Consider the following 454,261-nt stretch of genomic DNA (forward strand, 5'->3'; position numbering starts at 1 on the left):
CCCAGGGTACACGGGCGGCAAGATGGGGCAGGACCTGTCGGGGGGCTGCGCCATCGTTCTCAGGTCCAATTCCGACCCGGTTCCACCCTCCCCATTTCCTATGCCATCCACATGCACGCCACACTGACGGACCTGATGGAGTCGCTCCCATCGAGGGCCCGCCTGTCCGTGCAACTACGGCTGGCACGGCTGGCCGAGGTGGCCGAGCACTGGCCGGTGGGAGATGCGCGTTGGGGCCAGCTCGCGCGGCAGGACGGCGAGGCGCTGCTCTTCTACGCGGAAGGGTGCTGCGTCCGCCTGGAGCTGCAGCCGGAGCTGCGGCGACTGGTGGTGCGGGAGATGGGCCACGTGCTCATCCGTCTGCCCGGCTCACGTGCCGCGTAGGCAGCGTCAGTCGCGTCCAGACAACCTTGAACATCTCCTGAACATCCTTTCCTGAACAGCGCTGGGCCGCCTGTCGGGCAAGGGGCTCGTGCGGCATTGCCCTGGAGGGTTACATCTCAAGCCCAGGTGTGGGTGCGTAAGCCGTGAAGCACGTCGCGGACGGGATTCCGAGAGGGCGACATCCATGATTGGAGAGCGGATCCGCGTGGCCATCCTGGAGGACCAGCAGGTCTTCCGGGAGTGCCTGGTGGCGGTGTTGGAAGGCGCGGGCATGGAGGTGGTGGCGAGCTGCTCGCAGACGGCTCCCTTCCTCGCGCGGATGCGCGAGTCGGTGCCGGACGTGGCGTTGGTGGACCTGCGGCTGGAGGCCCAGGGCCGCGACGCGGTCTCCGGCGGCATGACGGCGCTGCAGTGCCTGCACGACTTCTACCCCGGCGTGAAGACGCTGGTGATGTCGGGGGACCAGGACTCGTCGGTGGTGGAGCAGTGCCTGAGCATCGGCGCGGCCGGGTACCTCTGGAAGCAGAACGTGGGGCTCAACGAGATGGTGGAAGCCGTGCAGCGCGTGGCGCGCGGCGAGCGGCTGATGCCGCTGGGGCTCGCGTGGAGCTCGCCCTTCCAGGGCTTCCAGCCGCAGCAGGAGCCGACGTCCAACGGCGGTGAGCTGGGCAAGCTGACGCTGCGCGAGCGCGAGGTGCTGGGCTACATCGCCGCGGGCGCGGACAACCTGAAGATTGCCGCGTGCCTCGGCATCACCGAGCGCACGGTGAAGGCGCACATCACCAGCATCTACAAGAAGCTGGGGCCGGAGAACCGCACGCAGCTCGCCGTCCTCGCGTGCCAGCTCGGCGTGCAGCGTCCCGCCAGCGTCTGAAGCACCCGCGCCCCGCCCGTCAGGGCTGTGTGGCGCAGCACCCCATCCCGTCCTGCGGGGCATTCGACTCGCGGCCAATGTCCGCGCGGCTGCGCGGGTGGCATCGTGTTGCCAGCCGCGGTGCTCTTCGCTCTTCACTCCCCCCAACGGGGGCACCGCGGCTCATGAGACGTCCCCCCAGGCGGGCCGGGGCAGCCCACACGGACTGCCCCGGCCCCGCGCTCTCGCGCTACACGCCGAGCGCGTGAGGCTCGGGCTGCGTCTCCCAGCGGGGCGCGCCCAGGTGCTGCAGGAACCAGAGGCCGGCCAGCTCCACCATCTGCGTCTGGGTGCCGGGCTCCTCGAAGCGGTGGGTGGCGCCGGGGATGACTTCCAGCCGCTTCTCCGACTTCAGCGCGGCGAACGCGCGGCGGTGCGGCTCCAGCGCGGCCGTGTCATTGCCGCCGACGATGAGCAGCGTGGGCGCGCGCACGCGCGACAGCACCGTGGAGGACATGGCCAGCCGCCCGCCGCGGCACACCACCGCGTCCACGGATTCGGGGCGCAGCGCCGCCGCCGCCAGGGCCGCGCCCGCGCCGGTGTAGCTGCCCAGGTAGCCCACGCGCAGGCCGCTGGTGCGAGGCGCACGCCGCAGCCAGCGCGCCACGCCCGCGATGCGCCCGGCGAAGAGGCCCACGTTGAAGCGCAAATCCCTCTCGCGCCACGCCTCTTCCTCCGCCGCCGTCAGCAGGTCCACCGCCAGCGTGGCCAGCCCCTCCGCCTGGAGGAGGCGGGCCACCGTCAAATCCCGCTCGCCGCGCCGGCTGCTGCCATGGCCGCGCGCCAGCACCACGACGCCCGCCGGGGCCTGCGGCACCTGGAGGATTCCGCGCAACTCCACGCCCTCGTCCACCGGCACCCGCACCTCGCCGTTCTGCGCCGGCGCCACGTACGCCGCGGGCCCTTCCCCCGGAGTCACCAGTCCTCGTACCCCCTTGCCAGCACCCTCATCCGACCTGCGTGAACCCTGCTTCTTCATGCGGAGTCCTTCCTTTTGTCGGACTGCGTCAGCCTTGAAGTTGCACACTCCACCAGCGAGTGGGACTGCAGGGCCCGTGCCAGCCCATGGGAGGGCAGGGGAGCGGCCGGGCGGAGTCAGGGAATGAGGGCGATGCGGGCGGACTCCCAGGGGCGTCGGCCCAGGGTGTCGTGAAGCCAGAGCGAGTGCTGGCGTTCCTCCGCATGGTGACAGCGTAGCAGGGCCGCGACTTCCGCGGGCCACTCGTCCCGCAGCAGCAGCGCGTAGCTGTGGTCCACCAGATGTTCACAACCCGCCACGGCGGTGAGGGCCGCTTCGATTCGTGTAGAGCCTTTCGTTTTTACGGGAGGAGGCGGGCCCACCAGCGGGCCGTGACGGACCTCCAGGGTGGTGGCCACCGGGGCCTGGCCCTGGCGCTCCAGGAAGGCGTTGAGGGCCGCGAGGTGCTGGAGGTGGTCGTTCAGGAAGCCCTCCAGGTGCGGGCGCAGCGAGGGCAATTCCACGCGCCGCAGGGCGGCGGCGTGCGCCGCGGCCGCGTCCGCGTCCAGGAAGATGAGCTCCCGCAGCAGGTCCAACTGGTTCTGGGAAAGCATGTGCGCCTCGGCCTTTCGAATCAGCGTGTGCCCGAAGCGAGGGGCGAGTAATTGCCCCTTCGTACGACGTGGCCCTGACATGCCGCGCTCGCGCGAGCGCGCGCTGCGTCACGGCTTCGTGGCGACGATGAGCTCGAAGGGACCGGTCAGGACTTCGGCGTTTGTGAAGCCCGTCTCGCCGAGCACGCGCAGGTAGTGCTCCACCTCGCGCAGCCGGCTCACGCACGAGTCCACTCCGATGAGGAAGTAGGACCAGAAGAACTGCGCGGCCAGGCGCTCCGGCGTGCGGAACTCCTCGCAGATGAGCACGCGGCCTCCGGAGGGCAGTGCCTCGAAGGCCTTCTGGAGCAGCGCGCGCGCGGTGTCCGCGGGCCAGTCGTGCAGCACGCGCACGAAGGACAGCGCGTCGTAGCCGCGCGGCAGCGGCTCCTTCAGGAAGTCTCCGCCGACGAAGCCCAGTCGCCCTGGCGGCAGGCCGTGGCACTCGCGGGTGCGGACCACAAGGCCTTCCGTGGCGGAGAGGTTGAAGACGTCCACGGCGAGGCCGGGGTGCTCGCGGACGAGGTGCGCCGCCAGCGTGCCGTCGCCGCCGCCCACGTCGAGCAGGCGCCCGCCGTGTTGCCACAGGCGCGGGCCGTGGGCGCGGAAGGTTTCGAGGATGGGCGGGAGGCCCGCGGCCATGCTGGCCTCGAAGCCCTCCACCTGCTCGGGCGTGCGCGGGGGCCAGTCGAAGGCGGTGGCGGGCATGGAGTGATTGCCGCGCAGGACTTCGGGCAGCCTGCCGCGCAGCTCGCTCCAGGCGTACTTCTCGCGGTCCCGCTCGAGCGAGCGCGGGCCCAGCACGGCGCTCGCGGCCGCGCGCAGGCCCGGCACCGCGCGGTAGCTGGCGGACTCCAGCGCGTCCGAGGGCTGCTCGCGCGTGACGAGGCCCAGGCTCTCCAGGCAGTCCATCAGCTTGTAGAGGCGCCCGGGGATGAGGCCGTGCGTCCGGGCCAGCTCGCCCAGCGTCACGGGGCCCGGCTCCAGCGCGTCGAGCAGGCCGAGCTGGAGGGACGCCTCCACCACGTCCACGGCGCGCGCGCCGTTGAAGAGCAGGTGCAGCAGCGCGCGCGGGGAGGGGGGCGGTGGTGCCACGGTCATCGCTCGACGGGGGGGAACGCGGGGGCGGCGTGCATGGGACAGCCTCCTCCCGCGGCGCGGACCTTCGGATACGTCTCGGAGGGCCCGTCCAGGCAGCCCTCGCGGGGGGCACCCGGGGCGACGCCGCCCTCGCGCCGCCATGTGGACGTCAGCTCCACGCGCACGTCCCAGAGCTGGCGGAACAGCGGCAGCAACATCCGCCCCGCGAGCACCTGCGAGGGCAGCCCGTCCAGCGCCTTCACCGCGCGGTCCACGCCGATGGTCCGTCGCACCAACTGGAAGTGCGCGTACAGCCAGCCCTGGAACGCCTCGTCCACGTCCACGAGCTGCTCGCAGATGCGCTTCAAGTCCTGCGGCCCGCCGGCGGAGTAGATGGCCTTCAGCGTCACGCCACGCCGCTCCAGCAGCCGCTCGAGCGCCGCCTCCAGGCCTCCCGCCGCGTGGCGGAGCATGTTGTAGCCGGGGGACTCCTGCCCGCTGCCGTTGCCCAGGTTGCGGCGGATGATTTGATACGTGTCCGGCGTCATCGTCTCCAGCACGGACAGCTCGCCCACCATGGAGCGCAGCACCCGGTGGATGCGCTCCAGCCGCGCCGAGGCCCCCCACAGCGCGTCCGTGTCCAGCTCCGCGACGACTTCCACCGCCTCGCGCGAGGCCAGCTTCAGCCACAGCTCCTGCGCCTGGTGCACCACCTGGAACAGCAGCTCGTCGTGGGTGACGCGCTCTCCCTCCCCTGTCTGCAGGGACAGCAGCTCAGGTGTCTTGATGTAGACCTCGTAGTCCAGCTCGCCGCGCCCGACCCACTTCTTCAACAGCGGGTTGAACAATGGCTCAGAGAGTTCGAGACGTAACTTTTCCGCAAAACTGTAATCAGGGGCCGTGCTCATGGAGCCCTCCGGAGGGGGGGAACTTCGGAAGGTGGTGCGACTCCCCTCGGGCCGCCAAGAGGTGCCCGGGGGCGGGGGGATGGATAGCGGAGGTACTACACAGCGGAGGTTCTACTCGGTGGCCGGGGCCGGCGTGGGGTTGGGCGGCCGCGGTTTGAGGCGGAAGGAGCGCAGGCGTTGGGCGAGTTCCTCACCCTGGACGCTCTTGGAGATGTAGCCGTCCGCGCCCGAGGCGAGGGCGAGCGAGCGCAGCTTCGACTCGTCCGAGGCCGAGTAGAGGATGAACTTCGTCTTCGCGGAGGCGTACTGCCGGGCCAGGTTGACGACCTTGTCGCCCTTGAGGGCGGGGAAGTTCACGTCGATGAGGACGAAGTCCGGCTCCACGGAACGAACGAGGTTGGAGACGCCCAGCGCGGAGGTGTGCGTCAGCACCTCGAACCCATAGGCGCTCAGCGAGCGCTGCACGAGGTCGAGCAGGTCCGGGTCGTCGTCCACCACCAGGACGCGTGCCTTTTCTTCAGCCATGGGTTCTCCCTAGATGCTTGCGAATCATCTCGAGCAACTGGTCACGATCAAGGGGTTTCGTGAGGTACGCGGTGCAGCCGGCCGCGTGAGCCTTGTCCTGGTACTCGCGCCCCGCGTGCGCCGTGACGGCGATGACGGGGACGTTGGCCGCGGACGGTAGTGAGCGCAGGCGGCGCGTCACCTCCCAGCCGTCGAGCCGCGGCAGGGACAGGTCCATGAGGATGAGGTCCGGGTTGTCGCGCGTGGCCCGCTCCAGGCCATGCTCGCCGTCCTCCGCTTCAATCACCTCGAAGAGGCCGCCGAGGTAGCGCCGGACGATGTCCCGGTTCTGCGCGCTGTCCTCCACGTAGAGGATGCGCGGCAGCTTGCCGGCGGTGGCGGCGCGCTGGGACAGGAGCAGTCCCTTGGCCTGCGCAATCACGTCCTCCAGCGCGTGGCCGCCCTTCTTCACGAAGCCCGCGAAGCCGTCGCGCAGGAGCGCTTCCTCTTCCGCGGAGAGCGTCTTGCCGGTGAGCACGACGACGGGCACCTGGAGCTTCTCCGCGCGCAGGCGGCGCAGCACCTCGAAGCCGTCCAGGTTGGGCATCATCAAGTCGAGCACGACGAGGGCCGGCGGCGAGACACGCGCCTTGAGGAGGGCGTCCTCGCCGCTGCGGGCCTCGGCGGTGGAGAAGCCGGCGCGGCGCAGGTTGCGGCTGACGAGCTCGCGGGTGGCGGAGTCGTCGTCCACCACCAGCACCTCGCCCACGGGCGCGGCGGTGCTGGCGGACGTCTGGCCGAGGCAGCGCTGCACCACCTCCACCAGCCGCTCCGGCTCCACCGGCTTGACGAGGTACTCGCACGCGCCCAGCGAGAAGCCCCGCGCGCGCTGCTCCTCCACGGAGATGAGGATGACGGGGATGCCGGACAGCGCGGGCTCGCTCTTGAGCTGGCTGAGCACGGACCAGCCATCCAGCTTGGGCAGGTGGATGTCCAGGAGGATGGCCTGCGGCTTCAACTCCCGCGCGCGCTTGAGGGCGGCGATGCCGTCCTCGGCCACCACCACCTTGAAGCCCGCGGGCTCCAGTTGCCCCGCCACGAGCTGCTGCATCAGCGGGTCGTCGTCCACCACCAGCACGGTGCTGCCCGGCGGGGCCACGGCGCCCACGTTCTGCGCCACCTCGGCCATGGGCACCGGGCGCTCGGAGGTGGGGAAGGACGACAGCGCGGTGGCGCCGGCCGGCGCCTCCAGCGAGTTGGGCAGGCGCACGGTGAAGGTGGAGCCGCGGCCCAGCGTGGACGTCACGGACACGTTGCCGCCCAGCACGCGCGACAGCTCGCGCACAATCGCCAGGCCCAGGCCGGTGCCGCCCACCTTGCGCGTGGTGGAGCCGTCCACCTGGCGGAACTTCTCGAAGATGAAGGGGAGCTGGTCGGAGGGGATGCCGACGCCGGTGTCCTCCACCGTCATCACCACCTCGTCGCCGGCGGGCACGAGCGTGAGGGCCACCTCGCCCGCGTCGGTGAACTTGGCGGCGTTGCTCAGGAGGTTGAGCATGATTTGCCGCAGCTTCAGCGCGTCCGAGCGCAGCATGCGCGCCGCCGGGTCGATGTGCGTGGTGAGGGCCACGTCCTTGCCCTTGAGGTACTCCTTCACCGTGGCCAGGCACTCGTCGGCCAGCTCCTGCACGTCCACCTGCTCGGTGACGACTTCGACGCGGCCGGCTTCAATCTTGGACAGGTCGAGGATGTCGTTGATGAGCGCCAGCAGCGTCTTGGCGTTCGTCTTGACGACGTTCAAGTCGCGGCGGCCGTGGGCGGTGAGGCGGCTGCCCTCCTCGCGCATGAGCAGGTCGCAGTAGCCGATGATGCCGTTGAGCGGCGTGCGGATTTCGTGGCTGAAGTTCGCGAGGAACTCGCTCTTGAGGCGGGCGGCGGCCTCGGCCTCGCGGGCGCGCTCCTCCTCGTTGCGCTTGGCCACCACCAGCTCCTGGGCCAGCCGGTCCAGGTCCTCGTTCTGCTGGCGGATGATTTCCATCTGCAGCGCGCGCTGCTGGTAGGACGCGAGCGAGCGAGCGGACACGGCGCGCGTGCGCTTGATTTCCTCCAGGCTGGCGGCGAGCTGCTTGTTGGCGGCGAGCAGCTCCGCCTGCGACGCGCGCAGCATCTCCTCGCGCTGCTTGCGCTCGGTGATGTCCTCGGTGACGCCCAGCACGAAGCGGGCCTCGCCGTGCTCGTCCAGCAGGGGAATCTTCCGCGTGGCGAAGATGAGGTCCACGCCGTCGGCCCGGGCCACCTCCTCGAAGGACTTCATCTGCTTCGTGGAGAGGATTTCGGTGTCGATGGCGACGAACGAGTCCGCCTGCTCCTTGGGGAAGTAGTCGTGGTCCAGCTTCCCGAGCAGCCACTGCTTGGTGGTGCGGAAGATGTCAGCGAATGTCTTGTTGGCCACCACCAGCCGGCGCGTCTCCGCGTCCTTCACGAAGAGGACGAAGGGGAGCGCGTCGATGATGTTCTCCATCAGGTAGTTGGTGCGCTGCAGCTCCTCCGCCGTCTTGTTGTGCTGGCGGCGGTCGGCCGTCATGCGCAGCTCGCGGCGCAGCACGGGCGCCAGCCGGCTGAAGCGGTCCTCGGTGACGTAGTCGAGCGCGCCGGCGCGCACGCTGGCCTCCAGCGTCTGCTCGCTCCAGTCGCGCGAGAGCACCACGACGGGCAGTTCCTTGCCGTGCTTCCGCCAGAGGACCTGCACCTCGGAGAAGCCCAGGCCCGGCAGCTCGGAGCCGCAGAGGGCGAGCGACCACGTCTTCGACAGCGCCCCCTCCACCTCGGCGGCGGTGGTGGCGCGCTCGGTCTTCACGGACAGGCCCGCGTTGGCGAGCGCCTCCTCCACCCGCTGGCACTCGCGCTCGCTGCCCACGAGCAGCACGGAGGTGTTGTCCGCAATGTCGGAGTTCGGCATGGCTCTAGTTCGCCCCAAACACCAGCGTGGTCAGCGTGGTGTTGATGTGGAAGCCCGAGTAGATCTCGAAGTGCACGTTCATCCCAGCGGCGGTGGGTGCGGCCCTGAGGGTCTCAGCGAGCTGCGACACGGTGTTGGTGGCGCTCGCGTACCACATGCGCCCACCACAGTGGAACAGGAGAGCGGCCTGGGGGTTCTGCACCCGGCGGGGCATCTCGTCGGTGAAGAAGCTGCGCGTCATGGCGGCCATGTCGCCCAGCTTCATCAGCTCCAGTTCGGTGCCCTCCTCCAGGAGGTTGGCGAAGAGGATGGAGCCGTCCTCCTGGGGCTTCCAGGCGGCGCGGATGAAGTACTCGCGGCCCACGCGCAGGGCGGTGGGGCGCACCGCGAAGCCGTGCGGCGTGCCGAACTCGAGCTGGCTGACGTCCTCCACGCCGAGGATTTCCGCGTAGCGCTTCGCGGCGGGCCTGCCGTCGATTTCGAGCGCGCGGGTGTGGCTCTCGTCCACCTTCGTGATGGTCAGCTTCTCGCCGGTGGGCACGTACCAGTGCGAGCGGAGCGCGGCCCAGGGGGCGTTCGTCTTGAAGAGGGCCACCAGCACCGCGTCGCCCGCGACTTCGCCGTCCACGTGGATGAGGGCGGACTGCTTCGCGGGGTCGCGGTTGGTGTCGCTGGCGCCGCCGCCGACGAGCACCAGCGTCTGGCTCTTCTCGAGGATGCCGAGCAGCAGCTCCTCCTTCTTGTAACGGAAGCCGTCGTCGATGACGAGGCCGACGTACTTGCGCGGGTCCAGGTCCTGCTGGCGCACGCCGAGGTCGTCACAGGCGCGTTTGATTGCGGCCGCGCCCGCGCCGATGGCGTCCACGGACAGGCCGCTGCCCAGGCCCAGGCCCACCTCGAAGTCACCGGACAGCGAGGCCAGCACCACGCTGCCCTCGTGGATGCCGGTGTTGTCCAGCTCGCCCGCGGTGGTGGCGCCGATGAGGCGGGTGCCCTTGGGCAGGCGCTCGCGCACCGCGCGGTTGAGGGACTGCTGGTCGCGCTCGCGCGAGGCGAACATCGTCACCAGCCGGGGGCTGGTGCCCCCGAGCTGGCTGAGAAGGTCCTCCGCGGCGGCATCCGGCTCCTTCAGCGTGGTGCGGGCCGTGTGCATCTTCACTTGAGCCATGGAGGACCTCCGGGGTTGAGAAGGGCGGCGGCTACAGGCCGCTGCCCGGGTGCTGAGTATGACAGGCCCCGGTGCACTGCTGGAACGACTCCTGCCCGCCACCGACGTACATGCTCTCGATGGGTCCGAAACGAGCCACATGGCTCTCCGGGTAGGACTTGTGGCAGGACAGGCAGGCGGCCTTGCTGGTGCGCTGGGTGCTTTCCTTCGTCAGGTGGCACGAGGAGCACTTCTCCAGGGGCGCGTCGAAGCGGTTGGAGCGCGAGTGGACGAAGTGGGTCCGCACGAAGATGGGACCTTCCAGCTCGAACTCGAGGGGCGCGTGGCAGCCCGCGCAGGCGGCGCGATTGTCATTGGCGTGGAGCACCTGGCTGAGCTCGCCACCCTTGCTGTGGCAGGTATTGCACGGGCCGGTGGTGAGCGTGGCCTGGGTGTGCTGGGACGTGCCCACCTGGATTTCAATCGTCGTGGAGCCGGGCAGGTCCTCGCCCAGGTAGACGCGGCGGCCCTTGGCCGTCACCAGGTAGGTGCCGGGGGCGGCGTTCGCCGGGACGGTGAAGGTGAAGGTGTCCGTGTTGATTTGATTCCAGAGGTTCGGGTCGATGAAGGCGCCGCCGAAGAGGACGTTGGCGAAGGGGAAGGTGGTGAACTGGGAGAAGACGCCGTCGCGCTCGGGGAGGCCCACCACCTGCGCGTCGATGTCCGGGTCCAGGAACGCGCCCAGGCCGACGATGGAACGGATGGGCTGGATGTTCTGGGCGGGGCCGATGATCTGCGCCATGAGCATGCGCTCGCGGTGCTTGCGCCGGTAGTACGTCGTCGTCGTGTCGAAGAAGGCACGGTAGTAGTTGAGGCCAGTGTCCGCGTCGCCGTCGGGCGCCACGTCGTTGTAGGCCGGAAGCACGCCCTCGGGGTGCAGGCGCTTGCCCGCCCCGTCGCGCAGGGAGAGCTGGAAGGTGATGTCACTGCCCGGCGCATACGTCCCGTCCGGCCGCGGCGGGGTGAGCGCCGCGAGCTCCAGCTTGAAACCGTAGGAGTACGCGGGGTTCTTCACCTGCTCGACGGGAATCTCGTAGGGGGCGAACGGCCGCAGGCTCCAGCGCAGGCGCAGGGCGCGGGTGCTCGGCTGGAAGGTAATCGTGTGTGCCTTGGCGTGGTCATACGCGTTGCGCAGCTCCACCAGCGCCTCCTCCTCGTAGGCGGTGGAGGCCGAGCAGTCCGTCCTGGTGGTGCAGCCCGTGGCCGTCTGGATGGCGCGGAAGCGGCGGACGAAGAAGTCGTCGCTCTCCGTGCGGCGCGTGTACTCGCTGCCCGCATTCACGAGCACCGGCGCGCCGGTGAGGCGGCCCCTCGAGTCCACCGGCTCCACCGTGAAGAAGCTGGGCACGTCCATCCAGGCGGCGTCGCGGTAGAAGCGGCGGCGGGTGAACGGGGCCCCAAGGCCCGTGGACTCCTGGTCCGCCACGCGCGCGCCCGTCCAGCCCAGGCCCGCGAAGTCGCTGTTGGTGCGCAGCGTCTTCAGCCCCTCGTCCGTGGTGGCCTGCACCACGGCGCGGATGTCGATCTGATTGATGTAGAAGGTGCCGCCCGCGCGCACGCGCACCGGCTTGCCCTCGCCGTTGCTGACCTCCAGGGCCAGCGCCACCGGCTTCGTCGCCGGCCGCAGCGCGTCCGCGTCCGACTCGGTGACGGCCTGCGACTGCGCCTCGACGGCTTCGTCCGCTCCGGTGCCGCCGGAAACCTCGGGCCCGCCGCAGGCGAGCATCAACGTTGTCAGGGATGCGAGCAGGGCTGCTCGGCACGTGGGCAGGGGGGAGGGCATGCGCGAAACAGACGTCTCGCGACGCGCCCGGGGGGTTCCAAGGCCACCCATTGTGAATCTCCTCGTACGTTGGTGGGCGCCGTCATGGCGCCCCCGGCCAGCGGACCCTGTGGCCCGTCGCCCGGGGGGAGGGCGGTGTGGGCGGGGTCTCTCCCGTTTCCGGGTTTCCCCGGTTCGAGCCTTTTTAGCCGTACGAAGAATATCTGCAATGAACAGAATGCTTCAACCAGAGGGCGAAATAACCGCTGTAATCATAACCATTAGTGTTGTCAGGCGGATAGACGAGTGACCGGGGGTGAAGTCGGGCCCCAAAGTTACGCTCTGGCTTCCGAGGGCACGCACGACGTGGCGCGTGGGGTGCGGGGCAGTTCGACCGTGAATTCCGCGCCTTCCCCGACGCGGCTCTGGACGTGGATGGTGCCGCCGTGGGCTTCCACCAACTGTCGAACAATGTAGAGGCCCAGGCCGGTGCCCGGGTGCTGGCCTCCGTCGTGGACGCGCTGGAAGCGGCGGAAGAGGCGCTGCTGCGCTTCCGGGGAGATGCCGATGCCGGCGTCCTTCACGGTGAAGCGCGCGTGCTCGCCGTCGGCGTGGACGCGCACCTCCACGGGCTGGCCCCGGCCGAACTTGAGGGCGTTGCTGACGAGGTTGGTGACGACGCGGTCCAGGCGCTGCCTGTCCCAGTGGCCCGTGGCGCCCTCGTCCACGCTCAGCGAGAGGGCGCAGCCGGCGGCGGTGGCCTGGTCGGCGTGGCGCTCCACCACCTCGCGCACCAGCGTGGCCAGGTTCAGCTCCTCGGTGTCCAGCACCATGCGGCCGGCGGACATGCGGGACAGGTCCAGGAGGTTGTGCACCAGCCGCCCCAGGCGCCGCGTCTCCATCTCCGCGCCGGCCAGTCCGTCGCGCATGCGCGCGTCATGGACGTTGGAGTTCGCGCCCTCCAGCGTGCGCAGCCGCCGCAGCCTCAGCTGGAGCGAGCTGAGCGGGTTGCCCAAGTCGTGCGCGGCCACGCCGATGAGCTCGAGCGCGTCCTGCGCCTGGGCCAGCAGGCGCGCGTTGTCCAGCGCGAGCGCGGCGCGCGCGGCCAGCTCCTCCATGAAGGCGCGGTCCACTTCTCCGAAGCGGCGGTGCGGGCCGGTGGACAAGAGGCACAGCGCGCCCAGCACGCGGGTGCCCACGGCCAGCGGCACGGTGAGGGCGGACGTCACGCCCAGCGTGAGCAGCAATTCGCCGTACGCGGTGCCGGCCAGCGCCAGCGAGGTGCGCGCCGAGTCCGGCTCGGGCAGCAGCTCGGCGCGGCCGGTGCGCACCACGCGCGAGGGGCCCACCTCGCCGTCATCCGGGCAGCGCAGGAGCGGCTCCCAGAGGCGGCTGGCCGTCTCCATGTCCTCGCACGCCACGGCCTGCGGGCGCACGGTGCCGTCCTCTCCGGGCGCGAAGAGGATGCAGGCGTCCGCGACCTCGGGCACGCACAGGCGCGTGAGGGCCTCGCCCACCTCGCGGGCGCCGGACGCCGGCTGGAGGACGCGGCCGGCCTCGGCGAAGAGGGCCTGGGCGCGCTCCATGCGGCGGCGCTCGGTGATGTCGCGCGTCACCTGCGCGAAGCCGCGCAGCCGGCCGCGCCCGTCGTGCAGCGCGGTGAGCAGCGTCTCCGCCCAGAAGCGCGTGCCGTCGCGGCGCACACGCCAGCCCTCGGACAACAGGCGCCCCTCGCGCGCGGCGCGCTCCTGGTGCGCGCGGGGCACGCCCGCCTCCATTTCCTCCCTCGGATAGAGGCGGTCCGCGTCGCCGCCGAGGACGTCCGCCTCGGCCCAGCCGCTGAGTCGCGCGGCGCCGGCGCTCCACGCGGTGACGCGGCCCGCCCTGTCCAGGAAGCACAGCGCGTAGTCCGTCACGCCGTCCATGAGGAGCTGGAGGCGCTGCTCGCTGTGCTCGTGCCGGGCGTGCAGCGGGACGAGCGAGCGGTGGAGCACGAAGCCCAGCGCACCCACGCCGGCCAGCCCCACGAGGCCCGCCACCAGCGCCTGGGGCAGTGCACCGGGCGTCGCCTCCTGCGTGAGGAGGTGGCCGTACACGGCGGACAGCAGCGTTCCCAGAAGCAGCAGCGCGGCCAGCAGGCACGCGGACAGACCTGCCCCGACTCGCTGAGCGAACGTCCAACGGCGCATCATGTGGCACTCCCCCCCAGCCGCTCCGGGAAACCCCGTACGGCAGGCGACGGCAGCATCACCCATGTGAAAGATTGAGAACATCGCCCCGTTGGACGAGGCGGATCCGACCCCGGTGCGTTGTGATCCGACCCTTCGGTGGAGGTAGGACGCACGCCTGGAACGGGAGGCGCGCGAGGGGCCGTCGTCGGAATGGCCTTCGTGATGCCGGGGGGTTATGAGGCGACCTACATGTCTCCCGTCGAAGGTTCCAAGGTCCGCTACCTCCCGCAGCCCGAATGGGGTGTGGGACACCTGATCTCCTTTCAGGAGGACGGCGCCAAGGCGCTCGTCTCCTTCCCGGCCCGCGAGGACGCCCCGGTGCTGGTGTCCACCAAGGGCGGAGCCCTGGTGCAGTACCCGCTGCCGCCGGGCGAGCCGGTGGTGACGTACAAGGGGCGGCTGGCCCTCGTCGTCCGCGAGGAGCCCGGCGCGCGCGGCCTGCGCCGCTACGTGCTGCGCTACGTGGAGTCGGGCGAGGAGGACGAGCTCCCCGAGTCCGAGGTGCGCGCGCTGCCGCCGCGCTCGGATTTGCTCTCCACGCTGCGCGAGGGGCGCGTGGGCGACGCCAAGGCCTTCACGCTGCGCAAGCAGGCGCTGGTGCTGGACGACGAGCGCCGCTGCGACGCGCTGGGCGCGCTGCTCGCCAGCCGCATCATGGTGAAGCCGCACCAGGTGGGCGTGGTGCAGCGCGTGCTGTCCGCGCGCCGGCCGCGCTTCGTGCTCGCGGACGAGGTGGGCCTGGGCAAGACGATTGAGGCGGGCATGGTGTTCAGCGCGCTGCGCCTGTCGGGCCTCGCGCGCCGGTGCCTCGTGGTGGCGCCCAGCCACCTCACCGTGCAGTGGCTGGTGGAGCTGTTCCACAAGTTCAACCAGCTCTTCACGCTGATGGACTCGGACCGCTACGAGCAGTCGCTGAAGGAGGAGGAGGACGTCTCCCCGTGGGCGCGCTTCCCGCTGGTGGTGACGAGCCTGGAGCTCCTGCAGCGCAGCGCCGAGCACCGGCGCGAGCTGGCCCGCGAGGACGCCTTCTGGGACCTCGTCATCATGGACGAGGCGCACCACCTCAAGGGCGAGAAGGCCTTCGAGGCGGCGAAGGTGCTGGCGGGCAACTCGTGGGGCTTGTTGCTGCTCACCGCCACGCCCATGCAACTGGACCCGGCGGAGTACCACGGTCTGCTCACCCTCATCGACGCGGGCACCGCGCCCACCGTGGCGGGCTTCGAGGAGCGGCTGAAGCGCCAGGAGGAGTTGTCCTCCGCGGTGCGCGCGCTGATGGAGGGTGGCAAGCCCGCCGCCGCCGTGCAGGCGCTGGCGAAGCGCTTCCCCGAGGACGCGAAGCTCGCGGCGCTGAAGGACCGGGACGCGCTGCTCCAGCACCTCGCGGAGACGTACAGCCTGAGCGACAGGCTCGTGCGCAACCGCCGCGCGGTGGTGGGCGGCTTCTCCACGCGCCGGCTGAACCGCCACCCTGTGGAGCTGCCCGCCGAGGAGTTGAAGGTCCGTGACGCCGCGCTGGCGACGCTGGCGGCCGGCAGCCTGCGAGGCGCGCCGCTGGGCAACGTGCTGCGCCGGCTGGAGTCCAGCCCCGCCGCCTTCGCGGCCGCGGTGAAGACGAATCCCGTCTTCAAGGGCAAGGCGGACGCGCTGCGGCTGCCCACGCGCGACGCGAAATTCACCGCGTTCCTCGGCGTGCTGCGCGGCATCTGGAAGTCGGAGCCGGCGGCGAAGGTGCTTGTCTTCACGGAGAGCCGCGACACGCTGGACGCGCTCCAGTCCGAGCTGGGCCGCGAGGGCGTGGAGGCGCTGGGCTACCACGGTGATTTGCCGCTGGTGGAGCGCGACAGGCAGGTGGCGCGCTTCCGAGACCCGGAGGGGCCCAAGGTGCTGCTCTGCACGGAGGTGGGCGGCGAGGGCCGCAACTTCCAGTTCGCGCACCACCTGGTGCACTACGATTTGCCCTGGAGCCCGGCCACGGTGGAGCAGCGCATCGGCCGTCTGGACCGCATTGGCCAGACGCACCCGGTGGAAATCCACGTCTTCGACCCGGCGGGCACGCTGGCGTCGGACGTGCTGATGCTGCTCGCGGACGCCGTCGGCGTCTTCGGCGAGACGGTGGGCGGCCTGGACGCGGTGCTGGAGGAGGTCGAGGACCGGCTCGCGGAATTGGCGCTGATGCCGCGCGAGGCGCGCGTGGCCTATGCGCAGGAATTGAAGGCGAAGGTGGAGGCCGCGCGCGCGCAGGTGAAGCGCGCGTATGACCCGCTGCTCGACGTGCGCAGCTTCGACAAGCCCGCGGTGGAGCGGCTGGTGAAGCGCGCGCAGGAGCGCATGGGCATCGAGGCCGACGAGGACGAGGGCGAGGACGGCGAGGCTCCCAGCCTGGAGGACGGCCTCTGGGGCGTGGCGAGAGACCTCGACGAGCGCCTGGAGGAGAGCGTCACCGAGCTGGCGCGCCGCGTGGGCATCGGCGTGGACACGGACGAGCAGGTGGAGGCCTTCCAGGTGGCCTTCCAGTTCGGCCACGCGCTGAAGGTGGACGGGCTGCCGGGCCTCGACGTCATGGAGGACCGGACGATGCTGGGCACCTTCTGGCGCGACACGGCGGTGGAGGCGGAGGAATTGGAGTACTTCGCCACCGGCCACCCGCTGGTGGAGGCGCTGTTCGGCTTCCTGCGCGACGGCCCCTACGGCCGCAGCGGCTTCCGCTTCATCGAGAAGCGCGGGCCGCTGAAGGCGCGCGGGCTGGAGACGCTGTACCACGTGCAGCTCCCGGAGCCGGAGGACACCTCGCCCGGTGCGCGCGTGCCCAGCCGCCAGCTGGCGCGCTTCCTGGAGCGCACGCTGTTGCACGTGGCGGTGGTGGAGGGCGCGGGCGGCCCCAAGGCGGACACCACCGTGCTGTCCGCGCTGGAGACGGAAGGGCGCGCGCTCAAGGGCGACGAGGTGTCCAAGGCCTTCCCGGGCTTCGGCCCCTTCGTGGACGCGGCCGTGCCGGTGGCGAAGAAGGCCGCCGAGGCGGACCTGGCGAAGCTGGCCACCCGCGCGCGCAAGGCGATTGAGTCCGAGCGCGACGGCGCGGTCGAGCGCCTGCGCCTCTCCCTCGCCCACCAGGGCCTGAAGCCCGACGCGGTGGAGGCGCAGCTCGACGCCGAGCGCACCCACTACGAGCGGCTGCTGAAGGCGCTGGCGGGGGCCAGGGTGGTGCTCGACTCCGCCTGCGGCTTCGTCATCAACCGCTGACGCCGCGCGGGAGTAGACTGTCCTCCCGTCAACGGCCGGGGGCCCCCACCCCTGGCTTTCACAGTCCAGTTGCATCTAAGACAGTGCTGCTGTGCGTCCATGTGCGCGGCTCGTCCATTTGACCGATTCCTCAATCAACCAGAAAAGAGGAATCCAGGAGACGGTCATGGGCCAGCGGGGCGTCGCAGGGACACGTCAGTCAGGGCAGGCCGCGGTGGAAGCCGCGTTGACGCTGCCATTGGTGGTGTTCCTGGTGCTGGGGACGCTGCAGCTCTTCCTCCTGTTGCAGGCGCGCATCCTCGCGCAGGTGGCGGCGTACCGGGCGGTGCGCGCGGGCAGCCTCAACCACGGCAACTGCCTGCCGATGATGCACTCGGCGCTGGTGACGATGCTGCCCACGGTGGCGCGCACCGACACGCCGGAGCGGCTGGCGGATGCCTTCTCACCCCGGCGCCACAACCACTTCTGGGTGCGCGGCTCCACCGGCGAGCGCTTCAACGGGCCGATGATTGAAATCGTCCGCGAGTCGCCGGACGCGGCCTGGGCGCAGGGGCTGCTGGGCGACGAGGACCTGATGTTCGACCAGCCCACCAACAACGCGCGCGAGCTGCGGCAGCGCACGTTGGAGATACGGATGGTGGCCTGGTACTACATGCGCATCCCGTTCGCGAACTGGGTGATGAGCCGCATGTTCCTGGCCCACTTCCGGCTCCAGCGCTTCACGGGTCCCAACCCGCTGATGCCCACGCAGAAGCGCGCGGCCTGGTACGGCGAGACGGACGAGACGCTCGGCAGGGACGGGTGGCCGGGCGGTGATTTGGGTGACCGCATGGTGCGCTGGAGCGCCGACGGGCACTTCCTCTTCCCCATCCAGGTCAGCGCCGCGATGCGGATGATGACGCCCGTCATGTCCGAGTACTTCCAGGGAGGCCCGGCGTGCAACCTTCACGGCTCATGACGCGCGGTGCGCGCGGACAGGCGCTGGTGCTCTTCGCGCTGACGCTGCTGCTGCTGGCGTTGATGGTGCTGATGACGCTGGGCTTCGGCATGCGCGCGAAGGAGCGCGTCGAAATCCAGATGGCGTCGGACGCGGCGGCCTACAGCCAGGCGGTGGCCACGGCGCGCACGCTCAACGCGATTTCGGTGATGAACCGCGCGCAGGTGGCCCACATGGTGGCCATGGCCGGCACGCAGGCGCTCATCAGCCACAGCAGCCAGGAGTTCGCGGCGCACAACGTGGTGTGCCCGGGAGACATCCTTCCCAACGAGTGGTTCGAAGCGGACGAGGCGGCGGCGAACCAGGTGCGGAGCCTGCAGGGGCAGGCGGGCAACATGCACCGCGCGGGGATGAGCATCTACATCAAGCTGCTGGCGGACCACATCGCGGGCCAGGAGCTGGCGAAGCGGGTGGCCGAGGCCGTCAATGGCGAGCTGCGGGCCCCGCCGGAGGGCGCCGACAAGAGCTTCTCCGAGCTCAATGGCGCCAACGCGGTTCGCTCGCGCGATGACCTCATCGCCGCGATGAAGGGGGGCACCAACTCGTGCGGCGTCGGCGACGGCGCGGTGTGCCTGTCCGGCGGCGGCACGCCCGCGCTCAACGCCACCATGGGCAGCATGGGCTGGACGTGGGTGCACAACCGCCCCGGAGGCAGCGCGGGCTTCGGCACCGGCGGCGCGGCCGTGTCCACGGGCTTCCGTCACTACAACTCCGCCTCGCAGATGGACCCGTCGCGGTATGAAACCGTCTCGGGCCGCAACTCCACGGGGCATGACCACGGGCGCGCCGTGGTGCCCACGCGCTGCCGCTCGCGTCCACCGACTCCGGCCGACGCGGACGATGCGTGGGTGATGTCCGACGAGGAGCAGACGCGCGAGGACCAGCACGTGTACGGCGCCCGCGCGCCACCGGGCCAGGCGATGGAGAACACCCAGTGGCCGTACAAGATGCACACGCTGGGCGAGTGCGTCGTCTGCCCGGGCATCTGGCCCTTCTCCATGAGCTACAACACGGCGGAGCTGAATCGCGGACAGGCCAACCAGTACGGCCAGCCGAAGCTGTACGCGATGCTGTACCGGGACTACGCGAGCGCGCAGCGGCGGGCCCATCCGGACCCGTGGAACCTCTTCTTCCGCTTCAAGTTCACGGAGAACAGCGACACGGAGTTCGACAACAGCAGCCCGCTGGGCCGCATCCTCCCCACCGGTCGCGAGGAGGTGCAGCGCAACCAGGTGGCCCTCTCGGCGGGGCTCGTCTACTACCACCGGCCGCGTCCGGCGGCGGTGGGGGGCGGCTGGCGCGAGCCTCCCAACTTCCTCAACCCCTTCTGGCGCGCGACGCTGGCGAGCCCGGAGGGCTCCATCGACGACCGGCCCGCGGACAGCCTCGCGGGCGCGGGCTTCACCGAGCACGCGCAGACGCTGCGCCGGCTGGTGGGCGAGGGCTTCCGGGGCGGCGGTCCGGGCGGGAGGGGGTACTGAGATGCGCACGCGTGCGGCGCGGGGACAGTCGCTGGTGGAGGCGGCGCTGGGGTTGATGGTGTTCGTCACCATCCTCCTCTTCGGCATCTACTTCGCGGAGGTGGGCGCGCTGACGCTGAAGGTGCAGGAGGCCGCCAACTTCGCGCTGTGGGACGCCACCGGGCGCGTGCACCACAATCCGGAGGCCGGCGACTGGGGCCGGCGCGGCGTGGTGGCGGACGCGGAAGCGGAGGCCGCCGGGCGCTATGTGGACTTCGACGGGCGCGAGCGCATGGGCGGCACGGGCATGCCCATTCAGCAGGCGATTGCGCGGGCGCAGCCCATCCAGGTGATGTGTGAGACGGGGTTGCCCGCGGGCGTGCAGGGGCTCAGCCCGGCCGATGCGGAGGTGTCCCCGGGAGTCTCCCCCCTGGCCGCGGCGATGACGGTGGGCACGCAGGGCATGTCGTGCACGGCGTCCTCGCGGCTGCGCGCCTCGCGCATCGGCAACTTCATGGAGGAGCGCTTCCATGAGGCGCACCGCCGCGCGGCCCAGGCCTTCACCGTCTGCGCTGCGGGGCGTGCGTCCGGCGGCCGGTGCACGGGGCGCTTCGGCATCATGCTGGATGACTGGGGCCTGTCGGGCGTGGCGGAGGGGCGCGCGTGTCCGCTGAGCATCGACACCGGGGGGCCTTGCACGAACGTCGACTACTACCGCTGGACGGAGCGCATCTACCGGGCCAACGGCGGCGGAGGCAGCGCCGGGTCCGCGATGGCGGGGCTGGTGGGCGCGGACTCCGTCAACGAGGACCAGTTCTTCATGAGCTTCCGTGGCGAGGAGGACAACTACGAGGAGAACATCGGCGCCACGCACGCGGGAGGACAGTCACGCTGGGAGGTGACGCCCTTCGAGGCGCCCAACATCCCGAGCTACAACGCCGGCCGCCAGAACCACTGGCTCGGGTTGCCCCGGTGAGACGCGCGCTCGTCGTGCTGTGCGGCGTGTTCTTGCTTGGCGCGGCGCCCGCGCCCGGGAGCGCGGCGGAAGGAACGTTCGTTCCAGGCACGGGGGGCGCCCGGCCGGCTCGTCCATCATCGGAAGGAACGCTCGTTCCGCACAACGACGGCGCGCCGGCGCCGAGCACGCCTCCTCGGGATGACGGAGCCCCGCGCTTCGCCTGGCCGCGCTTCCAGGTGCTGGAGCACGTCGAGGCGAGCGAAATCATCGAGGTCGCCGGCCTCCCGGTGGCCCTGCGCGCGGTGCACGTGAAGGAGCGGCTGCCGGATGCCGTGCAGCGGCTCGCGGATGCGTTCCACAAGGGCGGGCTCCACGTCCCTCCGGGGCCCGAGCAGCCACAGCTCGCCAGCGGCGCGGTGATGCTCACCGCCGTCGATATGTACAAGCGGCTGACGTACACCGCCATCCTCCAGCCGCAGCCCGACAACACCACCGTGCTGTACCTCGGCGAGGCCAACCACATGCTGCGCCGAGAGCCCGTGGCCGCGGGCGACTTCGCGCCCCTGCCGCCCGGCGCGCGGCAAATCCTACGCGTGGGCGGTGAGAGCTCGAAGACGATGGCCTTCCACGTCGCGCTGTCCGGCAGCGACGTGGACGCGTACTACACACGTGCCCTGTCGCAGCACGGCTGGCGGCGCGTCGAGGAAGAAGCGGGTCTCTACACGCGCTCCGGTGAGGAGCTGCGCGTGGTGCACGAGCAGGGCGAGGGCGGCCTGCGCGCGGTGGTGCTCGTGTACCGCTCGGTGCGGGCCCCGGTCGCGAAGCCCGCGTCGCCCTGAGCGTCGTCAGGCCTTCAGCTTCTCGCGCAGCGCCTTGGCGCGGCCCTGCATGTCCGGGTCCATGCTGGTCAGCTCCACGGACTTCAGGCGCTGGTCCAGGCTCTGCGGCACCTTCGTCTTGAGCTTGCCCTCCTCGGAGAGCTGCTCCAGCTTCGCCAGCGCCTTGTCGACGATGCGCTCGCGCGGGTGGTCCAACAGGCTGTCGAGGAAGTACGCGTCCTCGGGCATCTCCGGGTACTTCTCCAGGTAGTCGACGACGGCCTTCACCCAGTCGGCGCGGGACTCGGACTCCGTCACCTTCTGCATGGCCTGCTTCTGGGCCTTGCGCTTGCCCTCCGGGTCGAACGTCTTCGCGAGGCCCTCGGGCAGCTCGCCGCCGGTGAAGAGCGCGTCCGCGGCGGCCTTGTACTTCTGGTAGCTCGCGCTGCGCTCAATCTTCTGCTGCGCGGGGTCATCCTGGCGCGAGTGGTACTTGCTGCCCTTGCCCCGCTGTGCGTCGATTTCGCGCCAGCTCTTGTTGCGCTTCCCGGAGAAGCCGCCGCCGTTATCGTCCTTGTCCTTCGCCATCCTTCATCTCCCCTTGCGCGCGCTCCACAGCGCGGCGAGTCCGCGACGGACGAGACGCCGCACCGCCTCCAGTTCCTCGGAGGACAGGGGCTGCTCCTCGTCCTGCTCCGCCTCGAAGAGCGCCTCGTCCGCGTAGGCTTGCAGCGGTTGGGGCGGCGGTGGAGCGTCCGTGTCCGCCTCCAACGCCGCCGGGCTCACGGGGGTGAGTCCTGGCGGCCACCCCAGCTCCAGCATGGCGTACAGCTCGAAGAGCAGGTGGCGGGCGACTCCGTATCCTTCGTCCGTGAGACCCGCCGCGTCAAGCGCGCCCAGCAGCGCGTCCTGTCGGTTCTCGAAGGAGTGGGTGAGCCGCGTGCGCGCCTTCTCGTCGTCCTCCAGGTAACGCCAGGCGGTCTCCACGAATTCGGCTGTCGGCTCCTTCGGGTGGAAGGCCGCGGGCGGCGTGGGCTTCACCTTCTTCGGGCGAGGCGGGCGCGGGCCGTCCTCCAGCCGCACCTGCTTTCCCTCCTCCACCAAATCCCAGAGGCCCAGCAGGTTCTGGTACAGCCGCCGGGCGATGTCGGGCGAGGGGAAGCGCGGCTCCTCCTCGAAGAAGGTGGGGATGACGTCCTTGTAGGGCGTGCCCTCCGCATGGGCGGCCTGCATGCGGGCGAGCACCGCCGCGCTGTCCAACGGGCTGCCGGCCAAATCCAGCAGTCCGTCGAGCGTCTGCGCGCCCTCGAACTGGCGTTGGAAGTCGGCATCTCTGTCACGGGAACGGCTCATGATGGGCGGGACCCTACACGCGGCGGGCAAGCGGGCGCACGAAGCTTCAGTGCTCGCCGGGCCACTCGCCCATCAGCTCGTCCTGGTGCTCCTTCGGGTTGGAGGGCCACGCGTAGTCCTCGGGCACGTGGCCGCCGCCGTGCGCGGCGGACCCGTCCCAGCTCACCTGTCCGCGCAGGAAGTCCTCGGAGTCCTCCTCCGTCACCTCCCGGCGGTTGGCGGGCACGGTGAAGGGGGCGTCAATGGGCTCTTCGGGGATGATGATGGCCATGGGGTGGTTCCTCCAGGGAGGCCCTGTGCGCGCGAGATGTCCGCTGCCACACGCGGAAGGTGCCCTCCTGTCCACGGCAAACCTAGGCAGGCGGCGCGGGGAGGAGGAGCGTATGGAGCCGGGCAGCCGAGGGGCAGGCCGGCTTCCGTTTCCGCGCTGTCGCTCCTAGGCTCCGGCTCCACATGGCAGAGAGTTCCGTGGAGACGTTGAAGACCGCGGTGCAGGCGCTCTACCGGGTCCACGCGGTAGAGGGCCCGCCGGGAGAGAACGGCCTGCGCACGGTGTGGCACCTGGGCCAGGACGGCGCGGAGTTGCTGTCGCTGGTGGACGGGGACGGGCGCGTGCGGCGGCAGGAGCTGACGCTGTTGGAGGACCACTACATCTGGGCCAGCGGGCAGGGGGTGCGCACCGGCAGCCTGGAGCGTGGCCCGAAGCAGGCCGGGCCCGCGGTGGTGGTGAAGGCGGACCCGGAGCTCGTCCCGCAGCGGCTCCTGAGGGCCGCGATGGCCATGGGCACGTACACGGGGCAGGACCGCTACATCCTCCACATCCAGCGCGTGCTGGCGCTGGCGCGCGAGGGGCTGGAGCTGGGAGGCCGCGTGGAGCAGGGCGGACAGCGCCCGTCGGAGCCCACGCTGCCGTCGCTCACGCCCGCGCCGTCGCCGCAGCCCGCGCCGGTTCAGCTCGCGTTCGGCCAGCCGCTGCCGGACGAGGTACCGCCGCCGGTGGTGCGCAAGTCGGAGGGGCTGGTGATGGTGGCGGTGATGGCGCTGGGCGTGCTGCTGGGGTTGGCGCTCCTCGCCGTCATCCTGCTCAGCTGACGCGACGCCTCGACGCCCGGCAGGTGCACGCCCTGTCCCGCGGGAATGGCCACGGGGGCGCGCTCGGTGATGGTTCTCACCGGGTGCGCGTCCAGCACCAGCAGCGCGGTGACGGCGGCGGCGGGCACCAGCCGCGCGGACCAGCCCAGCGGCGAGTGCCCGTCACTGGCGGTGCGGCGCAGGAGCAGCGCGAAGCCGAGCACCGCGAGCACGCCGGTGCAGGCCCAGCGCACGGTGCGCAGCCGCGCCGCCGTCTCGAGTCCGGCCGTCACCAGCTCCTGCCGCCCCGACTCGGGCACGTGCGCCAGGCCCGTGAGCAGCTCGAAGAGGTGCCGCGCCTCCATGGCGCCCACCAGCGCCACCGAGGCGAGCGACGCGCAGACGCCGCTGGCGAGCAGCAGCCCTTGCGAGTGGTGGGACTCGCGCTCGGACCGGACCCGGGAGGTAGGGCCGAAGCGCGCCATGGCCAGTCCCAGCGCGAGCCCCAGCAGCAGCGCCGCGCTGGTGAAGGCGCCGAGCATCCGCGGCGCCATGGCCTGCCCGGTGCTGGAGGCGAGCACCAGCCCGGCCTCCACCGCGTCCAGGTGCGGCAGCACGGCGGTGGCCTTCTCCACCAGGACCTCGGTGCCCATGAGGCCCAGCATCCACGGCAGCGTGGCCATGCCCAGCATGACGGGCAGCGGTACCTTGCGCTCCATGCCGGTGCTGGCGAGCGCCAGCGACAGCAGCGGCAGCTCCACCAGCAGCGCCAGCGCCACCACCGCGGCGAACGGCCCGGCCGCGTCTACGGTGTGCGCCAGCTCGACAGAGCCGTGCATTAGTGGCGCAAGTGTGAAGCACCACAGGAACACCGTGACAGGCACGGCCGACGCCACGGAGAGCCCGGGCGCGATACGGGGCCGGAATGGAACGAGCATTTCCTGATAGAGTAGTCTCTCCCGCTAAAACTGTGAATTCAGACTGGGGGACGACCGACCAGCCAGTAAACGACGCTGGAGAGGGCTCCCACCACGGGTGATACGAGCACACCCAGCAGGTAGAGTCTGGGACACCCACTCTCGGAGCAGCCGAGGCGGCCGTGGGAGAGGGCGCCGGCGAGCAGCAGGGGTGCGTTCATCCCGAGGACGAAGACGCCGAGGCCGCGCAGCACGAGGCTCCGGTACCAGGTGCGCGTCCACAACCGGAAGACGACGGGTAGGAGGACGAGGGTGATGGTGGCCGCCGTGGCCAGCGCCAGGTGCCGCGCGGCAACGGCCACACAGGCGAAACCCGCGAGCGCCAGCGCCGGCACCAGCAGCAACGCGTTGAGGGACAGGGGCTCCCGTGGACGCATGGAGATGCGGGTGACGGTGGCAGAGCGGGGAGGGTGAGGCAAGGAGGGACGCGCCAGCGTCGCCTGGACAACCTCAGGCCGCGACAGCGCCCTCGCCCAGCAACTGCGAGTATCGCCCGCGCAGCGCGAGCAGCTCCGCGTGGGTGCCGGCCTCCACGATGCGGCCGCCTTCCACCACGGCAATCAAATCCGCGTCGCGCACCGTCGACAGCCGGTGTGCAATCACCAGCACCGTGCGCCCCTGCATCAGCGCCGTCAGTCCCGCGCCCACCGCCGCCTCGCTCGCCGCGTCCAGCGCGCTCGTGGGCTCGTCCAGCAGCAGCACCGACGGCCGGCACAGGAACGCCCGCGCCAGCACCAGTCGCTGACGTTGGCCTCCGGACAACCGGCTGCCGCGCTCACCCACCGGCTCATCCAACCCGCCCGGCAGCGAGCGCACGAAGTCCTCCGCGTGCGCGAGCCGCAGCGCATCCCATAGCTCCGCGTCCGTCGCCTCCGGCCGTCCCAGCCGCAGGTTGTGGCGCACCGTCCCGGAGAAGAGCACCGGCTCCTGCGGCACCCACGCCATCTGCCCGCGCACGCTCGACGGCTTCAGCCCCGACAGCGGCGCCCCGTCCCACAGCACGCGTCCACCCGACGTGGGCAAAAAGCCCAGCAGCACCGAGAACAGCGTCGTCTTCCCCGCGCCCGAAGGCCCCACCAGCGCCACGCGCTTGCCCGCGGGCACCCGCAGGTCCACGCCGCGCAGCGCCTCGCGCCCGTCCTGGTACGTGGCCCGCACGCCCTCCAGCACCAGCGCCTGCGACAGCGGGCCCGCGCTCTCGCCCACGTCCGGCGGCGCCGGCTCGTCCGCGAGGGCGAAGAGCCGCTCCGCCGCCGCCAGTCCCGTCAGCACCTGGGAGAATGTCCCGCTCAGCGACTTCACCGGCTGGTACAGCAGCAGCGCCGCCGCCATGAACGAGAGCAGTCTTCCCGCCAGCGCCGGCTCCGCGTCCACCGCGCGCGCGCCCCACGCTATCGCCATGGCCACGCCGGCGATGCCCAGCCACTCCACCGTGGGGCTCACCGCGCCGCGCAGGAAGAGCGAGCGCTTCATCTCCGTCAGGTATCGCTCCGCCTCACCCTCGAACGACTCCACCGCCCGGGCCTGTCCGCCGTAGGCCTGCACCACCGGCAGGTTCTGCAGTTGCTCCGCCGTCAGCGCCGTCAGCGCGCCCAGCCGCTGCTGCGAGCGCGCGGCCACTTTCTTGAGCGAGCGGGCGAAGCGGTTGATGGGCAGGACGGTGACGGGCACCACGACGAACGTGAAGAGAAAAAGCCTTCCGTCGATGAGGAAGCAGGTGACCAGCAGCGAGACAATCTGCAGCCCATCCTTGATGTACGAGGTGAGCGCCTGAGTCACCGCGAACTCCACCATCGGAACCTCCGAGGTGAAGCGCGTGAGCAGCTCTCCCGAGTGACGTCGCTCGAAGAACGCGGGCGGTTGGCCGAGCAGCCGGCCGTAGAGGTAGCCGCGCAAATCCGCCATCACCCGCTGGCCCAGCCGCTGCATCAGCCCGCCCTGGAGGAACTGGGCCGTGGCCTTCACCACGGCGACGAGCACGACCAGCAGGGGCAGCCGCTCGAGCAGCGCGTCTTGCGGCAGTGACACGCCGGCCACGGTGACGGGCTCGCCGGTGAGCACCGCGCGCAAGAGCGGGCCCACCACCCAGGCATAGGCGGACGTGGCCGCCGCGGCGACGAGGGAGGCGCCCATGCCCGCCATCAGCAACGGGCGGTACGGACGCAGGTAGCCGAGGAGCCGGCGGTAGACGTGTGGGGAGGGACGGGGAGCCACTGTTCGGCGGCGCACTCTGTCACCGAGTCGCCACGACGTCCAAGGCCAGAGGGACGCGCGTTCCTACAGGCCCTGCCGCCTGCTCTGCCACCGGGCGCCAAAAGCGAGCAGGCCAGTTCCATTGCCCCCCTCCGCCCCTGCGGACAGCTTCATGGGAGCCATGGAAACCAATAACGAAAAAGAGGCCCTGTTCAATCCGGGCTGCGAGCCGGTGGTGGAGGACGAGGAGCGCCGGCGGCTCCTGTGGCTCATGGCCGAGTACTTCCGCACCATCGGGTACACGGACATCAAGGCCCGCCTCCCCGGCTTCATGCCGCCGCCCATCCTGTCCGGCACCATCGAGGACCATCGTCCCGACTTCACCTGCCGGCAGTCGGACTCGGCGCGCACACCCATCATCCTGGAAATCGTCACGCCGACGATGGTGGACGACCCCACGGCGGAGAACCGGTGGAGCCTGCTGGCCAGCGCCGCGAAGCTCTACAACGCGGAGCTGCACTTCGTGGTGCCCAAGTGGGCGGCCAACGGCCCTGTCGACCCCGGGCTCAAACGCCGCCTGGCCCGCATGGAGCTGACGGCCAACCGCGTATGGACTGTCTAGGTGACGGCCCTGGATTGCTGGCGCTTTTCGCTGCGTTATAGTGGCTCAGGGTCCTGAGCTTTAGCGAAAAGCACAGCAATTTCCAGGGGTTGTAATCGATGGCAGGTGCGGCGGGTCAGAAGCGCGACTACTACGAGGTCCTGGGCGTCCAGAAGTCGGTCTCCGCGCAGGAGCTCAAGAGCGCGTTTCGCAAGGTGGCGCTCCAGTACCACCCGGACCGCAACCCGGGGAACCACGAGGCCGAGGAGAAGTTCAAGGAGGCCTCGGAAGCCTACGAGGTGCTGAGCGACCCCGAGCGCCGGGCGAAGTACGACCGCTTCGGGCACACGGGCAACCCCTTCGAGGGGTTCGGCGGCGCCGGCGGCGGCTTCCAGGGCGTCAACATCAACGACATCTTCGGGGAAATCTTCGGCGACATCTTCGGCGGAGGCCGGGGTGGGCGCCGGACGAGCTCGCGTGGCGCGGACCTGCGCTACAACCTCGAAATCACCTTCGAGGAGGCGGCCTTCGGCTGCCGGCCCAAGGTGACCATTCCGCGTCCGAAGAAGTGCGAGACGTGCACCGGCTCCGGCAGCAAGAGTGGCGCGAGCCCCCGGCCGTGCTCCACGTGCGGCGGCGCGGGCGAGGTGCGCTACACGCAGGGCTTCTTCGCCGTGTCCCGCCCGTGCGGTGACTGCGGCGGCACCGGCGCCGTGGTGCCGGACCCGTGCACGCGCTGCAAGGGCAGCGGCAAGGTGCCCTCGGAAGAGGTCATCGAGGTGGCGATTCCGGGCGGCGTCGACAACGGCACCCGCGTGCGCCTGTCCGGCATGGGCGAGCCCGGAGACCGAGGCGGCCCGCCGGGAGACCTCTACGTCACCGTCATCGTCAAGGAACACCCGCTCTTCCAGCGCGAGGAGTACGAGGTCTTCTGCGAGGTGCCCATCTCCTTCACCCAGGCGGCGCTGGGCGCGAAAATCGACGTCCCCACGCTCGACGGGAAGGTGAAGATGACCATTCCGTCCGGCACCCAGTCCGGCAAGGTGTTCCGGCTCAAGGGCAAGGGCATCCCCCACCTGCACAGCCAGCAGCGCGGAGACCAGCACGTGCGCGTGGTGGTGGAGACGCCCACGGAGCTGACCTCGAAGCAGCGTGAGCTGCTGGAGAAGTTCGCCGAGGCCGCGGGCGAGGAGTCCCATCCGCAGTCCAAGAGCTTCTTCGCCAAGGTGAAGGAGCTGTTCGGCTGAGGACGTGACGCGGCTCCATGGCCGCGCCGAGCGTGGGCTGAGAGCCACGCAAGCGTGAAGCAGCTGACGTCCGCACGAAGGGCGGGCGCCGGTACGGGCACTGCAAGGGGAGGGTTTCCCGGTGGAATCTTCCCCCCGCTCCGTTGTCGACGGAGACGCACCCCACTGCTATGCACGCCCCTGCCATGGACGTCCCTTCCCTCCTGCGCCGCTCGCTCGTCGTCGCGCTGGCCGCCCTGTCGTTGACGGCCTGCCCCCGCTCCACCCGTACACCGCCGGCCGGTGGCGGCACTGGCGAAGAGGTGCCCACGGGCGAGCAGTTCCCCAAGCGCCCCACCGTGGAGGCGAAGAAGGACGCCGCCGCGGACGCGGCGTTGACGCAGGCGGAGCAGACGGCCCAGGCGTCTGCGGACAAGAAGAAGGCCGCCGAGTCCTACCTCGCGGTGCGCAAGGCGTACCCCGCCACCACCGCCGGCCAGGAGGCGCTGTACCGCGCGGGCGTCCTCTACTTCGAGTCCAGGGACTTCGTGAACGCGCGCAAGTCCTTCAACGAGCTGCTCTTCGAGAACCCGCTGCACCCGCAGGCGGATGACGCCAAGCACAAGCTGGCCCTGTCCGCCATGGAGGTGGGCGCGTACCGCGACGCGTACCAGACGCTGTCCAGCCTCGCGGAGCGCGCCGAGGGCGCGGAGAAGGAGCAGCTCCAGGCCGAGGCCGCGCGCGCCGCCGCGGGCGCGGGGCTGTACGGGCAGGCGCTGACGCTGGCGGTGCAGCAGGCCGGCGAGGCGAAGACGCCCGAGGAGCAGGCCGCCGCGGTGGCCCGCGTGGAGCAGTTGGTGGAAGGCCGCGCGGACTTCGTGGACATCGCCCGCGTGGCGGAGGGGCTGTCCCCGTCCAACCCGGCGTGGCCCGTCATCACGTTCAAGCTGGCCCGCGTCTACTACCACCTTCGCGACTGGACGCGCCTGGAGGAGACGCTGAACCGCTTCCTCGCGGAGGCGCCCAACCACGCCTTCGCGCCGCAGGCCCGCGAGCTGCTCGCGCGCGCCACCCGCCGCGTGGAGGCGAAGCCGCGCACGGTGGGCGTGCTGCTGCCCATGACGGGCCGCTACCAGCCCATCGGCGAGGCGGTGCTGCGCGGCATCCAGCTGGGCCTCGAGGGCAGCAGCGTGGAGCTGGTGGTGAAGGACACGCAGGGTGACGTCAACAAGACGGGCCAGGCCATGGAGCAGCTCGCCTTCGACGACGGCGCCATCGCCGTGCTGGGGCCCCTGCTCGGGGACGACACGAAGCGCGCGGCGCTGGTGGCGGAGGAGCTGCAGATTCCGCTGCTGACGATGAGCCGCCAGGAGGGCGTCACCGACCTGGGCACGTACGTCTTCCGCAACATGCTGACCAACACCGCGCAGGCGGACGCCATCGCCGACTACGCGATGAACGTGAAGGGCTACAAGCGCTTCGCGGTGCTGTACCCGAACATCCCCTACGGCGTGGAGCTGGCGGACACCTTCTGGGACGACGTGGTGGAGCGCGGCGGCGTCATCCGCGGCGCCGAGCGCTACGCGCACGACCAGACGACCTTCACCTCCGAAGCCAAGAAGCTGGTGGGCCGCTACTACCTCGAGGACCGCGGCGACTACGTGGGCGGCGTGCGGGACGTCCAGGAGGAGAACCTGGACGCGTACCGCCGCCGCAAGGCGCTGGAGAAGGTGAAGGCCGGCGTGGAGCCCATCATCGACTTCGACGCCATCTTCATGCCGGATGACTGGCGCCGCGTCAGCCTCGTGGCCCCGGCGCTCGCGGTGGAGGACATCGTCACCAACGCGTGCGACCCGAGGGATTTGGAGCGCATCCGCAAGACGACGGGCAAGAAGGAGCTGAAGACGGTGACGCTCTTCGGCACCAACCAGTGGAGCAGCCCGAAGGGGCGCTCGGGGCTGCCGGAGCTGGTGGAGCGCGGCGGCAAGTTCGTCACCTGCTCGGTGTACGTGGACGGCTTCTTCGTGGACTCGCAGCGCCCGGCCACGCGCCGCTTCGTGCAGCAGTACCGCGAGGCCTACAAGCAGGAGACGGGCAGGGACCCGGGCCTGCTGGAGGCCATCGGCTATGACTCCGGCCGCATGCTGCGCCAGCTGATTGAAAAGAAGGAGGGTGCGCCGCGCACCCGCGCGCAGATGCGTGACTCGCTGGCCACCTTGAAGGACTTCGACGGGGCCACGGGCAAGACGTCCTTCAACGACAAGCGCGAGGCGGTGAAGCCGCTGTTCCTGCTCTCCATCGACAACAAGGGCGTCACCGAAATCAACGTGGAGAAGGAGAAGGCGGCGGCGGGGGGCTCGGGTTCATGAGCTGGAGGCGGACGGCGGGGGCGCTGCTGACCTTCGGGTGGCTGGCGGTGGGGTGCGCGCACGCGCCGCCGAAGCTGACGCCGGAGGTGGAGGCGAAGCTCGCGGCGACGCCGGGCGGCTACCTCTCCGGGAGCGTGGCGGGCTGGAAGCGGGAGGCCGTCCTCAACCGCAGTGACTTCATCTGGGGCCTGGCCTTCTCGCCCGCGGGCGGACGCGTGGCGTACACGCGGCTGGGCGCCAAGCAGTACTTCCTGTCCATCTGGTCGCTGGGGCCGCCGCCGAAGCCGCTCGCGGACCCGGGCATCAACCCGTACGAGTTCGACGTGGAGGGCGTGGCCTTCTCTCCGGACGGTAGCCTCGTGGCCACCGCGGGGAAGGACGGGGTGGTGCGCCTGTTCGACGCGGCCACCGGTGCGCCGCGCGGTGAGCGCCGCACGGAGGAGCCGCTGGGCACGGTGGCCTTCCACCCCGACGGCAAGTGGCTGGTGGTGGGCAGCCTCAAGGGCTTGCTGACGGTGATGTCCGCGCCGGAATTGGCGTACGCGTCCGAGGAGCGCGGCCACTCGGGGCCGGTGAGCGCGCTGGCCTTCGCTCCGGACGGGACGCTGTACTCGGGCGGCTGGGACAAGCACCTGCGCGCGTGGCGCACGGGCCTGGAGACGCTGAGGCCCGGGGTGACGCGCGTGCACTTCGAGCGGCGCGAGGGCTCCGCGGTGCTGAGCGGCACGGTGGGCGGGACTGCACCCGTGTCCCTGCTGCTGGACGCGCGCGTGCCGGCCATCGTCCTCACCAGCGCGGCGGCCTCGGCGGCGGGCATCGACGCGGCCTCCCTCAAGGAGACGCTCAACCTGCCGGGCGCGCTGGGGACCACCGCGGCGCGGCTGGCGCGCAACCAGTCCCTGCGCTTCAAGTCGGTGGTGCTGGAGGGCGTGGACATCGCGGTGTGTGACTCGTGCGTGCCCAAGGACCTCCAGGGCGTGCTGGGCAAGCCCTTCACGGACCGGGTGGAGGTGGCCTTCGACGAAGTCACCCAGGAGGCCATCCTCACGCTGAAGGACGAGACACCGGAAGGCGTGCGCCTTCCGCAGGGCGTGCGCCCGGTGGAGACGCTGATGCTGACGTCTCGCTCGGACTTCACCTTCCCGGCGCACGTCAGCGACGTCACCGTGGACGCGCGCGGGCAGCGGCTGGGCGTGGGCCTCTCCGAGCAACTGCCCGAGCGCAACCGCGACGTGTACGAGCGCGAGAAGAAGAAGGTGGAGGAGCCGCGGGGCCCCTTCAACACGGGCGCGCTGGTGGACGCGCAGTCGGGGCAGGTGCTGCACAAGTGGCCGCTGCACCACGGCGTGGTGTCCTCCGCGGCCATCTCCCCGGACGGGCGCTCGCTGGCCACGGGCGGTTGGGACAAGCGCGTGTACCTCTTCACCGAGGGCGACGAAGCGCCTCGCGGTGAGGAGGAGTTCGGCTGGTCCGTGCGCCGCGTGCGCTTCAGCGCGGATGGGCGCTGGGTGGGCGTGGCCGCGTGGACGCCGCAGGTGGCCAGCGCCAGCGGGGACAGCGACCCGGCCGCGGTGCTGCTCGACGTGCGCTACACGCAGCCCAGCATCGTCACGCAGCCAGAGGGCGCCGCCGCGCCTCAGTAGTTGAGGTAGATGGCGCTCTTCGGCACGCCGCGCGCCTGGAGCGTGGCCTTCACGCCCTGCACCATCTCCACCTGGCCGCAGAGGAAGGCCACCACGTCCTGCAAGGGCTCCTCGCCCAGGTGTGCCTGCACGTAGCCGGTGAGCCCCTGCCAGCCGCTGGCGCCGGGCTGGCTGACGGTGCGCACCACGCGGATGTCTCCGGCCTCCCACTCGTGAAGTTCGTCCGAGTACGCGAAGGCGCTCGGCGTGCGCGCGCCGAAGTAGAGCGTGACGCGGCTGTACGCCTCGCGCTCGTGGCGGATGCTGCTGATGACGGAGCGGATGGGTGAGATGCCGGAGCCGGTGGCGAAGAGCAGCAGGTCGTGCCCCCGCGCGCGCTCCATGGGGAAGCCCTTGCCCTCGGGCGGAGTCACCTGCACCTGGGCGCCGGGCCGCAGGCGGATGAGCGCGTCGGGCAGCGGGCTGCCGCCTTTCAGGAGGAACTCCCACCGCGTCCCCCGGGGGTCGGGCGGGGAGGCGATGGCGAACATGCTCTCTTGCTGTCCGGGCAGGCGCAGCCGGACGTACTGGCCGGGATGGACATGGGTCCCCACCAGGGGTGTCCCCTGGATGTCGAGCACGAGGTCGGTGAGGCCATCGGCGGCGGGCGAGGTGTCGGAGATGATGGCCGGGTGCCAGTCGGGCATGGTGGGCTCGGTTCTATCCCGTTGAGCAGGGGGCGTGCCTCCCCTGGTAACCTGGGGTGGTGAAGAGTCTTCTCTGGATAGTGCTGTTCCTCCTGGGCCTGGCAGGCGTGGTCATCCCGCTGACGTATCTCTATACGGCCAGCAGGCTGCCTCCGCTGGAGAGCGAGTTCGACGTCCAGAAGCAGCTCAAGCACAGCATCGAAGGCGAGCGGATGAGCCTCCGCGCGGGCCAGTACGAGAAGAACCCGCGCCCCATCACCTTCCAGCCGCCGGACTTCTCGCGGTTGCCCAAGGACCTGGTGGCCCTCTACATCCGGCACCTGGGTTGCCCCCGCTACTTCCAGACGCCGCGTGAGGACGGGCCCGCGTGGGCCTGGCGCCTGTTCGCGGGCGTGACGGCGGGCTCGGTGCCGCCGGGAGACGGCGGGTGCGAGCGCATGCTGGCCATGGGCATCGCCAGCCGCCTGAACATCGAGGGGGCGCTGGCCCAGTCGGTCGCCGCGCACCGGCTGCACACCTTCATGCAGAAGGACCAGCTCATCGTGTACGACCTGTCCACCATCTACTTCGAGCGCGGCATCGTCGGGGTGGAGGACGCGGCGTACGCGCTCTTCAAGCGCGAGCTGGGCGACTTGCAGCTGGCGGAGCTGGCCGAGCTGCAGCTCGCGCTGCCTCCGTTCGGCTACTACTACGACCTCAAGCTGTGCCGGAACCCGACGGTCATCCGGCAGAACCGCGACATGCTGCTGGAGGACCTCGCGGGCTGGAAGCTGGTGAGCGAGGACCGCGCGCGCAACGCCATGGCGCAGCCGGTGTCCTGCACCCGCTCGCTGTGAGCGGGGCGCGCGGGCGGCGTGGGCTTCCGCGCCGCTTCAGTGCTTGAGGTAGGTGCGCTCCAGGTAGTCGAGCCCGTCGGAAATCTTCTGGCGCTTGGCCTTGTCCGCCGAGCCAATCTCCCCGCGGTAGCGGTCCAGCATCTTGTAGGCGGTCTCGGCCTGGGCGTCCTGGATCTTCTCCGCGACCGACAGGTCGGAAATCTTGCTCTCCAGCTCGAGGATGCGCCGCTGCAGGTCCGTCGCGCGGGGCACGCTTCCCAGGAGCTCGCGCGATTCCCGGGGCGTTTCGTTCCTGTCCTCCGCGTCCTTGGTGCGGGCACCCGCCCGGGTGGTCGTGGATTCGGCCCGGGATGACGTCGAGGAAGGCCTGGCGCGTGCCGCGAGCGACTCGCCCTGAGCCTCCGATACCGGCGGGGAGGCCTGCTTCGCGGCGTTCGCGTCGGCCGCGGGAGTAGGAGGCGCGGCGTTCGCGACCGCGCCCACCTCGGTGCTCGTTCCGGCCGCGGTCCCACCCGTGGCACTGACCGCGCCCGAGCCGCTCGCGCCGCCGTTGCCGACGTTCGCGGCGCCCGCCACGGTGTTCGGCCCATTCGCGGTGCCGGGAATGCGCTCGTTCGCGGTGCCCGGAGCCGGCGCGGTGTTCTTCGCGGCGGCGGTATCCGTGCCGGCCGCCTTCGCCGGAGTCTCTCCCGAGCCACGGCCGACGAGCGCCACGCCACCGACCAGCAGCGCCGCGGCGACGCCGACGGCCGCGGCCACGGGCACCAGGCGGCGGCGCGCGGGAGACGGCACTCCCGCGGCGCGCAGCTCCTGCGACGTCAGCTCCGTGTTCAGCTCCGGCGGCACGGGCACCGGCGTCGTCGGCCGGCGCGAGTCGACGTCATCCTTCGGCCTCGACTTGTCGACGGGCGCGGGCGCGCTCGGGTTGGAGCGCGTGGAGGACCGGAGGGTGCGGCGCAGCTTGTGGAGCTGCTGACGGAGCGCGTCCGCCGAGCCGGGCCGCGTCTCCGGGTCCTTCGTGAGCATCTGCAGGATGAACGCGTCCAGCGCGGGCGGCAAATCAGAGATGAACTCCGACGGCCGCGGCGGGCGCGCCTCCACGTGCTTCATCAACAGGTCCACCGGCGAGGTGCCGATGAAGGGCAGCCGCCCCGTCACCATCTCGAAGGTGACGACGCCCAGCGCGTAGAGGTCGGTCATCGGACCCACCTCCTGGCCGCGGGCCTGCTCGGGCGCCATGTACTCCGGCGTGCCCACCACCATGTCCGTGCGCGTCTGCGCGCTGCGGCCGGTGGGCGTCTGCGCGCGCTTGGCGAGGCCGAAGTCCAGCACCTTCACGTAGCGCGAGCCGTCCGGCTGCTTCACGAGGAAGATGTTGCTGGGCTTCAAGTCACGGTGCACCACGCCCGCGCCGTGCGCGGCCGCCAGCGCGGCGAGCACCTCGTCGAGGATGGACAGCGCCTCCTGCACCGGCAGCCGGTTCTTCTCCGCCAGCACCGCGTCGAGCGCCTGGCCGTCCAGGAACTCCATGACGATGTACTGCCGCCCGTCCGGCACCTGCCCGAAGCCGAAGATGTCGATGATGCCGCGGTGGCGGATGGCGTTGACCGCGCGGGCCTCCGCGAGCAGCCGCTCCACCTGCTCGGTGGAATGGGCCAGCTCCGGGCGCAGCACCTTCACCGCCACGCGCTTGCCGATGAGCGGCTGGATGCCCTCGTACACCAGCCCCATGCCACCCACGCCCACGCGTGAGCGCAGCTCGTACTCACCCAGCCGCAGGCCGATGAGCGGGTCCCTCTGGCCTGTTTCCATGGGCCTTCCGTCCGCGCGCACCACGACCTTGGGCTCTTCCTGAGCGGAGGCGGGCGCGGGGACATGGAACGACGTCAGCACCACCGTCCCGTCGCGCGGGCACACGGCGGTGTCGGGAGGAACGGAAAGACCGCAGGTCTCGCAGATCAGCTCGGATGCCATCTCAACCAGGGGGAGCAGCGTAGCAGGTTGATACCTGTGACGCGACGTGCCGGGCCCGGGGGACCGGAGTGCGGTCCGCCACCGCACGCCGCGTCACCCTGACAGTCCCCCCCAACGTCGGACAGCGCACGCCAGACGTCACGGGTTGAGATTGAGCGTGCAATCGAAGGTGGGCTTGCTCTCTCCCACGCCACCGGCATTGCCGCCCTGGCTTTCTCCTCCCGCGCCGCCGCTGCCCTGAGCGATGGTGACACCCGTGTCGGCGACTCGCAGCCGCGCCGCCGTGTCACACCACACGCCGACGGAGGGGCCACCGCCGCCTCCACCGCCCGGGCCGCCCTTGCCGCCGCTGCCGCCGGGGCCACCCCGGCCACCCCGGCCGCTGAAGCTGTTGTACGCGGGGGACCCGGGGACCATGAGGCTGGAGCCCGTGCCGTCGCCGCCGCCCGCACCGCCCGCGCCGCCGGGGCCGCCATTGCCGCCGCGCCCGCCGTTGCCGCCGCCGCGCGTGGTCAGTCGCGTGCCTTCCTCCAGCGACACCTGCGAGTCGATGAGCAGCAGGGCGATGGACGCGCCGCCTCCAGTGCCTCCGGTGCCTCCAGTGCCTCCGCAGCCTCCAGCGCCACCGCCTCCGCCCCCCCCGCTGCCCGCCACGCTGACGGACGAACCCGGGCAGCTTCCACCGCCGCCACCGCCGCCACCGCCCGCGCCCGCCTCACCCAGGCCTCCGGTGCCACCCGCCTGCTCGGGGCTGGGGCGCCACGTCTCGCCCTGCAGCATGCCCATTCCGCTGCCGCTGCCGGCGCTGCCCGCGAAGCCGATGCCTCCACTCGTGCCCACGCCGCCGTCGAGGCCGGGGAAGCCGGTGCAGGTGCAGATTTCTCCGCCGGGGCAGGTGAACTCGCCGATGGCTCCGCCCTCTCCGAGGCTTCCTCCCGTTGGAGGGGCCGGAATGCCGGGCTTGCCGGCCTCGCCCGCCGTCTTCGTGGTGCCGGTTCCACCGCCGCCGCCGGAGCGTGCGCCCGCCACGCCGCACGTGGTGACACCCCCGACCCCGCCGTTGCCAGCGATGGCTCCGTTGGCGGCCGTGCCGCTGCCGCCGTCCGCGCCGCCCTGGCCCGCACCGCCGTCCGCGCCGTCCTGGCCCGGCGCGCCCTTGCCCGCCACGAGCACGGCGTGGCGCAGCCGCACGTCCGAGCTGCCCACCATGCGCAGCGCGATGGAGGGCTCACCCGCCGCCACCGCGTCCGTGGAAGTCACGCTCACGTAGTCCAGCACGATGCCCGCGTCGCGCAGGTTGCGCACCGTGAGGCCCACCGTGCCGCCGTTGAGCTGGCTCGGAGCGGTCGCCGAGCGCCCCCATGCGTCGGTACCCGGGACGTAGCCGCCGTGCAGCGACACCGGCACGCTCAGCTCCAGTCCCGTCTCGTCGTAGTCGCCGCGCGCGAGGTACAGCCGCACCGGCCCGCCGCCGTCCGCCGCGCGCAGCACCTCCAGCGCGTGGCGCAGCGTGCGCAGCGGGGCCTGGCGCGTGCCCGTGCCCGTCTCATCGTTTCCGCTCGCCGGGTCGATGAAGAGGCCCGCGTCGGCCTGGCCGTCCACGCCGTCGCAGTCGGTGTCTTTGAAGGTGTCGTCCGGCTCGTCCACGAGGTTGGGGACGGGCGTGCACCCCGCGTCGAAGCCGGCGTCACCGGCGTCGCCCGCATCACCCGCGTCGGCGCCGATGCCCTCCGGCTCGCAGCGTCCGTCCTGGACGCACTGCTCCTTGGCCTTGTCGAAGTCGTAGCAACCGCTCGCGGCGAGCACCGCGGCGAGCGCCGCACCGGTGGCGCCGAGCGTCCAGGTCTTTCGCATGGGTTTCCTCGCAGTCACGGCCACGTCCCGGACAGGCCCACCATGCCCCCACCGGGGACCATGGCTGCCGAGGGCTGCACCTTGGCTTCCTTCTCACCGTCACCGGGCAGCAGGTACATCACCACGCCCGCGGCGATGGCGGCCGCGCCCAGCCCGTAGGCCACGCGGCTCAGGGTCTGCGCCCGGCGGCCGTCCGACGCCACGCCGTCCGGGTCCTCGACGCGAGGCCCCGTCGTGCCGCCGTCGTTGAGCGTGTCGTACTTGTCTCCGGCCTGGAGGTAGAAGAGGGTGCCGACGCCGGCCAGCGCCACGCCTCCTGCGGCGGGCAGCCACGCCCAGCGGCGCAGCGGATAGGCGGGCGGCGCGGGCTCCTTCTCGGTGGTGACGACTTCCGGCGGCTTGACGGGGGTCACCTCCGTCGCCGGCTTCTTCTGCTCCGGCGGGCGGGTCGTCACGGGCGGCGGCACGTCCTTCATGGAGGGCACGGGCGGCGCGCCTCGCAGCGCGGTGCGGGTGCGGGGCACCACCACGTCCAGGGCCTTGGTGAGCGCGTCGAGGAGCCCGTCCTCGCTCACCCCGGGGATGAGGTGCTCGGTGATGAGGGAGCCGTCGGTGGCCTTGTACATGCGGGCGCCGACGCGGTAGCCGCTGACGAACTGGCCGAACTCGGCCACGAGGACGACCTCGGCCTTGCCGACGGTGCCGAGCGAGCGGACGCAGGCGGGCTCGGTGCGGTTGCAGCGCAGGAGGGCGCGGCGCCGGGAGGGCGGCAGCGTCCGGGTAACGTCCTCGACGCGCACCACCTGGAAGCCCCGCGACTTGAGTTGCTCGGCCACGTGCTCCTGGGCGAACTCGATGACGTGGGAGGGGGCGCCGGCCGCATCAGGCGGAGCGACCAACACGGTGATGGGCGCCTGGGGTGACGCGACAGGTGCCTGGGCGGCCAGGGTGAGCGCGACGAGCAGGGAGATCCACACGGCGGCCACTTTCCCCCTGACACGCGCTCCTCGCAAGGTCGGGAATCAAAGCCACTGCCAATGGTGGGGCGCGTGCATCACCCAGCGCGCGGTGGGAGAACAGCCCACCGGCCGCGGGGATGACGCCGTAGGGAGGTCCCGACACTCACGGGCCCGGGGCGTCGTCGGGAATTGACGCGGGGCCGAACGGGAGCGCGGCTGGCGTCCCCACCCGGACCCTGCGTCGGGACTGCTGGTGCGCGCGGACACCCCGGCTCAGCGCCGGGGCCGCTCGGGAGGCGGGCGGATCTGCGTCTTCTCCGAGCCGCCGCGCCCCGAGGCACCGGACACCGCGTCGTCGTCCTCGTCCTCCTCCTGGGCTGGAGCCGGCGGAGGCCGGCGCGCGGGCGCGGGGGGAGGGCGGACTCCGGAGACTGCATTGGGCGAGGGCCGCGCGGGCGGCGTGGAAGGCGGAGGCCGGCGCGCGGGCGTGGGCCGCGAGCCTCCCGCCTCGGTGAGCAGCTCCGCGTCCACCTCCACATTCGACTCCGACACCGGCGAGGCGTGGGTGTCCTCGGGCGGGCCGGCGAACGGATTGCGCGTGGGCGGCGGCGTCTTGTCGTCATCGCCCATGCCGGGCGGCGGCGGAGGCGGCGGCCGCGCCGCGGACTTCACCCCGGACGGAGGCGTGGGCCCGGCGAGCTTCGGCGGCATCGGCTCGGACGGGCGCGGGCGCGCGGAGGGCGGCGGGCTCGGGTGATTGGCCGGCACCTGCACCTGCACGGAGGCGGGAGCGGGCGCCGCGGGCTTGCCCGCCTTCGCGTCGCGGGCCTCCTGCCTGAGCTTCTGCTCGAACGCGGCCCACTCCTCCTTGAAGTGGGCGGGGTCCGGTCGCCCCTCCTCGCGGTGCTTCAGCGACGGTGCCCAGCGCACCTGGAACGCCTCGCCCACGTGGAAGGTGGGAGGCGGCGGCAGCCCGTACGTGGCCGGGTCGAAGAAGGACTCGTCCAGGTCCGGGAAGCCGTACGCGCGCGCCTTGGCGACGAAGTTGGGGATGATGCCCGTGGGCGCGTGGTAGCCGATGATGTGGTCGTCCTCGTCCTTCGCCACCGGCGTGAAGACGAAGATGTCCTGCGTGCGGTAGTCGCCCTTCTCGTTGAGGGGCAGCACCTCGGAGAGCGCAATCGTCTTGCGGCTGCCGTCGTGGAGGCGCTCGCAGCAGATGATGAAGTTGATGGCGCTGGCCACCTGCGCGCGCACCGCCACCATGGGCAATTCCACGCCGGACATGAGGCACAGGGACTCGACGCGGCGAAGCGTGTCCGTGGGCGTGTTCGCGTGCGTCGTCGCCAGCGAGCCGCCGTGGCCGGTGTTCATCGCCTGCATGAGGTGGAAGGCCTCGCCGCCGCGCACCTCGCCCACCACGATGCGGTCCGGGCGCAGACGCAGCGCGGAGTGCAGCAAATCGCCCATGTCCACGCCGCCCTTGCCGAACTTGTCGGGCGGCCGGCTCTCGAAGGCCACGACGTGCGTCTGGTTGAGCTGGAGCTCGGCCGAGTCCTCGATGGTGAGGATGCGCTCCTCGTCGGGGATGAGGGAGGAGACGATGTTGAGCAGCGTCGTCTTGCCCGAGCCCGTGCCGCCCGCCACCAGCATGTTGAGCTTGGTGGCGATGCCCGCCTCGATGAGCCGCGCCATCGGCGGTGTCAGCGAGCCGAACTTCAGGAGCGACTGGATGCTCAGCTTCTCCTTGAAGAACTTGCGGATGGAGATGGTGGTGCCCCTGCGCGCGATGGGCGGAATCACCACGTGGATGCGGCTTCCATCCGGGAGGCGGGCGTCCAGGCGGGGGCGCTCGTCGCTGAGCACGCGGCCGACGAACTGGGCCATGTTGCGCGCGGCGCCGATGAGCCCTTCCTCCGTGAAGGCGGCGTCGGTCTTCGTGAGCTTGCCCTTGCGCTCAATCCAGATGTCCGTCGGGCCGTTGATCATGATCTCCGACACCGACTCGTCGTCCAGGTAGGGCAGGACGGGCTTGAGGAAGGCGCGGAGTGACTCGGTGTACATCGTCATGGCGGACCGCAGGCTAGCGCGCTTGCCCGGTGGGTCCCAAGAACCCATCCCGCCTGCCCGCCCGGCTTGCGTCGGAGCCGCACCCATACCCCCACCGGGTGGCTCCCGGAGGCTCCGCATACCCGGGTCGCAATCGCCGTTCTTGTCACAGCGGAAGCGCCCGCACGGCTCGTCCGAGCAAGGGTCCTGCTTGCCGGGGCAGGCAAGCGGAGCCGGACCCCTCTAGACTGTCTGTCATGTTGAAGACGGTGCGCCGCAGCTTCCTCTTCAGGCTCTACGCGGCGATGTTGATTTCGGGAGCGCCCCTGCTGCTCCTCTTTCCGCTGTACCTCCTGCCCACCATCCGCTCGCAGCTCATCGAGGCCCAGCGCCAGGGGTTGAAACAGACGGTGCAGAGCGCGACGTCCATCCTCGTCAGTTACGAGGCGCGCGTGCGCGCCGGCGAGCTGCCCCTCGAGAAGGCACAGGCCGAGGCCGCGGCGACCATCGGCAAGATGCAGTTCGATGGGACGAATGGGTACCTCTGGATTCTCGACTACAACACGCGCCTCGTCGTGCACCCCATGTTCCCGAAGTCCAAGGGGCAGGACCTGTCCACCGTGGAGCTCACGGGCAACTCGCGCCGAATCTTCAAGGAGATGGTGGACGACTCGAAGGCGACGGGCGAGGCGGCCCTCTCCTATTCCACGCAGAAGCTCGGGGCGGACGAGGAGGTCCGCGAGAAGCTGAGCTACGTGCTCCGCTTCGAGCCGTGGGGGTGGATTGTCGGCAGCGGCATCTACCTGGAGGACGTGGAGGACGAGGTCAACGTCGTCGAGCGAAAGCTCCTCTGGGGGCTCGCGCTGACGGTGGTGCTCACCGTGCTCGTCGGGTTCATCATCTCGCTGCGAATCATCCGCCCCGTGCGCCAGCTCGCCGAGGCCGCGCGCCGGGTCAGCTCTGGCGACTTGAGCGTGAGCGTCGAGGCGCGGGGCTCGGACGAGGTCGCCCAGCTCACCCGCGACTTCAACACGATGGTGGCGGGCATCCAGGGAATGCTCACGGAGGTGCAGCAGGTGGCCGGCTCCACCGCCAACGCGGCCGAGGACATCCGCCACGCCGCCGAGGCGCTGAAGGCGTCCTCGCAGGACCAGTCCTCCCAGCTCGCGCAGATGACCGGGGCGGTGCAGGAGATGGACCAGGCGCTGGCGCTCAACACGCGCAGCGCGCGGGCCACGGTGGAGGTGGCCGCGGACAACGGCCGCGCGGCGCAGGAGGGCGGCGAGGTGGTGCGGCTCACCTCGGCGAAGATTCAGGACATCGTCCGCGCGGTGGAGCAGTCCACGGACACGGTGCAGCGGCTGGCGAGCACGAGCCGCACGGTGCAGGAGATGCTCCAGCTCATCCGCGACATCGCGGACCAGACGCACATGCTGGCCATCAGCACGGCGATTGAGGCGGCGCGCGCGGGCATGCAGGGCAAGGGCTTCGCGGTGGTGGGCGCCGAGGTGCGCAAGCTGGCGGAGCGCTCGCGCGAGGCGGTGCTGCGAATCGAGGCGCTGACGCAGCAGAGCCAGGCGGACACCGTCACGGCGATGGACCTGATGCAGTCGGGCGTGGACGAGGTGCAGGCCGGCATGGCGCTCTCCGCGCAGACGGCCGCGGCGCTCCAGCGCATCATGGCCAACGCGGAGGGCATCCAGACGCGCATCCGGCAGATGGCGGAGGCGCACACGATTCAGTCGGAGAACAGCTCCATCCTCGCCACGCGAATCCATGCGCTGTCGCAGGGCGCGGAGACCGCCGTGGGAGACGTGGACCGCATCGTCCGCTCGGTGACGAGCCTGCACGCGCGGGCCCAGCAGCTGCGCACGCTGATGAACCGCTTCTCGGCGCCGGGGCAGAAGCCGTCCGCCTCGACGGCGGCAAAGGCTCCGGTTCCGGCTCCGGTGAGTGCCGCGAAGCCGCGCAGCGCGGCGTGACGTCCGGCGCGGAGCGTCCCGCGAGAGGCGACCCGTTGAAAGAAGCTGGGCCTACGCGGCGGGTAGGTGATTCAATGCCCTCACCCCCGGATGGGGGAGAGAGGGAGCCATGCTGGCGGACAGGTTGCCCGAGGACTGGAAGCACGAGCTGCGCGCGGCGCTCACGTCGCCGTCGTTCCTGGAGCTGGAGCAGTTCGTCGCGGAGGAGCGGAAGTCGGCCACCGTCTTTCCGTCGGAGGAGGACCTCTTCTCCGCCTTCCGGCTGACGCCGTACGCCGACGTGAAGGTGCTGCTGCTGGGACAGGACCCGTACCACGGGCCGGGCCAGGCGCACGGGCTGGCCTTCTCGGTGCAGCCCGGGGTGCCGCCGCCGCCCTCGCTGGTGAACATGTTCAAGGAGCTGGAGAGCGACGTGAAGGTGCCGCGCCCGAAGAGCGGCTCGCTGATTCCGTGGGCGAAGCAGGGCGTGCTGCTACTCAACGCCGTGCTGACGGTGCGGCAGGCCGAGCCCAACAGCCACGCGGGCCACGGCTGGGAGGACTTCACGGACGCCGTCATCCGCGCGGTGAGCGCGAAGCAGGAGCCGGTGGTGTTCCTGCTGTGGGGCAAGTACGCGCAGAAGAAGAAGAAGCTCATCGACGCGAAGCGGCACGTGGTGATGGAGGGCACACACCCCTCGCCGCTGTCCGCGAGCAACGGCTTCTTCGGCAGCAAGCCCTTCTCCAAGGTGAACGAGGCGCTGGTGGCCCGGGGCCGCCCGTCCGTGGACTGGCACCTGTAGGAGCATTGGCCCCGGGTCGGTTGCCGAATCGACCGGGGCCCTGTCACGCTTTTTCGCCTCGTGCCTGATACGGGAGTGGCCGGCGGGTTGCGGCGGTAGGGCGGGGGCGGCGACGCTGGCAGGCAGAAGAGGCGGACAGGGACGTGGACTCCGCGGCGCGACAGGCGTTGCAGCAGTGGATGGCGAGGCTCGCCGACGGCGACCGGAGCGCGTTTGCTCCGGCCTTCGCCGTGCTGCATCCGCTCGTGGCGCGCTTCTGTGCGCGCATGCTGCAGGAGGGGGCGGATGCGGAGGACGCGGCGCAGGTGGTGCTGCTGAAGGTCTTCACCCGGGCGGCGGACTTCGATGGCTCGCGAGACGCGCTGCCGTGGGTGCTGGCCCTGGCGACGTACGAGTGCCGCACGTACCGCAAGGCGCGGCTGCGGCGGCGCGAGGATGCACCACCGGACGAGGAGCTGGCCGACGCGTCGGAGGGGCCGGACGCGCGGCTGGAGGGGGCGCAGCTCGCTCGTGCGTTGCGGGATGTCATCGAGGACCTGAAGCCCGAGGACGCGGCCACGCTCGCCGCGGCCATGGGGGAGGAGGAGCGCCCGGCGGTGCCGCCGGCCACGTTCCGCAAGCGGGTGGAGCGGGCCATGACGCGGCTGAGGGCCGCCTGGAGGACGAGACATGGAGTCGAGTGAGCTCGCCCGCCGCGCGAGGTGGGCGTACGAGAAGGGCCGGCTGGTGCGCGCGTTGCCGCTCGGTGGCTACGGCGTGGTGCTGGTGCTGTGCGCGGTGGCGCTGAGCACGAAGGTGGGGCCGGGGACTCTGGGGCTCGGCGCGCTCTTCACGGTGCTGCTCATGACGTACGGTTGGTGGGGCGGAGTGCTGGGCCGCGCGGTGGTGCCGGGCGTGCTGGGGGGCGTGGTGCCGCTGCTGGTGCCACCGCTCGTGGTGGCCTCCGGGCACGTGTGCTCATCGGGCTGCAAGGCCTTCTGCCTGTGGGCGTGCGTGGGCGGCGGCATGCTGGCGGGAATCCTCATCAATCGCGCGGCGCCGGCGGAAGGGCGAGTCCGCTTCGTGCTCGCGGCCGGAGTGCTGGCCACGCTGTGCGGCGCGCTCACCTGTGTCCTCTATGGCGCGTCCGGCGTCATCGGCGTGAGCATGGGCCTCGTGCTCGCGTCGACTCCTTCGCTGGTGCTGCGCCGGGCCTGACGCCCGCTTCTTCCTGAACCCCTGAACCACCACGCTCACGCCCGTGTCCTCGCGGAAGAGGACGCGAGGCGCACGGGAGAGTCATGTCCACCGTCGTCGCATCCCTCGCGCTGCTCGTCTCGCTGTCCGCCGCGCCGGCCGCTCCGCGGGCGCCGCGCTTCTTCGCCCCCGACGTCGTCTCCACGTCCAACGAGGAGTTCGGCGCCGCCTTCTCTCCGGACGGCAACACCGTCTGGTTCAACCGCGCGGACCCCACGCGCTTCACCTTCCAGCTCATCATGGTGAGCCACTTCCGCAACGGCCGCTGGACGAAGCCGGAGGTGGCGCCCTTCTCCGGTCGCTGGCGGGACATCGACCCGGCCCTCTCGCCCGACGGCCGCCGTCTCTTCTTCGCGTCCAACCGGCCGGTGAAGGACGGCGAGCCCGTGCGCAAGGACTTCGACATCTGGATGGTGGAGCGCGAGGGCTCGGGCTGGAGCGCCCCGCGCCACGTGCCCGAGGTGAGCACCGATGAGACGGAGACGAACACCTCCGTCACCTCGGATGGCACGCTGTACGTCACGCGCATGGGACTCGCGCCCGGGTCGAAGCGCGCCATCTATCGCCACGCATGGAAGGACGGACGCTACGGCCCGGGAGAGAAGCTGCCAGCGCCCATCAACATGGAGCACGGCGCGGGCAACCACTTCATCTCCGCCGACGAGCGTTATCTCCTCTTCAGCTCCGAGGGCCGCCCCGGCAGCCTGGGCACGTATGACCTCTGGGTCTCCTTCCGCGAGGGCGACAACTGGAGCACGCCGCGCAACCTGGGCGCGGCGGTGAATCGCGGAGACGTGCTGACGCCCGTGGTGGTGCCTTCGCGCGGAGTCCTGGTGTACGCCTCGCGCATTCCCTTCCAGCAGGAGCCGCGCGTCACGCCGTACACCACCGCGGAGTTCGACGCGCGCCTGCGTGCCCCGGGCAACGGCCAGGGGGACCTGTACGAAGTGGCCCTCTCCGAGGTGGGCCTCTCTCCAGGCGCCGAGGTGCTTCGCTGAGCGTGAAGGCAGGCCTCCGGTCGGGTGAGGGGATGAGCGCGCCACACCCGGCGGCTTGATACGGTGCATCGCGCCATGACCGCTGCCTTCCTCGCCGCCACCACGCCCGAACCTCTCTCGCCCGGCCGTTACCACATCCGCTTCTCCGCCCCCTGGTACCAGGGACGCGGCGCCTTCGGAGGCGTGGTAGCAGGAGCAACGCTGCGAGCCATGGAGCACGCTCTTGGCGGCGCCGTGAACAGGCCGGTGCGCTCGTTCACCGCGCACTTCTGCTCGCCCGCGGTGGAGGGCGCGGCGGAAATCCAGACGCGCATCGAGCGTGCCGGCAAGCTCGTCACGCACGTCACCGCGCGGGTGGAGAACGCGTCCGGAGTCGTATGCGTGGCCAGCGCCACCTTCGGCGCCTCGCGCGGTGGAACCCTCGAGTACTTCGAGGTGCCGCGTCCGGAAGTGCCGCCGCCGCACGAGGTGCCGGTGGTGCCCGGCGACGTGCCCATGCCCACCTTCTGTCAGTTCTTCGAGTACCGCTTCTGCCTCGGCGGAGCGCCGTACTCGGGAGGCTCCGTGGCGGAGACGGGCGGTTGGATTCGTCCTCGCGACCGGCTCGTGCTGGACGCGCCGCTGTGCGTGGGGCTGATGGATGCCTACCCGCCGTCGGTGCTCTCACGCGTCGATGGATTCCAGGCCGCGGCGAGCGTGGACTTCCGCGTGGACTTCTTCCACGCGCTGCCGCGTCCGGGCCTGGACAAGGACGCGCACTTCCTTCGCACCGGCCGCTCGCGCCAGGCGGGGGAAGGCTACGCGGAGGACTTCCAACAGCTCTGGACCGAAGATGGCGTGCTGCTCGCGCAATGCCGTCAGCTCTTCGCGCTGTTGAGCTCCGACAAATGACGGACCGCACCGGCGCGCTGGAGCACGAGGCACTGCTCTCGGCCATCGGCCGCGCGCTGGGCAGCGACGCGCCGTATGCGGAAGTCGAAGGGGCTCCGGGCAACGCCCTCCACCTCGGGACGATGAAGCTGCTGCCCGCCGTCGCGCGCCGTCAGGCCGCCGCGGTGCCGAGCTGCTTGACGAGGAGCCGAATCAGCTCGACAGGCTGGATGGGCTTGGGCAGCAACTCCGCGCCGTAGCGGATGGCGACGGGGAGGATGTCGTCCAGCTCCTCGTGCCCGGTGAGGAAGATGAAGGGCACGTGGCAGTTCTGCAGCTCGCGCATGGCCGTCAGCACGTCCGCGCCCGTCATCCCCGGCATGTTGTAGTCGCAGAGGATGGCGGAGATGTCGGCGACGCTCATGTTGAACGCCTCTTCCGGCGTCTGCACCGTCACCACCGAGTAGCCCGCGCTCTGCAGAATGTCCCGCACCATGGCCAGCACGAAGCGGTCGTCGTCGATTACCAATACATTCGCCATCGCGGGGGTCTCCAGAAGAGCCCATTCATCCTAGCCGAGCCCCCAGGTCGGGTCGCCAGGGGGCCACCCACCTCATCGTGCCGTGCCGGGTCCGGACGGCCCCTCGCTCGGAGCAGGCGAGGGGATGAGCACCAGGTCCTCCTGCGGTGGGATGAGGTACTCCGCGCCCGTCTCCGTCACGACGGCCATCTCCTCGACGGAGACGATGCGCATCAGGTCCGGCCCGCCGTCCTTCCACGCGAAGAAGCCGTCGAAGGCGAACACCTGCCCGGGGCGCACCACGCGGGCTGCCTGCCCCTTCGCTGGGAGGGCCTTCTGTGCGCCGGAGAGTGCGGGTCCCACGTCGTGCGCCCAGTAGCCCACGGGATGGCCGGTGCCCCACATGACGGGCTCGGAGCCGGCCTCGCGCATCCAGTCGCGCTGGGCCTTGTCCACGTCCCACCCGCGCGCTCCGGGCTTCAGCGCCGCGAGCGCCGTGCGGCTGCCCTTCTTGCCCTTCTCCCACTTCTCCAGCGCCTCCTTCGGAGGCTTCGTCTCACCCGGAGCCAGCACGTACGCGAAGCGCTGGATGTCCGTCACCCACCGGCCGCCCACGCGGATGCCGAAGTCCGTCTGGATGAAGTCTCCCGGCTGAATCACGCGCTCGGTGGCGTGCGAGTGGCCGCGCGTGGGGCCGCTCTGCACGTTGGGGTTCTGGTCCGGCGCCCATGCGTCGCCCACGCCCAATTCCGCCATGCGCCGCTTGAGGAAGCGCGCAACATCCACGTCACGCGTCTTGCCCGGCACCACCTGCCGGTACGCCTCCACCTCGAGCTGCGACGTCAGCGCGGCGGCCTTGCGGAGGATGTCCACCTCCTCGGGGAGCTTCACGGAGAGCCATTCGGAGACGAGGTCCTCGGAGGACACCAGCTTCTTGCGCAGCGCGGGCGGCAGCGCCTTCTCCAGCGCCACGCGCTGCGACGCGGAGAGTCCGTCCGCCACCGTCACCGCGTCCGAGGAATTCACGGCGATGCGCGCGGGCTTCGCCGCCTGGAGTCTCGCGGCCACCTGCGCGTAGAGGTCCGTCCCGCGCTCCAGCGGGACGACTTCGTCCATGGGGCCCACGTCCTTGAGCGCCGTGGCCTCGCCCGCCGGTGACAGGGCGAGCGAGCGCACCGCGTCGCCCTGGCGGAAGAACAGGAAGGCCGCGGTGCCGCCCGCATTCTCACAGCCCACGTGGTCCGCCAGCGGGTCGTTGTCGTTCTCCCGGCAGAGGAGCACCCAGGCATCCACGTTGGCGCGGGCCATGGCCTGGGGCAGCAGCTTCTGGATGCGCTCCTTGCGGATGCGCGGCCACGCGTCCGGGGTGGCGATGTCCGCGCCACCGGCGGCGCTCGCGAGCGGAGCCCAGAGGCATGCGGAGGAGAGCAGGGCGGAGAGCACCACGGGCCGGGCACGCGTCATTCGCTGGAGGTCCTTTCGGGGGAAGGCGCCCCATCTTCCCCGAGGTCGCCCGTGGGCGGCACGGCCCCCGTGTGAAGTCGTATGGGGCGCGTGCGAAGAAGTGTTCCAGGCGTCCTGGCGGGCAGGGACATGCAAGCGCGGGCGCCGTGGCTCGTTTAAGGTGGAGACATGGCCAAGAGTTCCTCCCGCAAGTCCCCGGCGAAGGCGAAGAAGACCGCGGCCCGCGCCGCTCCCGCGAAGGCGAAGAAGCCCGCGCCGCGCAAGGTCGTGGCGGAAGACGTCACCCCCGACCCGACGAAGCCGCGCCCGCCCGTCCTGGAGGCCGAGCCCGTGCTGGAGTCCGACGCGCCCGAGGCCGGCGCCGCGCCCGAGTCCCAGAAGGCCCTGCCCGCGGGCGAGTCCGGCGGCCGGGTGCTGCCCTTCGAAATCGACCCGAAGCGCCTGGAGGAGGGGCTGCGCAAGCTCCAGGGCGAGGTGGTGCACTGGGCCAACAAGGGCCGCTACACCCGCGTGCGCTTCAAGTTCCGAGGCAAGCAATTGCTGCCCGACCTGCCGCTGGCCGCCGTGGTGGCCGCGGAGGGGCTCACCTTCTACTGGGGCGGCATCCTGCGCATGCTCATCGCCAACGTGGTGGGCGGCAGCGTCTTCCAGGTGGAGTTGATCAACGACGCGGAGAAGCGCGTGCAGGCTGGCAAGGAGGCGCTGCTGTCGGGTGACGTGGACCAGGCGCTGGAGCTCTTCCGCGAGGCCCTGGCCATGGACCGTGATTTGGCCTCCGCGCACCTCAACGTGGGCGTGGCGCTGAAGCTGAAGGGCGACCGAGAGGGCGCGCTGGCGGCCTTCGAGAAGGCGAAGGAGAAGGACCCGGAGGGCGGCATCGGCGCCGAGGCCGAGCGGCTGGCCGCCCCCCTGCGCCCCCAGGGCTCCGCTCGCTCCGCCTGAGCGGTTTCAGCGTCCATTCCCGCCCCACTTCCGGCCCCTTTACGGGGCCTTTTTTTCGTGCTGCGGGCGGGCTGAAAACAATGCTCCCGAGCGTTCAAAACGAAGCGCCGGAAGGCCCTGTCCAGACCCCATTTTGAACCATCCGAGCGCTCAGGCATTCACCCCCTCGTTTCCCTTATTGACGCAGGGAAATCCAGGGGTTACGAACGCTCACCCACAGGACGGCGGCCCCTTTGGAGGGCCCCTCCGAGACACCTTCAGAGCTCATGGCTGACGACACTACCGACAAGCCGGCAACGCCCCCCGCGCCTCCGCCTCCTGGCAGCGCCGGGGAGCTCATCCCCGTGAACATCGAAGACGAGATGCGACGCTCGTATCTCGACTACTCGATGTCCGTCATCATCGGCCGCGCGCTGCCCGACGTCCGCGACGGCCTCAAGCCCGTGCATCGCCGCGTGCTGTTCGCGATGAACGACCTCGGGAACACCCACAACCGCGCGTACAAGAAGAGCGCCCGCGTCGTTGGCGACGTCATCGGTAAGTACCATCCGCACGGCGACGCGTCCGTGTACGACGCCATGGTGCGCCTGGCCCAGGAATGGAGCCTGCGCTACCTGCTCGTGGACGGGCAGGGCAACTTCGGCTCGGTGGACGGCGACTCGCCCGCGGCCATGCGCTACACCGAAGTGCGCATGGAGCGGCTGGCGGAGGATTTGCTGGCGGACATCGAGAAGGAGACCGTCGACTTCGGTCCCAACTACGACGACTCGCTCGAAGAGCCGCTCGTCCTCCCCGCCAAGTTCCCCAACCTCCTGGTCAACGGCAGCAGCGGCATCGCGGTGGGCATGACCACCAACATCCCGCCGCACAACCTGACCGAGGTCATCAGCGGCACGCTGCACCTCATCGACAACCCGGACTGCACCGTCCGGGACTTGATGGAGTTCATCACCGGCCCGGACTTCCCCACCGCCGCCATCATCACCGGCCGCGAGGGCATCGTCCGCGCCTACGAGACGGGGCGCGGGCAAATTACGATTCGTGCGCGCTCGGAGATCGAGACCTCCAAGCGTGCGGACCGTGAAGCCATCATCTTCACGGAGATTCCGTACCAGGTGAACAAGGCGCGGCTCATCGAGAAGATTGCCGAGCTGGTGCGGGAGAAGAAGCTGGAGGGCATCAGCGACATCCGTGACGAGAGCGACCGTCAGGGCATGCGCATCGTCATCGAGCTCAAGCGCGACGCGATTTCGCAGGTCGTGCTCAACAACCTGTACCAGATGACGCCGCTGGAGACGACGTTCGGCGCCGTCATGCTCGCCATCGACGGTGGCCAGCCGCGCACGCTGAACCTGAAGGAGCTGCTGGACCGCTTCATCGCCCACCGCCGCGACGTGGTGACGCGCCGCAGCCGCTACGAGCTGCGCAAGGCGCTCGCTCGCATGCACATCGTCGAGGGCTTGCTCGTCGCGCAGGACCTCATCGACCTGGTGGTCAGCCTCATCCGCGCGTCGAAGGACCCGGACGAGGCGCGCTGGGGCCTCATGCACATCCTGTCGCCGTCGCTGTACGAGCACGAGCGCTTCGGCAACCTGCAGCGCATCGACTACGCGGCGGCGAAGGCGCAGATGGAGCTGCTCGTCTCGCGCGCTCGCAACGAGGAGCCGTCCTACCAGGGGCTCGCGCACAAGTACGAGGGCGCGGGCTTCAGCGAGGAGCAGGCGCAGAACATCCTCGAGATGCGCCTGCAGCGCCTCACCGGCCTGCAGCGCGAGGAGCTGTTCCGCGAGCTCATCGACCTCATCCGCACCATTGCGCGGCTGCAGGACATCCTCGCCAACGAGCGCAGCCTGCTCAACGTCATCAAGACGGAGCTGGTCGAGATTCGCGAGCGCTACGGCGACAAGCGCCGCACCGAAATCACCGGCGCGGTGGATGAGATTACGAGCGAGGACCTCATCGCCGAGGAGACGATGGTGGTGACGCTCTCGCACACCGGCTACGTGAAGCGCTCGCCGCTGAGCGAGTACCGGGCGCAGAAGCGCGGTGGGCGCGGGAAGACGGGGGCGGCGACGAAGGAGGACGATTTCGTCAGCAAGCTCTTCGTGGCGAGCACCCACGCGTACCTGATGCCCATCACGACGAAGGGCAAGCTGTACTCGCTGAAGGTGCACCAGATTCCGTCGGGCAGCCGCACGTCGCGCGGCAAGGCCATGGTGAACCTGGTGCAGTTCGGCGAGGGCGAGAAGCTGGCGCAGGTGCTGGTGACGCGCGACTTCCCGGAGAACCGGTACGTGTTCTTCGTGACGAAGAAGGGCGTGGTGAAGCGCACGGACCTGAGCGCGTTCGCCAACGTGCGCTCCAGCGGCATCATCGCGCTGGGCATCGACGATGGGGACGAGCTGGTGTCGGTGATGATTACCGACGGCAGCAAGGACATCCTGCTGTCGACGGCCACGGGCATGAGCATCCGCTTCCCGGAGGGGGAGGTGCGCTCCATGGGCCGCCAGGCCTACGGCGTGAAGGGAATCACGCTGGAGGACGGCGACGAGGTGGTGGGCGCGGACGTGGTGGAGCCGGAGACGACGATTCTCACCGTGACGGAGAACGGCTACGGCAAGCGGACGCAGGAGGCCGAGTACCGGCAGCAGGGCCGTGGCGGCAAGGGCATCATCGACATCAAGACCACCGAGCGGAATGGCAAGGTGGTGGGCCTCCTCCAGGTGCGCGACACGGACGAGGTGATGCTCGTCACCAACGGCGGCATGCTCATCCGCATGCGGGTGAAGGAAATCTCCGTCATCGGCCGCAACACGCAGGGCGTGCGGCTGATTGCCCTGGAGAACGAGCAGGAGAAGGTGATGGCCATCTCCAAGCTCCCCGAGGGCGAGGCGTCCGAGGACGAGGAGACGGTGTCCCCGGTGGAGGGCGCGGTTCCGGCGGAGGCCAGTGCGTCGGCTCCGGTGGAGGGCGAAGCACCCGCCGCCGAGGAGACGGAGTCGCCCGAGAGCAATGGCGCCACCGGCCCGGAGTCGCCCGAAGAGGGCTGAGCGACGGGACGCCGCTGTGAATGAATGACGCCTCCTCCTGCTTCAGGAGGGGGCGTTTTTCTTGGGGCGTGTTCGGACGCGGGCAGAGGCCACAGGCCAGATGCGTGGCCTCAATCCAAAGCGCGGCGGGCCCGGGCTCGCGGAAGGAGCGTTCCTTCCGCTGAGGTGTGGTTCCGCCGAGCCCGCGTCCTGACTCAGGGCGCGGAGGGCAGGGCGACGGAGGTGGTGGCGGCGGCGAGGTTGCCGGAGCGGTCCTTCGCGAGCGTGTAGAGCTTGATGGGGCCCTTCACGGAGGGCAGGCGCACGAGCCAGGAGCCGGGCGTGGCGCCGGGGTTGGCCTGGAGCCGCACCACCTCGCCCTGCTCGTGGCGGGTGGCGGCGCCGCGGAAGTTGTAGGCGAAGGAGATGTCGAGCGGCGTGGCCTCCGCGCTCTGCGTCTCCACGGCGACCTGGGCGAAGGTGCCGGACTTCTCGCGCTTCACCGCGCCCACGGTGACGCGGGTGATGGCGGGCAGGGGCGTGGCGGGCTTCTGGCCGGTATAGGCCTCGCGCACCGCGTGCCACGCGGGCCGCGTGGACGTGCCCGACAACATGCCGAGCCACAGCCCGGTGTGGTCGAACGACGCGCTGTAGTTGAAGACAAACAGACCGAGGCAGCGGCCCGTCTGGACGTGCGGTGCGAGGGCGTTCTTCCAGCCATCGACGATGGCGTCGTACTTCTCGGTGTCCGTGGGCTCGCGAGGGATGCCGTTGGCGTCCTTGGGCGCGTCCCACTCTCCCTGGGCGCCGAACTCGGTGATGAGCCAGGGTTTGGTGACACCGGCCTTCTGGAGCTCGCCGGGAAGTGCGTGGATGCCACCGCCGTAGACGTTGATGCCGTAGGCATCGAGGGACGGCGTGAACTTCATCCACCACGGCACGCCGAGCGTCCACGCATCCACGGAGATGACCGGGTGGCCCGCGTCGAGCTTCTTCACCTCGCGGACGACCTGCTCCAGGAAGCGGGCGTAGGCCTCCTTGGCGGCGTCGTTGGGAGAGTTGAGGAGCACCTCGTTGCCGATGCCCCAGGCGAGCACGGCGGGGTGGTCCTTGTACGCGCGGACCTGGGTCAGCGTGTCCGTGAGCTGCTTCTTCATTCCCTGGGTGTCGTGGAGGTAGTCGAAGGAGTCGTCGCTCTCGGCACCGGGGCGACCCTGCCGCAGCCAGAGCCCGACGAGCACCTTGAGCCCGTGCTTCTGCGCGGCGTCGAGCAGCACCCGTGTCTCGCTGCCGGTGCCCCAGGTGCGGAGCGTGTTGACGCCGAGGGACGCGAGCCGTGCGCAGTCCTGCTCGTAGTCCGCGGAACGGCTGCCGCTGAAGGTGACGCCCTTGGCGACGTAGGGCTTCCCGTCCACCTGGAGCTGCCAGCCCTCACCGGATTTGACGATGGCGGTGGCGGCGCGAGCGGAGAGCGGGGGAACGAGGACGAACGCCAACAGGAGCGCGAGGGCAGGGCGGACCAGGTTCATGGATTGCATTTGTACCAGGAACGCCCGGAGCGCACGTCATGGCTGGAATGCGGCTCCGTCGTTCCAGTGCTCCACGGGGATGAAGCGGAGCCCTTCCGGCTTGAGGGACAGGACCTTCTCCGCCACGGATTGGTGGAAGACGTGGGTGGAGCAGGTTTCCTTGATTCTGAAGACGAGTCGCTGCTCCAGGGGAATGGCGCTCAGGACTTCTTCGTCCAGCACCAGCTTGCGGACGCCCAGGATGTCGCCGTCGTCCTCGTCGATGGAGAGAGACGAGCGCTGGCGGTCGATACAGACAATCTGGTTGAAGACGTGCATCAGCCAGTAGCGCCGGACATCGTCCTGCCTCACCTTGACGTCGGCGGGGATGAGCTGCACCCGGAAGAGGTTCATCGGCTCCAGCAGCTCTTTGAGCCGGGTTGAGAACACCGGTTCTGGAAGCTCATGGTGGTCCACCATGATCGGATTGCGAGGAACTGGCGCGCCCAGCCGGAGCCGCACGGGTTCATCCACCTTGACGGCAACGCCTTTGTAGAAGGAGCCAGCAAGTTGGTCCCACTCCAGCAGCGGATGGCTGTTCGACACCTCGGATTCGATGACGAAATAGTCCTTCTGCATGAAGGTCACTCCCCCGCTTTGAGAACGCGTTTGATCAGTGGCAGTCCTGTTGTCGCGTGCTTCATCTGGTGACATCTGCCTTGCGAACATGGAGTGGTGGCGGGAAGTGTCTCGTAAGCGCCCCGTGCTGCGTGCCCGTGGCCCGCGCAATGGCATACGGATAGCGCAATGGCTGACACGGCTGGGCCGCACACTCCACCAGCACACGCTCGTCCCGCCCCGCGGGGAGGGGTCGCGTCAGCGAAGCGAAGCGGGCAGCCCGGACACGTCCAGCTTCGGCACGCCCACCTGCATCACCGCCTGCGCGCCGAACCAGTTCGCCAACTCCGCGCACCGGGCCAGCGGCAACTCCCGCAGCAGGCCCAGCGCGAAGCCCGCGAGGAAGCAGTCTCCCGCGCCCGTGGGGTCCACCTCCTCGGCGGGGAATGCAGGCACGTCGATGCGCTCACTCACCGTGAGCACCGTGCAGCCCGCGGAGCCCCGGGTGATGACGAGGCACGTCCGCTTCCTCACCTGCTCCACGTCCAGCGCCCGCGCCTCTTCCTCACTGGCCTTCAGCACGTGGATGCGCTCCAGGAGCCGCGCGTACGGCGTCTCCTCGATGCGCTGGTTGAGCACACGCCCCTCGCCATCCAGCGCTCGGAGGAGCCCCTGCGCATCCGCCACCACGTGCCGTGCCCGCTCGGAGACTCGGACGAGCGTCTCCGGGAGCAGCTCGCCCATGACGCCGCAGGCCAGCGCCACGCGCGCGTCCACGGTGATGTCCTCGGGGCGGATGGGCTCCGCGCGGGCGCTGACCCGGAGCACCCGCTCACCCTGTCCCAGCTCCGCGATGAACTGCGTGGTGCGCGTGCCCGGGACGATGCGCGGCGGGTGCCGGACGTGGCTCGCGTACCGGAAGTCGTCGCCCGCGACGGCGGCCACCGCGTAGTCCACCCGCATCGCGTCCAGTACGGAAGCGATGTACGCCGACGAGCCCCCGAGCGCATGCGTCTCCCGGCCCGGTCCGAGCCGCAGCAGGTCGTGACAGTAATTGCCCACGACGAGCAACTCACATGACGCACGGGAGCTCATGAGGCCGTTTCTACTCCTTGCGCGCGAAGTCCTTCGGCACCGGCGTGCCCGCGGTCTTCTCGTCAATCCAGGCGATGTTCAGCACCCACCACCGCTGGCCATCGAACACGAGCTGCAGGCTGTTGACGCCCTTCGACGTCACCGGGCCGTCGGCGGCCTCGCGCGTCTCGTAGGCGCTGAGCACGTTGACGAGGTCTCCGTAGCCGGACACCTCGCGGTGGGTCTCCTTCTCGTAGAAGGCGTGCTTGTTGAAGAAGTCCACGCCCCACGCGGCGTAGTCGTCCGGGCTGATGGGAGAGATGCCGGGGCCCGCCGCGCCGGGCTTGGGGCGGCGGACGGGAATCATCTTCGCGCCCGGATAGAACAGTGAGCGGAAGCGCTGCCAGTCGCGCGCCTGTCCCGCGGGGCCGCTGATGACGTCGTAGAGCGCGGACATGAGGCTCGCGATGGAGCGCACATCCTCGGGCTTCGCTGCGGGAGCCTGCTGGAGCGCGGCCTGGGTGCGCTCGCCCGCGGCCTTCAGCGCGGCGGGCGGCTGCTGCGCGGCTGGAGGCTTCGGCGGCGTCTGCTGCGCGGGCTGTTGCTGCGCGGGCTTCGGCGGCTGCTCGGCCGAGGCCAGCGGGGCATGGAGCAGGACGGCGGCACAGGCTGCGATGAGCGGGCGAAGCATGGTGTGTCTCCGCGACGGCGAGTGGACTTGCGGCGCGGAGGCTATCCCGCGGCGCTCCGGCACGCTCGGGTCAGGTGCTCGAGCAGTTCTCCTCCGGCCGCCATGCCACGCGGCGCCCACCGAGCCGCGGGGGCGCCCCCGGAGGGCTTCCTCCCGCCCGGGAACGCGGTAGGGTGCGCCGCGCTCCGGTCATGCCCCTCCTCTCACTCGATGCCCTCACCCTGCGCAGCTCCACAGGCGGCCCCGCCGTGGAAGGCCTCTCGCTGGAGGTGGAACCGGGCGAAGTCGTTGCGCTCATCGGCCCCACGGGCTGCGGGAAGGACACGGCCCTGCGCCTCGTCGCCGGCTTCGAGCGCCCCGACTCGGGCGCCCTCACCCTGGATGGCCGCACCCTCGCGGGGCCGGGCACCTTCGTCCCACCGGAGCAGCGCGGCGTGGGCCTCGTGTTCAAGGACCCCGCGCTCTTCCCGCATCTGTCCGTCCTCGACAACGTCGCCTTCGGCCTCGGCTCGCTGCCACGCGCGGACGCCCACGCACGCGCCCACGCCATGCTGAAGCGCCTCGGCCTGGAGGGCTTCGACACGCGCAAGCCGCAGGCGCTCACCGTCACACAGCAGCAGCGCGTGGCCCTCGCCCGCGCGCTCGCTCCGGGGCCCCGGGTGCTCCTGCTCGACGAGCCCTTCTTCCACCTCGACGCCACGCTGCGCGTCTCCACGCGAGTCGACCTGCGCCGCGTGCTCGAGTCGCTCGGAGTCACCGTGCTCCTCGTCACCGACGACCAGGCCCAGGCCATGGCCATCTCGGACCGGCTCGCGGTGATGCGCGCGGGCAAGGTGGAGCAGGTGGGCACGCCCGAGGCCGTCTACTCCACGCCGCGCACCGCCTTCGTCGCGTACTTCCTCGGCGGCACCAACCTGCTGCCCGGCGTGGGCTTCGGCAACGGCGTGCGGACGATGCTCGGCATCCTCCCCGTGGCGGGCCACGCGAAGGGCAACGTGCTGCTGTCCCTGCGCCCGGAGGCCCTGCGCCTCGTGCCCGACAGCGACACCGTCGCGGTGGGCGGCGCCCTGCGCGCGGAAGTCCTTGCGCGCGAGTTCCAGGGCCACAGCGCCGAGTTCACCGTCGCCTGCAACGGCATGGCGCTCACCGTGCGCGGCGCGCCGGAGTTGCCCCTGCGCGTGGGCTCGCGAGCGCGGCTGGAGGTGGTGGGCCGCGCGGTGGTGCTGGAAGACAGTCCGGACTGAGGCCGGCTGCCCTTCGGCCGGGCAAACGTCGTACGCTACGTGCGGGCCGGGGCTGCAATCACCCTGGCCTCTCACGCGTAGAGGTGGGCATGAACATCGCAGGCCTTCGTGGCATGGGTACCCGCTTCTTCAGCTATGTGCGCGACCCGCGGGTGTCGCTCTGGCGGAAGCTCGCTGGCGTGCTGGCGGTGGTCTACTTCCTGTCGCCCGTGGACGCGCTTCCGGACGTCATCCCGGTGCTCGGCTGGCTGGACGACATCGGCGTGCTGTCCGCCGCCGCGCTCTTCATGGTGCGCGAGGTGCAACGCCACCAGTCGAGGAAGGACACCGACGGACTCCCCCTGGACGAGGAGGGGCGCTCGCGCCTGCCTTCCAGCGTCCGCAAGTCCGTGTAGCCGTCAGTTGCGGTACTCCTTGAAGAAGGCCCGGGTCAACGCCTCGGCCTTCTTCATGTGGCGTGCCTTGCGCCACTCGTGGCGCTTGGACCAGGCCCACGCCGCCGCGAGCAACCCGAAGAACGCCGAGGAGCCGATGACACCCTTCCAGGGGAACTCCTGGAAGGGCCGCGGCACGGCGCCGGGAGCGAGCCCCGCCTTCAGCTTCGCCACCACGTCCACGGGGATGCCGAAGACGAGGTTGCTCGACGTGCCCATGCCCCCTTGCAGCACGGCGATGACCCGGCCGTCCTCGGACAGAATCGGCGAGCCGCTCGAGCCCGAGGCGCTGTACGCGGTGATTTGAATCATCGCGTGCTTCGTCGCCTCGGAGTACTGGTTCTCCTCCGGCAGGCCGTCCGGGCGCAGCGCGGAGACGATGCCCTCGGAGACGCTGAAGGTGAGCCCGAGCGGGTTGCCCACGGTGAGCACCTTCATGCCCTCCTTCACCGTCACGTCCACGCCGAGCGGCAGCGCGGGGTAGCCCGTCCCCTCCAGCTTCACGAGGGCGACGTCGCGCTCCGGGCTGCGCGCCAGGGCACCAAGCACCGTGCGCGTGCTGCCGTCGGGCAGCCGGGCCCGCATCTCCCGGGCCCCGTCCACCACGTGCTCGTTGGTGACGACGAGGCCGTCCTCGGAGATGAAGAAGCCCGTCCCTGAGCCCACCACCTGGCCCGAGGGCCCCAGCAGCTCGAGCTGGACGATGGAGGGCTTCACCCGCGCCGCGAAGGCGGACGTGTCCTCCGCGCGAGCCGACGGGGCGGACAGCAGGGCCAGGCACAGCAGCGGGAGCAGTCGGGACAGGTGGGCCATGGGAGCTCCGTGGCGGAAGGAGCCGCTGTTCTCGCAGCGGGAATCCGGGAATTCAACCCGGCCCCTCTCTCCTCCGCCTTCCAGCAACCGAACGTATGAGCGCTGGCGCAGTCGCATCCCAGTGCGAACTCGCACTCTGGGTTCCAGTTCATTCCAGTGGCTTGTTCCCACGCGATGCACATGGTTTGTGCGGGGGCCTGGGGGGATTGCGGAGCAGATACATGGTCGCATCCCAGGGTAGGGTCGTACTCATCACCGGAGCGTCGTCTGGAATTGGCAGGGCCTGCGCGGACCTTCTGAGCGAGCGCGGGCACATCGTCTATGGCACCAGCCGCCAGGCGCTGGCCGACATGCCGAAGGGCTGGCGCTGGCTGGAGCTGGACGTCACCCGCGAGGACTCCGTGCGGCGCGCGGTGGACGCGGTGCTGGCGGCGGAAGGCCGCATCGACGTGGTGGTCAACAACGCGGGCTACGCGCTGGCGGGCGCGCTGGAGGACACCTCCATCGAGGAGGCGAAGCAGCAACTGGACACCAACCTGCTGGGTGTCATTCGCGTGTGCAAGGCGGTGCTGCCGTCCATGCGCGAGCGCCGCTCGGGCCTCTTCATCCACATCAGCTCGCTGGGCGGCGAGGTGGGGCTGCCCTTCCAGGGGCTCTACAGCGCCAGCAAGTTCGCGCTGGAGGGGCTGACGGAGAGCCTCCGCCAGGAGGTGGCTCCCTTCGGCATCCAGGCCACTCTGGTGCAGCCCGGCGACGTGCGCACGCGAATCACGGAGAACCGCGTGCAGGCGGGCCAGTCCGGTCCGGGCTCCGCGTACCGCTCGCACTTCGAGACGGCGCTGCGCACCATCGAGGCGGACGAGCGGGCCGGCGTGCCTCCGGAGGACGTGGCGCGCCGGGTGCTGGATTTGTTGGAGAAGGGGCACGTGCGCGTGCGTTACTCGGTGGGCAAGCTGGCGCAGCGCGCTGCGGTGGTGGCGAAGTCGGTGCTGCCCTCGCGCACCTTCGAGATGATTGTCATGTCCCTCTACGGCCTGTCCCGGGACTGAGCGCCGCGAACCACGCCGCGTAGGGCGTGCGCTCCACGCGGTGACGGTTGAAGTCCGGGGCGCCGTCCGTCCACCACGGCGGCCCCCGCTCTCCGAGCGCCACCTTCGCGCGGTGCACCGTGTCCCGCGCCTTGCGCTCCGCCGCGGCGTCCCCGGCGCGCAGGGCCCGGCCCACGTCCCGCCGCGCGCGCATCAGCACCTCCACCAGGAGCTGCCGCTGCCGGGGCCCGAGGGCGGGGTTGGAGCGGCGCCACAACTGCCCGTCCACGACGAGGTAGCGCCCGTCGGGCGTGGTGGGCGCCGCGGCGTGGGGCCCGCGTGGCGGCATGGCGTGCCGTCAGAACCTGCCGAGTACCGCGAGCCCCGCGCCGTCGCGGCCGAGGAGGGCGGGCGTCAGCACCGCCTGGGGCGCGTGACGTGAATCGAAGTTGCGCGTGAAGTGCGCGGTGAGCCCGAGCCCCGTCACCACGCCGGCGGCGGCGCCCACGAGGATGGCGTCTCCCGCGTCGTCGCCCGCGACGACGAAGGTGGCCGTCGCGCCCAGCAGCCCGCCGAGGATTCCGCCCGCGTCGATGATGAGCATGCGGCCGCGCGACACCGGCACGTTGGTGGACAGCAGCGCGAGCGAGGTGATGCCCACGGCCGTGGCTCCCAGCTCCACGGCGAAGAACGTCTTCGTGTCGTCGCTGTCCGACGTGGCCAGCAACAGCGCCGTCACCACGCCCGTCCACAGGCCGCCCGAGTTGGCCATGGACACCTGTCCCGCGGTGGGGCGCACGGTGGTGGCCAGGAGGATTCCCACGCCGGTGAAGCCCGCGCCGCCCAGCATGACGGCCCCGAGCGAGTCGTCCCCCTCGAGGTCCAACGCGAGCATCGAGGCGATGCCGAACCAGAAGCCCCACACCGTGCCGGAGTTGATGACCGCCGCCTGGCCGGACGTCACCCCGTCTTCCTTCGCGAGCAGCAGTGTGGCCGCGGCGCCCAGGCCCGCGCCCGCCAGCGACGCGGCCGCGTACCCCCGGCCGTCACACTCGGCGATGGCGCACAGCAGGATGCCCTGCGTCGTGCCATGCAGCGTCTGAACCACCGTCATCGCCGCGAGCCCGGCGTTCGAGCGCCCCTCGGGCCCCAGCTCGCTCACCGCCGCCTGCGCCAGCCGTCCGCCCGGGCTCAGCCGCGCCTTCGCGAGCCGGACGAGCTCGGTGGCGTACGGGTGCTGGGGACACACGGCCAGCGCGCGCTGGAGCGCCTCCAGCGCCTGTGCGTCCTCGCCCCGCACGAGCGCGTCGAAGCCCTCCGCGTAGTCCGCCTCCGCGCTGGCGGAGCATGCATCAGGCGTGGGGATGAGGGGCGGCGCGGTGACGGTGGCCGTGTCCCTCGAGGTATCCGGCGCGGGAGTGACCTGGGCGGCGGAGAGGGCAACGAGGAGGAGCGTGGTGAGCGTCATCGGACGCGCACTCTACGCGATGAAGCCGGCCCCCTCGCGCAGGTCCACGCGTGGGGGCCGGAGGCCCCGTGCTTCACTTCAGCGCGCGGCGAGCGAGTCCACGTGCTGCCGCAGGGCGACCTCGTTGCCCATGCGGCCGTTGAGGCCGGCCAGCGGCTTCGCGGCCTGCTCGATTCGGCCGCGGGTGCGCGGGCCCGCCGCCACCAGCCACGCCACGCCCAGCGCCAGCTCCGCCACCTGCGGCTCACCGGTGATGCTGGCCGCGAGCGCCAGCAGCGCCTCCACCGCCTTCTTCACCTGCGCGCCGTGCAGCGGGTGGCTGCTGGTGATGCCCTCGCGCAGCAGCTCCAGCAGCACCAGCGCCGTGGCGCGCGCCTGGCGCACCGGCTCCGGACCCGTGCCGGTGCCGGCCCACAGGCCATTGGCGAGCTGCCGCCCCAGCAGCGCCTCCGCACCCGCGCCGCCCTCCGCACGCCCGAGGGACGGAGCCTCCTCCGCGGCGTAGAGGGAGTCGGCCAGCACCGGGCTCTCGGCGGGCGACATCTCGTCGTCCATGCCGTACGCCTCGTCCAGCATCGGCTCGGCGGGAGCGGCCAGTGCCTCTTGATGGATGCCCCGCTCCGCTTCTTCGCCGCGGCCGAAGATGCCGGAGAGGAAGCCACCCTTCGACTTCTTCGCGGGGGCGCTCTTGGCCATCTCCTTCATGGGCGCGGCGACGGAGGCCGGCGCCCTCGCGAAGCTCGCGGGGGACGCCGGGGCCACGGAGGGTGCGGGCGGAGGCGGAGGCGCGAAGGCTCCGCCGGAGGCGGCACCGGGCCCGCCGGGAGGCATGGCGGCGGCGGGCATCGGCTTACTGGGCATGCCCCCGAGCGTCGGCGCCGCACGGCTCCTGCGGCGCATGGGCATGGCTCCGTCGAGGTCGGCCTCTTCCTGCTTCGCCGTGCCGAACATGTCCCAGCCGGCGGGCGCATTCACCGGGACGACGCGCGTCTCCGGCTGACCCGACGCGCGGCGCTCCGCCGTGCGCTCCTCCACCACGACGAAGGACGTGTAGCGGGTGACGATTTGCTGCGCGACGGCCAGCTCCACGATGCGCTTCTTCATGGACTCGGCGCGGCGGCCGGTGAGCCCCGAGGCCTCCCAGCCGCGGATGCGCTCCGCCGCCCACAGCTTCTCCACCGCCGGCCGGTCCGACGCGGCGGGGAAGTCCACGCGCACGGTGAGCGCGAAGGGCTCACGGCCCGACTTGCCCCGCAGCGTCACCTTGCCCGTGCCCGGCGTGGGGTAGCGGCCGAAGAGCGTCCAGGGCACGCCGTCCACCATGGGCGGCAGCTCGGACGGAGCCAGCTCCGTGCCCTCCACGCCCTCGAAGCTCACCTGCAGCTCGGTGACGCGCGGCGCGAGCGCGCGGGAGAACTGCGCCACCACCTTGTCGTCGATGCGCTCGCCCGGGTGGATGAACTCCACCGCGCCGCCTGTCTGCTTCGCCATGTCCCGCAGCAGCGCGTCACTCACGTTGGTGCCGATGCCGAACGAGTACAGCCGCGCCGTCTTCCGCTCGGCCAGCACGGCCTTCAGGATTTCGTCCTCGTTGCCCACCTGCCCGTCCGTCAGCAGCACCACCACGCCGTCCGGCGCGGCCCGCACCGCAGCCTGCATGGGCTGGAGCAGCTCCGTGCCGCCGTCCGCCTGGAGCGCCGCCACCCACCGGTCCGCCTCCTCCAGCGTGCGCTGCGTGAAGGGCACCGGCTGCGGCTTGAAGCTGCGGAAGTTGCTCTCGAAGGCGATGACGTTGAAGCGGTCTCCCTCACGCAGGTGGCGCAGGCACAGCCGCAGCGCGGCCTGGGCCTGGGGCAGCGACTCGCCGGCCATGGAGCCGGAGACGTCCACCACGAAGACCACCTCCTGCTTCGGCGGCGCGGACGCCATGGCCAGCAGGTCCGGAATCACCGTGAGCGCGAAGGTGCCCGCCTCCGCGCCGTCCTTGCGGTGCGTGACGAGCGGGGTGAACACCGCACTGCTGTCCGGGCTGCGCAGGCTGAGGACCAGGTCCCTGTCGAGCGACACCTCGCCCCGGGAGAAGCCCACGCGCATCCGCGTGCCGCTCTCACGGTTGACACTGATTGCATGCGACGGGCTCTCCACCACCACCTCGCGGCCCAGGTCCACCAGCAGGTCCATCCGCAGGCCGTAGTGCACCTCGCCCACGGGGGGCGTAATCCGGTCCGCGTCCGGCACGCGGCTCGTCGGGTCCACGCCGCCGTGGCCGGTGCGGTCGCCGGTCGGGGTGCCGGGGATGTAGCGGGGGGCCACCAGCGTGGGCAGCATCCACCGCACGGCGCCCTCCTCGGCGGTGACGGCCTGGAGGAACTCCACCTCCACCACCGTCTCTTCGCCGGGGAGGAGGTTGCCCACCTGCGCGGTGAAGACGTTGGGGCGCTCCTGGTCCAGCAGCGCGGCGCCATGGCCGGCGGTGACGGCGTCGTCGTAGGTGCGGAAGGCCTCCTCGCGCTCCTTCACCACGCCCTCCACGCGGCGGCCGGCGCACGTCATGGAGAAGGCGGAGAGGGTGCCGTCCGAGGGCAGCGGGAAGGTGTAGACGGCCTCCACCGGGCGCTTCTCTTCATTGCGGTAGCGCTGCCGCACGCGCACGCGCGCATGTCCACCCAGCAGCTCACCCGTCACCTCGACGCCCTGGAGGGGAACCTGCGCGCCCTCGCGCGTATACAGCCCGGCCTGCTCCGTCTTCATGACTGCTCCCTTTCCTGGAACTCCTCGATGAGGGCGCGCACCTTCTCGGCGAGCGCCCGAACCTTCGCGTCGGCCCCCTCCGACACGTGCAGCTCCAGCCCCGGGGCCAGCTCCCAGCGCTGGTAGCGTGACATCACCGCCGGCCGCGAGCCCAGCCCCGGCCCTGGAAGCACCTGGGCCTCCGCGATGACGCCGGGCGTCGGTGGCCCGTACGTCGGCGGCGTCGGGGTGGGGGGCGACTCCGCGAGCTTCCGCAGCTCATCCATGGACAGGCGCTGCAGCTCCACCTGGATGGCATCCAGGGGGAGGAACCGCGCCTGGAGGACGCGGATGGCCTTGAGCCGCACCAGGTGCTCCTCGCCGTACACGGTGTCCGGCCCCTTGAACGGCGGCGCGGGTAGCAGCCCCCGCTGGACGTAGTAGCGAACCGTGCGCGGAGAGACGCCCGCCGCCTCGGCCAGCTCCGCCAGCTTCCATTCGGTCTGTGTCTTCGGCGTGCTCACGAGCTAGACAGTAAGAGGCGACAGTTCTGGTGTCAAGTTGCCACTGTTGATTTGCCGGTGGCGCTGTCAGGTCGTCTCCTCGTCACAATGCGTCAGGCCCGCCAGTCCTGGTGTCGAGATGGGGCGTTCTACTGTCGAGAAGACCGGCGGGCGGGTTGCGTCACCGGGGGAGGGGTGGGACAGGGGAGGGCATGACTGGCGGCTCGGAAGCCCTGGACCTCTCCTCCATCCGGCTCATCGGCACGGCGGTGACTCCGGCGGTGATGGTGTCGGCGTGCGGAATCGTGGCGACGGGGTTGGACAACCAGATTGCGCGCATGTCGGCGCGCGTGCGGGACATGACGCGCGAGTGGCGCCTCCTGCCGGAGGGACATCCACGACGCGCCGTGCTGCGCGAGGAGGTGGCCATCCTCGACCGGCGCCACGCGATTCTGGCGCGGGCCATCGGCCTCACGTACTCGGCGCTGCTGTCCTTCGTGGTGACGTCACTGCTGTACCTCACCAAGCGCCAGTTGGAGATTCCAGAGGCGCTGCCAGTGGTGTCCTTCTCGCTGGGCGTGGTGCTGCTGGGCGGCGTAGCGGTGTTCGCGCTCGCGTCGCTGCGGTTGGGCCGGCACGCGATTGCGCTGGAGCGGGCGGAGCTGTTCGAGGAGCCGCCCCCGCCGCCGTCGTCCCGCTGAGCCGCGCGCCCCTCGTCAGGACAACCCGCCCACGGGAGGCCCTTCTTCCTCCTCCGCGCCGTACCCGTCGCCCGGGCGCTCGGTCCGGTCTCCAACGGTGGTGGGCCGTGGCTGCACGCCAATCATGTGCAGCAGGTCCAGGGGAATGGGGAGGATGGTGTGATTGCCGCCGGTGGTGATTTCCACCAGCGTCTGCAGATAGCGGAGCTGGAGCGTGGCCGGGTTGCGGCTGATGACCTCGGCGGCCATGGAGAGCTTCTCCGCGGCCTGGTGCTCGCCCTCGGCGGCGATGATTTTCGCGCGGCGCTCGCGCTCGGCCTCTGCCTGTCGGGCAATGGCCCGCTGCATCTCCACCGGAAGGTCGATGTGCTTCACCTCCACGTTGGAGACCTTGATGCCCCACGGGTCCGTGTGCGAGTCGAGCACCCGCTGAATCTCGCGGTTGACGCGGTCTCTCTCGCTGAGGAGCTGGTCCAGCTCCACCTGGCCCAGAATCGCGCGCAGCGTCGTCTGCGCGAGCTGGCTCGTGGCGTAGAGGAAGTCCTCCACCTGGAGCACGGCCTTGTCCGCGTGGATGACGCGGAAGTAGACGACGGCGCTGACCTTCACGCTGACGTTGTCGCGGGTGATGACGTCCTGCGGGGGCACGTCGCGCGCAACGGTGCGCAGGTCGATGATGACCATGCGCTCCACGAAGGGGATGAGCCAGCGGAAGCCCGCGCGCTTGAGCCCCACGAAGCGCCCGAGCCGGAACACCACGCCGTTCTGGTACTCGTTGACGATGCGCACCCCGGAGAGGAACAGCAGGAAGAGGATGGCGGCGGGGACGAGCGCACTGATGAACCCGGTCAGGTTGGTCATGTCTTCACCTCATCGACGAACAGCGTGAGCCCCTCCACGCGCCGCACCACCACGGGCGCTCCGGGACGGATGGGCGCGGGAGACGTCGCGCGCCAGCGCTCGCCGTGGACGAACACCTCGCCCCGCTCGGGGCTGACGGAGTCCAGCGCCGTGCCCCGCTCACCCACGAGGCCCGCGTCGCCGCCCTGCTGCGGCAGCCGCCGCGTCTGCGCGCCCCGGTACGCCACGTAGGCCGCGGCTCCCGCGAGCACGGCCGTGGTCGGCACCACCCATTCCCACGACAGGTGGAACGAGCGGTCCACGAACCAGCCCGGGTCGAAGCGGTCCACGAGGAAGAGTCCGCCCACTGCCAGCAGCACGGTGCCCGCCGCGCCCAGCAGGCCACTGGTGACGAACAACTCCGCGATGATGAGCGCCGCGCCCACCAGCATCAGCACGAGCGCTCCGGCGCGCACCGGCAGCGCCGAGGACGCCACCAGCGCGAGCACCAGCGCCACGCCACCGATGAGCCCAGGTGCCAGCGCTCCCGGATGGGACATCTCCACCACCAGCCCCAGCGCCGCCACGAGGAACAGCAGGTACACGACGGACGGGTTCGCGAGCGCATGCACGGCGCGCTGCGAGAGCGTCGGCGTCAGCGCCACCACCTGGGCATTCGCGGTGGCCAGCCGCACGGAGTCGCCGCCCGCGACGTCCACGCGCCGCCCGTCGGCCCACGCGAGGAACTCCGCCTCGGAGGAGGCCACGTGCTCCACGACGCGCAGCTCGCGGGCCTTCTCCGCCGGGACGCTGGCGCTGTCGCGCACGGAGGACGCGGCCCACGCGGCGTTGCGGCCGCGCTGCCGGGCAATGCTCTCCGCGAAGGCGACGGCGTCATTCTCCACCTTGCGAGCGAGCTGCTTGCCCCCGGCCTCCTCCGGGTCCTGCCCTTCGATGCCGACGACGGGATGCGCGGCGCCGATGTTGGTGCCCGGCGCCATGGCCGCGAGGTTGGACGCGAGGGTGATGAACACGCCCGCGCTGCCCGCGTGCGCGCCGGACGGACCCACCCAGACGAGCACCGGCACTCGCGACGCGAGGAAGGCACGGACGATGACGCGCGTGGCCTCCAGCGAGCCGCCCGGCGTGTCCAGGCGCACCAGCAGCGCGCCATGTCCTTCCGCCTCCGCGCGCGTCACGCAGTCCTTCAGGTAGTCGCTGGAGCCCGAGTCCACCACGCCATCCAGTTCGCAGCGGGCCACGGTGGGCCGGGCACTCACGGAGGCGGCAGACGGGGCGGGAGTCACTGCCGCGGGTTGTGACTCATTGGCCCGTGCGCCGGTCGCGACACCGAGCGGCTCGGATGCCGCGGCGGTGGCCCGCGCGCCCCCGGGCTCCATGGCGAGCAGTGCCACGCCGAGCACGCCGAGCAGCGCCGCCCCATGGAGCCTCCGCTGTGAGCGTGCCCGCATCTCACACCCCCTGCAGTCCCACCGGAATGGAGGAGGCGGGAACGATGCCGCGCGGAGCCAGGGGCCGCGCGGCGGCGAGTTGGGTCAGCAGCCGCAGATGGTCTCTCAGGAGTCGGGGCATGAGGAAGTTCTGCCTCACGTACTCGCGCCCGCGCTCCCCGAGCAGCCGCGCCTCCTCTGGCTGTCGCAGCAGGCGGAGCACGTGCTCGGCGCACTCCTCAATCGTGTCCACCAGGACGCCGCCGGTGCCCTCGGGAAGCTGGAGCGGAATGCCGCCCACGCGCCCGCCGATGACGGGGGTGCCCTTCCACACGGCCTCGGAGACGACGAGGCCGAAGCCCTCGCGTATCGACTTCTGGATGACGACGTCCGAGAGCGACTGGAGCGCGTTGACCTCGATGTTGCCCACGCCGACGAGGTTGGTGAGCACGTGGATGAGGCTGTCGCCCGCGGTGGCGGCGCGGACCTCCTCGTACACCTCCCAGCCCTCGGGGTCGTCCAGGGCGAGCGAGCCGACGAGCGCGAGCTGCAAATCGGGCACGTGGGGCCGCACGCGCTGGTAGGCCCGCACCACGCCGAGCGGGTCCTTCCACCGGTCGAAGCGGCCGACCTGGGTGACGAGGGGCCGGTGCGTGCGGATGCCAATCCACTCCAGCACGTGCCTGGCCAGCTCCAGCGGCAGCGGGAAGTTCTTCGGACTGAGCGGGTCGATGCAGGGCGCGTAGACGTACACGTCGTGGATGGGCAGCGCGGGCGGGATGAAGGCTTCGTGGGTGAAGACGGCGGCGTCGTACGCGGGCAGGAAGGGCGCGAGGAACTCCCAGTAGCTGGGGTTGGGATGGGACGTATCCATGTGGCAGCGCCACACCCATCGTGCCTGGCGCAGTGAGGACAGCGCGGCGAGCACGGCGGGCTGCGGGTCGTGGACGAAGATGAAGTCGTAATCCTCGGAGTCGCTGATGAGGCGGTTGGCGTTGAGCTGTGCGTTGGCCAGGTAGATGGCCTTGTCCTTCTCGGTGAGCTCACCGGGAGCGCCCTGGAGCCCGTTGTGGATGCGCTTCGTGACCTGGAAGAACGTCTCGTCGCCGTGGATGAGCTTCCAGTCGGTGGTGATGCCCAGGTCGTTGTAGAGGGGCACCAGCGAGCGCAGGATTTCGGAGACGCCGCCGCCATAGGACGTGGCGTTGAGGTGCATGCAGCGCGCGCCGCGCAGGTGCTCCGAGAGGTGTTGCAGCTCGTCGAGCTGCTCGTCGGGGGCGACGCCGCGGTAGCTCGCGAGCGACCGCTTGCCGACATCCACGACGTCCAACATGGGCCCTGCTCCCGGGAAGGAAGTGCGCTGCGAGCCAACGGTGCGCATGGTGCGGAAGAGCTTCCGGGGGTCTCCAGTGGTGGGCCGGGGCTCGAAGCGCGGAGGGAGGGCCTGTCCGGCGGGACGTGCATCCGCTGGTGGACGTTGGGCCCGCGTCACCGGTTGTGGCAGGAGGGCCTGCTCCCTAGGGTCCGGGCCTCAAGTCGATTGGGAGGTCTCATGCGTCGAGCTGTTCTCGTTGCCCTGTGCCTGGCCGCCGTGCCGCTTGCCTGCAAGACGACACAGCCCGCCGGGACGGAGAACCAGGAGCCCATCCAGGGCCCCACCGAGGTGCGCGAGCCCATCCAGAACGTGCCGGAGAGCCAGCCCGGGCCCGCTCAGCCCCTGCCCGACGTGGACGGCGGCAGCGGCGGCCCGTCCGAGCCGGACTGAGCCTGCCGAAGGAGGTTCGCCCCCAGGTGTGGGGTTGTCCTCCGGTGCAGCCTTCCGTCTGCCATCCCGTGACAGCCCCGCCCGGCTCGCGCACAGTGCGCGCGGCGGCCGGGTGACACAGGCCCGGGTGCGCCGCAGCCGACGCGGAGGAGTCACGGTGGAGACCACGGTCTACCTGGCGGAGCGGGTGTGGACGCTGGACGCGGAGCGCCCCATGGCGCGGGCGCTCGCGGTGCGGGACGGGAAGCTCGTGGCGGTGGGCACGCGCGCGGAGGTGAAGTCCGCGGCGGGGCACGGCGCGCGCGAGGTGGAGCTGGGCCCGGCCACGGTGGTGCCGGGCCTGGTGGACGCGCACGCGCATATCCACGGGCTGGGCCGCAGCCTGACGACGGCGCGACTGGAGAAGGCGCCCTCGGTGGACGAGGTGCTGCGCCGTCTGTCGCAGGCACCGGCCTCCAGCTTCCAGGGCGACTGGCTGCTGGGAAAGGGCTGGGACCAGAACGAGTGGCCCGGCGGCGCGTTCCCCGGGCGCGCGGAGCTGGACGCGCGCTTCCCCACGACGCCGGTGTTCCTCACGCGGGTGGACCACCACGCGGCGTGGGTGAATGGCGAGGCGCTGCGGCGCGCGGGAATCACCCGCGACACGCCGGACCCCGCCGGAGGCCGCATCCTCAAGGACGCGCGCGGAGAGCCCACCGGCGTGCTGGTGGACAACGCGATGGACGTGGTGGCCGCGGTGATTCCGCCGCCCACGCGCGCGCAATTGGAGACGCGGCTGAAAGCGGCGCTGGAGCGCTGCGCGCAGGTGGGCCTGACGGGCGTGCACGACGCGGGCATGGACCTGGACGCCTTCCGCCTCCTGCGGGAGTGGGACGCGGCCGGAAGGCTGCCGCTGCGCGTGTACGCCATGGCGGCGGGGCAGGGCGAGGAGCGGCACGCGTACCTGGAGCAGGGCCCATGGCAGGGGCGGATGCTGGCGATGCGCTCGGTGAAGTTCCTCGCGGACGGAGCGCTGGGCAGCCGGGGCGCCGCGCTGCACGAGGACTACTGCGACGAGGCCGGTCAGCGGGGCCTCCTGCTGATGCCGCCCGAGGAACTGGAAGCTCGAGTGCGCGCCTTCATGAAGAAGGGCTTCCAGGTGTGCATCCACGCCATTGGAGACCGTGCCAATACGTTGGTGCTGGACGTGCTGCTGCGCGCGTCGGCGGAGACGGGCACGCGGGCGCTGCGGCACCGGGTGGAGCACGCGCAGATTCTGACGCTGGAGGACATCCGCCGGCTGGGCGCGGCGGGGCTGGTGGCGAGCGTGCAGCCTACCCACGCCACCAGCGACATGCCGTGGGCCCAGGCGCGGCTCGGCGCCGAGCGGCTGAAGGGCGCCTATGCGTGGCGCAGCCTGCGCGATGCGGGGGCACACCTCGCGCTGGGCAGCGACTTCCCGATTGAGAACCCAGACGTGCTGGCGGGGTTGTACGCGGCCGTCACGCGGCAGGACGCGGCGGGCCGGCCCGAGGGCGGCTGGAGGCCCGAGGAGCGGCTGACGCCGCACGAGGCACTGGAGGGCTTCACGGTGGGGCCGGCGTGGGCGTCCTTCGAGGAGTCGCGGCGCGGACGGCTTGTGCCCGGGCTGGACGCGGACTTCGTGGCGCTGTCGGTGGACCCGCTGGAGGGCCCGGCGCGAGCGCTGGTGGACGCGCGGGTGGTGGCCACGGTGGTGGCGGGCGCGGAGGTGTACCGCGCGCCGCGCGTGGGCTGAGCTTCAGCCGCCGAACATCTGCGAGCGGGCCGCCTCGGCGATGGCGACGACGGCGGGGTGGCGCAGCTTGCGCTCGACGGTGATGGCGTAGAAGCAGGACTCGATTTCGTCGGTGCGGCCGATGACGGAGCAGTTGAACTGGCGCTCCACCTCGGCCTCGATGGCGGTGGGCATGGCGAAGACGCCGTGCCCGCGCTGGCCGAAGGCCTGGAGGAGCGCGCTGTCGTCGAAGTCCCCGGCGATGTGCGGACGCAGGCCCTGGCGCTCGAACCACAGCTCCAGCGAGCGGCGCACCGAGGACTCGTCCGACGGCAGCAGCATGGGCGCGCCGTCCAGCGAGCGGGGGAAGTCCTTCTTGAGCTGGACGAGCTTGCCGGCAGCGAAGAAGGACATGCCGCTCTTGCCGAGCAGGTGGTTGAAGGAGCGGACGCTGACGGGCTCGGAGCTGGGGGCGTCCGCGAGCACCACGTCCAGCTCGTGCAGGGCGAGCGAGGCGAGGAGCTGGGGCAGGGGCCCCTCGCGGCAGATGATGCGCAGGGACGAGCCGGCCTCGAGCGCGGGCTTGAGCAGCTGCTCCGCGACGAGCTTGGGGATGACGTCGAGCACGCCCACGTTGAGCCGGAGCTGCTGGCCGGCGGGCATGCCGGAGACGACATTCTTGAGCTCGTTGCCGAGGCGGAAGATTTCGTCCGCGTAGCGCATGACGGTGCGGCCCACGTCGGTGAGGACGAGCTTGCGGCCCTGCCGCTCGAAGAGCTTGTGGCCGAGCGACTCCTCCAGGAGCTTGAGCTGGCTGCTGATGGTGGGCTGGGCGAGGTGCAGCTCCTCGCTGGCCTTGGCGATGCTGCCCGCCCGCGCAACCGTCCAGAAATACAGGAGATGGTGGTAGTTGAGCCAGCTCATATCCTTAGGGATAACCTAATGGTTGCGTTGAAACTACCTCATTTTCTTATGGACCCTCAGTCTTTAGGTTTCTCGGCGTTCCGCGGGGATTTCCCCAAGGGCAGACCGGAGGAGGTCCATGGAAGCCGTCGACCACAGCATGTCCAGCGAGTCCCTTGAGCTCGAGGCGCCGGTGCAGCGGGCGTCGGGCGAAGTGGTGGAGGCGCGGGTGCGGGCGCACCTGGAGCTGGTGCAGCGGTTGGCGTGGAAGTACCGATGGACGGGGCTGCCGTTGGAGGAGCTGGTGGGGGAGGGGAACGTGGGGTTGATGGAGGCGGCGGGGCGGTTCGAGGACCGGGGGATTCCCTTCGCGGTGTACGCGAGCCAGTGGATTCGGGCGCGGATTCGCGCGTACGTCGGCCGCAACTGGAGCATGGCGGGTGGGCGGGCGCCGTGGGTGGTGTTCCAGCTGCGTCGCGAGCGGGCGCGGCTGGAGGCCCGCTGGGGGGAGGGGCACCCGGAGGTGGCGAAGCGGCTGGCCGAGGCGCTGGGGAAGCGTGAGGAGGAGGTGGGGCGGGCGACGGAGTCCCTGGCGAGGGACGTGTCGCTGGACGCGCCGGTGACGCCGGACGGGGACGTGACGCGGCTGGAGGGGCTGGAGGCGGAGGGGGCGACGCAGGAGGAGGTGGTGGAGAAGGCGGAGTGGGCGGCGAAGCTGCGGGAGAGCGTGGAGGAGGCCTGGCCGGAGCTGGACGCGCGGGAGCGGGCGCTGGTGAAGGAGCGGATGCTGGTGGACGAGGGAGCGAGCGCGGAGCTGCTGGCCCGGCGCTTCGGGGTGACGGCGGTGCGCATCCGGCAGATCGAGCAGGGGCTGCGGGTGAAGCTGCGCCGCAGGCTCACCGCGAGTCTCACGCAGTGGGACGGCGAGGCGATGTCCCTGGCGGCCTGAGTACCGAGCGAACAAGGGCACCAGAAATGGGTTGACCCTAGGGATGGGCTTGGTATGAGGGCGTCGTTTCTCGCGGCGACCTCACGCCCAGATAGCTCAGTTGGTAGAGCAGGGGACTGAAAATCCCCGTGTCGCTGGTTCGATTCCGGCTCTGGGCACAGCTAGAGAGATTGAAGGGCTCTGGACTCCGGTTCAGGGCCCTTTCTCTTTTTTAGCCCTTGTGGCGCCGGGCGCGAGCCGCTCACGGCAGCTCGTAGGGCGTACCCTCGAAGTACAGCTTGCGCATCTCCGCAGGGGAGCGGAGGAAGGGGTTCGAGTTGTAATCCAATCTCTTCAGGAACCCGCTGATGAGCGTTGGTGCCTGCTCCGGCTGGAAGTCGAAGCCAGGATCGAGCGCCTCGCGTGGCACCGGCTCTCCGCGGGTGTCGCGCGGGTTCAGGGGGTAAAACGATTCCAGCCTGGGGATGACCTGCTCTCGCCAGTCCCTGAAGGGGCGGGGATTCGTCATGACATGCTCGGCCAGATTGGCGAGCGAAACCGCGCCGATGTCGGGATGGTCGTCGTTCTCGACCCGTACAATCGTGTCCACAAGCAGCATGAGGGTGACCGCAAGCGGCTTTCGGTCAGGTCCCTGCCAGTCATCTCCGCGGGGCTCCAGGTAGTAGTTCGCGTACCGTGCATCGACGACAGCGGCCCAAGCGGCCTCGACGTAGTCGTCGAGAAGCGCTGCATCCGAAACGAGCTTGAAGCGGTGGATGACCCACTCCGCACAGGCAATCCCGAACGCGAGGTTGGCCCGCTGGGAAAGCCGGCCCATGCGCGCTCGTGCCGCCTTGTCGAGAGGCTCATAGGCCCTCTCGTAGGCCTGGTCATCCCAGGTGAAACGCAACGCCCGGTCCTGGATGCCGGCCCGCAGAATGTAGTCGGGGATAGGAAGGGTCATGGACCCGCCGGGAGCGTGAGATAGGGGTTTCCGGCTTTGGAGACCGCCTGCAGGTAGTTGGAAAGCAACTCACTGGCTTGCTCAGGCTTGAGGTCGAAGTCAGGGTCGAGGGCTTCACGCGGGACGGGCTCTCCCATGCCATCACCCGCATAGTGTGTGGCCAGCCGGTTCAACGCGAAGTCGAGCCACCTTCGGAAGGGCTTCGCGTCGGGCAGTACGTGGAGCGCGATGAAGTGGAGATAGACGGCCCATTCAGCGGGGTAGCTTCCGCTGCTCGCCATCTCGAGGCTCTCCTTGAGCGTGCGAATCGCGAGAAACAGAGGCCGGCGCACAGGGCCCTTCCAGTCCTTCAACTTCGCGCCGTGTTTCAGGTTCATGGAGTCCCAGTTGTTGAGTCCTGCCCATGCTGCCTCGATGTACAAATAAGGCATGGGGTCATCCGAAAGTGCTCCGAACCTGTAGACAATCCATTCGGTGATTCCGATGGCCAGCGCAGAAATGCCCCGTGCCGTGCTGACGCCAATGCGCTGGGCAAGTCGAGCGTCTTCGAGGAAGACGTTGGTTGTCTCGTCATCCCATTCGAATGTGATGGGGGCCTGCGGATCTACGCCTTCACGGATGTAGCGCGGGAATGTGAGCGTCATGGGGTGTCTCGGGGGGTTATTCCTCGTACTCGTCGCACCAGTCCGGAGTCTTGGGCTGCCCACTATCGTCGCAGAGTTCTATCTCAAGGCCGTTGTTCATCGCGGCGCAGATGATGCGTCTGCATTCAGGGCAGGCCTCGCAGGACATGGTCTTCTTGGACTTCTGGTTCCATTGGATGCGCATCCGCACCTTTCCCTGAGGCTTTCCGTTGGTCGCGGCGAAGATGTCCTCGATGATGCGTGCTTCCGTGTGACTGGAGAACGGCATGTTCGAGGTGGGCTTGTATTTGAAGCCAGGGATGTTGGATTCGTAGGAGGTGATGAAGCGCTTCTTGGTGGCGATTTCAGAGTACTGGAGCGTCCCAACACCCTGTGCCCATCCGTCCTTGTCCATCTGGCGGCTGAAGCCCTTCATCCCATAGCGTTGCCCGTTACCCATGTCTCGGTATTGGGCCGTGGTCAAGGTGGTGGCTTCCTCGAGCTGTCGCTCGCTCGGGCCTGTACCCGACTCCGTGTCCTTGCGGAGTTCCTCGTTGTTCTTCTGGAGTTCGGCGCAGGTCTTCTCCGGCGCATCGCCTTCGTCGAAGAACATGGTACCCGTATTGAGGGTGATGGCCCCATTGGTCGGGTTCTGGTGGTTGTGGGTTGTCAGGTCCATGTGCCTGACGACATTCTGTCCCTCGACCTTGACGTCGAAGGACCACGCCGCGAACTTCGTCTTCCCGGTAATCGTATGGCTGACGACTCCCGCACCGAAGTTGCGAGTGGCCGCTTCATTGCCATTGCTGGTCTTGTAGACGGATTGATTCTTGAGCCCGATTTCCTTCCCATTGACGAGGACACTCTTGCTGCCATCCGCAGAGTTCGAGGCCTGGGAAGTGTTGGGGTAGGGGATGGGAATGGGACCGGCCGGAGGTCCCGGAGGTGAGAGACAGACGTCTGGCATGGCCGCGACAGATTTATTGGGAGTGGACTTGCCAGAGACCTCGCGGCCATTCGCGTATACTTTCGTGCTCATCGCTGGCTGCTCCTTTCCTCGTATTTGACCACCAGCGCGGCTCGCTCGCCTTCATCGCTGCCAAGGTGGCAAAGAGCCACGTCTCCAGGCGCATAGCCCTTTTGGCCGGCGTGCAGCGCCCAGGCCAGCACGCACGGACCGATAGCGGCTCCGACCTCCCCGATGTATTCGACCGGGTGCCAAAAATCGAAGAGCGTCTCCTTGGGTTTGCGCTGCAGGCGCGCTGCCGCGAAGGCGGCCTCTTTGAACTTGTAGTGCTCACCATTCAGGTCCGTAATGCGCCAGGCGACGTCGAAGAGACTCAAGCCCGCCTGGGCAAGGGCCTGCTTGATGGCGCCCGTCAACCCATCTCCTCTCAATGGCTCTTCTGAGTGGATGCTCGCCTTCTCCTGCGTCAGTCCTGAGCCCAGCAGGCGCAGCTCTCCTCCAGGATTGCGTCCCGCGGGCACGACCAGGACTGCTCCCGCTCCTTCCCCGGGAATGAAGCCATTCGAATTGTCCGGTGCCAGGACCCTGCGCCTTTTGACGTACTCATTCACCATCCTGGGGGAGAGGAGGCTGTCGACCCCTGCGACGATGCAGCACGGCACGCGGAGCGTGGAAAGCAGGCGCTGGGCTTCCTGCAGCGCGAGCGCCGTGGAGACCTGTCCGTTTCCAATCACCCGCGAGGCGGCATGGAACCGGACCTCCAGACGCTCTTCCACTTCGGCCATCAACTGCTCTTCCAACCCGGTGAGACGGCATGGTCTCGTAGCTTCGGCCACACCGAGAAGAAGGGGAATCTGTCCCGGGGGGACCGGCGTGGCTGCTTCCAGACACTCCCCAACGGCGGGGGCCACCAGCTCCGCCAGCTTTCCGAGCCCGTTCCACCACTGAGGCAGTCGCACCTTGGCCGCCTTGAGGTATTTCCCGGACGCGGCATGCCACAGATGGGACTGTTTGACGCCGCTGACGCCCGCCCGCAATGCCGCGAGCGTGGCAGGAGCGTTGAATCCCACGGCCGTCACCAGGCCGGAGGCCTTGATGGCGAGGCTAACCATGGCGCGCCCCCGGTTTGCGGGTGCGTCTTGCCTGCATCAGTGCGCCTAGGTTCGGGTAATACGTCTTTCCGACTGCATGGGCGCGGAGCCACCCCGGCGATCTTCCGCCCACCACCACCTGCTTCATCTCGAAGGCGTCACGTCGCAGCGGCCATGCAACGCGCCACGCCAACTGCAGCCGGTGCGCGTCGGGCTCCAGAAGCACCGTATCCAGGGTCGCATCCATCTGCTTTGCAGGGCCATGGTGGGGGACCAGCGCCACAGGTACCCGAAGCCGGGGAAGGCGGAAGCGCAGCGTGCCCTGGGGACTGAGGTTGATGAGGGTGACGACTTCACCGCCACGCGGGTGGGGAATCTGCTGGTCCTCGGGCGCTGCCTGGAAGTACCTGTCGTCGAAGTCCTTGGGAAAGAAGGGCAGGCATTCATCCAGCCACTTCGCGTCGTAGGTCCCCGCATAGGATGCGCGTGGCATCCAATTGCGACCGATGGCTCCAAACGCCATGGGACGGTAGGGACCTCGGGGCGAAGTGACGGGCGTGCGAATCTCCTCCGTGTTGGGCATGACCTGTCCGTCCACGTGGGTCATGGATGGGTGGAAGCCCTTTCCAACCGGATTGGGGAGGAATGCCTGGTGTTTGGAAGCTTCGTTCCGGCTGGTATCGACCCCGCCGAAGGCGCAGTCGTAGCTGATGGGGAGGGATGTGAAGGCCTGGGCCGTGGAAGGCTGGATGCTGCCCATCAGGTTCTTGCGCCACTCGCGTGCGCCATGCACGGCGAAGCTCTTCTTCATGCTCGCGAGCGATAGGGAGATGGGAACGACTCGGGCGGGACGTCCTCCAGGTGCCCATGCGCTCCCGTTGAGAGTCACGTCGCACCGGTGCTTGCGGTGGGCGAAGTCCGTTTCGTGCAGTGGCGCGGAGAACCCCGGTTCTCCCGTGAAGGTATCCGCCTCGGTGAGGGGCAGTTGCTCCGCTGCCAGGGGCGCTTCCATGTCGTCAGCCGGAATCGCGAAGGTGCCCTTGGCAACGACAACCAGGACCTCGCGACCGTCCGGTTGGAAGCCCACCGTCCACCCGGCTTCCAGTGGCATTTCGTTCACGAAGTCCATGACGCCAGCCTCCGTATCTGCAGGTGCCCTGCTGCACGCACCTCGAAGAGGGGGACCTGGGGCTTGCGCAGGCCCCATTCCAGTGCAGCTACGGCACGCTGGCGCTGGGTTCCTTGCCGAAGCACCTCCAGGATGCCCGATTCGGAGAGTGGCTTCCCCGCCAGGTACCGGGTGCCACGCTGGAAGTCGCCTCGCTGCTGCTGCCACCAGGCCGCGACCTTGTCCGCGGCGGGCCAGGGCAGATTGTCCGTTTCCGCTGCCTCCACCTCATCCGTGGTCTCGGCTTCCTCTGGTGCCTCTCCCTCCAGATCCTCCCACGACAGGTCGGCGCCGGTGATGAAGGAAAATGCCTCGCCAGCCTGGCGTGCCAGGCCGGGGCGCGCCATCCACGACAGCAAATCGTCTATCTGCTCGACGTCCCCCAGGGCCCCAGCAGCGGCAATTGCCAGGTGTTGCTTCTCCGGGGCCTCGCGCAAACTCGAATACCACTGCCGGGCCTGCCCCAGGGGCAGGCAACGCAGAGCCATGCCAAGCGCAGGTCGCGCATAGGGGCCGGGAGAATCTCCGAGCTCCTTCAGCAGCGAAAAGGCGGGGCCGGTCCGCTGCCCCAGCCGCACCAGAGTCCAGGCCGCGGCAAGGCGGCATGCCTCGTCATCATCCGACAGCGCGCGCTGCACCTGTGGAGTCACATCCGTGCGCCCCAGGAGTCCCGCCGTCTGCAGTGCGCATGCCCGCAGGGCGGGGTCGGCCGTTGTCAGCGCGAGGAGAAGCGAAGGTCCGGGGTCCCAGCGCTGCGCGGCGGCACCCGAGATACCCAGTCGTCGGATTTCGGGAGCCCCTTCCTCCAGAAGGGCCTCCAGGATGGGGACGGCCTTGGTGAGCGGCAACCAACCCAGGGCTGAAGTCAGGGCTCGTTGCCACGCGCCATCCTCCAGGGAAAGCCTGACTACGTCCGTGATGTTGCCTCCATCGAGGCTCTCGCAGGCCAACAGCGCGGCGACGAAGACCTCTCCAGGGCCAGGAGCCTCCAGGGCGGCAAGACTCTTCTCCCATCCCTTCATGCCCCCTGTCCTGAGTCCGTCCAGGTGAGCCTCCAACCTTCCGTCCAATCGAGCCAGGTCCTTCAGCCGATAGTGTGGAGCTGTGACTGCGCGTGCACGCTGTGTCCACAGGAAGGCCGCCTCTCCCGCGTGTATCTCCAGGACCTCTTCGTTGTGGAGGGCGGTGATTTCCCGAGGGCCAAAGCCCCGCCATCGGCGAACGGATGGGGTTGCGGTCCGGGCGGGAAAGTCCTGCCGGCCGCTGCTACTCACGAGGCGTCTCCGCGAGGGTGACGGGTTTGCTCGGTGTGCACCTCATCCGATGTCCACCGTGCCACCCTTGATGCGGTTGAGTCCCTCTGCGTTCGTCTCGACGTATGTCCCCTTGAGGACGACCCTCCCGTCGTGCATCAGCCTGAGACTGGCCTTGCCGACGCGCAGGGTGACGCCGTCTGAATCCTCGTGGATCTCCAGGCCCGAGCCACCTGTGGCGAGTGGCGCCTTCAGGAGGGACACGCTCGGGGCATCGTGGGAAATGCCAACGATGACGGGACGGCGGACATCCCCGTCATGGAAGCGAAGCTCGACGCGCTGACGAGCCGCGATGGCCTCTTCCAGGAGCGCCCCCTGCAGTGGAATTGTGCTGATGGCCGCACGAGGACCATCCGGATTGCCCTCGAAATCCACCAGGGTTCGTCCTTCACCATCGGTCCCCGTGATGTGCCCCTCACGGCCTTCCCACAGTGGGGACAAAGCATCCGAAGGGGCAGTGCCGCCTCGGAGAGGATGGATGGGTGTAGTCATGTGGCGTCCCCCTGTGCGGTACAGCCTGAGTCTATGGGTCTGCGGGACGAGTGGCCGCATCAGGGTTTCCTCCCGATGATGCGTTGGCGCGTCGCTCAGAGTCCGGAACTGACGTCAGCAGGTTTGCGGCTGGGCAGTCAACTACCCGGGCTGGATTGATAGGGAATGAGGCCAGCCAATGGCCACGTGCCATGGACGTCCATGCAGGACGAGCGTGCTCTATACGTATACGGTACGGTGTTCCCCTCCCAGAGGTTGACACCTGGGGACTTGGAGAACCCTTGGCGGACAGGCGGCCACGTTCAAGCCCCCGGACTCGCCCGGGGCCGAGATCCGCAAACTAAAGTTCTGAGCGCTTGCCATGATGCTGGTTGTCCCATCATGGGCAACCTTCTTGACCAATGCCGTTGCCTCTGCGCTCATTTCCTGTGGCGACCGTCTTCGCCAAGGAGGGGCTATGAGACTGTTTTCGCGGGTAGCGGTGTTGGTTGTCGCAGCAGGGAGCATTGGTTGCGCCCACAAGGAGTCGGGGCAGGGGGCCACAACTACTGGCCAAGCTGATGGTGCGGTTTCGACCATGGCTCAGAAGAACGGCTGGTTCGTGCGGGTGTGCACGAACAAGACGGAAGCCAGTGCTATCCAGCTAGAGGCGGGACTTGGTGGCGAGAGCGGCTCACACCGTGTCTGGACGACTTGGAACAGCAACGACCCTGTAGAGATCGATTTTCCGGCGGAGTTGCGGAACGCAGGTGAGATATGGATCAAGGGGAATGCTGTACCCCACGGGAGAAATGCCTATTTGTGCGTCTTCTATCGAGACCATGTGGTGAAGCACATGGACTTCGATGGCGACGAAGAACACGAGAAGCACCAGGACGATACTGACGACGAGTGCGCCTGCGCACAGTGATGGATAGTGAATGCCCGTGGGCAAATTACGGGCAACCCTATCGCCCGTTTTCGACCGCCCCAACCCGGCCTCCAGAGGAGGATTGGAGGTTCCCGGGCCCTCTTGCGGACTGAATATCCCCGTGTCGCTGGTTCGATTCCGGCTCTGGGCACTTCCCGCTGATTCCGAGGCCTCTGGACGCAAGTCCGGGGGGCCTTTGAAGTTTCTGGGGTTCGGGACGGGCCCGGCACTACCGCTGAACGAGCGGTGGAAGATTGCTGCCGCAGGTCGCGATAGAGCCCCTTGAGGCGTGCCTCCTCGGCGGTCTCGGCTCCTCCGCCAGTGTCAAGCCACGCCTTTATCCAAGGCGGAGTTGGGTAAACATGGCTGCGCTTGCATCGTCGAGACGCTTGCTGGCCTTCATGAACGGGGATTCGGCAAACGTCTGCCGTACGCGCTTCAAGTCCGGTGTCCTACTCGCGCGACCCGTACGACGTAAACGCTGGAGCGGGTTGGGACGTCGAAGAACGGCCCTGACTCGTGGCGAGAAGATTCTGCAAACGGCAACCAGCGTTCAATCTCGTTCAGGAGCACGTTGCCATTGCACATGGAGCAGCTCGTGGTCAGTGGGTTTGGAACTTGAGGAGGAACAGGGCCCAGCCCGTATCAATCCAACGGGTGGATTCCTTGGGTGTTGCTTCGAGATAGCGAAGTCGGTTCACGAGCGCTTCATCAAGCACGCCACCGGATTCGTGAGCCTCTTGCTTGGCGGCAAGCGCCCAGGCGATGTCCGTCAGGCTGACGGTCCGCTCTGCGAACCCTCCGTCCCCCCCATCAAGACGCAGCCCTCCGTCTGGCGCTCTTGCAACGATTCGACATTGCTTCCCGCCGTATTCGATGTGACTACCAGGAGGGTTCTTCGTCAGGAACTGGCCGACCCATGCGGCTGCCAGCTGCATTGATGCATCGGAGAGTCGCCTTGAGCTGCCACGACCGTGACCCAGGGCGCGCCAGGCGGCGTAGTCCACTGGCTCCAGAAGTGCCCAGCGGTCCTCTGCTTCCAGCCAGCGCGCCACGCCCCAATAGCGCCAGGGGGCTTGCGACGTCTCACGTGTCAGCACGAAGGCAGTCTCCGCGGGGCGTCGGTCCGCGATTCTGAGATGGATGCGGTCGGGTTCGGTGAGCACGCCTTGCTTTGTGACGCACAGGAACAGGTGGCCTTCATAGCGCCCGGTCTTCGGTGCCATACCCAGGCCGAAGTGCTCCATGGCCTGCTCATTCGTGAGTCGTGCTCCTCGCTCGGGGCCAAGGCGCTCGGGAGGAATCACTTCCACGAGCAGCGCGATGGGGACCACTTCCTCGCCCGCTTCGAACGAGAGACGCTCTGGATTGTCCGAGCGGAGAATCCAGTGACCCTCGATGCGCACGATTCGCTTGATTTGATAGGCGAATCCCGCCGGGGCCGGGACCTGCACGAGGGCAACCTTGCCCTCCACGGAGCCAGCGCCCCTCGCTCGGGCGTAGCGCATCACCAGCCAGTCGCCATCCCGGATGGGACGCTCACCTCCCTGCATCGAATCGCCCGAGGCTCGCACCGCGAACAGCCCTTCGCCGCGCGTCGTCTGGACGGGCAGCCGGACGTGCTCGGTTTCAGGTGCATTCTCCAATGAGACCGCGTGGTCCGCCGCGCCCGCGGCTGCGCGCAGGCTGGGGAATGCGACCAGCGTTCCTGGACGAGCGAAGGGAATCACCTCGGCCTGCACGGGCTCCACCCACCAGCCATCTGGCCCGGGGGTGAAGCGGACGCGGAAGGCAGTGCCCGGCATGCCCGCCGTGGGGCCAAACCATTGCCGCAAGAGGTCGGGGAGCTGATTGCGTTGAACACCCGGAAGCCGTGCCACGTTGATGGCAATCTTCACGAAGTCGAAGCGCCAGATGCTCCCATCCGGAAGCCGGACATCCGTGGGACCCAGCGGAAGGTCCGGGCGCCTGTCCCGGTCCGGCAGCTTGAGGATGGGGTCTCGCTTGTTCGAGAAGACCTTGGCCTCGAATGCCGTTCCCTCCGCCTGCGGCTGCTGTCTTCGCCGGTATTGTGCGAGCCGGTAGTCCACCAACTCGTAGGTCATCTCCTCGAAGGACTGCTGGGCCTCTGGCGCAATCGGGAGTCTTGGAACGAGTCGGTCCTCCTCGACTCGGAACCACCGACTGCCCTGCGTCCACGCTTTGATGGGGTTGGCCTTCCAGTAGGCCAGGAACTTCGCGGCGCTCGGGTTCCGAGGGTCATCCAGTGCCTCCACTCCCTCCAGATCCTGTAGCAGCTCGGGTGAGCGCTGGAGGATGGCGAGGCTTCGCCTCGAAAGTTCGGGCAATGCCATCCCTTGTTGCAAGGCTTTGGCTTCGAGCAGTGCTTCCAGCAGCACCATCTTGAAACACTTGCTCATGGACGTGAGCTCGAACTCCTCGAACCAGTCCTGTCCCTTCTCCAGCGCGCGAGCTTCGCCTTCGCTGAGGTCTCCCTCACTCTTCACGAACTGGAACCAGCTTCCGTGGGCCTTGCGCAACGTCGTGGGTGCGTAGCCCCTGCGGAACAGCTCCCCCACCCGGGGGCGCTCTCCGCGAGCATCTCGAAGCTCGCGGTACACTCGCTCGACCTCCGAGCCTCCCGAGGGCAGCAGACGCTTGAGCAGGTCCTTGGCCTCCAGCTCCACCTGCACGGCACAGCCGGGAGGTAGCTCGGGTTCCTTTCCATCCACCAGGAAGTCGCGCAGCGACACCGGGTTCCTTCCCAGCGCCAGCAGTGTCCGCACCCGGTCGAGGAACACCTTGTGGTTGCCCACGAAGTCGATGACGGTGACCTGCTCCTTGCCTTCGGACTTCCTCAGCCCGCGGCCGAGCTGCTGGAGGAACACCACTGGGGACTCCGTGGGGCGCAGCATCACCACCCGGTCGATGCTCGGGACGTCGACTCCTTCATTGAACAGGTCCACGGCGCACACCGCGTCCAGCGTGCCCTCGGCGAGTTGCTTCAGGGTCTGCGCCCGGTCCGCTGAGCCCGCTCCCGAATGGACGGCCACCGTGCGCACGCCCTGTCCACCCAGCCATTGCTGCACGTAGTGCGCATGGCTCACCGAGCAGCAGAACACCAGCGTGCGGCTCGCGGGATGCTCCCGCCACGCGCGCCACAGCGTCTGCATGCGTGCCTCCGTCTGCACGGCCTGGGCGAGCTGCTCGGGGAGGAAGCGCTGGTTCCTCCAGGGGATGTTTGCGTAGTCCACCGCGTCCTTCAGACCGAAGTAGGCGAAGGGCGCGAGCAGACCTGCTTCGATTCCCTCTCCCAGGTCCGAGCGCCAGGCGAGATGGTCGTCGAAGAGGCCGAGCACGTCTCCGTCATCCGCGCGCTCGGGCGTCGCCGTGAGACCCAGCAGGAATGCGGGCTCCAACACGGCGAGGATGGCCCGATAGCTCGGCGCGGCTGCGTGGTGCACCTCGTCCACGATGACGTAGTCGAACGGAGCCGTATCGCGGAGGCACTGGAGCCCGTCCGGACTCGAGAGCTTCTGCACCGACGCGAACACCACGTCGCCCGTGAGTTGGGAACGCCCGCCGACGCACCAGCCGAAGCGCAGGTCCGGCATCTGCCTCCGGAAGGTCTCCGCCGCCTGGACGAGCAGCTCTTCCCGGTGCGCGAGGAAGAGAACTCGGGGAGGCCGTTCAAGCTCCTTCCCGAAGGCCTCCACGTCGAGCGCGGCGAGCAGCGTCTTCCCAAGTCCCGTCGCGAGGACGACGAGCGCCCGGCGGCGTCCCTCCCTCCGGCTTCGCGCCAGCTCCAGGAGGGCCTTCTGTTGCAACGTATGCGGCTCACGCCGAGGCAGCGCGGGCTCCGCTTCCTCATCACCCGAGGGGAGCGGACGTCCCGCATCCCTGGCGCGGAGTGCGTAGCGATTCACCCACTCCGCATCCAGTGGGGAAGCCCGCGTCCACCAGCCCTCGAAGGCTTCGACCACCTCGTGCCACGCGCGTGGGTCGCGGTCCTTCTCCACGCGCAGGTTCCACTCGATGCCTGTCTTCAGCGCGGCCCGGGAGATGTTGCTCGACCCCACGAAGGCCACCGCGAGTCCGGGACCCTGGAAGCGCCAGGACTTCGGATGGAAGGAGGGCACGCCCTGCTTCTCCACCTCCACCACGCGTGCCTCGAACCTGCCCCGCCCTTCTTCGCGCTGGAGCGCGGCGTCCTCGTCCATCCAGTCGAGCAGCCGCCGCAGGGCATCTGCCTGGGTGATGGCGAGGTAGTCGCCCGTGAGGATTCGCACTCGCGCTCCCCGGGCCAGGGCCGCGTCCACGGAGTCGCGCAATAGCTCCAGCCCACTGTCCTGAACGAAGGCCGCGAGCACCGCGACCTCCATCGCCTTCGCGAACAGCGGCTCCAGATGCGCCAGGAACGGGTCCTCCCGGCCGCCCGTGGCCAGCGGCTTCGCCTGCCCGGTGAGGTAGTTGCCCTTGCCCGGAATCACGTGCCGGACGCCGCCTCGCGGGTCCGCCATGTCTCCCTCGAAGCGCGGAATCACATGCACGTGCAGGTGGAACACCGTCTGCCCAGCCGCCGCGCCCACGTTGATTCCAATGTTGTAGCCGTGCGGCCGGAGCTCCGCCTCCAGCCCGCGCCGCACCACCTCCACCAGCTCGAAGATGGCTCGCTGCTCCTCGGCGGTGGCCTCGAACCACGTGGCCACCAGCCTCCGGGGAATCACCAGCGTGTGTCCGGGACTGACGGGAAACCTGTCCCGGATGGCGAAGGCATACGCATTGGACGCAACCCACTGGGATTCAGGAATCGACAGGAAAGGAGACGTCACGTTGGCACCCTAACCCAGCCACTTCCGCCGCTCCCCGCCTGCACAGACTGTATGGGAGGGCCCGGGACCTGGAGTCCGCCGCCCTACCGCCGTTTCCTGGACGGTGCCCCACGAAGCCGGATGCGCGCACTACCCCCCGCGAGGTAGACAGGGGGCTTCGGAGGAACGGAACACGATGGACGCGAATGCCGTGGCGGAGCTGGAGAAGGCGGGCGTGAAGGTGGACCAGCCGGACCGCCTGTATGTCGCCGTGGAGTGGGAGGACGGCAAGCGCGTGCTTCCCGTGGGGGAGCGCGTCCAGGTCCGCGCAGGCGAGCAGCTCACCCACGTGACGCTCCAGCCCATCTCCAAGCTCTTCACCGGTGACAAGAAGCCCCCCAGCTTCGCCAAGGCCCCGCCTCCCGAGTACCACCCCTTCTTCATGCTCATCGAGGCCACCGCCGCCGGCTATTGCCGCGCCGTGCGCAACACGGAGACGGACCAGGAGTTCGAGCGGCTCTACCGCCACCTCCTCCGCCGCCCCGACGGCACGGACCGCAACCCCCTCTTCTCCTACCTCCAGGGCGCCGCGCGCCTCTACATGTCCCTGCGCGACGTCTCCCAGGCCGAGTTCGAGGCCGTCGTCGACCGCCTCCAGAAGTCCGCGAAGCACTTCCAGACGCACGTCGGCAGCATCAACTACTTCCAGGAAGTGCTCCGCGGCGTGCTCGGCGCCTGAGCGCCCTGGCCGTCTCCACGGGGTCGCCCCTCCGCTCCCTGGCCTGCTCCCGGGGCGGAGGAGTGTTCTCGGCGTGGATGCTGTCTGATGGACATGAAGTGTGGTGGAGCGGAGTTTGAGGAGGTAACCCACTGGTGGGGCTCGCTTCCGCATGACTCCGCAGGTAGTTTCCGCTTCCCACATGCCCGCCTCGTCCCCCGCGTCTCCTTCTGCTCTCGGGCAGTGGCTGTCCGACGACCTGCTGCGCGACGAGGGGGGCTACCGGCTCTACGAGCAGGGGAGGGATCTGCTCGCCCGCAAGCGCATCCTGTCGGTGCGGACGGTGGGCGAGTCCGTCGAGGGAGTCGTCGCGGCCGGCAGCCAGGGGCCCTACCAGGTCCGCATCTCCGCCAGCGGCGAGGGGAGTGTCTTCGACTGCCAGTGCCCCGACTTCGAGGCGTGCTCCTTCTGCAAGCACGTCGTCGCCGTGGGCCTCGCCTGGCTGCGGCTGACGCGGGACGCCCCGGGCCATCCGCCCGCCGTCTCCGATGCGCTCGCGGAGTCCGCGCGTCCCAGCACTCCCGGGGCGCTTCGCGCCTGGATGGACGCGCACCACGTCGCGCACGCGGGCCTGTCGCCCATCGGAGTGCTGCGGCCGTACTTGCCCGCTCCCCTCCAACGGCACCACGTCTTCCACTCCCTCGCACGGAGCTCCGTCTTCTCCGTCCTCACGTCCAATGAGGCCGAGCGCTACCTGCGAGCCCGCGACAAGGACGCGCTCAAGGATGCGGCTTGGGCGTGGCTGCGCGCGGAGGTGGAGCGTGTGCGCCGGGGGCTGGAGCAGGAAGCGGCCGCGGTGCCTCATGGCGGTCCCACGGATGCCCGGCTGGCGCCCCTGGTGGACGCGCTCCAGCGGGAACGGGAGCGCGTGCGGGCCCATGCGGTCCCCCGAGCGCTGGAGGCAAGGGCCCAGGTGTACCTCCAGGAGCGCCCGCTGTGCCTGCTCATCTCGGAGTCGGCCCGCGAGGCGGAGCCGCCCGGCGGGCGGGGGGAGGCCTTCGCGGGCGTCCGGCTGGAGCCGCGCCTGCTGCTCGAGGGCCGCCCGGCCCTGGTCTGTCCCTGTCCCGAGAGCTTCTCGCAGGACTCCGGAGCGCGCTGCGTGCACGCGCTCACCGCGCTGGACGCGGTGCTGGACGCGCTCTGCCGGGAGAAGGCCACGACGTTCAACGCGCGGCTGGCCGAGCTGCTCTTCGTCCTCCCCGGCCAGGAAATCCTCGCCGCCCTGGAGAAGGCGTCGCTCGCCGCCCACGTCCGTGAGGCGCGGACTCCCGCCGCGCACGTCACCTTCCGTCTCGAGGGCGCCCTCACCGGCGGCGTCGCCACGGTGCGGACCTACGTCCACCGGGTGACGAAGAAGGGCGGACTCTCCAAGGGCACCCAGGTGGGTTGGGGGGACAAGGAGGACTTCCGGGCCGCGCTGACACAGCCGGGAGAGCTGGATGCGCTCGCCCTGATTGATGCGGGCTCCACGCTGGCGTCGTCCGGCTTCGGCTCCTCTCGCGGAGGGAACTGGCCGTTGCTCCTCCAGGTGCTTCGCGCGCTCGCGCACAGCCCCCGCCTGCGCCTCGCGGAGCGCCCCGACGCGCCGCTGCGCGTTCGCGAGGCCCCCCTCGGTTTCATCTTCGAGGAGGAGGACGGAGGCGTCCTGCGCGTGCGTCCCTCCGTCGAGGGAGTCGGGTTCCAGCCGGACGCGCTGTGTCCGCCGCCCCTGGAGCTCCACGCCGGGCAACCGTGGTTGCTCGTCGAGCCCGAGGTGCCGCGCGTCACCCTCGTCGCCGTGCCGCCCGAGGCTCGCCCATTGCTCGCCACGCTGCGTGAGTACGGCTCCCGGTTGCCGGTCTCCGTGCGCCGCCCGTTGCTGGCGAGCCTGGGCGGACTGGAAGCCGGCTTCCCGCTGTCCCTGCCCGAGTCACTGGAGGCCACCGAGGTGGAGCCGGTGCGCGGGCTGCTCGTCCGCCTGCGGGCGGTGGGCGAGGAGGCCCTGGCGGGAGCGGTGCTCGTCCGGCCGCTGCCGGAAGCCCCGCCGCACCCTCCGGGCGAGGGCGCCCCGGTGGTACGCGGCCAGCGGGGCCGGCAGCGGGTCATGGTCCGCCGGGAGCTGGAGGCCGAGCGCGCCGAGGCCGCCGCCCTGCTCGACCGACTGGGCCTGCCCATTGATGCACACCGCTTCACTCGCGAGGACGCGGCCTCGTCGCTCGCGCTGCTGGAGGCGTTGGAGCCACTCGCCGGCCCCGCGGTGCAGGTGGAGTGGGACGAGCAGCCCTGGCAGGTGTCGCGCTGGGCGGACCTGTCCCGCTTGAAGGTGCGGGTGGAGCGCGGGCGGGACTGGTTCGGCGTGGAGGGCGGGGCGGAGGTGGACGGGGAGCGCGTGGAGCTGGCGGTGCTGCTGGAGGCCCTGCGGCGGGGCCACCACTACGCGCGGCTGGGGCCGGGCCGGTGGATGCGCCTCACGGAGGCGCTGCGCGAGCGGCTCGCACCGCTGGCGGACCTGACGCAGCCCACCCGCCATGGGCTGGAGGTGAACGCGGCGGCGGCGCCCGTGCTGGACGCGCTCGCGGAGGCGGGAGCGCGAGTGCAGGCTCCGCCCGACTGGCGTCGGCTCGCCACCCGCGTCCGCGAGGCGCAGGCTCGGAAGGTGCCGGTGCCCCGGAAGCTGAAGGCCGAGCTGCGCGACTACCAGCGCGAGGGCTTCATCTGGTTGGCAAGGCTGTCCACGTGGGGCGCGGGCGCGTGTCTCGCGGACGACATGGGGCTGGGCAAGACGCTCCAGGCCCTGGCCCTGCTGCTGCACCGTGCGGGTGAGGGCCCCGCGCTGGTGGTCGCCCCCACGTCCGTGTGCTTCAACTGGGCGCGAGAGGCGGCGCGCTTCGCACCCTCGCTGCGTGTGCACTCCTACCGCGAGGCGGAGCGCGAGACGCTGCTGGGCTCGCTGGGGCCCGGTGACGTGCTGGTCGTCAGCTACGGACTGCTCGTGCGAGACGCGGAGCGCTTCGCTGGCGTGTCCTTCGCCACGCTGGTGGTGGACGAGGCCCAGGCGGTGAAGAACCCGGACACCGCGAGGGCCCGTGCGGTGCGAGCCGTGAAGGCCGAGGCCCGCGTGGCTCTCACCGGCACGCCCGTGGAGAACAGCCTGTCGGAGCTGTGGAGCCTCTACGCGCTGCTCTTCCCCGGCCTGCTCGGCAGCCGCGAGTCCTTCCGCGCGCGCTTCGCCGTCCCGATTGAGCGCGAGAAGAACACGCACGCTCGCGTGTCGCTGGCCCGCGTGGTGCGGCCCTTCCTGCTGCGCCGTACCAAGGCCCAGGTGGCGCGCGAGCTGCCCGCGCGAATCGAGACGGTGGTTCCCGTCTCCCTGTCCGAGGGCGAGCGGCGCCTCTACGACGACGTGCGCCTGGCCGCGCTGGCGCAGTTGGGCGAGGCGCCCGGGCCGGAGCAGCGCTTCGCGATGCTGGCCGCGCTGACCCGGCTGCGCCTGGCCGCGTGCCACCCGAAGCTCGTGGACGGGGACTCGCCGCTGCCATCCTCCAAGCTGGAGCGCCTGCTGGGACTGGTGGACGCGGTGCGCGCCGGGGGAGGCAAGGCGCTCGTCTTCAGTCAGTTCGTCAAGCACCTGACCCTGGTGCGCGCGGCGCTGGAGGCGCGGGGCGTGTCCATGCAGTACCTGGACGGGCAGACGCCGCCAGCCGAGCGGCAGGCCCGCGTGGAGGCCTTCCAGCGCGGGGAGGGCGAGCTGTTCCTCATCTCGCTCAAGGCGGGCGGCACCGGCCTCAACCTCACCGCGGCCGACCACGTCATCCACCTGGACCCGTGGTGGAACCCGGCGGTGGAGGACCAGGCCACGGACCGGGCCCACCGCATCGGGCAGACGAAGCCCGTCACGGTGTCTCGGCTGGTGTCCGAGGGGACACTGGAGGAGGCCATCCTCGCCCTGCACGCGGAGAAGCGCGAGCTGGCCGACAGCCTCCTATCCGAGGCGGACGGCGCTTCAGCCCTGTCGCCCGACCAGCTCCTGGCGCTGCTGCGGTTTGGTGGGGAGGGCTAAGGTTGGAAGCAGGAGCCGGGCACCTGGAATATGGTGCCCGGCTGCCCGTTCCCGGGCGTCTTCTTCACGACAGGAGCACGGATGTTCCGTCAGTCGTTACTCTGGGCGTCCTGCCTGGCCCTGCTCGCGGCCCCCGTCGCGCAGGGACAGGGCAGGGCGGCGAGCAAGCCCGCCGCGGCCTCCACGCCGAAGCTCGGCGCCGGCATCGAGGCGCGCACCCTCAAGAATGGGATGAAGGTCATCGTCTGGCCCGACCAGGACATCCCCAACGCCGTCCTCTACAACTGGTTCCGCGTCGGCAGCCGCAACGAGTACCCCGGCATCACCGGCCTGTCCCACTTCTTCGAGCACATGATGTTCAACGGCGCGAAGAAGTACGGCCCCGGTGAGTTCGACCGCGTCATGGAGGCCAATGGCGGCGCCAACAACGCCTTCACCTCCGAGGACGTCACCGTCTACATGGAGTGGTTCCCCCGCACCGCCCTCGAGCTCATCTTCGACCTCGAGGCCGACCGCCTCCAGAACCTCGCCTTCGACCCCAAGGTCATCGAGTCCGAGCGCGGCGTCGTCTACTCGGAGCGCCGCTCCGCCGTGGACAACTACAACGCCGGCGCCCTCATGGAGCAGGTGCAGGCCACCGCCTACGTCGCCCACCCGTACCAGTTCCCCGTCATCGGCTGGCCGTCCGACATCGAGTCCTGGAAGCTCGAGGACCTCCAGCGCTACTTCAAGACGTACTACGCCCCCAACAACGGCACCCTCATCGTCACCGGCGCCGTCACCCCCGCCGAGGTCTTCGCGCTCGCGGAGAAGTACCTCGAGCCCATTCCCTCCCAGCCCGCCCCCGCCCCCGTCCGCACCCAGGAGCCCGAGCAGCACGGCGAGCGCCGCATCGTCGTCCGCAAGCTCGCGCAGTCCCCGCTCCTCCAGCTCGCGTACCACGGCATCTCCGGGAAGGACGCTGACATCGAGGCGCTCGATTTGCTCCTGCGCATCCTCGCCGACGGCGACTCCTCGCGCCTGCACCGCCGCCTCGTCGAGGAGGCGCGCGCCGCCATCAACGTGGAGACGCACTTCTCCGCCGGCTTCGACCCGTCGCTCGTCTGGATTCTGGCGGACCTTCCTCCCGGCGGAGACCTCGCGAAGGTGGAGGCGATGCTCACCGAGGAGCTCGCCCGCGTCGCGAAGGAAGGCGTCACCGACGCGGAGCTGCGCAAGGCGCGCAACATCGCCCTCGCCAACTACTGGCACAGCCTGGAGACCAATGACGGCCGCGGCCGCGCGCTCGGCGCCTCCGAGGTCTTCCGCGGTGACTACCGGCAGCTCTTCGATGCCCCCGCGCGCTTCGAGAAGGTGACGCGCGAGGACGTGCGCAAGGTCGCCGCGCGCATCTTCAACTCCGAGCGCCGCACCGTCGGGTGGCTCGTGCCCACCGACGAGAAGGACGCCACCCCCGATACCCGCAAGGAGGCCACGCGATGATGGCGCCCCTCTCCTGGAAGGTCCTGTTCGGCGCGCTGCTGCTCTCCGCCGCCCCGTCCGTCGCGCAGACTCCCGTTGCCGCGCCCGCTCCGAAGCCGGCCACTCCGGCTCCGGTCCCCACGCAGGGCGTCACGCTCCCCAAGCCCACCACCGTCACCCTGAAGAACGGCGCGAAGCTGCTCCTCGTGGAGCGGCGGGATTTGCCGCTCGTCTCGTTCAGCGCGTGGCTGCGCGGTGGAGCGCTCGCGGCTCCCGCCGGCAAGGACGGCCTCGCGGCCCTGACCGGCGAGCTCTTGCAGAAGGGCGCGGGTGCTCGCGACGCCCGTCAGTTCGCCGAGGCCGTGGACGGCGTGGGGGGCAGCATCGACGTCATCCCCGGGCTCGAGGCCCTCATCATCAACGGCCAGTTCATGTCGCGCGACACCCAGCTCATGGTGGAGCTGCTCACCGACATGCTCACCCGCCCGCGCTTCGCCCAGGACGAGCTGGAGAAGACGCGCGAGCGCATGGTGTCCGAAATCGCCGCCGCCAAGGACGCGGACCTGCGTGCCCTCATCGGCTCGTACTTCCAGGCGTTCCACTTCGCCAACCACCCGTACGGCGTCGCCGTCGGCGGCAGCGAGGCGTCCCTCCCGGGCATCACCCGCGAGGACGTGCTCGCGTACGCGAAGAACCAGCTCGGCGCGGACCGGCTCATCCTCTCCGTGGTGGGCGACTTCGACGCGAAGGCGCTCGCCGCGAAGCTGGAGGCCGCGCTCGGCGGCTGGGAGAAGGCCGCCTCGCCCGCGCCCGAGGTGCCCGTCACCACCCTCTCCAAGGGCCACCGCGTGCTGCTCGTGGACAAGCCGGACGCGACGCAGACGTACTTCTGGATTGGCAACACCGGCATCTCCCGCGACGACCCGGACCGCGTCGCCGTGAAGCTGGCGGAGACGGTGTTCGGTGGCCGCTTCACCTCGCTGCTCAACACCGAGCTGCGCGTCAAGACGGGCCTCACGTACGGCGCCTCCGGGTACTTCATCCGCAACTCGCGCCCGGGCCCCGTGGTCATCAGCTCGTACACGAAGACGGAGACCACCGGCCGCGCCATCGACCTGGCGCTGGACGTGCTCACGCGCTACCGGCAGTCCGGCATGGATGACGCCATGCTCGCGTCGGCCAAGTCGTACGTGCTGGGCCAGTTCCCGCCCACGCTGGAGACGGGCGCGCAGGTGGCCAGCAAGCTGTCCGAGCTCGCCTTCTTCGGGCTCGACGCCAGCGACGTGGATGGCTTCGCTGGCGCCGTCAACGCCGCCACCCGCGACGGCGTGCGCGCCGTGATTCAGCGCACGCTGCCCCCTCGGGAGGACCTCACCCTGGTCCTCATCGGCAAGGCGTCCGCCATTCGCGACGTGGCCCGGAAGTACGGCCCCGTCACGGAGATGAAGCTCTCCGACAAGCGCTTCTCGCCGCCGCCCTCGGCTCCCGCGAAGCGCTGAAGCGCGAGGTGCTCCGCCGGCCCGAATCCTCGCGGGCCGGCGGACCGCATCCGGGACGCGAAGACTCGCGTTGAAGCCCGTCAGGTTGCTCGACAGGTGACGTCTGAGGCCCCCGGAAGGGTGTTCCACCCTTCCCAACCTTTCGGGGGAATCATGTACATGCGTCACTTCTCCTTCCTGCTCGTGCCGGCGTGCGCCGCGTGGCTTGGCTGCGCGGGCGGTGAGCCTGGCACCTCGCAGGAGCTCCAGGACGGCCAGTCTCCAGTGGGCCGCGACACCACCGGCGGCGATGGCACCTGGATGGGCGTTCCCGTCACCGAGGGCTGTACGCCCGATGGCGGCTCGCCCTCCGGCGACACGGTGCTCGTGACGAGCACCACCCGCTTCCACACCGCCGCGGGCGTCGTGGAGCGGACCGATGACCTGACCGCCAACCCTTCGCTTCCCGAGGTGCTCGTCCCCAACGATGGGACGTTCACCCGCATCTCCGGCACGGCCGTGGACGGTGGCATCCAGTTCGTCGGCGTGCCCTCGGGCACGTACTACCTGCGCTGGGGCTCCACCTTCGTCGTCACGGACGAGCGGCACGTGGACCTCGGCATCAACCGGCTGGGGCGTGTGGACACCGTCCTGAGCGACGTGTCGGCGACGCCCGCACAGGTCAACCTGGTGGGGCTGGCGCCGTGGGTGGAGTACCAGAGCAGCTCGTTGCCCGGCTCGTCCCTCCAGGTCACCTCGCGGCAGGTGGACCTCTTCGGCGGCGTGAACATCTTCGACGTCGAACACACCGGGCAGACGAACATCCTCTCCACCGAGGCCGAGGTGTGGTCCGGGACGGGCTACCCCCTCCCCGTGTTCGAGGCGGACAAGGGAGACCGGATGTACGTCAACCAGCTCAGTCCCATGGACGCGGGCACGCTCCCGGATGGCGGCGCGCTGGCGTACACCACGGTGGTGCGCAGCGTGGAGATGGGCGCCTTCGACTTCGCGGCGGACGGCGTCACGCCCATGCCCGTCAGTGGGGTGATGCAGCCGGTGCCCATGACGGAATTCCCCATGGAGTGGCGCCTGCCGCGGTACACCGCCCGCGCCACGGAGGTGCACCCCCAGGCGACGCCCTCGGTGCCCACGTTCTACGTGATGCCCGCCGCGCACGGCCTCGAGGACGACGGCTGGGTGGGCTACGTGGGCGAAGTGCTCACGCTGACGCTGCCCCGGGCCTCCTCGTATGACTTCACGCGCCGGCTCACGTACGGCAACCCGTACCCGTCGAGCTGGGACATGGTGGGCTCCGCGCAGTACTCGTTCCGCACCTTCCAGACGATTCCGGATGGCTCGGGCACCCAGCTCTCGCTGACGGGCCGCATGGTGACGTACGACCGGCTGGAGCACCTCGTCGCGGGGCCGGTGCAGCCGCGCGTGTCCCCGCCCCGGGAACTGAGCATCGACGGCGTGGCCGCGAGCGTGGCACGAGAGGTGGGCTCCGCCAGCCCGGTCATCTCCTGGCTGCCGCCCACGCTGGGTTCTCCCTCGGCGTACCAGGTGACGGTCTACCGGCTCGTCACCATCGACGGAACGCCCACCAGCACCATCTCCAAGCGCTTCTATGTGACGGGCGCTGTCACGCAGGTGCGCCTGCCGCCGGGGGCGCTCGGGGCGGGAGGCATCTACTACCTGCGCGTGGCGGCGGTGGATGCGGCCGCGTACGACGTGGGGAGCAAGCCCTTCACCTTCGGCGAGCCGCTGCCCTTCGCCTACGCGGAGGCCGTCAGCTCCTTCTTCACCACGCCGTGAGCTGAGTCGAGTCGAGTCGAGCTGAACGTCCGGGCCCGCTACTGCGCCAGTGCGCGGTAGCGGGCCTGGCACTTCTCGAAGCGCCCCTGGACGGAGCGCGCGAACCACGCGGTGGTGCGCTCCGTCTTCAGCTTGGGGCTCTTCAGCGTCACCTGCGGGAGCTGCGCGTAGGCGGGGGACTCGCCCGTCTCGCGCGCGTAGACGCGCTTCACGGCGCGGTACGTGTCGGTGTCCTCGAAGTCCCGCTCCTTCTCCCTGCGCACGTCGCGGCGCACCTGCCGCTCGCTGAGCTCCGGCGCGAAGCGCTGGCGGAAGACGAGCAGCGCCTTGAGTGACTTGCTGTCGTCGTCCAGCGGCTCGCCCTGCTTGTCGTAGAGCTGGAGGTCTCCGTCCGGCGCCAGGGCGATTCCCGTGAGGCGGCTCACCTGTGACTGCAGCGCCGCGTTGCGCGAGGCGTAGACGCCCGCGTTGTAGTCCGCGAAGCGGAAGAGCGGCTCCGGGTAGGCGGCCTCGAAGCCCAACAGCCGCGCGGTGCCGTAGCGCACGCCTCCCGCGAGCGTGTAGAGCCGCTCGCGCACTTCAATCGGGTCCGCGTCGTCGCCTTCCTTCTCCACCGCGTACCGCACGCTCACCTGCATGGAGCCGGCGGTGGTGATGGGGTTCAGGTCCTCCAGCTTCCCCGACGCGAAGAGCGAGCTGGTCAGGTCCGCCAGCGCGTACGTCTTCGGGTACTTGTCCTCGTAGTACGCGAGGATGTCGCGGAAGAGCCGGTCCAAATCGTGCTCGGTGCGCACCGTGCGCAGGCGCTCGTCGAAGGTGCGCTTCTGGCCCGGGGCCTTTCCTTCCAGCACCGAGTTCAGGGCCTTGCGGCCCAGCGGGCCCAGCTTGTCCGCGTGTGCTTCCAGTCGCGTGCGCACCAGCTTCGGCAGGTCCGGCACCGCCGGGTCCGCCTGGAAGCCGGACTCCTGCTCGATGACGGCCAGCACGGAGCACACCGCCGGCGGTGAGGGCGCGAGCTCCTCGACCTCCAGCGCGGCGAGCACGTCTCGCGCCCAGTCCTTGCGGTCCTTCTTCACGCTGGGAGGGAGGAGCTTCGCCACCTGCTCCTCGGTGAGGCGGGGCGGCGGCGGGACGGAGGGCTCCAGGGGGCCCGGGCTGCGCCTGCATGCGGTGAGGGCACAGGCCGTGAGCAACGCGGCGAGCCATGCGCGGCGCCGCGTTCCGGATGGATGTGGTGCTGCTGCCTCCATGCACTCGCCTCCCATGCCCCGGCCCCGGCCCTGTCGCACCTGCGAACAGCCGACGGCGTGCCAGCGTCGCCAGACCGCCCGCTCCCTGGGCAGGAGGGCGGCCTGGCGGCCTGGGCGGGCCTCATACTGCTTAAGCGCGCCGGACGCGTGGAGGAAGCGCACCGGGGCGCATTACTGCTCAAGCGCCCCAGACACATGGAGGAAGCGTACCGGGACGCCATATCGCTCAAGCGCGCCGGACGCGTGAAGGCAGCGCACCGGGAAGCCATGCTTCTCGGGCGCTGCGGAAGCGTGAAAGAAGGCGTCAGCGGCGAATCTGCACGTCGCGCGCGAAGGTGCGACCGCCGCCCATGAGGACGAAGTTCGCTCGCACCGGCGTGCCCTCCTCGAGCCCGCGCAGGGAGACCTGGCGGCCCTCGCGCAGGCCCCGGCTGCGGCGGTCGAGTCGCAGCTCGTAGACGCCGCCCTCGCGGTCCTTCACGGTGATGGCGTTCTTCCCCACGCGGGTGACACGTCCGCTCACCGAGCTGGACGCGATGACGACCTCGTCGAGCGAGGCGCCCGCGTTGCCGCTGCCTCCCGTCGCCGCGTCCTTCGCCGCGCGCGCGGCGCCCAGGTGCCAGGCCTCGTCATCGCGGGCCTGCACGGCTTCGTACCCAATCATCACCCGGTTGCCTCGCACGGGCGCCTGGGCCGTGCCCGTGCCAGTCGTGCCCGCGCTCGCGGTGCCGGTCGCCGCTCCCGCGGCACCAGTGCCCACGGTGCCTGTGCCCGTGGTGCCGGCCGCCGAGCCCGTGGCCGCGTTTGCCGAGCTGGTGCCCGTGGTGCCCGTATTCGTGTTCGCGGTGCCGGCCGTCGAGCCCGTGGTCGCGTTGCCGGTGCTAGCGTTCGCCGTCCCGGGAGCTCCGCGCGCCGCCGCGCCCGTCGCGGGCGTGCCCGCGTTCGCTCCCGCCGGAGTTCCTTCTGTCGGCTCACGCACCTGTGTCTGTGTGCGGGTCGGCGGTGCTCGCCGCGCCTCCGTGCCGGTCTGCGCGGCCGGGCCTTCGGCCATCGCATTCACAATCGGAGCCTGCACCTCCGTGGTCCCCGTCACCGCCGTGCTCGGAGCCTCGGTCGCCTCCGCGCGCGACGCGGCCGAACTGTTGTCCTCTCCACGCCCGTGGCACCCCGAGGTCAACGCGCACAGTCCCACCATTCCCACCCACGCCCATCGACTGCCCATCCGTCCACCTCGCGTTCCCAATCCGAATGGATTCGCCGCTTGCCGCTGCAAGCCGCGTGCTTGTCCGGCCGGGTGGGAGTCGCGTCACCCGTCACTCAGTGGCGGATGGACAGTGACCACGGCGGATGTGCGGTGGCGGACGATGAAACGGCTCACTCAAGCCGCTGCACTCCGTCCACCACTGGGGCGACGCATGCGTGGAACGAACGTTCCTTCCGCTGCCGCCGCCCTCGCGTCCCGGCTCAGCCCGCGAGCAACCGCGCCACGCCCTTCACGTGCGAGCGCACCAGCTCCCTCGCCGCCATCAGCTCCGTGGCGTCCTGGGGCGTGTAGCCCAGGCACAGCACCACGTCGTCCTCGGGCGCGGCGCGCGTGCCCAACCGCGCGTAGTCCACCGTGCGCGGCACCGGCTCGCCCTCGGTGTCGCGGCTGAAGCGGCCGAACACCGTGGCCTTCGCGTCCCTCCGGGGCGCCGTCTCCTTCAGCGCGAACAGCTTCCGCACCGCCGCGAGCACCTCCGGCCTCTCCACCAGCACCTCGGGCTTCGCCGGCCCGCCCAGCTCCCACTCGACAAGTCGCAGGCAGCCGCGCACGAACTCCACGTCGGTGATGACCAGCCCATACAGGTACCAGTCCGCGCACGCCGCCTGGACCAGCCGCGCCTGCGCGTCCGTGAGCCAGCCGAACGACGGACACGTGAAGGTCTCACACACCGACGCGCGGTACACACCGCAGTCCCGCAGGTCCGTGCCGCCCGTCACCAGCGGATGCCCCAGGCAGCCCACCTGCTTGCGGTCCTTGTCCAGGAACCCCAGCAGCGGACACACCCGCACTGCGGAGAACATCGGCGCCGCGCGCCGGGCCGCGATGAGCTCGCGCGCCGCCTCCTGCCACGCGGAGGACTCCCACGGCACCCGGCGAAGCCGCTCCGTCTGCATCGCGAGCTGCTCCGTCAGCGCCGCGCGCGAGTGGTCCCGGAAGTTGTAGAGGCCGCAGCAGGCGCCACACGAGGCGCCTCCCCCGGGTTGGCACAGGTGGAAAGAAACAGTCACGCTTTACATCTTACGAGCACAAACCATCGGTGCATCAGAAAGGTGCACGGCTGCCCCGGCGTCCGAGGCCTCCCCGTCCCGAGGGGACGAGGAGGCGCGCGCGCTGTTCAGAACCACTCGGGGCGCATGCGGGCGTACGAGTCCTCGCCCGTCTGGCACAGGGACGCGAGCAGCGGGATGCGCGGCACCTCCGTGGCGAACCAGTACTGCGCGGCTGCCAGCTTGCCCTCGTAGAAGTCCGCGTCGCCTCCGCCGCGCTTCAGCCCTTCCTTCGCCGCGGCCGCCTGCTCCAGCCAGCGCCACGCCACCGCGAGCACGCTGAACAGGTCCAGGAAGTCCGCGCTGTGGCGCAGCATGAGCTCCACCTCGCCGGCCATGCCGTGCGCGCCCAGCGCTCCCACCACCTCCGCCGTCTCGCCGAGCGCCTTCTCCAGCGCGGCGCACCACGCGGGCTCCACGCCCGCCTTGCGCGCCCGCGCCACCGTCGCCGCCACCTCCTCGCCGAAGGTCTGCAGCGCCGCGCCGCCTCCCGCCACCACCTTGCGTCCGAGCAAGTCGAGGCCCTGGATGCCGCTGGTGCCCTCGTGGATGGTGTTCAGCTTCTGGTCCCTCAGCCACGCCTCCGGCAGGTACTCGCTGGAGTAGCCGTAGCCGCCGTGCACCTGCACCGCGAGCGCGTTGGCCTCGAAGCCGCGCTCGGCGGGGAACGACTTCGCCACCGGCGTCAGCAGGTCCACCAGGAGCTGCGCCCGCTTGCGCGCGTCCTCGTCCGCGCCGTGCAGCGCCACGTCGCCCTGGTAGGACGCGGCGAGCAGCAGCGAGAGGCCGCCCTCCGCAATCGCCTTCTGGCGCAGCAGCATGCGCCGCACGTCGGCGTGCTCGATGATGGGCGTCTGCGGCTTCGTGGCGTCACGGATGCCGGCGGGGCGACCCTGCGGACGCTCGCGCGCGTAGGCCACCGCCTCGTGGTACGCCACCGTCGTGGTGGCCACGCCGTTCATGCCCACCATGATGCGGGCCTCGTTCATCATCTGGAACATGCACGCCAGCCCGCGCCCCGGAGGGCCCACCATCCAGCCGTGGCAGTTGCCCTCCTCGCCGTAGTTGAGCGCGAGGCTGGGGATGCCCTTCCAGCCAATCTTGTGGATGACGCCCGCCACGCGGACGTCGTTGTCCACCAGCTTCCCGCCCTCGGGCCGGCGCGCCGGCACCGCGAAGAGGGAGATGCCCTTCACACCCGTCTCCGCGCCTTCCGTCCGCGCCAGCGTGAGGTGGATGACGTTCTCCGTGAAGTCCTGGTCGGCGCCGCTGATGAAAATCTTCGAGCCCTGGATGCGCCACGTGCCGTCCGGCGCGGGCGTGGCGCGCGTCCTCACGTCCGCGAGGCTGCTGCCCGCCTGCGGCTCGGTGAGGGCCATGGTGCCGGTCCACTCGCCCCGGTACAGGGGCCCCATGAACAGCTCCTTCACCTCGGGCGAGCCGAACACCTCCAGCAGGTGCGCCGCGCCCAGCGTCAGGCCGACGAAGGCGTACGCACTGAGGTTGCCCGCCATGAGGTACGCGCTGGCCATCGCGTGCAGGGTGAGCGGGAGCTGCTGTCCGCCGACCTCGGGAGGCCGCGTGGCGGTGAGCAGGCCCAGGTCCACCATCCGCGGGTACAGCTTCTTCATCAGCGGGTGGACGAAGACGCGGCCGTCCTTGAACACCGGCGGCTCCGCGTCCATGGCGCGGTAGGTGGGGTAGAGCACCTCGCGCGCGAAGCGGCGGGTGCTGTCCAGCAGCAGGGTGAAGGTATCGCGCGAGTGCTCCGAGAAGGCGGGCAGCGCGCACAGGGACGCGGCGTCCAACACTTCATAGAGCTGGAAGTCCACGTCGCGGTCCGACAGCAGCGGGTTGGGGCGGGGCGCGGTCATGCCCCGGTAGTTAACAGGAGCGCTACCAGGACGCGATGGCCTCGTCGAAGTCCAGGTCGCCTCCATCATCCCCATCGTCGGCTTCCGAGCGGGCGCTCGCCTTGCGTGTTCCGCCTGGCGGAACAGGCTCTCTGCCATGGGGCGGTTTGGGCTCTGGAGGTGGCTCCACCATGAGCGGCAGCGACAGCGCGCCGAGCATCGCCACGGCGAGCGCCGCTTCGATGGGCTCTCTCAACGCCCGCCTCGCCCGAGGCACCCACCCGCTCCTCCGCTTCAGGCGCGAATTCAGCAGCCGCAGCGTCGCGCCGCCCAGGGCCGCGAAGGCCAGCCCGCGCTTCGTACGCGCGCGCGCCAGTGCGCCGCCCCGTGCACTCTGGAGTGAGAGGACCTCCAGCACGGTGAAGGTGATGGCCGCCGTCCGGGGGCCCAGCACCCCGGCGCGCGGGTGCCGGAGCCTCGCGGGCCTGCTGTTCGCTCTGCGAGAGGATGGACTCCACATGGAACCTACGCTCCACGGACGCAGGCGCCTCGGGTGAGGGACGTCCGTCCGGAAACGTTGATGCCGGGCAGGCAGGCCCGCCATGGAGGAGGCGCGGGAGCCGTCCGTCCGGGGGGAGGAGATGAGGCCCGCCAGGCGCCCGCCCGCCCGGACGCCGCGACACTGATTCTGTTACTCTTGCAACGTCCTTGGCCCGGGGGGCCCTTCAAGGGGTGACGCGATGAGATACGCGGAACCGCAGACCGTGGAGGAGGGGCTGACGCTCCTCGCGGCCACAGAGGACGCGCGCTGCCTCGCGGGCGGTGCCTCGCTGGTGTCGATGATGAACGCGGGGCGCGCGTCGCCGGCGATGCTGGTCAGCCTGCACCGCATCCAGGAGCTGTGCGCCACCACGGAGACTCCGGAGGGGTTGTGGCTGGGCGCCATGGCCACGCACCGCGCGGTGTCCACCGAGGCGCGCCTGCGTGGGGCCATGGAGGTCGTCCGCAGCGCGGCGTCCCAGCTCGCGCACCCGGCCATCCGCAACATGGCCACGCTGGGCGGCTCGCTGTGTCTCGCGGACCCTCAGACGGAGCTGCCCGTGGCCCTGGTCGCCGCCTCGGCGCGCGTCGAAATCGCGGGCCCCGCCGGCCGGCGCACGCTTCCCGTCGAGTCGTTCCTCGTGGACGCCTTCCGCACCGCGCTGGGGCGCGGTGAGCTCGTCACCCGCGTCTTCGTCCCACGAGGCATGCGCGGCGCGGTGGGCCACCACCTCCGCTTCAGCCGCGTGGCGGCGGACTACCCCACCGTCGCCGTGTCGGTGGTGCTGGCCATGGACGGCGACACGTGCCGCTACGCGCGCGTGGCCCTGGGCTCGTGCGCCCCGGTGCCGCTCCACCTGGACGCGGCGGACCAGGTGCTCATGGGCACCCGGCTGGAGGACGCGGACGTGGCCGAGGCGGGACGGCTCCTCGCCCGGGCCTCGGCGCCCCTCGATGACGTGCGTGGCTCGGCGGAGTACCGGCGCATGCTGATTCCCCGGCTGCTCGGCCGCGCCCTGTCCCAGGCCCGGGAGCTGGCCCAATGACTGACAAGGTCTCCGTCACCCTCTCCATCAACGGCACGGCCCACGTGCTCTCGCTGGCGCCGGAGCGGACGCTGCTGGACGTGCTGCGCGAGGACCTGCGCGCCACGGGCACGCGGCGCGGTTGCGACGCGGGGGACTGCGGCGCGTGCACCGTGCTGGTGGACGGCGTGCCCCTGCTCTCATGTCTGTCCTTGCCGGTGCGGCTGGGCGGCTGTGACATCCGCACCATCGAGGACGTGGACGCCAGCGGCGAGCTCCACCCGGTGCAGCGCGCCCTCATCCAGCACGGCGCGGTGCAGTGCGGCTTCTGCATGCCCGGCATCGTCCTCGCCGCGAAGGCGCTGCTCGCGCGCAATCCCTCGCCGACGGTGGATGAAGTCCGGCACGCGCTCGGCGGCAACGTGTGCCGGTGCTCGGGGTATGCGCGCGTCGTGGAGGCCATTGCCTCGGTGGGAGGACGGCCATGAGCCATGACGCGAAGCCGAAGCCGGTGCCGGAGCCCCTGGGTGAAATCGTCGGGCAGTCCGTGCCCAAGCCGGACGCGCGAGAGAAGGTGACGGGGCGCGCCCTCTACACGGATGACCTGTACCTGCCCGGCATGCTGCACGGCGCGCTGCTGGGCAGCCCGCATGCGCACGCGCGCATCCTCTCGTACGACACCTCGCGGGCGAAGGCGCTGCCGGGTGTCCGCGCGGTGCTCACGGCGAATGATTTGCCGCCCGTCAACATCGGCCCCGTCATCAAGGACCAGCCGCTGCTCGCGCGGGGCAGGGTGCGCTACGCGGGCGAGCCCGTGGCCGCCGTCGCCGCGGTGGACCTGGCCACGGCGCGCAGGGCGCTGGAGCTCATCGACATCCGGTACGAAGTCCTCCCCTCCGTCCTCGACGTCGACGCGGCGATGCGCCCGGACGCGCCGGTGATTCACTCGCCGCCCACCGAGGGGCCGCCCAACGTCGCCACGCACATCCGGTTGGTGGAGGGCGAGCCCGACAAGATGTGGGAGCGCTGCGACGCCATCATCGACGACGTGTACGAGACGCCCGCGCAGCAGCACGTCTACCTGGAGCCGTGCACCACGCTGGCGGTGGTGGACCGGGACACGGGCCGAATCACCATTCATACGTCCACGCAGACGGCGTTCCGCGTGCAGGCCATCACCGCCGAGGCGCTGGCCGTGCCCATGTCCCGCATCCGCGTCCAGGTGCCCCGGGTGGGCGGCGCGTTCGGCGGGAAGGTGGAGTCCACCAACCAGCCCATCACCGCCGCGCTGGCGAAGGCGGCCGGCGCGCCGGTGCGGCTGACGTTCTCGCGCACGGACGACATGAAGATGATGCGCTCGCGCCACGGCGCCCGCATCCACATGCGCACGGGCGCCACGCGCGACGGCCGCATCCTCGCGCGACAGGTGCGCATCCACTTCGACACCGGCGCGTACGCGGACGACGGGCCCTTCGTCGCCGCCATCGGCAGCTACTTCTCGCGCGGGCCGTACCGCATCCCCCACGTCGACATCGAGTGCTTCAGCGTCTACACCAACAAGCTCCGCGCGGGCGCGTTCCGCGGCTTCGGCAACCCGCAGGTCCACTACGCCAGCGAAATCCAGGTGGACCGGCTCGCCGAGGCGCTGGGCATGGACCCGATTGAGCTGCGGCTGCGCAACGCGCTGGAGACAGGGGAGAAGTGGCTGGGCGGTGCCCCCGTGGAGAGCGGCACGCTGCGCGCCTGCCTGGAGAAGGCGCGCGAAGTCTCGGACTGGCACCGCCGCCGCGCGCGCCCGTCCACCACGGCGCCGGGAAAGCGGCGCGGCATCGGCGTGGCGGCGGTGGGCCACGTGTCCGCGCTGCTGGGCTCCAGCGCCACCGTGCGGCTCAACGAGGACGGCACCGTCAACGTGAGCACCGGCGCGGTGGACACCGGCCAGGGCTCGGACACGGCGCTCGCGCAGGTGGCCGCGGGCGCGCTGGGACTGCCGCTGGAGCACATCAACTTCAGCCGCCCGGACACGGACGCGTCCCCGTACGACTGGTGCACCGGCGGCACCCGCACCACCTTCACCGTGGGCCACGTCATCGCCGAGGCCTGTGAGCAGGTGCGCGAGCAGCTCTTCGAGCACGCGAGCGCGATTCTCGAGCGGCCCGTGCAGCGGCTCGAGTTGAGGCCTGGTGGAATCGTGGGCGTCCGGGGCGAGCCCGGCCTCACCGTCACCTTCGGCGCCATCGCCGGGCATGCCCTCTACGTGGCGGGCGGGCCCATCATCGCCTCCTCGCGGTGGCTGTTCCCCGCGTGGCAACTGGACACGCGCCGCACGTCCGTCGAGGGGCTGCCCTCCATGGGCAACGGCTTCTTCGTCTTCGCCGCGCAGGTGGCCGAAGTCGAAGTGGACGAGGTGACGGGCAAGGTGGACGTGCTGGAGGCGTGGAGCGTCCACGACGTGGGCCGCGCGCTCAACCCCGCCGCGGCGGCGGGGCAGGTGCAGGGCGGCTTCGTGCAGGGGCTCGGCTACGCGCTGACGGAGGAGCTGGTGTGGAAGGACGGGCACCTCGCCAACCCGTCCATGAGTGGCTACAAGGTGCCGGGCTCGCTCGACGTGCCCGTCGCCATCCACCCCGTCCTCCTGGAGCACGCCTCGGGCCCTGGTCCGTTCGGCGCCAAGGGCGTCGCGGAGGTGGGCATCGTGGGCGTGGCGCCCGCCATCTCCAACGCCATCCGCCATGCCACGGGCGCGTGCGTGAGCCGGATTCCCGCCACCGGCGAGCGCGTGCTGCGCGCACTGCTCGCGCGAGAGGAAGCGGCGGCGAAGGAGTCCTGAGACGCGCGACGGGCGCCCCATCGCCCGCATGTCCTGGGAGGGACTGTTCCCGGGGGTGTTTGTCGGCTGCCATGAAGGACTCGGCACTCCGAAAGGGAGGGGCGCGGATGCGCTGTTAACCTCGCGTGCCCCTCATGATGCACCCTCTCTCCAGTCCATCGGGCAGGACTCCGGAGCCCCTGGCGCCTGACGTGCTGGCAGGTCTCCTTCCGGGAGATGTGTTCCGGCAGCTCGCCGAAAGCATTCCGCAGCTCATCTGGCTGGCACGGCCGGACGGCTCCACTGAGTACCTCAACGTACGGTGGTACGAGTACACGGGCCTCACCCAAGAGGAGAGCTTGGGAGAGGGGTGGCGGGGAGCCTTCCACCCGGACGACCTGATGGAGACCGACAGGCGCTGGGCCGACGCGCTGCGCACCGGCGAGCCCTTCGAGGTGGAGTACCGCTGCCGCCGCCACGACGGGGCGTGGCGCTGGTTCCTCGGCCGCGCGCGCCCGGTGCGGGACGCGAGCGGCCGCATCGTCCGCTGGTTCGGCACCTGCACGGACATCGACGACCAGAAGCGCGTCGCGAACGCCCTGAAGCTGATGGACGAGGCCAGCGCCCTCCTGTCCTCCTCGTCGCTGGACTTCGAGGCCACGCTTTCGGCGCTGACGCGACTGACGGTGCCGCGGCTGGCCGACTGGTGCGCCATCGAAATCGTCCAGGAGGACGGCTCCACGCGGCAGCTCGGCGTGGCGCACGTGGACCCGGCCAAGGTGCGCCTGGGGGAGGAAGTGCGCGCGCGCTACCCGCCCCGCCCGGACGACCCGAACGGCGTGCTGTCCGTCATCCGCACGGGACAGCCGGTGCTGATGCCTGACATGCCGGACGACGTGCTGGTGGGTGCCACGCGCGACGCGGAGCACCTGCGCATCTACCGCGAGCTGGGGCTGCGCTCGGTGCTGTTGCTGCCGCTGAAGGCGCGCGGGCGCATCCTGGGCGCGCTCAGCCTCGTCACCGCCGAGTCCGGACGGCGCTTCTCGCACGACGACGTGCCCCTCGCCGAGCAGCTCGCCGCGCGCGCCGCGCTCGCGCTGGACAACGCGCGCCTCTACCAGGACGCGCTGCGACTGCAGGAGCGCTTCAGCTCGCTCGTCGCCGCCACGGCCCAGGCCGTGTGGGTGACGCAACCGAATGGCAACGTGGTGGAGGACAGCCCCTCGTGGCGCGCCTTCACCGGGCAGACGTACGAGCAGGGGCGGGGTTGGGGCTGGCTGGACGCCATCCACCCGGAGGACCGCGAGCTGGTGGACCGGACCTGGCGTGCCGCGGTGCTGGAGCGCCGACACTACGAGGTGGTGTACCGCGTGCGCCGCCCGGACGGCAGCTACACGCCCACCAAGGTGCGCGGCGTGCCCGTGCTCAACGCGGACGGCACCGTGCGCGAGTGGGTGGGCACCAACTCGGACATCAGCGCGCAGCTTCGCGCGGAGGAGAGCGCCCGCCGGTTGGAGCGCGAGAAGGCCGCCCGCCAACTCGAGGCGCTGCGAGCGGAGGTGAGCCACGCGCTGTCCCGCGAGGGCACCGTGCCGGACATCCTCCAGGCCTGCGCCGAGGCGCTGGCGAACCACCTGGAGGCCGTGGTGGTCCGGCTGTGGCTGCACGTGCGCGCCACGGAGACGCTGGAGCTCGCCGGCAACGCCGGCCTCCAGGCCCCGTCCCGCGAGCAGTGGGACCGGTTGTCCGTGGGCGGTTCGAGTCTGGTGAGCGAGGTGGCCCGTACGCGTCAGCAGCTCTGGGTGGGCCGCATGGACCTGGACCCGCGCACGCTGAGCCCCGCCTGGGCGCGGGAGGTGGGCATCCGCGCCTTCGCGGGCATCCCCCTGCTGGTGAAGGACCAGCTCATCGGCGTGCTGGGGGTCTACAACCGCCACCCGTTGGGCGAGGACGCGGTGGCGGCGCTGGCCACGGTGGCGGACGCCATCGCCCAGGGCGTGGAGCGCCGCCGCGCGGAGGAGGCCCTCAAGCAGCGCGCACAGGAACTGGCGCGCTCCAACGAGGAGCTGCAGCAGTTCGCCTACGTGGCCTCGCATGACCTGCAGGAGCCGCTGCGCATGGTGGCCAGCTACATGCAGTTGCTGGGCCGCCGCTACAAGGGCCGGCTGGACGCGGACGCGGACGAGTTCATCCACTACGCGGTGGACGGCGTGACGCGTATGCAGCGGCTCATCCAGGACCTGCTCGCGTACTCGCGCGTGAGCACGCGCGGCCGACAGCCGAGGCCGTGCGACGCGGGGCGGGCGCTGGAGCGAGCGAAGGAGAACCTCCAGGCGGCCATCCAGGAGTCCGGGGCCTCGCTGCTCGCGGGCCCGCTGCCCGCGGTGCTGGCGGACGAGACGCAGCTGGCCCAGGTGTTCCAGAACCTCATCGGCAACGCGCTCAAGTTCCACGGCGACGCCCCGCCGCACGTGGAAGTGGCCGGAGCGCGGCAGGACGCGGAGGTCCGCTTCACGGTGAAGGACAGGGGCATCGGCATCGACCCGCGGTACTTCGACCGCATCTTCGTCATCTTCCAGCGACTGCACGGCAAGGAGGAGTACCCGGGCACCGGCATCGGGCTCGCCATCTGCAAGAAGATTGTCGAGCGGCACGGCGGCCGCATCGGCGTGGAGTCCCAGCAGGGGGAGGGCAGCACCTTCTGGTTCACCCTGCCCGCCGCGCCAGCGCCCCAGGAAGCATGAGACACCATGAGCCACGACGAATCTGGACGACCGATTGAAATCCTCCTCGTCGAGGACAACCCCGGCGACGTACGGCTGACGATTGAAGCGCTCAAGGAGGGCAAGGTGCACAACACGCTGTCGGTGGCACGCGACGGCGTGGAGGCGCTGGCCTTCCTGCGCAGGGAGGGTGCGTTCGCCAACGCGTCCCGGCCGGACCTCATCCTCCTGGACCTGAACCTGCCCCGGAAGGACGGGCGCGAGGTGCTGGCCGAAATCAAGGAGGACCCGTCCCTGCGCCGCATCCCCGTGGTGGTGCTCACCACCTCCAAGGCCGAGGAGGACATCCTCCGCACGTACGACCTGCACGCGAACTGCTACATCGCCAAGCCGGTGGACCTGGAGCAGTTCATCTCCGTGGTGCGCTCCATCGACGACTTCTGGCTGTCCGTCGTCCATCTGCCGCCCAAGCCCGAGGTGTCATGAGTCCGATGCCGGTGGACGAGCAGACGCTGTGCGTGCTGCTGGTGGAGGACAACCCCGGGGACGCGCGCCTGCTGCGCGAGGAGCTGCGGGAGTCCTCCTCCTCCATGCGCTTCGAGGTGGTGCACGTGGACCGCCTCTCCGAGGCGCTGCGCGTGGTGGTCGAGACGCGCCTGGACGTGGTGCTGCTGGATTTGTCCCTGCCGGACGGGCACGGGCTGGGCAACATCTCCCGCCTGCTGCAGGCCGCGCCCGCCGTGCCGCTGGTGGTGCTCACCGGCACGGACGACGAGCGGCTCGCGGTGCAGGCCGTCCACCAGGGCGCCCAGGACTACCTCGTGAAGGGGCAGGTGACGGGCCCGCTGCTGGTGCGCGCGCTGCGCTACGCGATTGAGCGCAAGCGGGTGGAGGAGGGGCTGAAGCGCGAGGAGGCCGCGCGGCGGACGGCGCTGTTCCGCGAGCAGTTCCTCGGCATCCTCGGGCATGACCTGCGCAATCCCCTGCTGGCCATCTCCGGCAATGCCTCGCTGCTGCTGCGCTACGGCGGGCTGGAAGAGCCGCAGCGCAAGGCCGTCAACCGCATCTCCATCTCCGCGGACCGCATGGCGCGGATGATAGATGACCTGCTCGACTTCACGCGCACCCGCCTGGGCGAGGGCTACGCGCTGAACCGCGCGCGGATGAACCTGCACGACGTGCTCCAGCAGGTGGTGGAGGAACTGGAAGTCGCGCACCCCAGGCGCCGCTTCGCGCTGAGCCTGTCCGGCAACGCCTGGGGCGAGTGGGACGCGGGCCGGATGGCGCAGGCGGCCTCCAACCTCGTGGGCAACGCCGTGCAGTACTCGCCCGAGGACACGGTGGTGACGGTGTCCCTGCGCGACGAGGACGACGGCGTGCGGCTGGAGGTCCACAACTGGGGCCTGCCCATTCCCGCCGAGCGCCTGCCCCACATCTTCGACCCCTTCGTGCGCGCGCAGGACCTGCGCAGCGCGCGGCGCGACGGGCTGGGGCTGGGGCTCTACATCACCCACGAAATCGCGCGCGCCCATGGCGGCGTGCTGCGGGTGACGTCCACGCAGCAGGAGGGCACCTGCTTCTGGATGCACCTGCCGCGGACCCAGACGACTCATACGAAGGTATAGGGTGCCCAACCCCACGTAGAATGGGTTTCACCCCCGCCCCGGACGCATCCTCCTGCCATCAACGAAACAGGAGCTTGCGCCATGCCGCCTTCCACTCCTCCGAAGACGTTCGTCCTCATCCACGGTGCCACGTCCCTCTCCGTCGCGTCGGCGGCGTGAGCATGGACCTGATTGCCGGCTCATACCCCCCATGCCAAGTTCCCGGCATGGCCGAGGACGCCGTCATCCACATCGTCGACGACGATGCGTCGCTGCGGACCGCGCTGCAGACCCTCTTGCGCTCCGTGGGCATGCAGGCACGGACGTACGACTCGGTGAAGGCCTTCCTCGACGCGGACCGCGGCGATGCTCCCGGCTGCCTCCTGCTCGACGTGCGCCTGCCGGGCACGAGCGGCATGGCGTTCCAGGGGCAGCTCGAGTCGCTTGGCATCGACCTGCCGGTCATCATGATGACCGGCCACGGGGACATCCCCATGTCGGTACGGGCGATGAAGGCGGGCGCCGTGGACTTCCTGCCCAAGCCCATCCGCGAGCAGGATTTGCTGGACGCGGTGGCGGTGGCGGTGGAGCGGCACCGGGGCCGGCGCGCCGAGCGCGAGGACCAGGCGGACCTGCGCAGGCGCTACGACAGCCTGTCTCCGCGCGAGCAGCAGGTGATGATTCTCGTCACCGCCGGACTGCTCAACAAGCAGGTGGCTGGCGAGCTGCACCTGAGCGAAATCACGGTGAAGATTCACCGCGGCTCGGTGATGCGGAAGATGGAGGCGGACTCGCTCGCCGACCTCGTCCGCATGTCCGAGGCCCTGAAGCTTCCGAAGACCCTGGACGCGGCACCGGCTCCCTCCCAGGCTCGAAAACCCCAGTCCTGAAGAAGGCCATGTCCTCCGAGTCCCTCATCTCCGTGGTCGACGACGATGCTTCGGTCCGCACGGCGGTCCTCAGCCTGCTGCGCTCGGTGGGGCTCAAGGGGCTCGCCTTCGAGAGCGCCGAGGCCTTCCTGGAGTCCGGCGAGCTGCGGAGCACGCGGCTGGTCATCACCGACATCCACATGCCGGGAATGAGCGGCATCGACCTCAAGCAGAAGCTGGATGCGCAGGGCTCCAAGGTGCCCGTCATCATGATTACGGCCAAGACGGAGGCCTCGGTGATGGAGCGGGCGATGGCTTGCAAGCCTTCCTGCCTGCTGAAGAAGCCCTTCGACAGCGACGAGTTCGTGGCTTGCGTCGAGCGCGCGCTCACGATGTAAGTAGGGTCTTCGAGGCGCTCGCCCCCGGAGCGCTTCAGGACTCCTGACGGAGCGGGCTGATGGCGGAAGCAAGAGCAGTCGTGGCGTCATCGACCCCGCTGGAGTTGCTGGGCCCCCTCGTCGACGGTGCGTCCGAGAGCATCATCGTCCGAGACACCGCCGGCCGCATCCTGCTGTGGAACAAGGCCTCCGAGGCGCTCTACGGCTTCCCTCGCGACGCCATGCTGGGGCGCCACCTGCATGACGGCCTGGATACCCACCACCCGCGGACGATGGCGGCCCTGGAGCGGCTGGTGTTGGAGCAGGGGCACTGGGAGGGCGAGCTGCGGCGCACCACCGCCTCCGGTGAGCAGAAGCACGTCGCGGTCCGCTGGACGGTGCAGCGCGGCCCGGACGGCGCGCCCGCCTGCATTCTCGAGTACGGCCGGGATGCCTCGCGCCCGAGCGACATCGAAGCGGAGGCCCGGGTGCAGGCGCACCGCTACCGCAACCTCTTCGAGGCCATGTCCACGGGGCTGCTCCAGATGGACACCACGCACCAGCGCCCGCTCTTCGCGGGCCTGGAGGCGCGCGGAGTCACGGACATGGCCGCGTACCTGGACCAGGAGCCCGGCTTCCTCCTCACGTACATGGACACGATGTTCGTGAGCGACGTCAACGAGGCGGCCGTGCGCATCATGGGCGCGAGGGAGCGCTCGGAGCTGATTGGCCAGCCGGTGTCGCGCTTCTGGCCGCCGTCGTCCCATCCCGTCGTGCGGCGCTCGCTCATCGCCAGCTTCCAGCAGCGCGTCACCTTCGAGGAGGAGACGGTCAACTGCCGGCTGGACGGCGGCGAAATCCACACGCTCTTCACCATCAACGCCTCTCCGGAGCTGCGCGCGCGCAACATGGTGCTCGTGGGCCTCACCGACATCACCGAGCGCGTGAAGGCGCAGAAGGCGCTGCGGCAGCTCCAGAGCGAGTTCGCCCACGCCTCGCGCCTGTCGATGCTCGGCGAATTGACGGCGTCGATTGCGCACGAGGTGAACCAGCCGCTGGCCGCCATCGCCGCCAACGGCGCGGCGGGGACGCGCTGGCTGTCCCGGCCCCAGCCGGACCTGGACGAGGTGCGCGCCATCCACGCCAACATGGTGAGCGACGCGAGGCGCGCGGCGGACATCATCGCCCGCATCCGCGCCATGGCGTCCAACCAGACGTCGGAGCGGCAGCGCCTGTCGCCCAACCAGGTCGTCGAGGAGGCGGTGCGCTTCCTCCATCACGAGCTGGTGGCGCACGAGGTGGACCTGCGTCTCGTGCTCTCCACCGGCCTGCCGGACATCGAGGCGGACCGCGTGCAGCTCCAGCAGACGGTGGTGAACCTGGTGCTCAACGCCATGCAGGAGATGAAGCGCGCCGGCTGCCTCCAGCCGCGCCTGCACCTGATGACGCTGGCGAGCAACGGCGAGCTGCGCTGCTCCATCGAGGACTCGGGGCCGGGCATTCCCCCGGAGCACCACGACAAGCTCTTCCAGAGCTTCTTCACCACCAAGGAGACGGGCCTCGGAATCGGCCTGTCCATCAGCCGCAACATCATCGAGGCACACGGCGGCCGCATCTGGGCGGAGAACGTCCCGGCGGGCGGCGCGCGCTTCGTCTTCACCGTGCCCTTCGCACGCCAGGCGCCGCGCGGGTAGAAGCGCACCCGCGCGGCCGACCTCGGACGCGTCAGCCCTTGATGAAGGCCAGCAGGTCCTTGTTGATGACGTCCTTGTTGAGCTGGGCCATGCCGTGGCTGAAGCCCGGGTACACCTTCAGCGTCGCGCCCTTGACCAGGCCGGCGGTGAGCTTCGCCGAGGCGTCGATGGGGACAATCTGGTCGTCGTCGCCGTGCATCACCAGCGTGGGCACGTCGAACTTCGCGAGGTCGGCGCGGAAGTCCGTCTCGGAGAAGGCCTTCACGCAGTCGTATAGGGGCTTCAGCCCGCCCTGCATGCCCAGCCTCCAGAAGCTCTCGCGCAGGCCCTCCGACACCTTCACGCCCGGACGGTTGAAGCCGTAGAAGGCGATGGTCAGCTCCTTGAAGAAGGAGGAGCGGTCATTGCGCACGCCCGCGCGGATGCCGTCGAAGACCTCCATGGGCAGGCCGTTGGGGTGCCAGTCCGTCTTCAGCATGATGGGAGGCACCGCGCCGACGAGCACCGCCTTGGCGACGCGCGACGTGCCGTGGCGGCCGATGTAGCGCGCCACCTCGCCACCGCCCGTCGAGTGGCCGACGTGCACGGCCTTCTTCAGGTCCAGCGCCTCGGTGAGCTCGGCGAGGTCGTCCGCGAAGTGGTCCATGTCATGCCCGTCCCACGGCTGCGACGAGCGGCCATGGCCGCGGCGGTCATGGGCGATGGTGCGATAGCCCTGCTCGGAGAGGAACAGCATCTGGTCCTCCCAGGCGTCGGAGCTGAGGGGCCAGCCGTGGGAGAAGACCACGGGCTGCCCGTTCTTCGGGCCCCAGTCCTTGAAATAAATCTGGGTGCCATCCCGGGTGGTGAGATAGCTGCCGTTGATTCTTCCGGTGGGACGGGTCTTGGTGTCCATGCGCGCTTCCTATTGAGCTCGGGGGAGTGAATCGGCCGCGAGGATGCGCGCTGGACCAGGCACTGGCCATCGTACGGGGGTTTGGCCCGGCTCATACGAAGGTTTAGGTGGCGGCGTGCGCAGGGCGGGACGCCGCCGTGCCCCCTGGCTGCTCGCCCGGTGTCGCGACGGGCGACCCTGCCCGGAGCAATCGAGGAAGCAGCGCCGCGAGCGGCGGGAGGACACACCTTGCTCGAGAGAGCTCAACGCGGCCGCTCGTCTCCGGACGAGTGGCCCCGGCCTGCGAGGTTCACCGAATGGAAATCGTCGGATTCGCCGTGCTCGGAATCGTCATCTTCTACGGGCTGCTGCTCGCGGTCATCATCGGCGGCGCCTTCGGCCACAAGCGCGTGAAGAACCTGCGCGAGCTGGTGGAGCAGCAGCGCGCGGCCGGGATTACGGGGGACGTCACCATGAACGACGGCTACGACTACGACGAGCACCGCCACGTGCACGCGTAGGCGTCAGCGGGGCCGCGGGCTGTAGTAGCGGCGCAGCCAGCGGCTCAGCCCGTCCAGGCCGGGGAAGAGCACGCGCTCGGTGACGTTGGCCTGGTCCAGCTTGTCGCGCACCTCCCACTTCAGGGCGGCGGGGACGATGAGCTTGCGCACCCCCTTCTTCTGGTCCTCGAGGAACTCGTCGAGGCGCAGCGCCGGCCCGTTCATCACCGAGAAGAGCGCGAACTGGTTGACGATTCGCGCGTCCAGCGAGGGCGGCTCGAAGAAGAGCACGAAGGGGTGTTTCGCCAGCCGGTCGAAGGCGTTCAGGTCACCCGCCCCCGCGGCCAGCATTTCGGCGGTGAAGACGTCCGCGCCCTCCTGCTGGAGCTGCGCCTTCAGCGGCCTGGGGAGGAGGCGGTTCGTCTCGCGGTAGTCCACGCGCCACACCACGCCGTCCTGGTCCGCGAGGTCCGTGTCCTCGGTGAGGAAGTGCAGCGCCACGTGCGGGCTGAACGTCCAGTCCAAGAGCCGCGTGGGCAGCCCGTGGTGCTGCGCCAGCGCCAGCCAGTCCCAGACGGATGCCATCTGCGGCTGGGCCACGCCGTGCGCGTACTTGCGAAAGGCGCGCAGCAGGTCCTTCTCCTGCCGCACGAACATGCCCTTGCGGTTGAGGGCCGTGGACAAGTCATGCTCGACGTGCGGCATGCCCCGGAAGACGAAGCTGGGACGGTGCCGTCCCAGCGCTTCGTTCCATGAGCCTTCGAACAACGCGTCCTGGAGCTCCAACCACGTGCTGACCCGCTGCTCCCGCATGGGGTGCGCTTGCCTCCGGCCGTGTCTTGCTTGCTGGAACACGGTGTCCCCGTAGGTCTATCCCAGCCGGGTGTCAGGGGAAGCGCAAAGGCGCGAATGTGTCAGGCATAGCGCCGCGTCATGCGCACGCAGAAGTCCGCGAGCTCCTCCGCGCGCAGCGGCGGGCTGGTGTGGTGGGGCTTGTGGCCACGGTGCTCCGGCGTGAAGCAGAACGCCAGCGTCACGTCGAAGTCCTCCAGCGCCCTCCTCCGCGCCGAAGGTGGAGACGCCCACCTCGGTAATCCACACCGGGTGCTTCACGATGGACTGGATTTCGCGGTAGCGCGCGGGCCACTCGTCGAGCTGCCAGTGGTTCCAGTCCAGGGGGAAGCCGTGGATGGCCACCACGTCCACGTGCTCCAGCACGCCCTGGCCCTCCAGGTTGCGCAGGAAGCCCGCGTCGATGGGAGACATGCCGCCCAGCACGCGGGGCAGGTAGGGGCGCTCCGTCTTCACCGCCGCGCCGGCCAGCTTCGCCATGTTGGAGAACATGGCCCAACCCTTGTCCACGTCGAAGTCCCAGTGGGACATGTTGTTGGGTTCGTTCCAGAGCTTCACGGCTTCGACCATGGTCTGCGTGCTCCTTCAGGTCCAGGTTGTGGAACCCATCGCCGAGGCCGCGGACACGCTCCTCGATTTCCTGCCGGGTCATGCCTGCTCCTGGGCGTAGACGGGCTCGCTGACGCCGAGCCGGCGCACGGCCTCGCGGTAGCCGTGCAGGGTGCCCACGTCCATGTACGCCTCGCCCGCGCGCACGGCGGTGGCCCGCCCGCCGCGCGCCATCCACGCGTTGACGAGCGTGCCCAGGTACGGGTCCCTCGGCTCGCGGGTGAGCCACAGCCCGTGCAATTCGCGCAGCACCGCGCCGCTGAGCCGGAAGGCGCCCCATACCCAGTGGGACGCGGCGTCCCGTTGCTTCACCTGGATTTCGCGCACCGAGGCCGCGTGGCCATCTCCATCGGTGACGACGGCGTCGAAGAGCTCCGGCGTCTCCACCGGGAAGAGGAGGAAGGACAGGCCGCCGCCGGGCAGGCGCGCGAGCCCGTCCTCGGGGAACCAGACGGTGTCCGGCAGGCCGACGACGATTTCCTCATCCGGAGGGATGAAGGGCAGGGCGCGGAAGATGGAGTCGCAGAGGCCGAGCGGCTCCTCCTGCACGGCGTAGCAGACCTGCGCGGGGCCCACGCGGCCCCGGTAGTACTCGATGATGTCCGACTTGCCGGGGGAGATGACGAAGCAGAGCTTGCTCGCGCCCGCGAGCACCATGCGGTCCACGAGGTACTCGCTCACCGCGCGCGGGCGCTCCGTCTTCCCGTCCAGCCTGCCGCCCACGGGCAGCAGCTCCTTGGAGAAGGCGAGTGGCTGGATGCGGCTTCCGACTCCGGCGGCAGGAATGATTCCCCACATGGCGTCACGTCCTCATGGCATCGGGTTCAAGTGCGGACGCCGAGCGCCAGGTCGCGGCCGCCCGGCTTCCGCCGAGGCCGGAGATGACGAGCTTCATGCCGGGCCTTCGAAGGGCGAAGTGGAGGCGAGCTGCGCGTCGAGGAGGTTCTTCACCGTGGGGGCGAGCCGCATCTGCCCGAGCCGCATCTGCTGCTCCGGCCGCAGGCGCGCGAGCGTGTACGCCACCTTGCGCCGGCTGTGCTCGGCGTCGAAGTAGCGGACGAAGCCGGAGGAGTTGAGCGAGAAGAACGACAGCGCGTCCGCGTCGTTGAGCAGCGCCAGGTCCGCGTCGTTGCCGGGGCGCTCGTGCTTCGCCACCAGCTCCTTCACGCGCTGGCAGGTGGACATGTCCGTGCCCACCTCGCGCAGCACCTGCCGCGCCATCTCCGCGCCGTGCTCCGCGTGGGCGTCCTTGAAGGCCTGGTAGTCCTCGGCGTGGTGCTCCACGCGCCGGTCCGCCTCGGAGACGAGCCGCTCCACGTCGTGGAAGAGGGCGGCCGCCTGCACGGCGAGGCTCGCATTCGGACGCAGCCGGAGCACCCACTGCCACGTGTCCAGCGCGTGCTGGTGGTCCGCCCGCACCAGGGGGAGGTTCAGGTCATGCATCGACCGGTGGCGCAGGAGCAGCCGGTCGAACAGCGGCACCGCGGACGCCTCGTTGCGGCGGCCGATGAGGCCCTGGTAGCGAGTGAGGACCTCCAGCGCGGCGACGACGAGCGCCTCGCCCCGGGCGCCCTCCAGGTGCAGCGCGAGGTGCTCCGAGGCCTCCGCCTCGCCGAAGACGCGCGCGTCCCAGGTGAAGGGGTCGAAGTCCGGGGAGCGCCACTCGGAGACGTCGAGGCGCAGCACGCGCATGCCGCGTCCGGCGGACAGCGGGGCCACCGCCACCGTGGGGAACTCGGCCTGTACCAGCGCCCAGCCATTCCCCGCGGAGGGGCCCTCGTTCCCGTGGTCGGACAACAGCAGCTGCCGGAGCATGGCGCCTCCCGTCCGGGGGCGTCCCTCGCCCGAGCCGGTTGCCGGGCAACCTGCTGCTGCGACTCACGGGAGCCCACTGTCTCTGGAGACAGGTGGGGGTGCGCTGGTGCACAGCGCGGCGGCGGCGTGTGGACGAGGGCGCAGGCGCGCTGTTGCCCGGCCCACGTGCGGCGCGCCCGGCGCCGGGCAGGCTGCGGGGGCTACGGCCGGCCGGAGTCGGCGGGCTGGTTGAAGGCGTACGCGTCCGCGCCAGGAGCCCGGTCCATGTGGAACATGGGGCACTTGGCGCAGGTGAAGCTGTCCCAGTCCTTCTTCACCGCCACGTCGATGCAGCCGCCGTAGAAGCGGCAGTGGACGTTGCGGTGCTCCTCGATGGAGAAGGACTCGGCCCGATGGGGCAGGCGGAATTCGGTGGGTCGCGGTTGTGGACAGGACATGGTGACTCTCTCGCCCCCCTCGTGGGTGCTTGATTCCCAAAATGCTGTAGTTCCTCTACCGGCTGTTGCGACGCGTCATTCCCGACGCTCCCCCGGGCGCCCCGCGCGAGATGCGAGGCGTGCCTCATGGGGTTCAGCAGCAGAGGTGGTCCTGTCTAACGTCCAGCGTCCGTCCACGCATGGGCGGGGGCGCCACGCCAGGGAATGCGCGGCGCCCTGCTCGGGGGGCGGACGGGCTCACGCCGTGAGGCGGAGGCTCTAGAACGAGAGGCCCTTCTCGATTTCCGCCAGCTTGAAGCGCGCCATGGCCAGGTTCGAGCTGGCGCGGTGGAGCGCGACGTAGAGGAACAGGCCGTCGCGGGACGCGAGCGGGCGGATGACGTGGTACTGCTCGCCCAGCGTGATGAGGATGTCCTCGATGCGGTCCTTGAGGCCGAGCGCGTTCATCGTCTTCTGCTTGGCGCGGACCACCTCGGTGTTGCCCGCCGCCGCGGCCTCCACGTTGAAGGAAGCGCTGCCGCCGATGCTGCCGAGGCTCATGCCGCTCTTCGAGTCGACGAGACAGGCCGCGAAGGCCCCTTCAATCTTGAGCGACTCTTCCAGGGACTGCTTCACGTTCGGCATGACAGCTCTTTCTTCGTGCGGGGTGGGGTGCTGCGAAGCGGGAGGCGTCAACTCCTCCAGCGCGAAGGTGAGCTGGCTGGAGTAGGCGCGGGGTTGGGGAACGAAGAGGGCCTGGGCGTCCGGCGCGGACAGCAGCGTGAGGAGCTGGCCGGAGAGGTGCCCGCGCAACAGCTCGCGCACGCGCTCCCGCTCCACCAGGCCCCACGCCACCAGCACCTCGCAGAAGTTGCCGCCGCTCTTGCGGCACTCCGACATGACCTGCTCGAGGTCCTCGCGGCTGACCAGCCGCTGCTGCACGAGCAGCGCCGCGAAGTTGGGCGTGGCGGGCTCGGTGACGACGGCCCAGGCCACCTTCCGCTCCACCACGAAGATGCGCCCGGAGACGGTGGCGGACTTCACCACCACTTCACCGCCAAGCCGGCTCTCCAACGCCTCACGGAGGACCGCGCGCACGACAGGCCGGGGCTGCGATGACACCGTTCTGGGAGCAGGTTCCATGGTGAGGGTCGACGGAGACACAGCACAGCGCTCGGCTACGGGCCAATATATGCAGCGGGCCTGAATCGTCGCAATACGACTGTAAAAAGACGGGGAACTCCGGGCGCTCGGGTATGGGGGTACCCGGGAGGTTCCTGACCTGTGGCTGACACCTGGAGGTCCTGGGGTTCGCTCGGCGTCTTCCACGCCGGGTGAAGCAATCCCTCACATGGGATTGCCATTCAGGGCGCGGTTGAAGGTGCCCCTAGCGCGTGGGCAGCTCCTGGAACTCCACCTCCTCGAAGCCGAGCCGTCGCACCAGGTCCACGAAGCGCTCCGTCCCGATGATGACCGTCGAGAAGTTGCCGAGCCGGAAGAGGTCGCGGTGCATCGGCAGCGACTCGGCGTCCAGGACGGGGTCCTGCGGAAAGCTGAGCGTCACCATGTCGCACGTCGCGCAGGGGGCGGGCTGGTTCCGGGAGAGACACTCCGGATGCAGCCGTCCGTGCAGCTCGAGCTGGAGCTCCAGCAGCTCCGGCGGGTTCGGGTCCCGGATGTTCAGCTCGGCGTGGCAGCCCACGAGGCCGCGCAGGCCCAGGGACTGGAGCCGTTCGAGCGCCTCGCGCCGCATGAGCAGCGTCCAGGGCGCCGGGAAGACGAGCTGGGGGAAGCGCCCGCGTCCCGCTCCGACGAGCGGGCCCAGGGCCGTTCCCGGCTCGAGCAGCGCGCTCTCGGGGACGAGCTGCCGCACCCACTCGCGCAGCCGGGTGAATTCCTCGAAGTCCTCTTCGAAGCGGGGTCTGAACTTCCGCTGGACCGACGGGGGCAGGCCGGAGAGGTCCACCTCCGGATATGACTCGCCGATACTGCTGCGGATTTCATTGCAGCCGGGGCAGTGGACTCCGGGCATGCACCACCGGGGGGCTGCACGCAGCTCCCACGAGAAGTCCGATGGCGTCACTCTTCGCAGCCGGAAGAATCGCATGGCGGTAGGCCCTGCTTAACACGAAGTTCGCGATGGGCCTCCGGGCGTGAGTCGCTCCGTGGCGATGTGACCCAGGGCGAAGGCCATGCGCGCGTCAGGCCGTCCCCGGGGCGGCCTGCCGGGCATGGTGCGCTGACGTGTGAGCGTCCCGGGCTCATCGTTCCCTCCCGTGGTCATCGACTGCCACACGCACCTGAACCGCTACACACCGGACGCGCCGGCCACACTGGCGGAGCGCTACGCGGCGCTGCGGGCGGAGATGGACGCGCACGGTATCCGCTACGCGCTGGTGCTGTCCTCCTACGCGGTGACGGAGGACCGGCCGAGCACCCGCGCCATCCTGGACCTCGTGCATGACGACGCGCGCATCGGCGTGGTGGCCGGTGTGCGCCTCGGTCGCGACAGGGCGGAGGAACTGGCCGAGCTGCGGGGCCTGCTCGAAGAGGGGCGCATCAAGGGGCTGAAGCTGTATCCCGGCTACGAGCCCTACTACGTGCACGACGCCGGGTTGCGCGGGCTCCATGCACTGGCCTCGGAGTTCCGGGTGCCGGTGATGATTCACACCGGGGACACGTACGCGCCGAAGGCCCCCGTGAAGTACGCGCACCCGCTGACGGTGGACGAGGCCGCGGTCGAGTTCCCCGACGTCACCTTCGTCCTCTGCCACCTGGGCAACCCGTGGTTCGCGGACGCGATGGAGGTCGTCTACAAGAACGCGAATGTCTTCGCGGACATCTCCGGGCTGACGCTGGGCGCCTTCGAGGAGCGCTTCGAGCGCTTCGCGCGGGGCAAGGTCGACGAGGCGCTCGCGTACATCAACGACCCGACGAAGCTGCTCTTCGGCAGCGACTGGCCCATCTCCGACATCGGCAGCTACCTCGGCTTCGTGCAGCGGCTGGACGCGACGCCGGAGGAGAAGGAGGGCCTGTTGTGGCGGAACGCCGCGCGCGTGTTCCGCCTGGAGCTGGAGGGCGGCGGAGGAGCCACGCGTGGAGACGATGGGACTGTCTGAGCGCCGCGTGGTGGAGGTGGCGGACGAGCGCAGCCCGCTCGCGCGCCGCTCCATCTCGCTGATTCAAGAGGCCATCTGGGACGTGCACCCCACGGGCTTCCTCCTGCGCGAGTTGGAGGAGACGCGGCGGGGCGAGGCGCACGGTGGGGGATACCACCTGCTGGCGATGGTGGGAGAGGACGACGAGGAGCCGCTGGCCGCGGCGGCGGGCGTGTACCTGCAGGCGGTGAATGCCGGCTTCGTCTCGTACCTCGCGGTGCGGGAGGACTTGCGCGGCCAGGGGCTGGGACAGGCGATGCGGGAGCACCTGGTGGAGACGTTCCGCGCGCAGGCCCGGAGGGAAGGGGGCGCGGAGCTGGGGTACGTGGCGGGCGAGGTGGAGCGGGAGAGCGCGTGGCTGCGGAAGATGGTCCGCGAGGGCCGGGTGATGCCGCTCGACTTTCCGTACTTCCACCCGTGGATGGCGCGCCGCTCGGAGGGGTATTACGCGCTCTACCGCGAGCCCCTGGCGGACTCGCGGGCGGAGCTGCCGTCGGAGGAGGTGGCGAAGTTGGTGGAGGCCGTCTGGAGGCGCGCGTATCGCGTCCACGCGCCGCAGCAGCGCGACACGTGGCGGTACATGATGGAGACGCTGGAGGAGCGCAAGAGCGTGGGCGCGGACCCGGACTGCCTTGCCCCGCTCAGCTCGTAGTCAGCGCGTGGGTATCTCCCCACGAGATTTCCCACGCTGCCCACCGACGAGCCCATGCCCACCATGCCCGAAAGGGTGTCCTTCACAGACCTGTCGCCGTGACGCCAGGGGGCTGCCTTCCGCCTGAAAAGGCGGGGCATCGACCAATTGCAACACGTTCACACTGGCCCGGCACCCTGTCGGACCGGTCAGGGAACCTTGGTCCATTTCCCCCTCGAGGCATTCACAGGAGGCGTGTATGCGCCTGAAGCGCGGTTGGGCCGCCGTGTTGCTGCTTCCGCTATTTCTGCCTTGGACGAGCTGGGCGCAGGAGTCCGACACCACCATGGAAGGTGGAAAGGACGAGACGCTCATCCTCAAGCCGGGAGTCGATGCCTCGCTGGAACCGGCCGAAGACGGCCAGGCCGCGCCTGAGTCGTTCGCACCCGATTCATCAGGTCGTCGGTGGAAGTACCTGCTGCGGATGGAGGCGACGGCACTGACGCTGCTGCCACGGCGCGGCGTCGGTGAGGAGGAAGGCTTCCTCCAGGTGGAGCCGCAGGTTGTGGCGGACGGCGGCCCGAAGCTGGGATTCAACCTGGGGGCCTCGGTGCGGCTGCGGCTGTGGGGCGGCGGCGAGGGGGCGGGCCTGGTGCGGAAGGAGGACTGGGACACGCCGTCCGACTGGGGCCAGTGGCTGCGCTTCTTCCGGTTGGGGAATGAGTCGTCCCAGGTGGCGCTGTGGGGAGGCGCGCTGGACAGGTACAGCCTGCTGTCCGGGCACCTGGTGAGGCACTACTCCAATCGCCGGGTGGGGCGGGCGCCCGGGCGAGGGCGGAGCCTGGGGCGTCGTGGCTGGCGCAGGCGTAGACGCGGTGTCGCCGACGCTGGACTTGCGCGCGCGGCTGGAGGTGCGCAGGCAGCACGGAGGCTTCCGCCAGGGCTTCTTCGGCCCGGACTACGAATTGGCGCGTATCCAGGCGGCGGGCACCTCGGGCCAGCCATTGGCGGACGTCGCGTTCCGCGAGGGGTACTCGGCCTACGGCGAGCTGCTGCTGGGCTGGGACGCGGTGGGGTTGGGAGAGGTGGTGCAGCGGCACCTGCTCCTCACCCTGGGCCTGGAGTCCTTCACCTGGGGCCGGGTGGACGTGGACGGGCGCCTCGGGGTGCAGCTCTTCCAGCGCAGCATGGAAGTGGCCATGCACGGAATCGCGGTGGGGGCGCGTCAGCCCGGCACGCGCTACCTGGCGGCGGGCGAGGTGCGCTGGCGAGTCCTCGGCGGAGGGCTGTACGCGCTGGGCCAGGGCGGCACCTTGCTGCACCCCACGGCAGAAGGCTCGCTGCGCCCGAGTAGCTACTTCTCGGTGGGCATGGGGGTGGACAATGCGCGCTGAGGCTCGGCTGCTTCGTGGCGTGGGCGTGTGGCTGGCTGCCGCCGTCTTCGCGACAGGTTGCGTTTCGCCGCGCTCTCGAACCGGGAACGGCGCGACGCTCTCGTACGCCTCGGGCCTGTCCTCCTCGCAGGAGGCGAGGGCCACCGGCACCGCCAGCCCGACGCAAGCCTCCACCGGAATGGAGGACGAAGCGCCGTTGTACCGCCGCCTGCCCACGCAAGCACAGGGCACGGGCTGGGGGGAGATGGTGCCGCTACGGGCGCCTCATGCGACTGCCACCATGTGCGGTGAGGTGCCTTCTGGCTGGCCCCACCTGGATTCGGAAGAAGCGGTGCTGGCCCCCTTCCTCGGGTGTACCAGCCCCGCGGCCTTCGTGGCCCTGCAGCGCACGGTGGACATGCCGCGGCTGGTGGAGGCCCTCTCCGACTGGAATGCCGTCCGGCTGGGCGCCCTGGGCCCGATGGACGCGAAGGCCGCGGAAATCCTCACCCACAAGCGGGCGGCATTCCTCGTCAGCACCACCGAGAAGTACGGCCTCCCCCGGGCGGAAGTCTTTGCCCTCTTCATCCTCCACGCGTCCTTCGACGACGAGCTACGCCAGCTCCTGCGCCTGCTGAGGGACGACAAGCAACTGGGAGACACGTTGGGGCAGATGGCCGCTGTCCGTGAGGAACTGCGGCGGCGTGGGCTGGAGCTCTCCGAATACCCCGACCGAGCAGAGCGCGCGGCGGATGTGCTCCGAGGACTGGGGCGCGCGGGACGGGATGCACTCTCCAGCTCCTCGGTGAGCGACGGGGCCCGGTACCAGGACTTCACCGCGAAGCGAGAGCAGTTGCCGCCGCCCTACCAGTCCGCCCTCGACGAGGTGGAGCAGGCGCTGATGGAGCGGCACTACGCGCCTGGAAGCACGGCGCTTGGGGCCTTCGACCACCTGACGTTCGGCGTGCCGCTGGGTTTCTACCACCTCGTGGCCGGCGCAGGGCACGGAGCGCGCTCGCTGTACCAGGGCCGGTACGAGCAGGCCGCGCGGGAGTTGGCGCCGGCTGCGTTGGCGGTGGCGCTGTACGCCGGAGGCAAGGGGGCTCGGGCCCATGCGGAGTCCAGCGGCGCCGGACGAGGCGGGGGACTGCGCCTCGCGGCGCTTGATGCGGAATCGCTGAAGACCGTCGTGAAGCACTTGGAAGAGAGGCTCGGTGGTGATGCGGCTCGTGAGCTCATCGCGCTCATCCGAGGCGAACGTGCAGCCGGCTATTTCGTGGCGGCCGAGGGACTGGATGGCGCGATGGCCATTCATGAAGCCCGAGGCAATGTGCCGAAGGCGCAGGCCCTGCTGGCGGAGGCGTATCGCGAGCGCCCGACGGCCACGTCAGCGCGGGGTGGCACCGCGAAGCGAGGTATCCGCACGCACGCCCTGTTGCCAGAGTCCGCTGGACTCGCCCCCGAGGTGGCCGAGGCCAAATTCCAGCAGGTCGAGGCCGAGGTTGGCGGGCAGCGCTTGCCGACGGACGTGGCGCTCCTGAAGAAGCATCGCAAGGCGCTCCAGGCTGCTGCCCCTCCCGGAGCTGAAGCCCATCCGCTCTGGCCCGACTACGTCTCGTACCTGGAGAAGAGGACCGTTGAAATCGAGCAAGGTACGGCGGCCAGGGGCCCCTTGGAGTGGGCGGGCTACCAGGTCATGCGGACGCGGTACGCCCGGGGCCTCGCCTTCGAGCGACTCATGTTCTCCATCCTGGAGAAGGATGCGGCACGCCCGCGGGCCCAGCGCCAGTGGCTGACGGACTTCAACCAGCCTCGAGTCGTAGCGCACGTGGGTGTCGCCAAGGCGGACCTCCGCTTCGCGGACGCGCTCGTCATCGAGGAGCGCCCGCCTGCTGGTCAATCACCTCGCGTGGAGACGTTCAGCTTCAAAAGCCGGGACCTGAAGCTGTTGGATCCGGAGGCACTGGCGGCGCAGATCGTTGAGGACGCGCGCAACGCTCTGAAGTATTACGGTGAGACGTTGAATATCCGCAGGCCCGGACTCGGGCAGACGGCGCAAATCCAGAGGGTCCGTCTTGTCTATGAGGGAGGTAGCCTCAAGCCTACTGACGCTCGCGCCTTGAAGGATGCATTGGAGAACGTCAGAGACGAAGTCGAGGGAGTGGAGGTCCTGTTTCAATGAAGTCGCTGACGCTGCGGGATTTGGACAGCGAGGACAGCCTGAGGCTCTCCTTCGAGGGAGCTTTCGACCAGCACGGGATGCTAGAGCGTGAGCTGGCCCCCATTTTTCAGGCGCTCGAGGAGAATGCAGGCGACTGGATGCCGGATGTTGTCGAAGGCAAACGACAGCGCAAATACTCGCGTGAGGCCATTTGGAAATCACTAGATGAGAAGAGGCGCGATAAGAGCACGTCCATTGTGCTTCACCGCTCATCGTTCCCAGCGGTTTCCTTGAGGCTCTACGTTGGATTTGCCATACGTCGGCCGAGGCTGAGTGTCAGTCTCTATATCCAACCGCCCTTGTTCTTTGCGGAACTTCAGCGCAGCAGCATGTTTGTGGAGATGGTTCGCGCCTGGGCAATAAAGTACCCAACTCCCTATGCGATGGCGCACAGCATGGCTGACGATCAGCTTTCTGGCGCTCCCAATTTCGGTCGCGATGAGGAGACAGCGCAGAGAGACGGGTTCGACAAGATCTATGAAGTATATTGGCTCAACGTTTTCGACCCGAAACTAGTGGAGACCGTTGGCCGTGAGCGGATGCTGTCCACCCCCGCTCACCGGGTGGAGGAGCTCCCCAACGGCTCCGTTCTCCTGGTGCTGAGACCCACCGCAGCCGACTTCGCCAGTGATGAGGCACGCGTCGCCCAGGCTCGTGCGCATGTCCACCTTCGGCCGGACCTCGACTTCGACACTGTGTTGCGCACCCTGCGTGAGCGCAGCGCCGCGCTCGTTCCGGTGGAGCCCCGCTTCCACCCGGACGTGGCACCGCTCCTCTCGCGCATGCCGGACGAGTTCGCCATCAGCGAGCGGCAGCGGAAGATTGCTGAGCTCAACGCGTACCGGCCCCCCGAGCCTGAGGAGTGGCTTCCAACGGCCCTTCCAACCGACGTAGAGAGCCAGGAGCGCACCCGCGACTCCTACGACGGACTCGCGGAGAGCCTGGTCGCGGCGCTGCACACCTCGGTGGACTCCATCTCCGAGGCGACTCCGGAGTCACTGACCGACCTCGACTTCCACTTCTGGCGTGAGAACTTCCCTGAGAGGTACGAGCGGAAGCTCCTCGACGAGCATACGGCGCCGGCCGTGGGCGCCTACCTTGGCGACGTGCTGGTGCGCAGGCTGGGCGGACAGTGGATACCGCGCAAGAAGCAGGAGGAATCCCAGGTGCGCGTCGGCAACCGGGTCTGGCTGCCCTTCCTGCGTGCCCGCCGGTACATGGAGTCCCGTCAGTCGCTGCTTGATTACTCCCTCACGCAATTGTTCCGCGAGGCGGAGCGACACCGTTCATGAGTGAAGGCGTGGAAAGCTGTGAAGGAGATGATGCGATGCGCGACACAAGGCTTACGCGAGAGAGTGTGAGGAACCTTCCCAAGGGAGAGCTCGTGTGGAAGCTGATGGAGCCTGCCTGGGGGCACGAGCCGACGGCAGGAACCCGCGGGCAGCAAATGCTCGCGCTGACGACATTCTTCATTCGCGACGTGTGCAACGGCGGCCTGGACCAGGCCCTCTACAACTTCGAGCCGAGCTCCGTGGACTTCGTCTTGAAGAGCCTCGACGAATTGGGGGCGGCGGAGCACGCTGCTGCGGTGCGGGACGGAATGTATGCGCTTTTTGGTCCCAATCCCCCTGCCACCCTTGATGGGCGTCGGCGCGCCATTGACGGGCGCTCGGGTGGTTGGATGCGCAAGTACATGGACCCGCTGAGTGCGCGTCTCTACGACGAAGGGAAGCTGGAGCCCCACTTCCTCTGCTACGTCGAGGCGCATCCCTCCGAGTTCTTCATCGATTGAATTGGATGGGTCAGAAGGTGAGACGCTGAAGGAGCGCGAGCGCATCGGTGCGGACCCCGACCTCCTTCAGCCGTTCAGCTCCCGCTCACTTCGCGAGGCCAAGTCCCTTGTCGAGCTGCGGGTCTCGCAGCATCTGGTTGAACCAGCTCGGGTAGTAGAGGGCGTGCGGGCTCACCTCGTCGAGCCGCCGCATCTGCTCATCCGACAGGTTCACCTTCAGCGCGCCCAGGTTGTCCTCGAGCTGCGACAGCTTGCTCGCGCCCAGCAGCACGGTGCTCACGCCCGGCTTCTTCAAGAGCCACGCGAGCGCCACCTGCGCCACGGTGGAACGGGTCGACTCGGCAATCTCGCGCATGACTTCCACAACGCGGAAGCCCGCCTCCTTGTCGAAGGGCAGGAGGTCGAAGCCCGAGAGGCGGTTGTTGGGGTCCTTCAGGCTCTCCCGCGTGTACTTGCCGGAGAGGAACCCTCCCGCCAGCGGGCTCCAAATCATGGTGCCGATGCCCGCGCTCTGCACGAAGGGCAGCACCTCGTGCTCCAAATCGCGCCCCACCAGCGAGTAGTACATCTGCGCGGCGGTGAAGCGCGCCCAGCCGTACCGCTCCTGGATTCCCACCGCGCGAGCCGCCTGCCACGCGGACCAGTTGGAGAAGCCGACGTAGCGCACGCTGCCCCGGCGCACGAGCTGGTCCAGCGCCTCCAGCGTCTCCTCCATCGGCGTCAGCGGGTCGAAGCGGTGGACGATGTAGAGGTCGAGGTAGTCCGTGCCCAGCCGCTTCAGGCTCGCCTCCGCCGAGGACAGCACGTGGCGGCGCGACAGCCCCGTGTCGAGCAGCCCCTCACCGGTGCGCATGCCCACCTTCGTGGACAGCACCACGTCCTTGCGGCGGTTGCCGAGCAGCCGCCCCAGCATCTCCTCCGACTGGCCGCCCGCGTACGCGTCCGCCGTGTCGAAGAAGTTGATGCCCGCCTCCAGCGCGCGGTCCACCAGCGCGCGCGCCGCGTCCATATCCACCTTGTAGACGCTCGCGATGTTGCCCGAGCCGAACGTCATCACCCCGAAAGCCAGCCGGGACACCACCAGCCCCGAGTTGCCCAGTCGCGTGTATTCCATGGCGCTTCCTCCGTAGGTCCTGCGCGGGGACGGTGTGCCCCGCTCACGGGAAGAAGACTGCACCCGGGCCGCTTCAAAGAGAACACGCTGACTGCTACATGGGATTTGAAGGAGAACTTCAAGGTGCGCCTGGGACAGCTCAACGGGTTGATGGCCTTCCTCGCGGTGGCGGACAAGCGGGGGTTCTCCGCCGCGTCGCGCGCGCTGGGCGTGTCGCCCTCGGCGCTGAGTCAGGCGGTGCGCGGGCTGGAGGCGCGCATGGGTACGCCGCTGCTCGTGCGCACGACGCGCAGCGTGAATCTCACCGACGCGGGCCAGCGCCTGAGGGAGCGCGTGGGCCCCTCGCTGCACGAGGCCCTGGCCGCCGTGGAGGAGGTGCAGGGCGGAGTGGACCGCGTCACGGGCACGCTGCGGCTGACAGTGCCGCGCATCGCCGTGCCGCTCATCATCGAGCCCGTGGTGCCGGGACTGATGGCCCAGCATCCGGAGCTGTCCGTGGACATCTCCGTGAATGACCGCAACGTAGACGTCGTCGCGGACGGGTACGACGCGGGCGTGCGCCTGAGCGAGTCCGTCGAGAGAGACCTGGTCGCCGTGCGGGTGACGCCGCCGTTCCGCTTCATCATGGTGGGCTCGCCCGCGTACCTCGCGCGCAAGGGACGACCCCAGCGGCCGAAGGACCTGATGGAGCACGACTGCATCGGGTTCCGCATGCACTCCTCGGGGCAGCGCTACGCCTGGGAATTGGAGAAGGGCGGGCGCGAGTACCGCATGGCGGTGCGTGGGCCCTTCGTCACCGACGACGCGGCGCTGATGGTGTCCTCGGCGCGGTGGGGCGCGGGGCTGGCCTACGTCAACGAGCAGGCCGCGGCCTCGGACCTGAAGGCGGGCACGCTGGAGGAGGTGCTGCCCGACTACGCCCCGAGCGTCCCCGGCCTCTTCCTGTACTTTCCTGCCCGGGCGCAGCGGCTGCCCAAGCTCCGGGTGCTGGTGGATGCCATGACGGCCCGGCTCCCTCGCAAGCCGGGCAGGGGAGGTGGCGGGTAGGATGCCGTCTCCGGCCCGGAGGGCGGGCGGGCATGCGGTCGAAGTCTTCACCCGGCGCGCGCTTTCCCCGAGAATGCCGGCCGTGCCCAACCCCTCCCGAAGCCCCCACTCCCCCCCTGCCTCCTCCCGCTGGCTGGGAGCGCTCGCCCTGGCCGCGCTGCTTGCCCTCACGGGTTGCTCCGCCTTCTCGCGCGCGGTGAAGGAAGGCGACACCGCCAGCGAGCAGCAGAAGTGGGCGGAGGCCGAGGCCGCCTACCTGCGCGCGCTCGCCGCGGACCCCGAGGCGTCCGAGGTGAAGGTGAAGCTCGGCAAGGTCCGCACCGCCTGGAGCGACGTGGTGCTGGAGGAGGCCCGGGGCGTCCACTCCAGCGGTGACCTCGACGGCGCCATGAAGCGCCTGGTGCGCGCGCTGGAGCTGAATCCGGAGAACGGGCCCGCGCGCGAGCTGCTCGGCCAGACGCTGGACCAGCGCGTGGCGGTGGGCCAGGCGGCACTGAAGGAAGAGCGGCTCAAGGAGGCGCGCGCCGAGTTCGACGCCGTGCTCTCCGTCGCTCCGGACCACGCGGCGGCCAAGCGCGGCGTGGACGGCGTGCAGGTGGCGTGGGCCAGGCGTTGGTTCGGCACCGGTGAGAGCCTGGAGAAGGCGGGCAAGCTGGGCAACGCGCTGGTGGCCTACGTGCGCGCGGACCAGGAGCGCGTGGGCGCCACCGCCGCTCGCGAGCGGGCCGAGGCCGTGCGGCAGAAGCTGCGCGACGAGGTGGCCTTCCTCGTGGTGGCCGAGCCCGTGGAGGACCGCGCCGGAGCGCCGGACGTGGTGCAGCGCCTGGCCGCCGGCCGGCTCGCGGCCATGCTCCCCACGCAGCTTCCCCTGCGCGTGGTGACGGAGGCCCCCGCGGGCCGCGAGGGCGTGCGTCTCGACCTGGCCCTGGAGCGCGTGCTGCCGCTGAAGGTGGTGGAGGACTCGCAGCGCACGCAGCGCTACCTCGCCGGCAATCGCTCCGTGCCCAACCCGAAGCGCACCAGCTTCGAGGGCAAGCTGCTCCAGGCCGAGCGCACCCTGGAGGAGGTGGACCGCAAGCAGGACGCGGCCCTGCGCGAGTACCTGCGCATGCAGGCTGAATTGCTCACCGTGCGCGAGGGCGCGGAGCGCTGCCGCGAGCGCGAGCGCCGCGAGTGCCGCGAGGCCCTGCAGGACTGCGGCGAGGCGGCCCGCGAGCAGAACAAGAACGGAGAGCTTCCCAGCGAGTGCAACCCCGCCCGCTGCGCCAGCGGCGCGTGCGCGGCGGAGGAGCTGCTGCTCGTGGGGAAGGCCACCGCGGTGAAGGAGAAGGAGAAGGCGCTCGAGGCCGCGCTGGACAAGTCGGAGGCGCAGCGAATCGAGGTGCAGCGCAACCGTGACTCCGTCTTCCGCGAGCCCATCACCGTGGAGGAGCCCATGTACTCGGACTTCGTCTACGACGTGCAGCTCCACCGGCTCACCGTGACGGCCTCCGTCACCGCGGTGATGCGCGACCTGCTCAAGGAGCAGGGCGTGGTGGCGCCGCAGACGCAGGACTATGCGGTGGCGCACGAGGACGTGGCGCACAAGGGCTATGACCGCTACGGCGTGCTCGCGGACCCGGTGCAGCTGCGCAACGAGCTGGAGCTGCGCGTGGAGGTGGGCGACAAGGCCGTAGCCGACGTGGCCCGCCGGGTGAAGGAGCGCTTCGACAAGTACCGCGGCAAGCGCGTGGAGGACGCGCGCCGGGGCATGGTGCGCCCGGGCGCCGAGGACGTGGTGGAGACGGCCGTGCGGGCGCTGCTGCTCACGGCGGACGCGCCCCCGCAGGACATCCTCCAACCGCTCGGCCGCGCGCGTGGCCTCAACCGTCCCGAGGCCCTCATCGGCCTGTAGTGCATGGCGCCGCAGCCCCCGCCGCCCGTCGCTCGGGCGGCCGGGAGGGCGCGGCGGGTGTCCTTCGCAATCGCCAGGCGGTGCCTCCCGTAGCCCGGGGTGAAGGGACTTCCACCGGGGACACCGTCATGCGACTCGACTTCAACTACCTGCTTCACGAGAGCGACCTGGACCTCGCCGCGGCGCTGTTCGTCTTCGTCGCCTTCATCATCCTCACCCTGCTCGCCATCATCCCGACGTGACGGGATGGGCCGCTTCCAAGGTGACGGGAGGCAGGAGGACGTCCGCCTCATCACTCCTGCAATCCCGTTGTCCGAAGACAGGGCAGCCCATTTCCTACGTGTAAGTACGTAGAAACGGGCCACTTGGTGTTCAAAGCGTCAACGGTATTTACATTTCAGTGGAGGGTCATGGAGTACCCGTGCACCGCGTCATAAACCGGCTCGAATCGAAAACCCTGTGAGTTCGAGGACTTGGGCTCTGGCACGGGGGCTGCTGTAGGGCGGCGTCCCCCGTAGTCAGAAAGGCAGTCCATGACCCAGTCCAAGTTCGTCGGCGCCCTCGCGGGCCTGGCGTTGCTCGCCGGTTGCGGCGGCAACGATGGCAGCACGAACACCCAGACCCAGCCGGAGACCCTCGGCCAGGGCATGTCGTACGAGCAGTTCCTGTCCACCGTCTACCAGGAGCCGGAGTCCGGCATCTTCATCGTCGACGGTGACACGCCCATCTCCAACGAGAAGCTGCTTCGGGAGTTCTACGAGACGTACGTGAAGGGCGGCCAGCTCATCGTCCACACGTCGGGCGGCGTGGACGCGAAGTGGAACGACACGCAGAAGAAGAACATCACCTACTGCGTGAGCACGACGTTCGGCAGCAACTACAGCGCGGCCGTCACGGCGATGGCCAACGCGACGGCGGCCTGGGAGTCCGCGGCCAACGTGGACTTCGTCTACGTGAGCGCGCAGGACGCGAGCTGCACCGCGAGCAACGGCAACGTGGTGTTCGACGTGCGCCCGGTGAACTCGGGCGGGCAGTACCTGGCCCGCGCCTTCTTCCCGAATGACACGCGCGCCAACCGCAACGTGCTCATCGACAATGAGTCCTTCGGCAACGTCTCGCCCTGGACGCTGACGGGCATCCTCCGCCACGAGCTGGGTCACACGCTGGGCTTCCGCCACGAGCACACCCGCCCCGAGGCCGGTGCCACCGACTGCTTCGAGGACAACAACTGGCGCACGCTGACGACGTACGACTCCTCGTCCGTCATGCACTACCCCCAGTGCAACGGCACGCAGACCGGCGACCTGGTGCTCACCACGAAGGACATCCAGGGCGCCCAGTCGCTGTACGGCGCGCCGGGCACCACCAACCCGCCTCCGACGGGCAGCGGCACGCCGGTGACGGAGACGAAGTCCGGCAGCGTGTCCGCGAGCCAGAACGTGAACATCGGCTCCTTCAGCGTGGTGGCCGGCACCGAGTTCAAGGTGGTGATGACGGGCACGGGTGACCCGGACCTGTACGTGCAGTTCGGCGCGGCGCCCACGACGAGCAGCTACGCGTGCCGTCCGTTCCAGACGGGCGCCTCCGAGACGTGCACCCTGACGGTGCCCGCGGGCGCGACGTCCGCTTACGTCATGGTGCGCGGCTTCACCGCGGCTACCTACAACCTGACCATCAGCTACACGAAGCCCGGCACCAGCACCGGCACGGCGAAGACGGACACGAAGACCGGCACCGTGGCCTCGGGCAGTGTCACGACCCTCCCCGCGTACAGCGTGCTGGCGGGTACCACCTTCAAGGTGGTGATGACGGGCACGGGTGACCCGGACCTGTACGTGCAGTTCGGCTCGGCTCCCACGACGACGAGCTACGCGTGCCGCCCGTACCAGACGGGCGCCTCCGAGACGTGCACCCTGACGGTGCCCGCGGGACAGACGAGCGCCTACGTTCAGGTGCGTGGCTACTCGTCCGGTACGTACACGCTGAACATCAGCTACACCGCGCCGTAGCTCTCCGCTTCGACACGGTGTGAGTGACGGGCGGTCTCCCTGATTGGCGAGACCGCCCGTTGCCTCTTCAGTCCGCGCTGGCGCTCAGCTCGGGGCGCAGCGTGCGCAGCTCGTCCATGCGGCGGCGCCGGCCTCCGGCGATGGCCAGGTGCCAGCAGGCCGCGGCCGAGCCCACCACGAAGCAGCCGAGCCACAGCGTGTTGGCGCCGACGCGGCCCAGCAACTGTCCACCGATGGCCGGCGCGGCGCATGCGGCCAGTCCCCAGAGCATGTGGTACGCGCCCTGGTAGCTGCCGCGCAGCTCGGGCGGAGCGAGGTCCGCCACCACGGTGGGCGCCACCGGGGCCTGCGCGATTTCCCCCAGCGTCCACACCACCACGGCGAGGATGGCGAGGCTCACGTTGGCGGACAGCGTGTGCAGCCCGAAGCCGATGCCGGTGAGCACTCCGGCCAGTGCCAGCGCGTGGGCCCGGCGCATGCGGCCCACCCACCGGCCGATGAAGGGCTGCAGCACGACGATGAGGACGCCGTTGACGGAGAGCACCGTGCCGAACTGCGCCGGCGTCAGCCCCTTCTGTCCCAGGTCCAACGGCAGCGCCACCTGACACTGAAAGAAGATGAGGGCCACCGCGAAGATGGGCAGGCTGAAGGCGAGGAACACCGGGTCCCGGAAGGGCGCGAGCGGCGAGCCCAGCGCGGGGCGCGGCGGGGCGCCCGCCTCCGTGGACACCACGGTGGGGCGCGTCTCGGGCAGCAGCAGCCAGATGCAGCAGCCATAGACGAACGTGGTGATGGCGTCGGCGATGAAGAGCGTGAGGTAGCCGAAGCGCGTCATCAACCCCGCCAGCGGGAGGGCGATGGCGAAGCCCAGGTTCACCACCCAGTAGAGGAGGCTGTACGCGCGGGTGCGGTCCGCCGGCGGCACCACGTCCGCGACGGCGGCGGACACGGCGGGCCGGTACAGCTCTCCGAAGATGCCGAGTGTGAAGGCGGCCGCGGCAATCCAGAAGGGCTCGCGCGCGAAGCCGAGGAAGAGCATGCCGCATCCTCCGAGCCAGAGGCCTCCGGCGAGGGTGAGGCGGCGGCCGATGCGGTCCGCGAGCGTGCCGCCCAGCGGGCCCGCGAGCACCGTGCCCGCGCCGTGCAGCGAGACGATGAGGCCCGCCTGCGACACGGTGTAGCCGCGCTCGCGCGTGAGGTAGAGCGCGAGGAAGGGCACCACGAAGCTGCCGAGCCGGTTGACCAGCGTGCCCGTCCACAGCACCCAGTACGTGCGGGGCAGGCCTCCCGCGAGGGCTCTCACCGCTTGCCGAAGCGTGCCGCTCATGGACGCGCCTCCTTCCGGGACACTGGGAGGAGCGGGAGCGGGACGCGGCGCGGGAGGACTGGGGTCCATGACTGGGGCGGAGCATGGGCCAGCGGACCCGTTGCTCCAAGTCTCCGGGTGGGGTGGGCGCTACCCGGAATGTGACGGCACCGGAGCGGACTTCATGACACGCGGGCCGGACCCCATGACGGCTGCCCCTGTCTACTCGGGAAGTCCTGCTTCCCTGGCGGCTGGTTGGGGGTCCGGCCTTCATCCGCACGGTGCACGCCGCGCCTGCGATGGTGCGTCCCGGTGAGGCCTTTCCGTGCCAGCGCTCGGAGCGCATGGCGCACGGTGCGCGAGTGAGTGGCGCCGCTTCCCCCGATGCGGGGCCTCAGCCCTTGACGACGGGCAGGTCCGCCAGGGCCTGCGGGCGCTTGTCCGGGGTGCACATGTCGTTGTCCGCGGGGCGCTGGCCGAAGAAGAGCTTGTTGCCGTCCACCTTCACCACGTCATGGTCCGTGCTGCATTGGGCAATGGGCTTGAAGAAGAGGCAGGCGCCGGGGATGGCCTGCTCGGTGCCCACCGTCCACGCGCCCGTGCCGCAGCTGGACTGGGTGAAGGCGTCCGCGAGCGGCTGCACGTGCGCGGTGAGGAAGCGCTCGCCGAAGACGAAGTCGCCCTCGGTGGCGCCGGGGACCTTTTCGGAGTCGCGCTCCAGCGTGTAGGGGCCGACGACGCGCGCGGTGAAGAGCTTCGTCTGGCATTGCGCGTCGCCGAAGGCATCCAGGTCGAGCGTCCACTTCTCCTCGGTGAGCTGGAAGTGGCGCTGGATGTAGCTGTTGGTTCCGTCGCCGTTGGGAATGGCCTCGCAGGAGGCGCTGTCCCAGCGGCCGGCGAGGTCCCGCGGCTTCACGGCCGTATTCGCGCCACCGCACGCGGCGGCGGTGAGGGTGGCGAGGGCGACGGCAAGGCGGGTGGTGGCATTCATGGTGGTGCTCCCTTCGGGGCGTGGGCCGCTTCGCGCGGCTCGTGGTGGCGACATGAATGCTCCGGGGACAGGCATGCGGAAACGCTGGAGTTTGCCGGATGGGCCTGCAATCTTGCAGGGCGCCATGCCGGACTGGAATGACCTGCGGTACTTCCTGGCTGTGTTGCGAGAGGGGACGCTCGCGGCGGCGTCTCGCGCGTTGAAGGTGGATGCGACGACGGTGGGGCGGCGGCTCACGGTGCTCGAGGAGGAGTTGGGCACGCGGCTGTTCGACCGGACGCCGGGGCGCTTCGTGCTGACGGCGGCGGGGCAGGGCATCCGCGGCACGGTGGAGGAGATGGAGGCGTCGGTGCTCGCGGTGGAGCGCCGGGCGGGCGGCGAGGATGCTCGGCTGGAGGGCGTGGTGCGGGTGACGACGACGGAGGCGTTCGCCGTGAATCACCTGCTGCCGCGCTTCGGGCCGTTTCGCGAGCGGCATCCGGGCATCGAGGTGCAGTTCCTCACGGACCATGGCGCGCTGGATTTGGCCCGGCGCGAGGCGGACGTGGCGGTGCGGCTGACGCGGCCGAAGGAGGCGTCGCTGGTGGCTCGCAAGGTGGGGGAGATTGCGATTTCCCTCTACGCGTCGGAGGCATATCTCGCGCGGCGCGGGCTGCCGGACCCGGCGGTGGGCTTCGCGGGGCATGACGTCATCGGCTACGCGGACGCGGCGGCGAAGTGGCCGGAGGCGCGGTGGATGGGCGAGGCGGCCACGTCCGCGCGCGTGGTGGTGCGGTGCAATTCGTTGCTGTCGGTGGTGGCCGCGACGCAGGCCGGTGTGGGGCTGGGGTTGATGCCGTGCTTCTCCGGGGACACGTCGCCGGGGTTGCGCAGGTTGATGCCTCCGGTGGCGGCGCTGCGCCGGGACATCTGGCTGGTGGTGCATCCGGACTTGCAGCAGAACGCGCGTGTGCGGGCGGTGATGGATTTCTTCTCGGAGGTCATCCATCGCGAGCGGCCGTTGCTGGCGGGCGGTGGGGTGGTCTCGCCCTGGAGCGTGGGGGCGGTCGGTGACTCGGATGCCAAGGCTTCGGCGTCGAAGTCATCGGGCAGCACGCTCAGACATGGGAAGGTGGCGTCGCGCGCTCCGCAAGGGGCGTCGCGGCGAGGGAAGGCGCGGACGTCATGAGTGCGGTCATCGGGTTGCTGGGGATGTGCCTGCTGCTGGGCGTACTGGCGCGGCACAGCGGCAAGTTCGCTCCGGGCGCGGCGGGCGCGTTCAACACGTTCATCCTGTATGTGGCGCTGCCGGCGCTGGTGCTGCGGGTGATGCACCGGCTGGAGTTCGTGCCGGAGCTCATCGTGGCCGCGGTGGTGCCTTGGCTGTACTTCCTCGCGGCGGGTCCGTTCTTCCGGTTGCTGGGGCCCCGGCTGGGATTGTCGCGGCAGTCGGTGATGGCGCTGGTGCTGACGGCGGGGTTGGGCAACACGGCCTTCGTGGGTCTGCCCATGGCGGAGGCGCTGCTGGGGCAGGGCGGGCTCGCGGTGGCGGTGGTGGCGGACCAGCTCGGCTCGTTCATGGTGTTGTCCACGCTGGCGACGATTGCCGCGACACGCGCGAGCGCGGAGAAGGCGTTGCCGTTCAGCGTGCTCGCGCGGAAGGTGGCGACGTTTCCGCCGTTCCTCGCGCTGGTGGTGTCACTGGCGCTGCGGCCGTGGGGCTTCCCCATCTGGCTGGACACGGTGCTGGAGCGGCTGGGCTCGCTGCTCACGCCGCTCGCGCTGTTCTCGGTGGGGTTGCAGCTTCGTCTCACCGGCGTGAGTCACCGGATTCCGGCGCTGGTGCTGGGGCTCTCATACAAGTTGCTGCTGGTGCCGGGACTGGTGGCGCTGGGACTGCTGGCGATGCCGGGGCTGACGCCAGTGGTGGTGCAGGCCACGGTGCTTCAGTCCGCGATGGCGCCCATGGTGAGCGCGGCGATTCTCGCCGCTGAGCACGAGCTCGACCCGGAGCTCGCCGTGCTGATGGTCGGCGTGGGGATTCCGCTGTCCTTCGCCACGGCGCTGGGGTGGTTCTGGGTGGTGCACTGAAGGCGCTGAATCGCGCACCGCGCGACACTCCACCGTGACCTCACGGACAGCCCCCGTGCCCGTCCGCCTGCCCTGCTTCCGGGCACGCGGCCGGACCCCTGTCGTACCGGCACCGTCCCCCTATCTTTGCCGCATGGCTGAGCAACCACCGAAGGCCTCGGGAGCACCCGGGGGGGACCCGCGGCGGATGGAGGTCCGGCGCCCTGTCGCCGAGCTGGGCGCACGCACCTACGCCATCCAGTTACTCACCGATGCCGGCATTCCCTTCCTCGTCGGCGGCGCGTACGCGTTCGCCCACTACACCGGCATCTACCGCGACACCAAGGACCTCGACCTCTTCATCCGCAAGGCGGACGCCGACCGCGCCCTCGAGGTGCTCGCGCGCAACGACTGGCGCACCGAGAGCAACGTCCACGGCTGGCTCCACAAGGCCTTCTGGGACGACTTCCTCGTCGACATCATCTTCGCCTCCGGCAACGGCCTCACCGTCGTCGACGACGGCTGGTTCGAGCATGCCGTCTGCGCCCAGCTCCTCGGCTGCGCGTGCAAGGTGCCCCCGGCGGAGGAAATCTTCTGGAGCAAGGCCTTCGTCCTCGAGCGCGAGCGCTTCGACGGCCACGAACTCACGCACCTCCTGGTGAAGGCCGGTGCGAGCTTCGACTGGCCGCGCCTCCTCAAGCGCTTCGACAGGTACTGGGAGGTGCTCCTCTCGCACCTCATGCTCTTCCGCTTCGCCTACCCCGGAGACCGGGCCATCGTCCCCGAGTGGCTGATGCAGGAGCTGCTCTCCCGCGCCAGCGGCTCGGTGCAGGAGGGCGACTGGGAGCGGAAGCTCTGCCGCGGCCGGCTGCTGTCCCACGTCCAATACGAGGTGGACCTCGCCGAGTGGGGCTATGAGGACGGCCGCGCCTGGGACGAGAAGGACCGCGAGCGCGGCGACGAGCTCCTCGCCACCGGGCATGCGAGCAGCATCCACGGTCCCCACTGAGGGGACCGCGCCTGGATGCAGCCCACACGCTGGAAGGAGGGAGGGCCTCTTCGCGAGGCCCCGAAGCGGCGGGTGGCGGGGCGGAATGAGCGCCTCCATGCCACCCGGAAGAAAGGTCTGACGCTACGCCTGCGCCGTCGTGGCGAAGGACAGCTCCACGCCGTTGTCGCGCACGCGCATGTGCGGCTTGGACAGCCAGTGACACTGCGGGCAGTAGCTGTGCGCGCCCGCCTGTGAGGCGCGCACAGTCACTTCGCCGCCGCAGAGCACGCAGCCGTCGGGAAGGACGAACTCGGCGAACCGGTCGCCGTTGCTGCTTTCGAAGTGAGTCATGCCTCTGAGTTAACGCAGGATTTGCGAGGCACAAGGTGGCCTGGGGGTGTACCCCGGTACGTACACCCGCGCACGCTTCGCACGGCGCCTCTGGAGAGCAGGCGGCCAGCCGGGCCCTCCTGCAATCCTTACCGCCCACACAGGTAGTGACGACTTCCCGACACCGCAACCTGGAGTCCTCACGGCGCGCGGCTGGCACGGAGATTTCAAGGCGCCGGGGGAACGGTTGGCGAGGGGGACGGTATGGGCGAGGTGGAGGTGGCACACGTGGAGCTCCTCCACGAACGGAGGGGTTGGGGTGTGGAGGTGCGCACGCGTGACGGTGCCGTCCGGCGCTACCGCTACGGTAGCGAGGCCCAGGCCCGGTACTTCGCGGCCGTCTTCTCCCTGGGGCCCCGGGTGCTCCCTCCGGTGACGTCCGTGCGGCGCAGGCGCACCCGGCGGGCGGCCTGAAGGGCCCCTGGCCGAGGCTTTCCCTCTACCCATGCGGGCTCGTTTCGGAGAGGCTTTCGCGTCATGAGCGACGCACCCAAGCCCTTCCTTCACCGTCCCAACCGTCAGCACATCACCAAGGAGCCGGACCCCGCGGGCCGCTGGTCCAAGCTGTTCCCGGACATGATTGGCTACAGCAGCCAGGGCGGCGGCAAGGTGCCGGCGGACTTCGGCTGGAACACCAACCCCAAGCAGGACCAGGAGGAGCTGACGCCGGAGACGCTCGCCGCCCGCTACAACGAGCTGCGCGTCACCCCGCCGAAGCCCGTGGCTCCCGCGCTGCCCGCGCCGGCCGCCGACGCCGCGAACAAGTAGTCCCGCGCCTCAGCTGAACGGCAGGGCCGCGAGCCGCTCCCGGAAGCGCGCGAGCAAATCCCGCGTCCCTGCCTCGTCCAGTCCCTCGCTGGTCTCCTGGCGCGCCTTGCGCAGGAAGGCGTCGAAGGCCGCCACGCGACCCTGGAGCGCGCCCGCCGCGTCCACCGCGTCCGCAATCACCCGCGCGGCGCCCGGCGAGCCGAGCGCCAGGTGCATCTCCACCTGCTCCAGCTTCATGCCGCACGCCGCCCACACCGCGCGGTCGTGCACGATGAGCCACGTGCGCGTCACCTCCTCCATGTGCCCGTCCAGGGCCACGAGGAAGCGCTCCACCAGCGCGGGGAGTGCGTCCACGTCCAGCTCCGGCTTCGTGGCCGTCTCCAGCAGGCGCGCGCGCAGCTCCAGCACCTCGCGCTTCTGCGGCGTGCGCAGCGCCACCGACGCGGGCAGCGAGACGAAGGCGGACAGGCTCTCCGCCAGTTGCTTCGCCAGCGCGGGGCGCGCGCGGGCCTCCGCCTTCGCCGCGCGCTCCAGCCGTCCCTGCAGGGAGCGCCGCAGGTCCGCCGCCGCCGCGCGCAGGGCGGCCCGCGCGGCCACCTGGTGCACGTAGCCCGGCACCACGTCCTCGCGGCGCACGTCCTCGAAGGCGGACGCGGTGAGGTAGACGAGGTCGCCCACGCGCACGCTGAAGTCGGCGCGGAAGGCCTGAAGCTCCGCCATCAGCGTCCAGCGGTCGCTCACCACCTCGGGCCGGCGCATCTGCAGGCCCAGCTCACCCACGCGCTTCGCGAGGTGTGCGGCAATCGCGTGCAGCACCGCCTCCACCTCCTGCGCCAGCCGCTCGTCCGAGCTGGCGGGCGGAGGGGCCCAGCCCTCGTCCTGGCCGGCGGGTCGCGCGGGCGGGGGGAACTCCTTGTGGATGGCGGCGACGAGCTGGTTGACGCCCACCAGCGTGTCGCCGATGGCGGGCGCCATCGTCTCCCACAGCGCGAGGTCCGCGCCGCCGTCCGGCTCCACGGAGGTGGGCTCGTACTTCGCGATGTTCAGGTGCCCCAGCCGGTCGATGGCCACGGCGGCCGCGCGGTGCACGCGCTCCAGCCGGTCCGCGAGGTGACGGTCGGTGAGGGACTCCAGCAGCGCCTCCAGCCGCGAGGGCAGGGCGTCCTGGGGAGGGCGGGACTTCGGCGTCGGCGCGGGCATGGGCGGGGTGGGGTGAAGCGGGCAGGGAGGCACCCTAGCGCACCGTCACGGGAGCGTGAAAAGAGGGGCTCGGCAGAGCGTGTCCTTCCCGGCATAGAGTGCGGGTCAGGGGAGGATGCATGACGCAACGTTTCCGACGCTGGCTCCCGCTGCTCATCGGAGGGCTGGCCGGCCTGCTCGTGGGGGGCTTCCTGATACCGCTCTCGTTCGAGGTCTGCCTGACCTCGTACTTCCTTCGCGGCGTGCCCATGCGGCAGTGCCCGGATGGCGAGATGCGGCAGACGGTGCGCCTGGAGGCGAGCGGGCTGTCACGCGGGGCCACGGGCTCCGTGTCCGTCTGGACTCAGGCGCATGCGCCGGACCCCCGGTACACCGGCAGCATGATGGAGGCGCCGGTGCAGCGCGGCTCCGCGGAGTTGTTCCTCGTGGACGCGGACGGGAAGGAGACGGCGCTGTCGCCCGACAAGGAGCACGGCTGGCAGCGCGTGGACCACGGCCCGCTGATGGCGCGCGTGACGCTGCCGCAGGTGCCGGACGGCGACTACCGGCTGCGCGCCCGCGTCACCACTCCGCTGGGCACGGACCAGGTGGACGCGGCGCTACCTTTATATGTCCCCGCGCGCGTGCACGTGCTGACGGACCGGCCGTTGTACGAGCCCGGCAACGAGGTGCGCTTCCGCGCGGTGGCGCTGAGCGCGAAGGACCTGGCGCCACTGGACGGCCGGCCCGGGACGTGGACGGTGACGGAGCCGTCCGGCGAGGTGGTGCTGGAGGAGCGCGCGCCCGCGGGGCCGTGGGGCGTGGTGGCCGGTGGATTCCCGCTCGACAGGGGCGCCGCCACGGGGACGTGGACGGTGAGCTGGGTGAGCAACGGCGTGACGTCCTCCGCGCAGTTCAAGGTGGAGCCCTTCACCCTGCCGCGCTTCCGCGTGGAGGCGGCGAGCCCCCGGCCCTTCTGGCGCGCGGGCGACACGCCCGAGGTGGAGGGACGGGTGGTGTACGCCTCGGGCGCGCCGGTGGCGGACGCCGAGGTGGAGCTGGACTGGAACGTGTCCGGTGACTGGCCGCCGCCGGTGGACTGGCTCGACGGTGGACTGCCGGAGCGCGCGCGCACGGACGCTGCGGGGCGCTTCCGCGTGGTGCTGCCGCGCGTGCCCGCGGACCTGCGCGGCGACGCGCGGCTGAGCGCGAGCGTGAAGGCGAAGGACGCGGCGGGAGACCGGGTGGAGAGCTCGGTGTCGCTGCTGCTGGCCGAGGACGCGCTCGCCGTGTCCGCGGTGACGGAGCTGGAGGACGGGCTGGTGGCGGGCTTCAGCAACCGCGTCTACGTGCGCGCCACCACCGCGGATGGCCGCGTGCTGCCCGGCGCGGAGCTGACGTTGAAGCGCACCTGGGACTCGCGCGACGAGGGCGTGCGCGCGGTGACGGACGAGGACGGCGTGGCCGCCTTCCAGCTGGACCCGGGCCCGCCCGTCAACGTGGTGGTGCCGCCCATGCCGGTGCGCCGGCCGCCTCCGCCCCCCTCGGTGGAGCTGAGCGGCCTGAAGGATTTGCTCAACGAGAATGGCGAGGCCGCGCTGAAGGACCAGCTCGCGGTGGAGGGCTGGCTGCCATCTCTCTTCCCGTGCGCGCGCTTCGTGGAGCCGGATGACGGAGACACCGACGTGACGCTGGGCATGCGCGTGGGCGCGGGCGGCGCGGTGGCGGACGTGGTGGGCGAGGAGGGGCCGCTGGTGTCGTGCCTGGCCACGGCGCTGCGCTCGCGTGCGCTGCCTTCCGGGCGGGAGCGCATGCTGGCGGTGCATCTCACCGTGAGGGATGCGGGCCTGCCCCGGCTGGAGGTGGAGCTGGAGGAGGCCTTCGGCGAGGGCTCGCGGCTGGAGGGCGTGCTGGCCATGGCGGCGCGGGATGCTCGCGCGTGCCTGCCTCGTGGGCTCGCGGAGGAGGCACCGCTGCCCGTCGCGCTGAGCTGGCGGCTGTCGAGGACGGGGCTGGAGGTGTCGGCCTCGTGGGTGTCGTTGCCGAAGCAGGAGGGCGCGTTGCCGGCCTCGGTGGTGCCGTGCATCCAGCAGCGCTTCGCGGGGCTGCGGCTGCCCGCGACGGAGGCGCAGGCTCCCAGGATGGAGGCCCTGGGCGTGGCGCGCCTCACCGCGTACCCGGCGGGCGTCGAGGGCGAGGACGGGCCGGCCATGGCCACCGTCTTCCCGGGCTACGAGCTGAGCGTGAGCGCGAAGGTGGACGGGAAGGACGCGGGCGCGACGAAGCTGGTGCTCCGCCCGGGGCAGCTTCCCAACACGCGCCTGCGCGCCACGCCGGTGCAGGCGCGCGCGGGAGACGAGGTGCGCATCGACCTGATGCGCGGCCCCAACTACGTGGGCCAGCTGCCGGAGAAGCTGGTGCTCCAGGCCGGCGCGACGGAGCTGGAGTCGAAGGTGGACAAGGCCACGCGCTCGGTGCGCTTCAAGCTGCCGGCGGACTTCGAGGGCTGGGCCGAGGCGCACTGGGAGGGTTCGGTGACGCGCGTGTACGTGCCGCCGCGCGCGCAGCTCTCCGTGGAGGTGTCGCCGGAGAAGCCGGTGTACGCGCCGGGCGAGGTGGCCCGACTCCAGCTGCGCACGAAGGTGGACGGCCAGGACGGCCCGGCGGCGGTGGGCCTCTTCGGCGTGGACGAGACGCTGGGGCAGCTCGCGCCGCTGCCGGGCGCGGAGGCGATGGGCGGGGTGCGCGCGTCGCCCTCGGTGGCGTCACCGGCCTTCGGTGTGCTGGACGGGCAGGCGCTGGCCATGGGGCGCATCCGCGGCTCCAACGCGGCGGCGGCGGCGCTGCTGCGCGTGAGCGCGGTGCCCCAGCGCGAGGGCGGAGAGCCGTCGCTGTCGGTGAGTGCGGTGTCGCCCTTCGACCCGTCCGCCGAGCTGACGGACCCCTTCTACACGGTGCTCGCGGAGCTGCATGCGCGGGTGCGGGCGTGGGAGGAGAAGGCGCCCGGGGGCGAGACGCTGGACCCGGAGGACCTCGCGAAGCTGTGGGACGGTGCGCTGACGGTGTGTGAGCAGCGCGGCGAGAAGGTGACGGATGCCTTCGGGCGCCGGCTGCGGCTGTCGCGGCTGCCGCAAGACCTGCTCTCCCTCACCGACCCGAGGGCGGTGGTGACGAGCGGGACGCGGCTGCCGGAGGACGTGGAGAACTGGAACGCGTGGGTCGCCCGGGAGGCGCCATGAAGCGCACGTTGAAGATGGGGGTGCTCGGCCTGGTGCTGGGAGCCGTGCTGGCGTTCCTGCTGGTCATGGTGTTCAGCTCGACGTCCCGCCAGTTGGCGCCCGAGGCGGACCTCATGGTGGTGCGCGTCAAGCAGGAGGAGCTCGGCGCCGAGGGAGGTGCTCCGGTCATGGCCGCCGCCCCGGCTCCTTCCTCGCGGTCCGCGCCGGAGGCCGAATACGACGCCGCGGCGCCCATCGTCGAGAGATTCGCCGAACCGATGATGAAGAAGGGCGCCGTGCGCGGGGCCATGGGCCTGGAGGAGAAGGTGCCGGAGTCGGAGCCGGAGTCCGCGCCGAGCCGCGCGTGGTTCCCGGAGACGTTCCTCTTCGAGCCGCTGGTGGTGACGGACGCCTCGGGCGCGGCGACGGTGCCGGTGCGCGTGCCGGACCGCCTCACGAACTGGCGGGTGCTGGCGCTGGCGCACTCGCGCTCCGGCGCGCAGTCCGGCGCGGTGACGTCCTTCTCCGGCACGCTGCCCACGTACGTGGACCCGGTGCTGCCGCCCTTCCTCCGCGCGGGAGACGCGGTGCGGCTGCCCGTGCAGGTGGTGAACACGACGGACGCCGCCGTGGACGCGCCGCTGAAGGTGGAGGCGCAGGGCGCGACGGTGGAGGGCGGCAGCCGCTCCGTGCGCGTGCCGGCGCGCGGCAGCGTGGTGGAGTACGTCACGGTGCGCGTGGCCGGGCCGGGCCCCGTGGCCCTGCGCGCGACGCTGGGCAGCGCGGACGCGGTGGTGCGCGACTTCGACGTGTGGCCCACCGGGAGGCCCGTGCTGCTCCAGCGCGGCGGCACGCTGGCGGCGCCTCGCTCCGTGAAGCTGGAAGGGCCCGCGGACGCTCAGGCCGGCAGCGAGCGCGTGCGGCTGCTCGTGTACCCCGGCGCGCTGGGCGTGCTGCGCTCGGAGCTGGCCTCGGCGGGCGCGCGCGAGGGCGCGGCGGACGTGGCCTACACGCTGATGCTCGTCGGCCGCTCGCCGGAGTTGTTGGCCGCGCTCGGCGAGACGCAGTCGGCGGAGTCGCTGAAGACGTTCACCTCGGGCACGGCGAAGCGCCTGGCCACGCCCGCGCAGCCGGAGACGGGCGTGGTGGACGTGGAGGCCGCGCGCAAGGTGCTGGCGCAGGCCACGCAGCGCGCGCTGCGCGAGGGCCGTGCGCCGGACGTGGCCACGGCGGCGCTGCTGGTGGAGGGCGCGCTGGCGCATCCGAACAACCCGGTGCTCTCCCGCCTGGGCGAGCGGCTGGCCGCGCAGGTGGCGGCGGCGCAGCTCCCGGACGGCACCTGCCAGGGTGGCCAGGGCTGGACGCTGCAGCGGCTGCTGGTGGCCACCGCGGACTGCACGCGCGCGGTGAATGCGGCGGCGGGGACTCCGGAGGGCAAGCGCCGCGCGGCCCTCTTCACCGCGAAGGCCACGGGCGCGCTGGAGCGCAACCGCGCGCACGTGAAGGACGGCTACACGGCGGCGGCGCTGCTGGCGAGCGGCGCGGTGACGGGCTCGTTGAAGGATGACCTGCGCACCCAGGTGCGCGACGCGGTGAAGAAGCGCGATGACGGCAGCGCGTACCTGCCGGTGGAGCCGGGCGTGGTGGACGGCAGTGGCCAGACGCCCTCGGAGGCGGAGACCACCGCGCTGGCGGTGCTGGCGCTGGAGGGCGACGCGAAGGCGCCGCTGGCGGACCTCGGCGCTTCGCTGCTCTCCACCTACGCGCCGTCCCTGGGTTGGGGCGGCGGGCGCGCCAACCGGCTGGCGCTGCGCGCGGTGGTGACTCTCTTCCGCGAGCCGCTGCCCGCGCAGGTGCGCGTGGTGCTGGAGCGCGACGGTCAGCCCATCACCCAGGGCACCTACGACGCGAAGGCGCTGCGCGAGGTGCTGGCGCTGGAGGCCCCGGCGCCGGGCTCGGGCGGCGCGCACGCGTGGACGGTGCGCGCGGAGCCCGCGGTGCCAGGGCTGGGCTTCTCGCTGACGCTGGCCGCCGCGGTGCCATGGAAGCCCGAGTCGCAGGGCGGCCTGGAGCTGGTGGTGAAGGGACCCGCGGAAGCGAAGGTGGGGCAACCGGCGGACGTGGTGGTGGAGGCGGCCACTCCGTCCGGCCTCGCGCTGGAGCTGCGCCACGGGCTGCCCGCCGGTGTGCAGGTGGACCCGGCCAGCCTCGACGCGCTCGTGGCGGAGGGCCGGGTGTCGTCGTGGGACGCGGAGGACGGCGCGGTGACGCTGAAGCTGCCGCCCAGGAGTGCGGGCGAGCCCTTCCAGGCTCGCTTCCGTGTCATCCCCACGCTGGCGGGCACGTTGCAGGGCGGAGCCTCGTCGCTGAAGGTGGTGTCGAGGCCGGACCTCGTGTCCTACGTACCTCCCACTATATGGGCGGTGCGCTGAGCGACCCACCCCTGCCCCCGAGGGCACTCCCGTGGACAGAGCGCTCGCGAAAGTGTCCGATCAGCGCCGTCGGTATACGGCCTACCCGTGATTCCACTCCTGGGATGCGGCACATTTTCGTGAGCGTCACGAGGTCGGCCTGCCTCGTGAATGGCTTCTCGTCGCGGGTGACACCATGGAGCTCGACGGCGCTGAGAGAGACGAGCTGCTGCGGGTGCTGAGCAGCGCCTTCCCGTCGTTGGAGGAGCTGCGCCGCATGGTGGAAGCCGCGCGGCGAGAGGGACTGGATTCGCTCTTGTCGTCGGGCAGCGCACGCGAGCGCATCTTCGAGCTCATCCACCGCGCGGAGTCGGAAGGTTGGACGCGCGAGCTGGTGGCGGGCGCGTACGAGGCGCACCCCCGCCACAGGCGGCTGTTCCGCTTCGTACAGGCGTACCTCGCGTCCGTGGAGCGGAGCATTCCGCGCGTCAGCCTGGAGCGCCTCTTCGGCCCCGGGCGCGAGGGCGGCGCGCCGGAGGCATGGCGGCGGCGGTTGGCGGCCATCGAAAGGCGCGTGTGCCGCGTGGAGCCGCAGGTGGGCGCGGCGCTGGGCACGGGCTTCCTCGTGGCGCCCAACGTCGTCCTCACCAACTTCCACGTCATCGAGAACAAGCTGCTGGAGTCGCTGCGCGTGCGCTTCGACCACAAGGTGCTGCCGGGCCGCACGCTGCTCCAGCCGGGCACGGTGTACCGGGTGACGAAGTGCCTCGCGTACAGCCGCTACAGCCCCGCGGACCTCATGCATCCGCGACCACGCGAGGCGCGCGTGGACGAATTGGACTACGCCTTCCTCCAGGTGGAGGGCGCCCCCGGCGACGCGCAGGTGGACGGCGAGAGCCGCGGCTGGCTGGAGCTGCCCCACACACGCGACCCCTTCCTGCCCGGCAGCCTCGTGCTCATCGTCCAGCACCCGGAGGGCCGGCCGATGAGCGTGGCCGTGGACGAGTTCCTCGGCGTCAACCCGTCGCGCACGCGCGTGGCGTACCGGCCCTGCACCGGGCCGGGCTCCTCCGGCGCGCCGTGCTTCACGCGAGACCTACGGCTGGCCGCGCTGCACCACAGCGGCGGGCCGCGCATGCCGTCCTCGCTGGGGCACAACGAGGGCATCCCCATCGACACCATCCGCGACAACCTCTCGACGGAGATGCGCGACGTGCTCGGGTGGCAGTGAGGGGCTGAAGTCGTCCGGGCGCGAACTGGAGCCGTGGGGCGTGCCTGTTATCGTCGTTGAATGGAACTTGCTCCCCGCCGTTCCTCCGTCCTCCACCGTGGCGTGGGCGTCGCGCGCCTCGTCCTCATCGTGCTGTTCGTCACCGCGCCGTGGGTATCCGCCCGGGCTCAGTCGGCCCGGCTGCGCGTGGCCGGCGCCAACGCCAGCAACGAGGTGAAGCTGCGCATGCCGTCGGACGACTTCCGCCACGTGCTGCGTGTGGACCTCCTGTCCGTCGCGGGGCCGGACGGCGCCGTGGACGAGGACGTGCCCGGCGGTGTGACGGTGCTGGTGGATCCGCTCCAGTCGCAGGACGGCGTGCAGGTGCCGCTGACGGCCACGGTGCGCGGAGTGGCGGAGGGTGTCACCACCGCGAACCTCTCCGCGCGCCAGCCCCTCTACGTCGACCTGGCCGGGAAGCTGCCCGCGGTGGGCGACTACACGGGCCAGGTGGTGCTCATCCACGCCGGAGGCCGCGAGACGACGGCGCTCACCGTCACCCGCGTGCAGGCGGCGCCCACCGTGCAGTTCGTGGCGGCGTCCCCGGCGGTGGCCTCGTCGGGCTGGGGTTGGGGCTCGGTGGACGCCACGGTGCGGCTGCCCTTCAAGGAGACAGCGGGTGTGGCCGGCCGCATCTCCGCGCCCCGGCTGCTCCAGCTCCAGCGCAAGGCGCCGGACCTGGGGCAGTCCCTGATTCAGCCCGGCTTCCAGGGCGCGGACTTCGCGGTGGAGGGCACGCTGGCGGACGGCGGCGTGCGGGACCTGGCCTCGCTGCCGGAAGGCATCCTCGTGGACGCGCACGACAGCGGCGCGCTGGTGCTGACGCTGCGCGGCCTGGACGGCCCGGGCGAGTACACCGGCACCGTGCGCATCGCCGTGCCCGCGGGCGTGCCCGTGGAGCAGCCCTTCACCGTCTGGGTGCGCTCGCCGTGGACGTGGGGCGCGCTGCTCATCGCGCTGGGCGCGCTCTCGTCGTACGCGGTGCGGCTGTACACGCAGCGCATCCGTCCCCGGGCGCAGCGGCTGCAACGCGCGCTGGCGCTGCGCCGCCGTCTCCAGTCGCTCATCTCCGGGCAGGACAAGGACGCGCAGGAGGTGGGCCGCGCGGTGCGGGCCCAGGTGGACACGCTGGTGTCGGAGATTCGCAAGCCGGTGCGCGGCATCCGCGTGGGCGACGCGGAGCTGGCGGCGATGGAGCCCCGGCTGCGCCTCTACGAGGTGTGGTGCGACGCGGGCAAGAAGCTGCACGCGCTGCCGGAGGAGGTCCGTCCCCCGCAGGCGAGCAAGCTGCTCTCCGACGTGGAGGAGGCGCTGCGAAACGCCGAGGCGTCCACCGAGCAGCTCGACGCGCAGCTCAAGGCGCTGCGGGAGCTGGACGTGGTGGGGCTCGCGCGCGCGGGGCTGGAGGCGCGCCTGCAGGACATCGAGAAGCAGGCGCGCGCCCTGGCGAAGCAGCGTGGCGAGGCGGACGCCCTGGGGTTGCGGCTCACGTATGAGCTGCTGCCGTTGCTGCAGACGGTGCGCGACGGGCTCACCCGCTCGGACCTGGGGACGGCGCGCAAGCAGCTCGAGCTGGCCCGCCGCTCGTTCTTCGACATCCTCTGCGAGGAGCTGTCCAAGGCGGTGGCGGCCACGACTCCGCCGGGCGGCTTCACCGACGACGAGTGGCGGGAGCTGACGACGGACGTGAAGGAGCGGCTGCGGCAGGCGCGCGCCCGCGCCGACACCAGCGTGGACGAGGCCTTCCGCCTGTACCAGACGGCCCACGCCGTCTACGTGCGCCGGCTCATCCAGGAGCTGCACGGCGCGGTGGAGCAGGCGCGCGAGCACGCCACCACGGACGCGCAGCGGGAGACGCTGGATGGCGTGAGCGCGAAGCTGGGCGAGGCGCACAAGGCGCTCGCGGCGGAGGCGCCGCACGAGGCCGCGCTGCGCTACGACGAGGCGCGCGTCGCCTTCGCGGCCTACCAGCGTCCCTTCCGTGTCGCGAGCGCCGTGCTGGATTCACTGTCGGATGAAGGAGCCGGGGCCGTCCCGGCCGTGAGCCCCGGTGCTCCCACGGGAGGCAGCATCCCCTCGCTCCCGGAGGCCCCGGCCGGCCTGCCCGCGCTGGGCGACTTCGAGGGCATCCCCCTGCCATCCCCGCGCCACATGTGGATGGTGGAGTTGGGTCTGCTGCTGCTGCTCACCGGCGTGGCGGTGGCGCTGGGGCTCCAGTTGCTCAACGTCTTCTCGCCCACGTGGGGTGGCTTCGGCGCGGGCATGACGGCGTTCCTCTGGGGCTTCGGCCTGCACCAGGTGGGCAACGCCACCTTCGAGGGGCTCGCCGGGCTGCTCACGCGGGTGGAGAAGCAGGGCGCTTCGGGCTCCTGAGCCGGCGAGTGTCCGGGCGGAGGCTCGGCTCCCCGCGTCACATCCTCCCGGCGCCCACTCCAGTCCCATGGACACGGACTGGAGGACCGCCATGAGCGACGTTTCAATCATCCTCATCGGAGCACTGGGCAGCGCGCTCCAGGAACTGCTGCACTGGTATGGCCTGCGCGAGCACCTGTCCACGCCGCGCTACAAACAGCTCATCAAGTCCGTGGGCTACTGGGTCATCACCGGCCTGATGATTCTCGGCTCCGGCGTGGCCGTCTGGGCGTGGTTCGGCGGAGATGGTGATTTGCCCGCGCGCCAGTACCTCATCGTCGGCGCCGCCCTGCCGCTGCTCCTCAAGAAGGCGGTGGAGGCCGTCACGGGAGAGAAGACCCCCGCCGACACGCGCAGCGCCTCGGCCGGCCCGAAGCTCAGCGACTATTTCCGCAGCGGCGGCCGGGAAGAGCGCCTGGCCTGAGCGGGCACGGCGCGCTCACGGCGCGTCCGACGCCACCTCCACCGTCACCGGCATGCCGCGTTTGTGAGGGTAGGGCAGCGTGCCCATCGCCTCCTCGATGCAGTGCCCGGCCACGGTGCCCGCCAGCGGGCCTGCCACCTTCGCCTCGGCGCGGCCCTGGCCGTCCAGCGTGAGCCGTACCGGCACGCGCTCGGCCGCGTCGTCGCGCAGGCAGGACACGGCGCGCACCTGCCCCTCGCGAGCCACCTCCGTCACCTCCGCGACGAAGGACTCGCGGCTCTTCGCCACGCGTGTGAGCACCGAGGCCAGGATGAGCAGCAGGAAGCCGCCGCAGAACACCAACATCCGCGAGTGCGGCACGAAGCGAGTCCCGCCTCTCGGAGCGGGCGTCTTGTCCTCCGGCGCCTGCTCGGACGCGGGAGGCAGTGCCTCCAGCGCGGCGGCCGCGGCGACGCGATTGCGCAGCTCCGCCAGCGTCGGCACCCGCGAGCGCGCGGCAATCCGCTCCGCGTCGAACAGCGCGCGGAGGAAGGCCGCCACCTCCTCGCGCGCGTCGACCGTCGTCATCGTGGTGCGCAGCGCCTCCACCGCGCGGGCGACCTCCGCCGCCGTCGCGTAGCGGTCCTCGGCCTTCGGCGCCATGGCGCGCATCACCACCGCGTCCACCATGGGCGAAAGCTCGGGCCGGTGCTTGCTCGGCGGCGGCGCGTCTCCAACCATCGCCGCCTTCAGCGAGTCGTAGTCCAGCGGACGCCGGAACGGGTCCACGCCGGTGAGCGCCTCGTACAGCGTCACGCCCAATCCGTACACATCCGCGCGCCGGTCCACCGGTCCGCTGCTCTTGCGTTGCTGCGCCTCCGGCGGCTGCGAGCCCACGTGCTTGAAGATGGGGCCGTGCATCAGCCGCACGGCGGTGCGGGCGATGCCAAAGCCAGACAGCTTCACCTCGCCACCGTACCCGAGCAGCACGTGCGCGGGCGCCACGTCCCGGTGCAGCACGCCCAGCGGCTTCCCGTCCGCGTCCGTGGCCTCGTGCGCGGCGTGCAGTCCGTGCGCCACCTGCGCGACCACGGCCAGCGCCACCGACACGGGCATGCGCACGCCCTTCGCGTCCAGCGCGGCGAGCACGGTGGAGAGCGTCTCGCCCGGCACGGCCTCCGTGACGAGCTGGAAGAACAGCGGCTTGGGCGCGCCCTGCTGCGCCTCCTGCGCGTCGAGCCACACGTCCTGTGTGCGGAGGATGTTGGGATGCGCCAGCCGCGTCGCCAGCCGCCACTCCTCGCGGAAGACGTCCGCCGCGTCTGGGCTGCGCGCGGAGCCGGTGGGGAGCTGGTGGATGAGCACGTCGCCGTGCTCGGTGCCGTCCTCCTCCACGCGCCGTGCGAGCAGGGCGCCCGTGGTCCCCAGCTCCGGCCGCTGGAAGAGCGCCACGTATGGCCCGAGCTGCCACAACAGCGGGGCACCATCCTGGAAGACGGTGCGCTCCCGGGAGGGGTAGAGCAGGAATGACAAGAGGGGGTCTCCTGCGTGGAGCGTAGGCTATCGTTCCCGCGACATGAAACTGCCCACCAGTCTCCTCGGTTGTTTCACCGTGCTCGCTTCGTCCCTCGCCGCCCCCGTCGCTTCCGCGGCGAGCAGCTGTCTGTGTGAGGTCGACCTGTACCCCAAGGTGCTGCTCGGCAAGGCGACACCTCAGGACATCGCGAAGTGCGAAGAAGGCCGTCCCACGAAGGAGGACGCGCTGAGCTGCATGCGCGGTCTCTCCTACAAGAACGTGAAGCAGGGCGAGCAGCCGGCGGAGTCCTTCCGCCTCGGCGTGGACGCGCTGGTGGCCGTGTCCAAGGACAAGGCGCTGTCCAAGGGAGCCGTCAACCTGCTGCTTGCCTCGCAGTCCTACGCGGATACCGCGGTGCGCGCGAAGGTGCGCCCCGTCATGACGTCCGCGGGCCGCGCGGCGCTCTGGGACACGCTGGTGTCCGCGACGGACGGGGACGCCGCCGCCTTCACCCGGGCGCTCTACGCCTACTGCGAGCACTACAACGTCATCTCCGAGCTGGCACTGGAGGACGTGTCGTTGGATCAGCTCTGGCCGCTGCCCTCCGGAACGAAGCCCGCGGACGCTCGCAAGCGCCTGTCCTGCCCCTACGGGCAGAACCTCGTCATGGCCGCCGCCATCCGCTCATTGGAGGGGAAGCTGCCGGCGGACGCGCTCGTGCTGCTGACCCCGGCGCAGCTCCGGCTGCTGCGCAACGCCGTGTATGCCCGCCACGGCCGCGTCTTCCAGGCCAAGGACCTCCAGGACTTCTTCTCCCAGGAGTCCTGGTACCAGCCGGACCCCGCCTACACCGACGCACGTCTCACGCCCGAGGACAAGCAGCACCTGGACCTCATCCAGGCCGCGGAGGCGAAGGCGGGCAAGAAGGGCTGAAAAAGACCCGGGTGACACATTTCCCCCGGGTCGGTGTTCCCTTCGCGCCAACGCGGTTCACGAGGGGAAATACATGTCGTCCATCGCTGTCTTCGCCCAGGCTCCTGAGAACGTGGGGTGGCTCAGCAGCAAGCTGCTCGGAGTGACGCTCAGCTCCGCCGAGTGGGTGCTGTGGGTGCTGGTGTGCCTGTCGGTGCTCTCCATCGCCATCATGCTGGAGCGCGCGGTGTACTTCGCCCGCCACCGGCTGCCGGACTCGGAGGGGCTCGCGGTTCGCCTGGCGCGCGGTGAGCTGGAGGCGGTGCGCGTCGCGATTCAGGGCAGGAAGGGCATGGAGGCCGCCGTCATCCGCGAGGCCCTCGCCTCCACCGCGCAGGGCGCCGACTCCGTGGAGCAGGTGATTGCCTCCACCATGGCCCGCGAGCGTCCCCAGTACGAGCGCTTCCTGTCGTTCCTCGGCACGCTGGGCAACAACGCGCCGTTCATCGGCCTCTTCGGCACGGTGCTGGGCATCATCAAGGCCTTCCACGACCTGGGCAACATGGGGGCCAAGGGCGCGGCGATTCAGCAGACGGTCATGGCCGGCATCTCCGAGGCGCTCGTCGCCACGGCGGTGGGCCTCGCCGTCGCGATTCCCGCCGTGGTGGCCTTCAACATCTTCAACCGCCAGCTCAAGACGCTCACCAGCCGCGCCAATGCGCTGGGCCATGCGCTGGTGGGCAGCCTGCGCGCGGAGGTCCGCTAGTCATGGCCGGGAGCGCTCAGGAGAACGACGAGGAAATCACCGGCATCAACGTCACGCCGCTGGTGGACATCGTGCTGGTGCTGCTCATCATCTTCATGGTGACGGCCAACTTCATCGTCCGCGAGACGGTGGAGGTCGACCTGCCCCGCGCGGCCAACGGCGGCGAGACGGTGCAGGGGCTCGTCAACGTGGTGCTCGACAAGGAGGGCAAGCTCTACTTCGACGGCGCCGAGGTGAATGAGACGGAGCTCACGCGCAAGGTGGCGGAGCAGGTGGCGAAGGACAAGGACACCCGCGCCATCATCAGCGCCGACCAGTCGCTGCCCTACGGCCGCGTCATGCAGCTCATCGACGTGGTGAAGGGCCAGGGCATCGCGAAGTTCGCCCTCAACATCGAAAAGGACGTCGCGCCCACCGCGCCGCGGGGCTGACGCGAAAGCCATGAGTGAGCTGGTGCTCGATGAGAGGGCGTGGGAGGTGCCGAGGCGCGGAGGCAACGGGCTGCTGGTCGGCTTCGTGGCCGGCTCGCTCGCGCTGCACGGGCTGGCGCTGGTGGTGCTGCACACGAAGCGCGTGGAGCGCCCCGTGGTGCAGAAGCCGGTGGAGATGGTGATGGTGGAGGTGCAGAAGCCGGCCCCGCTGCCCGAGGTGAAGGAGGAGCCGAAGCCCGAGCCGCCTCCGCCGCCGAAGGTCCGCGTGAAGCCGCCGCCGGTGAAGGTGGCCGTGGCGCCCAAGCCGCTGCCGCCGCCCCCGGTGGACGCGCCGCCGCCGCCCAACGAGACGCCTCCGCCGGCCGCGAAGCCGGCGCCGCTGGTGGTGGGCATGTCCATGTCCTCCACCACGAGCGCGGGAAGCTTCGCCGCGCCGGTGGGCAACACCCTCTACGGCCGCACCGCCGACAAGGCGCAGGCGCCGAAAGAGGTGAAGGCCTACAGCGCGCCGAAGTACACGCCCATCTACCAGGTGGACTCGGAGCCCACCGTGGCGTCCGAGGTGAAGATTCCCTACCCGGACGAGGCCCGCCGCGCCGGCATCGAAGGCACGGTGACGTTGTCCATCACCATCGACAACGAGGGCCGCGTGGTGGCCGCGAAGATTCTCAACGGCCCGGGCTACGGCCTCGACGAGGCGGCGCGAGACGCCATCAAACGCTTCCGCTTCAAGCCGGCCATCAAGGGCGGCGAGGCCGTCTCCACGGAGATGAAGTACTCGTACACCTTCCTTCTCGACTGAGGCTTCCTCTCCCGCTGAGCGAGGGGCGGAGCGAGGAAGGGCTCGCGAGGGCCGGTGACTTTCCCCTCCTCGGTCCGACACGCCGGTCCTTCCCTGGTCCCATCGCTGCGCCTCTCCCTCAGCGGGAGCGGAAACTCAATTACACGTAGACTCCCCACGCCCATGTCCCCGAATTCGAAAGCCCGAAGCGCGCTCGCCGCGGCCTCGCTGCTGTTGGCGGCCCCCGCGCTCGCGCAGGAAGCCCCGAGTGGCGCGCCGCCCGCGGACGCCCCGCAGCAGGCGCAGCAGCCCCAGATGACGAAGGCGCCGGAGCTGGTACAGCCGGTGGAGGCGCAGTACCCGCCCGACGCGCTCGCGCAGGGCCTCACCGCCTCCGTGCGTCTCATCATCACCATCGCCGAGGACGGCTCGGTGGCCGACGTGCAGCCCACGGAGCCCGTCGGCCACGGCTTCGACGAGGCCGCCATCGCCGCCGTGCGCCAGTTCCGCTTCAGCCCCGCGGAGGTGGACGGCGTCCCCTCGCCGGTGCAGGTGGAGTACGTCTACCACTTCACCCTCAACGCCCCGCCGCCGCAGGAAGGCGACGCGCAGCAGGCCGAGGAGGAGGCGAAGAAGGCCACCCTCACCGGCCAGCTCATCTCGCGTGGCAGCCGCTCGCGCGTGGCCGGCGCCACCGTGCGCTGCGGTGACGACCCGGAGGCGCCCGAGGCCACCTCCGACGCAGAGGGCCGCTTCACCCTGGTGGTGCCGCCGGGCGAGTGCGCGGTGCGCGTGGTGGCCTCCGGCTACCAGCTCTACCAGACGAAGGAGACGCTGAAGGAGAACGAGACGACGGAGGTGAACTTCTACCTCGCGCCGTCGGGCGGAGCGCTGGAGACGGTGGTGCGCTCCGAGCGGCCGAAGAAGGAAGTCGTCCGCCGCACCATTACGCGCCAGGAGGCGCAGAAGACGCCGGGCACCTTCGGCGACCCCATCCGCGTCATCCAGGCGCTGCCCGGCGTGGCGCGCGCGCCCTTCATCTCCGGCGAGCTGCTGGTGCGCGGCTCCAACCCCGGCCAGACGGCGACGATGATGGACGGGGTCAGCATCCCCATCCTCTTCCACCTGCTCGGCGGCCCGTCCGTCGTCAATGCCGAGTTCATCGACCAGCTCGACTTCTACCCGGGCGGCTACGGCAGCCAGTACGGCCGCGCGGTGGGCGGCGTCGTGGAGGTGGGCACGCGCAAGGGTGCCGCCGACACGCTGCACGGCTCGGTGAAGATTGACGTGCTGGACGCGGGCTTCTTCCTCGAGTCCCCGATTACGGACGGCATCAGCGTGGCCGCGGCGGCGCGGCGCTCGTACATCGACACGCTGCTGCCCGCCTTCCTCCCGAAGGACGAGGGCAAGACGCTCTCCGTGGTGCCGAAGTACTGGGACTACCAGCTCCGCGTGGACTTCGGCGCCAAGCGCGGCGCCCGCTCGGAGGCGGAGGCCCAGGCGGACGCGGGCGGCGCGCGCAGCACCGGCTACGTCATGGCCTTCGGCAGCGACGACCAGCTCCGCGTCGTGCAGTCAGGCCCGAAGACGGAGCGCGACCTGAACCTGGACACGCAGACGCTCTTCCACCGCATCAAGGGTGACTGGACGTACCGCAAGGGCGCGCTCACCTCCGTCTTCACGCCGTACGTGGGCTACGACAAGACCCAGTTCAGCTTCGGCGAGGCGAAGCAGGACGGCACGGCCTACACGGTGGGCGCGCGTGAAGTCGTGGGCGTGGAGCTGTCCCCCGAGCTCTCCGTGCGCACCGGCCTGGACCTCATCTACGAGCGCCAGACGTACGACGTGAAGTTCCCCGCCCCGGAGGACTTCGAGTACGTGGCCTTCCCGGGCTCCGAGTCCGTGGGCGAGATGATTGTGGAGACGGTCGGCGCCAGCACCTTCGACGGCGCGCTCTTCCTCGAGTCGGACCTGAAGGTGGGGAAGTTCACCTTCACGCCCGGCGTGCGCGGCAACCTCCAACTGGCTGGTGACAAGCAGAACCTGGCGCTGGACCCGCGCCTGTGGGTGCGCTTCGCGGCCACCGAGCGCACCAGCATCAAGGGCTCACTCGGCCTCTACAGCCAGCCGCCGGAGACGTTCCGCTTCATCCTCGTGCCGTACGGCAACCCGGACCTCGACTACCAGCGCGCTTTCCAGAGCAGCCTCGGCGTGGAGCACCGCTTCACCGACGTCTTCAACGTGGACGTGACGGGCTTCTTCAACCGCCGCTACAACAACATCGTCGCGCCCGGCCAGGTCGTCGAGCTCGAGAGCGGTGGCGTCCTTCAGCTGCCCTACTCCAACGAGGGCATCGGCCGCGCATGGGGCATCGAGCTGATGGCGAAGAAGGACCGCGCCTCCGCGACGGACAAGTGGTCCGGCTGGATTTCGTACACCTTCAGCCGCGCGCTGGACGGGCGCGCGGGGCCCAAGCCCCAGGGCGGCTCCGGCTTCGGTGACGGCTTCAACGAGACGGACGAGACGTACGGCCTCAGCCCGTGGGACCAGACGCACATCCTCACCATCGTGGCCAGCTACGTGCTGGGTAACGGCTGGGAGCTGGGCGGCCGCTTCCGCTACACCACCGGCCGGCCGACGACGCCGCTGGACCACCGGTACGACGTCTACCAGTCGGACCCGAACCGGTATGACCCCACGTTCGGCCGCTATGCCTCGGCGCGCGCGGCGGGCTTCCACCAGCTCGACGTGCGCGTGGACAAGAGCTGGCAGTTCAAGAACTGGACGCTCACGACCTACCTCGACGTGCAGAACCTCTACAACGCCGAGAACCCCGAGTTCGTCTTCAACGATTACCGCGGCCGGCGCGAGTACGAGGTGCCCGGCATTCCCATCCTCCCCGTGGTGGGCGTGAAAGGAAGCTTCTGACATGAAGGCCCTGCTCAAGTACGCCGGCCTTGTCCTGCTGTGCGGCACCGTCGCCTGCGTGGACCCCGAAGACCAGCCGTCCAACGTGCATGACTTCCGCGTGCTCGGCATCTCCACGGAGGCCTCGGAGCTGATGGCCTCCTCCTGCGAGCAGACGCCCGCGGTCCAGGACGAGCTCGCGGTGGAGATTGCGTATCGCGCCCTGCTGGTGGACCCCGCCGGCAACGGACGCTCCATCACCTACGAGCTGTGGGCGTGCGCGGACACGGACGACGGCACGTGCGCCACCGAGGCGGACCGCGCGAAGCTCGCGGAGGGTGTCACGACGGCGGGCGAGCTGGTGCTCTCCATCACCCCCGGCGCGGCCCGTGTGGCGGGCGACAGGCTGCTCCTGGAGCGCGTGCTGGAGGAGGACCCGTACAAGGGCCTCGGCGGCATCCGCATGCCGCTCGTGCTCCACGTGAAGGCGGGTGACGAGGAGGTCTACGCGCAGAAGCTGATGGTCTTCTGGTGCCCCATCGTGGAGGGAATGACCCTCAATACGCTGCCGGTGATTCCGGGCCTGCGGCTGGACGACGCGGTGTGGGAGGAAGGCGCGCTGCCGGAGATGACGGGCAAGGGCCCCTTCGTGGTGACGTCCGACGACGTGTCCGCGATGGAGGAGACGTACGTGGTGCCCGGCCTGCGGCTGGACGCCGTCACGCTGAAGGAGGCCTGGGAGATTTCCTGGCACGCCACGCTGGGCGAGTTCAGCCCGCAGGTGACGGGCGGCGCGGACTTCGGTGGCCAGCAGGGCCGCCACCGCACGGAGTGGGAGCCGCCCGAGGAGGGCGCGCCGGAGCAGGACGTCACGTTCTGGGCCGTGGTGCGGGACGGGCGGGGCGGCAGCACGTGGGTGTCGCGCCGCGCGCACTGGAAGCCCTGACGCTCGCGGGCTCGCGGGGGGACGGGCAAACGCGGTATGCCATCGGCGCTCACGTGGCGCCGGGCCGGGGCTGGCACGGAGCGGGACGGGATGATGAGACGCACCAAAGGGGGAGGGTGGAGACGCGTGGCCGTCCTGGTGGCGGCCATGTGGCTGGGCCTGTGCCTCGCTCCCGAAGCCAGGGCCGGTGGCCAGGCCCCGGTGGACGAGCCCACCCCCACGCTGCGTCGCTTCGCGCTCGTCGTCGGCTCCAGCGAGGGTGGCACGGGCCGCGAGCGGCTGCGCTACGCGGGCTCGGATGCACTGGCCATGTCGCGCGTGCTGGAGGAGCTGGGCGGCGTGGCGGCGGCGGACCGGGTGTTGTTGCTGGAGGCGGACCGCGCCGCGCTCGTCTCCGCGTTGGAACGGATTCGCGCGCTGGTTCAGGAGGCCGAGGCGCCCGGCGTGCGGCGCGAGCTGGTGCTGTACTACTCGGGCCACTCGGACGGGGACGGCCTGCTGCCGCGCGGTGAGCGCTACTCCTACGAAGACTTGAAGCTCGCGCTGGGCTCGGTGGTGGCGGACGTGCGCATCGCCATCCTCGACTCGTGCGGCTCCGGCGCGCTCACCCGCTACAAGGGCGGGGTGCGGCGGCCGGCCTTCCTCACGGACGCATCGGCGCAGGTGCGCGGCCATGCGTACCTCGCGTCCAGTTCCGCGGATGAGGTCGCGCAGGAGTCGGACAGCATCGGCGCATCCTTCTTCACGCACTTCCTCGTCACGGGCCTGCGCGGCGCCGCGGACGCGAGCGGCGACGGACGCGTCACGTTGCACGAGGCCTACCAGTTCGCCTTCCACGAGACGCTGGCGCGCACCGAGCGCTCGCAGGGAGGCCCGCAGCACGCGGCCTATGACATCCAGCTCGCGGGCAGTGGTGATTTGGTGATGACGGACCTGCGCGGCTCCGGCGTGCGACTGGCGGTGGCGGAGGACGTGCAGGGCCGCCTCTTCGTGCGCGACTGGGGCAACCAGTTGGTGGCGGAGCTGCAGAAGCCCGCGGGCCGGAGGCTCGCGCTGGGGCTGGCGGCGGGGCGCTACACCTTCGTGCTGGAGCGGCCCACGCAGCGCTTCGAGGCGGAGCTGACGGTGTCCTCGAAGGGGGGCACGGAGCTGCGCTCGGAGAACTTCGTCCCGGTGTCGCTCACCCGCACGGCGTCACGCGGCGGCGGACCCGTGGCCGAGGTGGCGGACGCGCCCGCGCTCGCGGCGGACGCACCCACGGTGCCGCTGAACCTGTCGCTGGTGCCGCCGCTGTCGAGCACGGCGCTGTGGGGCGGCAGCGGCCTCAACCACGCGGCGCTGGGGGTGCTGGCGGTGCGCTCGCTCCAGCTTCGCGGCGTGGGCATCGCCGGCGGGGTGGGGTGGGTGGACGGGACGATGGAGGGGTTCCAGTTCTCCGGCATCGCCAACGTCGCGGGCGGAGAGGTGTTCGGGCTGCAGGTGGCGCCCGGCGGCAACCTGGCGTTCGCGGGCGGCACGGGCGGTCAGGTGTCCGCCGTCTTCAACATCGCCGAGCGTGACTACACGGGCTTCCAGCTCACCTCCACGGCCAACCGCGCGTCGGCGATGCTGACCGGCGCCCAGGTGGCGGCGGGCATCAACCAGTCGGAGCGGCTCGCGGGGGCTCAGCTCGGGCTCATCAACATCTCCGGGGATGTGTCCGGCCTGCAGATGGGGCTCATCAACGTGGCGGCGAACGTGCGCGGTGTGCAGCTCGGGCTCATCAACATCGCGGATGACGTGTCGGTGCCCATCGGCCTGCTGAGCATCGTTCGCAAGGGACGGCTGGCCTTCGAGGTGTCCGCGGACGACGTGCTCCCGCTGTCGGTGAGCGTCAAGTACGGCAGCCGCACGGTGTACGTGCTCTTCACCGAGGGCCTGTGGCTCAAGGAGCGCTCCGTGAAGACGCACACGCTGATGGGGTTGGGTGTGCACTTCCCGCTGGGCCAGGCGGAGGAGCGCTACCTGGACGTGGACGCCGCCACCGGGTTCCTCGGCGGGCCGGGTGGCTCATTGTTGCGGATGCGGGCCATGGTGGGCTGGGAGCTGAAGCGGCGCTTCGCGCTGTTCGCGGGCGTCTCCGTCAACGCGTACTGGCCGCCGTCCGAGGGGGAGAGCCCGGACGTCAGCTTCCTGCCGCGGTGGAAGCTGGGGCGCGGGGAGGACTCGCTGCGGATGTGGCCAGGGCTGCTGCTCGGCGTGCGAATATGAGCGCATGAATCCCGCGCGCCGCCGCACCCTGGTCTTCTTGAGTGGCCTGTTCGCCCTGGGCGCGTCGCGCGGTGGCCTGAGGGCGGCCCCCACGAGAAGGAAGCCCATGGACGTCATCGGCGAGTGGCGGAAGTACAAGCAGTGGCTCGCGAAGAAGGTCCCCGCCTACCTCGAGCGGCTGAATGGCCCGGCGAAGCCCGAGGAAATCGCGGCGCTGGAGGCCGAGCTGGACATGCCGCTGCCGGAGAACCTCAAGCAGCTCTACCTGGAGAACAACGGGGAGCGCGAGAGCGACCTCCCCGGCGGCAGCATGATGGGGCTCACCTTCCTCTCGCTCGAGAAGATTGCCTGGCATCGGAAGCGGTACATCCTCCCGTCGCTCGAGAGCCCTGACTTCCGCAACACCGTTGATTGGCTACGGTCCGTCCCCAAGGGCGCGGTGCAGGACCTGTACTTCCACCGCAAGTGGATACCGCTCTTCACGGACGGGCAGGGGGACTACCTCGGCTTGGACTTCGCGCCGGGGCCGAACGGGAAGGAAGGACAGTTCATCAACTTCGGCAGTCGCGAGGAGGAGCACTGCCTCATCGCCGATGATGTGACGTCATTCCTGGGTCTGGTGAACGAGAGGCTCAAGAAGTACTCCCGCGAAATCCTCTTCACCAATCACAAGGGCACGAAGCTCGTCTTCGGCATCCCGGGTGAGGGACACCTGACGGATGACCTGAGACTGTGGACGCGTGCGAAGCACGGCCTCCCCCACGACAGGTTGTGAGTCCGTCCGGGGCTCCGAGCGCTTCAGCCCGCACGCCGCCGCATTCGCGTCTTGGGCAATAAAGCCTCACGGAGGATGCCAGCGCCGCCGTTCGCGGCACAGCGCGTTCATCCTGCCCGCATGAGGTGCTTGCGTGAGCTACGGCGTAACCGTTCAGGGGTGGTGTTGAGGCCCACGTCGCGGTGTGCAACCCGTGGCGGATGCGCACGAAACCCCCTGCGACGCTGGAAGCGAAGATTGAAAGACTGGTTCGCGAACACCTGGTGGCGCAGCAGCTCTTGGTGAAGGCGGCGGTGGAGCGAGCATTCTCAGCGCAGACTGCCTCGCCAGACGCGGCGACGCAGCGGCGAAGGACGGGAGTCCGGCGGCCATCGAGCGCGGTCGCCGACCTCGCGGAGCGGTTGCTCGAAGCGGTACAGGCGTGCCCAGGCGAGACGATGACGGTCCTCGCCGCGCGCATGGGCGAGAAGTCTCGGGCGCTTCATCGGCCGATGATGCGCCTGAAGCAAGCGGGCCGTGTGCGCAGCGCCGGTGAGCGAAGCGCGACGCGGTACTTCCCGATGGGAAAGAAGGCCGCGTAGCGCTCAGTGCGCGGCGAAGAGCGAGGGCGGGGGCATCCCCGTCCGTGCGACGGTACAGCAGGCCGTCAGGAACTCGAGCACATTCTTTTCCTGCTTGCAGGCGGTGTGCGCCACCGTCATCACCCTCTCGGCGAAGAGGTTCCCCCGGGTGCTCTGCGTGCCGAAGCTTCGCTTGCGCCACAGAACGAAGGCCCGCAGCTCGCGCTCGGCGTGGTTGCTGGTGGGCTCGACTCCGTCCCTGTCGACGAAAGTCCAGAGCGCCGCCCGGTGCTCGAGGATGTCCTCACAGGAGCCGGAGACGTGCGGCAGCCTCGCGGCCACCGCGCGCGCAAGCAGGGCTTCCACCTGCGCGCGTACCGGGGCCATGCGCTCGCGCAGCGTGTCCCGCTGCAATTCACCGCTCCGGAGTCGTCCCCAATAGTCGAAGATGATGCCTATGTAGTCGAGCAACTCGCGCCCAATCGCTCCGGCTGGCCCGTCGCGCTCCGAGAAGGACACGGCCTTTCTCAAGAGGTGGGCCCAGCACACCTGCCGCTCTTCCATGGCCCAGAAATTCAGCGCGGTGGCGCGGTCGCTCACGAGGACGCCGAGTTTCGGGCCGAAGAGCGGCGCGAGCGTCCGCGACTTGCCGTCCGTCAGAATCTTGAAGACGGTGGCCCTTGACGAGGCGATGGTCCACAGCGTGCGCGCCAGTCCGGCCTCAAGCCAACTGGTGCCGTCCGTGTGCTTCACTGGCGCCTGCTCCACCCGGGCCCAGGCCTCTTCGACCGCGGGCTTCACGGCCTCGCTGACCCGCGCCTCGACGGCACTCACCGCCCCCAGGCAGATGTCGATGCCCAGCACATCCCCCAGAAGCCTCACCGCCGAGCGCCGACTCAGGTGGTAGACGCCCGTCAAAAGGCCAACGACGGCGGACAGCCGCGGGCCAAAGGGCGACGTCGGAATCGGCGCGGTGTTTGCCCACGTCTCATGGTTGCACCTGGGGCACTCCACGCCATGGCGCACCCACTGCGTGACGTGGGCCTTGAGCGGCGGCAATTCCACGGACTGGTAGCGCCGCACCCGCGTGCCGCCATCGCGTGAGAGGGGAACCCAGCAATTCTCACACTCGGACGGGAAGAGGTGCTTGAACTCGCTCACCTTCTCCTCGGCAACAAGCGCGCGTGTCAGGCCTTTGTGTCCCGGCTGACCACCGCGCTTCTTCCCACTCCCGCACTGCCTGCGCCGCTCGGTCCGCTGCCCTGGCGTATCGCTCGACGGTGGCCGGTTCGAGTTGCCCGAGTTCCGCCGCAACTGCTCCCGGAGCTCCTGCACCAGTCGAGTCAGTTCCTCGACCTGACGCTCGAGCTCCGCGATGCGCGCATCCTTGGGGTCGACCTCGGCCACGACAGGCCGTGTCCCATGTCCCACGCCGCGTCAGCGAGCAACAAGCCTCCCGCCGACTGCTGGCCTGCTCCTTCTTCAACCGCCCAGCCCCCCCTGAACGCTTACGTTCTTGCGGTGCGAGTTGGTGGTCGCACTGATTGGGACCATTTACCTGGGTTGTAATCACAGGAGGTAACTCACTCTACGTTCCTGCACGGCATCTTCAGCCTGCGTGCGAGCGGAGGCGCACTGGCACGAGGGAGGGAACAATCGCCAGCCGGAGCACCGCTGCGGGACGTGCGCGGGACAGCGCGGCGCGGGCAGGAGCGAAGCCCCACGCGCGTGCGAGCCTTCGCAACTCGCTGCCTACGGACAGCACGCGTCCCATGCCACGCGAGCGCTGGCGCATGCGGGCGATGACGGCCTCCTGTGTGCCCTTTCCCGGCGCGTGGACGAGGGCGAGCACATTCTTCCAGACATGCGCGCGCCACAGGCCGAGTACGAAGAGGGCCACCTCGCTCGTCAAGGGCATGAGGGCCGGGCGGCGAATCCACGGCGTCACGGTGCAGCCGTAGCGCTCCTCCAGGCGGGCGACGGCCTCGGGCAAGGACTCGGCGAGCAGTGAGTTCACCGCGTCGTGGTCGTGCTTGTATCGGGCGAGCTTCTCCGGAGTGGTGTCGCTCATCTCTTCAATCGTCTGCCAGAGGCCGAGCGCGAGGTCGAAGTTGATGTGAGCGCTGATGCCGAGCGCGGCGTCGTCGAGTGGCACGGTGGTGCCAGCGGAGGCGGCGCGGTAGGCGATGTCCCACGCGGCGCAGTCCTGGGGCTCGCCGCGCAGGGACCACGCAAGCGTTTCGAGGTAGCGCTCGGCGAAGCGGCCCGCGAGGCGGGAAATCCAAGCGGGCTCGAGGAAGAGGCCCTGGTCGCCGCGTCGGACCTCGCGGGCGACGTTGCGGGTGATGATGCCGTAGACATCGGGGAACACCGCGCGGGCGTCATTCCGGGCAGCGAGCCGCGCCACCACCGTGTTCAACGCCACCAGTGCGGATTCCACATCGCTAGGGTGAAGGTCGATTCCGTCGAGTAGAGCAGTCATGCCCTCCAGAACGAGCCCCGCGATGCATCTTCCCGTTGCGCGGAGAGCATTTCTTCACTGCGCCCAGGTTTGTCGATGTGTGGACAGAGCCGCATCCGGCGTCGCAAGGTTGTGCGTGGGAGGCTGTTCATGCGTGCCGAAATGGGCTTGGCGGTGATGCTGTGGCTGCTGGTGGGCTGCGCCGGCAGCGCCCCAGCGGTGAGTGCGTCTGGGGACTACTGGCGCACGGGCAACCAGGTCCATGTGCGGGGGCCCTGGACCGCCGTCACTCCATCCACCAACGTCGATGAGGTCATCGACCAACTCTGTCCCGCCATCATGAAGCTGCCGCACGCGCGGGATGGCGAGTATGGCCAGGAATACTGCGGAGCCATCTACTCCCTTGGAGAGGGCACGTACTACTCCAGCATGCCGTCGCCTCTGGGAGAACCCGTGCCCGTGGGGCCCGCGAAGCAGAAGAGGTGCATTCCTCCTCGCTACGTCGCGGACGAGCGTGGTCGTCCCGCCGTCCTTGGGGACTTCCACAGCCACCCCTGGGCTCCGTCGCCTATGAGCCCTGGCGACCGGATTGCGGCGACTCAGCTCTGGAGCATTCGCATCCAGTTCGACCGGGCCTGCACCATCATGAAGCTCATCCCGTTCATCGAAAATGCCGAGCGCCCCGGAGAGGTCTACCTGCGCCAGGAGAAGCGCTGGAAGCTGGTGGGCATCATCAGGCCCGCAGACAAGAGGTACGGTCTGATTACGGCGGTGGACGACGAATGACGCACGACGTGCGGACCCTTCAATCGAGGAATCCTTCACCCATGAAGCACGCGCTCCCGACCCTACTTCTTCTCGTCTCCGGCTGTGCGCTGTTCCAGCGCCCACCCCGTCCGGTGCATGCGCCACCAGAGGAGTCGGCGCGTGTGGAAATCCCCCTCGCGCTCCCGTTGGAAGGGCGGCAGATCGTCGGCGGAACCAGGCTGAGAGCCATCCAGTTGGCCATGGACGACTACCTCCCATGGGACCGCAAGCTCCCGAGCGAAGCAACACCGCTCCAGCAATGCCTGTCCCAGCGCGAGTCCTATGACGTGGCGGCCGCACCGGGCCCGGAAGGCATCATGTACGTCAGCATCATCCCCAACGAGGAGGCCTGTGACATCGGCGGGCCTCCCATCCTGGACGTTGGCGCCAACTACGCCATCGATACCCGGAGCTGGCGCGTCCTCAAGGTCCAGCAGTAGTTCAGCCCTTCAGCAGCCACTCCAGCAGCGCCTGCGGCGCGTCCACATGGACGAAGTGCCCGGCTTCCGGAAGCGTGGCCACGGGGCAGCCCGCCGCCTCCATGCGCGCCGCGTCCGCGTCCGTCACGTACTTCGCGCGCCCGCCACGGATACAGCGCATGGGCGGGCGCCCCTTCCGCTCCACGGCCTCCCACAGGTCCACGCCATTGACGCGCGAGTGCAGCTCCGCCAGCCCCTGCCGGTCGAAGCGCCAGCGCACGCCGTCCGGCTCCGTAACCAGGTTCATCAACAACCAGTCCGCCAGCGGCTCCGACAGTCCACGCCCCGTCAGCTCCGCGCGCATCGCCTTGCGACTCTCCGCGCGCGGCGGCGCCTGGAGCAGCACGCCCAGCACCTTGCCGCTCTCCGACAAGTCCCCCGGCACCGGCCCCGGAGTGATGTCCAGCAGCGTGACGCTCCGCACGGCCTCGGGCACGTGGAGGCTGCCGGCCATCGCCACGCGTCCGCCCAGCGAGTGTCCCACCCAGTCGAACGGACCGGTGATGCCCTGCGCGCGCGCCGTGTCCACCACGTCGCGAGCCAGGGTGAACAGGTCCGCGCCCGGGGGCAGCGCCGGAGACGAGCCGTGGCCCGTCAGGTCCGGCATCAGGAAGCGGCGTCGCGGGTCCGCCGCGCTCCAGGCCGTCGCCAGCGAACGCAGGTTGCGCCCCGTCCCGAGGAAGCCGTGCATCATCACCGTGGCCACGTCACCCTCACCCACCTGGAAGCTCTCGAGGACCATCTGCCTCACACCTTTCTCTTCCGCTCCTGAGCGCCTTGACCCGGGAGCCACGGTGCCGCTTCATACCGCGAACCTTCTCCCTGACGAGGTCTCTCCGAGTGACCACTGTCTCCCTGCTCCTCTTCGTGCTCGCCGCCGCCCCCACCCCCGCCGCGCCTACGGACCCGAAGACCGCTGTCGCCGCGGTGTTGGATGACTGGCACAAGGCCGCCGCCGCCGCGGACGAGCCGCGCTACTTCGCCCACTTCACCGCCGACGCCGTCTTCCTCGGCACCGACGCCACCGAGCGTTGGACGCGCGACGAGTTCCGCACCTGGGCCAAGCCCTACTTCTCCAAGGGCAAGGCCTGGAGCTTCAAGCCCGTGAAGCGCTTCATCTCCTTCTCCAAGGACGGCACCGTCGCCTGGTTCGACGAGTCGCTCGACACGCCCAACCTCGGCCCCAGCCGTGGCAGCGGCGTGCTGGTGAAGGAGGGCGAGGCCTGGAAGATTGCTCAGTACAACCTCTCCGTCCCCATCCCCAACGACATCATGGGTGAAGTCACGAAGCGCGTGGCCGCGTACGAGAAGGCCCAGCAGGGCGCGAAGGCCGCGCCCGCCACGCCCACGCCTCCGGCACCGCAGGGCTCCAAGCCGTCCACGCCCGCGCCGGCTCCGAAGAAGTAGTCCCCTCGGGAGAGGAAGGGAATGGAGGTGCCACGGCCCCTGGGGTCGGACCCGGGCCGTGGCCTCCACCCCGCTCCTCACAATCCGAACGGGTAGGTGTCGGGCGCGTCCTCCTCCTCGTGGCCGGGGTCGGCGTCGAGCGGCCGTAGGGGACGCGTCTCGTCGTAGTGCAGCACGGCGTCGAACTGCGCGGGCAGGTCCGCGTGGAAGTAGTGGCTCCAGCGTTCGGTGCGCGGCGCGTACACCACGCCGATGGCGCGCTCCAGCCGGCGCTCGCGCAGGCCATTGGCCGCTTCGCCCAAATCCTCCATGCGCAGCAGGAAGGAAGAGATTCCCACCTCGTGGAAGAGGTGCTCGTAGCTGCCGGCCATGGCGGGTTGAATCCGGCGGCGCAGCCCCGGCTCGTCCCACTCGTGCGCGGCGATGACGACGCCCGTGTACGTGGTGAAGCCCACGTTGTACGTGGTGTTGCCGTGCCGCTCGCGCAGCAGCTGCCCCAGGTTCAGCTCGCCCTGGTCCCCCATCTGCGTGGCGCGCGCGTCGCCCAGGTGTGAGTTGTGCGCCCAGATGACCATGCGCGCCTTGCGGCCCTTGCGGGACAGGTGCTTCAGCAGCGCGTCCGCCGTGTCCGCCATGTGCGTGTCGCGCAGGTTCCAGCCCTCGTGCCGGCCGGCGTACATGGCGCGGTAGTAGCCCTCCGCGTCGGCGGCGAGCCGGGCGTTCTGCTCAGCGAAGAAGAGCGCGTCCTCGTCCCGCGCGTTCAGCGGCGCGCGCCGCTGCATCTCCACCCACTGCGCCCGCACCGCGTCCTCGCAGGTGTCCGCGTGGCCGTACGCCGTCGCCGCGCCGTAGGCCTGCGGCTCCTCGCCGAAGTGGTCGAAGCACGCATACCGCTCGCGAGCCCGCTGGGCGGCCGCCTTGTCCACCGTCTCCAGGTACGCCACCACCTCGCGCATGGACGCGTGGAGGCTGTAGAGGTCCAGCCCGTAGAAGCCGGCGCGGAACTCGGGCGCGACGCTGGCGTTGTGCGCGCGCATCCACGTGACGAGCTCCTCCACGTCGCGGTTGCGCCACATCCACTTGGGGAAACGCTGGAAGTTGCCGAGCGCGGCCGCCGCGTCCTTGTCGTTCCCCTCGCCGTGCACGAAGGCGTTGACGCGCAGGGCGTCCGGCCAGTCCGCCTCCACGGCCACGGCGGTGAAGCCGTGCTCGGAGACGAGGCGGCGGGTGAGGGTGGCGCGCGCCTGGTAGAACTCATGGGTGCCGTGGGTGGCCTCGCCCAGGAGGACGAAGCGGGCATCGCCGATGCTCTCGAGGAGCGGCTCCAGGTCTTCGGACCGGCCACTCAGTGGAAGCGCGGCCGACAGGACGCCCTCCAGCAGGGCAGGCGAAATCTCCTGCTCGTCCTCGAACGGGCTCATGCCCCATGGCGGGCTCATGCCCTCCAAGGTGGGGCGGCCGGGCGCCGATGACCACCCACCTCCCACCGCAGATTGCAGGGCAGGCAGGGGAGCATGCTCCAGCGTCCCCAGAACCCCACGCACCGCCACAATCCGCCGCTGCCCGAAAAGGCGCATTTGCAATCCCGTGACGAAGGCCATCCCGGTGCAGCGTCGTACGCACGGCTCACATGTGGGGGCATGGCCCTTCTCGTGATGAACGGGGCTGGACAATCAGCGACCCAAGCCTGCCCCGGCCGCAGCTTCGGCACAGGCCCCGCCACTGTCGGCTACCTCTCAGGTCATGGGCCCGGGCGCGTCAAATCACCGCACCCCGTCAGCTTTTCCGCCGTCTTCCGTCCGGGCACGCTCCATGGCGTGTGCCCGAACGAATCGCCCCAGCTGCAGCCCGGAAACGGACGAGCCCCCGGGCTTCGGGGGCACGGAAGATTGCGTTGCGCTCTCCGCGGAGGGGTGATTAGTAACCGGCCATGTTTCATTTAGTGGCCGGTGACACCCCCCTGACCCTCGCCCCCTTAGACGCAATGCCGGTCAGATTACGCGGCAGGGGCCGACTTTCCGCGGTTGCGCGGGAAGTTGCTCATCTTGACTTTGACATGCCGCTTGTAGCGGCGCTCCGGTCTGCGCTGCGGCAGGACGAGAAGCCGGAGCTCGCTGTCGAGTTCACCCAGTCGACTAGGCAGGACACCAGGAGAGGTATCCCACGCAGCGAGGCAGAAGTTGCGGATGAGCATCAATGCGTGACGGAAGCTGATACGGATGGGCGGCACGTTCAGCTCCCGCGCCACCCGTTCCATCTCCTTGCGCACCAGGTTGTAGGCGATGGCAATGCCAGCAATCTCCTGGCGGACGCCCTCGGGGTGTTTGCTTCGGAGGGCTTCTTCCCGCTCGAGCATGTGCGTCTTGAGTTCGTCGTACCCCAGTTCAATCTCCCATCGCTCGTGGTACAGGGCGGCAAGCTCCGAGGCCGGAAAGCGCTCGGGGTCGAGCATGGAGGTAATGAGGCGCTGAGGCCGGTAGCCTTTTACCTGATACTTCACCACGCGCGCCTGAATCGTTTCAGGCATGTCGGGGCATTCTTCGCGCAGGCGCTTGGGAGTCTTGATTTCCACCCGCTCATCCCCGGGCCCCAGCTTCTGGAGCGTCTTCCATTTCAGGTTGGACTTGGTCCTCAGCAGCCAATGGCGCTCCTGGCCTCCTTGGTGCAGTCGGTACAGCGGCCCCCAGGACAGAAAATTCCGGTCGAGGATGCTCAAGGAATGGTCGGGGATGCGCTCCCACAGTGGCGTCACCAGCGCATGCTCGCTCTCCTTGATACCTCCGACACTCAGCCCCGCCAGCACGTGCGAGCGCAGGGCCATCAGCCCCACCATCCGCACTTGAGGGTAGCCCGAGCCGCTGCGGGCACTGCCGGGCCTGCCAAAGGCCGCTTCATTCTGCGGCGTATCCGCCACTCGCAGGCACACCCCATCCAAGCCATACAGGCTCAAGCCTCTCCACCGGTCTTGCTCGGCACTGGCGTGTCCCCACGCGTGTCCCGTCAGCTCGAACAGATGCTGCGCCGGCTCGACACCCAGTCGCTGTCGCGCTTGAACAATGGCGCTTTTCGCCACCCCCGAGCGCGGCCCCGGGCGCACCAGGGCCAGGTCCAGGTGCTGCACCACTTCCTGAATGGAGCGGTCCCGAAACAGGCCCATCCCGATGGCCAGCCAGAGCGCTCGGTCCACCGGCAACTTGCGCCTGCGCATCTGGGCCCGGCCTTCTTCGCCGCCGGCACCAGCGGCCAGCGCTTCGAAGAACCATTCCGGCTTCATGTGGGCGCCGAGGTGGGCGAACGCCTCGGGGGTGAACGCCAGTATCTCAGGCAACGCGGCGACGAGCGGGCTGGGCATCGACTCCTCCTTCGCCCAACCCTGCACACTCCTGCCCCTCGCTCCAAGCCTGAGCAACCCAGCGGAATCTCTGCGCTTTTCCGGCTATCTGACCGGCATTGCCCTTAGACGGGGCGCGGATGGCCGCCACCTTCCCGACGTCCCGCGCCTCCGGTAGCGCGCGAGAACGCCGGACGCTCCCGGTGGCGCGCCCATGTTGCCGCCGCCAGAGCACGGCTTGACTCACACCCCGTTCGATTTCCCGTAAGAGCCCGCGCGGACCTTCGTTCGCGCCCCTGAATTCCATCCACAGCTCAGCTCCCTGGCGGACGCACGTGCGCCGCCGGGCGAGCCCGGGCGGAGCTCTGTCTTCGCCCTGAATCTCGACGCCGGTCCACGAGGGTGGCTCGCCAGGACGCGAGCCGCTCCGTGCCGTCGTGTGTCTTCGCAGCAGAGGAGTCATCCCATGAAGCTCAGACGTGTCATGGCGGGCGCGGCCCTGGTCGCCCCGCTGGTGGTGGGTGGTTTCGTCCTTGCCCGGGACGGCAATGGTGAGCAGTCAGGGCCCGCGGCCGCGCAGCCTCCGGCCCCCGAAGTCGTGGTGGCCGAGGTCGTCACCCGGCCCCTCTCCGAGAGCGCCGAGTTCACCGGCTCACTCTCCGCCGTACAGACGGTGGAACTCCGCCCGCGCGTGGGCGGCTACATCGACTCCGTCAAATTCGCCGAGGGCGGGCTCGTCAAGGCCGGGCAGGTCCTCTTCCAGCTCGACGCGCGCACCTACGAAGCCACCCTCGCGCGCGCCCAGGCGGACCTCAAGCAGGCCGAGGAGCGCAGTACCCTCGCGAAGAGCCGCTTCGAGCGCGGCGAGAAGCTCGTCGTCGAGCACGTCATCTCCCAGAGCGACTTCGACGTGCTGAAGGCCGAGCTCGCGGAGAGCCGCGCCCACGTCGAGTCCGCGCGCGCCGCCGTGCGCTCGGCGGAAATCGACCTGCAGGACACCCGGGTGCGCGCGCCCATCAGCGGCCGGGTGGGGCAGGCGCTCGTGACGCCGGGCAACCTCGTCAGCGGCGGCACCGCCGGGGCCACGCTGCTCACCACCATCGTCTCGGTGGACCCCTTCTACGTCTACTTCGACGTGGACGAGCCCACCTATCTCCGGTTCGCCAGCGCGGGCCCCCAGGGCCGTCAGGCCGATGGCCGAATCACCCCCGTTCCCGTGCGCGTGGCCCTGCTGGGCGAGGACGGCTTCCCCCGCGAGGCGAAGCTGGACTTCCTCTCCAACAAGGTGGACTCCGGCACCGGCACCGCGCGCGCCCGCGCCGTCCTCTCCAACCCCGATGGCCGCCTCACCCCGGGCCTCTTCGCCCGCGTGCGGCTGGAGACGGGCCCGTCCCGCGACACCGTCCTCATCGACGAGCTCGCCGTGGGCACGGACCAGCAGGGCCGATACGTGCTCGTCGTCCTCCCGGACGGGACGCTGGAGCAGCGCCGCGTGGAGCTGGGCGCCAGTGACTCCGGCCTGCGCTCGGTGGTGAAGGGCCTGTCGCCCGGCGAGCGCATCGTCCTCAAGGGGCTCGCGCGTCCCGGCATGAAGGTGACGCCGAAGCTCGTGGCCATGGCGAAGACGCAGCGCACGGAAGGCGGCCGGCCATGAAGTTCACCCACTTCTTCGTCGACCGGCCCATCTTCGCGGCCGTGCTGTCCGTCCTCCTGCTCATCGCGGGAGGACTCTCCATGGTGCAGCTCCCGCTGAGCGAGTACCCCGCCGTGGCCCCGCCCACCGTGGTGGTGCGCGCCGCCTACCCGGGCGCCAACCCGCGCGTCATCGCGGAGACGGTGGCCGCGCCGCTGGAGCAGGAAATCAACGGCGTGGAGGGCATGCTCTACATGTCCTCGCAGTCCACCAGCGACGGCCGCGTGTCCCTCACGGTGACGTTCGCCCAGGGCGTGGACGCGGACCTCGCGCAGGTGCAGGTGCAGAACCGCGTGGCACGCGCGCTCCCGCGCCTGCCGCAGGAGGTGCAGCGGCTCGGCGTGATGACCGAGAAGACGAGCACCGACATCCTCATGGTGGTGCACCTCGTCTCGCCGGACTCCTCGCTGGAGCCGTTGTACCTCTCCAACTACGCGGTGCTCCAGGTGAAGGACGTGCTCCAGCGCATCCCCGGCGTGGGCAGCGTGGTGGTGTGGGGCGCGGGCGAGTACAGCATGCGCATCTGGTTGGACCCGCAGAAGCTGGCCTCGCGTCACCTCACCGCGAGCGACGCGGTGGCCGCCATCCGCGAGCAGAACGTGCAGGTGGCCGCAGGCGTCGTCGGCCAGCAGCCGGACGCCAGCTCGGCGTTCCAAATCACGGTGACGACGCAGGGCCGCCTCGTGGACGAGGAGCAGTTCCGCGACATCGTCCTCAAGGTGGGCGAGGGCGGACAGGTGACGCGCCTGCGTGACGTGGCCCGCGTGGAGCTGGGCGCCAGCAGCTACAGCCTCAAGGCGCTGCTGGACGGCAAGCCGGCGGTGGCCATCGGCATCAACCAGGCCCCCGGCTCCAACGCGCTGGAGGTCTCCGCCACCGTGCGCGAGCGGATGGCGGAGATGAGCAAGGCCTTCCCCAAGGGCATGGAGTACCGCGTCGCGTACGACCCGACCTTCTTCGTGCGCGCGTCCATCAAGAACGTGGTGAGCACGCTGCTGGAGGCCGTCGTCCTGGTGGTGCTGGTGGTGGTGCTCTTCCTCCAGACGTGGCGCGCCTCCATCATCCCCCTGGCGGCGGTGCCGGTGTCGCTGGTGGGCACTGCGGCGGTGATGCACCTGCTGGGCTTCTCGCTCAACACGCTGTCCCTCTTCGGACTGGTGCTCTCCATCGGCATCGTGGTGGATGACGCCATCGTCGTGGTGGAGAACGTGGAGCGGCACATCGCGCTGGGGGCCAGTCCGAAGGAGGCGGCCCGCAGGGCGATGACGGAGGTGACGGGGCCCATCATCGCGATTACGTCGGTGCTCGCGGCCGTCTTCATCCCCACCGCGTTCCTCGGCGGCCTCACCGGCCAGTTCTACCGGCAGTTCGCGCTCACCATCGCCATCTCCACGCTGCTGTCCGCGTTCAACTCGCTGACGCTGAGCCCGGCGCTGGCGGGTGTGCTGCTGCGCCCGCACCATGGCAAGAAGGACGGCCTCACGCGCTTCATGGACAAGGCGCTGGGACGCTGGCTCTTCGGCCCCTTCAACCGCTTCTTCGAGCGCGCGTCGAATGGCTACGTGAGCGCGGTGAAGCGCGTGATTCGCATCAGCGCGGTGGCGCTCTTCGTCTACGGCGGGCTGCTGCTGCTGACGTGGGTGGGCTTCGAGCGCGTGCCGAAGGGCTTCGTGCCCATGCAGGACAAGTACTACCTCGTGGGCATCGCCCAGCTCCCGCCGGCTTCGTCGCTGGACAGGACGACGGAGGTGGTGCGTCAGATGTCGGAGATGGCGCTGGCCGAGCCGGGCGTGGCCAACGTGATTGCATTCTCCGGCCTGTCGGTGAACGGCTTCGTCAACTCGCCCAACGCGGCGGTGGTCTTCACGGCGCTCGACACCTTCGAGAACCGGAAGTCGCCGGAGCTGTCGGCGGGGGCGATTGCCGGGCGCCTGCAGAAGAAGTTCAGCACCATCCAGGACGGCTTCACCGCCATCTTCCCGCCCCCACCGGTGCCGGGCATGGGCGCGCTGGCGGGCTTCAAGCTCCAGCTCGAGGACAGGGCGGGCCTGGGCCCCGAGGCGCTGTACGAGGCGGCGCAGGCGCTGGCCCAGCGGGCCTCGCGCGAGCCGGAGGTGGCGGGGCTGATGTCGGGCTTCGAAATCAACGTGCCGCAGCTCCGGCTCGACGTGGACCGCGTGAAGGCGAAGACGCAGGGCGTGCCGCTCGGGGACATCTTCGACACGCTGCAAATCCACCTGGGCTCGCTCTACGTGAATGACTTCAACCGCTTCGGGCGCACGTACCAGGTGAATGTGCAGGCGGACGCGCCGTACCGCATGCAGGCGGAGGACATCGGCCGGCTGCAGGTGCGCAACGCGCAGGGGGCCATGGTGCCGCTGGCGTCGCTCGTCAACGTGAAGCCGTCCTTCGGGCCGGACCAGGTGATGCGCTACAACGGCTATCCGTCCGCGGACATCAACGGCATGGCCCGGCCGGGCGTCAGCACGGGACAGGCGGTGGCGGCCATGGAGCGAATCGCCGCGGAGACGCTGCCCGCCGGCATGAGCTTCGAGTGGACCGACCTCACCTACCAGGAGAAGCTCGCCGGCAAGGAAGGGCTGCTCGTCTTCCCGCTGGCCATTCTGCTCGCCTTCCTCATCCTCGCGGCGCAGTACAACAGCTGGACGCTGCCGCTGGCGGTGCTGCTGACAGTGCCCATGGCTCTGCTCAGTGCCATTGCCGGTGTGTGGCTCACGGGTGGTGAGAACAACATCTTCACGCAGATTGGCCTCGTGGTGCTCATCGGCCTGGCGGCGAAGAACGCCATCCTCATCGTCGAGTTCGCCCGCGCGCAGGAGGACGAGGGCATGGGCGTGGTGCAGGCGGCGCTGGAGGCGTGCCGGCTGCGCCTGCGGCCCATCCTGATGACGTCGGTGGCCTTCATCATGGGCGTGGTGCCGCTCGCCACGGCCACGGGCGCGGGCTCGGAGATGCGTCAGGCGATGGGCGTGGCGGTGCTCGCCGGCATGCTCGGCGTGACGCTGTTCGGCCTGGTGCTGACGCCCATCTTCTACATCGCCATCCGCAAGCTGGAGCTGCGCCGGGCTTCGCCGGAGCCGGAGCCCGCGCCGCTGCCTCCCGGGGCCACGGGGGCGCCGGGACACTGAGTCCACAGCACAGATGCCGCAGCCAGCCGCGCCGGGCGGGGGAGTGGGACTCCCGCCCGGCGCGGTATTCTCATGAGGATGGGCCTTCCGCTCGCTACCAGCCCGGCGCCGAGCGCAGCAGCAGGTCCACCGCGGCCCGCACACGTGGCGCCACTCCACGCACCTCGCGCGTGGCCAGGTGGAGCCGGTTGAGCACGGGCTTCGCGGGACGCATCAGCTCCACCAGCGAGCCGCGCTCCAAGGCGCCTTCGCACAGGTAGCGAGGCAGCACCGTCACCCCCGCGCCCGCTTCGGCCAGGGCCATCACCGCTCGCAGGTCAGGCACGGCGGCCCGGGCACTTCCCCGGACGCGCGCGCCGAAGGCATCGCGGAAGAAGCGCCGCAGCAGGGGCAGGTCTCCCGCGTAGGCCAGCCACGGTACGTCCGCGAGCAGCGCCTCACCGCCTTTCGCCTCCAGCGCCTTGCGCGGCAGCCGCTCCGCCCAGGCGGGGGCAGCCACCAGCACCAGCTCCTCGTCGTAGAGGACCTGGTACGCCAGCCCGCGCGCGCCCACCTTGCGTGAGGCCACCACCAAATCCAGCTCGCCCGCGCCGAGCGCCTCCAGCAGCGGCGTCACCACGTCCAGCCGCACCTGGAGCATCAGCCCTCGGGCCACCAGCGGAGCGAGCGCCGGGAGCACCTTCATCGTCAGCAGCTCCGCCGGCCCGCCCAGGTAGAGCGTCCCCTCCAGCGCCGAGCTGCCCGCTCGCATCGAATCCACGAGCGTGTCCAGCGCGTCCACGTGCGCGGAGGCCGCCTGGGCCAGGTCGTGCCCGGCGGGCGTCGGCACCACGCCGCGTGCCCTCCGCGTGAAGAGCGGCCGGCCGAGCCGCGCCTCCAGTGCCTTCAGGTGCGCGGACAGCGCCGGCTGCGTGAGGTGCACCGTGGCGGCCGCGCGGGAGATGGAGCCAGCCCGGTAGATGGCGAGGAACGAGTGGAGCAGGTCCAGGTCAGCCATAAAAAATCCTATCGCTCGCAGTCGGAAGCCCGATGGGCGCCCGGCGTCCCCGCCTCATACCTTGCAGCGCCATGAACGGCACCCGCTCACTCCGCTTGTTGGGCCTGCTCGCCGTGGCGCTCCTCGCCACGGCCGCCGGCCCCCGTCCTTCTCCCCAGCCCCAAGGAAACAAACCCATGCGCATCCTCATCGTCCTCACCAGCCACGACGCTCTCGGCGACACCGGCAAGAAGACGGGCTTCTACCTGTCCGAGCTCACCCACGCGCTGGACGTCTTCACCCGCGCCGGCCTGGAGGTGGACTACGTCAGCCCGAAGGGCGGCAAGGCCCCCGTGGACGGCGTGTCGCGAGACGACGCCATCAACCGCGCCTTCCTCGATGACGCGAAGCAGCTGGCGCGCCTGGAGACGACGCTGCGCCCGGAGCAGGTGGACCTCGCGCGGTACGACGCCATCTACGTGCCCGGCGGGCATGGCACCATGTTCGACCTGCCGAAGGACGAGCGCCTCAACGCGCTCATCGGCACCCTCTACGCGCGAGGTGGCGCGGTGGCCGCCGTGTGCCACGGCCCCGCGGCGCTGGTGAACGCGAAGCTGCCGGATGGCCGCTACCTCGTGGCGGGCAAGGACGTCTCCGCCTTCACCAACGAGGAGGAGGCCGCGGTGCAGCTCACCCAGGTGGTGCCCTTCCTCCTGGAGTCGAAGCTCATCGAGCGCGGTGCGCGCCACACGAAGGCTCCCAACTTCCAGAAGCACGTGGTGGTGAGCGAGCGGCTCGTCACCGGGCAGAACCCGGCGTCCGCCGCCGCGGTGGCCGAGGCGCTGGTGCGCGTGCTCACGCCCCAGCGCCAGGCCACCGGCACGCGCTAGGCTAGAAGCACTTGCAGTAGCCCAGCGTCCACTTGCTGAAGGGCGGAGAGTAGAGACAGGCGCCCTCCGCCCCCGTGCTCTTCACGCAGGCGGTACCCTTGGCCAGGTCGGCACACCCGTCTTGCGAGTTCGACGGGCAGATGGCGGGGAGGACAACCTCCTGTGACGTCTGGCTGACGGCGGGCTCGGCCTCCTCCTGCACGGGCCCGCCACAGGCGGCGAGGGACAGCAAGGACAGCAGCATCAGGGCACGACGGGGTGTGGTGGTCATGGTGTGACGAAGTGTAAAGACACGTGTCACCGTGAGACAAGAACACCACCCCCGGCTGTCATGGACGCTGTCGCTGTCGTGTCTGCTGCTGCTCGTGACTTCCTGCGGCGCGAAGCGCACGCCCACGGGGCCCGGCTCGCCGCCCGATGCGCTGGAGGACGGCTGGGCCGTGGCCTCGTTCGAGGACGAGGACGTGCGGCGCGCGTGGATGCAGTGGCTGGAGCACGACGTGCAGGAGGGCTCGGTGAAGGAGCCGGACTCCGTGCTCATCGCCCGCCATGGCCGGCTCATCTACGAGCGCTACTGGAACGACTTCACGCGCGACGACGCGCATGACCTGCGCTCGGCGACGAAGAGCCTCACCGCGCTGCTGGTGGGCATGGCGCACGAGCGTGGCGTGCTCCCGGACCTGGACGCGCCCGTGCTGCCGCTCCTGCCGGACCTGGCCCCGGTGCGCAACGCGGACGCGCGCAAGGAGCGTGTCACCCTGCGCCACCTGTTGCAGATGCGCTCCGGCCTCGCGTGCGAGCGGCCTGTCCATCCCCGAGCTCTCCCGCCGGTGGCTCTTCGAGCCGCTCGGCGTGAAGGACTTCGAGTGGCAGCCCGCGGGGAAGAAGGGCACGGACACCGGCGGGCACCTGCGGCTGCGGCCGCGCGACTTCCTGAAGGTGGGCGCGCTCGCCGTGGACGGCGGGACGTGGAACGGACAGCGCCTCGTGTCCGAGGCGTGGGTGACGGAGGTGGGCCAGCCGCTCGGCCCGCTCGGCGACTCGCAGTACGGGCTCTTGTGGTGGCACGCGCGCTTCGTCGTCCAGGACACGCCGGTGGAGGTGTCCTTCGCGCGCGGGAACGGAGGCCAGTACCTCTTCGTGGCGCCGTCGCTCGGGCTCGCGGCGGCCTTCACGGCCAGCCACTACAACGACGACGCGGGCTCGCTGCTGCCCGTCACCCTCTTCGGACGGTACGTGCTGCCCGCGGCGCTCGGCTTCGAGCGGACACCTCCCTGATTCACAACTTTCCAGTGTGCGTGTGAGGTGGAGTTGCAATTCAGTGCTCATTGCCAGGAGCGCACAAGTTACGGGCTCCCTGGGCGTATGCGCGCTACGCTGCGGGGCTCGGGGCCGACCGAACCAAGAAGGAGTCCACCGTCCATGCGCACCCGACCGTCCCTGCTGGGCGTCGTCGCTTTCAGTGCCTGCGTGAGCGCTCTCACGGGAGCCTGCCAGGTCTATGACTTCGAGCACGTCGAGCCGATAGCCATCACCCAGACCACCATCGAAGAGGACGTCGAGGCCCGTCAAAGCAAGCCCAACGTCATGCTGCTGGTGGACACCTCCAACTCCATGACGGAGCCGGTGGACCCGACGGACCCCGACTGCAAGCTGCCGAATGGCAATGTCTGTGTCGACGATGCCCCCTGCAACCCCGCGGTCTGTCCCACCCGCTGGACCGAGCTGCAGGCCGCCGTGCCGAAGTTCCTCGCCGATACCGGTCCCTTCGTCCGTTTCGGCCTGGTGACCTACCCCGACACGCGCAAGGAGACGACGTTCGCGGCGTTGTGCAGGCCGGCGTCGTCCGCATCCACCTCCCTGCGCAAGGACCTGCCCACGGCGGAAGATGATGCGTCGCTGCTGGCGTACGCCAACTCCATCAACGCCGTCCTCCAGGGCATTCCCAATGCTGGAGACGAGCGTCCAAAGGGCGGCACGCCGACGAGCATCAGCCTGAACTTCGTGAAGGACCTGCCCGCGCTCCAGGACGATGCGCGCGACCAGTTCGTGGTGCTGCTCACGGACGGTCTGCCCAACTGCAACGGCGAGAACATCCACGAGCCCAGCGACCCGCTCTGCCGGTGCACGCTGTCGAACTGCAACGGGGCACAGGGCAAGTCGGGCTGCCTGGACATGGACGCCTCGGTGCAGGTGGTGCGCGAGCTGTCCGCGAAGAACATCACCACCATCGTCATCGGCTTCGGCGCGGAGACGGCGTCGGGCGATGGCCCCGCGGTGCTGGACGCCATGGCCCGTGCGGGTGGCTTCGCGCGCACCTGCGAGGCGGGGGAGACGTCCTGCGGCCCCGATGACCCGTGCGACCCGGTGACGCACCTGTGCTCTCGCGCCTTCTACCAGGCGGGCAATCAGACGGAGCTGGCCGATGCCCTGGAGAAGATCAGCAAGGCCGTCCGGCCGGGGCAGACCTGTCTCATCAAGCTGAACCCGGCCCAGCTTCCCTCGGACCCGAGGCTCATCGTCGTCTACGTCGATGGCGAGCGGACCGTCGCGGGCGACGGCGCCTGGACGCTGACGAACGAGGGCGTCCTCTTCAACGGGGCGACGTGTGAGCGCATCCTCGCGACCACCCCGGAGCAGCCCATCAACATCAAGATCCGCGCCATCCGCCAGCGCTGACCCTCCGTGACAGTGGGCGGAGGCAGCTCCGCCCGGAAGTCGCTCTCAGGCGGCGGTGCGCCGCCGCCAGGCGCCGAGGAGGTGCTCCACCACCTCGTCGAGGCCCACGCCCTTCGTCACCTGCGTGAAGACGAAGGGCCCGTCGCCGCGCATCTTCTTCGCGTCGCGCTCCATGACGCCCAGGTCCGCGCCCACGTGCGGCGCCAGGTCCGTCTTGTTGATGACGAGCAAATCCGACTGCGTGATTCCGGGGCCGCCCTTGCGCGGCACCTTGTCACCGCCGGCCACGTCGATGACGTACACGGTGTAGTCCGCCAGCTCGCGGCTGTACTGCGCCGCGAGGTTGTCGCCGCCGCTCTCCACGATGAGCAGCTCCGGATTCAGCTCCTCCATGAGCTGCTCCAGCGCCATCAGGTTGTGGCTGATGTCCTCGCGGATGGCGGCGTGCGGGCAGCCGCCCGTCTCCACCGCCTTGATGCGCTCCGGGGAGAGGGCCTGGTTGCGCACGAGGAACTCGGCGTCCTCCTTGGTGAAGATGTCGTTGGTGACGACGCCCAGGCGCACGCGCTCGCGCAGCTTACGGCACAGGGCCAGCACCAGCGCCGTCTTCCCGCTGCCCACCGGCCCGCCGATGCCGATGGTGAAGGCGCGCGCCTTGTAGTCGCGCTTCTTCGGCTCCTCGCGCTCGTGGAAGTGGCCCGGGTGGTCCCACTCCTCGTGCTCGTGGTCATGGTCGTCGTCGTGGCCGTGGCCGCGGTGGTCGTCGTGCATGTGTGCGTCACCTCAGGACAGGAAGAGCCTCGAATAGAGCCGGTCGTGCGTGGAGCCGAGCAGGTCCAACAGGGGGGAGGGCTGCGCCAGCGCGTCCACGTCCAGCGTGGCGCACTGCTCCAGCACGTCGTCCAGCAGCGGCATGGCCTGATGCTGGAGCTGGTGGGACTCGTGCGTGCCGACGATGCCCAGCCGCACCGCCGCGGACAGCGCGCCCCGCAGCGTCAGGGACAGGAAGAGCGCCTGCACGTCCGGCAGCGCCACCTCCAATGCGCGGAGCACGGCGCCGAAGAGGGGCGCATGGTGGAAGCACAGCTTGTCCGCGCGGGCGGCCTCGCGAAGCGGTGTCACCGGGCCGGGGAAGATGCGCGCGCAGGTGTCCAGGAAGGCCCGGCCCTGCGTGCGGCTGGCGCGGTTGGCCACGTGGCTGGTGAGGAACGCGTCCGCGCGCGCGTCCAGCGAGGGCAGGGTGGAGGGCTCGCGGTGCGCCGCGGAGAGCAGCGGTAGTGCGCCATGGCCCGCCTGCCAGAGTAGCTCGCGCACGAAGCGCCGCAGCTCGGGAGCACCGCGCACCTCGCCCTGCTGCACGGCGGCCTCCAGCCCCGCCGAGTGCGCGAAGCCCCCGGTGGGAAAGCCCGAGTCCGCGAGCTGCAACACCTTCCACGACGCGCTCATGCGCTCATTGCCTCAGAACAGCGAGTAGAGCTGCGCCAGGGGCAGCACGCGAGCGGGCTCGCAGCGCAGCAGCTCGCCGTCGGCGCGCACCTCGTATGTCTCCGGGTCCACGGTGAGGACGGGCAGGGCGTCATTGAGCTTCATGTCCCGCTTGCCCAGGCCCCGGCAGCGGCTCACCGCGGACAGGCGCTTGGTGAGGCCCAGCTCGCGCGTGGTGCCTTCCGCCAATGCGCGGGCGGAGATGAAGGCAAGGCTCGTGGCCCCGCGCGCCCGCCCCCGTGCGCCGAACATGGGGCGCATGAGGTACGGCTGCGGCGTGGGGATGGACGCGTTGGCGTCGCCCATCTGTCCCCAGGCGATGAAGCCGCCCTTGAGCACCAGCTCGGGCTTGAGGCCGAAGAAGGCCGGCCGCCACAGCACCAGGTCCGCGAGCTTGCCCACCTCGACGGAGCCCACCTCGTGCGCGAGCCCATGGGCGATGGCGGGGTTGATGGTGTACTTCGCCACGTAGCGGCGGATGCGGAGGTTGTCGTTGTCGCCGCGCTCCTCGCGCAGCCGGCCGCGCTGCTCGCGCATCTTGTGGGCCGTCTGCCACGTGCGGCAGATGACCTCGCCCACGCGTCCCATGGCCTGGCTGTCGGACGACATCATGCTGATGGCGCCCAAATCGTGAAGGATGTCCTCCGCGGCGATGGTCTCCCCGCGGATGCGGCTCTCCGCGAAGGCCACGTCCTCGGGAATCTCGCGGTCCAGGTGGTGACACACCATGAGCATGTCCAGGTGCTCATCCAGCGTGTTCACCGTGTACGGGCGCGTAGGGTTGGTGGAGGAGGGCAGCACGTTGGGTGCGCCGCACACGCGGATGATGTCCGGGGCGTGTCCGCCGCCCGCGCCCTCCGAGTGGTACGTGTGGATGGTGCGGCCCTTGAACGCGGCCAGCGAGTCATCCACGTAGCCGGACTCGTTGAGCGTGTCCGTGTGGATGGTGACCTGGATGTCTTCACCTTCCGCCACGGAGAGGCAGGTGTCGATGGCGGCCGGCGTGGTGCCCCAGTCCTCGTGCAGCTTCAGGCCGATGGCACCCGCGCGAATCTGGTCCACGAGCCCCTCGGGCAAGGAGGTATTGCCCTTGCCGGTGAGGCCGATGTTGAGCGGAATCGTGTCCGTGGCCTGCAGCATGCGCTGGAGGTTCCACGCGCCCGGCGTGCATGTGGTGGCCTTGGTGCCCGTGGCCGGACCGGTGCCGCCGCCCACCCACGTGGTGATGCCGCTGGCCAGGGCCTCGTCCGCCTGCTGCGGGCAGATGAAATGGATGTGCGTGTCCAGGCCGCCCGCGGTGACGATGAGCCCCTCACCGGCGATGGCCTCCGTCGTGACGCCCACCACCATTCCGGGCGTGACGCCGGCCATGACGTCCGGGTTGCCGGCCTTGCCGATGCCGGCGATGCGGCCGTGCTTGATTCCGATGTCCGCCTTGTAGATGCCCGTCCAGTCGAGGATGAGCGCGTTGGTGATGACGCAGTCGAGCGCCTTGTCGTCACCGACGCCGGCCTGCTGGCCCATGCCCTCGCGGAGCACCTTGCCGCCGCCGAACTTGCACTCGTCGCCGTAGACGGTGGCGTCGCGCTCCACCTCGGCCCACAGGCCGGTGTCGCCCAGCCGCACCTTGTCCCCGGTGGTGGGGCCAAACATGTCCGCGTAGTGACGGCGGTCCATCTTCCGGCTCATGAGCCCTCCTCCTGGTGACCGAAGCCCTGCTCGCGCACGGCGTCCATGGCGCGCTCGCGTCCCTCGGGGGACACCTTGCCGCTGCCCAGCGCGTTGCCGCCGCGCACCACCGCGTCTCCGGCGATGGCGACGAGCTGCACCGTCTTGCTCTCCCCCGGCTCGAAGCGCACCGCCGTGCCCGCGGGGATGTCCAGGCGCCGGCCGTAGGCCTTCGCCCGGTCGAAGACGAGCGCGCGGTTGGTCTCGAAGAAGGGATAGTGGCTGCCCACCTGGATGGGACGGTCTCCCTTGTGCGTCACGCGCAGGGAGATGCTGTCGCGTCCGTCGTTGAGGACCAGCTCGCCGGGCAACACGCGCACCTCGCCGGGCGGGCCGGCGTGCGTCGGCGCGGGTACGGCGAAGCGCTCACGCGGGGGCACCGGGAGGAAGCTGCCGTAGAGGGCCAGCTCCAGGTCTCCGTGCTCGGCGACGACGGGGTGGTGCACCGTGACGAGCTTGGAGCCGTCCGGGAAGGTGCCCTCCACCTGCACCTCCGCGAGCAGCTCTGGCACGCCCTCCATGACTTGCGCGCGGCCGAGGAGGCGGCGGCCCAAATCCATCAACTCGGCCACGCCCCGGCCGTCGCGGATGAACTCCAGGAGCTGCGTGGCGATGAGCGCCACCGCTTCCGGATAGTTGAGCCGGACGCCTCGCGCGAGGCGCTTCTGCGCGAGGAAGCCGGCCTGGTGCAGCAGCAGCTTGTCGACGTCGCGTGGGGAGAGGTGCACGACGTGCAGGGTAGCGCGTCGCGTCAAGTGCTTCCAGTACGGGGCGGACGGGACGCGCGGCGTGTGTTCAAAGCCGGCGCGCCCACGGGTCGTCGCCGAGCAGCGGCGGGAGGAAGGACAGCCACGCGCGGGTGGCGCGCAGCATCTCCTCCACGGAGACGGCGGCGGCGCGCAGCAGCAGGCCGTCGGTGCCCAGCGGGCTGACGGAGGGGATGAGCGCCGCGCGATTCTCCACGGGCAGCGCGGACAGCCGCGCAGCCAGGGCCTCGCGGGCTGAGGCCAGTGCGGGGCCCACGAGCAGCACGGTGGCCAGCGCGTTGAAGCGGCCCAGCCGTTCCGGGAGCGCTCCGTGCGCCGGGTCCAGCATCCAGCGCTCGTCCACCCGGGCGCGGCCGTTCACGTGGACGCGCAGCGTGGACGTGTAGTGCGTGAAGGCCCAGCGCTCACCGCTGGCGTCGCGGCCGGAGGTGACGAGGTCCACGAAGACGAGCGAGGCACCGGAGTGCAGATGCAGGTCGAACGTCTGCGCATACCGCGCGCCGGAGAAGCACACCGTGGGGTCCGGCACCACGGCGAGCAGCGCGCCTTCGCCCACGTGCGCGGTGAGCTCACTGCGGCAGCCCCGGGGTGAACGGTAGACGCGGTTGGCGCCCTGCGTGGACAGCAGCGCGCTGGCGCCCGGTGCCACGTCCACCTCCAGCGAGACATGGTCCCCGTCCACCAGCCCGCCGCCGAACGAGCTGGTGTAGGCCCACGCTGCGTGGCCGTGGTTGCGCGGAGTGAGCAGCCGCAGCGGGCTGTGGGCCAGCGCGGTGCGCACCACGGTGCGAGGCCCCACGCGCTCGAAGGCGAGCCGCGCGAAGCCAGCGCGTCCGGTGGGGTGGGGCGCCTCCACGGGCGCAGGGGCATTCATGGGGCCGAGCCTGCGGCAGGCCCGGCCGGGACACAACGCCTGTCATGGGTTCAGCCTGGCGGGGAGGTCCGTTCATACGGGCACGGTGAAGCCATTCACGTAGTCCTTGAAGCTGGCTTCGTCGATGGACCACTCACCCTTGCCCTGGTTCTCCTGCACGAACGGCCCGTAAGACGCGTCCGGCCTCGAGGGGCCCCACGGGTTGGAGAAGTAGACTCGGCCGTTCTCGAAGCGGGAGATGCTCATCACGTGTCCCAGTCCGCTCGAAGGCTGGGGACTGGTGCGAAGGTGGGCCAGGTATGGGGGATTGGGATTCGGTCCCAGCCTGCTCATGCGATTTCGCACGATGGCGAAGTTATTGTCGGTGGCGTCGACGAAGCGATAGGGCCGGCCATAAAGCTGCTGCGCCACCTTCGCTGTTTCAGTGCGGGGAAGGCCTTGCACCCACTTCCCCGACGGTGTCTGCCACGCACCCTTGCGAGCATCGTACGGGTTCTTGCCCGTCGCGTACTGGAGGGTCGAGCTCTGGAAGATGCCTTCGGACGGCGACCGCATGTCCTCCTCGGGCCGGGGACGCTGCCTCCCCCGGAGGACCCTGGAGCGCTCCATCTGGGGAGTCTGGGTCGGGTTGCGCAGCTTGAACTTCTCCCGCTCGAACAGAGACTGTTCCAGCTTCAGCTCCGCGCCTCCTCGCATCTTCACCGTGCCCGAGGTCGAGGTCAGTCCCTTCATCAGCCGCACGTATTCCGACGGGTCTCGCGCCGTCATCTCCCGCTGGAGCGCGGTGACCTGGCAGGTGTTGTTCCAGCCCTGCTGGACCCGCTGCGGCGCGGCGACGTCGGAGAGGATGGACTCCATCAGCTCCTGCCGGCCGATACCCGCTGGAGCGAGGCTGGGATGCAGGTCCTGGGTGGCCAGGTCCGTGAGGTTGTCCACCAGCGCCCGGCCCTGGCTGTCCGGCGTGGTCAGCCGGCCCGGCTCCTTCGCGAGCATCTTGAGGTCTCGCAGTCCTCGCGGCGTGGTCTCCGCGATGACCTTGCACAGCCCTTCCCGCTGGGCCTGCGAGAGCTTGTTCCACGAGGGCTGAGACATGATGTCGCGGATGGCCTCCGCGGCCACCGGCTCCCGGGCGAGCCGTGCCTTCACCGCGGCCTGGGCCTCGGGGGAGAGGCCCGCGAGCTTCGTGTCCAGCTCCGCGCGGGCCTGCGCGGCACGAGGCGCGGGGCCGGCTCGGGAAGGCCCGCTCGCGGCATCCTTCGCCGTGGAGGAGGAGTCGCTGCTGTTCGAGGCCGCTGAATCCCTGGCGGGCATTCCATCGGCCCGAGCCGTGTCGGGGGCTCCATCGCCGAGCTCATCCGCCGTGCTCGCGGCGTTGCTGCCCGGCTTCCGGGCTCCCTTGGCCACCTGGAGCGCACCCGTCAGGGTTGCTCCGGTGAAGCCACCCGCCACCGCGCCGACGGTGCCATTCACGAGGGCCTGGGTGCCGACCTGCTTCAGCCCGTTCAACACGCCGTTGTCCCAGGTCTCGCTGCGCGTGGCCGCATCCACGGCGCCGCCAGTCGCCCCTCCCACCGCGCCTTCCTTCACGCCTTCCTTCGCGGCCTGCTTGATGGCACTGCCCCCCGTCTCCTTCGCTGCGGTGGTGCCCGCTTCCTTCGCGGCGGTGGTGCCCGCTTCTTTCGCGGCGGTGGTGCCGGCCGTGCGCGTACCCGTGGTGCCTGCTTCCTTCGCTGCGGTAGTGCCGGCTTCCTTCGCTGCGGTAGTGCCCGCCGTGCGAGCTCCCGTCGTCGCGCCTTCCTTCACCACCGTGGTCCCCGCCGTGCGCGCTCCGGATGTCAGCGCGCTCGCGCCCCGGCCCACGGGGATGACGGCCGTGGCGCCCTCGGCCGCGCCAATCAATGCCTGCCGCCCCAGGTCCTGTGCTCCGGCCGCGTCGCCCTGGAAGGCCGCGTATGTCGCCGCTCGCGTGCCCGCGCCCAGCGCCGCGTACCCCGCGAGTGCCAGCGGCGTGGCCGCGCCGCCCGTGGCAATCACCGCCGCGCCCGTGGCCACCACGACCGCCGCCGTCGCCGCGCCGTCCGCCAGCGAGTCCTTGCTCGCCTGGAGCGCCTTCACGTCCTCCGTCGCATACCCGGTGAGCGTGGTGGCCCGCTCCGTGTCGCCCGAGGCAATCGCCTTGTCCGCCCGGTCCAGGTTGCGGTTCAGCCGGTCATTGTCCGACTCGCCCTTGATGGCCCGCTGCGTGTTGTCGAGCACCCACGAGCCGAAGCCCTTCTCGTTCGCCTGCTGCTCCCGCAGCCGCCGTACGCGCTCCGCATTGGCGTTCGGGTCGTTCGGGTCGACAGCGCCCAGGTCATACATCTGCTCGAGGATTTCGAGCTGCTCACGCCCGTCCAGCTCGGAGTCCAATTCCTTGCGCAAATCCTTGCCGTACTTCTCCTTGTACGCCGTGGTGATGGCGTCAATCTCCGCCTTGGACTTGTTCTGCAGCTCGTTCCGCAGCGCGTCCTCGTCGGTGCCCGCGCCGTCCATGGCCAGGTGGAGGCGCTCGGCCGAGGCCTCTGCCTGCGCCTTCGCGTCTCCCTCCTTCGGCGGGTTGAGCAGCCGCAGCGTCACCTCCGCGTCCGCGCCGCCCCACTTGCGCACCTCGCTCTCCAGGGACTTGCCCGTCTGCTTCTGGTACTCGGCCTTGATGGCCTCGAGCTGCTCGGGCGTCTTGCCCTCCAGCACGCCGCGCACGGCCTTCTCGTCCGCGCCGAAGGTGCCATCCATCGCGTCGCGGATGCGGGCCGCGTCCGCCTGGGCGGTGTTGCCCTGGAGCAGGCCCATCGCCCGGTCGTACTCCTCCTTCGACAGGTCGCCCTTCAGGTCCTTCATCAAGGCCGCGTCCTGGAGGACGAGCGCGCGCTGCTCGGGCGTGGCCTTCTCCAGCCGCTGGAAGAGGCGGTCCTCGTCGGTGCCCATTCCGCCGATGTCCTCGCGCAGGCCGTCCTTCAGGGCCTGCGCCTCCAGCTTCAGGCGCTCCTCGGGCGTCTTCGCCTGACTGGCCCCGAGCAGGTTGCGCGCCCGCGCCATCTCATCCTTGTCGAGCTCCTTCTCCAGCTTCGACAGCATGAAGTCCTCGGGCGACTGGCCCGCCGGAGCGCCGCCCTTCAGCTCCGCGTACTTCTCCGCAATCGCGTGCCGCTCCTCGGGGGACTTCTTCTCCAGTGTCTTGAGGATTTCCTCCGACGAGCCGAACACTCCGTCCAGCTCCGCCTGGATGGCCACCGCGTCGCTCTTCGCGCCGTCGCCCTTCAGCAGGGCCTCCGCCTTCTTCAGGTCGGCGCCGCTCATCTCGTCGCGGATGAGCTTGTCCAAATCCTTCCCGTACTGGTCCTTGTACGTCTTGCGGAGCTGCTCAATCTGCTCGGGCGTCTTGCCCGCCAGCGTCTTGTGGACCTTCTCCTCGTCGGTGCCCCAGCCGGTGACGCCTCCCTCCATCGCATCGTGCAGGGCTGCGGCGTCCTTCGTGGCCTGCTCCTGGGTGTACGACGGCTTCTGCTCGGCGGGAGGCGCCTGGGTGCCCGTGCTCTGCGCCGAGCCCGTGGCCGGAGGCTGCGCGGCATCCGCCACCATCATCTGTTGCAGCTCGGGAGACACCTTCTCCTTCGCCAGCGCGTCGGCGCGGGCGGCGCTGCCGGCGGGCGTGTCGAAGATGCGCTTCGCCGCGCTGGCCTTCAGGGTGCCCGCCGGCTGGTATTGGGGCTGCTCCTTCAGGTACGCGTCCATGGACGCGTAGCTCTTGCGCGACACCGGGTCATAGACACCGTCGCCCTGGCGGATGACGACGTGGCCCGACTGGCCCTCGGCGCCCGGACGTGTGTCCTTCAGGAAGACCAGCTCCGAGCGCGCGCGAATCTCCGGCGACGCCAGGTCGAGCCAGTCCGCCGCCTGGTCCAGGCAGTTGGTCTGCCCATCCCGCACGTCCTCGGTGAGCAGCGAGCTGGCCGGAGGCGTGGCGCCCGAGGCGAAGTCGGGGCCCTTCTGCTTCGCTCCCGCCTGGAACTCGGAGCGACCGGAGGTCTGCGAACGCGGCGCCTTCGTCGCCTGCTCTGCGAGCTTCGCCTGGGCCTCCACGGCACGGCGAGCTGCCTCGGCTGCCTGGCGAGCAGCAGCCTCCGCGGCCTCTCGCGAGCGTCGCTGGATTTCTGCGGCGGAAGCGGACGGGCTCGAATTGACGGGGCGCATGGCGACTCCTCCGGAAATGCAAAACAACGCGGTGGGGTGACTCCAAAAATGAGGAGCTCCCGTGCGCGTCCCCGTCCCAGATATTTCCGCATGCGCGCCCACCTTCTGCTACGCAACCGTCGGGCGGGGCCTTCCAATAATCCTGGTACGATTGCCATGGGATGACGATGTGCCCGGCCGAGACGACACTGAGTGATTTGCTGGCGGGGGCGTTGCCACCGCACCAGCGCTCCGGAGTCCTGGAGCACGTCGAGGCCTGTACCGACTGTCAGCGGGCACTGGCGGCGGCGGGGGATGACCCCACCTTCTCGAAGGAAGGCGCGGCGTCCGCGCGTGCCTCCGCGCCACTGGAGCGCGGCGCCCGGCTGTCGCGCTACGTGGTGCTGGAGCGAATCGGCGCCGGAGCCATGGGCGTGGTGTACGCGGCCTATGATCCGGAATTGGACCGTCAGGTAGCCCTCAAGGTGCTGCGCCCCGAGGGCCGGCAGGTGGAGGAATTGCGCCTGCGATTGGTATTGGAGGCGCAGGCGCTGGCCCGCCTCTCCCACGCGAATGTCGTCTCCGTCTTCGACGTGGGCGCGCACGAAGGCAGCGTCTTCCTGGCCATGGAGTTGGTGGACGGCGTCACACTGGCGGAGTGGCTGAAGACGCAGCGCTCCTGGCAGGAGGTGCTGCACGTCTTCAACGAGGCAGGGAAGGGGCTCGCGGCGGCGCACGCGGCGGGGCTGGTGCACCGCGACTTCAAGCCGGCCAACGTCCTCGTCGGCAAGGACGGGCGCGCGCGGGTGACGGACTTCGGCATGGCCCGTCCCCTCAATCGCGGGCAGAGCGTCACGCCGCAAGGGGTGGGCTCCAACGTGGCCGCGTCCACGGTGAGCCCCACCGCGAGTCCCCTGGCCAGCCCTCTCACGCGCACGGGCGTGTTGCTGGGTACTCCCGCGTACATGGCGCCGGAGTTGCTCGGCGGACGGCGGGCGGACGCGCTGTCGGACCAGTTCAGCTTCTGCGTGGCGTTATACGAAGCGCTCTACGGCGTGCGCCCCTTCGAGGGCTTCAGCCTGGAGGAGGTGGCCCGCGCCGCGCTGGAGGGACGGGTACGTCCGGCACCCCACGGCACGAAGGTGCCCGCCTGGGTGCGGCGCGCGGTGTTGCGCGGATTGAAGCCACGGCCCGAGGAGCGCTACCCGTCCCTGGAGCCACTGCTGGCGGCGCTCGTGCCTCCGCCCCGCAACGTGTGGGCGCGCGTGGCGGTACTGGCCAGTGCCGCGAGCCTCCTGGGCGCGGCGGTGGCCTGGCCCCTGGCCCACCGGACCGAGGCGCGCTGTGAGCAGGAGACGGAGAAGCTCGAAGGGGCGTGGGGACGCGCGCGCAGGGAGCAGGTGCATGCGGCCTTCCTTGCCACGGGCGCGCCGGTCGCGGCCGAGGCCTGGGAAAAAGTGGCGGCACTTCTGGATGCGCACGCCTTGCAGTGGCGCACGCTGCGCACCGAGGCATGCGTCATGTCCTACGAGCAGCCCGCGAGCAACGCGTGGCAGACGGCCGCCTGTCTCGATGCGCGGCTGTGGCAGCTCGCCGCCGTCACGGACGTGCTGAAGAAGGCGGATGGGCAGACGGTGCGCAACGCACAGCAACTCGCGTCGTCGTTGGAGGGACTGGGGGCCTGCCGCGATTCGCCGGAGCTGTCCACCCGCCCGCAGCCGCCCGACGCGCTCCGGCCTCGCGTGGACGAGGCCCGGCGCAAGCTGGCGGACGCCGAGGCCCAGCGCACCGCGGGCCGTTACGGCGAGGGGCTCAAGCTCACATCCGCCCTCCTCGAGGAAATCAAGGGCCTGGACTACAAGCCGCTCGAAGCGGAGGTGCTGCTCGCCCACGGCGACCTCCAGTCGCAGGACGGTCAGCACAAGGAGGCGGAGGGCACCCTCTACAAGGCCGTGTTCGCCGCCGAGGCCGGGCGCGACGACGAGACGGTGGCGCGCGCGTGGAACCTCCTCGTCTGGGTGGTGGGCTTCAGGCTCGCGCGCGGCGCGGAAGCAGAGCGCATCGTCCAGCACGCCCAGGCCGCCCTGGACCGCCTGGGGCGTGAGCGCTTCCCGGGCATCGCCGCGGACCTGCACCTGAGGCTGACACCGGTGCTGCTGGAGCAGGGGAAGTACGTCCAGGCGAACGCCGAAATCACGCGGGGGATGGAACTGGCGCGCAGGGCCTGGGCTCCGGACAGTCTGCGCATGGCCGAGTTCTTCTCCATGCTCGGTCGGGCCCGCTTCCGCCTGCGCAAGTATCCGGAGGCAGCGGAACTGCATCTCCAGGCGCTCGCACTGCGCGAGCGCTACCTGGGGAAGGACCATCCGGACCTCATCTCCAACCTCAACAGCCTCGCCACCACCTACGAATACCTGGGCAAGGCCGACGAGTCCATCGCCGCCCTGAGGAGAGCCATCGCCATCCACGAGTCCTCCGAGGCGCCAGAGGCCTTGCTCGCCAATTTGCTCGCCAACCTGTCCATGCGACTTCGGACCCAGGGCCAGATTGCAGAGGCGACAGCGCTCCACGAGCGGGCGCTCGCCATCCTCGAGCGGGCCTATGGTCTCGACCATCCCCTGACGGCCCTGGCATTGACGAGCCTGGGACGACTCCGCGGCGACGCGGACCACATCGAGGAATCCCTCGAGTTCTACCGGAGGGCCCTGGTCCACTTCGAACGCGCTCAGGGACCGGACTCGCCGCGCACCGCGACGGTGCTGCTCTACCGCTCCGAGACGTACCTCCGGGTAGGGCGCGTCGAGGAAGCGCGGCGCGACGTCCTCAAGGCACTGGCCCTCGTCGAGAAGAGCCAGGGGGCCGGCAGCGGCCTGGCGGCGACGGTGCTCGGGCAGCTGGCGACGGTGGACCTGCGCACGGGCGCGCCACGGGAGGCGCTTGCGCGCTGCCAGCGTGCCAAGGAACTGCATGAGGGCGTCCAGGGCATGGACAACATGGATGCCGCCAGGGACGAGGGCTGCATGGCCGAGGCGTATCTCCTACTGGGCGAGCCCGAGAAGGCGCTACCGCTGGTCGAGCACGCCCGCGCGCGTCTGGGCAGTTCCTCCTGCGAGCTCATGGATACGGCCTGGTACACCTTCGTCCTGGCCCGGACGCTGCGGGCGTTGAATCCTCCGGACCGCGCGCGAGCGGCCGCCATGGCCGAGGAGGCGCGGACGCGCTTCGAAAGCCTCAGTCCCCGCGCACGTCCGGAGCTGGAGGAGGTCGTGGCGTGGCAGCGACGTGAGGGATTGCGATGAGTGACATCAGGGGACTCCCCACTCGAGGGGCTCCCCGCGTGTCCCGGTATCGGGATTGCCGCATCCCTACCTCTCGTCTCACAACCATCGGACGGGGCGTTCCGAGAATGTTGGTACGCTTGCCATGGAATGATGATGTGCCCGGCCGAGACGACGCTGAGTGATTTGCTGGCGGGGCTGCTGCCATCCGAGCAGCGCACGCAGGTGCTGGCTCACGTCGAGAGTTGCGCGGACTGTCAGCGCGTGCTGGCGGCGGCGGAAGACTCCTCCGTGTCGAAGGCGGAGGCGGCCGTGTCCGCCGCGCCGCTGGAGCGCGGTGCCACGCTGTCGCGCTACGTGGTGCTGGAGCGCATCGGCGCCGGGGCCATGGGCGTGGTGTACGCGGCCTATGACCCGGAGCTGGACCGGCAGGTGGCCCTCAAGGTGCTGCGTCCCGAGGGCCGGCAGGTGGAGGAGCTGCGCCAGCGGCTGGTGCTGGAGGCGCAAGCACTGGCCCGCCTCTCGCACGCCAACGTCGTCTCCGTGTTCGACGTAGGAATGCACGGCGACTGCGTCTTTCTGGCGATGGAACTGGTGGATGGCGTCACGCTGGCGGAGTGGCTGAAGACGCCGCGCTCCTGGCAGGAGGTGCTGCACGTCTTCAACGAGGCAGGGAAGGGGCTCGCGGCGGCGCACGCGGCGGGGCTGGTGCACCGCGACTTCAAGCCGGCCAACGTCCTCGTCGGCAAGGACGGGCGCGCGCGGGTGACGGACTTCGGCATGGCCCGGCCTCTCAACCGGGGGCCGTCCTCCGCGTCGAGAGCGCAGCCCGGCATGGCCGCGTCCACGGTGAGCCCCCCGGTCACTCCGCTCACGCGCACGGGCGCGCTGCTGGGCACGCCTGCGTACATGGCGCCGGAGTTGTTCGACGGGCGGAAGGCGGACGCGCTGTCGGACCAGTTCAGCTTCTGCGTGGCGCTGTACGAAGCGCTCTACGGCGTGCGCCCCTTCGAGGGCAGCAGCCTGGAAGAGATAGCCCGTGCCGCGCTGGAGGGCCGCGTGCGTCCGGTGCCTCACGGCACGAAGGTGCCAGCCTGGGTGCGGCGCGCGGTCCTGCGCGGGCTGAAGCCAAAGCCCGAGGAGCGTTACCCGTCCCTGGAGCCGTTGCTGGCGGCGCTCACTCCTCCGCCCCGGAACGTGTGGACGCGCGTGGCGGTGCTGGCCGGTGTCGCGAGCCTCCTGGGCGCGGCGGTGGCGTGGCCGCTGGCGCACAGGACCGAAGCGCGCTGCGAGCAGGAGACGGAGAAGCTCGAAGGGGCGTGGGGACGCGCGCGCAAAGGGCAGGTGCGCGCGGCCTTCCTCGCCACGGGCGCGCCGGCCGCGGCCGAAGTCTGGGAGAAGGTGGCCGAGGTGCTGGACGCGCACGCCTCGCAGTGGCGCGCGCTGCGCACCGAGGCCTGCGTCACGTCCTACGAGGAGCCCGAGAGCAACGCGTGGCAGACGGCCGCCTGTCTCGACGCGCGGCTGTGGCGGTTCGCCGCCGTCACCGACGTGCTGAGGAAGGCGGATGCGCAGACGGTGCGCAACGCGCAGCAGCTCACGTCGTCGCTGGAGGGACTCGGGGCCTGTCGCGATTCGCCGGAGCTGTCCTCCCGTCCGCAGCCACCGGATGCGCTCCGTCCTCGCGTGGACGCGGCCCGGCGCAAGCTGGCGGACGCCGAGGCCCAACGCACCGCGGGCCACTACGGCGAGGGACTCCGGCTCACATCCGCGCTGCTCGAGGAAATCAAGGGCCTGGACTACAAGCCGCTCGAGGCGGAGGTGCTGCTCGCCCACGGTCAGCTCCAGCAGCAGGGCGGCGATCCGAAGGAGGCGGAGGGCACCCTCTACAAGGCTGTCTTCGCCGCCGAGGCCGGGCGCGACGACGAGACGGCGGCACGCACATGGACCCTGATTCTCTATGTGGTGGGCGCGCAGCTCCAGCGTGGTGCGGACGTGGAGCGCATCGTCCAGCACGCCCAGGCCGCCGTGGACCGCCTGGGGCGTGAGCGCTTCCCGGGCATCGCCGCGGACCTGCACCTGCGATTGTCGGCGACGCTGATGGAGCAGGGGAAGTTCGTCGAGGGGGATTCGGAAATCACGCGAGGCGTGGAGTTGGCGCGCAGGGCCTATGCCCCGGACGACCTACGCATGGCCAGGTTCCTCTCCGCGCTCGGCTGGACCCGTTACCGCCTGGGGAAGTACCCGGAGGCGGTGGAGCTGCATCTCCAAGCGCTCTCGCTGCGAGAGCGCCACCTGGGAAAGGACCATCCGGACCTCATCGGCAGCCTCAACAGTCTCGCCAGCGCCCATGAGGCCGTGGGCAACGCGGACGAGTCCATCGCCGTCCAGCGGCGGGCCATCGCCATCCACGAAGCCTCCGAGGAGCCGGAGTTCTCACGCGCGCCCCTGCTCGGCAATCTGGCCCAGCGGCTGTGGAAGCTGGGCCAGATTGAAGAGGCGACGGCGCTCCAGCGGCGGTCGCTCGCCCTTCTCGAGCAGAAGTATGGTCTGGAGCACCCCCGCACGGCCCTGGCGCTGGCGATTCTGGGGGAGTTCGTCGGCGACGCGGACCACATCGAGGAAGCCCTCGGACTCTACAACCAGGCCCTGCTCCTCTTCGAGCGTACCCAGGGGCCGGACTCGCCGCGAGCCTTGACGGTGCTGTTCAGCCGCGCCGCGACCTGGCTCCGGGTGGGGCGTTTCGAGGACGCGCGGCGCGACCTCCTCCGGATACAGGCCATCGCGGAGAAGACCCAGAGCGCCAACAGCAACCTGACTGCGGAGCTGCTCTGGCAGCTGGCAAAGGTGGACCTGCGCACCGGCGCGCCACGCGAGGCGCTCGCGCGCTGCCAACGCGCCAAGGAACTGCAGGACAGCATCCAGGGCGTGGGCAGCATGGACGCCGCGATGAACGAGGGCTGCATGGCCGAGGCGCACCTCCTCCTGGGAGAGCCCGAGAAGGCCCTGCCGCTCGTCGAGCGCGCCCGCGCGCGTCTGGGCACCTCCTCCCTCAGCGGCATGGACACGGCCTGGTGCACCTTTGTCCTGGCCCGGACGCTGCGGGCGTTGAATCCTCCGGACCGCGCCCGCGCGGCCGCCATGGCCGAGGAGGCGCGGAGCCGCTTCGAGGCCCTGGGCATCCGGGCCCGTCCGGAGTTGGAGCAGGTGGTGGCGTGGCAGCGACAGGAGGGACTTCGATGAGTGACACCCATGAACCCGGCACCCTCGCCGCGCTGCTGCGCGCGTACGTTCCGCTGGAGCGCCGCGCGCAGGTAGCGGCGGTGGACAATCTGGACTCCTTGCTGGCCGAGCACCTCGCGGCGGCCCGCGCCGCGTGGCCCACGGTGACGCTCGCCACGGAGCCCTTCCTGCGCCACGTGGCCCGGCACCTTCCGGCTGACGCGACGGCGGACGTGCTGCGCCAGCTCCACGCCGCGGACCTGTACCTCGCGTGCGCCTGCGCGGAAGGCAACCCGCAGGCCCTGCGCGCCTTCGACCAGCATGTGCTCCAGAAGGTGCCGCCGAAGCTGGGCGCGCTACCTCGCTCCACCGTGGACGAGGTGCTCCAGGTCCTCCGCGCCCGGCTCCTCATGGGCCGGGGTGAGTCGCCGCCGAAAATCGCGGACTACTCCGGCCGTGGACCGCTGCTCGCCTGGGTGCGCATCACCGCCGCGCGCATCGCCGGCGAGCTGGCGCAGCGCGACGGCCGCCAGGAGCTCTTCGACGAGCCGCCGGAAGCGCTCGCGATGATGCTGTCCACCGGAGACCCGGAGCACGAGCTGGTGCGCAAGGACTCGCGCGAGCTGCTCGTCGAGGTGCTGCGCAAGGTGCTCGCGTCCATGCCCGAGCGCGAGCGCGCGCTCCTGCGCATGCACCACCTGCACGGCTTCACCATGGACCGGCTCTCCGCGCTGTACGGCGAGTCGCGCTCCGGCATGCAGCGGCAGGTGGCCCACGCGCGCGAGCGGCTCCTCAAGCTCACGCGCGCGGAGCTGGCCGCCCGGGGGCGCATGGAGGGCCCGGAGCTGGAGAGCCTCCTCGGCCTCGTGCGCAGCCGGCTCGACCTGAGCCTCAACCGCCTGCTGGGCTGATGGCGCGGCAGGCTACTTCCGGGGCCACGCGTCCTTCATCGCCCCGGCCACCTGCTTCAGCGCCTCCGTGAAGGGCGAGCGCTTCCTCCAGATGAGGGCGAGCGTCCGCTTGGGGGCCGGGTCCGCGAAGGGGCGCACGCGCAGCTCCGAGCGCTTCACCTCCGTGGCCACCGCGAGCGCGGGCAGCAGGGTGATGCCCGCCCCGGCCGCAATCATCTGCGTGAGCGTGGGCAGGCTCGTCGCGCGGAACTCCAATTCATGCGCGCGCGCCTTGGAGCACAGGGACAACGCCTGGTCCCGGAAGCAGTGGCCCTCGTCCAGGAGCAGCACGTCCTGCCCGCGCAGCTCCGACGGTGAGGCCTCGCCCTTCTTCTGCCCGAGCGGATGGTCCTTCGGCGTCACGAGGAAGAACGGGTCCTCCGCCAGCACGGCCGATTCCACGTCGCCCAAATCCGCCTCCAGCGCGACGAGCGCCGCGTCCAGCCCGCCTCGCTCCAACTCGCGCGTCAGCACCTCCGTCTTCTCCTCCAGCCAGCGCACGGTGAGCCGGGGGAAGTGCTTGCGCAGCGCGGGCGTCACCGCCGGCAGCAGGTAGGGCGACACCGTGGGAATCACTCCCAGCCGCAACGTGCCGCTCAGCGGGTCGCCCGCCCGCCGGGCTGCTTCCGTGAGTGCATCCACATCCACGAGCAGCCGCCGCGCGCGCTCGACCAGCTCCGTTCCGACGGTGGTCAACAACACGCGCCGCTGGTCGCGCTCGAACAGTTGCACCCCCAACACGCCCTCGAGCTGCGCAATCTGCGCGCTCAGCGAGGGCTGGGACACATGACAGCGTTCCGCGGCCCTCCGGAAGCTCAGCGTGTCCGCCACCGCAACCACGTACTGGAGCTGACGGAGGGTGAAGGGGTGGGGAGCCAAGTTCATAGCATCAGGCTATCAGAATCATACAAACGTTATCTTGGAGCGCTCAGCCGCGAGAGCGCATCTTCCCTCTCGTTCGAAGCATCCACGCATCGACCCCAGGAGCGTCATGAGCCAGTCGAACGACGGTAAGTCGGGCAAGGGCCCCATCCTCACCACGCGGCAGGGGCACCCTGTCTACGACAACCAGAACAACCGCACCGTGGGAGAGCGCGGGCCGACGGTGCTGGAGAACTACCACTTCCTCGAGAAGATCAGCCATTTCGACCGCGAGCGGATTCCGGAGCGCGTGGTGCACGCGCGCGGCGCGGGCGCCCACGGCTACTTCGAGGCCTACGGCACCGTGGGCAACGAGCCCATCGGCAAGTACACGCGCGCGAAGCTCTTCCAGAAGAAGGGCGCGCGCACGCCGCTGTTCATCCGCTTCTCCTCCGTCATCCACGGCGGCCACTCGCCGGAGACGCTGCGAGACCCGCGCGGCTTCGCCATCAAGTTCTACACGGAGGAAGGCAACTGGGACCTGGTGGGCAACAACCTCCAGGTGTTCTTCATCCGTGACGCGATGAAGTTCCCGGACGTGGTGCACGCCTTCAAGCCGGACCCCGTCACCAACCGGCAGGACGCGCGCCGCATCTTCGACTTCATCAGCCTCACGCCGTCGGCGATGCACATGATTACGTGGCTCTTCAGCCCGTGGGGCATCCCCGCCAGCTATCGCGAGATGCGCGGCTCCGGCGTCCACGCGTACAAGTGGGTCAACGACAAGGGCCACGCCGTCCTGGTGAAGTATCACTTCATCCCCAAGGGCGGAGAGCGCAACCTCACCCAGGAGCAGGCCCAGGCCATCCAGGCGAAGGACTTCAACCACGCCACGGGTGACTTGTTCGACGCCATCGCCCGCGGGGACTTCCCCGAGTGGGAGATGCAGGTGCAAATCATGGAGGACGGCGAGCACCCCGAGCTCGACTTCGACCCGCTCGACGCGACGAAAATCTGGCCGCCGGAGCAGTTCCCCCTGCGCCCCGTGGGCCGCATCGTCCTGGACCGCAATCCCTCCAATTACTTCGCGGAAGTGGAGCAGGTGGCCTTCGGCACCGGCGTGCTCGTCGAAGGCATGGACTTCTCCGACGACAAGCTCTTGCAGGGCCGGACGTTCTCGTACTCGGACACGCAGCGCTATCGCGTGGGGCCCAACTACCTCCAGCTCCCCATCAACCGCCCCCGCGTGCAGGTGGCCACCAACCAGCGCGACGGGCAGATGGCGTACGACAACCACGACGAGGAGCTGGGGCACGACCCGCACGTCAACTACGAGCCCAGCAAGCACCAGGCGCCGCGCGAGGCCGCCCGCGAGTACCCGGGGCACCACCCGAAGGTGTCGGGCGAGGTCATCCGCAAGGAAATCAGCCGCACCAACAACTACGGCCAGGCCGGGGCGCGCTACCGCGCCTTCCAGGACTGGGAGCGCGACGAGCTCATCAAGAACCTGGTGGGCGCGCTGAAGCAGTGCGACGCCGACATCCAGGACCGGATGATTCACCACCTCACCCAGTGCGACGCGGACTACGGCAAGCGCGTCGCGCAGGGCCTGGGGCGCTAGTCAGGACAGAAGCCCCACGAGGGCGGCTACGGCGAGTCCGGGCTGCCCTCGTCCTCGGGGAGGAGCACCGTCTTGAGCCGGTCCAGCATGGCGGGCGACGCGTCGGTGAAGGCGAGGCCCACCTCGTACCGGGCCACCGCGCCGGCGGGGAGCTCCTTCATCCAGGCCACGCGAGCGACGCAGCTCAGCTCGGTGCCGTCCTTGAGGAAGAGGTCCAGCTCCAGGGGTATCTTCTCGGAGAACTTCTCGTCGGCGTAGATGCGGATGCCGCCGAGGCTGGCATCCAGCACCTGTTGCTGCTGCCAGTCCACGCGTCTCAGCCGCGCCGGGCGCGCGTACAGCGGCGCCGCGAGCCGCGGGAAGCGGCGACGTTCCGATGGGGAGTCATTGTCGCTCACGCTGTGCCTCATCGAGCCTTCTCCGGAAGGATGCCCGGCGCACCTTCCGGACAACCTGGATGAGCATAGGGGATTCCGGGAGCGGCGAGAAAATCCGTCGAAGAATTCCAACCCGGTCCCTCCGGGTCCGGGCTGACGGGGCCCGGGGCCCGCCCGCCCCTCGGGCCGGGCGGCGAGCGGTGTGAGCCGCTTGCCCACCGTCTGAAGGCACCGCGTCAGAGGGCGGCGGCCACCGCGTGCTCCAGCTCCTGGCGGGTATACCAGTCCAGGGGCCGGCGGACCGTCACCAGCTCCAGCGTCCCGTCATGGAAGGTCACCGTGGGGGACGTGTCTGTGCGCAGGTGGATGCGCTTCACCTTCTCGCGCAGGGCGGAGCGGCCGACGGCGTCCTTCGCGAGCGCCTCCAGCACCTCCTTCGCGCGCTCCGCGAGGAAGGCGAGCGCCCTCAGTTCGTCCGCGTTGCTGGCGTCCACACCGGAGCCGAACCCCAGGGCAATGGACGACTCGGTGGCGGTGCGTACGCGGGTCTCCACGTCGGCGAGCTGGCGGCGGAGCTGGAGCATCGAGGGCACCTCCGCCGCGTCGCGCTGCAGCGCGCCGAAGGAAGGGACGTCCAGGATGGACAGCGTCTCGATGACGCCCACGGGGATGATGACGGCCTCGTCGTAGGGGCTGCCGCTCTCGGATGGAATGTAGAGCAGCACGGCGCGGCCCTCGCGGCGGTCCTCTAGCATCTCCTTCACGAAGCCGGACATGCTGCGCCCGCTGCGCAGGGAGATGCCGACGCGCGGGAGGACCAGGGGGATTCCGGCCTGCTGGCGCCCGGCGATGCGCAGCACCGCGTTCAGCGCCGCGTCCATGCCCGTGACGCTCCAGTCGCAGAAGGCGCGCAGCGGCTCCTTCGCCGCGTAGGGGTTGGGCGCCTCGGGGGCGGCCTCCAGCACCCGCTGGACGGCCTCCTGCCGGTAGTGCACCAGGTCGATGTTGGTGGCGGGCTCGTGGTCCAGCGTGAGCACGCCGTCCTTGAAGGTGGCGAAGTCGTCGGCGTTGGAGATGCCGGCGGTGTTGCGGATGACGACGCGCTTGAGGGCGCCGCGCAGCGACTCGCGGCCGAGCTCGTCCTCGGCGAGGGCGTTGAGCGCGCCGATGAGGGGGTGGAAGTAGACGGGCGGCCACGCCTCCTCGTAGAGGTTCTCGTAGCCCTCCGCGGCGAGGCTGGTCCAGTCCACCTCCACCGGCACGTCGAAGCCCGCGGCGTCGTCGATGTCCTTCTTCAGTTGAGGGTAGTGCGTCTCCTCGAACTTCTTCGCGGCCCTGCGCTCTGCGAGTCCCATGCGGTGCCTTCCCGGATGATGGCCGGCAGTCTCTTCGAGGCGGACGAAGGACGACAACCTCTCTGGCAACTGGGCTACCGTGCCGCGCCTCTCCGGGAATCCCCCTGATACATGGGAGTGTGAATGTCTGAGACGTCGAGCGGAAACGCGGTGGCCGAGGCAGTGGAGCGGCTCAAGGCCTTCGCGGGCGAGAAGGAGGACATGGAGGTGGAGTTCTCCACGCCCCTCACCGCCGCGCAGGTGGAGAAGCTGGAGGCGAAGTACGCGCTGAAGCTGCCTCCCAGCTACGTGCGCTTCCTTACGACGTACGGCGCCTTCAAGGTGAACTACGGCGGGGAGGAGCTCATCGGCATGGAGAGCCCGGAGCACCTGCACGCGGCGGCGCCGGACCCGTCGGATGCCTCGGGAGGGGATGACCCGGAGGTGGAGGAGGCCATCAACGAGGCGTTGTTCTTCCAGCGCATCGACACGGACTCGGTGGAGAACTTCTGGTGCTTCAACCCGCGAGACAGGAACGCGGAGGGCGAGCTGGGCGTGGTGGCGTACTACCACGATGAAACGTTCGGCCTGCCCCAGCTCCTGGGCGAGGAGCAGTTCCGCACCTTCGACGCGCACATCGTCAGCGTCATCGACAACTTCATCGAGACGTACGGCGAGGCGTAGGCGGCGCGCGGGCCTTCAGGAAAGTGACAGCAGTTCCTGGAGGAACTGCTGCACCCTGGCCACGCGCGGGAGCTTCAGCGCGTCGCCCTGCAGCCAGCGGTTGTCTTGCAAGGACACCTGCAGGTTCCTGCCTGGCTTGAGCACGCTGACCACGCTGGCAATCGTGGCCTTCTTGATGCCCGCAGGTTTGCGAAGCTCCTTCATGTCCTCACGTGTGAAGGTGGGGTCATCAGGCTGGATGCGAGACATGAACGTCCGGGCCTCCTGCAAGAGCCCCGTGTAGTGCACGTTCGCGCACTCCAGCAGGAGGTCTTCCAGCGTGCCGGCGGTCTGGTTGTCTGGGAGGACGAAAATCCCGGTGCGAGGGGATGCGACGGAGACCTGGCCGGGCTGCTCGGGAAACGAGAGTCCGAGTTTCACCAGACCGCTCTGTACCGCCATAAAGCGCTCCTGCGGAGCCTTCTCGGAGTCCGCATCGAGAATCGCTCCCAGCGCGTCGAGTGGTGCGGGGAACCGCACGGCGAGCGTCTCCTCCACGCGCCGAACAATCTTCGAGTCACTGCCTGCGGACTGCACTGCCACGGATACTTCCACCCCCTCTGATGCGAAGAACACGGGGACGGGTACAGGCTGGTTCAGCTCACCCTTGTGTGGAAAGTTTTGAGGCACCAGTCCACGCCAGTAGACATCCAGTGAATCGAACTGGGAGACGCGCGCGAACCCATGCGGTTTGAGCAGCCGTGCAACGACTTCGACATCCTGTGGCCCTTCGACGACCAGGTAGGCGTAGCGCACGCTCACCTCACGTCGAGGCCGCGCTCATAGCGCAGGCGCCTGAGGAGGTCTTCGCCGAACCGCGTCGCAACGGTGCGTCCAGTGTCACGTCCTAGCCGGAATCCCACGATGTCCTCTTCCGGAGTGGTGTCCGCCGCCAGGATGGCGTCCAGGGCTTCGAGGCTGTGCGTCGTCGCGAAGAGCTGGACGTTGAACTGCTTGCAGGCATCGAGGAGCCAGCGGAACACCTTGCCGAGCGCTGAGATGTGGATGGCGGTTTCCAGCTCATCAATCAGAAAGACGCCTCCAGAAAGGGTCGGCAGTACCGAGGCGAGGAGAAGAGCCCGCCGGATGCCATCGCCGAAGGCGCTCACGGGGGCGAGTCCTGCTTGAGTGTCCTGAAGGTACAGAATGGGCCGCCCGCGAGGCGCGAGAATCTCCAAACCCGTGATGCGGGAGTCGAGCACGTTCAACAGCTTGCTCACTGAATCCTGAAAGCCCTCCAAACGTGCCTCGGAGAAGTTGCCAATCGTCGAAGAGAGGTGGTGGTCATACGGAGAAATGAAAGCCTGAGGGAGCCTGGGGCCCTCGAACCCTCGCACGTCCCAGCCTTGCTCTTCCCAGATCGTGAATGAGTTCGATGTGGTCGTGACGCCCGTTGGTTCAGTCAGTTCCACTTCGATCTGAACTTCGACGCCACGTCGTTCGGCGGCAGCAGGTGTGTGCTCCGGGTTCGTAGGTTGTCCTATGGCCGCAGGGGGCCGCTTCAACGAACGAAGTCCGCGCACCTGCTGGTAGCGAGCGCGCATGCTTCGCACTCGATAGGCCCCAGTCGCGGACAACCTCACCTGCCCCTGATGCTCATCGTCTGGGCGTTTGCCGGGCCCCTGAGGAAACAACCAACGCAGCTCTTCGACCTCTCCCAGGTTTGCATCCAAGAGGCCTAGCTCCCTGTTCCCGGCCGCGACACCCCACATGACAGGGTCCAGCGGATTGCAGTAGAGCGCCAGCCCCTCCAGCGCTGTCGACTTACCTGAGTCGTTCTCTCCCACCAGCAGGTTCACGCGCCCCAGTCCGGTCAGCTCCAGGTCCCGGACACCACGCAGGGCGTGAATGGTGAATTGTTCGAAGGGCAGGTTCATGGGTTGCTCGTCTCTTCGAGCATACCTACGCGATATCCGGCTCCGATTCGAACTTCTACCGGGGAGTTCGTCGTCCGGCCGGCGTATCGCGCCCCTGGGATGGGCTATACCGCACGCAAATGGCCCTCGCTCCGACGCTGTACGACTTCCAGGTGGCCTTGAGCCACGTCGACCGCTCGATTGACCAGCCGACGCTGGTCATCAAGCTCGCGCGTCACCCGTCGGAGACGATGCAGCGCGCGTGGCTGCGGGTGCTCGCGTTCTGCTGGCTGTGGGAGGAGCGGCTGGTCTTCGGCAAGGGGCTGGCCGAGCCCGATGCTCCGGACCTGGAGTGCGGCGACTACACGGGCCTCGTCACCCGCTGGGTGCGCGTGGGGAAGGCGGACCCGCTGAAGGTCCAGCGCGCCGTGGACCAGAACCCGCACGCGAAGGTCTCCGTGATGTTCGAGTCCACCCAGCGGATGGAGGCGTTCCTCGCCGAGGCCCGAGAGGCGAAGGCGACACGGGTGGCGAAGGCGGAGCTCGTCGCGGTGGATGCCGAGCTGTTGAGCGCGCTCTCCCAATTCGACACGCGTCGCATCAAGCTGTCGGTGACCTTCGTCGGCGACCACGTCTATGTCGAGTGCGATGGCCAGAGCTTCGACGGTCCGCTCACCCGCGCGAGCCTGTGAAGCTCGAGCGCCATGTCGGAGGGCTCTCGCTCGCCCGGAAGGCCCACTACCTGCGAGCGCGCGGCTGGCGCGAGGAGGAGAAGGGCTGGTCGAGCGACATCTTCGGCTTCCATCCCACGGCGAAGGCTCTTCATCACCAGCTCACCGATGACCTGAGCCAGGCGCTTCGTCAGCGGGGATGGCAGGTGCTCGGGTACTCCGAGCGGGGCTATGTGCAGCTGCGCGATGGCGAGCGCGGCAAGCCGTGCTCGCTGCCCAAGGCGCTGCGGACCCAGGCGCGTCGCGAGAAGCGGCCCGTCGCGGAGCTGACCTACTCGCTGTTCCTCGCTGCGCTGCTCGACTCGGAAGGCACGTAGCTCGCGCGAGAGCGCTCGGTACAGTTTGGCTTCCACGCCCAGGCTTCGGCGGCCGGGGAGGCCAACTCCATCCACATGGATGCAATCGAGTTGCTCAGGCAGGGTTGAGCCGGACGGGGGGCTTTGCGATGGTCTCGCCCCATGAAGCGATGCCTGCTCCCCGTCCTCGCCCTCGTTGCCTGCGCCACCCCACAGCAGGGCCCCGCGCCTGCCCCGGAGCCCTCGACCTCCGCGCCGCCGCTGCCTCAGGAGGTGCGGCTGGCGGACCTGCGTCAGCTCACTTCCGGCGGTGAGAACGCGGAGGCCTACTGGTCCTTCGGCGGCACGCAGCTCTCCCTCCAGGCCCGGCATGACGGCATGGGGTGTGACCGCATCTATCGCATGGCCCTCGACCCGGCGGGCGCGAAGCCCACGGTGACGCCGGTGTCGAGCGGGAAGGGCGCGACGACGTGCTCGCACTTCCTGCCGGGAGACCAGGAGCTCATCTACGCGTCCACGCACCTGGGCGGAGACGCGTGCCCGCCGCGCCCGGACCACTCCATGGGCTACGTCTGGGCGCTCTACGACACCTACGACATCTTCAAGACGCGCGCGGACGGCACCGGCGAGCTGACCCGGCTGACGGAGACGCAGGGCTACGACGCGGAGGGCACCGTCTGCGCGAAGGACGGCTCCATCATCTTCACCTCGGTCCGGGATGGAGACCTGGAGCTGTACCGCATGGACCGGGACGGGAAGAACGTGAAGCGGCTCACCAACACCCCCGGCTATGACGGCGGTGCGTTCTTCAACGCGGACTGCTCGAAGATTGTCTGGCGCGCGTCGCGGCCCCACCCGGGCAAGGAGCTGGAGGACTACCAGTCGCTGCTCGCGCGCGGGCTCGTGCGGCCCACGAAGCTGGAGCTGTACGTGGCCAACGCGGATGGCTCGGACGCTCGGCAGATTACGTGGCTCAACGCCGCGTCCTTCGCGCCGTTCTTCCACCCCAATGGGAAGCGCATCCTCTTCTCGTCCAACTACGGCGACCCGAAGGGCCGTGAGTTCGACATCTGGGCGGTGGACATCGACGGCTCCCACCTGGAGCGCATCACCTACGCGCCCGGCTTCGACGGCTTCCCCATGTTCTCCCCCGACGGGAAGTGGCTGGCGTTCTCCAGCAACCGCGCCACCGCGCAGGGACGCAGCGACACGAACCTCTTCCTCGCGCGCTGGGTGGACGACGTGAAGCCCGCCATCGAGACGACGGCCGTGGACCGCATCCAGGAGGACGTCACCTTCCTCGCGGCCCCGGAGCGCGAGGGGCGCGGCATCGGCACCGCCGGGCTGGAGGCGGCGGGGCAGCGGATTGAACAGCGGTTCCAGTCGCTGGGCCTCTCTCCGGCGGGGGACAGCGGCACCTTCCGCCAGGTGTTCCCGGTGACGACGGCGGTGAAGCCGGGCGCGGGCACGCAGGTGACGCTCGGCGGGACGGTGCTGCCGGCGGACGCGTACACGGTGCTCGGCTTCTCCTCGCAGGGCGTGGCGCAGGGACAGTTGGCCTTCGCGGGCTACGGCATCGTCGAGCCGTCGCTGAAGGTGGACGACTACGCGAAGCAGTCGGTGAAGGGGAAGCTGGTGGTGGTGCGGCGCTTCGTGCCGGACACGGCCACGTTCTCCGACACGGACAAGCAGCGGCGCTTCGGGGACCTCCGCTACAAGGCGTGGGTGGCCGCGCAGCGCGGCGCGAAGGCGCTCCTCGTCGTGGACTGGCCCGAGGCTCCGACTCCGCCCCAGAAGGACTGGCAGATGCCGCCCGAGGCCTCGCTGCCCGGCCTGTCTCCCGAGGGCCACGGCGACGCGGGCATCCCCGTGGTGGTGGTGAAGCGCTCGGCGCTGGAGCCGCTGATGGCGGCGCTGACGAAGGGCAAGCGCGTGGAGGCGCGCGTGGAGACGCGGCTCGACTTCGAGAAGCGCGACGCCTTCAACGTGGTGGGCCTGCTGCCGGCGGGAGAGGGAAAGCTGCCTGGCGCCATCGTGATTGGCGCGCACTATGACCACCTGGGCTTCGGCGGGCGGTTCTCGCTCTCGCCGGACCGGCACGAGCCGCACGGCGGCGCTGACGACAACGCCTCGGGTGTCGCGGGCCTGCTCGAAATCGCGCGCACCCTCTCCGAGCAGCGCGCGCAGTTGAAGCGCGACGTGCTCTTCGTGGCCTTCTCCGGTGAGGAGTCGGGCGTGCTCGGCTCCACGTACTTCACGCGGCAGCGCGGTGACGCGGGGATGAAGGACATCGCCGCCATGCTGAACCTGGACATGGTGGGCCGGCTGCGCGCGAGCGGCCTCACGGTGCTGGGCGCCGAGTCCGCCAACGAGTGGACCCCGCTCATCACCGCCGCGTGCGAGCAGACCCGCGTGCCCTGCACGTCCAGCGGCGACGGCTACGGCCCGAGCGACCACTCGCCGTTCTACGCGGCCGGCGTGCCGGTGCTGCACTTCTTCACGGGGGCGCACTCGGACTACCACAAGCCCTCGGACACGGTGGGCACCCTCAACGTCGCGGGCACGGAGCGCGTGGCGCGCATCGTCTCCGCGGTGGCGCTGGCGCTGGATGGGAAGACGTCGCTCACCTACCGGAAGGTGGCGTCGCCCGCGCCGCGCGGAGACATGCGCAGCTTCAACGCGTCGCTCGGCACGGTGCCGGACTACGCGGGCCCGGCGGAGGGACAGAAGGGCATGCTGCTCGCGGGCGTGCGGGCCGGCGGCGCGGCGGAGCAGGCGGGTATGAAGCGCGGTGACATCCTGGTGCGGCTCGGGAAGAGCACCATCAACAGCGTCGAGGACTTGATGTACGTGCTCAACACCTCCAAGCCCGGCGAGACGGTGAGGGCCATCGTCATCCGCGACGGGAAGGAAGTGCCGCTGGAGGTGACGTTCCAGGAGAGCAAGCGGCCCCGTTAGAGGGAGGAGGCTCGATGGCGCGCGGGAAGAAGCTCACTCCGAGGAAGAAGCCCACGCAGGAGCGCTCGCGCGCCACGGTGGACGCGCTGGTTCAGGCGACCGCCGACCTCCTGGTGCGCGACGGCTACGAGAAGCTGACCACCAACCGCGTGGCCGAGCGCGCCGGAGTGAACATCGCGTCGCTGTACCAGTTCTTCCCCGGGAAGGACGCGCTCGTGGCGGAGGTGCGCCGCCGCCACGTGGAAGAGCAGCAGGTGGCCATGCGCGAGGCCATGAAGGAGCTGAAGGGGCAGAGCCTCGAGGCGACGGTGCGTGCGCTCGTCACCATGGGAGTGGCGGCGCACGCCGTGAATCCGAAGCTCCACCATGCGCTCACGGAGGAGCTGCCGGCCCGGGTCTCGCGAGTGGGTGACCCGGAGGACCCCGTGCTTTCCGAAGCGCGCAAGCTGATGGAGGGCTTCGCCGGCAGTGGCGAGGACGTGGAGCGGACCCTGTGGATGGTGGACACCGTCGCGCATGCCGTCATCCACCGGGGCATCATCGAGCGACCGGATGACCTGAAGAGCGGCGCGCTCACCGAGGAGCTCGTCGCCCTGCTGGTGCGCTACCTGCGGCGCCGGTGAGCGTGGCTACTTCGCGCGCCGCCACTTCACCTCGCCCACCGCGGTCGTGCCGCCGCTCGTGGGGACGGGGACGCTGTACGTCAGTTCGTCGCCGTCGAGCGTGAAGGTGCGCTGCTGCTCGGTGCCCTCCCAGTTGGGGAACGAGGCGTGGTCGATGTGGAAGGTGAGGGTGCCCTTCGCGCCATCCACGATGTAGCGGCCGAAGTGCGAGTTGCTGCCCTGCACCGTGGCCTTGTACTCCTCCGGCGTGCCCTGGCTCTTGTCGTTGGAGGCGAAGCGGGCGCGGCTCGCGCGGAGGATGTGCAGGGAGTAGCGGCCCTGGCCGTCGAACATGAGCAGCCCCTGGGGCTCGGCGCCGTAGAGCTGCACGCGGCGGCCATCGGGGTACACGTTGTCGCAGGCAACGAGCGTCCACGTCCCCACGAGCCCCTTCGCCGGCACCTTTTCGCGAGGCGCGGCTCCGGCGAGGAACAGCATCGACATCGCGGCGAGGGTGATTCTTCGAGACAGGTGCATGGCGCGCCTCACATGAGCAGGCCGCCACCGTCCACGGAGAGGACGGTGCCGGTGAGGAAGGGGTTGGTCATCGCGAAGAGGGTGGCGGACGCGAGGTCCTCGGGTTTGCCCACGCGGCGGGCGGGGGCCTTCTTCGCGTAGTCCGCGAACATCCGCTCCCGAGCCTCCGCGCCGAGCCTGTCCCAGAAAGAGCCCGAGTCCACCACGCCCGGAGAGATGGCGTTGAGCCGCACCGGCGCCAATTCCACCGCCATGGCCTTGGTGAAGGCCTCCAGCCCTCCGTTGACGAGGCTGGTGATGGACGTGCCCGCGGCGGGCCGTCCCGCGCGGAAGCCGGAGAAGAAGGTGAAGGAGCCATCCTGCGCGATGCGCGGCGCGGCGTGCTTCACCAGGAAGACAGGCGCCCAGAGCTTGGAAGCGAAGGCCCGGTGAATTGCGTCCACACTCATGCCGGTGAGGGGGCCGGAGGCGCCCTGGCTCGCGGTGCTCACGAGGTGGTCGAACGGGCCCACCTCCTCGAAGAACGCGGCCACCTGCGCCTCCACCGACGCGTCCAGGACACGCACCTCCCGGCGTCCCTTCAGCAGCGCAGCGGTGGCCTCCAGCGACTCGCGCCTCCGGCCCGCGAGCACCACGGCCGCTCCGGCCTCCGATGCGGCGACGGCCACGGACCGGCCAATGCCCGAGCCCGCGCCGATGACGACCACCCTCTTGCCTTCGAGCTGCATGCGCCACCTCCCCTTCGGATGGAATGAAGTAACCTCATTGAGTGGTTACTCGGTCAGGTATGGACGAAGAGTCGTAACCTGTCAATCCAGTTTCATGCTTTGCTGGTGGCGCACATGGCACGCTCGAAACGTCCCACCCCGGAAGCTCACGTGGCGCCGACAGGCGAGCTGCGCGACGGGTTCAAGTTCCGCTCCGGCCGGCTGGCCCTCGACTTCCCGGCGTCGCTGGCCGCGCGGCTGAAGGCCGAGCCGAAGGATTTGCTGGAGACGCCGCATGATTTGGGCCGCTGGCTCGTGGCTGCCGGGCTGGCGGCGAAGGACCCGAAGCCCACCGATGAGGAACTGCGCCAGGCGAGAGAGTTGCGGGAAGCCCTCTACCGGCTGGCGCGAGCCCGCGTGCGAGGCGAGGCCTACGACGCGAAGGACCGGGCCCTGGTGAATCGCTGGGCGGCGGAATCGCCTCCGGCGCCGCAGCTCGGGCCGGAGGGGCTCACGTGGACGAGCGGCGGCGTGAGCTCGCTATTGGCGGCGGTGGCAAGGGACGGCGTGGAGCTGCTCGGAGGTCCGCTCGCGGAGCGCATCCGCAACTGCGAGGGCGAGGGCTGCGCGCTGCTCTTCGTGGACACCTCGCGCTCCGGCCAGCGACGCTGGTGCTCCATGTCCGGCTGCGGCAACAAGGCGAAGGTGGAGGAGTTCCGCCGCCGGCAGCGGGAGGAGGGGCGCTAACGGTGCACGGCGCTCAGCCGTCCCGGGATGCGCGCCGCCAGCACGTCGATGGCGGTGCGCACCTTCGAGGGCAGGTGCTTGTTCTGCGGCCAGACGGCGAAGATTTCGTTGCCGTACCGGGGCACGTCCTGGAGCACCAGCGTGAGCTGCTTCTTGCGCAGCCGCTCGCCGATGAGCCAGCACGGCACCCACGCCAGCCCCGCTCCCTGCACCGCGGCGTCGGCGATGGTCTCCAAATCGTCGAGCCGCAGACGTGAAGGCACGGACACGTGTCGCATGCCGCCCTGGCCGTCCGGGAACCACCACGCCTTGGTGAAGCCATTGCGGCCGTAGACGATGCCTTCATGGTGCTTCAAGTCATCGAGCATCTTCGGACTGCCGTGCTTCGCGACGTACGCGGGTGAGGCGCAGACGACCATCTCCTGCACGCCCAGCCTTCGCGCGGTGAGGCCGGCATGGTCATCGAGCGGTCCGACGCGGACGGCCAGGTCGAAGCCCTCCTCGATGAGGTCCTGCACGCGGTCGCTGAAGGAGATCTCCACCTCCAGTCCCGCGTGCTCGCGCGTCAGCTCCCACAGCAGCGGCGCCGCGCAGTGCCGGCCGAAGAGCACGGGCATGCTCACGCGCAGTCGGCCGGAGGGCGCGCGGCGGCCGGAGTCCAGCGCGGCCTCGGCGGCCTCCAGCTCCGCGAGTGCGCGCACGCAGCGCTCGTAGAAGGCCTGCCCGTCATCGGTGAGGCTCTGCCGTCGCGTGGTGCGCTGGAAGAGGCGCGTACCCAGCCGCTCCTCCAGCCGGGCAATGCTCTTGCCAATGGCCGAGCGCGACAGGCCCATGCGCTGCGCGGCGAGCGCGAAGCTGCCGGCCTCCACGGCCTGGACGAAGGTGAGCACTCCACTGAGACGGTCCGTCATGACGCTGCTCCGATTGGCGCCTCCGTGTCCCCAGTGAGTCAACGAAGTGTCGCCACTGGAGAAGGAGACGCGCCTCTATATCCGGCGTGCGGCTTTCACGCATGACGCGGAGCGGACGAATGAGCGGCACGATGAAGCAGTGGCGGTTGGAGCAGCCCGGCCGGCAGCACCTGAGGCTGGCGGACGTGGAGATTCCGAGGCCAGGAGCGGGCGAGGTGCTGGTGCGCGTCTCGGCCGTCTCGCTCAACTACCGCGAGAAGCTCATGATTGACGGCGGAGGCTACGCGGGCATCAAGGAACCCGTCGTACCCACGTCCGACATGGCGGGCGAAGTCGTCGCCACCGGCGCGGGCGCGCGACGCTTCAAGGAGGGCGCGCGCGTCATCGCCAACTTCCAGACGGACTGGGTGGACGGGCCGCCGGCGCGTGAGATGCGGAGCCTGGGTGCCTCCGCCCCGGGCGTGCTGGCTGAGTACGTGGCCATGCCGGAGAGCTGGCTGGTCGCCTCGCCCACCACGCTGGACGACGTGCAGGCGAGCACGCTGCCCTGCGCGGGGCTCACCGCGTGGACGGCGCTGACGGACCTGGGCGCGCCGAAGCCGGGGCAGACGGTGGTGACGCAGGGCACGGGCGGCGTGTCGCTGTTCGCGGTGCAGATCGCCTCCGCCATGGGCGCGCGGGTCATCGCGCTCTCCGGTGACGAGGGCAAGCTCGCGCGAGTGAAGGCGCTGGGCGCGGCGCATGGAATCAATCGCCGCCACACACCGGAGTGGGACGCGGCGGTGCTGGAGCTCACTGGTGGCCGCGGCGCGGACTACATCCTGGAGCTGGCCGGAGGCGACAACCTCGGTCGCTCGGCGAAGGCGTTGGCGCCGGGCGGGCGCATCTCCCTCATCGGCGTGTTCGAGGGCTTCGGCGTGAGCTTCCCCACGGTGCCGCTGATGCAACGGCAGGGCATCATCCAGGGCATCTTCGTGGGCCATCGGCGCGGCCTGGAGGAGCTGGCGCGCGCGGTGGACACGCTCGCGCTGAAGCCCGTGGTCGACACCGTGTACCCGCTCGCGGAGTTCCCCCAGGCGCTGGAGCACCTGGACCGGGGGCCCTTCGGCAAGCTCGTTGTGCGAGTCAGGTGACTGGCTCTCGCGGCATCCCCATGGCCTGATGGCTTCCGGAAGGGAGCAGCCGGGACATGGCAACGAAGCAGGACGGAGTGAAGGTCTGGGGGCGAGAGGCCTCCGCGCAGGAGGTGTGGCCCCGCGTGGAGGCGGTGGCCACGCCCGAGTGGCGGAAGAAGCTGTCCTCGTGGTGGAAGGGCATTACCGAGCAGGGCGTCCTCTTCCACGAGGGAGACCTGGAGGCGGACTCGCTCGTTGTCGGCCCCCGGCCGCTCGTTGTTTCCGGCAGCGTGCGGCTGAAGGGACTGCTCGAGGATGGCCACGCCGCGGACCACACCTTGCTCGTGGTGCTGGGCGACCTGGAGGTGGAGAACGTCGCCACGTTCTCCGCCATGTTCATCGCGGGCAACGCGCGGATTCGAGGGCTCCTCTTCGGCGACTCGCTCGGGGACGACGTCTTCTGCGTCGGTGGCGGGCTGACGGCGCGCACCCTCGCCGAGGAGCACCATCACATCGAGGTGTACGGCGCACTGGACGTGGACGCGCTCGTGGGCAGCAAGCTCACCGCGACGGGACGGCCTCGCAAGACCCTGGAGCCGCACGAGGCGCTGCTGCCCGGTGCCTTCAACGTGGAGGACGAGGACGAGGACGGCGTCACCGACTCGACGCTGGACCGCAAGGGGCTGCTCGCGAAGCTGCGCGCGGGAAAGCCCGTGCTGGCGGACACCCGGCTCGGCCCGGTGGAGAAGGCCATCGCCGCCGTGAAGGAGAAGGCGGCGCGCGGCGAGAAGGCGACACGGCTGGGGCTCGCGCAGAAGAAGCTGAAGGCCATCCCCGAGGAGGTCTTCTCCCTCACCGGGCTGGAGAGCCTCACACTGGACACGAACGACATCGCGGAGCTCTCCCCGCGCATCGGCGAGCTTCGAGCGCTGAAGAGCCTCAGCCTGGAGAGCCTGCCGCTGAAGACGCTGCCCGTGGAGCTCTGCCGGCTCCCCGCGCTCAAGAAGCTGAGCCTGCGGTACTGCAAAGACCTCTCCCGGCTCCCGGATGAGTTCGGCGAGCTGGAGTCGCTGGAGGAGCTGTACCTCGACGCCATGGCCCTGGAGGGCTTCCCCGAGGTGCTGACGCGGCTGCCGAAGCTGAAGAAGCTCTGGTGGTGGCGCTTCTACAAGATGACGCCCGGGCAGGTGCAGGTCCTGGTGGACGGGCTCGGGCGGATGCCCAAGCTGACGCATGCCGGGTTCTTCCAGGGAGAGCTGTCCGCGCTGCCGGGGGGCCTCACGCCGCTCGCCCGGCTGAAGCAGTTCAAGCTGGGGCTGGACCGAATCCCCGAGGCGGAGGTGAAGCGATTGGAGTCGGCGCTGCCACCCGGCCGCCTGCACGTGGGGTACTGAGCGATTGAGGATGTGCACGAGCCGCCGGGTGAAGTACGAGTCGTGGCATGCCCGACATGAAGCGCATCCAGCAGCTCAACGGTGGCGAGCCCATCTATAACGTCGAGCCGCGAATCGAGACGAAGAACGAGGTCTGGTTCTTCGTCGACCTCCGCAAGCTGCGGGTGTGGAGCGACGGCGTCCTCTACAAGGAGGACAAGAAGGCGCACGACACCAAGGTCCCCGTCACGGGGCGCTTCACGCTCTACAAGGTGCGCGACCACGGCATCGTCGACGTGGAGCTCCGTGGCGAGCATGCGGTGGTCCGCCGGGGCGTGCTGAACGGCGCGCTCCTGGCGACCCGCATCGCCCTTTCGGAGGTGGAGCCGCTGCTCGCGCGCTATCGGGCGCTCGGCTTCAAGGATGGCTTCCCGTGGAACGCGACGAAGACGCTCGCGACGCGGCGCGAGTACTACAGGGAGAAGCCGCACGCCGTGTGGACGGTGGAGGTGCACGGAAACGTCGTCTTCGAGCGCTCCCGCAAGCCGACCTCCGCCCCGAGCCGCGAGGCCGCCATCGCGCTCGCGGAGAAGCGCATCCGCGCGACGGAGAAGGCCGGGCTCAAGCTTGACCTCATCGAGCTCATGACTTCCGAGCACCCCAATCCCGAGCCCAAGCCCGTGAAGGGGGCTCCCGCGCGGAAGCCCTTGCCGAAGAGGGCGCCCGTCCCGAAGCCGAAGGACGCCTACGAGGCCGTGGATGCAGCCATCGCGATGCTGAGGGATTTGCACGAGCGAATCCCGGAGGCGCACTTCGTCACCGAGTGCCTGGACCTGAAGAAGGACCGCAAGCGCGTGGCCTCGGTCGAGGAGAGTGCCTCCTTCTTCCTGCGCATGCACAAGGAGCGCGTCGGGCGCTGGGTGGGAGTGAAGCCGCGCAAGCCGAAGAAGCGCGAGTCGAGCTGGGACTACTTCGAGGACGTGTATGGCTCCATCACCTGGATTCTCGACGGCGCGGCCGACGAGGGGCTGGAGATGTTCTACTGCGGCAACGTGACGGGCGGTGGCTGGAGCTGCCTGGAGGTCGCCAGCGATACCGGTTACTCGATGGAAGGCCAGGTGGAGGCCACGGGCATCGAGGAGCTCGAAGACCTCTTCGTGTTCCATGGCGGCTGGCACCAGGACAGGTCCTGGGCCCTGGACCGGCGCGTGGCCTCGCCCACCGGCGAGTTCTCCGTCGTCCCGTTCAGCGACAACCTCGAGAAGATGCCGAGGCTGGCGAAGCCCGAGCGCATCGTTCCCTTCGGCCACTGGCTCTACAAGCGCGTCGTGGCGTTGACCCGAGTCGCGGAGAAGAACCTGCGAGAGCTGGCTTGAGAGGCTCGTGGACCTCCGGACCACCGAGGGGCAGGACGGGGGGCACGTGAGGTTTCAGCGGCTGTGAGCCCGGGGTAGCGTGCGCCGCACGTCTTTGGTGGCGGAGGCTCGCGTGAGAAGAATCCTCGGAGTGATGTGGCTGGGCACGGCGCTGCTCGTGGGCTGTGGCGGCGATGGTGGTGGCGATGAGGGGCCGTCCGAGTCGCCGCCCCGGGTGGTCTGCGACGTCAGCGTGTCGGGCGCGGTGACGGCGACGCCCGGGTGCGCGGATGCGTCGCTCATCTACTACGGGTCGAGAGACGACTTCACCCTCACGCTGGAGACGGCGCCGGGCTCGGCGCCCACGGTGCTCATGCGCCCCACGGCGAATGGCCTGCCGTCGGTGGGGGAGTTCACCGGTCCGAGCGTCGAGGTGGACTGCGGCGTGTCGGTCAAGCAGGGCACGAAGGCCTGGTACGCGTATTACGAGGACCCGCGGTCGGGCATCTCCCTGCGAGGCAATTGCACGATGACCTTCACGCAGGTGGAGGAGTACGGGAAGAGCGGCAGCGTGGTGTCGTACCGCTTCCAGGGGACGATGCAGGCGCACCTGGTGGCGCTGGAGTCCTCGGGTGCCACGGGCACGGTGGACATCTTGACGAGCTTCTCGTTCTGAAGCCGGGTGGCTTGACCTTCGCGCAAGGTGTCGTTACCTTGCGCGCATCCTCTCGACGTGGCGCCGCAGCGCCTCTCGCGTGACTTCCTCAATCGCTTGAGCTGAACCTCCCGGCGCCGCCTCATGGCAGCACGGCGTGAGCGGCTCGCGGCGTTTTCATTCCCAGCTCACACGCTCGCGAGGCTCCGTGGGTCTCGCCATTCCGGCCGTCTGTCTTTCGTGGCCGGTCACCCGTCCCTCGGGGATTCAGCCACCCCGCGGGCTTGATGTGCCCTTGGCTGTCGCGATGTACCGTTGTCAGTCGTGTCAGAAGTCCGTCGGTCCGGGAGTGTCCAGCCAGCTCGTCACCGTGGCCACGAGGCTCACCGAGTTCCCGTTCCGCCCCGCGTCGCAGCCCTACACCGAGCGCAAGCGAAGGAAGTGGAGGGATGACCCGGGCGGCGTGGGCTCGCAGATTGTCCGAGAGCTGAGGGTCTGCGCGCCGTGCGCCGCCTCGCGCACGCGAAGAATCGGGCCCGTGCTGCGTGCATGACGGGTGCTCCGGCGAAGCGCGATGCGCGCGCAGGCCGTGGCTCCCGTCCGGCCTCCGATGCCTCGAGCGGTGCCGTTCCCGACTCCGGCCAATCCCCAGCGCTACTGGGGAAGCATGCAGGGGCTGCCCGGGGACGCGGCTCCCATCTTCATCATCCCCTGGCACCAGTCAGAGGCGGAGTACGCGGAGCGGCTCAAGAAGGAGGCAGAGGACCCGCCCAAACGAACGTGGGTCAAGCACCACGTGTTCCCCAGGGCATTCAAAGACTGGTTCAGGCAGAAAGGCATCAACATCCACGAAGCGTGCGAATCAGCAGGACATCCACCTCTTCGCGATGCAGATGATCTTCCGATACGACCTCGCTGGGCCCGTGGTGCCGTACTACAGCAAGAAGCCGATTCCGTTGTTCCCCGTCGTTGAAGAGGACGTCCACTAGCCATGCGGCTGTTCCATGTCGGCAGCGTGTTTCCATCGCGGCACTCGTGGACCATTCGAGCCAGTTCGAAGTGGTGGCTTCCCGGCATCCACTGCCCTACGTGCAACGAAGTCTGGAGTAGCACTGGGGAGTCCTATCCGGCGGTGGACCTCTCCGCGTTGCCGGACAGCAAGAAGTTCAAGCCCCGAGTGGAGGAAGACTTCTCGGAGTTCAAGCGACTGCGGGAACTGGTGCGGCCGCTCGTTCCCAGCGGTGTGCCGCTCGAGTCGGGAACGAACTTCGGGCCGCTCGTTGGCACGGGGCGAGGTCGTTTTCCGCAGCTTCTATTTCCGACGCCCTGGCAGTTGCTCATCCGTCGCGAAGCATTGGAGCAGCTCCAGGCAGCAGGCGTGCGTGGTTTGATGGGCTGCCGCACGGAGTTGCGCATCCGGGACAAGACTCCTCCAGAGTTGCTGGAGCTTCAGATCGAACCTCGCGGGTACCTGCATCCTGACTGTCTGCCCCGGGGCCTGCCTCCTCCGTGCCGGACATGCGGCCGGTTCGCGTTCACCTTTCCCCGGGAGCCTGTCCTCGACGCCGCGTCACTGCCCACGGACCTGGACCTCTTCCGGCTCGCGGACTACCAGACCATCATCATCGGGACGGAGCGGTTCGTGGATACGGTGCGGCAGCTCGGGCTCGAGGAAGTGGAGTTCCGCGAGCTGCCGGCACGTTAACGACGAGAGCGCCGTCTTGCCGGCAGGGATGGTGGCTCTTCGCCACCGTGCTACGGGATGCAGTTGAGGATTCCTGGTAGACCACTGGGAGCGTGCTCCCGCCAGGCGGTGAAGGACCTCGAGCGCTATCCCGAGGACCAGCGCAACCCGCTCGCGGCGAAGCTCGTCAACGCGGGCTTCACCGTCCCGGTGAAGGTGACCTTCAAGACGGACAGCTACGTCCAGCAGGAGGAATTGGAGGCGGCGGCGCGGCAGGGGGACCCGGCGGCGAAGGCGGCCATCCTCCAGGCCGTGTACTGCCGGGACATCTCCGGTGCCACGGGCGTGAAGCTGCTGGGCTTCGCGAAGGGGCGCGAGGCCGCGGACATGGCGTATCAGCTCGCCCGCAAGTGTCCCCGCTCACGAGTGGAGGCCACGGCGGCACTGGTGCGGCTGAAGGACAGACGGGCCCTGGAGCTGCTCGGCCCTGCGATGGAGGGCCCGGTCTTCAGCCAGGAGGCGCTCCGGGATGCGCTGATGGAGTCGCTCACGCCGCAGGTGGCCGCGAAGCTGCGCGCGCTCGCGGAGAAGAAGGCCGCCGGTGCCGAGGAGATGGTGCGCGTCCTGAAGGCCGCGCAGGTGATGCGCGAATAGGCGCGGGGACGGCGCCCTGCTACCCGGCGCCGCCCCATCACCGCGCATCACTGCGCGGTGGTGCCTCCGTCGAGGACGAACTCCGCGCCCGTCATCAGCTTCGACTCGTCCGAGGCGAGGTAGACGACGGCGTATGCGATGTCATCCGGCTCGCCCAGGTGGCCCAGCGGAATGCTGCGCGCCATGTTGGCCCGCGCCTTCTCCGGGTTCCCGCTGCTCTTCGCCAGCGCGTCCACCATGTCCGTCTCGATGAACGTGGGGTGGATGGAGTTGCAGCGGATGCCGTAGCCCTTGTACGCGCAGTGGAGGGCCACCGACTTGGTGAGCATGCGCACCGCGCCCTTCGCCGAGCCGTACGCGACGATGGTGGGCGTACCCTGAAGGCCCGCCACCGACGACACGTTGATGATGGAGCCCTTCGCTCCGCATTGACGCATGGCAGCGATTGCGTGCTTGCAGCCCAGGAACACGCCGTCCAGGTTGACCGCGTGCACGAGGCGCCACTCCTCCAGGGAGAGGGACTCGATGTCCTTGGGAATGCCCATGCCGGCGTTGTTGAGCAGCACGTCCAGCCGGCCGAAGTGCGCCAGCGTGCGCTCCATGGCGGCCGCCCAGTCCGCCTCCTTCGTCACGTCCAGGGGGACGAAGAGGCCCGCGCCGTCGCCCAGCGACTCGGCCACCGCGAGCCCGTCCTTCTCCCGCTCCTTGCGGTCCGTCACCACCACCTTCGCGCCCTCGCGCGCCAGCAGCCGCGCTGCCGCGCTGCCCAGCCCACCGGCGCCGCCCGTCACCAGCGCCACCTTGCCTTCCACGCGCTTCATGGCTCAGACCTTTCCGTTCGGGGTGAGCAGCACCTTGCCGCTGCGGCCGCCCTCCATGCCGCGGGCCAGGGCGTCCTTGATGTCCTCCAGCGCGAAGGTGCCTTCCACCGGCGTCCTCAAGGTGCCGTTGGCAATCAGCCCCGCGAGCCGGGCGAAGAGCGCGCGCTGCTGCTCGCGCGGGGTGCGCTTCATCCACAGCACCAGCCAGAATCCGCGCAGGGTGATGTCCTTGAAGATGCTGGCCGCCGCGGACAGCTTTGGCCCCTTGCCGCTCATGACGCCGTAGTTCACCACCACGCCGCCCGTGGCGAGCGAGTCGCCCAACCGCATCGTGGAGTCACCGCCCACCGCGTCGAGCGCGAGGCGCACCTTCGCGCCGCCCGTCACCTCGCGCACGCGCTCGGGCAGGTTGTCTCCGTCCACCAGCACGGCGTCCGCACCCAGCTCCTTCAGCTCCGGAGCCAGCTCCTCGCGGCGCACCACGTTCAGCGTCTTGTACCCGGCCAGCTTCGCCAGGGTGATGACGTAGCGCCCCACCGCCGAGTTGGCGGCGTTCTGCAGCACCCACTCCCCGGGCTGCAGGGTGACGTACTCCCGCAGCATGACGTCCGCGGTGGGCGGGTTGATGAACATCATCGACGCCTGCTTCAGGTCCGTGCCCGGAGGCAGCGGCACCAGCGTGTCCGCCTGCGCGACGAGCTGCGTGCGCCAGGTGCCCGCGCCGAGGGGGAGGAACACGATGTCTCCCACGCGCACGGCGGTGGAGTCCTTCACCTCCACCACCCGGCCCACGCCTTCATTGCCCGGGGTGGCGGGCAGCTTGGGGAGCTGGCCGTACTGGCCGGTGAGGGTGAGCAGGTCGGAGGGATTGATGGGCGTGGCCAGCACCTCCAGCCGGGCCTCACCCGGCTTCAGCGCTACGTCCGGCTCCTCCACCACCTCCACCACCTTCAGGGGCTCACCGAAGGTCGAGAATCGCACTGCTTTCATGCGCCGCTCCGTGTCCGAGGGGGAAAACCATCTCCCACCCTAGCGGCGTTGTGCCCGGGTGCCGAGCGTGCAGGCAGACGATGTCATTTCGGCCGGACTCACCTCCGGGGGCCGTGTGGGACAGGCCGGGCTGTCCACCCCCGGACGCGGAGGGCAGGCAGGTGCGGACGGATGACAGTCCGCCCTCCCCGGTGGCGATCACGCTGCCCACCTTCAGCTCCGACCCACCAAGGGGCGGGGCGGCGAGAGAGGGGGCGGGGTGAGCGACGCGCGCGGGGAGGTGGTGGCCCTGGGCCAGCCGGTGGGGGCCGCGATGACGGTGCCCGCGCTGCCCGGGAACTGGCGCAAGCGGGTGGTGGGGCTCCTGCGTCCCGTCTTCGCGCTGGCCGGGTTGGGGATGCTGGCGCTGCTGGTGCGCAAGGCGGGCCTCCGCGAGCTGGGCACGGTGCTGTCGGGCGCCGCGGCGTGGCTGCCCTGCGTGGTGCTGCTGGAGCTGGGCCGCCAGTGCATGGACGCGCTGGCCACGCGCTTCTCGTACGGGCCGGGCGCGGAGCGTGTGCCGCTGGCCGTGCTGGCGCGCGCGCAGCTCATCGGCACGGCCGTGTCCAGCATGGCCCCGGCGGGCCGAGCGGCGGCGGAGGCAACCAAGGCGGCATTGCTTTCCCCTCACATGGGCGGCGCGACGGCCACGGCGGCGGCGGCGACTTCTCAGTCCGCGTCGCTGGCGGCGGGAGGCTTCATCTCGTTTCCGTGCGCGCTGGCCTCGTATCTCCTGACGGGCTTCTCGATTTTCACCGTGGCCATGCTGGTGCACGGCGTGTTGTTGGTGGGGGCGTCGGCGGGCCTGCGCGCGTGCATGCGCGCGAAGCGGCCCGGCGCGTGGCTGGTGCGGCGGTGCCGCGGGTGGGCCTCGCACGCGGATCAATTCCAGGCGTCCGCGCGGTGCGGGGCACTGCTGCCCGGCCGTCCCACGCTGGCCTTCCTGGGCAGCCGGCTGCTCCAGGTGGGGCAGTACTGGGTGCTGACACACGCGGTGGGCATCGACACGTCGGTGGTGCAGGCCTTCTTCTCGCAGGGCCTCTACCTGTGCGCGCTGGCGGTGGGCTCGCTGGTGCCGGGACAGGTGGGGGTGAGTGACGGCGCCTTCGCCATGGCGGCGGGCGTGCTGGACACCACGGCCGCGCGCGCCATGTCGGTGGCGCTGCTCGGGCACGTGGTGCAGTTGCTCTTCGTCGCCGCGGGCGCGCTCACGCCGCTGGTGTGGCGCGCGCGGGCGACTCGGACCGCTTCACCCGCACCGGCGTGCCACTGAAGGCGGCGTTGCCGCTGAGCGCGTCCAGCGCCCGGTCATCCGTGAGGTCGTTGATGCTGGCGCCCGCGTTGTCCGTGGCCACCTTCATTCGCGTGCCCTGACGCCCGTGGCCGTAGCCGTGCGGCAGGCTCACCACGCCGGGCATGACGTCGTCCGTCACCGCGACGGGCACGGTGACTTCGCCCACGCGCGAGGTGACGGTGACGTCCTCGCCGTCGCTCAGGCCCAGCCGCGTCGCGTCCTCCGGGTGCACCATCAACGTGCAGCGTGGCTTGCCCTTCACGAGGCCCGGCACGTTGTGCAGCCAGGAGTTGTTGTCGCGCAGGTGGCGCCGGCCGATGAGGAGCAGCTCGCCCTGACCGACTTCCGGCGTGGCGGCGTCGAGGAATCGCTCGCGCAGCCGCTTCACGTCCGCCACCAGCAATTCCGGCGCGAGGTGGATGCGCCGGTCCCGCGTATGGAGCCGCTGCGGGAAGCAGGGCTTCAGCGGGCCCAGGTCCACGCCGTGCGGAGCCTCGCGCAGCTTCGCCAGGGTGAGACCCTGCTTCAGCGGGTGGAAGCGCGTGCCATGGGGCCCCATGCGCAGGCCCACATCGAGCAGCCGGTCCGGCCCCAGGCGGGACAGCGCCTGGTACTTCAGCGTGGCGCGCAATGACTTGCGGCCCTTGCGCAGCACCTCCAGCCGGTGCTCGAGCGCGAGGAGGATCTGCCAGTCATGGCGCGCGTCGGGCCCAGGCTCGAAGAGGGCGGGCGAGTACTTCGCCGTGTTGCGCACGGCGAGCACGTGGAACGCGATGTCGTAGTGGCTGCGCTCCAGCGGCGACACGGGCGGGAGGATGAGGTGCGCGTGGCGCGTCGTCTCGTTGAGGTACGGGTCGATGCTCACCATGAAGTCCAGCCCGGCCAGCGCGCGGTCCAGCTGCGAGCCATTGGGGGTGGACAGCACGGGGTTGCCCGCGAGCGTGACGAGCGCGCGGATGCGGCCCTCGCCCGGGGTGAGGATTTCCTCCGCGAGCACCGCCACGGGCAGCTCGCCGCCGAACTCCGGCAGGCCGCGCACGCGGCTCTTCCAGCGGCCGATGCTGCCGCGCCCCAGGCCCAGCGCCTTGGGCCCGCCGATGATGTCGAAGGCGGGCAGGGTGAACATGGCGCCACCCTCGCGGTCCATGTTGCCCGTCACCGTGTTGAGCACGTTGATGAGCCACTGGCACAGCGAGCCGAACGGCTGCGTGGACAGCCCCATGCGGCCGTAGCAGACGGCGCCCTCGGCGGCGAGGAAGTCGCGGGCGATGCCGCGGAGGGTCTCTGGAGCCACGCCGGTGTGCGGGGCCACGCGCTCGGGCGTGAAGTCGCGGGCCAGCTCGCGCACCGCGTCCAGGCCGTCCACGTGCGAGGCGAGGTGGCCCAGGCGCGGCGAGCCCTCCACCACGGCGACGTGCACCAGGGCGAGCAGCAGGAGCGCGTCCGTGCCGGGGCGGATGAAGACGTGGGCGTCGGCGATGCGGGCCGTCTCGGTGCGGCGCGGGTCCACGACGACGACGCGGCCGCCGCGCTGCTGAATGGCGCGCAGGCGGGTGCGCACGTCCGGGGCCGTCATCAGGCTGCCGTTGGAGGCCAGCGGGTTGGCGCCCATCACCAGCATGTACCGGGTGCGGTCGATGTCCGGAATGGGCACCAGGAGCTGGTGGCCGAACATGAGGTACGCGACGAGCTGGTGCGGGAGCTGGTCCACCGAGGTGGCGGAGAAGCGGTTGCGCGTGCGCAGCGCCTTCACCATCTGCGGCCCGAACATGATGTTGCCGGTGTTGTGGACGTTGGGGTTGCCCAGGTACGCGGCCACCGAGTCGCGCCCGTGCTGCTTCTGGAGGGCGTGGAGGCGGTGGGCCACCTCGTCCAGCGCCTCCTCCCAGGACACCTGCTGCCAGCCGCTCGCGGTGCGGCGCATGGGGTGGCGCAGCCGGTCCGGGTCCTCGTGCAAGTCCTTGAGCGCCAGCGCCTTGGGACAGATGTGGCCCCGGCTGAACGCGTCTTCCTCGTCGCCGCGGATGGAGGTGATGCGCTCTCCCTCCAGCTCGATGCGCAGGCCGCACATGGCCTCGCAGAGGGTGCAGGTGCGGAAGTGGACCCGGGACGCGGCGGAGTCGCTCATGCCCCGGACTCTACAACGTGCGGGGCGCGGCTCCGCGCGTGGGTGCCCTTCAGTCGGAGTCCGGACGGAAGGTCTTCGAGAGCCACTGCTCGATTTCAGCGTGGCTGGCCGTGGAACCCATGGAAGGATGCCGCCAGAGGGGAGAACACACACCATGCACCGCATCCTGTCGCTCGTCGTGTCCGTGGGATTGTTGCTCGCGCCGTCCGCCGTCCGGGCCCAGAAGGAACAGTCCATCCAGTTCGTGAAGAAGGGCTACGTCGTCGGCGACACCGACACGACGGACCTGCACGTCGCGCTGAAGATGAACTTCGTGGTCCACGGGCCCGAGATGGAGCCCGAGACGCTGAACGTGTCGAGCACCACGAACGAGCACTACACCTACACGGTGCTTGCCGTGAGCAAGGGCGGCATCGACCGGCTGAAGGTCGCCTTCGGGGAATCGTACGAGGAGGCGACGGAGGAGGACCAGACGGCGCGCAAGGACAGCCCGGTCAAGGGCAAGACGTATGTCGCGGCGCTCGAGAAGGGGAAGGTGGTGGTGACGGACGAGGCGGGCAAGGCCGTGTCCCAGGAGGAGCAGGACGCCGTGAAGGAGCGCATCCCCAAGCTCGGCAAGGTGGACCCGGTGGAGGCGGCGCTGCCCGACAAGCCCATCCGGCTGGGTGAGTCGCTGGACCGCTTCGCGAAGGTGCTCGCCAAGGAGGTCCTCGAGCAGGAGGACGACCCGACGACGCGCTTCACCGGCACGAAGGTCAAGCTCGCGGAGGTCACGAAGGACGCGCGCGGCACCGTGGGCACCTTCCGCGTCACCTCGACGATGACCCTCAAGGACCCCGAGGCCCCCCACGTGATGACGGTTCCCCTCGAAGGGACGATGACCCTCCTGGCGGAAGGGGTGAAGATGGTCGAGTTCAGCCTGGCCGGCCCCGTCAAGCTGACGTTGAAGCCCGAGCTGCGCAAGCGGGGCCTGACGGTGGAGGGCGACGGGTCGATGAAGATGAGCGTGAGCTCCCCGAAGCAGCAGTGAGGCCCGTCAGGGGCTCGGGGTGAGCAATGGCCCCGTCCGCCTTCCTGCATGGCGTGCAGCGTATGTCTGTCATGGCCAGATGGGATGACGTGTTGCGTTGGTGTTGCTGCGTCGCGGCAGAAAGGTGACCTGCTCGGACGGTCGACGGCCCTCCGGCGGGGCGGTGCCGTGACATGCTGCTGACAAAGGATTGTCAGGCTGGAGGGTTAGAGGGTTTCACATGTTCCTGCACGCGCTCGGCCACTTCCACCCGCCCAATGTCCTGACGAACGCCTTCTTCGAGGAGCTCGGACTCGACACGAATGACGCGTGGATTGTGGAGCGGGTGGGCATCCGGACGCGGCACACGGTGCTGCCGCTGGACTACCTGCGCGAGACGCGCAACCGCGACGTGCGCGCGGCGCAGGAGGCGGCCCTCTTCAGCAACGCGGAGACGGGACGGCGCGCGGCGCTGATGGCGCTGGAGCGCGCGGGGCTGAAGCCGTCGGACATCGGCCTGGTGGTGGCGGGCGGGTGCAGCCCGGACGAGTGCATTCCGGCCGAGTCCAACCGCGTGGCGCAGTTGCTGGGCATCGACGCGCCGGCGGTGGACCTGCAGAGTGCGTGCTCGTCGTTCTGCATGCAGCTGCACTTCCTCACGGGAATGCGGCCGGAGCGGCTGCCGGACTACGTGCTCGTGGTGAACATGGACAACTCGACGCGCGTGGTGGACTACACGGACCGCTCCAGCGCGGTGCTGTGGGGCGACGGCGCGTCGGCGGCGATTCTGTCCCCGCGCATTCCCGGGCGCTGGCTGGTGACGGAGACGCTGCTGGCGGGAGACCCGGCGGGCGCGGACAAGGTGCGCGTGCCGCGCGTGGGCCACTTCACGCAGCAGGGCGGCGAGGTGCAGAAGTTCGCCATCCGCCGTGCGGGCGAGACGTTCCAGGAACTGCGCGGGCGCTACCTGGCGAAGCACCCGGAGAAGGGGCAGGGGGACGTCACCTTCATCGGCCACCAGGCGAACCTGCGCATGCTGGAGTCGGTGCAGCGCCGCTGCGAGGTGCCTGACGCGCGGCACTTCTTCAACGTGAATGTCCGTGGCAACACGGGCGCCGCCGGGGCACCGAGCGTGCTGAGCGAGCACTGGGATGACCCGTCGGTGGGCGACACCGTGGTCCTGAGCGTCGTCGGCAGCGGGCTCACCTGGGCGGGGGCACTGCTGGAGCGCACGGCGGTGAAGCCGTAGTCCGCACGGCGCTGGCTGTACTTCGATTGCTGACCTGGGCTGTCTGAAGTTCCGTGTCGGCGTCTTCTGGTATTCCTCGGAATTCCTGGAGGTGCCATGGAATGGACTGGCGAGCCCGCCTTGTCGTGAGAGCCCGAGGTGCGGGGGCGCTGGCGTTGATGGGGTTGGTGCTGCTGTCGGGCTGCCAGGGCTGGGGAGGACAGCGGCTTGAGCCGTGGCTGGAGAGCGCGCCGCTTCGCTATCACTCCGCCTCGCCGCCGCCCTTTCCGAGGCTGGCGCCACGTGACGATGGGAGCGGCGGCGGCACGCTGGGCGGTGCCGAGCTGGGCCGCTTCATGGCCTTCGTGCGCGAGAAGCAGGAGGCACTGCGCCGCCCGAAGGTGCCCGAGTCCGAGCGCCGCGCGGGAGAGGCCGCGCTGCTGGAGTTGCTTGCGTGGCTGCACGGCCGGGGTGAAGAGCAGCTCGCGCGAGAGGAGCCGGAGGAGGTGTACCTGCGCTTCAAGGTGGCGCGGGTACAGGCGAGCCGCGAGGCCGAGGCGCGCGACAGGGTGGTGGAAGCGAAGCTGGAGGAGCACTGGCGATGGGCGCGAGAGCGCAGCCAACTCCTCGCCGAGCGCCACTTCCGCAAGGTCGGCCGTGAGTGGCTGGTGACGGAGAGTCCGCTGTTCGAGGGGGCGCAGGATGCACTGTCCTCGGCGGTGCTGGCCTGGGCCTATTCACACACGCAGGACCCGGACTTCGCGCGCAAGAGCCCGGAGGAAGTAGCGGTGTACCTGCTGGCGAAGCGCGGCGCGCTGGCTACGGCGTTGGCGCTGGGCAACGCGTCGCCACCGAACCTCGATTGGGTGCCCGAGGCTGTGGAGGGCGTGCCCGTCGAAGAGGCGCTGGTGGAGTTGGCGGTGGGGGTGTTGCCGCTGGTGGGGGACTCGGCGGACCTGCTGGGCGCGGCGGTGGGCATCAGCGTGCTGGGACGGGAGCTGAGTCCCGAGGAGCGTCTGCTGTGCGCGGTGGCCCTGCTGATTCCCGTGGTGGCGGGCAGCATGTTGGCCGAGGGCGTCGATGCCTCGAAGGCCGCGCTGCTCACGGGGCGCTCCTTGCAGGAGGCGCAGGTGCTCCAGCGCGTGGCGCAGCACCTGTCACCCACGGATGGAGAGCGGGTGCTGCGGATGCTGAGGCGGGCCGGGAGGGGCGAGAAGGTGTCCGCCGAGGAATTGAAGTGGATGCAAGTGCTGGCGCAGCGCCTGCACGGCCCGCTGGCTGAAGTCGCGGCGGCGGTGAAGGCCGGAGCACGCGTGCCGTTGCTGGGCTCGCGTGCCACGGCGGAGGGCATGCGACTGGTGCCGGGCAGCGCGGAGCATCTGGCACAGGCGTGGGTGGACTACCAGTTCCGCAACCCCGGTAAGTACCCGCACTTCAAATTCGCGCCGGATTCGAAGTGGGAGCGGATGTACCGCACGGTGTTGGAGAACAAGGGCCGCGGTGGCGAGTTCGAACAGCAGGTGCTCAAGGCGCGCGGCCACGAGAAGAACACCGCGATGATGTTGCCGCCGCCAGGGAAGGGGGCAGAGAAGGGCTTCATTCCGGACTCGGTGTTGGGCAATCCCGGGGAGCTGGTGTGGGGGCGTCCCTATCGTTTCGTCGAGGTGAAGGGCTGGGCGGAGATGCCATACACCGGAAATCTCAAGAACATGGTCGACTATGTGAAGGAGTTTGGTGGTCACATCAAGGTGTACTTCCGCTCGGCTCGCCATGGTCAGGGACAGACGGTCATTACCCGCCCCCTGCGAGACGAGCTCAAGGAACTCGCCGACCAGGGACGGGCGCACGTAGATTGGTATCCCTGAGTCTTGCGATGGCCTCTCGTTCAATCTTTACGAACATTCACCTCCCACCAGGCGCTCCGTCGACGACAGTCGTACGGAGAATCATTCGGCTTGCCTTTGAGGAGTATCGCTGGTTCCCGCCCGCCTCGTCGTCGGGCTTCGGAGCGGCGGCGCGCCTGAATCCCAAGGCTCCTGACTATGAAGCCCTCCTCGCCCATTACGACGAGCGCCAGAGCATCTCCATCTGGGACAGCAGGGAGGAGGATTTTCTGGGCATCCACACTTCGGCGCGGACGGAGTTCCCATTTGTCGGCAGGCTCACCTGGGCCGTTTCGATTGAAGAGGAACGGTTCGCGGGATGGTTCGACGCTCACCTGCATCAGGTAGTAGAGGTGATGCGTCTGGTGGGCTCCTATCTGGCGGAGGCCGGAGTGAGTGAAGATGAGTACCGCAAGAAGGAGCGGTTCATCCCCAGCCCCCATGGCGTCGGCACCCGGCAGACCTTCACCCTGCGAGACCCGAGCGAAGGGCTCATCGGCCTCTTCTGGCGCAACTTCTTCGGCCCGCCCTTCATCCGCCTGTTCGGTGAGCGCCTCAACTCCCTCCCCCCGGACACGTACCGTGAGCTCGGAGACGGGCTCGTCCTGGTCCAGCCGTACACCCTGCCAACAGTGGCCATGACGCCCGAGGGAGACGCCACCGAGCAGCGCCTCATCACCGTGCTGGGCCCCGAGTGCTTCTACGACCACGAGCACCACCGCAAGCCCACGCGTGTGCCGGAGCTCACCGTCCCTTCCACCTGAACCACCGGCCGGGCTCCAATCCCACGGAGCCCGGCCTCCTGATTCACACGGGACTACGGCGTCGCGCTGCCTACCGCGAAGACGAGGTCATCCGCGTCCGGGCGGTAGTACAGGTCCGGGCACCCGGTGCTGGGACCGAGGTCGCTGAAGTCGCCGATGACGGCGCGGATGGCCTGCACGGCGCCCTGCGGGAGCACGAAGGTGGCCGAGTACGTGTGGGCGCCGGGGCCCGTGGCGGCCTGCTCACTCCGGATGGTCCACACGGGGTTGTTCGCGTTGGACGCGTGGAGAATCTGCACCCCGTCATCGGTCCAGCCCCGGTAGAAGCCCTTCGGATACCACTGGTCGTAGCTGCTGTTCCACGCGCTCACGTCCACCCGCACCGTCTTCCCCGGCGCCAGCGGGCTGCCGTCCGTGGTGGCGATGCGGATGCGGTCGATGGACTCATCCGCGTGGTAGGCGCCGGTGTTGTCGTCCGCGCAGCTGCCGAACAGCGTGTTGGGCGCCTGGGGCTCGACGTTGGTGCCGCGCCCGGCGAGGCGCAGGCCCGTGTCGCAGACGGGGCCCGCGTTCACGCACGTGCGCGCGCCGCGTACCGGGTCGAAGCTCGCCGTACCCGGCGTGTTCACCGTGAAGGCCACCGGTGCGCTCCGTGCCACATTGAAGGCGGCGTCGTACGCGCGCGCCTCCAGTGTCACCGGGCCGTTGCCGTCCACCGAGGGGTCATAGGCGAACTGGAACGGCGCGGAGGTGTCCGTCAGCCGCAGCCGGCCGTCCACCCACAACTCCGCCCGCGTCACGCCCACGTTGTCGGAGGCGACGGCGGTGAGGGCCACCGTGCCCTGCAGCGTGCTGCCCGCGGCCGGGCCGCTGAGCTGCACCTGGGGCGCCACCGTGTCGCCCACCGTCCCGAGGAACGCGGTGGACACCAGCCGGTTGGGCGAGCCCGTGCCCGCGTTCGTCACCTTGCCGGTGATGGCGTTGGCCGTCAGCGCGCTCGCGACGGTGGCCGGCGAGGCGGTGGGGTTGGCCTGGAGGTACAGCGCGGCCACGCCCGCCACGTGCGCCGCGGCCAGCGAGGTCCCCGTGGCGCTGCTGGAGAGGGCGTCATCGGCTGTGCCCAGCGACGAGGGGAGCCCCTCGCCCGGTGCGAAGAGGTCCACGCACGAGCCGAAGTTGGCGTTGGCCACGCGCGCGTCGGCGCGGGTGGTGGAGGACACGGTGATGGCCTCCGGCGCGTGCGCGGGGGACGAGTTGCACGCGTCCGCCGTGCCGTTGCCCGCGGCCACCGCGTAGACGACGCCCGCGTTCGCCGAGTTGCGCACCGCCTGGTCCAGCGCGGAGGACACCGCCGTGGTGAAACTCATGGTGGCCACCGCGGGACGGATGCGGTTGGCCGTCACCCAGTCCACGCCAGCGATGACTTCCGAGGTGATACCCAGCCCCCGGCAGTCCAGCACGCGCACCGAGTGTAGCGTCACGCCCTTGGCCACGCCGTACGTGCTGCCGCCGACGATGCCCGCCACCAGTGTGCCGTGGCCGTAGCAGTCCGTGCCAGCGGAGCCGTCGTAGGCGGAGTTGAAGTCCGCCGTGGCCCGGCCCTGCAGCTCCTGGTGGGTGAGGCGCAAGCCGGAGTCGATGATGTAGACGTGCACGCCCTTGCCGGTGGCGTTGTGCGTGTAGTTGCCGTCCAGCGGCAGGTTCACCTGGTCGATGCGGTCCAGGCCCCACGGCGCACTCGTCTGCTGGCTCGCGGCCTCCACCACCGAGTCGGGTTCGACGGACTCCACGCGCGGGTCGGCGCGCAGGGCCTCCATCTTCTCGGCGTCCAGTTCCGCCACGAAGCCACGCAGCGCATGCCGGTAGACGTGCCCCACCTTCGCGCCATGCCGCTTCGCGAGGTCCGTCGCCACCTCCGCCACGTCCGCCCGCATGGCCTCCGCGTGTACGCCGTCCGACGACGCACCCTTCAGCACCACGATGTACCGGTTGGCGATGGCCTGCTGCTCCGGGGCCACGGCCCGGGGCTCGCTCCGTGCGGCGCCCGGCTCCGCTCCACCGCCGCACCCCGTCACCACCAGCGCGGCCAGGACTCCCGTCAGTGACTTCAACCCATGATTGTTCACGCGTGCTCCTTGTCCGGGATGGATGTTGCGTGAGGCATCATAGATACAGCTCTGACAAAGCTGCTTAAGTAGCAAAATAGTCCATAACTGAAGTCCAGGCCGCGCGGACACGTGGGTCCGCGCGGCCCGGACGCCGTGCGGCTACAGCACGGAGAAGCTGACCGTGTTGCTGGTGGCCGTCTCCGTGCCCGCCGTGGCGGTGGCCGTCACGCGGTGCGTGCCGCGCACGCGCGCCGTGTAGTTCCACGTCGCCTTGCCGTTGGCATCCGTGGACGCGGTGAGCGTGTCGGTGAGGCCGTCAGGACGGACGACGCTGAAGCGCACGCTGGCCTGCGCGGAGAGGGTGCCGCGCGTCACGGCGGTGGTGAGCGGCACCAGGCTGTTGCGCTTGTAGCTGGTGGCCGGCACCGACAGCGTGGCCTTCAGCGGCGGCGGAGTGACGTCCACCGTGAAGGCGCCCGTCGTCGTGCTCGCGCCCGTGTGCGAGGCCGACGCGTTGAGCGTGTACCGGCCGGACGCCGTCTCCGGCGGCGTCACGGTGAGGCCCACCGAGCCGCTCGCGCCGGAGGCCAGCGTGAGCGCCGTCTGCGCGAGGCTGTACGTCCAGCCCGCCGGCACCGTGGCACCCAACGCGAAGCTGCTCGCGGCGCACGCCCCGTTGTCGGTGTTCTTCACCGTCATCGTGAAGGCGAGCGGCTTGCCCGCCTCCACCGTGCCCGAGGCCGGCGTGAAGCTCACGACGGGGGCATTGCGCACGCACACCACGCGCGCCTCCAGCTCCGCGCCTCCGACGAACGTGCCGTCGTCACGCAGCACGCCCAATTCGAAGAAGCGGCTGCCCGCGCCCGCATTCGAAGGAGCCGTGACAGTCAGGGTCGCGGTGGCAGTGGCCCCGGGCGCCACGGTGAGAGACGGCGCGGAGAGCACCGAGCCCCACGGGTCCGTGTCCACATCCAGCGTGAAGGTGGACGCGCCGCACGTCGCCGCGTCGTGGTTGGTGAGCGTCAGCGTGTAGCTCGCCGAGCCGCCCGGCACCACGTCCACCGTCGCCGGCAGCGCCGTGAAGGTCGGCGCCGCGCGCGTGCACGGATTCACGCTGACGGTGGCCGTGGCGGTGGCCTCCACCGTGTAGCCGTCCCGGAGAATCTGCACGTCCACGTCGTAGGTGCCCTGCGCGTCCGCCGGCACCTGCTTGTACATGGTGAACTCGAACGAGCCGCCAGCCTCGATGTCGAAGCCGAACGGGTCGAAGTCCGTGCTCCATCCCTGGGGCAGCGTGGACGCGGGCTCGAAGTACATCCAGCCGCACGCGCGCGTGTCGTGGCTGATGACCGTCACGCCGAAGGCGGCGGTGGTCCCCGCGGTGACGACCTGCGAGCCGCGGTCGAAGCGCACCTCGACGGAGGCCGTCTGGCAGGGCGGAATCACGTCCACCGTGTCGTCCAGGGTGGTGCTCTCGCTGTCGCGCGAGACGGTGACGTCCACCGTGTACGTGGCATACGGGGCGTCCTCCGGTACCTGCTTGGTGAAGTAGAGGAAGCGCTGCTTGCCCGGCTCCACGGTGACGGTGGCGGGAAGGTTCGTCGTCGGCCAGCCCGCGGGCATCGACGTCGAGAGCTCGAACGTGGAGGTGGGGCAGCCCACCGTGTCGTTGTTGGTGATGCTGAGGCCGCTGTCCACCTGCCAGCCCGGCGTGGCGTAGTCGTACCAGGTGTCGAACGTCACCGTCGGCGGCGCGCGCACGCACGGCACGGGCTCGTAGTGGACGCTCACCGTGACGCCCGCGGGCGTGGCGCCGTCCACCGACAGCCGCAGGTTGGTGTACGGGTCCGTCCACGTGCCGGGCAGGAAGGCCGGGTCGTTCCACGCCACCGTCTCCGGCGTGAAGTCCAGGAGGTGCGTGTAGCTGCCGGTGGTCGCGTCCTCGTAGTGCACCACCGCGCCGCCGAACACCTGCGAGCCCACGGTGACGTCGTAGTCGCCCACGGGACGGCGGGCCTCCAGCCACAGCCAGCCGTCACCGTGGAAGCCGCGGCGCACCTTCAGCGCCTGCAGGCCGCTGCCCAGCGGCGCGGACAGCGGGGACAGCGTGAAGGTTGCGTCCGTGCCGTCCACCGTGGCCACCGCGCCGGGCTCCAGCCAGCCCAGGCGCGCCTTGTGGGGCGCGGCGTAGTGGCCCAGGTTCCAGTCGCCCATGGTGGAGAAGTGGTCGCCGTACTCGGTGCGCGTGCCCGCCGCGCCCACCGGGCCCAGGGCCTCCGCGCCGAAGTCACGCGAGCTGGCGTGGTGCAGGGTGAGGTTGTGGCCGGCCTCGTGCGTCACCAGCTCCACGCCCAGGTCATTCGGGGTCATGTACTCGGCGCGCAGCCACGACGTGGAGGCGGTGATGGGGCCGTCCTGCGTCTGCTGCGTGCCGCAGGCCAGCGTGCCCAGGCCGCCGTAGGAGCAGCTCGTGCCCGTGGCCTGCGGGTGGACGATGAAGATGCGGTCATACTGGCGGAAGTCCACGTCCGCGTCGGCCGCTGCAATCGCCGCCACGCGCATCGCGTCCGACTCGCTGCACGCGTAGCCCCGGTCCAACGTGTACCAGCCCACCACGTCGCCGCTGGCGCTGGTGCGGCCCTGCGACGCCTCCTGCCAGAAGCGCGTCAGCGAGCGCTGCGTGGTGGAGAAGAACACCTCGCGCACCTGCTCCACGGTGAGCGTCTGCGGCTGGAAGGGGAAGGTGGCGAGGATGACGAGCGTGCGCTGGTCCCCCGTGGACGTGCACGCGGACGTGGCGGACAGCGCCGAGCGCACCGGCACCACCTCCGCGTCCTCCGCCGCCACCTTGGTTCCCAGCTTCAGGCCCACCACGCGCACGCGCAGGCCGCTGCGCAGGTCGCCAGCCGGCGCGTTCGCGAAGCGCACCTGGAGCCGCTCGCCCTTCACTCGCAGCACGTGCTCCGTGCGCGCTTCCGTCCGCGTGGGGCTGTCCGAGATGAGGACCTCCAGCTCACCTTCATACGCACCGCGCTCCTCCAGCTGCGGCGCCGCGTCCGGCTGCTTGCGCGCCAGGCTCGCGCGCACCGAATCCGGCAGGCCGAGCGCCAGCGCCGCGCCCGCGTCCACGTCCATCAGCGCGGACAGTGCCTCCGCGCGCTCGCGGAGCAGCGGCGTCAGTCCCGCCTTCGTGCCCCGGCGCAACCGCGCGTTGAGCCGCGACACCTGCTCCTTCAGCGGCGCGACTTCAGGCCGCGTGGGGGCCTGGCCCTCCGTCGTCGCGGGGGCCGGCGCGGACGGCGCGGGCTCCTCCTGCGTGGCGCAGCCCACGGCCAGCGCCAGCGTCACTACCAGTAACGTGCGAAGCATTCCCTCTCCCGGATGAACGGCGGCCCCGGCACGAGGAGCGCGCCTCACGGGCCGCCGCGCGCGCGCCTTGTGCACTGGAGCACTGGATGTTTTCAACATCACTCCAGCACCGCGGGGCGCTGCGTCCGCGTCGCCACGCCGAGTTGTCCTCGATGTCGCCCTCCCGTGTTACGGGACAGGAGTGTGTTCACCGTCCCGGCACAGGAGGTGTGCCGACCTTCACGCCCCGTCGTCGCCGTCCACTGGCGCACAGCCCCGCGGTTTCAGACGGTGGCGGAGCACGACGTCCGTGCGCACCGTTCGCGGTACCGGATTGAGCGGGGTTCGGGGGTCGGACGCATGAGAACTCAGGCGTGGCGCGCGTGCGTGCGGTGGCTCGTGCTCGGCGTGGTGCTTGCCGTGGGCACGGCCCACGCGGGTCAGCGGGAGGTGGGCGGCGTCGACATGCCGGACACCCTGACGCTGCACGGCCGCAGGATTGCCCTCGCGCACATGCAGTTGCAGAAGCGACTGTTCTTCAAGGTCTACGTGTGGAGCCTCTACCTGGAGGAACAGCCGCGCACCGCGACCGAGGCCATCGCCTCCAACTCCGTCAAGCGGCTCCACTTCCGCTTCCTGCGCAACATCAGCCGCGAGCAGCTCGTGGGCAGCCTGCGCGACGGGCTCCAGAAGAACCCCGACCTCCGCCAGGGACCCATGGCCGACCAACTGCGCGTCATGCTGTCCTCGCTCAAGGACGTGCGGAAGGGCGAGGACCTCGTCATCACCTACCTGCCCGGCGCCGGACTGGAGATTGGTGGCGGCGCCAGCGGCGGGGCCTTCATCCCCGGCAAGAGCTTCGCCGACGCCCTCTTCTCCGTCTGGCTGGAGGCCCACCCCATCTTCCCCCGCTGACTTCGAGTCCGACGCCCCCCGAGCGGGCAGTCATTTGCGCTCAAAATAGTATAGAGGTTCTCCCTGACCCGGGCCGCCGCTGGCGGTAGTCTGGCGGCCCAATTCACTGCTGTCGGGAGGACACGTACACATGCGGACACGGCTGGTTCTGGCGGCTCTCGTCGCGCTCTCCACGGGCTGCGTCTCGAAGGGGAAGTTCGAGGCCAAGACGCTGGAGGCGGAGCAGCTCGCCAAGGGTCTCAATGACGAGAAGGGCGCGCGCGCGGCCGCCGAGGAGAAGGTGAAGGCGCTGGAGGCGGAGCGCGAGGCGCTCAACACCCGGCTCTCCACCGCGGAGTCGCGCCTCACCACCGCCGCGGCCGAGCGCCGCGGCCTGGAGGAGCAGCTCGCGCAGGTGAAGGCCCTCAACGATGAGCTGGCGCGCAACTCCAAGCAGCTCGCCCAGGCCAAGGCGGAGCTGGAGAAGAAGAGCTCCGAGTACGAGAGCCTCGCGCAGAGCCTCAAGCAGGAGATTTCCGACGGCAAAATCGAGCTGTCCGAGCTGAAGGGGAAGATGACCGTCCAGCTCAAGGACAAGATTCTCTTCGCCTCGGGCTCCGCGCGTGTGGGCAAGGAGGGCGAGGATGCGCTCCGGAAGATCGCCGACGCGCTCAAGACGGTGCAGGGGAAAATCATCCGCGTGGAGGGCCACACGGATGACGTGCCCACCGGTGGCGGCCAGTTCCCCACCAACTGGGAGCTGAGCCTGGCGCGCGCCATGGCCGTCGTGCGCAGCCTCCAGGACGCGGGCGTGGACCCCACGGCCCTGTCCGCCGCGGGCTACGGCCAGTACCAGCCCATCGCCCCGAACGACTCCCCGGAAAACCGTTCACTCAACCGGCGTATCGAAATCGTTCTCGCGCCGAAGTAACACCCAATCCGCAGGGCCGTATATGAGGGGCTCGGCACCTGCCTGCCCCCCATGAAAACACTCGCCCTCGTCCTCTTCCTCCTCGCCGCCGGAGCCCGGGCCCAGGCTCCGGCGCCCTCACCCGACGCCGGAGCCACCGAATCCGGCGCACCCAATGGGGACGCCACCGACGCCGGCGCACCCACGGGCGTGCTGACGAAGCCGCCCGCGCTGCTGCGCCAGGTGGAGGCGACGTACCCGCCGGAAGCCGCCGCCCAGCAGCTCGAGGGCACGGTGGTGATGTTCATCGACATCTCGGAGACGGGCGCCGTCACGAATGTCGAAGTCACCCAGCCCGCCGGCCACGGCTTCGACGAGGCGGCGGTGGAGGCGGTGAAGCAGTTCCAGTTCGAGCCCGCCGAGGTGGACAACGTCCCCGCCCCGGTACGCATCCAGTACGCGTACCAGTTCGTCTTCCGCCCGGCCCCGCCGCCCGAGAATCCCGACGGCGGCGCGGCCGAGCCCGAGGCGCCGGTGAATTTCAGCGGCCAGGCGCTGGAGCGCGGCACGCGCAAGCCGCTCAACGGCGCGGAGGTGGTGCTGCCGGACCTGGACCTGTCCACCGTCGCGGATGCCGAGGGGCGCTTCTCCTTCAGGGGCGTCCCCGTGGGCACCCACGAGGTGCTCGTCGTTCTGGGCGGCTATGACCGCTTCCGCACCAAGGAGACCATCACCGAGGGCAAGGAGACGCGCGCCACGTACTACGTGCAGAAGCGCATCTTCAGCCCCTACGAGACGGTGGTGCGCAGCGAGCGCGAGCGCAAGGAGGTGACGCAGACCACCATCCAGGTGGCCGAGGTGCAGCGCATCCCCGGCACTCAGGGCGACACGCTGAAGGTGGTGCAGAACCTGCCCGGCGTGGCGCGGCCGGCCTTCAACGGCGGCCAGCTCATCATCCGCGGCACCAGCCCGCAGGAGTCCGGCGTCTTCCTCGACGGCCAGCGCATTCCGCTGCTGTACCACTTCGGCGGCCTCACCTCCGTGTACAACTCGGAGCTGCTGGAGGCGGTGGACTACCTGCCCGGCAACTTCTCCGCGTACTACGGCGACATCACCGGCGGCGTCATCAACGTGCGCAGCCGCGAGCCGCGCATGGACCGCATCCACGGCACCGTGGGCGTCAGCCTCGTCGAGTCCAACGCGGTCATCGAGGGTCCGATTACGGAGACGCTCGGCTTCGTGGTGGGCGGCCGGCGCTCGTACATCGACCTGGTGCTGGGCCTGGTGCCGGAGGGGGATGACGGGCCCAGCCTCCAGACGGCGCCGCGCTACTACGACGCGCAGCTCAAGCTGGTGTGGAAGCCCCTGCCGCGGCACGTCTTCTCGATACAGGGGCTCACCTCGCGCGACAGGCTGGGCCTCGTCTTCGACCGGCCCGCGGACAACGACCCCACCGTCAACGGCAACCTGGACGTCACCACCGCCTTCAATCAGCTCCGGCTGCGCCACCAGTACCGTGGTGACGCGCTCACCCTGGACACGCAGGCGCTGGTGGGCAACACGCTCCTCGACTTCTCCATCGGCGCCCGCAACCTGCGCATCGACTCCACGGACCTGAACCTGCGCTCCACCGTCGAGTACTCCTTCGGCGAGCCGCTCAGCCTCGCGGGCGGCGTGGACGTGGTGAGCAGCTTCGCGCGCGTCACCGCGCACGTGCAGTCCCCTCCGCGCGAGGGCGAGCCCCCCACGCCCACCGTCACCGACGAAATCCTCGACATCGACGGAGACTACGTCCAGTACTTCCCCTCCCTGTGGGTGGAGGCCCGCTGGCGCCCCTTCAAGCAGTTGCTGCTGGTGCCGGGCGTGCGCGCCGAGAGCTACGTCTTCACGGACCAGGAGTCGCCGCGCCGCACGCTCAACCCGCGCCTCGCGGTGCGCTACTCGCTCTCGGACACCGTGACGCTCAAGGGCGGCGCGGGCGTCTACCACGGCCCGCCGATTCAGGATGAGCCGAGCGCGGCCTTCGGCAACCCGGACCTGAAGGCGAAGCGCTCGCTCCAGTACGGCCTGGGCGCGGAGTGGCAGCCCCGGCCCGAGTGGTTCGTCAGCAGCGAGGTCTTCTACAACGATTTGGACGACCTCATCGTCCGCTCCAGCGCCAACGTGGAGCGCGACGGCGAGGTGGTGCCGGAGCGCCTCAAGAATGGCGGCGTGGGCCGCATCTACGGCCTGGAGGTGCTGATTCGCCGCTCGCTGACGGACCGGCTCTTCGGGTGGATTTCGTACACGCTCAGCCGCAGCGAGCGCCGCGACGCGCCCGGCGCACCCTGGCGCCTCTTCGACAATGACCAGACGCACGTGCTGACGGCGATTGCGTCCTACAAGCTGCCCCGTGGCTGGGAGGTGGGCGCGCGCCTGCGCTTCGCCTCGGGCAACCCCACCACGCCCGTCACCGGCGCGGTGCGCGACGACGGGAATGACATCTTCGTGCCCCTCTACGCGGGGGTGAACTCGGCGCGGCTGCCGTCCTTCAACCAGCTGGACATCCGCGTGGACAAGAACTTCGTCTTCGACAAGTGGACCCTGGACGTCTACCTGGACCTGACGAACGCCTACAACAACCCGGCGGTGGAAGGCATCGCCTACAACTACAACTACTCCGAGAGCGCCTACTTCGAGGGCCTGCCCATCCTCCCGATTCTCGGCGCCAAGGGGAGCTTCTGAGCATGCGCCCGTCCATCTTCGTCCTGCTGGCCGTGCTGCTCGCCGCGTGCGGTCCCGACTTCGAGCTGCAGAGTGAAATCCGCCGCGTGCGCGTGCTCGCGGTCCGCACCGAGCCCGCGGAGTGGGTGCTGCCTCCGGACAGCACCACGCCACCCGGGCCGATGACGTTCAGCGCGCTGGCGGTGTCCGGCGACGGGCGCCCCGTCACCGTGAGCTTCGCGCTGTGCCGCTTCAGCACCAACCCGTATGACGGCCGCTGCCCCGGCGACAACGGCGTCCCGCTGCCCGAGGGCGTGCTGTCATTGGACGACCCCAACGTCCAGGCCGTGCTGACCGAGGCCCTCCAGGCGGCGAACCCCGGAGGCGGCGGCTCGGTGGACCCGAGCGACCCGGCGCTGGCCGAGGCGCTCCAGGAGGGCATCCCCATCTTCGTCGGCTACGAGGCCACGGATGGCAGCGGCACTCCCGAGGGCACCGAGCGCGGCGTGCGCCGCGTGACGCTGCGGGCCGCGTCCGTGCCCAACCAGAACCCGGCGGTGTCGGACATCCTCTGGGAGGGCGCGTCGCTCGCGGGGCCGCTGCCGTTGAGCCGGGAGGTGACGTTCACCCCGGTGCTCGCGGAGGGCAGCGCGGAAGTCTACGAGGCGGAGGACGGCCCGCACACGGAGCAGGTCTTCTACAGCTGGTTCGCCACCGGTGACGGCGAGGTGAAGGAGTTCCGCTCGATTGAGTCGGTGGATGACCTGCCCGGAGACCCGACGTCGAAGTACGACACGCCGGCCGCGCCCCAGCGCATCACCATCTGGGTGGTGGCGCGCGACGGGCGCGGCGGAGTGGGGTGGCTGAGCCGCACGGTGGACGCGGGCCCGTAGGCCTCAGGCCGGGGGCCTCACACCCACTTCAGCGTGAAGCGCACGAGGTCGCCCCGGCGCTCCACCTGCTCGTGGGTGACGAGCTTCCCGAACTCGAACAGCAGGCCGCGGAAGACGCCGAGCATCATCGCGGGCGGCACGCGCGTGCCGCACTCCATCACCACGGAGCTCTTCGTGAGGGACACGGTGACGAAGGACTCGTTGGCCGGGCGGTCGCGGACGACGTCCCTCGACAGCGCGTCGAAGTTGCCGAAGACCTTCTCCAGCGTGTCGAAGCCGGCGGCCTTCGTGTAGTGGAAGGTCTTCTGCACGGAGGCCTGGGCGATGGCGGCCATCGTGACGTCGCCCAGCTTCGCGTGCAGGTCGTTGGCCATCTGCGCGTACTCGTCCATCGAGTACCAGGCGTCGTCCTGCATCTCCGCGATGCGCTTGCGGTGCTGCGGGAAGAGCAGCGCCGCGCTGGCTCCGAGAAGCGAGCCCATGACGGCCTTGAAGTAGGCCCCGATAATCAGTCCTGCTGCCATGTTGGTTGTGTTCGCCGCCGCGCGACGTGCGCGAGCGGCCCCCTTTTGCACGCAGGATGGCGCGACGCGCGCGAGCGGAGGAACGGGTCCGTCCCGCCTCACGTCGAGGCTGCTTCCTCCTCAGGTGCCCAGATGGGCCGCCGCACGCCCGAGGCCCTCGGCCACCGAGGTGAAGGCATCCGCGGTGCGCACGCGCTCCTCTCCGAAGCGGCGCACATAGAGCTGACGCACCGCGGGAATCTGCGACGAGCCACCGGTGAGGAACACCGCGTCGATGTGCTCGCCCTCGGGGTGCTTGGCGAGCAGGCCCTCGGTGCACTGCCGAAGCTCGTCGAGCAGCGGCTGGCTGAAGGCTTCGAACTCGGCGCGCGTAATCGGCTCGTGGAGGTTGATGCGCGCCTCCTCGAAGTCCACCGTCGCCACGTCCTCGCGCGACAGGCGCACCTTGGCCGCTTCAATCGCGCGGAAGAGCCGGTAGCCCAGGTTGTCCATGACGAGGTCGTGGAGCGCCTGGATTTCGGCCTTCTTGTCGCTCGTCGCCAGCATCGTCTCGAGGAGCTCCTGGGTGGACTTCTCGCGGATGAAGGACATCTCGTGCCAGGAGAGGAGCTTGGCGAGGACGTGCTGCGGAATGGGCAGCCGCTTGTCGCTGAAGCCGCGCACCCGGTACGTGGAGCCGGCGCCGAAGCGGGGCAGCAGCTTGTGGCGCATGATTTCGGCGTCGAAGCGGTCACCACCGATGCGCACACCGGTGGAGCCGACGACGTCCGGCCGCCGGTCCTTGTTGCCCCGGCGCGAGGGCCCCAGGCGCATGAGGGTGAGGTCGGTGGTGCCGGCGCCGAAGTCGGCCACGAGGACGAGCTCGTCGCGGGTGAGCTGCGCCTCGTAGGCGAGCGCGGCGGCGATGGGCTCGATGAGGAACTCCACCTTCTGGAAGCCGGCGAGCTCCGCGGCGCGCAACAGGCGCTGCTGGGCGAGCGCGTCCGCCTCCGCGTCCGGCGTGAAGACGGCGGGGCGGCCGAGGATGACCGCCTCGGGAGGGCCGCCCATCTGGGCGCCGGCCGCGTCGCGCACGCGGCGCAGGAGGACGGCCACCAGCTCCTCAATCGTGTACGTGCGCCCCTTCACCTGGGTGGCGCGGAAGGAGGACGAGTGGAGGAAGGACTTCACGGACTGGATGAAGCGTCCGGTGTTGTCCTCGAGGTAGCGGGCGATGGCGTCCGCGCCCGCGTAGATTTGTTGCTCGTCGTCCGGGAAGAAGAGGACGGAGCGGAACAGGCGCGGCTCCGAGGTGTGGGGCTGCAGGGGCAGCACCGTGCCGTCGGGCAGCGCCGCGGCGGTGTTGCTGGTTCCGAAGTCGAGTCCGCAGGCACGCATGGGGGGGCGCCCCTTACCGCCAAAGTCCCTTCAAGGGTAGCGCTGAGTGCGGGGGGCTACCCTCTGGTGGGCAGGCGGGGCGGCGGGCGCACGCAGGGGGTGTGGGTTGGTTCCTCCGAGGGGCTCTCCATCTTTTCTCTGTCACTTTCACGACAGGAGACAACCATGAAATTCCGCGCGGGGTGGTTGCTGGCCGGAACGGCGGCGCTGGTGCTGGGCGTGGGCTGTGAGGAACGGAGCAAGAGTCGCTCGGAGCAATCGAGCGAGCAGGCGTCCGCGGGCAACCAGGTGGAGCAGGCGCAGGAGCGCTCGGAGAACGCGTTCGACAAGGCCAAGGACGCGCAGGAGAAGGCCAGCTCGGAACAGAAGGAGGCCGCCAACGCGCAGCAGGACCTCCAGGGGAAGCAGAAGGAGCTGCAGGAGGCCCAGGCCCGCGCGGGCAAGGAGTCGCAGGAGGCGCAGCAGGCCCAGCAGGGCGCGCAGCAGCAGACGCAGGCGGCCCAGCAGGAGGCCCAGTCTGCGCAGGCCAGCGCGGTGGACGCGCAGAAGAAGCAGCAGGAGGAGCTGTCCAAGCAGAACCAGCAGGCGCAGCAGCAGGCGCAGCAGCAGTCCGAGCAGCTCCGCCAGCAGTCGCAGCAGCAGCCGGTGGCCGTGGCGCCTCCGCCCTCGCAGCCCTCGCAGGAGCAGCAGCAGACGGCCCAGGCCCAGCCCTCGCAGGAGCAACCGCAGCAGACGGCCCAGGCGCAGCCCTCGCAGCAGCAACCGCAGCAGACGGCCCAGGCACAGGGCGCGCAGGCCCAGGGCTCCGAGCAGCAGATTGTCGGCGAGGTGCTGACGTCGAGCGAGCAGGAGGTGCTCCTGAGCTCGCGCGGTGAGCCGCAGCTCCGCCTGCAGATTGGCCCCCAGACGCAGGTGACGGTGGACGGCCGTCAGGCGAGCGCCGCGGACATCCAGGAGGGCAGCCAGGTGCGCGCCTCGTACCGCACGGACCAGAGCAGCGGTGAGCCGCAGGCGGTGCGCATCGAAGCCACCACGCAGGTGAAGCCCACCGCGCCGGCAGCCCCGGAGAGCGGCGAGTCCACGCCGGGCGCTCCGTCGCAGCAGCAGCCTTCTCAGCAGCAGCCCTCGCAGCAGCAGTAGCCGCCGCTCTGCCCACGCCCGGCGCGTCTTCGCCGGGCGCTCGGTCGCGGTAGGAGCCCGCGCAACAGCAATGGCCTCGGGACACCCCACCAGGTGGAGGCCGGGCCCCAGGTCGACGGGCGCTGTCTGCTTCTCCAGCGCCTGGAGAATCTGTCCATCGACATAGGCACCGCTGGCGAAGAAGCCCGCCACGCCGAGGCCGACCACCCCGAGCAGGATGAGCAGGTATCGCATCGGCGGCCTCAGACGGCTTCGTCCACGACGCGGTTGCGCTGCACGCCGAGGTCGATGCCGCCATCACGGCAGTGGATGCGTGCTTCGACGACGTCGCCGGCCTTCAGGTACTGGGGCCGCTTCGCCTGCGCCTTCAGGAAGAGCTCCCACTTCTTCCGCTCGGGCAGGAGCGCCGCGAGCCGCTGCTTCGCGGGCGAGGGAATGGAGAGCGCACAGCCGGCGGGCGTCCCGGTGGCGATGAGGTCTCCGGCGAAGAGGTCCTGCACGCCCGACAGCTCGGTGAGGGACTCCGCCGGGCCGAACACGAGGTTCGCCGTGGAGTCGCGCTGCCGCACCTCGCCGTTGACGGTGAGCTCCAGGTGGAGCTGCGCCAGCCGGGGAATGTCTCCGGGCTCCAGCAGGCAGAGGTACGGCCCGACGGGGCCGAAGGTGCGGTAGCTCTTGCCCTTGTAGAACTGCATCTGCGGAATCTGGATGTCGCGCGCCGAGTAGTCGTTGACGATGACGACGCCCGCGACGTGCTCGTGCAGGGTGGCTTCGGTGACGCGGGTTCCGCGGCTCACGTCCTGTTTGAGCACCAGGCCCATCTCGACCTCGTAGTCGAGGAACCGCACGTGCGAGGGCTTCACCAAATCACTGTCGGCGGGCACGATGCAGCTCTGCGCCTTGGTGAAGAACATGTTGAACGTCTTCACGTCCGGGTCCATCCCCGACTCCACCATGTGCTGCCGGTAGTTCGCGCCCTGGCAGATGAACTGCTGGTTGCGCGTCACCGGTGACAGCAGCCGGACCTCCTCCACGGAGGGGCCCGGGCCTTCGAGCGCGGAGAGACTTGCGACGGTGTTGCCGCGAACGAAGTCGCCCGTCGTCGGGAAGTCGCCGGGAACCGGCGTGAGCCGTCCCTCGCGCACCACGCCCCACCGGGCGCGGCCCTGATGCTCGAAGTTCATGACGTGCAGTGGCATGGAGGTGTCCTTCCTGGGAGTCCGGTAGGCGCTAGCCGAAGAGACGGGCGAGGGTGCGCAGCTTGTCGAGGCTCAGGTCCGGGCTGCGACGCAGGTTCCGCAGGATGCGCAGCAGCGACAACGGGGTGAGCACGGGCCGCGAGAAGCTGCGCGGCATGGGCTCGCCCCACTGCGCCATCGCCTCGCGTGAGGTGGGGTGCACGCCGGTGGGGACGTCGGCGGTGAAGAGGTCGCCGTCGGTGTAGTGCTCGTGCTTGTCCCCGTATGGGTCATGCCAGTAGTCGAAAATCTGGCTGCCGAGGACGTGACGGCCCACGCCCCACGCGTGCCGCCAGCCCTTGTCCCGCAGCACACGGTGGCCCATTCCCACCGCGTCCGTGTCCACGACCTCGTAGGCGCTGTGGCTGTACGTGGCCACCACGCCCTGCGCGAGCGCCAGCGTGTGGTGGTCCGCGGGCTCCTCGCCCAAATCCAGTCGGAGGAAGGCGACGGCCGGCGAGCCGTCCGGCAGCACCTGCACGTCGGAGGCGAGGAAGCCGAAGTGCTGGAGGTACCAGCGGGCCGTCTCCTGGAAGTCCACCACCTCGAGGACCACGTGGCCCAGGCGGATGACGTCGGGCGGTGAGGGCGGCGGACGCTGCGTGCCGTTGATGCGTGGGCGCGCATCCGCGGAGTTGAGCAGCAGGGGCGCGCGATGGGGCAGTGCCCCGGCCTCCGCCGCGCCATGGACGGCGTGCACCGCGAAGCCGGAGGGGTCCGTCAGCCGCACGCGCTCGCCACCGCCCGGCCAGGAGGACGGCTCCACCGGAGAGGCACCGGGAAGCGCCGCGAGCCTCTCCAGGTCCTCTCGCGAGCCCACGCGAAGGCCGAGTCCGGCGAAGCGCGGTCTCGGGCCTCGGAGGGCCACGTAGCAGAACGGCGCCGGGCCCGTGCCTCGCAGGAAGAGGGCCTCGTCCGTTCGCGCGGCCACGCGCAGGCCGAAGTCGGTGAGGAAGCGCTCGGTGAGGTCGAGGTCGGGGCGCTCGAACATCAGCCACGCGAGTGCTCGCGCCTTCACCGTCGGGTGCGTGTGGCGGACCAGGGCAGGGGGCGGAATGGGCGGCATGGACGCGGCTCCAGCGCTCAAGGGTGGGGGGAAGGCCCGGCCACGTGCGGCGTGCCGAGCAGGAGGAGGGACTCTCGGACGAGGCGACTCACCTCGCTCACGGGGCCGTCGTGCAGCACGGTGCGGTCCGGCCGGACGATGGCCGCCCAGCCGAAGGGCGCCGCGCCAGGAATCAGCGCTTCGTGCAGGTCCTCCCACGAGTCGCCATGGGCCACGCGGTGCAGCCGCTGGCCCCGGTGCCGGAGCTGCACCACCCGGCCGCCCGCGGCGGTGAAGTCGGCCCGCGCCGCCGCGTCGAGCCCCGCGCCGGCATCCCGGCCGAAGCCGAGCAGTGTCAGAGAGGGCCCGAGCACGTCGTCACTCAGCCGCACCGCGCCGTCGTCCCCTCGCAGCCAACCCTGGGGCAGCGGGCCGCCGCGGACGAGCCGAAAGCGCGAGCGCCCCGGGACGAACAGCCCCCGCGTGAAGCGCTGCCGGGGCTTGAAGTCCCGCTCCTCCATCCAGTCGCGCAACAGCGGCACCCACCGGAGCAGCCGCATCAGGCCGTGCGTCACCATTGCCATGGCGGCACTGCCAGGCATCACCAGCCGGCCCATCAGTCGGGCGAGGGCAATCATCCTCCGCGCGTGCGGACGCCGCTCGGTGTCATAGCTGTCGAGGATGGCGGGCGCAGCGCCGTGCCGCAGCACCCAGGCGAGCTTCCAGCACAGGTTGGCGGCATCCCGCAGGCCCGCGACGAGCCCCTGGCCGATGAACGGAGGGGTGATGTGCGCGGCGTCGCCGGCGAGGAACACGCGTCCGCGGCGGAAGGCATCCGCCGTGCGCGCGTGGAAGCGGTAGACGGCCTTGCGCTCGACGTGCATGTCCTCGGGACGGCCCCAGCGGGACAGCAGGCGCCGCACGCCCTCGTCGCTGGAGAGCTCCTCGCGCGACTCCCCGGGGCGCAGCATGAACTCCCAGCGCTCGCGGTCTCCTGGCGCCACCATGTGCGGCGTCGGCCTCGCCGGGTTGCACAGGAACTCCACGTGGTCGATGGGCCGGGGTACGTGCTTCGCGTCCACAATCAGCCAGTCCTCGGCGTAGGTGTGTCCCGCGAAGTCCAGCCCGATGAGCCGGCGCACGGTGGAACCCGCTCCGTCCGCCCCGACGACGTACGCCGCCTCCACCTCGGACGTGCCTCCGTCGTCGTGCTTCAGCCTCGCGACGACGGCTTCACCCCGGTCCTCCAGTGCCATCAGCTCCACGCCAGGGGCCGTGTCCACGCAAGGAAGGGAGGAGACTCTCGCGCGCAGCGCCTGCTCCAACTCGGGCTGGAAGAAGGTGACCAGCTTCGGGTGCCCGTCGATGACGCCCGTGGTGTCGAGGCGCGCGAACTCGCCGCAGTACGGCGAGTGCATGCGCACGTGGGGAATCGCCAGCGTGGGGAAGGCGCCCTCGGGCAGGCCGCAGAGCTGGAGGATGCGCAGCGCCTCGTAGTCGAGCGCGATGGCCCGCGGGTGCATGAGTAGCTCCCGTGAGCGGTCGATGACGAGCGTGCGCACGCCATGGCCGCCCAGCAGGCTGGCCGCCGCGGCCCCGACGGGGCCGAAGCCGACCACCAGCACCTCCACCTTCATGGGTACGGAGCTCATGTTTGAATGAATGCGTCAAAAGTGATGATTTTGTCAACTTTGACCAGCTGCTATACTGGTGGCCGCTCGACAGCTCGAAGCCATGCCCAAGCCCGCCGCCCCGAAGCGTCCTCAGCGAAAGCGTCAGTCCTCGAAGCCCGCGAAGGTGGAACCCACGGGAAAGGAGCCGCGCGGTGCGCGTCGCAAGCGTGAGACTCGCGCGCGGCTGTTGGACGCGGCGCTGCGACTGATGTCGGAGCGGGGGATGGAGGGGGTGGCCATCAACGAAATCACGGAGGCCGCCGACGTCGGCTTCGGCTCCTTCTACAACCACTTCGAGTCCAAGGAGGCCATCCACGGCGCGCTGATGGACACCGTCTTCGAGGGCTTCGCCGACGCGCTGGACAGGCTCACGGTGGAGACCACGGACCCGGCGGAGGTCCTCGCCGTCTCCATCCGCCACACCCTCCTGCGCGCGCGGCGGGAGCCGGTGTGGGGACGCTTCCTGATGCGCGAGGGCTCGTCGGCCCGCGTGGTGTCACGCGGCCTCGGGCAGCGCCTGCTGCGCGACATCCAAAGGGGGCTCGAGGCCCGGCGCTTCAAGAGCGATGACCCCTTGATGACCTTCATCGCCGTGGGCGGCACCATCCTGGGTGCGATTTCCGCGGAGCTGCAGTACGCCGTGCCCGGCGCGCCGCAGGCGGAGCTGCTCCGTGGCTTCGGCCTGAACGCGGAAGCCATACCGGAGCGGGCCGCCACCCAGGTGCTGCGCACGCTGGGGCTGTCCGCGGCGGAGGCGGCGGCCGTCGCGCGGCGGCCCCTTCCCGAGGGGGAGCTGGCCCCGGAACCGGTGGAGTAGAGCACCGCTCACGCGAGCATCCGGCGCAGCCGCCGGGGAATCTCCTCGGAGTGCCAGCGCTGCAGCTCGCGGGCAATCTCCGCGGCCCGCTTCGCGCGCTCATCCCGCACGTGGGGCAGCAGCGCCCGCGCGGCCTTGCGCTCCTTCGGCTCGGCCTCGGCGGCGAGCCGCTCGAACAGCTCCAGCCGCACGTCCGCGTCGTGCAGCTCGCCCAGTCCGTCCTGCAGCGGCACGAGCATCTCCAGCATCGCGTCCAGCGTGCGGCGGAGGGCGGGCTGGAAGATTTCGAGCTCGTAGCGCAGCTTCTTGAGCTCCTTGCGCAGCGCGTGCGCGGACGCCGCATCCGGAGCGTCCACGTACGTCTCCATCCTCTTTCGTACGCCGCGCACGCGCTCACGCAGGTGTCCCCGCACACGGCGGCCGCCGAAGCGGTGCTCGTCGTCCAGGGCATCCAGCTTCTTCTGCAGCCGCGGCATCGTCCGCTCCTTCCAGCGCTCCACTTCCGCGTGCAGCCGCTTCTCCCGCGCGTCCAGCCTCTCCAGCCGCGCGTCGCGCAGCGAGACGATGCCCGCGCGCGTGCCGGGCTTCTCCTTCCGCAGCTTGCCCGCCATGCCCTCCAGCCACGCCGCCTGCACGTGCAAATCCCTCACGTCGCCCAGCGCGTCCTGGAGGCGCTTCACGTCGCGCTCCAGCTTCTTCATGCCTCCGAGCGGGCGGAACACCTGGAGCGCCGCGCGCAGCCGCCGCGTCGCCACGCGCATGTCGTGGACGGACTCGTCGTCGACGCCGTCGTCGAGCCCGGCCTCCGGCTTGCGCACGTCCGCGAGCCGGCCCGCGAGGATGCGCCTCGCCGCGTCTCCCAGCCGGCTGTCGGGGCCGAGCCCCCGGATGGGCGTGGGCTGTGCCACTCAGTCCTCCGTGAGCGCGAACTGCCGCAGCATCCGCTCCGCGCCCTCCGGCCCCTCCCAGCCGAGGATGCGCGCGTCCTTGTCCGCGAAGTGCACGGCCGCGAGGAAGAAGAGTTCCAGCTCGTCCCGCTCGCGCTTGGAGAGATGTTGGTACGTCTGCAGGTGCTCGGCGCGGGTGGAGGAGACGGGGACGGCGAGGATGCGGTCATTGCGCTCGCGCTCGCCGGGCTTGCCGCTCTTCTTCTTCTGGTCCACCTGGAGCACGCCGAGCGCGCGGCAGGGCAGCACCACGCCGGGCCAGGTGGTGTCGTCCCAGTACACCATGGCGTCCAGCGGGTCTCCGTCCGGCCCCTTCGTGGAGGGGATGAAGCCCCAGTCGAAGGGGTAGCGCAGCCCGCGGGTGAGGGGCCGGGAGATGGAGAAGGCCTTCAGCGTCGGCTCGTACTTCAGCTTCACCGTCGAGCCGCGAGGCGACTCGACGACCACGTGGAAGGCGCCATTCTGCCCCCGCAGGGGCAAGCGGATGAGGTCCGTCGCCATATGAATCCAAGGTTGAGCGCGTCACCGCGCGGGGCAAGCACTCGCTCGGAGGAGCGTCACTCCGGCACCCCTCGCTCCCGAGGAGCGCGGCCTACCAGCCAGGGCCCGGAGTCTCCAGCGGCGCCGCCACGTCCGTGAGGCTCCGCGTGGCGCGCGCCGCGGCCAGGCCGCCCAGCGTGTACCAGGCAATGGTGAGCAGCGACGTGGACGTCCGCGCGCGCGAAGGCCCGCGGCCCAGGCCCAGGTAGGGCGGCAGCACCACCGCGCCCACGCCCGCGAGCAGCCCCAGCACCACGCCGCGCAGGTACGGTCGCTTTGGCTGGCCCAGTGCCACCAGCGAGTAGAAGAGGCCATTGGTCAGCACGTCGCCCGCGAGGCTCTGCCGGTGCAGGCGGAGTCCGTGCGCGGGCCTGCCGCCGAACCAGCGCACGCCCTTCTTCAGGGCGCGCTTGCCGAGCACATCCATGCGAGGCGGGTGGGCCAGCACACGACGGGCGCCTTCGTGGATGAGCGTCAACGACGTGGCGCCCACGAAGCCCGGGCCCAGGGCACCGAGCAGCAGGCGGGGACGCGGAGGGACAGACGGTTCCATCATGCGCTTCAAGCTACGCACCGGATTCCGTTGCCTTATGCAGTCACCGCCTGCCCGCCCGCTGGGCATCCAGACGCGGCTACCGCTTCAGGTCCGGCACCTTCATGCCGCGCTGCACGGCGGGACGGCTGCCCACGCGATGCAGGTACTGCGGGACGTTGCGCAGTCCCTGGAAGAGCTCGGGGCTGTATTCGCGGGTGCCCGCCAGCCACGGGTAGAGGGCACAGTCCGCGATGGAGAACTTGCCCGCGACATAGTCACCCTGGCCGAGCTGTCCATCCAGCACGTTGAGCAGGCGACGCGACTCATTGCGATAGCGTTCAATCGCGTGCGGCACGTACGCCTTGCTGAAGCGGGTGAAGTAGCCGAGCTGTCCGAACATGGGCCCCACGCCGCCCATCTGGAACATCAGCCACTGCGTGACTTCCGCCTTCGCGCGCGGGTGCGAGGGCAGCAGCTTGCCCGTTTTCTCCGCGAGGTAGAGCAGGATGGCGCCCGACTCGAAGACGGTCAGCGGCCGGTGGTCCACCGACGCATGGTCGACGATGGCCGGAATCTTGTTGTTGGGGTTGACGGCCAGGAACTCGGGCTTGAACTGGTCGCCCTTGGTGATGTCCACCACCTTGACGTTGTACTGCAGCCCCATCTCCTCCAGGGCAATCGACACCTTGCGCCCGTTGGGCGTCGCGAACGTGTACAGGTCAATCATGCCTTCGCTCCCGTGAGCTGCTCGCTCACCTGCCACAGCCGCTCCGCGAGGGCGTCATCCCGAGCCGCGGACGAAGCCTTCTTGGGACGGCACTTGTAGAAGTACTCCCCGGACACCGACTCCACTTCGGGCGAGGACGCCAGGTAGATGGACGTCCGTGCCCCCTTCTCCGCCGAAAGCATGAACGGTGCGCCCAGCTTCATCAGGTGGCGGAAGAACCCCTTCGTGTTGAGGCCGAAGCCCGTGCGCACCACGCCCGGGTGCAGGGCATTGGCCGTCACCCCCGTCCCCTGCAGCCGCTTCGCCAGCGCGCGGATGAAGAGGATGTTGGCCAGCTTGGAGTTGCCGTACACGCGGATGCCGTCGTAGCGGCGCTCGCTCTGGAGGTCCTCGAAGTCGAGCTTCGCGAGGCGGTGGCCCTCGGACGAGACGCTGATGACGCGCGACGGAGCGCTGGCCTTGAGCATGTCCAGCAGGAGGTGCGTGAGGAGGAAGGGCGCGAAGTGGTTGGTGGCCATCGTGGCCTCCAGCCCATCCACCGTCACCTCGCGCCGGTCGATGATGAGCCCCGCGTTGTTGAGCAGCACGTCCAGTCGCGGGTAGCGCGCCCTGAAGGTGGCGGCCAGCTCGCGCACGGACTGGAGCGAGGCGAGGTCCGCTTTCAGCCACTCCACCTTCGCCTCGGGAGCGGCGGCGCGCACGGCGCTGACGGCCGCCTCGGTGCGCGTCGCGTCGCGTCCCACCAGCACCACCGTGGCGCCCATGCGGGCGAGTGCCTTGGCCGCCTCCAGGCCGATGCCGCCGGAGGCTCCAGTGATGAGGCAGACCTTGCCGTCCATCCGAGTCTGTGCAGTCAAAAGGCGTCCTCCGTCGCGAGAGGACGCCTTCTATACGCCGGAGCGGGCCCGAGCGCTCGCCCAACGACGCGCGTTGCGGTGCCTTCTGGTCAACACCTGTTCAGGCGTTGGGAGGCCGCGCGCCCGGCTCGTCCCGGTTGCCGGTGTCCGCGCCGCGCCGCGCGCCCGCGCGCACGTCGCCGTGCAGGTGGCTCTCCAGGAACCACAAGTCCAGCTCCACCTCGCCCAGCGTCTGCGTGAGCAGGTCCGAGGTGACGGGGTCATTCAGCTCGTCGGAGCGGTGGATGCCATTGCGGATGCTGGCCCCGTAGCGCGCGAAGCGCTCCACCAGCACGCGCAGGTGCGCGTCGCCGTCCACGGCCGTCAAGTCATACTCGGGCAGCTCGCTGTTCTTCGCGGCGAGGCGGATGGTGCCCTCGGCGTAGCCACCCAGCGTGCCGGCGCGCTCGGCGAACTCGTCGGCCTGTTTGCGCGCGTGCTTGGCCAGCTCGTCGAACAGTTCGTGGCGGCTGTAGAAGTGCTTGCCGCGGATGTTCCAGTGCGCCTGCTTGATTTGCCAATGCAGGTCGATGGCATCGGCGAGCAGCGTGTTGAGGGAATCGATGAGCTCTTCACGCGCGTCGGCGGGGAGATTCACGTGACTGGGAAAGTTCATGTTCCGGCCTCCTCCAGAGGGCTCCACAAGGGTGGGGACGGCCCGGGTGACCGCCAATCCACGCCGCGACGGCCGGAGGGCAGGCGGCCGGGTTAGACGGCGCGGCTGCGCAGGGGGCTGGGAGTGGACAGCCGTGCGGCCAGCTCCGTGGCCGCGCGCTCGCCGGACTCCACCGCGCCGTCGATGTAGCCGCAGCCCTCGATGGCCGTCTCCGTCCCGGCCCAGTGGACGCGGCCGAAGGGGGCGCGCAGGGCCTCGCCAATCGCGGTGAGGGTGCCGGGGCGGGGGAGGCCGACGTAGCAGCCCTGGCTGTACGTCTCGGCGGGCCAGTCCAGGTCCGCGACGGCGGTGGGCTTCAGGGCCTGGGGGCCGAAGAAGCGCGCGAAGGACTCCAGCGCGGCGCGGCGCCGCTGCTCGGGAGGGCGGCCCGTCCAGGCGCGCGCTGTGTCTCCGAGGAAGAAGCCCACCAGCGCGGCGTGGTGGCCGTCTGCGTTGCAGTCATCGAAGCACAGGCGCACCGGGCCGGTGTCGCTCACGGCCTCGCCGGAGAAGCCGGCGTCGCGCCAGAAGGGGCGCTCGTAGGTGGCCACCACCTTGATGACGCTGCCCATGGGGATGTCCGCGTGCGCGCGGCGGCGCTCGGCGGGGAGGGTGGCGCCGAAGTCGATGCGCTCGGCCAGCGCGGGCGGCACGGCGACCACCGCGAAGCGGGCGCGCCACGTGCGGCCGTTGTCCGTGATGACGGTGACGCCGTCCTCGTCCTGGAGCACGGCGCGCACGGGCGTGGAGAGGTGGATGCTTCCACCCAGCTCCGCGGCCATGCTGAGGCTGAGCGTCTGCGCGCCGCCCTGGAAGCGCTCGGCCTGGGCGCCGCCCTCGATGGTGGTGAGGGGCATGAGGCCGTTGTTGGAGTGGACGTAGAAGAGGAAGTGGAGGAAGGACAATTCGGAGGGCTCGGCGGCGAAGACGGCGCGGGTGGCGATGTCCAGCGCGGCGCGAGCACCCCACGTGGGTACGTGGCGCTGCTTCCACTCCTCCAGCGTGAGCGAGTCCCACTCTGCGGCGCGGGGCGCGGCGGCCGGGCGCTCGCGGGGGACGCGCTTCGCGAGGCCATCCAGCTTCCAGATGATGCGCTGGAGGTCGAGCAGCGACAGCAGCGGAAGCGATGGCGCCTGGCCACGGTAGGTGCGCAGCTCGCCACGCACGTCGAGCACCTTGGTGCCGTGGTGGTGCTGCGCGAAGCGCTTGAGGCCCAGCTCGTCCGCGAGCCGCAGCACGTGGCGCTGTTGGGGGCCCACCCATTGACCGCCGAGGTCCACGGGCTCGCCGCCGAGCGACTGAGTGAGCGTGCGTCCGCCGACGCGGTTCCGGGCTTCGAGCACCGCCACGGAGAAGCCGGTGCGTAGGAGGGCCCGAGCCGCGGTGAGTCCCGCCACGCCCGCGCCCACGATGACGACATCCGCGCTGCTCGCGTCCATGTGTCCTCCGGCGCGCGACTCTATGCCTGGCCCGAGCCGTCGTGGACAGGGAGATGTGCGAATGCAACGGCGTTTCAGGAGCCGGGTGGGTTGGTGGCACGCGCACCCAGGGTTCGCGCGATGGGGGCACCCGCGCCCTGCGCCGGAAGCGGTGTTCGATACCACTCACGGGTCACGCGTTGCCCGTGCTGGCGCTACGATGGCGCATCTTCGTTGGTGGATGGTGAGGAGCCATGCTCGCGCTCGACCTCGTGGAACGGCTGCGCCAGTTGTCGCCCGCGGCGGCGAATGCCCTGATGACGGTGGCGGTGAAGAACATCATCCCGCTGTCGGCGGTGATGGGCTTCAAGGTGGAGGAGGTCTCGGACGCGAGGACGCGCACGTCGGTGCCGCTCAAGCGCCGCACGCGCAACCACGTGGGCGGCGTGTACCTGGGCGTGCAGGTGACGGTGATGGAGTTGACGATGGGCCTGTGGCTCTTCCGCCGCTTCCCGCCGGGCCGCTACAACGCGCTGGTGGACAAGATGGAGGTGACCTTCCACGCCAAGGCGAAGGGCGGCGTGCGCGGCATCTGCGAGCCGCCCGCCGAAGTCTTCACCGCGCTGGACAATGGCCTCCGCCAGAAGAACGACAAGGCCCGCGAGTGGGTGCCCGTGCGGCTCGAGGACTTCGAGGGCAAGCACATCGCCGACGCGCGCTTCCTCGCGGTGCTCAAACGGTACTGAGGTTCATTGCAGCCGGTGCGCCGAGCCACCCTCGAAGCGGACCTGGATACCCTGCCGCTCCCGGCCATCCACCCGCACGATGGGGTGGAACCGGCGCGGACCCGGGTGCTTGAAACATGGCATCCGAGCGCCTGCTTCGGGGCTGACGAAACGAATCGTAATCGTTTGAAGCCACACGCTTCGGCGGTGCCACTGTCGACGCATCGGGCAGGCAGGATGGCGCCGTGACCTGACATCCGGACTCCAGGGCGCTTCACGCAAGCGCTCCCGCGAGGCAAGCTGTCCGATGTGTCACGTCGCTCCCGGCTGAGTCTCGCCCTACTGCTCTCGGTGCTCCTGCACGCAGCGCTCTTCTTCGCGCTGTGGCGGGTCCCGTCCGCCCGGCTTCCGGTACGGACATCGAGCGAGGTCGTGGAGCTGGAAATCCTGCACGCCTCTCCGGCGCCGGTGTCACCGGCTGCCCCTGGTGCGGCCGTGCAGCCGCCCGACCGGGCGAAGGCCCCTCAGCGCCAGGTCGAGCGCCCCACGTCCTCGAAGCCGGAGACCCCGGCACCGCGGGTGGCGGCCGCGCCTCCGGAGTCTGGCACTTCCCAACAGGACACGCCCCCGAAGGCAGGAGCTGGCGCGAATGAACCGGCGGCCCGGGCGGAGCATGTGGAGTCGGACACGCCTCTCGCCTCGTCCGAGTCCCCGTCGAAGCGGCCCAACCTCGTGCCAGGGAATCTGCTGGGCGAAGGGCTGACGGGAGCGCCGCCCTCGACGGGGCGGACGTTGCGCAACACGGGAGAGGAGCCCGACCCGGCGGTCATCGCGCGGCAGCAGGCGGAGGAGGCCCGGCAGAAGGTGGATGGCTGGGCGAAGGACTCGCTGGCCGCGGCGCGCGCGGAGAGCGGTGCGCCCTCGCCGTACTTCGCGAAGCTGCAGAAGGACTTCACGCGGAACCTGGTCAACCCGCCGCCGCCAGACCTGAAGGTGCTCGCGTCGCGGATGAAGCGCGAGCAGGTGGAGGCCATCGAGCGCTTCGGCAAGACGGGCACTCCCTACGCGCCGAAGCAGCGAGACCATCGCCTGGAGCAGCGCAATCGCTTCCAGGCGGCCGTGGAGGCGGGCCGCGCCGCGAACATGTTCATGGTGGACGTCACCGAGCCCATCCTCGCGCTCGCCGCGGTCGTCGAGGTCCACCAGGCCCGGGATGGCAAGGTCCTGGACCTGCAAGTGATTGAAGGCTCCGGTGACCCGAAGTTCGACGCGTGGGCGGTATCCCAGCTGCGCGAGGCCCTCGCCAGCGCGGATGCTCCCGGCGACGGTGGCGTGGGCATCCACGACGAAGGGATGCGGAGCCGGTGGCGCCTGAAGGAGTTCCTCGGCAATCCGAGGGTGCAGATCCACCTGATTGGCGTCTACTGAACGTGGGCTGTTCCCCACGGGGAGGCGCTTCGATGGAGCGAGGGATGGCTCTCGCCGGAGCCGTGACAGGCTCCACGCCTGGCCGCTCGTAGGTTCGTAGGAAGGCCGCTGTCGAGCCGTTCATCCACGTGCTGCACGTCGAGGGCAGCCGGAACGGAGCGCCATGAGCGGTCGCATCGGTGGCTGACCTCCCATGTTCCTGCTTTTCGCACCGGGCAGCCGGAACGGAGTGCGCCGTGCGTGGACCGCGTCGCGAGCGGTCTGCCTGGATGCGGGTGGAGTGGGACGGCTTTCAGCCACCAGACCGACGGCGGCCAGGCTGGAAGGAACCTTCGTTCCACACGACCGTCATCCCGCCACCCTCAGGGCTTCCGTCGCTCCATGTTCGTCAGGCAAGCCCCACCGTGATGGATGCCCACACGAGGACCGGGCTGGCTGCAGAGGTCACGCCGTTCCCGAGCACGCATTGGCGGACACCACATCCTGGAACTCGGGATGGCCGATGCTTGGTTCGTGTCTCCCAAACTGTGCGGCAGGAGCGGAACACGCTTTGCGAGGACCGAGTCGCGAACGGTTCTTCCGGGGCTACTCCCCTGGTCTCGCGCCCATGTCAGACCCACCCGGTAGACAAGCGGGTGTGGAAGGACTGTTCCTTCCAGCGGGCCGTCGCCCGGAGAGGGTGGGGAGGGGAAGGGGCCATGTGGATTCTGGAGCACATGCATGCCAACGCGATGGGCGAGGCGGCGGGAGTGATGGCGTTGCGGGGGTACGACAACGTGCATGCGTCGGAGCTGGCGCTGGCGATGCGCATGTCGGTGGGCAGTCTGTATCGTCGTTACGGCAGCAAGCGGGGCTTCGCGCTCGCGGTGCGAGACTTCGCCGAGAACACCCTGTGCCACCGGGCACGTGTTGCCTTCGAATGTGCGCATGGCAGGCCGGAGATGGGCTTTCGCCAGGCCTTCTTCGACTTCTGGAGCGAGCTGGCCGCCGAGGCACTGAGAGAGCCGGGACTCTTTGCCTTCACGTTCCTGCACTGGCACCCGCTCGACCCCGGGCCGCATGCGCGCCACACCTATCAGCCCCACATGCCGCGCTCGCTTGGGCCCGTTCCGTCAGATGCGATGGATGCGTATGCGCCAGCCACGACCGGGATGAGTACAAGGGCTCCGCATGAGGCAGGTGCTTGGGAGGAGTCCGGTGCCCGTGCCGCGGAGCCGGAGGCTCCGAGCTCCTCGTGGTCGCGGAAGACAGACGCTGGTCCAGGCGCAGAGGAGGCGGATGTTTCGGGCTCCTCGTGGTCGTGGAGGGCAGACGCTGGACCGGACGCAATGGAGCCGGATGCTCCAGATGCCTCGCTGGAGACTCTGAGCCCGTATGAGTCGATCCGCTTGGAGGCTCGTGGTCCGCGTGCGCTGGGGCCACAGTCGCATGGTCGGGCGGCGCGTGCGCTGGTGCGCGAGGTGTTGAAATACGGCGAGCGAGAGGGCGCGCTGGTTCCGGGGAGCGCCCGCGTCGGAGAAGGCCTCGTCTGGGGGGCGCTGGTGGAGTTGGTGCGCGCGCCGGCCGAGGAGGGCACGCTGGTGACGGAAGCTGAGGTTCTCGCCGCAGGCAACGTTCTGTGGCGTGCGCTGGCGTCCGCCGAAGACCCGGGGCCTCAACGCACGGCCTCGCCTTCTTCGGATGTTTCCGAGCCTCCATCCGAGATGTCACGCAGTCTCGCGGAGGCTTCCTCGTCCGTGTCGCAAGTGACGTCAGTGGTCAGCCCAATGCCTTCCGAGACGCGGGGGCTTCTCGCCGAGGCATGCTCGTCCGTGTCGCTGGATGCGTCGGAGGCCAGATCAACGCCCTCCGACATGCTTGACCGTCGCGTCGATGCCTCCGCTGACGTGCTGCTGGAGGTATCGGTAGACAACTCGGCTCCCGCCGATACGAAGGGAGGGCTCGCGGAGGCTTCCTCTTTGGTTCCGCAGAAGGCGTTGGTCGCCAACCAAGACTCCTCCGAAATGCCTGGTCTGTGCGTCGAGGCTTCCACTTCCGCGCCACAGGAGGCATTGGTCGCCAGCCGAGATTCCTCTGGGCTGCATGGCCATCTCGCTGGGGCTGGGTCCTCCTTTGCCAGCCCGCTGACGTGGCCCGCTTTCGCGGAGGAATCCGCTCGGGCGACATCGTGGCTCGGTGTATCTCCTGCTTCCAGGCTCAGGTGTCGCCGCGCTTCATGTACACGGGCGTGCCGCGCGCGGCTGTGCCCTCGGTGGCGTGGCCTTCCTTCACCCAGTACTCGATGCCGCCAATCATCTCCTTCACCCGGAAGCCCAGCGCGGCGAAGCGGGCGGCCGCCTTGGTGGAACCGTTGCAGCCCGGACCCCAGCAGTAGGTGACGATGACGTCATCCTTGCTCAGGTGTGCCGTCGTCTCCGCGGAGATGGTGCGCGAGGGGAGGTTGAGCGCGCCGGGCACGTGGCGCTCGGCGTAGGCCTCCTTCGAGCGCACGTCCACCACGACGAAGCCCTTCTTGCCGCGCTCCAGGTCCAACTGGACGTCGGCCGGGTCCGTCTCCACGGACAGCTTCGCGAGGAAGTGGCGCCGAGCCTCTTCAGGCGTGGCGGCCGGGGTTTCGAGGACGAAGGAGAACGGGCTGGGAGCAACAGTCATGGTGGACCTCCAGTGACTTCGACGCGCGGAAATGTGCCCTCCGAATGGTCCGGCGGAAAGCTCCATTCCGCGTCACGGGAATGGACCATTATAGTGAGGCCATGCCGAAGCGGGCCGCCGGGGTGCCACTGCCCTTCATGCAGCCGGACACGCAAGGAGGAGCGCCCCTCCACCGTCAGCTCTACGAACGGCTGCGGGAGGCGATTCTCTCCGGTGAGCTCGCGCCTCGCAGCCGGCTGCCCTCCACGCGCACGCTGTCTCGCGAACTGGGCGTCTCACGCGGCACCGTCGAAGGTGCCTTCGCGCAACTGGACGCGGAGGGCTTCCTCGAGCGGCGCGTGGGCTCCGGCAGCGTGGTGGCCCTGCCCGAACATGCGCGGCTGCCTCGGAGTGCCACCACGACGCCGGGCCGCGGGAAGGGTTCACCGGCCCGGCCGGGCCTGTCACGCCGGGGCCAGTTGCTGTCGCGCGACGTGCTCCCGCCGGAGCCTCGGGACGTGCGGCCCTTCACGCCGTGCCTGCCCGCGTTGGACCTGTTCCCCACGCGCCTGTGGGGACGCGCGGTGGCGAAGCAGGCCCGGCTGCTCGGCCCCGCGTTGATGACGGCGGGTGAGCCCGCGGGCTTTCGTCCCCTGCGAGAGGCGATTGCCGCGCATCTCGGCACGGCGCGCGGTGTTCGCTGCGGTTGGCAGCAGGTGCTCGTGCTCTCCAGCACGCAGCAGGCGTTGGACCTGTCCGCGCGGCTGCTCCTGGACGAGGGAGACGCGGTGTGGCTGGAGGAGCCCGGCTACCTCGGGGCTCGCGCCGCGTTCGAGTCCGCGGGGGCTCGCGTGCAGCCGGTGCCGGTGGATGCGGAAGGGCTGCGTGTCGAGGTGGGGACACGTCGCGCGCCCGGGGCCCGGCTGGCCTACGTCACGCCTTCCCATCAGTACCCGCTCGGCGTGACGCTGAGCCTTCCCCGGCGGCTCGCGCTGCTGGAGTGGGCCCGGTCCGCGAGCGCGTGGGTGCTGGAGGACGACTACGACAGCGAGTTCCGCTACGCCACGCGCCCGCTGGCGGCGATTCAGGGCCTGGACGTGGCGGGGCGCGTCCTCTACGCGGGCACGTTCAACAAGGTGATGTTCCCCTCGCTGCGGCTCGCGTTCCTCGTCGTGCCGGACTCGCTGATGGATGCCTTCACCGCCGCGCGGGCCGCCACGGATGGCCACGCGCCGCTGCTCTCCCAGGCGGCGATGGCGCACTTCATGGAGGCCGGGCACTACGCCGCGCACCTGAGGCAGATGCGGCTGGCATACGCCGAGCGAAGGGACGCGTTGCTGGACGCCCTGCGACGCGAGGTGGACGGGTGGCTGCGCCCCGGAGCCGCGGAGGCGGGCATGCACGTGACGGCCTTCCTCACCGATGGCGCGCGGGATGAGGACGTCGTGCGTCGCGCGGACGCGAAGCGGCTCGGGGCACGGAGGCTGTCCCCGCTGTACCTGGGCCGGGACGCGGAGCAGGGGCTGGTGTTGGGGTTCTCCGGCGCGAGCCCCGCGGGGCTGCGCTCGGCCGTGCGGGCGCTCACGCGGCTGCGGAGCGGCTGAGTCTTCAGCGCGCCTCGTCCTCCAGCAGGAACTCCGTGATGGCCTTCCACGTGGCCTCGAACTGGGGCCGGCGGAAGCCGGAGCCGGAGATGAGCCAATCCACGTGCGGAGGCTGGTGCGCCGGCTGGTCGAAGTGACCAATCGCATCCAGGTGGTCCGCGCGCACCGCGGCCAGCACGCGGCCGTACACCTGCGAGCGCGTGGGGACGATGCCGTCACACGCCGTGGGCCCGGGCAGCGCGCCGTACGCCTGCACCAGCGCCGCCGTCTGCGCCGGGGTGTGCGGAGGCAGCGCCGTCAGCGGCATCCGCTGCGTCTGCCCGTACACCAGCGCGTAGATGGTGTGCGTGAGCTGCGCGTACGGGTCCAGCCCCGCCGCCATGCGCGTGCGGAACGACGGAGGCCGCGACTGCGTCACCACCGAGCCGTACCGCACTCCCGGCCGGTCGATGGTGCTCGCGTTGAACAAATCAATCCCCTCCGGCGTGAGCTGCGGAATCAGCGAGGTGTCATTGCCCACGTCGCTGAGGAACTTCGCCACCGCGTCGCGCCGCTCGGAGGAGAAGTCCCCGAGGAGCTGGTCATAGAGCTGGTCCAGCAGCGTGGGCTTCCACCCGAGGTTGTCGTCCGCCCGCGCCAGCACGTGCCCGAAGCGGAACGCCACCCGCAGCGGCAGCCGCCCGTAGCGCAGCACGTACACGGTGAAGAGCGACAGGAGCTTCAGAATCTTCTGGCCGAACAGGCCCATGAAGAACGTGGCCAGCGGCGTGCCCGCGTGCGGCGTGGACACCGTCACCACCGAGCGCACGCGCTGCGCGAAGGGCTCCAAATCCAACCCCTCCGCGAGCTGCGCCCCGGGGCTCACGAACAGCCGCGAGTCCAGCCCGCCCGTCGAGTGGCCCACGAGGTGGATGGGCCCGTCGTCGCCGGCCGCCGTCTCCTGCACCGCCTTCAGCAGGTCCGCCGTGCGCGTGCGGATGGAGGCCGTGGGGTGCGAGAGGACAATCGTCACCTCGACGTCCACGTTCCGGCGGGCCAGCTCCGCCTTGAGGTAGTCGTACGCGTGGCCGAAGTAGATGAGCTCGCCCAGGTTGATGAAGCCGAAGAAGCCGGGGACGAGGTAGACGTGGTGCTTCGCGGGCATTGCCCCCACCATACCTGACGCGACGCGTGATTCCGCGCCGGGAATGCGCCTTCCGCGCGGCGGTTGACGCGCGCCTGTCCTCCCGACGAGAACGGGCGCACCTACTCCCAGTCATTCCAGAAGGACGACCGCACGTGGACCGCAGACTGCTCGCACTCGGCCTGCTGCTGTCCCTCCCCGCCTCGGCGGACGAGGGCATGTGGACCTATGACGCATTTCCCTCGGAGGCCGTGAAGAAGGCGTACGGCTTCTCGCCCACGCAGCAGTGGTTGGACAAGGTCCGCCTCGGCTCGGTGCGGCTCGCCGGCGGCTGCTCCGCGAGCTTCGTGTCTCCCGACGGCCTCGTGATGACGAACCACCACTGCGTCCGCGAGTGCGTGGAGGACCTGTCCTCGCCGAAGGAGGACCTGCTGGCCAGGGGCTTCCTCGCGAAGACGCCCGCCGAGGAGCGCCGCTGCCCCAAAATCGAGGCCAACCAGCTGGTGAAGATGACGGACGTCACCGAGCGGATGAACACGGCGACGAAGGGCCTCACCGGCGCCGCCTTCAACACCGCGCTCAAGAAGGAGATGTCCGCCGCGGAGTCCGAGTGCGCCACGTCCGCGGACGTGCGCTGCGACGTGGTGACGCTGTTCAACGGCGGGAAGTACCACCTGTACCAGTACCGCCGCTTCCAGGACGTGCGGCTCGTCTTCGCCCCCGAGTTCTCCATGGCCGCCTTCGGTGGAGACCCGGACAACTTCAACTTCCCGCGCTTCGGCTTCGACGCGGCCTTCCTGCGCGTGTGGCAGGGCGACGCGCCGGCGAAGAGCCCGGACTACCTGCCGTGGGCGAAGGAGGGCGCGAAGGAGGGGGACCTCGTCTTCGTCTCCGGCCACCCCGGCGGCACCGAGCGCAAGGCCACCGTGGCCGAGCTGGAGTTCCAGCGCGACGTCAACCTGCCGTACACGCTGCTCCAGCTCGCGGAGCTGCGCGGCATGCTGCGCGAGTTCGCCAGCACCTCGCCCGAGCGCTACCGCACCACACGCTCGAAGCTGCGCGCGGTGGAGAACGGGCTCAAGGCGCTGCGCGGCCGGCACCAGGCGCTGGCGGACCCGACGCTGCTCGCGCGCAAGCGCCAGGACGAGGCCGAGCTGCGCAAGAAGGTGGACGCCAACGCGCAGGTGAAGGCGGCCACCGTGGGGGCGTGGGAGGAGACGGCGCAGGTGCTCGACGCGTACCGCCGCATGCTGCCCGAGTACAGGATGAAGGAGGGCGGGGACGCATACCCCGGCGAGCTCTTCAGCCTCGCCCGCGGCCTGGTGCGCGCCGCCGAGGAGCAGCCCAAGCCCAACGCGGAGCGGCTGCGCGAGTACACCGAGGCCCAGCTCCCCTCTCTGCGCCAGCAGTTGCTGCGCGGCGCGCCCATTCCCCTCGAGCTGGAAGAGGCGACGCTGGCCTTCGGCCTCAACCGCGTGCGCGAGACGCTGGGCGCGGATGACCCCTTCGTGCAGCTCGTGCTCGGCCGCGAGGCCCCCGCGGACCTCGCCCGTGCGCTGGTGCGGGGCACGAAGCTGGGCGACGTGAAGGTGCGCCAGGCGCTGCTGGAGGGCGGCAAGGCGGCGGTGGACGCGTCGAAGGACCCGATGATTCTCTTCGCGCGCAAGGTGGACGCCGAGGCGCGCACCGTGCGCAAGCGCTACGAGGACACGGTGGAGGCGGTGCTCAAGCGCAACGGCGAGCGCATCGCCAAGGCGCACCTCGCGGTGTACGGCACCTCCGGCTACCCGGATGCGACCTTCACGCTGCGCCTCAATTACGGCCAGGTGAAGGGCTGGGACGAGAATGGCCGCGCGGTGGCGCCGCTCACCACCTTCGGCGGGGCGTACGCGCGCAGCACGGGGAAGGACCCGTTCAAGCTGCCGGACTCGTGGGTGAAGGCGCAGGCGAAGGTGCCCGCCGGCACGCCGCTGGACATGGCCACCACCAACGACATCATCGGCGGCAACTCCGGCTCACCCATGGTGAACCGCGATGGACGCGTGGTGGGGCTCATCTTCGACGGCAACCTGCACTCGCTCGGCGGCCGGTACGCGTACGTGCCGGAGACGAACCGCGCCGTCGCCGTGCACGGGGATGGCATCCTCGCCGCCCTGGAGCACGTCTACGGCGCCACCCGCGTGGTGAAGGAATTGCGCGCCGCGAGTGAGGCCTCCGCCTCGCCCGCGAAGTAGGCTTCGGCCCGAGGACTCGGGAGGTCGGCTGGTTGCAGCGACCTCCTGGCTTCTCGGAAATTGGGAGAAATCCGCGCTCGGGAGGGGCGGACAACTCGCCAAGGGGTGTTGGGGGGTACAGGATAGAATTGGCTTTCGGGCCTGAGCGCCCACCCTTCATGCCTCCCTCCGTGACTCGCGACATCCCCCTCGGCACCGTCCTGAGGGAAACGTACGAAATCGTCGGCGTGCTGGGCCGCGGCGGCATGGGCACCGTCTTCCTGGCCAATCACTTGCGGCTTCCCGGCCGGCAGGTGGCCATCAAGGTGCTGCGCAGCGACGGAGGACTGGGGAAGGAAGTCTACGTGCGCTTCCGCCGCGAGGCGGAAATCGCCTCGCGCCTGGGCCACCCGAACATCGTCGAGGTGCTCGACTTCGACAACCTGGAGGATGGCTCTCCCTTCCTGGTCATGGAGTGCCTGCGCGGGCAGCCGCTGTCCCGCCGGGTGCGGCGGGGGACGCTCACGCTGGAGGAGGTGTTCTCCATCTCCCGGCAGATGGGCTCGGCGCTCCAGGCGGCGCACCGCGCGGGCATCGTCCACCGGGACTTGAAGCCGGGGAACGTGTTCCTCGTGCCCACCGAGATGGGCGGCGTCGTCGTGGAGCACGTGAAGCTGCTCGACTTCGGCATCTCCAAAATCATCGACTCGCAGAGCATCAACACCCAGGGCGGGATTCTGCTGGGCACGCCGCAGTACATGGCGCCCGAGCAGGCCCAGGGGAAGAACCAGGAGGTGGACCCGAGGACGGACATCTTCTCCTTCGGGTGCATGGTGTACGAGATGCTGGCCCGCCGGCTGCCGTTCAAGGACGGGCCGCTGCCGGAGCTCATCTACCGCATCGTCTACGACAAGCCGCAGCCGCTGGAGGCGCTGGCTCCCGGTGTGCCTCCGCACGTGGTGGACGCCATCTACCGGGCGATGGAGAAGAAGCCCGAGAACCGCTTCCCCGACGTGGGGGCGTTCATCGCGGAGCTGACGGGAAGCCCGCTCCAGACGCTGCCGCCCAGCGCGGTGCCGGTGCCGGCGCTGTCGGTGCGCCCCTCGCAGCTCGAGACGGTGGGCCGGCAGCCGGAGCCTCCGGTGGGAGAGCCGCTTCCGTCGAAGGCCGCGACGGTGTCGGAGCGGCGTCAGCTCCAGCCGCTCGCGTCGGGAACACCGGGGGCCTCGGCGAAGCGGCCCGTCGTCCATGTGCCGCTGCATGAAGTGTCCACGATGACGGTGGATGCGCCGCTGCTGGAGGGCATGCCTCCCGGGCCCGAGGAGCAGGGCACGCCGCCCGGGGGCTCCACGCACGTGGTGCGCCCGGATGTTGGCGTGGCCCAGGGGCCCGCGCCGTTCATCGAGACGAAGCGCTCCAGGAAGCGGTGGTGGGTGGTCGCGGCGGTGCTCGTCCTCGTCGGTGCGGTGGTGGTGGCGGTGGGGATGCGTCCGGGCGTCATGGGAGCGAAGCCCACCGAGCAGGGGAACGCGCCGCAGGGGGGCATGCCCTCCGAGGTGGCACCACCGAGGTCTGGCGCTGCTGCCGCGCCGAACGGTGCCGCGCAGCCCGTCCCGTCGCAGCCCGCGCAGGGCGGAGTGCCATCCGCGCCGAACGGCAATGCGCCGCCCGCGGCGGTTCCATCGCAGCCCACGCAGGGGGCAGTGCCGCCCGCGGCGAACAACCCCTCCGGCACCGCCCAGGCGGAGTCGCGACAGACCGGGCCGGTATCTTCACCGCCCATGGATGCACGTACTCCCGAGAACAGCGCGGACACCTCGAATCCGTCCGCCAGGCCCAAGACCTCCGGCACCGCGAAGGGCTCCACCGCCAACGCCCGCGCTCCCGTCGACGAGGCGGCGCTGGCGGACCTCGTGGCGGCGGAGAAGGCCCTGTCGCGCGGAGACGCGGACGAGGCGTTGCACCTGGTCCGCCGCAGTCAGCGCGTCCAGGTCACCGGCACGTCCTTCTCGCTCCTCGTCCGCGCGCACTGCCTCCAGAAAGACTTGTCGAACGCTCTCACCGTCTGGCCGCGCGTCCCCGCATGGGAACGCACCCGGGTGCGTCAGTACTGCAAGCAGCACGACATCGCGCTCTGAGCGCGGGGTCCGCTCGCCGGGCTCGCGCGGAGCTTCCCCATCATCGAGGTGAGTCGCTTGAAGAGCCTTCTGGCCATGAGTGTCGTCTTTGTCTGTGCCCTGGGCTGTGCCCGGGGCGCCCGCCCCACCGGTCCGGGCACCGGCCCCGTCGGAAAGGGCACCGTGTACTCCGGCCCCGGCGGTGAGGTGGTGAGCGTCGTCCCGCTGCTGCCCCCGGAGGAGCACAAGTACCTCGTCCACTTCCAGGTCCCTGGCGATGACCAGGACGGAAAGGTGCTCCTCCACACCGCCACCGAGGATGGGACGGAGCTCTGGGCGCGCTGGCGCGGCCGGGACATGCGCTTCTTCCAGGAGCGCAAGAGCTTCGGGAGGAAGACCGGCGACTTCATGGTGCTGGCGCTCCTGAAGGACGACCTCATCCACGTGAAGCCCGACGCGGCACGCACCGCCGCGCTGAAGTCCGAGGACGTCCAAGAGCTGTACCTGCGACAGCTCGCGGACGGCACGCTCGCCCGGGGCGAGGCCTTCGACACGGCCTTCTGGTCCAGGGACCACGACCTCCGGCTCGCGGAGGCGGCGAAGGCGCTCAACACGTCGTGCGGCTCGCAGGTGACGGCGGCCATCACCTGGGACGCCATGCCCCAGAAGCTCCTCGAGGATGGCGAGGCCATTGGCGGCTACTGCGCCGGGCCGCTGGAGGCGCTGAAGCTCCTGTGCGACGAGTCGGAGGAGGCGCGGCGCACCGTGCAGGCGAAAATCAAGCGCGTGGACTGCCGTGCCGGTGAGCGCTTCGGCGGACGCCTCGACGCGGACACGGTGGTGTGGAGCATCGCCCCCGGCGCGGACCACATCAGCCCCGAGCAGACGGCGCAGTTCTTCATGGACTCCCTCTAGGAAGGCGCTCGCATGTCACCCTCACGATTCGTCGTCCTGGCGGTCCTCCTGTCCTCCAGCGCGTCCCTCGCATTCGAACCGCCCTGGGGCGCCGCGAAGAACCTGGGTCAGCGCATGACGCTGGAGCGCACCTCGCTGTGCACCGACGGGAAGGGCCACTACGTCGTGGCCACGCCCATTCCGGGCAAGTCCCACGTCCAGCTCTTCTACGGAGACGGGAAGCGCTTCACGGAGATTCCGCTCGCGCCCAACCACATCTGGATTCCGTCGGGCGCGTTCCTCGACCCGCGCTTCGAGAACCCCGAGGCCAACAGCAACGTGAATGGCAGCGGCATCGACCTGCGGCCGTACTCGCGGGTGAAGGTGGATACGAAGGAGAACACCTGCGCCGTCACCTGCGGCCGGCGCACCACGCCCTTCAGCCGGGTGGAGCCCGCGAAGGCCCGCGAGCTGCTGCTCCAGGCCGCCTACGAAGCGAGCCCGCAGAAGTACGCGCCGCACGCGCTGCTGCGCGACTCGAAGGGTACTTATTACCTCGTGGAGAAGAGCACGCCCTGGTCCGGGGCGAAGGGCTACCGCGTCTCCATCGGCCAGCGCGGCCGGCTGAAGCCGCAGCAGATGCTCAACGTCGTCGAGGACTCGAAGGGCGAAATCTTCTCCACCCGGGGTGGCGACTTGCAGCTCGTGCTGGACCGCGAGCAGCCCTCGTTCTGGGTGGCGAAGAAGCGCCGCAACGAGCTGCGCGCGGTGCCCGTGGAGCAGAACCTCCTGCTCATCTACAACGAGCTCGGCGTCTACACCGGCGCGCGCCTGGGCACGCCCTGCGACGACCTGTAGCCAACCCCCGCTCTGTCCGGGCCGGGACTCCACCCGACCTCCCGAGTCCTCCCGTGGACACCCTGCGTCAAAAATGTTGCGGGGTGTTGATGCATTGCGTTGGTGATGACCTATCCTGATGGCACCAAACAGGATGGTTTACGCAATGTCCACCACCTCGCAGTCCAGCGCGGAGCCGGTGCCGGGGGCCAACCTCCCGTGGCGCCTCCGTGCCCCGGGGCTCGCGGGGGTGGTGGGGTTGCGCCCGTCGTACGGCCGCGCTGCATGTGGCGAAGGGTCGTCCGGGGCCCGGTCCCAGCCGGGACGGGGGGCTCGGCTGGGACCGGGGACCCCGTCGTGGAGCAACTGAAGTAACGTCATCCACCGTCTGTGCCGGGGGGAGGGGAGCGAACGATGGTGATGGAGGCACCGGAACCCAGGAAGCTGTCGGCCATCCTGTTCACTGGCATCGAAGGCCAAGGGCGGGAGTCGTGGCGCGATGACGCGCTCCAACAGCTATTGCGTGACGAGCATGCGTCACTGGTACGCGAGCTCCTGCCGCGCCACGGCGGGCGCGAGGTGAAGCGATTGGAGGACGGCTTCCTGCTCGAGTTCGAGGGCGGGCCGGCCGCGGTGGATTTCGGGCTGGAGCTGCAGCGGGCGCTGGAGGCGCGCAACGGCGGCGTGGGCGCGGAGCGGCGCATGGTGCTGCGTGTGGGCGTGCACCTGGGCATGGTGGTGCACCGCGACGGCGACGTCTTCGGCGAGGGCGTCAACCTGGCCGCGCGAATCGAGGCGCTGGCCCGGCCCGGCACGCTCTACGTCAGCGAGACGGTGGCGCGGCAGGTGGAGGGCCGGCTGACCACGCCGCCGGTGCGGCTGGGGCGCGGGGAGATGAAGAACATCCGCCTGCCGGTGGCCGTCTACCGCATCGACCCGCCGGAGCGTCGCAACCGCGTGACGTTGTTCAGCCGGATGCGTTCGCTGCTGGGCCGCCGGGGGCCGGCGAACTGAAGTCCGCGCGTGCGGGGGCGCAACGGCGCTAGGGTGCCGCGCATGCCCCAGTCCTCGTCCCCGCTCACGCTCGTCGTCGGTACGAAGAACTATTCGTCCTGGTCCCTCCGTCCCTACCTGGCGCTGGCCCACACCGGGCAGCCGTTCCAGGAGGTGGTGATTCAGCTCGGAGAGCCGGACACCACGGAGAAAATCCTCCAGCACTCGCCCAGCGCGCGGGTGCCGCTGCTCAAGCACGGCGAGCTGTCCATCTGGGACTCGCTGGCCATCTGCGAGTACCTCGCCGAGACGTTCCCCGAGGCGCGCCTGTGGCCGGAGGACAAGGCGGCCCGCGCGGTGGCGCGCTCGGTGACGGCGGAGATGCACTCGAGCTTCACGGCGCTGCGCAACCACATGAGCATGAACATCCGCGCGCGCAAGCCGGGTCAGGGCCGCGAGCCCGGCGTGGCGGAGGACATCGCCCGCATCCAGGCCATCTGGAAGGACTGCCGCTCCCGCTTCGGCCAGGGCGGCCCCTTCCTCTTCGGACGGTTCTCCATCGCGGACGCCTTCTACGCGCCCGTCGTCACCCGCTTCGTCACGTACGGCGTGGAATTGGACGCGGTGGGCGCCGCGTACCGCGACGCGGTGCTCGCCCTGCCGGCCCTCCAGAAGTGGACCGAGGCGGGGAAGCTCGAGAAGCCCATCGCGAAGTACGAGTGATGCTCCGGCGGGAGGCCGCGCGTACGCGGCGCGGCCTTTCGCCTCTTCAGCGGCGAACGCGCCCTCGTGCACGTGCATGAGGGGCGCGGTGGTTGCCGCCTTCAGCCGAGCGCGCCCTCGCGCACGCGGGTGAAGACCTCGTCGTAGCGCCCCTGCGCGTAGGCCCGGGCCAGCTCCGGGTAGCGGCCCTGGCGCAGCTCTCGGAGGTACGCGTACTTCGCGGCGTGGTAGCCCGCCACGGCCCACGCCAGGCGGGACGCGTCCGCGCCACCCCGAAACAGCGCGCCCTTCAGCATGCAGTCGCGCACCCAGGACGCCACGCGCTGCACACCCACGGGCTTCAGCGGCCGCCGCTCCGCGTGCGCGCGCAGGGCCCAGAGCAGCGCGTACCGCTCCTCCTTCGCCGAGCGCCTCTCCACCGACGTGGCGAAGCGGTGCTCAATCGGCGCGTGCACGCGGCCGCCCGGCATCTTCGGCAGCGCCTCGTGGACAATCTGCTCCGCCTTCCACACGGCCCTGTCCCGGCGCACCAGGCGCGCGCGCCACTGGGTGCGGAAGAGGAAGCGGTGCCCGTCCAGCTCCGCCCAGTCCCGCCGGGGCAGCCGGTACACCGCCTCCGTGGGCGACGACGCCTTCCACGCGCGCAGCGTCTCCACCGCCTCCGGCGACAGCGTCTCGTCCGAGTCGAGGAAGAAGACGTAGTCGCACGGCGCCAGCGCGGCCACCGCGGCCTTGCGCGCCGCCCCGTAGCCGTGCCACGCGTGCGGCACCGAGCGCGCCCCCATCGAGCGCGCCAGCTCCGCCGAGCCGTCCGTGGCGCCGGAGTCCAGCGCCACCACGTCGTCGCAGAGGGCCAGCAGCCCGCGCAGGCACGGCTCCAGCGTGTCCCGGTTGTCGCGGTGCAGGACGTAGCCGCCGAGCCTCACAGCCCCAGCCCCTTCAGCTGCGCGTCGAAGGCGTCCGCGGTGGTGAAGAGGTGGCCGCGCAGGCCCAGCGCGTTGGCCGCGTCCACGAACTCCTGCAAGTCGTCGAAGAAGGCGGCCTCGTGCGGCGCGCAGCCCACGCCCGCGAGCGCGCGCCGGTAGATTTCCGGCTCCGGCTTCACGTGGCCCACCTCGCAGCTCATCACCACGCTGTCGAAGCGCTGGAGCACGGGCAGGAGCGGCCGAAGGTACGCGGCGTGGAGCGCGTTGGTGTTGGACACCAGCCCCAGCTTCACCCGGCCCACCAGCCCCTCCACGCGCGGCAGCACGGCCGTGTGCAGCGTGAAGTGGCTGCTCCAGAGCGGCGCGAACTCCGCCATGGGCAGGTCCACGCCGAGCGCGCGGCACACGTCCCGGCGGATGCCCTCGGCGTCCAGGAGTCCCCGGTTGGCGGCCGTCCAGCCCGCGCCGGTGAGCCGCTGGCCCACCTCCGGGCCGGAGAGCCCCACGCGCGCGCCCAGCCGCGTGAAGAGCCGCGCGTTGTCATGGAAGACGAGGACGTTGCCCAAGTCCAACAGCACCGCCTTCACCGCCGCCATGAAGCCTCCTTCAGATTCGGTAGGCGCGCGCCACGGTCTGCATCTGCTCGGACACCTCGTGCAGCAGCGTCGCCGCCCGCGTCGTGGCCGCCAGGCCCTGCTGGGTGTCGTTCATCATCGAGGACAGGTCCGTCACCGCGCCGAAGATTTGTGCGATGCCCGCGTTCTGCTGGGCCACCGCGCCGGCAATCTGCCTCACCGCAGAGGCGTTGTCCTGGATGATGGTGGCCAGTTCCTTCAGCCGCTCGCCGCTGCTGCGCACCTGCTCCAGGCCCGCCTCCACGCGCGCGTGGCCCGCCTCCGTCATCCGCGCGGTGGAGAGGATGGCGTTGCCCAGCTCGTCGAGGATGTCGCGCACCCGCACCGTGGAGTCGATGGACTGGTCCGCGAGGCTGCGGATTTCGCGCGCCACCACGCCAAAGCCCTTGCCGTGCTCGCCCGAGCGCGCCGCCTCAATCGCCGCGTTGAGCGCCAGCATGTTGGACTGGTCCGCCAAATCCTTCACCGTCTGCGTAATCCCGCCAATCTGGCGCGTGCGCTCGTTGAGCTGCGAGATTCGGTCGGTCATCTGCCGGGACTGCGCCAGCAGGGACTGGAAGCCGCCGAGGCTGTCGCGGATGTCCCCCTCGCCCGCCTGGCCGACCTCCTCCGCGCGCGCGGCCACCGTCAGCACCGCGTCCGCCTTCTCCGCGGCCAGGAGCGACGTCTGCTTGATTTCCTGCGCCGTCACCTGCGTCTCCTGCAGGGCGGCGGCCTGGCGCGCCACGTTGCGCTCCTGCTGGGCGGCGGCGGCCTGGAGCTCCGCCACCGTCTCGCTGAGCACGCGGGTGCCCTTGTGCAGGCTCTGCGCCGTGTCGCGCAACTGCCGCACCAACTGGCCGAAGGCGCCGGCCAGCTCGCCCACCTCGTCGTCGTCCGCCTTCACGTCGATGGCCTGGGTGAGGTCGCCCTCGCGGACGATGCGCGTCACCGCCTCGCGCAGGGCCAGCACCGGGCCGGTGATTCGGCGCGCGAGCAGCCACGCGCCCACCACGCCCACGACAAGGAAGCCCGCGGCCAGCAGCAGCGCCACCGTGCGCGCACGGTTCACCGGCGCGTAGGCCTCGTTTGGGTCCACCAGCGCCACGAATCGCCAGCCGTCGCCCACGTCCTTCACGTCCGTGCCGTTGATGGCGGACACCGCCAGGAGCCCCTCGTCCCCGCGCGCCTCGGCGCCGCGCGAGTCATGGAGCACCGTGCCGTCCGGACGGTGCAGCGCGAGGGCGAAGCTCGTCCAGCCGCGCTGGCTCGCGCGGGCGAGCGACGGGCGCACCAGCTCATCCACCTGGGCCCAGTCGAAGGCGGCCAGCAGCACGCCCATGCGGTGGTTCGACGCGGGGTCGACCACGGGCGCCGCCAGGGACAGCACGCGCACGCCGAGCACCGGGTCCTCGTGGGTGAGGCCGTCGCTGGTGGTGCGGCCCTGCTGGGCCTCACGGAACCAGGAGCTCTTGAGGACCATGTCCGGGTCGGCGGCGTACGCGTCGCGCAGCGCGGGCATGCTGGCGGACACGGCGTGGCCCTCGTCGTTGAAGAGGACGATGCCGTTGAGGGTGAGGTAGCGGCGCTGGAGCAGCGCCAGCAGCGTGTCCGCGGCCTGGAGATTGCCGGTGCGCAGCGCGGAGCGCACGTCCGTGTCCTCCGCCCAGTTGCGCAGGCTCGCCTCGCGCTCGGCGAGCGTCGCCTCCATCAAATCTCTCACGCCCTCGGCTTCCCGAAGCAGCGACGCGCGAATCTGCTCCTCCAGCATCCGCCGCGCATTGTGCGTCTGGAGCCAGTTGAGCAGCAGCAGCGGAACGACGGACAACAGGGTGACGTACAACGTCAGGCGCCCGCGCAGCGACAGGGCGCCGAGGAGGGGGAGTGACATGAGCCTCGGGGCTCGGCGGGCGGGGGCCCCCCGAGATGGTTGCCCCTCGCCCTATACCAGAGCCCTGAACGCCCGTACGGCCTTCCGCGCCTGCCTGCCTAGAGGACGGGCACGCGGTCGGGCAAATCCCTGGCCGGCACGTTGGAGTAGTCCGCGTCCACGTCCAGCAGCACCCGCTGCTTCACCCGCGAGCTCAGCAATCTCCGCATGCGTCCGAGGAATTCAGGAGGCGCCGCGATGACGAGCTTGTCGAAGGCGTGGCGATCATGCCCCTTGTCCAGGTAGTCGGACAGCTCGCGGGCGAAGCGGTCATGCTCCACCACCTTGCGGCCGTTGGGTTCGTTCTCCACCGGCGGGCCGTGGAGCGTGCCCGCGTTGGGGTTGTCTGGCTGGTTGAGCAGCTCGAAGGCCTTGGCGCGACTCTCCTCGTGTTGGAACTCCTCCACCAGATGCCAATCCCCCTGTGCCTTCGCGTCCGTCGCGAAGAGCCGCGCACGGCTCGCGTTCCCCACGAGAATCCAGAGCGTTCCATCCGCCATGTCGTTCGTCTCCTTTAGGTTGGGAGATGAGGACCGGTATGGCGCCCGGCAAGCTTCCGTCACCGAGCCGCGCCCCCGCCGCGCGCAGGGCAGGCGGCCATGTCCCACCCGGGTTGACATGGGAGGTGATTCGGCCGCCCGCCCGCCCTCGGAGGAGCGTTCCGTTGTGGGAGGCGACAGGGTAAAACGTCCGGCATGCGTATTCCCCCCGCCTCCTCCGTCGCCCTGTTGGCGCTCGCGCTGTGGGTCCATCCCGCGCGGGCCCAGGACCAGGGCGGACTCGGTCTGGATTTGAGCAGCGATTCCTCCACACAGCAGTCCGGCCAGGACATGGGCCTGGACCTGCGCCCCGAAGATGACCCGAAGGCGGCGCTGATGCCGCGCTTCGTCCTGCTCGGCCTGGACACGCCCGAGCGCGCCGGCGCGCAGCAGGCGTCCGCCTGGCTGAAGACGCTGGCGAGCGGGGCCTTGTCGTCGGGAATGGTGACGCTGGGCTCCAACCTCCGGGAGGTGCGCGAGCGGCTGGAGGGCGGTTACGACGCGGCGGTGCGCTGCACGGAGGCCTCGTGCCTGGCGGAGCCGGCGGAGTCGCTGGACGCGGACCTGCTCACCACCGCGCGGCTGTCGCTGGAGGACGCGGGCTGGACGCTGCGCGCGTGGACGTATGACCGCGACAAGCGCGTGGTGCACGAGGACGTGGTGACGGGGCGCAACCCGAAGGACGCCGCCTTCCTGAAGGAGGCCGCCACGAAGCTGTCCAACCGGATGATGGCGCTGGCCCGTCCGCGCGCGGTGCTGAAGGTGACCGTCAACGTGCAGACGGCGGTGGTGAAGGTGGGCGAGCGCATCCTCGGCGTGGGCGAGGTGGAGGCGCGGCTGCCGCCGGGCACCCAGCAGCTCGAGGTGTCCGCGGACGAGTACAGCACCTATACGAAGACGCTGAACCTGAAGCCCGGCGCGCGCGAGTCCCTGGAGGTGAACCTGGAAATCTCCGGCCCGGCGCCGGAGGGTCCCGAGGACGCGGTGGCGGGTCTGTCCAAGAAGAAGAGCGGGGAAAGCAGCGTGCCCGCCATCCTGAAGCGGCCGGCGCTCTACACCGCGCTGGTGGGCCTGGCGGCGGTGGGCGTGGGCCTCGTCATGGGCAAGAGCGCCAAGGACGTGGAGAAGCGCGCGACGGACGCGAATGGCGACGGCATCTACGATTTGTCGCGCAAGGAGCGGCTGGACGCGCAGTCGAAGGCGAACCTCGCCACGGCGCTCGTCGCCGGAGGCGGCGTGGTGGCGGCCGGCAGCGTGGTGTGGCTGGTGCTGGTGCCCTCGCGCAGCGCCCCGGCTTCGTCCACCACCGTGGCGCCGGCCAATGGCGGCGCCGCCCCGTCCTCCTCCACCGCGCTCCACCTCATCGTCGGCGGGAGCTTCTGAGCCCTATGAAGACCTTCAATCCCTGGCTGCGTGCGCTGTGCGCCCTGTTGCTCCTGTCCGGCGCGGCGGGCTGCAGCGTGGACTTCCCCAACGATGTTCCCTACACCTGCGCCGCGGACGCGGACTGCGGCGGCGACGGCTACGTGTGCACGTCGCTGCCCAACGACGGCCCCCGGTACTGCTGCCTCCCCGAGCCCACCGAGCTCTGCAACTTCGTGGACGACGACTGCGACGGCCAGGTGGATGAGCTGGACACGTCCTGCTACTCGGGCCCCGAGGGCACCGACGGCGTGGGTCTGTGCCACGCCGGCCAGTCCGTGTGCAGCCGCAACGGAGAGACCGTCTGCTCCAACCAGGTGCTCCCGGGCACCGAGAAGTGCAACAGCAAGGACGACGACTGCGACGGCAGCACCGACGAGGACTTTGATTTGAAGGCGGACCCCAAGAACTGCGGCCGCTGCGGCGCGGCGTGCTCCATCCTGCAGGACTGCGTGAATGGTGAGTGCGTCGCGCACTGAACGCGCGGGGGAGCGGGCCACCGGGACGTGTAGGTGATCGCCCGCCTCGCGGCGGGGTCCTCCCCCGAGGCACCCCGCCGCGCGCACCCACGCCCACCCTTCCGCTTCACCCCTGAGACTCCACGCCGTGACTCCGCGCCCCCAGCCCTGTTCACCAGCCGTCAGCCGGCGCGAGGTCCTCGCGGCCCCGGCGTGGCGACTGGCGAACGGCCCCTGCGGGCCGGGTGGGTGTTCTTCGGAGGGCGCGGACTCGAAAATTCCTCGCGTGTGGCATCGCGAATTCTCACAGCCCGACAGGTCCGCCGTCCCTGGGAAGACAGACGCGCATGAGAGGGTTGCCGTCTGGCCCTCGCATGGAAATTTCTTCCCATCATGGGCTCTGATGACCTCTTCGCACAGACCGTCCTGTCCACCGCCGGGGGCGCCGTGTCGGGCGTCGTGAACCGGTCCGACGTGGAGCTGCGGGAAGGCTCCACGTTGGGGAACTACCAGCTCGAGCGGCTCCTCGGAGAGGGGTCCATGGGCAAGGTGTTCCAGGCGCGCCATGCGCGGCTGGGGCGCCAGGTGGCGCTCAAGGTGCTCAAGGCCGAGCACGCACGGGACAGCGGCTTCGTGCAGCGCTTCTTCCAGGAGGCGCGCACCGTCAATCAAATCAACCACGAGCACATCGTCGAAATCTTCGACTTCGTGGACGAGGGCGAGGGCGGGCACGTCTACTGCGTGATGGAGCTGTTGCGCGGGCAGAGCCTGACGTCGCTCGTGATGGAGGAGAAGCTGACGCTCGCGCGCATCCAGCGCATCGTCGTGCAGGTCTGCGCGGCGCTGGGGGCGGCGCACCAGGTGGGCGTGGTGCACCGGGACGTCAAGCCGGACAACCTCTTCATCATCCACCGCGCGGGGCAGCCGGACTTCGTGAAGGTGCTGGACTTCGGCGTGGCGAAGCTCCTCACGTCCGAGGGCAACACCACGGGGACGATGGACGGCACCATCATCGGCACGCCCGCGTACATGGCTCCGGAGCAGGCCGCGGGGCTGCAGGTGGACCCGCGCGCGGACGTGTACGCGGTGGGCAACATCCTCTACGAGCTGCTCGCCGGGAAGCCTCCGTTCCAGGCCCCGGCCTTCGGCCAGCTGGTGGTGCAAATCATCACCCAGCCGCCGCCGCCGCTGCCCTCGCAACTGCCCTCCGGTGAGCCGCTGCCGCCACAGCTGGCGGAGCTGGTGCTGCGCTGCCTCGCGAAGGAGCCGGAGGCGCGGCCTCAGTCGCTGGCGGAGGTGACGACGGCGCTGCTGCTGCTGCCCACGACGGCGGCCGCCAACGCGCCGGTGTTGTCCGAGGCCGACGCGTCGGACCCCTCGGAGCGGCCCACCCAGAAGATGCGCGCGGCGGCGGGGCCGTGGCGCTCCCGCGCGATGCTGGCCGCGGGCGCGGCGGTGGTGGCGCTGGTGTCCGGCGCGCTCACGTGGACGGGCCTGCGGCCCATGCGCGAGCCCGCGCCGCCTCCACTGGCGGCGGGTGCGGCGTCGGTGGTGGCGGCGGCGGAAGCGCCCTCGTCCGCGACGTACGGGCCCGTGACGCTGACGGTGCACTCCTTCCCGGAAGGGGCGCAGGTGCTGCGCTCGGACACGGGCGAGGTGCTGGGCGTCACGCCGCTCGTCAAGGAGCTGCCGGGCGGCAACGCGGCCCTGGGCCTGCGGGTGGAGCTGGCCGGCTACGTCCCGTCGGAGCGGGTGGTGCGGCTGGACACGCACGCGGTGCTGGAGGTGCCGCTCGCCAAGGCGCAGACGGCGCCCCGGCACACGCCGGCGTCGTCGCGGCCGGGGACTCGGAAGGGTGGGGTGCGCGATGCGGTCATCGACCCGTTCGCGGCTCCTTGATGGGTTGACGCTGGCGCTGGGTGGGTTGCTGCTGCAGGGGGCTCCGTCGTCCGCGTGGGCGGCGGAAGGCACCGTGGCGGCGGTGACGCCCACGGCCGAGGTGCAGGCGCGCGCGCGCTTCGCGGAGGGCAACCTCGCGTACGACGTGGGGGACTTCGACAAGGCGCTGAAGTCCTTCAGCGAGGCGTACCGGCTCAAGCCGCTGCCGGGCTTCCTCTTCAACATGGCGCAATGCCACCGGCAGCTCGGCCAGTTCTCCCGCGCGGCCTTCTTCTACCGGCGCTACCTGTCGCTGCTGCCGGACGCGCCGTCCGCGCCGGTGGTGCAGGAGCTGGTGCAGGAGATGGAGGCCCGCGCCCGCGAGCAGGAGGCGCGGCGGCAGGAGCGCGAGCGCGTCGAGCGGGACAAGCAGGTGCATCGTGCCCGCGCCGAGGCGGCGAAGGCCGAGGCCGAGGCCGCCGCCCGCCGCCGCGCGGAGCTGGAGGCCGAGCAGCGCGCGCTGGAGGCGCGCACGGCACACTCGCTCACGAGTCCCGCGCCCCAGGCACAGGCCCGCGTGGCCACGCCGTGGACGCGCAAGTGGTGGGTGTGGGCCGGAGCGGGCGCCGCCGCGGCGCTCGTCACCACCGGCGTCATCCTCGCGACGAGCGGCCCGGACGCGCGGCCCACGTCGCTGGGCAGCGTGGGAAGCACGCGCCAGGCCGCGCCAGCATTCAGCGCGGCGGCGCGGCCTGCGCGATGACTTGCGCGGCGATGCGGCCGATGCGCTCGTTGAAGCCTTCCGCGTCATGGAAGGTGAGGCGCACGTCGCCCACCTGGAGCTGCACGCCCGGCGTCAGCACGGTGGGCTGTTCCGGCTCCAGCGCCACGCCCTCCAGCGACACGGGACGCGAGCCGGGCAGGCGCGTCACCTGCCACCGTCCGTCCGGCGCGGGACTCAGGGTGAGCTGCTCCCGGGACACCGTGGCGTCGTTGACCACCAGGGCGTTGTGCGACGCGCGCCCCAGGCCGATGGGCCCGCGCTCGGCCATGGCCACCAGCTCGAAGCACATGGCGTCGCCCGCGGGCAGGCAGTCGCGCAAATCCGTCAGCGGCAGCCGCGTGGCGGCCACGTTGCCTTCCAGCGTCTCCGGGACATTCCAGGCGCCCGCCTCCCACACCAGCCACGGGTGTGGGTACTTGGCGCGAAACTTCTCCTTGAGCGCCATGTGCTGACGCACGAGCAGGGAGAGCAACAGAGCGCGAGCCATGAGGACTCCATAACCTCCCTCACCCGGGAGTGGGGCACAAGGCGCAAACCCGCTGTCCACGTGTCCACGAATGGGCGGAAGCGGGCCAGGGGGGCCCACTCGCGTGCGGGCCGGGGGCTGTAGTACACCCTCGCCCACATGCTGTCGCAGGTCCCATGCGGCGCCTGCTGATCCGCAACCTCCTGCCTCCCGGAAACGAGATGCGCCGTCTGTCCGCCGTCGTGCTGTGCGCGGCCCTGTGGGCCGCCTGTGAAGACTCCGAGAAGGGTGTCACCCCCACGGACCCGCCCTTCACCCAGACATTCCCGGACGCGGGCACGCCGGACGCAGGGCCCAGGGAGTGGGCCTGCCAGCGCGACACGGTGGTGCACGGCGCGCCCCTCTCCCTCCTGTCGCAGCTCCAGCTGGAGATGAGCCGCGCGACGACGGGCGAGGCGCGCGTGGCGGCCATCGACCGGTTCGTGGCGGCGGTGGCCGAGCAGGGTGGCACGCCGCTGGTGAGCGACTCCTCCACCATCCGTCCCCGGGTGGCCTTCTTCGTGCGCGGCGAAGCAGGGAAGGACACCTACGTGGCGGGTGCCTTCAACGAGTGGTCCGCCACCGCCACACCGCTGGTGCAGGTGCGGGACACGGACCTGTACGTGGCGGAGGTGGACATCCCCCGCACCGGCCCGCAGCCGTACAAGCTGGTGAAGGACGGCAACTACTTCCAGGACCCGGCCGCGCACCACGTGGTGTGGGACGGCCTCAACCGCAACGACGTGGGCCAGTTCAACTCGCTGGTGTACCCGGGGCTGCAGGACACGACGAAGGGCCGGCTCACCGCGTGGTACGGCGTGCACTCCACCGTGCTGAACGACGCGCGCGACGTCTTCGTCTACACGCCCGCGGCATACGACGGGCCGGACTGCCCCGAGCTGCCCGTCATGTACTTCCACGACGGCAACGAGAGCCTCACCCGCGAGTCCTTCGCCCAGGCCGCGGACGACTGGTACGCGGCGCACCCGGGGGACTCTGCGGTGCTCGTCTTCGTGGCGCTGCCCAATCAGAACGTGCGCCTGGCGCAGTACACCTTCCCGCCGAAGAAGGACCCGAACTGGCCCACCCCGCTCGGGGACGAATACCTGGCCTTCATCCGCGACGACCTGATGCCGCGCGTGGAGGCGGCGTACCGCGTGAAGAAGGGGCCCCAGGACACGGGCATCGCGGGCGCGTCGCTGGGTGGGCTCATCTCCGTGTACGCGGGCTTCCAGATGCCGGACCGCTTCGGCTTCGTGGGCTGCCAGTCCGGCTCGCTGTTCTGGCCGCATGACGGAGAGGTGGACCGGAACGACGGCAACGCGATGGTCGTCCGCGCGGGACAGGACCCGGTGGTGTCGCTGCGTTTCTACGTGGACCACGGCTCGCCCACGACGGGCTGCACGCGCGACAGCGAGCAGGGCGGCGACGACTGCCAGTCCAGCCTCCAGTTCGTCACGGCACTGAAGGGCAAGGGCTACACCGTGGCCCACCTGAACGAGCCGGGCGCCGCGCACGACTGGTTCTACTGGAAGAAGCGCCTGCCGAAGCTCCTGTGCTCCTTCCGCAACGCGGACCCGAAGACGTGCGGCCTCTAGGCTGTTAGCGCGTCGTCAGGGCTCCGCCTCTCGGCTTCGCGCTCACAGCTTCGCGGCGATGGCCCGGGCCAGCCGGCCCGGCGCCCCCGCGTCCAGCGAGAGGAACAGGCGCGGCTCCGTCACCTCCACCTCCTGGAGCCGCGTGTGGCCCGCGTTGTCCGTGGCCACGTCCACGCGCGCGTAGAGCAGCGGCTGGCCGATGGCCTCCAGCACGGATTCGGCGAGGCGCAGCTCCGCCGCGTTGTCGGGTGTGAAGGCGCGAGGCTCGGAGAAGCCGCGCGGCGCGTCCTGCAGCGTGGGCGGCCGGTGCACGGCGTGGCTGAAGGCGCCGTCGAAGTAGATGTAGCTGCGCTCGCCCTCCGTCTCGAAGGCGGTGAGGTACGGCTGCACCATGACCTCGCACCCGGCGGCCAGCTCGGCGACGCGGGCGGTGGCCGTCTTCGCGTCCGAGCGGGGGAAGACGTACGTCTTGAGCGCGCCCGCGGACACGGCGGGCTTGAGCACCACCGCGTCCCAGCCGCGCTCGCGGGCCAGGGCGCCCACGTCGAGCGTGCCGCCGCGCTCCACCCAGACGGTGGGCGTCACGGGCACGCCCTTCGCCTCCAGCTCGCGCAGGTAGAGCTTGTGCGTGTTCCAGCGCAGGACATCGGGCGGGTTGTGGAGGCGGGTGAGGCGGCCCACGCGCTCTGTCCAGGCGACGAACTCATCGCGGCGCAGGTGGACGTCCCACGTGTTGCGCACCAGGGCCAGGCGCACGGTGCGCCAGTCCACGGATGCGTCGTCCCAGATGACGGGCCGCGCCTCCAGTCCCAGGTCCGCCAGCGCGGGCAGGAGCGGGGCGTCGAAGGCGTCGAGCTGCGGCAGGCCGGAGTAGGTGAGGACGGCGACGTCCAAGGTGGAGGCTCCCGGTGAGGAATCGGCGCCGCCTTGATAGCGCGGACCGCTCGGGGGCGCAGCGGTTCCGCGCCCCACGTGGGCAGCCGCGTCTGGTGTCGCTCACGCACCGGGCGGGGAGACGTGTGCTCCATGCATGAGGGCACGTGCATGCCGCTCACGCTCCAGGTGCGTGACACACGGGGACTGTACTGCCCTCGCTGCCGCGCTCTGTTACGCCCGCATGGTGAGCCGCTGGCTGGTGCGCACGTCGTCCGCCGCCTGCTGCTCCACCACCGCGCGGCGCGTCTGCTCCATGGCGTCGCGCGCCGCCTGCGCCATCAGCGCCTGCCCGCGAGGGAAGGGAGCGGCCGCGCCCTCCAGGGAGAGCAACTGCGCGCGCAGGTCCGCGCCCGTGGCGGTGCGGCGCGCCGGGTCCTTCTCCAACAGGCGCATCACCACCGCGTCCAGCGCCGGAGGCACCTCCGGGTTGAAGCGCGAGGGCGGCTCCACCTGCTGGTCCACCGCCGCGCGCAGCAGCAACTCATCCGTGGGCGCCTGCAGCGCGCGCCGGCCGGTGAGCACCTCGTACAGCGTCAGGCCCAGCGCGAAGAGGTCCGCGCGCCCGTCGAAGGGGCGCCCCATGGCCTGCTCCGGCGCCATGTAGCCCAGCTTGCCGCGCACGCTGCCGGCCAGGGTGAGCTGCGCGCGCGCCGCGCCCCGGGCGATGCCGAAGTCCGACAGCTTCACGTCGCCGAAGCGCGACACCAGCACGTTGGGCGGGTTGACGTCGCGGTGCACCAGCCGCAGCGGCTGCCCGTCCGGGCCCGTCTTCCGGTGGAGGTAGTCCAGCGCGGACGCCAGCTCCGCGGCGACGTACGTGGCCGCCGCCAACGGCAACGGCTTGCGCCCCAGCGCCTTGGAGAGGCTGCTCAGGGGCAGCCCGTCCACGAACTCCATGGCGAGGAAGTACGTGCCGCCGTGGCGGCCCAAATCAAATACCTGGACGATGTTGGGGTGGTTGAGCGAGGAGCACAGCTCCGCCTCGTGGCGGAAGAGGGTGACGAACTCCTCGTTGTCGGTGAAGGCCGGGAGGATTCGCTTGAGGGCCACCGCCTTCTGGAAGCCGCCCTCGGGGCAGTAGGTGGCGCGGTACACCTCCGCCATGCCGCCCGCGCCGATGCGCTCGTGCAGCACGTACTTGCCCATGACCTCCTGCTCGCGCAGCGCGGACAGCGCGCCGCGGGTGAGCTGCAGGAAGTGGCGCGCGAGGATGGCGGTGAAGACGCCCGCCGCGACGAAGAAGAAGGCGCGCGTGGCGATGAAGCGCGGCGTGAGGGTGATGAGCGCGTCTTCCGGCAGCAGCGGGCGCACGAAGAAGAAATAGATGCCCAGGTACTCGGCGGCCACGAGGATGCCGGCGGAGAGCGCCAGCTTCGGGTTGCTGCGCAGCGTGGCCAGCGTAATCAGCGTGGGCCAGATGACGATGGTGGGCGCGGTGAGCGCGTAGATGGGGCCCTGGTAGCGGAGGTCGAACGCGAGCACCACCGCGGGGATGCTCACTTCAATCGCCACGTTGATCCACGGCACGGCGGGGTGGAAGACGCCGGAGCGCAGCACCCGCCACAGCACCGTGTACCAGACGCACAACACCGCGGAGAGCCCCATCAGCGCCTGCGTCAGCCCCCAGCCCAGCGAGGGCCCCAGCGCCGCCGCCACCACCACCGAGGCACCGGAGAGGCCCGCCATGAAGCGGGCCACGGACAACTCCCGCGCCTGCGCGTCCCGGCGCAGATGGCTGTCGAGGAAGCGCGAGACGGGACTCGTCTGGGTGGGGGTGGCCATGGCGTGCGAACTCTATAAGGGTGGGACTGCGGGTGCTGGGGCACCCCGAGTGTGGCGCTGACGCACTGCGCGATACATCCGCCCAGGTGCTACCCCAGGGCGCTGGACTCAGTACGTAAGCTGTCGCTGAAATGTTTCACGGGGTACGCTCCGAGCGTGCCAAGGACCTGCCACCTTCCCCGTGGCGGTGTCCGCCGGGAGACCCACCGAATGCGAATGTACCCACGCCTCCTGCTGGCTGCGCTCGGCGCGGTCCTACTCTTCAACGCCGCATGTTCGGACGACCCTACCTGTGAGGGAGACGGCTGTGGCATCGCCCCGCCCGTCTGCGGCAACGGGGTGAAGGAGGGCAGCGAGCAGTGCGACGACAACAACCGCGCCAACGGTGACGGCTGCGAGTCGGACTGTACGCCGACGCCCGCCGCCACCGCCCGATGTGGCAACGGCAAGGTGGAGGGGCTGGAGGTATGCGACGACGGCAACACGGACGGGGGTGATGCCTGCGCGGCGGACTGCTCGTTCGTGGTGAGCCGCTGCGCCGCCGCGTCCGCGCCCGCGCTCCCGAGCGGGGCCACCTGCGAGGTGACGAAGGCGGGCAACGGCGCGCGCCTCTTCACGGGCGTGGTGCTGAAGGACGGCGAGACGCTGCTGGGCGGCCAGGTGCTGGTGGACGACAAGGGCGTCATCCAGTGCTCCGCGTGCGACTGCTCCAGCACGGCCGGCGCCGCGGACGCCACGCAGGTGTCCTGCCCGACGGGCGTCATCTCCCCGGGCCTCATCAACTCGCACGACCACATCACCTTCCCGGACAAGCCGTATGTCTCGACGACGCCGGAGGAGCGCTTCGAGCAGCGCCAGGACTGGCGCCGCGGCCTGAATGGGCACACGCGCATCGACAACAACGGCAGCAAGACGGCCGCTGACGTCCTCGGCTTCCAGGAGCTGCGGCAGGTGATGGCGGGCACCACCAGCATCGCGGGCGCCGGCGGCTCCGCTGGCGGCGCGCAGCGCCTCATGCGCAACGTGGACTCCAGCACGGTGGCCCGCCAGGAGGGACTCGAGGAGGGCTACGCGGACTCGGACACCTTCCCGCTGGGTGACAACGGCGGTGAGACGCTGTCCACGGGCTGCAACTACCCGGCGCTGCCGTCGTCCTCGGGGCTGCCGAAGGTGGCCGCCTACCTGCCGCACATCGCCGAGGGCATCGACGCCCGGGCGGCCAACGAGTTCCGCTGCCTGTCCTCTGGCAACTCCGACGTGCTCTTCGCGCGCACGGCCATCGTCCACGGCATGGGCCTGACGGCGAAGGACATCGCCACCATGGCGGCGCGGGGCACCGGCCTCATCTGGTCGCCGCGCTCCAACATCGCGCTGTACGGCGACACGGCCATGATTCCGGCCTACCAGCACCTGGGCGTCAGCATCGCCCTGGGCACCGACTGGCTCCAGTCCGGCTCCATGAACCTGCTGCGCGAGCTCCAGTGCGCGGACTACCTCAACACCACGTACTACGCGAAGACGCTGTCCGACGAGCAGCTGTGGCGCATGGTGACGGCCAACGCCGCGGACGCGACGGACATCTTCGAGAAGGTGGGCCGCATCGCCCCGGGCAAGCTCGCGGACCTGGCCATCTACCGGCTGCGCACCTTCGCCAACTCGCCGCACCGCGCGGTGGTGACGGCCAACCCCGAGGACGTGGTCCTCACCATGCGCGGCGGCAAGGCGCTCTACGGTGACGGCGCCCTGATGGACGCGCTGAAGGGCGCGGACGCCTGCGACACGCTGGACGTGTGCGGCGCCGCCAAGGCGGTGTGCCTCGAGTCGGAGGTGGGCAAGAACCTGGCGGCCCTGCAGGCGGCCAACAGCAGCGCGTACCCGCTGTTCGCCTGCGGCGCGCCGCAGAACGAGCCCGTGTGCGCGCCCCGCCGCGCCTCCGAGGACTCGCGGTGGATGGCCTCCATCAACGGCTCCTCGCTCTACACCAGCGAGGTGAAGCCGGACGACAAGGACGGCGACGGCGTCATCGACAGCGCGGACAACTGCCCCACCATCTTCAACCCCGTGCGCCCCATGGACAACGGCGCGCAGGCGGACTCGGACGGGGACCGCGTGGGTGACGCGTGCGACCCGTGCCCGCTGGACGCCAACGCCACCTCGTGCACCGTGAAGAACCCCGCGGACGACGACGGCGACGGCGTGCCCACGTGGAAGGACAACTGCCCCTTCCTGGCCAACGCGAACCAGGCGGACGGGGACTCGGACGGCAAGGGCGATGTGTGCGACGGCTGCCCCGCGCAGGCCGGCGGCACCTGCGACAAGACGGACCCCTCGGACGCGGACTTCGACGGCATCCTGTCTCCGGGCGACAACTGCCCCTACCTGGCCAACCCGGACCAGGTGGACACGGACGGTGACGGCCAGGGCAACGCGTGCGACGCGTGCCTCGTGGCGAACCCCGATGGCGCCCCGTGCCCCAGCACCATCCACGAGCTGAAGACGAAGGTGAGTGGCGCCGTTCCGCTGCTCAACAACAAGGTGGCGCTGTCCAACGTCATCGTCACCGCGGTGAATGCCACCGGCACCAGCGGCTACTTCGTCCAGGCCTTCCCGCCCCCCGCGGGCAAGGGCGTGGAGTACTCCGGCATCTACGTCTTCGGGCCCAAGGCGGAAATCGCCGTGGGTGACCGGCTGGACATCACCCAGGCGAACCTCGTGCTCTACTTCGGCGTGCTGGAGCTCACGAACGTGACGTTCACGAAGCTCAGCTCGGGCAACGGGCTGCCGGACCCGGTGGTGGTCCGCTCCGAGGAGGTGCGCACCGGCGGCGCTCGCGCCGAGGCGCTGGACGGCGTGCTGCTGGAGCTGCGCGACGTCTACGTCACCAGCGGCAAGGACACCCGCGGCTCCATCACCGTGGACGAGAACCAGAATGCCACGGCGGGCCTCAAGGTGGATGACCAGGCCTACGACTTCCCGTTGCCGGCCCTGGGCACGCGGTACATCACCCTGCGCGGCCCGCTGACCTTCAGCTTCAACGAGTACCGGCTCCTGCCGCGCGGCGCGGGCGACATGCGCGTCCCGCTGCCGCCGCTGCCCGCGCTGACGGGCTTCACCGGTGGCGGCTACATCCGCGTGGGCTCGCCCACCGGGGACACCTTCCCGGCGGCGCTCACCGTGGCCATGGCCTCCACCTTCCCCGAGGACGTCACCGTGGCCATCGCCTCCAGTGACGGCTCGGCGCTGGGCGCGGTGAATGGCGGCGTGGTCATCCCCGCGGGCCAGACGTCCGCGACGGTGAAGCTGGAGCCGCGGGCCCAGGCCGCCGCCGTCACCCTCACGGCGACGCTGGGGAGCTCCTCCGTGCAGCACGAGGTGCGCGTGCTGGGACAGAACGAGCAGCCCAACGTCACCGGCATCGACTCCGCCTCGGCGAAGATTGTGCCGGGCGGAACGACGACGCTGACGGTGGTGCTGGACCGGCCGGCGCCCGCCAACACCACGGTGACGCTGAGCGTGGAGCCGGCGACGGGCTTCGGCTCCGTCGTCCCGGCGAACGGGATGCTGGCGGTGGCGGAGAACGCCATGCGGGCGAGCTTCACCTTCACCGCGGACGCGGATGCCGCGGGCGCCTCGGGCACGGTGAAGGCGGAGCTGGGCAGCAGCACGGCCAGCACCACCCTGACGCTGGACCAGGAGGCGCCGCGCCTGGTGTCCGTGGAACCGCTCACGGCCGGGCCGGTGCCCGCCGGTGGCACGCGCGAGTTCCGGCTGACGGTGGACCGGCCCGCGACGCAGGACTCGGTGGTGACGTTGGCGGCCACGCCGGGGACGGGCGTGACGCGCTACGGCTCGGTGCCCGCCACGGTGACGCTGCTCACGGGCCAGACGGAGGCCACCTTCACCTTCACCGCCGACGCGGACGGTGGGGGCGCGGGCAAGGTGTCCGCCTCGCTGTTCGGCATCACCCGGGAGGCGGACCTCGTGGTGACGCCGCCGCCGCCGAAGCTGAGCGCGCTGTCTCCGGCGACGGCGTCGGTGGCGTCGGGCCGGACGCTCACCTTCACGGTGACGCTGGACCGTCCCGCCCAGACAGACGACACGGACGTGGCGCTGACCCTGGAGCCCGCGACGGGCGTGGGCTCGGTGCCGCCCACGGTGCGCGTGGCGAAGGATGCCGCGACGGCCACCTTCATCTTCACCGCCGCGGAGCTCGACGCTCCGGCCCAGGTCACCGTCAAGGCGAGCTTCGGTGGCGTGGAGAAGACGGCCCAGGTGAACGTCGTCGTCGTCGCGGGCCGCGGGCTGGTCATCAACGAAATCGACTACGACCAGCAGAGCACGGACACGAAGGAGTTCGTGGAGATCTACAACAGCTCCGCTTCCGAGGTGTCGCTGAGCGGACTGGTGCTGGTGTTCGTCAACGGGTCGGACAAGAAGGAGTACGCCCGCATCAACCTGGCGCCCGCCACGTCGCTGGCGCCGGGCCAGTACCTGGTGGTCGGCTCGGAGACCGTCCTGAATGGCATCACCTCGGCGGCGGTGAAGAAGCTCGCCGGGCCGGCCGTCATCCAGAACGGCAACCCGGACGCGGTGGCCATCTTCGACACGACGCAGGCGCGCGTCGTGGATGCGCTGTCCTACGGCGGTGCCATCACCGAGGCGGCCATCAATGGCGTGACGGGCACGGTCAACGTCACGGAGGGCACGGAGGCGACCACCACGCTGGTCGACACCGTGTCCGCCACCAGCGAGATATCCCTGTCGCGCAGCGCGGACTCCGTGGACACCAACGTCAACGCGGCCGACTTCAAGAAGACGACGACGGTGACGCCCGGCGCGGTGAACGTCATCACCGCTCCGGCCCTGGCTCCGTGAGGCTGGCGCGGCCTGAGCGCCGCGCGAGCCGTTGAGAGACATTGAACGGGCGGTCCCCACGAGTCGGGGGCCGCCCGGTTCATTTCCGGGTGCCGGGGATGAGAGGGATTGCGCGCGTCCCGCGCTACCTCGCCTGCGCCCCAGCCGTCATCAGGCTGTGCAGCGCGGCCACCAGCGGGTCATGGTCGAGCGTGGCGCGGAAGAGGTTCTGATGCACCAGCACGCCCATGTAGCCGCCGAAGAGGCCGTGGGCGGCGTGCAGGGCGTCCACGTCCTGGCGGAACTCGCCCGTCCTCTGGCCGTGGCGGATGATGCCTTCCAGCACCTTCGCGTAGAGGGCCAGCTTCTCGCGGATGGCGTCCGCGACGCGGTCGTTCGACTCCGCCGCCTCGGCCGCCAGCATGGCGAAGAAGATGCCGTACTCCCGATGGCAGCGGAGGAACTCCTGGGTGCGCTCGGTGAAGGCCTGGAGCTGCTCCCGCGCGGGGCGGGCGCGGGCTTCCTGGAGGTGGTTGCTGAACTCGCGGACGCAGCGCTGGTGCAGCTCTTCAATCGCCGCCAGCAGCAGGTCCTCCTTGGTGGGGAAATGCCAGTACAGCGCCCCGGGCGTCATCCGGATGGCGCGCGACAGGTCCGCCATCGTCGTGGCGAGGAAGCCGCGGCGGGAGAACAGGTTGATGGCCGCCTCGAGGATTTCCACCCGCGTGCGCGCCGCCCGCTCCTGTTTGATTTCCCGCTGAGCCGGTTCCCTACCCATATCAATGCAATTCTATACCTCATGCCATCAGGGTTACCTTGACAATCTCCGGCGGAGAGCCGACGCGCAGCGGCGGACCCCAGAAGCCTGTTCCCCGGCTGACATAGAGATGGCTTTCCCCCTCCTGGAAGTGCCCCGCGTCGTGCTGCCAGATGGCTGACACCGCGAGCGTGAAGGGGAAGAACTGGCCGCCGTGTGTATGGCCGGAGAGCTGCAAGCCCATGCCTGCCTTCGCCGCCTCGGCCCAGTTGGACGGCTGGTGTGCGAGCAGCACGGCGGCGCGCTCCGCGTCCCTGCCTGCGATTGCCGCGTCCAAATCGTAGCCGGCGCGCGTCTTCCGCGCGGCCCAGTCGTCCACGCCCACCAGGTCGAAGGAGGCCGCCGCGTCGCCGATGCGCACGTGGCGATTGCGCAGCACGTGGATGCCCATGCGCTCCAGCGCGTCCGCCCACTTCGCGTGGCCCCAGTAGTACTCGTGGTTGCCGGTGACGAAGTAGGTGCCGTGGCGCGTCTTCAGGTTCTGCAACGCGGAGACGGCGGGCGCGAGCGAGGCCACGTGGCCATCCACCAGGTCCCCGGTGATGCACACGAGGTCCGGGCGCAGCGCGTCGCACCGTGCCACCAGCTCGTCCATGAAGCGGCGCTGGATGATGGGGCCCACGTGGATGTCGCTGAGGTGCACAATCGTGAAGCCGTCCAGCGCGCGGGGCAGGCCGGGCAGGCGCACGGCGACCTCGCTCACGACGGGCGCGTGGAAGGCGCGCCACATGCCGAAGCCCGTCACGCCGCCCGAGGCGAGCAGCGCGCCGCCCGCGGTGGCTCGCGCGAGGAAGCGGCGGCGCTCCACGTCCACGGGCCGCGAGGGCTCGGGCGCGGCGACGAGCGCCACGGGGACCACCTCCGGAGCAGGGATGGCCGGGGACATGCGCTGACCCACGGCGATGGCAACCGACTCCACCTGCCGCGCCTCGGTGGCCGCCTCCGTCGCCACCACCTTCCGCCGTCTCCGCATCACCCACCCCACCACGCGCCTCGTGCCTCCCACCGTCCAGAAGGCGAAGAGCAGGTAGGTGGCCGCGCCCATCCACGTCCACACCGCGGTGGCCACGGCGAAGGTGGCGTCCATGGGGATGAAGCGCGTCACGGACCACGACAGCAGGAGCGGCACGGCCAGCGCCGCCATCACCCAAACGCCCAGCCTGCGCCAGCGGGGGTTCTCCGTCGTGTCCACGAACAGGCGCCGGTACAGGTAGATGTGGGCGAGCAGCGTGATGACGCCCGAGACGACAGCGAAGACGATGAAGCGGACCAGCGAATCCATCCTCCTCCCATAGCCGGCTCACCGGGGCGCACCGCAACGCAATCCGTGTGAAGAAGTGTGGACCGCGAGCGAACTGCCACGCCGCCCCGCGCCAATCCAGGAGAGAGCCGGAACGCCCTGGGAGTGAAATGACTCGCCCTCATGCAACCGTGTAACAGATGGTCGCCTGGAGGGGCACCGGGAGTCGTTCTCGCGGTACAAGGGAACGAGGTTTGGCCGTATACACCGCCCCCGCCGGTTGGCCCCTGGCGCTGCGCCTCTCGTGTGACGGCGCGAGAAGCCAGTTGGACGTGCGCTCACACCCGGAGGATGAAGCGATGCGCAAGGACATGAACGCGGGAGCCCGTGCCCTGTGGGGATTGCTGCTCGGGGCCCTGCTGCTGGCCGGCTGTGAGCGCGAGCCGGGCCCGGTCGAGGCCGTGGCCACGCCGGGCGCCCCCGCCACCCGGGCGTTCCGGGTGGTGCCTCAAGGCGATTTGCCCCGGCTGGCGGGAGGCGGGCAGCACTCGCTCTACATCGCCCCGGGCGGCGCGGTGTGGACGTGGGGCGGCAACTCCTCCGGGCAGCTCGGCGGGGGGGACTTCTCCTTCCAGCGAACGGTGCCGGCGCAGGTGCCGGGGCTGACGGACGTGGTGGCGGTGGCGGCGGGGGACTCGCACTCGCTGGCGCTGCGCTCGGACGGGACGGTGTGGACGTGGGGCGGCAACAACTCCGGGCAGCTCGGCGATGGCACCACGACGGACCGCGCCACGCCGAAGCAGGTGCTGACGGAGGTGGTGGCGGTGGCCGCGGGCGAGTACCACTCGCTGGCGCTGCGCGCGGACGGCACGGTGTGGGCGTGGGGCATCAACTTCAACGGCCAGCTCGGCCGGGGCACCACCTCCGCGCTGGAGAGCGTACCCGGACAGGTGCCGGGCCTGACGGGCGTGGTGGCGCTCTCCGCCGGCTATGACTTCACGGTGGCGGCGTGCAACGACGGCACCGTGTGGGCCTGGGGTGCCAACGGCTCAGGCCAGCTCGGCGACGGCACCTACACTCAGCGCACGTCGCCCGTGAAAGTCACCGGGCTCAGCGGCATCACCGCCGTGGCCGCGGGCACCTACCACGTGCTGGCGCTGCGCACGGACGGCACGGTGTGGGCGTGGGGCTCCAACGGCTCCGGGCAGCTCGGCGACGGGACGTGGACGGACCACACCACGCCGGTGCAGGTGCCGGGCTTCACGGACGCGAAGGCCGTGGCCGCGCAGGACTCCGGCTCGCTGGCGCTGCGCAAGACGGGCACCGTGCTGGCGTGGGGCTACAACGCCTCCGGGCAGCTCGGCGACGGCACCACCACGGAGCGCGGCTCGCCCGTGTCCGTGCTGAACCTGAGCGCGGTGACGGCACTGGCGGCGGGCACGCAGCACGCGCTGGTGCTGCGCCAGGACGGCACGCTGTGGGCATGGGGTGGCGGCGCGTCCGGCCAGCTCGGCCACGGCGGCTCCGAGCGCCACCTCGGTCCGGAGGCGGTGCTGCGCCTCGTCGGCGTCACGGCGCTCGCGTCGGGCAGCTTCCACTCGCTGGCGCTGCTCTCGGACGGCACGGTGTGGGCGTGGGGGCGCAACACGTACGGGCAGCTCGGCGACGGCACGCAGACGGACCGCACCTCCGCGGTGAAGGTGTCGCTGTCCGGCACCGTGGTGGCGGTGGCCGCGGCCAGCCACCACTCGGTGGCGCTGCGCTCGGACGGGACGGTGTGGATGTGGGGGCGCAATGCCTCCGGGCAGCTCGGCGACGGCACCACGACGGACCGCGCGGTGCCAATGCAGGTTCCGGGGCTGACGAGCGTGGTGGCGGTGGCGGCGGGCGGCAGCCACATGCTGGCGCTGAAGGGGGACGGCACGGTGTGGGCGTGGGGCTACAACGCGCTGGGGCAGCTCGGCGACGGCACCACGGTGGGTAAGACGTCGCCGGTGCGCGTGTCGACGCTGACGGGCGTGACGGCGGTGGCGGCGGGCACGTACTTCTCCGTGGCGCTGCGCTCGGACAAGACGGTGTGGACGTGGGGCGAGGGCTACGAGGGCCAGCTCGGCGACGGCGCCGGGGTGCAGCGCACGGCGCCGGTGCTGGTGCCCGAGCTGACGAGCGTGGCGGCGGTGGCCGCGGGCGCAGCGCACGTAGTGGCGGCGCGCACGGACGGTACGGTGTGGGCGTGGGGCGACAACGCCGACGGGCAGCTCGGCGACGGCACCTGGTCGGACCGCTTCCGTCCGGTGCAGGTGCCCGGCCTGGCGGGCGTCACCGCCGTCAGCGGTGGGCGCTCGCACTCGATGGCGCTCCTGTCCGACGGCACGCTGCGCGCCTGGGGCTCCAACGGCTACGGCCAGCTGGGCGACGGCACGCTCACCTCGCGCGCGACGCCCGCGGTGGTGCCGGGCGTGTCGGGCGTGAAGGCGCTGTGCCCCGCCTACCTGCACGTGCTGGCGCTGCGGCAGGACGGCACGGTGCGCGCGTGGGGCTACAACCGCTTCGGCCAGCTCGGCCTCGGCGTGGCGGGCTGGAGCGCGGTGCCGGTGCAGGTGCGCGGCTTCGGGCGTGAGGAGCGGCTGGCGGCCGGCCGCGCCCACTCGCTGCTGGTGCGCCGCGACGGCACGCTGCTCGCGTGGGGACAGAATGCGTCCGGCCAGCTCGGCGACGGCTCCAACATCCACCGCGCGTCGCCCGTGTCCGTGCCCGGCGTGCCGTGCGTCCGCTCCGTCTCCACCGGCTTGCAGCACACGCTGGCGCTGGCGTGTGACGGCACGGTGTGGGCCTGGGGCGCCAACAACCGGGGGCAGCTCGGCAGCGGCACTTCGTATGTGACGCGCTCCACGCCCGTCATGGTGGACGGGCTGTCAGGCGTGGTGTCCGTCGCGGCGGGCGGAGACACCTCGCTGGCGCTGCGCGCGGACGGCTCCGTGTGGAGCTGGGGCGGCAACCTCTACGGGCAGCTCGCCGACGGCACCACGACGGACCGCGCCACCCCCGCGCAGGTGAAGCGGCTGAGCGGCATGGTGGCGGTGACGCTGGGCGAGACGCACGGCCTGGGCCTGGGCGAGGACGGCACGCTGTGGGCCTGGGGCGCCAACGGCTCCGGCCAGCTCGGCGACGGCAGCACCACCAGCAGCACCGTACCGGTGAAGGTGAAGGGACTGGACGGCGTCATGTCCGTGGCGGCGGGGCGGGCCTTCTCGCTGGCCCTGCGCACGGACGGCACGCTGTGGGCGTGGGGGACGAATCCCTCCGGCCAGCTCGGCGACGGCACCAACGTCAACCGCTCGCTGCCCAAGCAGGTGACGGGGGTGGAGACCGTCACCGCCATGTCGGCGGGCGCGCACCATGTGCTGGCGGTGCGCACGGACGGCACGCTGTGGGCCTGGGGCGACAACAGCCTGGGCCAGTTGGGTGACGGCACGTACACGTCCACGGCCATGCCGAAGCAGGTGCCGGGCATCGCGGACGTGGCGGCGGTGGCCGCCGGTGAGCAGTACGGGCTGGCGCTGCTGCGCGACGGCTCGGTGCGCTCGTGGGGCAGCAACGAGTACGGCCAGCTCGGCGACGTGTCCTCCGGTCCGCGCCTGGAGCCGGTGGAGGTGAAGGTGCAGGGGCCGAAAATCCGGCCCCCGGTGCTCGACGTGCGCGCGTGGCACCAGCACGCGCTGGTGCTGCTGGCGGACCGCACGGTGCATGCGTGGGGCGACAACTCCTCCGGCCAGCTCGGCGACGGCACCACGGTGAGCCGCTCCGCGCCCGCCGCGGTGAGCGGGCTGACGGACGTGCAGATGGTGTCCTCGGGCGTCTACCACTCGCTGGCGCTGAAGGGGGACGGCACGGTGTGGGCTTGGGGTGGCAATGGCTTCGGGCAGCTCGGCGACGGCACCACCACGACGCGGACCTCGCCGGTGCAGGTGGTGGGCCTGTCGGACGTGACGGCCATCGCCGCCGGCAGCTACCACTCGCTGGCGGTGCGCTCGGACGGCAGCGTGTGGGCGTGGGGCTACAACGCCTTCGGCCAGCTCGGTGACGGCACCGCCGAGACGCAGTTGCTGCCGGTGCAGGTGGAGGGCATCGACGCGGCGAGGCTCGTGGCCGCGGGAGAGCACCACTCGCTGGCGCTGCTCGAGGACGGCACCCTGGTGGGCTGGGGCTACAACGCCAGCGGGCAGCTCGGTGACGGCTCCTCCACCACGCGCTACGCGCGGGTGCCGGTGCTGGCGCTGACGGGCGTGGTGGAGGTGCAGGCCGGCGCGTACCACACGCTGGCGCGCCTCGAGGACGGCACGGTGTGGACGTGGGGCGACAACAGCTTCGGCCAGCTCGGTGCGGTGGGTCCCAAGTCGCGCCTGGTGCCCGGCGTGGTGCAGGGTGTGTCGGGCGCGACGGTTGTCAGCGCCGGGTCGCGGCACTCGCTGGCCATCAGTCCGCAGGGCACGGTGTGGACGTGGGGCCGCAACTCCCACGGGCAGCTCGGCAACGGGGACAGCCTCCAGCATTCCGAGCCCGTGGTGGTGAAGGGCGTGTCGCAGGCCGGGCGCGTGTCCGCGGGCGGCGACTTCTCCATGGCCATGCTGGTGGACGGCACCGTGCTGAGCTGGGGCAGCAACCTCCACGGTACGCTGGGACAGGGCGTCCGCGGCACGCGCTGCTCGCCCGGCGCCGTCGTCCTGCCCTGAGCGAAGGGGCGCGGAAGGGCGCCACGGCGCGCCCTTCTCAGGTGCCCGTTACCCGACGACATCCGCAATGGGGTTGCATTGACGGGTGGCCCTTCCTTCGCTCAGCATGAGCCGTGACAAACCCTGTTTGTCCGAAAGCGAGGAAGGCCATGTCGAAGTGGATGGCAGCAGTGGTGGCTGTGCTCACGGCGGCGGGAGCGCTGGTTCCCGCGGTGGCGTGGGCGTACGGGCAGAAGGCCGGCCCCTGTTCGGTGAGCGTCTCCTGTGGGGGAGGCACCTCCGTGTCCTGTTCCGGGGCGAAGGTCTGTTACTGGAGGTACAACTCTCCCAGCGGTACGGGCTTCGTGGAGTGTGACTCCTACGGGCGCATCTACTGCGACCTGCTGCTGGACGAGCAGGGCGAGCCCATCCTCGAGGCGGAGTAGTCCGCCTCGCGCGGGGCTGTCAGAGCCGCAGCCCCGTGCCCAGCCGCTTGCGCACCGGCTCCAGCTCGCCGCGGTCCAGGTACATCTCCTTCAGCTCCAGGCGGCGCAGCTTCGGCAGCGCCTTCGCGGAGCGGAACGCGAGCACGCCCTCTTCGCTCAGCTCCTCGTTGCGTGACAGCTCCAACCGCTCCACCTGGAGCAGCGTCTTGCTGCTGGCGAGCGCCTGGGCGCCCTCGTCGGACAGGTTGTTGCGGTTGAGGGCCAGCAGCTTGAGCGAGCCGAGCGCCTTTCCCTTCGCGAGCGCCTGGGCGCCCTCGTCGGACAGGCCGGTGCCGGAGAGGTAGAGCGCCTCCAGCGTCAGCGAGCCCTTCGCGAGCGCGGCGAAGGCCGCCTCGGACAGCTCGGCGCTGGAGAGGCTCAGCGAGCGCAGGCCCTTCAGCGACGTGCTCGCGGCCAGCGCCTGCACGGCGGCGTCGTCGGCGCCGGCCACCATCAGCTTCTCCACGTGTCCCGCGTGCGGCGCCGAGGCCAGCGCCTTCGCCGCGTGTGCCACGCCGCGCCCGGTGAGCTTCAGCGTGCGCACGCGCTCGAACCAGGGCTGCCCGGCGGCGAGCCCCAGGCCCTTGCCGTCCTTCGTCTCCACCTGCAGGCGGTGCAGCGGCTCGCGGACGAACAGGGCTTCACCGTGCTTCGCGAGGTCGTCCTCGGGCAGGGTGGCCTGCTCGATGAAGCCCCGGCTGAACGTCACGTCGCTCGCGTGGGCTTCGTCGAACGGCTGGCGCCAGCGCCGGCCGTGCTCGGACAGCAGCGCCTGTACGCGCTTCGTGAGGGACTGGCGGCGGGCCGGGTCCAGGCGTCCGCTCAGCGCCACCTGCGCGTGGATGAGCTCGACGCGCGCGTCGTCGGTGCCACACAGCACGTCGGCGCAGACGAGCCTCGCCTCGTTGCTGGCGGGCTCGGCGGCGATGCGCGTCACCAATTCCTGGTAGGTGCTCATCGGGCGAGCAGCTCCTTCACCTCGCGCTGCCAGCGCGCCCCCAGCTCCGGGTGCACCATGCGCACGTAGGCGGCATAGCCCTCCAGCCACTGCGCGAAGTCCGGGCGCCCGCGCGCCTGCGACTCCACCCCGTGCTGACGGCAGTTGGCGAGGATGGCCTTGAAGCGGCGGCGCTCCTCGCGGGGAATGGAGACCTGTTGGTTGACGGTGAGGCCCGTCACCCGCTGGCGGCCGCCCTGACGCATGACGCGGCGCTTGGCGCCGTTCTCCGAGAAGCCCTCCTGCTGGAGGATGGCGTTCACCCACCAGAGGAAGCGGCCCAGCTTCTCGGGCGGCTGCTGGAAGGAGAAGGACAGGTCATCCGCGTAGCGCGTGTACGTGGCGCCCGCCTTCTTCGCGAGCGCGGTGAGGCGCGCGTCCATGCGGCGGCAGACGAGGTTGGCGATGGCCGGCGAGGTGGGCGCGCCCTGCGGCAGCACGCCGGGCCAGGCCACGGTGCCGTCCGGCAGCCGGGGCCGCCACGTGGTGAGGCCGGCGAGCGCGGAGGCCACCTCGTCGCCGTAGCCGTGCGCCTCGAAGAGGCCCTTCACGCGGCGGTAGTGCACGGTGGGGAAGAAGTCCTCCAGGTCCACGCGCACGACGACGGTGGAGCCCACGTGCGGCTTCGCATTCGTCACCGTGCTGCGCCCGGGGACGAAGCCGTGCACGGCGGGGTGCGCGGGCAGGTTCGCGAGGAGGGTGTCGAGGATGGCGCGCTGCGCGGCCTTGAGCTTCGCGCGCGGGGCGCAGATGCGGCGCGTGCCGCCGGAGCGCTTGGGTGCGTCGAACTCCACGTAGCCGGAGCCGGCCTCCGAGCCCGGGCGCATCATCGCGTCCAGCTCGGACTCCTGGAGGCCGGCGAGCTTCGCCACGTCAGCGCGCGTCTTGAGCGTGGGCAGCTTCGCGGTGACGGCGGGCTTGCGCTTCACCGGGGCGCGCATGCTCGGGTAGAGGCCGAAGCTCCAACCCGTGGGGTTCCACCCGCCCACGGCGGTGGCGCTGGGGTAGCGGGGCGGGTCGGCGCGGGTGTCGGGCGGAGAGACGTCCGCGAGCCCCAGGCGGCGCACGGAAGCGCGGGCATGGGCGGACACGCGCGAGTCCGGGTCCTTCACGCGGCGGCGGAGCTGTCCGGCGGCGCTGGCGCGGGCGAAGAGGAGGGGAATGAGGCGCACGGCCTGGAGGCGCTCGCGCGGGTCCACGCTCTTGAGGCGGCGGGCGACGGGCTCGAGCCAGGAGCGGCTGACGTAGAAGCGGGCGACCTCGTACTCGGCGAGGCCCTGGTTTCGCTCCAGCAGGGAGACGATGCGGTCGAAGTTCGCCTCGGGGTCGGCCAGCAGGGGTTTCAGCTCGAGGAGAAGGCCAACGAGGTCCATTCCGGTGCTCCGACCGCTGTGGAGGACTGCGAGCTCCTGGGGCCACCGCCACCTGCACGGCAGATGCGGACGAGGTCGGGGAAGCCCGCCAGGCGGACCTCGTACCGCTTCGTCCTTCAATGGGAGTCACAGGCAGCCGCGACGTGACATCGCGGACGGAAGGCTGGCTGCACGCGGCCCCAGGAGCAATGTGAAGAACAGCACATTCGACGTGGAGAAGGAAGGTCACCCTGCGTCGGGAGGGCCGTCCTCCTCCATCAATGCGAGCAGGGCGTCGCGCGGTCCACCCGGAGCGCGGCGTACGAGTGCATCGAGCTGGCGGCTTCGGGCGCGCACGCGCTCTCCGTGGGCGCGCATGGCGGGCAGGGCGTCCGCTTCCATGTACGGGCGGGCGAGCACGTCGAGGTTGTGGAGCAGTTCGCGGCGGCTGCGCGGCGCGGTGAGGGATGCGCTGACCCCCGGCTGCGAGAGCGAGTAGCGGTAGCAGTCCACGGCCGTGGGCAGTGGCGCGTCGGGCGGAGTGCCGGGCGCGGGCTGGAGCAGGCGGCCGTAGCAGGTGGCGGTGAAGGTGAGCACGCCGGTGCCGCGCGCCTGGGCTTCCGGAAGGAATGCTCCTTCCGCGCCCGGGTGCGCGGCGCTGTGGCGGGTCATCACCACGGGCCATGGATTCTGGCGGATGGCATCGCGGGCGAGGTCTCGCAGGTGCGTGGAGAAGCCGAACGCGCGGACCTTGCCCTCGGCGCGCAGGCGCTCCAGGGCCGCGAAGTCCTCGGCGTTGAGGCGCTCGGGAGAGCGGACCCAGAAGAGGAGGAACACGTCGAGCCACGAGGTGCGCAGGCGGCGGAGCGCGGACTCCACGTCACGGCGCAGCGCGGAGGCACCCGAGTGGTAGCTGCCCGCGACGATGACGAGCCCGTCGCGCAGGTTGCGGCCACTGCGGAGGAACTGCGTCAGCGCGGCGTAGCGCGGCTCCCAGAAGAAGGTGTTGAGGCCGGCCTCGTGCGCCTCGAAGAAGGGCTGCGGCGAGGTGAGGTGCGCACCGGAGAGGACGAGCGGCGAGACGGTGATGTCCGTGCGGCCGAGCGGGCGCGCGGAGGCGCGGGGCGGCACGGCGCGAGGCACGGGAGCGGTACGCGGCTGAGCGGGGCGCGAGGGACGGTGACGCGCGAGTGCGGGCTCGGAGGCGATGAGCTCGTCGGGGAAGACGAGGGTGAGGGCTTCGAGGTGCGTGACGACGCGCTCGGGTTCCTCCTTGCCGAGGAGGGCGGAGCGGAGTTGCTCGAAGGCGGACGCGTCCGCGAGGCGCAGGCGCCACGTCCACGCGGAGGTGCGCAGGGCTTCATCGCGCTCCCGCGTGGAGCCGTGCAGGAGGTCATCGAGGAGCACGTCGAGCGTGTCACTCGCTTCGAGGATGGATGCCGCGGCCGAACGGACCATGGGCGCGATGTCGAGCGACAGGCGCAGCAGGGCGCGCAGTTCCTCGCGACCGCGCGAAGGAGAGAGCAGCTCCGCGGCGCGAGCACGCATCCACGCATCGGGCGACTGTGAGCAGGCGAGGGCCGCGGTGCCGAGGTCGTGCTCGTCGGTGTCTTCAGGCCCCTCGGCGTGCATGGTGCTTCTCGCGAGCCGACGGCCCAGCGGAAGGAGCAGCTCGAGCGCGGTCCGGCGCAGTGTCGCGTCCGAATCCTCCGTGCACACTCGAAGCGCGGAGTCCGCGTCCAGCACCGCCGAGCGAATCCACGGGTCCTCGTGTGTCTCAGCCTCCTGACGCTCGGTCTCCGTGAGCAGGTCCAGCGACGCGAGCGCCCGCAGGGCCACGGCGCGCACGGCCGGGTCCTCATCGCGAGATGCGTGGATGAGCAGCTCCGGCTCCTCCAGGAACATGGCCGCCACCGCCACGGCACGGCGCTCACGAGTCGTGGAGGCACGAGGCGCGAAGCGCACCATCGCCAATGCGAAGGTCTCGGCGGTGGCGGGGGCAGGGGGCCTGCGCTCCCACGCGGCGATGACCTCCTCGCGCACGCGCTCATCCGCGTCTTCGAGCGCCGCGAGCACGTCATCGAGACTGTCGGGGTCGTAGACGAGACCGGACAACGCCGCGCGCCGGACCGCTGCCTCGGAGTGATGCAGGAGGCGACGCACTCGCTCCAGCAGCTCGGGATGCCCTCTACGCACGGCAACGCGCGAAGCCCAGGCCACCGCGCCCGGACGAGGCGGCGCCGCGAGGACACGGGAGGCGAGATCCACATCCTCCACGTCGATGCGCTCCAGCAGGGAATGCGCTTCCTCCGCCGCATGCGGCACACGGGGCTCGTCCAGCCAGCGCATCGCGAGCAGCAGCGCGTCCGCATCCTTCCGCTCACGAAGCCGCCGACGCGCGAGGAGACGCAGTGGCTCATGCGGGTCACCCAGCCACTCCACCAACTCGCGAGCGGAGAGTGACGAGGCAGGCGCCGCCTCCAGCCGCGCCGTCGTCACCGCCGGGTCTTCATTGCCGAGAGAGCCCGGCTGCTCCAGGACCGGAGCCGTTTCCGGCCCGGCGTGTGAAAAAGATGCCTCCGTCGGGGCTGCATTCCACGCCGTCTCGAGCCACGCCACCGCGGATCGCACGGGCCCCTGCGTTGAACCCTCCGCCGCCTTCCGCACACGCTGCTGCACGGCCGGATTGCCCGTTCCAATCCATGCCAGCGACTGCACCGCCGCATGGCGCACGCGCCAGAACGGGTCCTCCAGCGCACCGAGCAGCACTTCCATCGCTCCCGAGCCCGCGACGGAAGCCGAGGCCCGCACCACCGCCCGGCGCACCCACCACGCGGGCTCGTCCCGCACCGCGCGCACCGCATGAGCCAGCAATGCCTGTGCCCCCAGTCGCGCCAGCGCACGCCACGCCCTGTCTCGCACCAGCGGCATCGGGTCCGCGAGCGCATCGAGCAGCGGCTGGGCGAAGCGCGCATCCCGCGTCCCACCGAGCCGCTGTGCGGCCGACGCACGCACCTCCGCGTCCTCGTCGGTGAGCAGGGCCTGCCGCAGGGCGTAGCGTCCCGGGAGCGCGGAGGTGTCGACCTCGTCCACCGCCTCGCGCCGCACCGCGACGTCCTCATCGAGCAACCGCACCGTGGCGGGGTCCAGGTCGGGCATCGCCCCGGACTCTAGTCTCCCGCTCGCGGAATGTGCCGCGTGGACGAGCGGGGCGGCCCGGCTGCCTGACTGTCCATCACTCCCTTCAATCCGCATGAGCGGGCGGCCTCTCGTCGCGCGGGGCGCCGGAGGCTAGAGTCCGCGTCATGCCCGACATGCTGGCCATCATCAGCAAGGCGGTGTTCGAGAAGGAGGCCGCCGGCACAAAGCCCGGCGACGTGCTTCCGATGGACCGCTACCGCAGCAACAGCAAGCACCTGGAGTCGCTGGCCTCGGGCGGGCGGCTCTTCCTCTTCACCGTGCGCCCTCCCAACGAGGCGCTGTGGCTCGTCGCGGTGCTCGAAGGGCTCAAGTCCGATGCGGGGGGCTGGCGCTCCCGGCCCAACACCGTCCCCATCACCGACGTCACCTCGCTCATCCCGAAGATTCGCTTCGAGTCCGGCAAGGGCATCCAGGCCGCGAAGGGCGCGCTGGGCATGTCGCTGCAGACGCCTCGCGCGCTGGCGGCGGCGGACGCGGCGCTGCTCCTCCAGACGGCGGGAGGCGAGGACACCGGCGGCGGCCCCACCAACCTCACCTCGCACGAAGCCAGCCCGAAGCTCCCGTGCCTGTGCCGCCGCTGCCTTCCCAAGAGCCCCGAGCGCGCGGAGGCCAGTGGCCTCACCTTCGTGCGCTCGAAGGTGGAGACCGACGGCAAGGCCCTCTACTACTGGCTGCCCGAGGAGCTCGCTCCCAACGCGCGAGCCATCGCCCAGTCCGTGCGCAGCGCGCTGGTGGCGCGGCTCGGCGCCTGACGCGGACGACGCCTGTCCAGGGTGATGCGCGTGGTGCTCGGCACGCCGTAGCCCGTGGCCACGGCACGGCTACGACATCCGTCGCACGAGCATCTCCGGGGCCTCGGTGTCCTCGATGTGGCGCAGGCCCCACTTCGCGATGGCGAGCACCACCGCGCCCAGCTCGGCCCCCTTTCGCGTGAGCTCGTAGGTATAGCGGGGCGGATGTTGCTGGTAGGCCGTTTTGGCAATCACGCCCGCGGCCTCCAACCGCTTGAGGCGGTCGGCCAGGATGTTGGTGGGAATCGCTTCGGACGATTGCTGCAGCTCGCTGTAGGTGCGCTTGCCATCGAGCAGGTCTCGCACGAGCAGCAGCGACCACTTGTCTCCCACCAGGTCGAGCGTACTGGCGACCGGGCAGGACGAGCGGCGTGGACTGGCTTGGGGCTTCTGGCGCGGCTTCATCGAAGTCACCTTCTTTTATGAACACGACTTGCAGGTTGCAAGTCACTGCTCAGGCCGCTAGTGACTTGTAGAATGCAAGTCACATGGGAGGCCGACATGGCCCTGTCAGCGAGTCCTTCTTCCGCCGCTCCGTCTTCGCAAACGCCCGCCGGTCCGAGGGTCCGTCACGCCGTCGCGGCACTCCTGCTGGCGTGGTTCGCCCTGGTCGTGGTGCTGGGGGCGCGCGGAGCCTTCGTGGCGCCGCCCGGGCGTCCTCCGTTGCCCATCCTGCTCGGGTCCACCCTGCCGCTGGCGGTCTTCTTCGTGGCGCTGTGGCGGTGGCGGGCTTTCCGCGCGTTCGTGCTCGGCGCCGACCTGCAGGTGATGACGGCCATCCAGGCGTGGCGCGCCGGCGGGCTGGCCTTCATCGCCCTGTACGCCTTTCACCTGCTACCGGGCGGGTTCGCCTGGCCGGCCGGGCTGGGGGACATCGCTATCGGTCTGACGGCGCCGTGGGTCGCGTCGGCGCTGCGCCAACGTCCCGGCTTCGCTGCCAGCAAGACGTTCGTGGTCTGGCAGGTGCTCGGCGTGCTGGATTTGCTCTCCGCCGTCGGCTCGGGCGTGGCGCACACGCTGCTCGCCACGGGCGCGCCCGGTGAGGTCACCATGGCACCGATGGCGATGCTGCCCATGGTGCTGATTCCGATCTTCTTGGTGCCGTTGTTCCTGATGCTGCATGCCGCGGCGTTGCTCCAGGCGCGGGCAGCGGCCGCTACGGCTACTTCTTCAGCTCGGAGCCGATGAGCTGCCACTCCTGCGCGTAGGCGCCACGGGTGAAGGACTTCAGGTCCTCACCCGTCACCGTGCCGCGCGCGAGCGCCGTGTCGAGCGCGCGCACCACGGCGTTGCGGTGCGGCTGCTCGACGTACGGGTTGCCCTCGCGGAACACCTCGCCGAAGAGGGTCTCCAGCCGGCCGTCCTGCTTCAGGCGCTCGACGATTCGCGCCTGCGACGCGGGCTCGTCCTTGTGCGCGTGCAGCATGGCCGAGGCGAGGCCGCCCTGTGCATCCGGGTCGGGGAACTCGGAGAGCAACTCCAGCTCCGCGTCGGCTCCGGCGGCGGCCGCGAGGTCCTGAGTCGGGGTGCTCGGTGGCGTCACGGTTGGCATGGAGCGCGGCGTGGGCCGGCGCTCCGTCTCGAACTCGCTGCGTCCCTGGAAGGGCTGCACCGCGCGGTGCGTCGGGGTGCCCTTGGTTCCCGCGCTCGGCTGCGCACCCTTCGCGCCGGTGTCCGGCCGCTCCGCTCCGGAGCGCTCCGTGACCGGGCCCTTGGGGGAGGACGAGCGGTTGCCACCATCAATGCGCGACATGGGGGAACTCCAGGGGAGAAATCCCCGGGCGGACAGGGCCTGGGGAATTCCATGTGGGTTATCGGACGCAGCCGGCGCCAGTTGCGTCCTCCCGCAACGGTGGTGCCGCCCGGACTTTCCTGCATCTCCGGACCTCCACCACCCAACATTCGCGAACTGTAATGCTTACCGGCGTTTGGCGGATGACACCGGGAAGAGCCACTGCAACCCCTGCCAGAGGTCGTTCCTCCAGGCGGGGTAGTTGTGGCCGGCATTGTACTCCCGGTACTCCACGCGATGCCCGGAAGACGCGAGCAGCGGCGCCATGCGCTGGTTGCCCTCCAGGAGCACCTCGAAGCGGCCGCAGTCCATCCACACGTCCAGCGGGCGGCGAGGCGCCAGTCGGGCCAAATCAAAGACGACGAAGTCCCTCCCCTCCACCGCGAAGGCTCCGGACTGTGACAGCGCGCGGCCGAAGACCTCCGGTGCCCTCAAGGCCGTGAAGAGCGCCATCAGCCCGCCCAGGGACGAGCCCAGCACCGCGTGCGCGCCGGGCGCGTCCACCAGGTGGAGGTGCTCACGCGCCAGCGGCAGCAGGTGCTTCAACAGCAGGAACACCGTGTACTCGCTGCACGTGTACTCCACGCTGCGTGCCTCGCCGCCGTTGGACACGAAGGCCAGCGCCACCGGGCTCATCAGCCCGCGCGCCACCAGCGACTCCACCAGCTCCGGCAGCTTCACGCGCTTGAGGTAGTCGTCCCCGTCGAACACCACCACCAGCGGCACCGGGAAGGACACGGGCGGTGCGTACAGCGCCACCGCGCGCCTGCCGCCCACCGCCATGTCCTCCACCTCGAGCAGGTGCCGGGTGACGCGGCCTCGCGGCGCGCCGCGCGGGCGCTGGAGGACCTCCGGCGGCCCGCCCTCCGGCATGTGGAAGCAGTGGTTGAAGTCACCGAAGCCGTTGTCGGACACGCGCGGGTTGAAGGCGTCCGGCACCTTGCCGCCTCGCGAGTCGAGCAGCACGTACTCCACATATGCATCGCGCGGCAGCGTCAGCGTGCGCGCCCACAGGCCGGGGGCCACGCGCTCCAGCGGCAGTGGCTCGCCGCGCCAGTCCTGGAAGTCTCCCTGCACCGCCACCGGTCCGCGCCCGCGCCACACGAAGGTCGCGGTGTCTCCGTCGATGACCGGCGTGCCTTCCGCTCGCGCCCGCGCCTCCAGCGTCTTCACGTCCATGCGGCGCACCCTACGCCAGCAACTCCCTCAGCGTCGCCTCCAGCTCGGTGTGCCGGAAGGTGAAGCCCGCCTCCTCGGCTCGCTTCGGCAGCACGCGCTGGCCCTCCAGCGCCACCTTCGCCATCTCGCCCATCGCCGCCTTGAGCATGAAGGCCGGCACGTGCATGACGGACGGCCGCCCCAGCGCGTGGCCCAGCGCGTGCGCGAAGGCCTCGTTGGTGACGGGCGTGGGCGCGGTGGCGTTGACGGGGCCCTCCAGCGTTGGTTGCTCCAGCACGAAGAGGAGCAAGTCCAACGCATCCTCGCGGTGAATCCAGCTCACGTACTGCTTGCCGCTGCCCACCGGGCCGCCCGCGCCCATGCGGAAGGGCGGCAGCATCTTGTGCAGCGCGCCGCCGTCCGGGTGCAGCACTACGCCCATGCGCACCAGCGCGGTGTGAATGCCGGCGTCTCGCGCGCGCAGCGCCTCCGCCTCCCAGCCCCGGCACACCTGCGCGAGGAAGTCCTCCCCGGGCGAGCTCTCCTCTGTCAGCGGCTCCGCCCCACGCGTGCCGCCGTAGTAGCCGATGGCCGACGCCGACACGAAGCGCTTCACCGTGCCCGCGCCCTTCATCGCCTCCACGAGGATGCGCGTGCCCAGCACCCGGCTGTCGTGGATGCGGTGCTTCGCCTCCTTGTTCCATCGCTGTGCCACCGGCTCGCCCGCCAGGTGCACCACCGCCTCCGCCCCCGCCAGCGCGTCCGGCGACAGGGGCGTGTGGGTGTCGTAGTACGAGCCCGTCACCCCCTGGGGCAGCCTGCCCAGGCTCCGTTCAACGTTCCGCGCGAGCACGTGTACCTCGTACCCACGGGCCAGTAGACGTTGAACAAAGCCTGAACCCAGGAACCCCGTCGCCCCGGTGACGGCCACCTTCATGGTTGGGCTCCCGGAGCCGGAGCCGGCGCGGGAGCGGGAGCCGCGGGCGTGGACAGGTCCACCCCGACGAGCTGGCTCAACTGGGTGAAGAACGCCTCCTGCTCCTCCGGCTTCATCCGCCCGGAGTGCCGGAAGACGACGTTCCCCTCCGCGTCCAGCAGCAACACATTGGACGTCTTCTTGGGCAGGCCCCAGGGGGCGTCACCCAGCGTCCCGTCCAGGTCCACGAGGATGGGCACGCCCACCTTCTTCTCCTCGTCCCGCACGTACGAGAGGGCAATCTGCTTCGCGGGGAAGAAGTCGAACTTCTCCAGATTGGCCACCGCCACCACCCACGCGGCGTCCAGCAGGCCCCGCGCCTTGCCCCGCTCGAAGAGGGCTTCCTTCAAGGGCGAGTTGAGTGTCGTCGAGTCCTTGTCCTCGTAGAACAGGATGACCGGCTTCCCGCGCCACCGGGAGAGGCGCACCTCTTTCCCTCCCGACGTTCGTAACGTCGCGTCCACCGGGCCGTACGTAGGGTCGACGCCGTAGGCGCTTCCCGCCATCAGCGACGCCGTCAACGCACCTGCGATCCACGCCTTCATGAGGGCACCCCCGTGTACAAGGCTCATACGAACCTTAGACATACCCTTGACAATCCCTCGACGCAAACGCTACCTCTAGGGGGAAAGGCCACAGGATTTCCGGAGGAACGCCGCATGGCTCTCTCGCTTCGCACCGCTCGGCCCCCTTCCGGCGTGGTTCCCCTGGAGCAGGCCTGGTTGCACCTCGTGCAGACGGAGGTGGAGGCCTCGCTGAAGGCGCTCTTCGAGCTTCCGGACGAGTCCAATCTGGATCCTCGCTGGACAGCCGCCATGGACAGGGCACGCACGTATGCCCTGCGGCCGGCCAAGCGGCTGAGGCCGGCACTGGTCATGGCGGGGCACTCGCTGGCGCGGGCGAGCACGGCGGTGCCCTCGGGCCTGTGGACCTTCGCGGCGGGGCTGGAGCTGCTGCACACCTTCCTCCTCATCCACGACGACGTGGCCGACCAGGCGGAGCTGCGGCGCGGAGGCCCGGCGCTGCACCGCATGCTGTCGCCGGGGCGCACGGGCGAGGACCTCGCCGTCGTCGTGGGAGACCACCTCTTCGCCCGCTCGCTGGAGGCTATGCTCGCCTCCGGCCTGCCCGGCGCGCCGAGGGTGGTGCAGTACTACCTGGGCGTGTGCCGCCACACCGCGGCCGGGCAGTACCTGGACATCGACCTGGGTCGCGCGCCGCTGTCGGAGGTGACGCTCTTCCAGACGCTGCGCGTGGCGTACCTCAAGACGGCGCGCTACGGCTTCTGCGCCCCGCTGGTGTGCGGCGCGATGCTCGGCGGCGCCAGCGTGGAGCTGCTCGAAGGGCTGGAGCGCGTGGGTCGCCAGGTGGGGCTCGCCTACCAGCTGCGTGATGACCTCATCGGCCTCTTTGGCGACTCGAGTGTCGCGGGCAAGGCCGCGGACGGCGACTTCACGCAGGGCAAGCGAACCTTCCCCGTGCTGGCCGCCTACGCGCGCGCCGACGCCTCCGCTCGCGCGGAGCTGGAGTCCCTGTGGGCGCTGCCGATGGAGCAGAAGGACGAGGCCGCGCTCGCCCGCGCCCGCGCGCTGGTGGAGCAGTGGGGTGGCCGTGCCGCCTGCGAGCGCATGGTGGACCGGGCCTCGCGCGCCGCTCGCCGCTCGCTGCAGTCGCTGCCCAACCCCCAGGGCGTGAGGGATTTGCTGGACGCCCTCATCACCCGCCTCGCGCACCGCGCCGCCTGAGGACGCCATGACGAGCGCACGGACCCAGGGCAGACGGGTGGTGGTGGTGGGCGCGGGCGTCGGAGGCCTCGCGGCCGCGGCGCGGCTGGCGCACCAGGGCTTCGACGTCCAGCTCTTCGAGAAGACGGACGGGCCCGGCGGGCGATGCAACCAGCTTCGCGTGGACGGCTTCACATGGGACATCGGTCCCACCATCGTGCTGATGCCGGAGGTGTTCGAGGAGACCTTCCGCGCGCTGGGCCGCCGAATCGAGGACTACCTGACGCTGCTGCGGTGTGAACCGAACTATCGCATCCACTTCAGGGATGGCTCCGACGTCACCTTCACCTCCGAGCTGTGCGCCATGGGACGCGAGCTGGAGCGCGTGGAGCCCGGCAGCTACGAGCGCTATCTCGCCTTCCTGGCCCAGGGCCGCGTCCAGTACCGCACCTCGCTGGATTACCTCGTGGGCCGCAACTACGACGGCATCTCCGACTACTTCTCGCCGAAGGTGCTGGCGCGCATCCTCAAGGTCCGCGCGCACCGGCGCATGTACGCGGACGTCAGCCGCTACTTCCAGGACGAGCGCCTGCGCGCGGCGATGACGTTCCAGACGATGTACCTGGGCGTGTCGCCCTACGCGTCGCCCGCCGTCTACGGCCTCCTGCCCTTCACCGAGCTGGGCGTGGGCATCTGGTTCCCGAAGGGCGGGCTGTATGCCATTCCCCGCGCGCTGGAGCGGCTGGCGCGCGAGGAGGGCGTCCGCATCCATTACGGCACGCCGGTGGAGCGAATCCTCACCGAAGGCGGCCGCACCACGGGCGTGCGCGTGGCCGGCGGCGAGGTGGTGGAGGCGGACGCGGTGCTGTGCAACGCGGACCTGCCCTACGCGTACGAGAAGCTGCTGGACCCGAACGCCACTTCGCTCAAGCGCAAGGAGTCGCTGCGCTACACGTCCAGCGGCTACATGCTGTACCTGGGCCTCAAGCGGAAGTACCCGGAGCTCCAGCACCACAACGTGGTGTTCGGCCGGGACTACAAGGGCTCCTTCGACGACATCTTCGAGCGCTTCCGTGTGCCGGAGGACCCCAGCTTCTACGTGAATGCGCCCACGCGCACGGACGCGTCGCTCGCGCCGGAAGGCAAGGACGCGCTCTACGTGCTCGTGCCGGTGCCGCACCAGAACCCGGGCGTGGACTGGAAGGAAGAGGGCCCGAAGGTGCGCGCGAAGGTGTTCGCGCGGATGGCGGAGCTGGGCTTCCCCCGGCTGGAGTCGGACATCGAGGTGGAGCGCGTCTTCACTCCGGACGACTGGGCGTCCACCTTCAACCTCGCGCGCGGCAGCGCCTTCGGGCTGGCGCAGAACTTCACGCAGATTGGCCCGTTCCGTCCGCGCAACCAGGACGCGCGGGTGAAGAACCTCTTCTTCGTGGGCGCGTCCACGCAGCCGGGCACGGGCCTGCCCACGGTGCTCATCTCCGCGCGCCTCGTCACCGAGCGGCTGCTCACGTGGGCCCGTGAGGCGGGCGTCTCGCTGGCTCCGCGCGAGCAGGCACCGCGCTCGCTGGAGGAGGTGGCGGCATGAACTCGCACGACCAGATGGACCTGGTGGCGGATGGCTACCGTCGGGCGAAGGAAGTGACGCGCCATCACGCGAAGAGCTTCTTCTTCGCCTCGTACCTGCTCTTCGGCCAGCGGCGGAAGGCGGCCTTCGCGCTCTATGCGTTCTGCCGGCGGCTGGACGACCTGGTGGACGGGGACGGGGAGAACGTCGTGCCACTGGACCTGCCGGTGCGGCTGGCGAAGGCGCGGCAGATGGTGGCGGAGGTGTACCTGCCCATGCAGGAGCTGGCGTCGCCGGAGCTGGGCTCGCCGGCCGAGCGGCTGATGTCCGCCGAGGCGCAGTCCCCATGGCACCCGGGCGAGTTCGCCGCGCTGAAGCACACGGTGCGTCACTACCGGATTCCGGAGCAGCCATTCCAGGACCTCATCTCCGGCATGGAGATGGACCTGACGAAGAGCCGCTACCGCACGTGGGAGGAGCTGGACCTCTACTGCTACCGCGTGGCCGGCGTGGTGGGGCTGATGCTGACGCCGGTGCTGGGCTGCAGCGACGCGAAGGCCGCGGAGCCGGCGGCGGACCTGGGCAAGGCGATGCAGCTCACCAACATCCTCCGCGACGTGCGGGAGGATTGGGAGCGGGGCAGGGTGTACCTGCCTTCCGAGGAGCTGTCCGCCTTCGGGCTGGGCGAGGACGACCTGCGGCGCGGGAAGGTGGATGCCAGGTGGAGGGACTTCATGCGCTTCCAGGTGGAGCGCGCGCGCGTGTACTACGCGCGGGCCGCGGCGGGAGTGCACTCCCTCACCGGCTTCGGCAGCCAGTCGATGGTGCGGCTGATGGGCGCCATCTATGGCGACATCCTGCGGGACATCGAGGCGCGCGACTACGACGTGTTCAGCGCGCGGGCCCACGTGACGACGAAGCGCAAGCTGGCGCTGGCCACGGCGGCCTTCATGCGCCCCAGCGCGGCGCTGCCCGTGCCTCGGGGGAACACGGGCGTGCCGCTGCTGCCCACGGGGACGGGAGGGTGAGGGCGCGATGAGCGACGACCGCGTGAAGATGTTGCAGATGAAGCGCACCTCGCGCCTGTCGGGCTTCTACCGGCAGTCTCCGGAGCGGCGGCGGGCGCGGCTGGTGGAGGCGCGCTGGGTGACTCCCGAGGAGGCGGAGTCGCTGTCGGGGCTCGCCGGCTTCGACGAGGCGTGCGCGGATGCCATGGTGGAGAACGTCATCGGCATCCAGGGGCTGCCGCTCGGTGTGGCGCTCAACTTCGTGGTGGACGGGCGGGAGCGGCTCGTCCCCATGGCGGTGGAGGAGCCCTCCATCATCGCCGCCGCGTCGTACGCCGCGCGCCTGTGCGCGGAGGGCGGCGGCTTCACGGTGGAGGCGGACCCGCCCATCACCACCGCGCAGGTGGAGTTGCTGGACGTGCCCTCGCTGGAGGACGCGCGCGCGGCGCTGCATGCACACGCGGCGCTCCTGCTCGCGGAGGCTGACGCGCTCATCCCCGCCATGTGCGAGCGCGGCGGTGGCACGCGTGAGCTGGAGGTGCGGGTGCTGGATGCCACCACGCTGGTGGTGCACCTGCACATCGACACGCGGGATGCGATGGGCGCCAACTGCGTCAACTCGGTGGCGGAGGGCATGGCGCCTCGGCTGGCGGAGCTGGCGCGTGCCCGGCCGGGGCTGAAGATTCTCACCAACCTCGCGGACCGCCGGAAGGTGCACGTGCGAGCGCGGGTGCCCGCGTCGGCGCTGGTGTCCGAGGGCTTCACGGATGGGCTCGCTGTGCGCGACGGCATCCTCGCGGCGCATCGCTTCGCGGAGCTGGACCCGTACCGGGCCGTCACCCACAACAAGGGCGTGATGAACGGCGTGGACGCCGTGCTGGTGGCGTGCGGCAACGACTGGCGCGCGGTGGAGGCGGGCGCGCATGCGTGGGCGGCGCGCTCGGGTACGTACCGGCCGCTCACGTCGTGGCGCGCGGGCGAGGACGGTGTGTTGGAGGGCGAATTGCTCATGCCCCTGGCCACGTCCACCGCGGGTGGCGCGGCGCGCACGCATCCGGGTGTACAGCGGGCGCTGAAGCTGGCGCGGGTGTCCGGTGCGCTGGATTTGGCGGCGCTCGCCGGAGCAGCGGGGCTGGCCACCAACCTCGCGGCGCTCAAGGCGCTGTCCACGGACGGAATCCAGAAGGGCCACATGGCGCTGCACGCGCGGCGTGTGGCGGCGGAGGCGGGGGCGCAGGGCGAGCTCATCGAAATCGTCGCGGAGCGCCTGTCGCGCGAGCGCGTCTACCGGCCGGAGCGTGCGAGGGAAATCCTCGCGGCGGAAGTCGCCCGGCGGAAGGGAGCCCGGGGATGAAACGCACCCGCGTCGCGGTGGTGGGTGGTGGCATCGGCGGCCTCACGGCGGCCGGGCTGCTGGCGAAGGAAGGGCATGAGGTGACGCTCTTCGAGGGAAGCGACTCGCTGGGCGGCAAGGCCCGCGCCGTCACCGTGGACGGCGTCACCCTGGACACAGGCCCCACGCTGCTGACGCTGCCGGACCTGGTGCGCGGCACCTTCGACAAGCTGGACGCGCGGGACTTGATGCCTCTGCTCACGGAGCTGGAGCCGCAGTGCACGTACCGCTTCTCGGATGGGTGCGGCTTCACCGCGTACAAGGATTTGGAGCGCATGGCGGAGAGCGCCGGTGAGCTGCGGCCTGGCGAGCGGCGCGGTGTGCTCGGCTTCTACGAGGAGGCCGCGGCCATCTGGCGCGCCGCGGGCGAGCCGTACCTGGAAGCGCCCTTCGAGGGCATGGCCGGCTTCATGACGCGCGTGGCGAAGCGCGGCGTGGGCGCCGTCATGGCGGGGATGAAGCTCAGCACCCTGCATGACCTGGCGAGGAAGCACTTCCAGACGGACCACATGCGGCAGTACGCGGGCCGCTTCGCCACCTACGCGGGCGCATCTCCGTACCAGGCGAGCGCGGCCTTCGCGCTGATTCCGCACATCGAGCATGCCTACGGCGTGCACCACGCACGCGGCGGCGTGGGCTCGCTGGTGGAGGCGCTGGGGCAGGCGGTGCGGCGGCTGGGCGTGACGGTGCACCTGAAGACGCGCGCCCGCTTCGAGCGCACGGCGGGCGGCTATCGCGTGGGGCCCCGGGACGACGCGGAGCCGTATGGCAGCGTGGTGGTGAACGCGGACCCGCTGGAGACGCTGCACCGGGCGGACGAGCCGCTCGCGCTGTCGGGCTTCGTGTTGCTGCTGGAGGTGGATGGGCGTCCGCACCTGCCGCACCACACGGTGCTCTTCGGCGGGGACTACCTGCGGGAGTTCGAGGAGCTGTTCGGCGGACGGCTCGCGTCGGACCCGACGGTGTACTTCTGCAACCCGTCGGCGTCGGACTCCACCATGGCGCCGCAGGGGCGCACGGGGCTGTTCGTCATGGTGAACGCGCCGGCGCTGCCCGTGGGTGAGGCGGAGGCGGAGCGCGCCGCCCAGGCGTGGGAGCTGGGTGCCGAGCGGGTGAAGGCGCAGATGTTCGAGAAGCTGTACCAGCACTTCCCGGAGCTGCGCGGGCGCACGCGTGTGATTGGCCAGCGAACGCCGGTGGACCTGGCGGCGCAGGGGGCTCCGGGGGGCTCCATCTACGGGTTCCTGCCGCACGGGAAGTTCGGTCCGTTCCGCCGGCCGCGCATCCGTGGCTGCACGCCGGGCCTGTTCTTCGCGGGCGGAGGCACGCACCCGGGCGGCGGTGTGCCGCTGGTGATGCTGTCCGGTCGCTTCGCTGCGGAGCTGGCGTCGCAGCACCTGCGGAGGGGCGCATGAGGCCGCTGGGTGACCTGCCCGCGCTGCCCGATGCGGCGGGCGCATATCGCTGGTTCTACGCGGACGTCACCGCGGGGCCGTTCAGCGCGGTGTGCATCTTCATGCTCGGCTCGCTGTTCTCTCCGCGCTACTCGGTGGCGGCACGTCGAGGCGGCCGGCCCATCGAGCACAGCGCGGTGAACTTCGTGCTGTACCACGAGGGCGTGCGCCGGCTCTGGGTGCTGAGCGAGTACCCAAGGGCCGAGGTGGTGTCTCCGGGGCAGCTCCGCATCGGCCGGTCCACGCTGACGTACTCGGGCAGCGGCACGGTGCGCATGGACGTGGAGGACTGGACGGCGCCGTGGGGCCGGCCGGTGCGCGCGAGCCTCACGCTGGAGCCGATGACGCCGGTGGGCGAGGTGGTGCGGTTGATGCCCGAGTTGCCGCACTACTGGCAGGCACTGGCGCCGCGAGCGAAGGCCCGGCTGGAGGTGCCGTCGCTGGGCGTGGAGGCGGACGGGCTGGGCTACCACGACACGAACCATGGCGATGAGTTGCTGGGCGCGCGGTTGTCAGGTTGGCACTGGGCGCGCACGCACCGCGAGGACGCGACGGTGGTGGACTACCACCTGCCGGACGGAGTGCCGCCGCTGCGCGTGGTGGCGGAAGCACACGGTGTGCGGTGCGAGCGGGGCGCGGTGCAGGAGACGCATTGCACGAGCATGACCGGCTGGGGCCTGCGGGTGCCGCCACGGCTGCACGCGGGCAACGAGGTGGTGGGCGAGGCGCGACTGCTGGAGTCGTCGCCCTTCTACGCGCGACTGGAGGCGCGCAAGGGGCAATTCGATTCCATGGGCGAGGTGGCGGACTTCCGCCGCTTCCACTCGCCCTTCATCCGCTGGATGGCGCACTTCCGTACGCGCGTGGGACGGGCGGCATGAGCGCGCTCGTCATCATGTCCCTGGCTTGGACCGTCATGGCCACGGGCTTCAGTGGCGTGGCCCTCGCGAGACTGCTGCGCGCGCGGCGTTCCGCCCCGACGGGGAGCGCCAATGTCCCCGTGCTGCTGCTGCGCCCCGTGGACGCACCCACTCCGCGCGAGCTGGAGAACCTCGCGGCACCCATCGACTACGCGGGGCCGCTGGAGCAGGTCGTGGTGTCTCCGTACCGTCCGCGCCTTGCTCCGGGCGTGCGCTGGCTCCCGAGTGACCCGCTCACGCCGAACCGCAAGGTGGGCCACCTGCTCTACGCCCTGGATGTGCTCCAGACGCAGGGGCGCGTGGTGCTCGCGGTGGACGCGGATGTCGCGGTGACGGGTGCGCTGGTGGAAGGGCTCGCGGCTCCCATTGCCTCGGGGTCAGCGCTGAGCACCGCGGCGCCCACTCCCGTGGCCCCGGAGGACGGTGCGAGCCGTGCCATGGCCGGACTGCTGCGCTACACGCACCACAGCTTCCGCGCGCTCGATGTGATGAGCGCGGGCGCCAAGGCCGTGTGCGGCAAGGCACTCGGCTTGTCACCCGTGGCCATGGAAGCGCTGAAGGAGCTCGCGGACCACATCGGCGAGGACCTCGAGCTGTCGAAGCGGTTGCACGCACGCGGCCTGGACGTGGCGCTGAGCCCGGCTCCGGCGGTGGTGCCGCTGGGCACCGTGTCCTCCTGGGGCACACCGCTCGCGCGCTTCACGCGGTGGATGCAGGTGCTCGCGAGCCACCGCCCCTCGCTGTATCCCACGGTGCCGCTGCTCTTCACGCCCACGCTGCCGCTGGTGCTGCTGGCCGCGGTACTCGGTGCTCCCGTGCTCGCGGGCGCGGTGGCCGTGCTCGTCACCGTGCGCACGCTGCTGTCCCTGCGCCTGGCCGCATTGAGCGCCCCGGTCGGCACCACCGACACGGGCCTGCCGCACGCACTGACGGACTGGCTGCTGGGAGAGGGCCTGTTGCTCGCGGCCTTCCTGTGCTCGTTGTGGCAGCAGGGCACGGTGACCTGGAGGGGCCGCACCTATGCGCTCCAACCCGGAGGCCGCATGGTCCGCGTGTGGCCCGAGCTGAGTGGAGGACCGGGATGACCTACGCGCGCTTCCTCGGCATCTTCGTGGTGCTGCCCATCCTCTTCCTCGTGTGGCGCTACCGGCGCACCTTCTCTGCGCGGAGTCTCGCGCCCATGGGGCTGCTCCTCATCGTCGTCTACGTGGCGACGTCGCCCTGGGACAACGTGGCGGTGAAGTGGGGCCTCTGGGGCTTCGACCCGGAGCGCATCTGGGGCATCAAGCTCGGCTACCTGCCGCTGGAGGAGTACCTCTTCTTCGGCCTCCAGACGCTGCTCGTGGGGCTGTGGGCCCGCGCTCGCCTGACTCGGGTGCTCCAGCAGGAGCCCGCGTCCCGCCAACCCGAGCCGCGCGGCGAGGCCCGCTCGGGCGGACGGGAGCTCACGACCCGGGAGGTGGCGCCATGATGGAGACGAAGTGGGCCTACCTCATCCACCTGCTCGCGTGGACGCTGCCGCTCATCTTCTTCCAGCTCCTCGCGCTGGTGCGCCACTACAAGGAACGCTCGGGCGCGGTGCTCAAGGCGGTGCTGCCTCCGGCGTTCGTCGTGGGCGTGTACCTCTCCGTGGCGGACCACCTCGCCATCTCCACCGGCATCTGGAACTTCGGCGAGGGCCGGCACCTGGGCGTGTACCTGGGCCTCGTGCCGCTGGAGGAGGTGCTCTTCTTCCTGCTCACCAGCATCCTCGTGTCGCTGGGGCTGGCCCTGTTCACCGCGCTGGTGTCCAGGGCCCGGGAGGCGCGGGCGTCGTGATTCGCGCGCGGAAAGGCGGACCCTTCGGCTGGGTCCTGGACCAGTACATCCACCGGAAGTTCCGCTCGATGTTCCGGGGCCTCTGGGTGCGCGGCACGCTGCCCGCGGGTGACGAGGGCCGGCTCGTGTACCTGAACCACTGCAACTGGTGGGACGGCTTCATGCTGCACCAGCTCAGCCGCGCTGCGAGCTGGGATGGCTACTGCCTCATGGAGGAGGAGAACCTGCGGCGCTACCGCTTCCTCGCGCGCATCGGCGCCTTCAGCATCCGCCGCAAGGATGCGATGTCGTCGGTGGAGTCCCTGCGCTATGCGAAGGAATTGCTCCGCCGGCCGCGCGCCGCGCTGTATGTCTTTCCCGAGGGCGAGCACCGTCCCTTCGGCGTGTTCCCCCTGAAGCTGGAGCGGGGCGTGGAGTTGCTGGCGAAGGTGTCGAAGGTGGAGTGCGTGCCCGTCGGCGTGCGCTACGCCTTCTTCGAGCACGAGCGTCCGGACGTACTGCTGGAGGTCGGCGCACCGCACCCGCCGGGGCCGTTGTCCCTCTTCCAGGAGAGGCTGGAGGAGGTGGTGAGGCGCGTGGCGTCGGCGTCGTCGCTGGACGGCTTCACGCGCAAGGTGGCCGGAGCGCGTGGCGTGGCGGAGCGCTGGGACACGGTGCGGGGGATGGCGCCATGACGTTGCGCATCCGCACCATCGCCCGCCTGACGGGCATCCGCGAGGCCACGCTGCGCGCGTGGGAGCGGCGCTACGGCTTCCCGCGTCCGCACCGCACCGAGGGCAACAACTACCGCATCTACACGCGCGACGAGGTGGAGGCCATCCGCCGTGTCGCACGCCTCATCCAGCAGGATGGCCTGTCGGTGAGCGAGGCCATTGCCCAGGTGCGCGCCACGCCGCTCCAGGCCCTGCCCCAGCCGGAGCGCCTCAGCGAGCGCTTCTGGTCCGCCGTCATGGTGCTGGACGGGGAGGAGGTGACGCGCGTGCTGGACGAGGCGCAGGCCGCCATGGACGTGGGGGCCTACTGCGACACCTTCCTCATGCCGCTGCTGCGGGAGATGGGCGTGCGGCTGGACATCGCCCGCGAGCACCTGGCGTCCGCCTTCATCCGCCACCGGCTGCGGCAGGTGCTGGACTCGGTGGAGACGGTGGAGGACGGGCCGCGCGCGCTGCTCGCGTGTCCGGCGAGGGACCACCACGAGGGCGGCCTCCTGGCGCTGGGGGTGCACCTCAAGCGCAAGGGCTGGCGGGTGACGCTGCTGGGCGCGGACACGCCGGCCGAGGCGCTGCACAGCGCGTGCACGCAGGTGCGGCCGGACATCGTCGCGCTGTCCTTCGTGCGGCGCCGCGAGCCGGACGAGTTCCTGGAGGTGCTGGGGGACGCACTGCGGGCCTGCGCGCCCTTTCCCGTCGTGGTAGGAGGGGCGGGCGCTCGCGAGCACCTGAAGACGCTCTTCACGCTCGGCGCGCAGTACGCGGAGTCCTCGGAAGAGCTCGTCGCCATCTGGAACCAGGTGCGCAACGCGCAGAATCGTCCCTGACCTTCACCCGCCACATGGCCGAGCGCACCTACCGAATCCACATCGCCGCCGAGCTCGCTGGAGTGCGTGTGGAGCTCATCCGAGCCTGGGAGCGCCGCTATGGGGTGCTCAGCCCGCAGCGCACGCCATCCGGCTACCGCGTCTACACGGACCGGGACGTGGCGCTGCTCAAGCGGCTGAAGAAGCTGACCGACGAGGGCGTGGCCATCAGCGAGGCGGCGAAGCTGCTCCCTCAGTTGCGCGCGGAAGTCGGGGCCGAGGCGGCCGCCTTCACGGGCACCGGCCACGGCGCCAGCCTGGATGCGTGGCTGGAGGCGGCGCTGGCGGCGGCGAACGCGTATGACCAGACGCGGGTGTCGGCGGTGGTGGACGAGGTGCTCGCGGCGCTGTCGCCGCTGCGGGCCTTCGACGACGTGCTGGCGCCGTTGCAGCGCGAGGTGGGCGAGCGCTGGCACGCGGGGCGGCTCACGGTGGCGCAGGAGCACCTGGTGACGCAGGTGGTGCGGGCGCGGCTGGTGGGCCTGCTGCACGCGGCGCCGAACAGCGGGCGGAAGCACGCGGTGCTGGCGTGCTTCCCGGACGAGGAGCACGAGCTGGGGCTGTTGGGCGTGGCGCTGCGGCTGCGGCACTCGGGCGTGCGGGTGACGCTGCTGGGGCAGCGCATGCCGGCGGTGGACCTGGGGCGCGCGGTGGCGGAGATGCGGCCGGACTTCGTGGGCCTGTCGGCGGTGAATGACAAGGGCGCGGAGGTCTTCGGAGACACGCTGTCGCGCGTGGTGGAGGCGCTGCCCGGGAAGGTGCCCGTCTGGGTGGGCGGCCCCGCGGCGCAGGCGCACCCCGAAGTGTGCGCCCGCCTGGGCGTGCGTCTGTTCTCCGAAGAGGAGGACTGGCCGAGGTTGGTGGAGTAGGGCGTCCTCCTCGCGAGCTACTTCGCGGGGCTCACCGGGGCATTGCTGACGGCGGGGGCGTTGGCCAGCAGCGCCGGGGGCGAGGCGCTCAGCGCGCCGACATAGAGCCTGCCCTGGAAGCCCTCCTGGTGCGGCTCGGCGTAGAGCTGAACGCCTGCCGGGACGGTGGACGCCTGCCGCGCCTGCTTCGTGGGGCTGATGGCGAAGACGTTGCACTCCACCGCGTCCCAGACGTTGTAGCGGCAGGAGAACTGCGAGCCACGCGTGAAGCCCACGTCCAGCGCCTTCACGGAAGGCAGCGCCTTCGCCAGCCGCATGCCGAGCGGCTCGTAGCCGCTGTCCCAGTCCACGCTCGCGGTGCGCACGTGCGTGCCGCCGGCCAGCACCAGCATCCACGCGTCCGCGTTCTTCTGCCGGTAGTCGAGGAGCGTCTTCGCCATCTGCGCCTCGCGCTCGTTGCCCTTGCCCTTGTCGACGTCGAAGGCGACGAGGGACACGGCCTTGCCGGAGGCGCGCAGGCGGCGGGCCTGCTCGACGAGCCAGAGCATGGCGCGGCTGCTGCGCCCGTCCTGGTGCACGCGGCGCCAGAACGAGCTGCCCTGCAGCAGCTCCTGCGCATCCTGCGACGAGCCGGCGCTGGCCAGGTACGTGTCCAGCAGCGGCTGCTCGGCGGTGGGCATGGACAGGGCGAGCGTCACCGGCAGGTCCTTGGACACGGCCTCGCACAGCATGCGCAGCGCGGCGGAGGGCAGCTCCCTGGTGCCCAGCGGGTCGGCCAGCAGCAGAGTTCCACCCTTCACCATCAGCGGCGCGGCGCCCTCCACCGGCGTGCCGCACTCGGCCTGGGGCTGCGGCTGCGTCTCGCTGGCCTCCACCCACCCTTCGAGCACCACGGAGCGCGCGGGCACGGAGGTGTTGCCGCCCACCAGCTCCAGCGAGGGCACCATCTCCAGGCGCTCCAGCAGGATGTGCTCGATGCCCACGTCCCGGTTGCCGCGCACGAGCTGGAAGCCTTCGATGCTCGGCGCCTCGGGGAAGGGGTTGGCGTTGTAGTCGTGCATCCTCGCTTGCGCGCCGGGCGACGACTTGATGGTGTGGTTGGCGTCGAAGGGGTGGTCGGGGTCCCCGACGGCGCTGACCGTCTCGTTCGACGGGCCCATGGCCTGGTGCGGAATCTCCAGCACCTTGGTGGTCTCTTCGTAGCGGAGCCGGAAGATGCGGACGAGCGACTGCCGGGGGCCCACCTTCTCGCCCTTGATGTAGTAGCGCTCATAGGAACGCGAGCCCAGGGTGCTCTTCCCCGGCTCCTGCGCCGAGGTGAACATCTCCAGCCCGCCCTCCTTCTCGAGGACGTCGTAGCGCTGCTCCTCGAGGATGCGACGGGTCATCATCATCGCGTCCTCGACGGGGACCAGGTACACCGTCTCTTCCTTCGGCTTCTCGTACTCCCCCGTCTCGTCGTCTCGGACAGCCCCCAGCGGCCGGGTCAGGGTGGCACAGCCCGCGCAAACCAGTCCCATTCCCAGCAGCATCCCGTACCGACGCATCGCGTCCTCCTTGGCCGCCGGACGTAAAGTCCGCCACAGCCGGTGCCGCGTTCCCGAACCAGCAACGTCGGGAAGTTTCCGCCATATCGGAACGGTGGGCTGGAGGACCACGGCAGCCGGTGCCGCGTTGTCGAATCCGCGGCGCTGGAGCGCGTGCGCCGTACCAGAACGGTCGTCCGGAGGACCACCGCATGGCGCGAGGCATCGCGCTGCTGACGGCGGAGAGGGAGTCCGCTTGCAGGGCTGGAGGTGAGACGGGGCAACGCCCGGAGGATGGATGCTCGGCGTATCGACGCGGGCGCGCCGGGCCCTACTGCGCGGGGCTCACGGGGGCGCTGCTCACGGTGGGGGCGTTGGCCAGCAGCGCCGGGGGCGAGGCGCTCAACGCGCCCACGTAGAGCCGGCCCTGGAAGCCCTCCTGGTGCGGCTCGGCGTAGAGCTGCACGCCAGCCGGGACGGTGGACGCCTGCCGCGCCTGCTTCGTGGGGCTGATGGCGAAGACGTTGCACTCCACCGCGTCCCAGACGTTGTAGCGGCAGGAGAACTGCGAGCCACGCGTGAAGCCCACGTCCAGCGCCTTCACCGAGGGCAGCGCCTTCGCCAGCCGCATGCCGAGCGGCTCGTAGCCGCTGTCCCAGTCCACGCTCGCGGTGCGCACGTGCGTGCCGCCGGCCAGCACCAGCATCCACGCGTCCGCGTTCTTCTGCCGGTAGTCGAGCAGGTTCTTCGCCATCTGCGCCTCGCGCTCGTTGCCCTTGCCCTTGTCGACGTCGAAGGCGACGAGGGACACGGCCTTGCCGGAGGCGCGCAGGCGGCGGGCCTGCTCGACGAGCCAGAGCATGGCGCGGCTGCTGCGCCCGTCCTGGTGCACGCGGCGCCAGAACGAGCTGCCCTGCAGCAGCTCCTGCGCATCCTGTGACGAGCCGGCGCTGGCCAGGTACGTGTCCAGCAGCGGCTGCTCGGCGGTGGGCATGGACAGGGCGAGCGCCACCGGCAGGTCCCTGGACGCGGCCTCGCAGAGCATGCGCAGGGCGGCGGAGGGCAGCTCCTTGGTGCCCAGCGGGTCCGCCAGCAGCAGCGTCTGCCCCTTGACCATCAGTGGTGCCGCGCCGTCTACCGGCGTGCCGCACTCTGCTTGCTGCGCCTGGGCCGCCTCGCCGGCCTCCGCCCAGCCTTCGAGCACCACGGAGCGCGCGGGCACGGAGGTGTTGCCGCCCACCAGCTCCAGCGAGGGCACCATCTCCATCCGCTCCAGCAGGACGTGCTCGATGCCCACGTCTCGATTGCCGCGCACGAGCTGGAAGCCCTCGATGCTCGGCGCCTCGGGGAAGGGGTTGGCGTTGTATTCGTGCATGCTGGCCTGGGAGCCGGGCGCCGTCTTGATGACGTGGTTGGCGTCGAACGGGTGGTTGTCCTCGAAGACGCTCCGGTTCTCCCTCGTGGGACCCAAGGCCTGTTTCGGAATCTCCAGCACCTTGGTGGTCTCGTCGTAGCGGAGCCGGAAGACGCGGACGAGCGACTGCCGGGGGCCGACCTTCTCGCCCTTGATGTAGTAGCGCTCGTAGGAGCGCGTGCCGACCGGGTTGTTCCCCGGCTCCTGGGCCGACGTGAACATCTCCAGCCCGCCCTCCTTCTCGAGGACGTCGTAGCGCTGCTCCTCGAGGATGCGACGGGTCATCATCATCGCGTCCTCGACGGGGACCAGGTACACCGTCTCTTCCTTCGGCGTCTCGTACTCCCCCGTCTCGTCATTGCGGACGGCCCCCAGCGGCCGGGTCAGGGTGGCACAGCCCGCGCAAACCAGCCCCATTCCCAGCAGCATCCCGTACCGACGCATCGCGTTCTCCTTGGTCACCGGACGCAAAGTCTGCCACAGCCGGTGCCCCGTGCCCGAATCCGCAACGCCGAAGAGGGGCCGCCATATCGGGACGGTGTTTCGAGCACCGAGGCCGAGCCGTGGGGCATGGCCGCGCAGGTCAATCACAACCCCAGCGGCATCCCGTGCGGACGACGCATTCGATTCCTTCCCCTGGCCGGTGGGCTTCGTCGCTCGAGGCAACGCGTGGCTGCCAGGGCATATCGAGCCGGCCGCCCCGCGGTTTGGTGCGGAGGGCAGGCCTGTAGTGAAGTCCCGAGCGTGTCTCCTCCCGCCACCGCCACCGCCTCGCAAGAACGTCCCGTCGGGCCGCTCCAGCTCCTCGCGCTCGGAGTCAACGGCATCGTCGGCGTCGGCATCTTCTTCGCCCCGGCCGAGGTCGCCGCGCAGGCGCCCGGTGCCAGCGCCATCCTCGCCTTCGCCCTCACGGGACTGGCGCTGGTGCCGGTGGCCTTCGCCTTCGCGGTGCTGGGCCGCCGCTTCGACGCGGACGGCGGGCCGGTGCTCTTCGCGAGGACGGCCTTCGGCGAGCGCGCCTCCTTCCTCGTCGGCTGGGTGGCCTATGTCAGCGCCTTCCTGAGCACCTCCGCCGTGGTGGCCGGACTGTCGCAGGCACTGGCGCCCTCGCTGGGCCTCGCGGGGCCGCTGGGGCAGCGCGCGCTGGCCTCCGTCCTCGCCACGGTGCTCGCGGGCGTGGTGGCCTCGGGCATCCGCGTCTCCGCGCGCGCGTGGACGGCGCTCACCGTGCTGAAGCTGCTGCCGCTGGCCGCGCTGCTCATCGCCTTCGCCGCGCTGCCGGGCCCACCAGCTCCCGTGCCGGTGTCCATGGGCGCCACGGACACCGCGTGGCTGCGCGCGGGGCTCACGGTGATGTTCGCGTACCAGGGGTTCGAAATCGTCCCGGTGATTGCCGGGCAGGTGCGCTCGTCGTCGCGCAGCGTGCCGCTGGCCACGGTGGGCTCGCTGCTGGTGGCGGTGCTCCTCTACGTGGGGCTCGTCTGGGCGTGCGTCGCGGCGCTGCCGGCGCTGGCCTCGTCACCGGCGCCGCTGGCCGCGTCGGCGGGCGTGTGGGGCGGGGCGACGCTGGAGAAGTGGGTGGCGGCGGGCACCAGCATCTCCGCGCTCGGCATCTGCCTGGGGATGATGGTGACGACGCCGCGCTACCTGTCGGCGCTGGCGTCCGGCGAGCGCACGCTGTTCGGCCTGGACGGCATGTCCCCGGCGGGCGTGCCCATGCGAGCGCTGGCCGTCACCTGGGGGCTGGTGCTGCTCTTCGTCAACCTGGGCAACCTGTCGGAGCTCTTCGCGCTCTCCAGCATCGCGGTGCTGATGCAGTACGGCGTCACCGCCGCCGCGCTGGCCATGCTCGCCTTCCGAAGGGAGCGCGGCCTCACGCCGCTGCACGCCGTGCTGGCGGTGCCCACGCTGGTGCTGGGGTTGACGCTGGTTGCGTACGGGGCCACCAAAAACGAAGCCGCCACCACCGCGTTGACGGTGATGGCGGGCCTGGTGCTGTTGCGGCTCGCGAAGCCCCGAGCAGGTGCCGGGGCTCCAGCGGCGCCGGGAGCCTGATTAGAACTGGCTCCAGAGGTACTGGTTGGTGACCTCGTGGTGGAACATGATTTCGGCCTCCTTCACGCGGGTGCCGAGCTGCTTCGGGCAGCGCTCCGCGGAGGCCGTCTTCAGCTCCGCGAACTTGCCCTGCACGTTCTCACCCAGGATGCCGGTGATGAACTGGCTGCCCTTGAAGAGGCGGACGGCGTCGAAGATGTTGTCCGGCAGGAAGCGGGTGCGGCTGCGCTTCGTCTCCGCGTCCTCCTGCGGCTGCGGGCCCTCCAGGCCGGTGCGCAGCAGCGTGTAGAGCACGAGGTACGGGTTGGCGTCCGGAGCCACCGAGCGGCACTCGACGCGCGCGCTGCGCTCGTTGCCGTAGGGGATGCGGACCATGGCGCCGCGGTTGTTGGCGCTGGCCTTGATCTGGTTCGGCGCCTCGTAGTGCGGATCCAGCCGGCGGTACGCGTTGACGCTGGAGTTGAGCACCAGGCAGATGTCGTTCGCGTTGGTGAGGAGCCGGTCGATGAAGTCCCAGCCCATCTGGCTGAGGCCGTCCTGGCCGCTCTTCTCGTAGAAGAGATTCTTCCCGCCCTTGGACAGCGACATGTTCATGTGCATGCCGTTGCCGTTGACGCCCGTCACCGGCTTCGGGAGGAAGCTGGCGGTGGTGTCCATCTGCGCGGCCACCTGGCGGCACAGCAGCTTGTAGAGCTGAATCTGGTCCGCGGAGATGAGCGCCTCGCTGTACGAGAAGTTCATCTCGAACTGGCTGGGGGCCACCTCGGGGTGGTCCTTCTCGTTCTGGAAGCCCATGGCGCGCTGCGCCTCGGCGGCCTTGTCGATGAAGGAGCGCAGCGGGTCGCCCGGCAGCGAGTGGTAGTAGCCGCCGGTGGAGAGGAACTCGAACTTGCCCGTCTCGTGGTAGTGGCGCTCGGCGTCACGGCCCTTGAAGAGGAAGCCCTCCACTTCCGGCGCCGCGTGGAACACCGTGCCGTCCTTCTGGTACATGGCCTCGGTGACGCGCTTGAGCTGGCCGCGCATGTCGGCGTGGTACGGCGTGCCGTCGCGCTCCAGCACCTCGCTGAACACCAGCACCTTGCCGGGGCCGAAGATGTCCGAGGGCAGCCAGTAGAACGAGCCCCAGTCCACGTTCAGGCGCAGGTCGCTCTCCGCCTGCTGCGAGAAGCCGCGGATGGACGAGCCGTCGAACGTGAGGTTGTCCGCGCTCTTGAGGAGGAACTTCTTGTCGTAGTCCAGCATGTGCAGCCGACCCTCGAGGTCGGTGAAGCACACGGTGACGGCCTTCAGGTTGCGCTCGTCGGTGAGGTACTTGATGCGCTCCTCACGGACCTTGTCCGCCGACTCGTGCTTGAGGCGCTGCTCCTTCACGCGGAGGTTGCGCTCCTCCAGCTCGTCGTAGGGAATCTCCAGGAACGTCCGCAGGCCCTTCGTCTCCATGTCCGTGCCTCCCAGGCCGGTTCCACGCCGTGATCCGGCGGGTCAAATCCGTGGGCCCAGGTATTTACATTTGGGGAGACGAAATCAAGCCTAAAGTTCCTGACGGGAAGGCTTAAAAACTGGGCTCACAAAAGATGAAGCTCGCTGGAAGACAGACCTACACCTCCGGCGGGCGCTTGGAGTGATGCGTCATGGACAGACGGCGGGGTTCACGGCCTGTATGCCCGGCTGGACAGTAGACAGGCGGCCTTGCGGTGGGCAGGGCGGTTGGATCAGCCCCAACGCATGGAAAGAGCCCTGGCGCAAAGGACGTGGCCGTCTTCTTCGGACCGTCGCCCCGGAGGGCGGCTACAGTCGGCGGCCCTTCTGCGTGAGGTGACAGGGTGGCGGAACTGGGAGGCGGCATGCTGGGGCCCAACGATGTGAAGGAGCAGTTGAGCATCGCCTACCTGCACGCCGTGGCTTCTCGCGCCGGGTTCTCGGTCGAGGAGATTCGCAAGGACCGGGACAGCATCGACCTCAAGGTCTGCGCTCGAGGGCTGCTGGTGGATGATGCCGTGCTGACGTCTCCAGAGCTGGCCGTTCAGCTCAAGGCCACCACACGGGCCTCGTTCGACGGGGAGGAGATGGCCTTCCCTCTCCCGAAGAAGAACTACAACGACCTGGTGGGGCCCTCGCTCGTTCCCCGCATCCTGGTGGTGTTCGTGATGCCCGAGGATGAGAAGGAGTGGCTCACCCTCACTTCGGAATCGCTCACGCTGCGGCGGTGTGCCTACTGGCTGTCACTCCGTGGCAGGCCACGTACCACCAACGAAACGAGCCAGACGGTCCACCTGTCCCGCACACGATGCCTGACGCATGACTCGCTGCGCGAGCTGTTGCGGAAGGTGGCCCGCGAGGAGGCGCTCGACTCATGAACGGCGAGCAGCTTCTGCAACTGGGCAGCCGCGTGGACTACCTGGACGTGCGTGCCTACCTGGAGGCGCGAGGGTGGAGCCGGGTGCCCTCGCGTCGCTCCTACGCGGCCATCTACCGCAGTGGCCAAGAGCCACCCGTGGAGGTGCAGGTCCCGCTGGACCGTGACCTCGTGGATTATGGCGAGGCCATGGTTGTGATTGCCCGGCGGCTCGCCGCCGTCGAGCGGAGGACGGTGGACTCCGTCCTGCACGACCTCCTGCAGCCTCGCAGGGACCTGCTGCGCTTCGGGCTCGAGGGCGACGCCATGAGTGATGGCGGCGTCAGCCTCGCGGATGGACTAGACTTGGTGAATGGCGTGCGCAAGGCACTGTTGGCGAGCGCCTGCAGCGTGAAGCGGCCCAGGACCTTTCATCCCCGACTAGCGCTGACGGAGGCGGACGCCTTCTTGAGGCAGTGCCGTCTGGGACAGACGGAAGTGGGCAGCTTCGTGCTCACCGTGGAGACACCGCTCGACATCGGAGCACAGCAGCCACTGGAGGGGGACCCGTTCGGACGGCAGACCGCGATTCTGCTCCTGCAGTCCGTGGCCTGGCTGGCGAAGTCGGTGCGGGCGGGGGAGCCGCAGCGGGTGCTCGAACCGACGCCGGGAGCCCCGGTGCTGAGTGCCAACCTGTGCGAGGCGCTCGTGGAGATGATGCCCGCCGATGAGTCCGCCGACCTGCGTCTGCGGGGCTCATGGTCTCCACTGCTGCCGGTCAGCCCCGAGGTCGCCTCGGAGGCGCATCTCGACCGGAACATGTACGAGAGCATCGAGCGGGTCGCCCACCAGCTTCGTCCCACGCGTGAGGCCCAGCCCGAGCAGCTCGTCGGGAAGGTCGCCGAGCTCATGGGGGGACCTGGAGACCAGGGAGAGGTCGAAGGGCCTGTCGTCCTCCTGGTCCAGGTGGATGACGAGCTGCTGAGGGCTCGCGTCACACTGGGAGCTTCGGACTATCGCAATGCCGTCAGTGCTCACCTGAACCAGCTCTACGTCACGGTGCGGGGTGTCCTCCGCCGAGGAACCCGGGTGCACTGGATTGACGAGGCCACTGGCTTCGAAATCGTCGGCAAGGCAACTCAGTCGGTTTGAAGGCCGGAGGGGTCGATGAGTTCCATGTGGGTTCTCGATGCGCCGCCGCCCGCCGCGGATGCGCGGATTCCGTATGGCCCGCTACAACATCAGTTCGGCGATCTGCGATTGCCCTCGGGCCCGGGGCCGCATCCGGTGGTCATCGTCATCCACGGCGGCTTCTGGCGCGCGAAGTATGACCTGGAGCACATCGGCCACCTCTGCGCCGAGCTCACCCGCCAGGGCTTCGCCACCTGGAGCCTGGAGTACCGCCGCGTCGGCCATGAAGGCGGCGGCTGGCCCGGCACGTTCGAGGACGTGGCGCTCGGCACGGACTTCCTGCGCACCCTGGCGCGCTCGCACCCGCTGGACCTCTCGCGCGTGGTCGCGATGGGGCACTCGGCCGGCGGACACCTCGCGACGTGGCTCGGCGCGCGCCACCGGCTGCCGGCGGAGAGTGTGCTCCACCGCGCGGACCCACTGCCCCTGCGCGGCGTGGTGTCGCTGGCGGGCGTCGTCGACCTGGAGCGCGCCTTCGAGCTCAATCTCAGTGACAACATCACGGAGACATTCCTCGGCGGCCCGCCCGGCCGGGTGCCCGAGCGCTACCGCGTGGCGTCACCCGCGCGGCTCCAGCCGCTCGGGACTCCGCACGTGCTGGTGCATGGCACGGAGGACGATACCGTGCCCGTGTCCATGAGCGAGGCCTTCTACGCGCGCGGCCGTGAGCTGGGTGACGCCGTGCGCCTCGTCATCCTCCCCGGCGCGGGACACTTCGAGGTCATCGACCCGCGCTCGTGCGAGTGGCCGCAGGTGGTGGAGGCGGTGCGCTCGCTGCTGTAGCGGCGCCCCTTGCTCATCCTCCTCGGAGCGGGGCACTTCGAGGTCATCGACCCGCGCTCGCGCGAGTGGCCTCGGGTGGTGGAGGCGGTGCGCTCGCTTCTGTAGTGCCGCCCCTTGCCGCGAAACCACCGGGTCCCCACCTTCCACGCGGCGGGCGGCCGGGCGGGAGTGGTGTGCATCATGGGCAGGTGGTGGGCGGGCGCGATGGGGCTGGCGCTGGGGGTGTGCACTGCGCTGGGGTGTGGTGGCACGGCAGTCGACGACTTGCGGGACATGGTGCGGCAGGACACGCCAGCGCCCGAGCCCTTGCCGCCGCCGACACCCACGCCCGCTCCAACTCCTCCGGTGCCTTCTCCGAATCCGTGGCCGTCCCTGGAGTCCCTATGGACGACGCACGTGTCGCTTCCCGGCTTCCAGGACGTGGCCGGCCTGGCCACGGATAGAGCGGGAGGCTTCGTCGTGCTGTTGACGAATCCCCAGTACGAGGCCGTGGGGGGCGTGTCCGGCAACCTGGTGCTCACCCGCTACGACTCGAAGAGGCAGCCCCTCTGGTCCCGCTCCCTGAACGTCTCGATGAGCACGGATGTCTTCGGCCTGCGTCAGTACTCGCGGCTCGCGGTGTCCCCGGCGGGTGACATCTTCGTGTCCTTCCAATTTCCGACGAGCGGCTCGTTCCGGGTGGATGGCAGTGAGCCCGTCCAGAGCGAGGGATTGCTCGCGAAGTTCGGAGCGGACGGCGACTCGCGCTGGGTCATCAGCGGCGCCTTCCAGGCGCTGGCCGCGGCCGGTGAGGGCGGCGTGGTGGCGACGACGCGGCAGGACGCCGTGATTCGCTACGACACCGATGGCGTGGCTCGGTGGACCTGGACGTACTGGAAGGCGGCCTCCTTCACCACGGTGGGGGTGGACTCCCGAGGCAACGTGGTGGCGGCGGGCCGGGAATCCGTCGGGATGTCCTATGGCGCGGGCGTCATCGTGAGCCTGTCCGCCGACGGTTCCCTGCGATGGACGCGCAACACGCATGAGTCACAGGGCTGGGCAGACTTCACGGGCCTGGCCGTCCTGCCGGACGGCGGCATGCTCATGGTGGGCACCTTCTACCGGGACTTTCTCTGGGGGAGCTACCGGGTGAATCTGCCCTGCGCCACCGGAGGGCTCTGCGGCGTCGTCGCGGCGGTCCTGGCGGCTGACGCCGACGGCAATCCACTGTGGGCCCAGGAACTGGAGGAAGACTCCTCCAACTTCCCCCGCGTCGCCGCGAGCCCGGAGGGGGATGCCGTGGTGTGGTGGGAGAAGCAATGCCAGTCTCGGATGCTGTTCCTCTCGCCCTCGGGGGACGTGCGCTCGCGGGTCAAGGACTCCACCGAGGTCTGCCCCCAGAATCGTCTCATACCGCGTGAGGCTGCCATCCTGGACGACGGCGCCGTCATGCGCGTGGGGTTGTTCTACGGCACGGTCGCCCTCGACGATGGGAGCTACATCAGCGCGAATGAGGCAGACGTCTTCTTCCAGGCGCTGAAGCCCTGAGCGCCTACAGCACGTCCGGCTCCATCGCCCGTGGCACGGACATGGCGCGCACGCTTCACGCCATGCCCGGTGGTGCCGCCTACCGTCTCAGCAACTCATTGCCGATGGCCTGCTGCGCCGCGAACGTCTGGGGAATCGCGGACGGGCTGTCGTGGGTCCACAGGCCGAAGTTGAGGAGCCCCAGGACGCGCGGGTCCGTGCGGGCCAGGTCGTAGTAGTCCCAGTTCGCCCGCGCGAGCGCCGCATCGGTGGAATAGACGCCGGTCCGGAACGACTGCGGCACCAGCCATAGTTTCTGGCTGGGCGCGAGCGTGGAGCGGAGCGTGTTGAGGTAGCCCACCACCTCGGACAGCGGGCCGTAATGGTCGAAGCCCACCCAGTCCGCCCGAGCCGGGGTGACGAGCGTGGGCGAGATGGACGGCACCGCGTGGACCACCATCACCGGGATGTTCGGGAAGGTGTCCTTGATGGTGTTCACACACGTCGTCAGGTCCTGCACCGACACACCATTCCAGTAGGGCTCGTCGATGACGTAGAAGCCGCCCACGCTGCTCATGTAGGGACTGATGGCGCTGACGAGCGCGCCCCACTGTTGCGCATAATCCGCGCGCAGCGTGGGGCCGCTGAAGAACTGCCACCGCGTCTCCAGCAGGCACTTCACCCCGCGCGAGGCGCACGCCGCGAGGTCCGCGGGCCCCTGGGCGAAGTTGAGGTTGGTATGCGCCGTCACCTCGTCCAGGTGGGAGCCGTAGGAGCTCGACTGCGCCCAGTAGTAGCCATAGTGCTTCAGGTGGTCCACCACGGGGGACACCGCCACGTCATCGAAGCGCGTCACCTGGCCCGCCCCCAGATAGGCGCCGAGGTACAGGTACGCCTGTCCGGGAAGCGCGGAGGGGCCGTTCAGCGTCGCGGAGAAGGACGTGCCGTTGACGGTGCCGAGCACCTGCCCGTCGCGCACCGACAAGCTCACCACGTACCGGTCGGCCACGGGCACGCTCGACGGCGTCACCGTCACCTGCGTGCCGTTGTCGAAGACCATCAGCCGTCCGTTGGAGCGGACGAGGAAGCCGAAGTCGATGTCCGCGTTGGACACGTAGCCGCTGGAGGCGGACGACGCGCTGAGCATGACGGACGCCCAGTTGGAGCTGTCACGAGCGTCACTGACGATGGGCTCCGTGACGAAGGACAGGCGGAACGCGCCCGAGGCATCCCGGTAGAAGGGCTTGTCCATGCGCAGCGCGGTCGTGGACTCGGCGAATATCAGCGTGTCCGGATGCCAGATGTGGTTGACCTGGGCCCACCAGATGCTCGGCGCGGGCGCGGAGTACCAGAGGCCGGGGACGCGCGTGTACGTCGCCGGTGCCAGCGTGCCGGACTGCCGCGCGGCGAGGTTGTCGTTGAGGCCCGTGTTGTTCGCGTTGTTGGCGCCGTTGAACGAGTCCCGGAACGACTCGACGGGAATCACGGCCTGACGAGCAGACGTCAGCGCTTCGGGTCCAGAATCCACAACCGGGGCGCCACAACCGCACAGCAGCAGCGCCAGCCAGCGAAGTCTCGACAGGTACATCACCTACCCCCGGAGAAGAGCGGCCTGCATGGCCGCCAACCCCGGATCCTGTCCGAATCACGACGCCAGGAAAATGAAACCCTGTGTCAATTAGAAACCGCGTTGCGCGCCGCCATCCACGACGATGGACTGGCCGGTGACGTACGACGCCGGCTCCGACGCGAGGAACGCGGCCACCGCGGCCAGCTCCTCCGGACGGCCGAGCCGCCGCGCGGGAATCTGCGGCGCCACCTTCTCGTCCGTGAGCCCGAGCTGCGTCATCCGCTCCGTCGCGTGGAAGCCCGGCAGCACCGCGTTGAGGGTGACGCCGTACTGTGCCACCTCGTTGCTCACCGTCTTCACCAGCCCCAGCAGGCCCGCGCGCAGGCCGTTGGAGATGGTGAGGTTCGCCATGGCCTCACGCGCCGCCAGCGACGTCACCAGGACGATGCGGCCCCACTTGCGCTCCTTCATGCCGGGCAGCGCCGCCTGGATGCCGTCCACCGCCGCCATCCACAGGCTCTGGAAGCCGAGCTGCCACTGCTCCGCCGTGAGCGACTCGAAGCCACCCGCCGGAGGACCGCCGGTGTTCACCACCAGCACGTCCACGCCACCCAGCTTGGAGATGGTCTCCTCCACCAGCCGCTTCGCCGCGCCGGGCTGGTTCAGGTCACACGGCACCGCGAGCTCCGCGCCCAGCTCCTTCGCGGCCTTCTCCAGCTTCTCGCCGCCGCGCGAGCAGATGGCCACCGTGGCGCCTTCCTTCACCAGCGCCTGTGCAATCGCGTAGCCGAGGCCCGCGGAGCCGCCCATCACCAGCGCGCGCCTACCCTTCAGTCCGAAATCCATCCGCGTGCTCCTTCACGAAAGGCACCAGCCGCCCGCGGATGAGCTGCCCCGCGCGCTCCAGATTCACGTCCTCCGCCCGCGTCAGCCCCTCGGACAGCTCCGAGACGATTCCGCCGGCAATCGCGCCCACCTCGTACGCCAGCCGGTACGGCACGCGGCTGAAGCTCACCAGCGTGTAGCGGCTGACGAACTCACCCGGGAAGGCGTTGAGCAGCACCTTCTCCACCGCCTTCTCCAGCAGGAAGCGCGGGTTGCCGGTGCTGTCGCGCATCTCGATGAAGTTCTCCACCGCCATGTCCGCGATGGCGTCCGCGTGGGTCTTCCGCAGCCGCTCGAAGTCGGTGAACAGGTCCTCCCAGCGCGCGTGCTTCCCCAGGAGCCCGTCCAGGACGACGCAGTCCTCGAAGCCGCAGTTCATCCCCTGGCCGAAGAAGGGGACGATGGCGTGCGCCGCGTCCCCCAGCACCACCGCCCGTCCGCCCACGCGCCACGGGGCGCACTTCACCGTCACCATGCTGCCCGTGGGGCGCGAGAAGAACGCGTCCACCAGGTCCGGAATCATCTTCTTCGCGTCAGGGAACTGCTCCTCGAAGAACGCCTCCAGTCGCGCGGGCGTGTCGAGCGACTCGAAGCTCACGGGGCCCTTCCACGGGAGGAACAGCGTGCACGTGAAGCTGCCGTCCTCGTTGGGCAGGGCAATCAGCATGTACGAGCCACGAGGCCAGATGTGCAGCGCGTGCTTCTCCATCTGGAACGCGCCGCCCGGGCCCGGCGGAATCGTCAGCTCCTTGTAGCCGTGGCCGAGCTGCTCCTGCGTGGCATGGAAGCCGGGCACCCGGTCCATCTCCTGCCGCACCGCGGAGCCGGAGCCGTCCGTGCCGAACAGCACGCGGCCCTCCTCGTGGCGCGTCTGGCCGGTCGTCTCGTCGTCCACCGTGAGCGCGCCCGTCTCGAAGTCCGCGTGGGTGACGCGCTGCTTGAAGCGGATGCGGACGCGGCCCGTCTTCTCCGCCTCCGTCATCAGGAACTTGTTCAGCCACGCGCGCGACAGCGAGTTGATGTGCTGCGAGTCGTCCTTGCCGTAGGGCTGATACGTCAGCTCGCCCTTCGCGGAATGAATCATCCTTCCGCGCATGGGGATGGCGTGCTTCAGCGCCTCCGCCTCCAGCCCCACCTGCCGCAGCGCGTGCAGGCCGCGCGTGGAGATGGCGAGGTTGATGGAGCGCCCCGCGTCGATGACCTCGCGGCGCATGTCCGGGCGGCGCTCCAGCACCTCCACGGAGTAGCCACGGCGGGCCAGGTACAGGGCGAGCAGCGAGCCGACGAGGCCCGCGCCCACCACGGTGACGGCTTCCTTCCGGTCAGTCTCGGGCATGGCCTTCGAGCGTCCTCACGAAGCGATACACGTCGGTGTAGTTGCAGTACAGCGGCGCGGGCGCCGCGCGGATGATGTCCGGCTTGCGGAAGTCGCAGACGATGCCCGCGTCCGCCAGCCGCTTCAGCATGCCCTGCGCCTCGCCCTTGAACCGCAGCGAGAGCTGCGCGCCACGCTGCTTCACGTCTCGCGGCGTGGTGATGCGCACGAAGCCCGGGGGCAGCTTGTCCAGGAGGAACTCCAGGTAGCCGGTGAGCTTCTCGCTCTTGGCGCGCAGCGCCTCCATGCCGGCCTTGTCGAACAGCTCCAGCGAGGCGCGCAGCGCGGCGAGCTGGAAGATGGGCGGGTTGGACAACTGCCACCCCTCCGCGCCCGGCAGCGGGTCGAACGTGGGGCCCATCTGGAAGCGCGTCTGCTTGTTGTGTCCCCACCAGCCCTCGAAGCGGGGGAGGTCCTTCTCGCGCGCGTGGCGCTCGTGGACGAAGACGCCGCCCAGGCTGCCCGGTCCGCTGTTGAGGTACTTGTACGAGCACCACACCGCGAAGTCCGGCCCGTCGTCGTGCAGCGACACCTTCAGGTTGCCCGCCCCGTGCGCGAGGTCGAAGCCCACGAAGCAGCCCTTCGCGTGCGCGGCCTTCGTAATCGCCGCGATGTCGAAGGCCTGCCCGGTGAGGTAGTTCACGCTGCCCAGCAGCACGAGCGACACCTCGTGGCCGTGCTTCTCAATCATCCCGAGGATGTCCTCGGTGCGCAGCGTCTCCTCGCCCGCGCGCGGCTTCAATTCAATCACCGCCTCGCGCGCGTCGTACCCGTGGAAGCGCACCTGCGAGGCCACCGCGTACTGGTCCGACGGGAAGGCGCCGCCCTCCATCAGGATTTTGAAGCGCTCCTTCGTGGGCCGGTAGAAGGACACCATCATCAGGTGCAGGTTCACCGTGAGGGTGTTCATCACCACCACTTCCAGCGGCTTCGCGCCCACCAGCCGCGCGGCCATGTCGGTGACGAGCTCGTGGTAGTGCAGCCACGGGTGGCGGCCCTCGTGGTGGCCCTCCACGCCGAAGCGCGCCCAGTCCTCCAGCTCCTCCTGGATGTAGCGCGCGGCGTTGCGCGGCTGGAGGCCCAGCGAGTTGCCCGCGAGGTAGACGACGGGCTTCCTATCCGGCCCTTGCGGGAAGAGGAACTCGTCGCGGAAGGCGCGCAGCGGGTCCTCCGCGTCCAGCTTGCGGGCGAAGGCCTCGGTGTCCTCGAAGGCGTACGGCGTCGTCATGGTGCGAAGTCCTCGCGCGAGCGTCCGAGCCACTCCAGGGCGTTGCGCCAGAGCAACCGCTCGCGCGCGGCCGGCTCCAGCTCCCTCAGGGACTCGATGAGCGTGCCCGGGCGGTCCTCGCCCAGGGGGAAGGGGTAGTCACTGCCGAGCGCCACCTTGTCCTGGCCGAACAGCCGGATGATGAAGCGCAGCGCCTCCTCGTCGTGGACCAGCGAGTCCACCCAGAAGCGGCCCACGTAGTCCTTCGGCGGCACCTTGTTGTCCACCGCCACCAGGTCCGGACGCGCCTCGAAGCCGTGTTGAATCCGGCCCAGCGTCATCGGGAACGAGCCGCCGCCGTGCGCGAAGGCGAAGCGCAGCTTGGGCAGCCGCTCCATCACGCCGCCGAAGATGACGGAGCAGATGGCGAGCGAGACCTCCGCCGGCATGCCCACCAGCCACGGCAGCCAGTACTTCTGCATCTTCGCCTCGCCCATCATGTCCCACGGGTGGACGAAGATGGCGGCGCCCAGCTCGCTCGCCGCCTGGAAGAAGGGGAACAGCGCCGGGTCGGACAGGTTCCAGTCGTTGACGTGGCTGCCAATCTGCACGCCCGCGAGGCCCAGCTCCTTCACGCACCTCTCCAGCTCGCGCACCGCGAGGTCCGGCGACTGGAGCGGCACCGTGCCCAGGCCCACGAAGCGCTTCGGGTGCTCGCGCACGACACCGGCGAGGTGGTCGTTGAGGAAGCGCGCCATGTCCGCGCCGTGCTCGGGCTTCGTCCAGTAGCTGAACATCACCGGAATGGTGGACAGCACCTGCACGTGCACGCCGTGGGCGTCGCACTCCTCGATGCGCTTCACCGGGTCCCAGCAGTTGCTCTCGATTTCACGGAAGAACTTCCCGTCGTCTCGGAGCATGCGCGCGCGGCATGGCGCGTGGTGGTCCAGGGTGATGAAGCCGCCATAGCCGTACCGCTCGGCGAAGCGAGGGAGCTTCTCCGGCAGGAGGTGCGTGTGGATGTCGATTCTCAACGCGCCGGGCTCCCCTTGGTGACCTTCGTCCCGCACTTCTTGCACGTGCAGTGCTCGGGGTTGCCGTAGAAGTGCTCGAAGATGGGCGGCAGCTGCGTCACGAGGTTGGTGACGTGCACGAACTCCTCGTAGAGCTTCTCGCCGCACTTCGGGCACAGCCACATGAAGCCGTCCATCTCCTTCGGCTGGCGGCGGCGCTCCAGCACCAGCCCCACCGTGCCCGCCGGGCGCTGCGGCGAGTGCGGCACGTTGGGCGGCAGCAGGAAGATTTCCCCTTCCAGGATGGGGATGTCCTGCACCTCGCCCTCGTCGATGACGCGCAGGGTGATGTTCCCCTCCAGTTGGTAGAAGAACTCCTCGCCCTCGTTGATGTGGAAGTCCGTGCGCGCGTTGGGACCACCGACGACGGTGACCATGAACTCGCGATCGGCCCACACCTGTTGATTGCCGACGGGCGGCTTGAGCAGGTGGCGGTGCTCGTCAATCCACTTCTTGAAGTTGATGGGAGTCAGGCGGCCCATTCATTCATCTCCGATGGTGGCGATGCACTTGAGCTCGATGGCAATCGGCGTGGGGAGCCGGTTGATTTCGAGCGTCGTCCGGCACGGCGGGTTGTCCTTGAAGTACTCCGCCCACAGCCGGTTGTACGTGGGGAAGTCCTTCTTCATGTTCGTGAGGTACACCGTCACGTCCACCAGCTTGTCCCAGGATGAGCCCGCGTCCTCGAGGATGTAGCGGACGTTGCGGAACACCGAGTGGCACTGCGCCTCGATGTCGTACGAGGTGATGTTGCCCTCGGCGTCCAGCTCCACGCCGGGAATCTTCTTGGTGCCGCGCTCGCGCGGGCCCACGCCGGAGAGGAAGAGCAGGTTGCCCACGCGCCGAGCGTGGGGATACAGGCCCACCGGCTCCGGGGCCTTCTGGGAATCGACTCGCTCACTGCTGCTCACGATGCGCTCCTGTCACGGGCTCACAGCTTGATGCAGACGTTCTTCGGCTCGGTGAAGAAGCGCAGCGCGTCCCAGCCGCCCTCGCGTCCCACGCCCGAGTCCTTCACGCCTCCAAACGGCGTGCGGAGGTCTCTCAGCATCCAGGTGTTCACCCAGACGATGCCGCTGTGCAGCCGCGAGGCGAAGCGATGCGCGCGCTGCAAGTCGCGCGTCCACACGCTGGCGGCGAGGCCGTACTTCGTGGAGTTGGCCCAGGTGAGCACCTCCTCCTCTGCGTCGAACGGAATCAGCGTGGCCACCGGCCCGAAGATTTCCTCCTGGTTGGTGCGGCACGAGGCGTCGAGGCCCTCGATGAGGGTGGGCTCCACGAACCAGCCGTTGCGGCAGCGGCCCGATACGCTGGCGCGCTTGCCACCGGCGAGGACGCGGCCGCCCTCCTGCTTCGCGAGCTCCACGTAGCTCAGCACCTTGTCGAAGTGCTGCTGCGACACCAGCGCGCCCTGGTCCGTGCCGGCCTCCAGCGGGTCGCCCACCTTGAGCGCGCGGGTGCGGGTGACGAGCGCCTCCTTGAAGCGCTCATACAGGGGGCGCTGCACGAAGATGCGCGGGCCACAGAGACAGATTTGCCCCTGGTTGGCGAAGGACGAGCGCAGCGTGGTGTTCAGCGCCTCGTCGAAGTCGCAGTCCGCGAAGATGACGTTGGGGTTCTTGCCGCCCATCTCCAGGGACAGCTTCTTGAAGGCGGGCGCCGCCACGCGGGCAATCTCCGCGCCGGTGCGAGTGCTGCCGGTGAAGGAGATGGCGCTGATGTCCGGGTGGCGGCTCATGGCCGCGCCCACCTTGGGGCCCAGGCCGTGCACGAGGTTGAGCACGCCCGGCGGCAGACCCACCTCGCGGCACACCTGCGACAGCAGATACGCCGTCATCGGCGTCACTTCGGACGGCTTGGCGACGACGCAGTTACCGATGGCGAGTGCCGGGGCAATCTTCCACGTGAGGAGGTACAGCGGCAGGTTCCACGGGGAGATGCAGCCCACCACGCCCAGCGGCGAGCGCAGCGTGTAGTTGAGCGCGACGTTGTCCGTCTGGTGCGCCTCGGTGGAGAACTGCGTGACGGCGTCCGCGAAGAACTCGAAGTTGAGGATGCTGCGCGGGATGTCGACGCTGGAGGCGACGGACAGGGGCTTGCCCGTGTCGATGGACTCCGCGCGGGCGAAGGCGTCCAGGCGGGAGCGGATGGCCTCCGCGATGCGGCGCAGCATGCGCGAGCGGTCCACCGCGGGCGTGGCGGACCAGGCGGGGAAGGCGCGCGAGGCGGCCTCCACGGCGCGCTGCACGTCCGGCTCGTCCGAGTCGGGCACCTTCGCGTACGTCTCCGCCGTCGCCGGCTCGGGCTTGTCGAGCCACGCGTTGCCGCTGGCGGGCAGCAGCTCTCCGCCGATGTAGTTGAGTACCTTCTCCATGGCCGGGCCCTCTGTGTGTGCCAACCCCACGGCCGGGCCAGGGACTCCCGCTGCGCTGGTTGCTCGCAGGGGAGGGGGCCTCGCCGGGCTGTGCGGGACGGGGCGCAATGTATGAAACCGGGAGGGGCGTCACCAGCGTCGCGCACGCGCGCCGTCCACTCGTGTACCCGGGCATGACGCGTTGCCCCAGGACGCCTGCTTCTGAGGGGAAGCAGTCATACTGGTGTGGCCCCCGTCACACCCGCGGACAGTTCTCCCCAAGGAGGAATGCGCGGCACGGTCCGCGCGGGGGAGGTCGATGATGTCAGCAGTCCGCAACGTGCTCGTGACAGGGGCCACGGGGCAGCAGGGGGGCGCGGTGGCGCGCTGCCTGCTGGAGCGGGGCCATCGCGTGCGTGCGCTCGTGCGCTTTCCGGAGGCGCCCGCCGCGCGGGAGCTCGAGCGCCTCGGGGCCGTGCTCGTCCCGGGCCGCTTCGAGGACTTCGCGTCCCTGGTGCGCGCCATGGCGGGCGTGGAGGCCGTCTTCGGCGTCACCACGCCCTTCGAGGGCATCGCCGAGGAGGCCATGAAGGGCATGGCGCTGGTGGACGCGGCGCGCGAGGCCCGCGTCGCGCACTTCGTGCTCACCTCCGCGTGCAACGCGGACCGCGACACCGGCATCCCCAGCTTCGAGAGCAAGCGCCGCGTCGAGGAGCACCTGGTCCGCTCCGGCCGGCCCTTCACCATCGTCGCGCCCGCGTACTTCCTGGAGAACCTGCTCACGCCCTTCAGCCTGACGGGCCTGCGAGCCGGCGCGTTCTCCCGGTGGATGCCGGTGAAGCAGTGCGTCCAGTACGTCGCGGTGGAGGACATCGGGCGCTTCTGCGCGCTCGCCTTCGAGCGGCGCGAGCCGTTCCTCGGGCGCAGGTTCGACCTCGCGGGCGATGAGCTCGATGGGAACGAGGCCGCCTGGGTTCTCTCCCGCGAGCTGGGCAGGCTCATCCGCCCCGTCGAGCTGTCCCTGGACTCATTTCCCGCGCAGGGAGAGCTGGGGCGGAACGTGGTGGCCCTCCTCGCGTGGATGGGCCGCAGGGGCTTCAGCGCGGACGTCGTCGCCCTGCGGCGGGAGCTCCCCGAGGTGGGCTGGCAGTCCTTCGAGTCGTGGGTCCGCGCCCACCGTGACGCGCTCCTCCGCGCGGAGCGGGCGGTCACCCACCCGGGCTGAGCAACAGCGAGGAGAGGCCACCGAGCAGGGGTGCCATCACGGCGAGGCCCTGCTGGAGCTCCTGGAATGCGGACTCCTGCATGCCAAGGTAGGCGCGCGCGGCCTGCAGCTCCTCGGACCGCGCCTTCCAGGGCGCCTGGGCTCCGAGGGATTGTCGGACGAGCCGCTCCGCGAGGGCCTCGCCCACGTCTCTCAGCGTCTTTCGAATCGGGACGTAGACGCTGGCCATGAGCCCTGAGTAGTAGACGCCGTAGCCCACGACAGGCGCTTCCGGGAACAGCTCGGGGCGCGCGGGAAAAGCTGCGTTGAGCAGGTTGCGCGAGATGCCGATGCTCAGCACCGACATGGCGAAGTGGAGCGCAGCGAGGCCCAGGACCAGTCTCAGTTGAGCTCGGAGCCGCAGGTACCGTTGCACGTCGTCCTCGAGCGCTCCTGCCTCGGGTTCCTTCTCCTGGGACGGGGCGCCCGGCGACAGGCGGAGAAGCTGGACGTGTACGCAGCACAGGCTCAGGGCCTGCAGTGTCACGACCGCTATCCCGAACGGAGTCAGGATGTGCACCCTCGTATTGAACACGGACATCGAAGGGGTGATCAGCGCTTTCAGGGCAGGGCTCTCCCGCCAGAGGAGGACCTGGGCGGCGAAGGGCAGGATGACGATGAAGAGGGCGACGGTGGTGCAGAACAGGACCGCCATCCGCTCCCTCCGCGTGCCGGGCCAGACCGGGCGGTTCTTGAATTCACCCCAGAGGATGGAGACGTAGGCGACCCAGAGCGCTGGCTGAATCGAGAGGAAGATGTGCCAGAACCCCGACTGCCGTGAGCCCAGGAAGGCCAGGTGCTGGAGGTGGGGACCCACCAGGACGAGGTACGCCGCCATGAAGCCCAGGGCGGTGAGGATGAAGAAGCCGAGCGACGAGCCGAAGACGAGCGAGAGGGCCGCGCGTGCATCCCGCCAGACGGACCGGCGTGGGCCCCGAGGTGAAGCTTCCCGAGGAGAGGGAACCTTCTCGCCAGGCTGCGACATGAACGCCCCCTTCGTGACACGGCGGAGCCCAGGATGGTCGAAGGAATGTCCGCCGGGCATGCCCCCCAGGCGCCTGTTCCTGTTGGTGAGCGCTCAGGTGGCGTGTCCATTCCTCGACGCGGACGAGGGTGTGGCCCCTGAGGATGCCGACCTTGCGGAGGGCCCCGACTCGTAGCGTGGGACGCGTCACATCTCCGTCAGGCGCTGTCTGCCTTTGAAGGCCGTTGGAGGCCTTGCGCATGCAGACGAGCGGCGAACGGACCCCTGGCAGAGAGGACACCTCCTCCCTGCTGCTGGAAGGGCGAGTCCTGAAGCACCAGTGCCGTCACCAGCCCGTGCCCGGCACCTGCCGCGTGGAGACGTTGACGCGGTTGAACATGTTGACCATGGCGACGTACATGACGAGCTGCGCGAGCGCGGGCTCCTCGTAGCATCGCGCGACCTCCTTCCAGACGTCATCGGGCACCGGCTCCGCGCGGTCACTGAGGCGGGTGGCGCACTCGGCGTACGCCAGCGCCGCGCGCTCGGCGTCGTTGAAGTGCGGCGACTCCCTCCACGCCGACACCATGAAGAGGCGCTCATCCGTCTCGCCCAGCTTGCGGGCCTCGCGCAGGCCCAGGTCCAGGCAGAAGGCGCAGCCGTTGATTTGACTGGCCCGCAGGTGGACGAGCTCGAGCGTGCGCGCGGGCACGCCGCCCTGCTTCAAGGACTTCGCCAGCGCCAGAATGGCGTTGAGGGCCTCGGGGTTGTGCGCCGCGGGGTTCTTCATTCGTGCTTGCATGGTGTTCTCCTTCGGGGTTCATCCGGGGTTCATCCGGTTTCAAAGGCATGACGAATCCCGAAAAGGAGATGTGACCGATGCACGAAAAAGACGGGCTGGCGGGGCGGTTCGAGGCGCATCGGGCCCACCTGCGCGGCGTGGCCTACCGGATGCTCGGCTCGCTGTCGGAGGCGGAGGACGCCGTCCAGGAATCGTGGTTCCGGCTCAGCCGCGCCGACACGAGCGAGGTGGAGAACCTCGGCGGCTGGCTCACCACGGTGGTGGCCCGGGTGTGCCTGGACATGCTGCGCGCCCGCGAGTCCCGTCGCGAGGACCCTCAAGGTGAGGGCGTGCCCGAGTCGCTCGTGAACCGCGAGGGCGGTGTCGCGTCTCCGGAGCAGGAGGCGCTGCTCGCGGACCAGGTCGGGCTCGCGCTGCTCGTGGTGCTCGACACGCTGTCGCCCGCCGAGCGCATCGCCTTCGTGCTGCACGATTTGTTCTCCGTCCCCTTCGAGGAGATTGCGTCCATTGTCGGACGCGAGCCCGCCGCGGCCCGGCAGCTCGCGAGCCGCGCGCGGCGCCGCGTGCAGGGCGCGGCCACGCTCCCCGAGGCAGAGCTCACGCGTCAGCGAAGCACGGTGAACGCGTTCCTCATGGCCCTGCGTACGGGAGACCTGGACGCATTGCTCGCGGTGCTGGACCCGGAGGTGGTGCTGCGGAACGACCGTGTCTCCATCCCCGCGGGTGCGCCGCTGGAGATTCGCGGGGCGCGCACCGTGGCCTCGTTGGCGCTCAAGGGGGCGCGCGGCGCCGTCGCCGCACGGCCGGCGCTCATCAATGGCGAGGTGGGCATCATCGTGGCGCCCCAGGGCCGGCTCTTCCTCACGCTGCACTTCACGTTCAAGGACGGGAAGATTTCCCACATCGACGTGCTCGCCAGGCCCGCGAGCCTGCGCGCGCTCGAGGTGTCCTTGCTCGACGAAGGTTGAGTGGCTGCTGTGCGGCCGGCCGGGGCGGGGAACGACTTCAGCCGATGTGAACGTTTCCCAAAGCAGTTGTGCTCCGAAGGGGGGAACGCACAGCATGCCCATGGAACCCGCCGTGCCCTTGCCGCAGGAACCGTCCGAAGAGGAGGTGGGCCCCCGGTCGCTCTTCACCGCGCCCACGCTCGAGGAAGCGCTCTTCCTCATGGCGGAGATGGCGCGCGGGCTGACGCGGGCGCATCAGGCCACGGTGACGCTGGCACCCAACGCCCAGCGTCCGCATGGCGTCGTCGCCACCTCCCTGTCGGCGACCTATCAGGCGTGGGGTGGCTACTCGGTTCCGTCGCCCGCATCCCGCCCGGACAAGCCGCGGCTCCGACTGGAGCCTCGCGGGGAGGAGCGCGTGGCCCCGTCGCGCGGCTGGCTGTCGGTGGCGCTTCCGGGGAGCGCGGGCACGCTCCAGGTCTTCGACCCCGAGTCGGGGCGCGACTTCACCCGTGAGGACGAAATCGCGCTCGACAGCCTGGTGGACCTGGCCGGCATGGCGCTGGACGCGGTGCGGCTGCGCGAGGAGAACGCGACCCTGCGCAAGCGGCTGCGCCAGTCCGAGGAGCGCTTCCAAGCGCTCGCCCGCGCGTCCAGGCAGGTGGTGTGGACGGCGGATGCCCGGGGCGCCATCACCCAGGTGAGCACCACGTGGGGGGACTTCACCGGGCAGAACCACGAGCAGTACTCCGGCTGGGGCTGGATGGCCGCCATCCACCCGGATGACCAGGCCCGCGTGGCGGACGTGGTGCGCCGCACCACCACGCTGGGCGGCCTCTACGAGTGCGAGTACCGCCTGCGCCGCAGGGACGGCTCGTACTTCCCCACGCTGGCGCGCGGCGTGGCGCTCCTCAACGAGGACGGCACCGCGCGCGAGTGGGTGGGCGTCAACACCGACCTCACGGCGGCGCGGCCCGCCGAGGGCGAGCTCGAACGGCTGCTGCGCGAGGAGCAGGCGGCGCGCACCCTGGCGGAGGCGGCCGAGCAGCGCGCGGCCTTCCTCTCGGAAGCGAGCCGCGTGCTGACGTCCTCGTCGCTGGACCCGAAGGCGACGCTGGACGCGCTCGCCTGGCTCACCGTGCCCACCATGGCGGACTGGTGCTTCGTGGACCTCCTCGACGACGCGGGCGTCACGCACCGCATGTCCGTGGCGCACGCTGACCCCACGCAGGACGCCCTGGCCCGCGAGGTGCGCGACTATCCCCCCGGCGCCACCGGCTCCAACCACCCCACCACGCGCGTGGTGCGCCGCGCCGAGTCCGTGCTGGTGGATGACGTCTCCGAGGCGTGGCTGCGCCGGGTGGCGGTGAGCCAGCGGCACTACGAGGTCATGAAGGAGGTGGGCTTCCACTGCATCATGTCCGTCCCGCTGCTGGCCCGGGGCCGCTCACTGGGGGCGCTCACCTTCCTCGCCGTGCGCCCCTCGCGGCGCTACACGCAGGCGGACCTGGTGACGGCGCAGGACCTCGCGCGCCGCGCCGCGCTGCTGTTGGACAACGCCATCCTCTACCGCGAGGCCCGCAAGTCGGTGCTCCTGCGCGACGAGTTCCTCTCCATCGCCAGCCATGAATTGAAGACGCCGCTGACGCCGCTGCAGCTGCGCCTCCAGTCCATGCGGCGCGAGACGCAGAAGGGCTCGCCCTCCATTCCCACCACGACGGTGGCCTCGCAGTTGGACGTGGTGCAGCGGCAGGTGACGAAGCTGTCCGCGCTGGTGAACGGGCTCCTGGACGTGTCGCGCATCTCCAGCGGGCGGCTGACGCTGGACCGCGAGCCCATGGACCTGGCCGAGGTGGCGCGCGACGTGGTGTCCCGCTTCTCCGTCACCGCCAGCCAGGCCGGGTGCCCGGTGACGCTCGACACGCGCGACGACATGCGCGGGAGCTGGGACCGGCTGCGGGTGGACCAGGTAGTGACGAACCTGCTCACCAACGCGCTGAAGTACGGCGCGGGCAAGCCCGTGCACGTGTCGCTCTCCGGGGACGAGGCCCACGTGCGCATCGTCGTGGAGGACTCGGGCATCGGCATCGCCCCCGAGCACCTGTCCCGCATCTTCGAGCGCTTCGGCCGCGCCGTCAGCGAGCGGCACTACGGGGGACTCGGGCTGGGGCTCTACATCACCCGGCAGATTGTCGAGTCCCACGGAGGGGAGGTCCACGTCCACAGCACGCCCGGCCAGGGCAGCCGCTTCGAGGTGGTCCTCCCCCGGTGAGTCGAAGCCGCGTCAGCTCCCCATGCGCGCCTTGAGGCGGTCCTTCACGCGGGGGAAGTCCTCCGGCGCCTTCACCGGCTCGAAGCGGCTGGTGGCCGGGTCCACGCGCTCCACCTCGATGAAGGTGACGGGCAACAGCGGCTGGCCGTCCGGACGGGCGAGGCTGCTGGCCTCCGCCGTCACCTGCTCCAGCTGAATCACCGGCTGGCCGTCCACCTTCTTGGTGACGACGCGGTAGGGGATGGGGATGTCCTTGTCGAGCAGGGGCTCCAAATCGAAGGTGATGTTGTTGGTGGAGATGGTGGCGTGCTTCGTCGCGTCCACCTTCTCCACGAGCTGGAGCATGCCGTTGAGCCGCACCGGCGCGGCGCCCGCGTCCAGCGCGCCGCTGGCGGGGTTGGTGCGCGGCGTGACCTCCACCGTCATCTGCTTGCCCAGCTCCAGGTGCATGCCGATGACCACCGGGTCCAACGTGGCGGCGAGGTTGTCCACGTTGGAGAAGTAGACCTGCCGCACGCCCTGCTTGCGCAGCGTCTCGCCCACGCCGCTGTCGCGCAGGGCGCGGAAGACGTCGCCGTGGCCCGACGGCGCGAAGGAGAGCTGTCCTTCCGCGTCCCGCCACAGCTCGTGCGAGGCCGTCAGGCGCGGCAGCATCCGCTGGCGGAACAGGTGGACGTGCTTCGTCTGGCCCGTCTTCTTCAGGTGCTCTTCGATTCCGTCGTGCGTGAGGTACGACGTCATCACCGCCATGGGCACCGGGCGCCCGTAGCGCTGCTCCAGGCGGCGGCCCTCCTCCAACTTGATGTCCAGGAAGGTGCGCTCGCCGTAGACGGGGACGAGGCCCTTCACCGCTCCGCCGAAGCGCGTGCCCGCGCCGCCCGCGACGATGAGCGCGGCCACCTGCCCGTTGCGGAAGGCCTCCTCGCCGCGCGCGCGGTACTTCTCGTACGCGGGTGTGCCGGGACGGGGCAGGGGCTGGACATCGCCCTCGTGCAGTGGCTGCAGCGCGCTGGTGGGCGCCGCGGCCTCCGCGAGCTCGCCGCGCTTCAGCTGGGCGAGCAGTTTGCGAAAGCTGGCGACGTCGAAGCCGTCGCGTGCGAGCTGGGGACTTTCGAGTTCCGCGTCAGTCTTTTCAGAGGACATGGGGGAAGGCTTTCGCGACCGCGTGTTTGAAAGCAATGCCAAAAGGGCTCGCTCCCGTTTGTTCTTGAACGGTGGGAATCAGGGTCTGGATTGCCCTCCCCACCCCCCACGGGCGCACGTCGGCTCGGCTATAAGGGGCGGCGGGAGGAATCCTCATGTCGCGCAAAATAGCCCTCATCACCGGTGCCTCGGCGGGCCTGGGCGAGCAGTTCGCACAGTGCTTCGCGAAGGACGGACACGACGTCATCCTGGTGGCGCGCGGCGCCGCGCGGCTGGAGGCGCTCGCGGCGAAGCTGGAGAAGGAGCACGGGGTGAAGGCCCACGTGGTGCCGGCGGACCTGGGCCAGCCGGACGCGCCCGAGCGCGTCTTCGAGGCGGTGCGCGAGAAGGGGCTGGCGGTGGACTTCCTCGTCAACAACGCGGGCTTCGGCTCCACCGGCCCCTTCCTGGAGCAGGACCTGGCGCGCGAGGCGGAGATGGTGCAGGTCAACTGCACCGCGCTGCTGAAGCTGACGCACCTCTTCGCGCGGCCCATGCGCGAGCGCGGCAGCGGGCGCATCCTCAACATCGCCTCCACCGCCGGCTTCCAGCCCGGGCCGTACATGGCCACGTACTACGCGACCAAGGCCTTCGTGGTGTCGTTCTCGGAGGCGCTCGCGCACGAATTGAGGGGCACGGGCGTGGCGGTGACGTGCCACTGCCCCGGCGCCACGCACACCGAGTTCGCCCAGCGCGCGGGCAACCACAAGTCGCGCCTGTTCCAGCGGCCCGGCGTGGCGAAGGCGTCGGACGTGGCCGCGCATGCCTACAAGGCGATGATGCGCGGGCGCGTGCTCTCGGTACACGGCGCGCTCAACTGGTTCGCCGCGGCGATGGTGCGCTTCAGCCCGCGCCCCCTCGTGCGCTCCATCGCGGCGAACCTCAACCAGCAGGCGTAAGGGAAGGGCGGGCGGCGTGGAGTGGCCGCCCGCCGGGGCTCCGGCGTCAGTTGAACGTCGCGGACAGGAACAGCATGCCGTTGACGACGTTCCACTTCGTCGTGTCGTCCTTGTCGGGGATGCGGCTCAGTGCGAGCTCGGCGCCGACGCCCAGGCCCCAGTTGTCGCTCACCCACCACTCCTTGCCGATGCCGAGGTGGAGGCTCCCGCCGATGTCCGTTTCCGCGACCTTCTCTCCGTCTTCGTCGATGCTGAAGCTGGCGAAGGAGAGCGCACCCGACAGGTACACGTTGGCGGGCATGAGATAGTACGTGGCGCCCACGCCGAGCGCGCCGAAGTTCTGGCTCACGTCGTCGTCATTGCCCTCGATGGTGAGGTCGCCCACCTCGATGTCTGGATTGGGCGCGGACGTGCCGAAGAACTTCCCGTAGACGATGAGGTTGCGCACCACCGCGCCGCCGATTTCGGCGTTGAAGGCCGCGGCCCCGCCCTTGACGGCGAGGTCCTCGTCCACCACGGAGGCGCGGGTGTAGCCGCCACCCAGTTGCAGTCGCGCATAGAAGCCGTCGTGCTCGTGACGGCCGGCGTTGTCGTCGGCGCTCGCCGCCGTCGCCGTGAGGAACATTGCCGCCGAGACAATCCAGGGAGTGTGTCGCATGGAGAGATTCCTTGAGCCGAATGTGCCCGCCCGGCCAGGGGCCCTGGCGTTATGCCTCGGGACGGCGGGGAAAGGCCAATATTCACGCGGAGCGCCGTGAGTCCGCCGGACGTCTCGGGTAGCGTGCCGGGCCATGCCGAAGAGCCCGGACGCGCCCGTGCTGGAGCCGTTGCCCCTGGACCTGGACTTGGACTTGGGGTCGACGTCATGAACACCTCCGTCCGCGGGCTGCTCGTCGCGCTGGCGACCTTCGGGGGGAGCCTCTTCATCTCCGGTGCGTGGCTGATGGTGGGGCTCTTGATTGCCGGCAAGGCGCTGGGGGCCCGCGCGGGCTTCGGGATGATGGTGACGCTGGTGCTGACGGCGGCCACCTTCCTGGCGGGCATCGTCATCGTCTACCGGGGGCTGGGCCGGGTGGGGATGGCGGGCAACGCGCGGCTCGCGGGCGCGGGGGCGTATGGGCTCGTCGCGCTGGTGACGCTCGGGCTTCTGGCCTTCATGACCCTGGTTGCCTTCAACCGCTGACAGTGCGTCACGGCGCGCTTGCGCGCCCGCGCGCGGGTGCCGGAAAGTCGCCGGCCATTTCTAGAGAGAGGGATTCGGAATGACCGTGGACCACCAGGAGCTTGCCCGCGCGCTGGACTCCGCGCGCCTGGAGCGCCGCGAGGTGGCGCCGCTCACCCGTGAGCTGCCGCAGCTCGCGCTGACGGACGCCTACGCGATTCAGGAGGCGGGCATCCGGCTGCGCCTGTCGCGGGGCGAGCGCGTGGTGGGCCTGAAGATGGGGCTCACCTCGGAGGCGAAGCGCCGGCAGATGAACCTGGACTCGCCGGTGTACGGCGTCCTCACGGACCGGATGCAGGTGCCGGCGGACGGCGTGATTCACGTGTCCCAGGGCATCCACCCGAAAATCGAGCCGGAGATTGCGTTCCGCACGTCGCGCGAGCTGGGCGGGAAGGTGACGCGCGACGAGGTGCTGGACGCGTGCGCGTCCGTCTTCGCGGCGATGGAAATCCTCGACTCGCGCTACAAGGACTTCAAGTACTTCTCCTTGCCGGACGTGGTGGCGGACAACTCGTCGTCGTCGCTGTTCGTGGTGGGCACGGAGGAGCACTCGCCGCGGAAGCTGGACCTGGCGCGGCTGGAGATGAAGATGTCCGTCAACGGCGAGGTGGTGCAGGCGGCGCGCTCGGAGGCCATCTCGGGGGACCCGGTGGTGTCCGTCATCCAGCTCTGTGAGTTGCTGGCGCAGCGCGGGCAGGTGCTGCCGGCGGGGAGCATCGTCCTGGCGGGCGCCGCGACGGCCGCGCACATGCTGCGGCCGGGAGACCGGGTCCAGCTCACGGTGGAAGGGCTGGGCACGGTGGCAGTGTCCGCGGCCTGAGGGACGGCCTGTCTGCCCGGGGCCAGGGCGGCTCAGGCCGCCTGGCGGGTGATGACCTGGCTGACCTGCTGGCTCAGGAGACGGAACGGGTCCCTTCGGCTGGCGGCGGGCGAGGAGACGATGAGGTCTCCCAGGCCTGCGCGGTAGAGCAGGTCGATGGTGGGCTCACCGCCCTTGAGCTGCTCGCTCAGCAGGAGCTGCGCGGCGCGGAGGTACTGGCCCACGGAGGTCTCCGCCTGGGCCCGGCTCCGTCCCTGCAGCACGGCCTCGAAGGCGCGCTCCAGCCGGGGCGTGCTCGCGGCGGGCTGATGCCGGGCGAGCTCCATCTCCTCCAGCGCGTACACGAGACAGAGCTCGGGGGAGGCGTGGTGGATGTTCGCGTAGGTCTCGGAGAGGTATGCATCCACCTGCTTCGCTGGTACCGCGCGTGGCATGAGCCACAGGCGCACCGCGCCGTAGTGGCCGTTGTCCGGTTCGAGCCTGCATGCGCGCTGGATGGCGTCCCATGCCGCGCGAGGGCGCCCCTGCGCGTGCTCGATGCGGCAGGACACCCACCAGAGCCACGGCGTGCCAGGGAACCGCGCGAGCAGCAGGGCGACTTCACGGGCGTAGCGCTGCCGCTCCCTGCCGCGCAGCAGCTCCAGGCTTCCGGAGTGCCGCGCCACGAGCGGTGACTTGCGCAGGGCGCCGCCGAACGCGGACTCCAGGCGGAAATAGCGGAGCTTGAGCCGGGACAGCATCGGGGCCGCGACGGCCTCGGGGACCCTGCCCGCGGCGTCGAGCACGAGGCCCCAGGCCTTCGCGGCCAGCACCGGGTCGAGCCCTTCCACGAGGCAGGCGCACTGCTCGACGGCGGAGGCGAGGCGCGTCTCGGGCGTGGGGTGCTCCAGGGTGAGGAGCGCCCGGGCCTCGGCGCGGGCGGCGTCATGGAGGAGGGCGGCGGCCTCGAAGGTCCGCGCGCTGCCTCCCTCGGCGAGCAGCGCGGTGGCGCGGAGCTTCAGCTTCCCCGCCTCACCCAACCCGAGCTGGTAGTGCTCCGCCCTCATGGCTTCACCTTAGCCATGAGCGCCACATGGGGCGAGGCGCACCAGAGCGACAGGTGCGCCTCCACGACATCCGTCCGTGCCAGGAGCAGGGGGTGCTTGCCCGGCTCTTTCTCCCTCGCGCCGTGACGGAGCTCCTCCAGCACCCGGAGTCCTCCCTGGCTGCGCCCGGCGACCTCCACGCCGCGCAGTGCTCCGGGCGTGACGTCCAGCAGCAGGTCCGGTGGCAGGCCCTTGCGCATGCTCACCACGCGCCGTCCCGGGAGGAACACCGAGACGGCGATGAGCGCCAGGCCATACGCGGCGAGCTCGGTGACGTGCTCGCGCTGGGCCGTGCGCCCCGCCCGCATCCGCGCGGCCCGCTCTCGGACGGCGCTGTCCCGTGCCGCGAGCTTCTGCACGTCCCAGCGGAGCGAGAGCTGGAGTGTCTCCGTCCGGGCCTCCGGCGCGGGCTGGTGGTGCACGGTGAAGCGGAAGGGCTGGCGATGGCGCTCCTTCGCATGGCCCGGCACCCAGGCGAGGACACCCGGCACGGTGTCCACCACCCAGTCGAAGTCCTGGTCCGTGTAGAGCTGCTCCAGTGGGTAGTCGATGACGCGCACGCCGTGAAGGGTAGTGCGCGGGGCTGACACACGGCGGCCCCGCGAACGGCCTCACGGCGTCTGCCGCCCCCAACCGCCGGAGAGCCCATCCGCCGTCACGCGCAGGGCCTGGTCCTTCAGCTCCGGCGCGCAGGGCCGGAGCTTCGCTTCACCCAGGCTCGTGGACTCCACCACGAAGGACCTGTTCGTCCGGCTCGTCAGCCGCTCCGGCCAGCGGCCCTCTTCCGTGCGTTGCAGGTCCGCTTCCGCCAGGGCCAGCAGCGCATCGTGCTGGATGCGCTGCAGCTCCACCTGGTCAGCGAGGTTCTGGTACTCCCCGACGTCCGGACCGATGACGCGGTACAGCTCGTCTTCAGCCCACGCCGCCACCGCCGTGAAGCCCTTCCGCCGGGCCTCGGCCGGCTGGTCCGCCACCTGTAGCAGCGCGTCGAACGTCCTCACCATCTTCCGCCAGGCCAGCCGCGTGTCGAGCCCCGGGTCCTTCTTGAGCTTGCCGCGCCTCGCGCCAGTGTTCTGCGCCCCTTGCGGCAGCGAGGCCATCAGCTCCTCCGGAAGCATCCAGCCGAACTTCGTGAGCTGCTCCACCACGGCCACCTCCCGCAGTGTCCGCGAGAAGGGCGCGAACCCCTCCGCCAGCCGCGAGAGCTGCGCCACCGCCCTCCGCTTGCGCTCCTGCGGCGCCGCGTCCAGCGCCGCCGCGCACGGCCGGTACATGAGGCCGTGCCCCATCGCGCTCACCGTGAGCCCCTCCATCCCGCCCCCCTGCGCCAGCTCCCGGCTCAGCGCCAGTGCGTCCAGGCACGTGTCCACCGCCGCCGCCGCGCGTCCCTGCTCCACCCGCAGCCACGTCTCCAGCGCGGCCAGCCGCACCTGGTAGAGCAACGCCGGGGGACCCACGAACACGTATGGATGGTCCCGAGACGCCAACGCCCCCATCCCCTCCGGCAACCCGCCCGCCTCCGCGTGCGTGGCCTCCAGCACCTCCACCATGACCTCCCGACCCACCTCCAGCGCCTCATGGCAGATGGCCGGCATCGCGGACACGGGCTGTCTGCCCTCGATGACGCCGAGGCAGGGGAACCCGGTGGCCACCTCCTCGCGCGCCTCGGGCCGCTTGCTGAACACGCGCAGCACCTCGCCCATCAGCGGCTCCAGGTGCTGACCGAACGTCCCGGGCAGCGCGGGCGTCACGTGCGACGGTCTCGGGTAGCGCGCCTGCGCCAGTGTCTCCACGTCCCGCACCAGCCGCTCCGCCAGGGGGCGCGTGCGCAGTGTCGCGTACGCCACGCCCCCGAGGCTCGCGACGAGGACGAGCAGCACACCGCCGGCAAGGGCGAGGAGGGGGCGGGGGGAGGACATGCGGGGGGACTCCAGCGAGGCCCCCGGAGGTTCGCACGAAATGCCTCGCGCCGGGACTTCCCTCCGTCGGGTGGTGCACGTCACCGCCTGTCCGGGCGTCCTCCAAGCGGCAACGTCACCGGTCCAGGGGGATGCCGTTCTCCGCCAGCTCCACCGGCGCGCGCGTCACCGGCGCGGGGGAGAGCCGCTGCAGCAGGTACTCGGCCAGGGCCCGCGCCTGGCTGCGAATCTCCGGGATGGCCGTCGTCTCCCACAGCTCGCCCCGGCGAGGCGGCCCCAGCGTATAGAGCCGCCCGGACGCGCGGCCGCTCAAGTCCAGCAGCGCGCCGGCCCCGTCCGTGGCCAGCCCCATGCCCAGCACGTCCGGGCTCACCTGCCCCGAGTCCGCCATGGCCTTCAGCAGCGGGTGCCCCCGGGTGATGGCCCCCTCCGGCCCCGTGCAGTTGACCACGTGCTGCACGTGCAGCACGGTGTCCTCCCGGGTGCCGCGGGGCCGCAGGCGCGCCTCCACGCCCCCGTCCTCCAGGTGGAAGTTGCGCAGGCGCGCGGCATGGAGGTGCAGCCGGCCCTCGCGCCGCAGCTTCTCCACCGTGTCGCCGATGCACGGCGCCATGCGGTGGCGGTGCACCTCCCAGTGCGAGCGCAGGTGGCGCAGGAAGCGCCGCCGCTCGCCCTCCGTCAGCCGGTGCCACAGCGGCACCGTCGCCGGCCGCAGCGCGTCCACCACCGTGCGCCAGTCCGCGCCCGCGTCCGTCGCGCGCTTCACCTCCTGGCGCATGATGCGCAGCACCGCGCGGATGCGGATGGGGATGGGGTGCATGTGGCCGTCGGCGCCCATCCACTCCTCGCACTCGCGCAGTACCTCCTGGCGCAGCGCGCGCAGCACGTCGCGGATGCCGGGGGAGGAATACGTCGCGGAGGCGATCAGCGCGCCCCGCCGGTGCACGTGCGGCAGGAGCCCGTGCCGGGACACCGCGTGGATGACGCCCCGGTGCCCCTGCTCCTCCAGCGACAGCACGGTGTCCACCATGGTGAGGCCCGTGCCGATGAGCAGCACCGTGTCCCGGGGGCGCACGTCGAGCAGCGCGCCCGGAGCCCACGGCGAGCGGTGGTAGCGCGCGCTCGCGTACAGCCCGCCGTCCGGCACCCGCAGGTCCGCCGGCAGCGCGTTGCCCAGGGCCAGCACCGCCAGCCGCGCCTCGAGCTGTCCGCCGCCCGAGAGCGACAGCACCACCCGGCCCGCATCCTCGCACGCGGACACCACGTCCGCCGCCATCACCTCCAGGTGGATGCCGGCCGGCGCGCGCTCGACGTACTCGCGCAGCACCGACTCCAGATAGCGGCCGTAGCGCTGGCGGGGGACGAAGTCGCCGGGGCCCGTGTCCGGGGCCTCGCGCCGAATCCACCGCAGGAAGTGCTCCGGGTCATCCGGGAAGGCGCCCATCCTCGCGGCGGGGACATTGAGCAGGTGACGCGAGCTGTCCGTGGAGTACGCCAGGCCCCGGCCCACCCGTCCGCTCCGCTCGACCAGGACGACGCGAAGGGGCGCACGAGCGCTTTTCAAGAGGTTCAACGCCAGCAGCGTCCCGCTGGCCCCCCCTCCAACGATGGCCACGTCCCAACTCACCTGTGCATGCACGCCGCAATCGTATGTCGTGTCCGTCTTCGGGGCATCCTCGAAGGCCGCCCGCCGTCCAGGCGTCACGACGGAAGTCCGACACACAGCCCTGGCCAGGGGCCCGAGCGATGTTCACACTCCGACGCACATCCGGGGAGGACACCATGCGCGAGCACTCCAGCGAGGAAGCGGACGGAGGCTGTCCCGGGGCGGTGGACCTGCTCGGCTGGTCGCTCCCGGAGCGGGCTGGAGACGTGCCCTCCCTCGACTGGCTGGTGGAGCGGCTGCGCTCGAGCCGCCCTGACTGGAGACTCCTGGAGTCGCTCGTCCGTTTCGACCCGGCCAACTACTCACGTCGCGTCCTCCAGAGGACGGAGGCCTGTGAGCTGCTGCTGGTGTGCTGGCTGCCGGGGCAGGTGTCCCGGGTGCATGACCATGGCGGCTCGTCCGGGGTGTCCTGGGTGGTGCGCGGGCAACTCCAGGAGACGCGCTATGCCTGGGGCGGAGACAGGCTGCTGCCCCACGTGCGCGAGGGCGCGGAGGAGGGCGACTGCCTGCTGGAGCGCCCGGAGACCATCCACCGCATCCACAACGCATCCCGTCATGGCGCGGTGTCACTGCACGTGTACGCGCCGCCCATGGTGGGGATGACCCGGTATGACGCGAGCGTGACACCGACGCTGGACGCGGAGCTGGCGCTCCGGGGAATGCTCAGGCCGCCGCGTCCGCCTGGGAGCGCGACGGCTGCGCGAAGGCGCCCGCCACGGGCAACGTGACGCGGAAGGTGCTGCCCTGGCCGGGCGCGCTGTCCACCGTCATGGTGCCGCCCAGGGACGTGACGATGCCATGGCACACCGCGAGCCCCAGGCCGGTGCCCACGCCCAGCGGCTTGGTGGTGAAGAACGGGTCGAAGATTCGCTCGCGGTGCTCGGGGGAGATGCCGCAGCCGGTGTCGCTCACCTCCACCTCCACGCGGCCGGATGAAGCGGTGCGAGCCACCACGCGCACCAGGTTCTCCTCCACGCGGCCGGGGGCAATGGCCTGCGCTGCGTTGAGCAGCAGGTTGAGGAACACCTGTCCCAGCCGCGCGCCGTTGCCCTGCACCGGCGGCACGCCCTCGCACTCCACCACCAGGCGCGAGCGGTTGCGCAGCTCGTGATTGGCCATCTTCGCCGCCGTGCGCAGCACCGCCGCCAAATCCGACGGGCCGGTGCCCACGTCCTCGGCGCGCGAGAGCGTCTGCAAGTCACGGACGATGAGCCGGATGCGCTCGGCGCCGTCGCGCGTCTCCGCGAGCGCCTCCAGGACCTCCTGCCGCTCCTGCTCGGACAGCTCGGTCTTCTGCTGCAGCTCCTGGTGGATGTACTCGAGGTTGCTGAGGATGAAGGCGAGCGGGTTGTTGATTTCGTGGCCCACGCCCGCGGCGATGCGGCCGAGCGCGATGAGCCGGTCCGCGAAGAGCAGCTGCGCCTGGGTGGCGCGGAGCTGCTCCAGGCTGCGCGACAGCTTGACGTTGGCGGCCTCCAGCTCGGCCGTCCGCTCGCGCACCGTGTCCTCCAGGGGCGTGGTGTTCTGGGGGCGGGGACGGGGGCGCCCCGTGGGGCCGTGGACGGTGACGGCGTCGAAGGCGCGCCGGAGCGTGCCACGCCGCCGCGCCACCGCCGCCATCAGCAACACCCTCGCTCGTAGCGTCATCACGTCCAGCTCCGGCGGCCGGCGTCTGCCCTCGGCGAGCCTTGGAAGTCGCGGCAGACCGGTGCAGTCAACACCGGGAGAGAGGTGGCGGCAAGGGAACAGCGGTGGGGAACCGGAGTGCCCCCCGCTCTCCTGCCCGGATGCCGCCGGCCCGGGGGCGTCCGGCGCGCGGCCAGGCCTCGCCGGGGGGATGTTCCCACGCTCGGCGTCATGAAAACGCGGCGCCTCATGGGACGAACAGTGCGTGTGCCGGGAAGGGTGTGGGCTCGGGGCGCCGTGAGTCGCATGCGGGCGTCCCCGTCGGTGTGCCCCCGGTGGGGGCCTTCGCTTCTGGGGCTCCCGGGCCTGGCGCGGTGCCCGGCGGCGCCCGTGTCTCCGGGGGGCGCCAGCCGAGGGCCAGCAGCACCGCGAACACGAGTCCCAGCACCATGCCCACCACCGCCGTGGCGCGGAACATCACGCTCGCCGGAGGCACGGCCTCGGAGGCGAGGGGCGCCCGGACCCTCAATGCCGGCACCTCCACGGCCGCCCGTGTCCGCGCACGCGGGCCGCGATGAGGGGGCGCTCCCGAAGCCCACGGCTCATGGACGGGGAGCCACGCCTCCAGCGACTCGGGGTGGCCATCGGGAGAGGGCGCCTCCTCCAGCCCCGCCTCACCCAGGGGTACCTCCCAGCGCGCATCCGCTCCGGCCAGTGCCACGTCCAGGGCCTCGTGCACCTGCCTCGCGGTGCCGCGGACCTCCGGCCGCTTCGCGAGGAGCTTCATGCACAGCGTCCCCAGTTCCTCCGGCACCCGCGGGTTGCGCAGGTGCGGCGCGACGGGCGGCTCGGAGATGACCGCCTCCACCTCCGAAGGCGTCTCCACGCGAGGGAAGGGATGGCGCCCCGTCAGCACCCGGTAGAAGACGACGCCCAGCGCATACACGTCATCCGCATGCGTGGCCACGTACCGCGCACCGGGGAGGCTGTCGCGCTGGAAGGCGAGGGCCTCGGGGCTGCGGTACCTCGGCGTCCCCGGCGGCAGCACCCCGGGGGTGAGCCTCGGCGCCCCGGCGCGCGTGGCCACGCCGAAGTCCACGAGCACCGGCTCGCCGTCCTCGTCGCGCATCACGACGTTGGACTCCTTGATGTCCCGGTGCAGCACCTCCGCCGCGTGGGCCGCCTCCAGCCCGCGCGCCAGCCCGCGCAGCACCTCCGCGGCCCGGCGCGCGCCGGGGTTCTCCTCCTCCAGCCACCGGCACAGCGTGCGGCCCCGCACGTACTCCATGGCCAGGTAGAACCACCGCGGCGAGCGCTCCGGATGCAGGCCCCACCCGCGAAGGCCCACCACGTTGCGGTGCTCCAGCCGCGACAGCAGCGCCACCTCCCGCTCCGCGCGCGGCCCCAGGTGCTCCAGTGGCTGGAGCTTCAGGGCCACCTCTTCTCCGCCCCGCGTGGCGCGGTACACCACGCCGTGTCCACCCACGCCCAGCAGGCCGGCCACCGCGAAGCCCGCGATGTCCGTGCCCGTCGGCGCATCCAACATGTATCCAAGGCTCATCTGGCCCCCCCAGGCGCTGGAGGCTTCGACAGACAACTCCACGAATAGACTCAATTTATCGCAACCTGAGATGTCTATGGGTGGTGCCCCGCGGGGGTGATGAGTGTTTGGCGAGGAACGTCTCCGGCATGTCTGGCTTCTGTCGGAGCGGCCGCTCCGACAGCGCCACATGTGAGGAATGGGAGCGGGAAGGGCGCATCAGTTCCGCTGCGAGCTGCACGTTCCGCAGTCGGTCTTGCAACTGTTGTAGGTGTTGCCGGTACCGCAGCTCTCGGTGAACTGGCAGGTGCCGTCGCCGCACTTGTAGATGTCCTGGGTGCGGATGCGCGTGGTGATGGCCTGGTACGCGTGGCCGTTGTACGTGCACGTCGTGTAGTACGGCAGCGTGCTGTTGCCGCTGTAGGCCCGCGAGCACAGCGTGCTGCACGCGCCCGCGTGGACGATGGGCGGGCACTCGGACGAGGAGGCGCTGGAGGACAGGCCGCAGGCGCGCGCGGTGCTCTCCTTCGCGTTGAGGTAGCCCTGGTCATTGCCGGCGTAGATGCCGCTGCCGTCGAAGAGGTTGCCGAAGAAGCACGCTTCCTTCTCGCTGAACGTCGTCAATTCCGAGCTGGTGTAGGGGATGGGCGTGCCCTGCGCGGTGCGGCCCAGCACGGAGATGGGCAGGTGGATGCCGAACTTGTTGGCATGCGCCGCGAGGCAGGCGGACACCACCTCCTGCTCCGCCTGCGTCGCCGCCTGTCCGATGGACCAGTTGGGCGCCAGCCCCAGGGCGCCCTCCCACGTGTACGTCACGCCCGTCTGGGGGCTCGTATACGTGCGCGTCTGTCCCGCCGGCACCGCGCACCGCACCACGTACTCCATCACCGCGTCGGAGAGGGTCGGGTCCTGGTTGAACCAATTCTTGAAGCCATTGGTGGACAGTCCATTCGTCGACAGGCCATTGGTGGACAGTCCATTCGTCGACAAGCCATTGGTGGAGAGGCCGTTGGTGGACAGGCCGTTGTCTGACTGTTGTTCCGCCCTCACCACGCCGAGCACCTCCTCGGGGCTCGCATCCGGCAGGTCCGATGCTCCACAACCCCCGCCACCCAACCCCAGCGCCACACTCACGAGTCCCCAGGTGAGCCAGCGGCGGCTCGACTCATGGTTGAAGCGGTTTCCGACGACAGACTGCAAGGCTGGTGTACGACGCATGGCTTCCCCCCGCTTGAGGCGGCCAGAGACTGGCCGCCGTGGCGCCCACCAGTTGCAGCGAAGACAAACAAAAACGCTGTCGCCGGCAGGTGAAGCCAGTGTGAGGGGGCTGGGCGGTGAGATGAAATGCGACCAGGGTAAATAATTGCCATCTGGTTTCAAATGCAAACACCCGCTGTGTGAGCTGCAAAACGGGTTGTCTTAGACTCACTAATTTACATGTATTGCGGGTGTTACTCGGGCTCTGGGAACTCCAGCGCGAGAGAGGCGGCCGGCGTGAGGGCGAAGCCATCCGCGGCGCGCAGCCGCCAGGCGCCGACGTCGGTGACGGGGCCGCCGACGACTTCGGACTCGCCGGACTCACCGCGCGTCTCCGCCTGGCCCAGGTGCATGCACAGGTGGACGTGGGCGCCGACGGGGTCGGCGAGCTTCTGCGCGGCCTGCTGGAGGATGCGCAGCGAGTTCTCCGCCTCGCGCAGGTACGCGGTGCGCTCCGGGCTGGGCGCGCCATTCTCCAGCGGGCGCACGGCGAGCAGCGTGGTGCCGGACTGGAGCGCGAGGAGGAAGCCTCCGCCGCGCAGGCCCTGCTCCAGCCCGTCCAGCACGTCCGCGAGCACGGCGTAGACGGCGTCGTCGTCCTGCGCGGCCGAGGCGAGCACCACCTCGCAGTGGACGGCGAGCGCCAGCCGCGTGCGGCGCGCGGGCTGCACGGGCTCCTCCGCGGCCTCGCTGAGCGCGGCGAGGAAGACGCCCACGCTGCCGTAGCGGCGGCTGCCGTCCTTCTCCAGGCAGCGCAGCACCACCGCGTCGACGGCGGGGGACACGGGCGCAATCGCGCTGGGCCGGGGCGCGGGGGCCTCCAGGTGCAGCCGCTCCAACTCCATGCGGTCCTCGCACTGGAAGGGGTAGCGGCCGGTGAGCAGCTGGTGCAACAGCACGCCCAGCGCGTAGATGTCCGTGTGCGGGCCGATGGGGCCGCCGCGGAACTGCTCGGGCGCCATGGCGTGCGCGGTGCCCAGCCGCTGGCCGGCGATGGTGAGGCCTTCCTGTGAAGCCTCCGCGCTCAGCAGCTTGGCGATGCCGAAGTCGAGCAGCTTCACCCGGGGGCGCTCGCCCTCCTCCATGACGAGGACGTTGCTGGCCTTCAGGTCGCGGTGGACGACGCCGGCCTTGTGCGCCGCCTCCAACGCCGCGCACACCGGCTCCAGGTAGGCGAGCGCGCGTGACGCGGACAGCCTGCCGCGCTCCTGGACGACCTGGCTCAGCGTGCGCCCCGTCAGCAGCTCCATGACGTAGTACGGGCTGCCGTCCGGCATGAGGCCGAAGTCGTACACGTCGACGATGTTGGGGTGGCGAATCTGGTTCACCACGCGCGCCTCGCGCACGAAGCGCTTGAGCATCTCTCCCTGGTCCGCGAGGTGCGGGTGCAGCACCTTCACCGCGGCCCTGCGGCCGAGGATGCGGTGCTCGGCCTCGTAGACGCTGCCGTGTCCACCAGAGGCGAGCAGCGCCTTGAGCACATACTCACCGGCGAGCGTGCCGGGCCCGCGTTCGGCCTTGGTCGTCTCGCTGCGCTCCCGCTCGAAGGCGCCGAGGTCCGACCGGGCCTGGATGCGGAAGGTACTCTCGGAGTCCGCCGCCATGGGTGGACGACACTACCACCATTCCTCCATGCCCCCACTGCATGGGACGGGCCCCGGACGCTTGCCAGCATGCATCTGTGCCGGCCGTGCGTTCACCAGCCATCACCTCGGTGCCCTGCGGGCAGGCCGGATGTCGGCTGTCATATGCTCGGGCTGCCCGCCGCACCCCCGGGGATTGGACGGCCAGTGGCCGGGGCTGCTGGATTCGGGTCGTGGCGACACGCGCGGCTGCAGGGGTTGGTGGAGGTGGCTGGGGCCGCATGTGGCTGCCGGGGGGAGTGGACATGACGACTCTGGACGACCTCACGACGTGTGCGGGCCTTGCCCTGGCTCCACCGTCTTCCACCGGTGCCTGCCTCATCCTCATCAGCACCACCACGCCCGCCGCCATCGGCAAGGCGTTCCGGCTGGAGCCCGGTGAGCACGTCATCGGCCGCGGCTCCGAGGCCACGGTGCGCATCGACGACCACGGGGTGTCGCGCAAGCACGCGCGCATCATCCGCACCGACGAGGGCGCCTGCCACGTCACGGACCTCGAGTCCACCAACGGCACGCTGCTCAACGGCGTGCCCGTCACCACCGCCGAGCTCCAGGAGGGAGACCGGCTGCAGATCGGCACCGTCACCGTCTTCCGCTTCTCCAAGCGCGAGGTGCTGGAGCAGCGCGAGGAGCAGTTGCGCCAGGCGCTCTCCGCCGCGCGCGTGGGCATCTGGGACTGGAACGCGCAGTCCGGCCGGGTGACGTGGAGCGAGCAGGTGGACCGGCTCCTGGGCCTGGCCGTCGGGAAGCTGTCCGGGCGCGCCATGGAGCTGGACGAGGTGGTGCACCCCTCGGACCTGCCGCGCGTGCGCGAGGTGCTGCGCACGGCGCTGGAGAAGAAGACGCAGGTGGATGTGGAGTACCGCATCGAACCGCAGGGCAGTGGCTGGCGCTGGATTTCATGCAAGGGAGACGTGCTGTGTGACGCGTCCGGCATGCCCGCTCGGGTGACGGGCACGGTGATGGACATCACCGCGCGCAAGCAGGCCGAGCAGGAATTGCAACGCCAGTCGCTCATCTTCGAGAGCATCTACGACGGCGTGGTGATTACGGACCTGAGCGGCGGCATCATCGACTGGAACCCCAGCGCGGAGCGCATGTTCGGCCGCAACAAGTCCGAGGCGCTGGGGCAGACGCTCCTCAGTGTGCTGAATCCGGAGCAGCCGGACCGCACCACCGCGCAGGTGCTCACCGCGCTGGAGAAGCAGGGGCGCTGGAGCGGAGAGCTGGAGTTCCGCAGGAAGGACGGCACCACGTGCTGGTGCGAGTCCGTGGTGGTGCCGCTGCGCGACAGCGAGGGGCGCGCGATTGCCAACATCATGGTCCACCGCGACACGACGGAGCGGAAGCAGCTCCAGGCGCACCTCGTCGTCGCGGACCGGCTGGCGTCGGTGGGTACGCTGGGCGCGGGCGTGGCGCACGAAATCAACAACCCGCTGGCCTACATGCTCGTCAACCTGCACCTCATCCGCGAGGGGTTGGACCGGCTGGAGCACCTGGCTCCCGCGGCGCCCATCGCATCGCTCCAGCAGTTGGTGCGCGAGACGACGGAGGGCGCCGAGCGCATCGCCACGATTGTGAGGGACTTGAAGGTCTTCGCGCGCGGCGAGCAGGAGGCGCGGCTCTTGCCGGTGGACGTACGCCGGGCGGTGGAGCTGGCGTGCAAGATGGCGGACAACGTCGTACGCCACCGCGCGCGGCTGGTGACGGAGTTCGAGCCGGTGCCACCGGTGGAGGCGAGCGAGTCCCGGCTGTGCCAGGTGTTCCTCAACCTGCTGCTCAACGCGGCGCAGGCCATTCCGGAGGACGGGCCGCACGCCAACGAGCACGAGATTCGCGTGGTCATCCGCTCCGAGGAGCGCGGGCAGGTGGTGGTGGAGGTGCGCGACACCGGCATGGGCATGCCGGCGGACGTGCTGAGCCGCATCTTCGACCCGTTCTTCACCACGAAGCCGGTGGGCGTGGGCACGGGGCTGGGGCTGTCCATCTGCCACGGCATCATCGAGTCCATGGGCGGCTCCATCCACGCGGAGAGCGAGCCCGGCCGGGGCAGCACCTTCCGCGTGGTGCTGCGCGCCGCCACGCGCGAGCTGGAGGTGCTGCCGCGCCTGGCCGCGGCGGTGCAGACCAACGCGCGGGCGAAGATTCTGGTGGTGGATGACGAGCCCAACGTGACGCTGGCGCTGCAGCGCTCGCTGGCGGCGGACCACGAGGTGGCCACGGCCAACAGCGCGCAGGCCGCGCTGCGGCTGGTGAGCGAGGGCAGCCGGTTCGACCTCATCCTGTGTGACGTGATGATGCCCGGCATGACGGGCATGGACCTGTACAACGAGCTGGGCCGCTGCGCCCCGGAGCAGGCAGGACGCATGGTGTTCATGACGGGAGGCGCCTTCACCCCGCGCACGGTGTCCTTCCTGCGCGACGTGCCGAACCTCAAGATTTCCAAGCCGCTGGACCTCACGCAGTTGCGTGAGCTGGTGGGCCGCTCCGCCGAGGCGGCGCGATGAGCCCTCCGGCCTCCTCCGGGCTCTCCGCTCCCGAGCAGCAGGTGGCCGAGGCGCGGCCGAAGCTGTCGGCCGTGGCCGGGACGTCCGAGTCGCCCCGGGAGCTGACGGCGCGCGCGCTGGGCGTGGGGCTGCTCATCGGTGGGCTCCTGGCCGTCACCAACGTGTACATGGGGCTGAAGACGGGCTGGTGGGAGAGCGGCTCCCTCACCGCGGCGGTGCTGGGCTTCAGCGCGCTGGCGACGGTGTCGCGCCGCCGGGGCTCGCCGTACACGCCGTTGGAGAACAACGTCACGCAGACGGCCGCGTCCGCGGTGGGCGCGATGCCAGCGGCGGCGGGCCTCTTGGGCGCACTGCCCGCGCTGAGCCTGCTGGGCCTCGACGTCCCCGGCTGGGGCGTGGTGGCGTGGAGCGTGGCGCTGGGGACGCTGGGGGTGCTGGCCGCGCACGTGCTGCGGCGCCGGCTGGTGGTGGAGGAGGCACTGCCGTTCCCCACTGGCATCGCCACCTCGGAGCTCATCACCGCGATGCACGCGCCCGCGCAACCCGAGGTCCGCGACGCGCGGCACCGGTGGCCGCTGGCGGTGGTGGCCGGTGTGTCCGTGACGATTACGGCGCTGCGCGACGCCTTCAAGGTGCTGCCGGGGATGACGGCGATGCCGGGCTCGCTGGGCGGCGTGCCCGCGGCGAGCCTGACGTGGGGCATCGGCTGGAGCCCCATGCTGTTGGCGATTGGGATGATGACGGGCCTGCGCCTGGGCGTGAGCATGCTGGCCGGGGCGGTGGTGGGGTGGGGCGTGCTCGCGCCGTGGCTGGAGGGCTCGGGCGTGCTGAAGGCCCGTGGCTACGAGGGAGACCTTGGCACGTGGCTCACGTGGCCGGGCGTGGGGCTGCTGGTGGGCTCGGCCATGGCGGCGCTGGGCGTGCAGGCGCGCGACTTCCTGCGGGCCGCGAAGGACGTGGGCTCGCTGGGGCGCGCGGACGCGCTGCCGCGCTGGGCGCTGGGCGCGGGGCTGGCGGCGTGCGCGCTGGCGGTGGGGCTGGGCGCGATGCTCTTCGGGTTGAGCGTGCCGTACATGCTGCTGGCGCTCGTGCTGGTGCTGCCGCTGTGTGCGGTGTGCGCGCGCGGCGCGGGGCAGACGGACGTGTCGCCGGTGTCGCAGATGGGCCAGATTACGCAGGTGGTCTTCGGCATGCTGCAGCCGGGGGCGATGGCGCCCAACGTGACGTCGGGCGCGGTGACGTCCGGCGCGGCGGCGCAGACGGGCGTCAGCATGTGGTCGCTCAAGTCGGGGCACCTGTTGGGCGCCACGCCGCGCCGGCAGTTGGTGGCGCAGTTGGTGGGCGTGCTCGCGGGCTCGCTCGTCGCGGTGCCGGCGTACCTGCTGCTGGCGAAGGCGTATGGCCTGGGCTCGCAGGCGCTGCCAGCGCCGTTCGCCACCCAGTTCCGCGCGGTGGCGGAGCTGGCCGTGCGCGGACTGGACGGGCTGCCGCCCTACGGCGGGCTGGCCGCGGGCATCGCGGCGGCGGTGGGTGCGGCGCTGACGCTGACAGCGCGGAGCCGCGCGGCGAAGTGGCTGCCGCTGCCGCTGGCCATGGGCATCGGCTTCATCCTCCCGGCCTTCTATGCCGTGTCCATCTGCCTGGGGGCGGTGGGCATGGCATTGGCGCGGCGGCGTTGGCCCGATGTGACGGATCGCAACGTGGCACCGATGGGCGCGGGTGCGATTGCCGGTGAGTCACTCACGGGCGTGCTCATCGCCGCGCTGATTGCGCTGGGCTTCATGCAGCAGGGGTGATGTCCCTCACTCGCTCCAGCGAGCGGCGGATGCGCCCTTCCATGAGGTTGGGCACGTGGATGGCGTGCTCCAGCGCCTCCTGAAGCACGCGCGCGGCCTCGTCCCTGTCTCCCCGGCGCAGCGCCGCCAGCCCCATCATCTCCAGCACCTCCAGCGGCTCCTGCTCCACGGACACCTGCGCGGACCGCTCGCGCAGCGCGTGCCATGCCTCCGCCGTGGCGTCGCGCGTGGCCAGCTCCACCATGGCGAAGAGCACCTCCTCCGAGGGGCTCAAGTCCACGCCGTGCCGTCCGTCCGCGAGCACCTGCCGCACCTGCGCCAGCAGCTCGCGGGCGCGCGCCTGCCGGCCCGTCCACGCCATGGCGCGTGCCTGCAGCAGCAGCGCCCACGGGCGCGGTGCCACCTCCGGGTGCCGGCGCTCCAGCGCGATGGCGCGGGCGATGTGCGGGGCGGCCGCGTCCACGTCGCCCGCCTGGTAGTGCAGCTCACCGAGGTTGTGCTCGGCGAAGTATTCCCAGCCCACCATTCCCAGCTCGCGGCCCAGGTGCATGAAGCGCTCCTGGTCCTTCAGCGCGCTGGCCAGGTCCTTCCGCGCCACCCAGAGGTTGCGGCGGTTGTTGATGGCGCTGCCCAGGTGGAAGCGGTCTCCGCGCTCGGTGCACGCGTCGATGACCTCCGTGAGCACCCGGGCCGTCTCGTCGATGTCGCCCAGGTTGGGGAGGATGACGGCGAGCAGCAACTGCGCCACCACCTGCGTCTCGTAGCCCGCGTCGCCCAGCCGGCGCGCGCGCTCGGCGGCGGCCTCGAGCGGCATGCGCGCCTCCTGCCACTCGCCCTTGCGGAACTGCGCGCGGCCCAGCGCCAGCAGCAACCGGGCCTGCACGTAGGGAGACTCCACGCGGTGGGCCAGGGCCTGCGCCTCCAGCGCGCGCGTCTCGCTGCGTGCATAGTCATTCGTCCAGTCGAGCGCCATGGCCTCGTCCAGCAGCAGCTCCACCTCCGTGCGCGTGTCCTCCAGGGCGCGGGCCCGCTCGCGCGCGGCGGCGAAGTCCGCCAGCGAGTCGTCATACCGGCCGATGCGGATGCGCATGAGGCCCCGGCCGCGCAGCGCGGTGAGGCAGCGCAACTCGTCCGTCGGCTCCAGCAGCTCCAGCGCGCGCGTGTACATGGCCTCCGCGTCCAGGAAGGCGTGGCGGCCTCGCGCGGACTCGGCCAAATCGATGGAGAGCGCGGCGGCCTCGTCCCGCAGGCCGGCGGCGGCGGCGTGCAGCGCGAGGCGGGGCAGGCGCTGACGCTCGCTGGAGCCCGCGGCGCCCAGGTAGTAGCGGTACGCGGCGTGGTGGATGCGCTGGCGCTCGGCGGCGGGCAGGGTGGCCGCCACCGCCTCGCGCAGCAATTCGTTGCGGAAGCTCAGCCCCTCCTGACGGTGCGCCACCAGCAGGCCGGAGTCCAACAGCCGCTTCGTGGCATGGCCCGCGTCCAGCGGGAAGCCGCCCGCCGCGCCGTCGCGCTCCAATTCGCGCACCACGCCCTCGGCGGTGGCGGCGGTGAAGTCCGTGCCCAACAGCGCGCACAGCCGCGCGTGCGCCGCGAGCGACGGAGGCAGCGCGCCCAACTCACGGTCCGCGAGCCACTCCACCAGCCGCAGCTCCGGCACCTTCTCCAGCCCGTCGGTGACGAGGTACCAGCTCCCGCCCGGCGCGCGCTGGCGCACCAGCCCCTGGCGCTTGAGGCCACGCACCAGCTCCACCACGTAGAGGGGCACGTGCTGGGCGCGCTCGACGATTCGCTCCACCGCCTGCGCGGGCACGTTCTCCACCGGCTTGAGCAGCATGCGGCAGAGCTGCTGGGCCTGGTCCGCGGGCAGCGCGGGGAGGGACACCGTGGCCTGCCGCGCGGCGCGGGTGCCCCACGTGGGGCGGCTCCTCTCGAAGCCCGGCCGCGCCAGCACGCATATCCATAGCGGGACGCTGGCCTCCGCGAGGCACGCGTACTCGAGCGCGTCCAGCGCCGTCTCCTCGGCGAAGTGCGCGTCGTCGACGATGAGGCACAGCGGACGCTCGCGCGCGTTGGCGGCCAGCAGCTCACCCGTGGCGCGCATGGCCAGCGAGCGCAGCGCGCCGGGTGCCGCGGCCCAGCTCTGCAGCTCCGGCCCGCCGGGCGCGTACCAGCCCAGCGTGGCGGCCACGCCGGGCCACAACTCCGAGGCCAGCGTGGGCCCCAGCCGCTGCTGAATCGCCGCGTGGCCCTGCTCCTCGGTGTCCGTGTCCTCGCGCTCGAAGGCGCTCAGCGCGCAGCGCAGCAGCGTGCGCAGCGTGCCGTCCGGGTCGCCCTGCACCGGCTCGCGCGAGCGCGTGGAGTACACCCGCACGTGCGGCAGCACCGCCTGGAGCCTGCGCGCCAGCGTGGCGGCGAGGTGGCTCTTGCCGTGGCCCCGCTCGCTCAGCACGGTGATGATGGTGGGCGCGGCCTCGCCCACCGCCGAGCGCGCGCTCTCCAGCAGCGAGGACAGCTCCCCCTCGCGCCCCACCAGCACCTCGCTGCCGAGCTGGAGCACGGTGATGTCCGGACGCGGCGCGGCCCCCGGCGGCGCGGGGCGCAGCAGGCCTCGCAGGCCCGGCACCTCCATGCAGGGCACCTCCGGCACCGCCTCCGCGGCGGCCGGCGTCAGCAAGAGGCCGTGCGCGTCCGGCCCGGTGGGGTAGTGGTCGTCGCGCGAGAAGATGGCGCCCAGGTAGCGCGGCGCGCCGGTGGGGCGGCGCTGCACGGTGACGGCGGACACGTCCACCAGCGCGCCCGGGGACAGCCCGCGCTCGGCCAGCCCTTCCGCGGCGCGCATGGCGCGGCGCACGGGATTCTCTCCCACGTCCGGGTCGAACACCGCGGCGATGCGCGGCCCGTCCGTGAAGGCCATGTGGCCGCCATAGGAGGCCAGCGCCTTCTGCAATGACACCGGGTTGGCGCGCGAGGTGAGGAAGAGGACGGCGACGGAGCGGCGCACCTGCGCGGGGCGCGGCTCGCCGGGAGCCACGGGCCGGGGCGACGACGTGTCGGCGGCGCGGTGCGCATGCTCGAAGGCGCCGCGCAGCAGCGTGCCCAGCGCGGCGGCGTCCTCCGGGCGGCGCGCGCGCTCCTTGGCGAGACAGCGCAGCACCACTTCCTCCAGCGCGGGCGGCACCGGCGCGAAGTCCGAGGGCGGCGGTGGCCGCAGCGACAGGTGGGCCTGGAGCACGTCCGGCGTGACGCCGAAGAAGGGCGGCCGGCCGGTGAGCATCTCGTAGAGGAGCACGCCCAGCGCGTACACGTCCGTGCGCGCGTCCACGTCCAGGTTGCCGGCGCACTGCTCGGGCGCCATGTACTCCGCGGTGCCGGCGAAGCCGGACGTGTCGCTCGGCGTGGACCCCACCGGCAGCGCCACGCCCTCAGAGGACGTGCCGCGCACGAGGCCGAAGTCGAAGACGCGCACGCTGCCCGCCACCTCGTCGAGGAAGAGGTGCTCCGGCTTCAAGTCACAGTGGGCCAGCCCGCGCGCGTGGACGGCGGCCACGGTGTCCACCACGGCGAGGGCGCGCGAGGCCAGTTCCTCCGCGGGCAGCGGCCCCGAGGCACGCTCCAGGCGCTCGGCCAGCGTGGGCAGCGTCACGAACTCCATGGCGAGGAAGCGCACGCCGTTGGGGAGGGTGCCGGACTCGTAGAGGGCGGGCACGGTGGGCGGGCCCAGCACCTTGAGCGCCTCGGACTCGCGGGAGAGCTGCGCGCGGGCCAGCGCGTTGCCGCTGCGGGCCACCTTGATGGCCACGCGCTTGCCGTCCGACGCGCGCCACGCGCCCAGCAGCACGCCGAAGCCCCCGTGCGCCACCACCCGCTCCACCTGGTAGCCAGGGACCGCGGGCAGCGTGGCGGACACGTCGGACGGCGCGTCTCCCCCCGGAGGCGGCGGGCTCGGCGGGCACGGCGCGTGGGAACCCTCCCAGCGCCGCCCGCATGTCTGGCAACGCGGCACGGACGGCACTCTACGTCAGGTGCCACGCCGTTTCAGAATCGGGCGGACGGACGCGAGGTGACCCGGTGGGTCGTCTCCGCCCAGGACATGGGCAAGGACTTCGAAGGAAGCAGGCTTTTCCATCGTTACTTCAGCGCGCACGCCCGTACAGTCCCCATGGCAGGGGCCGCGCTGGAAGCGGCCGTCGCGTCGCACCAGCGGGTGCAGCTTCGCTTCCAGGACGGCGACATCCGCCGCCCGGTCATCCGTCGAGACGTGCGCCGAGGGCCTCAACCGAAGCGTGGAGGCTCCGAACCCATGCCCAACAGCCGTGCCACTTCGCGCGCACCCGTCCCCATGCGATGCAGCCGCACTCACTCTCTCAACCTGTCCATGTCGACTCTCCGGTAGCTCGTCCTCGCGCGTCCCTGGGCGCACCACGGTGGCGGTGCTCGTGGGCGCGCGAGGATGCACGGGATGACCGGCCGGGTAGGCGCTCAGCCCACCTGCTGGCCGCGATTCTTCCAACTGTCTCCAGGGTGAACGGACCGCCGCCCTGACTGCCCCGGACTGCGATCCGCTTGGCCCGCCCCCGCTACGAACAGCTTGGGTGAGCCGTCTGCGAGCCATTACCCGGCCCGTCACAAAGGCCCGCTTGGGCGCGTACAGTCGGGGCGTGGCAACGGGGCTATCCATCCGCCACGACAACGGCAGCCAGTACACCTCCGACGCCATTTCGGTTCGGTACACTCCTCGAAGGAAGGATGGCGATGATGTGGCGTGATGTTGAATTGAGGGACCTTCAGGGGGCCGCCACCCGGTTGCTCGAGCAAGTGCAGCGCAGCGAGAGCTTCGAGCGAGTGCGTGGGCAGGTATTGGTCGCTCAGGACCCGGATGAGGACCTCGTCACGACGATGGCCAGTCAGTTGGTGAGGAGCTTCCGCATGTACTGCCAGCCTCGCCATCTCAACTCGGAGGCGTACATCTGGGAGGAGCGCGCCGGTGGGCGCATGGCGAGGATTCGCCCATTGTCAGCCATCCGTTTCTACTGGGCAGGGGCCGAAGTGCATCCCTATGTGCCTCAAACGGTGTGGGGCGAAGGGGCCATCCACCACAGCTATTCGGAGACGGAGTCGGATAATCAGTTGGATTTCGGCGCAACGAACTTTGATAGTTGCGGTGGGTTCGAGCTGGGGGCGCTCGGAGATGCATTGCTTGAGCTTGCCGAGGATGAGGAACTCCGTCGCGCGGACGCCTTCGTCCCTCTCAAGAAGCTGCTGGTCGTACGTTCACTTCAATGTGCCCGGATGGCATTGCAGCGGGCTACCAGGGAGGAGGCCTTCGGCGCGCTGCCCCGAGTCATGCCCTTCCAGTTCTTTGCGACCCCTGGACATGATGAGCCTTCCTGCCTGCTCCTCGATGTGCGGTGAGACCGGAGCAACCGTTTACCCGGTCGTGCTTGCCTGGCTGGACTGCCGGGCATTGTGACGACAGGGTGGGGGCTCGCAGTCCGCCCGGTGCCGGATTCGTCAGCGTTCGAGCGGGCTGCGAGCCCTGGTGCCTCAGCGCTCCGGCACTTCCACCGCGCGCAGCAGGGCGGTGTCGGAGTCGGGCGCGCGCACGCGCACGAGCACCGCGCCGGGCTTCGCGGAGGAGAAGGCCTGCACGGCCTCGGCGGCATTCGAGACCTTCTGGTCTCCCACCTGCACGAGAATCATGCCGGGCACGATGCCGCCCTTGTCCGCGGGGCTGCCGGGCTCCACCGCCATCACCTGCGGGCCGTTCTGCGTGTCCGCCAACTGCACGCCGATGCGCTGACGCTGGGCCGAGGTGCCGTTGCGCGGAGCGACCTCCTCCTCGCCCTGCATGGCCGGACGCGTCCCCAGCGTCACGTCCAGCGTCGTCGGCTTGCCGCCGCGCAGCACGTCCAGCTTCACCTTGGTGTCCGGCTTGATGAGCGCCACCGCGCGGGTGAGGGCGCCGGCCGAGTCCACCGGCTTGCCGTCCACGGAGGTGATGATGTCCTCCTCGCGCAGGCCGCCGCGCGCGCCGGGACCGCCGCGGCTGACGCCCGCCACCACCGCGCCCTTCGTCGCCTGCACGCCCAGCGCCTTCGCAATGTCCGGCGTGAGGTCCTGGATGGACAGGCCCAGCCAGCCGCGCCGTACCGCGCCGTTCTCCTGGAGCTGCGGCAGCAGGTTGCGGATGAGGTTGCTGGGCACCGCGAAGCCGATGCCCGTGGCCCCGCCGATGATGGCCGTGTTCATGCCCACCACTTCACCCTTCATGTTGAAGAGCGGCCCGCCGGAGTTGCCCGGGTTGATGGCGGCGTCCGTCTGGAGGAAGTCGTCATAGGGGCCGGCGTGGATGTCGCGCGCCCGCGCGGAGAGGATGCCCGCGCTCACGCTGGAGGCGAGGCCGAACGGGTTGCCGATGGCCATCACCGCGTCGCCCACGCGCAGCGCGTCCGAGTCACCCAGTGGCACGGCGGGCAGGTTGCCCGGCGCGCCCTTGAGCTTGATGAGCGCGATGTCCGTGAGCGGGTCCCTGCCGAGCACCTCCGCGTCGAAGGCGCGGCCGTCATCCAGCTTCACGCGCACCACGTCCGCGTCCTCCACCACGTGGTTGTTGGTGAGGACGATGCCGTTGGCGTCGATGACGAAGCCGGAGCCCGCGCCCTGGCGCCCCGGTGTCTGGCCCTCGAAGCCGCCCATGCCGGGCGGGAAGCCGAAGCGCTCCGCCATGCCAGGCGGGAAGCCCTGCATGCCGGAGACGCGGCGGGGCTTCTGCGTCACCTCCACGTTGACGACGGCGCCCTTCACCGCGTCCACCAGCGGCGCCAGCGAGGTGAGCGTGCCCGGCGCGCCGGACGCGGCGGGGCTGTAGAGCGCCTGCTGCACGGGCACGTTGGGTGACGCGCCAGGCGTGGCGGCCGCCTTCGTGGGCGCGGAGATTGCGGCGGTGGGTGCGGAGGAGGTCTGGGAGCCCATGGCCTGTCCGCAGGCGGCGCCAAACGTCGCCGCGGGAAGGAGGGCCAGGGCACCGAGGAGTCGGCGGGTAGGGAGCGAGCAGGCCATCGTTCGTTCTCCATGAAGACCGGGTGACTTCCGGCCGGAAAAGGGGTGGAAACCTCGGTTCGGACGTGGAGCAGACGCGCGGCGTAGCCACACCTGGAGGGGTGGACGCGATGCCCGCCCGCGAGGCGTCCCCCGACTCCTCGCGGCGGCCATCAGGTATGGGGCCCATCGTGCGAGGCCCCACGCCCGAACCGATGCCGCGAGTCATTGCAGGCCCCGGGCCAACGCAAGGACACCGCGTGTCCTCCTCTAGAGAGGCGCGTGTGCGGGCCCGGATGGGGAGGAATGGGGCGGGGCAAAGTGCCCCGGTCGGGGCATTTCTCCGCGGGGAATCACGCCCCACTCCCCGAGAGGGAGCGCGTGGCATGGCGAATGCTCTGTCACCAGGGCCCACCACGAATTCCCAAGGAGCCGACATTGATGATGGGGCCGGAAGACAGCGTGAATGAGCAGGAGACGCCGCGGGCGCGGCCCGGCTCGACCCGGGAGTGGGCGGACGGGCGCGGGGCGCCCCGCATCCTGGTGGCGGAGGACCAGGCGGAGATGCGCGTGCTGCTGCGGCGCGCGCTGATGCGCCGGGGCTACGAGGTGGTGGACGCGCACGACGGGCCGAACCTGGTGCAGGCGATTGTGGAGGGCCTGCTGGCGCCCCAGACGCAGGTGCCGGACCTCATCGTCACCGACGTGCGCATGCCGGGCTACTCGGGCCTGGAGGTGCTCGCCCGGCTGCGGCGCGAGGGGTGGACGACGCCCGTCATCCTCATCACCGCCTTTGGCGACGCGCAGCTCCACGCGGAGGCGAAGCAGCTCGGCGCGGCGTGCGTGCTCAACAAGCCCTTCGCCATGGAGGACCTCGTCGCCGCGGTGGAGGCCCTCGTTCCGCCTCCGCGCTGACAGTCCCCATCGAGGCCGTGGTCCGCGCGTGCGAGCGCGGGTGGAGCGGGGTATACGCTCGCCTTCGCACGAGGGCGAGCGGCGGTTTCGTTCGCGGACGGAGTCATGAACAGGTTCACCTCCATTCAGAAGTCGTCGTGGGTGCTGCCGCTGTGCGCGCTGAGCGCGACGTGTACGCCCGCGCACCGCTCGGTGCCGGAAGCGCCGGAAGGCCCCACGCCGCAGCGGCGCGTGGCGCGCATCGTCCGCGAGTACCCGCACTCGACGGAGGCCTTCACGCAGGGGCTCGTCTTCCACCAGGGCCGCCTCTACGAGAGCACCGGCCACCAGGGCACGCTGCGGCAGCTCTCCTTCGACAAGGCCGAGCCGGTGTGGCTGGAGGCGCTGGGCGACATCTTCACGGAAGGCCTGGCCAGCGACGGCGAGCGCCTCTACCAGCTCACGTGGACGGAGGGGCTGCTCTACACGTGGCATGGCGACCCGCCGAAGCGCGAGCGCACCACGCACTACGACGGTGACGGCTGGGGCCTGTGCTACTGGGAGGGGAAGCTGGTGCGCAGCGATGGCAGCTCCACGCTGACCTTCCACGCGCCGGACGACTTCCGCCCGCTGGGCACGGTGGAGGTGACGCTGCAGGGCCAGCCGATGGACCAGCTCAACGAGCTGGAGTGCGCCAACGGCGTCATCTACGCCAACGTGTGGCACTCGTCGGAGGTGCTCGAAATCGACCCCAACACGGGCCACGTGGTGGCGGTCATCGACGCGTCGGAGCTGACGCGCAACGTGGCGCCGCAGCTGCGCAGCACCGAGGCGGTGCTCAACGGCATCGCCGTGGAGCCGGGCACCGGCCGCATGTTCATGACGGGCAAGCTGTGGCCCAAGCTCTTCGAGGTACGGCTGGAGCCGGCGCCGGGCTCGAACTGAGCCGTCAGGGCTTCTTCGCCTCGTCGTCGCGCTCCAGCTTCCGGTAGAGCGTCTTCCGGTCCACGCCGAGCACGCGCGCGGCCAGCGTGCGGCTGCCGCCCACCGCTTCCAGCACGCGGTGGATGTAGCGCCGCTCCAGCTCCTCCAGCGTCACCAGCTCCGACGGGTCCGTGTTCTCCGGCACCGCCTTGGGTTGGCTGTAGTTGCGGACGCGCTCGGGCAAATCGTCGACGGTGATTTGCTCGAAGGAGGTGAGCGCCACCGCGCGCTCGAGGCAGTTCTGCAGCTCGCGCACGTTGCCCGGCCACCCGTAGACGAGCAGCCGCTGCGCCGCCGCGGGGGACAGGCCCAGCACGCGCTTGCCGGTGCGCGAGGCGAACTGCTCGATGAAGCGCTGGGACAGGGACAGCACGTCGTTGCCGCGCGCGCGCAGCGGCGGCAGCTCGATGCCGATGACGTTGAGCCGGTAGTAGAGGTCCTCGCGGAAGCGCCCTTCCTCCACCGCCAGCTCGAGGTCTCGATTGGTGGCCGCGACGATGCGCGCGTCGAAGGGCACCTCCGTGTCGCCACCCACCGGGCGCACCGTTCGCTCCTGAAGGGCACGCAGCAGCTTGGGCTGGAGCGTGATGGGCAGCTCGCCCACCTCGTCCAGGAAGAGGGTGCCGCCGTGCGCCTGCACGAAGAGACCGGTACGCGCGGCCTTGGCGTCGGTGAAGGCGCCCTTCGCATGGCCGAACAGCTCGCTCTCCAGCAGCGCCTCCGGCATGGCCGCGCAGTTGATGGCCACGAAGGGCCCATCCTTGCGACGTCCGCGCGAGTGCACGGCGCGCGCGGCCACCTCCTTGCCGGTGCCGCTCTCGCCGGTAATCAGCACCGTGGAGTCCAGGTCCGCCACGCGGTCGATGAGCGCGTAGGCCTGCTTCATGGCCAGGCTCTCGCCCACCACCGCGTCGCTGTCGTCTCGCCGGCCCAGCTCCTGCCGCAGCCGCCTGACTTCTTCCCGCAGGGCCCGGTGCTGCACCGCGCGCTCCAGCACCAGCACCAGCGCGTCCAGGTCGATGGGCTTGGTGACGAAGTCGTACGCCCCCGCGCGGATGGCGGCCACCGCCGTCTCCAGGCTGCCGAAGGCCGTCACCACCACCACCGGGATGTCCGGGCGGTTGAGGGCAATGCGCTCGCACAGCGCCAGCCCGTCCATGCCGGGCATGCGCAAGTCCGTGAGCACCACGTCGAAGTCCTCGCCGGCCAGCTTCGCCAGCGCCTCATCCGCGGAAGGCATCGCCAGCGGGGTGAAGCCCCGGCGGGTGAGTCCCTTCTCCAGCATGGCGCGCATCTCGCGCTCGTCCTCGACGACCAGGACGCGGCCCGGCATCACTGTCCTCCTCGTGGCAGATAGATGGAGAAGCAGCTACCTCGTCCGGGCTCGCTGCGCACGCCAATCCAACCGCCATGGTCTCTCACCAGACCGTAGGAGACGGACAGGCCCAGGCCCGTGCCCTCGCCCACGTCCTTGGTGGTGAAGAATGGCTCGAAGACGTGGGGCAGCACGTCCGGCGGAATGCCATCGCCCTCGTCCTCCACGTCCAGCCGCACATAGTCGGCCTCGGCCCCGCCCTCCGAGGCCGGTGGCGTGGCGCGCACCTCGGCGGCGCGCACGCGCAGGGTGCCCGGGCGCTTCATGGCCTGCAGCCCGTTCATCACCAGATTGGTGAGCACCTGCTGCACCTGGCCCCCGTCCACCTCCAGCGACAGGCCCGAGGGCACCTCGGCCTCCAGCGCCACGCTGCGCTTGTGCGCCATGGGCCGCAGCAGGGCGAGCGAGCGCTCCACCAGCCCGTGCACGTCCTCGGGCGCGCGGTGCGGCGCGCGGCGGCGGGCGAAGTCCAGGAGCTGACGGATGATGCCCGTCATGTGCTGCGCCTGCTGCGAGATGATTTGCGCGCACTCGTTGACCTCCTCGCCCTCGGCCTCGCCGCTGGAAATCATCTTCGCGCGGCCCATGACGACGTTGAGCGGCGTGCCCAATTCGTGCGCCACGCCGGAGGCGAGCTTGCCCACCGTGGTGAGCCGGTCCGCGTGCCGCAGGTGCTCCACCGCGGACAGGCGCGCGGCCGTCTCCGAGGCGAGGCGCGAGCGCGTCTCCTCCAACTGCTCGCCCATGCGATTCATGGCGCTGGCCAGCGTCGTCAGTTCGTCGCCGCGCTTCTGCGGGAGCTGCACGCGGGCGGTGAGGTCACCCTGGCCGATGCGGTGCGCGAGCTTCACCAGCCGGTCCACGGGCTCGCCCACGAGGCGCCGGCCCATGGCCATGGCGGCCACGAGGAAGGCGAGCGTGATGGCCGCGGTGGCGGCGATGGTGCCCACGACAACGGTGCGCACGTGCATCTGCTGGTCGCCCAGCGACTCGGTGATTTCGATGGCCCCCAGCCGCTGCCCGTTGTTGATGACGACGGGCGTGTACGAGTGCAGCAGGCCCGGCTCCGGGGTCGGGTCCACCATGGAGCCGTCCTCCAGCGCGCGCAGCCGGGCCAGCAGGCGCGGCGGGAAGCCGTCCAGCGGCGGCGTGCCGGGGCCGCCGTCGAGCCACACCCAGCGCAGGTGCACCTGCTCCTGGAAGCGGTTGGACTGGTGGAGGAGGGTGAGGGCCTCGCGCTCCCCGGCGAGCTGCCACGCCTTGCCGATGGCGCCGGCGAGCGTGTGGCCGAGCAGGCGGTGGTCATGCTGCATGTCCAGCGCGGAGCGCTCGAGCTCGCGGCGCACCTGGAAGTACTGCAGGCCGGAGATGACGGCGACAGCGAGCAGGACGAGGGCGAGGGTGAACTTGCGAGCGAGTCTCACGGGCGGTTCGAAGAGGCTTCTCCGGTCCGTGGGCGAGGGGGAGGAGCTCACGGACCGGAGGTGGGTACTCACAACGTACCGCGAGTGCTGCAACGAAAGCGGCGGCTAATTGCCGCTGCTGGAGCCCTCGGCGGGAGCCGGGGCAGGCTTGGTGGAAGCGGCGTGGGCCTTCGCCTTCTTGCCCTTGGCGGGCTTGGCCGGGGCCGCGGCGGCGGGCTTCTGACCGTCGGTGGCGGGCTTGGGCGTGGCCGCGAAGGCGCCCAGGGAGACAAGGGAAAGTCCGAGGCCGGCAACGAGGGACAGGGTGCGCTTCATCAATTTCACTCCGGTGGTCCGCGCGGGGTTTCGCGCGGCTGGGCCGGGGTAGAGCATCCGCCGTGCCAGCCTCCGTCCACGGGTGGTGGGCGCGGTCCTCCCTCGGGAGGAGGCGCGCTCGGGCGCGGGGATGGGGCGGATGGCCCCGGCCCACGTGGGGCACATCGCCCCAGGGGGGGCAGGATGCCCCGGCACGCGTTTCCCTTCGCTTGAGGAGCAACTGTCGCTCCATGCACGGTGTCCGGGCTCGCGGGGAGGGGCGCGGCGGCCGGGCGCGGTGCCCCCGGGGACGGGGCCAGCGTCGCGGAGTGCGTCGTCCCGCGCGAGCGCGTCGGACGGGCGACATCCCCGACTCACGGGCGCGCGGAAGCGCGTGACGGCTCACGCAAGATGCGCGCGTCGCGACACGGCCGCGCCCGGCGGGAGTCCTCTCGCAAGGCGCGGCGGGGGGGAAGCGCTCGTGAGACGGAATTCACGTTGGTGGCTGGCCGCGGGGCTGGTGGGGGTCGTGCTCGCCACCGGTTGCAAGTGTGGAACCGAAGAGGAAGTCGAGGTCGTTCCGGGCACGGGCGGCAGTGGGGCGCAGCCTCCGCTGGCCGAGGACACGAAGGAGGTGGGCGGGGTGCCGGTGACGCTGGCGCTCACCGAGGTCTTCACCCGCCGCGAGGGCACGTCACCGCCGCGCACCTCCTTCGTCACGCGCGAGGAGACGGTGGCGCGAGCGCGGGTGGAGGGCGGCGACACGGCACTGGCGGACCAGATTCGCTGGACGGTGACGCCGGTGGGCAAGCAGTCCGGGCTCGCCTTGCCCGCGACGGCCACGGGGCCGGAGCTGGTCTTCCGGGGCAGCTCCGCGCTGGCGACGACGGGCAGCCGGGACCCCAACCCACCGCTGGAGTACGAGGTGGTGGCCACGCTGGCGCTGGATGGCGGGACGCTGGAGGCGAAGCTGCCGCCCACCTCCTTCATCCGCCAGGAGGAGGCGGACATCCTCCGGCAGGAATACGTGGACTTCGGCACGAGATTCCAGCCCACGCTGGCCAACGTGAGCACGCCGGGGCTCACCACGCTCAACCGGGGCAACTACTCCATCATCGTCGAGGAGAAGCCGGGCGAGCTGGAGAAGCTGCTTCGCGACCTGGAAGCGGAGGTGAACCGCATCCTCAATGACGACGTGCAGGTGGTGCCGGTGGGCACGCGCGCGGCGAACGCCAACTCCATCGTCGTGTCGCCCGGCAAGTCGGTGCTGATGCTGGGCGCGCTGGGAGACACCGAGCCCAAGGGGGACGACGTGTGCGTTGGCGCGCGCGTCAACGGAGGCTGCGCGGGCGCCATCCGCGCGGGGCCCAACGGCATCTCCGACACGCCCGCCAACAACCGCGCCACCCAGGTGAGCCTGGAGCGCATCATCACCAGCGCGTTCCGCAACCCGCAGCGCAACAGGTTCATCGGCTCGAAAGCCCTCGACAGCCGGCACACGCGCGGGCTCGCGTTCGATTTGGACCCACGCATGCTGTCCATTCCGGGCAAGGACGCGCGCCAGCTCATGTGCGTGGTGGAGCTGGCGGGCATCAACGTCGCGGGTGAGGAGAACAGCTTCACCGAGAACGGGCCCATCACGTTCCTCGATTGCAATGACCCGGCCGCGGACCACGTCCACGTGCAGCGGTGACGAAGGAGCCTTCCATGACTGTGTTTTCATCATGCGCCGCGCGCGCGTGGCTCGTGCTGCTCGTGCCGCTCCTGGCCCACGCCCAGGCCCTGCCTCCTCCGGAGAAGCCGGCCGCGGTGCCGCCTCCACCTCCGTCGGCCGCGCCCACGCCCTCGGTGGCGGCGCCGAAGGAGCTGTCGCCCGAGGCGAAGGAAGGCATCCGCCTGGCGCAGGAGAGCTGCCCTTCGGACGGCTTCGACCGCGCGGGCTGCGAGAAGGCGGTGAAGCTGCTGCGGGAGGCGGAGCGGAAGGACCCGGAGAACAACGACGTGCAGCTCGCGCTGGCGCAGGCGTACTGGAACACGTCCTACAAGGAGTCCCCGCAGGCGCGCTCCCGGGGCGAGCTGAAGCAGCGCGCGCTGGACATCTACCAGCGGATGGTGGACCGGGGCACGAAGGACGCGCGGCCCTACTGGGAGCTGAGCCTGCGCCAGAAGACGGACGCGATGCGGGTGTCCCTGCTCAAGCGCGTGGTGTCGCTCAACCCGTTCCACCCGAAGGCGAACAGGGACCTCGCGCAGGCGGAGCTGGCGGAGGGGAACGTGGAGGCGGCGGAGAAGAGCTACGAGAAGCACCTGGAGGTGAGCTCGTACCGGGACTCGCAGGATGCCGTCGACCACCTGGACTTCGCGAAGCGGCTGGCGAGCCTGGGACGGACGGATGCGGCGGCGCGGCTGACGGAGAAGGTGTCCAAGCTCATCCAGGGCGAGCGCCGCTCCACGCGCTGCGAAATCTGGCGCTCGGTGGACTCGAAGCTGTACCAGTCGAAGAGCGACGTGGTGCAGAAGGTGCGCTCGCTCTTGCCGTACTGCACGAAGACGGACGAGCTGGAGCGCGCGTCGGACCTGGAGAAGGAGGGGCGGGTGGACGAGGCGATTGACGCGGCGAAGCGGCAGGTGGCGGAGAACCCGCGGCCGGAGGGCTCGTACGTGCTGCTGGAGCGGCTCTACCACCGCAAGGGCCGGCCGGACGAGGCGGCGCAGGTGGCCCTGAAGCAGTTGGAGGCGGAGCCGGACGCGACGGAGCGGTGCGAGCGCTTCCGCGCCCTCGCGCCCGCCACGGTGCGCGCCATGCCCAAGGACCGCGTGGACACGCTGCGCCGCGAGTGCAAGCTGCCGGAGTGAGTCAGCTCGCGGGAGGCGTCGGGGCGGGGGCGCTCACTTCTCCGAGGAACCGGCGCCGCAGCGTGCGCGTGACTTCCGCGTCCCAGCGGGTGGAGAAGACCTCCACCACGGTGCGCCGGAAGCGCAGCGCGCACGCCAGGCACACCAGCGTGGCGGCGAGGCCGATGACGCTGTTCTGCCACGAGGCCAAATCCCACTGCCCGTCCCAGAACCACTCGCGCATGCTGTTCGGCCACCAGTAGTGGATGGGCCACCCGGGCCCGCTGCCCGCGAGGTCGCAGACGAGGTGGAGGTGGAACGCGAGCAGCGACAGGCCCGCCACCCACGCCCGCTGCCGCGCCAGCGCCACGCACACCGCCGTGGTGACGAGCGCGCCCACGTACCCGTGGAAGAGGACGTGGTGGTAGCGCGCGTACCACTCCTCTCCGGCGAGCAGCGTGAGCCCGTCCAGGTCCGGCGCCAGCCCCGCGCACATGACGAGGATGCGGTCCCTGCGCTCGCGCAGGCCCTGGGCCGCGAGCCACGCGAGCTCGCCATGGACGATGGGATTCATGCCCGAAAGCGTACGCCGCCCGGCCCCTCGCGCGCGCCCAGGTCCGGACTCACCCCGTGAGCGGTGCCTGTCGCGGCGTCCCCAGCAACTCCAGCGTGCGCACCGCTACGTCCACCAGGGTGGAGGAGCACGGCACACAGCCTCCGCCGCAGCACACGGGCCACTCGCCCTCCGGCTCTCTCAGGAGCGGGTACACGCATCCCCGGAGCGAGTCCGGCAGCCCGGCCTCCTCACAAGCGCGCCGCAGCGCCGCCTGCACCGTGGGGTCCTTCACGTCCAGCACAGCCCCTTCATAACGGCGCCGGAGAGGCGCCACGTCGGGGGTTATGGGGAGATGAAGGGCGGGGCACATCTCCCAAGGGGCGGGGCAGGCCTGCCGCCCACCGGTAAAGCCGGAGCATGCCTCTCAGTAGGCCGCCGAGCGCCCGCCCCCAGGCCGCGCTGGACGGCTTCACGGCCCCATGAGAAGCGCTCCCCACTTCGGGTTGCGAATCTAGTTAGGGCCCTTATTGTTAGGCCACTGTGGCAGCGAGAACCTCACCCTTCCTTTCGTTCCCCCCCGTGCCCCGCTACGAGCGGCTGAAGCGGCTGGCGGAGCGCTTCCCCCAGCTCGACCTGAGCGCCATCCAGACGTGCATCGGCATGCTGCACCTGGCGCACGAGCTCACAGGGGCCTACGACGCGCACCTGGCGCGCCACGGCCTGTCCATGGGCCGCTTCATCGTGTTGATCCGCCTCTTCACCTCCGAGGAGACAGAGAGCGGGAGCGGCCTCACCCCGGCCGAGCTGGCCGAGAGCTCCTGCGTCAGCCGGGCCACCATGACGGGCCTGCTCGACACGCTGGAGAAGGACGAGCTCATCTCCCGGCAGGACCACCCGGAGGACCGCCGCATGTACACCGTGCGCCTGACGGCCAAGGGCCGGAAGCTGCTCGACGGCATGCTGCCGGACCACTACCGCCGCATCTCCGCGCTGATGTCCCCGCTGAGCGACGCCGAGCGGGCGACCTTCCAGGAACTGATGGACAAGGTCACCTCGGGCATCCCAGCGCTCAGAGACCCCTGAATCCCCTTCCACACCCCTGATTCCTTCCTTCCGGCACCGACGGATGGCTTCGTCGGACCGGATGGTTAGCCGCCAAACCATCTGTCAACGAATCTCCGAGCATCTCCATGAGCACCCAGACCGCGAACCTCGAGAAGGACATCCCCAGCATCGACGCCAGCTCCGCTGGCCCCAAGGCGGTGGCGAAGCCGGCCGCCCCGCGCTCGTCGCGAGCGAAGAAGGTGCTGCCGGCGCTGCTGGCCGTGGCCCTCGTGGGCGGCGGCGCGAGCTACGCCGTGACGTACGGCCACGAGTCCACCGACGACGCCCAGGTGGAGGGCCGCATCGCCAACGTGGCGCCCCGCATCTCCGGCCAGGTGGCCAAGGTGCTGGTGGTGGACAACCAGCAGGTGAAGGCCGGTGACGTGCTGGTGGAGCTGGACGCCACGGACCTCAACGCGAAGCTGGACGTGGCGCGCGCGGACGTGCTCAGCGCGGAGGCGCAGCTCGCCAGCGCCCAGTCGCAGCTCGCCCTCACGGAGACCAACGCCGGCGCCAACCTGCGCCAGGCGCGCGGCGGCGTGGTGCAGGCCTCCAGCGGCATCAGCTCGTCCAAGGCCGCGCTGGACCAGGCCCGCGCGGACGTGAGCGCCGCCGAGGCCCGCTTCAAGCTGGCCGAGTCGGACCTCAACCGCGTGAAGACGCTGAAGTCCGAGGGCGCCGTCACCGTGGCGGACCTGGACGCGCGGCAGGCCGGGTATGACCAGGCGAAGGCCGCGCTGGACGTGGCGCGCGCGCGCCTCACCTCCACGGAGGCCGGCGTGCAGGGCTCGTCCGGTGGCCTCGAGGCCGCGCAGGGCAAGCTGGCCGCGGCGGAGACGGTGCAGGTGCAGGTGCAGGCCGCCCAGGCCGCGGTGAAGCTGGCCGAGGCGAAGCTGAAGCAGGCGCAGGCCGCGCTGAAGCTGGCCGAGCTGAACGTCAGCTACACGCAGGTGCGCGCGCCGGTGTCCGGCGTGGTGAGCCGCCGCACGGTGGAGGTGGGCCACGTGGTGGACCCGTCCCGCCCGCTGATGGCGCTCGTGCCGCAGGACGACCTCTGGGTGGTGGCCAACTTCAAGGAGGACCAGGTCGGTGAGATGACGGCCGGCCAGGAAGTGGAGCTCACGGTGGATGCCTTCGGCAGCCGCGAGTTCAAGGGCCACGTGGACAGCCTGGCCGGCGCCAGCGGCGCGCGCTTCGCGCTGCTGCCCCCGGACAACGCCTCCGGCAACTTCGTGAAGGTGGTGCAGCGCATCCCCGTGCTCATCCGCTTCGATGGTGAGCTGAAGGATGTGGGGCTGCGCCCCGGCATGAGCGCCGAGGTGACGGTGAATACGAGGGGTCGCTAGTCGTGCAGAGCGACCACATCACCGGCTCCAAGGCCGGTATCACCATCGCCGCGATGGCCGCGGCGCTGATGTCCGTGTTGGACATCTCCATCGTCAACGTGGCGCTCAGCGACATCCGCGCCAGCTTTGGCACGCCGCTGGACCAGATTGCGTGGGTCTCCACCGGCTACATGATGGCGAACGTGGTGGTCATCCCGATGACGGGCTGGCTGCAGCGGCGCTTCGGCTTCCGGCGCTACTTCACCGGTTCCATCCTGGTCTTCACGGCGGCCAGCGTGCTGTGTGGCCTGGCGTGGAACCTGCCGTCGCTCGTCGTCTTCCGCATCCTCCAGGGCGTGGGCGGCGGTGCCATCATCCCCACCTCGCAGGCCATCCTCTTCGCCCGCTACCCGCGCGAGGAGCACGGCATGGCGGGCGCCCTCTTCGGCCTCGGCGCCGTGACGGGCCCGCTGCTCGGGCCCACGGTGGGCGGCATGCTCATCGAGGCGGCGAGCTGGCACTGGATATTCCTCATCAACCTGCCGGTGGGTCTGTTCGCGGCCTGGATGGCGTGGCGCCACATCGAGCAGCCGAACTTCGCACCCACCAACGACAAGGTGGACCGGTACGGCATCGCCCTCCTGGCGGTGGGCATGGCCTCGCTCCAGTTCGTGCTGGAGGAGGGCAACCGCGAGGACTGGTTCGACAGCAAGAAAATCACGCTGCTCGCGGTGGTGGCGGGCGTGTCGCTCATCACCTTCATCGTCCACGAACTGGAGACACCCCAGCCGGTGGTGGATTTGCGCGTGTTCGCCAACCGCTCGTACTCGGCGGCCACGGGCATCAACTTCATCGTCGGCACGGCGCTGTTCGCGGGCTCGTTCCTCTTCAGCCTCTACTGCGGCACGGTGATGCGCTACTCGGCGCTCGACATCGGCCTCATCTTCCTGAAGGGCAGCGCCATCCAGTTGTTGCTGATGCCGCTCATCGGCCGCTTCGGTGGGAAGGTGGACGGGCGGATGCTGGTGGGCCTGGGCATCATCGGCATGTGCTTCTCGCTGTGGACCAACGGCCACCTGTCCAGCACGGCGGACGAGGCCGCGCTGATTGCGCCGGTGTTCATCCGCGCCTGCTCGCTGGGCATGGTGTTCGTGCCGCTGTCGGTGATGGCGCTCAGTGACTTGCGTCCGGAGCAGCGCGGCAACGCGGCGGGCCTCTACAACCTGACGCGCGAATTGGGCGGCTCCATCGGCACGGCGTGGATGAGCAGCGCGCTCAACCGCACGACGAAGGTGAACTTCACCGCGCTGACGTCGCACGTGGACGCATACAGCCAGGTGACGCAGGAGCAGTTGGCCGCGCTCCGGGGCGCGGTGGGCGCGCGCGTGGCGGACCCGCTGGCCGCCGCCTACAGCATCCTCAGCCAGCGCATCAACGGCCAGGCCCTGGTGCGCGCGTTCAACGCCAACTTCACGGTGCTGACGGCCATCTTCGCCCTGTCGCTGGTGCTGGTGTTCATGCTGAAGAAGCCGGCCCCCGGCGTGAAGGTGGAAGGCGCGCACTGACGCGCGAGGCCGGCTTCGCGAGAGGCTGAAGAAAGGGCCCGTCCTCTCCAGGGGGACGGGCCCTTTCTCTTTCATGGGCTACTGCTGCGGCTGGACGTGCTTGGGGTCCATGTAGAAGACCTCCCAGTGGTGGCCGTCCAGGTCCTGGAAGCTGCGGCCGTACATGAAGCCCATGTCCTGCGGGTCCTTCGTCTTCGTGGCGCCGGCCTTGAGCGCCTTGTCCACCAGCGTGTCCACGGCGGCCCGGCTGTCCGCGGAGAGGGCGATGATGGAGCCGACCGTCTTGGTGGTGTCCGCGAGGTCCTTGGTCACGAAGGTCTTGAAGAAGTCCTTCACCAGCAGCATCGCGTAGATGTTCTCGCTGATGACCATGCAGGTGGCGTTCTGGTCGGTGAACTGGGCATTGAACGTGTAGCCGAGCTGCTTGAAGAACTCGACGGAGCGGCTGAGGGACTGCACGGGAAGGTTCACGAAAATCTGGGTCGCCATGGCGTGTCTCCGGGGTTGAGGGAAGGTCGTTTGCTGCCTTCAACTCTGCGACGAACGGCATTTTTGGAGATCGACACGACCCGCGAGATTTTTTTCGGCGACTCCAGGTCCTCGAAATCACGGAGCTTCACCGCTTCGGAATGCGCAAAAGAAACGGGCGGGCCCACCCTCGCGTGGAGGATGGACCCGCCCGGGTGTTTCAAGGCTGACGCCTGTTGGCTAGCGCTTCGAGGCGCGGGCCGCGGCGTGGGCCTGCCGGCGCCGACGGCCGAACAGGGAGACCGCGGCGAGCAGGCCAGCGGCCGCCATGAGGGGCACGCCGCCCGTCCCGGTGGCCGAGGCACCGCAGCCCTGGGGCGCGCTGCCGGGCACCCCGGAGCCGTCCGCGGGCGAGCCATTGCCGGACAGGTCACCGGGCATCGCGCCCAGGCCCGGCTGCTGGTCGGCGACAGGCGTCTCCGACGTGGGAGCGTCAGGCTCCTCCTCCGCCGGAGTCTCCGGCGAGGGGCTCGGGTCCGGCAGCGTCACCACCGGCGGCGTCTGGGGCTCCGGCGTCGGCTCGGGCGTGGGCTCCGGCGTCGGCGCGGGAGTCGCGGGGGGCATCACGTCCGCCAGCGCGGAGGCCATGGTGAAGCCGTCGTGGTAGACGTACGCCTCCGGGCGGATGGTGTCGTCGCGGTACAGGCCGAGCTTCACGTAGTTGAACTCGCTGCCGTACATCGTGGCCGCGTACGTCTTGGGCACCACCAGCTTCCCGTCGTGCCACAGCTGCACGTAGCCCGTCTTCTTGTTGGAGGACCACTTCACCTCCATCACGAAGTCATGCCACTGGCCGCGGTCCAGCGGGGCCTGCCAGAGGACGGGGCCGGAGGCGCCGCCCACGCGCATGTTCATCTCCTCCCCGCGCACGAAGAACTCGAGCGGCGGCGAGCCGCAGCAGCCTTCCTGGTGCCACTGGGTGAAGACCTGCCACGTGTCGGAGCTGGGGTAGTTCTTCGGGAACATCGTGCTCCACTTGTAGAACCACGTGGAGTTGGCCTTCTCGCGGCTGATGTAGAGCAGCTCGTTGCGGTTGCCGCTCGCTCCGATGGGGTCATCCCCCTGGCGGACGGTGGCCTTCAACGCATAGCGGCCCTCCCGCACCACATCGGTGACGACCTGGAGGCGGCTGTTGGCGACGGCCTGGGAGCGCGTCCACTGTGAGATGTTGCCCGTCTCGAAGTCGCCCTTCCACGCCACGCCCGCGAAGGCGAGCGTGGGCAGCACGGACAGCAGGGCGACATGGCGAAGGAGATGCGGCAAGCGAGGTCCTTTCGTCTCGGGTTGGCGCAATGGGACAAGCGGGCCGGCCCGCCGCTTCCCACCAGCGCCTGCCTGTAAACCCCCGTCCGGACGGGGGCCCGCGCCGCGCTCCGGAGGGCGTCCGGCCCTGCGAGCCCCCGCCCCCGCCCCCCGCCCCTCGCTTGCGGATGCAATGATTCCGGTGGGATGCGCGCGGGGCTTCGTTCAAGGATTCCGGCGTACATCGTCTCTAGTGCGGGTCGGTCGGTTTCCGGCCTGGCCACGAGGCCCCACCCGGCCCGTTCGCGGGGGAGGGTGGCCCGGGGAGGGTCCAGAAAAATCCCCCGGGAAATGTCGGAACCGGACGTGCGGGTGCCCGCGCGTACGGGAAAGCGTGGTTTGTGGAACGTCAGGACGCCCCGCGGCATGGGGGCGGGCTGGCGGTGCAGTCGGCGGTAAAGGGATGTTGGTGTAGAACCCGTCAGGTGGGCGACTGCTTGGGGGTGGCGCCCGAGGGGGCAGTATGTTGAAGCCGGCGTACGACAAGGTCTTGGTCCTGGCGCTGGCGACGCCCGTGCTCGTTTTCACCGTGCTGCTCGCGCGCAGCCCGTCCAAGGCAGACGGCGGAGGTGTCTCGGCGCAGTTCTGGGCCGAGCGCCGCGCTGCGGCCCGCATCGAGGCCCGCCTCACCCACCCCGAGGCGGACAAGTACCGGCCCCGAGTCTCGTCCGGCGGCTGTCCGGTGCCCCCGGAGCCCATCCCCTTGAGGGAGCTGGCGCGGCTGGAGGAGACGGGGGACTGGGGCGGCATCGCCGCGGCCTATGCCCTCCAGGGCGAGTGGAACCAGGCGGCCTCCTTCCTGGAGCGCATGCAGGCCTCGCCCAACCGGGACAGCGACCTGGCGGCCGTCCACCTCGCGCGGGGGGCACACGAGCAGGCGCTGCGGCTGCTGGACGGGGTGCTCGCCTCCCATCCGAATCACACGCAGGCGCTGTGGAACCGCGCGCTGGTGCTCCAGGAGATGGGGCTCACCATGAAGGCGGCCGAGACGTACGAGAAGGTCGCCACGCTGAACGAGCAGGGCTGGGGCCGCGAGGCGCATGCCCACGCGCTCGCGCTGCGCGAGGAGACGCAGGAGCGCGCCCGGAAGTGGCGGGGCGCCCGCGACGCCACCCTGGCGCTGCTGGAGAACGCCCAGGCTCCGTTGCCGCTGGAGGAGGCCCGGCAGCAGCCGGGCGTGGTGCGGCAGAACTTCTATGAGGTGGTCCGCTCGGCGCAGTCGAAGGAGCGGGCGATGGCGCTGCTCCCGCTGGCGCAGGAGCTGGACCGGCTGCAGGGTGGCTCCGCGCTGGGGGACTACGTGCGCAAGGTGGCGGCCCGGGACTTCGGCCGCCGCGCGCCGCTGGCCAAGGGCTACGCGGAGCTGCTGCGCAGCCAGTCCCCAGCCCCGAGCGCGATGCTGGAGACGCTGCGCACCTCCAGCGAGGACGACCTCTTCGTGGGCGCGCTCCTGCGCACCCGCGGCGCGGCGCTGGGGCTGGTGACGGAGGCGGTGGAGCGCGGCAAGCGCCAGCAGGACCCCTGGTTCAATCCCTACCTGGAGCGCGAGCAGGCCCGGAAGGAGACGGCGGACGGCGAGTGGTGGAAGGCCGAGCAGCGCCTCTTCACCGCGCTGCAGCGCTGCCGCGAGGGTGCCTTCTCCGCGGGCTGCGTGGAGCTGGAGCTGCGCCTGGGCATCCTCTACGCGGAGCTGCGGCGCCTCACCGAGGCCGAGCAGCACACCCGCACCGCCTGGACGTGGGCACGCCAGCTGCGCGAGTGGGAGCTGGAGCTGACGTCGCTGGAAATCCTGACCCATATCTCCCGCGACAGGAGTGACTTCTCCAGCGCCCGGGCCTTCGTGGAGGAGTGGTCCGCGCGAGGCGGGCGGAAGAGCCCCAGCTTCATCTGCTACTGGCCGCAGGGCCACCTGTCCCACATCAACTACCTGGACATGCGCCCGGAGGAGGCGCGCCGCGCCCTGGAGGCCGCCGCCGCGTGCCCCAACGCGCCGCTGGACCTGGTGTATGGCGCCACGTTCGCGGAGATGGCCCGCGCCCGCCCGGCGCCGGGAGACGCGGAGAAGCTCCGCCACGCGCTCTCCATTGCCACCACCACCAATCCCATGCCCGGCGACGCCATCTACTCGCGCTACATCGAGGGCCGCTTCGAGCTGGACCATGAGCACGCGCAGGGCCAGGCGCTGCTGAAGCGCACCATCGAGGATGCGGAGAAGCTGCAGCACGGGGACTCGATGGCGCGCGAGGCCTGGACGCTGAGCTACTCCTCGCTCGTCACCGACGCGGGCCGCGTGGGCGACTACTCGCGCGTGCTGGAGCTGATGGCCGCGCAGCTTGGCACTTCCGTGCCGGCCCGGTGCGCGCTGGCCGTGTCGGTGCACCACGAGCGAGGCGTAGCGGTGGCCCGCGGGCCCCAGGGCGAGGTGGTGGGGTACTACGACGGTGCGCGCGACGCGCCCTTCTCCCGCAGCCCCACGTCGAAGCTCGTCCCGGAGAAGGTGCGGCAGGCGCTGCGCGGCTGCGAGCGGGTGGAGGTGCTGGCCTGGGCGCCCGTCTTCGGCCGCACGGACCTGCTGCCGCCGGACATGGCCTGGAGCTTCCGCATGGGGAAGACGGCCCAGCCGCGCAATGTCTCCAGCGGGCGTCGGCTCGTCGTCTCCAACGTGGAGGCGCCCTCGCTGCTGCAGCTGCCCCGGCTGCCGGCGTGGACGCCCTCGCCGGAGCCCGAGTCCACGCCGCCCGAGCTGCTGTCCGGCTCCGAGGCGACGCCCTCGCGCGTGCTGTCCAGCATGTCGGACGCCACCGAAATCGAGATTCACGCGCACGGCATCAGTGACCCCGCCCTGGCGGACTCGTCGCTGGTGGTGCTGTCGCCGGAGGGCAATGGGCGCTACGCGCTCACCGCGGACATCGTCCGGCAGCAGAAGCTGGCGGGCTCACCCCTCGTCTACCTCGCGGCGTGCAGCGCGGGGCGGGTGGCCTCCACCACCACCAACGAGCCCTTCAGCCTGCCGGCCGCCTTCATCGACGCGGGCGCGCGCGCGGTGCTTGCCTCCACGGTGGACATCCCGGACGCCGCGGGCCGCTTCTTCGACGGCGTGCGCCAGCGCATCCGCGCCGGCGCTCCGGCCGCCGTGGCCCTGCGCGACGAGCGGCAGAAGTGGCTGGCCCGCGACTCGCGCAACGCCTGGACGCAGTCCGTCCTGCTGGTGGAGCGGTCCGAGTAGCGCGTACCCGGCTCTAATGGGGCGTGGGCAGGTACGTGTTCCCCTTGGGCACGAGGAAGTGGTGGAACGTCACCGAGGCGCTCACGTCCAGTGCGCGCACCCAGTGCCACCAGCCCACGGGGATGAAGACCATCTCCCCGGGCTCCAGCACCGCCTCCACCACGTCCGCCTCCGCGTAGAGGGGGAAGCGCTCCGGGTCCGGCTTCGCCGCGTCCACCTGGCTGAAGGTGCCATAGCGCGGGTACATGAGGTGCCGCTGGAAGGAGGGGATGAGCTTCACGTGCTTGCGCCCCATCACCTGCCCCAGCAGCACGTTCATGTTGTCGTGGTGCAGCGGGGTGACGGTGCCCGCCGGGCCCAATAGCAGCGTCAACATGTCCGGGCGCAACTCCGCGTCGATGATGCCCTTCGGCGCGCGCACGTCCTCGCGCAAGGCTCGGAAGCCTTCCCGCGCCCAGTTCTCGTTGCGCGGCACCATGTAGTAGTCGTTCGTCTCCCCGCCCGTCTCAATCATCCGGAGGTAGTCCCGGAAGGGCATCTTGGAGCGGTGCTTCTCGAACTCGGGCGTGTGGTCCGGGTTGGCGTTGCGCCCCGTCTGCACCTCCACCTCCACGTCTCCCGCACGCTCCGCCATGTACGCCAGCGACCAGCGCTTCATGGCGGGCCAGTCCTCCATGAAGCCGCGCAGCACCACCGGGCGGTGCCCGAAGTAGTAGCGCGAGAAGAACTCCTCCGGGCTCAATCCCTCGCGCCGCTCCAGCGTCTGGTGCCCGCCTGCCTGCCGGTGCAGCGCGCTGTAGGTGTCCATGACGGACTCCAGCCAGCCGTACCGCCGGCCCAGCCGCAGCGCGGCCTGGTAGTACGGATGGGCCAGGACGCCGGCCACCTCCCGCCGCGCCACGTCCTCCGCCACGCCCGCCCCCGTCAGCGTCTGGAGCGCCTCCTCCTGCGTCACCCCCAGGGCGAGGTTCTCCACCAGCCACGTCTGCCACTCGGGCGCGAGGCGTGAATTTTCCTTGTTCATTTAGAACTCCCTGAATTCCTGGTGCGAGCCCGACCCGGGTGATTCACGGAATCGCATACGGCCATGGTAAGGAATGCAACCGTTTGCGTTTTACATCTAGCAGCAACCAATCCGTGCTGCCTGTAGGCAAGCATGAGGAGCGAGCGCCATGACGCCCGGTGCCAACGAAATCGAGAACAGCCCTCCCATGAAGACGGCCGCGGGCGAGGAGCCCAACGTCAAGAACAGCTACGTGGACTGCGCCACCAACGTGGACGTCCAGCGCCCGCGCCGGCCGTCGCCCACGCCGGCCACTGCGCCCCTGGCGGACCCCCAGGGTCGTTGATCCTCCTGCCCGGAAAGGGTTTTCCGCCCTCCCGGGCATTTTACTGTCTTACGGCTGCGATTTTTTTCTCAAGGATCGGGCCGCCGCGCGTCTTTGGTGGGTAACCACCAGCAGCGCAAGTGTGGGGCGTCATGGCAGACCTCTTCAACCGGGAGCGGCGGCGCTTCGAAGCGTTCATCCGCCAGCATCGTGCGGGCCTCCTGGGCCTGGCACGCCGGTTGTGTGCGCGCTCGAGTCTGGAACCGGATGATTTGGTTCAGGAGACCTTCGAGCGGGCGATGCCGGAGTTCGAGCACCTGAAGGACAGGACGGACTCGGCGGCTGCGGCCTGGCTGTGCACCACCATGACAAACCGGTTCCTGGACTACTGCCGCCGGCAGAGGACTGAGACCCGGGGGTTGCCCCACCTGGCGCTGGTTCAGGACGCGGCGATGTCACCGGAGGATTCCCAGGAGAATTGGGAGCTGGTGAACACCGACGCGTTCCAGAAGGCGATTGATCAGCTGAAACCGCACCTGCGTGATGCCTACAAGCTGCACGCGGAGGGCAAGCGGTACACGGCCATCGCCGAGCATTTCAACGTTCCCGTGGGCACGGTGGGGAGCTGGCTCACCCTGGCGCGCAGGGACCTGAAGGAACTGCTGCTGCCCCAGGTGGCGGTAGCCCGGGAGCAGGGGGCAACGAGCTCATGAACACGCCATGCACGAAGCTGCACCTCTTCGTAGACGGAGAGCTGTCCGCCGCGGAGGCGGACGCCTTCCGGCAGCACCTGACGCGCTGCGAGGAGTGTGAGGTCGGCCTGCGGGATTTGCTCCAGCTGGAGCTCCTGGCGTCGCGGGCGCTGGAGGGGGCGGGGGGCGCGCGGGTGGAGAGCCCCGGCTCCAAGGTGACGCCGCTGCGGCCGTGGCTGCACCGCGCGTACCGGGCGGCGGTGCCGGTGGCGCTCGCGGCGGGCCTGGCGGCGGTGGGCGTCTACCGCATGCAGGCCGAGCCGCGGATGCCCTCCGAGGTGTGGCTGGCCAGCGCGGACGCGCGCATGCTGGACGCGCGGCTGAGCCACCCGCAGGCGGACCGCTTCCGTCCCTACATCCCCATGCGCGGCACGGGGGCCTCCTCCGAGGTGCTGCCGCTGCGGCCGCTGGCGGAGCTCGAGGAGCGGCAGGACTTCCGGGGCATCGCCGCGGCGTATGCGCTGCGCGGGGACTGGCAGCAGGCGGAGGCCTTCCTGGCGCGCGCGCCCGAGTCGGCGGACAAGGACAATGACCGCGCGGTGGTGGAGATGAGCCGCCAGCGTTGGGAGGAGGCGCTGGATCTGCTCGGCGGCGCGCTCCGCCAGGAGCCGAAGCACCCGCAGGCGCTGTGGAACCGCGGGCTGGCGCTGCACGGGCGCGGGCTGCTGAAGCAGGCGGAGGAGTCCTTCCGCGAGGTGGCCGCGCTGCCCGGTCAGGACGAGGGCTGGAAGAAGGAGGCGGAGAGCCGGGCCAACGAGCTGAAGCAGCAGCGCGAGCAGGAGGGCGCGCGCTGGCACAAGCAGGTGATGGAGGCGTGGGCTCAGCTCTCCGTGGGCCGGGTGGACGTGAAGGTGCTGGCGCAGCAGCCGGCGGTGGCCCGTGAGGCGCTCTACGTGGCCGTGCGCACGGCCACCACGCCGGACGCGGTGAAGGCGCTGCTGCCGCTGGCGGCGGAGCTGGACCGGGTGGGCGGCGGCGCGGTGCTCCAGGACTACGTGAAGGACATGGCCCAGCGCGACTTCGCCGTGCGCGCCCCGCTGGCCCGCGACTACGCGAAGCTGGTGATGGAGGGGCAGGCGTCTCCGGGGCTGGTGGACACGCTGCGCCGCTCGAAGGAGGACGACCTCTACTTCGGCGCGCTGGTGTTCACCGGCGAGGCGCGGCAGGACGCCGAGGCGCTCAAGGCGCTCCAGCGCTTCGCGCACAACTCGCGGGACCCGTGGCTGAACCTGGTGGTGGATCGCGAGCGCGCCCATGGCCAGGGCCTGGCGGGCCGCAACGGCACCGCCGAGAAGGACCTGCTGTCCGCGCTGCGCACCTGCGAGGCGTACAACAAGCTCTTCCACTGCGCCGAAATCAACTGACGCGCGGCTGAAGCAGCGGCACTTCACGAGAGGCGGGTCCCCAGGGGCCGGCCTCTTTTGCTTTTGGGGCGAGCGCTTTCGTCCACCGGGCGAAAGCCGGTGCGGAAGGTGAAGCCTGGGCGGGGGCCGCGTGGCAGGCTCGAGGCCCGGCCCTTCACCCAGGAGTGCGTCATGCCCCCATCCGCTCCGCGCAACATGCGCGACTACGAGGCCACCCGCCGTGACTTCCGGTGGGAGCGGCCCGAGCACTTCAACTTCGCGGCGGACGTGGTGGACCGGCACGCGCGCGAGCGGCCGGACGCGCTCGCGCTGCTCTGGTCCAACGAGGCGGGGCAGGAGCAGCGCTTCACCTGGGAGGACGTGCGGCGCCACTCGCTGCACGCCGCGAGCTTCCTCACCGGCCTGGGCCTGCACAAGGGCGACCGCGTCTTCGTCATCATGCCGCGCGTGCCGGAGTGGTGGTTCCTGGTGCTGGGCTGCATCCGCGCCGGCATCGTCTTCATGCCCGGCACGCCCATGCTCACCGTCAAGGACATCCGCTACCGGCTGGTGGCCGCGGACGCCAACGCCGTCATCGCCGACGTGAGCTGTCTGGACCGCTTCGAGGGGCTCGTGGGCACGGGCCGGGTGGAGACCTGGGTGGCGGTGGGCGAGGGCGCGCCGTCGCCGTGGGTGCGCTACACGCCGGGGGCGGCGGGCACGGGCGCGCACGGCGAGGGCTTCGCGCCCACGCGCGCGGACGACCCGATGCTCATCTACTTCACGTCCGGCACCACCGGCATGCCGAAGATGGTGCTGCACACGCAGGCCAGCTACGGGCTGGGGCACGTGATTACCGGGCGCTACTGGCTGGACCTCACGCCCGACGACAGGCACCTGACGCTGAGCGACACCGGCTGGGCGAAGTGCGCGTGGGGCAAGCTCTTCGGGCCGTGGAGCCAGGGCGCGTGCAACGTCGTCTACGACTTCCGCGGCCGCTTCGAGCCGGCGAAGCTGCTCAAGGTGTTGGAGACGCAGAAGGTGACGACGTTCTGCGCGCCGCCCACCGCGTGGCGGGCCATGGTGCTTCAAGACTTGAAGGGCTTCGACGTGTCCTCGCTGCGGCACACGGTGAGCGCGGGCGAGCCGCTCAACCCCGAGGTCATCGACACGTGGAAGGAGGCCACGGGCCTGCACATCCGCGAGGGCTACGGGCAGACGGAGACGGTGATGGTGGTGGGCATGTTCCCCTCGATGGAGCCGCGCGTGGGCTCCATGGGCAAGCCGTCGCCGGGCTTCACGGTGGGCGTCATCGACGACGCGGGCCGCGAGGTGGCGGACGGGCAGGAGGGCGACATCGCCATTCGCGTGGCGCCGGAGCGGCCGGTGGGCCTGTTCCACGGCTACCTCAACGACGAGGGCGCCAACGCGGCCTGCCGCCGGGGCGACTGGTACGTGACGGGGGACAGGGCGGTGCGCGACGCGGACGGCTACTTCTGGTTCGTGGGCCGCGCGGATGACGTCATCAAGACGTCCGGCTACCGCGTGGGCCCCTTCGAGGTGGAGTCCGCGCTGCTGGAGCACGCCGCCGTGGCGGAGTCCGCCGTCATCGGCGTGCCGGACGACAAGATTGGCCAGCGCATCAAGGCCTACGTCGTGCTGGCGCCGGGCCATTCCGCGTCCGACGCGCTCGCGAAGGAGCTGCAGGAGCACGTGAAGCACACCACGGCGCCGTACAAGTACCCGCGCGACATTGAATTCGTCACCGAGCTGCCCAAGACGGTGAGCGGCAAGATTCGCCGCGCGGAGCTGCGGGCCACGCCGCCGAAGCCGAAGTAGGCCCCGGCGGCGGGCACGAGGAGCGCGCCTACTTGTTCCACTCCGTGTGGACGAAGCCGGCCTCGGGCCTGTCGCGGCGCTGGTAGGTGTGCGCGCCGAAGGCGTCGCGCTGAGCCTGGGTGAGGTTCTGCGGCAGCTCCGGGCTGCGGTAGCTGTCCAGGTACGCCAGCGACGCGCTGAACACCGGCACGGGGATGCCCGCCTTCGCGGCCACGCCCACCAGCCTGCGCCACGCGGGCGCCAGCTTCTCCAGCACCGGCGCGAAGGCGTCCGACACCACGAGGTTGGGCAGGTCCGGCTGCTTCAAGAAGGACTCGCGCAGCGGCGTCAGCAGCTTCGCGCGGATGATGCAGCCACCCCGCCAGATGCGCGCCATCTCCGCCAGGGAGATGTTCCACTTGTACTCATTGGACGCCGCCTGGATGAGCCGCATGCCCTGCGCGTACGTCACCACGCGCGCCGCGTAGAGCGCGTCGTGCGCCCACTGCGCGAGCTGCGCCTTCTCCTCCGCGCTCAGCGTCTCGGACGGGCCCTTCAGCTTCGCGCTCGCCGCCACGCGCTCGTCCTTCATGGAGGACAGGTTGCGCGCATCCAGAGCCGAGGCAATCGACGGCACCGGGACGCCCAAATCCAGCGCCACCTGCACCGTCCACTTGCCCGTGCCCTTCTGGCCCGCCTTGTCCAGCACCAGGTCCACGAGCGGCTTGCCCGTCTCCGAGTCTTTCTTGCGCAGCACCTGGAGGGTGGTCTCCAGGAGGAAGGACTCGGCGATGCCCTCGTTCCACTTGGAGAACAGGTCCGCCAGCGCGTCCGCGCTCAGCCCTAGCCCGCGGCGCAGCACGTCGTACGTCTCCGCGAGCAACTGCATGTCCGCGTATTCGATTCCGTTGTGCACCATCTTCACGAAGTGGCCGGCGCCGTCCGGCCCCACGTGGGTGACGCACAGGCCCGACTCCGCGCGCGCGGCGATGGCCTCCAGCACGGGGCGCACCAGCGCGTACGCCTCCTGCGGGCCGCCCGGCATGATGGACGGGCCGTTGCGCGCGCCCTCCTCACCGCCCGACACTCCGATGCCCAGGAAGTGCAGCCCCTTCGACTTGCACGACTCCTCGCGGCGGCGCGTGTCGAGGAACCACGAGTTGCCCGCGTCCATGATGACGTCGCCGGGCGACAGCAGCGGGAAGAGCCGCTCCATCATCTGGTCCACCGCCGCGCCCGCCGTCACCATCAGCAGCACCCGGCGTGGACGCTCCAGCCGCTGGACGAACTCCTCCAGCGACGCGGTGCCCTTCACCTCGGGGTGGCCGTACTTCTTGTGCATCTCGTCGATGCGCTCGGGGTGGCGGTCCCAGACCGTCACCTTGAAGCCATGGTCCGCGATGTTGAGGGCGAGGGCCGCCCCCATGACACCCATGCCCGCCACGCCGAACTGCGCGCCCTTTGTCTCGCTCATGATTCCTCCCGAAGTCCCGTGGCCGCTCACCGTCCGGCGGCGGCCGGGTCCAGCATCCACTGCGTATTCGTCACCCGCGCCGCCGGCAGCGACATGTCTCCCGCCAATGCCCGGCGCACCGCGTCCGCCTTGCCCGCGCCCGCCACGAGGTTGAGCACCGCGCGCGCCGACAGCAGCACCGGCAGCGTCAACGTCATCCGCCACGGCGGCGGCTTGGGGCCCACCACCGCCAGCACGCGCCGCTCGCGCTCCTCCAGCGCCGGGTGGCCGGGGAAGAGGCTCGCGGTGTGTCCGTCCGGGCCCATGCCCAGCAGCACCACGTCCAGCACCGGCGGCAGCGTGGCCTCGTAGTCGCGCGCGGCGGCGTCGCGGTCCTCGCGCTCACCCTGCATGCGGAACACCTGCGACGACGGCAGCCGCAGCGGCTTGAGCAGCGTGTCCTCCACCAACAGGTAGTTGCTGTCCTTGTGGTCCGGCGGCACGAAGCGCTCGTCCACGAAGTAGACGTCCACGCGCTCCCACGGGAGCTTCATGTCCGCCAGCGCCCGGTACGCGGGGCCCGGCGTGCCGCCACCGGACAGGGCCAGGCTCGCGCGCGGGCGCGTCTTCAGCGCGTCCTGGAGCGAGCGCGCCATCCACGCCGCGGCCTCCTGGGCCAGCGACTCGGAGGGGACGACCGTCGGAGGAGCGAAGCTCATAGCCGCGTCCACCTGCGCCCGTCGCTCGCCAGCAGCGCGTTGGCCGCGTCCGGGCCCGGGGTGCCGGGCGCGTACGTGTGCACCTGGCCGCCCTCGCCGGACTCCAGCGCGCGGAGGATGGGCGTCACGTAGCTCCACGCCTGCTCCACGCTGTCCTGCCGCGCGAAGAGGGTGGCGTTGCCGCGCATGCAGTCCAGCAGCAGCCGCTCGTATGCCTCGGGCACCGGCTTGTCGAAGCTCTCCGCGTAGTTGAAGTCCATGGTGACGCCCGCGATGCTCACGTCCTCGCCGGGCACCTTGGACTCGAAGGAGAGCGCGATTCCCTCCTTCGGTTGGATGCGCAGGGTGAGCACGTTGGGCTGCAGGCGCTGGCACGTGGCGCCCTCGCCGGCGAAGAGGCCGATGGGCACCGACTTGAAGTGGATGGACACCTCCGTCAGGCGCTGCTTCAGGTTCTTCCCCGCGCGCAGGTAGAAGGGCACGCCCTGCCAGCGCCACGAGTCCACGTTCATCTTCATGGCCACGTACGTGGGCGTGCGCGAGTCGGGCTTCACGCCCTTCTCCTTGCGGTAGCCGTCGTACTGGCCCGCCACCACCGCCTCGGCCACCTCGCGGCCCTCCAGCGGGCGCAGCGCGCGGAACACCTTGTTCTTCTCGTCGCGGATGTCCTCCGCGGCGAAGGACACCGGCGGCTCCATGGCGCACAGCGCGAGCACCTGGAGCAGGTGGTTCTGCACCATGTCCCGGATGACGCCCGTCTCGTCGTAGAAGCCGCCGCGGCCCTCCACGCCAATCTTCTCCGCCGCGGTGATTTCCACGTGGTCGATGTGGTTGCGGTTCCACAGCGGCTCGAAGATGGCGTTGGCGAAGCGGAAGACGAGGATGTTCTGCACCGTCTCCTTGCCCAGGTAGTGGTCGATGCGGAACACCTGCCGCTCGTCCAGCACCGCCGACAGCTCGCGGTTCAATTCACGCGCGCTCTCCAAGTCATGCCCGAAGGGCTTCTCGATGACGAGCCGCCGCCACGGCCGCTGGCCCGGGTGCTCCTCGCGCCTGAGCAGGCCGGCCTCGGCGAGGCCGTGGAGGATTTGGGGGAACGTGGAGGCCGGCGTGGCCATGTAATAGAGCTGGTTGCCGTCCGTGCCGTGGCGGCGCGACACCTCGTCCAGCTTCTCCCGCAGGCGCGCGAAGGAGGCCGGGTCGTCATAGGCGCCGGACACCACTTCCAGGCGCGGGGCGAAGCGCTTCCAGGTGGCCTCGTCCAGCGGCTGCGTGCGGGCGAACTTCTGGAGGCCCTCCTTCACGTGCTCGCGGAAGGCGTCCCCCTCCAGCTTGGAGCGGCTGTACGCGACGATGGAGAAGTGGTCCGGCAGGAGGTTGGAGCGGGCCAGTTCGAAGAGCGCGGGGAACAGCTTGCGCTCGGCGAGGTCTCCGGTGGCGCCGAAGATGACCACCGTGCACGGGTCCGGACGCCCGGCGCGCAGCACCGGGTCTCCTTCACGGGGATGGGTCTCGATGTGCAGGCCCTGCGCGTCCATGCCGCTGCCTCCTCCGGGTTCGACTGGGGCGGGCACCTTCGCCACACCCGTTGTCGCCGGGCAAGATGAGAGTGCACGCAGTGACAGGGGAGTGACGTCTGCTCCGACCACGGAAGGGCCGGACGTCCGTCACGCGGCCGTCGCGGCGCGCGATTCGGCCCACTGCTAACGGGGAACCTTTACGGGCGCCACGCCGGGTTTGCGCTACCGCGAGACGTTCAGATGTCGCCGTTCCAGGCGACGGCGGCTCACGGCAGGCAGAGGAGCTGGTACCGCAGGGTGTCTCGCTGCTTCACCTCGGACAGCTCCACGCGGCATTGGCGCTCGGTGCTGTCGAAGGGGGAGAGGCGGTTGAGCACCCGCGATACCCGGCCCTGGCGCGCCCGGAAGTCATCCGGTGACACGTAGGCGCGGATGTTCCGGTAGTGGGCTTCCAGCAGCTCGCAGACGCGGCGCGGGTCACCCCGGGGAAATTCCCCGCGGCCGTGGACCTCGACGTAGAGGATGGGCTTGTCGCGCCGGGACAGCACGCCCTTCATGCCGGCGAGCACGTCCAGCTCGAAGCCCTCGACGTCAATCTTCACGAAGTCCACGCGCGGCAGGCCGTGCTTCGCGATGAAGCCGTCCAGCGTGACGACGGGGACGGAGATGCCGGGCGCTCCGTCCTCGGGGACGTGGCCGTTGAGGCCCGGAGCGAAGGTCAGCGTGCCCTCGCTCGAGCCCACCGCCGCCTGCACCGCGTGGCAGTTGGCCAGGCCGTTGCGGCGCAGGTTGGCGTCCAGCTCGGCGAAGTTCTCCGGCTCGGGCTCGAAGCTGTGGAGCTGCCCCTCAGGGCCGATGCGGCTGCGCAGGTACAGCGACAGGTAGCCGATGTTGGCGCCCACGTCGAAGGCCACCATGCCCGGCCGCACGTGCGGGGCGATGAGCGCCAGGTCCGACAGGAACTTCTCGCCCTGGAGATACAGCAACATGTGCGTGGTGCTGCGGTGCGCCTTCAGGCCGACGGTGTAGCCGAACAGCAGCCGCTCGACTTCCAGCGGCTGTGCCCCGTTGAGGCCCAGCAGCAGGCGCGCGGTGCGGAGCTGGCTGAACGGGAGGACGCTGTGGGCGACTCGGGCGGCCTGGAGGGCGGGTTTGAGCGGGAGCATGGGTTCACCCGCGGTTCTAGGTGGGCTCGCACCTCGGGAGCAAGGGTGGGAGGGAGGCGGTCCTCTGTCCGGCCGCCTTGAAGGCACCCGGGCGCGCGGTGCCTGGGGCGCCATGGCCCGGCCGCGCGGGCCCGTGCGGGAGGGACGCCTGGAGCGCGAAGGTGCTATGCCCTCCGCTCCCGCCATGAAGTACGCCGTCACGCTCTGGTTCTGGCTCGTGTTCCTGCTCACGGCCCCCGTGCTCTTCACGCTGGGGGCGCTGCTGCTCGCCGTCACGTATCCGTTCGACCGGGACCGCAGGTTGCTTCACGCGCTGGTGTGCGGCTGGTGCCACGGGCTGTGGCTGCACCTGTCCCCGGGCTGGCGCACGCGCATCGAGGGCCGCGAGCTGCTGCCGCGCGGGCCCTGCGTGCTCGTGGTGAACCACCAGTCGGCCGCGGACATCCTCGCCGTCATGGGGCTGCGCTACCCGTACAAGTTCGTGGCCAAGGCGTCGCTGTTCTCCCTGCCGCTGGTGGGGTGGATGATGTCGCTGCTGGCGTACGTGCCCATCGTCCGGGGTTCCTCCACCGCCATGCACCAGCTCCTGGATCCGTGCCGCAGGTGGCTGCGCCGGGGCATGCCGGTGCTCATCTTCCCGGAGGGCACCTACTCCACGGGCGGCCAGTTGCTGCCCTTCAAGCGGGGCGCCTTCCAGCTCGCGCTGGAGGAGCACGTGCCGGTGGTGCCCGTGGTGGTGGAGGGCACGCCGCAGCTCCTGGAGGGAGACGGCCCGTGGATGAGCGCGCGCGCCTCCATCCGCGTTCGGGTGCTGCCGCCGATTCCGCCCGAGTCCTTCGGCCCCGACTCCACGGAATTGGCCTCGCGCGTGCGCTCGCTGTACGAGCAGACCCTGGCCGCCGCCGGCTGACGCCGGTGGACTCGAAGAAAGGACGTTCCATGCGACTGCCGCTCTTCCAGGTGGATGCCTTCACCTCCCGCGTCTTCGGTGGAAACCCCGCGGCGGTGTGCCCGCTGGACGCGTGGCTGCCGGACGCGGACATGCAGGCGATTGCCCTGGAGAACAACCTCTCCGAGACGGCCTTCTTCGTGCGCGAGGGAGACGGCTTCCGCCTGCGCTGGTTCACCCCCGCGCAGGAAGTGGACCTGTGCGGCCACGCCACGCTCGCCTCCGCGTGGGTGCTCTTCCACCGCTGGGAGACGGGGCTCACGCGGGTGGAGTTCGCCACGCGCTCCGGGCTGCTGGTGGTGACGCAGGAGGCGGACGGCTGGCTGACCATGGACTTCCCGTCTCGGCCGCCCACGCCGTGCCCCGTGCCGGCCGGGCTGGTGGAGGCGCTGGGCGCGGCGCCGCGCGAGACGTTCGCCTCGAGAGACCTCGTGGCCGTCTTCGACTCCGAGGAGCAGGTGCGCGCGCTGAAGCCCGACCTGGCGCGGCTGGCGGCGCTGGACACCTTCGCGGTGGTGCCGACGGCGCCGGGGAAGGGCGTGGACTTCGTGTCGCGCTTCTTCGCGCCGCGCGCGGGCGTGCCGGAGGACCCGGTGACGGGCTCGGCGCACTGCTCGCTGGTGCCGTACTGGGCGAAGCGGCTGGGCAGGACGTCGCTCCTCGCCCATCAGGTCTCCGCGCGCGGCGGCGAGCTGCGCTGCGAGGAGCGGGGCTCGCGCGTGCGCATCGCCGGCCAGGCCGCGCTCTATCTCGAGGGTTTCATCACCTGGTGACCCCCGGGACGTAGGAGGATGCGGCGCGCATGGGATGGCTGCTCTGGGCATTCGGGACGCTGCTGGCCGCCGGGGCGGCCTGGGCGCTCTCCGCCTCGCTGCTGCGCGAGCGCCCCACGCTGGAACGCTGGATGGCCACGCTCCTCTTCGGCGCGGCGAGCATTCTCACCTGCGTGCAGGGGCTGGGCCTCGTCGGGCGGCTCACCCGGCCGCTCCTGTTCCTCTCCGCGCTGGGGCTCCACGGGGCCATGCTCGCGTGGGCGGTGCGCCGGGAGGGCGTGAGCGGCCTGCGCGCCGTGTTGCGCTCGGACGCGGGCGCGCCGCTGCGGCTGCTTCGCGACATCCACCAGCGGCGCGAGCTGGCCGCGTGGGCGCTGCTGCCCGCGGCGTGCGCGTTCATCCTCTCCGGCGTCGTCGCCTGGCACTTCCCGAACTGGGCGTGGGACGTCGTCTGGTACCACACGCCGAAGACGAACTACGCGGTGCAGACGGGCGCCATCACCTGGGTGGACACCTCCGTCTGGTACGTCAACGGCTACCCCGAGGCCACCGAGCTGCTCGCCGTCTGGAACGTGCTCCTGCCCATGGACACGCGCCTGGACGACATCGCGCAGTTCCCCTTCGCGCTGCTCGGAGCCCTCACGGTGGCGGCGTGGTGCCGCAGGGCCGGGGCGGGCATCGGACTGGCGGCGTCGCTGGGGGCCATGTGGGTGGCCATGCCGGCGGTGTTCCTGCAGCTCCACACCACGCACGCGGACATCACCGGCGCGGCCTTCTTCCTCGCGGCCTGCTACTTCCTCGCCTCGCGCGAGTGGCACCCCGTGGAGCGCGTCCTCACGCTGCTGGCGCTCGGGCTGTACGCGGGCACCAAGGTGACGGGCCTGTTCCACCTGGTGCTGCTGTCGCCGCTGGTGCTGCTGCGCGTGGGGCTCGTGCTCTGGCGCGAGCGGGGCATGCGCGGGCGGCTGTGGCCGGTGGTGCTCGGCGTCGTGCTGCTGGTGTGGCTGGGCGCGCCCACCTACGTGGAGAACCTGGTCCGCACGGGCAACCCGATGTGGCCCGCGCGCATGCGGGTGCTGGGGCACGAGCTTCCCGGCCCCATTGCCGCGGAGGACATTGCCCGGCCTCCCGCCTTCTTCGGCGAGCCCGGCGCCTTCCAACGCATGGTGAGCAACTGGACCGCGCCCGAGGGGCTCTACTGGCCCGACACCCGCGAGCGCGCCTTCGGCTGGCTCTTCCCCTATCTGCTATTGCCCGCGCTGCTGTGGCTGGGCCTCACCGGCCTGTTGACGCGGGAGCGCCTCCTCTGGCTGTCGGTGCTGTGCCTCGCGCTGCTGTCGGTGGTGGTGCCCGCGGCATGGTGGGGACGCTTCACGCTGGGCCTGCCGGCGGCGGGGCTGGTGGCCTTCGCGGCGGTGCACCGGCAGCTCCGCACGCCCTACGCGCAGGTGCCGCTGTCGGCGCTCGCGGCGTTCCTCTCGGTGGCGTCCTACGCGAAGGCGAGCGTGGGCTACCAGGTGCTGCCCACCATCGGCGCGCGCGCCAATCCGAGCCTGAGCGCCCAGGCGCGCCTGCGCGAGCGGATGAACTGGCTATGGACTGCCCACGCGGTGCGGCTGCGCGAGCAGGAGCTCCGCCCCGGGGACGTGGTGGCCTACGACGACTCCACCAGCTTCCTCGGCGAGTATTGGACGTACGATTTGCGCAACCGCGTCGAGTACGTGAGCCACCAGGGCAAGGATGGCGACTACCTCGCCCGGCTCCGCGCCCTGCGGCCGCGCTGGGTGAGCGTGCGCAAGGGCAGCCGTGCCGAGCAGCTCCTGCTCCAGGAGCACGGCGCCTTCGACAGGCTCTTCGACTGTCCCATGAGCGACGCGGTGATTTACGGGGTGGTGAAGCCCGATTGGTAGCGGTAGACGGACCGGGCCTCCGCGCTCAGCCCGACGTCCTTCCGCGAAGCTGCTGGCGCGCGGTGGAGAGCGCGTCGGCGAACTCGAGCGCTGGGGCCACCCGGGCCTCCAGCGCTCCGAGCGACTCGGGGATGCCGTGGTGCTCCACCTCCAGCATCCCCGCGACGATGGAGAAGTGCGCGGACTGCTCGCGCAGGCCCAGCAGGCGGCGACTCACCTCCGGGGCGCGGAGCAGCGCGCGCACCTCGGGGGAGACGCGCTTCAGGTCGAGGGCGGCGTCGAGCTCCGCGTCGTCGACCTCCTCATCCTTCCGGCCGAAGAGCTTCAGGAACCTGTCCCCGAGGCTCTCCGGCTCCAGCAGCAGGCTCCGGCCCAGGACGTCGCCCAGGTCCAGGCGCAGCACCGTCACGTGGTGGCGGTGCTTGCCCGCGCCGCGCTTCTCCGTGAGCAGGGAGAGCTGTCTGCCCTGGTAGAGCCCCTGCACCTCCATGGCGCCCAGCGTCTCGGTGAAGCTCCACTCGTGCCGGGCCGCGAGCCCCTTCCAGGCCTCGTGCTGGTTCCTGCGGGAGCGCAGGACCGCGAAGGTCATCAACGCGAGGAAGAGTGCGATGAGGAGGGCAGGGAGATAGGTGCCCAGGGGGAGGCCGGCCATGTGCCGCAATCATCCCCGAGGCGTCCAGCACCGGCCAGCCACCCACCGACTGGGGTTGTTCAACCCCGGGCACGCTGCTCGGTCGGAAGTGCGGACTCCGCGTCCAGCGCTTCACCCAGGTCCAGCGCGGGGCCCACGAGGACTTCCAGCTCGTCGGCGGTGACAGGCATTCCGACCTGCTCCAGCCTCAGCAGGCCCTCCGAGAGGGAGCAGTCGGTGTAGTGGTCGCGCACCGCCAGCAGTGCCTCGCGCACGGGCGGAGCGCGGAGCACGGCGAGGGCCCGGGGCGTGATGCGCTGCTCGTCGAGAACCTTCGCGACGGTGTTGCTGCCCGGCTCGTCTTCGCGGATGCCGAGCCACACGAGAATGCCTTCCGCGACCTGGGCGGGCCGGGCCGAAGCGCCAGCGTCCTGGGCAGCACGTCACCGACATCCAGGCGCACCACGGTGCGGGGCGGCAGGTCTCCTTCCGGGTCCTGCTCCGTCCAGATGGAGACACTTCGCCCGTGGTGCAGTCCTCGCAGCTCCAGCCGCGGCAGGGAGCCCGTGAAGGCCCAGCCGTGTCGGGCCGCGAAGACCTTCCACCCGAGGTGTCGCCTCCTCGAGTTCCACACGGTGAAGAGGATGGCGCCTCCGATGAGCGAAGCGAGCAGGACCTGGCTGAAGGATATGGGCGGGCATCTTCTTCCGGCGGAGGACTCGGCCGCCAGCGACGCCCTTCGGGGAAGGCTTCAGCTCCGGGCGCTCTCGGTGGGCCGCGGGGTGTCCGCACGCAGCGCTTCGCCCAGCTCCAGCACCGGCGTGACGAAGGCCTCCAGCACCGCGGCGTCCTCGGAGATGTCGCGACGCTCCGCCTGCAGGACGCCGTCGGCGAGGGAGAAGCGGGAGGAGCGGTCGTAGAGGGTCCGCAGGTGCTGGCGCACGTGCGAGTCACGGAGCAGCGCGCGCCCTTCCGGAGAGCTGCGCTCCGCGTCGAAAACCGCGTCGAGCTTCGCGTCGCTCAAGTCCTCCGGAGCCCTCAGCCGGAACAGCCTGCGGACGCTGGGTCCGAGCCCCTCGCTCGCGGTGACCAGGGTTCCCGGTACTCCGTCGCCCAGCTCCAGCCGTGCCACCGTCACCTCGTGACGGCCCTTGCCCTGGCCGCGGACCTCCGTGCACATGACGAAGCGGCGTCCCTGGACGTGGCCCTCGACTTCCAGCCTGGAGGGAAGCAGGGGGAGCGGGTTGCGGACCTCGGTGAAGCGCCAGCGGTGCAGGTCCGCGAACGCGCTCCAGGCCTCGCGCCTCCGCTGACGCATGCGCCGGAAGAGGTAGAGGTTGCCTCCGAACAGGAAGGCGGCGAGGCCGAGAATCAGGAGGATGGAGACCAGGGGCGACATGGCGTGTGAGCATGTCCCGCACCGGCCGGCGGTGGCCAGCCGCCTCCCCGCGTGGGGTGGGAGTAGAGGACCCGCCAGGGGAGTCGCCTTCGTAACTGCGCGGACTTCCAGGAACTTGCGCGCATGTCAGAGGGAGCGAGTAAGGGAGCAGGCGCCCGCCGCTTGGAGCGGGCGGCTTCCCCAAGGGAGGCTGCCCGCTGCCCGAGCGCCATGGGGCGAGGGAGGGTGGACGCGGGATGCGGCTGCTGCACACGTCGGACTGGCACCTGGGGCACACGCTGTACGACGTCTCGCGGGAGGCGGAGCACGCCGCCTTCCTCGACTGGCTGCTGGACACGCTGGAGGCGCACGCGGTGGATGCGCTGCTGGTGGCCGGCGACATCTTCGACACTTCCAACCCCAGCGCGGAAGCGCAGGCGGCCTGGTACCACTTCGTCGCCCGCGCCCGGCGGCGGCTGCCCCGGCTGGACGTGGTCGTCATCGGCGGCAACCACGACTCGGCGGCGCGGCTGGATGCGCCGGACCCGCTGTTCGCCGCGCTCGGCGTGCGCGTGGTGGGCGGACTGCCGCGTGCGCGCGGTGAGCTGGAGATGGAGCGGCTGCTGGTGCCGCTGCACGACGCGAAGGGGCGCGTGGGCGCGTGGGTGGCGGCGGTGCCGTACCTGCGCCCCGCCGATTTGCCTCCGGTGCCGGTGGAGGCGGGAGACCGGTTGGTGGAGGGCGTGCGCGCGGTGTACGGCGAGGTGCTGGCTGCGGCGCGGCGCAGGCGTCAGTCCGGGCAGGCGCTGGTGGCCATGGGCCACTGCTACATGACGGGCACGGAGTTGTCCGCGCTCAGCGAGCGGAAGATTCTGGGCGGCAACCAGCACGCGCTGCCGGTGGACCTGTTCCCCGAGGACGTGGCGTACGCGGCGCTGGGGCACCTGCACAAGGCGCAGCGCGTGGGCGGGCGCGAGGGGGTGCGCTACAGCGGCTCGCCACTGCCGCTGTCTTTGTCCGAGGCGAGCTACCGGCACCAGGTGCTGCTGGTGGAGCTCGAGGGTGAGGCGCTGGAGGGCGTGCGCCCGCTGTCGGTGCCGCGCAGCACGGACATGGTGCGCGTGCCCGCGCGGGACGCGGTGCCGCTGGAGGAGGTGCTGGCACTGCTGGAGGCGTTGCCGGAGCGCGAGGAGGCCGCGCCGGAGTGGCGGCGTCCGTACCTGGAGGTGTGCGTGGCGCTGCCCCGGCCGGAGCCGTCGCTGCGGCACAAGGTGGAGAAGGTTCTGGAGGGCAAGGCGGTGCGGCTGGTGAAGCTGACCCCGGCGTACACGGGCACGGGCGGCGCACTGGCGGAAGCCCAGCCGGGCCTCTCGCTGAAGGAGCGCACGCCCGAGGACGTCTTCCGCGCGCGCTACGCGAGGGACTTCCAGGAGCCGCCGTCCCCGGTGTTGTTGGAGGCCTTCCACACGCTGCTGGCCGAGGTGCAGGAGGAGGCGTCGTGAAAATCCTGGCCATCCGCGGCTCCAACCTGACGAGCTTCGCGGGCGACTTCGCGATGGAGCTGGACCAGCCGCCGCTGGACAGGCTGGGCCTGTTCGCGATTACGGGGGCCACGGGCGCGGGGAAGAGCACGCTGCTGGACGCCATGTGTCTGGCGCTGTTCGACCGCACGCCTCGATTGGGCGGGCGCGGCGGCGCGCCGGTGGGCCGCGCGGACGAGGAGGAGGAGGCGCGGCTGTCGGCGTACGACGTGCGCGGCATGCTGCGGCGCGGGGCGGGCGAGGGCTTCGCGGAGGTGGACTTCCAGGGGAAGGACGGGCGGCGCTACCGGGCGCGCTGGTCGGTGTGGCGCGCGCGCAGCCGCGCGGAGGGGCGCTTCCGGCCGCAGGAGATGTCGCTGACGGACGTGGCCTCGTCGCAGCAGTTCGGCCGCACGAAGAGCGAGGTGCTGGCGGCGATTCAGGAGCGGCTGGGGCTGTCGTTCGACCAGTTCCGGCGCTCGGCGCTGCTGGCGCAGGGCGAGTTCGCGGCGTTCCTCAAGGCGGATGCCAGCGAGCGCGCGGAGCTGCTGGAGCGGATGACGGGGACGGAGGTGTACAGCCGGCTGTCCGTCGCCGCGCACGAGAAGAACCGGGCGGAGCAGGAGGAGCTGACGCGGCGTGCGCAGGGGCTGGCGGCGATTGCGCTGATGTCCGACGCGGACCGCGCGGTGGCGCAGGCGCAGCTCGGCGAGGAGGCCGGAGCGAAGGCGGCGGCCGAGGCCCGGTTGCAGGCGGCGGAAGGCGCGGCGGCCTGGCACTCCGAGCGGGCGGCGCTGCTGGGCGCGGAGCTGGCGGCGGAGACGAAGGCGGCGGAGGCCGCGCAGGCGCTGGAGGAAGCGGCACCTCGGGCGGCGCGGCTGGAGGAGGTGCGCGCGGCGGAGTCCTTCCGGGGCGCGGTGACGGCGGCGGAGGGCGCGGAGCGCCGGTGGGCGGAGGCCGAGGCCGCGCGGGTGGCCCGGGCATCGGAGGCTGAGAATGCGCAGGCGGAGTCCGCGGCGCGGAAGGGGGTGCTGCTGGATGCGGAGCGGGGGCGGGCGGCGGCGCAGGAAGCGGAGGCGGCGGCGAGGCCCGCGCTGGAGGAGGCGGCGGGGCTGGATGCGCGGCTGGCCGTGGTGGCACGGGAGGCGGAGGAGGCTCGCAGGCGCGCGGAGGCTTCACGCGGGGCGGCGGGGACGGCGAAGGCGGAGCTGGAGTCGGTGCTGGCCCGCGAGGCGACGGCGCGCGCGGAGGGCGAGGCCGCGAGGAAGTGGCTGACGGAGAAGGCGCACTGGCAGGCCCTGGCGGCGGAGTGGCCCCGCTGGCAGCGCGAGCTGGAGCGGTACGAGTCGGCGCAGGGCGAGGGGAGGAAGGCGCGCGAGGACGCCGGGCGGCTGCGCGGGGACGTGGACCGGCTGCGCGGGGACGTGACGCTGCGGCGGGAGGAGAAGGCGAAGGCCGCCGAAGCGGAGGAGATGGCGCAGGCGGCGGCCACGCACGCGGAGGCCGCGGAGGGCGCGGAGGCGGGGGCGGCACGAAGGACGCTGCGCGAGGCGCTGCTGGCGAGGCAGGACGTGCTGCGGGCGCTGGAGGTGGCGCGGGAGGGGCTGACCTCGGACGGGGCGGAGGCGCGCGCCGCCGAGGGGGAGATTGCGAAGGCGAAGGCGGAGGCGGAGTCCGCCGAGCACGAGGCCCGTGAGGCGGCGGCGCGGAGGGTGGAGCGCGAGGCGGCGCTGAAGGAGGCGCGGCGGGCGCTGTCGATGGCGCAGGCGACGCAGAGCTATGCGTCCCACCGCGCCCTGCTGCGCGAAGGTGATGCGTGCCCGCTGTGCGGCGCCACCGAGCATCCATATGCCCGCGAGGTGTCCGCGCTGGATGGACTGGTGGCGGAGTCCACGGCGCGCGTGGAGACGCTGGAGGTGGAGCGGGCCGAGTCCACGAAGGCCGAGGTGGACGCGAGCGCGAAGGGCGCGGCGGCGAGCGCGCGCGCGGGACAGGCGCAGGCGCGCCATGAGACGGCCGCGGCCCGTTGCGCGGAGCATCGGGCGGCGTGGAGTGGAGCGCGGCAGAAGTGGCTGCGCTCCGCATCCGGGACGGTGGCTGCGTCCGGGCAGAGTGGGGACCCGGCGCATGACGCGTCCCTTCCTCCCGAGGTCGGTGAGTCCACGGACGCGGGTGCGTGGCTGCAAGCGGCGCGCGTCGAGGTGCAGGCTCGGCTCGCGACGCTGAAGGCCGAGGAGGAGGCGGCGGAGGGACTCGCCCGCGCGGCACGCGAGGCCCGTGCAGCCCTGGAGACGCAGCGCACGCGGCGCGAGGCGGCGGCGGAGATGCTCCGGCGCGCCGAGGAGGCGCTCACCCGCGCGGAGGGCACGCTCAACGAGGTGCTGGCCCGTGTGGAGGCCGCGGAGGCCATCCGCCGGCAGGTCCTCGCGGACGTGTCGCCCATCTTCTCCCAGGACGAAGGCTGGGAGGTGAAGCTTGAAGCGGACCCCGCCACCTTCCGGAGCAACTGCGCGAAGCGCGTGGCCCTGTGGAAGACGAAGGAAGAAGCCAGGCTCAAGGCCGAGGCCCGCGAAGCCGAGGAGCAGAAGCACCGCGCCCGCGCCCAGGGACTCCTGGACGTCAGCACCCAGCGCGCCGAGGAGGATGCGAAGCTCGCCGCCCTCAAGGAGGACGAGCGCGGCGAGGTGGCCCGGGCCCGCGCGGCGCTGCTGAATGGCCGCCCCACCGAGGACGTGCGCGCGGAGCTGCGCGCCCGGCTGGACGCCGCCGTGGAGTCCTTCGAGCGCGCCCGTGAGGCCGCCGACGCGGCGAAGCAGGCGGAGCGCGTGGCCACCGCCCGCGCCGAGGATGCCGTGCGTGTACGGGCCGAAGCCGTCGAGGCGAAGGAGGCCGCGCTGTCCGCCCTGACGGAACAACTCTCCGCCAGGGGCACCACGCTGGAGGCGGTGAAGGCGCTCCTGGCCCACGGCGCCGCCTGGTGCGAGGCGGAGGCGCGCGCCCTTGCGGCCTTGCGCGAAGCCGTTGCCCAGGCCCGCGCGGTGCTGGCCGAGCGGCGCGAGCGGAGGACCCGGCACGAGGAGTCCGGTCCCCCGTCCCTGTCCGAGTCCGAGGCGGGCCCCGCCTGCGAGCAACTGCGCGCAGACGTGGAGGCCCGCCGCCGCGCCGAGGCCACCCTGCGCGCCCGCCTGGAGTCCGACGACGCGGCCCGTGCCCGGCACGGCGCGGAGGCCGCGGCCCTGGAGGAGCGCCGCCGCGAGGCCGAGGTGTGGAAGACGCTGGGAGACCTCATCGGCTCGCACGACGGCAAGCGCTTCAAGGTGTTCGCCCAGAGCCTCACGCTGGACGCGCTGCTGCTGCACGCCAACGCGCACCTGCGCGAGCTGGCGCGGCGCTACCGGCTGATGCGCGTGCCGGGGCACGACCTGGACCTCCAGGTCGTGGACGGCGACATGGGCGACGAGGTGCGCAGCGTGGCCAGCCTCTCCGGTGGAGAGAGCTTCCTCGTGTCGCTGGCGCTCGCGCTGGGGCTCGCCTCGCTGTCGTCCGAGACGACGCAGGTGGAGACGCTCTTCATCGACGAGGGCTTCGGCACGCTGGACCCGGAGACGCTGGAGGTGGCCCTGGCCACGCTGGACGCGCTCCAGGCCACGGGCCGGCAGGTGGGCATCATCTCCCACGTCAGCGGGCTGGCCGAGCGCATCGGCGTCCAGGTGCGCGTGGTGAAGCAGGGCGGAGGCCGCAGCCGGCTCGTGGTGGAGGGAGACCCGGGCATGGTGCCGCCCGCCATGGGACAGCAGGTGGCGTGAGCTTCAGGACTCCGAGCCCATCAACCCGCGCACCACCGCCGCCACCGCCAGCGGCGTGGCCACGCGGTCATCGCACAGCGGCGCGAGGGCCCGGGCGAACTGCTCGGCGGACTTGAAGCGCTGCGAAGGGTGGGGCGCCAGCGCGCGGTCCAGCACCAGCGCCAGCGCGTCCGACACCTCCGGCACCACCATGCGGATGGGCGTCACCCGGCCATGGCGGATGGAGGCCTCCACCTCTTCCCCGGGCCCGGAGGGGAAGGGGGACTCCAGCGACAGCAACTCGTACAGCAGCACCGCCGCGGCCCACAGGTCCACCGACACGGACACGTCGCCGGCAATCAGCTCCGGCGAGCGGTAGTGCTGCTTGCCCAGGCGCCGCGCGTCCAGCGCCGCCCCCGCGCGCGAGCGGGCCACGCCGAAATCCGCCAGCTTCACCTCGCCCGTGCGCGACAGCAGCACGTTGTGTGGAGACACGTCGCAATGCACCACGCCCAGCGGCCGCCCCGTGGTGCTGGTGGCATGGTGCGCGTGCGCGAGCCCCTCCAGCACCTGCCGGACGATGAGCACGGAGATGTCGATGGGCAGCTCGATGCGGCGGCGCCGGCACTGCGCCAGCACGCGGCCCAGGTCAGGCCCCTCCACCAACTCCATCGCCAGGTAGCCGCCGTCCGGCAGCTCGCCGTACTCCACGAAGCCGACGATGTGCGGATGGCTCAGGCACCGCGCCAGCTCCGCCTCGTGGAGGAGCTGCTCGCGGGCTTCCGCGTCGTGCGCGCGCTCGGGGCGCACGCGCTTGAGGGCCACGCGCTCTCCGGCGTGAGGCCCCTGCCGCATCCGCGCGAGGAACACCTCCGCCATGCCGCCGCGGCCCAGCCGGGACAGCAGCTCGAAGCGGCCGCAGTCGCGCGGCCACGTCTCGGAGGCGCCGTCCATCGTCAACCCACGCCGACCGCGAGGCTCGCCAGATACTGGTCCAGCGTCTGGGCAAAGGTGGCGTCGTCGTTGAGGAACGCGAGCCCCACGCCGCCGGTGTACGGGTCATCCACCACGTGCACCACCACCGCGTCGCCCTGCAGCCGATTGCCATTGGGCAGCTTCACGTCCACGGTGACGACGCTGTCCGGCTGCGGCCGGTGTGCCGTACGCACGAAGAGGCCGCCGTTGGAGATGTTGAGCGCGTGCTCACGCACGAAGTCCAGGTTGGTGCGGAATTCCAGTTCCAGCTTCACCGCGAAGCGCCGCCCGCGCCGCTGTGGGCTGCCCGGGGGCGCGGTGGGCAACTGCACCTGGTGTGAGGGAACAACCGCCGGAGGCGGCGGGGACTGATTCGCGGACGTGGCGCTGGCATCCGGCGCGCTCGGAGTCACACGTGCGGGTGGTGCCTCCGGAGCAGGACGGGGCGCCGGCACGGGCCGGGGCGCGTCCATGGGATTGGCGGGCGGAGCAGCGGGACGCGTGCTGCTCGCGGCGAGCCGGCTCACATGCTGCTGCAGGGCACGCGCGACGGCGGCGCGCTCCTCGCTCGAGTACGCAGTGCCGCCTCCGAAGGTGGTGGCGCGGAAGGCATCGCGCTCAACCTTCTGCATGCGCCACAGCTCCACGAAGGTGCCGCCGCTGCGCTTCGCCTCCTCTGCCAGCTTCTCCACCGCGGCTCGCGGGTATCCCGGAGCTTCCACCTTCAACTCGAGTCCCGCTTCTTCCGCGCGCAGCGACACCACGAGCTGGAGTGACTGCGCGGAGGGCAGCACGGTGCCGAGTCCCTCCACCCATGAGGCCACGCGCTCCGGCGAGGCCGAGCCATTCCACAATGCCGCAAGACCGAAGACGGGCACGGCCGCGACGATAGCCGAGCCCTCCCACTCCGCGAACCCTGTTCGCTCACAGTGCAGCCGCAATCTGCTCATATGGCTGCATGGGAAGCGACCGGGCGATGACCCTTCTTTGCCCTGAAGGGAATAGAGTATCGGCAGGGAGCAAATCGCTCTCTAGAATCGATGTCTGCCTCGACCCATCTATTCCCCCCACTTGGAGTCGAGGCCACTGGAGTCAAAGACGATGCGGACCCCTTTCAGGCACCTCGTCACCTGTACGCTGCTGGCAGTCTCTCTGCTTGCGGCCTGCAATGGTGGCGATGACCCAGATCCGAAGCCCGTCATGGATGCGGGCCCGGGTGGCAGTGAGATTGACGGCGGCGTCACCCAATCGGAAGAGGATGCCGGCATCGAGCCGGACCCGGACCCGGACCCGGGCAAGGTGCCCACGGACGTGGGCGACACGACCAACCCCACGAAGGACTCTGACTGCGACGGCCTCACGGACGCGGAGGAGTTCGCCAACGTGTACCCGGGCGGGCTCAAGACGGACCCGGGCGTGCGTGACACCGACGGCGATGGTATTCGCGACGGCGTGGAGGTGGGCCGCACTACCACGCTCAACACCAACTGCTCCTTCCGCGCGGACGTGGACCCGGACACGCGCACCTCTCCGGTGAAGGCGGACACGGACGGCGACAGCATTCCCGACGGCCTGGAGGACACCAACCGCAACGGTGCGCGCGAGACGGGCGAGACGGACCCGAACGCCATCGACTCGGACGGTGACGGGCTGAAGGACGGCGAGGAGGACACCAACTTCAGCGGCACGGTGAGCCCGGGAGAGACCGACCCGCGCAAGCGCGACACCGACGACGACGGCCTGCCCGACGGCGTTGAGAAGCGCATCAGCACGGACCCGCTCAAGCCGGACACCGACGGCGACTCGTGCAGGGACGGCGACGAGGACAGGGACCACGACGGCGTGAAGGACAACGGCGAGTCGGACCCGAAGGTGGCCGACTGCGCCGCCTCCGTGCCGGACGCGGACTTCGACGGCATCCCCGACGGCGTGGAGACCTCCACCGGCACCGACCCGAACAAGGCCGACACGGACAGTGACGGCCTGAACGACGGCGTGGAGGACGAGAACCGCAACGGCCGTGTGGACGCCAACGAGACGAACCCTCGCCTGAGCGACACCGACTGCGACGGCCTCCAGGACGGCCCCGGAAAGAATGGCTTCCTGGGCGAGGACCCCAACAGCAACGGCCGCGTGGACGCCAACGAGACGGACCCCACCAACCCGGACACGGACGGCGACGGTCTGCGCGACGGCCTGGAGCGCGGCGTGGCGACGGCGGCGGCTCCGCGCAAGGACTGCGGCTACTCCGGTGACGTGCACACCACCTCCTCCACCGGGCCGCTGAGCGCGGACACGGACGGCGACGGCATCCAGGACGGCGCCGAGGACGCCAACCAGAATGGCCAGGTGGACCCGGGCGAGCTGGACCCGCGCAACCCCAATGACGGCGCGCCCGCCACGCCGGCGGGCCAGGCGTGCAAGACGACCAACCTGCGCACCGTCACCTTCGCGGAGGACTCCGGCGGTGACCTGCGGCTGGCGCTGCCCAGCACGTTCAAGACGGCCAACATCGTGAAGCTGTCGGCGAATGGCGCCACCGTGGGCCTCGTCGGCTGGGACGACACGAAGAAGGTGACGCTGATTGCGTACAAGCGCGGCCAGGTGGGCACCGCCGCGGACCCCATCAGCGACGAGACGGGCATCCGCACGGCGTCCTTCAACGCCGCCACGCGCGACTTCACGCAGACCTTCACCACCTGGGACGGCTTCCCGTCGCTGGCCGCGCGCTACGGGATGGCGGGCACCGACGACCTGATGACCTTCACCAACACCCTGGCCCGCTCGCTGGTGCCCAGCAGCACCGGCGCGCTGACGGGGACGGCGGGTGTCACCGGTCCGTTCAAGATGCAGGCGCAGTACGTGCACCGCTCCAACCAGAGCGTGGTGGTGGTGCTCGCGATTACGCCCGAGTCCAACTACACGGAAGGGGGCAGCCTCTTCACCATGGCGGACACGGCGGGCGGCACGGCCCTGGCGCAGTTCGGTGACGCGGACGCGGTGCAGTGCGAGCAGTTCATCGCCAAGCAGGCGGTGGTGGACTTCCTCTTCGTGGTGGACGACTCCGGCTCCATGGCCAGCTCGCAGCAGTCGCTGGCCAACGCGGGCACCGCGGTGGCGGCGAAGCTGGCCAACACGACGCTCGACTGGCGCCTGTCCATGGTGACGACGAGCTACAGCATCGCCGGGAAGGACAACACGGGCGTGCTGCGCGGCTTCACCCGCAACATCAACCAGTTCCGGGCGTGGCTGACGCAGAACAGCACGTGCTCCAGCGGCCAGTGCAACACCGTCACCATCCCCCCGGGAGGCGAGCCCACCACGTGTACGAACAACAACCAGTGCTGGGTCAACCTCAAGGGTGACGGCTCGGAGAAGGCGCTGGACGCCGCGCGCAAGGCCATCAACGACATGAGGGCCGCGGGCGGCACGGCGGACACCCGCATCCGCGACGGTGCCAAGGTCGTGGTCGTCGTCCTGACGGACACGCGAGACCAGTCCGGCGACACCATCGACACCTTCAAGCAGTACTTCCTGGACACGGGCACCTCGGCCGGGACGAACAACAACCCGGTGGACCAGCAGATCCAGGTGCACGGCATCATCTGCCCGCCGGATGGCGCGCGCTGCCACCAGGACGAGGACAACACCAACCCGCGGCACCTGGACATCATCCAGGCCACGGGCGGCGTGTACGGCAGCATCCGCGACGCGACCTCCATCACCACCACCATCAACGCCATCGTCGACAGCGTCATCGCCTCCGTGGGCTACAAGACGCTGAAGCCGCCCATCGGCGCCTCGCTGCGCGTGGCGGTGGCCGAGGTGTCCGACGCGGCGGTCTGCCCGACGGCGGGCGATTTGCCGCGCAGCCGCACCCACGGCTTCGACGTGGACGGCATCAGCCGCGCGGTGTCCTTCTACGGCGCCTGCCGTCCGAAGACGCCGGGCACCACGCAGGCGGCGGTGTCCTACCGGTACTGGAGCGACCGCACGACGAACCCCAACGGCGTGCCGCCCCCGTGCAAGTCGGACCCGTACTACGACGCGAACGAGGCGGACTCGTGCCGCGGCAAGCTCACGTGCAACCGCACGACGGACCGGTGCGAGTGCCCGGCCGACTGCGGTGGTGGCGGGGCTCCGGGCCAGGTGTGCAACACGGACCCGGCGGTGTGCGCCTTCACGTGCGCGGCGGACTGCGCCGGAGCGTGCGGCACGTACGAGACGTGCAACCAGACCACCTGCGCGTGCGTGTGCGTGCAGAACGCGACGTGCGCCGAGGGCTACACCTTCGACCCGAACGTGTGCGGCTGCACGTGCAACACGGGCGGGCTGAACTGCGACCCGCAGCACCAGGCGGATGCGAACTCGTGCTCGTGCGCGTGCAAGCCGGACTGCGGCGGCTGCGGACGCCGTGAAGTCTGCAACGTGAGCACCTGCACCTGCGACCCCATCCTCGGCTGACGGCTGGGCGCACCGGGCCCCGTCGAGTGAGGGGCCCGGGTGGTGCTTGAGATGAAAGAACGCCCCGCGAACCTCATGGCTCGCGGGGCGTTCGTGTTTCAGGGGCCGGGCGTTACTTCCCGGCTCGTGAGGAGGCGCCGCGCGCGTCGTTCCTCCGCGCGCGGTGGCGTGTCAGACGGTGATGGCTACTTCGCGGCCGCCAGTCCGGCCGGAGCCGTCTGCGTGCGCAGGATGGGGTAGACGCGCAGGCGGACGTCGCGGGCGGGGTGGCGCTCGTAGAAGAAGCGCAGGCGGGCGCGCGGGTCCTTCGCGAAGGCGGCGTCCTTCAGCTTCGCCTCCCACTCGGCCTTCACCGTGGCGTCCTTGGCCAGCAGCTCGCGGGCGAAGGGCTCAAGCACGTAGTCCTCGATGTACTCCTTCTGCTCGAAGTGGGAGTTGAAGAAGCCCCACGACAGCAGCGAGTCCGGCCCCTGGGGCTCCAGCAGGTGCGCCGCCAGCTCCACGTGTGGCTGGGCCGCCGGGACGTACAGCGTGCCCGCGGGCAGGGCCGTGGGGCCCTTCTCCCACGCGCCCTTCACGGTGAGCATCTGGTGGCCTTCGTTGGACTGGGCGCTCCACTTCACGTCGGTGGCGTGGAACTGCTCCGTCTCGGCGGAGGGCACGTCGCGCGTGAGGCGCTGGAAGCGCAGGCCGTGGGTGGTGAGCTTCTCCGCCACCAGCGCCGCGTGGGCCGGCGGCACCAGGTAGCCGCCCGCGGGCAGCTCCGCCGTCAGCGCGGGGCGGACCTCGTCGAAGTAGGGCACGTTCCACACCTGCGGCTTCGTCACGTCGTAGCGAATCCACGTCTGGCCGGAGACCTCGGACGGGGCGCGCTCGTAGGCGTAGCCACGGAAGGGGAGGGTGCGGCTCTTCTCCGTGTTCTCCCAGACGAGCACCACCTCGCGCACCTTGCCGGACTCGGCCTCCGCGTCCGCCGCCTTCGCCGCCGCGCGCAGGGCCGCGCCGTCCCGGGCCACCAGGCGCAGCAGGCCGGCCATGGTGTCGCGCGTGGCCTTCACGCGCTGCGCGTAGTTCTTCCACGAGTGCGTCTCCACCAGCACGCCGAAGCGGTGGTGGATGGACCAGTAGGCCTGGCTGAAGCGGGGCGGGGCCACGCCGTACGCGAAGCCGGAGGCCGGGTCATCGTCCTCGCGGAAGGACGGGTAGAACTCGAGGGGCTGGTGGCCCTCGGACTCCAGCTCCGTGAAGAGCTCCTGGCGCAGCTTCACGCCCAGGGTGCGCAGCGCCTCGGGGCCGGACTTCTGCGGCTCCAGGGAGACGGACACGTCGGGCTCGAACTGGGCGCCGTCGGTGACGTGCAGGTCCGTGAAGACGAGCGGGTCCCACGCGTGCAGGTACTTGAGCAGCGCCGCCATCTCCGGCGCGTCCACCTTCGCGTAGTCGCGGTTGAGGTTGAGGTTCTGCGCGGTGACGCGCCAGCCCATCTCCTCGGGGCCCACCTGGTTGGGGCGGTTGTTCTTCCCGAAGCGCTCGTGCCCGTCCACGTTGAAGACGGGGACGAAGACGACGGTGACGCCCTGGAGCGCGCCGGGCAGCGCGGTGCCGTTCAGCAGGTCGCGCAAGAGCCAGAAGCCGGCGTCCTTGCCGTCGATTTCACCCGCGTGGATGCCGCCCTGGAAGAAGACGACGGGGCGGTTCTTCTTCACGGCCGCGGCGGGCGTGAGGGTGCCGTCCGCGCTGGCGACGAGCGCGAGCATCGGCCGTCCCTCCGGCGTGGTGCCGAAGCTGTCGCAGCGGACCTTGCCGGGGTAGGCCTTGGGGAAGGATCGGCAGAGGGACTCCACCTCGGAGTAGCGGCCGGTGCGAGTCCAGCCGCTCTGTTCGGAGACGGTGGTGAGGGACGGTGGCGCCTGATGGAGCGCCAGGGAGAGGAGGGCGGGCAGGAGCATGCCTTCCCCACACCACAGGCCCTGGTGGGTTTCAACCGTTGCGCACGGTGAGGGTGCCGCCCACGGGGAGCACGTGCAGGCGCTCACGCGGCCAGCCCCGGCGGGTCCACTCCGCGCCCAGGCGCATGGGAGGCTCGTCGAGCGGCTCGTCGGTGAGCTTGAAGGTGCCCCAGTGCATGGCGAGGAAGCGCGCGGCGCCGAGGTCCTCGAAGGCCTGCGAGGCCTCCTCGGGGTTCATGTGCTGGCGGCTCATGAACCACGCCGGGTCATACGCGCCGATGGGCAGCAGCGCGGCGTCGAGCCCGGGGAAGCGGCGGCCGATTTCCTTGAAGCCCTCGAACCAGGCGGTGTCGCCGGAGTGGTAGAGGCGCGCGCTGGAGCCTTCAATCACGAAGCCGCCCCAGAGCATCTCGTTGACGTCGTTGAGGCCGCGCCGGCTCCAGTGCTGCGAGGGGACGAAGTGCACGGTGACGGGGCCGACCTTCGTGGACTGCCACCAGTCCAGCTCGGTGACGGGCAGGTCGGAGCCGCGGAACACGGGCGTGTGCCCGAGCCCCGTGACGATGGGCGCGCCGACGGCTTTCAGCGTGGGCAGGTCCAGGTGGTCATAGTGATTGTGCGAGACGAGGCTGGCGGTGATGGGCGGCAGCTTCTCCACGGGGACGCCGGGCGGGACGTTGCGGTGGATGACGACGTTGATGGTGTCGCGGAGCACGGGGTCCACGAGGAGGGAGAGGCCGTCGAGCTGCACGAGCCAGCTCGCGTGGCCGAGCCAGGTGAGGCGCGCGCCTTCACCGGGAGCGGGTGGCGTGGCGAGGAGGGCGAGGTCGGGCTCCACTCGGGGGACGGGCGCGCGGTCCGGGGACTTGCGGCGGCGGCCGGCGAGCTTGTCGGCCACGGCCCACTTGAAGACGCGGTCGAAGGGCTGGGGACCGCTGCCGTCGAGGTTCTTGAACCGCAAGGCCATGGACTGTTCCTCCGCTCCGGAGCTGGGGCCGTGCCCCTGTCATGCTCGGGAGGGGCCCGGAGTGCAAGCTACCAGTCGGGGAGGCAGACCCACGGCCGCGTGGGGCGGGCCTTCTTGCAGCGATAGCCCTCCGCGCAGGTGTTGGGGCCGTCGGGGTCGCAGGGAGGGTGGCAGGCCCAGCCGTCACAAATGAGGCCGGAGGGACAGGAAGCCGGGTCCTCGTTGCAGTACTGCACGCACTGCATCCACACGGTGGCCGGGTATTCCGTCTCGTGGTCCAGCTCGCACTTTTGATTCTCGGGGCATGGAGTCTTCTGGCAGTTGGTGCCGTAGATCTTCTCGCAGAGGGAGGCGCCCGCTTCGTAGTGGATGCACTCCTGTCCCTCGCGGCATCCGGATTTTTCACACGTGGGCAGGCACAACGGCTCGAGCTCCGTGTCCACGCAGAAGAAGTTCTCTGGACAGGAGGTCGCATCGCTCTTGTCACACGGGCGAGCGCAGAAACCATCTGGCCCGCCACAGACGAGCCCGGGACCACATGCGTCATGCAGGTCCCTCCCAATCCTGACGCAGTTCTCCCCTTCCTTGCGGATTCCTACCGGGACGCAGATGCGAACGACGGGGCCGTCATCGAAGGTCGCCAGCGAGCGGCAGGACTCCCCCTCCTGACATTGCATATCCGTCAAACACCGGCTGTCGGTGCAGTAGTTGGTGTGAGCCCTGGCATCCAACAGACAGCCAAGAGGAAACTCGCAGTCCGAAGCGCTGTAGCAGTTGCGGTGATAGCTCTGCAGACGCAGCCGCTCCTCGCTTCTGAGCACCGGTGCAACCCGCCGCCCATTCAACCTTTCCTGTTCGGGCATCCCCATGCGGAGGACACTGCCCAGGAGGAGTACCAGGGGGAGAGGGAACAGCAGAGCAACACAGGCAGCCACCGCCGTGCGCCAGCTCATTCCCAGCACCTCCGGATGCATTCTTTACTGTGCTCCTTGCCCCTCCCGCAGAACCTCTCGAGCTCGGCCTCTGAGCAACGGCTGGAGGAAATGCTCTCCAGCGCATCCTTGTGCGCAGCCTGGTCCGCAAGGCCACCCGGCCTGTGCACCTCGGGACACCCCAGTACCGCGAGAGACAGCGTACAGACGGCCGGCAAGCGCATCGGGGTTCCTCCAGACAGAGGAAGCAGCCTGCCGAGCCTACCGGCTACCCTCCCGCGGCCGTACCCACCCCGGAGGGCATCTCCGTCGACGCACAGTGAGCAGCCCGGGCCTCACTCCCCTATATAGAGGGCGAGATGCTCTCCACCTCCGGCTCGACGACTCGCAAGCTGCTCCTGGCCTTCGGCGCGCTGGTGGCGCTCTTCACGGCCGCGTCCGGCTTCGCGCTCGCCCGGCTGGCGGACATCCACGATGGCTCGCATGCGCTCCGCGAGGCAGGCGGCCGCGTCCGCGACGCGCTGGAGCTGGCCACCGCCGTGAGAGACCAGTACGCGCACCTCGCGCACACCATCATCCTCGGCAATGCCAGCCACGTGCGCTTCCACGACGACGCGCGGGCCCGCGTGGAGGCGCTCACCCGCAAGCTCCGGGAGCAGGCGCGCGACGCGCAGGAGCAGACCTGGGTCTCGGACATCCAGCAGAACGGCGACGCGCTGAACCGGCTCTACCACGACACGCTCCTCCCAGCCGTGCTCGCCAGGGACCAGGCCGCCATCACCGCCGCGCACGGGCGCGCGCTGGAATTGGTGTCCCAAATCCAGGCGAGGGCGGACTCGCTGGCGCAGCGCTTCGACACGTCCATCGGCTCCTTCGAGGCGCACGTGGGCGCGGTGGAGCACGCGAGCTTCCGCTGGGCGCTGCTGTTCCTCGGCGGCGCCACGCTGTTCGCCGTGGGCGTGGGCATCTACATCGGCAACTCGGTGGCGCGGCCCGTGGCGCGGCTCTCCGAGGGCGCGGCCCGGCTCGCGCGCGGCGACCTCCACACCCGCATCCCCGAGGGCGACCCGGGCGAGCTCGGCCAGCTCGCGGCGCAGTTCAACCGGATGACGGAGGCGCTCCGCGAGCACCAGGCGCAGCTCGTCCAGCACGAGAAGCTCGCGGGCATCGGCCGGCTGGCGGCGGGCGTGGCGCATGAAATCAACAACCCGCTCGGCGTCATCCTCGGCTATGTGCGGTTGCTGCAGCGCAAGGCGGAAGGGGCGCTCGCGGAGGACCTGAAGGTGGTGGAGGAGGAGGCGGTGCGCTGCCAGGACATCGTCGAGGGGCTGCTCGACCTCTCCCGGCCGGGGCGCGGCCCGCTGGAGCGCGTGTCCCTGCGCGAAGCCTGTGAAGAAGTGGTGGCACGGCTGCGCGAGTCCTCGCGGCTGGGCGACGTGGAGGTGCGCGTGGAGGGAGACGCGTCCGCGTGGGCGTGGCCTCCGCGCCTGCGACAGGTGCTGCTCAACCTGGTGAAGAACGCGGCGGAGGCGGCGGGGCAGGGCGGCACGGTGGTGCTGGTCATCGAAGCGGCGCCCGACGGTGGCGCGAGCGTGGCGGTGTCGGACTCCGGGCCGGGCGTGAAGCCGGAGGACATGCCGCGCCTGTTCGAGCCGTTCTTCACCACGAAGCCGTCGGGGACGGGACTGGGGCTCGCGGTGAGTCAGGCGATTGCCGAGGCGCACGGCGGGCGGATTGATGCGGACACGGGCCCGCTGGGAGGCGCGCGCTTCACGCTGCGGCTGCCGCCCGCGTCGCCCGCGCAGGAGGCCATGGCATGAGCACGCCGGAGAAGCCGGCCGTCCTCGTGGTGGACGACAAGGAGAACATGCGCAAGCTGTTCGCGCGCATCCTCGGAGACGCCTACGCGGTGACGGAGGCGGCGGACGGGACGCAGGCGCTGGCGCGGCTGGCGGCGCGCGAGTTCGACCTGGTGGTGACGGACATCCAGATGCCCGGAGCGGACGGCTTCGCGGTGCTGCGCGAGGCGAAGCGGCGCGCGCCCGACACGGAGGTGGTGCTCGTCACCGCGTACGCGAGCATTCCGAAGGCCGTCGAGGCCATCAAGGAGGGCGCGTACGACTACCTCTCCAAGCCGTTCGACCCGGACGAGGTGGCCCTCCTCGTCGCGAGGGCCCTGGAGCGGCGCAGGCAGCGCAAGGAGGCCGCGGGACTGAAGGCGAGGCTCGCGACGGCGCCGGACTTCCACGGCCTGCTGGGCACGAGCGCCGCGATGCGAGGCCTGCACGCGCTGCTGTCCCAGGTGGCGGCGAGGGACCTCACCGTGCTGCTCACGGGAGAGACGGGCACGGGCAAGGAACTGGCCGCACGAGCGGTCCACGCGGAGAGCCCGCGCAAGGCGAAGCCCTTCGTGGCGGTGAACTGCGGAGCCCTGCCGGCGGAGCTCGTGGAGAGCGAGCTGTTCGGCCACGCGAAGGGCGCCTTCACGGGAGCGACGATGGCGAAGGCGGGGCTCTTCGAGGAGGCGCACGGTGGGACGCTCTTCCTGGACGAGATTGGAGACCTGCCGCTGCCGGTGCAGGTGAAGCTCAATCGCGCGTTGCAGGAGAAGGAAGTCCGGCGCGTGGGCACCACCACGCCGGTGAAGGTGGACGCGCGCGTGGTGGCGGCCACGCACCGCGACCTCGCCGCCGAGGTGGCCGCGGGCCGCTTCCGCGAGGACCTCTACTACCGGCTGAACGTGGTGACGGTGCGGCTGCCGGCACTGCGCGAGCGTCGCGAGGACATTCCGTTGCTGGCCATGCACTTCCTCGCGCGTGCGGGCCGGCCGGAGCTGGAGGGCTTCACGCCGGAGGCCCTGCGCGCGCTCACGGCGTACGCGTGGCCCGGCAACGTGCGGCAGTTGGAGAACGCGGTGGCACGGGCGGCGGCGGTGTCGCAGGGGCCGCGCATCGGCGTGGAGGACCTGCCGCCGGAGCTCGGCATGACGAAGGCAGCGGAGGCAGGTGGTGCCTCGGCGGGAGGGATTCCGCACGAGGCGCTGGCGAAGCTGCCCTACCGCGAGGCGGTGGACAGCGCGCGCGACGCGGTGTCGCGTGAGTACCTCTCCGCGCTGATGCAGGAGTTCGGCGGCAACGTCACCCACGCCGCCGAGCGCGCCGGCATGGAGCGCGAGAGCCTGCACCGGTTGCTCAAGCGCTACGGAGTCCGCTCGGACGACTTCAAGCGTCCGGACTGAAGCAGGTCCCCGGGGACGGCTCGGGGCGTCCTGTTCGGAAATGTCGGGACATTTCGCGCGCAAAACCCCCGACATTTCCGAACAGGACGGTTCAGGCACCGCCCCGTCGGCTTGGGAATGGGGCTGCGCACCGCGGGTTCATCCCTCTTGCCGGAGGAGCCGCCCATGCGCATCACCCCTCACGTCGTCACGTTGGCCGTGCTTGCCCATCTCGTCGCGCTGCCAGCCCACGCCGTATGCCCACCCGCGGGACATGATGCCGCGTCTCTTCGAGCACTGAAGGCCACCGGCTTTGTCGTTCCAGCCGCTGGATGCCAGGAGGGGGATGCATGCCGTCAAGCCCTCGCGCTCGCGCTGGTGGACTGCCTGGGCGCGGCCGACCCGGAACTGCGCGACGGCATTGCCTTCGAGGCCCTCTCTACCTGGGGTCGCTCGGGGGCGCTCACGCCAACGACGCTTCGTGCGCTGCTGAAGCGACTGGTCCCTGAAATCGCTCCCGGTCGTGCGGACGCGGCCGGCTTCCGTCAACCATTCGCCGCGCTCGTGCTCGCGGAGGTCGCGCGCGCGGACCGTCTCGCCCCCTTTCTTCAACCCGAGGAACGCGGGGCCCTGGTGCGCGCGGGCGCTGACTACCTGGCCTCGGTGCGCGACTACCGCGGCTTCGAGCCCCGCGCAGGCTGGCGACATGGCGTGGCACATGGCGCGGACCTCCTGATGCAGCTTGCGCTCAACCCTGCTCTCACGCGCGAGGAGTTGGATGTGATGCTCGAGGCGCTGGCCGCACAGGTGGCGCCCACGGGTGAGCACGCCTATGTGTTCGGCGAGCCGGAGCGACTTGCTCGCCCCGTCCTGTTCGTGGCGCGGCGGGGGCTCCATCCGCCTGAATCGTGGACCGCGTGGTTCGCTCGCGCCGCCGCGGTGCCCGAGGGCAAGGACGCCTTCCGCTCCAAGGCCGGCCTCGCGCGCCGCCACAACGCGAACGCGTTCCTGCTGGCCATGTACGTGGCTCTGCAGGAGGGACAGGACGCGGCCCTTCGCGAGCGTCTACTTCCGGGCGTGCGTGCGGCATTGCGCGCGTTGCCCTGACACTCCCGGGGCACGTTCCTGCGCCGACCCTCGGAATCCAGACGAAGTGACCGGTCCGTCCACTCCATCAGAACGCCGCCACCACCGCGCCGCCGTACTGGGCCTCGATGAACTTCCGCACCTCCTCGGAGTGGAGCGCGCGCACCAGCGCCTGGATTTCGGGCCGAGCCTCGTCACCCTTCCTCACGGCGAGCACGTTGGCGTACGGGTTGTCCTTCGGCGCCTCGCGAGCCAGCACGTTCGCCTTCAGGTCGAGGTGCTTCTGCGCCTCCAGGAAGTAGTTGCCGTTGATGACGGCGGCGGCCACGTCCTGCAGCGTGCGAGGCTGCTGCTCGGCGTCGATTTCACGCAGCTGAAGCTTGCGCGGGTTGCCCACCACGTCCTGCACCGTGGCGGTGGCGCCCGCGCCGTCGCGAAGGCGGAGGAGCCCCTGTGCCTCCAGCAGCCGCAGCGCGCGGGCCGCGTTGCTGGGGTCGGCGGGAATCGTCACCAGCGAGCCCTCGGGCAGCTCGGCGAGCTGGCGGTAGTTGACGGAGTAGAGCCCCAGCGGCTCCAGGTGCACCGGGCCCACGCTGCTCAGCGACAGCTTGCGGTCCGCGCAGAAGCGCTCCAGGTACGGCACATGCTGGAAGTAGTTGGCGTCGAGCTGTCCATCCGACAGCGCGATGTTCGGCTGCACGTAGTCGGTGAACTCCACCACCTCGATACGCACGCCCTCGCGCAGGGCAACGGCCGCGGCGGCCCGGAGGATTTCTCCGTGCGGCACCGGGTTGACGCCCACCTTCAGGGTACGCACGCCATCCGCGGCGGGCGCTTCGGGGGACGGTGACTTGCAGCCGGCCAGCAGCACGGCGGCGGAGAGCAGCAGGGGAACGAAGAAGCGTTTCACGGTTGAAGACTCCAGGAGGAAGTTCACGAAGAGGCGCGCTCGAAGCGCGAAGCCAACCCATCACCGAGCCACTGGACGAGTTGCACCAGCACGAGCAGCACCACCAGGCAGCCCAGCATCACGTCGGTGCGGAAGCGCATGTACCCGTACTTCACGGCCAGGTCGCCCAGCCCGCCGCCGCCCACGGCGCCCGCCATGGCGCTGTAGCCGAGCAGGCTGATGACCATCAGCGCCGTGCCGCGCACGAGCGACGGCAGCGCCTCCGGAATCAGCACGCCGAAGACGACGCGGCGGCGCGTGGCGCCCATGGAGACGGCGGCCTCCACCAGCCCGGAGTCCACCTCGCGCAGGGCCTGCTCCACCACGCGGCCCATGAAGGGAATCGCCGCCACCACCAGCGGGACGATGGCCGCCGTGGTGCCGATGGTGGTGCCCACCAGCACCCGCGTGAGCGGGACGATGGCCACCATGAGGATGATGAACGGAACCGAGCGCCCCACGTTGACGAGCGTCCCCAGCACGCGGTTCAGCGCGGGCCGCTCCCACAGTCCGCCCCGGTCGGTGATGACCAGCAGCACGCCCAGCGGAAGGCCCGCCAGCAGCACCAGCACCGCGGCCACCAGCGTCATGTAGAGCGTCTCGCCGGTGGCCACCCACAGCGAGTGCAGCAGCTCGCTAGACACGGGGCACCTCCAGCGTCAGGCCCTGCTCGCGGAGGAAACCCAGGGCTCCGTCGACGGCCTCCTGCGGACCCGTGAGCTCGAAGAGGAGCCGGCCCACGCGCGTCTCCCCGACACGCTCCATGGAGCCCTCCAGCAGCCACGCGTCCACGCCGAAGCGCCGCGCCAGCGTGGTGAGGATGGGGCGCGTGGAGTGCTCGCCCACCAGGGACAGCTCCACCCTGCGTCCTCCCTGGGGCGTGACGCCGTTGCGAGTCGCGGAGGGCGGGTAGCACAGCTCGTGCAGCCGCGTGCCGGGGCGGGCGATGAGGTCCACCACCTTGCCCTGCTCCACCACGCGCCCGCGCTCCAGCACGGCCACCGAGTCGCAGATGGACTTCACCACCTCCATCTGGTGGGTGATGAGGAGGATGGTCAGCCCGAGCTGCCGGTTGATGTCCCGCAGCAGCCCGAGCACCGAGCGCGTCGTCTCCGGGTCCAGCGCGGACGTGGCCTCGTCGGACAGCAGCACGCGCGGCCGGGGGGCCAGCGCCCGGGCGATGCCCACCCGCTGCTTCTGTCCGCCTGAAAGCTGAGACGGGTACGCGTTCGCCTTGTCCGAAAGGCCCACCAGCTCCAGCAACTCCGCCACGCGCTCGCGGATGTGCGCGCGCGAGCAGCCCGCCACCTCCAGCGGGAAGGCCACGTTGCCGGCCACCGTCCGCGAGGAGAAGAGGTTGAAGTGCTGGAAAATCATCCCGATGCCCTGGCGCGCGACGCGCAGCTCCTCGGGCCCGAGCGCCAGCATGTCGCGCCCGTCCACCCGCACCTCGCCGTTCGTGGGGCGCTCGAGGAGATTCAGACAACGGATGAGCGTGGACTTGCCGGCGCCGCTCTGCCCGAGCACGCCGAACACCTCGCCGTACTCCACCCGCAGCGACACGTTGCGAAGGGCCGGCACCTCCTGCCTGCCCTGCCCGTACACCTTGCTGACGCCGCGAAGCTCAATCACGGCGCACCTGCCTGCGGAGCGAGCGGGTCACCATCTTCGAGCGAAAGCCGGAGGGATGACTCGCGGAACGCGGAATGGCGGGAGACACCACCGTACTCTCTTCGCTGGTGTCATCGGTGGAGGGGCTGTCCGGACGCGGGGGCGCCGCGTCCTCCTGGGTACCGCGATACATCCGAGACTCCTCGGTGGCCTGCCGCCACGACTACTGGATGGGAGGACCGCCTCCGGCACGAGGGCAGGAGGCGGAAAAGGAACGGCCCGTTCCCGGAAGGCGGGTAACGGGCCGAACGACGCGAGGTGCGTGAGTGAGGCTCAGCGCGCGCGCACGGACGGACCCATGGGGGCATGACAACACATGCCTCCGCGACAGGGTCCGAACATGGCGACGAACACGAGCATCGGCCCTTCACGTAATGAATCGGCGAGGGCGTGTCAACACGACCTGCCCATCACGCCGCCACGCGCACCGCTTGCCCTAATGCGAGCGCGAGGTCCTCCTGAAGGTCCTCCAGGTCCTCCAGCCCCACCGAGAAGCGGATGAGCCCGTCGGTGATGCCGCGCCGCTGCCGCTCGGCTGGCGGCACGGACGCGTGCGAGTGGCGAGCAGGCACGGTGACGATGCTCTCCACCGCGCCCAGCGACACGCCGAGCAGGGGAAGCTGGAGCGACTCCACGAAGGGCGCCGCCCACTCGTCCCGCTCCAGCCGGAACGACACCACCGCGCCGGTGCCCGGGTAGAAGACCTCCCGCACCTCGGGCCTGTCAGCGAGCCAGCGAGCGAGCCCCGCCGCCGTCCGCACCTGCCGCTCCATGCGTACGCCCAGCGTCTTGATGCCGCGCTGGAGCAGGAAGCAATCCTGCGGTCCCAGCACCGCACCCACCGCGTTCTGGAGGAAGTAGACCTCCTTCGCCAGCGCCGGCGTCTTCACCGCCACCGTCCCCGCGACGACGTCGCTGTGCCCGCCGAGGTACTTCGTCGCGCTGTGAACCACGATGTCCGCGCCCTCGGTGAGCGGTCGGGACACGTACGGCGACAGGAACGTGTTGTCGACGATGAGCAGCGCCCCGCATGAGCGCGCGATGATGGACATGGTGGTGATGTCCGTGCGCTTGAGGAACGGGTTGCTGACGCTCTCCACCAGGAGCGCCTTGGTGTTGGGACGGATGGCGGCGCGCACCGCGTCCGGGTCGCTCGTGTCCACGAAGGTGGCCTTGAGCCCGAAGCGGCTGAACACGCGTGTCAGCACGCGGTAGGTGCCGCCATAACAGTCGTCGGTGACGACGAGGTGGTCCCCGGCGCTGAACAGCATCAGCACCGTGGAGATGGCGGCCATGCCCGAGCCGAAGGCGAAGGCGGCGTGGGCCTCGTCCAGCTCGGCGAGCACGCCCTCCAGCGCCTTGCGCGTGGGGTTGCCCGAGCGCGCGTAGTCGAACTCACCGGGCTGGTCCAGCCCAGGCTGGTCGAACATGGACACCTGGTAGATAGGGACCGCCGCCGCGCCGGTGGCGGGGTCCGTCTCATGACCCGTGTGCAGCAAGCGCGTCGCGAAGCGGGTTCGCACGGCGGGCTCCTTCGAGCGCCTGGGCAAGGTCGGCAATGATGTCATGACAGTCCTCGATGCCTACGGAGAGGCGAAGCAGCCGGTCGGAGATGCCCAGTTGTTCCCGGCGCGCGACGGGGATGTCGGCGTGGGTCTGGGTCGTTGGATAGGTGATGAGCGTCTCGACGCCGCCGAGTGACTCGGCGAAGAGACAGACCTGCACGGAGGCGAGCACTCCGGGCACGAGGCCCGCCTCGATGACGTTGAAGGACAGCATGCCGCCCACGCCCGGGTAGAAGACCTGCTCCACCAGCGGGTGCGCGGCCAGCCACGCGGCCACCGCGCGCGCGTTGGCCTGGTGCTTGTCCATGCGCAGGGCCAGCGTCTTGAGCCCGCGAATCACGAGGTACGCGTCCTGCGGTCCCAGAATCGCGCCGATGCCGTTCTGTAGATAGGTGAGGCGCTCGCCCAGCGCCGCGTCGCGCACCACCAGCGCGCCCGCCACCACGTCGTTGTGCCCGGCGAGGTACTTCGTCGCGCTGTGCACTACGATGTCCGCGCCCAGCTCCAGCGGCCGCTGCAGCCACGGCGTGAGGAAGGTGTTGTCGACGATGAGCAGCGCTCCGGCCGAGTGCGCGATGTCGGCGATGGCCGGGATGTTCGCCGTCTTCATCAGCGGGTTGGTGGGGGACTCCACGAGGATGGCCCGCGTGTTGGGGCGCAGCGCGGCTCGCACGGCCTCCGGGTTCGTGGTGTCCACGAAGGTGAACGGCACGTGGAGGATGCGGTCCACCAGCCGGTACGTGCCGCCGTAGAGGTCCTCGGTGAGGAGGATGTGGTCCTCCGGCCCGAAGAGCGCGAGCGCACAGTGCAGCGCGGCCATACCGGAGCTGAAGGCAAGGCCCCGAGAGCCCCCCTCCAGCCGAGCCAGCGCTTCCTCCAGCGCTGAGCGGGTGGGGTTCTTCGTGCGCGAGTAGTCATAGCCGGTGGACTGGCCGAGCGCGGGGTGCTGGTAGGTGGCGGACTGGTAGATGGGGACGGCGATGGCGCCGGTGGAAGGGTCCCGGCGCACGCCCGCGTGGACGAGGGCGGTGGCGAGTTTCATGGAAGGAGCTCCTTGTTTCTGGAGGGACATGGGACGGGTCAGCGGCCACGCAGCGTCTGGGAGATGCGGAGGATGTCGGCCAGCACGCCCGAGGCCGTCACCGCTCCGCCCGCGCCCGCGCCGCGCACGGTGAGCGGGAAGTCGCTGTGGCGCGTGGTGGTGAAGGACACGAAGGACTCGGAGCCGCGCAGGTCCGCCGCGGGCTGGCCCGCTTCGACGGCGACGGGGCCCACGCGGATGACGGGCGAGCCGGTGCCCACCTTCGACGGGTCGATGCGAGCCAGGTAGCGCAGCACCGTGCCGGCTTTCCGGCTGCGCGTGATGCGGTCGGCATGGTCCGCGTCCAGCGACTTCAGTCCATGGAGGAACGCGTCCACGGACGTGCCGGCCTGCGCTTCGGCGGGGACGAACGGCTCCAGCGCCACGTCGGAGAGGGAGAGCGGCAGCCCCAGCTCGCGGGCGAGGATGAGCGCCTTGCGCGCGACATCCGTGCCGCTCAGGTCTTCACGCGGGTCCGGCTCGGTGAAGCCGCGCTCCTTCGCGGTGCGGACGGCCACGGACAGCGGCACGCCGGCCATCAGCTCGTTGCAGATGAAGCCCAGGCTGCCGGACAGCGACGCGGTGATGAGACGCACGGCGTCGCCGGTGCGGACGAGGTTCGCCAGCGTGTCGATGACGGGCAGGCTGGAGGCCACCGTCGTCTCGTAGTGGTACGCGACATGGTGGCGGCGGGCCTCGGCGAGCAGCGCCTCGCGGTCATTCCACGGCAGCGCCAGCGGCTTCTTGTTGGCGCCCACCACATGGATGCCCCGGCGGAAGGCCTCGGAGTAGAGGGCCTCGATGCCGCTCGCGGCGGTGCAGTCCACGAGGATGGGCACCGGCAACCGGCGCAGCTCGTCCAGCAGCGGCACCAGCGTGCGCGTCCCCGGGTCCACCGGCTCCACGCGGGAGAGCCGCTCCTCCAGTCCCTCCAGCGGCAGGCCCGCCGCGTCGAACAGGGCGCGCCGGCTGTCGGCGATGCCCACGACGCGCAGGGCGATGCCGTGCTTGTCCTTGAGCAGCGTCTGCTGCGCGCGGAGCTGCGCCAGGAGCTGCCCGCCCACGGTGCCCCGGCCGAGGAGGAACAGGCTCACCTGCTGGTGGGCCAGGTTGAAGGCCGCGTGCGTGGTGCGCACGGCGATGGCGGTGTCCGCCGCGTCCACCACGCAGGAGATGGAGCGCGAGCTGGCGCCCTGCGCGCTCGCCCGGACGTTGACGCCCACCGCGCCCAGCGCGCTGAAGAAGCGGCCGGCCACGTTGACGCCGTGGCCCATGGTCTCGGCCACCAGCGTGAGGAGCGTCACCGGCTCGCGGATGGCGAGGGGCTCCACCTCGTGCCGTGCGAGCTCCTGGGCCAGCTCGTTCTCCAGGGCGCCCTGCGCGCGCAGCACATCCGGGCGGGGGATGACGACGGCGATGGACTGGCCATTCGACGACTGCGCGGACAGCCACACCGTGATGTCCGCCTCGCGCAGCGCGGCCAGCACGCGCTCGCCGAGCTGGAACTGGTCGGACAGCTTGCGCACCTCGATTCCGAGCAGCGCCAGCTCCTCGCGGGTGGCGATACACGTGGGCCGCTGGCCGTCGCGCGAGCCGATGGCGTCGATGAGCGTGCCCGGGTGGTCCGGGTGCATCGTGTTGCGGATGCGCAGGGAGATGCCCGACTCGATGAGCGGAATCATCGTGCGCGGGTGCAGCATGCGGACGCCGACGGCGGCCAGCTCCAGCCCTTCCGCATGGGAGAGGTGGGCGACGGGGTACGCGTCCGTCACGATGTCCGGGTCGGCGGTGTGCAGGCCCAGCACGTCCGTCCACACCGTGACTTCCGTCGCGTCGATGCCCTGGGCCACCAGCGCCGCCGTGTAGTCGGAGCCGTTGCGCCCCAGCGTGGTGGTGCGCCCGTCCGGCGTCGCGGCGATGAAGCCGGGGATGACGGGCACGGACGTCCTCCAGCCCGGCACTGCCGTCTGGAGCCGCTCGCGCGTGCGGGCCACGTCCACCCGCGCCGCGCCGAAGCGGTCATCCGTCACCAGGAGCTGCCGCGCGTCGCGGAACGTCGCCTCCGTGCCGGACGCCGTCAGCAGCTCCGCGAGGAGCGTGGCGGAGACCAGCTCGCCGAAGGAGAGCACCTTGTCGCGCGAGAGCGGCGAGCACTCGCGGGTCAGGGAGAGGCCCTGGAGGAGCTGCTGCAACGGGGCGAGCAGGGTGTCCACGCGCGCCGCGAGCGGTGTGGAGCGCGCCGGGTCCAGCGCGGCGGCGTTCGTCTTCGCGAGATGGGCGATGCGGGCCACCACCGTCAGCGCGCCATCGAGGTCGCCCTTGGTGGCGAGCCCCGCGGCCTCGATGAGCCAGTCGGTGGTGTCGCCCATGGCCGAGACGACGACGGCGAGGGGGCCCTGCTTCGCGTGTTTGGAGATCAGCTCGATGACCTGGCGGAGGCGCCGGGGCGAGCCCACGGAGGAACCTCCGAACTTCATGACCTGGAAGGGAGCGCTGCTCATCTGGAACCTCGGGAGGGCCCACGGGCCCTTGAAGACAGTCAAAGGCAGACACGTCTCGCGCTCCGGGCACACGAAGGCCCGTCGCGGCGCACGCGCGCCCACGGCATGAGAGGGATTGGGAGGAGGTGAAGCCCTGGCGGACGCGGACTAGCGGAGGCCGCCGGGCCAGCGCATTCGAGCGCAGCCCGCGCGAGGCTGGCGCATGCACGCGGCCGACGGACGGCACGACGTGAAGGACTCAGCAGCGGCGTTCAGGGATGCGGCACGGGAGGATGGAACCACGGAGGCCCTCGCTCACCGAAGCTCTGGGGCTTCGGACTCTTGGATTGCCCGGGGAGGTATTTCTCCTCGAGCCGCATCGTTTGGACACCTTGGAGGTCCGACTCCAGGTTGTCGGGCCACCACCACCGGGTGGAGGCCGCTCTTGATGCTGAGACAGCAGATAAACGTGTCTCGGGCGTCTGTCAATCCCCTGTGTGTAACTTGGGGGGAAAGCCCAGGGCCCTCAGTGTCTTCCTAGATGCAATCCGTGCGGGGCCGGGCCTCAGTTCTCATCTCCCAGCGCGCGCAGCTCGAGCCCGAAGGCCGCCTCGGCCAGCCGCGCCACGATGCGCGCGGTGTCCACGCCCTCGCCCTTGCGGTTGACCACCACGATGACCGCGTCGCCGCGGCCGGGCAGCCAGGTGAAGAGGCTGGAGAATCCGTCCCCCGCGCCGTTCTTGCTGACGACGAGCGCGCCGTCGCGCCCACCCACCCGGCTCGTCTTCCAGCCGAGCACCATGCCGGTGCCGCGCTTCTTCTCCGCCGGGTAGGGCGTGAGCAGCTCCTCGCGCGTGGCCGCGTCGAGCGCGACATTGCGCTCGAGGGCGGCGTGCAGCCGTACCAGGTCGTCCAGCGTCGTGGAGATGAACCCGGAGGGCACGCCGTAGGAGCCCTGGGGCTCGGGGAGCATCTCCTTCCAGACGCCCTTCTTGTTCCGCTCGTGGCCGGTAGCGAGGTTCTGCGCGGTGGCCGGGTAGCTCGTGTCCACCATGCCCAGGGGACGCCAGACGTCCTCGCGCATGAAGGTGATGAAGGGCCGACCACTGGCCGACTCCAGCAGCCTGCCGACCACCGCGTAGTTGAAGTTGGTGTAGTCGGTGCGCGTGCCGGGCTCGAAGGTGAGCGGCACCTTCGCGTAGCCGGCGAGCGCCTCCTGCCACGTGGCCGGCTGGCCGACCTTGTCGCCGATACCGCTCGAGTGCGCCAGGAGCTGGCGCACGGTGATGGCGCGCCAGGCCTTGGGAAGCTCGGGCAGATAGTGCGCGGCCGGCACGTCCAGGCCGAGCTGGCCGCGCTGCACGAGCGTCAGCGCGCCCACCGCGGTCAGGGCCTTGGAGAGTGAGCCGATGTGGAAGACGGTGGCGGAGTCCGGCCGCTCGCCGCCGCCCCGGCGCTTCTCGCCGTAACCCTTCTTCACGACGACGGTGCCACCACGCACCACCGCGACGATGGCGCCGGGCAGTTCCTGCCGCTGCAGCTCCTCGGAGACGATGGCGTCCACGCGCCGCTCGAGCGCGCGGTCTATCGCCACGGTGGGCTCGGTCCGGCGCGCGGCGCGCCCGGGCGCGGTGGCGGCACGCTGGGTCGGCGCCGGTTCTGCATGCGGTTGCAGCGGGATGAGGACCAGCAGGGTCAACAGCGCGGCGGGGATTCGCACGGGGAAGGGCTCCGGTCAGAGGTGAGCGGCGAGCCTGATGTCGCTCGGCCTATCTGTAGCCCGCATCCTCCCTGTTCGGCCAATCGCCCGTCCCGCGCCTGGGGCTGCCTCGCTGCCTCTGTCAGAGGCGTGCAACGCAGGGCGATATGACAACCAGGAATGTGGAGCTCGCGGCGCTCCTGAGCTTTCGCATCAAGGTCCTCGTCGAGGAGGGCGCTCTCTTCTACGACACCTCGCAGCCGGATTCCGAGAATGCCGAGCGGCGCACCTTCAACGCTCGCCTGGGTCCTTTCTGTGGCTGAGTCTTCGTGGGAGCAGGAGGCGGCCCTGGTGGTGGAGGCGCTCAACCTGGAGCTGCGTGATGACGCGGATGCGGTTGAGGGGGACCCGCGCGGCGCATATCGTCGCGCGGGTCCCGAACATCTGCCGCAGCCGCGACTTCTCGTCATCCGCGGTGGACGCGAAATGCCTGGGCGACGCGGAGCTGCGACGCCAATCAATTCCTTACGGCGTTTACGATGCGACGCGCGGGGATGGCTTCGTCGTCGTGGGGTCGTCTCACGATGCGCCGGCCTTTGCTACCAACGCCAGCCACACGTGGTGTGACGTCGCTCGCACCGATCATCGTCGCGGGCGCAGCGGCGCCCATGGTGGTGAGAGTCGCGTTGAATGAGTAGTGGCCTGTGCCCTGCGTAACGCCGGTGGTGGGGAAGGTCGCAGGCATCGTGCCGTATGTCCTGCTGACCCAGCGCTCGGTACCCGAAGCGCTGCTGTATGCAAGTACAGTGCTGCCGCTGTTCAACCCCACCACGAGCCAGTAGGTGCCCGCAGTGAGAGAGACCGGCGTGACGACGTTGACTGTATTCCACCCGACCACGGGTACGAACGACGCGGTCGTCGCCTTGAGGTTGCCTGGCGCACCACTGGCGAGGCTGTCATAGACGGCCATGGTCAGGTTGCCAGGCGAGGTCCCCAGCGCCTTGACGTTGATGCTCAAGGTCTGAAGCGTGGCCGTTTGAGTCAGCACAACCTGGTTTCCGATCAGCAGGTCGGAGAGGCCTGAGTCCGTGCCCGACAGGATGTTCGTCTCTCCCATGGTGATTGACGAACCCGAGCTGGCCACGAACGAATTCACCTGACCCAAGCCAGTACCGTCGGTGCTGCTGCCAAGGGCGCAGAAATAGTACGTGGTGCCGGACGTCAGCCCGGTGATGGCCTGATTGAAGCTGACGGCAGCGCTGCCGCTGCCAAGATGGGTGCCTCCGCTGGTCGGAGCGCGAGTCCCGAAGGTGTCGTTGCAGCTTCCGGGGTGGGTTGCGCTGTAGCGGAACCAACCGGTGGAAGCGACGCCATTGGGGTTACCCGACCCGTTCAACGTGGCGCTTGTCGAGGTGACGCTGGTCGCGTCCGAGGTGAGGACGGTCGGAGCAGCTCCTGCAGCCGAAGTGGTGAACGACAGCACCGCGCTCGCGGGGGTCACACCCACCGAATTGCTGGCGATGGCGCAGAAATAATACGTGGTGCTCGCCGCAAGCCCAGTCACAGACTGGGTGTACGGGAGGGCCGAGCCGCCGCTGCCCAGGCTCACGCCACCGGTGGCCGGAGCGCGAGTCCCGAACGTGTCGTTGCAGCTTCCGGGGTTGGTGGTGCTGTACCGAAACCAACCCGTGGCCTGAGCGCCGTTGGGGTTGGCCGAGCCGTTGAGCGAGGCGCCGGATGCGCCGACATTGCTGGCCGCCGAGGTGGTCGTGGTCGGAGCCACGGCACCGCTGCACGGGGCATTTGTGTTGAGTGTGAGCACCCAGTCGTTGCAGTTGGTGGACTGCGGAGCCGCGTCGTCGCAGTTCGACTGGTGGCCAGTGGCCCACGGGGGCGTGGTGAAGTCCTGCGTCCCGGCGTTGGCGTAACTGGTGCCAACAGTCGTGTACGCACCGTTGGTGGGGTTGAACCACTTGACCGTGGAGGTGCCGCACAGCTTTGTCATGTCCACGCGGACGGTGCGGGACGACGGGATGTAGATGACCACCGCCGACCCGTTGGGGATACGCGCAGTCGTCGCGTAGTAGTTGGTTCGAACGGCGTTGTTGCCATAGCAGCTGGTGCTGCTGCTCCCGCTGGCGCACATGCCCTGGGTCACAATGGTGCTTCCATTGGCCGGGTCGTTGGGCCCGCGGTCGGGGACCAGATCCCACCAGTTGAACCCGCTGGGACCATCGAAGAAGGTCCGCAAGTGCTGCATGTAGATGGCGCCTGGGTGAGTCGGGTTGTTGATCAAGGCCTTGTTGGGGAACGGCCGCCCCAACTGCCACTCATGGGACGCTCCGTAGAGCGTGCCGACGGAGCCGGACGTGATCGACCACCAGGCCACCTTCCGGGTGTCTCGCCCCGTCACGTCTTCGTCCTCGTACTTGGGCTCCATCAGGAAGCTGGGCATGAGCGCCGGCAGGGAACGCCCATAGTCGACGTGCTGTTTGTAGTAGGCTGCGTTGTAATTGTAGACACCACTGAGGGTGACAAGGCTGCCCCACACCGACCAATCGCCATCCAGAGAACTGGTCCCGGTGGTGGGTGCGAGCTGGAGCACGAAGAGCTTCGGATTGACGTTGTCTGCGCTCTTGATGCCGCTCGCCACTGCGGCCATGAGCGCCTTGTCATTGACGTCGACATCGAAATAGTCGCCGCCCATCCACCAGATGATGTTGTGGTTGTTCTTGTAGCGATTGCCGAGATACTGGCCGTACTGGTTCGCCCGTGTCGTACCGTTCGCAACGAGGGTTTTGTGGAAGCCGACCGGACCGTCGATCGGCGTCGTGAAGAGCACGATGTTGTTCTGGTTGGCCGCTGCCACCACGGCATCGAACCGGCCAAAGTAAGCATCGTTCGGCGTGCTCAGATCCCAGCAAGGGCCGTACTCGCAATTCTGAGCGAGCGTCCCGGTGAAAGGCTTGATGCCGTCCCAGGTGGAGGAGTCCGGCGTGGAGTAGTCCTGGAGCAACCAGACATCCGCGGCGTTGACGCCCTGGTTGGCCTTGGTGGAAAAGATGGTATTGAAGTCGGCGGGGTCGACTCCGGTGACGATGGATTGTGGATTGAACCCGTTCACTAGAAACGGAACGTTGTTCTGGTCGACCAGGTAACGCTTGTTGGCGCTGACCTTCAGCGGGAAAGTGAATGTCGGACCGATGATCGTCTGGCTCGTGGTGCCGAGATCTACGGTGTCGCCTTGGGCTTCGACCTGTGCCGAACAGGCTGCTATCACCGAGCAGAAGGCAGCGAGCAGGACAATCCGTGGAAGGCGGGCTCGACAGCCCAGCTCAGAAATGCCAACGCCATTGGTACTACACGTCCATGAGTTCATGCAGCGACTCCGAGTAACCCAGCCAGCGAGTGGGTTTCGCGGCTGGAATGCGGCCAAAGCAACTTCGCGGCGATCAGTCGCGCAAAGACGGAGAAGAAACAGCAGGACCGGGGGAGGCGGGCGCGGTGACGACCATGCCATGGAGCGCGGTCCCTTCACCCCCGGAAGCCAGCACGGCGAGAGTCACCCAGCAGGCGTTGATGAGCTTCCTGTCGAACCGCATTCGCGCAACCCCTTCGTCGAGAGTGCGGCGTCTCTACGAATGAGGCTCAACAGACTTTCCTGAAAATTTAGGGGCACCTTTCTACTCGGGTCTGTAGCCGTCGAGCGATTCATCGAAAGGGCAGTCGAACACGAGGAACTCGCCAGCGACCTCGACCACGAAGAGCCGCGGGACGTCCCAGAAGCCACGGTAGCGAATCGGCGGCCAATCCCCAGCGGTGTCAGCATTCGTCAGGACCTCATTGGGACTCGTCATGCACAGTGGGGAGGCTGGCCGCTCCGGCGCACGGCTCACGTGCGTGCACTGGAGGGCGGCCGGCCGAGCACCTCTCCCGGCACGTCACAGTGTGACGTCGGCGGTTACACCTGACAGCTCTTCGGGACGCGCAGGTGTGCGGAATCACTGGGGAACGGTCAGGTACGCGGCTTGCGTTGGAAAGAGGACATGCTCGCCGTGTCCGCCACGCTGTCCCTCATCCTGGCTGCCGCCCCCGTGGAGGCCTGGACGCTGGAGCGCGTCGTCTCCGAGGCCGTGGAGCGGGCGCCCGAGGTGGCGGTTGCCCGGGCGGAGGAAGTGGCGGCCGAGGGTGTACGCGCCGCTGACGGTCGGTGGCTCCAGGAGAATCCGGAGCTGGAGGCGGTCGTTGCCAGCGACGCGCTTACCAGCAACGAGGGTGAGCTGCGCCTGGAGGCGATGCTGAGTCAGACGTTGGAAGTGGCGGGGCAGCGCGGCCTGCGTGTGAAGCGGGCGGAGGCGGCCATGGACGCGGCGAGTGCCCGGCGGCGAGCGGTGGTGCTGGAGGCGGCGGCGGACGCGGTGAGCGCGGCCGTGGAGCTGGAGCGGCGTGAGGCTCGAGCGCGGCTGGCGGAGGATGCGCTGGGGCTGGCTCGGGAGCTGGAAGAGGCCACGGGGCGCCGCTTTGCCGCGGGAGATGTGCCGGAGCTGGAGCGGAATGCCGCGGCGCTGGAGCGCGCTCGCGCGGAGGCACGGGCGGCGATGGCCCGGGCGGAAGCGACTGCCGCGCGCGCGGCACTGAATCGCAGGCTGGGGCGTCCCGCCGGGGCTCCGATGAGTGTGTCGGTGATGGCCCGGGCAGGGACGGAGCAGGCATCTCCTGAAGAGCGGCCGGAGCTCAGAGCCAACGTGCCGAAAGAGCGGCCCGAGCTCCAGGCCGCGCGCGCGGAGGAAGCCGCGGCGAAGGCCGAGGTGGAGCTGCTGCGGCGTGAGCGCTTCCCGGACCCGACCGTGGGCGTGGGCTACGAGCGTGAGCGCCTCCCCGAGTCACACGGCGCCTTCACGGACCTGCACACCTCGCACATGTTGATGGCGCGGCTGTCCGTGCCGCTGCCGCTGTGGAATCGCAACCAGCGCGAGCTGGCGGAGGCGCGCGGGCGGAGCTCGGCGCGTGAGTCGGAGCGCGTGGCCCGCGAGCGACAGGTGGAGGAGGAGACGGTGGCCGCGCGCGGTACGTTCGAAGCCGCGCGGGCGGCGCACACCGCGCTGCAGGCGGCAGTGCCCTCCGTGGAGCGCAACCTGGAGTTGGTGCGCCGCGCCTACGAGGCAGGAGAGCTGAGCCTGGATGCCCTGTTTCTCGCGAGGGACCGGGCCTTCTCCGCGAGAGCTGAGACGGTGGACGCGGCGGCGGACCTGGCGCGGGCGCACACGGCGCTGCTGCGTGCGGAAGGACGGCTGCCCACGGGGGAGGTTCCGCGATGAGACGCGTGGCGTGGATACTGGCTGTGGTGTGTCTGTCCTTGCCGCGGGTCGCGGCAGCGCACGGGGGCGAGCCGCACGCCGAGAAGCCCCCGGTCGCGATGACAGGCGAGGCCCTGCACGTACTGGCGGCGACGGGAGACCTCTTCGAGGTGGTGCTCAAGCATTCGGAGCACGCGGAGGGGCCGAAGACGCCGGTGCGCCTGTTCGTGACGGACAGCGCGACGAACGCGCCCGTGAGCGGTGCCCAGGTGGAGCTGACGCTCACCGGCGCATCCGTGCAGTCGCTGGTGCCGAAGATGGAGTCGCCCGGCATCTACGTGGCGGAGGCGGAGCTGGCGCCCGAGGTGGAGCTGGCCGCCGTCGCGACGGTAACGCGAGGTGACCTGGTGGACGTGCTGGCCCTGGGCACGGTGCACGTGGAAGCGGAGCACGAGGGCGACCATGACGTCGCCGCCGATGGCTGGCTCGGCTGGGCTGTCGCGGGCGGTGTGGCGCTGTTGGTGGCGGTGGGCGCGTGGTGGGTGTCGCGCCGCAAGAGGGGGCTGCTGTGAGTGACGCAATGTCGCAGGCAACGAAGCCAATGACCTCCGCGCACAGCGAGACGGCACGCGCGATGGGCACATGGGCTCGTGCGCTCCTGTCCGCCCTCTGCCTCGGTCTCTTCGTGAGCGCTCCTGCGCAGGCGCACGAGGGCCACGCCCAGCCCGCGCAGGCGCAGCAGCAACCCATCGTCCCCGGTGTCGGCTTCACCGTGCCCAAGGAGACGCAGTTCCTCCTCGAAGTGCGCACGCAGCGGGCGGCGGTGCGCCCACTGGAGTCGCGGCTTGTGGCTCCGGGCAAGGTGGTGCCGCGCACGGACCGCTACGCGCAGGTCTCCGCACCCGTCGCGGGTCGCGTGCTCGCCTCCGGCGCCTCGGTGCCGCTGGTGGGCCAGCGCGTGAAGCGCGGTGAAGTCCTGGCATTGGTGCAGCAGAGCCTCTCCACCTCCGAGGCCACGGGCCTGTCGACGGGCTACATCCAGGCGGAAGCCGAGGTCTCCCGCGCGCAGGCCGCGCTGGAGCAGGCCCGCAGGGACCTCGCGCGACTGGAGTCCCTCCAGGGCGTGGTGGCGGAGAAGGAAGTCCAGCAGGCACGGCTCACCGTGAGCACGGTGGAGCAGGAGCTGGGCCGGGCGAAGGCAGCGAGAGATCTGCTCTCCGTCACGCGCCAGGGTCAGGGCACGTCGCGCTTCCCGCTGGTGGCTCCCATCGATGGCGTCCTCGTGGAGGCCCGCGCCACCGTGGGCGAACAGGTGGACCCGTCACGCCCGCTGTTCGCGGTGCTCGACTCCTCCGTCGTCTGGGTGGAGGCACGCGTCTACGAAGGCGACGTGGCGCGAGTGGAGGACACCTCGGGAGCGCTGGTGGACACGCCCGCGTACGAGGGCAAGCACTTCGCGGCGCGCCTGTACCACGTGGGCCAGCTCGTGGATGAGTCCACGCGCAGCATGCGCGTCCTCTTCGAAGTGGACAACCGCGAGGGCCGTCTGCGTCCGGGCATGTTCGTGAACGTGGCCATCGGCGAGGGCGGTCGGCGCGATGCCCTGGCGGTGCCCGCGTCGGCCGTGGTGGAGGAAGAGGGCCGCACCTTCGTCTTCATCCACACCGCGCCCGAGTCCTTCGAGCTGCGCCCCGTGGTTCTCGGTGGCCGTGACGGCGAGTGGCGTGAGGTCCGTCAGGGCCTCAAGCCAGGTGAGCGCGTCGTGGTGCGCGGAGTCGCGGCGCTGCGCCTGGCGAGGGGAGGCGGCAGGTGATTGACCGCGTCATCCTCCTCGCGCTGAGGCATCGCTTGTTCGTCGTGCTGGCCGCGGTGGCGCTGCTGCTCTACGGCGGCTGGGCCGTCACGCGCCTGCCGGTGGACGTCTTCCCCGACCTCAACCGTCCCACCGTGACGGTGATGACGGAGGCGGGAGGCCTGTCGCCGGAGGAGGTGGAGACGCTCGTCACCACGCCGCTCGAGACGGCGATGAACGGAGCGCCCGGCGTACAGCGCGTGCGCTCGTCCTCGGGCGTGGGCCTGTCCATCGTCTACGTGGAGTTCGACTGGGGCACGGACATCTACCTGGACCGGCAGCTCGTCTCGGAGCGGCTCCAGGTGGCGCGCGAGCGGCTGCCTCGCGATGTGACGCCGCACCTCGCGCCGGTGTCCTCCATCATGGGCGAAATCCTCCTGCTCGGCGTGCAGAGCGAGAGCGGAAGCACGTCGCCGCTGGAGCTGCGCTCACTGGCCGATTGGACGCTCCGCCAGCGCCTGCTGACGATTCCGGGCATCGCCCAGGTGACGGTGCTGGGCGGCGGCGTGAAGCAGTTCCAGGTTCGCGTGGACCCGGAGAAGCTGCTCGCCTTCGGGCTCACCTTCGACGAGGTGGAGCGCGCGGCCGGGCTGTCCCAGGGCAACACCACCGGCGGCTTCGTGGACAAGGGTGGTCGCGAGTACCTGGTCCGCAACCTCGCGCGCAGTGCCTCCGTGGAGGACCTGGCGGGCACGGTGGTGGCGGTGCGGGACGGAGTGCCCGTGCGGCTGTCCCAGGTGGCGGAGGTCGTCATCGGCCCGGCGGTGAAGCGCGGCGATGGCGGAATGAACGGTCGCCCCGCGGTCATCCTCGCGGTGCAGAAGCAACCCGGAGCCAGCACGCTGGAGCTGACGAAGCAGGTGGACGCCGCGCTGAAGGACCTCCGGGCCACGCTGCCCGCGGACGTCCATGTGGAGACGCTGTTCCGGCAGGCGGACTTCATCCACTCCGCCATCGGCAACGTCGCCGAGGCGCTGCGCGACGGCGCGCTGCTCGTGGTGGTGGTGCTCTTCCTCTTCCTCGTCAACCTGCGCACCACGGCGATTACGCTCACCGCGATTCCGCTGTCCCTCGTCATCACCGCGCTGATGATGAAGGCCTTTGGCCTGTCCATCAACACGCTGACGCTGGGCGGTCTCGCGGTGGCGATTGGCGAGCTGGTGGATGACGCGATTGTGGACGTGGAGAACGTCTACCGGCGCCTCAAGGAGAACCGCGCGAAGCCGCGGCCCGAGTCCGCGCTGCGCGTCATCTTCAAGGCCTCGTCCGAGGTGCGCGGCTCCATCGTCTTCGCCACTCTCATCGTGGTGCTGGTGTTCATTCCGCTGTTCGCGCTCGGTGGCATCGAGGGTCGTCTCTTCGCGCCGCTCGGTGTGGCGTACATCGTGTCCATCCTCGCGTCGCTGTTGGTGTCGCTCACTGTGACTCCAGCGCTGTGTGCTTTCCTGCTGCCGAAGGGGCGCTTCCTGGAGCACGGCGATGGCGCGCTGGTGCGCTGGTTGAAGCAGAAGGCCCGACGGGTGCTGGAGACGGCGCTGGCGCATCCCCGCCCGGTGATGACGGGTGCGGCGCTGCTGGTGCTCGCGGCGGCGGCCGTGGTGCCGTTCCTGGGCCGCTCCTTCCTCCCGCCCTTCAACGAGGGCACCGCCACGGTGACGCTGATTGCGCCGCCGGGCACGTCGCTGGAGGAGTCCAACCGCTTCGGCCTCATCGCCGAGCGCCTCATCGCCAGCGTGCCCGAGGTGAAGACGGTGGGCCGCCGCACCGGCCGCGCCGAGCAGGACGAGCACGCGGAGGGCGTCCACTACTCGGAGCTGGACGTGGACTTCAAGGAAGGGGACGGCCGCGCGCGCGAGGTGGTGCTCGGGGACGTCCGCGAGCGGCTCGCGCAGCTCCCGGGCATGTCCGTCTCCGTGGGGCAGCCCATTTCGCACCGCCTGGACCACCTGCTCTCGGGCATTCGCGCGCAGGTGGCGGTGAAGCTCTTCGGCCAGGACCTGGACGTGCTGCGCGGCAAGGCGGAGGAGGTCCGCGCCGTCATGGCGGGCGTGCCCGGAGTCGTCGACCTCCAGGTGGAGCAGCAGACGCTGATTCCGCAGCTCCAGGTGAAGCTGAAGCGCGAGGAGGCCGCGCGGCTCGGCGTGCAGCCGGGCGCCATGGCGGAGCAGTTGGAGAAGGTCTTCAACGGCGTGGTGGTGGGGCAGGTGCTGGAGGGGCAGCGCACCTTCGACGTGCTGGTGCGGTACGACGAGCGCTCGCGCGTGGACGCGGAGGCCTTCCGGCGCGCGCTGGTGGACACGCCGTCTGGCGCGCGGGTGCCGGTGGCGGCCATCGCGGACGTGGTGGAGTCCCAGGGGCCCAATGTCATCCACCACGACCACCTGCAGCGACGCATCGTGGTGATGGCGAACGTGGCGGGGCGCGACCTGGGCAGCGCGGTGGAGCAGGTCCGCGAGCGAGTGGCCGCGCAGGTGTCGCTACCTCCCGGCGCCTTCGTCACCTACGAGGGCCAGTTCGAGAGCCAGCAGTCCGCCACGAGGCTCATCGCGCTGCTGTCGCTGCTGTCGCTGACGGGTATGTTCCTGGTGCTGTACGCGCACTTCCGCTCGGTGCGGCTGGTGCTCCAGGTCATGCTCAACATCCCGCTGGCGCTGGTGGGCAGCGTGACGGCGGTGGTGCTCACCGGGCAGCCGCTGTCCGTGGCCACGCTGGTGGGCTTCATCACCCTGTGCGGCATCGCCAGCCGCAACACCATCATGCTCATCTCCCATTACATCCACCTCGTCGAGGTGGAGGGCGAGCACTTCAGCCGCGACCTGGTGCTGCGCGGCTCGCTGGAGCGCCTGGTGCCGGTGTTGATGACGGCGCTGACGGCGGGGCTGGCGCTGGTGCCGCTGGCGCTCGCGTCGGGCGCGCCGGGCAAGGAGATTCTGCACCCGGTGGCGACGGTCATCCTCGGGGGGCTCATCAGCTCCACCCTGCTGGACCTGCTCGTCACGCCGGCCGTGTTCTTCCGCTTCGGGCGTCCGGCCCTGGAGCGCTACCTGGCGCGCAAGGCCGTGGCGCGCGCCGAAGAAGACTCCGCTCCCGCCGAGGTAGTGCCCTCGGACGAGCGGCTCGCGAGCTCGCTGTGAAGGCGGACGTCGTGAGGAACCCTGGAGGAAGGTCGATGAGGAAGCGAATCATCGGAGCGGTGATGGTGGTGGGCCTGGTGGCCGCGTGCAGCAAGAAGGACGCTCCCGCAGAGTCACAGCAGGCTCCGGCCGCGAAGCCGCACGTCGCTGCGGAGCCTCATGCTCATGCCGCGCCGCACGGCGGCATCGTGGAGTCCACGTCGCAGGGCCACATCGAATTGGTGGCCACCCGAGCGGGCGAGTACCGCGTGTTCCTGCTCGACGACGCGCTCGCCGTGCGTCCGGTGGAGGGCGCCAGCGGTACGGTGAAGGTGGCGAAGGGCGGCTACTCGGACGTGGCGTTGAAGGCCGTGGGCGACCACCTCGAAGGGCAGGGGCCCGCGCACACGGATGACCACCTGACGATGGTGGTGACGGTGGTGAAGGACGGGAAGCCGGAGGTGGCGCGCTTCTCCGCGCACCTGGAGGAGCACGGGCACGCCGGTGCTTCCGCTCCGATGCAGGCGCATGACCACACTCCGCTGCACGGCGGAATCGTGGCGATGAGCGGCGACACGCACCTGGAGGTCCTCTCGCTGAAGTCCGGCGAGGTGCGCGTCTGGGTGACGGATGCCTTCCGCCAACCCGTTCCGCTGACGGGGAAGAAGGGCACGGTGGAGGCCGGTGGTGTCACCGCGCCACTCGCCCCCGTGGCATCGGGAGAGTTCCTCGTGGGCACGCTGCCTCCTGGCGACGGCGAGCGCGAGGTGACGGTGCGCCTGCCCATGCCGGATGACCCCGAGTACTTCATCGGCTTCATGCTCACGCCCGTGGACGCGGCGAAGGCTCCCGCGCCGAAGGCCTCCACGGACAGCGCGGTTCAGGAAGTCACCATCACCGTGCAGGGCGGCTATCAGCCAAGCGAAGTGTCCCTGAAGCAGGGCGTGCCGGCGCGGCTGCGCTTCGTGCGCAAGGACTCGGGCGGGTGCGGAGACGAGCTGGTCATCCCCGACTTCGGCGTGCGCAGGCCGCTGCCCGGCCTCAAGGAGACGGTGGTGGACTTCCTGCCGGACAAGGCGGGCACCTTCGCCTTCACCTGTGGCATGCAGATGATGAAGGGCACATTGGTGGTGCGATGAGCGGCGAGTCGCAGGACACAATCGAGGCGGCGGGCGAGGATGTGCTTCCGGCGCTGGTGGGTAATCACCGCCAGTTCCTCGGCTTCCTGGAGCGGCGCGTGGGCAACCGGGCGGTGGCGGAGGAAATCCTCCAGTCCGCCTTCGTGAGGACGCTGGAGAAGGGCGGGGCGTTGCGCGACGGCGAGGGCGCGGTGACGTGGTTCTACCGCCTGCTGCGCAACGCGCTGGTGGACCACTACCGCAAGCAGGCCGCGGAAGGGCGCGCGCTGGAGCGCGAGGCCCGCGAAGTGACGGAAGCCTCCGAGGACCCCCAGCTCAAGAGCGCCGTCTGCGCTTGTGTGGGCGAATTGCTGCCCACCCTGAAGCCCGAGTACGCGGACCTGGTGCGCAAGGTGGACCTGGAGGAGCGCGCCGTCCCCGACGTGGCGAAGGAGGTGGGCATCACCTCCAACAACGCGGGCGTGCGCCTGCACCGGGCGCGGCAGGCCTTGAAGAAGCAGCTCGAGCGGAGCTGTGGCACCTGTGCCTCGCACGGCTGCCTGGACTGCTCGTGCAAGAGGGCTCGAGCGTGAGTGAAGGACGGGGGCCTTGCCGTCGGGCTCGGCCCCCTGTTACTTGTCGTCCAGGTGCCGAGGGGCGCCTGTGCCCGAAAAAGACGACGTCACCCTCACGCTTCACCCGGCAGTGCGACAGTTCTCGATGAGTTCCTTCTGCGGCCCATTCTCGGGTGAGGGCCGGTTACGAAGGTCTTGTCTTGAGAACCGCTCCGCCCCTCCCGCTCAACGAATGCAAGGTGCGCGCGTCGCTCCTGCTGAAGGAGCTGTGCTCGCCCGACGCGTCGCGGGCCAGCCGGGCTGCTGAGCGGCTGCGTGTGCTCCCTGTCTTCGCACGCTTGTCCGTGGCCGAGCTGCTGGCGCGAAGGGACTCGGTGCAGCGCAAGCACGCGCTGGCCGTCATCGCCCACGAGCAGGGCTTCGACTCCTGGACGGAGCTGAAGGCCGCTCGCGAGGCGGCGCCTCCGCCGTCGATCGACTTCGAGGCCCTGCTCTCGCGCGTCGGTGGCCTCTTCCTCAACCGCTGGTTCACCACGTACGAGGACGCGCTCGCGTCGCTGCGCTCACAGGGCGGCTATCTCTTTCCCTACCGCCTACAGTTCTTCGTCTGCGAGGCCAGCCTGCTCACGGCGCTCGGCGTGGACCTCGCTGACGCGGATTGGGCACTGGCCGGACCCGACTGGATGAAGCCGCTCGACGCGGCCGCCCACACCCGGCTCGAGCAGAAGCTCGCCCGCCTCTCCGCTCCCCCTTCTTCCACTCCACCCACCCGAAAGGCCGCTATGTCCTCTGAAGATATCTCCCCTCCGTCCGGAAGCCGCGCGCAGCGCTCCGAGGTGCGACGCGCGTACAAGGAGAAGCCTCCACCCATGGGCGTGTTCGTCGTGCGCAACAAGGCGAACGGCAAGGTGCTGGTGGGCTCCAGCCTCAACGTGCAGGGCGCGCTCAACCGCATCCAGTTCGAGCTGAGCACCGGCATGGACCGCATCCCCGGCCTGCTGGAGGACTGGAAGCGCTACGGCCCGGCCAACTTCACCTTCGAGGTGCTCGACGTGCTGAAGCCCGCCGACGAGCCCTCGGGGGACCCGAAGGAGGAGCTCAAGGTCCTGGAAGCGCTCTGGTTGGACAGGCTCAAGCCCTACGGTGACGCGGGCTACAACGGACCGCCGCCGGCATAGGCCGGGCTTCTGCCATCCAGACCGCCGGCTCCTACCTATTCAGGAGAAAGTCCTCTGTAAGAGCCGGCCGGGTGCTTCGTTTGCCTGGGCGAAAGGAGCACGGAAGCACGATGAGCCACTCCCACTCGCATCACCACCATGCACACACGCCGCCTCCCCCCACGAGCGGGGAGGCTCCCGCCATCGACCCCGTCTGCGGGATGAAGGTGGACCCGCTCGCCCCCAAGGGGGGCAGCCTGGAGCACGAGGGGAAGACGTACTTCTTCTGCAACCCGAAGTGCCGTGAGCGCTTCCGCACGGACCCGGCGCGCTACCTGACGCCCGCGCCCGCCGAGCCCGAGCCGCCCGCTGCGCCGGGGACGATGTACGTGTGCCCCATGGACCCCGAGGTCCGCCAGGACCATCCGGGCGCGTGCCCGAAGTGCGGCATGGCGCTGGAGCCCGAGTCGCCGCCCGTCCTGGAGACCCGCGTCGAGTACGTGTGCCCCATGCACCCGGAGGTGGTGCGCGACGCGCCGGGAAGCTGCCCCATCTGCGGCATGGCGCTGGAGCCGCGCACCGTGCTGCCCGAGGAGGCGCCGGACCCGGAGCTCCAGTCCATGCGCCTGCGCTTCCGCGTGGGGCTGGGGCTCACCGTGCCGCTGCTGGCGCTCGCCATGTCGGACATGATTCCGGGCCAGCCGGTGCAGCACGCGGTGCCCGCGACGGTGCTGGCGTGGGCGCAGTTCCTCCTCGCCACGCCCGTGGTCGTCTGGGGCGGATGGCCCTTCTTCCAGCGGGGCTGGACGTCCATCCGCAACCGGCACCTCAACATGTTCACCCTCATCGCGCTGGGCACGGGGGCGGCGTACCTGTTCAGCGTCTTCGCCACGCTCTTCCCCGGCGCGCTGCCGCACGGGCTGCGCACGGGGCACGGAGGCACGGCGCCGCTGTACTACGAGGCCGCCGCCGTCATCGTCACGCTCGTGGCGCTGGGGCAGGTGCTGGAACTCCGCGCGCGTCACGCCACGTCGGGAGCCCTGCGCGCGCTGCTGAGCCTGGCGCCCACCATTGCCCGGCGTATCCGTGAGGACGGGCACGAGGAGGATGTGCCGCTGTCGCTCGTGCACGTGGGTGACAGGCTGCGCGTGCGCCCGGGAGAGAAGGTGCCGGTGGACGGCGTGGTGCAGGAGGGCACCAGCGCGGTGGACGAGTCCATGGTAACGGGCGAGTCCCTGCCGGTGGAGAAGTCGCCGGACGACAAGGTGACGGGCGGCACGGTGAATGGCACCGGCTCGCTGGTGATGCGCGCGGAGCGGGTGGGGAAGGACACGCTGCTGTCGCGCATCGTCCAGCGCGTGGGCGAGGCCCAGCGCACGCGCGCGCCGATTCAGCGGCTCGCGGACAAGGTGGCGGCCGTCTTCGTGCCGGTGGTCATCGCGGTGGCGGTGGTGACGGCGGTGGTGTGGGGCGTGTGGGGGCCGGAGCCGAGGCTGGCGCACGCGCTGGTGAATGCGGTGGCGGTGCTCATCATCGCCTGCCCGTGCGCGCTGGGCCTGGCCACGCCCATGTCCGTCATGGTGGGCACGGGCCGGGGCGCGCAGGCGGGCGTGCTCATCAAGGACGCCGCGGCGCTGGAGCGACTGGAGGCGGTGGACACGCTGGTGGTGGACAAGACGGGCACGCTCACCGAGGGCAAGCCGCGTCTGGTGTCGGTGGTGCCGGCCCCGGGCTTCGATGAGGCGCGCCTGCTGAAGCTCGCCGCCAGCCTGGAGCGCGGCAGTGAGCACCCACTCGCGGCCGCCATCGTCGAGGGTGCGAAGGAGCGCGGCGTGGCGTTGTCGCCGGTGGAGGACTTCCGCTCGCACACCGGCCAGGGCGTCACCGGCCGCGTGGACGGAGAGCCGGTGGCTCTGGGCAACGCGGCGCTGATGGTGGCGCGCGGCGTGGACGCGGGCGATTTGGGCCCGCGCGCCGAGGCCCTGCGCGGCGAGGGACAGACGGTGGTGCTCGTCGCGGTGGACGGGCGGCTCGCGGGGCTGCTCGGTGTGGAGGACCCGGTGAAGGCGTCCACGCCGGAGGCGCTGGCGCTGCTGCGCGAGGAAGGGCTGCGTGTGGTGATGCTCACCGGCGACAGCCGCACCACGGCGGAGGCGGTGGCGCGGAAGCTCGGCATCACCGAGGTCATCGCCGGGGTGCTGCCGGACGCGAAGGGAGATGCGGTGCGCAAGCTCCAGCACGAGGGACGCGTGGTGGCCATGGCGGGTGACGGCGTCAACGACGCACCGGCGCTGGCGCAAGCGGACGTGGGCATCGCGATGGGCACGGGCACGGACATCGCGATGGAGAGCGCGGGCGTCACGCTGGTGAAGGGAGACCTGCGGGCCATTGCCCGGGCGCGGAAGCTGAGCCAGGGGACGCTGGGCAACATCCGGCAGAACCTCTTCTTCGCCTTCATCTACAACCTGCTGGGTGTGCCGCTGGCGGCGGGTGTGCTGTACCCCTTCTTCGGCCTGCTCCTCAGCCCCATCTTCGCCAGCGCGGCGATGAGCCTCTCGTCGGTGTCGGTCATCGGCAACGCGCTGAGGCTGCGGAAGCTGAAGCTGTAGGCCGGGTCCCTGCCCGGGGGCCGAGGGTGGGCCCCCGGGTGCGCATCACCGGACGTGCATCGGGCGCGCGTCCCATTAGACTGCTCGTCCATGAGCTCCCCCGGCGCGCCCACAGGTCATGTCTCGGTCGTCCGCCTGCCGAACGCCTGGTTCATCCTCTGTGCCTCGCGCGAGCTTGGCAGCAAGCCGCTGGCCCGGACGCTCCAGGGCACGCCGCTGGTCCTCTTCCGTGGCGAGGGCGGTAAGCCCGCGGCCCTGGTGGACCGCTGCCCGCACCGCAACGTGCCGCTGTCCCTGGGCCGCGTGAAGCAGGGGCAGCTCCAATGCGGCTACCACGGCTGGCGCTTTGATGGCGAAGGCCAGTGCCGCGCCATTCCCGGCTTCCTCGGTGAGCCCGAGGCGCGCTCGCGCTGCGCCACGTACCACGCGACGCGCGAGCAGGACGGCTTCGTCTGGGTCTACTCCACGCCTGGCGTGCAACCCACGACGGAGCCCTACCGCTTCCCGCTGCTGGACGCGCGCGAGTACACCACCGTGCGCCGCATCCTCCGCGCACCCGGCACGCTGCACGCCACGCTGGAGAACACGCTGGACGTGCCGCACACCGCGTACCTCCACGGCGGCCTGTTCCGCACCGAGGAGAAGCGGAACGAAATCGACGTGGTGGTGCGCCGCGGCGCCGACAAGGTGGAGGCCGAGTACATCGGCGAGCCGCGCCCCAGCGGCGTGGTGGGCAGGTTGCTGGCCCCGGGAGGCGGCGAGGTGCAGCACTTCGACCGTTTCCTCATGCCCTCCATTGCCCAGGTGGAGTACCGGCTGGGCGAGGGCAGCCACATCATCGTCACCTCGGCGATGACGCCCGTGTCGGACTTCGACACGCTGGTGTACGCGGTGGTGACGTTCCGCCTGCCCATTCCCCGCTGGCTGACGCGCGCCGTGCTGCCGCTGGCCATGCCGGTGGCGCTCCACATCTTCGGCCAGGACGCACGCATCCTGAAGCTCCAGACGGAGACCATCCAACGCTTCGGCACGGAGTCGTACGCGTCGACGGAGATCGACGTGCTCGGGCCGGGCATCCTCCGCCTGCTGCGCGCCGCGGAGAAGGAGAAGCCCGGCGCCGTCGGCGACGCCGTGCACGAGACGCGGCTGAAGATGCGGACCTGAGCCAGCGCTCCACCGCCCACCGGATGCAGTTCCCGGAAGGGGCTTCGTCCGCGGTGCTTCACGGCGCCACGGCCCTCCATGTGGGGCCGTGGCGCTCGTGTTTTTACCGGACACTGTAAGAGCCGGCGCTCCCTGCGGTGAGCATCGACCTGCCTGCGCTCACGCCCCGTGCGTGCGACTGCACCCGCGGCATGAACGTGCCGCGCGGCCGGCTCATCGCCGAGGCCTGAGCGTCGCGACTGTAAGTCGCCGGCCCCTGCCTCGTTTGCCGCGCTGAACCACCCACTTCCCAAGGGAATCACCCCATGAAGAAGCTCCTCATCGTCTCCCTGCTGTCGTCGCCCCTGACCGCTTGCGCCGCTGCTTCCTGGAGTGCGCTCGATGCGGACCCCGCGTCGCCCACCTCCCTGCGCGCGCCCGAGGCTCCCCGCCCCACGCTGGCCGCGGTGCTGGTGGACGCTGACCCGCTGCGCGCCCCTTCGGGCCTTGCTTCCACTGCCGGAGCCGTGGGCGAGGAGCACGCGGGCCATCATGGGCACCACGGTGGCCAGGGAGGCATCGCGGAAGGGCAGCACACCGGGCACGCGGGCCACCAGGGGCACCACGGTGGCTCGGTGGCGGCGGGCGGCTCGGAAGGGCAAGGCGCCGGGCACGGCGGAGCCGCGAGCCAGCACGAGCACGCCGGGCACGGCAATGCCACGAACTCCGGTGAGCACTCCATGCACGGCCAGCACATGGCCCCGGGCGAGCACGCGAATCACGACACGGCCAAGACCTCGGGCGCGCACGCGGGCCACGACACGCAACAGCGGGGACCCCAATCCGCTCCCGCCCCGGACGCCGGCACGCCTGCCTCCGGCCACGGCCAGCACCACCACTGACGACTCGCGACGGAAGGACGTGCCATGAACACCCGGTCTCCCTCCCGCTGGAAGAAGTCCACCGCGGGCACCCTCCTCGCCTCCACGCTCGCGCTGGGAGGCTGCGTCACCGCCCCCGTGGCCAGTGACGTGCGCGACGTGCGCACGACGCTCGGCACACGCTGGACGCCCGACGTGCCGGTAGCCGCCCTCACCGGCGAGTCCCCCCGCGAGGACACGGACGCCACCGTGCGCGCGTTGCTGGCCCAGCCGCTCACCGCTGACAGCGCCGTCCGCATCGCCCTGCTGAACAACCGCGAGCTGCGCGCCGCCATGCATGAGCTCGGCGTGGCCACCGGCAACCTCGTGCAGGCCGGCCTCCCGCCCAACCCCGAGGTGGAACTGGAGCTGCGCAAGCCCACCCGGGGCACCGAGCCCCTGCAGGCGGACATCGGCCTCGAATACGACATCTCCGAGCTCATCCTCCTGCCGCTCCGCCGAGGCGCGGCCGAAGCCGAGCGCTCGGCGGCGCGGGCTCGTACGGCGGGCACGGTGCTGGAGCTCGCGTACCGCGCACGGCTCGCCCTCCTCGAGGTGCAGGCGCGCCAGCAGCAACTGGAGCTGCGCAACCGCGTCCTCCAGGCCATGCAGGCGGGATACGGCACGGCGGTAGAGCTGGAGAAGGTGGGCAACGTCTCCGCGCTCACCCTCGCCAACGAGCGCTCCGCCGTGGAGTCCGCGCGGCTCGCCGTGGCCGAGGCCGAGAGCGCCCTGCTGGACGCTCGCGAGGCGCTCAACGTGCAGCTCGGCCTCTTCGGCGCGGACACGCGGTGGACGGTGTCAGCTCCCCTGGCCGATGCGTCGGACGCCCAGGCGCGGGCCGACGGGCTGGAGGCGCGCGCCGTCGAGGCCAGCCTCGACCTGGCCGAGCTGCGCGGCCGCATGGAGTCCGCGGACCGGCGCCACCAGCTCGCGCGGACGGAGGGCTTCCTGCCCCACCTGTCCGGCGGCTTCCATGGCGAGAGGGACGAGGACCGCTGGGAGTTGGGCGCGCACGTCACCGTGGGCCTGCCCCTCTTCGACCGCAAGCAGGGCGAGCGCATGGCCGCGCTCTCCTCGCGCGAGTCCCTGAAGGCCCGCTACGAGGCCACGGCCACCGCCATCCGCGCCTCGCTGCGCCAGGCCCGCGCTCGCGTGGAGTCCACCGCGCGCCGGGCCACGCACGTCCGCGACGTGCTCCTGCCCGCCCGGAGCAAGGCGCTCGACGAGACGGTGCTCCAGTACAACGCCATGCAGGTCGGCGTCTTCGAGGTGCTGCGCGCCCAGGCCGCGGTGACGGACGCCGCCAGCACCTACGTGGACACGCTGCTCGACCACCACCGCACCCGCGCCGCGCTGGAGCAACTGCTCGCGGGCCGTCACCAGGGACTGGAGCTGAGCGCCTCGCGCGTCTCGGCGGCCACCCCTCCCGGCGCCGCCGCTCCGGCGGACGCGCACTGACCTTCGCCTTCCAGGCACTTCGACTTCGAGAGGAAACGACACCATGGACCGCAGGCAATTCATGCAGCTCGGAGCACTGGCCGGGGGCACGCTGCTCGCCCACCGCGCGCTCGCCGAGGGCCAACCCGTGACGGCGCGCCCCGCGAAGCCGCGCATCGTCGCTCCGGGAGGGCAGGTGGCCGTCACCACGCCCAACGGCTCCACGCTCCCGTGGAAGCACGTGGGCGGAGTGAAGGTGGGCCACCTGGTGGCGATGCCGGTGAAGCACACCTTCGCTCCCGGACTGGAGGTGGATGCGTGGGGGTACAACGGCTCGACGCCGGGCCCCACCATCGAGGCGGTGGAGGGAGACCGCGTCCGCATCTACGTCACCAACCGGCTGCCCGAGCCCACCACCGTGCACTGGCACGGGCTCATCGTCCCCAACGGCATGGACGGTGTTGCCGGGCTCACCCAGCGCGCGATTCCGCCCGGGGAGACCTATGTCTACGAGTTCGTGCTGAACCGGCCGGGCACGTACATGTATCACCCGCACTACGACGAGATGACGCAGATGGCGCTGGGGATGATGGGCATGTTCATCGTCCACCCGAAGCGCCCCACCGGCCCGCGCGTGGACCGCGATTTCGTGCTGATGACGCACGAGTGGAAGGTGCTGCCGGGCATGCGCCGGCCGGACCCGAGCGCGATGAGTGACTTCAACGTCCTCACATTCAACTCCAAGGCCTACCCGGCCACCGCGCCGCTCGTCATCGGACGCGGCGAGCGCGTGCGCATTCGCTTCGGCAACCTGTCCGCGATGGACCACCACCCCATCCACCTGCATGGCCTGTCGTTCGAGATGACGGCCACCGACGGAGGCGTCGTGCCGGAGTCCGCGCGCTTCCCGGAGACGACGACGCTGGTGCCGGTGGGCACCACCCGCGTCATCGAGTTCGTCGCGGACGAGCCTGGGGACTGGCCCATGCACTGCCACATGACCCACCACGTGATGAACCAGATGGGACACGCGGCGCCGGTGACGCTGGGCGCGGACGCGCGGGCCATCGACTCGCGGGTTCAGTCGCTGGTGCCGGGGTACATGACCATGGGGCACCAGGGCATGGGCGGCATGGAGGAGATGGGCATGCCGGTGCCGGCGAACAGCATTCCCATGGTGGGCGGCAAGGGGCCGTTCGGCTCCATCGACATGGGCGGCATGTTCACTGTGCTCAAGGTGCGGGAGAACGCGGAGACGGAGGATGGCACGGGCTGGTACGCGCACCCGAAGGGCACCGTGGCGGACAAGGCGGATGCGTCGCGGCTGGCGGCGGACGGCATCGACACGGACGCGCGGTTCGGTTGAGCGCCGGACCGCTCAGGGCACGGAGGCCGGGGAGGGCGCTGGCAGCCGCACGCGCGCGCCCCGGCCCACGGTGACGTCGTCCACGTGCCCGGAGGCATTCTCCCCGGGAAGCACGACGTGCACGTGGGTGTCGCTGCCGTGGTGTTGTAAGGGAGAGCCAATAAGCCAGTAATTCGTGGATTCCATTGGAGTTGTCAGACCAACGGAGCCAGGATGCAGCGCCTCCTGGTTTCCAGGGAGGGCTTTCGGGGGATTCTGTGAGACGAGTCGGAATAGTAGCCCTGCTGCTTGCGGCAGGGTGTGCGACCACGCGCGTCGTCCATCTGGATACCGGGAACGGCAAGCCAATCGCCTACGAGTCGGTTGAGGTCGATCCGGTTGAGGTGAGTGAGGATGAGTTCAAGTCAGCCCTCTCGCAGCTCATCCTCGACCTGCGGATGGATGTTGCATTCCGCGAGTTGGACGAGGCGGACCAGCGGGGGTGGGCTCGGTCGAAGACTCTGCTCGCGTCCTCGAAGGGCGTCGCGGATGTAAGCTCGGGAGTTTCTCCGGAGGTGTTGTACGCACGCATCTGCCCTGAGTCGGAGGACTGTTTGCCCCTGGTAGGTGGGACGGGGCTGTCGTTCTCGCGGAAGGACCGAACGTTGATGGCCCTGTCCTTCGCGCTCGACACCGTTTGGGAGAGCGTCGAGGTGGAGGTCGGCAAGATGCTGAACCCGGTAGCGCTCAAGGCGATGTTGTCGTCGGCTGCCCTGACCGTGCTCCTCACGATGACCCTGCCTGAGCCCATCACCAAAGTCCTCGCGGTCGCGTTGACGGCCGCCATGGTGGCCTACCTCGGGGTGATTCCGGTCTGGGAGATGGGCCGGGGGGTCGTCCGGCTGTGGGAGGACTCCGAGAAGGCGACGAGCATCATCGAATTGCAGGACATCGGGCACCGGTTTGGGCGCGTGTTGGGGACGAACGGCACGCGCGTCCTGGTGCTGCTCGTCACGGCGGCCCTTGGCGGAAAGAGCGCGATGGCGGCGCAAGGCCCCAAGCTCCCCGGCTTCTCGCAGGCCGCCATCCGCGCCCAGGCCGAGGGCGGCTTCCAGCTCGCGGCGGCGTTGAATGGTGGGGTGGGCTCAATCTCGTTGCCTGCTGCCGGTGTGCTCAACGTCGCGCTCGCACCGGGAGTTGTTGCAGCAGTGGCGATGTATTCAAACGGGCAACCCCCAGGCGATGCAGATGGCCCGGTTCATCACATCTGCACCAACAAGAACACCAAGTCCGCTGCGTCCGGCGGTCCTTGGACGCCGGTCTGTGAGGCCATCTTCAAGAAGGCAGGGATGACCCTCGAAGACGCTGCGAACAAGGTGCGACTCAACGGACATGAGGGGCCACACCCTGGTCCGTATCACGAGAGGGTAGTCAGCCGGCTACAAGATGCCGTCAGTCGATGCAGAACCACTGAGGCTTGCCGGGTTGAATTGGTCAAAGAACTCGCCAAGATCGCCACTGAGCTGCTGACGCCGGGCTCAGAGCTGCGGAGCTACATTGTGAAGTAGGAGGAGTGCGGTGAAACGTCAATTCTATTGGGTTGGAATGGCTGATGTGCCGCAGTGGCTCGTCACGACACCAACTCCAGTATCCGGCGGAGAGTTTGACGAGCCTTGGATGTTTGCAGAGGGACGCCTCCTTCCAGACCCTGGGTCCATCAAGGCTCAGATTGCGCATCCGGGTGAGAAACGCACGTTCATGTTCTCTGTGATAGAGAAGGTCCCCATCGTTAGCGAAGCAGTCGCGAACGTCTTTGGGACACTTGCTCCCGGCGATGTTCAACTGTTTCCTGTGACGGTGGCGGGCGAGTCGGGGCGGTATTTCGTTGTCAATGCACGCAAGACCATTGACTGCATTGACGAAGCGAACTGCCGGGAAGTCCACCTGTACGACCCAGACGACCCTGAACCTGAGCGCAGAGGCACTTATCGCTGGATCTACGGCTTGCGGATCGACCCTACCAAGACTGAGGGCGCGCGTGTCTTCAGGCCGAGAAGGTTCAAGACAGCCTTCATCGTGTCAGGGGAAATCAAGGATGCGCTCGAACAGGTAGGCAATTTGGGCGTGAGCTTCGAGCGCGTGACGGGACCTCACGAGCGGAGGTAGGCATCGGGACGTGGCCTCTTCCAGCCCTCCGTTCGCGTCGTTGCTGCGCCGGGCCGACTGCTGAAGTAATCGTGGTAGCCATGCACTCGCGCGAGGAGCACGGCTATCCGGGTAAGGGTGTCACCGGAACGCATTGACGACGTAGGCAGCCGCGACAGAGCCATCGAGAATGGCCGTTCCCGGCTTCGATTCGGGCCGCTTCCTCATCTGGTCTTCGCTCAGCCGAGCCACCACGCAGATGGGCACCTCGTCGCCGTCCGGTGGGTGGGCCTTGTAGTACCGGATGACGACCTGCGGCCCGCTCGTCCAGACCTGCCCGTACAAGCGGGTTGTCGCCTCAAGCGTACCAAGATCCTCTTTCAGCATGCTCTCGATGGGGCCGTCGTAGAGGGTAATGCGGCGCGACCTGATTTGGTTCGCATCCAGTTCCACCAACGAGGCGTCCCCGACACGCAGCTTCAGGTATCGCATGACTTCGAGCGCCTTCCCCGGGCACTCCTGTGGTCCAGGAGAACCGTCCGGGCGCAGTGAAACTCCACCAGTCGTGGTGCATGCTGAGAACGTGGCAAGTAGGATGACAGAGAGGAGCAGTAGGGCGCGGCTGGTGGGCATGACCGGCACTTCTACTGCCGAATCAGGGTGCGATCCATCCTGACCAGAACCTGAAGGTTCCCATCGGACCGGAAAATCTGGAGGGCCAGATCCACGAGCTGCCCCTCATGCTCGAAGGCGCTCTTGTCCGCCACGACCGCAATGGTTCCCGACTGCCCAGGAACAATCGCGGCACGGGTTATCCGAAGTGCGAAGGGCTGCTTCGTGTAGCTCGTCATGTCGCGCGTCAGGTAGGCATCCGCGAACTCCCATGTATTGCCGTAGCCGGTATTCGTCAGGGAAATTACGGCTGCCGCTTTGCCGGGGCCCGAATAGACTTTGACGATCATATCCATGTCCGCGTCCTTCGGACGGGATGCCGCTACGAATCGGAACGGCGTCTTCTTTACCTCCCCGTTAGCGAGCAACGTTGCGAGAGCGTGATCGACGGAGTTCTCTTCCTTGCGGTAGCGCTCGTTCTCCTCGGTGAGCGCGCCGTTCTTCTTGAGTGCGTCTCTCAGGGCCGCGTGCATGGACGCATAGCTCTCTCGGTCTTTGAACACGTCAACCTGCTGGTCGAGGATTGGCGGCCACCCCCCGTCGTTCTTGCTCCAAGGTGGCCTCACCAGGAACGGAATCTCGGTCCCGTCAGCCAGCGTCACGACCAGGGGAATCCCCTCGTCCCGATTGAGGTCCCGGATGGGCTCAAGGATGACCTTGTTGCGGACCACCGACAGCGACTCAAGCCGACCCTCCCAGCCGATCATCTTCGTCTTGCTGGGGTCTACCGGCTGCTCGAATCGAAGAGTCGTGACGACCTGCCCCTTCACATAGACGGAATGGGTGCCGTCCAAAGGGTGCTCGGATAGCATGATGGGGCGCACCAACGGCTCGTCGTACTTGTCTCTGGCCAGCGCGCCTGACGAGGCCGCCAGGACAAGAAGCAGGAGAGACCGGATGGGTAGGTTGGGTCGCATGGACCAGACAACTTAACAGGATGGATAGGGGGCATCCAACCCTCTGCTCGGCCCCCTGTAAGCAGCCGGCCATCCTCGCTGCCCCGGTTGTATTGAGCGCTCGGGCTCCGACACCTCAAACGCTGAGCAGAGGCGCCTGAAGCATCCCTTCATTTTCGAGTTCCCTCGGAAGATGCCCGGTTGTTGAGGATGGCACTCCGAGGGAGAAGTCCAATGGAGGGAAACGCGGCACCGTGCGCGGCCTTACCTCGGCTCATGGGCCGTGCCTTCACCCTCGCCGCGAGCCCGTGGAGCCGCCCGGGTCCGCCGTGGACGGCGCCTTCACGTCGATGCCGTCCCGCCGCAGTTCCTCCGTGCTCGCCACCATGGCCAGCGTGCCGGGCGGGTTCTCGTACCAGCCCGGGTCCTCGTAGCCGTCGAGCCGCTCGCGCACCTTGAGCACGGTGAACATGCCGCCCATGGTGATGTAGTCGTGCTTGCCCTGGGCGCCCACCATGGGGATGGAGTTCTCCGGGACGGCCATGCCCATGTCCCCCATGTCGGCCATGCCCGTCTGGCCCATGGTCATGTAGCCCGGCAGCAGCGGGCGCACCTTCGCGTCCAGCCCGCCCGGCTTCACGCCGACCATGTTGGGGAAGCCGTGTCCCATCTGGTTCATCACGTGGTGGGTCATGTGGCAGTGCATGGCCCAGTCGCCCGGCTCGTCCGCGACGAACTCGATGGTGCGCGTGCTGCCCACCGGCACCAGCACCGTCGTCTCCGGCCACTGCGCGGACTCGGCGATGCGTCCGCCGTCCGTCTCGGTGATGAGGAACTGGTAGCCGTGCAGGTGGATGGGATGGTGGTCCATCGCGGACAGGTTGCCGAAGCGGATGCGCACGCGCTCGCCCTTGCGCACCACGAGCGGCTCCGTGCCCGGGAACGCCTTCGCGTTCATGGTGAGCACGTTGAAGTCCGTCATCTCGTTCGGGTTCGGCCGGCGGGTACCGGCGTCGATTCGCCACTCGTGTAGGAGGATGGCGAAGTCGCGGTCGATGCGAGGCCCCACGGGCCGGCGCGGGTGGATGACGAACATTCCCACCATGCCGAGCGCCATCTGCGTCATCTCGTCATGATGCGAGTGGTACATGCCCGTGCCGGACTGGCGCACGGTGAACTCGTAGCGGAACGTCTCGCCCGGGGCGATGGCCTTCTGGTTGAGGCCGCCCACGCCGTCCATCCCGTTGGGCGTGAGGATGCCGTGCCAGTGAACGGTGGTCGCCGCGGGCAGCCGGTTGGTGACGTAGAAGCGGACGCGGTCTCCCTCCACGACTTCGATGGTGGGCCCGTGCACCTGGCCGTTGTAGCCCCAGCAGTGGGCCTTCAGGCCGGGAGCGAGCTCGTGTTCCACCTCCTCGGCGACGAGGTGGAAGACCTTCACGCCGTCCACCACCTTCCACGGCAGCTTCGAGCCGTTGGGCACCACGACGGGCCGGTAGTCCCGGTTCGGCATGCCCGGGCGCTGCCAGTCCTGCTTCGCGTACTGGCGGCCCGTGGCCGCGGCGGATTCCTCGCGCGGCCTGCGTGCTCCTGGGACATCCGACTGCGCCTGGGCTGATGGTCCACGGAGCAGCAGCGCGCCGCCCGCGAGCGTCGCGCCCGTCCGGGCCAGCATGCTCCGCCGCGTCAGCGCTCCCTCGGTGCTCGGCGTGTGCGCGCTGCCGGCGCCAGTACGCTGCTCGCCATCGAGCGGCTCGGCACCAGGCGCGTGCCCCGCCTCGATATTGCCCGCACGC

General features: G+C 70.3%; 363 protein-coding genes, 1 tRNA gene, 4 pseudogenes and 1 riboswitch (1 of these 369 only partly in view). Of the genes and pseudogenes, 194 read left to right on the forward strand and 174 right to left on the reverse strand.

What is annotated here, in order from left to right:
* Positions 1-111: 111 nt before the first annotated feature.
* Both ACVTJA_RS05560 and ACVTJA_RS05565 read left to right on the forward strand, forming a co-directional pair.
* Positions 112-384 carry a hypothetical protein gene (locus ACVTJA_RS05560; protein WP_465834406.1) on the forward strand — a complete coding sequence of 91 codons (273 nt, stop codon included), beginning with the start codon at positions 112-114 and terminating at the stop codon, positions 382-384.
* Positions 385-568: 184 nt separating this feature from the next.
* The gene (locus ACVTJA_RS05565) at positions 569-1,258 is read left to right on the forward strand and encodes a response regulator transcription factor (RefSeq protein WP_465834408.1); all 690 of its coding nucleotides are present in this window, start codon (positions 569-571) and stop codon (positions 1,256-1,258) included.
* Positions 1,259-1,487: 229 nt separating this feature from the next.
* On the opposite strand, the gene ACVTJA_RS05570 is transcribed toward ACVTJA_RS05565, so the two are convergent.
* The 9 genes from ACVTJA_RS05570 to ACVTJA_RS05610 form a co-directional block, all read right to left on the reverse strand.
* Complete coding sequence (locus ACVTJA_RS05570; RefSeq protein ID WP_465834410.1) at positions 1,488-2,276, reverse strand: dienelactone hydrolase family protein; 789 nt, start codon at positions 2,274-2,276, stop codon at positions 1,488-1,490.
* 116 nt (positions 2,277-2,392) lie between these two features.
* Complete coding sequence (locus ACVTJA_RS05575; RefSeq protein WP_465834411.1) at positions 2,393-2,869, reverse strand: hypothetical protein; 477 nt, start codon at positions 2,867-2,869, stop codon at positions 2,393-2,395.
* A 108-nt stretch (positions 2,870-2,977) separates the two neighbouring features.
* Positions 2,978-4,003 carry a methyltransferase gene (locus tag ACVTJA_RS05580; RefSeq protein ID WP_465834413.1) on the reverse strand — a complete coding sequence of 342 codons (1,026 nt, stop codon included), beginning with the start codon at positions 4,001-4,003 and terminating at the stop codon, positions 2,978-2,980.
* A 2-nt stretch (positions 4,004-4,005) separates the two neighbouring features.
* Complete coding sequence (locus tag ACVTJA_RS05585) at positions 4,006-4,821, reverse strand: tryptophan 2,3-dioxygenase family protein (RefSeq protein WP_465834414.1); 816 nt, start codon at positions 4,819-4,821, stop codon at positions 4,006-4,008.
* A gap of 186 nt (positions 4,822-5,007) precedes the next feature.
* The gene (locus ACVTJA_RS05590; RefSeq protein WP_465834416.1) at positions 5,008-5,421 is read right to left on the reverse strand and encodes a response regulator; all 414 of its coding nucleotides are present in this window, start codon (positions 5,419-5,421) and stop codon (positions 5,008-5,010) included.
* Positions 5,414-8,359, reverse strand: coding sequence for a response regulator (locus tag ACVTJA_RS05595; RefSeq protein WP_465834418.1), 2,946 nt, complete (start codon positions 8,357-8,359; stop codon positions 5,414-5,416). The genes ACVTJA_RS05590 and ACVTJA_RS05595 overlap by 8 nt, the downstream gene beginning before the upstream one ends.
* Before the next feature lie 4 nt (positions 8,360-8,363).
* A complete protein-coding gene (locus tag ACVTJA_RS05600) occupies positions 8,364-9,527 on the reverse strand; it encodes an FIST signal transduction protein (protein WP_465834420.1) in 1,164 nt (387 codons plus the stop codon).
* A 31-nt stretch (positions 9,528-9,558) separates the two neighbouring features.
* Positions 9,559-11,400 carry a cytochrome c3 family protein gene (locus ACVTJA_RS05605; RefSeq protein ID WP_465834422.1) on the reverse strand — a complete coding sequence of 614 codons (1,842 nt, stop codon included), beginning with the start codon at positions 11,398-11,400 and terminating at the stop codon, positions 9,559-9,561.
* Between the two features lie 263 nt (positions 11,401-11,663).
* Positions 11,664-13,520 carry a sensor histidine kinase gene (locus tag ACVTJA_RS05610; RefSeq protein WP_465834424.1) on the reverse strand — a complete coding sequence of 619 codons (1,857 nt, stop codon included), beginning with the start codon at positions 13,518-13,520 and terminating at the stop codon, positions 11,664-11,666.
* A 228-nt stretch (positions 13,521-13,748) separates the two neighbouring features.
* Between ACVTJA_RS05610 and ACVTJA_RS05615 the strand changes: the two genes are divergently transcribed.
* The 5 genes from ACVTJA_RS05615 (at position 13,749) to ACVTJA_RS05635 (ending at position 21,053) form a co-directional block, all read left to right on the forward strand.
* The gene (locus ACVTJA_RS05615; RefSeq protein WP_465834426.1) at positions 13,749-16,799 is read left to right on the forward strand and encodes a helicase-related protein; all 3,051 of its coding nucleotides are present in this window, start codon (positions 13,749-13,751) and stop codon (positions 16,797-16,799) included.
* Positions 16,800-16,965: 166 nt separating this feature from the next.
* Entirely contained in the window at positions 16,966-17,757 is a 792-nt protein-coding gene (locus tag ACVTJA_RS05620) for a TadE family protein (protein ID WP_465834428.1), read from the forward strand.
* Positions 17,754-19,277, forward strand: a complete 1,524-nt coding sequence (locus ACVTJA_RS05625; RefSeq protein ID WP_465840319.1) for a pilus assembly protein — start codon at positions 17,754-17,756, stop codon at positions 19,275-19,277. Before ACVTJA_RS05620 ends, ACVTJA_RS05625 begins: the two co-directional genes overlap by 4 nt.
* 1 nt (position 19,278) lies before the next feature.
* Entirely contained in the window at positions 19,279-20,232 is a 954-nt protein-coding gene (locus tag ACVTJA_RS05630) for a hypothetical protein (protein WP_465834429.1), read from the forward strand.
* Positions 20,229-21,053 carry a hypothetical protein gene (locus tag ACVTJA_RS05635; protein WP_465834431.1) on the forward strand — a complete coding sequence of 275 codons (825 nt, stop codon included), beginning with the start codon at positions 20,229-20,231 and terminating at the stop codon, positions 21,051-21,053. The genes ACVTJA_RS05630 and ACVTJA_RS05635 overlap by 4 nt, the downstream gene beginning before the upstream one ends.
* Before the next feature lie 6 nt (positions 21,054-21,059).
* On the opposite strand, the gene ACVTJA_RS05640 is transcribed toward ACVTJA_RS05635, so the two are convergent.
* The 3 genes from ACVTJA_RS05640 to ACVTJA_RS05650 are packed head-to-tail and all read right to left on the reverse strand — an operon-like array spanning position 21,060 to position 22,656.
* On the reverse strand, positions 21,060-21,620 hold the full coding sequence (locus ACVTJA_RS05640; protein ID WP_465834433.1) for a hypothetical protein: 561 nt from the start codon (positions 21,618-21,620) through the stop codon (positions 21,060-21,062).
* A gap of 3 nt (positions 21,621-21,623) precedes the next feature.
* Positions 21,624-22,385, reverse strand: a complete 762-nt coding sequence (locus ACVTJA_RS05645; protein WP_465834435.1) for a hypothetical protein — start codon at positions 22,383-22,385, stop codon at positions 21,624-21,626.
* Between the two features lie 46 nt (positions 22,386-22,431).
* A complete protein-coding gene (locus ACVTJA_RS05650; protein WP_465834437.1) occupies positions 22,432-22,656 on the reverse strand; it encodes a hypothetical protein in 225 nt (74 codons plus the stop codon).
* A gap of 182 nt (positions 22,657-22,838) precedes the next feature.
* Here ACVTJA_RS05650 and ACVTJA_RS05655 point away from each other — a divergent pair, with 182 nt between their 5' ends.
* A complete protein-coding gene (locus ACVTJA_RS05655) occupies positions 22,839-23,477 on the forward strand; it encodes a hypothetical protein (protein ID WP_465834439.1) in 639 nt (212 codons plus the stop codon).
* A 955-nt stretch (positions 23,478-24,432) separates the two neighbouring features.
* Here ACVTJA_RS05655 and ACVTJA_RS05660 read toward each other — a convergent pair.
* Both ACVTJA_RS05660 and ACVTJA_RS05665 read right to left on the reverse strand, forming a co-directional pair.
* Complete coding sequence (locus ACVTJA_RS05660) at positions 24,433-24,852, reverse strand: hypothetical protein (protein ID WP_465834440.1); 420 nt, start codon at positions 24,850-24,852, stop codon at positions 24,433-24,435.
* A 31-nt stretch (positions 24,853-24,883) separates the two neighbouring features.
* A complete protein-coding gene (locus tag ACVTJA_RS05665; RefSeq protein WP_465840320.1) occupies positions 24,884-26,647 on the reverse strand; it encodes an ABC transporter ATP-binding protein in 1,764 nt (587 codons plus the stop codon).
* A 160-nt stretch (positions 26,648-26,807) separates the two neighbouring features.
* On the opposite strand from ACVTJA_RS05665, the gene ACVTJA_RS05670 reads away from it, so the two are divergent.
* The 4 genes from ACVTJA_RS05670 (at position 26,808) to ACVTJA_RS05685 (ending at position 32,465) form a co-directional block, all read left to right on the forward strand.
* On the forward strand, positions 26,808-27,248 hold the full coding sequence (locus ACVTJA_RS05670) for a hypothetical protein (RefSeq protein WP_465834442.1): 441 nt from the start codon (positions 26,808-26,810) through the stop codon (positions 27,246-27,248).
* 98 nt (positions 27,249-27,346) lie between these two features.
* Complete coding sequence (dnaJ, locus tag ACVTJA_RS05675; RefSeq protein ID WP_465834444.1) at positions 27,347-28,474, forward strand: molecular chaperone DnaJ; 1,128 nt, start codon at positions 27,347-27,349, stop codon at positions 28,472-28,474.
* Positions 28,475-28,659: 185 nt separating this feature from the next.
* The gene (locus ACVTJA_RS05680) at positions 28,660-30,822 is read left to right on the forward strand and encodes a penicillin-binding protein activator (RefSeq protein ID WP_465834445.1); all 2,163 of its coding nucleotides are present in this window, start codon (positions 28,660-28,662) and stop codon (positions 30,820-30,822) included.
* On the forward strand, positions 30,819-32,465 hold the full coding sequence (locus tag ACVTJA_RS05685) for an aspartyl protease family protein (protein ID WP_465834447.1): 1,647 nt from the start codon (positions 30,819-30,821) through the stop codon (positions 32,463-32,465). The genes ACVTJA_RS05680 and ACVTJA_RS05685 overlap by 4 nt, the downstream gene beginning before the upstream one ends.
* On the opposite strand, the gene ACVTJA_RS05690 is transcribed toward ACVTJA_RS05685, so the two are convergent.
* Positions 32,459-33,151 (reverse strand): ferredoxin reductase domain-containing protein, encoded by a 693-nt coding sequence (locus ACVTJA_RS05690; RefSeq protein ID WP_465834449.1) that lies wholly within the window; start codon positions 33,149-33,151, stop codon positions 32,459-32,461. The two genes, ACVTJA_RS05685 and ACVTJA_RS05690, sit on opposite strands and share 7 nt — an antisense overlap.
* A gap of 59 nt (positions 33,152-33,210) precedes the next feature.
* Between ACVTJA_RS05690 and ACVTJA_RS05695 the strand changes: the two genes are divergently transcribed.
* Positions 33,211-33,987, forward strand: a complete 777-nt coding sequence (locus tag ACVTJA_RS05695; protein ID WP_465834451.1) for a transglycosylase domain-containing protein — start codon at positions 33,211-33,213, stop codon at positions 33,985-33,987.
* Positions 33,988-34,023: 36 nt separating this feature from the next.
* Here ACVTJA_RS05695 and ACVTJA_RS05700 read toward each other — a convergent pair whose 3' ends face one another.
* From ACVTJA_RS05700 to ACVTJA_RS05715, 4 genes are all read right to left on the reverse strand, one after another.
* Complete coding sequence (locus tag ACVTJA_RS05700) at positions 34,024-35,961, reverse strand: protein kinase domain-containing protein (protein ID WP_465834453.1); 1,938 nt, start codon at positions 35,959-35,961, stop codon at positions 34,024-34,026.
* A 138-nt stretch (positions 35,962-36,099) separates the two neighbouring features.
* A complete protein-coding gene (locus ACVTJA_RS05705; protein ID WP_465834455.1) occupies positions 36,100-37,815 on the reverse strand; it encodes a hypothetical protein in 1,716 nt (571 codons plus the stop codon).
* Positions 37,816-37,829: 14 nt separating this feature from the next.
* Positions 37,830-38,792, reverse strand: a complete 963-nt coding sequence (locus ACVTJA_RS05710) for a hypothetical protein (protein WP_465834456.1) — start codon at positions 38,790-38,792, stop codon at positions 37,830-37,832.
* Positions 38,793-39,047: 255 nt separating this feature from the next.
* On the reverse strand, positions 39,048-40,844 hold the full coding sequence (locus tag ACVTJA_RS05715) for a CpaF family protein (RefSeq protein ID WP_465834458.1): 1,797 nt from the start codon (positions 40,842-40,844) through the stop codon (positions 39,048-39,050).
* 236 nt (positions 40,845-41,080) lie between these two features.
* Between ACVTJA_RS05715 and ACVTJA_RS05720 the strand changes: the two genes are divergently transcribed.
* From ACVTJA_RS05720 to ACVTJA_RS05745, 6 genes are all read left to right on the forward strand, one after another.
* Positions 41,081-42,805, forward strand: coding sequence for a methyl-accepting chemotaxis protein (locus tag ACVTJA_RS05720; RefSeq protein ID WP_465834460.1), 1,725 nt, complete (start codon positions 41,081-41,083; stop codon positions 42,803-42,805).
* Between the two features lie 109 nt (positions 42,806-42,914).
* Entirely contained in the window at positions 42,915-43,586 is a 672-nt protein-coding gene (ung, locus tag ACVTJA_RS05725) for a uracil-DNA glycosylase (RefSeq protein WP_465834462.1), read from the forward strand.
* A gap of 143 nt (positions 43,587-43,729) precedes the next feature.
* On the forward strand, positions 43,730-44,269 hold the full coding sequence (locus tag ACVTJA_RS05730) for an RNA polymerase sigma factor (RefSeq protein ID WP_465834463.1): 540 nt from the start codon (positions 43,730-43,732) through the stop codon (positions 44,267-44,269).
* Entirely contained in the window at positions 44,256-44,783 is a 528-nt protein-coding gene (locus ACVTJA_RS05735; RefSeq protein WP_465834465.1) for a hypothetical protein, read from the forward strand. Before ACVTJA_RS05730 ends, ACVTJA_RS05735 begins: the two co-directional genes overlap by 14 nt.
* Before the next feature lie 83 nt (positions 44,784-44,866).
* Positions 44,867-45,820, forward strand: a complete 954-nt coding sequence (locus ACVTJA_RS05740) for a TolB family protein (protein WP_465834467.1) — start codon at positions 44,867-44,869, stop codon at positions 45,818-45,820.
* A gap of 75 nt (positions 45,821-45,895) precedes the next feature.
* Positions 45,896-46,711 carry an acyl-CoA thioesterase gene (locus ACVTJA_RS05745; protein ID WP_465834469.1) on the forward strand — a complete coding sequence of 272 codons (816 nt, stop codon included), beginning with the start codon at positions 45,896-45,898 and terminating at the stop codon, positions 46,709-46,711.
* 151 nt (positions 46,712-46,862) lie between these two features.
* On the opposite strand, the gene ACVTJA_RS05750 is transcribed toward ACVTJA_RS05745, so the two are convergent.
* Both ACVTJA_RS05750 and ACVTJA_RS05755 read right to left on the reverse strand, forming a co-directional pair.
* Positions 46,863-47,231: a response regulator gene (locus ACVTJA_RS05750; RefSeq protein WP_465834470.1), complete on the reverse strand. Its 369-nt coding sequence runs from the start codon at positions 47,229-47,231 to the stop codon at positions 46,863-46,865.
* 72 nt (positions 47,232-47,303) lie between these two features.
* Positions 47,304-48,674 (reverse strand): M24 family metallopeptidase, encoded by a 1,371-nt coding sequence (locus tag ACVTJA_RS05755; RefSeq protein WP_465834471.1) that lies wholly within the window; start codon positions 48,672-48,674, stop codon positions 47,304-47,306.
* A gap of 168 nt (positions 48,675-48,842) precedes the next feature.
* On the opposite strand from ACVTJA_RS05755, the gene ACVTJA_RS05760 reads away from it, so the two are divergent.
* Both ACVTJA_RS05760 and gyrA read left to right on the forward strand, forming a co-directional pair.
* Positions 48,843-49,616: a tetratricopeptide repeat protein gene (locus tag ACVTJA_RS05760; RefSeq protein ID WP_465834473.1), complete on the forward strand. Its 774-nt coding sequence runs from the start codon at positions 48,843-48,845 to the stop codon at positions 49,614-49,616.
* A 266-nt stretch (positions 49,617-49,882) separates the two neighbouring features.
* Positions 49,883-52,666 carry a DNA gyrase subunit A gene (gene gyrA / locus ACVTJA_RS05765; RefSeq protein WP_465834475.1) on the forward strand — a complete coding sequence of 928 codons (2,784 nt, stop codon included), beginning with the start codon at positions 49,883-49,885 and terminating at the stop codon, positions 52,664-52,666.
* Positions 52,667-52,860: 194 nt separating this feature from the next.
* On the opposite strand, the gene ACVTJA_RS05770 is transcribed toward gyrA, so the two are convergent.
* The 4 genes from ACVTJA_RS05770 to ACVTJA_RS05785 all read right to left on the reverse strand — a co-directional run bounded on the left by ACVTJA_RS05770 (position 52,861) and on the right by ACVTJA_RS05785 (position 56,536).
* Positions 52,861-54,174 carry a glycoside hydrolase family 2 TIM barrel-domain containing protein gene (locus tag ACVTJA_RS05770; RefSeq protein ID WP_465834477.1) on the reverse strand — a complete coding sequence of 438 codons (1,314 nt, stop codon included), beginning with the start codon at positions 54,172-54,174 and terminating at the stop codon, positions 52,861-52,863.
* 36 nt (positions 54,175-54,210) lie between these two features.
* Entirely contained in the window at positions 54,211-54,792 is a 582-nt protein-coding gene (locus tag ACVTJA_RS05775; protein WP_465834479.1) for an imm11 family protein, read from the reverse strand.
* Positions 54,793-55,029: 237 nt separating this feature from the next.
* Complete coding sequence (locus ACVTJA_RS05780) at positions 55,030-55,866, reverse strand: PfkB family carbohydrate kinase (protein ID WP_465834480.1); 837 nt, start codon at positions 55,864-55,866, stop codon at positions 55,030-55,032.
* A 10-nt stretch (positions 55,867-55,876) separates the two neighbouring features.
* Entirely contained in the window at positions 55,877-56,536 is a 660-nt protein-coding gene (locus ACVTJA_RS05785; RefSeq protein WP_465834482.1) for a nuclear transport factor 2 family protein, read from the reverse strand.
* A gap of 191 nt (positions 56,537-56,727) precedes the next feature.
* Here ACVTJA_RS05785 and ACVTJA_RS05790 point away from each other — a divergent pair, with 191 nt between their 5' ends.
* Positions 56,728-57,780: an ABC transporter ATP-binding protein gene (locus ACVTJA_RS05790; protein WP_465834483.1), complete on the forward strand. Its 1,053-nt coding sequence runs from the start codon at positions 56,728-56,730 to the stop codon at positions 57,778-57,780.
* 89 nt (positions 57,781-57,869) lie between these two features.
* Positions 57,870-58,175, forward strand: a complete 306-nt coding sequence (locus ACVTJA_RS05795; protein ID WP_465834485.1) for a YkvA family protein — start codon at positions 57,870-57,872, stop codon at positions 58,173-58,175.
* Positions 58,176-58,178: 3 nt separating this feature from the next.
* Here the strand turns inward: ACVTJA_RS05795 and ACVTJA_RS05800 are convergent, their stop codons facing one another.
* Positions 58,179-59,027, reverse strand: coding sequence for a S1C family serine protease (locus tag ACVTJA_RS05800; protein ID WP_465834487.1), 849 nt, complete (start codon positions 59,025-59,027; stop codon positions 58,179-58,181).
* 221 nt (positions 59,028-59,248) lie between these two features.
* On the opposite strand from ACVTJA_RS05800, the gene ACVTJA_RS05805 reads away from it, so the two are divergent.
* Entirely contained in the window at positions 59,249-60,076 is an 828-nt protein-coding gene (locus tag ACVTJA_RS05805) for an SDR family oxidoreductase (protein ID WP_465834489.1), read from the forward strand.
* On the opposite strand, the gene ACVTJA_RS05810 is transcribed toward ACVTJA_RS05805, so the two are convergent.
* The 4 genes from ACVTJA_RS05810 to ACVTJA_RS05825 all read right to left on the reverse strand — a co-directional run bounded on the left by ACVTJA_RS05810 (position 60,045) and on the right by ACVTJA_RS05825 (position 64,777).
* Positions 60,045-60,404 (reverse strand): hypothetical protein, encoded by a 360-nt coding sequence (locus ACVTJA_RS05810; protein WP_465834491.1) that lies wholly within the window; start codon positions 60,402-60,404, stop codon positions 60,045-60,047. The two genes, ACVTJA_RS05805 and ACVTJA_RS05810, sit on opposite strands and share 32 nt — an antisense overlap.
* A 9-nt stretch (positions 60,405-60,413) precedes the next feature.
* Complete coding sequence (locus tag ACVTJA_RS05815) at positions 60,414-61,523, reverse strand: hypothetical protein (RefSeq protein ID WP_465834493.1); 1,110 nt, start codon at positions 61,521-61,523, stop codon at positions 60,414-60,416.
* Positions 61,524-61,601: 78 nt separating this feature from the next.
* A complete protein-coding gene (locus ACVTJA_RS05820) occupies positions 61,602-64,274 on the reverse strand; it encodes a VIT domain-containing protein (RefSeq protein ID WP_465834494.1) in 2,673 nt (890 codons plus the stop codon).
* Entirely contained in the window at positions 64,271-64,777 is a 507-nt protein-coding gene (locus ACVTJA_RS05825; protein ID WP_465834496.1) for a helix-turn-helix domain-containing protein, read from the reverse strand. Before ACVTJA_RS05825 ends, ACVTJA_RS05820 begins: the two co-directional genes overlap by 4 nt.
* A 191-nt stretch (positions 64,778-64,968) precedes the next feature.
* Between ACVTJA_RS05825 and ACVTJA_RS05830 the strand changes: the two genes are divergently transcribed.
* Complete coding sequence (locus ACVTJA_RS05830; RefSeq protein ID WP_465834498.1) at positions 64,969-65,457, forward strand: DUF2721 domain-containing protein; 489 nt, start codon at positions 64,969-64,971, stop codon at positions 65,455-65,457.
* Between the two features lie 15 nt (positions 65,458-65,472).
* Here the strand turns inward: ACVTJA_RS05830 and ACVTJA_RS05835 are convergent, their stop codons facing one another.
* The 3 genes from ACVTJA_RS05835 to ACVTJA_RS05845 are packed head-to-tail and all read right to left on the reverse strand — an operon-like array spanning position 65,473 to position 69,081.
* Positions 65,473-66,318, reverse strand: a complete 846-nt coding sequence (locus ACVTJA_RS05835; protein WP_465834500.1) for a slipin family protein — start codon at positions 66,316-66,318, stop codon at positions 65,473-65,475.
* Positions 66,315-67,769: an NfeD family protein gene (locus ACVTJA_RS05840; protein ID WP_465834502.1), complete on the reverse strand. Its 1,455-nt coding sequence runs from the start codon at positions 67,767-67,769 to the stop codon at positions 66,315-66,317. The genes ACVTJA_RS05835 and ACVTJA_RS05840 overlap by 4 nt, the downstream gene beginning before the upstream one ends.
* Before the next feature lies 1 nt (position 67,770).
* On the reverse strand, positions 67,771-69,081 hold the full coding sequence (locus ACVTJA_RS05845) for a glycosyltransferase (RefSeq protein WP_465834504.1): 1,311 nt from the start codon (positions 69,079-69,081) through the stop codon (positions 67,771-67,773).
* A gap of 219 nt (positions 69,082-69,300) precedes the next feature.
* Here ACVTJA_RS05845 and ACVTJA_RS05850 point away from each other — a divergent pair, with 219 nt between their 5' ends.
* Complete coding sequence (locus ACVTJA_RS05850; RefSeq protein ID WP_465834506.1) at positions 69,301-69,513, forward strand: hypothetical protein; 213 nt, start codon at positions 69,301-69,303, stop codon at positions 69,511-69,513.
* 157 nt (positions 69,514-69,670) lie between these two features.
* Positions 69,671-71,269: an amidohydrolase gene (locus ACVTJA_RS05855; RefSeq protein WP_465834508.1), complete on the forward strand. Its 1,599-nt coding sequence runs from the start codon at positions 69,671-69,673 to the stop codon at positions 71,267-71,269.
* Between the two features lie 3 nt (positions 71,270-71,272).
* Here the strand turns inward: ACVTJA_RS05855 and nhaR are convergent, their stop codons facing one another.
* Positions 71,273-72,172, reverse strand: a complete 900-nt coding sequence (nhaR, locus tag ACVTJA_RS05860) for a transcriptional activator NhaR (RefSeq protein WP_465834510.1) — start codon at positions 72,170-72,172, stop codon at positions 71,273-71,275.
* Between the two features lie 118 nt (positions 72,173-72,290).
* Between nhaR and ACVTJA_RS05865 the strand changes: the two genes are divergently transcribed.
* Positions 72,291-73,100, forward strand: a complete 810-nt coding sequence (locus ACVTJA_RS05865) for a sigma-70 family RNA polymerase sigma factor (RefSeq protein WP_465834511.1) — start codon at positions 72,291-72,293, stop codon at positions 73,098-73,100.
* A gap of 85 nt (positions 73,101-73,185) precedes the next feature.
* Positions 73,186-73,258 (forward strand) — tRNA-Phe (locus ACVTJA_RS05870).
* Positions 73,259-73,341: 83 nt separating this feature from the next.
* Here the strand turns inward: ACVTJA_RS05870 and ACVTJA_RS05875 are convergent.
* From ACVTJA_RS05875 to ACVTJA_RS05905, 7 genes are read right to left on the reverse strand one after another with little or no spacing between them, the layout of a single operon-like run.
* Positions 73,342-74,043, reverse strand: coding sequence for a hypothetical protein (locus ACVTJA_RS05875; protein WP_465834513.1), 702 nt, complete (start codon positions 74,041-74,043; stop codon positions 73,342-73,344).
* Positions 74,040-74,687, reverse strand: a complete 648-nt coding sequence (locus ACVTJA_RS05880; protein ID WP_465834515.1) for a hypothetical protein — start codon at positions 74,685-74,687, stop codon at positions 74,040-74,042. Before ACVTJA_RS05880 ends, ACVTJA_RS05875 begins: the two co-directional genes overlap by 4 nt.
* A 16-nt stretch (positions 74,688-74,703) precedes the next feature.
* Positions 74,704-75,705, reverse strand: a complete 1,002-nt coding sequence (locus ACVTJA_RS05885) for a DUF4150 domain-containing protein (RefSeq protein WP_465834517.1) — start codon at positions 75,703-75,705, stop codon at positions 74,704-74,706.
* Complete coding sequence (locus tag ACVTJA_RS05890; protein ID WP_465834518.1) at positions 75,702-76,745, reverse strand: beta-ketoacyl synthase N-terminal-like domain-containing protein; 1,044 nt, start codon at positions 76,743-76,745, stop codon at positions 75,702-75,704. The genes ACVTJA_RS05885 and ACVTJA_RS05890 overlap by 4 nt, the downstream gene beginning before the upstream one ends.
* Positions 76,738-77,853 carry a DUF2169 family type VI secretion system accessory protein gene (locus ACVTJA_RS05895; protein WP_465834520.1) on the reverse strand — a complete coding sequence of 372 codons (1,116 nt, stop codon included), beginning with the start codon at positions 77,851-77,853 and terminating at the stop codon, positions 76,738-76,740. The genes ACVTJA_RS05890 and ACVTJA_RS05895 overlap by 8 nt, the downstream gene beginning before the upstream one ends.
* Positions 77,841-79,166 (reverse strand): TIGR02270 family protein, encoded by a 1,326-nt coding sequence (locus tag ACVTJA_RS05900; protein ID WP_465834521.1) that lies wholly within the window; start codon positions 79,164-79,166, stop codon positions 77,841-77,843. Before ACVTJA_RS05900 ends, ACVTJA_RS05895 begins: the two co-directional genes overlap by 13 nt.
* A 42-nt stretch (positions 79,167-79,208) precedes the next feature.
* Positions 79,209-79,697: a DUF6484 domain-containing protein gene (locus ACVTJA_RS05905; protein ID WP_465834523.1), complete on the reverse strand. Its 489-nt coding sequence runs from the start codon at positions 79,695-79,697 to the stop codon at positions 79,209-79,211.
* A 577-nt stretch (positions 79,698-80,274) separates the two neighbouring features.
* Between ACVTJA_RS05905 and ACVTJA_RS05910 the strand changes: the two genes are divergently transcribed.
* Positions 80,275-80,607 carry a hypothetical protein gene (locus ACVTJA_RS05910; RefSeq protein ID WP_465834525.1) on the forward strand — a complete coding sequence of 111 codons (333 nt, stop codon included), beginning with the start codon at positions 80,275-80,277 and terminating at the stop codon, positions 80,605-80,607.
* A 602-nt stretch (positions 80,608-81,209) separates the two neighbouring features.
* Here ACVTJA_RS05910 and ACVTJA_RS05915 read toward each other — a convergent pair.
* The gene (locus ACVTJA_RS05915) at positions 81,210-85,439 is read right to left on the reverse strand and encodes a DEAD/DEAH box helicase family protein (RefSeq protein WP_465834527.1); all 4,230 of its coding nucleotides are present in this window, start codon (positions 85,437-85,439) and stop codon (positions 81,210-81,212) included.
* Between the two features lie 175 nt (positions 85,440-85,614).
* Here ACVTJA_RS05915 and ACVTJA_RS05920 point away from each other — a divergent pair, with 175 nt between their 5' ends.
* The 5 genes from ACVTJA_RS05920 to ACVTJA_RS05940 all read left to right on the forward strand — a co-directional run bounded on the left by ACVTJA_RS05920 (position 85,615) and on the right by ACVTJA_RS05940 (position 94,989).
* Entirely contained in the window at positions 85,615-86,157 is a 543-nt protein-coding gene (locus tag ACVTJA_RS05920) for a hypothetical protein (protein ID WP_465834529.1), read from the forward strand.
* Positions 86,158-86,338: 181 nt separating this feature from the next.
* A complete protein-coding gene (locus tag ACVTJA_RS05925) occupies positions 86,339-90,235 on the forward strand; it encodes an SNF2-related protein (RefSeq protein WP_465834530.1) in 3,897 nt (1,298 codons plus the stop codon).
* 81 nt (positions 90,236-90,316) lie between these two features.
* On the forward strand, positions 90,317-91,717 hold the full coding sequence (locus ACVTJA_RS05930; protein WP_465834532.1) for a M16 family metallopeptidase: 1,401 nt from the start codon (positions 90,317-90,319) through the stop codon (positions 91,715-91,717).
* Entirely contained in the window at positions 91,714-93,195 is a 1,482-nt protein-coding gene (locus ACVTJA_RS05935) for a M16 family metallopeptidase (protein WP_465834534.1), read from the forward strand. Before ACVTJA_RS05930 ends, ACVTJA_RS05935 begins: the two co-directional genes overlap by 4 nt.
* Positions 93,196-93,354: 159 nt before the next feature.
* Complete coding sequence (locus tag ACVTJA_RS05940) at positions 93,355-94,989, forward strand: hypothetical protein (RefSeq protein WP_465834536.1); 1,635 nt, start codon at positions 93,355-93,357, stop codon at positions 94,987-94,989.
* Positions 94,990-95,027: 38 nt separating this feature from the next.
* Here the strand turns inward: ACVTJA_RS05940 and ACVTJA_RS05945 are convergent, their stop codons facing one another.
* The 5 genes from ACVTJA_RS05945 to ACVTJA_RS05965 all read right to left on the reverse strand — a co-directional run bounded on the left by ACVTJA_RS05945 (position 95,028) and on the right by ACVTJA_RS05965 (position 100,925).
* The gene (locus ACVTJA_RS05945; protein ID WP_465834538.1) at positions 95,028-96,239 is read right to left on the reverse strand and encodes a DUF1615 family protein; all 1,212 of its coding nucleotides are present in this window, start codon (positions 96,237-96,239) and stop codon (positions 95,028-95,030) included.
* 304 nt (positions 96,240-96,543) lie between these two features.
* Positions 96,544-97,461, reverse strand: a complete 918-nt coding sequence (locus ACVTJA_RS05950; protein WP_465834540.1) for a hypothetical protein — start codon at positions 97,459-97,461, stop codon at positions 96,544-96,546.
* Positions 97,462-97,703: 242 nt separating this feature from the next.
* Positions 97,704-98,513, reverse strand: coding sequence for a hypothetical protein (locus ACVTJA_RS05955; protein ID WP_465834542.1), 810 nt, complete (start codon positions 98,511-98,513; stop codon positions 97,704-97,706).
* A 107-nt stretch (positions 98,514-98,620) separates the two neighbouring features.
* Positions 98,621-100,426 (reverse strand): acyl-CoA dehydrogenase, encoded by a 1,806-nt coding sequence (locus tag ACVTJA_RS05960; protein ID WP_465834544.1) that lies wholly within the window; start codon positions 100,424-100,426, stop codon positions 98,621-98,623.
* A 22-nt stretch (positions 100,427-100,448) separates the two neighbouring features.
* The gene (locus tag ACVTJA_RS05965) at positions 100,449-100,925 is read right to left on the reverse strand and encodes a hypothetical protein (RefSeq protein WP_465834546.1); all 477 of its coding nucleotides are present in this window, start codon (positions 100,923-100,925) and stop codon (positions 100,449-100,451) included.
* A 220-nt stretch (positions 100,926-101,145) separates the two neighbouring features.
* Between ACVTJA_RS05965 and ACVTJA_RS05970 the strand changes: the two genes are divergently transcribed.
* The 9 genes from ACVTJA_RS05970 to ACVTJA_RS06010 all read left to right on the forward strand — a co-directional run bounded on the left by ACVTJA_RS05970 (position 101,146) and on the right by ACVTJA_RS06010 (position 112,046).
* On the forward strand, positions 101,146-101,991 hold the full coding sequence (locus tag ACVTJA_RS05970; protein WP_465834547.1) for an FAD binding domain-containing protein: 846 nt from the start codon (positions 101,146-101,148) through the stop codon (positions 101,989-101,991).
* Positions 101,988-102,458, forward strand: coding sequence for a (2Fe-2S)-binding protein (locus ACVTJA_RS05975; RefSeq protein WP_465834549.1), 471 nt, complete (start codon positions 101,988-101,990; stop codon positions 102,456-102,458). The genes ACVTJA_RS05970 and ACVTJA_RS05975 overlap by 4 nt, the downstream gene beginning before the upstream one ends.
* The gene (locus ACVTJA_RS05980) at positions 102,455-104,800 is read left to right on the forward strand and encodes a xanthine dehydrogenase family protein molybdopterin-binding subunit (protein ID WP_465834551.1); all 2,346 of its coding nucleotides are present in this window, start codon (positions 102,455-102,457) and stop codon (positions 104,798-104,800) included. The genes ACVTJA_RS05975 and ACVTJA_RS05980 overlap by 4 nt, the downstream gene beginning before the upstream one ends.
* A gap of 191 nt (positions 104,801-104,991) precedes the next feature.
* Positions 104,992-107,523 (forward strand): PAS domain-containing protein, encoded by a 2,532-nt coding sequence (locus ACVTJA_RS05985; protein ID WP_465834552.1) that lies wholly within the window; start codon positions 104,992-104,994, stop codon positions 107,521-107,523.
* Positions 107,524-107,529: 6 nt separating this feature from the next.
* Positions 107,530-107,988 (forward strand): response regulator, encoded by a 459-nt coding sequence (locus tag ACVTJA_RS05990; RefSeq protein ID WP_465834554.1) that lies wholly within the window; start codon positions 107,530-107,532, stop codon positions 107,986-107,988.
* Positions 107,985-109,127: a sensor histidine kinase gene (locus tag ACVTJA_RS05995; RefSeq protein WP_465834556.1), complete on the forward strand. Its 1,143-nt coding sequence runs from the start codon at positions 107,985-107,987 to the stop codon at positions 109,125-109,127. The genes ACVTJA_RS05990 and ACVTJA_RS05995 overlap by 4 nt, the downstream gene beginning before the upstream one ends.
* Before the next feature lie 206 nt (positions 109,128-109,333).
* Positions 109,334-109,996: a response regulator transcription factor gene (locus tag ACVTJA_RS06000; protein ID WP_465834558.1), complete on the forward strand. Its 663-nt coding sequence runs from the start codon at positions 109,334-109,336 to the stop codon at positions 109,994-109,996.
* Positions 109,997-110,004: 8 nt separating this feature from the next.
* Positions 110,005-110,373, forward strand: a complete 369-nt coding sequence (locus ACVTJA_RS06005) for a response regulator transcription factor (protein ID WP_465834560.1) — start codon at positions 110,005-110,007, stop codon at positions 110,371-110,373.
* Positions 110,374-110,453: 80 nt separating this feature from the next.
* The gene (locus ACVTJA_RS06010) at positions 110,454-112,046 is read left to right on the forward strand and encodes a PAS domain-containing sensor histidine kinase (protein WP_465834562.1); all 1,593 of its coding nucleotides are present in this window, start codon (positions 110,454-110,456) and stop codon (positions 112,044-112,046) included.
* A 31-nt stretch (positions 112,047-112,077) separates the two neighbouring features.
* Here ACVTJA_RS06010 and ACVTJA_RS06015 read toward each other — a convergent pair whose 3' ends face one another.
* Entirely contained in the window at positions 112,078-112,941 is an 864-nt protein-coding gene (locus tag ACVTJA_RS06015) for an alpha/beta fold hydrolase (protein WP_465834564.1), read from the reverse strand.
* Between the two features lie 296 nt (positions 112,942-113,237).
* Between ACVTJA_RS06015 and ACVTJA_RS06020 the strand changes: the two genes are divergently transcribed.
* The gene (locus tag ACVTJA_RS06020; RefSeq protein WP_465834566.1) at positions 113,238-113,441 is read left to right on the forward strand and encodes a hypothetical protein; all 204 of its coding nucleotides are present in this window, start codon (positions 113,238-113,240) and stop codon (positions 113,439-113,441) included.
* 3 nt (positions 113,442-113,444) lie between these two features.
* On the opposite strand, the gene ACVTJA_RS06025 is transcribed toward ACVTJA_RS06020, so the two are convergent.
* The 7 genes from ACVTJA_RS06025 to sitI6 (ACVTJA_RS06055) form a co-directional block, all read right to left on the reverse strand.
* Complete coding sequence (locus ACVTJA_RS06025) at positions 113,445-114,233, reverse strand: FRG domain-containing protein (RefSeq protein ID WP_465834568.1); 789 nt, start codon at positions 114,231-114,233, stop codon at positions 113,445-113,447.
* A 57-nt stretch (positions 114,234-114,290) separates the two neighbouring features.
* On the reverse strand, positions 114,291-114,842 hold the full coding sequence (locus ACVTJA_RS06030; RefSeq protein WP_465834570.1) for a hypothetical protein: 552 nt from the start codon (positions 114,840-114,842) through the stop codon (positions 114,291-114,293).
* A 78-nt stretch (positions 114,843-114,920) separates the two neighbouring features.
* Positions 114,921-115,679 (reverse strand): nucleotidyltransferase family protein, encoded by a 759-nt coding sequence (locus ACVTJA_RS06035; protein WP_465834572.1) that lies wholly within the window; start codon positions 115,677-115,679, stop codon positions 114,921-114,923.
* Positions 115,680-115,772: 93 nt separating this feature from the next.
* Positions 115,773-116,696: a DUF4202 family protein gene (locus tag ACVTJA_RS06040; protein WP_465834574.1), complete on the reverse strand. Its 924-nt coding sequence runs from the start codon at positions 116,694-116,696 to the stop codon at positions 115,773-115,775.
* Positions 116,697-116,896: 200 nt separating this feature from the next.
* Positions 116,897-117,133: a hypothetical protein gene (locus ACVTJA_RS06045; protein ID WP_465834575.1), complete on the reverse strand. Its 237-nt coding sequence runs from the start codon at positions 117,131-117,133 to the stop codon at positions 116,897-116,899.
* 258 nt (positions 117,134-117,391) lie between these two features.
* Entirely contained in the window at positions 117,392-118,210 is an 819-nt protein-coding gene (locus ACVTJA_RS06050) for a hypothetical protein (RefSeq protein WP_465834577.1), read from the reverse strand.
* 289 nt (positions 118,211-118,499) lie between these two features.
* The gene (gene sitI6, locus ACVTJA_RS06055) at positions 118,500-119,219 is read right to left on the reverse strand and encodes a SitI6 family double-CXXCG motif immunity protein (protein WP_465834579.1); all 720 of its coding nucleotides are present in this window, start codon (positions 119,217-119,219) and stop codon (positions 118,500-118,502) included.
* Between the two features lie 139 nt (positions 119,220-119,358).
* Here sitI6 (ACVTJA_RS06055) and ACVTJA_RS06060 point away from each other — a divergent pair, with 139 nt between their 5' ends.
* The 6 genes and pseudogenes from ACVTJA_RS06060 to ACVTJA_RS06085 all read left to right on the forward strand — a co-directional run bounded on the left by ACVTJA_RS06060 (position 119,359) and on the right by ACVTJA_RS06085 (position 126,287).
* Positions 119,359-120,231, forward strand: coding sequence for an amidohydrolase family protein (locus ACVTJA_RS06060; RefSeq protein ID WP_465834581.1), 873 nt, complete (start codon positions 119,359-119,361; stop codon positions 120,229-120,231).
* The gene (locus tag ACVTJA_RS06065; protein WP_465834583.1) at positions 120,218-120,922 is read left to right on the forward strand and encodes a GNAT family N-acetyltransferase; all 705 of its coding nucleotides are present in this window, start codon (positions 120,218-120,220) and stop codon (positions 120,920-120,922) included. The genes ACVTJA_RS06060 and ACVTJA_RS06065 overlap by 14 nt, the downstream gene beginning before the upstream one ends.
* Positions 120,923-121,247: 325 nt before the next feature.
* Positions 121,248-122,295, forward strand: a pseudogene (locus ACVTJA_RS06070) (hypothetical protein).
* Positions 122,285-124,456 (forward strand): hypothetical protein, encoded by a 2,172-nt coding sequence (locus ACVTJA_RS06075; RefSeq protein ID WP_465834585.1) that lies wholly within the window; start codon positions 122,285-122,287, stop codon positions 124,454-124,456. The pseudogene ACVTJA_RS06070 and the gene ACVTJA_RS06075 overlap by 11 nt, the downstream one beginning before the upstream one ends.
* Entirely contained in the window at positions 124,453-125,787 is a 1,335-nt protein-coding gene (locus tag ACVTJA_RS06080) for a hypothetical protein (RefSeq protein WP_465834587.1), read from the forward strand. Before ACVTJA_RS06075 ends, ACVTJA_RS06080 begins: the two co-directional genes overlap by 4 nt.
* Positions 125,784-126,287 carry a DMP19 family protein gene (locus tag ACVTJA_RS06085; protein ID WP_465834589.1) on the forward strand — a complete coding sequence of 168 codons (504 nt, stop codon included), beginning with the start codon at positions 125,784-125,786 and terminating at the stop codon, positions 126,285-126,287. Before ACVTJA_RS06080 ends, ACVTJA_RS06085 begins: the two co-directional genes overlap by 4 nt.
* Positions 126,288-126,372: 85 nt before the next feature.
* On the opposite strand, the gene ACVTJA_RS06090 is transcribed toward ACVTJA_RS06085, so the two are convergent.
* A complete protein-coding gene (locus ACVTJA_RS06090) occupies positions 126,373-127,401 on the reverse strand; it encodes an aldo/keto reductase (protein WP_465834591.1) in 1,029 nt (342 codons plus the stop codon).
* A gap of 123 nt (positions 127,402-127,524) precedes the next feature.
* On the opposite strand from ACVTJA_RS06090, the gene ACVTJA_RS06095 reads away from it, so the two are divergent.
* The 3 genes from ACVTJA_RS06095 (at position 127,525) to ACVTJA_RS06105 (ending at position 132,351) form a co-directional block, all read left to right on the forward strand.
* On the forward strand, positions 127,525-128,448 hold the full coding sequence (locus ACVTJA_RS06095) for a LysR family transcriptional regulator (RefSeq protein WP_465834593.1): 924 nt from the start codon (positions 127,525-127,527) through the stop codon (positions 128,446-128,448).
* A 73-nt stretch (positions 128,449-128,521) separates the two neighbouring features.
* The gene (traC, locus tag ACVTJA_RS06100; RefSeq protein WP_465840322.1) at positions 128,522-130,342 is read left to right on the forward strand and encodes an outer membrane exchange accessory lipoprotein TraC; all 1,821 of its coding nucleotides are present in this window, start codon (positions 128,522-128,524) and stop codon (positions 130,340-130,342) included.
* Positions 130,343-130,875: 533 nt separating this feature from the next.
* The gene (locus tag ACVTJA_RS06105; protein WP_465834595.1) at positions 130,876-132,351 is read left to right on the forward strand and encodes a M57 family metalloprotease; all 1,476 of its coding nucleotides are present in this window, start codon (positions 130,876-130,878) and stop codon (positions 132,349-132,351) included.
* A gap of 67 nt (positions 132,352-132,418) precedes the next feature.
* Here ACVTJA_RS06105 and ACVTJA_RS06110 read toward each other — a convergent pair whose 3' ends face one another.
* Together ACVTJA_RS06110 and ACVTJA_RS06115 are read right to left on the reverse strand one after the other, a co-directional pair.
* Entirely contained in the window at positions 132,419-133,678 is a 1,260-nt protein-coding gene (locus tag ACVTJA_RS06110; RefSeq protein ID WP_465834597.1) for an MDR family MFS transporter, read from the reverse strand.
* A gap of 373 nt (positions 133,679-134,051) precedes the next feature.
* Positions 134,052-134,648 carry a hypothetical protein gene (locus tag ACVTJA_RS06115; protein WP_465834599.1) on the reverse strand — a complete coding sequence of 199 codons (597 nt, stop codon included), beginning with the start codon at positions 134,646-134,648 and terminating at the stop codon, positions 134,052-134,054.
* A gap of 124 nt (positions 134,649-134,772) precedes the next feature.
* Here ACVTJA_RS06115 and ACVTJA_RS06120 point away from each other — a divergent pair, with 124 nt between their 5' ends.
* The 3 genes from ACVTJA_RS06120 (at position 134,773) to ACVTJA_RS06130 (ending at position 137,706) form a co-directional block, all read left to right on the forward strand.
* Positions 134,773-135,816, forward strand: a complete 1,044-nt coding sequence (locus ACVTJA_RS06120) for a LysR family transcriptional regulator (protein ID WP_465834600.1) — start codon at positions 134,773-134,775, stop codon at positions 135,814-135,816.
* Entirely contained in the window at positions 135,813-136,718 is a 906-nt protein-coding gene (locus ACVTJA_RS06125; RefSeq protein WP_465834602.1) for an AEC family transporter, read from the forward strand. The genes ACVTJA_RS06120 and ACVTJA_RS06125 overlap by 4 nt, the downstream gene beginning before the upstream one ends.
* Positions 136,719-136,905: 187 nt before the next feature.
* A complete protein-coding gene (locus ACVTJA_RS06130) occupies positions 136,906-137,706 on the forward strand; it encodes a nucleotidyltransferase family protein (protein WP_465834603.1) in 801 nt (266 codons plus the stop codon).
* A 123-nt stretch (positions 137,707-137,829) separates the two neighbouring features.
* Here ACVTJA_RS06130 and ACVTJA_RS06135 read toward each other — a convergent pair whose 3' ends face one another.
* Positions 137,830-138,039: a hypothetical protein gene (locus tag ACVTJA_RS06135; RefSeq protein WP_465834605.1), complete on the reverse strand. Its 210-nt coding sequence runs from the start codon at positions 138,037-138,039 to the stop codon at positions 137,830-137,832.
* A gap of 243 nt (positions 138,040-138,282) precedes the next feature.
* On the opposite strand from ACVTJA_RS06135, the gene ACVTJA_RS06140 reads away from it, so the two are divergent.
* Together ACVTJA_RS06140 and ACVTJA_RS06145 are read left to right on the forward strand one after the other, a co-directional pair.
* Positions 138,283-138,492, forward strand: a complete 210-nt coding sequence (locus ACVTJA_RS06140; RefSeq protein WP_465834607.1) for a hypothetical protein — start codon at positions 138,283-138,285, stop codon at positions 138,490-138,492.
* A gap of 63 nt (positions 138,493-138,555) precedes the next feature.
* The gene (locus ACVTJA_RS06145) at positions 138,556-138,846 is read left to right on the forward strand and encodes a hypothetical protein (protein WP_465834609.1); all 291 of its coding nucleotides are present in this window, start codon (positions 138,556-138,558) and stop codon (positions 138,844-138,846) included.
* A 9-nt stretch (positions 138,847-138,855) separates the two neighbouring features.
* Here the strand turns inward: ACVTJA_RS06145 and ACVTJA_RS06150 are convergent, their stop codons facing one another.
* Complete coding sequence (locus tag ACVTJA_RS06150; RefSeq protein ID WP_465834611.1) at positions 138,856-140,046, reverse strand: hypothetical protein; 1,191 nt, start codon at positions 140,044-140,046, stop codon at positions 138,856-138,858.
* A 623-nt stretch (positions 140,047-140,669) separates the two neighbouring features.
* Between ACVTJA_RS06150 and ACVTJA_RS06155 the strand changes: the two genes are divergently transcribed.
* From ACVTJA_RS06155 to ACVTJA_RS06175, 5 genes are all read left to right on the forward strand, one after another.
* A complete protein-coding gene (locus tag ACVTJA_RS06155; RefSeq protein ID WP_465834613.1) occupies positions 140,670-143,264 on the forward strand; it encodes an MG2 domain-containing protein in 2,595 nt (864 codons plus the stop codon).
* A complete protein-coding gene (locus ACVTJA_RS06160) occupies positions 143,261-145,675 on the forward strand; it encodes an alpha-2-macroglobulin family protein (RefSeq protein WP_465834615.1) in 2,415 nt (804 codons plus the stop codon). The genes ACVTJA_RS06155 and ACVTJA_RS06160 overlap by 4 nt, the downstream gene beginning before the upstream one ends.
* Positions 145,676-145,850: 175 nt before the next feature.
* Positions 145,851-146,885, forward strand: coding sequence for an effector-associated domain EAD1-containing protein (locus ACVTJA_RS06165; protein WP_465834617.1), 1,035 nt, complete (start codon positions 145,851-145,853; stop codon positions 146,883-146,885).
* Positions 146,886-146,945: 60 nt separating this feature from the next.
* The gene (locus ACVTJA_RS06170; protein ID WP_465834618.1) at positions 146,946-149,297 is read left to right on the forward strand and encodes a hypothetical protein; all 2,352 of its coding nucleotides are present in this window, start codon (positions 146,946-146,948) and stop codon (positions 149,295-149,297) included.
* Positions 149,298-149,388: 91 nt separating this feature from the next.
* Complete coding sequence (locus tag ACVTJA_RS06175) at positions 149,389-149,760, forward strand: hypothetical protein (RefSeq protein WP_465834620.1); 372 nt, start codon at positions 149,389-149,391, stop codon at positions 149,758-149,760.
* A 15-nt stretch (positions 149,761-149,775) separates the two neighbouring features.
* Here the strand turns inward: ACVTJA_RS06175 and ACVTJA_RS06180 are convergent, their stop codons facing one another.
* Complete coding sequence (locus ACVTJA_RS06180) at positions 149,776-151,272, reverse strand: serine/threonine-protein kinase (protein ID WP_465834622.1); 1,497 nt, start codon at positions 151,270-151,272, stop codon at positions 149,776-149,778.
* Positions 151,273-151,315: 43 nt separating this feature from the next.
* On the opposite strand from ACVTJA_RS06180, the gene ACVTJA_RS06185 reads away from it, so the two are divergent.
* From ACVTJA_RS06185 to ACVTJA_RS06225, 9 genes are all read left to right on the forward strand, one after another.
* On the forward strand, positions 151,316-152,188 hold the full coding sequence (locus ACVTJA_RS06185; protein ID WP_465834624.1) for a YARHG domain-containing protein: 873 nt from the start codon (positions 151,316-151,318) through the stop codon (positions 152,186-152,188).
* 73 nt (positions 152,189-152,261) lie between these two features.
* Positions 152,262-152,933, forward strand: a complete 672-nt coding sequence (locus ACVTJA_RS06190; protein WP_465834626.1) for a MotA/TolQ/ExbB proton channel family protein — start codon at positions 152,262-152,264, stop codon at positions 152,931-152,933.
* A 2-nt stretch (positions 152,934-152,935) separates the two neighbouring features.
* Positions 152,936-153,364 (forward strand): ExbD/TolR family protein, encoded by a 429-nt coding sequence (locus ACVTJA_RS06195; protein WP_465834628.1) that lies wholly within the window; start codon positions 152,936-152,938, stop codon positions 153,362-153,364.
* 10 nt (positions 153,365-153,374) lie between these two features.
* Positions 153,375-154,166, forward strand: coding sequence for an energy transducer TonB (locus ACVTJA_RS06200; protein WP_465834630.1), 792 nt, complete (start codon positions 153,375-153,377; stop codon positions 154,164-154,166).
* A 162-nt stretch (positions 154,167-154,328) separates the two neighbouring features.
* On the forward strand, positions 154,329-157,073 hold the full coding sequence (locus ACVTJA_RS06205; RefSeq protein ID WP_465834632.1) for a TonB-dependent receptor: 2,745 nt from the start codon (positions 154,329-154,331) through the stop codon (positions 157,071-157,073).
* A gap of 1 nt (position 157,074) precedes the next feature.
* Entirely contained in the window at positions 157,075-157,998 is a 924-nt protein-coding gene (locus ACVTJA_RS06210; RefSeq protein WP_465834634.1) for a hypothetical protein, read from the forward strand.
* Positions 157,999-158,088: 90 nt separating this feature from the next.
* Positions 158,089-160,248, forward strand: a complete 2,160-nt coding sequence (locus ACVTJA_RS06215; RefSeq protein ID WP_465834636.1) for a caspase family protein — start codon at positions 158,089-158,091, stop codon at positions 160,246-160,248.
* A gap of 106 nt (positions 160,249-160,354) precedes the next feature.
* Positions 160,355-161,023: an SMI1/KNR4 family protein gene (locus ACVTJA_RS06220; RefSeq protein WP_465834638.1), complete on the forward strand. Its 669-nt coding sequence runs from the start codon at positions 160,355-160,357 to the stop codon at positions 161,021-161,023.
* A 200-nt stretch (positions 161,024-161,223) separates the two neighbouring features.
* Positions 161,224-161,604 carry a winged helix-turn-helix domain-containing protein gene (locus ACVTJA_RS06225; RefSeq protein WP_465834640.1) on the forward strand — a complete coding sequence of 127 codons (381 nt, stop codon included), beginning with the start codon at positions 161,224-161,226 and terminating at the stop codon, positions 161,602-161,604.
* A 3-nt stretch (positions 161,605-161,607) separates the two neighbouring features.
* Here the strand turns inward: ACVTJA_RS06225 and tnpC are convergent, their stop codons facing one another.
* Together tnpC and ACVTJA_RS06235 are read right to left on the reverse strand one after the other, a co-directional pair.
* Entirely contained in the window at positions 161,608-163,014 is a 1,407-nt protein-coding gene (tnpC, locus tag ACVTJA_RS06230) for an IS66 family transposase (protein WP_465834641.1), read from the reverse strand.
* A 178-nt stretch (positions 163,015-163,192) separates the two neighbouring features.
* Positions 163,193-164,065 carry a DUF5995 family protein gene (locus ACVTJA_RS06235; protein WP_465834643.1) on the reverse strand — a complete coding sequence of 291 codons (873 nt, stop codon included), beginning with the start codon at positions 164,063-164,065 and terminating at the stop codon, positions 163,193-163,195.
* A 129-nt stretch (positions 164,066-164,194) separates the two neighbouring features.
* Here ACVTJA_RS06235 and ACVTJA_RS06240 point away from each other — a divergent pair, with 129 nt between their 5' ends.
* Together ACVTJA_RS06240 and ACVTJA_RS06245 are read left to right on the forward strand one after the other, a co-directional pair.
* Positions 164,195-164,830 (forward strand): hypothetical protein, encoded by a 636-nt coding sequence (locus ACVTJA_RS06240; RefSeq protein ID WP_465834645.1) that lies wholly within the window; start codon positions 164,195-164,197, stop codon positions 164,828-164,830.
* Positions 164,831-164,973: 143 nt separating this feature from the next.
* The gene (locus tag ACVTJA_RS06245; RefSeq protein WP_465834647.1) at positions 164,974-165,291 is read left to right on the forward strand and encodes a hypothetical protein; all 318 of its coding nucleotides are present in this window, start codon (positions 164,974-164,976) and stop codon (positions 165,289-165,291) included.
* A 1-nt stretch (position 165,292) separates the two neighbouring features.
* On the opposite strand, the gene ACVTJA_RS06250 is transcribed toward ACVTJA_RS06245, so the two are convergent.
* Entirely contained in the window at positions 165,293-166,072 is a 780-nt protein-coding gene (locus ACVTJA_RS06250) for an alpha/beta fold hydrolase (protein WP_465840323.1), read from the reverse strand.
* A gap of 98 nt (positions 166,073-166,170) precedes the next feature.
* Between ACVTJA_RS06250 and ACVTJA_RS06255 the strand changes: the two genes are divergently transcribed.
* Positions 166,171-166,737 carry a nuclear transport factor 2 family protein gene (locus ACVTJA_RS06255; protein WP_465834649.1) on the forward strand — a complete coding sequence of 189 codons (567 nt, stop codon included), beginning with the start codon at positions 166,171-166,173 and terminating at the stop codon, positions 166,735-166,737.
* A gap of 77 nt (positions 166,738-166,814) precedes the next feature.
* Here ACVTJA_RS06255 and ACVTJA_RS06260 read toward each other — a convergent pair whose 3' ends face one another.
* Both ACVTJA_RS06260 and ACVTJA_RS06265 read right to left on the reverse strand, forming a co-directional pair.
* Positions 166,815-168,176, reverse strand: a complete 1,362-nt coding sequence (locus ACVTJA_RS06260) for an erythromycin esterase family protein (protein WP_465834650.1) — start codon at positions 168,174-168,176, stop codon at positions 166,815-166,817.
* A 557-nt stretch (positions 168,177-168,733) separates the two neighbouring features.
* The gene (locus ACVTJA_RS06265; protein WP_465825267.1) at positions 168,734-170,089 is read right to left on the reverse strand and encodes an IS4 family transposase; all 1,356 of its coding nucleotides are present in this window, start codon (positions 170,087-170,089) and stop codon (positions 168,734-168,736) included.
* A gap of 445 nt (positions 170,090-170,534) precedes the next feature.
* On the opposite strand from ACVTJA_RS06265, the gene ACVTJA_RS06270 reads away from it, so the two are divergent.
* Both ACVTJA_RS06270 and ACVTJA_RS06275 read left to right on the forward strand, forming a co-directional pair.
* A complete protein-coding gene (locus ACVTJA_RS06270; protein ID WP_465834652.1) occupies positions 170,535-171,722 on the forward strand; it encodes an efflux RND transporter periplasmic adaptor subunit in 1,188 nt (395 codons plus the stop codon).
* A complete protein-coding gene (locus ACVTJA_RS06275; RefSeq protein WP_465834654.1) occupies positions 171,719-174,910 on the forward strand; it encodes an efflux RND transporter permease subunit in 3,192 nt (1,063 codons plus the stop codon). Before ACVTJA_RS06270 ends, ACVTJA_RS06275 begins: the two co-directional genes overlap by 4 nt.
* Positions 174,911-175,004: 94 nt before the next feature.
* Here ACVTJA_RS06275 and ACVTJA_RS06280 read toward each other — a convergent pair whose 3' ends face one another.
* Positions 175,005-175,907: a LysR family transcriptional regulator gene (locus ACVTJA_RS06280; protein WP_465834656.1), complete on the reverse strand. Its 903-nt coding sequence runs from the start codon at positions 175,905-175,907 to the stop codon at positions 175,005-175,007.
* Positions 175,908-176,083: 176 nt separating this feature from the next.
* Between ACVTJA_RS06280 and ACVTJA_RS06285 the strand changes: the two genes are divergently transcribed.
* Positions 176,084-176,776: a type 1 glutamine amidotransferase domain-containing protein gene (locus tag ACVTJA_RS06285; protein ID WP_465834657.1), complete on the forward strand. Its 693-nt coding sequence runs from the start codon at positions 176,084-176,086 to the stop codon at positions 176,774-176,776.
* Position 176,777: 1 nt separating this feature from the next.
* On the opposite strand, the gene ACVTJA_RS06290 is transcribed toward ACVTJA_RS06285, so the two are convergent.
* A complete protein-coding gene (locus ACVTJA_RS06290; RefSeq protein WP_465840778.1) occupies positions 176,778-177,338 on the reverse strand; it encodes a hypothetical protein in 561 nt (186 codons plus the stop codon).
* On the opposite strand from ACVTJA_RS06290, the pseudogene ACVTJA_RS06295 reads away from it, so the two are divergent.
* From ACVTJA_RS06295 to cglB, 3 genes and pseudogenes are all read left to right on the forward strand, one after another.
* Positions 177,256-177,516 (forward strand): annotated as a pseudogene (locus tag ACVTJA_RS06295) (serine hydrolase); the annotation flags it as partial. The gene ACVTJA_RS06290 and the pseudogene ACVTJA_RS06295 overlap by 83 nt on opposite strands.
* A gap of 10 nt (positions 177,517-177,526) precedes the next feature.
* Positions 177,527-178,054, forward strand: a complete 528-nt coding sequence (locus ACVTJA_RS06300) for a serine hydrolase domain-containing protein (protein ID WP_465840780.1) — start codon at positions 177,527-177,529, stop codon at positions 178,052-178,054.
* Between the two features lie 144 nt (positions 178,055-178,198).
* Positions 178,199-179,455: an adventurous gliding motility lipoprotein CglB gene (cglB, locus tag ACVTJA_RS06305; protein ID WP_465834659.1), complete on the forward strand. Its 1,257-nt coding sequence runs from the start codon at positions 178,199-178,201 to the stop codon at positions 179,453-179,455.
* A gap of 45 nt (positions 179,456-179,500) precedes the next feature.
* Here the strand turns inward: cglB and ureG are convergent, their stop codons facing one another.
* The 6 genes from ureG to ACVTJA_RS06335 all read right to left on the reverse strand — a co-directional run bounded on the left by ureG (position 179,501) and on the right by ACVTJA_RS06335 (position 188,539).
* Positions 179,501-180,226, reverse strand: a complete 726-nt coding sequence (gene ureG, locus ACVTJA_RS06310; protein ID WP_465834661.1) for an urease accessory protein UreG — start codon at positions 180,224-180,226, stop codon at positions 179,501-179,503.
* 12 nt (positions 180,227-180,238) lie between these two features.
* On the reverse strand, positions 180,239-180,901 hold the full coding sequence (locus ACVTJA_RS06315) for an urease accessory protein UreF (RefSeq protein WP_465834663.1): 663 nt from the start codon (positions 180,899-180,901) through the stop codon (positions 180,239-180,241).
* A gap of 12 nt (positions 180,902-180,913) precedes the next feature.
* On the reverse strand, positions 180,914-182,629 hold the full coding sequence (ureC, locus tag ACVTJA_RS06320) for an urease subunit alpha (protein ID WP_465834664.1): 1,716 nt from the start codon (positions 182,627-182,629) through the stop codon (positions 180,914-180,916).
* Positions 182,626-183,396 carry an urease subunit gamma gene (gene ureA / locus ACVTJA_RS06325; protein ID WP_465840325.1) on the reverse strand — a complete coding sequence of 257 codons (771 nt, stop codon included), beginning with the start codon at positions 183,394-183,396 and terminating at the stop codon, positions 182,626-182,628. Before ureA ends, ureC begins: the two co-directional genes overlap by 4 nt.
* A gap of 67 nt (positions 183,397-183,463) precedes the next feature.
* Entirely contained in the window at positions 183,464-184,309 is an 846-nt protein-coding gene (locus ACVTJA_RS06330) for an urease accessory protein UreD (protein WP_465834666.1), read from the reverse strand.
* A 72-nt stretch (positions 184,310-184,381) separates the two neighbouring features.
* On the reverse strand, positions 184,382-188,539 hold the full coding sequence (locus tag ACVTJA_RS06335) for an annexin (protein WP_465834667.1): 4,158 nt from the start codon (positions 188,537-188,539) through the stop codon (positions 184,382-184,384).
* Between the two features lie 161 nt (positions 188,540-188,700).
* Here ACVTJA_RS06335 and ACVTJA_RS06340 point away from each other — a divergent pair, with 161 nt between their 5' ends.
* From ACVTJA_RS06340 to ACVTJA_RS06350, 3 genes are all read left to right on the forward strand, one after another.
* A complete protein-coding gene (locus tag ACVTJA_RS06340; protein WP_465834669.1) occupies positions 188,701-191,817 on the forward strand; it encodes a tetratricopeptide repeat protein in 3,117 nt (1,038 codons plus the stop codon).
* 129 nt (positions 191,818-191,946) lie between these two features.
* Positions 191,947-195,039: a protein kinase domain-containing protein gene (locus ACVTJA_RS06345; protein ID WP_465834671.1), complete on the forward strand. Its 3,093-nt coding sequence runs from the start codon at positions 191,947-191,949 to the stop codon at positions 195,037-195,039.
* Positions 195,036-195,929: a sigma factor-like helix-turn-helix DNA-binding protein gene (locus tag ACVTJA_RS06350; protein ID WP_465834672.1), complete on the forward strand. Its 894-nt coding sequence runs from the start codon at positions 195,036-195,038 to the stop codon at positions 195,927-195,929. Before ACVTJA_RS06345 ends, ACVTJA_RS06350 begins: the two co-directional genes overlap by 4 nt.
* Before the next feature lie 12 nt (positions 195,930-195,941).
* On the opposite strand, the gene ACVTJA_RS06355 is transcribed toward ACVTJA_RS06350, so the two are convergent.
* Entirely contained in the window at positions 195,942-196,853 is a 912-nt protein-coding gene (locus tag ACVTJA_RS06355) for a LysR substrate-binding domain-containing protein (RefSeq protein ID WP_465834674.1), read from the reverse strand.
* 106 nt (positions 196,854-196,959) lie between these two features.
* Here ACVTJA_RS06355 and ACVTJA_RS06360 point away from each other — a divergent pair, with 106 nt between their 5' ends.
* A complete protein-coding gene (locus ACVTJA_RS06360; RefSeq protein WP_465834675.1) occupies positions 196,960-198,450 on the forward strand; it encodes a catalase in 1,491 nt (496 codons plus the stop codon).
* A gap of 26 nt (positions 198,451-198,476) precedes the next feature.
* On the opposite strand, the gene ACVTJA_RS06365 is transcribed toward ACVTJA_RS06360, so the two are convergent.
* Both ACVTJA_RS06365 and ACVTJA_RS06370 read right to left on the reverse strand, forming a co-directional pair.
* The gene (locus ACVTJA_RS06365) at positions 198,477-198,848 is read right to left on the reverse strand and encodes a PilZ domain-containing protein (RefSeq protein ID WP_465834677.1); all 372 of its coding nucleotides are present in this window, start codon (positions 198,846-198,848) and stop codon (positions 198,477-198,479) included.
* Between the two features lie 215 nt (positions 198,849-199,063).
* Positions 199,064-200,182 (reverse strand): hypothetical protein, encoded by a 1,119-nt coding sequence (locus tag ACVTJA_RS06370; protein ID WP_465834678.1) that lies wholly within the window; start codon positions 200,180-200,182, stop codon positions 199,064-199,066.
* A 123-nt stretch (positions 200,183-200,305) separates the two neighbouring features.
* On the opposite strand from ACVTJA_RS06370, the gene ACVTJA_RS06375 reads away from it, so the two are divergent.
* Entirely contained in the window at positions 200,306-200,845 is a 540-nt protein-coding gene (locus ACVTJA_RS06375) for an SMI1/KNR4 family protein (protein WP_465834679.1), read from the forward strand.
* Between the two features lie 15 nt (positions 200,846-200,860).
* On the opposite strand, the gene ACVTJA_RS06380 is transcribed toward ACVTJA_RS06375, so the two are convergent.
* Both ACVTJA_RS06380 and ACVTJA_RS06385 read right to left on the reverse strand, forming a co-directional pair.
* Positions 200,861-201,640, reverse strand: a complete 780-nt coding sequence (locus ACVTJA_RS06380) for a DUF3226 domain-containing protein (protein WP_465834680.1) — start codon at positions 201,638-201,640, stop codon at positions 200,861-200,863.
* A 2-nt stretch (positions 201,641-201,642) separates the two neighbouring features.
* Entirely contained in the window at positions 201,643-202,761 is a 1,119-nt protein-coding gene (locus tag ACVTJA_RS06385; protein ID WP_465834682.1) for an AAA family ATPase, read from the reverse strand.
* A 119-nt stretch (positions 202,762-202,880) separates the two neighbouring features.
* Between ACVTJA_RS06385 and ACVTJA_RS06390 the strand changes: the two genes are divergently transcribed.
* From ACVTJA_RS06390 to ACVTJA_RS06405, 4 genes are all read left to right on the forward strand, one after another.
* Complete coding sequence (locus tag ACVTJA_RS06390) at positions 202,881-203,432, forward strand: YaeQ family protein (RefSeq protein WP_465834684.1); 552 nt, start codon at positions 202,881-202,883, stop codon at positions 203,430-203,432.
* The gene (locus ACVTJA_RS06395) at positions 203,429-203,788 is read left to right on the forward strand and encodes a hypothetical protein (RefSeq protein ID WP_465834686.1); all 360 of its coding nucleotides are present in this window, start codon (positions 203,429-203,431) and stop codon (positions 203,786-203,788) included. The genes ACVTJA_RS06390 and ACVTJA_RS06395 overlap by 4 nt, the downstream gene beginning before the upstream one ends.
* Positions 203,789-203,929: 141 nt before the next feature.
* On the forward strand, positions 203,930-206,725 hold the full coding sequence (locus ACVTJA_RS06400) for a M20/M25/M40 family metallo-hydrolase (RefSeq protein WP_465834688.1): 2,796 nt from the start codon (positions 203,930-203,932) through the stop codon (positions 206,723-206,725).
* A 14-nt stretch (positions 206,726-206,739) separates the two neighbouring features.
* On the forward strand, positions 206,740-207,348 hold the full coding sequence (locus ACVTJA_RS06405; RefSeq protein ID WP_465834690.1) for a TetR/AcrR family transcriptional regulator: 609 nt from the start codon (positions 206,740-206,742) through the stop codon (positions 207,346-207,348).
* 6 nt (positions 207,349-207,354) lie between these two features.
* Here ACVTJA_RS06405 and ACVTJA_RS06410 read toward each other — a convergent pair whose 3' ends face one another.
* Entirely contained in the window at positions 207,355-207,864 is a 510-nt protein-coding gene (locus ACVTJA_RS06410; RefSeq protein ID WP_465834691.1) for a lipocalin-like domain-containing protein, read from the reverse strand.
* Positions 207,865-207,872: 8 nt separating this feature from the next.
* Positions 207,873-208,592, reverse strand: coding sequence for an SDR family oxidoreductase (locus ACVTJA_RS06415; RefSeq protein ID WP_465834693.1), 720 nt, complete (start codon positions 208,590-208,592; stop codon positions 207,873-207,875).
* 114 nt (positions 208,593-208,706) lie between these two features.
* On the opposite strand from ACVTJA_RS06415, the gene ACVTJA_RS06420 reads away from it, so the two are divergent.
* Positions 208,707-209,318, forward strand: a complete 612-nt coding sequence (locus ACVTJA_RS06420; RefSeq protein ID WP_465834695.1) for a CGNR zinc finger domain-containing protein — start codon at positions 208,707-208,709, stop codon at positions 209,316-209,318.
* On the opposite strand, the gene ACVTJA_RS06425 is transcribed toward ACVTJA_RS06420, so the two are convergent.
* The gene (locus ACVTJA_RS06425; RefSeq protein WP_465834697.1) at positions 209,315-210,229 is read right to left on the reverse strand and encodes a LysR family transcriptional regulator; all 915 of its coding nucleotides are present in this window, start codon (positions 210,227-210,229) and stop codon (positions 209,315-209,317) included. The genes ACVTJA_RS06420 and ACVTJA_RS06425 overlap by 4 nt on opposite strands.
* Before the next feature lie 119 nt (positions 210,230-210,348).
* Between ACVTJA_RS06425 and ACVTJA_RS06430 the strand changes: the two genes are divergently transcribed.
* The 8 genes and pseudogenes from ACVTJA_RS06430 (at position 210,349) to ACVTJA_RS06465 (ending at position 217,065) form a co-directional block, all read left to right on the forward strand.
* Positions 210,349-211,362, forward strand: coding sequence for a zinc-dependent alcohol dehydrogenase family protein (locus ACVTJA_RS06430; protein WP_465834699.1), 1,014 nt, complete (start codon positions 210,349-210,351; stop codon positions 211,360-211,362).
* A gap of 56 nt (positions 211,363-211,418) precedes the next feature.
* Positions 211,419-212,738, forward strand: coding sequence for a leucine-rich repeat domain-containing protein (locus ACVTJA_RS06435; protein ID WP_465834700.1), 1,320 nt, complete (start codon positions 211,419-211,421; stop codon positions 212,736-212,738).
* Positions 212,739-212,785: 47 nt separating this feature from the next.
* Positions 212,786-214,093: a hypothetical protein gene (locus ACVTJA_RS06440; RefSeq protein ID WP_465834702.1), complete on the forward strand. Its 1,308-nt coding sequence runs from the start codon at positions 212,786-212,788 to the stop codon at positions 214,091-214,093.
* A gap of 112 nt (positions 214,094-214,205) precedes the next feature.
* Entirely contained in the window at positions 214,206-214,748 is a 543-nt protein-coding gene (locus ACVTJA_RS06445; RefSeq protein WP_465834704.1) for a hypothetical protein, read from the forward strand.
* A 328-nt stretch (positions 214,749-215,076) separates the two neighbouring features.
* Positions 215,077-215,280: a hypothetical protein gene (locus ACVTJA_RS06450; RefSeq protein WP_465834705.1), complete on the forward strand. Its 204-nt coding sequence runs from the start codon at positions 215,077-215,079 to the stop codon at positions 215,278-215,280.
* 21 nt (positions 215,281-215,301) lie between these two features.
* Positions 215,302-215,716 (forward strand): annotated as a pseudogene (locus ACVTJA_RS06455) (DUF2380 domain-containing protein); the annotation flags it as partial.
* Positions 215,717-215,718: 2 nt separating this feature from the next.
* Positions 215,719-216,432 (forward strand): SitI6 family double-CXXCG motif immunity protein, encoded by a 714-nt coding sequence (gene sitI6, locus ACVTJA_RS06460; protein ID WP_465834707.1) that lies wholly within the window; start codon positions 215,719-215,721, stop codon positions 216,430-216,432.
* Between the two features lie 108 nt (positions 216,433-216,540).
* Positions 216,541-217,065, forward strand: a complete 525-nt coding sequence (locus ACVTJA_RS06465; protein WP_465834708.1) for a hypothetical protein — start codon at positions 216,541-216,543, stop codon at positions 217,063-217,065.
* 47 nt (positions 217,066-217,112) lie between these two features.
* Here ACVTJA_RS06465 and ACVTJA_RS06470 read toward each other — a convergent pair whose 3' ends face one another.
* Entirely contained in the window at positions 217,113-217,886 is a 774-nt protein-coding gene (locus tag ACVTJA_RS06470) for a glucose 1-dehydrogenase (RefSeq protein WP_465834710.1), read from the reverse strand.
* Between the two features lie 3 nt (positions 217,887-217,889).
* Complete coding sequence (locus ACVTJA_RS06475) at positions 217,890-218,876, reverse strand: zinc-dependent alcohol dehydrogenase family protein (protein ID WP_465834712.1); 987 nt, start codon at positions 218,874-218,876, stop codon at positions 217,890-217,892.
* 259 nt (positions 218,877-219,135) lie between these two features.
* Here ACVTJA_RS06475 and ACVTJA_RS06480 point away from each other — a divergent pair, with 259 nt between their 5' ends.
* Positions 219,136-220,188, forward strand: a complete 1,053-nt coding sequence (locus ACVTJA_RS06480; protein ID WP_465834714.1) for a lysylphosphatidylglycerol synthase domain-containing protein — start codon at positions 219,136-219,138, stop codon at positions 220,186-220,188.
* Here the strand turns inward: ACVTJA_RS06480 and ACVTJA_RS06485 are convergent.
* Complete coding sequence (locus ACVTJA_RS06485) at positions 220,124-222,337, reverse strand: molybdopterin oxidoreductase family protein (protein WP_465834715.1); 2,214 nt, start codon at positions 222,335-222,337, stop codon at positions 220,124-220,126. The two genes, ACVTJA_RS06480 and ACVTJA_RS06485, sit on opposite strands and share 65 nt — an antisense overlap.
* 154 nt (positions 222,338-222,491) lie before the next feature.
* Here ACVTJA_RS06485 and ACVTJA_RS06490 point away from each other — a divergent pair, with 154 nt between their 5' ends.
* The 4 genes from ACVTJA_RS06490 to ACVTJA_RS06505 all read left to right on the forward strand — a co-directional run bounded on the left by ACVTJA_RS06490 (position 222,492) and on the right by ACVTJA_RS06505 (position 227,221).
* Positions 222,492-223,367 carry a hypothetical protein gene (locus ACVTJA_RS06490; RefSeq protein ID WP_465834717.1) on the forward strand — a complete coding sequence of 292 codons (876 nt, stop codon included), beginning with the start codon at positions 222,492-222,494 and terminating at the stop codon, positions 223,365-223,367.
* Positions 223,368-223,587: 220 nt separating this feature from the next.
* Entirely contained in the window at positions 223,588-224,595 is a 1,008-nt protein-coding gene (locus tag ACVTJA_RS06495; protein ID WP_465834719.1) for a 3-oxoacyl-ACP synthase III family protein, read from the forward strand.
* 125 nt (positions 224,596-224,720) lie between these two features.
* Positions 224,721-226,439 (forward strand): hypothetical protein, encoded by a 1,719-nt coding sequence (locus tag ACVTJA_RS06500; protein ID WP_465834721.1) that lies wholly within the window; start codon positions 224,721-224,723, stop codon positions 226,437-226,439.
* A gap of 374 nt (positions 226,440-226,813) precedes the next feature.
* Entirely contained in the window at positions 226,814-227,221 is a 408-nt protein-coding gene (locus ACVTJA_RS06505) for a hypothetical protein (RefSeq protein WP_465834722.1), read from the forward strand.
* A 53-nt stretch (positions 227,222-227,274) separates the two neighbouring features.
* On the opposite strand, the gene ACVTJA_RS06510 is transcribed toward ACVTJA_RS06505, so the two are convergent.
* Together ACVTJA_RS06510 and ACVTJA_RS06515 are read right to left on the reverse strand one after the other, a co-directional pair.
* A complete protein-coding gene (locus ACVTJA_RS06510; RefSeq protein WP_465834724.1) occupies positions 227,275-229,347 on the reverse strand; it encodes a S8 family serine peptidase in 2,073 nt (690 codons plus the stop codon).
* A 141-nt stretch (positions 229,348-229,488) separates the two neighbouring features.
* Positions 229,489-232,698: an NEW3 domain-containing protein gene (locus ACVTJA_RS06515; protein WP_465834725.1), complete on the reverse strand. Its 3,210-nt coding sequence runs from the start codon at positions 232,696-232,698 to the stop codon at positions 229,489-229,491.
* A gap of 339 nt (positions 232,699-233,037) precedes the next feature.
* On the opposite strand from ACVTJA_RS06515, the gene ACVTJA_RS06520 reads away from it, so the two are divergent.
* The 4 genes from ACVTJA_RS06520 to ACVTJA_RS06535 all read left to right on the forward strand — a co-directional run bounded on the left by ACVTJA_RS06520 (position 233,038) and on the right by ACVTJA_RS06535 (position 238,077).
* Positions 233,038-233,592, forward strand: coding sequence for a chalcone isomerase family protein (locus tag ACVTJA_RS06520; RefSeq protein WP_465834727.1), 555 nt, complete (start codon positions 233,038-233,040; stop codon positions 233,590-233,592).
* A 130-nt stretch (positions 233,593-233,722) separates the two neighbouring features.
* Positions 233,723-234,502 carry an OmpA/MotB family protein gene (locus ACVTJA_RS06525; protein WP_465834729.1) on the forward strand — a complete coding sequence of 260 codons (780 nt, stop codon included), beginning with the start codon at positions 233,723-233,725 and terminating at the stop codon, positions 234,500-234,502.
* Positions 234,503-234,553: 51 nt separating this feature from the next.
* The gene (locus tag ACVTJA_RS06530; RefSeq protein ID WP_465834731.1) at positions 234,554-237,205 is read left to right on the forward strand and encodes a TonB-dependent receptor domain-containing protein; all 2,652 of its coding nucleotides are present in this window, start codon (positions 234,554-234,556) and stop codon (positions 237,203-237,205) included.
* Between the two features lie 2 nt (positions 237,206-237,207).
* A complete protein-coding gene (locus ACVTJA_RS06535) occupies positions 237,208-238,077 on the forward strand; it encodes a hypothetical protein (RefSeq protein ID WP_465834733.1) in 870 nt (289 codons plus the stop codon).
* A gap of 17 nt (positions 238,078-238,094) precedes the next feature.
* Here the strand turns inward: ACVTJA_RS06535 and ACVTJA_RS06540 are convergent, their stop codons facing one another.
* On the reverse strand, positions 238,095-238,601 hold the full coding sequence (locus ACVTJA_RS06540) for a hypothetical protein (protein WP_465834735.1): 507 nt from the start codon (positions 238,599-238,601) through the stop codon (positions 238,095-238,097).
* Positions 238,602-238,721: 120 nt separating this feature from the next.
* A complete protein-coding gene (locus tag ACVTJA_RS06545; RefSeq protein WP_465834736.1) occupies positions 238,722-239,978 on the reverse strand; it encodes an Hsp70 family protein in 1,257 nt (418 codons plus the stop codon).
* Positions 239,979-240,143: 165 nt separating this feature from the next.
* On the opposite strand from ACVTJA_RS06545, the gene ACVTJA_RS06550 reads away from it, so the two are divergent.
* Positions 240,144-241,118, forward strand: coding sequence for a hypothetical protein (locus ACVTJA_RS06550; RefSeq protein ID WP_465834738.1), 975 nt, complete (start codon positions 240,144-240,146; stop codon positions 241,116-241,118).
* Between the two features lie 242 nt (positions 241,119-241,360).
* On the opposite strand, the gene ACVTJA_RS06555 is transcribed toward ACVTJA_RS06550, so the two are convergent.
* The 3 genes from ACVTJA_RS06555 to ACVTJA_RS06565 are packed head-to-tail and all read right to left on the reverse strand — an operon-like array spanning position 241,361 to position 245,053.
* The gene (locus tag ACVTJA_RS06555; RefSeq protein ID WP_465834740.1) at positions 241,361-242,317 is read right to left on the reverse strand and encodes a fumarylacetoacetate hydrolase family protein; all 957 of its coding nucleotides are present in this window, start codon (positions 242,315-242,317) and stop codon (positions 241,361-241,363) included.
* 31 nt (positions 242,318-242,348) lie between these two features.
* Positions 242,349-243,422, reverse strand: a complete 1,074-nt coding sequence (locus ACVTJA_RS06560; protein WP_465834742.1) for a 2,4,5-trihydroxytoluene oxygenase — start codon at positions 243,420-243,422, stop codon at positions 242,349-242,351.
* 17 nt (positions 243,423-243,439) lie between these two features.
* Positions 243,440-245,053, reverse strand: a complete 1,614-nt coding sequence (locus ACVTJA_RS06565) for a bifunctional 3-(3-hydroxy-phenyl)propionate/3-hydroxycinnamic acid hydroxylase (RefSeq protein WP_465834744.1) — start codon at positions 245,051-245,053, stop codon at positions 243,440-243,442.
* Positions 245,054-245,198: 145 nt separating this feature from the next.
* Between ACVTJA_RS06565 and ACVTJA_RS06570 the strand changes: the two genes are divergently transcribed.
* On the forward strand, positions 245,199-245,891 hold the full coding sequence (locus ACVTJA_RS06570) for a TetR/AcrR family transcriptional regulator (protein WP_465834745.1): 693 nt from the start codon (positions 245,199-245,201) through the stop codon (positions 245,889-245,891).
* A gap of 8 nt (positions 245,892-245,899) precedes the next feature.
* On the opposite strand, the gene ACVTJA_RS06575 is transcribed toward ACVTJA_RS06570, so the two are convergent.
* The 7 genes from ACVTJA_RS06575 to ACVTJA_RS06605 form a co-directional block, all read right to left on the reverse strand.
* Entirely contained in the window at positions 245,900-246,799 is a 900-nt protein-coding gene (locus ACVTJA_RS06575) for a CHAD domain-containing protein (RefSeq protein ID WP_465834747.1), read from the reverse strand.
* Entirely contained in the window at positions 246,800-247,339 is a 540-nt protein-coding gene (locus ACVTJA_RS06580) for an inorganic diphosphatase (protein ID WP_465834749.1), read from the reverse strand.
* Between the two features lie 91 nt (positions 247,340-247,430).
* A complete protein-coding gene (locus ACVTJA_RS06585; protein WP_465834751.1) occupies positions 247,431-247,934 on the reverse strand; it encodes a hypothetical protein in 504 nt (167 codons plus the stop codon).
* Between the two features lie 76 nt (positions 247,935-248,010).
* Positions 248,011-248,640: a glutathione S-transferase family protein gene (locus ACVTJA_RS06590; protein WP_465834753.1), complete on the reverse strand. Its 630-nt coding sequence runs from the start codon at positions 248,638-248,640 to the stop codon at positions 248,011-248,013.
* On the reverse strand, positions 248,637-249,479 hold the full coding sequence (locus ACVTJA_RS06595) for an SDR family oxidoreductase (RefSeq protein WP_465840327.1): 843 nt from the start codon (positions 249,477-249,479) through the stop codon (positions 248,637-248,639). Before ACVTJA_RS06595 ends, ACVTJA_RS06590 begins: the two co-directional genes overlap by 4 nt.
* A 118-nt stretch (positions 249,480-249,597) precedes the next feature.
* The gene (gene dps, locus ACVTJA_RS06600; protein WP_465834754.1) at positions 249,598-250,152 is read right to left on the reverse strand and encodes a DNA starvation/stationary phase protection protein Dps; all 555 of its coding nucleotides are present in this window, start codon (positions 250,150-250,152) and stop codon (positions 249,598-249,600) included.
* 92 nt (positions 250,153-250,244) lie between these two features.
* Positions 250,245-251,630 carry a flavin monoamine oxidase family protein gene (locus tag ACVTJA_RS06605; RefSeq protein WP_465834756.1) on the reverse strand — a complete coding sequence of 462 codons (1,386 nt, stop codon included), beginning with the start codon at positions 251,628-251,630 and terminating at the stop codon, positions 250,245-250,247.
* A 233-nt stretch (positions 251,631-251,863) separates the two neighbouring features.
* Here ACVTJA_RS06605 and ACVTJA_RS06610 point away from each other — a divergent pair, with 233 nt between their 5' ends.
* The 3 genes and pseudogenes from ACVTJA_RS06610 to ACVTJA_RS06620 form a co-directional block, all read left to right on the forward strand.
* Positions 251,864-252,355 carry a DUF4442 domain-containing protein gene (locus ACVTJA_RS06610; RefSeq protein WP_465834757.1) on the forward strand — a complete coding sequence of 164 codons (492 nt, stop codon included), beginning with the start codon at positions 251,864-251,866 and terminating at the stop codon, positions 252,353-252,355.
* 411 nt (positions 252,356-252,766) lie between these two features.
* The gene (locus ACVTJA_RS06615; protein ID WP_465834758.1) at positions 252,767-253,762 is read left to right on the forward strand and encodes a ferrichrome ABC transporter substrate-binding protein; all 996 of its coding nucleotides are present in this window, start codon (positions 252,767-252,769) and stop codon (positions 253,760-253,762) included.
* A 752-nt stretch (positions 253,763-254,514) separates the two neighbouring features.
* A pseudogene (locus tag ACVTJA_RS06620) lies at positions 254,515-254,571 on the forward strand (hypothetical protein); the annotation flags it as partial.
* Between the two features lie 1,387 nt (positions 254,572-255,958).
* On the opposite strand, the gene ACVTJA_RS06625 reads toward ACVTJA_RS06620, so the two are convergent.
* Positions 255,959-256,414, reverse strand: a complete 456-nt coding sequence (locus ACVTJA_RS06625; RefSeq protein WP_465834759.1) for a rhodanese-like domain-containing protein — start codon at positions 256,412-256,414, stop codon at positions 255,959-255,961.
* 101 nt (positions 256,415-256,515) lie between these two features.
* Here ACVTJA_RS06625 and pdxR point away from each other — a divergent pair, with 101 nt between their 5' ends.
* Positions 256,516-257,997, forward strand: coding sequence for a MocR-like pyridoxine biosynthesis transcription factor PdxR (pdxR, locus tag ACVTJA_RS06630; protein ID WP_465834761.1), 1,482 nt, complete (start codon positions 256,516-256,518; stop codon positions 257,995-257,997).
* 4 nt (positions 257,998-258,001) lie between these two features.
* Here the strand turns inward: pdxR and ACVTJA_RS06635 are convergent, their stop codons facing one another.
* The gene (locus ACVTJA_RS06635) at positions 258,002-259,141 is read right to left on the reverse strand and encodes an esterase/lipase family protein (protein ID WP_465834763.1); all 1,140 of its coding nucleotides are present in this window, start codon (positions 259,139-259,141) and stop codon (positions 258,002-258,004) included.
* Positions 259,142-259,275: 134 nt separating this feature from the next.
* Between ACVTJA_RS06635 and ACVTJA_RS06640 the strand changes: the two genes are divergently transcribed.
* The 6 genes from ACVTJA_RS06640 (at position 259,276) to ACVTJA_RS06665 (ending at position 266,897) form a co-directional block, all read left to right on the forward strand.
* The gene (locus ACVTJA_RS06640) at positions 259,276-261,354 is read left to right on the forward strand and encodes a S46 family peptidase (protein ID WP_465834765.1); all 2,079 of its coding nucleotides are present in this window, start codon (positions 259,276-259,278) and stop codon (positions 261,352-261,354) included.
* A 158-nt stretch (positions 261,355-261,512) separates the two neighbouring features.
* Positions 261,513-263,471, forward strand: coding sequence for a serine/threonine-protein kinase (locus ACVTJA_RS06645; RefSeq protein WP_465834767.1), 1,959 nt, complete (start codon positions 261,513-261,515; stop codon positions 263,469-263,471).
* A 75-nt stretch (positions 263,472-263,546) separates the two neighbouring features.
* The gene (locus tag ACVTJA_RS06650) at positions 263,547-264,365 is read left to right on the forward strand and encodes a hypothetical protein (protein WP_465834769.1); all 819 of its coding nucleotides are present in this window, start codon (positions 263,547-263,549) and stop codon (positions 264,363-264,365) included.
* Positions 264,366-264,377: 12 nt separating this feature from the next.
* Positions 264,378-265,202: a hypothetical protein gene (locus tag ACVTJA_RS06655; RefSeq protein WP_465834771.1), complete on the forward strand. Its 825-nt coding sequence runs from the start codon at positions 264,378-264,380 to the stop codon at positions 265,200-265,202.
* Positions 265,203-265,595: 393 nt separating this feature from the next.
* Positions 265,596-266,195 carry an adenylate/guanylate cyclase domain-containing protein gene (locus tag ACVTJA_RS06660; RefSeq protein WP_465834773.1) on the forward strand — a complete coding sequence of 200 codons (600 nt, stop codon included), beginning with the start codon at positions 265,596-265,598 and terminating at the stop codon, positions 266,193-266,195.
* 42 nt (positions 266,196-266,237) lie between these two features.
* Positions 266,238-266,897 (forward strand): glutathione S-transferase family protein, encoded by a 660-nt coding sequence (locus ACVTJA_RS06665; protein WP_465834775.1) that lies wholly within the window; start codon positions 266,238-266,240, stop codon positions 266,895-266,897.
* Positions 266,898-266,998: 101 nt separating this feature from the next.
* Here ACVTJA_RS06665 and ACVTJA_RS06670 read toward each other — a convergent pair whose 3' ends face one another.
* The 4 genes from ACVTJA_RS06670 to ACVTJA_RS06685 all read right to left on the reverse strand — a co-directional run bounded on the left by ACVTJA_RS06670 (position 266,999) and on the right by ACVTJA_RS06685 (position 270,867).
* Positions 266,999-267,823, reverse strand: coding sequence for a glycosyltransferase family 2 protein (locus ACVTJA_RS06670; RefSeq protein ID WP_465834777.1), 825 nt, complete (start codon positions 267,821-267,823; stop codon positions 266,999-267,001).
* A complete protein-coding gene (locus tag ACVTJA_RS06675) occupies positions 267,820-268,419 on the reverse strand; it encodes an HAD family hydrolase (RefSeq protein WP_465834778.1) in 600 nt (199 codons plus the stop codon). The genes ACVTJA_RS06670 and ACVTJA_RS06675 overlap by 4 nt, the downstream gene beginning before the upstream one ends.
* Before the next feature lie 10 nt (positions 268,420-268,429).
* Positions 268,430-270,328, reverse strand: a complete 1,899-nt coding sequence (locus ACVTJA_RS06680) for a methyl-accepting chemotaxis protein (RefSeq protein ID WP_465834780.1) — start codon at positions 270,326-270,328, stop codon at positions 268,430-268,432.
* 98 nt (positions 270,329-270,426) lie between these two features.
* On the reverse strand, positions 270,427-270,867 hold the full coding sequence (locus ACVTJA_RS06685) for a host attachment protein (protein WP_465834781.1): 441 nt from the start codon (positions 270,865-270,867) through the stop codon (positions 270,427-270,429).
* 195 nt (positions 270,868-271,062) lie between these two features.
* On the opposite strand from ACVTJA_RS06685, the gene ACVTJA_RS06690 reads away from it, so the two are divergent.
* The 4 genes from ACVTJA_RS06690 (at position 271,063) to ACVTJA_RS06705 (ending at position 275,427) form a co-directional block, all read left to right on the forward strand.
* A complete protein-coding gene (locus ACVTJA_RS06690; RefSeq protein WP_465834783.1) occupies positions 271,063-272,289 on the forward strand; it encodes a PEGA domain-containing protein in 1,227 nt (408 codons plus the stop codon).
* A 5-nt stretch (positions 272,290-272,294) separates the two neighbouring features.
* Positions 272,295-272,807: a MopE-related protein gene (locus ACVTJA_RS06695; RefSeq protein ID WP_465834785.1), complete on the forward strand. Its 513-nt coding sequence runs from the start codon at positions 272,295-272,297 to the stop codon at positions 272,805-272,807.
* Positions 272,808-273,179: 372 nt separating this feature from the next.
* Positions 273,180-274,685 carry a serine/threonine-protein kinase gene (locus tag ACVTJA_RS06700; RefSeq protein ID WP_465834786.1) on the forward strand — a complete coding sequence of 502 codons (1,506 nt, stop codon included), beginning with the start codon at positions 273,180-273,182 and terminating at the stop codon, positions 274,683-274,685.
* Positions 274,654-275,427 (forward strand): tetratricopeptide repeat protein, encoded by a 774-nt coding sequence (locus ACVTJA_RS06705; protein WP_465834788.1) that lies wholly within the window; start codon positions 274,654-274,656, stop codon positions 275,425-275,427. The genes ACVTJA_RS06700 and ACVTJA_RS06705 overlap by 32 nt, the downstream gene beginning before the upstream one ends.
* Here the strand turns inward: ACVTJA_RS06705 and ACVTJA_RS06710 are convergent.
* Positions 275,399-275,935, reverse strand: a complete 537-nt coding sequence (locus ACVTJA_RS06710) for an FHA domain-containing protein (protein WP_465834789.1) — start codon at positions 275,933-275,935, stop codon at positions 275,399-275,401. The genes ACVTJA_RS06705 and ACVTJA_RS06710 overlap by 29 nt on opposite strands.
* A gap of 155 nt (positions 275,936-276,090) precedes the next feature.
* On the opposite strand from ACVTJA_RS06710, the gene ACVTJA_RS06715 reads away from it, so the two are divergent.
* On the forward strand, positions 276,091-277,551 hold the full coding sequence (locus ACVTJA_RS06715) for an alpha/beta hydrolase (RefSeq protein ID WP_465834791.1): 1,461 nt from the start codon (positions 276,091-276,093) through the stop codon (positions 277,549-277,551).
* A 42-nt stretch (positions 277,552-277,593) separates the two neighbouring features.
* On the opposite strand, the gene ACVTJA_RS06720 is transcribed toward ACVTJA_RS06715, so the two are convergent.
* On the reverse strand, positions 277,594-278,445 hold the full coding sequence (locus ACVTJA_RS06720) for an ATP-grasp domain-containing protein (RefSeq protein ID WP_465834792.1): 852 nt from the start codon (positions 278,443-278,445) through the stop codon (positions 277,594-277,596).
* Between the two features lie 213 nt (positions 278,446-278,658).
* Positions 278,659-280,269, reverse strand: coding sequence for a serine/threonine-protein kinase (locus ACVTJA_RS06725; RefSeq protein WP_465834794.1), 1,611 nt, complete (start codon positions 280,267-280,269; stop codon positions 278,659-278,661).
* 210 nt (positions 280,270-280,479) lie between these two features.
* Between ACVTJA_RS06725 and ACVTJA_RS06730 the strand changes: the two genes are divergently transcribed.
* The gene (locus tag ACVTJA_RS06730; protein WP_465834795.1) at positions 280,480-285,144 is read left to right on the forward strand and encodes an amidohydrolase family protein; all 4,665 of its coding nucleotides are present in this window, start codon (positions 280,480-280,482) and stop codon (positions 285,142-285,144) included.
* A gap of 124 nt (positions 285,145-285,268) precedes the next feature.
* Here the strand turns inward: ACVTJA_RS06730 and ACVTJA_RS06735 are convergent, their stop codons facing one another.
* Together ACVTJA_RS06735 and ACVTJA_RS06740 are read right to left on the reverse strand one after the other, a co-directional pair.
* Positions 285,269-285,901 carry a TetR/AcrR family transcriptional regulator gene (locus ACVTJA_RS06735; RefSeq protein ID WP_465834796.1) on the reverse strand — a complete coding sequence of 211 codons (633 nt, stop codon included), beginning with the start codon at positions 285,899-285,901 and terminating at the stop codon, positions 285,269-285,271.
* Positions 285,902-285,920: 19 nt separating this feature from the next.
* Entirely contained in the window at positions 285,921-287,222 is a 1,302-nt protein-coding gene (locus ACVTJA_RS06740; protein ID WP_465834798.1) for a metallophosphoesterase, read from the reverse strand.
* A 317-nt stretch (positions 287,223-287,539) separates the two neighbouring features.
* Between ACVTJA_RS06740 and ACVTJA_RS06745 the strand changes: the two genes are divergently transcribed.
* Both ACVTJA_RS06745 and ACVTJA_RS06750 read left to right on the forward strand, forming a co-directional pair.
* A complete protein-coding gene (locus ACVTJA_RS06745; RefSeq protein WP_465834800.1) occupies positions 287,540-291,913 on the forward strand; it encodes an RCC1 domain-containing protein in 4,374 nt (1,457 codons plus the stop codon).
* A gap of 149 nt (positions 291,914-292,062) precedes the next feature.
* Complete coding sequence (locus tag ACVTJA_RS06750; protein ID WP_465834802.1) at positions 292,063-292,338, forward strand: hypothetical protein; 276 nt, start codon at positions 292,063-292,065, stop codon at positions 292,336-292,338.
* Between the two features lie 19 nt (positions 292,339-292,357).
* Here the strand turns inward: ACVTJA_RS06750 and ACVTJA_RS06755 are convergent, their stop codons facing one another.
* The 3 genes from ACVTJA_RS06755 to ACVTJA_RS06765 form a co-directional block, all read right to left on the reverse strand.
* Positions 292,358-293,335: a hypothetical protein gene (locus ACVTJA_RS06755; RefSeq protein WP_465834804.1), complete on the reverse strand. Its 978-nt coding sequence runs from the start codon at positions 293,333-293,335 to the stop codon at positions 292,358-292,360.
* Positions 293,332-294,747, reverse strand: a complete 1,416-nt coding sequence (locus ACVTJA_RS06760) for a reverse transcriptase family protein (RefSeq protein ID WP_465834806.1) — start codon at positions 294,745-294,747, stop codon at positions 293,332-293,334. The genes ACVTJA_RS06755 and ACVTJA_RS06760 overlap by 4 nt, the downstream gene beginning before the upstream one ends.
* 225 nt (positions 294,748-294,972) lie before the next feature.
* Entirely contained in the window at positions 294,973-297,885 is a 2,913-nt protein-coding gene (locus ACVTJA_RS06765) for a HEAT repeat domain-containing protein (RefSeq protein ID WP_465834808.1), read from the reverse strand.
* Positions 297,886-298,031: 146 nt separating this feature from the next.
* On the opposite strand from ACVTJA_RS06765, the gene ACVTJA_RS06770 reads away from it, so the two are divergent.
* Entirely contained in the window at positions 298,032-298,679 is a 648-nt protein-coding gene (locus ACVTJA_RS06770) for a hypothetical protein (protein WP_465834810.1), read from the forward strand.
* 69 nt (positions 298,680-298,748) lie between these two features.
* On the opposite strand, the gene ACVTJA_RS06775 is transcribed toward ACVTJA_RS06770, so the two are convergent.
* Complete coding sequence (locus tag ACVTJA_RS06775) at positions 298,749-299,123, reverse strand: winged helix-turn-helix transcriptional regulator (RefSeq protein ID WP_465834812.1); 375 nt, start codon at positions 299,121-299,123, stop codon at positions 298,749-298,751.
* Between the two features lie 96 nt (positions 299,124-299,219).
* Between ACVTJA_RS06775 and ACVTJA_RS06780 the strand changes: the two genes are divergently transcribed.
* The gene (locus tag ACVTJA_RS06780; RefSeq protein ID WP_465834813.1) at positions 299,220-299,906 is read left to right on the forward strand and encodes a hypothetical protein; all 687 of its coding nucleotides are present in this window, start codon (positions 299,220-299,222) and stop codon (positions 299,904-299,906) included.
* Here the strand turns inward: ACVTJA_RS06780 and ACVTJA_RS06785 are convergent.
* From ACVTJA_RS06785 to ACVTJA_RS06800, 4 genes are all read right to left on the reverse strand, one after another.
* Positions 299,881-300,471, reverse strand: coding sequence for a hypothetical protein (locus tag ACVTJA_RS06785; RefSeq protein ID WP_465834815.1), 591 nt, complete (start codon positions 300,469-300,471; stop codon positions 299,881-299,883). The two genes, ACVTJA_RS06780 and ACVTJA_RS06785, sit on opposite strands and share 26 nt — an antisense overlap.
* Positions 300,472-300,636: 165 nt before the next feature.
* A complete protein-coding gene (locus ACVTJA_RS06790) occupies positions 300,637-301,689 on the reverse strand; it encodes an alpha/beta hydrolase-fold protein (protein ID WP_465834817.1) in 1,053 nt (350 codons plus the stop codon).
* A 10-nt stretch (positions 301,690-301,699) separates the two neighbouring features.
* Positions 301,700-302,605 carry a TIGR01777 family oxidoreductase gene (locus tag ACVTJA_RS06795; protein WP_465834818.1) on the reverse strand — a complete coding sequence of 302 codons (906 nt, stop codon included), beginning with the start codon at positions 302,603-302,605 and terminating at the stop codon, positions 301,700-301,702.
* Positions 302,602-303,189: a peroxiredoxin family protein gene (locus ACVTJA_RS06800; protein WP_465834820.1), complete on the reverse strand. Its 588-nt coding sequence runs from the start codon at positions 303,187-303,189 to the stop codon at positions 302,602-302,604. Before ACVTJA_RS06800 ends, ACVTJA_RS06795 begins: the two co-directional genes overlap by 4 nt.
* A gap of 114 nt (positions 303,190-303,303) precedes the next feature.
* Between ACVTJA_RS06800 and ACVTJA_RS06805 the strand changes: the two genes are divergently transcribed.
* The 12 genes from ACVTJA_RS06805 to ACVTJA_RS06860 are packed head-to-tail and all read left to right on the forward strand — an operon-like array spanning position 303,304 to position 314,969.
* On the forward strand, positions 303,304-304,389 hold the full coding sequence (locus ACVTJA_RS06805) for a polyprenyl synthetase family protein (protein ID WP_465834822.1): 1,086 nt from the start codon (positions 303,304-303,306) through the stop codon (positions 304,387-304,389).
* A gap of 7 nt (positions 304,390-304,396) precedes the next feature.
* Positions 304,397-305,953, forward strand: a complete 1,557-nt coding sequence (locus ACVTJA_RS06810; protein ID WP_465834823.1) for a phytoene desaturase family protein — start codon at positions 304,397-304,399, stop codon at positions 305,951-305,953.
* Positions 305,950-306,960, forward strand: coding sequence for a phytoene/squalene synthase family protein (locus ACVTJA_RS06815; RefSeq protein WP_465834825.1), 1,011 nt, complete (start codon positions 305,950-305,952; stop codon positions 306,958-306,960). The genes ACVTJA_RS06810 and ACVTJA_RS06815 overlap by 4 nt, the downstream gene beginning before the upstream one ends.
* A 7-nt stretch (positions 306,961-306,967) precedes the next feature.
* Positions 306,968-308,293 (forward strand): hydroxymethylglutaryl-CoA reductase, degradative, encoded by a 1,326-nt coding sequence (locus ACVTJA_RS06820; protein WP_465834826.1) that lies wholly within the window; start codon positions 306,968-306,970, stop codon positions 308,291-308,293.
* Positions 308,290-309,747: a phytoene desaturase family protein gene (locus ACVTJA_RS06825; protein WP_465834828.1), complete on the forward strand. Its 1,458-nt coding sequence runs from the start codon at positions 308,290-308,292 to the stop codon at positions 309,745-309,747. Before ACVTJA_RS06820 ends, ACVTJA_RS06825 begins: the two co-directional genes overlap by 4 nt.
* Positions 309,744-310,667 carry a carotenoid 1,2-hydratase gene (locus ACVTJA_RS06830; RefSeq protein WP_465834830.1) on the forward strand — a complete coding sequence of 308 codons (924 nt, stop codon included), beginning with the start codon at positions 309,744-309,746 and terminating at the stop codon, positions 310,665-310,667. Before ACVTJA_RS06825 ends, ACVTJA_RS06830 begins: the two co-directional genes overlap by 4 nt.
* The gene (locus tag ACVTJA_RS06835) at positions 310,664-311,791 is read left to right on the forward strand and encodes a glycosyltransferase (protein WP_465834832.1); all 1,128 of its coding nucleotides are present in this window, start codon (positions 310,664-310,666) and stop codon (positions 311,789-311,791) included. The genes ACVTJA_RS06830 and ACVTJA_RS06835 overlap by 4 nt, the downstream gene beginning before the upstream one ends.
* Positions 311,788-312,177 carry a lycopene cyclase domain-containing protein gene (locus ACVTJA_RS06840; RefSeq protein ID WP_465834834.1) on the forward strand — a complete coding sequence of 130 codons (390 nt, stop codon included), beginning with the start codon at positions 311,788-311,790 and terminating at the stop codon, positions 312,175-312,177. Before ACVTJA_RS06835 ends, ACVTJA_RS06840 begins: the two co-directional genes overlap by 4 nt.
* The gene (locus ACVTJA_RS06845; RefSeq protein ID WP_465834836.1) at positions 312,174-312,524 is read left to right on the forward strand and encodes a lycopene cyclase domain-containing protein; all 351 of its coding nucleotides are present in this window, start codon (positions 312,174-312,176) and stop codon (positions 312,522-312,524) included. The genes ACVTJA_RS06840 and ACVTJA_RS06845 overlap by 4 nt, the downstream gene beginning before the upstream one ends.
* Positions 312,521-313,198 (forward strand): lysophospholipid acyltransferase family protein, encoded by a 678-nt coding sequence (locus tag ACVTJA_RS06850; protein ID WP_465834838.1) that lies wholly within the window; start codon positions 312,521-312,523, stop codon positions 313,196-313,198. The genes ACVTJA_RS06845 and ACVTJA_RS06850 overlap by 4 nt, the downstream gene beginning before the upstream one ends.
* Positions 313,195-314,061, forward strand: a complete 867-nt coding sequence (locus ACVTJA_RS06855) for a MerR family transcriptional regulator (RefSeq protein ID WP_465834840.1) — start codon at positions 313,195-313,197, stop codon at positions 314,059-314,061. The genes ACVTJA_RS06850 and ACVTJA_RS06855 overlap by 4 nt, the downstream gene beginning before the upstream one ends.
* A 14-nt stretch (positions 314,062-314,075) precedes the next feature.
* On the forward strand, positions 314,076-314,969 hold the full coding sequence (locus ACVTJA_RS06860; RefSeq protein WP_465834842.1) for a MerR family transcriptional regulator: 894 nt from the start codon (positions 314,076-314,078) through the stop codon (positions 314,967-314,969).
* A 17-nt stretch (positions 314,970-314,986) separates the two neighbouring features.
* Here ACVTJA_RS06860 and ACVTJA_RS06865 read toward each other — a convergent pair whose 3' ends face one another.
* Together ACVTJA_RS06865 and ACVTJA_RS06870 are read right to left on the reverse strand one after the other, a co-directional pair.
* Entirely contained in the window at positions 314,987-316,516 is a 1,530-nt protein-coding gene (locus ACVTJA_RS06865; protein ID WP_465834844.1) for a hypothetical protein, read from the reverse strand.
* A gap of 310 nt (positions 316,517-316,826) precedes the next feature.
* On the reverse strand, positions 316,827-318,353 hold the full coding sequence (locus ACVTJA_RS06870; protein WP_465834845.1) for a TraB/GumN family protein: 1,527 nt from the start codon (positions 318,351-318,353) through the stop codon (positions 316,827-316,829).
* Positions 318,354-318,653: 300 nt separating this feature from the next.
* Here ACVTJA_RS06870 and ACVTJA_RS06875 point away from each other — a divergent pair, with 300 nt between their 5' ends.
* Complete coding sequence (locus ACVTJA_RS06875) at positions 318,654-319,964, forward strand: APC family permease (RefSeq protein ID WP_465834847.1); 1,311 nt, start codon at positions 318,654-318,656, stop codon at positions 319,962-319,964.
* On the opposite strand, the gene ACVTJA_RS06880 is transcribed toward ACVTJA_RS06875, so the two are convergent.
* Positions 319,965-321,404 (reverse strand): glutamine synthetase family protein, encoded by a 1,440-nt coding sequence (locus ACVTJA_RS06880; RefSeq protein WP_465834849.1) that lies wholly within the window; start codon positions 321,402-321,404, stop codon positions 319,965-319,967.
* Between the two features lie 383 nt (positions 321,405-321,787).
* Between ACVTJA_RS06880 and ACVTJA_RS06885 the strand changes: the two genes are divergently transcribed.
* From ACVTJA_RS06885 to ACVTJA_RS06900, 4 genes are all read left to right on the forward strand, one after another.
* Complete coding sequence (locus tag ACVTJA_RS06885; protein ID WP_465834851.1) at positions 321,788-322,321, forward strand: DUF4365 domain-containing protein; 534 nt, start codon at positions 321,788-321,790, stop codon at positions 322,319-322,321.
* Positions 322,318-323,451: a hypothetical protein gene (locus tag ACVTJA_RS06890; protein WP_465834853.1), complete on the forward strand. Its 1,134-nt coding sequence runs from the start codon at positions 322,318-322,320 to the stop codon at positions 323,449-323,451. The genes ACVTJA_RS06885 and ACVTJA_RS06890 overlap by 4 nt, the downstream gene beginning before the upstream one ends.
* 15 nt (positions 323,452-323,466) lie before the next feature.
* Entirely contained in the window at positions 323,467-324,273 is an 807-nt protein-coding gene (locus ACVTJA_RS06895; RefSeq protein ID WP_465834855.1) for an alpha/beta hydrolase family protein, read from the forward strand.
* Between the two features lie 180 nt (positions 324,274-324,453).
* Positions 324,454-325,800: a hypothetical protein gene (locus tag ACVTJA_RS06900; protein ID WP_465834856.1), complete on the forward strand. Its 1,347-nt coding sequence runs from the start codon at positions 324,454-324,456 to the stop codon at positions 325,798-325,800.
* 79 nt (positions 325,801-325,879) lie between these two features.
* Here the strand turns inward: ACVTJA_RS06900 and ACVTJA_RS06905 are convergent, their stop codons facing one another.
* The 8 genes from ACVTJA_RS06905 to ACVTJA_RS06940 form a co-directional block, all read right to left on the reverse strand.
* A complete protein-coding gene (locus tag ACVTJA_RS06905) occupies positions 325,880-327,367 on the reverse strand; it encodes a hypothetical protein (protein WP_465834858.1) in 1,488 nt (495 codons plus the stop codon).
* Positions 327,368-327,457: 90 nt separating this feature from the next.
* Positions 327,458-328,195, reverse strand: a complete 738-nt coding sequence (locus ACVTJA_RS06910; protein WP_465834860.1) for an SDR family oxidoreductase — start codon at positions 328,193-328,195, stop codon at positions 327,458-327,460.
* Positions 328,173-329,570, reverse strand: coding sequence for an FAD-dependent oxidoreductase (locus tag ACVTJA_RS06915; RefSeq protein WP_465834862.1), 1,398 nt, complete (start codon positions 329,568-329,570; stop codon positions 328,173-328,175). Before ACVTJA_RS06915 ends, ACVTJA_RS06910 begins: the two co-directional genes overlap by 23 nt.
* Complete coding sequence (gene kynU / locus ACVTJA_RS06920; protein WP_465834864.1) at positions 329,557-330,837, reverse strand: kynureninase; 1,281 nt, start codon at positions 330,835-330,837, stop codon at positions 329,557-329,559. The genes ACVTJA_RS06915 and kynU overlap by 14 nt, the downstream gene beginning before the upstream one ends.
* A complete protein-coding gene (locus ACVTJA_RS06925) occupies positions 330,834-331,850 on the reverse strand; it encodes an amidohydrolase family protein (RefSeq protein WP_465834866.1) in 1,017 nt (338 codons plus the stop codon). Before ACVTJA_RS06925 ends, kynU begins: the two co-directional genes overlap by 4 nt.
* Entirely contained in the window at positions 331,847-332,371 is a 525-nt protein-coding gene (gene nbaC, locus ACVTJA_RS06930) for a 3-hydroxyanthranilate 3,4-dioxygenase (protein WP_465834868.1), read from the reverse strand. The genes ACVTJA_RS06925 and nbaC overlap by 4 nt, the downstream gene beginning before the upstream one ends.
* Positions 332,372-332,803, reverse strand: a complete 432-nt coding sequence (locus ACVTJA_RS06935; protein ID WP_323378830.1) for a RidA family protein — start codon at positions 332,801-332,803, stop codon at positions 332,372-332,374.
* A 17-nt stretch (positions 332,804-332,820) separates the two neighbouring features.
* On the reverse strand, positions 332,821-334,263 hold the full coding sequence (locus ACVTJA_RS06940) for an aldehyde dehydrogenase (protein WP_465834870.1): 1,443 nt from the start codon (positions 334,261-334,263) through the stop codon (positions 332,821-332,823).
* A 298-nt stretch (positions 334,264-334,561) separates the two neighbouring features.
* On the opposite strand from ACVTJA_RS06940, the gene ACVTJA_RS06945 reads away from it, so the two are divergent.
* Entirely contained in the window at positions 334,562-335,467 is a 906-nt protein-coding gene (locus tag ACVTJA_RS06945) for an NmrA/HSCARG family protein (RefSeq protein ID WP_465834872.1), read from the forward strand.
* On the opposite strand, the gene ACVTJA_RS06950 is transcribed toward ACVTJA_RS06945, so the two are convergent.
* Complete coding sequence (locus ACVTJA_RS06950) at positions 335,451-336,491, reverse strand: hypothetical protein (protein ID WP_465834874.1); 1,041 nt, start codon at positions 336,489-336,491, stop codon at positions 335,451-335,453. The two genes, ACVTJA_RS06945 and ACVTJA_RS06950, sit on opposite strands and share 17 nt — an antisense overlap.
* A 325-nt stretch (positions 336,492-336,816) precedes the next feature.
* Positions 336,817-337,272: a carboxymuconolactone decarboxylase family protein gene (locus ACVTJA_RS06955; RefSeq protein WP_465834875.1), complete on the reverse strand. Its 456-nt coding sequence runs from the start codon at positions 337,270-337,272 to the stop codon at positions 336,817-336,819.
* A 77-nt stretch (positions 337,273-337,349) separates the two neighbouring features.
* On the opposite strand from ACVTJA_RS06955, the gene ACVTJA_RS06960 reads away from it, so the two are divergent.
* Both ACVTJA_RS06960 and ACVTJA_RS06965 read left to right on the forward strand, forming a co-directional pair.
* Positions 337,350-338,240: a sigma-70 family RNA polymerase sigma factor gene (locus ACVTJA_RS06960; protein WP_465834877.1), complete on the forward strand. Its 891-nt coding sequence runs from the start codon at positions 337,350-337,352 to the stop codon at positions 338,238-338,240.
* Positions 338,241-338,334: 94 nt separating this feature from the next.
* The gene (locus ACVTJA_RS06965) at positions 338,335-340,491 is read left to right on the forward strand and encodes a sensor histidine kinase (RefSeq protein WP_465834879.1); all 2,157 of its coding nucleotides are present in this window, start codon (positions 338,335-338,337) and stop codon (positions 340,489-340,491) included.
* 12 nt (positions 340,492-340,503) lie between these two features.
* Here the strand turns inward: ACVTJA_RS06965 and ACVTJA_RS06970 are convergent, their stop codons facing one another.
* Positions 340,504-341,634, reverse strand: coding sequence for a UTP--glucose-1-phosphate uridylyltransferase (locus tag ACVTJA_RS06970; protein WP_465834880.1), 1,131 nt, complete (start codon positions 341,632-341,634; stop codon positions 340,504-340,506).
* 155 nt (positions 341,635-341,789) lie between these two features.
* Between ACVTJA_RS06970 and ACVTJA_RS06975 the strand changes: the two genes are divergently transcribed.
* Positions 341,790-342,572, forward strand: coding sequence for an SDR family NAD(P)-dependent oxidoreductase (locus ACVTJA_RS06975; protein WP_465834881.1), 783 nt, complete (start codon positions 341,790-341,792; stop codon positions 342,570-342,572).
* Positions 342,573-342,618: 46 nt separating this feature from the next.
* On the opposite strand, the gene ACVTJA_RS06980 is transcribed toward ACVTJA_RS06975, so the two are convergent.
* Entirely contained in the window at positions 342,619-343,230 is a 612-nt protein-coding gene (locus ACVTJA_RS06980) for a hypothetical protein (RefSeq protein ID WP_465834883.1), read from the reverse strand.
* Positions 343,231-343,437: 207 nt separating this feature from the next.
* Between ACVTJA_RS06980 and ACVTJA_RS06985 the strand changes: the two genes are divergently transcribed.
* Together ACVTJA_RS06985 and ACVTJA_RS06990 are read left to right on the forward strand one after the other, a co-directional pair.
* Positions 343,438-343,755 carry a hypothetical protein gene (locus tag ACVTJA_RS06985; protein ID WP_465834885.1) on the forward strand — a complete coding sequence of 106 codons (318 nt, stop codon included), beginning with the start codon at positions 343,438-343,440 and terminating at the stop codon, positions 343,753-343,755.
* A 79-nt stretch (positions 343,756-343,834) separates the two neighbouring features.
* Complete coding sequence (locus tag ACVTJA_RS06990) at positions 343,835-344,614, forward strand: 2-keto-4-pentenoate hydratase (RefSeq protein ID WP_465834886.1); 780 nt, start codon at positions 343,835-343,837, stop codon at positions 344,612-344,614.
* A 32-nt stretch (positions 344,615-344,646) separates the two neighbouring features.
* Here the strand turns inward: ACVTJA_RS06990 and ACVTJA_RS06995 are convergent, their stop codons facing one another.
* The 4 genes from ACVTJA_RS06995 to ACVTJA_RS07010 all read right to left on the reverse strand — a co-directional run bounded on the left by ACVTJA_RS06995 (position 344,647) and on the right by ACVTJA_RS07010 (position 349,233).
* Positions 344,647-345,660: a hypothetical protein gene (locus ACVTJA_RS06995; RefSeq protein ID WP_465834888.1), complete on the reverse strand. Its 1,014-nt coding sequence runs from the start codon at positions 345,658-345,660 to the stop codon at positions 344,647-344,649.
* Positions 345,657-346,289, reverse strand: coding sequence for a hypothetical protein (locus tag ACVTJA_RS07000; RefSeq protein WP_465834890.1), 633 nt, complete (start codon positions 346,287-346,289; stop codon positions 345,657-345,659). Before ACVTJA_RS07000 ends, ACVTJA_RS06995 begins: the two co-directional genes overlap by 4 nt.
* A 21-nt stretch (positions 346,290-346,310) precedes the next feature.
* The gene (locus ACVTJA_RS07005) at positions 346,311-347,618 is read right to left on the reverse strand and encodes a hypothetical protein (protein WP_465834892.1); all 1,308 of its coding nucleotides are present in this window, start codon (positions 347,616-347,618) and stop codon (positions 346,311-346,313) included.
* 115 nt (positions 347,619-347,733) lie between these two features.
* Positions 347,734-349,233 (reverse strand): FAD/NAD(P)-binding protein, encoded by a 1,500-nt coding sequence (locus tag ACVTJA_RS07010; RefSeq protein ID WP_465834894.1) that lies wholly within the window; start codon positions 349,231-349,233, stop codon positions 347,734-347,736.
* A 167-nt stretch (positions 349,234-349,400) separates the two neighbouring features.
* Between ACVTJA_RS07010 and ACVTJA_RS07015 the strand changes: the two genes are divergently transcribed.
* Positions 349,401-350,012, forward strand: a complete 612-nt coding sequence (locus ACVTJA_RS07015) for a cysteine dioxygenase (RefSeq protein WP_465834896.1) — start codon at positions 349,401-349,403, stop codon at positions 350,010-350,012.
* Here ACVTJA_RS07015 and ACVTJA_RS07020 read toward each other — a convergent pair.
* From ACVTJA_RS07020 to ACVTJA_RS07035, 4 genes are all read right to left on the reverse strand, one after another.
* Positions 349,948-350,931 (reverse strand): sensor histidine kinase, encoded by a 984-nt coding sequence (locus tag ACVTJA_RS07020; RefSeq protein ID WP_465840328.1) that lies wholly within the window; start codon positions 350,929-350,931, stop codon positions 349,948-349,950. The genes ACVTJA_RS07015 and ACVTJA_RS07020 overlap by 65 nt on opposite strands.
* Before the next feature lie 226 nt (positions 350,932-351,157).
* The gene (locus ACVTJA_RS07025; RefSeq protein ID WP_465834898.1) at positions 351,158-352,471 is read right to left on the reverse strand and encodes a serine/threonine-protein kinase; all 1,314 of its coding nucleotides are present in this window, start codon (positions 352,469-352,471) and stop codon (positions 351,158-351,160) included.
* A gap of 198 nt (positions 352,472-352,669) precedes the next feature.
* Positions 352,670-353,668, reverse strand: a complete 999-nt coding sequence (locus ACVTJA_RS07030; RefSeq protein WP_465834899.1) for a hypothetical protein — start codon at positions 353,666-353,668, stop codon at positions 352,670-352,672.
* A gap of 233 nt (positions 353,669-353,901) precedes the next feature.
* Positions 353,902-355,311 (reverse strand): serine/threonine-protein kinase, encoded by a 1,410-nt coding sequence (locus tag ACVTJA_RS07035; protein WP_465834900.1) that lies wholly within the window; start codon positions 355,309-355,311, stop codon positions 353,902-353,904.
* Positions 355,312-355,595: 284 nt separating this feature from the next.
* Here ACVTJA_RS07035 and ACVTJA_RS07040 point away from each other — a divergent pair, with 284 nt between their 5' ends.
* Positions 355,596-357,857, forward strand: a complete 2,262-nt coding sequence (locus tag ACVTJA_RS07040; protein WP_465834902.1) for a serine histidine kinase EspA — start codon at positions 355,596-355,598, stop codon at positions 357,855-357,857.
* A complete protein-coding gene (locus ACVTJA_RS07045) occupies positions 357,854-359,653 on the forward strand; it encodes an OPT/YSL family transporter (protein WP_465834903.1) in 1,800 nt (599 codons plus the stop codon). Before ACVTJA_RS07040 ends, ACVTJA_RS07045 begins: the two co-directional genes overlap by 4 nt.
* Here ACVTJA_RS07045 and ACVTJA_RS07050 read toward each other — a convergent pair.
* Positions 359,637-363,656 carry a serine/threonine-protein kinase gene (locus ACVTJA_RS07050; RefSeq protein ID WP_465834905.1) on the reverse strand — a complete coding sequence of 1,340 codons (4,020 nt, stop codon included), beginning with the start codon at positions 363,654-363,656 and terminating at the stop codon, positions 359,637-359,639. The genes ACVTJA_RS07045 and ACVTJA_RS07050 overlap by 17 nt on opposite strands.
* 743 nt (positions 363,657-364,399) lie before the next feature.
* Between ACVTJA_RS07050 and ACVTJA_RS07055 the strand changes: the two genes are divergently transcribed.
* Positions 364,400-365,065, forward strand: a complete 666-nt coding sequence (locus ACVTJA_RS07055) for a hypothetical protein (RefSeq protein WP_465834906.1) — start codon at positions 364,400-364,402, stop codon at positions 365,063-365,065.
* A gap of 132 nt (positions 365,066-365,197) precedes the next feature.
* Here ACVTJA_RS07055 and ACVTJA_RS07060 read toward each other — a convergent pair whose 3' ends face one another.
* Positions 365,198-366,712, reverse strand: a complete 1,515-nt coding sequence (locus ACVTJA_RS07060) for a Do family serine endopeptidase (RefSeq protein ID WP_465834908.1) — start codon at positions 366,710-366,712, stop codon at positions 365,198-365,200.
* Positions 366,713-367,135: 423 nt separating this feature from the next.
* Between ACVTJA_RS07060 and ACVTJA_RS07065 the strand changes: the two genes are divergently transcribed.
* The gene (locus ACVTJA_RS07065) at positions 367,136-367,606 is read left to right on the forward strand and encodes a response regulator transcription factor (protein WP_465840330.1); all 471 of its coding nucleotides are present in this window, start codon (positions 367,136-367,138) and stop codon (positions 367,604-367,606) included.
* Positions 367,607-367,711: 105 nt separating this feature from the next.
* Positions 367,712-368,530 carry a glutaminyl-peptide cyclotransferase gene (locus ACVTJA_RS07070; RefSeq protein ID WP_465834909.1) on the forward strand — a complete coding sequence of 273 codons (819 nt, stop codon included), beginning with the start codon at positions 367,712-367,714 and terminating at the stop codon, positions 368,528-368,530.
* Positions 368,531-368,534: 4 nt separating this feature from the next.
* Here the strand turns inward: ACVTJA_RS07070 and ACVTJA_RS07075 are convergent, their stop codons facing one another.
* The 3 genes from ACVTJA_RS07075 to ACVTJA_RS07085 all read right to left on the reverse strand — a co-directional run bounded on the left by ACVTJA_RS07075 (position 368,535) and on the right by ACVTJA_RS07085 (position 371,683).
* Positions 368,535-369,902: a sigma-54-dependent transcriptional regulator gene (locus tag ACVTJA_RS07075; RefSeq protein WP_465834911.1), complete on the reverse strand. Its 1,368-nt coding sequence runs from the start codon at positions 369,900-369,902 to the stop codon at positions 368,535-368,537.
* Entirely contained in the window at positions 369,902-371,368 is a 1,467-nt protein-coding gene (locus tag ACVTJA_RS07080; RefSeq protein ID WP_465834913.1) for a sensor histidine kinase, read from the reverse strand. The genes ACVTJA_RS07075 and ACVTJA_RS07080 overlap by 1 nt, the downstream gene beginning before the upstream one ends.
* 105 nt (positions 371,369-371,473) lie before the next feature.
* Positions 371,474-371,683 (reverse strand): hypothetical protein, encoded by a 210-nt coding sequence (locus ACVTJA_RS07085; RefSeq protein WP_465834914.1) that lies wholly within the window; start codon positions 371,681-371,683, stop codon positions 371,474-371,476.
* Between the two features lie 460 nt (positions 371,684-372,143).
* On the opposite strand from ACVTJA_RS07085, the gene ACVTJA_RS07090 reads away from it, so the two are divergent.
* Both ACVTJA_RS07090 and ACVTJA_RS07095 read left to right on the forward strand, forming a co-directional pair.
* The gene (locus ACVTJA_RS07090) at positions 372,144-373,355 is read left to right on the forward strand and encodes a hypothetical protein (RefSeq protein WP_465834916.1); all 1,212 of its coding nucleotides are present in this window, start codon (positions 372,144-372,146) and stop codon (positions 373,353-373,355) included.
* A 14-nt stretch (positions 373,356-373,369) separates the two neighbouring features.
* Complete coding sequence (locus ACVTJA_RS07095) at positions 373,370-374,518, forward strand: tetratricopeptide repeat protein (protein WP_465834917.1); 1,149 nt, start codon at positions 373,370-373,372, stop codon at positions 374,516-374,518.
* Between the two features lies 1 nt (position 374,519).
* Here ACVTJA_RS07095 and ACVTJA_RS07100 read toward each other — a convergent pair whose 3' ends face one another.
* Together ACVTJA_RS07100 and ACVTJA_RS07105 are read right to left on the reverse strand one after the other, a co-directional pair.
* Positions 374,520-375,071: a metal-dependent hydrolase gene (locus ACVTJA_RS07100; protein WP_465834919.1), complete on the reverse strand. Its 552-nt coding sequence runs from the start codon at positions 375,069-375,071 to the stop codon at positions 374,520-374,522.
* Between the two features lie 49 nt (positions 375,072-375,120).
* Positions 375,121-375,354 carry a hypothetical protein gene (locus ACVTJA_RS07105; protein WP_465834921.1) on the reverse strand — a complete coding sequence of 78 codons (234 nt, stop codon included), beginning with the start codon at positions 375,352-375,354 and terminating at the stop codon, positions 375,121-375,123.
* Between the two features lie 278 nt (positions 375,355-375,632).
* On the opposite strand from ACVTJA_RS07105, the gene ACVTJA_RS07110 reads away from it, so the two are divergent.
* From ACVTJA_RS07110 to ACVTJA_RS07120, 3 genes are all read left to right on the forward strand, one after another.
* Positions 375,633-376,136 (forward strand): MarR family winged helix-turn-helix transcriptional regulator, encoded by a 504-nt coding sequence (locus ACVTJA_RS07110; protein ID WP_465834922.1) that lies wholly within the window; start codon positions 375,633-375,635, stop codon positions 376,134-376,136.
* 107 nt (positions 376,137-376,243) lie between these two features.
* Positions 376,244-377,503 (forward strand): HlyD family secretion protein, encoded by a 1,260-nt coding sequence (locus ACVTJA_RS07115; RefSeq protein WP_465834924.1) that lies wholly within the window; start codon positions 376,244-376,246, stop codon positions 377,501-377,503.
* A 2-nt stretch (positions 377,504-377,505) separates the two neighbouring features.
* Positions 377,506-379,047 (forward strand): DHA2 family efflux MFS transporter permease subunit, encoded by a 1,542-nt coding sequence (locus tag ACVTJA_RS07120; RefSeq protein WP_465834926.1) that lies wholly within the window; start codon positions 377,506-377,508, stop codon positions 379,045-379,047.
* Positions 379,048-379,125: 78 nt separating this feature from the next.
* Here the strand turns inward: ACVTJA_RS07120 and ACVTJA_RS07125 are convergent, their stop codons facing one another.
* Both ACVTJA_RS07125 and ACVTJA_RS07130 read right to left on the reverse strand, forming a co-directional pair.
* Complete coding sequence (locus ACVTJA_RS07125) at positions 379,126-379,536, reverse strand: VOC family protein (RefSeq protein ID WP_465834928.1); 411 nt, start codon at positions 379,534-379,536, stop codon at positions 379,126-379,128.
* Between the two features lie 219 nt (positions 379,537-379,755).
* The gene (locus tag ACVTJA_RS07130; protein ID WP_465834930.1) at positions 379,756-380,838 is read right to left on the reverse strand and encodes a polysaccharide lyase; all 1,083 of its coding nucleotides are present in this window, start codon (positions 380,836-380,838) and stop codon (positions 379,756-379,758) included.
* Between the two features lie 502 nt (positions 380,839-381,340).
* Here ACVTJA_RS07130 and ACVTJA_RS07135 point away from each other — a divergent pair.
* Positions 381,341-384,103: a CHAT domain-containing tetratricopeptide repeat protein gene (locus tag ACVTJA_RS07135; RefSeq protein ID WP_465834932.1), complete on the forward strand. Its 2,763-nt coding sequence runs from the start codon at positions 381,341-381,343 to the stop codon at positions 384,101-384,103.
* 13 nt (positions 384,104-384,116) lie between these two features.
* Here the strand turns inward: ACVTJA_RS07135 and ACVTJA_RS07140 are convergent, their stop codons facing one another.
* Positions 384,117-385,127 carry a cupin-like domain-containing protein gene (locus tag ACVTJA_RS07140; RefSeq protein ID WP_465834934.1) on the reverse strand — a complete coding sequence of 337 codons (1,011 nt, stop codon included), beginning with the start codon at positions 385,125-385,127 and terminating at the stop codon, positions 384,117-384,119.
* Positions 385,128-385,275: 148 nt separating this feature from the next.
* Here ACVTJA_RS07140 and ACVTJA_RS07145 point away from each other — a divergent pair, with 148 nt between their 5' ends.
* From ACVTJA_RS07145 to ACVTJA_RS07160, 4 genes are all read left to right on the forward strand, one after another.
* Positions 385,276-385,452: a hypothetical protein gene (locus tag ACVTJA_RS07145; protein WP_465834936.1), complete on the forward strand. Its 177-nt coding sequence runs from the start codon at positions 385,276-385,278 to the stop codon at positions 385,450-385,452.
* Between the two features lie 131 nt (positions 385,453-385,583).
* Entirely contained in the window at positions 385,584-386,144 is a 561-nt protein-coding gene (locus tag ACVTJA_RS07150; RefSeq protein ID WP_465834938.1) for an RNA polymerase sigma factor, read from the forward strand.
* Positions 386,141-387,547 (forward strand): zf-HC2 domain-containing protein, encoded by a 1,407-nt coding sequence (locus ACVTJA_RS07155; protein ID WP_465834940.1) that lies wholly within the window; start codon positions 386,141-386,143, stop codon positions 387,545-387,547. Before ACVTJA_RS07150 ends, ACVTJA_RS07155 begins: the two co-directional genes overlap by 4 nt.
* A gap of 171 nt (positions 387,548-387,718) precedes the next feature.
* Complete coding sequence (locus ACVTJA_RS07160; RefSeq protein WP_465834942.1) at positions 387,719-389,365, forward strand: acyl-CoA synthetase; 1,647 nt, start codon at positions 387,719-387,721, stop codon at positions 389,363-389,365.
* Between the two features lie 28 nt (positions 389,366-389,393).
* On the opposite strand, the gene gndA is transcribed toward ACVTJA_RS07160, so the two are convergent.
* From gndA to ACVTJA_RS07180, 4 genes are all read right to left on the reverse strand, one after another.
* The gene (gene gndA / locus ACVTJA_RS07165) at positions 389,394-390,818 is read right to left on the reverse strand and encodes an NADP-dependent phosphogluconate dehydrogenase (RefSeq protein ID WP_465834943.1); all 1,425 of its coding nucleotides are present in this window, start codon (positions 390,816-390,818) and stop codon (positions 389,394-389,396) included.
* 26 nt (positions 390,819-390,844) lie between these two features.
* Positions 390,845-391,516, reverse strand: a complete 672-nt coding sequence (gene pgl / locus ACVTJA_RS07170) for a 6-phosphogluconolactonase (protein WP_465834944.1) — start codon at positions 391,514-391,516, stop codon at positions 390,845-390,847.
* Complete coding sequence (gene zwf, locus ACVTJA_RS07175) at positions 391,513-393,054, reverse strand: glucose-6-phosphate dehydrogenase (RefSeq protein ID WP_465834945.1); 1,542 nt, start codon at positions 393,052-393,054, stop codon at positions 391,513-391,515. The genes pgl and zwf overlap by 4 nt, the downstream gene beginning before the upstream one ends.
* A 248-nt stretch (positions 393,055-393,302) precedes the next feature.
* Positions 393,303-394,202, reverse strand: coding sequence for an FkbM family methyltransferase (locus ACVTJA_RS07180; RefSeq protein WP_465834946.1), 900 nt, complete (start codon positions 394,200-394,202; stop codon positions 393,303-393,305).
* A 184-nt stretch (positions 394,203-394,386) separates the two neighbouring features.
* Between ACVTJA_RS07180 and ACVTJA_RS07185 the strand changes: the two genes are divergently transcribed.
* Genes ACVTJA_RS07185 through ACVTJA_RS07195 form a run of 3 tightly spaced genes read left to right on the forward strand, consistent with a single transcriptional unit; the run spans position 394,387 to position 397,834 of the window.
* Entirely contained in the window at positions 394,387-395,112 is a 726-nt protein-coding gene (locus ACVTJA_RS07185; RefSeq protein ID WP_465840331.1) for a lysophospholipid acyltransferase family protein, read from the forward strand.
* Positions 395,113-395,141: 29 nt separating this feature from the next.
* A complete protein-coding gene (locus tag ACVTJA_RS07190) occupies positions 395,142-395,924 on the forward strand; it encodes a PhzF family phenazine biosynthesis protein (RefSeq protein WP_465834948.1) in 783 nt (260 codons plus the stop codon).
* Between the two features lie 29 nt (positions 395,925-395,953).
* On the forward strand, positions 395,954-397,834 hold the full coding sequence (locus tag ACVTJA_RS07195; RefSeq protein ID WP_465834950.1) for a hypothetical protein: 1,881 nt from the start codon (positions 395,954-395,956) through the stop codon (positions 397,832-397,834).
* Between the two features lie 25 nt (positions 397,835-397,859).
* Here the strand turns inward: ACVTJA_RS07195 and ACVTJA_RS07200 are convergent, their stop codons facing one another.
* The 3 genes from ACVTJA_RS07200 to ACVTJA_RS07210 all read right to left on the reverse strand — a co-directional run bounded on the left by ACVTJA_RS07200 (position 397,860) and on the right by ACVTJA_RS07210 (position 399,864).
* Positions 397,860-398,486, reverse strand: coding sequence for a hypothetical protein (locus tag ACVTJA_RS07200; RefSeq protein ID WP_465834951.1), 627 nt, complete (start codon positions 398,484-398,486; stop codon positions 397,860-397,862).
* A gap of 59 nt (positions 398,487-398,545) precedes the next feature.
* Positions 398,546-398,848, reverse strand: a complete 303-nt coding sequence (locus ACVTJA_RS07205) for a hypothetical protein (RefSeq protein WP_465834953.1) — start codon at positions 398,846-398,848, stop codon at positions 398,546-398,548.
* Between the two features lie 368 nt (positions 398,849-399,216).
* Positions 399,217-399,864, reverse strand: coding sequence for a hypothetical protein (locus ACVTJA_RS07210; protein WP_465834954.1), 648 nt, complete (start codon positions 399,862-399,864; stop codon positions 399,217-399,219).
* Positions 399,865-400,100: 236 nt separating this feature from the next.
* Between ACVTJA_RS07210 and ACVTJA_RS07215 the strand changes: the two genes are divergently transcribed.
* Complete coding sequence (locus ACVTJA_RS07215) at positions 400,101-401,345, forward strand: exonuclease SbcCD subunit D C-terminal domain-containing protein (RefSeq protein ID WP_465834956.1); 1,245 nt, start codon at positions 400,101-400,103, stop codon at positions 401,343-401,345.
* Complete coding sequence (locus ACVTJA_RS07220; RefSeq protein ID WP_465834957.1) at positions 401,342-405,169, forward strand: AAA family ATPase; 3,828 nt, start codon at positions 401,342-401,344, stop codon at positions 405,167-405,169. Before ACVTJA_RS07215 ends, ACVTJA_RS07220 begins: the two co-directional genes overlap by 4 nt.
* Positions 405,170-405,172: 3 nt before the next feature.
* Here the strand turns inward: ACVTJA_RS07220 and ACVTJA_RS07225 are convergent, their stop codons facing one another.
* Positions 405,173-406,102 carry a serine/threonine-protein kinase gene (locus tag ACVTJA_RS07225; RefSeq protein WP_465834959.1) on the reverse strand — a complete coding sequence of 310 codons (930 nt, stop codon included), beginning with the start codon at positions 406,100-406,102 and terminating at the stop codon, positions 405,173-405,175.
* A 2-nt stretch (positions 406,103-406,104) separates the two neighbouring features.
* Positions 406,105-407,001: a TIGR02266 family protein gene (locus tag ACVTJA_RS07230; RefSeq protein WP_465840332.1), complete on the reverse strand. Its 897-nt coding sequence runs from the start codon at positions 406,999-407,001 to the stop codon at positions 406,105-406,107.
* A 223-nt stretch (positions 407,002-407,224) separates the two neighbouring features.
* Between ACVTJA_RS07230 and cglD the strand changes: the two genes are divergently transcribed.
* Entirely contained in the window at positions 407,225-410,587 is a 3,363-nt protein-coding gene (gene cglD / locus ACVTJA_RS07235; protein ID WP_465834961.1) for an adventurous gliding motility lipoprotein CglD, read from the forward strand.
* Positions 410,588-410,772: 185 nt separating this feature from the next.
* Here cglD and ACVTJA_RS07240 read toward each other — a convergent pair whose 3' ends face one another.
* The 3 genes from ACVTJA_RS07240 to ACVTJA_RS07250 all read right to left on the reverse strand — a co-directional run bounded on the left by ACVTJA_RS07240 (position 410,773) and on the right by ACVTJA_RS07250 (position 413,946).
* The gene (locus ACVTJA_RS07240) at positions 410,773-412,536 is read right to left on the reverse strand and encodes a M14 family zinc carboxypeptidase (protein ID WP_465834963.1); all 1,764 of its coding nucleotides are present in this window, start codon (positions 412,534-412,536) and stop codon (positions 410,773-410,775) included.
* 31 nt (positions 412,537-412,567) lie between these two features.
* Entirely contained in the window at positions 412,568-413,503 is a 936-nt protein-coding gene (locus tag ACVTJA_RS07245) for an MBL fold metallo-hydrolase (protein ID WP_465834965.1), read from the reverse strand.
* A gap of 68 nt (positions 413,504-413,571) precedes the next feature.
* The gene (locus tag ACVTJA_RS07250; RefSeq protein ID WP_465834967.1) at positions 413,572-413,946 is read right to left on the reverse strand and encodes a hypothetical protein; all 375 of its coding nucleotides are present in this window, start codon (positions 413,944-413,946) and stop codon (positions 413,572-413,574) included.
* An 848-nt stretch (positions 413,947-414,794) separates the two neighbouring features.
* On the opposite strand from ACVTJA_RS07250, the gene ACVTJA_RS07255 reads away from it, so the two are divergent.
* The 3 genes from ACVTJA_RS07255 to ACVTJA_RS07265 all read left to right on the forward strand — a co-directional run bounded on the left by ACVTJA_RS07255 (position 414,795) and on the right by ACVTJA_RS07265 (position 418,759).
* On the forward strand, positions 414,795-416,255 hold the full coding sequence (locus ACVTJA_RS07255) for an ATP-binding protein (protein ID WP_465834969.1): 1,461 nt from the start codon (positions 414,795-414,797) through the stop codon (positions 416,253-416,255).
* Entirely contained in the window at positions 416,252-417,673 is a 1,422-nt protein-coding gene (locus ACVTJA_RS07260; protein WP_465834971.1) for a sigma-54-dependent transcriptional regulator, read from the forward strand. Before ACVTJA_RS07255 ends, ACVTJA_RS07260 begins: the two co-directional genes overlap by 4 nt.
* Before the next feature lie 165 nt (positions 417,674-417,838).
* On the forward strand, positions 417,839-418,759 hold the full coding sequence (locus ACVTJA_RS07265) for a DUF2785 domain-containing protein (RefSeq protein ID WP_465834973.1): 921 nt from the start codon (positions 417,839-417,841) through the stop codon (positions 418,757-418,759).
* Between the two features lie 67 nt (positions 418,760-418,826).
* On the opposite strand, the gene ACVTJA_RS07270 is transcribed toward ACVTJA_RS07265, so the two are convergent.
* From ACVTJA_RS07270 to ACVTJA_RS07300, 7 genes are all read right to left on the reverse strand, one after another.
* Complete coding sequence (locus ACVTJA_RS07270) at positions 418,827-419,648, reverse strand: MetQ/NlpA family ABC transporter substrate-binding protein (protein ID WP_465834975.1); 822 nt, start codon at positions 419,646-419,648, stop codon at positions 418,827-418,829.
* A 23-nt stretch (positions 419,649-419,671) separates the two neighbouring features.
* Positions 419,672-420,277: a methionine ABC transporter permease gene (locus ACVTJA_RS07275; protein WP_465840333.1), complete on the reverse strand. Its 606-nt coding sequence runs from the start codon at positions 420,275-420,277 to the stop codon at positions 419,672-419,674.
* A 46-nt stretch (positions 420,278-420,323) separates the two neighbouring features.
* Positions 420,324-421,319 (reverse strand): methionine ABC transporter ATP-binding protein, encoded by a 996-nt coding sequence (locus ACVTJA_RS07280; protein WP_465834977.1) that lies wholly within the window; start codon positions 421,317-421,319, stop codon positions 420,324-420,326.
* Between the two features lie 449 nt (positions 421,320-421,768).
* Positions 421,769-422,926, reverse strand: a complete 1,158-nt coding sequence (locus ACVTJA_RS07285) for a trans-sulfuration enzyme family protein (protein ID WP_465834979.1) — start codon at positions 422,924-422,926, stop codon at positions 421,769-421,771.
* Positions 422,838-423,965, reverse strand: a complete 1,128-nt coding sequence (locus ACVTJA_RS07290) for an aminotransferase class I/II-fold pyridoxal phosphate-dependent enzyme (protein ID WP_465834981.1) — start codon at positions 423,963-423,965, stop codon at positions 422,838-422,840. The genes ACVTJA_RS07285 and ACVTJA_RS07290 overlap by 89 nt, the downstream gene beginning before the upstream one ends.
* Positions 423,966-424,003: 38 nt before the next feature.
* On the reverse strand, positions 424,004-426,505 hold the full coding sequence (gene thrA / locus ACVTJA_RS07295) for a bifunctional aspartate kinase/homoserine dehydrogenase I (RefSeq protein WP_465834983.1): 2,502 nt from the start codon (positions 426,503-426,505) through the stop codon (positions 424,004-424,006).
* Positions 426,506-426,817: 312 nt separating this feature from the next.
* Positions 426,818-426,941, reverse strand: a riboswitch (SAM-I-IV-variant riboswitch).
* A 108-nt stretch (positions 426,942-427,049) separates the two neighbouring features.
* Positions 427,050-428,204, reverse strand: coding sequence for a serine hydrolase domain-containing protein (locus ACVTJA_RS07300; RefSeq protein WP_465834984.1), 1,155 nt, complete (start codon positions 428,202-428,204; stop codon positions 427,050-427,052).
* A 146-nt stretch (positions 428,205-428,350) separates the two neighbouring features.
* Between ACVTJA_RS07300 and ACVTJA_RS07305 the strand changes: the two genes are divergently transcribed.
* Positions 428,351-428,506 carry a hypothetical protein gene (locus tag ACVTJA_RS07305; protein ID WP_465834986.1) on the forward strand — a complete coding sequence of 52 codons (156 nt, stop codon included), beginning with the start codon at positions 428,351-428,353 and terminating at the stop codon, positions 428,504-428,506.
* 194 nt (positions 428,507-428,700) lie between these two features.
* On the opposite strand, the gene ACVTJA_RS07310 is transcribed toward ACVTJA_RS07305, so the two are convergent.
* Complete coding sequence (locus ACVTJA_RS07310; RefSeq protein ID WP_465834988.1) at positions 428,701-431,562, reverse strand: apiosidase-like domain-containing protein; 2,862 nt, start codon at positions 431,560-431,562, stop codon at positions 428,701-428,703.
* A 667-nt stretch (positions 431,563-432,229) separates the two neighbouring features.
* Between ACVTJA_RS07310 and ACVTJA_RS07315 the strand changes: the two genes are divergently transcribed.
* From ACVTJA_RS07315 to ACVTJA_RS07380, 14 genes are all read left to right on the forward strand, one after another.
* The gene (locus ACVTJA_RS07315) at positions 432,230-433,501 is read left to right on the forward strand and encodes a TolC family protein (protein ID WP_465834990.1); all 1,272 of its coding nucleotides are present in this window, start codon (positions 432,230-432,232) and stop codon (positions 433,499-433,501) included.
* 98 nt (positions 433,502-433,599) lie between these two features.
* Positions 433,600-434,052 carry a hypothetical protein gene (locus ACVTJA_RS07320; protein WP_465834991.1) on the forward strand — a complete coding sequence of 151 codons (453 nt, stop codon included), beginning with the start codon at positions 433,600-433,602 and terminating at the stop codon, positions 434,050-434,052.
* A 62-nt stretch (positions 434,053-434,114) separates the two neighbouring features.
* The gene (locus ACVTJA_RS07325) at positions 434,115-435,293 is read left to right on the forward strand and encodes an efflux RND transporter periplasmic adaptor subunit (protein WP_465834993.1); all 1,179 of its coding nucleotides are present in this window, start codon (positions 434,115-434,117) and stop codon (positions 435,291-435,293) included.
* Positions 435,290-438,466, forward strand: a complete 3,177-nt coding sequence (locus ACVTJA_RS07330; protein WP_465834995.1) for an efflux RND transporter permease subunit — start codon at positions 435,290-435,292, stop codon at positions 438,464-438,466. Before ACVTJA_RS07325 ends, ACVTJA_RS07330 begins: the two co-directional genes overlap by 4 nt.
* 35 nt (positions 438,467-438,501) lie before the next feature.
* Positions 438,502-439,584, forward strand: coding sequence for a cupredoxin domain-containing protein (locus ACVTJA_RS07335; protein ID WP_465834996.1), 1,083 nt, complete (start codon positions 438,502-438,504; stop codon positions 439,582-439,584).
* Positions 439,581-440,156 (forward strand): RNA polymerase sigma factor, encoded by a 576-nt coding sequence (locus tag ACVTJA_RS07340; RefSeq protein ID WP_465834997.1) that lies wholly within the window; start codon positions 439,581-439,583, stop codon positions 440,154-440,156. Before ACVTJA_RS07335 ends, ACVTJA_RS07340 begins: the two co-directional genes overlap by 4 nt.
* 182 nt (positions 440,157-440,338) lie before the next feature.
* Positions 440,339-441,316, forward strand: a complete 978-nt coding sequence (locus ACVTJA_RS07345) for a GIY-YIG nuclease family protein (protein WP_465834999.1) — start codon at positions 440,339-440,341, stop codon at positions 441,314-441,316.
* 110 nt (positions 441,317-441,426) lie between these two features.
* Positions 441,427-443,904 carry a heavy metal translocating P-type ATPase gene (locus tag ACVTJA_RS07350; protein WP_465835001.1) on the forward strand — a complete coding sequence of 826 codons (2,478 nt, stop codon included), beginning with the start codon at positions 441,427-441,429 and terminating at the stop codon, positions 443,902-443,904.
* 90 nt (positions 443,905-443,994) lie between these two features.
* On the forward strand, positions 443,995-445,068 hold the full coding sequence (locus ACVTJA_RS07355) for a Rieske 2Fe-2S domain-containing protein (RefSeq protein WP_465835003.1): 1,074 nt from the start codon (positions 443,995-443,997) through the stop codon (positions 445,066-445,068).
* A gap of 305 nt (positions 445,069-445,373) precedes the next feature.
* Positions 445,374-445,949 (forward strand): hypothetical protein, encoded by a 576-nt coding sequence (locus ACVTJA_RS07360; protein WP_465835005.1) that lies wholly within the window; start codon positions 445,374-445,376, stop codon positions 445,947-445,949.
* Positions 445,950-445,973: 24 nt separating this feature from the next.
* Complete coding sequence (locus tag ACVTJA_RS07365; protein ID WP_465835006.1) at positions 445,974-447,428, forward strand: TolC family protein; 1,455 nt, start codon at positions 445,974-445,976, stop codon at positions 447,426-447,428.
* Between the two features lie 43 nt (positions 447,429-447,471).
* Positions 447,472-448,773, forward strand: coding sequence for a multicopper oxidase family protein (locus tag ACVTJA_RS07370; RefSeq protein ID WP_465835008.1), 1,302 nt, complete (start codon positions 447,472-447,474; stop codon positions 448,771-448,773).
* A 257-nt stretch (positions 448,774-449,030) separates the two neighbouring features.
* Positions 449,031-450,320 (forward strand): AHH domain-containing protein, encoded by a 1,290-nt coding sequence (locus tag ACVTJA_RS07375; RefSeq protein ID WP_465835009.1) that lies wholly within the window; start codon positions 449,031-449,033, stop codon positions 450,318-450,320.
* A 10-nt stretch (positions 450,321-450,330) separates the two neighbouring features.
* On the forward strand, positions 450,331-450,918 hold the full coding sequence (locus tag ACVTJA_RS07380) for an imm11 family protein (RefSeq protein ID WP_465835011.1): 588 nt from the start codon (positions 450,331-450,333) through the stop codon (positions 450,916-450,918).
* Between the two features lie 120 nt (positions 450,919-451,038).
* On the opposite strand, the gene ACVTJA_RS07385 is transcribed toward ACVTJA_RS07380, so the two are convergent.
* The 3 genes from ACVTJA_RS07385 to ACVTJA_RS07395 all read right to left on the reverse strand — a co-directional run.
* Positions 451,039-451,530, reverse strand: a complete 492-nt coding sequence (locus ACVTJA_RS07385) for a serine/threonine protein kinase (RefSeq protein ID WP_465835012.1) — start codon at positions 451,528-451,530, stop codon at positions 451,039-451,041.
* A gap of 11 nt (positions 451,531-451,541) precedes the next feature.
* Complete coding sequence (locus ACVTJA_RS07390) at positions 451,542-452,486, reverse strand: DUF2381 family protein (protein WP_465835014.1); 945 nt, start codon at positions 452,484-452,486, stop codon at positions 451,542-451,544.
* A 268-nt stretch (positions 452,487-452,754) separates the two neighbouring features.
* Positions 452,755-454,261, reverse strand: the 3' portion of a protein-coding gene (locus ACVTJA_RS07395; protein WP_465835016.1) for a multicopper oxidase family protein. It continues 62 nt past the right edge of the window; only the last 1,507 of its 1,569 coding nucleotides appear in the window; its start codon lies off the right edge, out of view — the gene reads right to left on this strand; it ends in the stop codon at positions 452,755-452,757.

The organism is Pyxidicoccus sp. M6, assembly GCF_055568925.1.

What these genes read in the sequence shown, in the direction of transcription:
- ACVTJA_RS05560 (WP_465834406.1), top strand. Translation starts at nt 112, where the DNA reads ATGCACGCCACACTGACGGACCTGATGGAGTCGCTCCCATCGAGGGCC.
- ACVTJA_RS05565 (WP_465834408.1), top strand. Translation starts at nt 569, where the DNA reads ATGATTGGAGAGCGGATCCGCGTGGCCATCCTGGAGGACCAGCAGGTC.
- ACVTJA_RS05570 (WP_465834410.1), bottom strand. Translation starts at nt 2,276, where the DNA reads ATGAAGAAGCAGGGTTCACGCAGGTCGGATGAGGGTGCTGGCAAGGGG.
- ACVTJA_RS05575 (WP_465834411.1), bottom strand. Translation starts at nt 2,869, where the DNA reads ATGCTTTCCCAGAACCAGTTGGACCTGCTGCGGGAGCTCATCTTCCTG.
- ACVTJA_RS05590 (WP_465834416.1), bottom strand. Translation starts at nt 5,421, where the DNA reads ATGGCTGAAGAAAAGGCACGCGTCCTGGTGGTGGACGACGACCCGGAC.
- ACVTJA_RS05595 (WP_465834418.1), bottom strand. Translation starts at nt 8,359, where the DNA reads ATGCCGAACTCCGACATTGCGGACAACACCTCCGTGCTGCTCGTGGGC.
- ACVTJA_RS05600 (WP_465834420.1), bottom strand. Translation starts at nt 9,527, where the DNA reads ATGGCTCAAGTGAAGATGCACACGGCCCGCACCACGCTGAAGGAGCCG.
- ACVTJA_RS05605 (WP_465834422.1), bottom strand. Translation starts at nt 11,400, where the DNA reads ATGGGTGGCCTTGGAACCCCCCGGGCGCGTCGCGAGACGTCTGTTTCG.
- ACVTJA_RS05610 (WP_465834424.1), bottom strand. Translation starts at nt 13,520, where the DNA reads ATGATGCGCCGTTGGACGTTCGCTCAGCGAGTCGGGGCAGGTCTGTCC.
- ACVTJA_RS05615 (WP_465834426.1), top strand. Translation starts at nt 13,749, where the DNA reads ATGTCTCCCGTCGAAGGTTCCAAGGTCCGCTACCTCCCGCAGCCCGAA.
- ACVTJA_RS05620 (WP_465834428.1), top strand. Translation starts at nt 16,966, where the DNA reads ATGGGCCAGCGGGGCGTCGCAGGGACACGTCAGTCAGGGCAGGCCGCG.
- ACVTJA_RS05625 (WP_465840319.1), top strand. Translation starts at nt 17,754, where the DNA reads ATGACGCGCGGTGCGCGCGGACAGGCGCTGGTGCTCTTCGCGCTGACG.
- ACVTJA_RS05630 (WP_465834429.1), top strand. Translation starts at nt 19,279, where the DNA reads ATGCGCACGCGTGCGGCGCGGGGACAGTCGCTGGTGGAGGCGGCGCTG.
- ACVTJA_RS05640 (WP_465834433.1), bottom strand. Translation starts at nt 21,620, where the DNA reads ATGGCGAAGGACAAGGACGATAACGGCGGCGGCTTCTCCGGGAAGCGC.
- ACVTJA_RS05645 (WP_465834435.1), bottom strand. Translation starts at nt 22,385, where the DNA reads ATGAGCCGTTCCCGTGACAGAGATGCCGACTTCCAACGCCAGTTCGAG.
- ACVTJA_RS05650 (WP_465834437.1), bottom strand. Translation starts at nt 22,656, where the DNA reads ATGGCCATCATCATCCCCGAAGAGCCCATTGACGCCCCCTTCACCGTG.
- ACVTJA_RS05655 (WP_465834439.1), top strand. Translation starts at nt 22,839, where the DNA reads ATGGCAGAGAGTTCCGTGGAGACGTTGAAGACCGCGGTGCAGGCGCTC.
- ACVTJA_RS05670 (WP_465834442.1), top strand. Translation starts at nt 26,808, where the DNA reads ATGGAAACCAATAACGAAAAAGAGGCCCTGTTCAATCCGGGCTGCGAG.
- dnaJ (WP_465834444.1), top strand. Translation starts at nt 27,347, where the DNA reads ATGGCAGGTGCGGCGGGTCAGAAGCGCGACTACTACGAGGTCCTGGGC.
- ACVTJA_RS05680 (WP_465834445.1), top strand. Translation starts at nt 28,660, where the DNA reads ATGGACGTCCCTTCCCTCCTGCGCCGCTCGCTCGTCGTCGCGCTGGCC.
- ACVTJA_RS05685 (WP_465834447.1), top strand. Translation starts at nt 30,819, where the DNA reads ATGAGCTGGAGGCGGACGGCGGGGGCGCTGCTGACCTTCGGGTGGCTG.
- ACVTJA_RS05690 (WP_465834449.1), bottom strand. Translation starts at nt 33,151, where the DNA reads ATGCCCGACTGGCACCCGGCCATCATCTCCGACACCTCGCCCGCCGCC.
- ACVTJA_RS05700 (WP_465834453.1), bottom strand. Translation starts at nt 35,961, where the DNA reads ATGGCATCCGAGCTGATCTGCGAGACCTGCGGTCTTTCCGTTCCTCCC.
- ACVTJA_RS05705 (WP_465834455.1), bottom strand. Translation starts at nt 37,815, where the DNA reads ATGCGAAAGACCTGGACGCTCGGCGCCACCGGTGCGGCGCTCGCCGCG.
- ACVTJA_RS05715 (WP_465834458.1), bottom strand. Translation starts at nt 40,844, where the DNA reads ATGACGATGTACACCGAGTCACTCCGCGCCTTCCTCAAGCCCGTCCTG.
- ACVTJA_RS05720 (WP_465834460.1), top strand. Translation starts at nt 41,081, where the DNA reads ATGTTGAAGACGGTGCGCCGCAGCTTCCTCTTCAGGCTCTACGCGGCG.
- ung (WP_465834462.1), top strand. Translation starts at nt 42,915, where the DNA reads ATGCTGGCGGACAGGTTGCCCGAGGACTGGAAGCACGAGCTGCGCGCG.
- ACVTJA_RS05735 (WP_465834465.1), top strand. Translation starts at nt 44,256, where the DNA reads ATGGAGTCGAGTGAGCTCGCCCGCCGCGCGAGGTGGGCGTACGAGAAG.
- ACVTJA_RS05740 (WP_465834467.1), top strand. Translation starts at nt 44,867, where the DNA reads ATGTCCACCGTCGTCGCATCCCTCGCGCTGCTCGTCTCGCTGTCCGCC.
- ACVTJA_RS05745 (WP_465834469.1), top strand. Translation starts at nt 45,896, where the DNA reads ATGACCGCTGCCTTCCTCGCCGCCACCACGCCCGAACCTCTCTCGCCC.
- ACVTJA_RS05750 (WP_465834470.1), bottom strand. Translation starts at nt 47,231, where the DNA reads ATGGCGAATGTATTGGTAATCGACGACGACCGCTTCGTGCTGGCCATG.
- ACVTJA_RS05755 (WP_465834471.1), bottom strand. Translation starts at nt 48,674, where the DNA reads ATGACGCGTGCCCGGCCCGTGGTGCTCTCCGCCCTGCTCTCCTCCGCA.
- ACVTJA_RS05760 (WP_465834473.1), top strand. Translation starts at nt 48,843, where the DNA reads ATGGCCAAGAGTTCCTCCCGCAAGTCCCCGGCGAAGGCGAAGAAGACC.
- gyrA (WP_465834475.1), top strand. Translation starts at nt 49,883, where the DNA reads ATGGCTGACGACACTACCGACAAGCCGGCAACGCCCCCCGCGCCTCCG.
- ACVTJA_RS05770 (WP_465834477.1), bottom strand. Translation starts at nt 54,174, where the DNA reads ATGAACCTGGTCCGCCCTGCCCTCGCGCTCCTGTTGGCGTTCGTCCTC.
- ACVTJA_RS05775 (WP_465834479.1), bottom strand. Translation starts at nt 54,792, where the DNA reads ATGCAGAAGGACTATTTCGTCATCGAATCCGAGGTGTCGAACAGCCAT.
- ACVTJA_RS05780 (WP_465834480.1), bottom strand. Translation starts at nt 55,866, where the DNA reads ATGAGCTCCCGTGCGTCATGTGAGTTGCTCGTCGTGGGCAATTACTGT.
- ACVTJA_RS05785 (WP_465834482.1), bottom strand. Translation starts at nt 56,536, where the DNA reads ATGCTTCGCCCGCTCATCGCAGCCTGTGCCGCCGTCCTGCTCCATGCC.
- ACVTJA_RS05790 (WP_465834483.1), top strand. Translation starts at nt 56,728, where the DNA reads ATGCCCCTCCTCTCACTCGATGCCCTCACCCTGCGCAGCTCCACAGGC.
- ACVTJA_RS05795 (WP_465834485.1), top strand. Translation starts at nt 57,870, where the DNA reads ATGAACATCGCAGGCCTTCGTGGCATGGGTACCCGCTTCTTCAGCTAT.
- ACVTJA_RS05800 (WP_465834487.1), bottom strand. Translation starts at nt 59,027, where the DNA reads ATGGCCCACCTGTCCCGACTGCTCCCGCTGCTGTGCCTGGCCCTGCTG.
- ACVTJA_RS05805 (WP_465834489.1), top strand. Translation starts at nt 59,249, where the DNA reads ATGGTCGCATCCCAGGGTAGGGTCGTACTCATCACCGGAGCGTCGTCT.
- ACVTJA_RS05810 (WP_465834491.1), bottom strand. Translation starts at nt 60,404, where the DNA reads ATGCCGCCACGCGGGCCCCACGCCGCGGCGCCCACCACGCCCGACGGG.
- ACVTJA_RS05815 (WP_465834493.1), bottom strand. Translation starts at nt 61,523, where the DNA reads ATGACGCTCACCACGCTCCTCCTCGTTGCCCTCTCCGCCGCCCAGGTC.
- ACVTJA_RS05820 (WP_465834494.1), bottom strand. Translation starts at nt 64,274, where the DNA reads ATGAAGACGGAGCAGGCCGGGCTGTATACGCGCGAGGGCGCGCAGGTT.
- ACVTJA_RS05830 (WP_465834498.1), top strand. Translation starts at nt 64,969, where the DNA reads ATGACTGGCGGCTCGGAAGCCCTGGACCTCTCCTCCATCCGGCTCATC.
- ACVTJA_RS05835 (WP_465834500.1), bottom strand. Translation starts at nt 66,318, where the DNA reads ATGACCAACCTGACCGGGTTCATCAGTGCGCTCGTCCCCGCCGCCATC.
- ACVTJA_RS05840 (WP_465834502.1), bottom strand. Translation starts at nt 67,769, where the DNA reads ATGCGGGCACGCTCACAGCGGAGGCTCCATGGGGCGGCGCTGCTCGGC.
- ACVTJA_RS05845 (WP_465834504.1), bottom strand. Translation starts at nt 69,081, where the DNA reads ATGTTGGACGTCGTGGATGTCGGCAAGCGGTCGCTCGCGAGCTACCGC.
- ACVTJA_RS05850 (WP_465834506.1), top strand. Translation starts at nt 69,301, where the DNA reads ATGCGTCGAGCTGTTCTCGTTGCCCTGTGCCTGGCCGCCGTGCCGCTT.
- nhaR (WP_465834510.1), bottom strand. Translation starts at nt 72,172, where the DNA reads ATGAGCTGGCTCAACTACCACCATCTCCTGTATTTCTGGACGGTTGCG.
- ACVTJA_RS05865 (WP_465834511.1), top strand. Translation starts at nt 72,291, where the DNA reads ATGGAAGCCGTCGACCACAGCATGTCCAGCGAGTCCCTTGAGCTCGAG.
- ACVTJA_RS05875 (WP_465834513.1), bottom strand. Translation starts at nt 74,043, where the DNA reads ATGACCCTTCCTATCCCCGACTACATTCTGCGGGCCGGCATCCAGGAC.
- ACVTJA_RS05880 (WP_465834515.1), bottom strand. Translation starts at nt 74,687, where the DNA reads ATGACGCTCACATTCCCGCGCTACATCCGTGAAGGCGTAGATCCGCAG.
- ACVTJA_RS05885 (WP_465834517.1), bottom strand. Translation starts at nt 75,705, where the DNA reads ATGAGCACGAAAGTATACGCGAATGGCCGCGAGGTCTCTGGCAAGTCC.
- ACVTJA_RS05890 (WP_465834518.1), bottom strand. Translation starts at nt 76,745, where the DNA reads ATGGTTAGCCTCGCCATCAAGGCCTCCGGCCTGGTGACGGCCGTGGGA.
- ACVTJA_RS05895 (WP_465834520.1), bottom strand. Translation starts at nt 77,853, where the DNA reads ATGGACTTCGTGAACGAAATGCCACTGGAAGCCGGGTGGACGGTGGGC.
- ACVTJA_RS05905 (WP_465834523.1), bottom strand. Translation starts at nt 79,697, where the DNA reads ATGACTACACCCATCCATCCTCTCCGAGGCGGCACTGCCCCTTCGGAT.
- ACVTJA_RS05910 (WP_465834525.1), top strand. Translation starts at nt 80,275, where the DNA reads ATGGCTCAGAAGAACGGCTGGTTCGTGCGGGTGTGCACGAACAAGACG.
- ACVTJA_RS05920 (WP_465834529.1), top strand. Translation starts at nt 85,615, where the DNA reads ATGGACGCGAATGCCGTGGCGGAGCTGGAGAAGGCGGGCGTGAAGGTG.
- ACVTJA_RS05925 (WP_465834530.1), top strand. Translation starts at nt 86,339, where the DNA reads ATGCCCGCCTCGTCCCCCGCGTCTCCTTCTGCTCTCGGGCAGTGGCTG.
- ACVTJA_RS05930 (WP_465834532.1), top strand. Translation starts at nt 90,317, where the DNA reads ATGTTCCGTCAGTCGTTACTCTGGGCGTCCTGCCTGGCCCTGCTCGCG.
- ACVTJA_RS05935 (WP_465834534.1), top strand. Translation starts at nt 91,714, where the DNA reads ATGATGGCGCCCCTCTCCTGGAAGGTCCTGTTCGGCGCGCTGCTGCTC.
- ACVTJA_RS05940 (WP_465834536.1), top strand. Translation starts at nt 93,355, where the DNA reads ATGCGTCACTTCTCCTTCCTGCTCGTGCCGGCGTGCGCCGCGTGGCTT.
- ACVTJA_RS05945 (WP_465834538.1), bottom strand. Translation starts at nt 96,239, where the DNA reads ATGGAGGCAGCAGCACCACATCCATCCGGAACGCGGCGCCGCGCATGG.
- ACVTJA_RS05950 (WP_465834540.1), bottom strand. Translation starts at nt 97,461, where the DNA reads ATGGGCAGTCGATGGGCGTGGGTGGGAATGGTGGGACTGTGCGCGTTG.
- ACVTJA_RS05960 (WP_465834544.1), bottom strand. Translation starts at nt 100,426, where the DNA reads ATGACCGCGCCCCGCCCCAACCCGCTGCTGTCGGACCGCGACGTGGAC.
- ACVTJA_RS05965 (WP_465834546.1), bottom strand. Translation starts at nt 100,925, where the DNA reads ATGTGGAGTCCATCCTCTCGCAGAGCGAACAGCAGGCCCGCGAGGCTC.
- ACVTJA_RS05970 (WP_465834547.1), top strand. Translation starts at nt 101,146, where the DNA reads ATGAGATACGCGGAACCGCAGACCGTGGAGGAGGGGCTGACGCTCCTC.
- ACVTJA_RS05975 (WP_465834549.1), top strand. Translation starts at nt 101,988, where the DNA reads ATGACTGACAAGGTCTCCGTCACCCTCTCCATCAACGGCACGGCCCAC.
- ACVTJA_RS05980 (WP_465834551.1), top strand. Translation starts at nt 102,455, where the DNA reads ATGAGCCATGACGCGAAGCCGAAGCCGGTGCCGGAGCCCCTGGGTGAA.
- ACVTJA_RS05990 (WP_465834554.1), top strand. Translation starts at nt 107,530, where the DNA reads ATGAGCCACGACGAATCTGGACGACCGATTGAAATCCTCCTCGTCGAG.
- ACVTJA_RS05995 (WP_465834556.1), top strand. Translation starts at nt 107,985, where the DNA reads ATGAGTCCGATGCCGGTGGACGAGCAGACGCTGTGCGTGCTGCTGGTG.
- ACVTJA_RS06000 (WP_465834558.1), top strand. Translation starts at nt 109,334, where the DNA reads ATGGCCGAGGACGCCGTCATCCACATCGTCGACGACGATGCGTCGCTG.
- ACVTJA_RS06005 (WP_465834560.1), top strand. Translation starts at nt 110,005, where the DNA reads ATGTCCTCCGAGTCCCTCATCTCCGTGGTCGACGACGATGCTTCGGTC.
- ACVTJA_RS06015 (WP_465834564.1), bottom strand. Translation starts at nt 112,941, where the DNA reads ATGGACACCAAGACCCGTCCCACCGGAAGAATCAACGGCAGCTATCTC.
- ACVTJA_RS06020 (WP_465834566.1), top strand. Translation starts at nt 113,238, where the DNA reads ATGGAAATCGTCGGATTCGCCGTGCTCGGAATCGTCATCTTCTACGGG.
- ACVTJA_RS06025 (WP_465834568.1), bottom strand. Translation starts at nt 114,233, where the DNA reads ATGCGGGAGCAGCGGGTCAGCACGTGGTTGGAGCTCCAGGACGCGTTG.
- ACVTJA_RS06030 (WP_465834570.1), bottom strand. Translation starts at nt 114,842, where the DNA reads ATGGTCGAAGCCGTGAAGCTCTGGAACGAACCCAACAACATGTCCCAC.
- ACVTJA_RS06035 (WP_465834572.1), bottom strand. Translation starts at nt 115,679, where the DNA reads ATGTGGGGAATCATTCCTGCCGCCGGAGTCGGAAGCCGCATCCAGCCA.
- ACVTJA_RS06040 (WP_465834574.1), bottom strand. Translation starts at nt 116,696, where the DNA reads ATGCTCCGGCAGCTGCTGTTGTCCGACCACGGGAACGAGGGCCCCTCC.
- ACVTJA_RS06045 (WP_465834575.1), bottom strand. Translation starts at nt 117,133, where the DNA reads ATGTCCTGTCCACAACCGCGACCCACCGAATTCCGCCTGCCCCATCGG.
- sitI6 (WP_465834579.1), bottom strand. Translation starts at nt 119,219, where the DNA reads ATGCGATTCTTCCGGCTGCGAAGAGTGACGCCATCGGACTTCTCGTGG.
- ACVTJA_RS06065 (WP_465834583.1), top strand. Translation starts at nt 120,218, where the DNA reads ATGGGACTGTCTGAGCGCCGCGTGGTGGAGGTGGCGGACGAGCGCAGC.
- ACVTJA_RS06075 (WP_465834585.1), top strand. Translation starts at nt 122,285, where the DNA reads ATGCGCGCTGAGGCTCGGCTGCTTCGTGGCGTGGGCGTGTGGCTGGCT.
- ACVTJA_RS06080 (WP_465834587.1), top strand. Translation starts at nt 124,453, where the DNA reads ATGAAGTCGCTGACGCTGCGGGATTTGGACAGCGAGGACAGCCTGAGG.
- ACVTJA_RS06085 (WP_465834589.1), top strand. Translation starts at nt 125,784, where the DNA reads ATGAGTGAAGGCGTGGAAAGCTGTGAAGGAGATGATGCGATGCGCGAC.
- ACVTJA_RS06090 (WP_465834591.1), bottom strand. Translation starts at nt 127,401, where the DNA reads ATGGAATACACGCGACTGGGCAACTCGGGGCTGGTGGTGTCCCGGCTG.
- traC (WP_465840322.1), top strand. Translation starts at nt 128,522, where the DNA reads ATGCCGGCCGTGCCCAACCCCTCCCGAAGCCCCCACTCCCCCCCTGCC.
- ACVTJA_RS06105 (WP_465834595.1), top strand. Translation starts at nt 130,876, where the DNA reads ATGACCCAGTCCAAGTTCGTCGGCGCCCTCGCGGGCCTGGCGTTGCTC.
- ACVTJA_RS06110 (WP_465834597.1), bottom strand. Translation starts at nt 133,678, where the DNA reads ATGAGCGGCACGCTTCGGCAAGCGGTGAGAGCCCTCGCGGGAGGCCTG.
- ACVTJA_RS06115 (WP_465834599.1), bottom strand. Translation starts at nt 134,648, where the DNA reads ATGAATGCCACCACCCGCCTTGCCGTCGCCCTCGCCACCCTCACCGCC.
- ACVTJA_RS06120 (WP_465834600.1), top strand. Translation starts at nt 134,773, where the DNA reads ATGCCGGACTGGAATGACCTGCGGTACTTCCTGGCTGTGTTGCGAGAG.
- ACVTJA_RS06125 (WP_465834602.1), top strand. Translation starts at nt 135,813, where the DNA reads ATGAGTGCGGTCATCGGGTTGCTGGGGATGTGCCTGCTGCTGGGCGTA.
- ACVTJA_RS06130 (WP_465834603.1), top strand. Translation starts at nt 136,906, where the DNA reads ATGGAGGTCCGGCGCCCTGTCGCCGAGCTGGGCGCACGCACCTACGCC.
- ACVTJA_RS06135 (WP_465834605.1), bottom strand. Translation starts at nt 138,039, where the DNA reads ATGACTCACTTCGAAAGCAGCAACGGCGACCGGTTCGCCGAGTTCGTC.
- ACVTJA_RS06140 (WP_465834607.1), top strand. Translation starts at nt 138,283, where the DNA reads ATGGGCGAGGTGGAGGTGGCACACGTGGAGCTCCTCCACGAACGGAGG.
- ACVTJA_RS06145 (WP_465834609.1), top strand. Translation starts at nt 138,556, where the DNA reads ATGAGCGACGCACCCAAGCCCTTCCTTCACCGTCCCAACCGTCAGCAC.
- ACVTJA_RS06150 (WP_465834611.1), bottom strand. Translation starts at nt 140,046, where the DNA reads ATGCCCGCGCCGACGCCGAAGTCCCGCCCTCCCCAGGACGCCCTGCCC.
- ACVTJA_RS06160 (WP_465834615.1), top strand. Translation starts at nt 143,261, where the DNA reads ATGAAGCGCACGTTGAAGATGGGGGTGCTCGGCCTGGTGCTGGGAGCC.
- ACVTJA_RS06165 (WP_465834617.1), top strand. Translation starts at nt 145,851, where the DNA reads ATGGAGCTCGACGGCGCTGAGAGAGACGAGCTGCTGCGGGTGCTGAGC.
- ACVTJA_RS06170 (WP_465834618.1), top strand. Translation starts at nt 146,946, where the DNA reads ATGGAACTTGCTCCCCGCCGTTCCTCCGTCCTCCACCGTGGCGTGGGC.
- ACVTJA_RS06175 (WP_465834620.1), top strand. Translation starts at nt 149,389, where the DNA reads ATGAGCGACGTTTCAATCATCCTCATCGGAGCACTGGGCAGCGCGCTC.
- ACVTJA_RS06185 (WP_465834624.1), top strand. Translation starts at nt 151,316, where the DNA reads ATGAAACTGCCCACCAGTCTCCTCGGTTGTTTCACCGTGCTCGCTTCG.
- ACVTJA_RS06190 (WP_465834626.1), top strand. Translation starts at nt 152,262, where the DNA reads ATGTCGTCCATCGCTGTCTTCGCCCAGGCTCCTGAGAACGTGGGGTGG.
- ACVTJA_RS06195 (WP_465834628.1), top strand. Translation starts at nt 152,936, where the DNA reads ATGGCCGGGAGCGCTCAGGAGAACGACGAGGAAATCACCGGCATCAAC.
- ACVTJA_RS06200 (WP_465834630.1), top strand. Translation starts at nt 153,375, where the DNA reads ATGAGTGAGCTGGTGCTCGATGAGAGGGCGTGGGAGGTGCCGAGGCGC.
- ACVTJA_RS06205 (WP_465834632.1), top strand. Translation starts at nt 154,329, where the DNA reads ATGTCCCCGAATTCGAAAGCCCGAAGCGCGCTCGCCGCGGCCTCGCTG.
- ACVTJA_RS06210 (WP_465834634.1), top strand. Translation starts at nt 157,075, where the DNA reads ATGAAGGCCCTGCTCAAGTACGCCGGCCTTGTCCTGCTGTGCGGCACC.
- ACVTJA_RS06215 (WP_465834636.1), top strand. Translation starts at nt 158,089, where the DNA reads ATGATGAGACGCACCAAAGGGGGAGGGTGGAGACGCGTGGCCGTCCTG.
- ACVTJA_RS06220 (WP_465834638.1), top strand. Translation starts at nt 160,355, where the DNA reads ATGGACGTCATCGGCGAGTGGCGGAAGTACAAGCAGTGGCTCGCGAAG.
- ACVTJA_RS06225 (WP_465834640.1), top strand. Translation starts at nt 161,224, where the DNA reads ATGCGCACGAAACCCCCTGCGACGCTGGAAGCGAAGATTGAAAGACTG.
- ACVTJA_RS06235 (WP_465834643.1), bottom strand. Translation starts at nt 164,065, where the DNA reads ATGACTGCTCTACTCGACGGAATCGACCTTCACCCTAGCGATGTGGAA.
- ACVTJA_RS06240 (WP_465834645.1), top strand. Translation starts at nt 164,195, where the DNA reads ATGCGTGCCGAAATGGGCTTGGCGGTGATGCTGTGGCTGCTGGTGGGC.
- ACVTJA_RS06250 (WP_465840323.1), bottom strand. Translation starts at nt 166,072, where the DNA reads ATGGTCCTCGAGAGCTTCCAGGTGGGTGAGGGTGACGTGGCCACGGTG.
- ACVTJA_RS06260 (WP_465834650.1), bottom strand. Translation starts at nt 168,176, where the DNA reads ATGAGCCCGCCATGGGGCATGAGCCCGTTCGAGGACGAGCAGGAGATT.
- ACVTJA_RS06265 (WP_465825267.1), bottom strand. Translation starts at nt 170,089, where the DNA reads ATGCCCAGCCCGCTCGTCGCCGCGTTGCCTGAGATACTGGCGTTCACC.
- ACVTJA_RS06270 (WP_465834652.1), top strand. Translation starts at nt 170,535, where the DNA reads ATGAAGCTCAGACGTGTCATGGCGGGCGCGGCCCTGGTCGCCCCGCTG.
- ACVTJA_RS06275 (WP_465834654.1), top strand. Translation starts at nt 171,719, where the DNA reads ATGAAGTTCACCCACTTCTTCGTCGACCGGCCCATCTTCGCGGCCGTG.
- ACVTJA_RS06280 (WP_465834656.1), bottom strand. Translation starts at nt 175,907, where the DNA reads ATGGCTGACCTGGACCTGCTCCACTCGTTCCTCGCCATCTACCGGGCT.
- ACVTJA_RS06285 (WP_465834657.1), top strand. Translation starts at nt 176,084, where the DNA reads ATGCGCATCCTCATCGTCCTCACCAGCCACGACGCTCTCGGCGACACC.
- ACVTJA_RS06290 (WP_465840778.1), bottom strand. Translation starts at nt 177,338, where the DNA reads ATGAGCCGGCCATGGCGGGCGATGAGCACGGAGTCCGGCTCCTTCACC.
- cglB (WP_465834659.1), top strand. Translation starts at nt 178,199, where the DNA reads ATGCGCACCCGACCGTCCCTGCTGGGCGTCGTCGCTTTCAGTGCCTGC.
- ureG (WP_465834661.1), bottom strand. Translation starts at nt 180,226, where the DNA reads ATGCACGACGACCACCGCGGCCACGGCCACGACGACGACCATGACCAC.
- ACVTJA_RS06315 (WP_465834663.1), bottom strand. Translation starts at nt 180,901, where the DNA reads ATGAGCGCGTCGTGGAAGGTGTTGCAGCTCGCGGACTCGGGCTTTCCC.
- ureC (WP_465834664.1), bottom strand. Translation starts at nt 182,629, where the DNA reads ATGAGCCGGAAGATGGACCGCCGTCACTACGCGGACATGTTTGGCCCC.
- ACVTJA_RS06330 (WP_465834666.1), bottom strand. Translation starts at nt 184,309, where the DNA reads ATGAATGCCCCTGCGCCCGTGGAGGCGCCCCACCCCACCGGACGCGCT.
- ACVTJA_RS06335 (WP_465834667.1), bottom strand. Translation starts at nt 188,539, where the DNA reads ATGCGCCCCGTCAATTCGAGCCCGTCCGCTTCCGCCGCAGAAATCCAG.
- ACVTJA_RS06340 (WP_465834669.1), top strand. Translation starts at nt 188,701, where the DNA reads ATGACGATGTGCCCGGCCGAGACGACACTGAGTGATTTGCTGGCGGGG.
- ACVTJA_RS06345 (WP_465834671.1), top strand. Translation starts at nt 191,947, where the DNA reads ATGATGATGTGCCCGGCCGAGACGACGCTGAGTGATTTGCTGGCGGGG.
- ACVTJA_RS06350 (WP_465834672.1), top strand. Translation starts at nt 195,036, where the DNA reads ATGAGTGACACCCATGAACCCGGCACCCTCGCCGCGCTGCTGCGCGCG.
- ACVTJA_RS06355 (WP_465834674.1), bottom strand. Translation starts at nt 196,853, where the DNA reads ATGAACTTGGCTCCCCACCCCTTCACCCTCCGTCAGCTCCAGTACGTG.
- ACVTJA_RS06360 (WP_465834675.1), top strand. Translation starts at nt 196,960, where the DNA reads ATGAGCCAGTCGAACGACGGTAAGTCGGGCAAGGGCCCCATCCTCACC.
- ACVTJA_RS06370 (WP_465834678.1), bottom strand. Translation starts at nt 200,182, where the DNA reads ATGGGACTCGCAGAGCGCAGGGCCGCGAAGAAGTTCGAGGAGACGCAC.
- ACVTJA_RS06375 (WP_465834679.1), top strand. Translation starts at nt 200,306, where the DNA reads ATGTCTGAGACGTCGAGCGGAAACGCGGTGGCCGAGGCAGTGGAGCGG.
- ACVTJA_RS06385 (WP_465834682.1), bottom strand. Translation starts at nt 202,761, where the DNA reads ATGAACCTGCCCTTCGAACAATTCACCATTCACGCCCTGCGTGGTGTC.
- ACVTJA_RS06390 (WP_465834684.1), top strand. Translation starts at nt 202,881, where the DNA reads ATGGCCCTCGCTCCGACGCTGTACGACTTCCAGGTGGCCTTGAGCCAC.
- ACVTJA_RS06400 (WP_465834688.1), top strand. Translation starts at nt 203,930, where the DNA reads ATGAAGCGATGCCTGCTCCCCGTCCTCGCCCTCGTTGCCTGCGCCACC.
- ACVTJA_RS06405 (WP_465834690.1), top strand. Translation starts at nt 206,740, where the DNA reads ATGGCGCGCGGGAAGAAGCTCACTCCGAGGAAGAAGCCCACGCAGGAG.
- ACVTJA_RS06410 (WP_465834691.1), bottom strand. Translation starts at nt 207,864, where the DNA reads ATGCACCTGTCTCGAAGAATCACCCTCGCCGCGATGTCGATGCTGTTC.
- ACVTJA_RS06415 (WP_465834693.1), bottom strand. Translation starts at nt 208,592, where the DNA reads ATGCAGCTCGAAGGCAAGAGGGTGGTCGTCATCGGCGCGGGCTCGGGC.
- ACVTJA_RS06420 (WP_465834695.1), top strand. Translation starts at nt 208,707, where the DNA reads ATGGCACGCTCGAAACGTCCCACCCCGGAAGCTCACGTGGCGCCGACA.
- ACVTJA_RS06425 (WP_465834697.1), bottom strand. Translation starts at nt 210,229, where the DNA reads ATGACGGACCGTCTCAGTGGAGTGCTCACCTTCGTCCAGGCCGTGGAG.
- ACVTJA_RS06430 (WP_465834699.1), top strand. Translation starts at nt 210,349, where the DNA reads ATGAGCGGCACGATGAAGCAGTGGCGGTTGGAGCAGCCCGGCCGGCAG.
- ACVTJA_RS06435 (WP_465834700.1), top strand. Translation starts at nt 211,419, where the DNA reads ATGGCAACGAAGCAGGACGGAGTGAAGGTCTGGGGGCGAGAGGCCTCC.
- ACVTJA_RS06440 (WP_465834702.1), top strand. Translation starts at nt 212,786, where the DNA reads ATGCCCGACATGAAGCGCATCCAGCAGCTCAACGGTGGCGAGCCCATC.
- sitI6 (WP_465834707.1), top strand. Translation starts at nt 215,719, where the DNA reads ATGCGGCTGTTCCATGTCGGCAGCGTGTTTCCATCGCGGCACTCGTGG.
- ACVTJA_RS06470 (WP_465834710.1), bottom strand. Translation starts at nt 217,886, where the DNA reads ATGAAGCGCGTGGAAGGCAAGGTGGCGCTGGTGACGGGCGGCGCCGGT.
- ACVTJA_RS06475 (WP_465834712.1), bottom strand. Translation starts at nt 218,876, where the DNA reads ATGAAAGCAGTGCGATTCTCGACCTTCGGTGAGCCCCTGAAGGTGGTG.
- ACVTJA_RS06485 (WP_465834715.1), bottom strand. Translation starts at nt 222,337, where the DNA reads ATGAGCGACTCCGCCGCGTCCCGGGTCCACTTCCGCACCTGCACCCTC.
- ACVTJA_RS06490 (WP_465834717.1), top strand. Translation starts at nt 222,492, where the DNA reads ATGCACCGCATCCTGTCGCTCGTCGTGTCCGTGGGATTGTTGCTCGCG.
- ACVTJA_RS06495 (WP_465834719.1), top strand. Translation starts at nt 223,588, where the DNA reads ATGTTCCTGCACGCGCTCGGCCACTTCCACCCGCCCAATGTCCTGACG.
- ACVTJA_RS06505 (WP_465834722.1), top strand. Translation starts at nt 226,814, where the DNA reads ATGCGTCTGGTGGGCTCCTATCTGGCGGAGGCCGGAGTGAGTGAAGAT.
- ACVTJA_RS06515 (WP_465834725.1), bottom strand. Translation starts at nt 232,698, where the DNA reads ATGCTTCGCACGTTACTGGTAGTGACGCTGGCGCTGGCCGTGGGCTGC.
- ACVTJA_RS06520 (WP_465834727.1), top strand. Translation starts at nt 233,038, where the DNA reads ATGAGAACTCAGGCGTGGCGCGCGTGCGTGCGGTGGCTCGTGCTCGGC.
- ACVTJA_RS06525 (WP_465834729.1), top strand. Translation starts at nt 233,723, where the DNA reads ATGCGGACACGGCTGGTTCTGGCGGCTCTCGTCGCGCTCTCCACGGGC.
- ACVTJA_RS06530 (WP_465834731.1), top strand. Translation starts at nt 234,554, where the DNA reads ATGAAAACACTCGCCCTCGTCCTCTTCCTCCTCGCCGCCGGAGCCCGG.
- ACVTJA_RS06535 (WP_465834733.1), top strand. Translation starts at nt 237,208, where the DNA reads ATGCGCCCGTCCATCTTCGTCCTGCTGGCCGTGCTGCTCGCCGCGTGC.
- ACVTJA_RS06540 (WP_465834735.1), bottom strand. Translation starts at nt 238,601, where the DNA reads ATGGCAGCAGGACTGATTATCGGGGCCTACTTCAAGGCCGTCATGGGC.
- ACVTJA_RS06545 (WP_465834736.1), bottom strand. Translation starts at nt 239,978, where the DNA reads ATGCGTGCCTGCGGACTCGACTTCGGAACCAGCAACACCGCCGCGGCG.
- ACVTJA_RS06550 (WP_465834738.1), top strand. Translation starts at nt 240,144, where the DNA reads ATGAAATTCCGCGCGGGGTGGTTGCTGGCCGGAACGGCGGCGCTGGTG.
- ACVTJA_RS06555 (WP_465834740.1), bottom strand. Translation starts at nt 242,317, where the DNA reads ATGCCACTGCACGTCATGAACTTCGAGCATCAGGGCCGCGCCCGGTGG.
- ACVTJA_RS06560 (WP_465834742.1), bottom strand. Translation starts at nt 243,422, where the DNA reads ATGCCGCCCATTCCGCCCCCTGCCCTGGTCCGCCACACGCACCCGACG.
- ACVTJA_RS06565 (WP_465834744.1), bottom strand. Translation starts at nt 245,053, where the DNA reads ATGAGCTCCGTACCCATGAAGGTGGAGGTGCTGGTGGTCGGCTTCGGC.
- ACVTJA_RS06580 (WP_465834749.1), bottom strand. Translation starts at nt 247,339, where the DNA reads ATGGCGACGGACCTCATCCGCTTGCCCCTGCGGGGGCAGAATGGCGCC.
- ACVTJA_RS06585 (WP_465834751.1), bottom strand. Translation starts at nt 247,934, where the DNA reads ATGATGGAACCGTCTGTCCCTCCGCGTCCCCGCCTGCTGCTCGGTGCC.
- ACVTJA_RS06590 (WP_465834753.1), bottom strand. Translation starts at nt 248,640, where the DNA reads ATGATTGACCTGTACACGTTCGCGACGCCCAACGGGCGCAAGGTGTCG.
- ACVTJA_RS06595 (WP_465840327.1), bottom strand. Translation starts at nt 249,479, where the DNA reads ATGGACGGCAAGGTCTGCCTCATCACTGGAGCCTCCGGCGGCATCGGC.
- dps (WP_465834754.1), bottom strand. Translation starts at nt 250,152, where the DNA reads ATGAACTTTCCCAGTCACGTGAATCTCCCCGCCGACGCGCGTGAAGAG.
- ACVTJA_RS06605 (WP_465834756.1), bottom strand. Translation starts at nt 251,630, where the DNA reads ATGGACGCGAGCAGCGCGGATGTCGTCATCGTGGGCGCGGGCGTGGCG.
- ACVTJA_RS06610 (WP_465834757.1), top strand. Translation starts at nt 251,864, where the DNA reads ATGCTCGCGCTCGACCTCGTGGAACGGCTGCGCCAGTTGTCGCCCGCG.
- ACVTJA_RS06625 (WP_465834759.1), bottom strand. Translation starts at nt 256,414, where the DNA reads ATGACTGTTGCTCCCAGCCCGTTCTCCTTCGTCCTCGAAACCCCGGCC.
- pdxR (WP_465834761.1), top strand. Translation starts at nt 256,516, where the DNA reads ATGCCGAAGCGGGCCGCCGGGGTGCCACTGCCCTTCATGCAGCCGGAC.
- ACVTJA_RS06635 (WP_465834763.1), bottom strand. Translation starts at nt 259,141, where the DNA reads ATGCCCGCGAAGCACCACGTCTACCTCGTCCCCGGCTTCTTCGGCTTC.
- ACVTJA_RS06645 (WP_465834767.1), top strand. Translation starts at nt 261,513, where the DNA reads ATGCCTCCCTCCGTGACTCGCGACATCCCCCTCGGCACCGTCCTGAGG.
- ACVTJA_RS06650 (WP_465834769.1), top strand. Translation starts at nt 263,547, where the DNA reads ATGAGTGTCGTCTTTGTCTGTGCCCTGGGCTGTGCCCGGGGCGCCCGC.
- ACVTJA_RS06655 (WP_465834771.1), top strand. Translation starts at nt 264,378, where the DNA reads ATGTCACCCTCACGATTCGTCGTCCTGGCGGTCCTCCTGTCCTCCAGC.
- ACVTJA_RS06660 (WP_465834773.1), top strand. Translation starts at nt 265,596, where the DNA reads ATGGTGATGGAGGCACCGGAACCCAGGAAGCTGTCGGCCATCCTGTTC.
- ACVTJA_RS06665 (WP_465834775.1), top strand. Translation starts at nt 266,238, where the DNA reads ATGCCCCAGTCCTCGTCCCCGCTCACGCTCGTCGTCGGTACGAAGAAC.
- ACVTJA_RS06675 (WP_465834778.1), bottom strand. Translation starts at nt 268,419, where the DNA reads ATGGCGGCGGTGAAGGCGGTGCTGTTGGACTTGGGCAACGTCCTCGTC.
- ACVTJA_RS06680 (WP_465834780.1), bottom strand. Translation starts at nt 270,328, where the DNA reads ATGTCACTCCCCCTCCTCGGCGCCCTGTCGCTGCGCGGGCGCCTGACG.
- ACVTJA_RS06685 (WP_465834781.1), bottom strand. Translation starts at nt 270,867, where the DNA reads ATGGCGGATGGAACGCTCTGGATTCTCGTGGGGAACGCGAGCCGTGCG.
- ACVTJA_RS06690 (WP_465834783.1), top strand. Translation starts at nt 271,063, where the DNA reads ATGCGTATTCCCCCCGCCTCCTCCGTCGCCCTGTTGGCGCTCGCGCTG.
- ACVTJA_RS06695 (WP_465834785.1), top strand. Translation starts at nt 272,295, where the DNA reads ATGAAGACCTTCAATCCCTGGCTGCGTGCGCTGTGCGCCCTGTTGCTC.
- ACVTJA_RS06700 (WP_465834786.1), top strand. Translation starts at nt 273,180, where the DNA reads ATGGGCTCTGATGACCTCTTCGCACAGACCGTCCTGTCCACCGCCGGG.
- ACVTJA_RS06705 (WP_465834788.1), top strand. Translation starts at nt 274,654, where the DNA reads ATGCGGTCATCGACCCGTTCGCGGCTCCTTGATGGGTTGACGCTGGCG.
- ACVTJA_RS06710 (WP_465834789.1), bottom strand. Translation starts at nt 275,935, where the DNA reads ATGGCTCGCGCTCTGTTGCTCTCCCTGCTCGTGCGTCAGCACATGGCG.
- ACVTJA_RS06715 (WP_465834791.1), top strand. Translation starts at nt 276,091, where the DNA reads ATGCGGCGCCTGCTGATCCGCAACCTCCTGCCTCCCGGAAACGAGATG.
- ACVTJA_RS06725 (WP_465834794.1), bottom strand. Translation starts at nt 280,269, where the DNA reads ATGGCCACCCCCACCCAGACGAGTCCCGTCTCGCGCTTCCTCGACAGC.
- ACVTJA_RS06730 (WP_465834795.1), top strand. Translation starts at nt 280,480, where the DNA reads ATGCGAATGTACCCACGCCTCCTGCTGGCTGCGCTCGGCGCGGTCCTA.
- ACVTJA_RS06735 (WP_465834796.1), bottom strand. Translation starts at nt 285,901, where the DNA reads ATGGGTAGGGAACCGGCTCAGCGGGAAATCAAACAGGAGCGGGCGGCG.
- ACVTJA_RS06740 (WP_465834798.1), bottom strand. Translation starts at nt 287,222, where the DNA reads ATGGATTCGCTGGTCCGCTTCATCGTCTTCGCTGTCGTCTCGGGCGTC.
- ACVTJA_RS06745 (WP_465834800.1), top strand. Translation starts at nt 287,540, where the DNA reads ATGCGCAAGGACATGAACGCGGGAGCCCGTGCCCTGTGGGGATTGCTG.
- ACVTJA_RS06750 (WP_465834802.1), top strand. Translation starts at nt 292,063, where the DNA reads ATGTCGAAGTGGATGGCAGCAGTGGTGGCTGTGCTCACGGCGGCGGGA.
- ACVTJA_RS06755 (WP_465834804.1), bottom strand. Translation starts at nt 293,335, where the DNA reads ATGAGCACCTACCAGGAATTGGTGACGCGCATCGCCGCCGAGCCCGCC.
- ACVTJA_RS06760 (WP_465834806.1), bottom strand. Translation starts at nt 294,747, where the DNA reads ATGGACCTCGTTGGCCTTCTCCTCGAGCTGAAACCCCTGCTGGCCGAC.
- ACVTJA_RS06765 (WP_465834808.1), bottom strand. Translation starts at nt 297,885, where the DNA reads ATGCCCGACCTGGACCCCGCCACGGTGCGGTTGCTCGATGAGGACGTC.
- ACVTJA_RS06770 (WP_465834810.1), top strand. Translation starts at nt 298,032, where the DNA reads ATGCCCGACATGCTGGCCATCATCAGCAAGGCGGTGTTCGAGAAGGAG.
- ACVTJA_RS06775 (WP_465834812.1), bottom strand. Translation starts at nt 299,123, where the DNA reads ATGAAGCCGCGCCAGAAGCCCCAAGCCAGTCCACGCCGCTCGTCCTGC.
- ACVTJA_RS06780 (WP_465834813.1), top strand. Translation starts at nt 299,220, where the DNA reads ATGGCCCTGTCAGCGAGTCCTTCTTCCGCCGCTCCGTCTTCGCAAACG.
- ACVTJA_RS06785 (WP_465834815.1), bottom strand. Translation starts at nt 300,471, where the DNA reads ATGTCGCGCATTGATGGTGGCAACCGCTCGTCCTCCCCCAAGGGCCCG.
- ACVTJA_RS06790 (WP_465834817.1), bottom strand. Translation starts at nt 301,689, where the DNA reads ATGGACGTGAAGACGCTGGAGGCGCGGGCGCGAGCGGAAGGCACGCCG.
- ACVTJA_RS06795 (WP_465834818.1), bottom strand. Translation starts at nt 302,605, where the DNA reads ATGAAGGTGGCCGTCACCGGGGCGACGGGGTTCCTGGGTTCAGGCTTT.
- ACVTJA_RS06800 (WP_465834820.1), bottom strand. Translation starts at nt 303,189, where the DNA reads ATGAAGGCGTGGATCGCAGGTGCGTTGACGGCGTCGCTGATGGCGGGA.
- ACVTJA_RS06805 (WP_465834822.1), top strand. Translation starts at nt 303,304, where the DNA reads ATGGCTCTCTCGCTTCGCACCGCTCGGCCCCCTTCCGGCGTGGTTCCC.
- ACVTJA_RS06810 (WP_465834823.1), top strand. Translation starts at nt 304,397, where the DNA reads ATGACGAGCGCACGGACCCAGGGCAGACGGGTGGTGGTGGTGGGCGCG.
- ACVTJA_RS06815 (WP_465834825.1), top strand. Translation starts at nt 305,950, where the DNA reads ATGAACTCGCACGACCAGATGGACCTGGTGGCGGATGGCTACCGTCGG.
- ACVTJA_RS06820 (WP_465834826.1), top strand. Translation starts at nt 306,968, where the DNA reads ATGAGCGACGACCGCGTGAAGATGTTGCAGATGAAGCGCACCTCGCGC.
- ACVTJA_RS06825 (WP_465834828.1), top strand. Translation starts at nt 308,290, where the DNA reads ATGAAACGCACCCGCGTCGCGGTGGTGGGTGGTGGCATCGGCGGCCTC.
- ACVTJA_RS06830 (WP_465834830.1), top strand. Translation starts at nt 309,744, where the DNA reads ATGAGGCCGCTGGGTGACCTGCCCGCGCTGCCCGATGCGGCGGGCGCA.
- ACVTJA_RS06835 (WP_465834832.1), top strand. Translation starts at nt 310,664, where the DNA reads ATGAGCGCGCTCGTCATCATGTCCCTGGCTTGGACCGTCATGGCCACG.
- ACVTJA_RS06840 (WP_465834834.1), top strand. Translation starts at nt 311,788, where the DNA reads ATGACCTACGCGCGCTTCCTCGGCATCTTCGTGGTGCTGCCCATCCTC.
- ACVTJA_RS06845 (WP_465834836.1), top strand. Translation starts at nt 312,174, where the DNA reads ATGATGGAGACGAAGTGGGCCTACCTCATCCACCTGCTCGCGTGGACG.
- ACVTJA_RS06855 (WP_465834840.1), top strand. Translation starts at nt 313,195, where the DNA reads ATGACGTTGCGCATCCGCACCATCGCCCGCCTGACGGGCATCCGCGAG.
- ACVTJA_RS06860 (WP_465834842.1), top strand. Translation starts at nt 314,076, where the DNA reads ATGGCCGAGCGCACCTACCGAATCCACATCGCCGCCGAGCTCGCTGGA.
- ACVTJA_RS06865 (WP_465834844.1), bottom strand. Translation starts at nt 316,516, where the DNA reads ATGCGTCGGTACGGGATGCTGCTGGGAATGGGACTGGTTTGCGCGGGC.
- ACVTJA_RS06870 (WP_465834845.1), bottom strand. Translation starts at nt 318,353, where the DNA reads ATGCGTCGGTACGGGATGCTGCTGGGAATGGGGCTGGTTTGCGCGGGC.
- ACVTJA_RS06880 (WP_465834849.1), bottom strand. Translation starts at nt 321,404, where the DNA reads ATGGAGACGAAGGGCCTGCGGACGTTCCTGGAGATTCCCTACGACGAG.
- ACVTJA_RS06890 (WP_465834853.1), top strand. Translation starts at nt 322,318, where the DNA reads ATGAACGGCGAGCAGCTTCTGCAACTGGGCAGCCGCGTGGACTACCTG.
- ACVTJA_RS06895 (WP_465834855.1), top strand. Translation starts at nt 323,467, where the DNA reads ATGAGTTCCATGTGGGTTCTCGATGCGCCGCCGCCCGCCGCGGATGCG.
- ACVTJA_RS06900 (WP_465834856.1), top strand. Translation starts at nt 324,454, where the DNA reads ATGGGCAGGTGGTGGGCGGGCGCGATGGGGCTGGCGCTGGGGGTGTGC.
- ACVTJA_RS06905 (WP_465834858.1), bottom strand. Translation starts at nt 327,367, where the DNA reads ATGTACCTGTCGAGACTTCGCTGGCTGGCGCTGCTGCTGTGCGGTTGT.
- ACVTJA_RS06910 (WP_465834860.1), bottom strand. Translation starts at nt 328,195, where the DNA reads ATGGATTTCGGACTGAAGGGTAGGCGCGCGCTGGTGATGGGCGGCTCC.
- ACVTJA_RS06915 (WP_465834862.1), bottom strand. Translation starts at nt 329,570, where the DNA reads ATGCCCGAGACTGACCGGAAGGAAGCCGTCACCGTGGTGGGCGCGGGC.
- kynU (WP_465834864.1), bottom strand. Translation starts at nt 330,837, where the DNA reads ATGACGACGCCGTACGCCTTCGAGGACACCGAGGCCTTCGCCCGCAAG.
- nbaC (WP_465834868.1), bottom strand. Translation starts at nt 332,371, where the DNA reads ATGGGCCGCCTGACTCCCATCAACTTCAAGAAGTGGATTGACGAGCAC.
- ACVTJA_RS06940 (WP_465834870.1), bottom strand. Translation starts at nt 334,263, where the DNA reads ATGGAGAAGGTACTCAACTACATCGGCGGAGAGCTGCTGCCCGCCAGC.
- ACVTJA_RS06945 (WP_465834872.1), top strand. Translation starts at nt 334,562, where the DNA reads ATGATGTCAGCAGTCCGCAACGTGCTCGTGACAGGGGCCACGGGGCAG.
- ACVTJA_RS06950 (WP_465834874.1), bottom strand. Translation starts at nt 336,491, where the DNA reads ATGTCGCAGCCTGGCGAGAAGGTTCCCTCTCCTCGGGAAGCTTCACCT.
- ACVTJA_RS06955 (WP_465834875.1), bottom strand. Translation starts at nt 337,272, where the DNA reads ATGCAAGCACGAATGAAGAACCCCGCGGCGCACAACCCCGAGGCCCTC.
- ACVTJA_RS06960 (WP_465834877.1), top strand. Translation starts at nt 337,350, where the DNA reads ATGCACGAAAAAGACGGGCTGGCGGGGCGGTTCGAGGCGCATCGGGCC.
- ACVTJA_RS06965 (WP_465834879.1), top strand. Translation starts at nt 338,335, where the DNA reads ATGCCCATGGAACCCGCCGTGCCCTTGCCGCAGGAACCGTCCGAAGAG.
- ACVTJA_RS06970 (WP_465834880.1), bottom strand. Translation starts at nt 341,634, where the DNA reads ATGTCCTCTGAAAAGACTGACGCGGAACTCGAAAGTCCCCAGCTCGCA.
- ACVTJA_RS06975 (WP_465834881.1), top strand. Translation starts at nt 341,790, where the DNA reads ATGTCGCGCAAAATAGCCCTCATCACCGGTGCCTCGGCGGGCCTGGGC.
- ACVTJA_RS06980 (WP_465834883.1), bottom strand. Translation starts at nt 343,230, where the DNA reads ATGCGACACACTCCCTGGATTGTCTCGGCGGCAATGTTCCTCACGGCG.
- ACVTJA_RS06985 (WP_465834885.1), top strand. Translation starts at nt 343,438, where the DNA reads ATGAACACCTCCGTCCGCGGGCTGCTCGTCGCGCTGGCGACCTTCGGG.
- ACVTJA_RS06990 (WP_465834886.1), top strand. Translation starts at nt 343,835, where the DNA reads ATGACCGTGGACCACCAGGAGCTTGCCCGCGCGCTGGACTCCGCGCGC.
- ACVTJA_RS06995 (WP_465834888.1), bottom strand. Translation starts at nt 345,660, where the DNA reads ATGAGGGCGGAGCACTACCAGCTCGGGTTGGGTGAGGCGGGGAAGCTG.
- ACVTJA_RS07005 (WP_465834892.1), bottom strand. Translation starts at nt 347,618, where the DNA reads ATGTCCTCCCCCCGCCCCCTCCTCGCCCTTGCCGGCGGTGTGCTGCTC.
- ACVTJA_RS07015 (WP_465834896.1), top strand. Translation starts at nt 349,401, where the DNA reads ATGCGCGAGCACTCCAGCGAGGAAGCGGACGGAGGCTGTCCCGGGGCG.
- ACVTJA_RS07020 (WP_465840328.1), bottom strand. Translation starts at nt 350,931, where the DNA reads ATGACGCTACGAGCGAGGGTGTTGCTGATGGCGGCGGTGGCGCGGCGG.
- ACVTJA_RS07025 (WP_465834898.1), bottom strand. Translation starts at nt 352,471, where the DNA reads ATGAGCCTTGGATACATGTTGGATGCGCCGACGGGCACGGACATCGCG.
- ACVTJA_RS07030 (WP_465834899.1), bottom strand. Translation starts at nt 353,668, where the DNA reads ATGCGTCGTACACCAGCCTTGCAGTCTGTCGTCGGAAACCGCTTCAAC.
- ACVTJA_RS07035 (WP_465834900.1), bottom strand. Translation starts at nt 355,311, where the DNA reads ATGGCGGCGGACTCCGAGAGTACCTTCCGCATCCAGGCCCGGTCGGAC.
- ACVTJA_RS07040 (WP_465834902.1), top strand. Translation starts at nt 355,596, where the DNA reads ATGACGACTCTGGACGACCTCACGACGTGTGCGGGCCTTGCCCTGGCT.
- ACVTJA_RS07045 (WP_465834903.1), top strand. Translation starts at nt 357,854, where the DNA reads ATGAGCCCTCCGGCCTCCTCCGGGCTCTCCGCTCCCGAGCAGCAGGTG.
- ACVTJA_RS07055 (WP_465834906.1), top strand. Translation starts at nt 364,400, where the DNA reads ATGGCGATGATGTGGCGTGATGTTGAATTGAGGGACCTTCAGGGGGCC.
- ACVTJA_RS07060 (WP_465834908.1), bottom strand. Translation starts at nt 366,712, where the DNA reads ATGGCCTGCTCGCTCCCTACCCGCCGACTCCTCGGTGCCCTGGCCCTC.
- ACVTJA_RS07065 (WP_465840330.1), top strand. Translation starts at nt 367,136, where the DNA reads ATGGGGCCGGAAGACAGCGTGAATGAGCAGGAGACGCCGCGGGCGCGG.
- ACVTJA_RS07070 (WP_465834909.1), top strand. Translation starts at nt 367,712, where the DNA reads ATGAACAGGTTCACCTCCATTCAGAAGTCGTCGTGGGTGCTGCCGCTG.
- ACVTJA_RS07075 (WP_465834911.1), bottom strand. Translation starts at nt 369,902, where the DNA reads ATGCCGGGCCGCGTCCTGGTCGTCGAGGACGAGCGCGAGATGCGCGCC.
- ACVTJA_RS07085 (WP_465834914.1), bottom strand. Translation starts at nt 371,683, where the DNA reads ATGAAGCGCACCCTGTCCCTCGTTGCCGGCCTCGGACTTTCCCTTGTC.
- ACVTJA_RS07095 (WP_465834917.1), top strand. Translation starts at nt 373,370, where the DNA reads ATGACTGTGTTTTCATCATGCGCCGCGCGCGCGTGGCTCGTGCTGCTC.
- ACVTJA_RS07100 (WP_465834919.1), bottom strand. Translation starts at nt 375,071, where the DNA reads ATGAATCCCATCGTCCATGGCGAGCTCGCGTGGCTCGCGGCCCAGGGC.
- ACVTJA_RS07115 (WP_465834924.1), top strand. Translation starts at nt 376,244, where the DNA reads ATGAGCACCCAGACCGCGAACCTCGAGAAGGACATCCCCAGCATCGAC.
- ACVTJA_RS07125 (WP_465834928.1), bottom strand. Translation starts at nt 379,536, where the DNA reads ATGGCGACCCAGATTTTCGTGAACCTTCCCGTGCAGTCCCTCAGCCGC.
- ACVTJA_RS07135 (WP_465834932.1), top strand. Translation starts at nt 381,341, where the DNA reads ATGTTGAAGCCGGCGTACGACAAGGTCTTGGTCCTGGCGCTGGCGACG.
- ACVTJA_RS07140 (WP_465834934.1), bottom strand. Translation starts at nt 385,127, where the DNA reads ATGAACAAGGAAAATTCACGCCTCGCGCCCGAGTGGCAGACGTGGCTG.
- ACVTJA_RS07145 (WP_465834936.1), top strand. Translation starts at nt 385,276, where the DNA reads ATGACGCCCGGTGCCAACGAAATCGAGAACAGCCCTCCCATGAAGACG.
- ACVTJA_RS07150 (WP_465834938.1), top strand. Translation starts at nt 385,584, where the DNA reads ATGGCAGACCTCTTCAACCGGGAGCGGCGGCGCTTCGAAGCGTTCATC.
- ACVTJA_RS07155 (WP_465834940.1), top strand. Translation starts at nt 386,141, where the DNA reads ATGAACACGCCATGCACGAAGCTGCACCTCTTCGTAGACGGAGAGCTG.
- ACVTJA_RS07160 (WP_465834942.1), top strand. Translation starts at nt 387,719, where the DNA reads ATGCCCCCATCCGCTCCGCGCAACATGCGCGACTACGAGGCCACCCGC.
- gndA (WP_465834943.1), bottom strand. Translation starts at nt 390,818, where the DNA reads ATGAGCGAGACAAAGGGCGCGCAGTTCGGCGTGGCGGGCATGGGTGTC.
- pgl (WP_465834944.1), bottom strand. Translation starts at nt 391,516, where the DNA reads ATGAGCTTCGCTCCTCCGACGGTCGTCCCCTCCGAGTCGCTGGCCCAG.
- zwf (WP_465834945.1), bottom strand. Translation starts at nt 393,054, where the DNA reads ATGGACGCGCAGGGCCTGCACATCGAGACCCATCCCCGTGAAGGAGAC.
- ACVTJA_RS07180 (WP_465834946.1), bottom strand. Translation starts at nt 394,202, where the DNA reads ATGCTCCCGCTCAAACCCGCCCTCCAGGCCGCCCGAGTCGCCCACAGC.
- ACVTJA_RS07185 (WP_465840331.1), top strand. Translation starts at nt 394,387, where the DNA reads ATGAAGTACGCCGTCACGCTCTGGTTCTGGCTCGTGTTCCTGCTCACG.
- ACVTJA_RS07190 (WP_465834948.1), top strand. Translation starts at nt 395,142, where the DNA reads ATGCGACTGCCGCTCTTCCAGGTGGATGCCTTCACCTCCCGCGTCTTC.
- ACVTJA_RS07195 (WP_465834950.1), top strand. Translation starts at nt 395,954, where the DNA reads ATGGGATGGCTGCTCTGGGCATTCGGGACGCTGCTGGCCGCCGGGGCG.
- ACVTJA_RS07200 (WP_465834951.1), bottom strand. Translation starts at nt 398,486, where the DNA reads ATGGCCGGCCTCCCCCTGGGCACCTATCTCCCTGCCCTCCTCATCGCA.
- ACVTJA_RS07210 (WP_465834954.1), bottom strand. Translation starts at nt 399,864, where the DNA reads ATGTCGCCCCTGGTCTCCATCCTCCTGATTCTCGGCCTCGCCGCCTTC.
- ACVTJA_RS07215 (WP_465834956.1), top strand. Translation starts at nt 400,101, where the DNA reads ATGCGGCTGCTGCACACGTCGGACTGGCACCTGGGGCACACGCTGTAC.
- ACVTJA_RS07225 (WP_465834959.1), bottom strand. Translation starts at nt 406,102, where the DNA reads ATGGACGGCGCCTCCGAGACGTGGCCGCGCGACTGCGGCCGCTTCGAG.
- cglD (WP_465834961.1), top strand. Translation starts at nt 407,225, where the DNA reads ATGCGGACCCCTTTCAGGCACCTCGTCACCTGTACGCTGCTGGCAGTC.
- ACVTJA_RS07240 (WP_465834963.1), bottom strand. Translation starts at nt 412,536, where the DNA reads ATGCTCCTGCCCGCCCTCCTCTCCCTGGCGCTCCATCAGGCGCCACCG.
- ACVTJA_RS07245 (WP_465834965.1), bottom strand. Translation starts at nt 413,503, where the DNA reads ATGGCCTTGCGGTTCAAGAACCTCGACGGCAGCGGTCCCCAGCCCTTC.
- ACVTJA_RS07255 (WP_465834969.1), top strand. Translation starts at nt 414,795, where the DNA reads ATGCTCTCCACCTCCGGCTCGACGACTCGCAAGCTGCTCCTGGCCTTC.
- ACVTJA_RS07260 (WP_465834971.1), top strand. Translation starts at nt 416,252, where the DNA reads ATGAGCACGCCGGAGAAGCCGGCCGTCCTCGTGGTGGACGACAAGGAG.
- ACVTJA_RS07265 (WP_465834973.1), top strand. Translation starts at nt 417,839, where the DNA reads ATGCGCATCACCCCTCACGTCGTCACGTTGGCCGTGCTTGCCCATCTC.
- ACVTJA_RS07275 (WP_465840333.1), bottom strand. Translation starts at nt 420,277, where the DNA reads ATGACGCTGGTGGCCGCGGTGCTGGTGCTGCTGGCGGGCCTTCCGCTG.
- ACVTJA_RS07285 (WP_465834979.1), bottom strand. Translation starts at nt 422,926, where the DNA reads ATGACATCATTGCCGACCTTGCCCAGGCGCTCGAAGGAGCCCGCCGTG.
- ACVTJA_RS07290 (WP_465834981.1), bottom strand. Translation starts at nt 423,965, where the DNA reads ATGAAACTCGCCACCGCCCTCGTCCACGCGGGCGTGCGCCGGGACCCT.
- thrA (WP_465834983.1), bottom strand. Translation starts at nt 426,505, where the DNA reads ATGAGCAGCGCTCCCTTCCAGGTCATGAAGTTCGGAGGTTCCTCCGTG.
- ACVTJA_RS07305 (WP_465834986.1), top strand. Translation starts at nt 428,351, where the DNA reads ATGACAACCAGGAATGTGGAGCTCGCGGCGCTCCTGAGCTTTCGCATC.
- ACVTJA_RS07310 (WP_465834988.1), bottom strand. Translation starts at nt 431,562, where the DNA reads ATGAACTCATGGACGTGTAGTACCAATGGCGTTGGCATTTCTGAGCTG.
- ACVTJA_RS07315 (WP_465834990.1), top strand. Translation starts at nt 432,230, where the DNA reads ATGCTCGCCGTGTCCGCCACGCTGTCCCTCATCCTGGCTGCCGCCCCC.
- ACVTJA_RS07320 (WP_465834991.1), top strand. Translation starts at nt 433,600, where the DNA reads ATGACAGGCGAGGCCCTGCACGTACTGGCGGCGACGGGAGACCTCTTC.
- ACVTJA_RS07325 (WP_465834993.1), top strand. Translation starts at nt 434,115, where the DNA reads ATGGGCACATGGGCTCGTGCGCTCCTGTCCGCCCTCTGCCTCGGTCTC.
- ACVTJA_RS07335 (WP_465834996.1), top strand. Translation starts at nt 438,502, where the DNA reads ATGAGGAAGCGAATCATCGGAGCGGTGATGGTGGTGGGCCTGGTGGCC.
- ACVTJA_RS07340 (WP_465834997.1), top strand. Translation starts at nt 439,581, where the DNA reads ATGAGCGGCGAGTCGCAGGACACAATCGAGGCGGCGGGCGAGGATGTG.
- ACVTJA_RS07350 (WP_465835001.1), top strand. Translation starts at nt 441,427, where the DNA reads ATGAGCCACTCCCACTCGCATCACCACCATGCACACACGCCGCCTCCC.
- ACVTJA_RS07355 (WP_465835003.1), top strand. Translation starts at nt 443,995, where the DNA reads ATGAGCTCCCCCGGCGCGCCCACAGGTCATGTCTCGGTCGTCCGCCTG.
- ACVTJA_RS07360 (WP_465835005.1), top strand. Translation starts at nt 445,374, where the DNA reads ATGAAGAAGCTCCTCATCGTCTCCCTGCTGTCGTCGCCCCTGACCGCT.
- ACVTJA_RS07365 (WP_465835006.1), top strand. Translation starts at nt 445,974, where the DNA reads ATGAACACCCGGTCTCCCTCCCGCTGGAAGAAGTCCACCGCGGGCACC.
- ACVTJA_RS07370 (WP_465835008.1), top strand. Translation starts at nt 447,472, where the DNA reads ATGGACCGCAGGCAATTCATGCAGCTCGGAGCACTGGCCGGGGGCACG.
- ACVTJA_RS07385 (WP_465835012.1), bottom strand. Translation starts at nt 451,530, where the DNA reads ATGCCCACCAGCCGCGCCCTACTGCTCCTCTCTGTCATCCTACTTGCC.
- ACVTJA_RS07390 (WP_465835014.1), bottom strand. Translation starts at nt 452,486, where the DNA reads ATGCGACCCAACCTACCCATCCGGTCTCTCCTGCTTCTTGTCCTGGCG.